Origin of the sequence: Streptomyces caniscabiei, assembly GCF_014930365.1 — a bacterium.
Taxonomy (GTDB): Bacteria; Actinomycetota; Actinomycetes; order Streptomycetales; family Streptomycetaceae; genus Streptomyces; species Streptomyces caniscabiei.
Window position 1 is genome coordinate 288358 of the sequence record NZ_JABXWI010000003.1, and the last position, 461373, is coordinate 749730.

The 461373-nt window shown below is 71.3% G+C and carries 350 protein-coding genes, 11 pseudogenes and 1 riboswitch (2 of these 362 cut by a window edge); of the genes and pseudogenes, 165 read left to right on the forward strand and 196 right to left on the reverse strand.

The window, feature by feature from the left end; all coding sequences use genetic code 11:
• On the forward strand, positions 1-235 hold the 3' portion of the coding sequence (locus HW837_RS09615) for a DUF6114 domain-containing protein (protein WP_177261829.1). The gene continues 191 nt to the left of window position 1, outside the view; only the last 235 of its 426 coding nucleotides appear in the window; its start codon lies off the left edge, out of view; the stop codon is at positions 233-235.
• An 82-nt stretch (positions 236-317) separates the two neighbouring features.
• On the opposite strand, the gene HW837_RS09620 is transcribed toward HW837_RS09615, so the two are convergent.
• A complete protein-coding gene (locus HW837_RS09620) occupies positions 318-710 on the reverse strand; it encodes a hypothetical protein (RefSeq protein ID WP_045559815.1) in 393 nt (130 codons plus the stop codon).
• 199 nt (positions 711-909) lie between these two features.
• Here HW837_RS09620 and HW837_RS09625 point away from each other — a divergent pair, with 199 nt between their 5' ends.
• Entirely contained in the window at positions 910-2157 is a 1248-nt protein-coding gene (locus tag HW837_RS09625) for a cytochrome P450 family protein (protein ID WP_045559816.1), read from the forward strand.
• A gap of 72 nt (positions 2158-2229) precedes the next feature.
• On the opposite strand, the gene HW837_RS09630 is transcribed toward HW837_RS09625, so the two are convergent.
• The 5 genes from HW837_RS09630 to HW837_RS09650 all read right to left on the reverse strand — a co-directional run bounded on the left by HW837_RS09630 (position 2230) and on the right by HW837_RS09650 (position 6514).
• Entirely contained in the window at positions 2230-3531 is a 1302-nt protein-coding gene (locus HW837_RS09630; RefSeq protein WP_093789655.1) for a cytochrome P450, read from the reverse strand.
• Positions 3532-3626: 95 nt separating this feature from the next.
• Positions 3627-4229, reverse strand: coding sequence for a GTP-binding protein (locus tag HW837_RS09635; RefSeq protein WP_060882943.1), 603 nt, complete (start codon positions 4227-4229; stop codon positions 3627-3629).
• On the reverse strand, positions 4207-4563 hold the full coding sequence (locus tag HW837_RS09640; RefSeq protein WP_045559818.1) for a DUF742 domain-containing protein: 357 nt from the start codon (positions 4561-4563) through the stop codon (positions 4207-4209). Before HW837_RS09640 ends, HW837_RS09635 begins: the two co-directional genes overlap by 23 nt.
• Positions 4560-4973, reverse strand: coding sequence for a roadblock/LC7 domain-containing protein (locus tag HW837_RS09645; protein ID WP_045559819.1), 414 nt, complete (start codon positions 4971-4973; stop codon positions 4560-4562). Before HW837_RS09645 ends, HW837_RS09640 begins: the two co-directional genes overlap by 4 nt.
• Positions 4970-6514, reverse strand: a complete 1545-nt coding sequence (locus HW837_RS09650) for an ATP-binding protein (RefSeq protein WP_313895505.1) — start codon at positions 6512-6514, stop codon at positions 4970-4972. Before HW837_RS09650 ends, HW837_RS09645 begins: the two co-directional genes overlap by 4 nt.
• A gap of 362 nt (positions 6515-6876) precedes the next feature.
• On the opposite strand from HW837_RS09650, the gene HW837_RS09655 reads away from it, so the two are divergent.
• The 6 genes from HW837_RS09655 to HW837_RS09680 all read left to right on the forward strand — a co-directional run bounded on the left by HW837_RS09655 (position 6877) and on the right by HW837_RS09680 (position 12179).
• Positions 6877-7833: a helix-turn-helix domain-containing protein gene (locus HW837_RS09655; RefSeq protein WP_045559820.1), complete on the forward strand. Its 957-nt coding sequence runs from the start codon at positions 6877-6879 to the stop codon at positions 7831-7833.
• Between the two features lie 562 nt (positions 7834-8395).
• Positions 8396-10180, forward strand: a complete 1785-nt coding sequence (locus HW837_RS09660) for a sensor histidine kinase (RefSeq protein WP_093789618.1) — start codon at positions 8396-8398, stop codon at positions 10178-10180.
• The gene (locus HW837_RS09665) at positions 10167-10604 is read left to right on the forward strand and encodes a roadblock/LC7 domain-containing protein (RefSeq protein ID WP_045559948.1); all 438 of its coding nucleotides are present in this window, start codon (positions 10167-10169) and stop codon (positions 10602-10604) included. Before HW837_RS09660 ends, HW837_RS09665 begins: the two co-directional genes overlap by 14 nt.
• Before the next feature lie 4 nt (positions 10605-10608).
• Entirely contained in the window at positions 10609-10977 is a 369-nt protein-coding gene (locus tag HW837_RS09670; protein ID WP_045559822.1) for a DUF742 domain-containing protein, read from the forward strand.
• Positions 10955-11557, forward strand: coding sequence for a GTP-binding protein (locus tag HW837_RS09675; RefSeq protein ID WP_045559823.1), 603 nt, complete (start codon positions 10955-10957; stop codon positions 11555-11557). The genes HW837_RS09670 and HW837_RS09675 overlap by 23 nt, the downstream gene beginning before the upstream one ends.
• 37 nt (positions 11558-11594) lie before the next feature.
• Positions 11595-12179 carry a GAF domain-containing protein gene (locus tag HW837_RS09680; RefSeq protein ID WP_045559824.1) on the forward strand — a complete coding sequence of 195 codons (585 nt, stop codon included), beginning with the start codon at positions 11595-11597 and terminating at the stop codon, positions 12177-12179.
• A gap of 223 nt (positions 12180-12402) precedes the next feature.
• Here the strand turns inward: HW837_RS09680 and HW837_RS09685 are convergent, their stop codons facing one another.
• Entirely contained in the window at positions 12403-13644 is a 1242-nt protein-coding gene (locus HW837_RS09685) for an acyl-CoA dehydrogenase family protein (RefSeq protein ID WP_045559825.1), read from the reverse strand.
• An 818-nt stretch (positions 13645-14462) separates the two neighbouring features.
• On the opposite strand from HW837_RS09685, the gene HW837_RS09690 reads away from it, so the two are divergent.
• The 3 genes from HW837_RS09690 (at position 14463) to HW837_RS09700 (ending at position 15945) form a co-directional block, all read left to right on the forward strand.
• Positions 14463-14795 carry a hypothetical protein gene (locus HW837_RS09690; protein WP_093789617.1) on the forward strand — a complete coding sequence of 111 codons (333 nt, stop codon included), beginning with the start codon at positions 14463-14465 and terminating at the stop codon, positions 14793-14795.
• Between the two features lie 74 nt (positions 14796-14869).
• Positions 14870-15298 (forward strand): roadblock/LC7 domain-containing protein, encoded by a 429-nt coding sequence (locus HW837_RS09695; RefSeq protein ID WP_033529372.1) that lies wholly within the window; start codon positions 14870-14872, stop codon positions 15296-15298.
• Positions 15299-15342: 44 nt separating this feature from the next.
• Entirely contained in the window at positions 15343-15945 is a 603-nt protein-coding gene (locus HW837_RS09700) for a GTP-binding protein (RefSeq protein ID WP_045559826.1), read from the forward strand.
• 4 nt (positions 15946-15949) lie between these two features.
• Here the strand turns inward: HW837_RS09700 and HW837_RS09705 are convergent, their stop codons facing one another.
• Positions 15950-16861 carry an adenosine kinase gene (locus tag HW837_RS09705; RefSeq protein ID WP_045559827.1) on the reverse strand — a complete coding sequence of 304 codons (912 nt, stop codon included), beginning with the start codon at positions 16859-16861 and terminating at the stop codon, positions 15950-15952.
• Between the two features lie 210 nt (positions 16862-17071).
• Entirely contained in the window at positions 17072-17554 is a 483-nt protein-coding gene (locus tag HW837_RS09710; RefSeq protein WP_234442657.1) for an ATP-binding protein, read from the reverse strand.
• Between the two features lie 453 nt (positions 17555-18007).
• Here HW837_RS09710 and HW837_RS09715 point away from each other — a divergent pair, with 453 nt between their 5' ends.
• From HW837_RS09715 to HW837_RS09725, 3 genes are all read left to right on the forward strand, one after another.
• Positions 18008-18883 (forward strand): helix-turn-helix domain-containing protein, encoded by an 876-nt coding sequence (locus HW837_RS09715; protein ID WP_045559950.1) that lies wholly within the window; start codon positions 18008-18010, stop codon positions 18881-18883.
• Positions 18884-18944: 61 nt separating this feature from the next.
• Positions 18945-19157, forward strand: a complete 213-nt coding sequence (locus HW837_RS09720; protein WP_045559951.1) for a DUF397 domain-containing protein — start codon at positions 18945-18947, stop codon at positions 19155-19157.
• A gap of 136 nt (positions 19158-19293) precedes the next feature.
• Positions 19294-20109 carry an SAM-dependent methyltransferase gene (locus tag HW837_RS09725; RefSeq protein ID WP_045559829.1) on the forward strand — a complete coding sequence of 272 codons (816 nt, stop codon included), beginning with the start codon at positions 19294-19296 and terminating at the stop codon, positions 20107-20109.
• Positions 20110-20232: 123 nt separating this feature from the next.
• Here HW837_RS09725 and HW837_RS09730 read toward each other — a convergent pair whose 3' ends face one another.
• The 4 genes from HW837_RS09730 to HW837_RS09745 form a co-directional block, all read right to left on the reverse strand.
• Positions 20233-21327, reverse strand: a complete 1095-nt coding sequence (locus tag HW837_RS09730; protein ID WP_045559830.1) for a LacI family DNA-binding transcriptional regulator — start codon at positions 21325-21327, stop codon at positions 20233-20235.
• A gap of 370 nt (positions 21328-21697) precedes the next feature.
• Complete coding sequence (locus HW837_RS09735; RefSeq protein WP_193380740.1) at positions 21698-24106, reverse strand: beta-galactosidase; 2409 nt, start codon at positions 24104-24106, stop codon at positions 21698-21700.
• Positions 24106-25881 (reverse strand): glycoside hydrolase family 35 protein, encoded by a 1776-nt coding sequence (locus HW837_RS09740; protein ID WP_193380739.1) that lies wholly within the window; start codon positions 25879-25881, stop codon positions 24106-24108. The genes HW837_RS09735 and HW837_RS09740 overlap by 1 nt, the downstream gene beginning before the upstream one ends.
• Positions 25882-25988: 107 nt before the next feature.
• Positions 25989-27224, reverse strand: coding sequence for an MFS transporter (locus HW837_RS09745; RefSeq protein WP_177261828.1), 1236 nt, complete (start codon positions 27222-27224; stop codon positions 25989-25991).
• 135 nt (positions 27225-27359) lie between these two features.
• Here HW837_RS09745 and HW837_RS09750 point away from each other — a divergent pair, with 135 nt between their 5' ends.
• Entirely contained in the window at positions 27360-27944 is a 585-nt protein-coding gene (locus tag HW837_RS09750) for a GNAT family N-acetyltransferase (protein WP_107073767.1), read from the forward strand.
• 111 nt (positions 27945-28055) lie between these two features.
• On the opposite strand, the gene HW837_RS09755 is transcribed toward HW837_RS09750, so the two are convergent.
• A complete protein-coding gene (locus HW837_RS09755) occupies positions 28056-29384 on the reverse strand; it encodes a hypothetical protein (RefSeq protein ID WP_196788989.1) in 1329 nt (442 codons plus the stop codon).
• 390 nt (positions 29385-29774) lie between these two features.
• On the opposite strand from HW837_RS09755, the gene HW837_RS09760 reads away from it, so the two are divergent.
• Both HW837_RS09760 and HW837_RS09765 read left to right on the forward strand, forming a co-directional pair.
• The gene (locus tag HW837_RS09760) at positions 29775-32708 is read left to right on the forward strand and encodes an AfsR/SARP family transcriptional regulator (RefSeq protein WP_193380738.1); all 2934 of its coding nucleotides are present in this window, start codon (positions 29775-29777) and stop codon (positions 32706-32708) included.
• Positions 32705-34816, forward strand: coding sequence for an AfsR/SARP family transcriptional regulator (locus HW837_RS09765; RefSeq protein WP_313895504.1), 2112 nt, complete (start codon positions 32705-32707; stop codon positions 34814-34816). Before HW837_RS09760 ends, HW837_RS09765 begins: the two co-directional genes overlap by 4 nt.
• 22 nt (positions 34817-34838) lie before the next feature.
• Here the strand turns inward: HW837_RS09765 and HW837_RS09770 are convergent, their stop codons facing one another.
• Positions 34839-35693, reverse strand: a complete 855-nt coding sequence (locus HW837_RS09770; RefSeq protein ID WP_193380737.1) for a helix-turn-helix domain-containing protein — start codon at positions 35691-35693, stop codon at positions 34839-34841.
• Between the two features lie 101 nt (positions 35694-35794).
• On the opposite strand from HW837_RS09770, the gene HW837_RS09775 reads away from it, so the two are divergent.
• The 13 genes from HW837_RS09775 to HW837_RS09835 all read left to right on the forward strand — a co-directional run bounded on the left by HW837_RS09775 (position 35795) and on the right by HW837_RS09835 (position 49374).
• A complete protein-coding gene (locus HW837_RS09775; protein WP_193380736.1) occupies positions 35795-36373 on the forward strand; it encodes a YceI family protein in 579 nt (192 codons plus the stop codon).
• An 85-nt stretch (positions 36374-36458) separates the two neighbouring features.
• Positions 36459-36932 (forward strand): cupin domain-containing protein, encoded by a 474-nt coding sequence (locus tag HW837_RS09780; RefSeq protein WP_193380735.1) that lies wholly within the window; start codon positions 36459-36461, stop codon positions 36930-36932.
• A gap of 55 nt (positions 36933-36987) precedes the next feature.
• On the forward strand, positions 36988-37950 hold the full coding sequence (locus HW837_RS09785; RefSeq protein ID WP_234442659.1) for an NAD(P)-dependent alcohol dehydrogenase: 963 nt from the start codon (positions 36988-36990) through the stop codon (positions 37948-37950).
• Between the two features lie 157 nt (positions 37951-38107).
• Complete coding sequence (locus tag HW837_RS09790; protein WP_045559839.1) at positions 38108-39049, forward strand: helix-turn-helix domain-containing protein; 942 nt, start codon at positions 38108-38110, stop codon at positions 39047-39049.
• Positions 39050-39256: 207 nt separating this feature from the next.
• On the forward strand, positions 39257-40228 hold the full coding sequence (locus HW837_RS09795) for an alpha/beta hydrolase (protein ID WP_045559840.1): 972 nt from the start codon (positions 39257-39259) through the stop codon (positions 40226-40228).
• Between the two features lie 135 nt (positions 40229-40363).
• Positions 40364-41080: an alpha/beta fold hydrolase gene (locus HW837_RS09800; RefSeq protein WP_045559841.1), complete on the forward strand. Its 717-nt coding sequence runs from the start codon at positions 40364-40366 to the stop codon at positions 41078-41080.
• A gap of 414 nt (positions 41081-41494) precedes the next feature.
• Entirely contained in the window at positions 41495-43231 is a 1737-nt protein-coding gene (locus HW837_RS09805) for a dynamin family protein (RefSeq protein WP_193380734.1), read from the forward strand.
• Entirely contained in the window at positions 43228-44025 is a 798-nt protein-coding gene (locus tag HW837_RS09810) for a C39 family peptidase (protein ID WP_052682970.1), read from the forward strand. The genes HW837_RS09805 and HW837_RS09810 overlap by 4 nt, the downstream gene beginning before the upstream one ends.
• Complete coding sequence (locus HW837_RS09815) at positions 44025-44798, forward strand: nucleotide exchange factor GrpE (RefSeq protein WP_052682971.1); 774 nt, start codon at positions 44025-44027, stop codon at positions 44796-44798. The genes HW837_RS09810 and HW837_RS09815 overlap by 1 nt, the downstream gene beginning before the upstream one ends.
• On the forward strand, positions 44770-45369 hold the full coding sequence (locus HW837_RS09820) for a hypothetical protein (protein ID WP_045559845.1): 600 nt from the start codon (positions 44770-44772) through the stop codon (positions 45367-45369). Before HW837_RS09815 ends, HW837_RS09820 begins: the two co-directional genes overlap by 29 nt.
• A gap of 6 nt (positions 45370-45375) precedes the next feature.
• Entirely contained in the window at positions 45376-47625 is a 2250-nt protein-coding gene (locus HW837_RS09825; RefSeq protein WP_193380733.1) for a dynamin family protein, read from the forward strand.
• Positions 47622-48911 carry an Hsp70 family protein gene (locus HW837_RS09830; RefSeq protein WP_193380732.1) on the forward strand — a complete coding sequence of 430 codons (1290 nt, stop codon included), beginning with the start codon at positions 47622-47624 and terminating at the stop codon, positions 48909-48911. The genes HW837_RS09825 and HW837_RS09830 overlap by 4 nt, the downstream gene beginning before the upstream one ends.
• Positions 48898-49374, forward strand: a complete 477-nt coding sequence (locus tag HW837_RS09835) for a hypothetical protein (RefSeq protein WP_093789613.1) — start codon at positions 48898-48900, stop codon at positions 49372-49374. Before HW837_RS09830 ends, HW837_RS09835 begins: the two co-directional genes overlap by 14 nt.
• On the opposite strand, the gene HW837_RS09840 is transcribed toward HW837_RS09835, so the two are convergent.
• The 7 genes from HW837_RS09840 to HW837_RS09870 form a co-directional block, all read right to left on the reverse strand.
• Positions 49343-50674, reverse strand: a complete 1332-nt coding sequence (locus HW837_RS09840; RefSeq protein WP_193380731.1) for a hypothetical protein — start codon at positions 50672-50674, stop codon at positions 49343-49345. The two genes, HW837_RS09835 and HW837_RS09840, sit on opposite strands and share 32 nt — an antisense overlap.
• 56 nt (positions 50675-50730) lie before the next feature.
• Entirely contained in the window at positions 50731-51429 is a 699-nt protein-coding gene (locus HW837_RS09845; protein WP_060886106.1) for a Crp/Fnr family transcriptional regulator, read from the reverse strand.
• A gap of 333 nt (positions 51430-51762) precedes the next feature.
• Positions 51763-53679, reverse strand: coding sequence for a caspase family protein (locus tag HW837_RS09850; protein ID WP_177261827.1), 1917 nt, complete (start codon positions 53677-53679; stop codon positions 51763-51765).
• Positions 53680-53717: 38 nt separating this feature from the next.
• Positions 53718-57548: a CHAT domain-containing protein gene (locus HW837_RS09855; RefSeq protein ID WP_193380730.1), complete on the reverse strand. Its 3831-nt coding sequence runs from the start codon at positions 57546-57548 to the stop codon at positions 53718-53720.
• 110 nt (positions 57549-57658) lie between these two features.
• Positions 57659-58945 (reverse strand): hypothetical protein, encoded by a 1287-nt coding sequence (locus HW837_RS09860; protein ID WP_193380729.1) that lies wholly within the window; start codon positions 58943-58945, stop codon positions 57659-57661.
• 2 nt (positions 58946-58947) lie between these two features.
• Positions 58948-62484, reverse strand: a complete 3537-nt coding sequence (locus HW837_RS09865; RefSeq protein WP_193380728.1) for an Hsp70 family protein — start codon at positions 62482-62484, stop codon at positions 58948-58950.
• 42 nt (positions 62485-62526) lie between these two features.
• A complete protein-coding gene (locus HW837_RS09870) occupies positions 62527-65352 on the reverse strand; it encodes a P-loop NTPase family protein (RefSeq protein WP_193380727.1) in 2826 nt (941 codons plus the stop codon).
• 331 nt (positions 65353-65683) lie between these two features.
• Between HW837_RS09870 and HW837_RS09875 the strand changes: the two genes are divergently transcribed.
• Entirely contained in the window at positions 65684-67108 is a 1425-nt protein-coding gene (locus tag HW837_RS09875) for an FAD-dependent oxidoreductase (RefSeq protein ID WP_045559855.1), read from the forward strand.
• A 97-nt stretch (positions 67109-67205) separates the two neighbouring features.
• Here the strand turns inward: HW837_RS09875 and HW837_RS09880 are convergent, their stop codons facing one another.
• From HW837_RS09880 to HW837_RS09900, 5 genes are all read right to left on the reverse strand, one after another.
• Positions 67206-68447, reverse strand: a complete 1242-nt coding sequence (locus HW837_RS09880; protein WP_313895503.1) for an MAB_1171c family putative transporter — start codon at positions 68445-68447, stop codon at positions 67206-67208.
• Positions 68448-68545: 98 nt separating this feature from the next.
• On the reverse strand, positions 68546-68953 hold the full coding sequence (gene msrB / locus HW837_RS09885) for a peptide-methionine (R)-S-oxide reductase MsrB (RefSeq protein WP_045559857.1): 408 nt from the start codon (positions 68951-68953) through the stop codon (positions 68546-68548).
• A gap of 13 nt (positions 68954-68966) precedes the next feature.
• The gene (murC, locus tag HW837_RS09890; RefSeq protein ID WP_193380726.1) at positions 68967-70352 is read right to left on the reverse strand and encodes a UDP-N-acetylmuramate--L-alanine ligase; all 1386 of its coding nucleotides are present in this window, start codon (positions 70350-70352) and stop codon (positions 68967-68969) included.
• Between the two features lie 199 nt (positions 70353-70551).
• Positions 70552-71007: a hypothetical protein gene (locus HW837_RS09895; RefSeq protein WP_045559956.1), complete on the reverse strand. Its 456-nt coding sequence runs from the start codon at positions 71005-71007 to the stop codon at positions 70552-70554.
• 121 nt (positions 71008-71128) lie between these two features.
• Positions 71129-72031 (reverse strand): pyrimidine reductase family protein, encoded by a 903-nt coding sequence (locus tag HW837_RS09900; protein WP_234442660.1) that lies wholly within the window; start codon positions 72029-72031, stop codon positions 71129-71131.
• Between HW837_RS09900 and zapE the strand changes: the two genes are divergently transcribed.
• From zapE to HW837_RS09950, 10 genes are all read left to right on the forward strand, one after another.
• Complete coding sequence (gene zapE / locus HW837_RS09905; RefSeq protein WP_045559859.1) at positions 72030-73175, forward strand: cell division protein ZapE; 1146 nt, start codon at positions 72030-72032, stop codon at positions 73173-73175. The genes HW837_RS09900 and zapE overlap by 2 nt on opposite strands.
• A gap of 713 nt (positions 73176-73888) precedes the next feature.
• Positions 73889-74467 (forward strand): carbonic anhydrase, encoded by a 579-nt coding sequence (locus HW837_RS09910; protein ID WP_045559860.1) that lies wholly within the window; start codon positions 73889-73891, stop codon positions 74465-74467.
• 20 nt (positions 74468-74487) lie between these two features.
• Positions 74488-76017: a SulP family inorganic anion transporter gene (locus HW837_RS09915; protein ID WP_093789649.1), complete on the forward strand. Its 1530-nt coding sequence runs from the start codon at positions 74488-74490 to the stop codon at positions 76015-76017.
• Between the two features lie 213 nt (positions 76018-76230).
• Positions 76231-77079 carry a slipin family protein gene (locus HW837_RS09920; protein WP_093789604.1) on the forward strand — a complete coding sequence of 283 codons (849 nt, stop codon included), beginning with the start codon at positions 76231-76233 and terminating at the stop codon, positions 77077-77079.
• A gap of 115 nt (positions 77080-77194) precedes the next feature.
• Positions 77195-78562 carry a PhoX family protein gene (locus tag HW837_RS09925; RefSeq protein WP_193380759.1) on the forward strand — a complete coding sequence of 456 codons (1368 nt, stop codon included), beginning with the start codon at positions 77195-77197 and terminating at the stop codon, positions 78560-78562.
• 20 nt (positions 78563-78582) lie between these two features.
• Positions 78583-79194, forward strand: coding sequence for a hypothetical protein (locus tag HW837_RS09930; RefSeq protein ID WP_045559864.1), 612 nt, complete (start codon positions 78583-78585; stop codon positions 79192-79194).
• 129 nt (positions 79195-79323) lie between these two features.
• Positions 79324-80145 carry a helix-turn-helix domain-containing protein gene (locus tag HW837_RS09935; protein ID WP_060886990.1) on the forward strand — a complete coding sequence of 274 codons (822 nt, stop codon included), beginning with the start codon at positions 79324-79326 and terminating at the stop codon, positions 80143-80145.
• Positions 80142-80354, forward strand: a complete 213-nt coding sequence (locus HW837_RS09940; RefSeq protein ID WP_045559866.1) for a DUF397 domain-containing protein — start codon at positions 80142-80144, stop codon at positions 80352-80354. Before HW837_RS09935 ends, HW837_RS09940 begins: the two co-directional genes overlap by 4 nt.
• Positions 80355-80393: 39 nt before the next feature.
• Positions 80394-81254: a polysaccharide deacetylase family protein gene (locus tag HW837_RS09945; protein ID WP_045559867.1), complete on the forward strand. Its 861-nt coding sequence runs from the start codon at positions 80394-80396 to the stop codon at positions 81252-81254.
• Positions 81255-81288: 34 nt separating this feature from the next.
• A complete protein-coding gene (locus tag HW837_RS09950; RefSeq protein WP_045559868.1) occupies positions 81289-81498 on the forward strand; it encodes a hypothetical protein in 210 nt (69 codons plus the stop codon).
• Here HW837_RS09950 and HW837_RS09955 read toward each other — a convergent pair.
• Positions 81490-82161 (reverse strand): hypothetical protein, encoded by a 672-nt coding sequence (locus HW837_RS09955; RefSeq protein WP_045559869.1) that lies wholly within the window; start codon positions 82159-82161, stop codon positions 81490-81492. The two genes, HW837_RS09950 and HW837_RS09955, sit on opposite strands and share 9 nt — an antisense overlap.
• A gap of 224 nt (positions 82162-82385) precedes the next feature.
• Positions 82386-83231: pseudogene (locus HW837_RS09960) on the reverse strand (ABC transporter ATP-binding protein); the annotation flags it as partial.
• A gap of 69 nt (positions 83232-83300) precedes the next feature.
• Here HW837_RS09960 and HW837_RS09965 point away from each other — a divergent pair.
• The 7 genes from HW837_RS09965 to HW837_RS09995 all read left to right on the forward strand — a co-directional run bounded on the left by HW837_RS09965 (position 83301) and on the right by HW837_RS09995 (position 90957).
• Complete coding sequence (locus tag HW837_RS09965; RefSeq protein ID WP_045559870.1) at positions 83301-84032, forward strand: peptidyl-tRNA hydrolase; 732 nt, start codon at positions 83301-83303, stop codon at positions 84030-84032.
• A gap of 208 nt (positions 84033-84240) precedes the next feature.
• Positions 84241-84849, forward strand: a complete 609-nt coding sequence (locus tag HW837_RS09970; RefSeq protein WP_045559871.1) for a DUF4142 domain-containing protein — start codon at positions 84241-84243, stop codon at positions 84847-84849.
• Between the two features lie 133 nt (positions 84850-84982).
• Complete coding sequence (locus tag HW837_RS09975) at positions 84983-85789, forward strand: DUF4142 domain-containing protein (RefSeq protein WP_045559872.1); 807 nt, start codon at positions 84983-84985, stop codon at positions 85787-85789.
• 156 nt (positions 85790-85945) lie between these two features.
• Entirely contained in the window at positions 85946-87265 is a 1320-nt protein-coding gene (locus HW837_RS09980) for an MbnB/TglH/ChrH family RiPP precursor modification enzyme (RefSeq protein ID WP_045559959.1), read from the forward strand.
• Positions 87266-87518: 253 nt separating this feature from the next.
• Positions 87519-88310, forward strand: coding sequence for a DUF4142 domain-containing protein (locus tag HW837_RS09985; RefSeq protein ID WP_045559873.1), 792 nt, complete (start codon positions 87519-87521; stop codon positions 88308-88310).
• A 169-nt stretch (positions 88311-88479) separates the two neighbouring features.
• The gene (locus HW837_RS09990; RefSeq protein WP_193380725.1) at positions 88480-89250 is read left to right on the forward strand and encodes a TIGR04222 domain-containing membrane protein; all 771 of its coding nucleotides are present in this window, start codon (positions 88480-88482) and stop codon (positions 89248-89250) included.
• Between the two features lie 87 nt (positions 89251-89337).
• Complete coding sequence (locus HW837_RS09995; protein ID WP_193380724.1) at positions 89338-90957, forward strand: alpha/beta hydrolase; 1620 nt, start codon at positions 89338-89340, stop codon at positions 90955-90957.
• A gap of 30 nt (positions 90958-90987) precedes the next feature.
• Here the strand turns inward: HW837_RS09995 and hemQ are convergent, their stop codons facing one another.
• Positions 90988-91719 carry a hydrogen peroxide-dependent heme synthase gene (gene hemQ / locus HW837_RS10000; RefSeq protein ID WP_193380723.1) on the reverse strand — a complete coding sequence of 244 codons (732 nt, stop codon included), beginning with the start codon at positions 91717-91719 and terminating at the stop codon, positions 90988-90990.
• A gap of 5 nt (positions 91720-91724) precedes the next feature.
• Positions 91725-93212 carry a protoporphyrinogen oxidase gene (hemG, locus tag HW837_RS10005; RefSeq protein ID WP_193380722.1) on the reverse strand — a complete coding sequence of 496 codons (1488 nt, stop codon included), beginning with the start codon at positions 93210-93212 and terminating at the stop codon, positions 91725-91727.
• Positions 93213-93406: 194 nt separating this feature from the next.
• Between hemG and HW837_RS10010 the strand changes: the two genes are divergently transcribed.
• Both HW837_RS10010 and HW837_RS10015 read left to right on the forward strand, forming a co-directional pair.
• Positions 93407-94414, forward strand: a complete 1008-nt coding sequence (locus HW837_RS10010; protein WP_193380721.1) for a DUF4349 domain-containing protein — start codon at positions 93407-93409, stop codon at positions 94412-94414.
• Positions 94415-94453: 39 nt separating this feature from the next.
• Positions 94454-95857 (forward strand): FAD-dependent oxidoreductase, encoded by a 1404-nt coding sequence (locus HW837_RS10015; RefSeq protein WP_045559879.1) that lies wholly within the window; start codon positions 94454-94456, stop codon positions 95855-95857.
• A gap of 120 nt (positions 95858-95977) precedes the next feature.
• On the opposite strand, the gene HW837_RS10020 is transcribed toward HW837_RS10015, so the two are convergent.
• Positions 95978-96325: a hypothetical protein gene (locus tag HW837_RS10020; RefSeq protein WP_177261826.1), complete on the reverse strand. Its 348-nt coding sequence runs from the start codon at positions 96323-96325 to the stop codon at positions 95978-95980.
• A gap of 123 nt (positions 96326-96448) precedes the next feature.
• Here HW837_RS10020 and HW837_RS10025 point away from each other — a divergent pair, with 123 nt between their 5' ends.
• Positions 96449-97258 (forward strand): rhomboid family intramembrane serine protease, encoded by an 810-nt coding sequence (locus HW837_RS10025; protein ID WP_045559881.1) that lies wholly within the window; start codon positions 96449-96451, stop codon positions 97256-97258.
• A 10-nt stretch (positions 97259-97268) separates the two neighbouring features.
• On the opposite strand, the gene hemE is transcribed toward HW837_RS10025, so the two are convergent.
• Positions 97269-98336, reverse strand: coding sequence for a uroporphyrinogen decarboxylase (gene hemE / locus HW837_RS10030; RefSeq protein ID WP_045559882.1), 1068 nt, complete (start codon positions 98334-98336; stop codon positions 97269-97271).
• 186 nt (positions 98337-98522) lie between these two features.
• Between hemE and HW837_RS10035 the strand changes: the two genes are divergently transcribed.
• From HW837_RS10035 to HW837_RS10045, 3 genes are all read left to right on the forward strand, one after another.
• Positions 98523-99194, forward strand: a complete 672-nt coding sequence (locus HW837_RS10035) for a DUF3000 domain-containing protein (protein WP_078853669.1) — start codon at positions 98523-98525, stop codon at positions 99192-99194.
• A 317-nt stretch (positions 99195-99511) separates the two neighbouring features.
• The gene (locus tag HW837_RS10040) at positions 99512-100171 is read left to right on the forward strand and encodes a helix-turn-helix transcriptional regulator (protein WP_033529424.1); all 660 of its coding nucleotides are present in this window, start codon (positions 99512-99514) and stop codon (positions 100169-100171) included.
• Positions 100172-100347: 176 nt separating this feature from the next.
• A complete protein-coding gene (locus HW837_RS10045; protein ID WP_177261825.1) occupies positions 100348-101649 on the forward strand; it encodes a ribonuclease D in 1302 nt (433 codons plus the stop codon).
• 107 nt (positions 101650-101756) lie between these two features.
• On the opposite strand, the gene HW837_RS10050 is transcribed toward HW837_RS10045, so the two are convergent.
• The 3 genes from HW837_RS10050 to HW837_RS10060 are packed head-to-tail and all read right to left on the reverse strand — an operon-like array spanning position 101757 to position 104898.
• Positions 101757-102587 carry a carbohydrate ABC transporter permease gene (locus tag HW837_RS10050; protein WP_193380758.1) on the reverse strand — a complete coding sequence of 277 codons (831 nt, stop codon included), beginning with the start codon at positions 102585-102587 and terminating at the stop codon, positions 101757-101759.
• Between the two features lie 23 nt (positions 102588-102610).
• Positions 102611-103582 (reverse strand): carbohydrate ABC transporter permease, encoded by a 972-nt coding sequence (locus HW837_RS10055; RefSeq protein WP_045559884.1) that lies wholly within the window; start codon positions 103580-103582, stop codon positions 102611-102613.
• Complete coding sequence (locus tag HW837_RS10060; RefSeq protein WP_045559885.1) at positions 103582-104898, reverse strand: ABC transporter substrate-binding protein; 1317 nt, start codon at positions 104896-104898, stop codon at positions 103582-103584. Before HW837_RS10060 ends, HW837_RS10055 begins: the two co-directional genes overlap by 1 nt.
• Positions 104899-105078: 180 nt before the next feature.
• Between HW837_RS10060 and HW837_RS10065 the strand changes: the two genes are divergently transcribed.
• The 4 genes from HW837_RS10065 to HW837_RS10080 all read left to right on the forward strand — a co-directional run bounded on the left by HW837_RS10065 (position 105079) and on the right by HW837_RS10080 (position 112176).
• Complete coding sequence (locus HW837_RS10065; protein WP_193380720.1) at positions 105079-107481, forward strand: glycoside hydrolase family 2 protein; 2403 nt, start codon at positions 105079-105081, stop codon at positions 107479-107481.
• Between the two features lie 74 nt (positions 107482-107555).
• Positions 107556-108572, forward strand: coding sequence for a LacI family DNA-binding transcriptional regulator (locus HW837_RS10070; protein ID WP_045559887.1), 1017 nt, complete (start codon positions 107556-107558; stop codon positions 108570-108572).
• A gap of 251 nt (positions 108573-108823) precedes the next feature.
• Entirely contained in the window at positions 108824-110050 is a 1227-nt protein-coding gene (locus tag HW837_RS10075; RefSeq protein ID WP_045559888.1) for a thiolase family protein, read from the forward strand.
• Positions 110047-112176, forward strand: coding sequence for a 3-hydroxyacyl-CoA dehydrogenase NAD-binding domain-containing protein (locus HW837_RS10080; RefSeq protein ID WP_093789595.1), 2130 nt, complete (start codon positions 110047-110049; stop codon positions 112174-112176). The genes HW837_RS10075 and HW837_RS10080 overlap by 4 nt, the downstream gene beginning before the upstream one ends.
• 172 nt (positions 112177-112348) lie before the next feature.
• On the opposite strand, the gene HW837_RS10085 is transcribed toward HW837_RS10080, so the two are convergent.
• Entirely contained in the window at positions 112349-113470 is a 1122-nt protein-coding gene (locus HW837_RS10085) for a PLL family lectin (protein ID WP_193380719.1), read from the reverse strand.
• A gap of 166 nt (positions 113471-113636) precedes the next feature.
• Between HW837_RS10085 and HW837_RS10090 the strand changes: the two genes are divergently transcribed.
• A complete protein-coding gene (locus tag HW837_RS10090; RefSeq protein WP_086784335.1) occupies positions 113637-114011 on the forward strand; it encodes an NTP pyrophosphohydrolase in 375 nt (124 codons plus the stop codon).
• Between the two features lie 79 nt (positions 114012-114090).
• On the opposite strand, the gene HW837_RS10095 is transcribed toward HW837_RS10090, so the two are convergent.
• The 9 genes from HW837_RS10095 to ngcE all read right to left on the reverse strand — a co-directional run bounded on the left by HW837_RS10095 (position 114091) and on the right by ngcE (position 126495).
• A complete protein-coding gene (locus HW837_RS10095) occupies positions 114091-115611 on the reverse strand; it encodes an amino acid permease (RefSeq protein WP_093789593.1) in 1521 nt (506 codons plus the stop codon).
• 182 nt (positions 115612-115793) lie between these two features.
• Positions 115794-117713 (reverse strand): 1-deoxy-D-xylulose-5-phosphate synthase, encoded by a 1920-nt coding sequence (gene dxs, locus HW837_RS10100; protein WP_045559893.1) that lies wholly within the window; start codon positions 117711-117713, stop codon positions 115794-115796.
• 293 nt (positions 117714-118006) lie between these two features.
• Positions 118007-119329: a sugar ABC transporter permease gene (locus HW837_RS10105; RefSeq protein WP_093789592.1), complete on the reverse strand. Its 1323-nt coding sequence runs from the start codon at positions 119327-119329 to the stop codon at positions 118007-118009.
• The gene (locus HW837_RS10110) at positions 119326-120117 is read right to left on the reverse strand and encodes an ATP-binding cassette domain-containing protein (protein WP_093789591.1); all 792 of its coding nucleotides are present in this window, start codon (positions 120115-120117) and stop codon (positions 119326-119328) included. Before HW837_RS10110 ends, HW837_RS10105 begins: the two co-directional genes overlap by 4 nt.
• 254 nt (positions 120118-120371) lie before the next feature.
• Positions 120372-121463 (reverse strand): sugar ABC transporter substrate-binding protein, encoded by a 1092-nt coding sequence (locus HW837_RS10115; protein ID WP_193380718.1) that lies wholly within the window; start codon positions 121461-121463, stop codon positions 120372-120374.
• Between the two features lie 137 nt (positions 121464-121600).
• Entirely contained in the window at positions 121601-122800 is a 1200-nt protein-coding gene (locus HW837_RS10120) for an ROK family transcriptional regulator (protein WP_193380717.1), read from the reverse strand.
• A 204-nt stretch (positions 122801-123004) separates the two neighbouring features.
• A complete protein-coding gene (locus tag HW837_RS10125) occupies positions 123005-123937 on the reverse strand; it encodes a carbohydrate ABC transporter permease (protein WP_193380716.1) in 933 nt (310 codons plus the stop codon).
• A 19-nt stretch (positions 123938-123956) separates the two neighbouring features.
• Positions 123957-124886 carry a carbohydrate ABC transporter permease gene (locus HW837_RS10130; protein WP_093789589.1) on the reverse strand — a complete coding sequence of 310 codons (930 nt, stop codon included), beginning with the start codon at positions 124884-124886 and terminating at the stop codon, positions 123957-123959.
• A 136-nt stretch (positions 124887-125022) separates the two neighbouring features.
• A complete protein-coding gene (gene ngcE, locus HW837_RS10135) occupies positions 125023-126495 on the reverse strand; it encodes an N-acetylglucosamine/diacetylchitobiose ABC transporter substrate-binding protein (protein ID WP_045559899.1) in 1473 nt (490 codons plus the stop codon).
• A gap of 470 nt (positions 126496-126965) precedes the next feature.
• Here ngcE and HW837_RS10140 point away from each other — a divergent pair.
• Positions 126966-127760, forward strand: a pseudogene (locus HW837_RS10140) (discoidin domain-containing protein); the annotation flags it as partial.
• A 44-nt stretch (positions 127761-127804) separates the two neighbouring features.
• Here HW837_RS10140 and HW837_RS10145 read toward each other — a convergent pair.
• On the reverse strand, positions 127805-129061 hold the full coding sequence (locus tag HW837_RS10145) for an RNA-guided endonuclease InsQ/TnpB family protein (RefSeq protein ID WP_237270093.1): 1257 nt from the start codon (positions 129059-129061) through the stop codon (positions 127805-127807).
• Positions 129062-129274: 213 nt separating this feature from the next.
• Between HW837_RS10145 and HW837_RS10150 the strand changes: the two are divergent.
• Positions 129275-129907 (forward strand): annotated as a pseudogene (locus HW837_RS10150) (glycoside hydrolase domain-containing protein); the annotation flags it as partial.
• A gap of 261 nt (positions 129908-130168) precedes the next feature.
• Here HW837_RS10150 and HW837_RS10155 read toward each other — a convergent pair.
• The 4 genes from HW837_RS10155 to acnA all read right to left on the reverse strand — a co-directional run bounded on the left by HW837_RS10155 (position 130169) and on the right by acnA (position 135912).
• Positions 130169-131242, reverse strand: coding sequence for a lytic polysaccharide monooxygenase auxiliary activity family 9 protein (locus tag HW837_RS10155; RefSeq protein WP_177261823.1), 1074 nt, complete (start codon positions 131240-131242; stop codon positions 130169-130171).
• A gap of 386 nt (positions 131243-131628) precedes the next feature.
• Positions 131629-132117 carry a hypothetical protein gene (locus HW837_RS10160; RefSeq protein WP_234442661.1) on the reverse strand — a complete coding sequence of 163 codons (489 nt, stop codon included), beginning with the start codon at positions 132115-132117 and terminating at the stop codon, positions 131629-131631.
• Positions 132118-132203: 86 nt separating this feature from the next.
• Entirely contained in the window at positions 132204-132986 is a 783-nt protein-coding gene (locus HW837_RS10165) for a helix-turn-helix domain-containing protein (RefSeq protein WP_107073768.1), read from the reverse strand.
• A gap of 208 nt (positions 132987-133194) precedes the next feature.
• On the reverse strand, positions 133195-135912 hold the full coding sequence (acnA, locus tag HW837_RS10170) for an aconitate hydratase AcnA (protein ID WP_045559964.1): 2718 nt from the start codon (positions 135910-135912) through the stop codon (positions 133195-133197).
• 357 nt (positions 135913-136269) lie between these two features.
• Between acnA and HW837_RS10175 the strand changes: the two genes are divergently transcribed.
• From HW837_RS10175 to HW837_RS10185, 3 genes are all read left to right on the forward strand, one after another.
• Positions 136270-136992, forward strand: coding sequence for a VOC family protein (locus HW837_RS10175; protein ID WP_045559904.1), 723 nt, complete (start codon positions 136270-136272; stop codon positions 136990-136992).
• A 94-nt stretch (positions 136993-137086) separates the two neighbouring features.
• Positions 137087-137284 carry a DUF4236 domain-containing protein gene (locus tag HW837_RS10180; RefSeq protein ID WP_045559905.1) on the forward strand — a complete coding sequence of 66 codons (198 nt, stop codon included), beginning with the start codon at positions 137087-137089 and terminating at the stop codon, positions 137282-137284.
• 105 nt (positions 137285-137389) lie between these two features.
• Positions 137390-138919 carry a helix-turn-helix domain-containing protein gene (locus HW837_RS10185; protein ID WP_045559906.1) on the forward strand — a complete coding sequence of 510 codons (1530 nt, stop codon included), beginning with the start codon at positions 137390-137392 and terminating at the stop codon, positions 138917-138919.
• 103 nt (positions 138920-139022) lie between these two features.
• Here HW837_RS10185 and HW837_RS10190 read toward each other — a convergent pair whose 3' ends face one another.
• A complete protein-coding gene (locus tag HW837_RS10190; protein ID WP_313895502.1) occupies positions 139023-140000 on the reverse strand; it encodes a tyrosine-type recombinase/integrase in 978 nt (325 codons plus the stop codon).
• Positions 140001-140179: 179 nt separating this feature from the next.
• Positions 140180-140890 (reverse strand): annotated as a pseudogene (locus tag HW837_RS10195) (IS256 family transposase); the annotation flags it as partial.
• 170 nt (positions 140891-141060) lie between these two features.
• Between HW837_RS10195 and HW837_RS10200 the strand changes: the two are divergent.
• Positions 141061-142551, forward strand: coding sequence for an ISL3 family transposase (locus tag HW837_RS10200; protein ID WP_193380744.1), 1491 nt, complete (start codon positions 141061-141063; stop codon positions 142549-142551).
• Positions 142552-142589: 38 nt separating this feature from the next.
• Here HW837_RS10200 and HW837_RS10205 read toward each other — a convergent pair.
• From HW837_RS10205 to HW837_RS10215, 3 genes and pseudogenes are all read right to left on the reverse strand, one after another.
• Positions 142590-143174: pseudogene (locus tag HW837_RS10205) on the reverse strand (transposase); the annotation flags it as partial.
• A 426-nt stretch (positions 143175-143600) separates the two neighbouring features.
• Positions 143601-143819 (reverse strand): hypothetical protein, encoded by a 219-nt coding sequence (locus HW837_RS10210; RefSeq protein WP_193380629.1) that lies wholly within the window; start codon positions 143817-143819, stop codon positions 143601-143603.
• Positions 143820-143897: 78 nt separating this feature from the next.
• Positions 143898-147260: an alpha-L-rhamnosidase-related protein gene (locus HW837_RS10215; protein WP_237270094.1), complete on the reverse strand. Its 3363-nt coding sequence runs from the start codon at positions 147258-147260 to the stop codon at positions 143898-143900.
• 665 nt (positions 147261-147925) lie between these two features.
• On the opposite strand from HW837_RS10215, the gene HW837_RS10220 reads away from it, so the two are divergent.
• Positions 147926-149356 carry a glycoside hydrolase family 43 protein gene (locus HW837_RS10220; RefSeq protein WP_193380628.1) on the forward strand — a complete coding sequence of 477 codons (1431 nt, stop codon included), beginning with the start codon at positions 147926-147928 and terminating at the stop codon, positions 149354-149356.
• Positions 149357-149774: 418 nt separating this feature from the next.
• Here HW837_RS10220 and HW837_RS49960 read toward each other — a convergent pair whose 3' ends face one another.
• The 9 genes from HW837_RS49960 to HW837_RS10260 form a co-directional block, all read right to left on the reverse strand.
• On the reverse strand, positions 149775-150119 hold the full coding sequence (locus HW837_RS49960; protein ID WP_319677849.1) for an SDR family oxidoreductase: 345 nt from the start codon (positions 150117-150119) through the stop codon (positions 149775-149777).
• A 75-nt stretch (positions 150120-150194) separates the two neighbouring features.
• Entirely contained in the window at positions 150195-150638 is a 444-nt protein-coding gene (locus HW837_RS48520; protein ID WP_336512558.1) for an SDR family oxidoreductase, read from the reverse strand.
• An 852-nt stretch (positions 150639-151490) separates the two neighbouring features.
• Positions 151491-151706 (reverse strand): hypothetical protein, encoded by a 216-nt coding sequence (locus tag HW837_RS10230; protein WP_193380627.1) that lies wholly within the window; start codon positions 151704-151706, stop codon positions 151491-151493.
• A 1926-nt stretch (positions 151707-153632) separates the two neighbouring features.
• Positions 153633-154991: a TIGR02679 family protein gene (locus tag HW837_RS10235; protein ID WP_234442779.1), complete on the reverse strand. Its 1359-nt coding sequence runs from the start codon at positions 154989-154991 to the stop codon at positions 153633-153635.
• The gene (locus tag HW837_RS10240) at positions 154982-159196 is read right to left on the reverse strand and encodes a TIGR02680 family protein (RefSeq protein ID WP_078853862.1); all 4215 of its coding nucleotides are present in this window, start codon (positions 159194-159196) and stop codon (positions 154982-154984) included. The genes HW837_RS10235 and HW837_RS10240 overlap by 10 nt, the downstream gene beginning before the upstream one ends.
• A gap of 8 nt (positions 159197-159204) precedes the next feature.
• On the reverse strand, positions 159205-160476 hold the full coding sequence (locus tag HW837_RS10245; protein ID WP_193380626.1) for a TIGR02678 family protein: 1272 nt from the start codon (positions 160474-160476) through the stop codon (positions 159205-159207).
• On the reverse strand, positions 160473-162083 hold the full coding sequence (locus tag HW837_RS10250; RefSeq protein ID WP_045562028.1) for a TIGR02677 family protein: 1611 nt from the start codon (positions 162081-162083) through the stop codon (positions 160473-160475). Before HW837_RS10250 ends, HW837_RS10245 begins: the two co-directional genes overlap by 4 nt.
• 31 nt (positions 162084-162114) lie before the next feature.
• Positions 162115-162417 carry an ATP-binding protein gene (locus HW837_RS10255; RefSeq protein ID WP_234442780.1) on the reverse strand — a complete coding sequence of 101 codons (303 nt, stop codon included), beginning with the start codon at positions 162415-162417 and terminating at the stop codon, positions 162115-162117.
• A 307-nt stretch (positions 162418-162724) separates the two neighbouring features.
• Positions 162725-163672 carry an AraC-like ligand-binding domain-containing protein gene (locus HW837_RS10260; RefSeq protein ID WP_078853853.1) on the reverse strand — a complete coding sequence of 316 codons (948 nt, stop codon included), beginning with the start codon at positions 163670-163672 and terminating at the stop codon, positions 162725-162727.
• A 669-nt stretch (positions 163673-164341) separates the two neighbouring features.
• Here HW837_RS10260 and HW837_RS10265 point away from each other — a divergent pair.
• Both HW837_RS10265 and HW837_RS10270 read left to right on the forward strand, forming a co-directional pair.
• Entirely contained in the window at positions 164342-165523 is a 1182-nt protein-coding gene (locus tag HW837_RS10265; protein WP_193380625.1) for an acyl-CoA dehydrogenase family protein, read from the forward strand.
• Positions 165520-166011, forward strand: coding sequence for a flavin reductase family protein (locus tag HW837_RS10270; protein ID WP_045562030.1), 492 nt, complete (start codon positions 165520-165522; stop codon positions 166009-166011). The genes HW837_RS10265 and HW837_RS10270 overlap by 4 nt, the downstream gene beginning before the upstream one ends.
• Before the next feature lie 341 nt (positions 166012-166352).
• On the opposite strand, the gene HW837_RS10275 is transcribed toward HW837_RS10270, so the two are convergent.
• The 6 genes from HW837_RS10275 to HW837_RS10300 form a co-directional block, all read right to left on the reverse strand.
• Positions 166353-169544: an RICIN domain-containing protein gene (locus HW837_RS10275; RefSeq protein ID WP_193380624.1), complete on the reverse strand. Its 3192-nt coding sequence runs from the start codon at positions 169542-169544 to the stop codon at positions 166353-166355.
• Between the two features lie 83 nt (positions 169545-169627).
• The gene (locus HW837_RS10280) at positions 169628-171397 is read right to left on the reverse strand and encodes an amylo-alpha-1,6-glucosidase (protein WP_193380623.1); all 1770 of its coding nucleotides are present in this window, start codon (positions 171395-171397) and stop codon (positions 169628-169630) included.
• 99 nt (positions 171398-171496) lie between these two features.
• Positions 171497-172339 carry a carbohydrate ABC transporter permease gene (locus HW837_RS10285; RefSeq protein WP_045562033.1) on the reverse strand — a complete coding sequence of 281 codons (843 nt, stop codon included), beginning with the start codon at positions 172337-172339 and terminating at the stop codon, positions 171497-171499.
• Positions 172336-173319 (reverse strand): carbohydrate ABC transporter permease, encoded by a 984-nt coding sequence (locus HW837_RS10290; RefSeq protein WP_193380622.1) that lies wholly within the window; start codon positions 173317-173319, stop codon positions 172336-172338. The genes HW837_RS10285 and HW837_RS10290 overlap by 4 nt, the downstream gene beginning before the upstream one ends.
• A 21-nt stretch (positions 173320-173340) precedes the next feature.
• Entirely contained in the window at positions 173341-174588 is a 1248-nt protein-coding gene (locus tag HW837_RS10295) for a sugar ABC transporter substrate-binding protein (protein WP_045562035.1), read from the reverse strand.
• Positions 174589-174831: 243 nt separating this feature from the next.
• Entirely contained in the window at positions 174832-175848 is a 1017-nt protein-coding gene (locus HW837_RS10300) for a LacI family DNA-binding transcriptional regulator (protein WP_045562036.1), read from the reverse strand.
• A gap of 515 nt (positions 175849-176363) precedes the next feature.
• Between HW837_RS10300 and HW837_RS10305 the strand changes: the two genes are divergently transcribed.
• A complete protein-coding gene (locus HW837_RS10305) occupies positions 176364-180017 on the forward strand; it encodes a LamG-like jellyroll fold domain-containing protein (protein WP_193380621.1) in 3654 nt (1217 codons plus the stop codon).
• A gap of 115 nt (positions 180018-180132) precedes the next feature.
• Here the strand turns inward: HW837_RS10305 and HW837_RS10310 are convergent, their stop codons facing one another.
• The 6 genes from HW837_RS10310 to HW837_RS10335 all read right to left on the reverse strand — a co-directional run bounded on the left by HW837_RS10310 (position 180133) and on the right by HW837_RS10335 (position 186988).
• Positions 180133-181272 carry an ABC transporter substrate-binding protein gene (locus HW837_RS10310; protein WP_193380620.1) on the reverse strand — a complete coding sequence of 380 codons (1140 nt, stop codon included), beginning with the start codon at positions 181270-181272 and terminating at the stop codon, positions 180133-180135.
• A gap of 238 nt (positions 181273-181510) precedes the next feature.
• On the reverse strand, positions 181511-182800 hold the full coding sequence (locus tag HW837_RS10315; protein ID WP_237270097.1) for a PucR family transcriptional regulator: 1290 nt from the start codon (positions 182798-182800) through the stop codon (positions 181511-181513).
• A gap of 105 nt (positions 182801-182905) precedes the next feature.
• Entirely contained in the window at positions 182906-184132 is a 1227-nt protein-coding gene (locus HW837_RS10320) for a cation:proton antiporter (protein WP_045562038.1), read from the reverse strand.
• Between the two features lie 403 nt (positions 184133-184535).
• Complete coding sequence (locus HW837_RS10325; RefSeq protein WP_045562039.1) at positions 184536-186050, reverse strand: SPFH domain-containing protein; 1515 nt, start codon at positions 186048-186050, stop codon at positions 184536-184538.
• A gap of 64 nt (positions 186051-186114) precedes the next feature.
• Positions 186115-186624, reverse strand: a complete 510-nt coding sequence (locus HW837_RS10330; RefSeq protein WP_060883001.1) for a hypothetical protein — start codon at positions 186622-186624, stop codon at positions 186115-186117.
• A 139-nt stretch (positions 186625-186763) separates the two neighbouring features.
• Entirely contained in the window at positions 186764-186988 is a 225-nt protein-coding gene (locus HW837_RS10335) for a heavy-metal-associated domain-containing protein (protein WP_045562041.1), read from the reverse strand.
• A gap of 212 nt (positions 186989-187200) precedes the next feature.
• On the opposite strand from HW837_RS10335, the gene HW837_RS10340 reads away from it, so the two are divergent.
• The 6 genes from HW837_RS10340 (at position 187201) to HW837_RS10365 (ending at position 194730) form a co-directional block, all read left to right on the forward strand.
• Complete coding sequence (locus tag HW837_RS10340; protein ID WP_193380619.1) at positions 187201-189009, forward strand: methylmalonyl-CoA mutase subunit beta; 1809 nt, start codon at positions 187201-187203, stop codon at positions 189007-189009.
• On the forward strand, positions 189009-191207 hold the full coding sequence (gene scpA / locus HW837_RS10345) for a methylmalonyl-CoA mutase (protein ID WP_193380618.1): 2199 nt from the start codon (positions 189009-189011) through the stop codon (positions 191205-191207). Before HW837_RS10340 ends, scpA begins: the two co-directional genes overlap by 1 nt.
• Complete coding sequence (gene meaB / locus HW837_RS10350) at positions 191204-192199, forward strand: methylmalonyl Co-A mutase-associated GTPase MeaB (protein WP_045562044.1); 996 nt, start codon at positions 191204-191206, stop codon at positions 192197-192199. Before scpA ends, meaB begins: the two co-directional genes overlap by 4 nt.
• A gap of 111 nt (positions 192200-192310) precedes the next feature.
• Positions 192311-192856: a hypothetical protein gene (locus HW837_RS10355; protein ID WP_093789581.1), complete on the forward strand. Its 546-nt coding sequence runs from the start codon at positions 192311-192313 to the stop codon at positions 192854-192856.
• Between the two features lie 207 nt (positions 192857-193063).
• Entirely contained in the window at positions 193064-193732 is a 669-nt protein-coding gene (locus HW837_RS10360) for a class F sortase (RefSeq protein WP_177261821.1), read from the forward strand.
• A 176-nt stretch (positions 193733-193908) separates the two neighbouring features.
• On the forward strand, positions 193909-194730 hold the full coding sequence (locus tag HW837_RS10365) for a carbonic anhydrase (protein ID WP_193380617.1): 822 nt from the start codon (positions 193909-193911) through the stop codon (positions 194728-194730).
• Positions 194731-194829: 99 nt separating this feature from the next.
• Here the strand turns inward: HW837_RS10365 and HW837_RS10370 are convergent, their stop codons facing one another.
• Entirely contained in the window at positions 194830-195279 is a 450-nt protein-coding gene (locus HW837_RS10370) for a DUF6299 family protein (protein WP_045562047.1), read from the reverse strand.
• Between the two features lie 278 nt (positions 195280-195557).
• Between HW837_RS10370 and HW837_RS10375 the strand changes: the two genes are divergently transcribed.
• Positions 195558-195746, forward strand: coding sequence for a DUF5999 family protein (locus HW837_RS10375; RefSeq protein ID WP_045562048.1), 189 nt, complete (start codon positions 195558-195560; stop codon positions 195744-195746).
• Between the two features lie 19 nt (positions 195747-195765).
• Here HW837_RS10375 and HW837_RS10380 read toward each other — a convergent pair whose 3' ends face one another.
• Positions 195766-196164: a RidA family protein gene (locus tag HW837_RS10380; protein ID WP_045562049.1), complete on the reverse strand. Its 399-nt coding sequence runs from the start codon at positions 196162-196164 to the stop codon at positions 195766-195768.
• Positions 196161-197300: an acyl-CoA dehydrogenase family protein gene (locus HW837_RS10385; protein WP_045562050.1), complete on the reverse strand. Its 1140-nt coding sequence runs from the start codon at positions 197298-197300 to the stop codon at positions 196161-196163. Before HW837_RS10385 ends, HW837_RS10380 begins: the two co-directional genes overlap by 4 nt.
• A 164-nt stretch (positions 197301-197464) precedes the next feature.
• Between HW837_RS10385 and HW837_RS10390 the strand changes: the two genes are divergently transcribed.
• The 6 genes from HW837_RS10390 to cysC all read left to right on the forward strand — a co-directional run bounded on the left by HW837_RS10390 (position 197465) and on the right by cysC (position 203167).
• Positions 197465-199108 carry an AMP-binding protein gene (locus HW837_RS10390; RefSeq protein WP_193380616.1) on the forward strand — a complete coding sequence of 548 codons (1644 nt, stop codon included), beginning with the start codon at positions 197465-197467 and terminating at the stop codon, positions 199106-199108.
• Between the two features lie 15 nt (positions 199109-199123).
• Complete coding sequence (locus tag HW837_RS10395) at positions 199124-199942, forward strand: PaaX family transcriptional regulator (RefSeq protein WP_093789579.1); 819 nt, start codon at positions 199124-199126, stop codon at positions 199940-199942.
• 84 nt (positions 199943-200026) lie between these two features.
• Positions 200027-200920: a sulfotransferase family protein gene (locus HW837_RS10400; RefSeq protein ID WP_060887698.1), complete on the forward strand. Its 894-nt coding sequence runs from the start codon at positions 200027-200029 to the stop codon at positions 200918-200920.
• A complete protein-coding gene (locus HW837_RS10405; RefSeq protein ID WP_060887699.1) occupies positions 200917-201327 on the forward strand; it encodes a hypothetical protein in 411 nt (136 codons plus the stop codon). Before HW837_RS10400 ends, HW837_RS10405 begins: the two co-directional genes overlap by 4 nt.
• Positions 201324-202568, forward strand: a complete 1245-nt coding sequence (locus tag HW837_RS10410) for a glycosyltransferase family 4 protein (protein WP_093789577.1) — start codon at positions 201324-201326, stop codon at positions 202566-202568. The genes HW837_RS10405 and HW837_RS10410 overlap by 4 nt, the downstream gene beginning before the upstream one ends.
• On the forward strand, positions 202565-203167 hold the full coding sequence (cysC, locus tag HW837_RS10415; RefSeq protein WP_060887701.1) for an adenylyl-sulfate kinase: 603 nt from the start codon (positions 202565-202567) through the stop codon (positions 203165-203167). The genes HW837_RS10410 and cysC overlap by 4 nt, the downstream gene beginning before the upstream one ends.
• Here the strand turns inward: cysC and HW837_RS10420 are convergent.
• Both HW837_RS10420 and HW837_RS10425 read right to left on the reverse strand, forming a co-directional pair.
• Positions 203154-205487, reverse strand: a complete 2334-nt coding sequence (locus HW837_RS10420) for a bifunctional salicylyl-CoA 5-hydroxylase/oxidoreductase (protein WP_193380615.1) — start codon at positions 205485-205487, stop codon at positions 203154-203156. The genes cysC and HW837_RS10420 overlap by 14 nt on opposite strands.
• Before the next feature lie 77 nt (positions 205488-205564).
• Entirely contained in the window at positions 205565-206392 is an 828-nt protein-coding gene (locus HW837_RS10425; RefSeq protein ID WP_045562058.1) for an enoyl-CoA hydratase family protein, read from the reverse strand.
• A 321-nt stretch (positions 206393-206713) separates the two neighbouring features.
• On the opposite strand from HW837_RS10425, the gene HW837_RS10430 reads away from it, so the two are divergent.
• The gene (locus tag HW837_RS10430; protein ID WP_045562123.1) at positions 206714-207166 is read left to right on the forward strand and encodes an ATP-binding protein; all 453 of its coding nucleotides are present in this window, start codon (positions 206714-206716) and stop codon (positions 207164-207166) included.
• Between the two features lie 113 nt (positions 207167-207279).
• Here HW837_RS10430 and argF read toward each other — a convergent pair whose 3' ends face one another.
• Complete coding sequence (gene argF / locus HW837_RS10435) at positions 207280-208287, reverse strand: ornithine carbamoyltransferase (protein WP_045562059.1); 1008 nt, start codon at positions 208285-208287, stop codon at positions 207280-207282.
• A gap of 177 nt (positions 208288-208464) precedes the next feature.
• The gene (locus HW837_RS10440; RefSeq protein ID WP_193380614.1) at positions 208465-209688 is read right to left on the reverse strand and encodes an arginine deiminase; all 1224 of its coding nucleotides are present in this window, start codon (positions 209686-209688) and stop codon (positions 208465-208467) included.
• Between the two features lie 146 nt (positions 209689-209834).
• Between HW837_RS10440 and HW837_RS10445 the strand changes: the two genes are divergently transcribed.
• Together HW837_RS10445 and HW837_RS10450 are read left to right on the forward strand one after the other, a co-directional pair.
• Positions 209835-210989, forward strand: coding sequence for an SPFH domain-containing protein (locus HW837_RS10445; RefSeq protein WP_086786460.1), 1155 nt, complete (start codon positions 209835-209837; stop codon positions 210987-210989).
• A complete protein-coding gene (locus tag HW837_RS10450) occupies positions 210986-211885 on the forward strand; it encodes an NAD(+)/NADH kinase (protein WP_060883009.1) in 900 nt (299 codons plus the stop codon). Before HW837_RS10445 ends, HW837_RS10450 begins: the two co-directional genes overlap by 4 nt.
• Before the next feature lie 201 nt (positions 211886-212086).
• On the opposite strand, the gene uppS is transcribed toward HW837_RS10450, so the two are convergent.
• The 7 genes from uppS to HW837_RS10485 form a co-directional block, all read right to left on the reverse strand.
• Entirely contained in the window at positions 212087-213949 is a 1863-nt protein-coding gene (gene uppS / locus HW837_RS10455) for a polyprenyl diphosphate synthase (RefSeq protein WP_193380613.1), read from the reverse strand.
• Between the two features lie 239 nt (positions 213950-214188).
• A complete protein-coding gene (locus tag HW837_RS10460) occupies positions 214189-216741 on the reverse strand; it encodes a polynucleotide kinase-phosphatase (RefSeq protein ID WP_193380612.1) in 2553 nt (850 codons plus the stop codon).
• Complete coding sequence (locus HW837_RS10465; protein WP_193380611.1) at positions 216738-218246, reverse strand: 3' terminal RNA ribose 2'-O-methyltransferase Hen1; 1509 nt, start codon at positions 218244-218246, stop codon at positions 216738-216740. The genes HW837_RS10460 and HW837_RS10465 overlap by 4 nt, the downstream gene beginning before the upstream one ends.
• 142 nt (positions 218247-218388) lie before the next feature.
• Positions 218389-221247 (reverse strand): esterase-like activity of phytase family protein, encoded by a 2859-nt coding sequence (locus HW837_RS10470; RefSeq protein WP_193380610.1) that lies wholly within the window; start codon positions 221245-221247, stop codon positions 218389-218391.
• Positions 221248-221396: 149 nt separating this feature from the next.
• Positions 221397-222332: an ABC transporter permease gene (locus HW837_RS10475; protein ID WP_193382338.1), complete on the reverse strand. Its 936-nt coding sequence runs from the start codon at positions 222330-222332 to the stop codon at positions 221397-221399.
• A complete protein-coding gene (locus tag HW837_RS10480; protein WP_193380608.1) occupies positions 222329-223768 on the reverse strand; it encodes an amidohydrolase family protein in 1440 nt (479 codons plus the stop codon). Before HW837_RS10480 ends, HW837_RS10475 begins: the two co-directional genes overlap by 4 nt.
• 140 nt (positions 223769-223908) lie before the next feature.
• A complete protein-coding gene (locus HW837_RS10485; RefSeq protein WP_045562072.1) occupies positions 223909-224832 on the reverse strand; it encodes an LLM class F420-dependent oxidoreductase in 924 nt (307 codons plus the stop codon).
• Between the two features lie 238 nt (positions 224833-225070).
• Here HW837_RS10485 and HW837_RS10490 point away from each other — a divergent pair, with 238 nt between their 5' ends.
• Positions 225071-225238 (forward strand): hypothetical protein, encoded by a 168-nt coding sequence (locus HW837_RS10490; protein ID WP_177261818.1) that lies wholly within the window; start codon positions 225071-225073, stop codon positions 225236-225238.
• A 219-nt stretch (positions 225239-225457) separates the two neighbouring features.
• Here the strand turns inward: HW837_RS10490 and HW837_RS10495 are convergent, their stop codons facing one another.
• From HW837_RS10495 to HW837_RS10515, 4 genes are all read right to left on the reverse strand, one after another.
• Positions 225458-225934, reverse strand: coding sequence for a DUF6099 family protein (locus tag HW837_RS10495; protein WP_045562073.1), 477 nt, complete (start codon positions 225932-225934; stop codon positions 225458-225460).
• A gap of 193 nt (positions 225935-226127) precedes the next feature.
• Complete coding sequence (locus HW837_RS10500) at positions 226128-226436, reverse strand: nucleotide pyrophosphohydrolase (RefSeq protein WP_045562074.1); 309 nt, start codon at positions 226434-226436, stop codon at positions 226128-226130.
• A 172-nt stretch (positions 226437-226608) separates the two neighbouring features.
• Positions 226609-227784 carry an AAA family ATPase gene (locus HW837_RS10510; protein ID WP_193380607.1) on the reverse strand — a complete coding sequence of 392 codons (1176 nt, stop codon included), beginning with the start codon at positions 227782-227784 and terminating at the stop codon, positions 226609-226611.
• Positions 227785-227994: 210 nt separating this feature from the next.
• Positions 227995-228384: a cell division protein SepF gene (locus HW837_RS10515; RefSeq protein ID WP_045562127.1), complete on the reverse strand. Its 390-nt coding sequence runs from the start codon at positions 228382-228384 to the stop codon at positions 227995-227997.
• A 492-nt stretch (positions 228385-228876) separates the two neighbouring features.
• Between HW837_RS10515 and HW837_RS10520 the strand changes: the two genes are divergently transcribed.
• Positions 228877-233139, forward strand: coding sequence for a bifunctional nitrate reductase/sulfite reductase flavoprotein subunit alpha (locus HW837_RS10520; protein WP_193380606.1), 4263 nt, complete (start codon positions 228877-228879; stop codon positions 233137-233139).
• Positions 233140-233197: 58 nt separating this feature from the next.
• Here the strand turns inward: HW837_RS10520 and HW837_RS10525 are convergent.
• Both HW837_RS10525 and HW837_RS49965 read right to left on the reverse strand, forming a co-directional pair.
• Positions 233198-233728: pseudogene (locus HW837_RS10525) on the reverse strand (response regulator); the annotation flags it as partial.
• A 453-nt stretch (positions 233729-234181) separates the two neighbouring features.
• Positions 234182-234430: pseudogene (locus HW837_RS49965) on the reverse strand (histidine kinase); the annotation flags it as partial.
• 238 nt (positions 234431-234668) lie between these two features.
• On the opposite strand from HW837_RS49965, the gene HW837_RS10535 reads away from it, so the two are divergent.
• The 8 genes from HW837_RS10535 (at position 234669) to HW837_RS10570 (ending at position 239469) form a co-directional block, all read left to right on the forward strand.
• Positions 234669-235049, forward strand: coding sequence for a Tat pathway signal sequence domain protein (locus tag HW837_RS10535; protein ID WP_086799280.1), 381 nt, complete (start codon positions 234669-234671; stop codon positions 235047-235049).
• A complete protein-coding gene (locus HW837_RS10540; RefSeq protein ID WP_193380605.1) occupies positions 235046-235678 on the forward strand; it encodes a class F sortase in 633 nt (210 codons plus the stop codon). Before HW837_RS10535 ends, HW837_RS10540 begins: the two co-directional genes overlap by 4 nt.
• 62 nt (positions 235679-235740) lie before the next feature.
• The gene (locus tag HW837_RS10545; protein WP_045562079.1) at positions 235741-236241 is read left to right on the forward strand and encodes an RNA polymerase sigma factor; all 501 of its coding nucleotides are present in this window, start codon (positions 235741-235743) and stop codon (positions 236239-236241) included.
• Positions 236225-236677, forward strand: a complete 453-nt coding sequence (locus HW837_RS10550) for a hypothetical protein (protein ID WP_045562080.1) — start codon at positions 236225-236227, stop codon at positions 236675-236677. Before HW837_RS10545 ends, HW837_RS10550 begins: the two co-directional genes overlap by 17 nt.
• A gap of 126 nt (positions 236678-236803) precedes the next feature.
• Entirely contained in the window at positions 236804-237283 is a 480-nt protein-coding gene (locus HW837_RS10555) for a DUF6153 family protein (protein ID WP_045562081.1), read from the forward strand.
• A gap of 97 nt (positions 237284-237380) precedes the next feature.
• A complete protein-coding gene (locus HW837_RS10560; RefSeq protein ID WP_193380604.1) occupies positions 237381-238046 on the forward strand; it encodes a DUF305 domain-containing protein in 666 nt (221 codons plus the stop codon).
• Positions 238047-238192: 146 nt separating this feature from the next.
• Positions 238193-238561, forward strand: coding sequence for a BlaI/MecI/CopY family transcriptional regulator (locus tag HW837_RS10565; protein ID WP_045562083.1), 369 nt, complete (start codon positions 238193-238195; stop codon positions 238559-238561).
• Positions 238558-239469 carry a M56 family metallopeptidase gene (locus HW837_RS10570; protein ID WP_093789558.1) on the forward strand — a complete coding sequence of 304 codons (912 nt, stop codon included), beginning with the start codon at positions 238558-238560 and terminating at the stop codon, positions 239467-239469. The genes HW837_RS10565 and HW837_RS10570 overlap by 4 nt, the downstream gene beginning before the upstream one ends.
• A gap of 169 nt (positions 239470-239638) precedes the next feature.
• Here the strand turns inward: HW837_RS10570 and HW837_RS10575 are convergent, their stop codons facing one another.
• A complete protein-coding gene (locus tag HW837_RS10575) occupies positions 239639-240349 on the reverse strand; it encodes a DUF5134 domain-containing protein (RefSeq protein WP_143110702.1) in 711 nt (236 codons plus the stop codon).
• 237 nt (positions 240350-240586) lie between these two features.
• Between HW837_RS10575 and HW837_RS10580 the strand changes: the two genes are divergently transcribed.
• Positions 240587-241078, forward strand: a complete 492-nt coding sequence (locus tag HW837_RS10580; RefSeq protein WP_045562085.1) for a DUF4396 domain-containing protein — start codon at positions 240587-240589, stop codon at positions 241076-241078.
• A gap of 67 nt (positions 241079-241145) precedes the next feature.
• Here HW837_RS10580 and HW837_RS10585 read toward each other — a convergent pair whose 3' ends face one another.
• Positions 241146-241688 (reverse strand): DUF1707 SHOCT-like domain-containing protein, encoded by a 543-nt coding sequence (locus HW837_RS10585; protein WP_193380602.1) that lies wholly within the window; start codon positions 241686-241688, stop codon positions 241146-241148.
• Between the two features lie 172 nt (positions 241689-241860).
• On the opposite strand from HW837_RS10585, the gene HW837_RS10590 reads away from it, so the two are divergent.
• Both HW837_RS10590 and HW837_RS10595 read left to right on the forward strand, forming a co-directional pair.
• Positions 241861-242694 carry a GntR family transcriptional regulator gene (locus HW837_RS10590; protein WP_078853857.1) on the forward strand — a complete coding sequence of 278 codons (834 nt, stop codon included), beginning with the start codon at positions 241861-241863 and terminating at the stop codon, positions 242692-242694.
• 61 nt (positions 242695-242755) lie between these two features.
• On the forward strand, positions 242756-244414 hold the full coding sequence (locus HW837_RS10595; protein WP_093789555.1) for an allantoin permease: 1659 nt from the start codon (positions 242756-242758) through the stop codon (positions 244412-244414).
• A 382-nt stretch (positions 244415-244796) separates the two neighbouring features.
• Here the strand turns inward: HW837_RS10595 and HW837_RS10600 are convergent, their stop codons facing one another.
• The gene (locus tag HW837_RS10600; protein WP_045562088.1) at positions 244797-245138 is read right to left on the reverse strand and encodes a MerR family transcriptional regulator; all 342 of its coding nucleotides are present in this window, start codon (positions 245136-245138) and stop codon (positions 244797-244799) included.
• 837 nt (positions 245139-245975) lie between these two features.
• On the opposite strand from HW837_RS10600, the gene HW837_RS10605 reads away from it, so the two are divergent.
• On the forward strand, positions 245976-246335 hold the full coding sequence (locus HW837_RS10605; RefSeq protein ID WP_045562089.1) for a hypothetical protein: 360 nt from the start codon (positions 245976-245978) through the stop codon (positions 246333-246335).
• A 226-nt stretch (positions 246336-246561) separates the two neighbouring features.
• On the opposite strand, the gene HW837_RS10610 is transcribed toward HW837_RS10605, so the two are convergent.
• The 3 genes from HW837_RS10610 to HW837_RS10620 form a co-directional block, all read right to left on the reverse strand.
• A complete protein-coding gene (locus HW837_RS10610) occupies positions 246562-247407 on the reverse strand; it encodes an AfsR/SARP family transcriptional regulator (protein ID WP_045562090.1) in 846 nt (281 codons plus the stop codon).
• 124 nt (positions 247408-247531) lie between these two features.
• Positions 247532-248734 (reverse strand): IS701 family transposase, encoded by a 1203-nt coding sequence (locus HW837_RS10615; protein ID WP_313895500.1) that lies wholly within the window; start codon positions 248732-248734, stop codon positions 247532-247534.
• 167 nt (positions 248735-248901) lie between these two features.
• Entirely contained in the window at positions 248902-249564 is a 663-nt protein-coding gene (locus HW837_RS10620) for a ScbR family autoregulator-binding transcription factor (protein WP_045562091.1), read from the reverse strand.
• Positions 249565-249767: 203 nt separating this feature from the next.
• Here HW837_RS10620 and HW837_RS10625 point away from each other — a divergent pair, with 203 nt between their 5' ends.
• Positions 249768-250628 carry a ScbA/BarX family gamma-butyrolactone biosynthesis protein gene (locus HW837_RS10625; protein ID WP_193380600.1) on the forward strand — a complete coding sequence of 287 codons (861 nt, stop codon included), beginning with the start codon at positions 249768-249770 and terminating at the stop codon, positions 250626-250628.
• Between the two features lie 71 nt (positions 250629-250699).
• Here HW837_RS10625 and HW837_RS10630 read toward each other — a convergent pair whose 3' ends face one another.
• Positions 250700-251464, reverse strand: coding sequence for an SDR family NAD(P)-dependent oxidoreductase (locus HW837_RS10630; RefSeq protein ID WP_045562092.1), 765 nt, complete (start codon positions 251462-251464; stop codon positions 250700-250702).
• A 719-nt stretch (positions 251465-252183) separates the two neighbouring features.
• Between HW837_RS10630 and HW837_RS49970 the strand changes: the two genes are divergently transcribed.
• Both HW837_RS49970 and HW837_RS10640 read left to right on the forward strand, forming a co-directional pair.
• Complete coding sequence (locus HW837_RS49970; RefSeq protein WP_324611275.1) at positions 252184-253446, forward strand: nucleotide disphospho-sugar-binding domain-containing protein; 1263 nt, start codon at positions 252184-252186, stop codon at positions 253444-253446.
• 105 nt (positions 253447-253551) lie between these two features.
• A complete protein-coding gene (locus HW837_RS10640; protein ID WP_045562094.1) occupies positions 253552-254424 on the forward strand; it encodes an NAD(P)-dependent oxidoreductase in 873 nt (290 codons plus the stop codon).
• A 57-nt stretch (positions 254425-254481) separates the two neighbouring features.
• Here the strand turns inward: HW837_RS10640 and HW837_RS10645 are convergent, their stop codons facing one another.
• Complete coding sequence (locus tag HW837_RS10645; protein WP_045562134.1) at positions 254482-255108, reverse strand: TetR/AcrR family transcriptional regulator; 627 nt, start codon at positions 255106-255108, stop codon at positions 254482-254484.
• 207 nt (positions 255109-255315) lie between these two features.
• Here HW837_RS10645 and HW837_RS10650 point away from each other — a divergent pair, with 207 nt between their 5' ends.
• Positions 255316-256461, forward strand: coding sequence for an acyl-CoA dehydrogenase family protein (locus HW837_RS10650; protein ID WP_313895499.1), 1146 nt, complete (start codon positions 255316-255318; stop codon positions 256459-256461).
• 97 nt (positions 256462-256558) lie between these two features.
• Positions 256559-257989 carry a flavin monoamine oxidase family protein gene (locus HW837_RS10655; RefSeq protein WP_063819960.1) on the forward strand — a complete coding sequence of 477 codons (1431 nt, stop codon included), beginning with the start codon at positions 256559-256561 and terminating at the stop codon, positions 257987-257989.
• Between the two features lie 118 nt (positions 257990-258107).
• Here HW837_RS10655 and HW837_RS10660 read toward each other — a convergent pair whose 3' ends face one another.
• Together HW837_RS10660 and HW837_RS10665 are read right to left on the reverse strand one after the other, a co-directional pair.
• The gene (locus tag HW837_RS10660; protein WP_045562096.1) at positions 258108-259094 is read right to left on the reverse strand and encodes an aldo/keto reductase; all 987 of its coding nucleotides are present in this window, start codon (positions 259092-259094) and stop codon (positions 258108-258110) included.
• A 9-nt stretch (positions 259095-259103) separates the two neighbouring features.
• Positions 259104-260465, reverse strand: a complete 1362-nt coding sequence (locus tag HW837_RS10665) for a nucleotide disphospho-sugar-binding domain-containing protein (RefSeq protein ID WP_193380599.1) — start codon at positions 260463-260465, stop codon at positions 259104-259106.
• A gap of 376 nt (positions 260466-260841) precedes the next feature.
• On the opposite strand from HW837_RS10665, the gene HW837_RS10670 reads away from it, so the two are divergent.
• Positions 260842-261678, forward strand: coding sequence for an NAD(P)-dependent oxidoreductase (locus HW837_RS10670; protein WP_045562136.1), 837 nt, complete (start codon positions 260842-260844; stop codon positions 261676-261678).
• A 117-nt stretch (positions 261679-261795) separates the two neighbouring features.
• Here the strand turns inward: HW837_RS10670 and HW837_RS10675 are convergent, their stop codons facing one another.
• From HW837_RS10675 to HW837_RS10700, 6 genes are read right to left on the reverse strand one after another with little or no spacing between them, the layout of a single operon-like run.
• Positions 261796-262968, reverse strand: coding sequence for an acyl-CoA dehydrogenase family protein (locus HW837_RS10675; protein ID WP_193380598.1), 1173 nt, complete (start codon positions 262966-262968; stop codon positions 261796-261798).
• A 55-nt stretch (positions 262969-263023) separates the two neighbouring features.
• Entirely contained in the window at positions 263024-264409 is a 1386-nt protein-coding gene (locus HW837_RS10680; RefSeq protein ID WP_193380597.1) for an NDP-hexose 2,3-dehydratase family protein, read from the reverse strand.
• The gene (rfbB, locus tag HW837_RS10685; protein WP_045562100.1) at positions 264406-265440 is read right to left on the reverse strand and encodes a dTDP-glucose 4,6-dehydratase; all 1035 of its coding nucleotides are present in this window, start codon (positions 265438-265440) and stop codon (positions 264406-264408) included. The genes HW837_RS10680 and rfbB overlap by 4 nt, the downstream gene beginning before the upstream one ends.
• Positions 265437-266504, reverse strand: coding sequence for a glucose-1-phosphate thymidylyltransferase (locus tag HW837_RS10690; protein WP_193380596.1), 1068 nt, complete (start codon positions 266502-266504; stop codon positions 265437-265439). Before HW837_RS10690 ends, rfbB begins: the two co-directional genes overlap by 4 nt.
• Complete coding sequence (locus tag HW837_RS10695; protein WP_045562102.1) at positions 266501-267115, reverse strand: dTDP-4-dehydrorhamnose 3,5-epimerase family protein; 615 nt, start codon at positions 267113-267115, stop codon at positions 266501-266503. Before HW837_RS10695 ends, HW837_RS10690 begins: the two co-directional genes overlap by 4 nt.
• 35 nt (positions 267116-267150) lie before the next feature.
• Complete coding sequence (locus HW837_RS10700; RefSeq protein ID WP_045562103.1) at positions 267151-268305, reverse strand: DegT/DnrJ/EryC1/StrS family aminotransferase; 1155 nt, start codon at positions 268303-268305, stop codon at positions 267151-267153.
• 327 nt (positions 268306-268632) lie between these two features.
• On the opposite strand from HW837_RS10700, the gene HW837_RS10705 reads away from it, so the two are divergent.
• The 10 genes from HW837_RS10705 (at position 268633) to HW837_RS10750 (ending at position 277545) form a co-directional block, all read left to right on the forward strand.
• Positions 268633-269022 (forward strand): YybH family protein, encoded by a 390-nt coding sequence (locus HW837_RS10705; RefSeq protein WP_045562104.1) that lies wholly within the window; start codon positions 268633-268635, stop codon positions 269020-269022.
• Positions 269023-269107: 85 nt separating this feature from the next.
• Complete coding sequence (locus HW837_RS10710; RefSeq protein WP_045562105.1) at positions 269108-269506, forward strand: YybH family protein; 399 nt, start codon at positions 269108-269110, stop codon at positions 269504-269506.
• A 41-nt stretch (positions 269507-269547) separates the two neighbouring features.
• A complete protein-coding gene (ccrA, locus tag HW837_RS10715) occupies positions 269548-270873 on the forward strand; it encodes a crotonyl-CoA carboxylase/reductase (RefSeq protein WP_045562106.1) in 1326 nt (441 codons plus the stop codon).
• Complete coding sequence (locus tag HW837_RS10720; protein ID WP_045562107.1) at positions 270873-271871, forward strand: 3-oxoacyl-ACP synthase III family protein; 999 nt, start codon at positions 270873-270875, stop codon at positions 271869-271871. The genes ccrA and HW837_RS10720 overlap by 1 nt, the downstream gene beginning before the upstream one ends.
• Positions 271868-272752, forward strand: a complete 885-nt coding sequence (locus tag HW837_RS10725) for a 3-hydroxybutyryl-CoA dehydrogenase (RefSeq protein ID WP_045562108.1) — start codon at positions 271868-271870, stop codon at positions 272750-272752. The genes HW837_RS10720 and HW837_RS10725 overlap by 4 nt, the downstream gene beginning before the upstream one ends.
• Positions 272753-272809: 57 nt before the next feature.
• Positions 272810-273340: a flavin reductase family protein gene (locus tag HW837_RS10730; protein ID WP_045562109.1), complete on the forward strand. Its 531-nt coding sequence runs from the start codon at positions 272810-272812 to the stop codon at positions 273338-273340.
• A 28-nt stretch (positions 273341-273368) separates the two neighbouring features.
• Entirely contained in the window at positions 273369-273974 is a 606-nt protein-coding gene (locus HW837_RS10735; RefSeq protein WP_045562110.1) for a hypothetical protein, read from the forward strand.
• 537 nt (positions 273975-274511) lie between these two features.
• Positions 274512-275948 (forward strand): flavin monoamine oxidase family protein, encoded by a 1437-nt coding sequence (locus tag HW837_RS10740; protein ID WP_045562111.1) that lies wholly within the window; start codon positions 274512-274514, stop codon positions 275946-275948.
• 236 nt (positions 275949-276184) lie between these two features.
• Entirely contained in the window at positions 276185-277315 is a 1131-nt protein-coding gene (locus tag HW837_RS10745; RefSeq protein WP_052683120.1) for a cytochrome P450, read from the forward strand.
• A 26-nt stretch (positions 277316-277341) separates the two neighbouring features.
• A complete protein-coding gene (locus HW837_RS10750; protein WP_063819968.1) occupies positions 277342-277545 on the forward strand; it encodes a ferredoxin in 204 nt (67 codons plus the stop codon).
• A 163-nt stretch (positions 277546-277708) separates the two neighbouring features.
• On the opposite strand, the gene HW837_RS10755 is transcribed toward HW837_RS10750, so the two are convergent.
• The 13 genes and pseudogenes from HW837_RS10755 to HW837_RS10815 form a co-directional block, all read right to left on the reverse strand.
• Positions 277709-278881 (reverse strand): acyl-CoA dehydrogenase family protein, encoded by a 1173-nt coding sequence (locus HW837_RS10755; protein WP_093789547.1) that lies wholly within the window; start codon positions 278879-278881, stop codon positions 277709-277711.
• 104 nt (positions 278882-278985) lie between these two features.
• Complete coding sequence (locus HW837_RS10760; protein WP_193382341.1) at positions 278986-285429, reverse strand: type I polyketide synthase; 6444 nt, start codon at positions 285427-285429, stop codon at positions 278986-278988.
• A gap of 57 nt (positions 285430-285486) precedes the next feature.
• Positions 285487-290883: pseudogene (locus tag HW837_RS10765) on the reverse strand (type I polyketide synthase); the annotation flags it as partial.
• A 109-nt stretch (positions 290884-290992) separates the two neighbouring features.
• A complete protein-coding gene (locus tag HW837_RS10770) occupies positions 290993-304753 on the reverse strand; it encodes an SDR family NAD(P)-dependent oxidoreductase (protein ID WP_193381251.1) in 13761 nt (4586 codons plus the stop codon).
• Positions 304754-304892: 139 nt separating this feature from the next.
• On the reverse strand, positions 304893-306482 hold the full coding sequence (locus HW837_RS10775) for an aspartate aminotransferase family protein (protein ID WP_193381252.1): 1590 nt from the start codon (positions 306480-306482) through the stop codon (positions 304893-304895).
• Positions 306479-308869: an ATP-binding protein gene (locus HW837_RS10780; RefSeq protein WP_237270137.1), complete on the reverse strand. Its 2391-nt coding sequence runs from the start codon at positions 308867-308869 to the stop codon at positions 306479-306481. Before HW837_RS10780 ends, HW837_RS10775 begins: the two co-directional genes overlap by 4 nt.
• A gap of 137 nt (positions 308870-309006) precedes the next feature.
• The gene (locus HW837_RS10785; RefSeq protein ID WP_193381254.1) at positions 309007-309999 is read right to left on the reverse strand and encodes a beta-ketoacyl-[acyl-carrier-protein] synthase family protein; all 993 of its coding nucleotides are present in this window, start codon (positions 309997-309999) and stop codon (positions 309007-309009) included.
• A 66-nt stretch (positions 310000-310065) separates the two neighbouring features.
• Positions 310066-310854, reverse strand: coding sequence for a thioesterase II family protein (locus HW837_RS10790; RefSeq protein WP_045561014.1), 789 nt, complete (start codon positions 310852-310854; stop codon positions 310066-310068).
• Positions 310855-312097: 1243 nt separating this feature from the next.
• Positions 312098-312751: a TetR/AcrR family transcriptional regulator gene (locus HW837_RS10795; protein WP_237270101.1), complete on the reverse strand. Its 654-nt coding sequence runs from the start codon at positions 312749-312751 to the stop codon at positions 312098-312100.
• A gap of 73 nt (positions 312752-312824) precedes the next feature.
• Positions 312825-313217, reverse strand: a complete 393-nt coding sequence (locus HW837_RS10800) for a carboxymuconolactone decarboxylase family protein (RefSeq protein ID WP_093790495.1) — start codon at positions 313215-313217, stop codon at positions 312825-312827.
• Positions 313204-313593, reverse strand: coding sequence for an SDR family NAD(P)-dependent oxidoreductase (locus HW837_RS10805; protein WP_319678622.1), 390 nt, complete (start codon positions 313591-313593; stop codon positions 313204-313206). The genes HW837_RS10800 and HW837_RS10805 overlap by 14 nt, the downstream gene beginning before the upstream one ends.
• 202 nt (positions 313594-313795) lie before the next feature.
• Positions 313796-314713 (reverse strand): annotated as a pseudogene (locus HW837_RS50315) (NAD(P)/FAD-dependent oxidoreductase); the annotation flags it as partial.
• A complete protein-coding gene (locus HW837_RS10815; RefSeq protein ID WP_045561017.1) occupies positions 314677-314874 on the reverse strand; it encodes a ferredoxin in 198 nt (65 codons plus the stop codon). The gene HW837_RS10815 and the pseudogene HW837_RS50315, both read right to left, overlap by 37 nt.
• 1444 nt (positions 314875-316318) lie before the next feature.
• Between HW837_RS10815 and HW837_RS10820 the strand changes: the two genes are divergently transcribed.
• The 5 genes from HW837_RS10820 to otnI all read left to right on the forward strand — a co-directional run bounded on the left by HW837_RS10820 (position 316319) and on the right by otnI (position 322051).
• Positions 316319-317704, forward strand: a complete 1386-nt coding sequence (locus tag HW837_RS10820; RefSeq protein WP_193381255.1) for an aspartate ammonia-lyase — start codon at positions 316319-316321, stop codon at positions 317702-317704.
• 143 nt (positions 317705-317847) lie between these two features.
• Positions 317848-319203 carry a four-carbon acid sugar kinase family protein gene (locus HW837_RS10825; protein WP_234442715.1) on the forward strand — a complete coding sequence of 452 codons (1356 nt, stop codon included), beginning with the start codon at positions 317848-317850 and terminating at the stop codon, positions 319201-319203.
• Complete coding sequence (locus tag HW837_RS10830; protein ID WP_193381256.1) at positions 319203-320066, forward strand: class II fructose-bisphosphate aldolase; 864 nt, start codon at positions 319203-319205, stop codon at positions 320064-320066. Before HW837_RS10825 ends, HW837_RS10830 begins: the two co-directional genes overlap by 1 nt.
• Positions 320067-320227: 161 nt before the next feature.
• Positions 320228-320977 (forward strand): aspartate/glutamate racemase family protein, encoded by a 750-nt coding sequence (locus tag HW837_RS10835; RefSeq protein WP_093790492.1) that lies wholly within the window; start codon positions 320228-320230, stop codon positions 320975-320977.
• Positions 320978-321259: 282 nt separating this feature from the next.
• Positions 321260-322051, forward strand: coding sequence for a 2-oxo-tetronate isomerase (gene otnI, locus HW837_RS10840; protein WP_045561022.1), 792 nt, complete (start codon positions 321260-321262; stop codon positions 322049-322051).
• Between the two features lie 160 nt (positions 322052-322211).
• Here otnI and HW837_RS10845 read toward each other — a convergent pair whose 3' ends face one another.
• The 4 genes from HW837_RS10845 to HW837_RS10860 form a co-directional block, all read right to left on the reverse strand.
• A complete protein-coding gene (locus HW837_RS10845) occupies positions 322212-322880 on the reverse strand; it encodes a dioxygenase family protein (protein ID WP_052683076.1) in 669 nt (222 codons plus the stop codon).
• A gap of 8 nt (positions 322881-322888) precedes the next feature.
• Complete coding sequence (locus HW837_RS10850; protein WP_045561165.1) at positions 322889-323554, reverse strand: NAD(P)-dependent oxidoreductase; 666 nt, start codon at positions 323552-323554, stop codon at positions 322889-322891.
• Between the two features lie 134 nt (positions 323555-323688).
• Positions 323689-324231 carry an FMN-dependent NADH-azoreductase gene (locus HW837_RS10855; RefSeq protein WP_313895498.1) on the reverse strand — a complete coding sequence of 181 codons (543 nt, stop codon included), beginning with the start codon at positions 324229-324231 and terminating at the stop codon, positions 323689-323691.
• 55 nt (positions 324232-324286) lie between these two features.
• Positions 324287-325000, reverse strand: a complete 714-nt coding sequence (locus HW837_RS10860; RefSeq protein ID WP_045561023.1) for a DsbA family oxidoreductase — start codon at positions 324998-325000, stop codon at positions 324287-324289.
• Between the two features lie 121 nt (positions 325001-325121).
• On the opposite strand from HW837_RS10860, the gene HW837_RS10865 reads away from it, so the two are divergent.
• The 3 genes and pseudogenes from HW837_RS10865 to HW837_RS10875 all read left to right on the forward strand — a co-directional run bounded on the left by HW837_RS10865 (position 325122) and on the right by HW837_RS10875 (position 327168).
• Positions 325122-325532 (forward strand): winged helix-turn-helix transcriptional regulator, encoded by a 411-nt coding sequence (locus HW837_RS10865; protein WP_093790491.1) that lies wholly within the window; start codon positions 325122-325124, stop codon positions 325530-325532.
• 54 nt (positions 325533-325586) lie between these two features.
• Positions 325587-326075, forward strand: a pseudogene (locus HW837_RS10870) (tetrahydrofolate dehydrogenase/cyclohydrolase catalytic domain-containing protein); the annotation flags it as partial.
• 739 nt (positions 326076-326814) lie between these two features.
• Positions 326815-327168, forward strand: a complete 354-nt coding sequence (locus HW837_RS10875; RefSeq protein ID WP_045561025.1) for a cupin domain-containing protein — start codon at positions 326815-326817, stop codon at positions 327166-327168.
• Positions 327169-327340: 172 nt separating this feature from the next.
• Here the strand turns inward: HW837_RS10875 and HW837_RS10880 are convergent, their stop codons facing one another.
• The 10 genes from HW837_RS10880 to solA all read right to left on the reverse strand — a co-directional run bounded on the left by HW837_RS10880 (position 327341) and on the right by solA (position 337591).
• On the reverse strand, positions 327341-328324 hold the full coding sequence (locus HW837_RS10880) for a D-2-hydroxyacid dehydrogenase (RefSeq protein WP_045561026.1): 984 nt from the start codon (positions 328322-328324) through the stop codon (positions 327341-327343).
• 1 nt (position 328325) lies between these two features.
• Positions 328326-329777, reverse strand: coding sequence for an NAD-dependent succinate-semialdehyde dehydrogenase (locus HW837_RS10885; RefSeq protein ID WP_193381257.1), 1452 nt, complete (start codon positions 329775-329777; stop codon positions 328326-328328).
• A 41-nt stretch (positions 329778-329818) separates the two neighbouring features.
• Positions 329819-331099 carry an NAD(P)/FAD-dependent oxidoreductase gene (locus HW837_RS10890; protein ID WP_193381258.1) on the reverse strand — a complete coding sequence of 427 codons (1281 nt, stop codon included), beginning with the start codon at positions 331097-331099 and terminating at the stop codon, positions 329819-329821.
• A 9-nt stretch (positions 331100-331108) separates the two neighbouring features.
• Entirely contained in the window at positions 331109-331294 is a 186-nt protein-coding gene (locus HW837_RS10895) for a hypothetical protein (RefSeq protein WP_193381259.1), read from the reverse strand.
• Positions 331291-332157, reverse strand: a complete 867-nt coding sequence (locus tag HW837_RS10900) for an ABC transporter permease (RefSeq protein WP_045561030.1) — start codon at positions 332155-332157, stop codon at positions 331291-331293. The genes HW837_RS10895 and HW837_RS10900 overlap by 4 nt, the downstream gene beginning before the upstream one ends.
• On the reverse strand, positions 332154-333044 hold the full coding sequence (locus tag HW837_RS10905; RefSeq protein WP_045561031.1) for an ABC transporter permease: 891 nt from the start codon (positions 333042-333044) through the stop codon (positions 332154-332156). The genes HW837_RS10900 and HW837_RS10905 overlap by 4 nt, the downstream gene beginning before the upstream one ends.
• Before the next feature lie 3 nt (positions 333045-333047).
• Positions 333048-334187 carry an ABC transporter ATP-binding protein gene (locus HW837_RS10910; protein WP_193381260.1) on the reverse strand — a complete coding sequence of 380 codons (1140 nt, stop codon included), beginning with the start codon at positions 334185-334187 and terminating at the stop codon, positions 333048-333050.
• On the reverse strand, positions 334180-335286 hold the full coding sequence (locus tag HW837_RS10915) for an ABC transporter substrate-binding protein (protein WP_045561033.1): 1107 nt from the start codon (positions 335284-335286) through the stop codon (positions 334180-334182). Before HW837_RS10915 ends, HW837_RS10910 begins: the two co-directional genes overlap by 8 nt.
• A 382-nt stretch (positions 335287-335668) precedes the next feature.
• A complete protein-coding gene (locus HW837_RS10920) occupies positions 335669-336349 on the reverse strand; it encodes a haloacid dehalogenase type II (RefSeq protein ID WP_045561034.1) in 681 nt (226 codons plus the stop codon).
• Between the two features lie 105 nt (positions 336350-336454).
• Positions 336455-337591: an N-methyl-L-tryptophan oxidase gene (solA, locus tag HW837_RS10925; RefSeq protein ID WP_093790488.1), complete on the reverse strand. Its 1137-nt coding sequence runs from the start codon at positions 337589-337591 to the stop codon at positions 336455-336457.
• 277 nt (positions 337592-337868) lie between these two features.
• Here solA and HW837_RS10930 point away from each other — a divergent pair, with 277 nt between their 5' ends.
• Positions 337869-339497: a PucR family transcriptional regulator gene (locus HW837_RS10930; RefSeq protein WP_193381261.1), complete on the forward strand. Its 1629-nt coding sequence runs from the start codon at positions 337869-337871 to the stop codon at positions 339495-339497.
• Positions 339498-339543: 46 nt separating this feature from the next.
• On the opposite strand, the gene HW837_RS10935 is transcribed toward HW837_RS10930, so the two are convergent.
• Positions 339544-340602: a tartrate dehydrogenase gene (locus HW837_RS10935; protein ID WP_093790487.1), complete on the reverse strand. Its 1059-nt coding sequence runs from the start codon at positions 340600-340602 to the stop codon at positions 339544-339546.
• Between the two features lie 73 nt (positions 340603-340675).
• On the reverse strand, positions 340676-341560 hold the full coding sequence (locus HW837_RS10940) for a LysR family transcriptional regulator (RefSeq protein ID WP_045561166.1): 885 nt from the start codon (positions 341558-341560) through the stop codon (positions 340676-340678).
• 60 nt (positions 341561-341620) lie between these two features.
• Here HW837_RS10940 and HW837_RS10945 point away from each other — a divergent pair, with 60 nt between their 5' ends.
• A complete protein-coding gene (locus tag HW837_RS10945) occupies positions 341621-341794 on the forward strand; it encodes a hypothetical protein (RefSeq protein ID WP_159040942.1) in 174 nt (57 codons plus the stop codon).
• A 139-nt stretch (positions 341795-341933) separates the two neighbouring features.
• Here HW837_RS10945 and HW837_RS10950 read toward each other — a convergent pair whose 3' ends face one another.
• On the reverse strand, positions 341934-343202 hold the full coding sequence (locus HW837_RS10950; RefSeq protein ID WP_045561167.1) for an aspartate aminotransferase family protein: 1269 nt from the start codon (positions 343200-343202) through the stop codon (positions 341934-341936).
• A gap of 225 nt (positions 343203-343427) precedes the next feature.
• Between HW837_RS10950 and HW837_RS10955 the strand changes: the two genes are divergently transcribed.
• Entirely contained in the window at positions 343428-345113 is a 1686-nt protein-coding gene (locus tag HW837_RS10955) for a PucR family transcriptional regulator (protein WP_193381262.1), read from the forward strand.
• A 264-nt stretch (positions 345114-345377) separates the two neighbouring features.
• On the opposite strand, the gene HW837_RS10960 is transcribed toward HW837_RS10955, so the two are convergent.
• Both HW837_RS10960 and HW837_RS10965 read right to left on the reverse strand, forming a co-directional pair.
• On the reverse strand, positions 345378-346331 hold the full coding sequence (locus HW837_RS10960; RefSeq protein WP_045561038.1) for a Ppx/GppA phosphatase family protein: 954 nt from the start codon (positions 346329-346331) through the stop codon (positions 345378-345380).
• 626 nt (positions 346332-346957) lie between these two features.
• On the reverse strand, positions 346958-347986 hold the full coding sequence (locus HW837_RS10965) for an LLM class F420-dependent oxidoreductase (RefSeq protein WP_045561039.1): 1029 nt from the start codon (positions 347984-347986) through the stop codon (positions 346958-346960).
• A 708-nt stretch (positions 347987-348694) separates the two neighbouring features.
• Between HW837_RS10965 and HW837_RS10970 the strand changes: the two genes are divergently transcribed.
• From HW837_RS10970 to HW837_RS11000, 7 genes are all read left to right on the forward strand, one after another.
• Complete coding sequence (locus tag HW837_RS10970; RefSeq protein ID WP_093790485.1) at positions 348695-349330, forward strand: (2Fe-2S)-binding protein; 636 nt, start codon at positions 348695-348697, stop codon at positions 349328-349330.
• A 12-nt stretch (positions 349331-349342) separates the two neighbouring features.
• A complete protein-coding gene (locus HW837_RS10975; RefSeq protein ID WP_045561041.1) occupies positions 349343-350323 on the forward strand; it encodes an FAD binding domain-containing protein in 981 nt (326 codons plus the stop codon).
• A complete protein-coding gene (locus HW837_RS10980) occupies positions 350320-352512 on the forward strand; it encodes a xanthine dehydrogenase family protein molybdopterin-binding subunit (protein WP_045561042.1) in 2193 nt (730 codons plus the stop codon). The genes HW837_RS10975 and HW837_RS10980 overlap by 4 nt, the downstream gene beginning before the upstream one ends.
• 147 nt (positions 352513-352659) lie before the next feature.
• Entirely contained in the window at positions 352660-353826 is a 1167-nt protein-coding gene (locus tag HW837_RS10985) for an XdhC family protein (RefSeq protein ID WP_045561043.1), read from the forward strand.
• Positions 353820-354809, forward strand: coding sequence for a GTP 3',8-cyclase MoaA (gene moaA, locus HW837_RS10990; RefSeq protein WP_045561044.1), 990 nt, complete (start codon positions 353820-353822; stop codon positions 354807-354809). The genes HW837_RS10985 and moaA overlap by 7 nt, the downstream gene beginning before the upstream one ends.
• A gap of 620 nt (positions 354810-355429) precedes the next feature.
• Positions 355430-356248, forward strand: coding sequence for a hypothetical protein (locus tag HW837_RS10995; protein ID WP_193381263.1), 819 nt, complete (start codon positions 355430-355432; stop codon positions 356246-356248).
• A 462-nt stretch (positions 356249-356710) separates the two neighbouring features.
• On the forward strand, positions 356711-357961 hold the full coding sequence (locus HW837_RS11000) for an MFS transporter (RefSeq protein ID WP_045561045.1): 1251 nt from the start codon (positions 356711-356713) through the stop codon (positions 357959-357961).
• A 109-nt stretch (positions 357962-358070) separates the two neighbouring features.
• Here the strand turns inward: HW837_RS11000 and HW837_RS11005 are convergent, their stop codons facing one another.
• On the reverse strand, positions 358071-358940 hold the full coding sequence (locus HW837_RS11005) for a helix-turn-helix domain-containing protein (protein ID WP_045561046.1): 870 nt from the start codon (positions 358938-358940) through the stop codon (positions 358071-358073).
• Positions 358937-359809, reverse strand: coding sequence for a helix-turn-helix domain-containing protein (locus tag HW837_RS11010; RefSeq protein ID WP_390623519.1), 873 nt, complete (start codon positions 359807-359809; stop codon positions 358937-358939). The genes HW837_RS11005 and HW837_RS11010 overlap by 4 nt, the downstream gene beginning before the upstream one ends.
• 183 nt (positions 359810-359992) lie before the next feature.
• Here HW837_RS11010 and HW837_RS11015 point away from each other — a divergent pair, with 183 nt between their 5' ends.
• The 9 genes and pseudogenes from HW837_RS11015 (at position 359993) to HW837_RS11055 (ending at position 369417) form a co-directional block, all read left to right on the forward strand.
• A complete protein-coding gene (locus HW837_RS11015; protein WP_045561048.1) occupies positions 359993-361009 on the forward strand; it encodes a zinc-dependent alcohol dehydrogenase family protein in 1017 nt (338 codons plus the stop codon).
• A gap of 23 nt (positions 361010-361032) precedes the next feature.
• Positions 361033-361443 (forward strand): (R)-mandelonitrile lyase, encoded by a 411-nt coding sequence (locus HW837_RS11020; protein WP_045561049.1) that lies wholly within the window; start codon positions 361033-361035, stop codon positions 361441-361443.
• A 76-nt stretch (positions 361444-361519) separates the two neighbouring features.
• Positions 361520-362185 (forward strand): SDR family NAD(P)-dependent oxidoreductase, encoded by a 666-nt coding sequence (locus tag HW837_RS11025; protein WP_193381264.1) that lies wholly within the window; start codon positions 361520-361522, stop codon positions 362183-362185.
• Positions 362186-362202: 17 nt separating this feature from the next.
• A complete protein-coding gene (locus tag HW837_RS50320) occupies positions 362203-362736 on the forward strand; it encodes a cyclophilin-like fold protein (RefSeq protein WP_045561170.1) in 534 nt (177 codons plus the stop codon).
• A 105-nt stretch (positions 362737-362841) separates the two neighbouring features.
• A complete protein-coding gene (locus HW837_RS11035) occupies positions 362842-364098 on the forward strand; it encodes an MFS transporter (RefSeq protein WP_193381265.1) in 1257 nt (418 codons plus the stop codon).
• A 67-nt stretch (positions 364099-364165) separates the two neighbouring features.
• A pseudogene (locus HW837_RS11040) lies at positions 364166-364943 on the forward strand (glucose 1-dehydrogenase).
• Positions 364944-365174: 231 nt separating this feature from the next.
• The gene (locus HW837_RS11045; protein WP_045561171.1) at positions 365175-365942 is read left to right on the forward strand and encodes an SDR family NAD(P)-dependent oxidoreductase; all 768 of its coding nucleotides are present in this window, start codon (positions 365175-365177) and stop codon (positions 365940-365942) included.
• Positions 365943-366084: 142 nt separating this feature from the next.
• Positions 366085-367035, forward strand: coding sequence for an alpha/beta hydrolase (locus HW837_RS11050; RefSeq protein ID WP_093790477.1), 951 nt, complete (start codon positions 366085-366087; stop codon positions 367033-367035).
• A 234-nt stretch (positions 367036-367269) separates the two neighbouring features.
• The gene (locus HW837_RS11055; protein WP_093790476.1) at positions 367270-369417 is read left to right on the forward strand and encodes an alpha-galactosidase; all 2148 of its coding nucleotides are present in this window, start codon (positions 367270-367272) and stop codon (positions 369415-369417) included.
• 922 nt (positions 369418-370339) lie between these two features.
• Here HW837_RS11055 and HW837_RS11060 read toward each other — a convergent pair.
• Together HW837_RS11060 and HW837_RS11065 are read right to left on the reverse strand one after the other, a co-directional pair.
• On the reverse strand, positions 370340-371668 hold the full coding sequence (locus tag HW837_RS11060) for a class I SAM-dependent RNA methyltransferase (RefSeq protein WP_045561054.1): 1329 nt from the start codon (positions 371666-371668) through the stop codon (positions 370340-370342).
• 110 nt (positions 371669-371778) lie between these two features.
• The gene (locus HW837_RS11065; RefSeq protein WP_045561055.1) at positions 371779-373875 is read right to left on the reverse strand and encodes an APC family permease; all 2097 of its coding nucleotides are present in this window, start codon (positions 373873-373875) and stop codon (positions 371779-371781) included.
• Positions 373876-374391: 516 nt separating this feature from the next.
• Here HW837_RS11065 and HW837_RS11070 point away from each other — a divergent pair.
• Together HW837_RS11070 and HW837_RS11075 are read left to right on the forward strand one after the other, a co-directional pair.
• Positions 374392-375063, forward strand: coding sequence for a potassium channel family protein (locus HW837_RS11070; RefSeq protein WP_045561056.1), 672 nt, complete (start codon positions 374392-374394; stop codon positions 375061-375063).
• Positions 375063-375740, forward strand: a complete 678-nt coding sequence (locus HW837_RS11075) for a potassium channel family protein (RefSeq protein WP_045561057.1) — start codon at positions 375063-375065, stop codon at positions 375738-375740. Before HW837_RS11070 ends, HW837_RS11075 begins: the two co-directional genes overlap by 1 nt.
• 79 nt (positions 375741-375819) lie before the next feature.
• Here the strand turns inward: HW837_RS11075 and HW837_RS11080 are convergent, their stop codons facing one another.
• From HW837_RS11080 to HW837_RS11110, 7 genes are all read right to left on the reverse strand, one after another.
• Positions 375820-376578 (reverse strand): DUF3159 domain-containing protein, encoded by a 759-nt coding sequence (locus HW837_RS11080; RefSeq protein WP_045561058.1) that lies wholly within the window; start codon positions 376576-376578, stop codon positions 375820-375822.
• Between the two features lie 3 nt (positions 376579-376581).
• Entirely contained in the window at positions 376582-376980 is a 399-nt protein-coding gene (locus HW837_RS11085) for an OB-fold nucleic acid binding domain-containing protein (protein ID WP_078853766.1), read from the reverse strand.
• 116 nt (positions 376981-377096) lie between these two features.
• Entirely contained in the window at positions 377097-377780 is a 684-nt protein-coding gene (locus HW837_RS11090) for a response regulator (RefSeq protein WP_060886564.1), read from the reverse strand.
• A gap of 10 nt (positions 377781-377790) precedes the next feature.
• Positions 377791-380433, reverse strand: a complete 2643-nt coding sequence (locus HW837_RS11095; RefSeq protein WP_093790475.1) for a sensor histidine kinase — start codon at positions 380431-380433, stop codon at positions 377791-377793.
• Between the two features lie 196 nt (positions 380434-380629).
• Positions 380630-381406 carry a DUF3710 domain-containing protein gene (locus HW837_RS11100; RefSeq protein WP_045561062.1) on the reverse strand — a complete coding sequence of 259 codons (777 nt, stop codon included), beginning with the start codon at positions 381404-381406 and terminating at the stop codon, positions 380630-380632.
• A 1-nt stretch (position 381407) separates the two neighbouring features.
• Entirely contained in the window at positions 381408-381956 is a 549-nt protein-coding gene (dut, locus tag HW837_RS11105; RefSeq protein ID WP_045561063.1) for a dUTP diphosphatase, read from the reverse strand.
• Positions 381953-382537 carry a PaaI family thioesterase gene (locus HW837_RS11110; protein WP_045561064.1) on the reverse strand — a complete coding sequence of 195 codons (585 nt, stop codon included), beginning with the start codon at positions 382535-382537 and terminating at the stop codon, positions 381953-381955. Before HW837_RS11110 ends, dut begins: the two co-directional genes overlap by 4 nt.
• 113 nt (positions 382538-382650) lie before the next feature.
• Here HW837_RS11110 and HW837_RS11115 point away from each other — a divergent pair, with 113 nt between their 5' ends.
• Entirely contained in the window at positions 382651-383115 is a 465-nt protein-coding gene (locus tag HW837_RS11115; RefSeq protein ID WP_193381266.1) for a DUF3093 domain-containing protein, read from the forward strand.
• A gap of 246 nt (positions 383116-383361) precedes the next feature.
• On the opposite strand, the gene HW837_RS11120 is transcribed toward HW837_RS11115, so the two are convergent.
• The 4 genes from HW837_RS11120 to HW837_RS11135 all read right to left on the reverse strand — a co-directional run bounded on the left by HW837_RS11120 (position 383362) and on the right by HW837_RS11135 (position 386964).
• Entirely contained in the window at positions 383362-384333 is a 972-nt protein-coding gene (locus HW837_RS11120) for a hypothetical protein (RefSeq protein ID WP_193381267.1), read from the reverse strand.
• A gap of 13 nt (positions 384334-384346) precedes the next feature.
• Positions 384347-384643 carry a DUF4193 domain-containing protein gene (locus HW837_RS11125; protein WP_005481602.1) on the reverse strand — a complete coding sequence of 99 codons (297 nt, stop codon included), beginning with the start codon at positions 384641-384643 and terminating at the stop codon, positions 384347-384349.
• 404 nt (positions 384644-385047) lie between these two features.
• Complete coding sequence (locus HW837_RS11130; RefSeq protein WP_045561066.1) at positions 385048-386304, reverse strand: sensor histidine kinase; 1257 nt, start codon at positions 386302-386304, stop codon at positions 385048-385050.
• A 6-nt stretch (positions 386305-386310) separates the two neighbouring features.
• Positions 386311-386964, reverse strand: coding sequence for a response regulator transcription factor (locus HW837_RS11135; protein ID WP_045561067.1), 654 nt, complete (start codon positions 386962-386964; stop codon positions 386311-386313).
• Positions 386965-387377: 413 nt separating this feature from the next.
• Between HW837_RS11135 and HW837_RS11140 the strand changes: the two genes are divergently transcribed.
• Positions 387378-387551: a hypothetical protein gene (locus tag HW837_RS11140; RefSeq protein ID WP_177261959.1), complete on the forward strand. Its 174-nt coding sequence runs from the start codon at positions 387378-387380 to the stop codon at positions 387549-387551.
• Between the two features lie 229 nt (positions 387552-387780).
• Here HW837_RS11140 and HW837_RS11145 read toward each other — a convergent pair whose 3' ends face one another.
• Together HW837_RS11145 and HW837_RS11150 are read right to left on the reverse strand one after the other, a co-directional pair.
• On the reverse strand, positions 387781-388599 hold the full coding sequence (locus tag HW837_RS11145) for an inositol monophosphatase family protein (RefSeq protein ID WP_045561173.1): 819 nt from the start codon (positions 388597-388599) through the stop codon (positions 387781-387783).
• Between the two features lie 8 nt (positions 388600-388607).
• Positions 388608-389738 (reverse strand): ferrochelatase, encoded by a 1131-nt coding sequence (locus HW837_RS11150; RefSeq protein ID WP_193381268.1) that lies wholly within the window; start codon positions 389736-389738, stop codon positions 388608-388610.
• Between the two features lie 151 nt (positions 389739-389889).
• Here HW837_RS11150 and HW837_RS11155 point away from each other — a divergent pair, with 151 nt between their 5' ends.
• The 3 genes from HW837_RS11155 to sepH all read left to right on the forward strand — a co-directional run bounded on the left by HW837_RS11155 (position 389890) and on the right by sepH (position 393842).
• A complete protein-coding gene (locus tag HW837_RS11155; protein WP_045561069.1) occupies positions 389890-391131 on the forward strand; it encodes an MFS transporter in 1242 nt (413 codons plus the stop codon).
• A complete protein-coding gene (locus tag HW837_RS11160; RefSeq protein WP_045561070.1) occupies positions 391091-392410 on the forward strand; it encodes a D-arabinono-1,4-lactone oxidase in 1320 nt (439 codons plus the stop codon). The genes HW837_RS11155 and HW837_RS11160 overlap by 41 nt, the downstream gene beginning before the upstream one ends.
• A gap of 400 nt (positions 392411-392810) precedes the next feature.
• Positions 392811-393842, forward strand: a complete 1032-nt coding sequence (sepH, locus tag HW837_RS11165; RefSeq protein WP_045561071.1) for a septation protein SepH — start codon at positions 392811-392813, stop codon at positions 393840-393842.
• 148 nt (positions 393843-393990) lie between these two features.
• On the opposite strand, the gene HW837_RS11170 is transcribed toward sepH, so the two are convergent.
• On the reverse strand, positions 393991-394818 hold the full coding sequence (locus tag HW837_RS11170) for a sulfurtransferase (protein ID WP_093790473.1): 828 nt from the start codon (positions 394816-394818) through the stop codon (positions 393991-393993).
• A 320-nt stretch (positions 394819-395138) separates the two neighbouring features.
• Here HW837_RS11170 and HW837_RS11175 point away from each other — a divergent pair, with 320 nt between their 5' ends.
• Positions 395139-395966 carry a VOC family protein gene (locus tag HW837_RS11175; protein WP_193381269.1) on the forward strand — a complete coding sequence of 276 codons (828 nt, stop codon included), beginning with the start codon at positions 395139-395141 and terminating at the stop codon, positions 395964-395966.
• Between the two features lie 38 nt (positions 395967-396004).
• Here the strand turns inward: HW837_RS11175 and HW837_RS11180 are convergent, their stop codons facing one another.
• From HW837_RS11180 to HW837_RS11195, 4 genes are all read right to left on the reverse strand, one after another.
• Complete coding sequence (locus tag HW837_RS11180; RefSeq protein ID WP_045561074.1) at positions 396005-396652, reverse strand: thymidine kinase; 648 nt, start codon at positions 396650-396652, stop codon at positions 396005-396007.
• An 80-nt stretch (positions 396653-396732) separates the two neighbouring features.
• Complete coding sequence (locus HW837_RS11185; RefSeq protein WP_045561075.1) at positions 396733-397920, reverse strand: alkaline phosphatase family protein; 1188 nt, start codon at positions 397918-397920, stop codon at positions 396733-396735.
• A complete protein-coding gene (locus HW837_RS11190) occupies positions 397920-398507 on the reverse strand; it encodes a DUF5998 family protein (protein WP_045561076.1) in 588 nt (195 codons plus the stop codon). Before HW837_RS11190 ends, HW837_RS11185 begins: the two co-directional genes overlap by 1 nt.
• Before the next feature lie 141 nt (positions 398508-398648).
• Positions 398649-401738, reverse strand: coding sequence for a bifunctional acetate--CoA ligase family protein/GNAT family N-acetyltransferase (locus HW837_RS11195; protein WP_093790471.1), 3090 nt, complete (start codon positions 401736-401738; stop codon positions 398649-398651).
• A 200-nt stretch (positions 401739-401938) separates the two neighbouring features.
• Here HW837_RS11195 and HW837_RS11200 point away from each other — a divergent pair, with 200 nt between their 5' ends.
• Positions 401939-402220 carry an HPr family phosphocarrier protein gene (locus HW837_RS11200; RefSeq protein ID WP_045561078.1) on the forward strand — a complete coding sequence of 94 codons (282 nt, stop codon included), beginning with the start codon at positions 401939-401941 and terminating at the stop codon, positions 402218-402220.
• A gap of 170 nt (positions 402221-402390) precedes the next feature.
• Here HW837_RS11200 and HW837_RS11205 read toward each other — a convergent pair whose 3' ends face one another.
• The 4 genes from HW837_RS11205 to HW837_RS11220 form a co-directional block, all read right to left on the reverse strand.
• The gene (locus tag HW837_RS11205; protein WP_193381270.1) at positions 402391-403095 is read right to left on the reverse strand and encodes a GntR family transcriptional regulator; all 705 of its coding nucleotides are present in this window, start codon (positions 403093-403095) and stop codon (positions 402391-402393) included.
• Positions 403096-403300: 205 nt separating this feature from the next.
• Positions 403301-404089: a M23 family metallopeptidase gene (locus HW837_RS11210; protein ID WP_045561080.1), complete on the reverse strand. Its 789-nt coding sequence runs from the start codon at positions 404087-404089 to the stop codon at positions 403301-403303.
• 13 nt (positions 404090-404102) lie between these two features.
• Positions 404103-404273, reverse strand: a riboswitch (cyclic di-AMP (ydaO/yuaA leader).
• 203 nt (positions 404274-404476) lie between these two features.
• Positions 404477-405865 carry a M16 family metallopeptidase gene (locus tag HW837_RS11215; RefSeq protein WP_045561081.1) on the reverse strand — a complete coding sequence of 463 codons (1389 nt, stop codon included), beginning with the start codon at positions 405863-405865 and terminating at the stop codon, positions 404477-404479.
• The gene (locus tag HW837_RS11220) at positions 405862-407250 is read right to left on the reverse strand and encodes a M16 family metallopeptidase (RefSeq protein WP_177261958.1); all 1389 of its coding nucleotides are present in this window, start codon (positions 407248-407250) and stop codon (positions 405862-405864) included. Before HW837_RS11220 ends, HW837_RS11215 begins: the two co-directional genes overlap by 4 nt.
• A 380-nt stretch (positions 407251-407630) precedes the next feature.
• Between HW837_RS11220 and HW837_RS11225 the strand changes: the two genes are divergently transcribed.
• A complete protein-coding gene (locus HW837_RS11225; RefSeq protein ID WP_045561082.1) occupies positions 407631-410087 on the forward strand; it encodes a DNA gyrase/topoisomerase IV subunit A in 2457 nt (818 codons plus the stop codon).
• Positions 410088-410097: 10 nt separating this feature from the next.
• Here the strand turns inward: HW837_RS11225 and HW837_RS11230 are convergent, their stop codons facing one another.
• Positions 410098-411291, reverse strand: a complete 1194-nt coding sequence (locus HW837_RS11230; protein ID WP_193381271.1) for a CobW family GTP-binding protein — start codon at positions 411289-411291, stop codon at positions 410098-410100.
• A 298-nt stretch (positions 411292-411589) separates the two neighbouring features.
• On the opposite strand from HW837_RS11230, the gene HW837_RS11235 reads away from it, so the two are divergent.
• The 5 genes from HW837_RS11235 (at position 411590) to HW837_RS11255 (ending at position 416126) form a co-directional block, all read left to right on the forward strand.
• The gene (locus HW837_RS11235; RefSeq protein ID WP_045561083.1) at positions 411590-412138 is read left to right on the forward strand and encodes a DUF6082 family protein; all 549 of its coding nucleotides are present in this window, start codon (positions 411590-411592) and stop codon (positions 412136-412138) included.
• 166 nt (positions 412139-412304) lie between these two features.
• Positions 412305-412541, forward strand: a complete 237-nt coding sequence (locus HW837_RS11240) for a hypothetical protein (RefSeq protein WP_033525166.1) — start codon at positions 412305-412307, stop codon at positions 412539-412541.
• Positions 412542-412706: 165 nt separating this feature from the next.
• Entirely contained in the window at positions 412707-413642 is a 936-nt protein-coding gene (locus tag HW837_RS11245) for a sucrase ferredoxin (RefSeq protein ID WP_093790468.1), read from the forward strand.
• Positions 413643-413778: 136 nt separating this feature from the next.
• Positions 413779-415449, forward strand: coding sequence for an ATP-binding protein (locus tag HW837_RS11250; protein WP_193381272.1), 1671 nt, complete (start codon positions 413779-413781; stop codon positions 415447-415449).
• Positions 415446-416126 carry a response regulator gene (locus HW837_RS11255; protein WP_045561086.1) on the forward strand — a complete coding sequence of 227 codons (681 nt, stop codon included), beginning with the start codon at positions 415446-415448 and terminating at the stop codon, positions 416124-416126. The genes HW837_RS11250 and HW837_RS11255 overlap by 4 nt, the downstream gene beginning before the upstream one ends.
• Before the next feature lie 76 nt (positions 416127-416202).
• On the opposite strand, the gene HW837_RS11260 is transcribed toward HW837_RS11255, so the two are convergent.
• The 3 genes from HW837_RS11260 to HW837_RS11270 form a co-directional block, all read right to left on the reverse strand.
• Complete coding sequence (locus HW837_RS11260; RefSeq protein ID WP_093790466.1) at positions 416203-417795, reverse strand: solute symporter family protein; 1593 nt, start codon at positions 417793-417795, stop codon at positions 416203-416205.
• Positions 417792-418331: a DUF485 domain-containing protein gene (locus HW837_RS11265; protein ID WP_078853779.1), complete on the reverse strand. Its 540-nt coding sequence runs from the start codon at positions 418329-418331 to the stop codon at positions 417792-417794. Before HW837_RS11265 ends, HW837_RS11260 begins: the two co-directional genes overlap by 4 nt.
• Before the next feature lie 232 nt (positions 418332-418563).
• Positions 418564-420684 (reverse strand): DNA gyrase/topoisomerase IV subunit B, encoded by a 2121-nt coding sequence (locus HW837_RS11270; protein ID WP_045561089.1) that lies wholly within the window; start codon positions 420682-420684, stop codon positions 418564-418566.
• 478 nt (positions 420685-421162) lie between these two features.
• On the opposite strand from HW837_RS11270, the gene HW837_RS11275 reads away from it, so the two are divergent.
• On the forward strand, positions 421163-421393 hold the full coding sequence (locus HW837_RS11275) for a DUF7455 domain-containing protein (protein ID WP_013000244.1): 231 nt from the start codon (positions 421163-421165) through the stop codon (positions 421391-421393).
• 137 nt (positions 421394-421530) lie between these two features.
• On the opposite strand, the gene HW837_RS11280 is transcribed toward HW837_RS11275, so the two are convergent.
• From HW837_RS11280 to HW837_RS11310, 7 genes are all read right to left on the reverse strand, one after another.
• Positions 421531-422346: a S1 family peptidase gene (locus HW837_RS11280; RefSeq protein WP_045561090.1), complete on the reverse strand. Its 816-nt coding sequence runs from the start codon at positions 422344-422346 to the stop codon at positions 421531-421533.
• Positions 422347-422489: 143 nt separating this feature from the next.
• Positions 422490-424034: an RNA polymerase sigma factor gene (locus tag HW837_RS11285; RefSeq protein ID WP_193381273.1), complete on the reverse strand. Its 1545-nt coding sequence runs from the start codon at positions 424032-424034 to the stop codon at positions 422490-422492.
• 506 nt (positions 424035-424540) lie between these two features.
• Positions 424541-425428, reverse strand: a complete 888-nt coding sequence (locus tag HW837_RS11290) for a FadR/GntR family transcriptional regulator (RefSeq protein WP_078853770.1) — start codon at positions 425426-425428, stop codon at positions 424541-424543.
• 182 nt (positions 425429-425610) lie between these two features.
• On the reverse strand, positions 425611-427635 hold the full coding sequence (locus tag HW837_RS11295) for an ABC transporter ATP-binding protein (RefSeq protein WP_193381274.1): 2025 nt from the start codon (positions 427633-427635) through the stop codon (positions 425611-425613).
• Positions 427636-427831: 196 nt separating this feature from the next.
• Entirely contained in the window at positions 427832-428590 is a 759-nt protein-coding gene (locus tag HW837_RS11300; RefSeq protein ID WP_193381275.1) for an NUDIX hydrolase, read from the reverse strand.
• Positions 428591-428742: 152 nt separating this feature from the next.
• On the reverse strand, positions 428743-430872 hold the full coding sequence (locus HW837_RS11305; protein ID WP_234442717.1) for a glycogen debranching N-terminal domain-containing protein: 2130 nt from the start codon (positions 430870-430872) through the stop codon (positions 428743-428745).
• 440 nt (positions 430873-431312) lie between these two features.
• Positions 431313-432950 carry a DUF4192 domain-containing protein gene (locus HW837_RS11310; RefSeq protein WP_193381276.1) on the reverse strand — a complete coding sequence of 546 codons (1638 nt, stop codon included), beginning with the start codon at positions 432948-432950 and terminating at the stop codon, positions 431313-431315.
• Positions 432951-433083: 133 nt separating this feature from the next.
• Here HW837_RS11310 and HW837_RS11315 point away from each other — a divergent pair, with 133 nt between their 5' ends.
• Positions 433084-435264 (forward strand): RecQ family ATP-dependent DNA helicase, encoded by a 2181-nt coding sequence (locus HW837_RS11315; protein ID WP_045561094.1) that lies wholly within the window; start codon positions 433084-433086, stop codon positions 435262-435264.
• 258 nt (positions 435265-435522) lie between these two features.
• Positions 435523-436149, forward strand: coding sequence for a hypothetical protein (locus HW837_RS11320; protein ID WP_045561095.1), 627 nt, complete (start codon positions 435523-435525; stop codon positions 436147-436149).
• 423 nt (positions 436150-436572) lie between these two features.
• On the opposite strand, the gene HW837_RS11325 is transcribed toward HW837_RS11320, so the two are convergent.
• The 3 genes from HW837_RS11325 to HW837_RS11335 form a co-directional block, all read right to left on the reverse strand.
• Positions 436573-437178, reverse strand: a complete 606-nt coding sequence (locus HW837_RS11325) for a hypothetical protein (RefSeq protein WP_078853771.1) — start codon at positions 437176-437178, stop codon at positions 436573-436575.
• A 68-nt stretch (positions 437179-437246) separates the two neighbouring features.
• Positions 437247-437948, reverse strand: a complete 702-nt coding sequence (locus HW837_RS11330) for a ribonuclease HII (RefSeq protein WP_193381277.1) — start codon at positions 437946-437948, stop codon at positions 437247-437249.
• 91 nt (positions 437949-438039) lie between these two features.
• The gene (locus HW837_RS11335; protein WP_045561099.1) at positions 438040-438654 is read right to left on the reverse strand and encodes a TetR/AcrR family transcriptional regulator; all 615 of its coding nucleotides are present in this window, start codon (positions 438652-438654) and stop codon (positions 438040-438042) included.
• A gap of 172 nt (positions 438655-438826) precedes the next feature.
• Between HW837_RS11335 and HW837_RS11340 the strand changes: the two genes are divergently transcribed.
• On the forward strand, positions 438827-440377 hold the full coding sequence (locus tag HW837_RS11340; protein WP_193381278.1) for an MFS transporter: 1551 nt from the start codon (positions 438827-438829) through the stop codon (positions 440375-440377).
• Positions 440378-440531: 154 nt separating this feature from the next.
• Here the strand turns inward: HW837_RS11340 and HW837_RS11345 are convergent, their stop codons facing one another.
• The 4 genes from HW837_RS11345 to HW837_RS11360 all read right to left on the reverse strand — a co-directional run bounded on the left by HW837_RS11345 (position 440532) and on the right by HW837_RS11360 (position 444769).
• Positions 440532-442016 (reverse strand): DUF4153 domain-containing protein, encoded by a 1485-nt coding sequence (locus HW837_RS11345; protein WP_193381279.1) that lies wholly within the window; start codon positions 442014-442016, stop codon positions 440532-440534.
• Positions 442017-442464: 448 nt separating this feature from the next.
• On the reverse strand, positions 442465-443367 hold the full coding sequence (locus tag HW837_RS11350; RefSeq protein ID WP_045561101.1) for an ADP-ribosylglycohydrolase family protein: 903 nt from the start codon (positions 443365-443367) through the stop codon (positions 442465-442467).
• 12 nt (positions 443368-443379) lie between these two features.
• A complete protein-coding gene (locus HW837_RS11355; protein ID WP_078853772.1) occupies positions 443380-444039 on the reverse strand; it encodes a histidine phosphatase family protein in 660 nt (219 codons plus the stop codon).
• 124 nt (positions 444040-444163) lie between these two features.
• A complete protein-coding gene (locus HW837_RS11360; protein WP_045561103.1) occupies positions 444164-444769 on the reverse strand; it encodes a YdbC family protein in 606 nt (201 codons plus the stop codon).
• Positions 444770-444922: 153 nt separating this feature from the next.
• Here HW837_RS11360 and HW837_RS11365 point away from each other — a divergent pair, with 153 nt between their 5' ends.
• Positions 444923-445456, forward strand: coding sequence for a TerD family protein (locus HW837_RS11365; protein WP_237270103.1), 534 nt, complete (start codon positions 444923-444925; stop codon positions 445454-445456).
• 145 nt (positions 445457-445601) lie between these two features.
• Here the strand turns inward: HW837_RS11365 and HW837_RS11370 are convergent, their stop codons facing one another.
• Positions 445602-448493: a vitamin B12-dependent ribonucleotide reductase gene (locus HW837_RS11370; protein ID WP_045561105.1), complete on the reverse strand. Its 2892-nt coding sequence runs from the start codon at positions 448491-448493 to the stop codon at positions 445602-445604.
• Positions 448494-448652: 159 nt separating this feature from the next.
• Positions 448653-449216: a transcriptional regulator NrdR gene (gene nrdR, locus HW837_RS11375; RefSeq protein ID WP_045561106.1), complete on the reverse strand. Its 564-nt coding sequence runs from the start codon at positions 449214-449216 to the stop codon at positions 448653-448655.
• Positions 449217-449754: 538 nt separating this feature from the next.
• Between nrdR and lexA the strand changes: the two genes are divergently transcribed.
• On the forward strand, positions 449755-450531 hold the full coding sequence (gene lexA, locus HW837_RS11380) for a transcriptional repressor LexA (RefSeq protein WP_045561107.1): 777 nt from the start codon (positions 449755-449757) through the stop codon (positions 450529-450531).
• Between the two features lie 188 nt (positions 450532-450719).
• Here the strand turns inward: lexA and HW837_RS11385 are convergent, their stop codons facing one another.
• The 5 genes from HW837_RS11385 to HW837_RS11405 form a co-directional block, all read right to left on the reverse strand.
• The gene (locus HW837_RS11385; protein ID WP_045561108.1) at positions 450720-452732 is read right to left on the reverse strand and encodes an ATP-dependent DNA helicase; all 2013 of its coding nucleotides are present in this window, start codon (positions 452730-452732) and stop codon (positions 450720-450722) included.
• Between the two features lie 322 nt (positions 452733-453054).
• Positions 453055-453792 (reverse strand): GNAT family N-acetyltransferase, encoded by a 738-nt coding sequence (locus HW837_RS11390; RefSeq protein ID WP_193381281.1) that lies wholly within the window; start codon positions 453790-453792, stop codon positions 453055-453057.
• A gap of 135 nt (positions 453793-453927) precedes the next feature.
• A complete protein-coding gene (locus tag HW837_RS11395; RefSeq protein WP_256255081.1) occupies positions 453928-455835 on the reverse strand; it encodes an IucA/IucC family protein in 1908 nt (635 codons plus the stop codon).
• Positions 455836-456702: 867 nt separating this feature from the next.
• Positions 456703-458205, reverse strand: a complete 1503-nt coding sequence (locus tag HW837_RS11400; protein WP_193381282.1) for a diaminobutyrate--2-oxoglutarate transaminase family protein — start codon at positions 458203-458205, stop codon at positions 456703-456705.
• 276 nt (positions 458206-458481) lie between these two features.
• Positions 458482-459300 carry an SAM-dependent methyltransferase gene (locus tag HW837_RS11405; RefSeq protein ID WP_045561111.1) on the reverse strand — a complete coding sequence of 273 codons (819 nt, stop codon included), beginning with the start codon at positions 459298-459300 and terminating at the stop codon, positions 458482-458484.
• Between the two features lie 455 nt (positions 459301-459755).
• Here HW837_RS11405 and HW837_RS11410 point away from each other — a divergent pair, with 455 nt between their 5' ends.
• Positions 459756-460994 (forward strand): trypsin-like serine peptidase, encoded by a 1239-nt coding sequence (locus HW837_RS11410; protein WP_193381283.1) that lies wholly within the window; start codon positions 459756-459758, stop codon positions 460992-460994.
• A gap of 146 nt (positions 460995-461140) precedes the next feature.
• Positions 461141-461373, forward strand: the start of a protein-coding gene (locus HW837_RS11415) for a trypsin-like serine peptidase (protein WP_193381284.1). 952 nt of this gene lie beyond the right edge of the window; 233 of the gene's 1185 nt are visible here — the first part of the coding sequence; it begins with the start codon at positions 461141-461143; its stop codon lies off the right edge, out of view.

Consider the following 461373-nt stretch of genomic DNA (forward strand, 5'->3'; position numbering starts at 1 on the left):
TCCCGCTCAGCGCCTGTTCTACTCCATCCTCGGGATCATGCTCTCCCTGGGGACGTGGCTCACGTCCAACATCGGCGGTTTCGTCGTGGGGCTGCTGATGGGGGCGGTGGGCAGCACGTTGGCCTTCGGCTGGCTGCCGGATCAGGAACCCCGCCAGAAGCGTTCGGCGAAGCGGGCCGAGGAGGCGGCGCGGGCTTCGGAGAATCCGGAGAAGCACGCCGCTGAGCTCGGGTAGTCGCGGACGTTCGGCGAGTACCGGTCCGTCGTGGCTGTTCGCGCAGTTCCCCGCGCCCCTGGGGGGGTGCGGGGTTCGGCGTTCACCGCGGGGCCGACGCCGTCGCGGCCGAACTCAGCACCGAGTGCAGCCGGGCCGTGTTCGTCCAGTACGTGTCGTGGGTGAGCGGGACGCGCCAGTAGAGGCCGGGGCCCGCGGTACGGCGCAGCGGCGGGACGGCCACATGGCTGCCCCGGCCGAGGACCTGGACGTCGGGCAGGCGCCAGGCGGCCGCGTCGCCCGGCGGGACCAGCCAGTACATGATGCCGCCGTAGCCGTCCTTGATGACGGCGCCGCTCTCGTCCCCGAGGGACTTGAGGGCGAGGGCGCCGAGGTCCGCCGGCACCCGTACGGCGTTCCACCAGCGCCCGGCGGGCACGGTGCGTACTTCGGGGCTGTAGGAACACATCCAGCGCGGGGCCCTGCTGACAGTCATGGCACTCACCGGCTCTTCATGGGGGGGGTCCGCCCGATCCTAGGAGCGGCCCCGGCGGCCGACTTGCGAGTACGCGCAGGGAAGTTGCCGTCGTACGCAGCGCGTGGCGCGCGATCTCGCCCCGCGGCGCCGCCGAGCCGTAGCGTGACCGGGCTTGCACGTTGCGCTGTTGGACCGTCTTCGAACCAGGAGGACCCACATGGGCCACCCGAGCCCCTTGGTGATCGACCCGACCGGCCGTGACATCCACGGTGAGGCCGCCCGTATCCGCGAGACGGGTCCGGCGACCCGGGTCGTGCTGCCGGGGCCGCCGGTCGTGGAGGCCTGGGCCGTCAGCAGCCCCGAGCTGCTCAAGCGGCTGCTCACCGATCCGCGGGTGTCGAAGGACGCGCGGCAGCACTGGCCCCGGTTCGCCGCCGGCGAGATCACGCCGGAGTGGCCGCTGTTCACCTGGGTCGCCGTGCAGAACATGTTCACCGCGTACGGCGGGGACCACAAGCGGCTGCGCACGCTGATCGCCAAGGCGTTCACCGCGCGCCGCACCAACGCGCTCCAGCCGCGGATCGAGCAGATCACCGAGGGGCTGCTGGACCGGATCGAGGAGGGCCTGCGGGGCGGGGCGACCGTCGATCTGCGGGAGGAGTTCTGCTATCCGCTGCCGATCCAGGTGATCACCGACCTCTTCGGGCTGCCCGAGGAACGGGGCGCGGAACTCCGGGAGTTGGTGGACAAGATCTTCGACACGTCCGCCGATCCCGGGGAGATGTCCGCCGCGTTCGGGCGGTTGCAGGGGGTGCTGGGGGAACTCGTCGCCACGAAGCGGGAGACGCCCGGCGACGACCTCGCCTCCGGGCTGATCTCCGCCCGCGACGAGGACGACGCCCGGCTCAGCGAGCAGGAGTTGATCGACACGCTGGTGCTGATGATCAGCGCCGGGCACGAGACGACCGTCAACCTCCTCGACCAGGCCGTCCATGCCCTGCTGACCCACCCCGAGCAGCTCGCGCACGTCCAGGAAGGGCGGGCGACCTGGGACGACGTGATCGAGGAGACCCTCCGGGTCCAGGCGCCGGTGGCGAGCCTGCCGCTGCGGTACGCCGTGGAGGACCTCGACCTCGCCGAGTTCGGCGGCCCCGAGGGTGTGGTGATCGCGCGGGGTGAGCCGATCCTGGCGGCGTACGCGGCCGCCGGGCGCAGCCCCGAACGGCACGGGAAGGACGCCGACGTCTTCGACGTCAGCCGGGCCGACAAGGAACACCTCGCATTCGGCCACGGGGTTCACCACTGCCTGGGCGCCCCCCTCGGCCGGCTGGAGGCCAGGATCGCCCTCCCGGCCCTCTTCACCCGCTTCCCGAACCTGCGACTGGCGTCCACGGGAGCCGACCTGGGCCACGTGGAGTCCTTCATCTCCAACGGCCACCGCCACCTCCCGGTCCGCACCACCTGACGCTCCCCGCCCCGGCTTCGGCGGCGGCCCGGAGGCCTCCGGGCGAGGCCTCCGGGGTGGTGAGGCGGGCCGTCACTCCCCTCGCCACCAGGACAGCAGGCGGGTCCAGGGGGAGGTCGGGGAAGTCGGAGCGGGGGCCTGGGTGGTGGGGGCGGGGCGGGTCCTGGCCTCGGGGGTGGTGGTCGGTCCGCGGGACGGGGGGCGTTCTGTCACGGGGGCCGGGGGGAAGGTCACCGGCAGGGCCGCGAGGGCTCGGTGGAAGGGGCCCGGGCGCCATTCCAGGGCGTCCACGGGTACCGCGAGGTCGACGTCGGGCAGGCGGTCGAGGAGCTTCTCCACCGCCACCGAGGCGATCAGCCGGGCCTCGCTCCGCGCGGGACAGTTGTGCGGGCCCGCGCTCCACGCCAGGTGGGCCCGGTTGCCCGTCCGCTGATCGGTCGTCAGGGTTGGATCGGTGTTGGCCGCGGCCAGCGAGACGACGAGCGGAGCACCGGCCTTCAGCAGCGCGCCCTCGTACACCACGTCCCGCCTCGGGTAGTGCACGGCGTAGTTGGCCATCGGCGGATCGGTCCACAGCACCTCGTCCAGGGCGTCCTCGACGGGCAGGCTGCCGCCGGCCAGGTCACCGGCGAAGCGGTCGTCGGAGAGCAACAGCCGCAGCCCGCCCGCGATGAGGTTCTGCTGCGGCTCGGTGCCCGCGCCCATGAGCACGACGAGGGTGTGGACCATCTCCTCGTCGGTGAGCCCCGCCGGGTGCAGGGTCAGCCATGACGTCACGTCCGCCCGGGGGCGCTTCCGCTTGAGCGTGACCAGTTCGAGGAGCGTGGCGCCGAGCAGTGCGTCGGCGCGTTCGGCGTCCACCCCGTCGAAGATGCCGGACATGCCCTCGACCAGCTTCAGCCCCAGCTCGGCCGGACAGCCGAAGAGGTGGTTGAAGACGAGCAGGGGCAGCACCTGGGCGTACTCGCCGAGGAGGTCCGCCTCGCCGGTGGGCGCGAACCGGTCGATGAGGGTGTCCGCGCTGCGTTCGACGTAGCCGCGCAGGGTGTGGGGCTCGACCCGGGCGAGGCTGTCGGTGATGGCGCCGCGCAGCCGCCGGTGCTCCTCGCCGTCGGAGAACAGGGCGTTGGGCCGGTACATCATCATCGGCACGACGGGGCTGTCCGGGGGGACGGTGCCGTCCGCCAGGTCGTTCCAGCGGCGCGGGTCCTTGGAGAAGGTCTCCGTGCCGCGCAGGACGTGCAGGGCGGCGTCGTAGGAGGTGACGAGGGTGGCGCGTACGCCGGGGGCCAGCTCGACGGGCGCGGTCGGCCCGGTCGCGCGCGCCCGCCGGTAGAACGCGGCCGGGTCGGCGGCGAACTCCGGTCCGTACATGGGCTGGTGGGCCGGGCAGCCCGGGGGCGGACCGGAGGTACCGGAAGGACCGGGGGTGTCGGAGGGTCCGGTCGGGCGGGACGGCGGGGCGGGGGTCACGCGGGCTCCAGTTCGGTCGTGCGGCCCAGGAGGTACTCGACGAGGGCGATCAGCGCCCGGGTGGAGGAGTCCGGGTCGCGGGCGTCGCAGCGCACCAGCGGGGTCTCGTCCAGCAGGTCGAGGGCCTCGCGCACCTCGGCCAGATCGTGCACGGGGGCGCCCTCGAAGTCGTTGACGGCGACGGCGTACGGCAGGTCCAGCTCCTCCAGGACGCCCATCACGTCGAAGGAGTGGGACAGCCGGCGGGTGTCGGCGAGGACCAGCGCGCCGAGGGCACCGCGGGTCATGTCCTGCCAGAGCCTGGTGAAGCGCTGTTGCCCGGGGGTGCCGAACAGGTACAGCACCAGGGAGTCGTCGAGGGTGAGCCGGCCGAAGTCCATGGCGACCGTGGTGGTGGTCTTGTCCCGGGTGCCGGCGAGATCGTCGACGAGCGCGCCGGCCTCCGTCATGACCTCCTCGGTGCGCAGCGGCCGGATCTCGGAGAGTGTGCCGACGAACGTGGTCTTGCCGACCGCGAAGTGACCGACGACCAGCAGCTTGGCCGCCGTCCGCACGGTGGGACGCAGATAGACGTCGTCAGAGGCGGGCGCGGAGCCCATCGAGGACCTCCTGGAGGATGCGGGCGTCGGACGGCCGGGCGGGCGGTATCGGTGCGCGGGTGACGATGTGGCCGCTGTCCATGAGGTCGGCGACCAGCACCTTGGTCACGCTGACCGGCAGTTCCAGGTGGCTCGCCACCTCGGCCAGGGAGAGCGAGCCGGGCCGGCACATGTCCATCACCCGGCGCTTCTCCGGGTTGAGACCGGTCAGCGGCAGATCGGTCGCGGCGACCAGCAGCGTGACCAGGTCCAGGGTGTTGCGGGTCGGCCGGGCGCGGCCGTCGGTGACGACGTAGGACCGCACCAGTCGTCCCCGGGGCCGGCGGGGCGTCATGCCCTGCTGCCCGTGTCCAGCCGTGCCGGGCTGGACAGTTCCTTGCCGAGCCGGTCGACGAGCTTGTGCATGCGGTACGTCACCGCCTCCATGTCGACCTCGTCGCCGGTGGAGACCGCGAGATAGGCGCCCTCGCCGGCCGCGACGAGGAAGACGAAGCCGTGTCCGAACTCGATCAGGGTCTGGCGCCACGGGCGGTCGGCGGGGCCGCAGAACTCCGAGGTGCTGCGGCTGATGGACTGGAGTCCCGAGAGCCCGGCGGCGAGGCGCTCGGCGTCGTCGCGGCCGATGTCGGCGGAGTGGGCGCGGAGCATGCCGTCGGCGGAGAGCAGGATGGCGTGCCGTGCTTCGGGGACCTTCAGCACGTCGTCGAGCATCCAGCCCAGCTCGTTGTTCGTGGGCTCGATCATGCGTGGGGGGTCCCTTCGTTCTCGTGGGGGGTGGGCGACGCGGGGTCGGCGACGGCATCGGCGGAGCCACGCTCACGGTCGGAGCCGGCCCCCCGGTCTGCTTCACGTCCGGCTCCGGGGTCGGTTTCACGTCCGGCTTCGAGTCCGGCTTCGGGGCCGGGTTCAAGTCCCGCTTCGGGGCCGGGTTCACGTCCGGCTTCGAGTCCGGCTCCAGGGCCGGGTTCCCGTCCGGCTTCGGGGCCGGGATCCCGGACGTACTCCTCCTCGTCGAGGATGCGTCCGGCCGCCCGGCCGAAGCGGGTGCCGCGGGCGAAGGCGCCCATGAGGCGGGCGTTCTCCTCGGGCGACCGGCCGGGGGGCTCCTCGGCCCGTGCCACGGGCTCCGGTTCGGGGGCCGCGGTCCGCCGGGGGGTGCGCCGACGGCGTTTGGGCAGTCCGCCCTCGGTGGTGTCGACGGGGGCGGCCTCGACGGTCGCCGGGCGGGGGCCGGGGGCGGCCCCGGTGACGCGCGCCGGTTCGGCCCGTGGCTCCGGGGCGGCGGGCTCCAGCTGGGTGAGCAGCACGGTGGGCAGGAACGCGACGGCGCGGACACCGCCGTACGGCGAGCGGGTGTCCACGGAGACGGTGAAGCCGTAGCGCCGGGCGAGCATCCCGATGACGGCGAAGCCGAACTGGGGCGGGTCGTCGAGGCGGGTGACGTCCACCTCTCCGTCGCCGGTGAGCAGCCGGGTGGCGCGCTGCACGGCGTGGGCGTCCATGCCGACGCCGGCGTCGTCGACGATCACGCATGCGCCGTTGTGCACGGGCTGGACGTCGACCTCGACGGTGGTGTTGGGCTGGGAGTGCCGGGCCGCGTTGTCGAGGAGCTCGGCGACCGCGAGGACGACCGGCTCCACGGCTCGGCTCACCACCGCGAGGTCGACCCGGCCGTGGACCCGGACGCGCCGGTAGTCGCGGATGCGCGAGGTGGCGCCCCGGACGACCTCGACCAGCGGGGAGGTGGCCCGCTGCCGGCCCGGCCAGGAGCCGCAGAGCACGGCGATGGCCTGGGCGCGTCGGCCGAACTGGGCGTTGGTGTGGTCGATCTCGAGGAGGTCGCGCAGCACGTCGGGGTCGTCGTGCCGCTCCTGCATCTCGGAGATGGACATCTGCTGTTCGTTGGCGAGGGCCTGGATCGAGCGCATGGACGCCTTGAGGGCGGCCTTGGCGGACTGGTCGGCGCGATGCTGCGCGTGCTCGACGGCGCCGGAGAAACGGGCGAGCACCTCGTCGAGGCCCTTGCCGAACTCCGTCCCGGCGAGGCGGCCGTCGAGCGGTCCGACGCCGGGGGCGGCCTGGCCGGGGTGATCGGCGAGGGCCGGCAGACGGACCGTGACCAGCCGGCGCAGCTCCTCCTCCCGGGCCCGTACGTCGTCGGCCAGGACCGCGTTCCTTCCGCGTTGCCGCCTGGTGATCCGGTGCTGGCGCAGCAGGAGTACGGCGGTGGCGAACAGGCCCGCCGCGAGGGCCCAGGTCACCGCCTGCGATATCGGTTCGGTCATGAAGTACGCGTCCTAACGTCCTCAAGTCCCCGGGCGTCGGGGGTCCCGGGACGCCGGCGGGAGTTGACGGAGCGCACGACGCTAGCGGCGCGACCGCGCGGACACTTTCCGTGACGCGCAGGGAAGTTGTCACGGGGCGCATGAGTGGCACACGGGGCGCGATGTGTGCGGTGAGGTTTGCCCTGGCATATTCGACGACTCGGTCCGGGCGGCATGGCAACCGCTTGCCACGCTAGGGTGCCTTCCTGGTCCGACCGGACGGTAACCATCTTTGATCATGCAGTAGTTGAAGATTTCCGTATGGGGGACCGTATAGAGACAACGAGGACGTCGTCGGGGGCCCGGCACCGGGGAGGAGAACGTTGCCCGCGGGAAGTTACAGCGTCGAGGCGCTGACCACCGAGGAGCTGACCCCTCGTGAGCGTGCCGATTTCTGGACCGAGCGGATCGGCTCGTACCAGTCGCGGATGGGTTTCAGATACGCGCGGTCGGAGAACTTCCGCGGCGAGACCGTCCGTCAGCGCACCGACACCTACCAGTTGGTGAAGTACCGGTCGGACGAGATCGAGTACACCCGCACGATGCGCCAGGTGCGTCAGGACCCGGACGAGGACTACCGGCTGCTGGTGCCGACGAGCGGTGAGATCGTGCTGCGGCAGGACGGCGAGGAGGCCCGGCTGACCCCGGGCACGGCGGCGCTGGTCACCTTCGCGTCACCGTTCCAGTGCCTGCAGAGCGACGCCATCGACGCGTTCATCTTCACCATTCCGGCCCGCGAGGTGGACGGCCGGCTCAACAGCAGGTCGCCGGTGGCCAGCGGGCTGGATCTGGCGACCGGTCTCGGCCGTATCGTCGGCTCGATGCTGACCGGGCTGCACGAGGAGCGCGCGCACCTCACCGACCCGGAGTTCAACGCCGTCTCCGACCGGGTGGTGGAGCTGGTGTGCATGCTGGCCGCCGGCGACGACCGCCCCGACGCCCCCGGGCAGCTGGGCGAGGTGGAGGCGATGGTCCGCCGCTATGTGCGCGACCACGCGGCCGATCCGAACCTGACGGGTACGGCGGTGGCGCGCGCGCTCGGCTGGTCGCTGCGTCAGATCCAGCTGGCCCTGCAGAAGGCGGGCACCACGCCCCGGGAGCTGATCCGGGAGGAGCGGCTGCGGCTGGTCCGGGACCGCTTACTCTGCGCGGAGTGCGAGCATCTGACGATCACGGATCTCGCCTACTCCGCCGGTTTCTCCTCCGCGAGCGCTCTGAGCACGGCCTTCCGCCGACGCTACGGCGTCAGTCCACGGGAGATGCGGCAGAGCATACGCTGAGTCAACTCCGCATGAACACAGGGGAGTTCGAGCCAGGGCAGCACAACAGGCACGACCCGCCGAGTAGGTTCTCACACCGGCCTGGCGTATCGTTCCATTGAAGTCTAAAGCTTAGCCAAAGCATGACCGGCGGTCGACCCTGGCCGCTTTCCGCCCCTCGTGGTGTGAATGTTCCTGGAGCGCGTCGCGCCCACCGTGTGCGACCTCGCCCCTTTCGCACCCGACCCGGCTCGCCGCGAGGGGCGTTGACACGAGGCACCACGGCGCACGCTGGCGTGAATCATGCGCTCCACGCGGCCGGTATCGACGGCCGGAACGGTCGAATCCGCAGGTGACCCGCCTCCCGGCGACCCCTCTTTCACAGACGGCGCGGCGCCGTGGCCGAGGTGTGAAGAACTGCTGTCCCGCCGCCTCGCGGGAAGGAGGTAGAAAGGCGTCGCAGACCCTTGCCGCGCTGACGGCACCTCAGGTGACAGACCTCCCCTGAGCGTCTAGGACCGCTGGTCAGATAGTTGACGTTCTTCGCTACTCTGTCGCGTACTGGCTGATCGAGAGGACTCCGATGCCTGAACCCCCACCCTTCGCAACGACCCCGGATCACGGTCGGCGGGACACCACGACTCCCCCGCCCCGTCACCGGCACGGAAAGCCCGGGGTGTCGGATTCCGCCAACTCCTTCGCCGCACAGCCCCGGCTGACCCGGCTCGCCGTTCTCCCGGCCGCGTTCATGGCCGGAATATCCACCGCCGTCACGGGCACCCTGCTGCGGCTTCAGGAGGGCACGGCCGACGCCGCCACGTGGGGGGTGCTGGCGGGCGGTGCGGTCCTCGGCTGCGGCTGTCTGGCCGGAGCCGTGCTGGCGGCCAGGAAGCGGGCCAGGTCCGAGGCGAAGCGCGCCGAATCGTTGCGGCAGGCCATCACCAGCGGCAACTGGGCGCTGGACGAGGACCTGACCCGTCTCAAGCGCGGCGAGCAGCTGCTCTCGCGCGGCTTCACCTACCAGGCCTCGCGCGGCGAGGACCCGTACCAGAAGCTGGAGTACGACGTCACGGAGGCCCAGCACCGGGCCCGGGAGGCGCTCGTCTGGGCGGCGAGCTACTTCCAGGCGGCCTCCGACGACAACAGCGACAAGGTCGAGGTCTTCGTCAACCTCGCCCGCCGCCTCCAGTCGCTCGTCCACCGCACCATCCGTGAACTGGACGATCTGGAGAACCAGGTCGAGGACCCGGACCTGCTCCGCCGGATCTTCGGCATCGACCACCTGGCCACCCGAATACGCCGGCACGCCGAGAACCTCGCGGTGCTCGGCGGCGCGGTCTCCCGCCGCCAGTGGACGAACCCGGTGACGCTGACCGAGGTGCTGCGGTCCTCCATCGCCGAGGTCGAGCAGTACTCCCGCGTCAAACTGGTGCCGCCCATCGAGGGCACGCTGCGCGGCCACGCGGTCGCCGACGTCATCCACCTGCTGGCCGAGCTGGTCGAGAACGCCACGATGTTCTCCCACCCGGACACCCAGATCCTCCTGCGCTCCCGCCGGGTGACCGCCGGCATCGCCATCGAGGTGGAGGACCGCGGCCTGGGCATCCCCCAGGAGGACCAGGACCGGATCAACACCCTGCTCGCCGACCCGGCCCGCATCGACGTCGCCAAGCTGCTCGCCGACGGCCGCATCGGTCTGTTCGTGGTCTCCTCGCTGGCCCGCCGGCACGGCATCGCGGTCCAGCTCCAGGGCAACATCTACGGCGGCGTGCAGGCCATCCTCGTCCTCCCGCAGGGCCTGCTCGGCGACGAGGAGGGACAGGCGCCCGTCCAGGCACGGCCGCCCGCCGCCCCCCGGCCGGCGCAGACGCCCGCGCCCTCCTGGCAGCCCTCTCCGCACGCGGCTCCCCCGGCCGCCGCGCCACCCCCCGCGCACGCGGCTCCCCCGGTCCGCACCGCCTCCCCGGCCGGTCCCCCGCCGGGCGCCCCGCAGCGGCCGGTCGCGCCCGTACCGCCCCCGGCGGCCGCCCGGCACGAGCGGCCCCAGCCCCTCGCCGACGTACGGTCCGAGTACCGCACCTCCGGGTACGAGCGTCCGGCGCCCGCCCCGCACGGCTCCGGCGGGTCCGGCAGGCCGAACCTGCCCAAGCGGCGCGCCATGGAGCACCTGGCCCCCGAACTCCGCCAGGGGCCCGCTCCGCGTCCCGACACCACCGAGCAGGAACTGAACTTCAGCCCCGGCCTCCTGGCCGGAATCAATCGAGGCTTCGGTCTCGCCGGCGCGACCTCCGACGCGATCCCCGTCGACGACGCGCGCTGGGCCCCGCCCCAACCGCAAGGAGAAGAACCCCACCATGGTGAGCGATAGCCACCCCACCGGGCAGAACATCGACTGGCTGCTGGACAACCTCAAGAAGACCGTCCCCGGTACCCGGCAGGTCCTGTTGCTGTCGTCCGACGGCTTGAGCAAGGCGCACGTGGATCTGAGCACCGACGACGCCGACCGGCTGGCCGCGATAGCCTCCGGGCTCAACTCCCTGGGCCGTTCGTTCGGTCACGACAGGGTGCTGGGCAACGGCGGCACCGTCCGCCAGGTCATCGTGGAGCTGCACAACGGCATCCTCATCGTGGCCTCGGCGGGTCACGGCGCCGTGCTGGCGGTCACCGCGGACGCGTCCACGCACACCGAGACGCTCGGCTACGAGATGGGCATGCTCATCCGGGCCGTGCAGCCGTTCCTCGCCACGCCGGCCCGCCGCCCGACCATCGCGCCCACCAGCGCGGGGATGTGACGCGATGACGGACGAGCTGTTCCTGGACGAGGAGGCCGGCCGCTTAGTCCGGCCGTTCACCGTCAGCAACGGGCGCACTCGACCCTCGACGTCCTTCGACCTGCTCACCCTGGTGATGGCCACCGGCATCCGGCCGCTCGCCGACCTCGGCCCCGATCACGACATGGTGCTCGGGCTGTGCGTCAGGCCGGTGCCGGTGGTCGAGGTGGCCGCGCGCATGAACCTGCCGATCGCGGTCACCAAAGTCCTGTTGTCCGACCTGGTGCAGCACGAGGCGCTCACGGCACGGGCGCCCCGTGCCGTAGAGGCGGCCTCCGCCGCCAACCGAGAAGTTCTGGAGGCGGTGCTCGATGGCCTACGCGCACGACTCTGACCCCTTCCCGACCGCCCTGAAGATCCTCGTGGCGGGCGGATTCGGGGTCGGCAAGACGACCTTCGTCGGGGCGGTCAGCGAGATCGCGCCGCTCAGCACCGAGGAGGTCATCACCACGGCCAGCGCCGGCACGGACAGCCTCGCCGGGATCGAGGAGAAGTCCACCACCACCGTGGCGCTGGACTTCGGCCGGATCACCCTCGGCTCGGACCACGTCCTGTACCTGTTCGGCACCCCCGGGCAGGAGCGGTTCTGGTTCATGTGGGACGAGCTGTCCGACGGGGCGCTGGGCGCGGTGGTGCTCGCCGACACCCGGCGGCTCGACGCGTGCTTCCCCGCGGTGGACTTCTTCGAGGTGCGCGGCATCCCGTTCGTCGTGGGGGTGAACGAGTTCGACGGCGCGTACCAGTACTCCCTGGAGGAGGTCCGGGACGCCATCGGGCTGAAGTCCAACGCACCGATCGTGTTCTGCGACGCCCGGCACTGCAGCTCCGGCACGGGTGTGCTCGTCGAACTCGTGCAGCATCTGCTCGGCATGACACCCGGCGTGGCGTCGCACCAGCCGCCCGCGCTCCGTTGATCCCTACTCAACTCAGCCGACCTCGAACGGAGTTCCGATGAACAGCCCCTATTCCTCCTATGAGCCACCGCTCGACCGCCTGCTCCTCACCCCCGAGGATCCGGGTGCGCCGCAGCGTGCCGCGAGGCTCGCCCAGTTGGGGCTCGCCGACACCCCCCGGGCCGAGTTCGACGCGTTCGCGCGCCGGCTGGCCCTGGAGCTGGACGCGCCGTACGCGATGGTCAACTTCGTCGACGACAGGCGGCAGTTCTTCGCCGGGCTCTACACGCCGGACGCCGGTCCCGTGAACATCGCGCAGGGGCAGGCCGCCGAGACCTCGATGAGCCGGGAGATGCGTCTGGACCACGGCTTCTGCCCGCACACCGTCAAGCGGACGGCGGCGCTGGTGCTCGACGACGTCTGCGACTACCCGCGGTTCGCGGGGAACCCGGTCGTCGACGAGATCGGCATCCGCTCCTACATGGGCGCGCCGCTCGTCGACGCGCTGGGCGGCATGAACCTCGGCACGATCTGCGTCGTCGACACCGACTCCCGTACGTGGGGCCGGCAGCGGCTGGAGATCATCAAGCACATGGCCCAGGAGATGTCGGACCGGATCCAGGCCATCGCCACCGGCCACTGAGACCGGCCGGGCGCCGTCGGCCCGTCACGGTCGAGGGGAAGCGGGCCGCCGGGCACCCGGAACACGAAAGCCGCGGACACGTCGTCGTGTCCGCGGTTCTCTGCGTTTCCCGTCCGGTTGCGCCGTGACGAACCTGCGGGCCGGTGGGGGCTGGTCGCGCCCACGCGGCGGAGCCGCAGGTCGAGACAGCCCCGCGCCCCTTGCGGGGCACGGGTGCCGGGCCTCAGACCAGTTCTCCGACCGGGACCGGTTCCCGCTCCGGTCGCCGCTGCTCGACCTGCGGCGTGCGGACCAGATCGGCGAGTCGTTCGGACCACTCGCCCTTGTTCTCGCCGAGCGCGAACTCACCCAGCCTGAGGCCCTGGATCTCGGAGGTGCCGGCGGGCGCGTAGATGTGGAAGGCGTCGCGCAGATAGCGCTCCACCGAACGGTCGGTGAACAGGCCGCAGGCGGCGTGGATCTTGACGGACTCCTGGGCCGACTCGATGGAGGCCTCGACGTTGTAGAGCTTGGCGGACATCAACTCGACGTCGCAGGGCCGCCCGTTGTCCAGCAGGTGCGCGGCGAGATAGGCGCTCTGCCGGGCGAGGGTGAGGCGCTGCAGCATCCGCCCCAGCTCGATCTTGATGTTGGGCAGGTGCCCGAGCGGCTTGCCGTAGCGCTGGGTCTCCCCGCAGTACCGGGCGGTCTCCTCGAACACCGCCTGGTGGATGCCGAGGGACACCGCGGTCAGGTTGAGGCGGCCGTAGAGGACCGACGAGGAGTAGGCGACGGCCAGCCCCTCGCCCTCCGCGCCGAGCCGGTTGGCCGCCGGCACCCGGCAGTTGTCGAAGACGAGTTCCCCGAAGCTGAACCCGTGCAGGCCCATGGAGGGCACCTGGGGCGCGAGGGAGAAGCCGGGCCGGTCGGACTCGACGAGGAAGGCCGTCATGCCCTTGGAGCCGGGCCCGGTGCGGACCACGACACCGTGCACGTCGCCCACATGGCTGTTGCCGACGAAGACCTTGCGGCCGTTGAGGATGTAGTCGTCGCCGTCCCGTACCGCGCTGCTCTCCATGCCGGCCACATGGCCCCCCGACCCCGGCTCGGTGACGGCGATGGTGGGCAGCACCTCGCCCGCGGCGATCTTCGGCAGCCAGTACCGCTTCTGGCTGTCGTCGCCGAAGTGGATGATCTTGGCGACGCCCAGCTGGGAGGCCTGGACCATGGCGCCCATCGCGCCGCTCACCCGCGACAGTTCCTCGATGATGATGGTCTTGGCGAGGTGACCGGCGCCCATGCCGCCGTGGGCCGGGTCGATCGTGGCTCCGATCCAGCCCTGTTGGGCGATCAGACGGGAGAGCCCCACCAGTGCGGTACGGGAGGCCTCCATCTCGGGTATCAGGGGCCGTACCACCCGCTCGGCGAACTCGCGTACGCGCTGCCGTAGATCTTCGTGATCCTGGGTTGTGAAGACGTGTTCCACGCCAAGCCCTTCTAGGCGTTTCCCCGCGCCCGGGGGAGACGCGGTGGCTGTGCGTCGGATCGTGGTTCCGGTTGGGAGTCTGACCGACGTGGAACATGGTCTACAAATCAACCTCTTACGCCAAGATCGTTTAGGGGGTTTGGCCGAAACATTGACAGTTGAAATGTGAGCCCAAATGTGAGATACGAATACGCTGATGTCCACATTTTGATACTTTCTTCGCCGAACTTGACCGACTGTCCTGACTCGGGACCCGGCGCCGACGAACCTGACCACCAGCCAAACACCGTACGGCACACGGTTCTTCCGGGCCGCGCTCCGCCGAATACCAAACCGCGGCGCCCCGCGTGCAGGTTTGAGCAGGTAACCATAGATTTCAAGCCACACCTCCCGAACTCGGTTGTGACCGAGGAGTGCCGATCCTGCGAGGTCGCCGTGTCGACAAGTCAGCTTTCCGTGTGCCCCGGAATCCTCCGCTCAGGGGATCCGCCCCGGCACCCGCCCCGGCCTCGTGATCACCGCGCCAAGTGGTGCCTCCCGGTGGCGAGTTGCCTACGCCCCGCGAGGGAGCCCCAGCCGGGCGGGTGCTGACGACGGGGCTCGGGTCCTGATACCGTTCCGTCCGCCCGCCGACTTCCGCCGACGGTGTGTCAAGCCGGGCACAGGGGATGCCGGGCGGCTCGCGGGCGCACCCCACCGCCGTCGGATGTTCACTGTCGTACGAGGAATCAGATGCCAGGCACCCTCCCCCGCGCGCGAGGCGAGTCGCGCGGCGGGACCCCCACCGGCACCCCACGCGGTGCGCAACGGTGGCCCGGATGAGCGGTGACACGCCCCGCACCGGGACCGGCTCCGCGTCCCTCCCCCAGGGCCTGCCCCGGCGGGCCCGGAACACCCCGGCCCCGCCACGGCTCCGCGAGGACACGGCCGACGCCCCCTCGGCGGCCGGCGGCGACACCGAGGACACCCTCCGCCCCGACGAGCTGGCCCGCGTCATGGTGGCGATCCAGCGGGGCACGGCACGCGCCCGGCTCGCCGGACCCGACGACGCCCCCGACGGCACCCCTTCCACGTCCGGGATCCCCGGCACCGGCGAGACCCTTGCCACCGACGGCCGACCGGCACCCCGACCAGGGCCCGAGGCCTCCTGACGGGCGCTGCCCCCGGCGCCCCGACGACCCGGCGCCTCCCCCGGCGCCGACCGACCGTGAGGAACACGCACGACATGACTGAGCAGGAACGACCCGGTCCCCAACTGGACTGGCTGCTGGACGGACTCGTGGAGCGCATACCCGAGATCCACTGCGCCATCGTGCTCTCCGGCGACGGCCTTCTCATCGGCAAGTCGAAGGACATCCGGTTCGACGACGCGGAGCATCTGTCGGCCGTCGGCTCGGGCATGCACAGTCTGGCCCGGGGCGTGGCCCGGCACTTCCAGGGCGGTGAGGTCCAGCAGACCGTCATCCAGATGGAGCGGGCGTTCCTCTTCGTCACCGCCGCGGGGCGGGGCGCTCGGCTGGCGGCGATCGCCTCGGAGGAGGTGGACGTCGGCATGATGGCCTTCGAGATGGGCACCTTGGTCAAGCAGGTCGGCAAGTACCTGAGCGCGGCGCCCCGTTCGGAAACGCCGTCCGGCTACGTGCAGGACGCGTGAGCCGCGACGGCCGCCGGGCCTGGAACTCGTCGAAAGGGTGATGGATGGTGTCCGTCAGCTCCGGGCCGCTCGTGCCCACCGCCCTGAAGATCCTGATCGCGGGCGGTTTCGGCGTCGGCAAGACCACGATGGTCGGCTCGGTGAGCGAGGTGACCCCGCTGGCGACCGAGGAGCACATCTCCTCGGCGGGCCGACGCGTGGACGACCTCAGGGGCGTCGAGAAGAAGGTCTCCACCACCGTCGCCCTGGACTTCGGCCGGATCACGTTCTCCCCCGAGCTGGTGCTGTACCTCTTCGGCACACCGGGGCAGGACCGGTTCTGGTTCATGTGGGACGACCTGTGCAACGGTGCCCTCGGCGCCGTGGTCCTCGCAGACACCCGCAGGCTCGACGCCTGCTTCCCCGCGGTCGACTTCTTCGAGTCCCGCGACATCCCCTTCGCGGTCGGCGTCAACTGCTTCGACGGCAAGCGTGAGGTGGACGCCGAGCAGGTCCGCCAGGCCCTCGACCTCTCGCCCGCGGTCCCGGTCCTGCTCTGCGACGTACGGCAGCGCCACTCCAGCAAGGAGCTGCTGCTGGCGGTGCTCGGCGCGGCCCGGCGCAGGATGGAGGCCCGCCTGGTGGCGGCGGGGCTCCGCCCCGGCTGAGGACTCAGCGAGTCAACTCCTCGGCCCTGGCCAGCAGTTCGGTGCGTCCGATCGCGTCGGTGCGGGTCGAGGGGACGGTGCAGGCGTACGCGCCGGCGATGGCGCCGAAGAGGGCGCACCGGTGCGGTGGTTCGCCGGTGAGCCGGCCGAAGAGATAGCCCGCCGCGAAGGCGTCGCCCGCCCCGTTGGAGTCCACGACCGGGGTCGGCGGGGCCACCGGCGGCACATGACTCAGCTCGCCGTCGACGAGGTGGTACGCGCCCCGCTCCCCGTCCGTGGCCACGACCGTCCGGGCCCGGCCCCGCTCGGTGATCCGGCGCATGGTCTTCTCCGGGTCGAGGAGCGAGGCGGCCGACAGGAAGACCAGGTCCGCGGCGAGGGCGAACGGCTCGTGGTACGGGTCGACGCCGTCCCAGTCGTGCAGATCGGTCGAGACGGTGACCCCCAGCTCGCGCAGCAGCGGCAGCGAGGCCGCGCACGGCTGGCTGATGGAGACATGGACGTGCCGGCTGACCCCGGCCAGCGCGCGGACCGTGTCCGGGGGCAGTTCGTCCACCTCCTGGCTCCGGCTGCCGTCGTAGAGCGAGCAGCGGCGCCCGTCGGGGCCGACCAGGTTCACCGCGCGCCGGGTGCCGCCGGGCAGCGGCGCCTCGGTGAGCGGGATGCCCCGGTCGCGGTGGAGCGCGCGGACCAGATCTCCTTCGTGATCGTCGCCGAGCAGGTCGAGGTGGTGCGTCCGCAGCCCGAGTGCGTGCGTGGCCACCGCCATGAAGTCGCCGGTCTGTCCGGCCCGGGTCTCGATGGCCGGCACCAGATGACTGTCGGCGAACGGGAGCGGCAGTTCGGGGACGTAGACGATGGTGTCCACGCCCGCCCCGCCCAGCACGAGGACATCGATCTCGGACTCGCTGCGCACGGTGCCTCCAGCGGCGACGGCTTCACTGCGAAGGCAGCGTACGCCGACGGACACCCGCGCCCGGAAGGGGCGCGGGGAACTGCGCGACGAGCCACGACGGCGCTGCGGACGAATGACGACACAGTACGGATCGGCGGACGGGGCGGCGCGGCACCGACGGACGGCCCCGCGGGGCTCCGGGCGCCGTATCCGGCTCTCCCAGCGGAGCGTCTACGTCCAGGACGGATCGGTCAAGGGAAACCCTCCGCTCTCGTGCGAAGCCGTCGGAGGGGCGGGCTCGGCGGTTTCCCGGCCCTCCGACGGCAGTTCTGCCCAGACGACGCGACCGGACCGTTGTGGGGTGTCGCGCACCCCCCAGTCGCTGCTGAGCATGCCGACCAGCATGAGCCCACGCCCGTTCTGGTCGTCGGGGCCCGGACGACGCCGGGCTGGCTGTGCGTGACCGCTGTTCTGGTCCTCCACCTCGATGCGCAGCCGGCTGCCGGTGAAGTGCAGCCGGCACACGATCCAACTGCTGTCCGTGTGGGTCAGCGCGTTGGTGAACAGCTCGGACGTGATCAGGAGCGCGTCCTCGAGGGTCTCCGGACGCACCTCCCACTCGCCGAGCAGTTCGCGCACGGTTCTGCGTGCCTCGCCCGCCGAGGCGGGCACCGCGGGCAGTCCGAAGACTCCCGCTCTGTGGGGTTCGTACACCTCTGCGCCAAGGGGTGGGTACATGGTCGGGGCTAACCGGTCCGGGGACTGGGGGAGGGTGGGCGGAGCCATCGCCGTATGCCTTTCGTTGGCCCTTCGCACCGGTGGGGTGCCGGTGCCACGGCCGCCTCGCCGCTCGCCGCGAGCTCTGGCAACTCGCGCCGGACAGCGCTCAGTTGCGGCCACATCTCCCCCAACCTGGCCGCGCGGCTCCGGTGTTCGCCGGAACCGTGACGGTACGACCACTGTGGCATCCGCGAACAACACCTCGCAACCAGCAAGTTGAAATTTGCAATTTGTGGGTCGCATGCTGCCCCCGTTCGAGCCAAGATCGTGTCAGACTGCGCTCTCGAAGCGACTCGCACAACAACGCGCATTCTGTGAACGAAAGCGCTCAGGACCCGTAATCCAGTTCGACATGACCTCTGTGGCTCGGCGTGAGGGGTGGTGGGCGTGACCGCGGAAACGGACTGGGGCGGCGCCCCCTCCGTACTGCGCATGATCCTCGGCAGACAGCTGGAGGAGTTGCGCACCCGCGCCGGGCTGACGTTCGAGCAGGCGGGCGAGGCGATCGGTGTCAGCCATTCCACGATCCGCCGCCTGGAGGCCGCCAAGGTCGCCCGGTTGCGGCTGCCGGATGTCGAGAAACTGCTCCAGGTCTACGGCGTACGGGACCAGCAGGAGATCGAGACCTTCCTGAAGTCGGTCCGCGAGGCCAACAAGCGTGGCTGGTGGCACACCTACCGCGACGTCCTGCCCGACTGGTTCGCCGCCTACCTCAGCCTGGAACAGGCGGCGCTCCAGATCCGCGCGTACGAGGCGCAGTTCGTGCACGGCCTGCTCCAGACCGAGGAGTACGCCCGTGCCCTGCTCGGTGCCGGCAACCCGCACGCGGCGGCGGAGGACACCGAGCGGCGGGTGGCGCTGCGGATGCGCCGCCAGGAACTCCTCACCCGCCCCGCGCCGCCCCGGCTGTGGGTGGTGATGGACGAGACGGTGCTCAGATGGCCGGTCGGCGGACCGGACGTGATGCGCGCCCAGGTCGACCATCTGATCGAGCTGAACCGGCTGCCGCATGTCACGGTCCAGATCATGCCGTTCCAGAACGGCCCGCATCCGGCGATGCGGGCCGGCGCGTTCCACCTCTTCCGGTTCAGGGCCCCCGAGCTGCCCGACATCGTCTACCTCAGCGGTCTGGTGGGCGCGGTGTACCTCGACAAGCAGGACGACGTCGTCGTCTACCGCGAGGCCCTGGACCGGCTGGGCGCCCAGTCGGCGCCCGCCCGCAAGACCGAGGCCCTCCTCGGCGCGCTACGCAAGGAGCTCTGACGTGCACCACCGCATATCCAAGGCAACGACCCACGGAGTACACAACGACGTCCGCAACGGCATGCCCGCCCGCGATCTCGGCGCCCAGGACTGGCACCGGCCGTGGAGCGACGACGCGGGCGGCGCCTGCGTCGAGGTGAAGAAGCTCGCCGACGGCCGGGTCGCCGTACGCCAGTCGACCGACCCGGACGGCCCCGCGCTGCTCTTCACCCCCCGCGAGATGACCACCTTCCTGGCCGGCGTGAAGGCGGGCGAGGCCGACTTTCTGCTCTGAAACTTTCAACCTGCTTGCTGCCACGCCTCGTTGACGCACCACCTGTTTGCGGATCCGGGGGTTCTCGTCGCTTGCCGAACCCCCGGCCCCTGCCCGATCGTGCACCTGACAGAACGACTTGATGGGAGGGACGGCGTTGCCCGACAACGGATGGCCGGCCGACCGGATCGACACCGAGCACGCGCACTCCGCGCGTATCTACGACTACATCCTCGGCGGCAAGGACTACTACCCGGCCGACAAGGAGGCCGGTGACGCGATGGCGCACGAGTGGCCGGCGCTGCCGGTCCACATGCGCGCCAACCGCGACTGGATGAACCGCGCGGTGCGCTGGCTCGCCGAGAAGGCGGGCATGCGCCAGTTCCTCGACATCGGAACCGGCATCCCCACCTCCCCCAACCTCCACGAGATAGCCCAGTCGGTGGCCCCCGAGTCCCGGGTCGTCTACGTGGACAACGACCCGATCGTCCTCACCCTGTCGCAGGGACTACTGGCCAGCACCCCCGAGGGCAGGACCGCGTACATCGAGGCGGACTTCCAGGACCCGGAGACCGTCCTCGGCTCCCCCGAGTTCCGGGACACCCTCGACCTGAGCGAGCCGGTCGCGCTCACCGTGATCGCGATCGTCCACTTCGTGCTGGACGAGGACGACGCGGTCGGCATCGTCCGCCGGCTCCTCGAACCCCTCCCCTCGGGCAGCTATCTGGCGATGACCATCGGCACCGCCGAGTTCGCCCCCGAGGAGGTGGGCCGGGTCGCCCGCGAGTACGCGGCCCGCGACATGCCGATGCGGCTGCGCACCATCGACGAGGCCCACGAGTTCTTCGAGGGCCTGGAACTCGTCGAGCCGGGCATCGTCCAGGTCCACAAGTGGCACCCGGACGGCACGGGCGAGCAGGACATCCGGGACGAGGACATCGCGATGTACGGGGCGATCGCCCGCAAGCCGTGAGGCCGGAGGGCGCGTTCTTCGGCCCCCGGGCCGGGGGCGCGCCCTCTTCCGCGCGCACGCCGACCGCACGGCCGTACGCCCTCGGGGTCGCGGACCGGCGCCCGGCGTCGCAGCGTTCGGCGGTTACCGTGCCGCGCCCGTGCTGTTCCGGACGATCAGCTCGACCGGGATGACGGGGTCCCTCTCCAGCGCCTCGCCGGCGTCCTCCGGGTCGTCCAGCTGCGTCAGCAGCAGCCGCAGCGCCCGTCTGCCGATCTCGGGGAAGTCCGTACGGATCGTCGTCAGCGGCGGCAGCAGATGCGCGGCCTCCGGGATGTCGTCGTAGCCGACCACGCTCACGTCGTCCGGCACCCGGCGGCCCGCCTCGTGCAGGGCGCGCAGCAGGCCTAGCGCCATCTGGTCGTTGGAGACGAACACGGCGGTGACCTCCGGGCGGGCCGCCAGCCGCCGGCCCAGCGCGTAGCCGGAGTCGGCGCTCCAGTCCCCCACCAGCGGTTCGTGGACGCGGGCGCCGGCCTCCCGCAGGGTCTCGCGCCAGCTCGCGGCGCGCATGTCGGCGGAGGTCCAGCCGGTGGGGCCCGCGATGTGCCAGACGGTGGGGTGGCCGAGGTCCAGCAGATGACCGGTCGCCAGCCGGGCGCCCGCCGTGAAGTCCGAGGAGACCACGGGGGTGCCGTCGCCGAGGCCGTTGTCCAGCATCACCAGCGGGGTGTCCGGGCGGGCGCCCGCGAGCGCGGTGGCGACGGGGCGCTGGGGGGCGATGGCGATGATCCCGTCCGCGCCCTCGGCCGAGAGCCGGTCCACCGCCTGGACGACGGTGTCCCGGTCGGCCGTGTCGAGAGCGATGGAGCTGACGAGGTAACCCGCCGTCTGGGCGGCCGTGTTGATCGCGGTCAGGGTGGAGGCGGGGCCGTAGCGGGCCGCGTCGAAGGAGATCACGCCGAGCATCCGGGTGCGGCCGCTGGCCAGGGAGCGGGCGCTGCGGCTGGGGCGGTAGCCGAGCGTGCGCATGGCCTCCAGGACGGCCTCACGGGTCTCCGCCCGGACCGCCGGGTGGTCGTTGAGGACGCGGGAGACGGTCTGCTTGGAGACACCGGCGAGGTGGGCGACGTCCGCCATCACCGGGCGGGAGCCGGCGAAGTTGCGTCGGCTGCGGGTGCGGGCGGCTCCGCCGGGCTCACGACCGGCCGCGCCGCCGGCCGTGGTGCCTCGTGACATGCGGCATCCTTTTCGACGGGGTTCGGGGTAGGTGGTGCGGGGGGTGTGGTGCGTCGGCCCGGGGCCACAGGATAGGTCCGGCCTTTCCTCGCCCCCGCCGCCCCTGCCCGTCCCTCCCCCAGGGGCTGCGCCCCTTCGACCCCGCTCGGTCGTCTGTCGGCTGCGGGTGAGTGGGGCTTCTCGCGCAGTTCCCCGCGCCCCTGAAGGGCCTACGGCCCTTTCGGGCCGAAAAAGCAGGGCGCAGCCCGCTTTTTCAGGGGCGCGGGGAACTGCGCGACCAGCCCCCACCGGACGGACGCCTGGGGGGCGAAGGGGCGCAGCCCCTGGGGGACGGGAAGGGTAGGGGCGGCGGGGGCGAGGAGGCGTGGGGTCAGCCTGGGCGGAGGGGCCAGGATCGGACCGTGGCGCACTCCGCGCGACGCAGCTCCGCCGGGATCGCCGCGTCATCCACCCGGCCGGGCACATACACCGGCGCCCCGGCCGCGAGCGGCAGCACCCGCACCCTCAGCTCGCCCGCCGGCAACCGGTCGAGCCCGATCTCCCACACCCGCCCCGAGAAGAACTGATCGGCGACCAGACGCTCCCCCACATACGCACGGGCCACGTCACCGGTCCAGTGCAGCCGCAGCAGGGTGCCGGGAGGCGGGTCGGCCGGCAGGGCGACGCCGTACTCCGCGGCCGCCGCGTCGAAGTACCCGTCGGCCGGAACGCTCGCGCGGCCCATGGCGCCCGTGGTGACCGGAGGCGCCTCGCCCGCGGGCCGGGCCAGGGTGACCGGCAGCACGCCCCCGGAGCCGCCGCCGTCCCCCGGCCGTACGTCGTCGTCCTCGGCGACCAGCGTGTAGCGGACGAACACCCCGTCCTCCGTCTCCTTCACCGTCGCCCCGGTCACGACCGGAGCGCGGCCCGGGGCGGGCAGGACGGCGAGCGACGGTGCGTCGGCCGCGCTGTGGATGCGTACCTCGTCGGCGTGGGCGTCGAAGACGACCCCGCCGTCCGCCGACAGGATCAGCCGCTCGGCGCCCCAGGCGGGCCCCCGGTAGGCGCCGCGGGCCGTCGCCGCGTCCAGGACCAGCAGGCCGACCCGGTGACCGTCGGCGGTGTCGACCTCCACCAGGGCGTCCGTGCCGGGGCGCAGCGCCGTGACCAGGGCGCGGTCACCGGTCGTCGTGACCTCCGCGTCCGACGGCGCGGACACGGTCGTCACGGTGCGCAGGTCGAGGGCGAGTTCGGGGGCGATGCCGTCGGTCGCGGTCAGGACCAGGATGGTCCGGCCACGGCCGTCGTCGACCGTGCAGAGGGGCTGCGCGGTGGCCCAGTCGAGCCGCAGCCCGGCCACCTCCAGCCGCAACGGCCAGCAGAAATAGGCCCCTTGGGGAATCGTGACGGGCGCGCTCGGCAACGACAGCACCGGCCCGTCCCCGGGGAACTCCACCTCGAACGAGGTGCCCGGTCGGTCCGGCAGCGGCTCGTGCGGCTGGTGGTTGTTGACGAAGAGGAAGCCCGAGCGGTCGTCGGCGCGGACCGCCCAGCGCAGGGTCTCCCGGTCGTCCTGGCCCGTCGGCAGCAGCTCGGGCAGGACGGACTCCATCGGGGCGATCAGCCCGCCGAAGTCAGCCAACAGCAGGTGCTGGAGGCGGAGTTCGTCGTAGGACGGGCGGTACTGGCCGTACTCGCCGAGGGGGGCCTGGAAGTCGTAGGTGAGGCGGGGGAGGTCGTTGGGGTAGCCGGTGGCGTGGGACTCCTGGAGGGGGGTGAGGTCGCCCGGCGGGTTGGTGCCGCCGTGGTACATGTAGTAGCCCTGCCAGACCGAACCGCAGCCGATCTTGGTGAGGCCGAGGGCGCCGACGTCGGCGGCGTCGACGCGCGGCCTCCGGTGGTACGCCACCGCCATGCCGCCGCCCAACTCGCAGGTGGCCCAGGGGAATCGGCCCGAGAGTTCCTCCGCATCGCCGCCGTACGCGGCGGTCGGACGGAGGTCCGCGCCGATGCCCTCGTCGTCCCGCTGGTGGGTGAAGAAGAAGTGCTTGCGGCAGGTGTCCGGCCAGCCGCCGTCCGCCTCGGTCCAGAAGGCGTCGGTGTAGCCGCCGTAGAGCGGCAGCAGTTCGTCCGGCGGCAGCCGCACCCCGCCCCAGGCGGTCGACGTCCACAGCGGTGCCGACAGGCCCGCCTCCTGGGCCATGCGCTTCAGGGTGAGCAGATGGTCCGGCTGGTCGTACAGCTCGTTCTCGATCTGGATCGCGACGATCGGGCCGCCCTCGGCGCGGCCCAGCCCCCGGAGCTGCTCGGCGATCGCGGCGTACCAGCGCCGTACCGGGGCGAGGTAGGCCGGGTCGTCGGTGCGCGGGGCGTCCGTGCGGGCCAGGACCCAGTCGGGCAGGCCCCCGCCCCGGACCTCGGCGTGCACCCAGGGTCCGATGCGGGGGACGAAGTCCAGGCCGTGCCGGGCGCAGAGTTCGGCGAAGCGGCGCAGGTCGCGGTCGCCGTCGAAGCGGACGCGGCCCTCGGTCTCCTCGTGGTGGATCCAGATGACGTACGCGGCGACGACCGTCACCCCGCCCGCCTTCATCTTCAGCAGTTCCTCCTCCCACTCCCCCGCCGGGTAGCGGGAGTAGTGGAACTCCCCGGAGACGGGGAACCAGGGGCGGCCGCCCCGCGTGAGCAGACGGCTGCCGACCTCGATGGGGTCGGGCACGCCGGGGGCGTCGGCGAAGGGCAGCCGGCCTCGCCGCTGCGGCTCGCCGGGCCCCCGCAGGCGCACGCGGTGCGGCCGCGCCATCAGGGCTTCACCGGGCCCAGGTCGGGCGTGTCCGTGAACTCGACGCGCGCGCTGGTGGTGGCGTTGAGCTCCAGCAGGACCAGGTCGTTGACGCCGGCGCGCAGGACGGGGCCGGGGACGTACAGGGTGCGCTGGGGGCCACGGTTCCAGTAGCGGCCGAGGTGGAAGCCGTTGATCCAGGCCTGCCCCTTGGTCCAGCCGGGCAGCGACAGGAAGGTGTCGGCGGGGGTGCCGACCTCGAAGGTGCCGTGGTGGAAGGCGGGGACGGTGACCGGGGTCGCCTCGGCCGGCGCGAAGGGGACCGTGGACAGGTCGGCCAGCGGGAGGCGGTGGGTGTCCCAGCCGAGCAGGGCGGTGCCGTTGAAGGTGACCGGGCCGAGGAGGCCCTTGGCGGCGCCGATGCGCGGGCCGTAGTTCACGCCGCCCATGTGCTCGACCAGCACGTCGAGCGTGGCGCCGGGGCGCGGCACGCGCAACGGCAGCGTCTCGTCGTGGCGTTCGCGTTCCAGTACGCCGACGGGGGCGCCGTCCACGAAGACCTGGGCGCGGTCGCCGACCCCGCCGTCGAAGTGCAGCAGACCGTCACCCGCCTCGGGGAGGGTGGTGCGGTACAGGGCGTAGCCGGAGCGCTGGCCGAACTCCTCCATGCTGAGCGGGTGTTCGCTGCGAGCCAGCGAGGTGTCGAGGGCGGTCGCGTACGGCAGCAGCGGGGCTCGGCGGTCCAGTTCCACGGTGATGCCGGAGAGTCTGGGCGCGGGCGCCGGGACCGGCTCGTCCGGGACCGGGGCGTGGCGGGCGATCACCTCGCGGAAGGCGTGGTACTTCTGGCCCGGGTCGCCGGACTCGGTGAGGGCGGCGTCGTAGTCGTAGGAGGTGACGATCGGGGCGTAGCACTGGTCGTGGTTGGCGCCGTTGGTGAAGCCGAAGTTGGTGCCGCCGTGGAACATGTAGATGTTGACGGAGGCCCCGGCCGCCAGCAGCTTGTCGAGGTCGGCGGCGGCGCTCTCCGCGTCCCGCACGTGGTGCTCCTCGCCCCAGTGGTCGAACCAGCCGATCCAGAACTCCGAGCACATCAGCGGCCCTTCGGGCATGTGGGCCCGCAGCGCCTTCAGGTTCTCGTCGATCCTGCCGCCGAAGGTGGCGGTGGACAGGACACCGGGCAGGCTCCCGGCGGCCAGGTGGTGGGCGGAGCCGGCCTGGTCACAGGTGAACAGCAGTTCCTCGACACCGCGCGACCGGAACGCCTGGTGCACGTGCTTGAGGTATGCGGAGTCGTCGCCGTACGCCCCGTACTCGTTCTCGACCTGGACGGCGATGACCGGTCCGCCGCTCGCGGCCATGTACGGCAGCAGCGGGGGCAGCAGGATGTCGAAGTAGCGGTCGAGGGCGTCGGTGAAGCGGGGGTCGCTGGAGCGCAGCCGGATGTCGGGGTCCGAGGTGAGCCAGGAGGGCAGACCGCCGCCGTCCCACTCGGCGCAGATGTACGGGCCGGGACGCAGCAGGACGTGCAGGCCCTCGGCGCGGGCGAGGCTCAGATAGCGGGGCAGGTCCAGCAGTCCGTCGAGGACGAGGTCGCTGTCGGGGTCGGGCTGGTGGAGGTTCCAGGGGACGTACGTCTCCACGGTGTTCAGGCCCATCAGCCGGGCCTTGCGCAGTCGGTCGGCCCACAGGTCGGGGTGGATGCGGAAGTAGTGCATCGCGCCGGAGATGATCCGGAACGGTTCACCGTGCAGCAGGAAACCGTCGGACGACGTGGTCAGGGCGGGCGAGCGCAAGGCTGTTTCCCTTCGGCTGGGACGTGCGGGGAGGGTGGGCGGCGACGGGGGTCCGTCAGGGACAGTGGGCAAGGGGCTGCGGGCGGCGCGCGGCGGCATTGACTGGTTTACGGTGAACCGGAGTCGGAGCGTGTGGCCCGGATCAGCCACAGGGTGGCCGCGAGGCACACGGCCGAGACCGCGCCGAGCAGCAGGGGGACCGAGCGGACGCCGGACCACTCGATGGCCTTGCCGAGCGCCGGGCCCGCCGCCACCCCGCCGATCATGGAGGCGGCGATCACGACCGCTCCGGCCCGGCGGGCCCGGGGCGCGGCCGCGTTCAGCCAGGGCAGACCGGTGGGGAAGATCGGCGCGATGAACAGGCCCACACCGGCGTAGGCGTACGGGGCGAGCGAGGGCACCGAGGCCAGCAGCAGGCAGACGGTCATACCGGCGCAGGAGACGGTGATGATCGTCTGGGCGGAGTGGCGCAGCGCGAGGGGGACGATCAGGAAACGGCCGACCGTCATCATCAGCCAGTACACGGAGGTGGCGGTCGCGGCGGCCCCGGCGCCGTATCCGACGGTCTCCAGGTGGGTGGGCTCCCAGCCGCCGACGCCGGCCTCGATGCCGACGTGCAGCACGTAGAGGGTGACGAAGACCGAGAGCACCGAGCCCAGGCTGCGGCCGAGCGCCGAGCCGTTCGCCGCCGCCGAGCCCGCAACGCCGGTCGTGGCGGTCACGGCGGAGGCCGGCTGGGGCACCTGGTCGCGTACGCCCCGCAGGCAGCACAGGAGGGGCAGGGTGACGGCGGCAAAGGCGAGGAAGAGCGCCGGGTAGTGCTCGGCGCCGACGGCGGCGATCAGGGCGGGGCCGAGGATCGCGCCGATGCCGAAGTGGGCGTTGAGGACGTTCAGCATGGCGGTCGAGCGGTGGCCGAAGCCGACGGCGAAGAGCTGGTTGAGGCCGTAGTCGATGCCGCCGAACCCCAGTCCGGCGAGCAGGGCGGCGGCCAGCCCGACGGGCCAGCTCGGGGCCAGCGCGAAGCCCGCCGCGCCGAGGGCCATCAGCAGGTAGGAGGTGCCGAGGATCCGCCGGTTGCCCATCCGCCCGTAGAGCCGGTCGAAGAGCAGCACACCGGCGACACCGCCGGTGAAGTGGGCGCTCAGCCCCAGCCCGGCGGCCGACGGCGAGAGGTCGTAGGTGTCGCGGAGGGCGGGGATGGCGGGGCCGTACAGCGCCTGCAGCACGCCGATGAGGACGAATCCGACACAGGACGCGACCACGGCGGCGGGGCTGAACACCCTTGTCTCCGGGGCCGGTCGGATGTGCTTCACCTCTTGCGCGGTAGGTGTGTCGGGCACGCGGAACTCCGCCTCTCCGTGACTGGGCCACTCGCAGTGTTACCGGTAACATCGGCGGCGTCAAGATTGCGTGCCGCCTGGCCCCGACGGAGAAGCAGGTGGTCGCCGGTCTCGGCTCTGTGCTTCCATGCCGCGGTGAAGAACGAGAGCCCGCCCGGCGAGAACGCGTCCGGCGAGAGCACATCCGGTCGGAACGCGCCCGGTGAGAACACGGCTCGGAGTGTCCGGCCTCGGGCCGGTAGCGACCTCGGGGACTGTGTCCGCGTACTCGCGGCGGTCCATGAGCGCGACGGCTATCCGGTGAACTGGCCCGACCGCCCCGAGGAGTGGCTGTCGCCGTCCTCGCTGGTCGCCGCCTGGGTGGTGGAGCAGGACGGCCGGATCGCCGGACACATCGGACTGTCCCGGAGCGACGCGTCCGACGCGGCGCCCGGACTGTGGAGCGCCCGGGCGGGGGTGGGCGTCGACGAGACCGCCGTGATCAGCCGCCTCTTCGTCGCTCCGTCGGCCCGTGGTCTGGGACTCGGGGCGACGCTCCTGGCCCGGGCGGTCTCCGAGGCGCGGGAACGCGGACTGCACCCGGTGCTCGACGTCGCGGCGTCCGACACCGCCGCGGCGGCCCTGTACGAACGGCTCGGCTGGCGGTTGCTGGCCACGGTCGAGCAGCAGTGGGGCCCCGACCAGAAGGTGGCCGTCCGCTGCTACGCGGCGGCGCCCTGATCGCGCTCGGCGGCCCACGGCACCCCGCGTCCCGCGCGGTGCGGTCGACCTGGAGCGAAGGGGCGGGCGCGCCCGGGAGCGGGTGCCGGGCGCGCCCTGCGGTGGGGCCGGTCAGCAGATGGTCTGGGCGCTGTTGACCAGGCGGTTGTTGCGGAAGGTGGTGTTCTCGCCGCAGGGGCTCTCCCTGATGGACGAGTTGGTGACCGTCAGGTTCTGGACGGTGATGTCCCGGTTGTTGGCGAACTCCGACCGTGCCGCGAGCCGGATCTCGCCACCGCCGGAGACCGTGCCGCTCTGGGCGGCCAGGTTCACGTTGTAGCAGTTCTCGATCAGGATCGCGTTGTTGCCGGTGTTGGTGAGGTTGATCCGGTCGATGACCGCGCCGCCGCTCTCGGAGACACAGAAGACGCCGCGTCCGCCGCCGCGCGCGATCACCTCGCCGACCCGGATGTTGGTCGGGTACGCGCTGCCCACCCGGCCGTTGCGGTTGGCCATGCGGAAGGCCGCGTAGCCCGTGCCGGCGCCCGCGCCGTCCGCGTCGACCTTGGTGACCGTGGCGTTGATCGTCTGGTTGAGGAGCAGCCCGGACTCGCCCACATTGCGGGCGGTCACCGTGCCCACGGTGAGCCCGTCGACGCCGTACGTCTCGACCGCGTGACTGCTCGCCCCGGACACGTACACGTTGTCGATCCGGACGTTGCGCGTCCACTGGCTGGTGTCGCCCCGGTTGTCGATCCGGACGCCGAGCCCGCGCGTCAGACGCATGTCGAGCCGGCCGAGGACGACGTTCTGAACATTGCGCAGGAAGATCCCGTACAGCGGGGTGCCGGTGAGGTTGAGGTGCTGGACCTCGATGTCACGGGTGCCCCGCGAGTAGACCGGCGCCTGGTCGCCCGAGCCGGTGCCGGTGACGTTGATCGTGCCGCACACGTCGAGCACGGTGTAGCTGGGCAGCGAGACCCGGGAGCCCGCGCCGATGGATCCGGAGCCGCGCACCACGACGCGTTCCTTCGAGGTCCGCCCGGCGGTGAGGCTGTTGACGGCGGCCTGCATCGCCGCGCGCATGTCGGTTCCGGTGTACGTGACCGTGCCGCCGCGCCGGGCGGTCCAGGTACTGCCGTTGAGCACGGCCTCCGCCTGGTACGAGCCCTCGCCGCACGCCGCGGCCGGCGCCTCGGCGGCGACGGGTGCCGCGCCCAGTTCCGGGGCGGGGCTCGCGGGGGCGGTCACCGCGGCGGCCCCGGTGAGCAGGGCGGTGGCACAGGCGGCGGTGAGGAGGGCGCGGGTGCGGATGCGTGTGGGGGTGCGACGGGAGGGGCTGGCGGTGCACGGCGTGGTGGCCGCACTGACGGGTGTAGGGGGTGTGGGGGGTGCCTCGGTCGGGGTGGGGGCTCCGGCCTCGGCGGTGCTGGTGGGGCGGGGTGCGGCTCTGCGTCCCATCTCGGCTTCTCCTGTGGGGGGTTCGGCCCGCCTGCCCCGCGCCCACCGTCCGCCGTGCCCTCCTCGTCGAACGCGTTTCGACCGAGTCGTGCCCGGTCGAGGGGCTCGGCGGGCCGATGACCTGGGGTGGCGCGGCGGGGTACGGCACCTGGCGGTACGGCGGTGTGGTGGCAGGCGATTGTCATGGCGGGCCGCGAGTGTGGCAAGCGCTTTCCACGGGCGTCAAGAGCCGGGAGGGGCCGGGTTCGTCCGGGCGGAGACGCGCAGGTGTGCGTGCCCAGCCCCGCGGCCCGGGCGTGATTCGAATGACAGGCCCTGGGCGGCTCGCCGGCTCACGTATGGTCATGAGGCGCGAAGAAGATACGAGATACGAGATATCAGGAGGCGCAATTGGCGCTGGAGCCGGTGCGGTTCGCGGTTCTGGGGTCGGTCCGCGTGGAGCGGGCAGGGGTGGAACCCGCGCCGGGGCGTCCCCAGGAGAGGGCGCTGCTGGGGCTGTTGCTGGTGCGGGCGGGGCAGCCGGTGACGGTCGGCGAGATCGTGGACGTGCTGTGGGGCAGGCGGCCGCCGGCCAGCGCGGTGAACGTGGTCCGGCGCCATGTGGGCTCGCTGCGGCGGCTGTTGGAGCCGGGGCTGCCCAACCGTGCCGCCGGACGGTGGCTGATACGGGACGCCGGCGGGTACCGGCTCCTGGTCGACGCCGACTCCCTCGACCTGCTGCGGTTCCGCCGGCTGCGGGACGAGGCGGGCCGGGTCGCCGGTGACACCGACGGGGCGGCCGTACGCGTCGTGGAACTCCTCACCGAGGCCCTGGCGTTGTGGCGGGGGCCAGCCGGGGCCGGTCTCCCCGCCGAGGTGCGGGAGCGCGCCGGGTTCCCGGCGGTCGACCGTGAACGGACCGCCGCCGTACGGGAAGCGGCCGACGCGGCGCTCCTGGCCGGCACCCCGGCCGCCGTACTGCCCCTGCTCCAGGAGGCCTCGGACGACGCACCGCTGGACGAACCCCTGCTGGCCCGGCTCGTGCGGACCCTGGCCGCCACCGGGCACGAGGCACGGGCGCTGAGCACCTACCGCGCCGCCCGCGCGAGGCTCGCCAAGGAACTGGGCATCGACCCGGGCCCGGAACTCCGCGCCGCCCACCGAGCCGTACGGCACGACACCGCGCTGTCGACCTCGGCCCCGACCCCGACGTCGATCTCAGCCTCACCCCAGCCCTCAGCGCCCCTCCCCCCACCCGCCCCGACCCCGACAGCGGCCCCCACCCCAGCCCCGACCCCGGCCCCACAGACGCCACCGACCACCATCCCCGCCCAACTCCCCCACGACCTCCCGACGTTCACCGGTCGCCGGGCCGAGCTGGACCAGGTCCTGGCGCTTCTGCCCGGCCACGACGGCAGCGGTCCCGGCACCGTCGTGATCAGCGCGATCGGGGGCATGGCCGGCATCGGGAAGACCACGCTCGCCGTGCACTGGGCCCATCGGGTCGCGGACCGTTTCCCGGACGGGCAGCTCTACGTCAACCTCAGGGGCTTCGCGCCCTCGGGCAGGGTGATGGAGGCCGGGGAAGCCGTGCGCGTCTTCCTCGACGCGCTGGGCGTACCGCCGGAACGAGTACCGCACGGCGTCGACGCCCAAGCGGCGCTGTACCGCAGCCTGTTGGCGGGCCGGCGGTTCCTGGTGCTGCTGGACAACGCGCGGGACACCGAGCAGGTGCGGCCGTTGCTGCCCGGGACGCCCGGCTGTCTGACCATCGTGACGAGTCGCGACCAGTTGTCGGGCCTGGTCGCCGCGGACGGCGCGCACACGCTGGCGCTGCGTCCGCTGGACGCCGCGCAGGCACGGTCCTTCCTCGCGCGCAGGCTGGGGGAGCGACGGCTCGCGGGCGAGGAGCGGGCGGTGGCGGAGATCTCGTCGCTCTGCGGCGGCCTGCCGCTGGCGCTGGCCTGCGTCGCGGCGCGAGCCGCCACGCACCCGGACTTCCCGCTGTCGGCGATCGCGGCGGAGCTGCGCGCGGCGCACGGCAGCCTGGACGCGTTCAGCCGCACGGACGCGGCCGCGAACGTGGGGGCGGTCTTCTCCTGGTCGCTGGGCGCCGTGTCGCCCGAGGCGGCGCTCCTCTTCCCGCTGCTCGCGCTGCATCCCGGCCCGGACTTCTCCGTGCCGGCGACGGCGTCGCTCGCCCGGCTGTCCGTACGCCGCACGCGGTCGCTCCTCGTCGAACTGGCCGGCGTCCACCTCGTGGCCGAGCCCGCGCCGGGCCGGTACGCCCTGCACGACCTGCTCCGCGCCCACGCGGCCGAACTCCTGGAGGACCAGCACCCGGAGGCCACGCGGGAGGCGGCCACGGAGCGGCTGTACGCGCACTACCTGCACACCGCGCACGCCGCCGAGCCGCTCCTCGCCCCGCACGCCGATCCGGTGCCGCCGGGCCCGCTTCCGTCCGGTGTCCACGCCGAGCCGCCGGCCGATCACGCGCAGGCGCTGGCCTGGCTGTCGGCCGAGTATCCCGTTCTGCTGGCCGTCGTCGGGGCGGCGGCCCGGTCCGGCCGCGACCGGGTGGCGTGTCTGCTCGCCTGGTCGCTGGAGCCGTTCTTCGACCGGCGGGGCCACTGGCACGACTGGGCGACCGTCCAACGGATCGCGCTCGACGCGGCGTTGCGGGTGGCCGACCCCGTGGGGGAGGCCAGGGGCCTGCGCGCGCTGGCCCGGGCCGAGAGCCGGCTCGGTCTGCACGGGTCGGCCCGGCTCCGCCTGGACCGCGCGCTGTCGCTCTTCACCGAGGCGGGCGACACCGTCGGGCGGGCCGACACCCATCGCAGTCTCGGCTGGACCCACGACCAGGAGGGGGATCTGCCCGGCGCCCTCCACCACAACCGGCTGGCCATGGAGCTCTTCCGGGACAGCGGTCACCGCGCCGCATACGCCAGTGTGCTCAACTCCGTCGGCTGGTACCACGCGCTGCTCGGCGAGCACGAGGAGGCGCTGCGCCACTGCCATCGGGCCCTGGCCCTGCTCCAGGAGCTCGGCGACCGTTACGGCGAGGCCGCGACCTGGCACACGATCGCATACGCCCACCACCACCTCGGACGCCATCCGCACGCCCTGCTCGGCTACGGCAACGCCCTCGCCCTGTACCGGGAGTTGGGCGTTCCCTACCTGGAAGCCTGCACCCTCGTCCACATCGGCGACACCCATACGGCGATGAGCGACCACGACAGCGCCGTCGAGGTACGGCAGCAGGCCCTCACCCTCCTCATCACCCTCGGCCACCCGGACGCCGAACAGGTCCGTGCCCTGCTCAGCACGAGCGAGCGGTACGCGTGACCGACGGCGCTGGACACGAACTCCCTGGCGGATCAGGGGAGTTGCTGAGGCTCGACGTACTGGGGCCGCTTCGGGTGCTCCGGGGCGGGGAGGAACTCGACCTCGGGTTCCCCCAACAGCGGGCCCTGCTCGGCCTGTTGGTCGTACGGGTGGGCCGCGTGGTGCCGTCGGGCGAGATCGTCGACGTGCTCTGGCCGCGTCGGGCGCCGGCGAGCGCGATGAACGTGGTGCGCCGGTACGCAGGTTCGCTGCGGCGACTGCTCGAACCCGGGCTGCCGCCCCGGGCCCCCGGACGGCGGCTGCTGCGGAGCGCCGGGGGCTATCGGCTGGACGCCGACGAGGACGACGTCGACCTGCTGCGTTTCCGCGCGCTCACCAAGCGGGGGAAGCGGGCCGCCGCCACGGGGCGGTCCGAGGCGGCGACACGGTACTTCGTGGAGGCGCTGGGCGAGTGGCGGGGGCCGGTGGCGAGGGGGATCCCCGCCGCCGTCCGGGAGCACGCGGTGTTCGAGGAGGTGGAGCGCGAGTTGCTCCGGACGACCAGGATGGCCGCAGACGCGGCGCTCCTGTGCGGAAGGAGCGAGCAGGTGCTGCCCCGCCTGCGCCAGGCCCTCGAACTCGACCCCCTGGACGAGTCGTTGCACGCGGCGCTGGTGATGGCCCTGGCCGCGGCGGGCCTCCAGGCGGAGGCGCTGGCCGCGTACGAGCGCGTACGACGGCTGCTGGCCGAGGAGTTGGGCGTGGCTCCGGGCACGGACCTGACCACGGCCCACACCAAGGTGCTCCGCCAGGAGTGGACTCCGCCACGACCGCCCGCACCTCTCGCACCGCCCTCGGCGCCCTCGACGACTTCGGTGACCTCCACGACCTCAGCGACTTCGGTGACCTCCACGACCCCAACGACCTCCACGACCTCGGCGGCGTCACCGCCTGGATCGAGGGTGGCCGTCACGCCCTCGCCCCGGCCCTTCCCCCAACTGCCGCCATCCCCAACGGTTTTCGTGGGAAGACGCAGTGAACTCCGGCGTCTGGCGGAGGTCACGGACGCGGTCGGCGCGGGCACCGGCGCACCGCCGACCACCGTGCTGATCAGCGGGATGCCCGGGATCGGCAAGACGTCCCTGGCGGTGCGCTGGGCGCACGCGGTCGCCGGACGGTTCCCCGACGGGCGACTCCACGTCGGGCTGAGGGGGTTCGACCCGACGGAAGACCCCCTGGAGCCGGACGCGGCACTGCGCACGCTCCTCACCGCGCTGGGGGTGCCACCCGCACGCCAGCCGGGCCGCACGGACTCGCTCGCCGGCCTGTACCGGAGTCTGCTGGTGGGCCGACGGCTGCTGGTGGTGCTGGACGACGCGGCCGACACCGAGCAGGTACGTCCGCTGCTGCCCGCGTCGCCCGGCTCCCTGACCCTGGTCACCAGCCGCAACAGCCTGTCGGCCCTCATCGCGTCGGGCGCCCACCCGCTGCGCCTGGACCTACCGCCGACGACGGACGCCCGGGCCACGCTGACGGCCCACCTCGACCACCTGGCCCACACGATGGTCGCCACCGACGCGGTCGACGCGGCCCACACAGCCGAGGCGCTCGGCACACGCGACACGCTCGACGAGATCGTCAGCCGGTGTGGGCGGCTGCCGTCGGCGCTGGCCATCATCGCGGCCCGTGCCGCGCAGCAGCCCTCCCGCCCCCTCGCGGCCCTCGCGGCCCTCGCGGCCCTCGCCGCCGAGCTACGGCACTCCCCGCGCGCGCTCGACGCGTTCGCCACACCCGGAGGCGTACCCGACCTCCGCGCCGTCCTCACCCGCTCCTACCGTCGCCTCGCGCCGGAGCACGCCCGGCTGTTCCGTCTGCTGTCCCTGCACCCCGGCCCCGACCTGGACGCCGAGACGGCCGCGGCCCTGGCCGGACTCCCCCTCCGACGGGCCCGGCAGGCGCTCGACGCCCTCGCCGACGCACATCTCGTCACGGAGCACACGCCCGGCCGCTACGCCCAGCACCAGCTACTGCGCGCCCTCGCCGCCGAGTTGACTGTGCGGCTCGGCCCGGGCGGCGACGGCCGAGACCGCGCAGATCCGTACGGGTACGGGCCGGGCGGCGGGGCGTAGAGCCGATGTCCCCCGGCGAAGGTCAGCCGCTCACTGCCCGCAGGGCCCCCGGCCTGCGGCCGTTGAGACGGTCCAGCGCGGTGGCCGTGGCCTGGTCGGCCGGTAGGTGCACCACCAGGCGACGGCCCTCGTCGGCAAGCACGAGCGTCTCGAACGACAGACGCAGGCGACCTGCCTCGGGATGCTCGACCACCTCGAGCCCGAAACGGGAGGGCGGGGCCGGAACAGCGGCGAGACGGTCACTGAACGACGCCCCCGCCGCCGTCAACTCGTCCGCCAGGACGGCGACATGAGGGTCGTACAGCGAGGACTCGTTGCGCAGATGGGCGACCTGCTCGTCGGCCACCCGGTCCCAGCCGGGAAACACGGCACGGGACCGGTCGTCGGCGAACAGGTACCGCATCATGTTGGGAGGGTCCCCGTCGAGCAGGCCGAGGGGACGGGCATACCGCTCGTAGCCCTGTGTCCAGGCCACGATGTCTCCCATCCGGTTGAGCAGGACGGCCGGCGCGGGCTCCAGACTCTCCAGAAGTGCCCGCAGGGTGGGGCGCACCGTGCGCTCCGGCGGTGCGGTGACCGATTTGCACAAGTCCTTGTCCTCGCCGTGTTCCCTGAGCAACCGGTGCAACAGCACACGGTCCGCCGTCGACAGCTGGAGGATCTCGCCGAGGGCGGCGAGGACCTTGGGCGAGGGGTTGCGGTCCCGCCCTTGTTCGAGCCGGGTGAGGTACTCGACGCTGATGCCGGCGAGGGTGGCGAGCTCGGCGCGGCGCAGCCCCGGCGTGCGACGGCGAAAACCTGCGGGCAGGCCCGCCTCGGCCGGGGTGAGGGCTTCACGGCGGGTCCGCAGGAAGGTGCCCAACTCGTTGTCGTTCACCTCTCGAACGTACAACGTGCCCCGGCGCGAAGGGTGGCCCTGCCACTACCACCCTTCGGCCGGTCTCCCCTGCCCCGCCGCAGGGCCCGCACGATGAGGGCATGAGCAACGACACCTCTGCGAACACCACTGTCACGTCCGTCGCCGCACTGCCCCTCGCTCCCGGCGCGTGGGAACTCGACCCCCACCACTCATCGGTCGACTTCACCGTCCGCCACCTCGGGATCAGCAAGGTCCGCGGCCGCTTCACCGAGTTCACGGCCGGGCTGTACGTCGGTGAGACCCTCGACGACGTGCGGGTGACCTCCGAGATCGCCCTGGCCTCCATCGACACCGGGAACGCCGACCGCGACGCGCACACCCGCTCGGCCGAGCTGCTCGATGTGGAGAAGCGTCCGACGATGACGTTCCGATCGACGCGGATCTCCGGGGACGGTGAGGACTGGACGTTGGCGGGAGACCTGACCATCGGGGACGTGACCCGCCCGGTCGTGCTCGCTGTCGAGTTCGGCGGAGTGGTGGACTCCCCGCTGGATCACCGGGAGCACGCCGGGTTCGAGGCGACGGGCGAGATCCGGCGCGGCGACTTCGGGTTGACCTTCTTCCCCGGGCTCCTGGGTGAGGTCATCAAGATTCGCCTGGACATGCAGTTCGCCGGAGCGCGGACCCAGGACGCCTGACCGAGCGACGAGCGACGCACCCACCACATACGACTTCGACGAGGGACCGACGACCTCGGGCCCCACGTCGGGAGGAGGACCTCTCATGAGCAGTGCCCTTGTACGCAATCCGGGCGACGGCACCACCTTCAGCTACCACGGGAACGTGGTCGAACAGGTGGTGAGCAACGCCGAGTCGAGCGGATTGATCAGCGTCACGCGTCAGCTCGCGCGCCCCGACCATGCGCCGCCCCTGCATACCCACAGCCTGGAGGACGAGAGCTGGATCGTCCTGTCCGGCCGCGTCCGGTTCTGGGTCGGATCGACCTCGTTCGACGAGTGCGAGGTGTACGAGGCCGAGCCCGGCGCCTTCGTCTGGGGGCCCCGGTCAGTCCCCCACAGCTACCAGGCCATCACGTCGACCGCGGAACTCCTCGTCATGTGCAACCCCGGAGCCATCGAAGGCTACTTCCACGAGGCCGGAGCCACCGACTCACGCAGCGACGCCCCGCACAGCCTCATGGAGGAGTACGGCTTCGTGATCCACGGCAACCCGCCCCCCGTCCCCCGGACGTACTGATCACCAGTGTCCTCGACGCCCGGAGATACGACCATGCCCGCCAGGGAGCCCGTCCATGTCGCCTGACCAACCGATGATGCGCGCCGTCCGGTACGACCGTTACGGAGGCCCAGAAGTGCTCTCCGTCGGCGCGGTTCCGCGTCCGTCCCCCGGGCCGGGCCAGGTGCTCGTCCGGGTCCACGCGTCCAGCGTCAACCCGATCGACGTGAAGATCCGCTCCGGCGGGATGCGTCTGGTCACCGGGCGACGCTTTCCCAAACGCACCGGAGGCGACTTCGCCGGGGAGGTGGTCGCACTCGGCGGCAAGGTCACCGACGTCACGGTGGGCGAACACGTGTGGGGCATCCTCAGCGACGTCTCCGGACGGACGGGCGCGGCCGGCGAATACGTCCTGGCCAAGCCCCAGGCCATCAGCACCGCCCCCAGCGGCACGGACCTGGTGTCAGCCGCCGCCCTGCCCGCGGTCGGCATCACCGCGCTGCAAGCCCTGCGGGACACCCTGCGCCTGCGCTCCGGCCAACGGCTGCTCGTGGTCGGCGCGAGCGGCGGCGTCGGCAGTGCGGCGGTCCAGCTGGCCCACGCCTGGGGCGCCCACGTCACCACCGTCGCCGGCGCCGCCAACACCTCGTTCTGCCGCGAACTCGGCGCCGACGTGGCCCTCGACTACGCCACCACCCCACCGAACGCCCTCAAGAGGCAGTTCGACGCCATCCTCGACTGCCACGGCTCCGCTGTCCGCGACTACCGACGCGCTCTCCGCCCCGGCGGTCGCATCGCCTCGCCCTCCGCCGGCGCCATACCCTTCGCCCTGCTCTCCACCGTCCTGCCCGGTCCGCGCGTACGCCTGCTCATGGCCGGCCCCCGACGCGCGGACCTGAAGACCCTCGCCGATCACGTCGACAGGAAGGAGCTGCGTCCGGTGGTCGAGCGCGTGTATCCCCTGGACGAGATCCAGGACGCCCACCGAGCCACCGAAACCGGCCACGCCCGCGGCAAGCGCGTCATCCGCCTCGTCTAGCGGAGCCCCCAGCGAGGCACGCCCGCACCTGGCCGTGTGCCGCCCGCCATCACTTCACGGTCACTCTTTTTTCACATCTCCCTTCCTAGGCTCCGAGTGCAGTGCTCGCACGACGCGCTTGATCGGTGCGCTCGAACGGCCTTGGAGGTAACGACAGATGACCACGTCCGACATCGGCACCCTCGCGCCGGCGGGTCTCCGCATCGCCGTCCTCGGCGGGAGACCCTCCGAGTTACCCGGCGAGGGGCGGCCGGGCGTCGGGGCGCACCGACTGACCGCGCGGGCCGGGGGCACGTACCTGTTCGTGGGGGTGCGCGGGGCCCGCCGTCCGTCCGCCGAGCGGATCCCGGACCTCTCGCTCCAGCCGGGGGACATCTGCTTCTACGACGCCGGCCGTCCGCCGTCACTGGACTTCCCCGAGCACTGCCGCCTCAAGGTCTTCCTGGTCCCGGCCGACGAACTGGGGCTGGAGGACGGCGGCGACGACCTGCGGCGCGTGGTCGCGCACCCGGTCGCCCGGTCCTCCCGGCTGGGGACCCTGCTGTCGCCGTTCCTGGCCGAACTGGCCGACACGGCGGTCTCGGCGATCTCCGCCGAGCCGCCGGTCGGCGAGATGCTCGCCCGTAACGCCGTGAACCTGTTGGCCACGCTCGCGGCGGAGCAGCTGGGGCGGGCCAGGGCCGACGGTGCCCCGGGCGCCGGCCCCGCGGACGGGCCGGTCGGCCGTACGCCGCTGATGGCACGTGTCCTGGGGTTCATCGACGAGCATCTGGCCGACGCGGACCTGTCGCCGGAGGTGATCGCGGGTGCCCACCACATCTCGGTGCGGTATCTGCACCGGCTGTTCCAGGACGAGGGAATGTCCGTGGGCCGCTGGGTCCAACGCCGCCGACTGGAGGAGTGCCGCCGCGACCTGGTCCTCGGCGTCCGCAACCGGCGCACCATCGCCTCGGTCGCCGGCCGCTGGGGCTTCCTCAGCGCGACGCACTTCAGCCGGGTGTTCCGGGCGGCGTACGGCATGTCCCCGAGCGAGTGGCGGGACGCTGCGGCGAGCCAGGCCCCGACGGGCGTCCGACGCACACCGGTCCACGTCCGCTAGGGCCTGTCGTGCGCTCCGGGACCGACCTCGGTGCGCTGGTGGGCCATCGCACGTCCGGCTCCGGGCCTAGCGTCTGGCCGTGGCGTCGCCCCGCGCGGCGCACCGCACCGAGCGCCGCCGGCGTGACCCGCCGATCCGGGCGCCGCTCGCACGGCATCTCGAAGCGAGAGCCGCCCGCACCACATCACGACCCCTCGGGAGAACCACATGTCCGACACCTCCGAGCCGACCCGCCCGGTCCTGGAACCGGCGGCCGCCGCCTTCGCCGAGGCCACCGCCAACCCGCCCTTCCTCTTCGAACTGCCGCCCGCCGAGGGCCGCAAGGCGGTCGACGAGGTGCAGTCCGGCGAGATCGCGATGCCGGAGACCGACGAGGAGTGGATCACCGTCTCCGGCGGTCCGACAGGCAGCGTCCGGGCGCGCCTCGTCCGGCCCGCAGGCGCCGAGGGCGTGCTGCCCGTGATCCTCTACATCCACGGCGCGGGCTGGGTCTTCGGCAACGCGCACACCCACGACCGGCTGGTGCGCGAACTCGCCGTCGGCGCGCGGGCCGCCGTGGTCTTCCCCGAGTACGACCTCTCCCCCGAGGCTCGCTACCCGGTCGCCATCGAGCAGAACTACGCGGTGGCGAAGTGGGTCGTCGAGCAGGGCGCGTCCAAGGACCTGGACGGGACCCGGCTGGCGGTCGCCGGTGACTCGGTCGGCGGCAACATGACCGCCGCGCTGACGCTGATGGCCAAGGAGCGCGGTGACGTCCCGCTGGTCCAGCAGGTGCTGTTCTACCCGGTGACGGACGCGAGCTTCGACACCGGCTCGTACCACCAGTTCGCGACGGGCTACTTCCTGCGCCGCGACGGCATGCAGTGGTTCTGGGACCAGTACACGACCGACGAGGCCGAGCGCGCCCGGATCACCGCCTCCCCGCTGCGGGCGAGCGTCGAGCAGCTCAAGGACCTGCCCCCGGCCCTGGTCGTCACCGGCGAGGCCGACGTGCTGCGCGACGAGGGCGAGGCGTACGCGAACAAGCTGCGCGAGGCCGGTGTGGCGGTGACCGCCGTGCGCTTCCAGGGCATCATCCACGACTTCGTCATGCTGAACGCCCTGCGCGAGACCCACGCCGCCGAGGCCGCGATCACCCTGGCCACGACCACCTTGCGCACGGCCCTGCACGGCAACTGACGCCGCACGGAACACGCACACCGCACAGCGACAGACGCAGTGACAGACGCTGCCACAGGCACCGCGACCGTCACCGCACAGCCACGGTCGTCCGGCCCGGCGCCGGTCGGCCCACAGAACGGAGAGAACCGCACCATGTCCCCCACCCCCACCGTCCTCCTCGTGCACGGCGCCTTCGCCGACGCGTCCAGCTGGGCCGGCGTCGTCGAGGAGCTGCGCGGCCAGGGCATCCCCGTCCGCGCGCTGCCGAACCCGCTGCGCGGTCTGGCCTCCGACGCCTCGTACGTCGCGTCCGCGGCGGCCCAGACCGACGGCCCGGTCGTCCTCGTGGGCCACTCCTACGGCGGCGCGATCATCACCGTGGCGGGTGCCGCCGAGAACGTCGTCGGCCTGGTCTACGTCGCCGCGTACGTCCCCGAACAGGGCGAGAGCCTGGGCGAGTTGCAGGGCCGCTACCCGCTGGCCCCGCTGATCGCCAACCTCGACGAGCGGACGTACCCCGTCGAGGGCGCGGACCCCGCCGTTGAGGTCACCATCAAGCCGGAGGCCTTCCCCGGCATCTTCGCCGCGGACGTCCCGGCCGAGGTCACCGAGATCCTCGCCGTCTCCCAACGCCCGCTCGCCGTATCCGTGTTCACGGAGACGGCGGCCACCGCCGCCTGGCAGACCAAGCCCTCCTGGGCGGTCGTCGCCGACGCGGACCAGGCCATCAACCCCGACGTCCAGCGCTTCGGCGCGAAGCGCGCCGGCGCCACCGTCACCGAACTCGAGGGCGCCTCCCACGCCGTGGCGGTCTCCCGCCCCAAGGAGATCGCGACGGTGATCCAGGAGGCGGTACGCGCCACCGCCTGATCACCCCACACATCACCGCCTGTCCGGCATACGGGCCACCGCCCGGCCGTCGGACGAACGAGGGCCCGCCCCGCACGGGAGGCGGGCCCTCGGCCGATGAGGGGCACAGCCGCACGCTCGCCGTGGCGTCGCCGGAGTGAAACCCATACCCCCGCACGCCCCCATGAATACGCCGTGCGCCCCAGGAAACGGGTAGTTCCCGCCAAACCCCTCGCCTGACGGCCGACACGCTGCCACTCTGTTGCCGTCGGCACGGGGAGCGGGGGGACCGGTCCTGGCACCGGCATCGGGGGAACGCATGTCTTCACCACGCACGGGGTCAACTACGCTCATTTCGCGGCCACTTGGCGCATCGAGTCCGCCGGCGAACCGGCACGCGGCGGGGTGGGCGTGATGCCGGGCCCGCCTCGTCCCATGGCCGCCCCGTCGCACGACCACGTCTTCACCAGGATCGCCCGCGCGATCGACCCGCCGAACCCGGCCGGCCCGGCGGACCCGCTCGACCTGATCACGGCGAATCTGCGCGCCGTGGTGACCGCCGCGCGCGCCCGCATGGGACAGCCGATGCGCGTGGCCGTCGCCGGTCAGATCAAGCGGGGCAAGTCCACGCTGGTGAACGCGCTGCTCGGCGAAGAGGTGTCGGACACCGGGCAGTTGGAGCTGACGTTCAACGTCTGCGAGTTCCACCACTCCCCGCACCCGCGACTGCTCGTCCATTTCAAGGACGGCCGCGCCCCCGAGGAGTGGCACCCCGAGACGCTGTCCCGGCTGACCGTGCGCTCGGCGGACGGGCTGAGCCTGCTGCGCGCGGTACGCAAGGTCGAGGTGGGCCGGCCCAGCCCCCTGCTGCGCCGCTTCCGGCTGGTGGACACCCCGGGCCTGGGCAGTGTGCACGGCACCGACGCCGAGAACACCCTCGCCTTCCTGGGCATCGACGACCCCGCCGAGCGGGCGGAGACGGCCCGGGTCCTCGCCGAGCTGGGACACGACGCCCGTTCCGTGCACGCGGAGAGCGCCGCCGAGATGGACCGCGCCGACGCGGTCGTCTTCGTCTTCAGCCGTGGCCTGGGCCGCGCCGACCAGCAGGCGGTGGAGTCCTTCGCCGGGTCCTACGGCGAGGTGGTCAGCCCGCTGAAGGCGTTCGGGGTGCTCTCGCGCAGCGACCAGTACTGGCCGCCCGTCGGCGAGACCGGCCGGGACGGCATGCCGCTGGAACCGGCGGACTACCACGCCTACGACCCCATGGCGACGGCCCGCCGTATCGCCGACACCTACCTGGAACGGCCCCTGGTGCGACGCGTGTTCCGTACGGTCGTGCCGGTCGCCGGCCTGCTCGGGGTGGGCGCGCAGTGCCTGCCGGGCGACGGCTTCGGTCCGCTCGCCGACCTCGCGACGGTGGAACCCCCGCTGCTGGCCGAGCGGATGGAGGACGTCCACCTCTTCTGTGCGCGCGACCACCCGGATCTGCCCGTACCGCCGGAGGTGCGCGCCGCGCTGGTGAGCCGGCTCGGAGCGTGGGGCACGTTCCTTGCCTGCGGCTATCTCCGGGCGGGCCTCACCGAGGCGGAGGTGCGCCGCCGGCTGCTGGAGCACAGCGGGGTGACCGAGCTGCGGAGCCTGGTGCTGCGGCACTTCGGCAACCGGGCCGCGCTGATCAAACTGGACCACGGCCAGCGCGAGATCGCCGACGAGGTGGCCCGGCTGCGCGCCACCGCCCAGCGGGCCGGCCGACAGCCGCCGCCGGTGGCCGACCGGGTGGCCGGGCTGCTGGAGAGCGCGCGGGTCAGCGACCCCGGCCCCTCCGAACTCGCCGCGCTCGGGGCCCACTACCGGGGCCGGCTGAGCCTGACCGCCGAGGAGGAGGCCCAGCTCCTCGCGGTGACCGGGGAGCGCGGCACCGGGTGCGCCGCGCGGCTCGCCCTGCCGCCGGGCACCCCGGTGGACGTTCTGCTGACCACGGCCCGCGAACGCGCCGCGCACTGGGCCGCGCGCGCCGGCGATCCGCTGCTCGACCGCCCCACCCTCATGGTCGCGCGGGTGGTGCTGCGGTCGTACGAACGCGTGGCCGATCTCGTCGACCGTGCGGGCGCCCTGCTCTACGGCGACGACGAGGAACAGGCCGGTCACCACGGTGAGAGGAGTGCGCGATGAGCTGGGACCCGTACGACCCGGGCGCCGTACCGGACCTCGATCCGGGACTGGACCCCTCTGCCGTCGGGGACCCGACGGACTTCTACACCGGCCCGGACCCGTACACCGGCCCGGACCCGTACACCGACGCGGACCCGTACGGCGCCCCGGCCTCCGACCCCGGTGGCACGACCACCGTCGACGGTGTCCCCGATCTGCCGAACTTCGACCCCGCGACGAGCGACTCGGGGGCGGTCCTCGGCCAGCCCGGCGAGGCCATGGAGGTGTGGCAGCAGCACACCGGAGAGAACGCCTGTGCGATCGGGGCGCAGGGCATGGTCCTGGAGTACCTGACCGGTGAGCGCGTCAGCGAGGAGCAGCTCATCGAGGAGGCCTCGGCGAACGGGTGGTACGACGAGTCCGGCACCCCCTTCGCCGACGTGGGGAATCTGCTCGCGCTCCACGGCGTGCCGGTCGAGCAGGTGGAGGGCGCGTCCCTGGAGCAGTTGGAAGGGGTCCTCGCGGATGGTGGGGCGGCGATCGTCGGCATCGACGCGGACGAGGTCTGGGCGCCGGGGCACGACCCGAACGACGACCTGGTCGGCGACGCGCCGGGCATGGCGGGGCAGGGCGCGAACCACGCCGTGTGGGTCACGGGCATCGACACCACCGACCCGGACCATCCGATGGTCGTCCTCAACGACTCCGGGCACCCCGACGGGAAAGGTCTGGAGGTGCCGCTGGACGAGTTCCTGGGTGCCTGGGAGGACTCCGGCAACCTGCTCGTCGCCACGGGCGCACCTCGGGGGACGTGATGACGGCCGCCGAGAACGTCGAACGGACCGGCGGGACCGGCGAGGAGCCGGGCGCCCTCGCCGCGCGGTGTGCCGCCTGGCTCCTGGCGGAGCGGGACCGCATCGAACGCGAGGTGCGGGCCACCTACGAACGAACGACGGCCGGCACGCACTCGCCCGCCGGCACGCACTCGTCCACCGGCACGCTCACGACGGACGCCGCGTCCCAGAAACCGCCGGGGCGGACGAGGTCACCGCGGAAGCCGCGCGAAGAAGCGCCGCCGGACGCGGCGGTGCCCGCCACCGCCCCGGCGGCCGCGGCCCCGCTCATCCTGCTGCTGGACCGGCTGGCCGAACTGTCCTCGCCGACCTCGGCCGCCGGCACCGCCCCCGGCGTATCCGGGGGCGACGGGGGCGGTTCAGCCGACCCGGTGCTGGGCTGGGTGCGCCGCAGCGTGCTCGCCGCGCTGGCCGCGTCGGGCGTGGACCCGGTCGAGGACAGGGGCCCGGTGGACCCCACCCGGCACAACGTGGTCGCCACCCGGGCCGACCCGTCGGGCCTGCGCGGCGGCACCATCGCGGAGACGGTACGCCCCGGCTACCTCTGGGGCGAGGCCGTCCTGCGTCACCAGGAGGTCGTCGTCTACGTCGCGCCGGGCAAACCGGGCCGCGCCGGCACCGCGGCGGGCTCCGCCCCGGACGGGAGCGGTGACCCGCACGAGACCCGCGACGCACCCCACTCCGGCGAGGAAGGCGGACCCTGCCATGGCACGTCCCGTGAAGACCCCCGCTGACCCGGCCGCGCTGCCGCGCTCGGAGGTGCTGTGCCGGGAGCTGCGGCGTTCGGCGGTCTTCCGGCAGCTCGTCCCGATGGAGTCGGGGATCGGCTGGCCGCTGCCCGTGCCGGTGGTACAGGACGGCTCCCCGCGGGTCTACGTACGGCTGCCGCTGTTCGTCATGCGGCCCGACCCGGCCGGGGGCGCCGACCTGTTCCCGCCCTTCGCCACGGCGACGCTGGACTGGTCGACGCGGCGGCTGGTCGAGTACACCGACCTGCGGTTCAAGGAGCCGCACCGCTCCCGCACGGAGTGGTCCGAGCCGGTCGGCCGCTTCCCCCACCCCGCCGTGGAGCGGCTGACGACCCGCGCGTACCGGGACCTGCGCACCCGGTTCCTCGGTCTCCACGACGAGTTGTTCGACGGGCTCTCCGCCGGCCGTCAGCCGGGCGGCGGCTGGACCGCGGAGTTCGACGTCCTCCTGGCCCAGCTCCTGGAACCCGGGCTCGCCCCCTACTACCGACGGCTCGCCCCCAGGTTCCTCGGCCGACATCTGCCCGGCGACCCGCACCCGCCCTACGAGAGGTGAACCACCATGCCGGAGAACGTCTTCAGCCGTCTGCGTTCGGACGTGCTGGCCGCCTTCCCCAAGCTCACCGAGCAGCTGGCCGAGGAACTCGGCCCTCGCCAGCGGGAGTTGCTCGACCAGTCCCGGACACGGCTGGAGCGGGGCACCTGCCGGGTCGTGGTCGCCGGCGAGTTCAAGCGGGGCAAGTCCATGCTGCTGAACGCCTTGGTGGAGCGGCCCCGCCTGTTCCCCGTGGACGTCGACGTGGCCACCTGCGTGGTGTGCACCCTCTGCTGGGGCCCGCGCGAGCAGGCCGTGGTGCACCTCGGCGACCCGCGGACCGGAGGCCGCGACGCCACGCACCAGGTGACGATCGCCCTCGATCAGTTACCCGAGTACGTCACCGAGCAGGGCAACCCGCGCAACCACAAACGGGTCCGGCTCGTGGAGATCCAGGCGCCGGTGCCCCAGCTGGAGAGCGGGCTCGTCCTCATCGACACCCCCGGCGTCGGCAGCGTCAACCCCGAGCACACCACCGCCACCCGGGCTTTCCTGGAGCATGCCGACGGCCTGGTCTTCGTCTGCGACGCCATCGAACCGCTGGCCACCTACGAACTCGACTTCCTCGACGAGGCGTTGGGGAAGTGCGAGGTGGTGATCACCGTCGTCACCAAGACCGACAAGGTCGCCGACCCCTCGCCCGTGGTCATGGGGGCCCGCGAGAAGATCGCCGCCCGCACCGGCCGCCCCGCCGAAGGGCTCGTCGTCGTCCCGGTCTCCTCCTTCCGCAAGCACAAATGGCTCAGGGGCCGCTCGGACGACCAGCTGCTCGCCGACTCCGGCTTCCCCCGGCTGGACCACGCGCTGTGGGAGGGGCTCGCCACGACCAGCGGCGCCGTGCAGTTGCGCCGCGCCCTGGACGCACTCGGCGACGCCGTCGCCACCGCCGGATCCCCCGTGGTCAACGAACTCGCGGGTCTGGAGTCGGACGAGTCCCTGGAGCGCATCCGGCGCGAGGTGGCCGAGACCTCCGCCCGGCTGAAGCGGCTCTCCACGGGCGGCGCCGAATGGCGGACGGAACTGCGACAGCGCTTCGAGCACGACACCCGCGCGGCCCGCACGGAACTGCAGAACGCCTTCACCGCCGCGCTGCGCGGCTACCAGGAGAAGGTGAACGCGGGAGCCGACCCCGGAGGCGACGAGTTGGTCGGCCAGGTCGCCGCCGACATGCTCAAGGCGCTGACCGACGCCCACGAGCGGCTCGCCGCCACCGCCGTGGCCCTCATGGCGGACTTCGCGCAACGCACCAGCCTCGATCTCACCTCGCCCGACGTGCCGAAGCCGCCCTTCACCCCGGCCATCTCGGTGCCGGCCGTGCCGCTGAACGTGCGCCCCGCCCGGTTCTTCGACCAGCTGCGCGCCAGCTGGTCCACCGGGATGGCGGGAGCGGGGGCGGGCGGCGTCGTCCTGATGGTGGACCCGTTCGTCGCCGGCCCCGCCGCCGTGGTGGGCATGGGTGCGATGGGCTTCATCCACGGCATGCGCAACCACCGCAAGGATCTGCGGGAACGGGCCGAGCGGGAACGCGACGCCCGGATGCAGCAGATGATCACCCAGGAGATCACCGAGAGCCGCCGGCTCGCCACCGAGTCCTTCCATCAGGCCCACGGCGACGTCGCCCAGGCCCTCATCAGCGAACTCAACGCCCAGCTCGCCGCACAGCAGGAGTCCCTCGCCGAGTCCAGCCGCAGGCTCCAGGACGCCGGAGGCCGGACCAGGACGGAACTGGCCCGGCGTCGCGGCGAGTTGCTGGCCCGGCAGCAGGCCTACCGACAGCTCCAGAACGAACTGGACCGGCTGCGTGGCCGGGTGGACCGCGTGACCACGCCCCCACCACCGCAGCCGCGACCGGGCCCCGGGGGATCGAACGGGCCCCACGGGCCGACAGGGCCGACAGGGCCGACAGGGCCGACAGGGGCAGCGAGCACAGCCGGTTCAGCCGCGCGGGACATCGCGCTCGGCGTCGCCGCCGAGGTCGCCGTGGGGGCGGCCTTCGCCCAGGTGGGCCCGGCCTTCACCCCGCCCCCGACCCCACCGGACGCCAACACGCCGGTCACGGCGGCGGACGTCACGGCGCCCGACGCCGCGCCCGCGGACGGCACGCCCTTCGACGGCCCGTACGTCGACAGCGGCCCGCCCCTCGACGGGCCACCCCTCAACACCGCTGCCGGCGATCTCGGCTCCTCCTTCGACCCCGCCCAGTTCGACAGCCCATGAGCGGCGGCGACGGGCGTACGGGCCCGGTCTACGGGATCGACTTCGGCACCTGGACCTCCTCGCTGGTCGTCCTGCGGCCGGACCGTCCACCGCTGCCGGTGCGCGACCCGGTGAGCCCGTTCGGGGCCGCGTCGGTGCGCAGCGCGGTGTGTCTGCTGCCCGACGGCTCGATGGTCGTGGGCCAGGCGGCACAGAACTCGCGGCTCCGGCGTCCGGACCGATTCCGGGCGGAGTTCAAGCGCGAGTTCGGCGAGCCCGAAGGCCTCCGGCTGGGCGAACGCTCGCTCACCGCCGAGCAGTTGACCGCACAGGTGCTGGGCTTCCTGGTCGACGGCGCCCGGACGGCCGTCCACGCGGCGCCCTCGCGCGTGGTGATCACCGTCCCGGCGACCTGGGAGCACCACCGGCGCGAGCTGATGCTCGGCGCCGCGGAGGCCGCGGGCCTGCCCCCGGAGATCGTCAGACTGGAGACCGAACCCGTGGCCGCCATGGTCTACGCCCTGCACGATCACGGCATGGACCGCGACCGCACGGTCCTCGTCTACGACCTGGGCGGCGGCACCTTCGACCTCGCGGTGGCGCGGGGGACGAAGGAGAGCTACACGGTCGTCGGCGCCCCCGGCGGTCTCTCCGACGTCGGCGGGCTCGCCATCGACCAGGCCGTCCTGGGCCTCGTACGGGAACGCTGCCCCGACGGGGTGGACCGACTGCGGCGGACCGTCGCCGACCCCGACGACGCGACGGCGCTGCGCCGCGCGATCCTCCTCGCGGAGGCCTGCGTCACCTTCAAGCAGCAGCTGTCCGTCTCGCCCGAGCACTCCGATCTGCTGACCATGCTGGAGCCGCCGGCCGAGGTGACACTCACCCGGTCCGACCTGCGGGAGGCCATTCGTCCCCTGCTGTCGGAGACGGTCGAGGAGTGTGAACGGGTGCTTCGGGCCTACGGGTTGACCTGGGGCGACCTCGACCTGATCGTCCCGGTGGGCGGCAGCTCCCGGCTTCCCATGGTAGGCGAGCTGCTGGCCGAACGGTCGGGCCGCACGGTCCTCACCGTCTCCGAACCAGAGCTCGCGGTGGCCACCGGCGCGGCCTGGCTGGCCCTGGAGGACGCCGCCGCCGACGGGCCCCCGCCGACGGCGCCGCTCTCCACACCGCCACCACCGCCACCGTCACCGCCATCGTCGCTGTCACCGCCGTCGTCGCTGCCGCCGAAGGTCCACGCCCTGTTGAACGCCGGTCTGACCGACCGCATGGTGAGGGAGGCCATGGGCCATGTCGGCGGCTGACCCCGCCGGTACGGATCCGTCAGCGGAGCAGGTGTTCGAACTGGCCCTTCACTGGCGGCGGTTGGTCAACGACTGGGTGACGCGCCAGCGCCGCCCGTTCGAGGCGGACGCCTCCTCGGTGGGCCTGGAGTTCGAGCACCCGGAGGCCGAGCGGCGGATCCAGCTCGGCTTCACCACCACGAGCACCGAGATGCTGCTGGTGATGGTCACGGACGACCGCTATCTGAACGACGACCAACTGGCGCTGGCGGCCGCCGCCGCGAACGCCTGGAACATCGAACAGCTCGCCCCGACCCTGTCCATCTGCAACCTCGCCGGTGACCAGCCGCCGTACCTGATGGGTTTCCGCACCCTGCCGCTGGCCTGCCGGGTGACCAGGTCCGCGTTCCGCGCCATGGCCGATCAGTGGCTCGTGGAGTCCCGGGCCCTGTTCACCTGGTGCCACCGGGAGTGCCGGCTGTGAACGGCGGCACCGCCACCGCCCGGATCCACGCGACGGAGGAGAAGTCCTTCGCCTCGATCCGCACCTCCGCCCGCCGGAAGCCGTCGGCGGACAGCCCCGCGTAGCCGCTGCTCGCCACCAGATCCTGGTAGAGCGGGTCGGAGAAGGCGGCCACGAGGTGGACCTCGGGCGTGTCGGCGAGGGTGCGGCGGACCGGCGCCGAGTCGAGCACCCGGAAGAGCGCGACGACGGCGGAGCCCGCGTAGCCGCCGGGGGCCTCGTGGACGATGCCCTGGTGCAGACTCGCCCGCATCCGCACGGGAGCGAGGGCGTTGCCCGCCGCGAGACCGGCCGCCAGCCCGTCGAGGAGGGCGGGCACCACCCGGGACTCGTCGATCCCCGGTTCCAGTACGAGCAGATAGCCGTCCCCCTGCGCCTGACGCCCGCAGCGCTCCCACCCGATCCCGGCCCGCGCGCACGCCGCGCGCAGCGTCCGCAACAGCACCCGTTGCAGCAGCACCATGTTCGCGTTGTCCCGCGCGCTGTACTTCTCGATGTCGACAGCGAGGCACAACCTCCGCACACCAGGGGGCAGTTCGGGCTCCTCGTGGCCGTCCGGCGGGTCCGGCTCCGCGGCGGCGCCGGACCCGGTCAGGGCCCAGGCGCCGGGGAGGGCGGCGTCACGGGCGGGCGGCGCGGCGGCGGACCATGTCTCGTCGGCACGCAGCCGGAACGGGATGTCGTGGGGGGTGGCCGCCCGCCTGCGCCGGAAGGTCCCGCCGAGCAGGGACTGCACGGTCACCGCCTCCAGCCCCAGCCGGCCCGACACCTCGCCCGCACCGGCGGGCAGCCGCACGACGGCCTGGGCCCAGCGCCCGTCGGGCCGCAGCGCACCGCCCCGGCCGCGCGCCCGGAACGTCCACCGCAGCCGGTCCCGCCCCAGCCCGAACGCGGCGACCTCCGCGCCGTCCCCGGCGGTGGTGCCGGGCGCCGGATGCAGCGCGAGGGCGTGCGCCCCGTCGTCCAACTCGACGGTCAGGGTGACCTGTTCGTAGGCACGGCCGTACGGCGGCTCCTCCAGGTCGAACGGGAAGCACAGCAGGAGGTCGCGGTGCGGGCGGGGCGTCGGCGCGGGCAGGGCGTACCCCAGCGGGCGGCCCAGGCGGACCCCGCCGAGGCGGTCGGACGGGTGGCGTCCGCCGCCGGGCCCCTTGGACGTCGCGTCGTCGTCGGCGAGGAGTCCGGGAGTCGCCAGCACGTCGTCGAACCCGTCACCGCCTCCCGCGGCCTCGTCCCCCACGTGGCCGTCGTCCTGCGCCATATCCGTGTTCCCCTCGTCAGTCCGTGCCGTGCGGCCCCGGTCGTCGTCGGCCCGCCCTACCGTCCGTCCGCCCGCGCCAGCCGTGCCGCGTCGCGCAGGCCCGCCTCGGAGAGGACGGTCACCCGGCTGTAGCCGACCCGGATGACCCCCAGCTCGGACAGTTCACCGAGGACGTGGTGGACGCGGCGGGACTTGGCGCCGACCAGCCCGGCGAGTTCGGCCTGGGTGAGCCGGGGGCCGATCAGGAGCCCGTCGCGGCTCGGCCGGCCGTAGTCCTCCACGAGGTCGACGAGGACGCGGGCGACCCGCGTGGCCACGGGGCAGCCGCTGAAGTCGCCCCGGCGCCGTACGGACCAGCGGTTCTTGCGGACGAGCATGCGGCTCACCGCGAGGGCCGCGGCCGGATGGCGGTCGAGGAGGCCGAGGAAGTCCCGTTGTGCGACGCGCCGCGCCGTGACCCCGCCGGCGGCGGTGACCGTGGCCGACCTGGGCCGGTTGTCGAAGGCCGCGAACTCCCCCACCAGGTCCCCGCCGATCCGCACGGCGAGCAGCGCGGTGTCACCCTGCTCGGTGAGCGCGGTGACCTTGGTGACGCCGCCGAGCAGCAACAGGACGAAGGTCTCGTGCCGCCCCTCGGAGATGAGGATCTCGCCCGCCTCGTACGAGCGCGGGGTGCCGAGCGAGAGGAGTGCCGGGACGGTCTCCGGAGCATCGGACAGCTCCGCCAGGAACGTGCCGTGCGGCCACCGGTCCATGAGGTCCGCGCCTCGCCTCCCTGGCTCGTCCGTACGCCTGCGCCGCGCAGCATGATATCCACCGATCGGCGCCCAAATACCCTTTGTGCACAAGTAGTTGACGATGTGACTCATGGGTCCCCCAGCTGTCGCGGTCCTCACGCTCCCGGCGCCGGGACGACGGCGACGGTGCCTGGCGGGGGCCGGTGCCGGTGGCGGTGGCGGTGGCGAACTGCCGCCGGATTGCGCACTGCTGCGGGGAAGCGGTCGCCTCCCCGGGCGCATGATGGGGGTGCACGGGGGGAGACGCGGGACCCGGGCCGGAGGGGGAGCGGCCGGGGTCCCGTGTGCCGTTCACGTGCCCGCCCCCGGTCGAGGGGTGCCGCCCGTCCGTCGGCCCCGGTCGGGAAACGCGTCGGCGTGCACGGTCCACACCCGGTGGTGGAACTCCGTTGCCCCGAGGGGCCGTTGGTCGCGCACACCGTCCCAGACCTCACGGAGCAGCGCGTCCAGGCCCGGGTCGGCGCTGTCGCGCGAGACCCGCTCGCGGGCCGTGGGCGAGGCCAGTCCGCCCAGGTCCATCGCCCGGTCACCCACGAGGACGTGCACGGTCTCCGGCCGCGGCCCCCGGCGGGGCACGTCGACCGGCCAGTAGACCTCGACCGGTGGTGTCACACTCGTGCTGCCGTGTTCCGCGCCCCAGGGTTCGACGCGGACCCCGCTGGGCTGGTCTTCGGTGACCAGGGTGACGCGGCCGCTCAGCCCCACGCCGATCACCCAGAAGTACAGCGGCACGGCGGAGCGGTTGGCCACGGCGACCCGGTAGCGGTCACCGTCGTACAGCCGCACCCCCTCCGCCCGCCACGGCCGCCAGGTGCCGGAGCGGGCCGGTTCCTCGATGTCGAACCGGACCTCCACCGCCGCCACGAGCCGGCCGGCCCCGCCCGGGTCGGCGAGCCGCCGGACCCGTTCGCCCCGCGCCAGTTCCTCCAGCAGGGCGGCCACCCGTGCCGGTTCGGCCGGGACGGGTTCGCCGGCCGGCGTCCGGAAGGGGTGCCCGTCGCGGTCCAGCACCTCGATCCCGCCGCCGCCGGCGCGTACGGTCGCGAAGGCGTCCTCGACGCGTGTCGTCTCGGCGAGCCGCGGGCAGCCGTCCATCTCCGCGCGCAGGGCGTCGGCGAAGGAGCCCTCGACGTCGACGAGGACGTTGCGGCGGTCGTGGACCTCTACGGGGAGCGCGTACGAACCGGGCGGCGGCTCGGCCGTGCGCAGCTCCTCCGGGGACGGGCCGCCAGCGCCCGGTACGGCCCGGAGCACGGCGTCCCCGGCCCGGAGCCCGTCCACCACCGCCGGCACGGCCAGCTCCGACGGTGCCCGGTGGGTGACGGCCGGGAAGCGCAGGGACACCGTGTCTCCCCGGCCAAGCCCGAAGACGGAACCGCCCGGGACGACGAAGTGCCCGTCGCGCCGCGACAGGGGCAGCCGTTCGGGTGCCGGCGGTTCCGTCAGGGAGAAGGGCAGCCGCGCGGCCGGGCCTCCGGCCTCGGGCCACTGCCGTACGTGCCGCTGCTTGACCAGGTCACGGATCCGCGTGATCAGGACGGACCACGGCAGCTCCCGGCCCCACGGCGAGCCGAGCACCTCGGCGAGCGCGGCGGTGAACACGCCCTGCCGTCCCGCGCCGGGTCGCAGCACGGCCTCGTACGCCGACGCGTGCCGTTGGCACGCCGTCAGCCGGACGACGCCGGGGACCAGCGGGTCGCGGGAGCCGGACAGGGCCCGCAGCCGGGCGAACCCCGCGTCCCACACGCTCCGTTCCAACGTCACCTCGACCGACCGCAGCGCCGCCCGCCCCGCCGCGTACGCGGCCTCCCGCACGGCCCCGCTGGAGTGGCAGGCGTCGATGACGACCGTGACGTTGGGGGTCTTCTCGGTGAGGGCGCGGACGGCCGAGGTGAGTTCCTCGGCCAGATAGCCGCGGAAGTCCGTGGCCGTGCTGTCGGCCATGTCCACCGGCACCAGGCACTGCAGCTCTCCCAGCAGGGCCCCGTGGCCCGAGTAGTAGACGACCAGGGCGTCGTCCGGGGTCGCGTCGGTGTGCAGTCCGCGCAGCGCCTCCCCGATGCCGGTGTAGTCGGCCCGGTCCCCGGTACGGATCCGGATGTCGGTGAAGTCGTGCCCGGCGAGCAGCTCGCCCATCAGCTCGACATCGGTGTGCACCCCGGTCAGACCGTAGGTCTCGGCCCCGATCAGCACCGCTCGCCGTGTCATCGCGCCTCCCGGCCGGTGCCGTGCGTACGGCACCCGTCTCATGTCCCTACGTGGATGAAGGGCGCCCAGTGGTACGGGTGCCCGTGCGGTGTCCCGTCGCGGCCGTGGCCCAGTGGTGCGCTGTCCCGCGACCGAGGCCGGTCGGGAGCGCGGGCGGCGGGGCCGGGCCGTACTCCGGCCCGGCGGGCCAGTTCCCGGAACTCGTCGTACCGCGCGGCGCCGGGGAGGTCGCGTACCTCGCGCTGTGCCTGGGCCAGCGCCGTGCCGAGGAGCACGATGGGTTCCTTCGCCATCCGCGCGTAGGTGCGGGCGAGGACGAGGCAGCCGGTGACGTCGTCGACCGGCCAGAGCGACACGAGGGCGTGCCGGGCCCCGGTGATCAGGGCGGCCCGGGTCAGCCCCAGCACGTCACCCCCGGCGGTGGCCGTACCGCGGCCGGTGTCGCAGCCGGACAGCACCAGCAGCTGGAGGTCCTGGGCGACGGCCGGCAGATCGGCGAGTCCCAGCTCATCGTCGCCGGCGAGGGGCAACTTGGCGCAGTGGGGCGCGAGTTCGTCGATCAGTCCATGGGTGGCGAGGTGCAGGATCCCGCACCCACGCGTCGCCGCCAGCACCGCGTCGCGGGTCGCCGCGGCACCGGTCAGCGCGCGCCCCTGGGGGAACAGCCCCGCTGCCGCGACGACTTCGGCGGCGGTGCCCGGCAGCTCCCGCAGCCCATGCCGCGGATGGGTCGCGGGCGCGCCGACGAACAGCGCGTCCAGCTCGGTCCAAGGCCGTTCCGGGAGCCGGTCGTGGCGCCGGGCGAGAAGGGAGACCGCCGGGAGGTACGACACGTCGTGCGTGGCGCCGAGGGGGGCGTCGCCCGTCCAGGGCAGGGCGTGGAACGGCAGCAGCGCGAGGGCCGCCGGGGGCACCACGATCACCCGCCGATGGTCCCTGAGTTCCTCGGTGAACGGCCGCACCAGCGCCTCCACGAGCTCCCGCCCGGCGGCCTCGCCGCCCGCGTCCCCGGCTCCCGGTACGTCCCGCCGGGCGCACCAGGCGTGGAACCGGCGGGCCGCCGCCACCGTGCGGTGCGGCTGCCGTGCGGATCGCTCGTGGCGCAGCGTCGCACGGGTCAGGGCCCATCCCACCAGCACATCGTCGAAGACGTGATAGGTCAGCAGCAAGGTGTGGGCGGGCAACGCCGCGGCCACGGCCGCGGCGTCGGGCAACCCCTCGGCGTGGGAGGCGGTCAGGGCCGCGGGCACCAGCCGCCGCACCACGGCCTCGGCCTCGTCGAGCCCCCGCCCGACCTCGCCGATCCGCCCCCGCGCGGCCTGCGCGGATGCCTCCCCGGCAGCGGTGGTCCCGGCGTACCCCGCCGTCATGGTCCTGGCGTCCCCGGGCCGTGCCCTCGTTCCCTCCCCGGTCCGGCGCCGTAGGGCGGTCGCCTGCTCTTCGAAGGTGGCTGCCCAGCGGATCTCGGCAGCCAACCAGGCGCGTACGGCGGTGTGGGCGGCCGAGCCAGGGGGCGCGGCGTCGAGGGCGCGGACGGTGTCCAGGAAGCCGGCGCGGCCCCGTTCGGCCTGGTCGAAGGCCGCGGCGACCGCGTCGGGGCGGCCGGAGGACAGGAGGGCGAGCACGGCGGCGTGCTGGAGCCCGGCGACGGCCGGGTCGTCGGCGGAGGAGGCACGCAGCGCGTCACGGGCCAGCCGGCGGCGGTGTTCCTCGAACGCTCCGAGCCCCTGCCGGGCGTGCCGGGCGGCCTCGTCGTACGCGTGCCGGGCCAGTGCGAGGTCCGCCCGGATCGCCGGGAGTTCCCAGGGCTGGTCCGGTCCGGGTCCGTGGACGCCGATCCCCGGCAGGTGGCGGGCCGCCCGCTCCGGCTCCCCCAGCCGCAGCCACAGGCGCGCCGCGGCGATGGCGGAGAGCCTCGGCTCGATCGCCTCCACCGCGCTCGTGGCGGCATCCCGTTCCCCCAGGTCGACCAGGGCCGAGCACCCCACGAACAGCCGGAACAGCTCGTCCGGGATGCCCTCGGCCTCCCGCAGGACCCGCCGCGCGAGCCGGTCCGCGTCCTGTGTGAGCCCGGCCGCGCGGGCCCGCCGCGAGCGGAAGAGCGTCTCCTGCGCCCCACTGGCGACGAGGTCCGACCGCACCATGGCCAACGTGCTGTCCAGCTGATCTCCGGCGGGCAGGTACCGTGTCCCGATCTCGACCGCGCTGTCGAGCAACTCCCTTGCCACAGCCATAAGTTCGGGGTCCCGCAGGGCGGACGCCTGGTCGTGGAAGGACTTGGCCGCCATGACGGCACCCAGACAGTTCTCCCACTCCGGCGGCCGCCCCCGGTCGGCGCACGCCTGGATCGCTTCCCGGTGCTCCCGCTGCTCCAGGCCGGCCAGGACGACCCCGGCCAGCCGATGCCGCGCCCGCCGGAACATGCCCGCCTCCAGCCCCGACGTCGGTCGCCCGGCCTCGCCTGCCCCGTCGGCCGCCCCGCCGTCCCCGTCCAGGCCGCGAGCCAGCGCGACCGCCCGGCCGGCCCGCACGGCATCGCCCCGCGTGCTCCAGAACTCGGCCCGCTCCACGACGAGTTGCCGCAACCCCCGCAGCCAGGACGTGCTGCCGTCCGTACGCGCCCAGCGCACGACGGCGCCCCCCACCCCGCCCTCGCCCTCGGCGCCCTCCGTGGTCGCCCGGGAATCCGCCCCCGCGTCGATGGCGTCCAGTTCCTGATGGACGCGGATGAGAACGGCGTACGCTCCGTCCCCGCCGGCGAGCGCCAGCTCCAGGGCCTCGTCGAGGATGCCCCGGCAGGCTTCCGCCCCGCCGCGCAGCCGTTCGACGTGGGCGAGGCGCAGCAGCGCGGCGGCCTGGCCGGACGCCGAACGGGCGTCCTGGTAGAGGGCGCGGGCCCTCTTGTACTGTGCGGACGCCCGCGACAGGGCACGCTCGCCTGGCGGCGCCCCCAGCGCACACTGTTCCGCCGTGCCGGGCGTGCCCAGCCGCCAGTCCCCGACGAGCAACGCGGTGAACCCGGCCGACGCCGGGCTCCCCGAGGCATGGTCCCTCCCCGACCGCGCCCACGGCTCGGCCGCGGGCCGGTCCCCGCCCCGCACCCGGAGGTCGGCGGCGAGCAGCAGGTGATGGGCGAGCAGATCCGCGTGCCTCGGCCCGCCGGACCCGGGCGGCCCCCCGCCCTCGTGAGCACCGTGCACCTCATGAGCGCCGTACCCCTCGTACGCCTCGTACAGCGCGTCGAACCACGTCAACGGCTCCCGGACCGCGTCCGCGGAGTCCCGCTCGGTCCAGTGCGCGTCGCCGCCGTACCGGAGGGACGCCTCCTGGGCGGCGCTCCCGCTGCGGCCGTGGCCGATGGTCATACGGGCGGAGAGGAGTACGGGCCGGTGCCGCCCGGCGAGATGGGCGGCGAGCCGCAGCCGCGGGTCGGTGACGGACGCGACGGCGGCCGCGGTGTCGCCCCTGGTGGCGGCCTGCGCGGCGACGACCGCCGCACGGAGCGGCACGGTCGAGGTGCCGGGCTGCCAGTGGCCGTCCATGGCCACGGCGGCGGCCCGCAGAGCCCGCACGAGCCGCGCCCGGTCGGGTGCCCGGACGAGGGCGTGCGCTTCGGCCTCCTCCGGCGCCGTCGCGTCCAACACCGCGAGGGCCCGCTTGGGTTCCCCGGCGGCGAGTGCCGCCGCCGCGTCGAGGCAGCCCTCCGGACCACCCGCTCCGCCCGCCCCGGTCCACCGCCCGGCGCCGGGGTCGACACCCCGCCGCTCCCACAGCAGCAGCTCGATCAACGCCCCGACGGCGCCGCCGTCCTCACCGTGCTCCCCGCCGCGACCCCCTGCACGCCCCCCGCCACCACTCCCGCCGCGCATCGCGCCGTCGTTCCCTCCGCGCCCGCCCGTGCCCGCAGACCCGCTCCGCACCCGGGCTCCCCCTTTCGCCTCCCGGCTCCCGTCCCTCACACCCGCCCCGGCCCCGCCGCTCACCCCCGATAGACCACCCGCCCCGGCAGCTCCCGGCCGTCGATCCGTGCCCAGAGCCGTAGTCCCGCGAGCACCTGGCCCTTGCGGCCGCCGGCGTCGAGGGGGATGTCGTTGCCGCCGGTACGCCGTCGGGCCTCGCGGTAGGAGGGGGCGAGGACCTCGACGGCGACGTCGGCACCGTGCGCGCGGGCCCGGCGGCGTACGTCGAGGACCGCCCGTTGGGAGGTCTCGGCGATCTGGGCCCACCAGCTGCCGGGTGCCGCGGGCGGGAGGTGGACCACCGAGCACAGGGCCTCGTCGACGGCGAGGGCCGTCTGCAGCTCGGCCGAGGGATCGTCGGCCTCCCGGCGAACGGCGAGCCGCCCGAGACGCAGGGCGAGTTCCTGCTGGTAGGCGCGTCGATGGCCGGGGTCGGCGAGCGGCAGGGCGCCACGGTGGGTGAGGCTCTCCACGCAGTGATGCGCCTGGTCGTCGAGCTCGGCGAGCGCCGCGACCCAGCTCGCGAGAACGGCCCACACCTGCGCGGGCGAGCGGCTCTCCCCGTCCGCCGGTGCGATGTCCTCGATGCCGGCCGCGTCCAGGGCCCAGGGCGCGGCACCGGCCCGCGGTCCCAGCCGTACGCCCGCGGCGCCGAACCGGGGCAGCGGTGGCAGCACCACCTGCTCACGGTCGAGCGCCGCCCACTCGGTCCACCGTGCACCGGCCGGCTCCGCCACCGCCAGCCTCTCGGCCCGCGCCCGCCACATGGTCACCTGCGCCGCGGGCAGCCGGAGGAGGGTGAGCTGGAACCAGCGCCAGAGGGCGGGGGTGTCGGCTCCGGCGGGCAACTGCGCCGGCCCGAGGTAGTCCACGGCCTCCGGACTGTTCACCAACTCGCCCGCCAGCGAGGAGAGTTCGGGGTCGGCGGACGGCGCGTTCCCGTGCACCCAGGCGGCCGACTGGGTCACCCGCGCGACGGGCGGCGGCCCCGACGACGGCCCGGGCGACGCCGAGACGGACGGCGCGGACATGGACGACGCCCCACCAGGAGGCCCCCCGGACTCCGCCGCACCCACTCCAGGCATCCCCACGTCAGGCATCCCCGCCTCAGGCACCGCCGCCCCCGCCACCCCCGGCAGCGACTCCAGCTCCCGCAGCACGCCCCGGCATTCCTCCGCACCCGGGCCCTCCGGACTGGCGGCAAGCAGTTCGCTCAACGAAGCCCGCAGGCCGACGAGTTGGGCCCGGGTCAGCACGGCGGGCAGCGAAGCCGGGGCGCGGGTGAGGAGTTTCCTGACGGCGTCCACGGTCAGTGCCTGCCGTTGAAGGGGTCGCGTTCGGCGATGTGCGCGGCGGCCGCGTCGTTCATGCCGACCCGGAACACGGCCCCTTCGTGGTCCCACATCTCCGCGACGGAACCGGCCGCCCGGTACGGCACCGGCGTACGGTGCACCCGCAGCCCACCGCGCTCGTCCAGGGTCGCCACGTACTCGGTCCCCTGCTGGTGCTCGGCCCCGTCGTCCCGGCGCTCCTTCCGGGCGGCCGCGTCCCGTTCCTCGTCGGCGCGCCGGGGCGCGGGGAGGACGTCCACCAGCTCCAGCGCCCGTTCGGGTCGGGTGGGGTACCGCACGTAGAACGACCAGCCGTCGTGCGGAGGCGGCGGCAGCGGCTCGCTCATCCGCCCCCTGAGCAGACGCGCGCCCGCGCCCCCCGCCTCCCTGAACAGCAGGTCGAACCAGCCACCGGGCCCCACCGGGTCGTCCGCCCCCGGCACCCTCGGGTCCTCGGCGACGCTGAACACCACGGTCCCCTTGTCCGGCCGGTCCCCGGCGACCCGTGTGTCGACGACGATCTCCAGGGGCGTCCACTGCCCGTCGGGCCCGACCCCGGCGTCGAGGTCGACGCGGGCCTGCGGCTCGTCGCGCAGCTCGTACTGGGGTTCGCCGCGCACGAGATGGAGGTGGAGGGAGAGGTCGGCGTCGACCTCGACCTGGAAACGGGCCTGTTTGGTCCACTCCTCCAGGTCCAGGAGGAACCCCGGCTCGCGGCGGCTGATCCAGTCGTCCGGGTCGAAGGCGCCCCACTCGACCCATCCGGTGCCGGTGCCCCGGTGGACGCGGAGGCTCCTCGGCTGTTTCTCCCACTTGCTGCGGATCGCCCAGGTGCCGCCCGGCCCGATGGGGCTGAGCGGGTCGCCGGCCTTGAGCAGCGCGTAGGTGGGGGTGGCGGCGGAGCCCAGCTGGAACGTGGCGCCGAAGTCGCAGGGCAGGTAGTAGCGGAGGTTGTCGACCTCGATGCGCAGGACGTAGCGGCCCCGGCCGAGGACACCCTGGGCGTTGCCCTCGTCATGCGCGAAGCGGCGGACGTGGTGGCCCCAGCAGGCCCCGATGGAGGTGGCGAGCTTCCCGTACTGCTCCTCGACGGCGATACCGGCCGAGTTCCAGCGCACCCCGGGCTCCCGGCGGAGCCTGCGTTCCAGCGCGCGACGGATCAACGGCATCCGGCTGCTCTTGCCGCTGAGGAAGATCCGGTCGAGCTCGCGGTCGCCGCCCTGGAGGCCGTTCTCGACGAGGGCGACGACGAGGTCCGTGATCTCGTCCAGCACGGGCGCCATCAGCTGTTCGAACCGGGCGGCGTCCAGCTGCGGCGCCCATCCCGCGCCCCCGGCCTCGGGCACACCGAGGGCGGTCAGCAGCGCCTCCAGCGCCTCGGGCGGCGGCCGGTGGTCCTCGGTGCCCGCCCCCAGCCGGATCTTCGCGTCCTCGGCGAGCCGCCACAGCAGCCAGAACGTCTGCTCGACCTCCCGGACCCTGCTGGGCGGCAGTTCGTCCCAGCGGGTGGGTACGACGAGGTCCACCAGATCGTGCGGATACCCCTCCGCCTCGCTGTCCCGGGCGAGCAGGCTGCCGGGGACGTACTGCCCGTCGGTGGCGTACGGCGTCTTGAGCGTGGCGACGACCCGCTCGTGGCGGTCGGGCCACCGGGTGAGGAGATGATCGGCGAACACCGCCTTGTACCAGTGGAACAGACGGAGCGTCATGAGGTCGCCGCCGAGCTGGAGATGGCCGGTGGAACCGAGGAGTGTGGGGGTGAGGACGTAGAGCCGGCCGGTGAACCGGGGGTCCTGGCCCGGTCCGGGGTCCGGGGTGTTGTCCTTCAACTTCAGGTTGATCAGGGCGAGATCGGTGGTGCCGCCGCCCACGTCGATGACCAGCACGTTCTGCTCCCAGGACCGTCCGCTGCCGGGCAGCCGCCGACAGCGCGCCCGGAACGCCTCCACGCCCGCCGCGAAGTCCCCGCCGAAGTCCCGCATGATGAAGAACAGCGCCGCCGCGACCGCCTCGTCGAACTGGGTGTCCACGAGCGTGACACCGAGACCGTCCACCCCTCGCGCCCCCTGCCCGACCAGTTGACGCAGCCGTCGGCGCACCACGGGCGGCGCGATCGTCGGGTACGTCATGACCAGGTGGTCGATCCGGCCCTGGTGGAACTCCCTGGGGTTCATGGAGATGAACTCGTCGCCCTGGTCGAGGAGATAGCGCAGCCCCTCCCGGATGAGGTCGTCGGCGGTGGTCGGTGTGCCGTCGGCGCGCGCGGGCAGGTCGGGCAGCTCCAGATCGCGGCCCAGATACTGCTTCAGCCCCCGGTACGCGCGCGGCGCCCCGTCCGCCGCCCCGCCGACCGCCACCCGCTCCTCACCCATGCGTACACGCAGCTCCGGCCGTGTCTGCACCACTTCGACCCGGCTGGCCAGCTCGGTGCCGCCCGACTGGTCGAGGTCGGCGGGGAACAGCCGCAGCACGTCCAACGGCAGCTCGTCGAAGGCCCGGTCGAAGCAGGCGTGCAGCAGGGGCGCGACGGCCCCGCGCAGCCGCTCGTCGCGTGCGGCCAGCCGCAGTTCGAGCGCGGTGTACAGCGCGTGCAGCCAGCCCCCGCCGCCGTGTCCGCCCTCCAGCGCCCCGGCCAGTACGGCACCGGGCTCGTCCCGACGCGCTCCGCCCTCGTCCGCCTCCGGCAGCAACTGCCGTACGACGTCCCCGAGCAGCTCCCGCCACTGCCCGCGCTGCGCACCCGGCACCGACGGATCGCCCAGCAGGTCCACCAACTCCCGCCGTAGCCGGGCCTCCTGGTAGCGGGACATGGCGCGCACGTCGAGCTGCCGCATGTCGTGGATGGTCACGGTCGAGTTGGTGGTCCCGAAGTCGACGGCCGCGAAGCCCCGGTGCCGCTGCCTGTCGTCGGCGACCCGCCGCACGGGCTCACCCTCCGCCCGGGCGCCGGTCCGCGGACCGGGCGCCGAGGGTCGGGCGCCGCTCACCCCTCCGTCACCGGCCGGCGCGGCGCTCGCCGACCCGCCGGGCGACAACGTCCACTGGCTCGGGTCGTACCAGGTGCCGCTCCGCGTGTGGGGCTCCGGTTCCTCCTCGACCGCCGGGGCCGCCCGGTGCAGATGGAGCGTCGTGGTGACCTCCGTCGTGTGCGCGACCTGCCCGCCGGCCGTGTCGGTGCCGTGGTGGTGGACGAGCAGCAGCAGGGGCAGGTCGGTGCCGCCCGCCGACGGGGCCAGCCGCACGGGCCGGGCGGCACCCACCGTCACGGCCTCGGTGATCACCCGCCCCTCCACCCCGCGCCACACCTCCCGCAGCGCGGCCAGCCGGTCCGCGGGCAGCCCCGGCGGACCGATCACCTCGATCCGGCGTACGAGGATGTCGGCGCCCGGCGCGGGCAGCAGCCGCAGGGCGGGCAGCACCAGCCCGGACAGCGGTCCGAGCAGTGTGTACCCCTCACCGTCCGCGTCCTCGACGCAGAACGGGCCCGAGGAGATGAAGTGGGCGTGCAGTCCCATGGGGTCCCCCGGTTCGGATGACTTCGAATGACGTGGTGCGGATCAGTGACCCGGCGCGGGCCGGGGCATGGCCTCCAGGCGCGCCGCCAGGTCGAGCGGAGCGGCCGCCGGCTCGCCCGGTCGCGCCGCTCCGGCGGCGAGGAGGAGGTCGAGCGTGTCGTGCGCGGTGACCGTCCGCTCCCGCGCGGTGATCACCGCCTCCGCCGTCACCGCCAGCGCGAGCTGTTCCCTGGCGAGCTGCTCATGTACCAACTGCCGCAGCGCGGCGACCAGTTCGCGTCGCAACCGCACGGCGTGCACGACATGCCGCTCCAACGGGTCACGTCCCAGTGGCTGTTGCGCGTGCCAGGGCAGGCTGCGGTCTCGGCGCAGTGGGAACGCCTCGTCCACGGCCGCGGGTTCGGTCTCGGGGGAGTCGGCCTTGCGCAGCCGCTCGCGCCACTCCTCCACGCGGGTGGTGGCGAACACCTCCAGCATCCGCTGCATCCGGGGCGGCGTCACCGCACCACGCTCCCGCTCGGCGAAGATCAGCCGCCGCCAGCGCTCCCGCAGCTCGTCGAAGGTCTCGACATGCTCCTCCAGCCTCTCCTCGTAGCCGAGCCGCACCCGATCGTGGACCAGCTTCAGCAGGGCGGCATGCCCGGCCCGGAACCTCGGCAACAGCTCCTCGGGCTCCCCCGACACCCCCGGGGCCGGGGCATGGACCCCGTCGCCCCGGCCACCGACCCCACCGCCCACCTCCCCGGATGCCCCCTCGTACCCGCCGCCGAAGTCCCCTCCGAAGTCCCCTCCGAACTCCCCGCCGAGGTCGAGGCCCATCTCCGCCGCGGCCGCCCACACGCTGTCGCCGAACGCCCGGTCCTCCTCGGTCCACCCCTGTCCGACCGTCACGAGCTGCTTGTCGCGGTCGACCGCGGCGAACAGCTCCTTCCACTCCGGCCAGGAGGCGACCAGCGTGGCGGCCTCGTCGGCGACGAGCCGTCGCAGCGCCTCCTCCGCCCGGACACCGCCCGGGGTCAGCCCGAGGACGAGTGTGTCGCGGAGGTCGGTCAGCAACCGCCGGGTGTCGTCGAGGGCCTGCTGGATCTCCCGGAAGGCGGGCGGGTACTCGGCCTCCGGGCGGGCCTCCCGCTCCGCCGCGACGAGGGCCGGCCGCAGCCGGTCCACCGCCCCGGCCCGGCGCCGTACGGCATCGTGACGGATACGGCCGCCGTACCGCGCCGCGTGCCGCACGAGCTGGTCGCGCAGCAGCCCGAGCCCGCCGTCCTCGGCGAACTCCCGCAGCACCCGGCTGAGCGGCGCGCCCGGCTCGTCCTCCTCCAGGCGGTCGGCGATCCTGCCCCACAGTTCGGTGATCCGCGTCAGCCGCTCGGACTCGGCGCCGGGTCGCAGCCGGGTGCGGGCCGACGTGTCGACGTCCACGGCCCCGGCCCTCCGCAGCGCGGCGAGTCCCGCCATGGCCGACACCAGCACGAGCTGCTTCCGCTGTCCCGGGGGCAGCAGCCGCTGCGCGGCCTCGACGACCTCGTCCAGTACGGCGGTGTCGGGCAGCCCCCGCAGCCGGCGCTCGGTGAGCCGCTCGGCCGTGCCGCCGAGCAGGTCACCGAGGACCTCCGGTTCCACGGGCATCTGGTCGAAGCGACCGCCGGCGACGAGCAGGCTCTCCCGGAGGGTCTCGTCCGAACGGCCCTCCCGCCCGTCACCGGTGGGCTCGCGCAGCATGTCGAAGAAGTCCTGCTCACCGGCGACCGGGCCGCGCTGGGCGTTCATCAGGACGAGCACGGTGTGGATGTCCCGCAGCTCACGGCGGCTGAGGAACCGGTCGCGCTCCCCCGACTGGGGGCTGTTGAGCCCGGGGAAGTCCATCAGGACGAGTGCCCCCACATCCCGCAGGTCCCACACGGCCCGCGGCACCCGCACCCGCAGCTCGACCCGCCGGATCAACGGCACACAGTCGGCAAGCACGTCATCGGTGATCTGCTGCCCCGGCCCAGGTCCCTGCCCCTGCCCCTGCCCTCGCCCTAGCCCGTCCAACTCCTCCTCGGCGGAACCGAAGCCGCCCGCGTATCCGCCCCCGTATCCGCCCCCGGCCCCGTCCCCGTCCCCTCCCTCACCCTTCTCCCCGCCGTCACCCAACCGCACCCCGGGCAGCGACATCGCCCGCTTGGCCTGCGCGTCCGACAGCTCGTAGCGACGGCCGAGCAGCCAGGCACCGCGCTCGAACGCCCCCAGCACCAGCCCGACTTCCTCCGCGACCGCCCGCATCCGGGACCCGCCGACCGTGCCGCCATGCCTCCGGCACCAACCGGCGAGCGCCTCCCATCCCCCCGCACCGCTCGCACCCGCGCCGCCCTCGGCCCCCGCACCCGGGGCCGCGGCCCGCAGCTCGGCCAGCCGCTGCTCGGCCATCCCCTCCAGTCGCGCCAACTCCACGAGCCGGCCATGGAGATGGCCCATCAACTCGCTCATCTCGGCGTCCGTGCAGTAGACGACGGTCCGCCCGTCGAGCACCGACCCGCGCTCCTCGCCGACGCACTGTGTGACATGGATGGAGGTGACGTTCCCGGTGGTGGCCACGTCGCTCACGGACAACAGTCCGGGCAGCCCGAGCAGCGTCTCGATCAGCAGCGACTTCCCCGCGCTGAACTCCCCCACCACGCCGATCGACAGCGGCCCCCGCGCCTCCCCGAGCAGCCGCGCCACGGCAATCCTGAACTCCGCACGCCTGCGGCGGAGTTCGGGAGGGATCTCGGCGTCACGCCCGCCCCCGTCGACCCCGCCGCCCGCACCCTCCTCCGACTCGGACCGTTCCAGGGCCTCCAGCATCCCGACGGCCCACCGAACGTACTGCTCCACACCGTCGCCCACGGCCTCAGGCCTCCCCCGCGCCACCCCCCGGCGAGAACCGCCCGGTCACCCCTCGAACCGGTTTCCGCCCCCGCCGCCGACGCTCAGGGAAATGTCCCGCGAGACCCGCCCTTCAGCAACCCGTTTCGCCAAATTCCCGAAATCAAACAGTAGTTGCACTCAATTCGACACACACACGACACTCTGTCCCAGGTACACCCAAGCAGACCCACGCCGACCGCGCGGATCCGGACGCCCCACCCCCGCCCCGCCCGGGCGCAGCTCAACTGCCCTTGCGCGCCGTGACGTTGTCCTGATCTTCTGGCGATCACAGTCGAGCGCAGGGGGACCCATGCCACGTACCGCGGTGGTCATCGGCGCCAGCATGGGCGGCATGCTCGCCGCCGCGGCACTGGCCCGGTCCGTCGACGAGGTGATCGTGCTGGAGCGCGACGAGCTGCCGGACGAACCCCGCCCGCGCAGAGGGCTCCCCCAGGGCCGCCACGCCCACATCCTCCTGCCGAGCGGCCGCGACGCCATCGACGCGCTCGTGCCGGGCGGCGGGGTGCGGGGGCGCCTGCTGGCGGCGGGCGCCCGGGAACGCGGCCTCACCTCCGGTCTGGTCACCCTGGGCCCGCAGGGCTGGTACCGCCGTTCACGCCACCACGACACCCACCCCCTGCTCATCGCCGGCCGCGACCTGATCGACCGGACCGTCCGGGACGCCGTCCTCGCGAGCGCCACCCGCGTCCGGATCCGACGCGGCTCGGCCACCGGCCTCCTCGGCACCGCCGAGCGGGTCACCGGTGTCCGGTTCACCACCGGCGCGAAAGACAGCCACCCGGGCGCGGCCGAGGAGAGCCTGCGCGCGGACCTGGTCGTCGACGCGAGCGGCCGCGGCACCCGCGTCGAGCACTGGCTCGCGGACCTCGGCATCACCGGCGTCCGCAAGGACGTGGTCGACTCCGGGCTCGTCTACGCGACCCGCGTCTACCGCACCCCCGCCGGGGCGGAGAACTTCCCTCCGGCGCAGGTGACGGCGGACCCGACGGGCGGCCGGCCCGGCCGTGCGGGGCTCCTCCTGCCGATCGAGGGCGACCGCTGGCTGGTCAGCCTCGCCGGCACCCGCGGCGGCGAACCGACCGCCTCACCCGAGGACTTCGTCCCCTTCGCCCTCGGCCTGCGCCACCCCCTCGTGGGCCGGCTGATCGCGGGCGCCGAACCCCTGACGGACGTCACCCTGAGCCGCAGCACGCGCAACGAGCGGCGCTATTTCGAGAAGTCCGAGCGGTGGCCCGAGGGCCTGGTGGCGCTCGGCGACGCCGTCGCCACCTACAACCCGGTCTACGGGCAGGGCATGTCGGTGGCCGCGCTGGGCGCGCTGGAGCTGAGCCGGGAGCTGGACCGGAGCGGCATCGGCGCGCCCGGTCTGGCCCGGCGGGTGCAGCGGGCCGCCGCGAAGGTGGTGAACGCGGCGTGGGCCATGTCGGTCGGCCAGGACCAGTGGTTCCCGGGGGTGCAGGGCAAGTCCCCCACGCTCGCCGACCGTCTGCTGTCCGCCTACGTCGGCCGGATGACCCGCGTCGCCACCGGCTCGTACCGGGTCTCCGCCGCGATGTGCAGGGTGACCACCCTCCAGGCGGACGCCCTCCACCTGCTCCACCCCACCCTCCTCCTGTCCACGGCCCTGGGCCCGTTCCTCCCACCCCTGTCGGGACCGCCACTCACCCCGGAGGAACGGAAGATCCTGAACAACCTCAACACCCCAGCCCCGTAAGGGGCGCGGGGAACTGCGCGACAAGCCCCCACCGGCCCGCGGACAACGACACCGACACCGACAAGCCGCACCGAACCCGCAGACAACGACGCACCCCCTACCGGCTTTTCGCGCCCTCCGCGCGCACCGCGCGCACGGCCCCCTCCACCACCCCCGCCCGCACCGCCCGCGACATCCGGATCAACGACGGCTGCCCGGTGTCCAGCCCCTGCCCTCCGGCCGCCGGCCCCGCGTACCCCTCGCCGAGTCCCGCGAGCGTGTCCAGGGCGGCACTGTCCAGGTCCCCGTGGCGCGGTCCCCCGACCCGCTCCCGCGTACCGGACATCACGGCGACGGCCACCATCGCCGCGTCCCCGATGGCCTCGGCCTCACCCGCGCTGGAGCCGAGGGAGAGCGCCTGCCGGTAGGCACGCTCACGCACCGCGTCGTCGAAGTGGACGGACACGTCGCGCAGTCCGTCCCGTATGGCCGTCGTCCGGTGCGTCAGGCGCAGCTCGACATCGCCGAGGGAACGCCAGGACAGCAGGGCGTGCCGACGCACGCGACCGGTGCTCCCGGCGCCGACGAGCCGGAAGAGCGGCCCGAGCCGCAGGAAGGCGACCAGGCTGTCGATGCGCGAACCGAGCAGCGGCAGGACGTAACCGGCCGAGGTGAGGACGGCGCCGACGGTGACCAGCATCGGCGCGAGCCGGGTGCTCAGCGGATCCCAGTGGTGCCCGGTCCAGCGGCCGGCGACGGCCGCCATCTTCAGCACGCCGTACGCGCTGGTGCACAGCCACCCGACGGCCAGCACGGCCAGCGCCCGCCGGGTCCAGCCGCTGATCTGGAAGGTCCAGCGCCAGCACAGGACCGTGGTGGTGAGGGCCGCCGCCATGTGGGCCACCAGATAGAGGACGATCATCTCGCGGATGAACGGGGTGTGCGCGTAGTAGGTGTCGAAGTCGGCGAGGCGCTCGACGGACGCGTCCCCGACGGCGAAGAGCGCCGTCTGCGCCGCGATGATCACGGCGTACGCGTACAGCCATCGGCGGGAGACCCGTCGCAGCCGGCCGGGGTCGTCGGCGCCGCGCCAGTGGACGATCAGCACGAGCGACGCGGCGGAGAAGGCGTTCACCGCGCCGTAGGTGAGGCACGCGGCGGCGTTGGGCACGCCGACGGCGCGGTTGACGAAACCGACGGTGGGCGGGGCGCCGAGGGCGAAACAGAAGCCGGCCAGGAAGATCACGGCGCAGAGTGCCCGCTTCACGGGATCACGTCGGTCGCGCCACAGGCCGGGCAGTTGGGCGGCGAAACCGGTCCACAGGGCGGCGGCCGCCAGAAAGTAGACCAGTCCATTCACGTCAGGCCCCCCGGCTCGGTCCGAGAGACCTCTCGCGTCAACACCCTTCACACAGTAGTCACGTAGTCAAACCACCGGCGCTCAGCCCTCGCCGACGCTCACCCCTCGTCGGCGGTCAGCGTCAGCGAGATGCTGTTGATGCAGTACCGCTGGTCGGTCGGCGTGGGATACCCCTCGCCCGCGAAGACGTGCCCGAGGTGCGAGCCGCACCGGGCGCACCGCACCTCCGTGCGCACCATCCCGTGCGAGCGGTCGTCGAGCAGCTCCACCGCGTCGCTGTCCTTCGGGTCGAAGAAGGACGGCCAGCCGCAGTGCGACTCGAACTTCGTCTCGGAGGTGAACAGTTCGGCACCGCAGGCGCGACAGGAGTAGACACCCTTGGTCTTGGTGTCGGTGTACTCGCCGACGAACGCGGGCTCCGTGCCGGCCTGCCGCAGCACGGCGTACTCGGCCGGCGTCAGCTCCGCACGCCACTGCTCGTCCGGCTTCTCGATGTCGTACGACATGAGCCTCAGCCCCTCAGCTCGAAAGACGGTCCAGGATCTTGGGGCCCAGGTCCGTCACGTCACCCGCGCCCATCGTGAGAACGAGATCGCCGGGCTTCGCCATTCCCGCGATCGCGGCCGGCACCTCGGCCTTGTCGTGCAGGGCGGTGACGTCCGCGCCCGCGTCGCGCGCCGCGTCGATGATCAGCTCGCTGGTGATCCCCGGGATCGGGTCCTCGCGGGCCGGATAGATGTCGAGGACGACCGACGCGTCCGCCAGGGCCAGGGACTGGCCCAGCTCGGTGCCCAGCTCCTGGGTGCGGGAGAACAGGTGCGGCTGGAAGACCACCAGGATCCGCGCGTCCCCGGCGGCGGCCCGCATGGCCTCCAGGTCGGCGGTCATCTCGGTCGGGTGGTGGGCGTAGGAGTCGATGACCTGCACCCCGGCGGCCTCGCCCTTGAGCTGGAGCCGTCGCTTCACGCCGGTGTACGCCGCCAGCGCGGGCGCCAGCTCCGACGCCGGCACGCCGAGCGCGACCCCGGCCGCCAGCGCGGCGACGGCGTTGTGCGCGTAGTGCCGTCCGGGCACGGACACGGTGAACGTGATCTCCTGCCCGTCCAGCACCACCGTGACCTCGCTCTTCAGTCCCTGCGCCACGACCGACAGCACGCGGACGTCGGCGTCCTCGCGCTCGCCGTACGTCACCGTGCGCACCCCGGACAGCCGCGAGGTCAGTTCGCGCGCGCCCTCGTGGTCGGCGGAGATCACCAGCGTGCCACCGGGCACGATCTTCCCCGCGAACGTCTCGAAGGACTCGTAGATCTCGTCCATGGAGGCGTAGTTGGCGTGGTGGTCCAGCTCCACGTTGAGGACGATCGCCACCTCGGGCGCGTACTTGTGGAAGCTGCGGTCGCTTTCGTCCGCCTCGGCGACGAAGATGTCGCCGTCGCCGTGCGTGGCGTTCGAGCCGGGTACGTCGAGGTCGCCGCCGATGGCGTACGACGGCCGCAGCCCCAGCTCGCCCAGCGAGACCGCCAGCATGGACGTCGTCGTGGTCTTGCCGTGCGTGCCGGCGACGGCGATCGGCCGCAGTCCGTCCATCAGCCGGGCGAGCGCGTCCGACCGGTGGACGACGGGGATCCCGAGCTCGGCGGCGCGGGCCAGCTCGGGGTTGTCGGCGCGGATGGCGGAGGAGACGACCACGGCCGTCGCGTCGTCCGCGAGGTGCTCGGCGGCGTGCCCGATGTGCACGGTCGCCCCGAGCGCCCGCAGGGCCTCGGCCGTCTCCGACTCCTTGGCGTCACTCCCGGCGACCTTCGCCCCGCGCTGCGCCAGGATCTTGGCGATCCCCGACATCCCGGCCCCACCGATCCCGATGAAGTGCGGCCGATCCATGGCGGAAGGCAGTCCGGGTGCCATGTCTGTTCTCCAAGCGACGGTACGAAGACGATCCACGCCCCACAGCAGGCGCGCTCCCCACCCTATTGCCTGGTGTCACGGTCCAGGGCCCGTGCCCCAGATGGCGGCGCAGCCGCCTTTCAGGGGCGCGGGGAACTGCGCGACAAGCCACAACGCACCCGCAGCCGACGAACCACAGCACCCCTACGGCGCCCCTCCCTCAAACCCGGCTATGCGAGAACAACTTCAGCACCGGCACCCCCACCTTGTGCCGAGCCCGCGAAGCCCAGTCCCGATGGAAGAACTCCTCGACATAGTGCGGATCGGTCAGCACCAGCACCTCGTCGGCCGAAACCTCCTCCACCAGCGACTTCAGCGCGTCCAGCGGATGATCCTCGATCAGGCGCCCCTCCGCCGTGCTCCCGGCCCCGCGCAGCGCCTGCAGGGACACCTCCAGTGCCCGTTCCCCGGCATCCATCGCCTGCTCCCCCTCCGGCGTCTCCCGCTCCCGTGCCGCCTCGTCCAGCTCGCCGAGGGCGAGGTCGTCGATGGCCCGCAGCAACCGGTCGGCCTGATTCCCGCGCGGCTGGAGCAGCACATGGAAGGAGGCCCGCTCGTCGCCGTGCAGGGTCGTGACGAACTCGACGTCCGCGGACGTCAGAGCCTTCTCGATCATCAATACGCTCGTGAACGACACCACCGGCGCCCTTCTCCTCGGAGGGCCCTGCGGGCCCTCGCTCCTCAGAGTTCTAGTGTGCCCGGCGAAAGCTAAACGGAACGGTAGATTCCGACCGCTTTCACGTACGACGGTAACGACCGAACAGGAACCCGGACTCCTCCAGCAGCGAGGCCAGGGCGAAGCGCTTGGGCACCGCCACCGAGGGCCCGCCGGCGATCCGCTGCGCGTCCCCCGCCGTGAGCATCGGCGACACGGTCAGGCAGAGCTCGTCGAGGACGTCGGCGGCGATCAGCTGGCCCAGGACGCGCGGGCCGCCCTCGGTGAGCAGCCGGGTCAGCCCCAGGTCGGCGAGGGCGCGCACGGCGCGGGCGGGGTCGACGCCCATCCCGTCGCCGGCGACGACCACCCGGACCCCCGCCTTCTCGGCGGCGGCGACCCGGTCCGGGGCCGCGGCGGCCCCGGTGAGCAGCAGCGTGGGCGTCAGCGGCGAGGTGAAGAGCGGCAGCGAGAAGTCCAGGTCCAGGCTCGCGCTCACCACGGCGACGGCGGGCGCGGGCGGCTGTCCGGCCGCCCGGCGCGCCTCGGCGAACGCCTCCCGCGCGCGTGCCGGGCGGTACCCCTCCTGCCGGACGGTCTCCGCGCCGACGATCACCACGTCCGCGAGCCCGCGCAGTGTGCCGAAGATCCGCATGTCGGCGTCGCTGGAGATCGGCTGCGAGCGCCCGCCGTGCTGGGCCGCGCCGTCGAGGGTGGAGACCATGTTGGCCCGCAGCCACGGCTCCCGCCCGCCGGGCGCGGGCTCGGGGTACGCGTACGCCGCCGCCAGTTCGTCGAGACTCCACTCCCGCTCGACGACATCCGACCGCCCGCCCGCCGGGGGCCGGCCGTCCTGCGCGTCCGGCGTCCCGGCCGCCGGGATCTCGCCCCCGCCCGCCGTCGGCGCCTCGGCCGCATCCGCCCCACCGGTCGCTTCCGGTGTCCGGGCCGCTGTCTCTTCGGTCACAGGGAACAGGCGTCGCATGTCGTGCAGTGTGGCACGACCCTTAGACTCGGTAACCGTGTCGTCGTCCTCTGCCACCGTGTCCGGAATCGGTCCGATACCCGAAGCGGCCCCCGCGTCCCTGTGCACCCGCGAGCCCCATGTCCCCGCGGACCGGCTCGTCGCCGAGATGGTGCCGCCGCCCCGTTTCGACTCGGTGCGCTTCGACACCTACATCCCGGACCCGAACCAGCCCAGTCAGACCGAGGCCGTCCGCGTCCTGAGCGGCTTCGCGGCGGGCCTCGGCGGGGCGCACGCGACCGGCGCCGGCCGGCGCGGTTTCCTCGGCTTCGGCCGGGCGAAGGCGCCCAAGGCCCCGGCGGGCCCCCGCGGCGTCTACCTGGACGGCGGTTACGGCGTCGGCAAGACGCACCTGCTCGCCTCCCTCTGGCACGCCACCCCGGCCGAGCCCTCCCTCAAGGCCTTCGGCACCTTCGTGGAGCTGACGAACCTGGTCGGCGCCCTCGGTTTCCAGAAGACGGTGCAGACGCTCTCCGGTCACCGTCTGCTGTGCATCGACGAGTTCGAGCTGGACGACCCGGGCGACACGGTCCTGGTGTCGACCCTGCTCGGCAAGCTGGTCGACGCGGGCGTCGCCCTGGCCGCCACCTCGAACACCCTGCCGGGCAAGCTCGGTGAGGGCCGGTTCGCGTCGGTCGACTTCCTGCGGGAGATCCAGGGCCTGTCGGCCCACTTCCGCTCCCTGCGCATCGACGGCGAGGACTACCGCCACCGCGGTCTGCCCGAGGCTCCGGCGCCGTACTCCGACGAGGAGGTCACCAAGGCGGCGTACGCCACCGAGGGCGCCTCGCTCGACGACTTCCCGCATCTGCTGGGCCACCTCGCGCGCGTCCACCCCAGCCGGTACGGCGCCATGACGGACGGCCTGAAGGCGGTGTGCCTGACGGATGTGGCGCCGGTGCCGGACCAGTCCACGGCGCTGCGGCTGGTGGTGCTCGCCGACCGGCTGTACGACCGCGAGGTGCCGGTACTCGCCTCGGGGCTGCCCTTCGACCGGCTGTTCAGCGAGGAGATGCTGAACGGCGGCTACCGGAAGAAGTACTTTCGCGCCATCTCCCGCCTCACCGCTCTCGCGCGCGACGCGAAGCGACTCGTGGAGCACTGAGCGCACAGCCATCGGCCGTGTCGCGACTCAGCTGAACTCTCCCAGGTCAAGGGCCGATTCCGGCCAACTCGCCCTCGCTTTTCAGGCTCTCTTCAGCTCGCAACGTTAAGTTAACCCTGCAAACAACTTTGCAGGGTTAACGTGTTTCTTGACCAGTGGTTGACCATCGGTTGACCAAGTCGAGCAACTGTCGACGTGTGAGAGACACCAGGAACTGCCAGTGGGGAGGCTCATATTGCGAGGTACGACGACCCGGACCGTCTTTTCGGCCCTAGCCGCCGTCCTGCTCACCCTGGCGTTCTTCACTCCCGCGACATCCTTCGCAGCCGCGCACACGCTTGGTCATGTCAAGGCCAAAGCCGAGCCCGGAAACACCCTCACCGCGAAGCCGATGCGTGACACAGCGGTCACCCACCGCACGTGCGCGCCCTCGCAGGACCCGACCGGTCCTCATCGCACACGCGACCGGCATCGCATGGTCACCCACACCGTTCCCGGGACGCCCGCGCGTCCGCCGCTGGGGGAGAACCCGGCGGCCGCGAGCGCACCCGAACGGCCCTCGGCCCCGTACCACCGGGCGCCGAGACCTCTCACGGCCCACACCCCGGCCGTTCTCCAGGTCTTCCGCTGCTGAGCCGCGGAGCGCCCGTTCCCCCCACTCTGTCGTGCAAGCCCGACGCGCCACGAGGCGCGCCAGGAGGAGTCACCACATCATGCAGCCCCTCATCGACAACGCCCGTACGTTCGGACAGCGCCCTGAGGAGTTCGCCAGGCTGGCCGAAGGCCAGTCCCCCGAGGTCCTGTTCATCACCTGCTCCGACTCGCGGGTCGTCCCGGCCCTGATCACGGGCGCCCGCCCCGGCGAGCTCTTCGAACTGCGCACCGCCGGCAACATCGTCCCGCCGTACACCGCCGACCGCCCCACCGGTGAGACGGCCACCATCGAGTACGCCGTGGAGGTCCTCGGCGTCACCGACATCGTGGTCTGCGGACACTCGCACTGCGGCGCCGTGGGCGCCCTGGTGCGCGGCGACGACCTGGACGCCGTACCCGCCGTACGCGACTGGCTGACCAACGCCACCCCCCGCCCGCAAGGGGCGGTCGAGGACCCGACGGTCGCCGACGGCGTGCAGAACCACGTCCTCAGCCAGCTGCTGCGCCTGCGCTCCTACCCGTGCGTGGAGAAGCGCCTCGCGGACGGACGGCTGCGGTTGCGCGGCTGGTACTACGAGGTCCACACGGGCGCCGTGCGCGAACACCGCGCGGACTCCGACACGTTCGAGACCCTGTGAGCGGCGGCCCGGTGTCCGAGATGAACTCCAAGACCTCTCCCCAGCCCCCGTCCGCCTCGTCCTCCCCCTCCAAATTCCCCCATCTGCGGCAGGACTTCGGCGCCTCGCTCGTCGTGTTCCTGGTCGCCCTCCCGCTGTGCGTCGGCGTCGCCGTCGCCTCCGGCGTCCCGGCCGAACTCGGCCTGGTCACCGGCATCGTGGGCGGTATCGTCGCCGGGCTGATGCCCGGCAGCAGCCTCCAGGTCTCCGGCCCCGCGGCCGGTCTGACCGTGCTGGTCTTCGAGGCCGTCCGCCAGTTCGGGCTGCCCGCCCTCGGCGTGATCGTGCTCGCCGCCGGTCTGCTCCAGCTCGCCATGGGCGCGCTGAAGCTGGGCCGTTGGTTCCGTGCGATATCGGTCTCCGTCGTCGAGGGCATGCTCGCCGGCATCGGCCTGGTGATCATCGCCGGACAGCTCTACGCGGCGGCCGGCCTGAAGGCCCCCGCCTCCGGCATCGGCAAGATCGCGGGCCTGCCCGGCGCCTTCGTCGACGCCGTCACCAGCACCACCGCCCTCGCCTCGCTTGCGGTCGGCGCGGGCACCATCGCGGTGATGGTGCTGTGGAAGCGGCTGCCGAAGAAGGTCCAGCTGGTCCCCGGCGCGCTCGCCGCGGTCCTGCTGGCCACCCTCGCCACCCTGGCCTTCAGCCTGCCGGTGGCGAACGTCGAGGTGAAGGGACTGCTGGACGTCATCCAGCCGCCCGGCCTGGACGCCTTCGGCCAACTCGCCGACGTGGCACTGCTCGGCACCGTCCTCGCCTTCACCCTCATCGCCTCCGCGGAGAGCCTGTTCAGCGCGGCGGCCGTGGACCGGATGCACGACGGTCCGCGCACCGAGTACGACAAGGAGCTGATGGCCCAGGGCGCCGGCAACACGGTGTGCGGGCTGCTGGGCGCGCTGCCGATGACGGCGGTGATCGTGCGCAGCTCGGCCAATCTCCAGGCCGGCGCGAAGACGAAGGCCTCCCGGGTGCTGCACGGCGTCTGGCTGCTGCTCTTCGTGGCCGTGCTGCCGGGCGCGCTCGCGCTGATCCCGCTGCCGGCCCTGGCGGGCATCCTGGTCCACGCGGGCTTCAAGCTGATCCCGTTCCGCGGGGTCGTCTCCCTCTGGCGCACGCACCGGGGCGAGGCGCTGATCCTGGTGGCCACGGCGGTGGCGATCGTCACGGTCAACATGTTCGAGGGTGTCCTGATCGGTCTGGCGCTGTCCGTGGCCAAGACCGCCTGGGAGGCCTCGCACATCAAGCTGGAGGTCATCGACAAGGGCGCGGGACCGGTCCAGGCCTACCTCTCCGGCAACGCGACCTTCCTGCGCCTGCCGAAGATCCTCGACAGCCTGGAGTCCCTCCCGCAGGACCGCCCCGTGGAACTCCACCTCACCGGCCTCCACCACCTGGACCACGCCTGCCGCACCGCCCTGGAGAACTGGGCGGCCCGCCACAGCACGACAGGCACGGAACCGGTACGGATGACGGTCCCGGAACTGGAGAAGGCGACGTCGGCGTCGCTCTGACCTCGCCCTGAACCGTCCACCTGTGCCGTCCCGGCGCACGCTGCCCTCACTGCGGGCCATCGTGCCGCTGGGGCGGCACGGGTGGGCGCAGCGGCACCTGGCCGGCGCCGGTGAGCGAACCCCCCGGCCGACACTCGCCCCACCCCCCACCTCCGGCATATCGTGGTATACGCACCCATCACGCACCGAGAGCGGACGGCTCAGGGGGTCGTCATGGTCGAGACGCTGCTCATCACCGCCGCGGCGGTCGGCTCCGCCGCGGTCGTCTACGTCGCCGCCGCGGCCCGCGTCGTCAAGCAGTACGAGCGGGGCGTGGTCTTCCGCCTCGGCCGACTGCGGGGCGTCCCCAGAAAGCCCGGCTTCACCATGGTCGTCCCCGGCGTCGACCACATCCGCAAGGTCAACATGCAGATCGTGACGATGCCCGTCCCGGCACAGGAGGGCATCACCCGCGACAACGTCACCGTACGTGTCGACGCGGTCGTCTACTTCAAGGTCGTCGACGCGGCCAACGCGATCGTGCAGGTCGAGGACTATCGGTTCGCCGTCTCCCAGATGGCCCAGACCTCCCTGCGGTCCATCATCGGCAAGAGCGACCTCGACGACCTCCTCTCCAACCGCGAGAAGCTCAACCAGGGCCTGGAGCTGATGATCGACAGCCCCGCCGTGGAGTGGGGTGTCACGATCGACCGGGTCGAGATCAAGGACGTCTCCCTGCCCGACACCATGAAGCGCTCCATGGCCCGCCAGGCGGAGGCCGACCGGGAACGCCGTGCCCGCATCATCAACGCGGACGCGGAGCTCCAGGCGTCGAAGAAGCTGGCCGAGGCGGCGAAGGAGATGTCCGACACCCCCTCCGCGCTCCAACTCCGCCTGCTCCAGACGGTGGTGGCGGTGGCCGCCGAGAAGAACTCCACCCTCGTCCTGCCCTTCCCGGTGGAACTCCTCCGCTTCCTGGAACGATCCCAGGCCGGCCCCCCGCCGGACCCCCCGCCGACGCTTCCCCAGGCACCCCCGGCGTCTCCCCCCGCCCCACCCTCCCCGCCCCCTCCGACCGGGTGACACGGAGGACGACTCCGCTCCCGACCTCTACGCGCGTGGTTCACGTGGCGTTGACCGCGTGATACACACAGGCGGGTCACATCCTGTCCGCCAACAGGAAGGTTTCCCCGTGTCAGTGACCCGCCGTCAGGCCCTCGCCCGCTCGGGTGCCGGTATCGCAGGCATCGCGTTCACCGGAGCCCTCTCCGAGCTCTTCGTGGGCACGGCCGCCGCGCAGAGCACCCTCGGCCACTCCGGCTACGGCCCCCTGATCCCCGACCCGAACCACCTGCTCGACCTGCCGAAAGGTTTCCGCTATCGGGTCCTCTCCCGCGAGGGCGACCCCCTCCGCTCGGGCGAGGGAACGGTGCCCAGCAACCACGACGGCATGTCCGCCTTCCCCGGCAGACACGGTCGCGTCCACCTCGTCCGCAACCACGAGAACCGCCACAACGGCCGGATCCCGGTCCCCACGATCGAGGGCCTCACCTACGACCCGGCGGGCAAGGGCGGCTGTACGTCCCTCACGCTCGACGCCCGGGGCAAGGTCCTCTCGGAACAGGTCGCCATCGCCGGCACGGCGGTCAACTGCGCGGGTGGGCCCACCCCTTGGGGCACCTGGCTGACCTGCGAGGAGAACGAGGACAAGGCCGGCACCAACGGCTACACCAAGGACCACGGCTTCATCTTCGAGGTCGACGCGGCCGACCCGCGGCGCTCGGGAGCCGTGCCGCTCACCGCGATGGGCCGCTTCCAGCACGAGGCGATCGCGGTGGACCCCAAGCGGGGAGTCGTCTACGAGACGGAGGACGCCTTCGAGCGGCCCTTCGGTCTCTTCTACCGCTTCCTGCCCGACAGGCCCAAGGGTGGCCTCGGTTCGCTGCGCGCGGGCGGCCGTCTCCAGGCGATGCGCGTCCCGGGCGTCCCCGACCTCTCCCCCATCCAGGAGCCGGGAGCCTGCTTCGACGGCATCGAGTGGGTCGACGTCCCCGACCCCCTGGCCGCCCAGACCGCCATCCGCCACCAGGACTTCGGCCCCAAGGGCATCACCCACGCACAGAAGCTGGAGGGCTGCTACTGGGGCGGCCGCTGCGTCTACTTCGTCTCCTCCTTCGCCCGCAGCTCGGACGGTTCGGCCGCCGACCACTACGGTCAGATCTGGCGCTACGACCCCGACCACCGCACCCTCACCCTGGTCATCGCCTTCGGCCCCGACACCGACCTCCAACTCCCCGGCGAGTCCCCCGACAACATCTGCCTCGCCCCCTCCGGCGGCCTCATGGTCTGCGAGGACGGCAACGGCGCGCAGCACGTCTACGGCGTGACCCGCCGCGGCGAGGTCTACGCCATGGCCCGCAACGCCCAGAACATCGGCACCGCGGAGGAACCCGAATGGGGCGAGTTCGCGGGCGTCACCTTCTCCCCCGACGGCGAGACGATGTACGTCAACTGCTACACCCCGGGCACGACCTTCGCGGTCACGGGCCCGTGGCGCCGGACATGACCCACTGACCCGGGGAACAAGTGACGCACTCCGAGGACCGGGAGCAGCAGGCGGCCGTCAGCCGTCTGCTGCTGTACCACCTGAACAGGCCCCTCTCCGAAGGCTGCCGCCTGCTCGGCGTCCTGCCCGCCCCGGGCGCCGTACGGATCGCCGTCCGCGCCGGTGACCACGAGGAGGGCATCACCTTCCTCTACGAGATCCCGCACGACGTCGTCGCCCCCGCGTACATCCCCGGCATCCTGCGCACCACCCTGGCCGGAACCCAGCTCTACAGCAGCAGCGACATCGGTGAGGTCATGGGGATGACGCTGATCCGGCTCCACCCGGAGCGGATCACCCCCGCCCCCGAGTCCGAGGAGGAGCGGACCCTCGGCGTGCTGCGCGCGCTGTCGGACCCCGGCGACGACGAGGACCCCTTCCTGATCGGCTTCCTGATGCGGGGCGACGGCCTGCTGCGGCTGTACGTGAGGCACCCCGACGGCACGCGTGTCATCGGCACCGACATCCGTCCCGCCGACGCCGTCACCGCCCTCATCTCCGCACTCCCCTCCCTCGTGGAGGAGGACGAACGGCACCGGCCCAGCCCCGACGACCCGCACTGCGATCTCCTCGTGGACCTCACCGACTGGTAGCGGCGGCGCGCGGCGAGCATGTACGGCACCGCGCCGTACACGCGTGTTCGATGGACAGTACGCGTAACCGTTCGTGACGCTGGGTGAGTTGATCGTGGGGAGATCCGACTCATCTGGAGGTGGCCGAGCATGGGTGTCGACTGGGAGCCGGACCCGTCCGACAGTCTCAAGACGTTCGGGGCGTTCGTGCAGGCGCTGCGCGAGCACCACGGCTACACGCGGGAGCAGTTCGCTCCGCTGGTGCGCTTCAGCGTGCACACGGTCGCCTCGATCGAGCTGGGCCGACGGATGGCGGACGAGGTGTTCGTGGAGCGCGCGGACCGGGTGCTCGGGGACACGGGCGCGCTGCGCAGGGCGGCGAAGCATGTCTCCCGGCAACCGGGCCTGGCGTCGTGGTTCCGCCGGTGGGCCCAGCTGGAACGGCACGCGGTGAGCCTGTGCACGTACGAGTGCCGGCTCGTGCCGGGCCTGTTGCAGCCGGAGTCGTACGTGCGGGCCCTGTGCGCCGAGGACGTCCCGCCGTTGCCCGACGACGAGTTGGAGGCCCTCGTCAGAGCACGCCTCCAGCGGCAGACACTGTTCCGCGACGAGCCCAGGACCACGTTCGACTTCGTCATCGAGGAGGCCGTGCTCATGCGGCGCCTCGGCGGCACGGACGTCTGCGTCGATCTGCTCGACCACCTGCTGGCGGCCGGCACGTTGCGCAACGTCACCCTTCAGATCATGCCAGCGCGCACCGAGCACCACGCCTGCCTGGCCGGCCCCATCCGCCTCCTCGAAACCCCTGACGCACAGCGGTACGCGTACTCCGAGGGTCAGGAGAGCGGGCGCCTGATCGCCGACAGGAAGGAGGTGGCCAAGCTCTCCCTGCGCTATGCCAGACTGCGTTCGCAGGCCCTCTCCCCGCAGGACTCCGTGGGCCTGTTGAAGAGAATGCGAGGAGAGCTATGAGCACCACCGCACCGCGCTGGACCAGGAGCAGCTACAGCAGTGCCCAGGGCGACGACTGCGTGGAAGTCGCCCCCCTCCCCTCCATCGTCCGCGTTCGTGACTCCAAGCGGCCCACCGGTCCCGCGCTCACCCTCTCCCACGCCGCCTGGGGTCCCTTCATCGCCCAGGCGGGTGACTTCGGAGCGGACTCCCCTGCGCTGGGCAGTTAAACCGACAGTCGGCTGACGTCATCGCCGTACTTTCGTGCGGTGATCAGTCCCGTACGAAGCATCGCCGCGCTCTGCGCACTCGGCGTCGCCCTGACCGCCTGCGGCACCCCGCACGCCTCGACGCGCATCGTCAACGCCACCGCCAGCCCGTCGGCGGCGTCTGCGTCCCGGCCGCCCACGCTCGCGCCGGGCCCCGCCGGGCTCACCCCGGTGTTCGAGCACGGTCCACGCAGCCGTACCGACAAGACCGTCGCGCTCACCTTCGACGCGGACATGACCGCGGATCAGGGCGAGCGGGCCGCTGCGGGAGAACGGTTCGACAATCCGGAGCTGATCGCGGCGCTGCGTCAGCTGAAGGTTCCGGCCACGCTGTTCATGACGGGGCGGTGGGTCGAGGAGTACCCGATCCAGGCGCGGTCCATCGGGCGGGACCCCCTGTTCGAGGTCGCGAACCACTCGTACAGCCATCACGCCTTCACCGAGAACTGCCACGGCCTGCCGACCATGGCGCCCGCGCGGATGCGGGCCGATCTGGAGCGGGCGTACCGCGTGTTCTGGGAGGCGGGGATCAGCGATCCGATGCCGTACTTCCGGTTCCCCGGCGGCTGCTACGACAGCCGCGCGCTGCGCAGGCTCAGCGCGTCCGGGGTGACGGCGGTGCAGTGGGACGTGACGAGCGGCGACGCGTTCGCGACGGACGCGGACGACGTGGTGCGGGATGTGCTGGACGGGGTGCGGCCGGGGTCCGTCGTGGTCATGCACTGCACACGGAGTGCCGCGCCGGTCACGGAGCGGGCCGTACGGAAGATCGTGCCGGCGCTCCGGGCGCGGGGTTTCCGGTTCGTGAAGGTGTCGGAGCTGGTCGGGACGGCGGCGGCGAAGGCCGTGGCGGCACCCTGAGCGCGTCCGGGCGCGGCCGCTCTACGCTGGAGGTATGAGCGACGACTATTGCGGCGGTGGCGGGGGGACGGCCGCGACACCGGATCCGGCGCGGGCCCTGGCGACGGAGGCCGCCGACGGCCCTCCCTTCGCCGAGTGCGTCCTGTGCCGGCAACCCACCGAGTACCCGGAGTCCCACAAGGGGATCACCCTGTGTCCGGTGTGCGAGTGGCGGGAGGCCGAGCGGGCTGCCTGCTCAGGCTGAGCGGCGCCTGGTCAGGGCGCAGGCCACGGCGGTCGCGGCCGCTGTGAGGAGCCCGGCCGCGAGCAGGGGCAGGACGGGGACGGGGATCGTCGCGTGCCGTGAGCCGTCGACCAGGGCCGTGACGGCCGCCCTGGCCGGGGAACCGGCCACCACCAGCGCCAGCAGCGCGCCGAGCATGAGCGCGGGGACCGCCCGGCCCGGCGATCGCAGCAACGGCCAGTTCGTGAGCGCGCCGACGGCCGTGCCGAGCAGGGCGCAGACGAGGGCGGCCAGCAGGCCCGCGCCGCCCGCCGGGAGTGCCTCGACGCGCGTCTGGTGGTCGGTGCTGGTGGGCGCGCTGATGAACGTGACGAGGACCGTGGCCGCCGTCCCGAGCAGCGCGGCCGCCGCGAACGCGACCAGGACGCAGGCCAGGTGCGCGCGTCCGGGACCGGCCGCAGCGCCGGTACAACTGCGGGCCGCGGGCGGCTCGTTGGTGACGCAGATCCGCGTCAGCCAGGCGGACACGGGCAGCAGAGCGGCGGCCGTGTAGCCGAGCGAGTCGAGCACCGGCTGTCCGCGCTGCACGCCGATGGCGAGGAACGCCGCGTACAGGATGACGGGCGGCAGCCAGCGCTGGGAACGGACGAGCAGGGCCGCCTGGTAGCGGAGGAGGGCGGTCATCAGGAGCTTTCCAGTTCCGGGGCCGGGGCCGAGGCCGGGGATGGGGCCGGGGCCGGGGATGGGGCCGAGACCGAGACCGAGGTCGGGGCCGGGGTCGGTGTCTGGGTTGGGGCCGCAGGGGCGGGCACGTCGGCCGCCTCGGGCACGTCGGCCCGCTCAGGCACCTCGGCCGCCTCGGCCCGCTCGGGCGCGTCGGCCGCCTCGGGCACCTCGGCCGTCCCGGGCACCGGGGCCACGCGCACCACATGCCAGGCCGGGCGTGCCCCCAGCAACGCCCTGAGGAGCGCGTCCGACCGGGCCGCCGGGACCGTAAAGTGGTGGGCTCCCGAACGGGATTCCTCCACCCCGGCCGCCAACCCGCCCACCTCGGACGGCACTTGGGCGCCTGCCGCTCCCCGCGCCTCGATCACGACGGCGGCACCCACCGAGGCGTCCCCTTCCTCCGACCGGAGGTCGAGCGCGCCGTCGACCACCGCGTACGTCGCGTCGGGAGCCCCCGCGAGCCGGCGCGGGTCGTGGTCGACGAAGACGGCCGCGGCACCGGCGGCGGTCCGCTCGACCACCACCCGCTCCAACTCCGCGCGGGCGTCGGTGTCCAGGCCGGTCCACGCCTCGTCGAGGACGAGCAACTCCGGTTCGGCGAGCAGCGCCTGGGCCACGGCGACCTTCTGGCTGCTGCCCTTGGAGAGCTCCGCCATCGGCGTACGGGCGTACTCGGCGGCCCCGAAGCGCTCCAGCCACACGTGGGCGGCGCGGGCGGCGGACGGGCGGTCCAGGCCGTGCACGGCACCGAGGTGGGTGAGGTACCCGGCGGCGGTGAACGGCAGCGCGGCGGGGAAGCGTTCGGGGACGTACGCCGTCCGCGGGCGTCCCGTCACCCGCCCCTCCGTGGGCGCGTCGAGCCCGGCGAGGACGCGCAGCAGGGTCGACTTCCCGGTGCCGTTCGCGCCCTCCACCCGGATCAGCGCGCCGGTGGTGATCTCCAGGTCGACGCCGCGCAGCACCCAGTCGCCACGGAAGCCGTACCGGCGGCCGACCCCCTCCAGCCTCAGCAGTGACTCACGTTCCATCCCCCCATCCTCGTACAGGCGAGCGAGCGGGGGCGGGGGAACGCGTCCCGTGCCTGGCAGACTGGGCGGGTGACCTCCAGTGACGCCCCTCAGGACAGCCCCACTCAGGACAGCCCCTTCCGCGACGAGCGGACCTCCCGCGACGAGGCACCGCAGTTCGTGCTGCCGCTGGTCGCGCACATCGAGAAGGCCTCGCCCCCGGCGCGCACGGATGCGCTGGAGACGGCGGCGCGGGCGGTGCTGGTGATGCTGAGCGACGCGCGGTCGCTGGGCGACGGGGAGTGGGCCGAGGCGATGCGGAGCTGGCAGGACGCCCGGATCCGCAAGGTGGTCCGGCGGGCGCGCGGCGCGGAGTGGCGGCGGGCCGAGGCGCTGCCGGGGATCACGGTGGCGGGCAAGGCGGCCGAGGTACGCGTGTTCCCGCCGGTCCCGCTCGACGGCTGGCCCAAGGACCTGGCCCGCCTCCAGGTCTCCGGCACGGACCTCGACGACCCGGAGCCGCCGGCCGACCCGGAACCCGTGGCCCCGGTCCTGTGGCTGAACCCCGAGGTGGAGATGTCGGCTGGCAAGGCGATGGCGCAGGCGGGCCACGGCGCCCAGCTCGCCTGGTGGGACCTGGACGACACGGCCCGCGCCGCCTGGCGGGACGCGGGATTCCCGCTCGCCGTCCGCACCGCCGCCCCCGCCCAGTGGCAGACCCTCACCACGGCCGGCCTCCCCGTCGTACGCGACGCCGGTTTCACGGAGGTCGCCCCGGGCTCCAGCACGGTGGTCGCGGACCACCGGCCGCTGCGCGGCTGAGCGGCGGCCGGCCCGAGCCCCCAGCCCCCAGCCGCGAGCCCGAGCCCCGAGCCCCGAGCCCCGAGCCCCGGTGAATCGTGTCCGCCTGAGCGGCCCGTCCTCAGGCGGCTCAAAGGCCGTTGAACAACTTCACCGCCCCGTGCGTACTTCCCGGTACTGGCCAAGCAACTGCTCCAACGACCAGTTGGCATCATCCGGGAGGATCACTTTGCCTCGTCTCAACGGCTCGGTCTACGCCGGCCTGGCTCTCGTCGTCACCGTCGGCGCGCTGTCGTTCCCGATGTGGTCCTACGCAGACCGTTCGGGCACCGCCCAGGCCAACATGGCTGCCAGCTCGGTGAACACTCAGTGGGGGCCGCTGACGGCCGCCGACCGGGACCTGATCATCCGTGTCCGGCTGGCGGGACTGTGGGAGCTGCCCGCCGCCGAGAAGGCCATGGCGCGGTCGAAGAGCCCCGAGGTCAGGGAGGCGGCGGACCACCTGATCGTGGGCCACAAGGACCTCGACGAGCGAGTGCGGAACGTCGCCACCCAGATGGGCGTCGAGCTGCCGAACGTGCCGAACGAGCAGCAGCAGGGCTTCCTCGCGCAGATGGACAACGCGACCGACGACCAGTTCGACCGGGTCTGGGCCAACCTGCTGCGCTCCGCGCACGGCAAGATCTTCCCGGCCATCGGGGCGATCCGGAACCAGACCGAGAACACCCTGGTGCGCCAGCTGGCCTCGGACACCAACCAGACCGTGCTCGACCACATCACGATGCTGGAGAAGACCGGCCAGGTCGACTTCGACGCGATCGCCAACGGCACGATCTGACGCGGCCCGTGGCCCCGCCCCCGGGCGGCGGCCCGGGACCCGACAGGCACAGCGACACCCCCGCGGTCACCTCCGCGCCCCAAGCAACAGTTCAGTCCCCAACGATCAGTTGGTTTCCTCCGGGAGGCTCATTTTGCGACGCTCCAAGGGCTCTGTGCTCGTCGCCCTGGCGATCGCCGGCACACTCACCGCGGTCGCCTACCCCATCTTCTACTCGTACCCCAACCGCAACGCCACGGCCGCGGCCGCGCTCACCGGTGACACGGTGACCACGCAGTGGGGGCCGCTCACCCCCGGCGACCGCGACCTGCTCATCCGTGTGCGGCTGGCGGGACTGTGGGAGCTGCCCGCCGGGCAGCAGGCACTGGAGCGCAGCGGCAGCGCGTCCGTCCGAGAGGCCGCCGACCACCTGATCGTGGGCCACACCGACCTCGACAAGCGGTCGCGGGTCATCGCGGCGAAGCTGGGCGTCGAGCTGCCGAACCAGCCGACGGCGGAACAGCAGGGCTGGCTGGACCAGATGACCGCCAGCAAGACCGAGGCCGAGTACAACAAGACGTGGGCGAACCTGCTGCGGGCCGCGCACGGCAAGATCTTCCCGGCGATCGCCTCCGTGCGGAACTCCACCCGCAACACGCTCATCCGTCAGCTGGCCTCCGACGCCAACCAGACCGTGCTGGACCACATCACGATCCTGGAGAAGACCGGCGAGGTCGACTTCGCGACGATCGCCGACAACTCGGTCAGCGGTACCGCGAGCCCCACCGGCCCGCCGCCGCCCGTCCCCGGCCAGCTGCCGCCCGCCGCGCCCCCGGCGGTGCCGTCCACCAACCCGGACGTGCAGTCCAAGCCGTCGCCCTTCGAGTCGGGGGCGGTCCCCACCGGTCGTCCCGACCCGGAGGAGATCAACAAGGACCAGGGGCAGCCGCAGGTCCAGTAGAAAGCTCAAATGTTGCTCTGAAGGTCCCCTCCTCGGGGTTCGGCCCCGGCTGTCGGGGCCATGACTCCGTCACGCCGGAACACAGGTCCGCCGTAAGGAGACACACAGGGTCCTGGTGAAGCCGTGGCCGACGTGACCGAGGAGGGGACGGGGACGATGGAGCAGATCGCACAGTTGGGGACGGGGATCGGCTGGCGGCCGGAGATCGCCGACGCCGTGGAGCGCATGGCCGGAGCGGACGGCGGTGTCGACTGGGTCGAGGTCGTCGCCGAGAACGTCTGTCCCGGCCACATCGCGGAATCGTTGCTGCGCCTGCGCGAGCGGGGCGTCACGGTCGTGCCGCACGGCGTCTCCCTCGGTCTCGGCGGCGCCGACCGCCCCGACGCGCAGCGCCTGCGCTCCCTGGCGGAGCGCGTGGAGGCACTGGGCGCCCCCCTCGTCACCGAGCACATCGCCTTCGTCCGGGCGGGCGGCGCCCTCACCGCGTCACCGCTGCTGGAGGCCGGCCATCTGCTGCCGGTGCCGCGCACCCGGGACGCGCTGGACGTGCTGTGCGAGAACGTCCGGATCGCCCAGGACGCGCTGCCGGTGCCGCTGGCGCTGGAGAACATCGCGGCGCTCATCAACTGGCCGGGCGAGGAGATGACGGAGGGGCAGTTCCTCTACGACCTCGTCGACCGCACCGGCGTCCGGCTCCTCATCGACGTGGCGAACCTGCACACCAACCACGTCAACCGGGGCGAGGACCCCGCCAAGGCGCTCGACGAGCTGCCGGTCGAGGCCATCGCGTACGTCCATGTCGCGGGCGGCTTCGAGCGCGACGGGGTCTGGCACGACAGCCACGCCCACCCCGTCCCGCAGCAGGTCCTCGACGTCCTCGCCGACCTCGCCTCCCGGGTCGCCCCGCCGGGCGTGCTCCTGGAGCGCGACGACAACTTCCCCGAGCCGGGCGAGCTGGAGCGGGAGCTGGGGGCGATCCGAGGGGTGCTGAAGAAGGCCGAGCCGAAGGCGGCCGAGGCCGTACCGGCGGCCGGTGGGGCAGCGGTCGAGGAGGCCGAGCCCGTCGCCCGGCAGCGGCTCGGGCTGGCGCAGGCGGCGCTGCTGTCGGCGCTGGTCGCGGGGACCCCGGTGCCCGAGGGGTTCGACCGGGTGCGGCTGAGCGTCCAGGCGCGGGCCCTCGCCGCCAAGCGGGCGGACGTGGTGGCCAAGGTGGCGCCGGAGCTCCCGGAGATCCTCGGAGCGTCGTACCGGCCGGCCTTCGTCGCGTACGCGCAGGGCCACCCGATGACCGACGGCTACCGGCGGGACGCCCTGTCCTTCGCCGAGCACGTGCTGCTCACGGGCCGCCCGGACGACGCGGCCGTCCTGCGCGAGGTGCGCCGCTGGTGGCTGGAGCGCTCGGGTCCCGTGCCGCTCTCCCAGCGGCCGACGGCCCGGCTGGCCCGCGCGACCCGCAGGGTGCTGCTGCGCCGGTGAGGCGAGGGGTTCGGCCGAGGGGATGTGCTGCGATTAACAGACCCATGTCCCCCACACGGGTTTACCGTCCCGTGCGCCATGGTTTGGCGTGATTCGCCCACCCCTTCGCGCGCCCCATCCGACGGTGTTTGTCCCCTCCTCAACCGTTCCTCCTCATACGGCAGTTGGCACGGACCGGGCAGTAACATGCCGGTGTGTAGGCCGACAAGCACCCGTTGCGCACCAGCGTGCGGTGCCGTGCGCAGGAGGCACCATGCGAACCACCAACGGCAGAGGGGGACTGTTCAGTGGCACAGGACTCATCGTCGCCGGACTGACGGCGACACTCATCGCGCTGCTCTTCCCGATCTGGTCGTACGCGGACCGCTCCGGCACCGGCGTGAGCGTGCTCAACGCCTCCACCGTGACGACGCAGTACGGCCCGCTGTCCGCCCTGGACCGGGACTTCGTCACCAAGGTCAGACTGGCGGGGCTCTGGGAGCTGCCGGCCGGACAGCAGGCGCAGACCAAGGGCACCACCCAGGCCGTCCGCACCGCCGGGGAGCATCTCGTCGAGGGGCACACCTTCCTCGACGCGCGGGTCCGCGACGTGGCCTCCCGCCTCGCGCTGCCCCTGCCCAACCAGCCGAGCGACCAGCAGAAGGCATGGCTGGACACGCTGACGGCGGCGCAGGGCGAGGCCTACGACCGCGAGTTCGCCAACATCGCGCGCCTCGCGCACGGCAGGGTCTTCTCCGTCGTCGCCCAGGTCCGGGCGACCACCCGCAACTCGCTGGTCCGCGAGCTGGCCGACGACGCCAACACCACCGTCCTCGACCACATCAAGGCGCTGGAGGCCACCGGGCTCGTCGACTACGACGCGATCGCCCGCGACGCCGCCTCGGCGAGCGCCCCGCCCCTCACCAACTCCCCCACGCCGCCGACCCCGTTGAACGACCCGGGCTCCCCCGTCCCCGTGACCCCGTCGCCCGCCCCGTCACAACCGGACCCGTCGCCGACCTACACCCTGCCCCCGGCCGCCAACGGCCCGGTGGACGACGGCTGACGCCGGACGCGGCAGCCCCGGCGGACGCCCGCGGCTCCGCCCGCCCGCCGCCCGACGGTCCTGGCAATTGCGGGCCGCGACGGCGACCAAACGGAAGAGAGCGGCCACCTTCCCTGCGGATTACGGACAACGCCCGGTGCGGCCCGGGGCCGGCGCATAGAAACACGCCATGCTCTGGGTCCTCTTCCTCCTGCCGGCCTGGGCCGCCGCCGGCGTGTCCTGTGCCCGACTCTGTCTCACCTCGATGCGCGCGGCGGCGGCCGACTCCGACGTCCACGTCGACCACGCCCACCACTGCCACCGGCTCACGCTGTACGAGGCGGCGTTCCTCTCCGGCGGCCCGGCCCGCGTCGCCGACCTCACCCTGGTCTCCATGGCCGGCCGGCGCAGGCTCCTGCTCGCGCACACCGGCTGGGTGACGGTGGTGGACCCGCAGGGACGGGACGACCTGGAGCGCTCCGTCATCGGTGCGATAGGCCCCGGCGGTCAGGCCCGGATAGCGCCCGTACGGCGGACCGCCGCGGCCGCGGATCCCGTACGCCGTCTCTCCGACCGGCTCGTCGCGGCGGGGCTGGCCGTGCCCGACGCCGCGCGCACGGGCGTGGCCGACGCGGTCACGCAGGTACGGGGCGCCGCGCTGGGCGTGTGCGTGCTGGGGGCGCTGGCGTTGATGCTGCCCGCGCAGGGGTTCGAGGAGCACCGGACGCTGGTCGCGCTGTGGTTCGCGCTGCCGCTGGTGCTGACGCTCAGCTGTCTGGTCATCGCACGGGTCGAGCGGCTGCCGGGCACACGGTGGGCGACACCGGAGGGGATGCGGGTGCTGCGGACCATCGCCGGCCGGGGCGGAGGCGACCTGGCGGACCTCGTCTCCGTGGCGGTCTGGGGCGTCGGCGCGGTCGGGTCCCCGGAACTGCGGGCGGCGTTCGAGCAGCGGCAGTGACGGCGACACTCCCCGACAGTCCTTTACATTCGCCCCGTATGCCGCCAAACATCCCTTTGTCGCTGTCGTGCTTCGGAGGGATTCGCCATGCGGGCTGCCGTTCTCCACGGGACCGTCGGGGCGGTGGTGCTGAGCTGCCTCGGTGCCGCGCCACCCGCCGAGAGGGATCTGAGCCGGACGGCGGCGGAGTCGGTCGCCGTCGCGGCCGCGCGGGCCGCCGACGAGGGCATCCGGTTCGGCCCGTGCCCGGTGGCGGAGGGGCTGCCGGACGAGGTGCGGTGCGGAACCTTCGAGGTACCGCTCGACTACGCGCGGCCGGGCGGCCGGCAGATCTCGCTGACCGTCAGCCGGATCGAGGCCCGGCGCAAGGACGCGCAGGGGCGGAAGGTCGCCCGGCAGGGGGCGCTGGTGTTCAACCCGGGCGGGCCCGGCGCCTCCGGGATGTTCTTCCCGCTCGTCGGTCATCTCCCGGAGTGGAAGCGGCTCGGCGCCGCCTACGACCTCGTCGGCTACGCCCCGCGCGGGGTCGGCCGCTCGGCGCCGCTGTCCTGCCAGGACCCGGCGCGACTGCACCGGGGGCCCGCACCGGCGCCGACGCACCCCTCGGAGTCGTACAAGAAGGAACGCGTCGCACGCGCCAAGGCGTACGCGCGGGACTGCGCGCGGCGGGGCGGGAGCGCGCTGCGGCACTACCACTCCCTCAACAACGCCCGTGACCTGGACGTCCTGCGCGCCGCGCTCGGCGAACCGCGGCTGACGTTCCTGGGGGCGTCGTACGGGACGTACCTCGGGGCGCTGTACGCGGCCCTGTTCCCCTCCCACGTGCGCCGGATGGTCTTCGACTCGGTCGTGAACCCGGCCCCCGAGCAGATCTGGTACCGCAACAACCTCGACCAGTCGGCCGCGTTCGAGGGGCGCTGGGCGGACTTCCGGGCCTGGGTCGCCAGGCACCACCGGGTCTACGGGCTGGGCGACACCCCGTACAAGGTGCTGCGCAGCTACGAGCGGGCGGCAGCGCGGCTGGCCGACCGGCCCGCCGCCGGCACGGTGGGCCCGGCCCAGCTGCAGGGCGCGTTCCTCCAGGCCGCGTACTACGACGATCTCTGGCCGCAGCGCGCCCTGGCGCTGGCCGCGTATCTGAAGGGCGACCCGAAGCCGCTCGTCCAGATCGCCGGCCCGTACCCGGAGGCAGCCGTCGAGCAGGAGAACGCGAAGGCCGTCTACACGGCCGTCGAGTGCAACGACGCGCCCTGGCCCACGCGGTGGAGCGACTGGGACCGCGACAACACCCGGCTCGCGCGGACCGCGCCCTTCGAGACCTGGGACAACGTGTGGACGAACCTGCCCTGCGCCTACTGGAGCGGCCCCCGGCAGCGGCCGCTCGACGTACGGACCGGACCGGGCGAGCTGCCGCCGACGCTGATCCTGGCGGCCGAGCGGGACGCGGCCGCGCCCTACGACGGCGCGATCGAACTGCACCGGCGCCTCTGGGGGGCGGCCCTGGTGACCGAGCGGGACGCGGGGAACCACGGGGTCGCGGGAGGCACGAACAGGTGCGTCAACGGCTACCTGGAGGCGTACCTGTTGGAGGGACGGGTCCCGGACCGGAGGGCCGCGTGCGCGGGTCGGCCGGAGCCGAGCGCCGCCCGCCCCAAGGCCGTCGGGAAACCGCGGGCCGTCGGGGAACTGCGGGCCGCCGGTGGTTGATCGCGCAGTTCCCCGCGCCCCTTACGGGGCCTAGGCGAGGCCCGCCACCAGCTCCGCCACCGACTTGCGGCGGCCCGTGTAGAACGGGACCTCCTCGCGGACGTGCATCCGGGCCTCCGAGGCGCGCAGGTGCCGCATGAGGTCGACGATGCGGTACAGCTCGTCGGCCTCGAAGGCGAGGATCCACTCGTAGTCGCCGAGCGAGAAGGAGGCCACCGTGTTGGCCCGGACGTCCGGGTAGCCGCGGGCCATCTTGCCGTGGTCGGCGAGCATCCGGCGGCGGTCCTCGTCGGGCAGCAGGTACCAGTCGTAGGAGCGCACGAAGGGGTAGACGCTGACGTAGTCGCGGGGCGTCTCGTCGGCGAGGAACGCCGGGATGTGCGAGCGGTTGAACTCGGCGGGGCGGTGCAGCGCCATGTTCGACCACACCGGGGTGAGCGCGCGCCCGAGGCGGGTGCGGCGGAAGAGGTTGTACGCCTCCTGGAGCTGGTCGGCGGTCTCGGCGTGCCACCAGATCATGACGTCGGCGTCGGCGCGCAGCCCCGACACGTCGTACGTACCGCGGATGGTCACGTCCTTGGCGGCGAGCTGGTCGAACAGCTCCTGGACCTGGTCGGCGTACCCGGCGCGGTCCTCCGGCAGTACGTCCTTCAGCTGGAAGACGGACCACAGCGTGTAACGGATGACCTCGTTGAGGTCCTTGGCCAGCTTGCCCTTGTTCGGGATCCGGCCGGACTCGGTGGTGGGGGCGTCGTCGCTCATGGGTCTCATTCTCCCGCTCCGCCGTGGAGGCTCTGCACCGGGTGGGCCGTGAGCTGCCGCACCGCGCGCAGGTCACCGTGGATCTGGTCGACCGCGGCGGCGGCGCTCGCGACGCACGCCGGGATGCCGACACCGTCGTACGCCGCGCCGCAGACCGCTAGGCCGGGCAGCTTGCCGAGGTGCTCGCGCAGACGGGCCACGCGCGCGTGGTGGCCGACCGGGTACTGCGGCAGGCCGTCGTCCCAGCGGGTCACGCGGGTCTCCACCGGGACGGCGGACAGACCGGTGGCCTCCCGCAGGTCGGTTCTCGACACCTCCACCAGGCCGGCGTCGTCGCGCTCCAGGATCGCCGTCTCGCCGTACCGGCCGACCGAGGTGCGCAGCACCAGCAGGTCCGGGTTCCGCTGGGCGATCCAGCCCCACTTCTGGGAGGCGAACGTGGACGCCTTGATGGTGCGGCCGTCGACCGGCGGCACCAGGAACCCGCTGCCCTCGGGAAGGGTGACGTCGGCGCGGCGGTAGGCGAGGGTGACCAGGGCCATCGAGGCGTACTCGACGGCCGCCAGCTCGGCGGCGGCCGCGGGCGCCTCGGCCCGCAGCAGGCCGGCGGCGGCCGGCGCGGGGACGGCCACGACGACGGCGTCGGCGTGCAGGACACGGGCGTCGGCCCCGGTGTCCCCCGTACCGGCGACGACGCGCCAGCCGCCCGAGGACCGCCGGCGCAGTTCTGTGACAGGGGCGCCGGTGAGGATCTCGGCGCCGCGTGCCCGCACCGACTCGGCCACGGCGAGCGGCAGTTGCCCCACCCCGCCCTCGATGCCCATGAACACCGGCCCCGTCTGCTGAGCGGCGGCCGCTCGCTCCTGGATGCCCCGGACGGCCTCGGTGAGGGAGGTGTGGGTCCGGGCGGCCTCGAAGAGCTGCGGGACGGCCGAGCGCAGGGAGATGCGGTAGGCGTCGCCGGCGTAGACCCCGCCGAGCAGCGGCTCCACCAGGCGGTCGACGACCTCGCGGCCGAGGCGGGCGGCCACGTACTCGCCCACCGCGACGTCGTCGCCGATCTCGGTGCGCGGCAGGTCGGCGTCGCGCGCGATACGTGCGAGGCCCTCGTCGGACAGGACCCCGGCCAGGGCGGAAGCGGTGCCGGGAACGCCCATGACGTGGCCCTTGGGCATGGGGCGCAGGGCGCCCCGGGTCCAGAGGGAGGCGGTGGCGGTGGCGGGTGGCTGGAGCCGGTCGGCGAGGCCGACCTCCCGGGCGAGGGCGACCGCCTCGGGCCTGCGGGCCAGGATCGACTCGGCGCCGAGGTCGACGCGGGCGCCCGCGATCTCACCCGGCAGCAGCTTGCCGCCGACCCGGTCCGAGGCCTCCAGGACGGTCACTCTCGCGCCCCGGTCCAGCAGTCCGTGCGCGGCGGCCAGCCCCGCGACACCGGCCCCGATGACGACGACATGGCCGGCGTCGCGCCCGGCCTCCGTACCCGATCCGCTCATGGTTCCACCCTCTCAGACGTCACTGACAGTCATGGCGCCGGTCCCGCCCGCCCGGCGGCTCGGCCGTGGCCCGGCCGAGTCCCGACCGTGACCGCTTCGCGACTGCCTCCGCCCAACGTTCCGGTCCGCTCCGGCGTCAAAGGACCGTCAGCACGACAGACAGGCTTTTCTCGACGCCCGGGGGGCACACAGCAATGGCCGACACACTCGTACGACGTTCCCGGCGGCCCGCAGGGGCCCTGGCGGCCCTGTTCCTCGCCGCCGCCCTGGCGGTCACGGGCTGCACGGCCCGCGACTCCGGGGCCGACTCGGCCAAGAGCGGCACGAGCGACCGCGGCATGGCCCGCCAGGAGGGCGCCCTCGCCGACCAGAGCGGTAACAGCGACTCCTCCGGCGGGGGCAAGAACTCCGACGCGCCGCCGAGCGTCAGCCCGAGCCACATCATCCGCACCGCCACCCTGACCGTGCGGGTCAAGGACGTACCGAAGGCCCTGGACGAGGCCCGCACCACCGTCGAGGGCGTGGGCGGGTTCGTGGGCAGCGAGTCCACCACCCGGGACGGCAAGGACCGCGAGCGCACCCGGGTCGTCCTGCGGGTGCCCGCCGAGAAGTACGAGGAGGTCCTCACCGAGCTGGAGGGCACCGGCAAGCTGATCGAGCGGAAGACGAAGGCCGAGGACGTCACCGACCAGGTCGTCGACGTGGAGAGCCGCATCAAGACGCAGCGGGCGAGCGTGGCCCGCATCCGGGAGCTGATGGACCGGGCGACCAAGCTCGGCGACGTGGTCACCCTGGAGGGCGAGCTGAGCACACGTCAGGCCGACCTGGAGTCCCTGCTGGCCCAGCAGAAGTCCCTGAAGGACCGCACCAGCCTGGCCACCATCACGCTCTCCCTGTCCGAGACCGCGGTGAAGAAGGCGCCCGAGGACGACGACCCCGGTTTCGTGGACGCGCTCTCGGGCGGCTGGAACGCGTTCGTCGCCGTCTTCCGCTGGCTGGCCATGGCGCTCGCCGCGATCCTCCCCTTCGCGGTGGCGACCGCCTTGGTGCTGTTCGTGTGGTACCGCCTCACCCGCTCCCGCCGGCCCGTGCCGGCGACGGCGGGAGCCGCCGTGTCGCTCCCGGCCGCCGCGCCGGACGAGACCGAGCGCCAGGAGCCGGCGTCGCGGGAGGAGGGTCAGGGGCGGCAGGAGCGGGAGTGACATGAGCCCGGCGGGTGGGTCCCCCGTAGCGTGTTCCCCATGAACACGAGCCGCGCTGAAGCACGTTCGAGGGAACGCCTGGTGGTCGTCGGAGGCGACGCGGCGGGCATGTCCGCCGCGTCGCAGGCACGCCGGCTGAAGGGCCCCGACGACCTGGAGATCGTGGCGTTCGAACGGGGCCACTTCACCTCGTTCTCGGCGTGCGGCGTCCCCTACTGGGTGGGCGGCGACGTCCCCGAGCGGGCCGACCTCATCGCCCGCTCGCCCGAGGAGCACCGGGCCCGGGACATCGATCTGCGGATGCGCACGGAGGTCGTGGAGATCGACGTCGAGGGCTCCCGCGTGCGGGCGCGGGACCTCGAAGCGGGCACCGAGTCCTGGACCGCGTACGACAAGCTCGTCATCGCGACCGGCGCCCGCCCGGTCCGCCCCGACCTGCCGGGCGTCGACGCGCCGGGGGTGCACGGCGTGCAGACCCTGGACGACGGCCAGGCCCTGCTGGACACGCTGACCGCCACCGAGGGCCGTCGCGCGGTGGTCGTCGGCGCGGGATACATCGGCGTGGAGATGGCCGAGGCGCTCATCAACCGGGGGTACGAGGTCACGGTCGTCAACCGCGGCAGGGAGCCGATGTCGACCCTGGACCCCGACATGGGCCGCCTGGTGCACAAGGCCATGGAGGGCATGGGCATCACCATGGTCGACGACGCCGAGGTCACGGCCCTGCGGACCGGCGACGACGGCCGCGTCCGCGCGGTCGCCACCGAGGACGCCGAGTACCCGGCGGACGTGGTGGTGCTGGGGATCGGCGTGACCCCGGAGACGGAGCTGGCGCGGGCGGCGGGGCTGCCCGTGGGCGACCACGGCGGCCTTCTCACCGATCTCGCGATGCGTGTGCGGGGCCACGCGGACATCTGGGCCGGCGGCGACTGCGTCGAGGTCCTCGACCTGGTCTCGGGCCGCGAGCGGCACATCCCGCTGGGCACGCACGCCAACAAACACGGCCAGATCATCGGCGCCAACGTCGGCGGCGGCTACGCCACGTTCCCCGGTGTCGTCGGCACCGCCGTCAGCAAGGTCTGCGACCTGGAGATCGCCCGCACCGGGCTGCGCGAGAAGGACGCCGACCGGGCCGGGCTCCAGTACGTCACCGTCACCGTCGAGTCCACGAGCCGCGCGGGCTACTACCCGGGGGCCGCCCCCATGACGGTGAAGATGCTCGCCGAACGCCGCACCGGCCGTCTCCTCGGCGTCCAGATCGTCGGCCGGGAGGGCGCGGGCAAACGCGTCGACATCGCGGCGGTGGCCCTCACCGCGGGCATGACGGTGGAACAGATGACCGCGCTCGACCTCGGCTACGCCCCGCCCTTCTCCCCGGTCTGGGACCCGATCCTGGTGGCGGCGCGAAAGGCGACGGCGGCGGTGAGGTCGGGCGCTTCCTGAGCCGGGCGCCTGTGAACCCAGGGGCACGGCCTCCAGGGGCGCGGGGAACTGCGCGACCAGCCACGAATCACCCGCACCCGGCAACGCACAGCACCCCCACGGCGCTCCCCCGGCTCCCCGTCACACGGCTGACGTACCGGTGATCCGATCGATGGCCTGCCGCGCCTGATCCGCCGGCGGCCGCGACGGCAACGAGGACACCGACGCGGCGGACGTCATCGCGGACGTCACCGCGGCGGGCGGCGCCGTCGGCGCCGAGGCCGGCTTCGCGTGCGCCGCCGGCCGGGCCGACCGCAGGCGATGGCTCACGGCCTCGTCCAGCGTCACCGGCCGCTGCATCCGCGCGGCCAGCCGCCCCGCCTCCTGGCCGAGCGCGGCCACGTCCTCCCAGGGCAGCCGCACCACCAACGAGATCTCGGCCTCACCATCAGGGGTGGCGTGCATCGCCGGGGCAACTCGGTCGTTCATCGCCTGTTCCTTACGTAGATACATAGATCCGCGGTTGAGAACTCATACGCACCACCCACCCCGTACGTTCACCGGCCACCGACCCGCCTGATTCCGGCCCCGTATCGCGGGCACAAGTCCGGTGTGGTCATCCCCGTCCATGACGTGAACCCCGTGCGCCGCACGCCCTATGTGACCTACGCGCTCATCGCCGCGAACGTCTTCGTCTTCGTCTTCATGCCGGGCCTCGCCGGGGCCGTGCCGGGCGACAGCGCGGCGGTCCGGCTGTGCCACACGCAGGCGTTCCTGGAGCAGTACGCGGCGATACCGCAGGAGTTGATCCACCATCAGCTGCCGCGGCTGGTGCCGACCGGCGAACTCGCCCCGTCGGGCGGCTGCGCGCTGGGCCCGCCGGGCTACGACAAGTCGCCCGCGCTGTCCGTCCTCACCGCGCTGTTCCTGCACGGCGGCTGGCTGCACCTGCTGGGCAACATGCTGTTCCTGCTGATCTTCGGCAACAACATCGAGGACCGGCTGGGCCACGTCCGCTTCGCGCTGTTCTACGTGGCCTGCGGGTACGCGGCGTCGTACGGCTACGCCTTCCTCAACGCCGGCTCCGCGGACCCCCTGATCGGCGCGTCCGGGGCGATCGCCGGGGTGCTCGGCGCGTATCTCGTCCTCTACCCGAAGGCCCGGGTCTGGATCCTCGTCCCGTTCCTGCTCTTCCTGCCGCTGAGACTGCCCGCCTGGCTGGTGCTGGGCTCCTGGTTCGTGCTCCAGGCCGTGTACTCCTCCGACGAGGGTGTCGCCGACGTCGGCACCGTGGCGTACGCGGCCCATCTCGTCGGCTTCGTCGCCGGCATGCTCCTGGCCTGGCCCCTGCGCCCGGGGACCCCGCCCCCGCCCGAGCCGCGCGGCCTGCTGTTCGGCAGACGGGCGCGGCCGGGCTGGTGACCGGGCGCGTCTAGCGCGCGGTCTGCGTGTGGACGTACTCCACGAGCCGGGTCAGGGCGTCCGGGTCGGTGCTGGGCATGACGCCGTGGCCGAGGTTGAAGACATGGCCCTCCAGGCCGGCGGCGGAGTCGAGGACCTCGCGGGTCTTGGTCTCGACGGCCTGCGTGCCGGCGAACAGGACGGTCGGGTCGAGGTTGCCCTGGAGCGCCTTGCCGGGGCCGACGCGGCGGGCGGCCTCGTCGAGCGGGACGCGCCAGTCGACGCCCACGACGTCCGCGCCGGCCTCGCCCATGAGGCCCAGCAGCTCACCGGTGCCGACGCCGAAGTGGATGCGCGGGACGCCGTACCCGGCGACGGCGTCGAAGACCTTCGCGGAGGCGGGCAGCACCGAGCGGCGGTAGTCCGCCGGGGCCAGCGCTCCGGCCCAGGAGTCGAAGAGCTGGACGGCGGAGGCGCCCGCCTCGATCTGGACCTTGAGGAACGCGGAGGTGATCCCGGCGAGGCGGTCGAGCAGGTCGGCCCAGAGCTCGGGGTCGCCGTACATCATCGCCTTGGCGTTCTCGTACGTGCGGGACGGGCCGCCCTCGACGAGGTAGCTGGCGAGGGTGAAGGGGGCGCCGGCGAAACCGATGAGGGGGGTCGCGCCGAGTTCGGCGGTGAGCAGGCCGATGGCCTCGGTGACGTAGGAGACGTCGTCGGGGGTCAGATCGCGCAGCTGGGCGAGGTCGGCGCGGGTGCGGATCGGCTTCTCGACGACGGGGCCGACGCCGGGCTTGATGTCGAGGTCGATGCCGATGGCCTTGAGCGGGACGACGATGTCGCTGAAGTAGATCGCCGCGTCCACCCGGTGCCGGCGGACCGGCTGCAGGGTGATCTCGGTGACCAGCTCGGGCCGCATGCACGACTCCAGCATGGGGATGCCCTCGCGCGCCTTCAGGTACTCGGGCAGCGAGCGCCCGGCCTGCCGCATGAACCACACCGGTGTGTGCGGCACGGGCTCGCGCCTGCACGCCTTCAGGAAAGCTGAGTTGTACGTGGCGGTCGGCTGGTGGCCCGAGGGGCTGGCGTTGGCACTCACGACGCAAAGTCTCGCACGCCCGCTTGACAGCTCGGGCCCGGGCCGGGGACGGCCGGGACCCGCGCTCGCGCGGTCGGCGCCCACGGCCGCCGGCGGGGCCCGCGTTCGCTCAGCGCGATCCGACCGTGACCCAGCGCACGGGTGTCTTGCCCTCCGCAGGGGCCCCGTTCCCCTTAATGTTCCGGCATGGCTGCGGCTCAGGGACGACTGTCGGACGGCGCTGGCGGGATGGACGACGCGAAGGAGGGGGAGCGCGATGCGAGTCAGACGGCACCGCTGCCGTTCCGCTCCGCCGTCGAAGCGCTGCGGGTCACACGGCTGCGGCCGGAGATCGAGATCGAGTCGACGAAGCCGCCCCAGCGGCTCGCCCCGTACGCGTACGCCCTGGAGGCCGCGGTCGTCGAGGGCGAGGAGGATCTGGCGGACGGCCGGCTGGTGCTGCTGCACGACCCGGCGGGGCACGACGCCTGGCAGGGCACGTTCCGGCTGGTGACGCTGGTCCGGGCGGAGCTGGAGCCCGAGATGGCGGCCGACCCGCTGCTGCCGGAGGTGTGCTGGTCCTGGCTGACGGGCGCGCTGCAGTCCCGGGGGCTGTCGTACGGGGAGCCGAGCGGGACGGTGACGCGGGCCGGCTCGCACTACTTCGGCGGGCTGGCGGCGCGGCCGGCCGTGTCGCAGATCGAGATCCGGGCGTCGTGGACCCCGCGCGAGGTCATGGGCGGGGTTCCCGACACCGCCGCGCATCTCGCCTCGTGGTGCGATCTGCTCGCCCAGATCGCGGGTCTGCCCCCGGCCGTCGACCCCGGGGACGCGGCGGTGGTGTCGCTGCCGCAGCGGCGGGGTCCGCAGTCCCGCTGACCCCTCTCCCCCTCAGGTGTTCTTCTCAAGGACCGTGCTCTGCGGAGCACGGTCCTTTTCGTCGGCTCTTCACTCTCATCACTTTGTCGATACGGCCACTTTCGGCCTCGTATCGACATGAAGCGACACCGTTCGATCTTCGAATGATCGAAGATTTGTCCGAATTGAACGTATTGTTACTCACCAGATCGTGATCATTCTCTAAAGGAGCAGAGGTTTGATGCCGAAGACCTCTGTGACCTTGAAAGCACGGTTCGTCCCGGCTTCGACCCCACGAGCCCAGCGAGCCGGCCCCCGTCCCGCACCCAGGAGGCCTGGTGTCCGTTCTCCTCGAGCAGCCCGCAAGCCTGGTCGCCTACCGTCCGAACAAGCCGACCGCGATGGTGGTGGTGGCGGATCCCCGGGTCCGGTCCACCGTGACCCGCCACCTGTGGGCTCTCGGGGTCCGCGACGTGATCGAGGCCTCGTCCATCGCCGAGGCCCGCCCCCGCGTCGGGAACCCCCGTGACATCTGCGTAGCAGACGTCCACCTGCCGGACGGTTCCGGCCTGACACTCCTCTCCGAGACCCGCGCGGCGGGGTGGCCCAACGGCCTCGCCCTCTCCGCCGCCGACGACATCGGTGCCGTACGCAACGCCCTGGCGGGCGGTGTGAAGGGATACGTCGTCACCGGCACCCGCACCAACATCGGACTGCCCACCCGCCCGGGTGCCGCTCCCATCGGCTCCGCCGCCCGTATGCACCGCCGTCCCCCGGGCGCCCCGAGCCACCCGGGCGGCTACCGGGAGCTGTCGGGACGTGAGGTCGAGGTACTGCGCCTGGTCGCGGAGGGACAGTCGAACAAAGCGATCGGCGTCTCCATGGGCCTGTCCGCGCTCACGGTCAAGAGCCACTTGGCCCGAATCGCACGCAAGCTCGGCACCGGCGACCGTGCCGGAATGGTGGCGGTGGCCCTGCGCACCGGGATCATCCACTGACGCCGGGGGTGCCGGAACGGCGAGAGGCCGGGATTCCTCCCGCTCGTCCGGTCCCTCCAGGTTCGCCGGGAACATTCACTGACACGTGTGACACGTGACCGGTTTACGACCCCGCAAGGCCCGTCGGCGGAACGTTCCGTCGGCGGGCCATGTCCATACACGGATACCCTTGACAGGTGACCGACGCCCAAGAGACCGCAGCAGACAGGACCCTGCGAACCACCGGAGGCGCCCCTCCGGACGACGGCGGATCCTCTGAAGCGGGGGCGCCGATCCCTCTGCTGGAGCCGAGGGACGGCATTCCGGCCGTGATCGCCGACGAGTCCTCGCTCGCCGACGTGATCGCCGCGTTCGCCGCCGGCTCCGGCCCCGTCGCCGTGGACGCCGAACGCGCGTCCGGTTATCGCTACGGTCAGCGGGCCTATCTGGTGCAGCTGCGCCGCGAGGGCGCGGGCACCGCGCTCATCGATCCCGTCGCCTGCCCCGACCTCTCCGGCCTCGGCGAGGCCCTCTCCGGCGTGGAGTGGGTGCTGCACGCGGCCACCCAGGATCTGCCCTGTCTGCGCGAGATAGACATGGTGCCGACGCGGATCTTCGACACCGAGCTGGCCGGACGGCTCGCCGGGTTCCCCCGGGTCGGCCTCGGCGCGATGGTCGAGGGCGTCCTCGGCTACGTCCTGGAGAAGGGCCACTCCGCGGTCGACTGGTCCACCCGCCCGCTGCCCGAGCCGTGGCTGCGCTACGCCGCGCTCGACGTGGAGCTGCTGGTGGACCTGCGGGACGCCCTGGAGAAGGAGCTGGACCGGCAGGGGAAGCTGGAGTGGGCGCGGCAGGAGTTCGACGCGATCGCGTCCGCGCCGCCCGCCGAACCGCGCAAGGACCCCTGGCGGCGCACGTCCGGGATGCACAAGGTGCGGCGGCGCCGGCAGATGGCGGTCGTGCGGGAGATGTGGGAGGCACGGGACCGCATCGCCCAGCGTCGGGACGTCTCGCCGGGGAAGGTGCTGAGCGACGCGGCGATCGTGGAGGCGGCGCTGGCCCTGCCGGTCAACGCGCACGCGCTGGCCGCGCTGACCGGGTTCGGGCATCGGATGGGGCGGCGGCAGCTGGAGCAGTGGCAGGCCGCGGTGGACCGGGCCAGGGCCCTGCCGGACACCGCGCTGCCGGCGCACGGGCAGCCGGTGACCGGTCCGCCGCCGCCGAAGGCGTGGGCCGACAAGGATCCGGCGGCGGCGGCGCGGCTGTCCGCGGCGCGGGCTGGGGTGAGTGCTCTTGCCGAGCAGCTCGCCATGCCTCAGGAGAACCTGATCACGCCGGACACGGTGCGGCGGCTGTGCTGGGAGCCGCCGGTCACGGCCGACGCCGAGTCGATCTCCGCGGCGCTGGCCGGGTACGGGGCTCGGGCCTGGCAGGTGGAGCTGGTGACGCCGGTGTTGGTGGGGGCGATGCGGGCTGTGGCGAAGGTCAAGGGCGCGTAGTCGCCACAGGGGTGCTGTGGATGGGCGACTGCGGGTGCTTCGTGGCTGGTCGCGCAGTTCCCCGCGCCCCTGAAAAGCCTGGCGTTCCCCACGGCGCGTAGGCGCCCCTACTTCGTCGCTCCCCTCATGAAGCCGTTGTAGATGAACCTCTGGAGCAGCAGGAAGGCGATCAGGGTCGGCAGGATCACCAGGACCGCTCCTGCCGAGATCGTCTCCCAGTGCGCTCCGAAGGGGCCCTTGAAGCGGAAGAGGGACGTGGAGATGACGCCGCGGTCGTCCGAGGGCAGGTACAGGAAGGGGATGTAGAAGTCGTTGTAGACGGTGATCCCCTTGACGATGACGACCGTGGCGATCGCCGGTCTGAGCAGCGGGAAGATGATCTTTCGGTAGATCGTGAAGGCGTTGGCGCCGTCCAGGCGGGCGGCCTCGTCGAGGGAGACCGGGATCGACCGCACGAACTGAAGGAAGATGTAGATCGAGACGATGTCGGTGCCCATGTAGAGGGCGATCGGCGCCCAGAGGGTGTCGAACATGCCGAAGCTGTCGACGATCTGGAAGGTCGCGACCTGGGTGGTGACGCCGGGGACCAGGGTGGCGACGAGGAAGAGGGCGACCACCGGCTTCCGGAAGCGGAAGGTGAAGCGGTCGATCGCGTAGGCCGCCATCGAGCCGATGAGGACCGTGCCGGTGATGGCGAAGAAGAGGATGAAGGCCGTGTTGCCGAAGGCGGCGAGCATCTCTCCGTCGCGGAAGGCCGTGACGTAGTTCTCCAGGTTCAGGACGTTCTCCGGCAGGGTGAGGGCGCCGCTGTCGTCGGCCATCTCCCGTTCGGTCTTGAGCGAGGTCAGCAGGACCACGAGCAGGGGCAGCAGGACCACGACCGACGCGCCGACCAGGGACAGATAGATGAGCGTGCGGGCGACCCGCCTGCGGGTCACCGGGCCCGGGGTCGTCAGCGTCGTCATACGAGGTCCACCCTCTCGTCCGGGACCAGCCGGCGTTGCAGCCACGTCACCGCCAGGATGATCAGCAGCAGGACGACCGCGGCGGCGGACGCGAGGCCGGTCTTGTTGAACTGGAAGGCGAGCTTGACGGTCTGGATCACGAAGGTCTCGGTGCCGGTGGCGCCGCCGGTCATGATGTACGGGATCTCGAAGACCGAGAGCGAGCCGGAGATCGAGAGGATCACGCTCAGGCTCAGCACCGGCCGGATGCCGGGCGCGATGATGTACCGGAACTGGTGCCAGCGGTTGGCGCCGTCGATCTCGGCCGCCTCGTACAGCTCCCCCGGGATCGACTGGATCGCGCCGAGGAAGAGCACGAAGTTCAGGCCCATGTAGCGCCAGATCGAGACCCCGGCGAGCGAGACGTTCGCGGAGGTCTCCGTGCCGAGCCAGGCGCGGTCGGACTCGTGGCCGAACAGGGCGAGCACCGAGTCGAGAGTGCCGCCGTCCTGGAAGAAGTACAGGAAGACGAAGCCGATCGCGACGCCGTTGATCAGGTACGGGAAGAAGAGGATGCCCTTGAAGACGTTCCGGAAGCGGAGGTTGAAGCTGAGGATCGTCGCGAAGTAGAGGGCCGCCGCGATCTGTACGGCGGACGCGGCCAGGTAGTAGCCGCTGACGAAGAAGACCCGGAACAGCTCGGGGCGGGTGAAGATCTCGACGTAGTTGTCGGTGCCGGTGTAGTTCAGCTCGGGACTGACGCCGTCCCAGTCGGTGAAGCTGTACGCCAGCATGTTGGCGACCGGCGCGTAGGTGAAGGTGATCAGCAGGGCCAGCGGGGCGGCCAGGAAGAGCCAGGGGGTGAGCCCGCGCCACAGGCGCACCCCGCGAGGGGCGCGCCGTGGCGTGGGGGGCCTGGGCGCGGCCCCCCGGGGCCGCGCCGCCTTCTCCGTCGCGTGCGAGCGGGCTGTCGTACGCGCCTGGGGCATCAGGACCCCACGGTCTTCGCTGCCTCGGTCCAGCGCTTGCCGAGGCCGTCGAGGAAGTCGTCGATGTCGCCGTCCTTGGCGCCCCGGGCGATGTCGACCAGTTCCTGACGGTAGGCGGGCGCGTTGATGCCGACCTCCGAGGCGTTGTCGATCTCCTTGACCTTCGCGCCCTCGGCGTCGTCGAGTTCGATGAGTTCGACGCCCTGCTCCTCGTACGGCTTCAGGACCTCGGGCAGGGGGGCGTCCTTGAGCGTGGAGATCGAGAGGTTGTCCTGCGCGTAGCCCGACTTGTCGGTGAACCAGTCGATCCAGGCGCGGGCCGCCTCCTTGTGCTTGGAATGGATGCTGACGGCCTGGTTGTAGTCGGGGTTGACGGTCGCGCAGGCCTTGCCGTCGACGCGGGCGGGGAACGGCATGAAGCCGATGTCGTCGGGGTCGGCGCCGGCCTTCTCGGCGGCCTGCCGGAACTGGATGACCGCCCAGCTGCCGAGCCAGGCCGTCGCGATCTCGCCCTTCGCCAACTGCGGCTTGGAGTTCTCCCAGTTGGTGGTCGACGGGTCCTTCTCGATCAGCTTCTGGTGCACGATGTCGTACAACAGCTGGTCGGCGACGCGCAGTTCGCCGTCCTCGCCCCATGGGTTGCCCTCGGCGAGCCGGGTGGTGGCCTCGGTGTCGCAGCTCACCGAGCCGTTGACGGCGGTCCACTGGCTCAGCGGCCACTGGGCGGCGAAGTTGGTGTAGTACGGCACGGCGTCGGTCTTGGACTTGATGGCCTTCAGCGCGGTGAGGAACTCCGCCGGGGTGGTGGGCCAGTCGGTGACGCCGGCATCGGCCCAGATCCGCTTGTTGTAGAGGAAGCCGGGGGCCGCGCCCATCGGGCTCTGGCCGTAGACCTTGCCGTCGACGGCGGTGAAGTCGGTGAAGCGGTACTTCTCGCTCAGCTCCTTCTGGGTGCCGAGCGAGGCGAAGAACTTGGGGTAGTCGTTCTTCTTGATGACGGCCGGGATCATGAGCACGTCGCCGTAGTTGTCCGTGTTCATCCGGATCTTGACTTCGGCCTCGTAGTCGGTGATCGCGTCGAACTTCACCTTCACCTTCGGATAGGTCTTGTTGAAGGCGTCGGCGTACTTCTGCATCGTGCCGTCCTGCACGATGTCCGTCCGGTGGGTGAGGACCGTGATGGATCCGGACACCTGCGCCGGGTCGTCGGCCGCCTCGGCGTCGGCGCCCTTGGAGCTTCCTCCGCCGCCGGTGCAGCCCGACGCGAGAAGCGCGGCCGCCAGCAGTGTTCCGGTGAGCGTCTTCCGGTGGTTCATGTGCACCAGCTCCGTTCGGGACGGACGAGCACGGGTGGGATGGATGGGCGGATGGGTGGATGGCTGGTTCGGCACTCTGGCAGCCCGTCACTGAACCGGTAAAGTCCCAATTTCGCCAAGGCTGGCGAAAGCTTTCGCGATCGTGTCGGCTCACTGACTGGACCGGTTTAGGGAGTGCGCATGCTGGACGCCACACCGCTCACCGAGGGCTGGATCCTCCGGCACGAGCGGGGACCGCTCGCCGCCGTGGTGCCCGGGTGCGTGCACACCGATCTGCTGGCGGCCGGGCTGATCCCGGATCCCTTCCTCGGGCGGAACGAGGACGAGGTGGCGTGGGTGGGGCGCCGTGAGTGGACGTACGAGGTCGAGCTGCCCGGGGGTGGCGCGGCCGGCGGGCACGACCAGACCGACCTGGTCTTCGACGGGCTCGACACCGCCGCCGAGATCCGGCTCGACGGCCGGCTCCTCGGCTCGGTACGGAACATGCACCGCTCGTACCGCTTCGACATCACCGGGACGAGCGGTCTGCTCTCGGTGCGTTTCGCCTCCGCGTACACCGAGGCCGAGGCGGTGCGCGAACGGCTCGGCGACCGGCCGAACGCCTATCCGGAACCGTTCCAGTTCATCAGGAAGATGGCCTGCTCCTTCGGCTGGGACTGGGGGCCGACCCTCGTGACCGCCGGGATCTGGCGGCCCGTCCGGCTGGAGCGGTGGTCCACCGCCCGGATCGCCCGCGTACGGCCGCTGGTGACCGTCGACGGCACGACCGGGTGGGTGGAGCTGCTCGTCGACGTGGAGCGGGCGGCCGTCGAGGCGGGGCTGCGGCTGGAGGCCCGGGTGGGCGGGGTCACCGCGACCGCGGAGGTCGAGGGGACGAGTGGTGTCGTACGGCTGGAGGTGCCGGGCGTGGAGTTGTGGTGGCCGCGCGGTTACGGTGAACAGCCTTTGTACGAGGTGGAGTTGACGCTGTACGCCGGGGATGACGCGCTCGATGTGTGGCGACGGCGGGTCGGGTTCCGCACCGTGGAGCTGGACCGGGGCGCCGACGAGCACGGCACCGGGTTCACGCTCGTCGTCAACGGGGAGCGGCTGTTCGCGCGCGGGGTGAACTGGATCCCGGACGACGTGTTCCCCTCCCGTGTCACGCGCGAGCGGTACCGGGAGCGGCTGCGGCAGGCGGCCGGGGCCGGTGTCGATCTCGTACGGATCTGGGGCGGCGGGATCTACGAGAGCGAGGACTTCTACGACGTCTGTGACGAGACGGGGCTGCTGGTCTGGCAGGACTTCCCGTTCGCGTGCGCGGCCTACCCGGAGGAGCAGCCGCTGCGGGGCGAGGTGGAGGCCGAGGCGCGGGAGAACGTCGTACGGCTGATGCCGCATCCGTCGCTGGTGCTGTGGAACGGCAACAACGAGAACCTGTGGGGGTTCCGGGACTGGGGCTGGGAGGAGCGGCTCGCCGGGGAGTCGTGGGGCGAGGGGTACTACCTGGGGCTGCTGCCGCGGGTGGTGGCGGAGCTGGACCCGACCCGGCCGTACACGGCGGGCAGCCCGTGGTCGGGGTCGTGGGACCGGCATCCGAACGACCCGGCGCACGGCACGCACCACTCCTGGGAGGTGTGGAACCGGGAGGACTACGCGGAGTACCGGGCGGACGTGCCGCGGTTCGTGGCCGAGTTCGGGTGGCAGGCGCCGCCCGCGTACGCGACGCTGCGGCGGGCGCTGCCCGGTGAGGAACTCGCGCCCGACTCCCCCGGCATGCTGCACCACCAGAAGGCCGAGGACGGCAACGGGAAGCTTGAGCGGGGTCTCGCGCGTCATTTCGTGGTGCCCGAGGGGGACTTCGACCGCTGGCACTATCTGACACAGGTCAACCAGGCGCGGGCGATCGCCGCCGGGATCGAGCACTGGCGGTCCCACTGGCCCGTGTGTGCGGGCACGGTCGTGTGGCAGCTCAACGACTGCTGGCCGGTGACCTCGTGGGCGGCGGTCGACGGGGACGGCCGGGAGAAGCCGCTGTACCACGAGCTGCGCCGGCTGTACGCGGACCGGCTGCTGACCCTGCAGGTCCGGGGCGAGGGGCTGGTGTTGGCCGTGGTGAACCAGGCGGGTGAGCCCTGGGTCCCGGGTGGGCTGCGGTTGCGGCGGATGTCCGTGGAGGGCGGTGTCGTCGCCGAGGTGGCGGTGGAGGTGTCCGCGGCCGCGCGTACGGTGGCCGAGGTACGGGTGCCGCGCGAGGTGGAGCCCGTGGGGGCGAAGGAGTTCCTGGTGGCCGACGGGCATGACGGCACGGGGCCGCTGCGGGCGGTGCGTTTCCCGGTGCCGGACCGTGAAGTGGCTTATCCGGCGCCGGAGTTCGACGTCGAGGTCGGGCCGGGCGCGGTAACGGTGACGGTGACGGCGCGGACGCTGGTGCGGGACCTGCTGCTCCAGGCGGACCGGCTGGGGCCCGCGGCGCGGGCCGACACCGGGCTGGTCACCTTGTTGCCGGGTGAGCGGGTGACCATCGGGGTGCGCGGGCTGGAGGCCGTGCCGGACGCGGCGGACGTGCGCCGGGCCCTGTACTGCGTGGAGCCCGCCCGGTGAGCACCTCGCCGACTCCGCCACCACCCCCGTCGCCGGGCCCGCGTCCGTCGTCGGGTCCGCCCCCGGCCTCGCGCGTGACCATCAAGGACGTCGCCGCGCTCGCCGGGGTGTCCAAGGGGGCGGTGTCGCTCGCGTTCAACCGGAAGCCGGGGCTGGCCGACGCCACGCGGGACCGGATCTTCGCGGCGGCCCGGCAGCTCGGGTGGGCGCCGAACCTGGCGGCGCGGTCGTTGTCGAGCCAGCGGGTCGACGTGGTGGGGCTTGCGGTCTGCCGGCCCGCCCGGCAGCTCGGACTCGAACCGTTCTACATGGAGTTCATCTCCGGTGTGGAGAGCGTGCTGACCGAGCGGTCCTGCTCGCTGCTGCTGCGGCTGGTGCGGAACCTGGAGGAGGAGGTGGGACTCCAGGACGCGTGGTGGCGGGGGCGGCAGGTCAGTGGGTCGATCCTCGTCGACTTCCGCGCGGACGATCCGAGAGTGGCCGCGGTGGGGCGGCTGGGGGTGCCGGTGGTGGCCGTCGGGCATCCGTCGCTGACCGGCGGGCTCACCTCCGTGTGGACGGACGACGCGACCGCCGTGACGGAGGCGGTGCGCTATCTGGCGGCGTTGGGCCACCGGCGGATCGCGCGGGTGGGGGGCGCTGCCGCGCTGGGACACACGGGGATTCGTACGGCGGCGTTCGATCAGGTGGCGCGGGGGCTGGGGCTGGCTGGGGCGTGGCAGGTGGCGACCGACTTCTCGGGGGAGGCCGGGGCTCGGGCCACGCGGTCGTTGCTGACCGCGTCGGAGGGGGATCGGCCGACCGCGATCGTGTACGACAACGACATCATGGCGGTGGCGGGCTTGTCGGTCGCGGCGGAGATGGGGGTGCGGGTGCCGGAAGACGTGTCGTTGCTGGCGTGGGACGACTCGCAGTTGTGTCGGCTGACGCGGCCGACGCTGTCCGCGATGAGTCATGACGTGTACGGGTTCGGGGCGGAGGTGGGGCGGACGTTGTTCGGGGTGATCGCGGGGGACGGAGAGGTCGGGGTGTCGCATCCGGTGGCCACGCCCGTGCTGGTTCCGAGAGGGTCCACTGCGGCTGCCCCTTGATCGCCGTACGGGACTGCGGGTACGTCGTGGCTGGTCGCGCCCACGCGGCGGAGCCGCATATCAGACACAGCCCCGCGCCCCTGCGGCGACTGCGAGTAACCGGCGGTAACATGCTGACCCGATGTGACCTTCGCCGCTCCCTCGCTCAGGGGTGGGCAGCACTGTTACTCGCAAGTAGCATGGGCCTGAGCGCGCGCTCAGCGGTTGCGCGTCGCAGCAGTGCCGTCCCGCACCTCTGGAGGAGAGCCATCGTGCCTCGTACCGTCAAGGAAGTCGTCTTCGTCGACGGCGTCCGCACCCCGTTCGGCAAGGCGGGCCCGAAGGGCATCTACCACGAGACCCGCGCCGACGACCTCGTCGTGAAGGCGATCCGGGAGCTGCTGCGCCGCAACCCCGGTCTGGAGCCCGCGAAGATCGACGAGGTCGCCATCGCCGCGACCACGCAGATCGGTGACCAGGGCCTCACCATCGGCCGTACGGCGGGCATCCTCGCCGGTCTGCCGCAGTCGGTGCCCGGTTACTCCATCGACCGCATGTGCGCCGGCGCCCTGACCGCCGTCACCTCGGTCGCCGGTTCGGTCGCCTTCGGCGCGTACGACGTCGCCATCGCCGGTGGTGTCGAGCACATGGGCCGCCACCCGATGGGTGAGGGCGTCGACCCGAACCCGCGCTTCGTCAGCGAGAAGCTGGTCGACGAGTCCGCCCTGTTCATGGGCATGACCGCCGAGAACCTGCACGACCGCTACCCGACGATCACCAAGCAGCGCGCCGACGAGTACGCCGTGCGCTCCCAGGAGAAGGCCGCCAAGGCGTACGCCAACGGCAAGATCCAGGCCGACCTGGTACCGATCTCGGTGCGCCGCACCAACGCCGAGGCCGGCGAGACCGGCTGGGGCCTGGTCACCGCCGACGAGCCGATGCGGCCGGGCACGACCATCGAGAACCTGACGGGTCTGAAGACCCCGTTCCGCGTGCACGGCCGGGTCACCGCCGGTAACGCGGCCGGTCTGAACGACGGCGCCACCGCCTCGCTCATCGCCTCCGAGGACTTCGCCCGCGAGAACAACCTCCCGGTGAAGATGCGCCTCGTCTCGTACTCCTTCGCGGGTGTCGAGCCGGAGGTCATGGGCTACGGCCCGATCCCGGCCACCGAGAAGGCGCTCGCCCAGGCGGGTCTGTCCATCGACGACATCGGCCTGTTCGAGATCAACGAGGCCTTCGCCGTGCAGGTGCTCGCCTTCCTGGAGCACTACGGCATCGCCGACGACGACGCGCGCGTCAACCAGTACGGCGGCGCCATCGCCTTCGGTCACCCGCTGGCCTCCTCGGGTGTGCGTCTGATGACGCAGCTCGCCCGCCAGTTCGAGGAGCAGCCGGAGGTCCGCTACGGCCTCACCACCATGTGCGTCGGCTTCGGCATGGGCGCCACCGTCATCTGGGAGAACCCGCACCACAAGGACGCCGGAGGCGACAAGTGAGCACCACCGCCGATCTTCTCAAGGGCGCGGCCGAGCTGTTCCCCGACGAGGTCGTGACGTCCGCGCACGTACGCCACCTCGACCTGCCGTTCGGTGCCGGGCGCTTCGCGCTCATCACGCTGGACAACGGCTTCGACCACACCAAGCCGACCACCTTCGGCCCGGCGTCGCTGGCGAACCTGAACACCGCCATCGACCAGGTCGAGAAGGAGGCCGCGGCCGGCGAGATCGTCGGCGTCGGCATCACCGGCAAGCCGTTCATCTTCGCGGTCGGCGCCGACCTCAAGGGTGTCGAGCTGCTGAAGAAGCACGAGGACGCGCTCGCGATCGGCAAGGGCGGCCACGAGGTCTTCAAGCGCCTCGCCGGCATCGCGGCGCCGACCTTCGCGTACTACAACGGTGCCGCCATGGGCGGTGGCGTCGAGGTCGGTCTGCACTGCACCTACCGCACGGTGTCCGCGGCCCTGCCCGCCTTCTCGCTCCCCGAGGTCTTCCTCGGTCTGGTCCCCGGCTGGGGCGGCTGCACGATCCTGCCGAACCTGATCGGCGCCGACAAGGCCGTCTCGGTGATCATCGAGAACAGCCTCAACCAGAACAAGCAGCTCAAGGGCCAGCAGGTCTACGAGCTCGGGATCGCCGACGCGCTCTTCGAGGGCGCCGACTTCCTGGAGCAGTCCCTGCTGTGGACGGCGTCCGTCCTCAAGGGCGAGATCGTCATCGAGCGTCCGGTGATCGACCGCGGTGAGGCCTGGGACCAGGCCGTCGCCAAGGGCCGGTTCATCGCCGACTCCAAGGTGCACGGCGCGGCCCCGGCCGCCTACCGCGCCCTGGACATCATCGCCGCCGCCAAGAACGGCGACCTCCAGCAGGGCTACGACGCCGAGGACGTCGCCCTCGCCGACCTGATCATGGGTGGCGAGCTGCGCTCCGGCATCTACGCCTTCAACCTGGTGCAGAAGCGCGGCAAGCGCCCCGCCGGCGCCCCGGACAAGAACCTGGCCCGCCCGGTCACCAAGGTCGGTGTCGTCGGCGCCGGTCTGATGGCCTCCCAGCTCGCGCTGCTCTTCCTGCGCCGCCTGGAGGTGCCGGTCGTCCTGACCGACATCGACCAGGAACGCGTCGACAAGGGTGTGGGCTACGTCCACGCCGAGATCGACAAGCTGCTGCTCAAGGGCCGGATCAACCAGGACAAGGCCAACCGCCTCAAGGCGCTGGTCACCGGTGTCCTGGACAAGGCCGAGGGCTTCGCGGACGCGGACTTCATCATCGAGGCCGTGTTCGAGGAGATCGGTGTCAAGCAGCAGGTGTTCGCGGAGGTCGAGGCGGTCGCCCCGGCGCACGCGATCCTGGCGACGAACACCTCCTCCCTCTCGGTGACCGAGATGGCGTCGAAGCTGAAGAACCCCGAGCGGGTCGTCGGCTTCCACTTCTTCAACCCGGTCGCGATCCTGCCGCTGCTGGAGATCGTCCGGGGCGAGGCCACCGACGACGCCTCCCTCGCCACGGCCTTCGCCGTCGCCAAGAAGCTGAAGAAGACCGCGGTGCTCGTGAAGGACGCCCCGGCGTTCGTCGTGAACCGCATCCTCACCCGCTTCATGGGCGAGATCCAGAACGTCATCGACGAGGGCACGCCGGTCGAGGTCGCGGAGAAGGCGGTGGAGCCCCTGGGCCTGCCGATGTCTCCCCTCGTCCTGCTGGAGCTGGTCGGTCCCGCGATCGGTCTGCACGTCTCGGAGACCCTCAACCGGGCCTTCCCGGACCGCTTCACCGTCTCCGAGAACCTCGCCGCGGTCGTCAAGGCCGGCAAGCGCGGCTTCTATGTCTACGACTCCGGCAAGCCGGAGCTGGACCCCGAGGTCGCCGCGCTCCTCAAGCAGGGCGACTCCGTCCTGTCCGAGGAGCAGGTGCGGGCCCGGGTGCTCGACGCCGTCGCCCAGGAGATCGGGCTCATGCTCGACGAGGGTGTCGTCGCCGAGGCCCAGGACATCGACCTCTGCCTGATCACCGGCGCCGGCTGGCCCTTCCACCTGGGCGGCATCACGCCGTACCTGGACCGCGAGGGCGTCAGCGAGCGCGTCAACGGCAAGAAGTTCCTGGAGACCGGGGTGGCTTCGGTCCCCGCGTGACCGCCTGCACCACCTGAGGGCCTCCGCCTGCGGGCGGGGGCCCTCTTGGCGTGGTCGGGGGGCAGCGGGCGGCCGCGCCCCGTCAGAGGCGCGGAGAACTGCGCGAGCGACCCCGTACAACCCGCACGGCCCGCATCACCTGCCCCGGCGACGCGCAGCCGCACACACACCGTCAGACAGCGACCGACGGCGCCAATGCCAAGCCCGCCTCGTCGTTCTGCCGGGCTATGCGCAACGCGCCCCCCGCGTCGATCACCGCGAGCACCACCCGCCCGTACGCGTCCCGGGCCAGCGCCGGCGCCCCCACACCGCGCTCACGGGTCGGCGACCACCACACCCCGGCCTGCTCGTTCTCCGTGCCGCAGGCCGCCAGCACGACCCGTCCCCCGACGTCGCGATGGGCCAGCACCGTGCAGTCGTACCCGTCGAGCGGCACCCGCAGCACGGCCATCGGGCCCTCCGCCGGAGTCCCGCCGAGCGGGATCACGGGGCCGTCCGGCCGGTGGGCGACGACGCCACCGGTCTCCGGGTCGGTCCAGTAGTACGTCGCCCGGTCCGGCGCGGTCTCCAGACCCACCACGCTGCCGCGGGCCACCGACAGCGCAACGGTCGGCGTCTGGGCGAAGGTCCCGTCCGGCTTCTCCTGCGTCCAGCGCATGACGAGGTCCTGACCGCCGGCCAGCGCCTCGACGTGCCCGGAAGCGAAGGCGACCACGGCCACCGGGTCCTGCACCAGGCGGCCCTTGAGGTCGGTCCACGCGCTCCACTTGCCGCCCGCCAGCTCCCGGCGCAGCATGACGCCGCCCCCCGCGTTGCGCGCGAAGACATGGACGTTGCCGCCGGCGCTCACCGCGCCGGTGGGCGGCCCGAAGCGCGCCGCCTTGGCCACGTCCTTGTGCGGATTGCCCAGCGACCGCCACTCGGTGACCGGTCGGCCGGTCTGGTACTGGATGGCGTGCACGACGTCCACGGCGGGCAGGCCGTCACCCTTGGTGACCTCACGGCGGCCTAGGAAGTGCACATACGTGTCCACCCCCTGCACGACATGGAGATCCGTCAGCCCCGCCACGGGGAAGAGGTCGGGGCCGGTCCACTCGGCGCCGCCGGGCCGCGTCTGCGTCCAGCGCAGCAGTCCCGCACGCGCGCGGGCGTACGCGGTGAGCCTGCCGTCCTTGCCGAGGACGAGCCAGGAACCGGCGAGCGTGGTCTCGGCCCGGTGCCGCTCGCTCCCGCCGTTCGCCGAGGTGTCGGCCGCCGTCCCCTGGGCGGCGGCGCGCCCGGATCTGGTCCGCATGGAGTGACCCGCCCTTTCCGATGACGCTCGGCGCGGCTCCCCGGCCGCCCTCTCGCACGGGACACGGAAGGCCGAGCGGCCCCCATCATAAGATGAACGTTTCACCCGCCCGGCGGGCATCACTCGCCCGCCCGGCGTGACCGCCCGGCGTGCGACCCTGTCCCCCATGGACGCCCCGCTGCTCGTGATCGTCGACGCCGCCAACGTCATCGGCTCCGTCCCCGACGGCTGGTGGCGCGACCGGCGCGGCGCGGCGGAGCGCCTGCGCGACCGCCTGGCCCGCGACGGGGTCCCCGGCCGCGACGAGCCCGTCGAGCTGGTGATGGTCGTGGAGGGCGCGGCCCGCGGGGTGGAGCCGGTGCCGGGCGTACGGGTCGAGGCGGCACCCCGCAGCGGCGACGACCGCATCGTGGAACTCGTCGCCGAGGAGGGCGCCGCCCGCCCCTGTCTCGTGGTCACCGCCGACCGCGAACTACGCCGCAGAGTGGCCGAGTTGGGCGCCGAGGTGACCGGACCACGGACGGTGCGCGGCAGTTCGTGAACCGCCGCGCACGGTCCGGCGGCCGGCCTCGACCGTCGGGAGCGCGGGGCCGGTAGGTGAGCGGGCCTCGGAGGGTCGGTCAGGGGGTGCCGCGTCCCGGTCCGCCGGTCTCGGCCGTCGGCGTCTCCTCGCGGCGCGCGAGCCGGCTGTGCGTGCGGCCGTAGACGAGGTAGACGACGATGCCGAGGACCATCCAGGCGGCGAAGCGGAGCCAGGTCTCGGTGGGCAGGTTGAGCATCAGCCACAGCGAGGCGCACACCGACAGGATCGGGACGACCGGCACCCAGGGGGTGCGGAACGACCGGGGCAGGTCGGGGCGGGTCCGGCGCAGGATGACGACACCGATCGCGACGACCACGAACGCGAACAGCGTGCCGATGTTCACCAGCTCGGCCAGCTCGCTCAGCGGGGTGAAGCCCGCGACGATCGCGATGACCACCCCGAGCAGGATGGTCGGCCGGTGCGGGGTCTTGAACCGGGGGTGGACGTGGGAGAAGAAGCGCGGCAGCAGTCCGTCGCGGCTCATCGCGAAGAACACCCGCGTCTGACCGAGCAGCAGGATCATGCACACGGTCGTCAGACCGACGGCGGCGCCGAAGCTGATGAAGCCCGCGAACCACGGATGTCCGGTGGCCTTGAAGGCGTCGGCGAGCGGCGCGGTCACCGACAGATCGGTGTAGTGCTGCATGCCGGTGACGACGATCGAGACCGCCACGTACAGCGTGGTGCAGATCAGGAGGGAGCCGAGGATGCCCCGGGGCATGTCGCGCTGCGGGTTCCGCGTCTCCTCGGCGGCCGTGGCGACGACGTCGAAGCCGATGAACGCGAAGAAGACGACGGAGGCGGCCGTGAAGATGCCCATCACACCGAAGTTGGCGGGCGCCCAGCCGAACATCAGCTGGATCAGCGGGGACTGGAGACTGTCGCCCGCCGGGACCGCCTGCGCCTTCGGGATGAACGGGTCGTAGTTGTCGGAGGTGACGAAGAAGGCGCCCGCGATGATCACGGTGAGGACGACCGTCACCTTGATGGCGACGACGACCGAGGTGACCCGCGCGGAGAGCTTGGTACCGGCCACGAGGATGACGGTGAGGATCAGGACGAGCGCGGCGGCGAGGATGTCGAAGCCGAAGCCGTCGGCCCCGTCCCTCGTGCCGAGCGCGGCCGGCAGGTCCCAGCCCGCGTTGTCCATCAGCGAGTGGATGTAGCCGGACCAGCCGACGGCCACCACCGCCGTCCCCAGCGCGAACTCCAGCACCAGGTCCCAGCCGATGATCCAGGCGGGCAGCTCCCCGAGGGAGGCGTAACTGAAGGTGTACGCGGATCCGGCGACCGGGACCGTGGAGGCGAACTCCGCGTAGCAGAGGGCGGCGAGCGCGCAGACGACACCGGCCACGACGAACGCGAGGGCGACGGCGGGACCGGCGTTGTTCTTGGCCACCGTGCCGGTCAGGACGAAGATGCCGGTGCCGATGATGACACCGACGCCGAAGACCGTCAGATCCAGCGCGGACAGGGATTTCTTGAGGGCGTGCTCTGGCTCCTCGGTATCGAGGATGGACTGCTCGACCTTCTTGGTCCGAAAGAGTGTGCTGCTCACGGGCGTACCTCCCACGCTGGGCGTCCTCGACATGATGGGGAGGGGGCGATGGGGGTCCCCTCGGTCGAGCGAAGCCGAGACTGGGGGAGCGTTTGCCCGGACGGGAGCGGTTTCACGCGAATGGGCCGGTATCGCCACCGTAAAGAATGGCGACACCGGCCCGAACGGCCCAAAGCGGTACGTCAGTCGCGCGCGGGCTCCGCCTCGGCGGGCGCCCCGTCGAGGCGGCCGTCGAGTTTGGAGACCAGCCCGGTGACCTGGCGGGCGATGTCGGGCGCGGTGAGCCCGATCTCGGCCAGGACCTCGGCGCGGGTGGCGTGGTCGAGGAAGCGCGGCGGGATACCGAAGTCGCGCAGCGGGAGGTCCACGCCGGCGTCGCGCAGCGCCTGGGCGACGGCCGAGCCGACGCCGCCGACACGGGAGTTGTCCTCGACGGTGACGACCACACGGTGCTTGTCCGCGAGGGGCGCCATGTGCTCGTCGACCGGCTTGACCCAGCGCGGGTCGACGACGGTCGTGGTGATGCCCTGCTTGTCGAGCAGGCCGGCGATCTCCAGGCACATCGGCGCGAGGGCGCCGACGGAGACGAGGAGCACGTCGGGGGTGTCGGTGCCGGGCTCGCGCAGCACGTCCATGCCGCCGACGCGGCGCAGGGCGGGCACGGCGGGGCCGACGGCGCCCTTGGAGAAGCGCACCACGGTCGGTGCGTCGGTGACCTCGACGGCCTCGCGGAGCTGGGCGCGCACCTGGTCGGCGTCACGCGGCGCGGCGAGCCGGAGGCCCGGGACGACCTGGAGGATCGACATGTCCCACATGCCGTTGTGCGAGGCGCCGTCGGTGCCGGTGACACCGGCCCGGTCCAGGACGAACGTCACACCGCACTTGTGGAGGGCGACGTCCATCAGGACCTGGTCGAAGGCCCGGTTGAGGAAGGTGGCGTACACCGCGAAGACGGGGTGCAGACCCCCGGTGGCCAGGCCCGCCGCCGAGACCGCGCCGTGCTGCTCGGCGATGCCGACGTCGTACACGCGCTCGGGGAAGGCCTTGGCGAACTTGTCGAGGCCGACCGGCTGGAGCATGGCCGCCGTGATGGCGACGATGTCCTCGCGCTCCTTGCCGAGCTTCACCATCTCCTCGCCGAAGACGGAGGTCCAGTCGGCGCCGGAGGAGGCGATGGGCAGCCCCGTGTCCGGGTGGATCTTGCCGACGGCGTGGAAACGGTCGGCCTCGTCCTGGAGGGCGGGCTGGTAGCCGCGGCCCTTCTCGGTGAGGCAGTGCACGATGACCGGGCCGCCGAACCGCTTGGCGCGGGCCAGCGCGGACTCCAGGGCCTCGATGTCGTGGCCGTCGATCGGGCCGACGTACTTCAGGCCGAGGTCCTCGAACATGCCCTGCGGGGCGATGAAGTCCTTCAGCCCCTTCTTGGCGCCGTGCAGCGTCTCGTAGAGCGGCCGGCCGACGACCGGGGTGCGCTCCAGCAGGTCCTTGCCGCGGGCGAGGAAGCGCTCGTAGCCGTCGGTGGTCCGCAGGGTGGCCAGGTGGTTGGCGAGGCCGCCGATGGTCGGCGCGTACGAGCGCTCGTTGTCGTTGACGACGATGACCAGGGGGCGGTCCTTGGCGTCGGCGATGTTGTTGAGCGCCTCCCAGGCCATACCGCCGGTCAGCGCGCCGTCGCCGATGACCGCGACCACGTGGTCGTCGCGTTTCAGCACCTGGTTGGCCTTCGCGAGGCCGTCGGCCCAGCCGAGGACGGTGGAGGCGTGGCTGTTCTCGATGACGTCGTGCTCGGACTCTCCTTGCGAGGGGTAGCCGGAGAGGCCGCCCTTCATCTTCAGCCGGGAGAAGTCCTGGCGGCCGGTCAGCAGCTTGTGGACGTAGGACTGGTGGCCCGTGTCCCACAGCACCTTGTCCTTGGGCGAGTCGAAGACCCGGTGCAGTGCGATGGTGAGCTCGACCACTCCGAGGTTCGGGCCGAGGTGACCGCCGGTCTTCGACACCGCCTCCACGAGGAAGGTCCGGATCTCCTCCGCCAGCTGGTCCAACTCCTCCAGGCTGAGCCGGTCCAGATCGCGCGGTCCCCTGATGCGGGTCAGCAGCGGCACCCGTGCCTCCTTGCGATAGTGCTGTTCGAGCGTTACCGGGCTCGACGAAGTCTAATCTTCCGCGCACCGGGCCGACCGCCGGGCGGTCGGGTCCCGTGTCACGCAAACGGCCGTAAACCATCCTGCGCAGACGTACCCGTACGAAACGTCCGACAACAAGCGGAAGTGCCCGGCGCCTTGAAGGCACCGGGCACATGAGCGCCCTGAAGGGGCGCGGGGAACTGCGCGACCAGCCACGAACAACCCGCAGCCGGCGACGGACAGGCACCCCGACGGCGCCCCCCGTCAGACCGCTACGCGCGACCCGCGGCCTTCTGGCTCCGACGGCTGACGGAGTCGATGACGACCGCGCCCAGCAGCACCGCACCCGTGATCATGTACTGGATCGACTGGTTCATGTTCAGCAGGTCCAGACCCGTCTGGATCGACTGGATGACGAGCATGCCCAGCAGCGCCGACCACACCGACCCCCGCCCACCGAAGAGGCTGGTGCCGCCGATGACGGCCGCGGCGATCGCGAGCATCAGAATGTTGCCGCCACCGGCGGACAGCGTCGCACTCGCGGTCTGGCCGGCGAAGAACATACCGCCGATCGCCGCGAAGCCACCGGAGATGGCGAACACGGTGATCCGGATCATCGGCACGTTGATACCGGCACGGCGGGCGGCCTCGATGCCACCGCCGACCGCGAACACCTTGCGGCCGTACGTCGTGCGCCGGAGCACGAAGTCCACGATCACCAGGGCCGCGAGGAAGATCACCAGCGCGTTGGAGACACCGGACGCGTTGTTGAGCACGGCGGCGGCGGCGAAGGCGGCGACGGCGAGCGCGCCGACGCGCAGCAGGATCTCGCTGGTGGCCCGGAACGGGACGCCCGCGGCCCGGCGACGGCGCTGCTCGTTGAGGTTGCCGACCAGGGAGAGGACGACGGCGAGACCGGCCAGGAGCCAGGCGCCGATGATGGCCTGGTCCATGAAGAAGGAGCTCTGGCCGAGCAGGCGGATCGGGCCCTCGTCGGACGGGATGTTGATCGTGCCGCTCTCGCCCAGCAGCCACAGCATCACGCCGTTCCAGCCGAGGAAACCGGCCAGGGTGACGACGAACGCGGGCACGCCGATCTTGGCGAAGAACCAGCCCTGCAACGCTCCGATGGCGATACCGGTGAGCACCGCGAGGACCAGCGCCAACCAGGCGTTCATCCCGTTGGTGACCACGAACACGGCGAACACGGTGGAGGCCAGGCCGCTGACCGAGCCCACGGACAGGTCGATCTCGCCGAGCAGCAGCACGAACACCAGGCCGATGGCGAGCATGCCGGTGGCTGAGAGGAAGTAGCTGATGTTCGAGAGGTTGTCGGCGCTGAGGAAACGATCGTTCTGGAGCTGGAAGATCGTCCAGATGACGATCAGACCGATGACCACCGGCAGCGAGCCCAGCTCGCCGCCCTTCACCTTGCGCTTGAACTCGGTGACGTAGCCCTTGAGGCCCTCTTCGCGGACCAGCAGACGCGGGTCGACGACGGTGACCGGCGCGGCCGTGGGGTCGTCGGCGGGGGCGACCGTGGTCTGGCCGTCGGCTGCGGAATCGCTCTTCACGGTCTTGGACGTGTCGCTCACTTTGCCGCCTCCGTGGTGCGCCGCCCCGCACGACGGGTCACGGCGTTGTCCGTGGCACCCGTGATCGCGGCGATGATCTCTTCGTGACTGGTGTCCTTCACGGAGAAGGAACCGTTGTTCTTGCCCAGGCGCAGGACCGCGACGGTGTCCGCGACCGCCTTGACATCGGCCATGTTGTGGCTGATGAGGATGACGGCGAGGCCGCGCTCGCGCAGCCGCTCGACCAGGTCGAGAACCTGCGCGGTCTGCTCGACGCCGAGGGCGGCGGTGGGCTCGTCCAGGATGACGAGCTTGGGGTCGCCGATGAGCGCGCGGGCGATGGCGACGACCTGGCGCTGACCGCCGGAGAGGCTCGCGATCGGGATCCGTACGCTCGGGATCCGGATGGAGAGCGTGGACAGCAGCTCCCGCGAGTTCTTCTCCATCGTCACCTCGTCGATGACGCCCCGGTGCAGCAGCTCGCGACCGAGGTAGAGGTTGCCGACGACGTCGAGGTTGTCGCAGAGCGCGAGGTCCTGGTAGACCGTCGCGACACCGAGGCCCTGGGCGTCGTGCGGCTTGTTGATCTTGACCGGGTCACCCTGCCACTCGATGACGCCCTCATCGATGGGGTGGACACCCGCGATGGTCTTGACCAGGGTGGACTTTCCTGCGCCGTTGTCGCCCACCAGGGCGACCACTTCTCCGGCGTGGACCTCCAGCTCGACGTCGGTGAGTGCCTGCACCGCACCGAACCGCTTGGAGACTCCGCGCAACGCCAGCACGGGCGTAGCGGACACGTGAACCATCTCCTTCGCCGCCTGACCGGCGGGGATGCCGCGCCGGAAACCGGACGCGGAGGATGTGCGGGCCCCTGGGGGTGAGGGCCGTCGCACAAGGCTTACAAGGTGAACATGCGTGTGGCCGCTGCTCTCTCGGCAGCGGTTCCGTCCGGCGCCCGCCCCGGAAGCGGGGTCTGAGGTCGGGGCGGGCGCCGGACAGGTTCAGGTGGGCCGTCGAGCGGTCGTGACGCGGTGACCGCTCGCGGCCCGGGCCCGAGCGACTACTCGAGGCCGGCCGCCTTGCAGGCCTTGGCGAACTCGGGGGTGCAGATGTCGGCGACCGTGTAGAGGCCGTCCTTCACCACCGTGTCCTTGATGTTGTCCTTGGTCACGGAGACCGGGGTCAGCAGCTTCGCCGGGACCTTGTCGCCGGACCCGCTGGTCACCTCGGTGTCGGCCAGGGACTTGATGTCCTTGTCCTCCAGCAGGTTGACCGCGAGCTCGGCGGCCGTGTCGGCCTCCGGCTTGTAGGCCTTGTAGACCGTGGAGGACTGCGTGCCGGCGACGATCCGCTGGATGGCGGCGAGCTCGGCGTCCTGGCCGGTCAGCGGGATACCACTGATCTTCGCGCCCTTGAGGGTGTTGGCGATGCCACCGGCCATGCCGTCGTTGGCGGCGTAGACGCCCGCGATGTTCTTGGCACCCAGCTGGGTGATGGCCGCGGACATCTTCTGGGCGGCGACCGTGTCCTTCCAGAGGCCGGACTGCTCGTAGGCGATGTCGACCTTGCCGTCGAGGGCCTTGTGCGCGCCCTCCTTGAACTGACCGGCGTTCGGGTCCGCGTCGTCGCCGTTGATCATGACGACCTTGGCCTTCGGGGTCGCCTTGTCGCCGAGGGCGGCGATGAGGGCCTCGCCCTGCAGCTCGCCGACCTTGACGTTGTCGAAGGAGACGTAGGCCGAGACCGGGCCCTGGGCCAGACGGTCGTAGGCGACGACCTTGACGCCCTTGTCCACCGCGGACTGGATGGAGGACTTGATGGCGGCGGAGTCCTGGGCGGAGACGACGATGACCTTGACGCCCTTGGTCACCATGGTGCTCATCTGCTGAGCCTGCTTGGTGGGGTCGGCGGCGGCGTTCGCGTACTCGACCTTGCAGTCGGAGCAGAGTTCCTCGACCTTGTCCTCGAAGTACGGACGGTCGAACTTCTCGTAGCGCGCGGTGACGTTGTCGGGCAGGAGCAGACCGATCGTCTTGCTGTCGCCGCCACCGGTGCTGCCGCTGTCCGAGTCGTTGTCGTCGCCGGCCTTGCCACAGGCGGCCACGGAGAGCGCCAGCGAAGCCGCGGTGGCGCCGATCACGACTCTACGCATCGTTGCGTTCATATTGGGTTGTGCCTCCCTGACACGGGCCGCAGCGCTGCGGCCGAGGTGGCTGGAAGTCAACTCGGCCACACGTGCGACGTCAAGAAGTAAATCCTTAACGGGTTGGCAACGGCGTGTTTCGTTCTCTAAGTGAAGACAGGGGTGGCCGCGGTGAGGGTTCCGTCCAAAAGGGTGGAATCACCCATCTCGCCGAGGGCCAGCGCCAGGGCCCCGAGGACCTCGGCACGGCCGCCAAGCGCCCCTGGCAGCACTGAGAGTTGACGTGCGGCACTCGGGATCGCGTACCGGCCGACCGACTCCCTTATGGGTCCGAGAACCAGCTCTCCGGCCTCGGCGAGATCGCCACCGAGGACCACGCGGCTCGGGTTCAACAGATTGCAGAGATTGGCGACTCCACTGCCGATGTGTCGGCCGACGTCGGCGATCACCCGACGGCAGCCCGGATCCCCGTCCCTCGCCAGCCGTACGACCCCTTCCATGGTCAGATCGGTGCCGTGGCTGGACTGGAGGAGCGGCAGCACATAGCGCGCGGCGGCGAAGGTCTCCAGGCAGCCGCGGTTGCCGCAGCGGCAGACCGGGCCGGATTCATCAAGAGTAATATGCCCGATTTCTCCCGCTGTGCCACCCGGGCCCCGGTAGATCTTGCCGTCGATCACCAGTCCGGCTCCCACGCCGCTGGAGACCTTGATGTACGCCAGGTCCCGCACCCCCCGGCCGCTGCCCCAGACCAGCTCACCGAGGGCGCCGAGGTTGGCGTCGTTGTCCACGTGCACCGGGACGCCCAGGCGGTGCTGCATCTCGGCGGCTGGCTTGGTGCCGGTCCAGCCCGGAAGGATCGCGGTGGAGCCGAGCGTGCCGGACTCCACGTCGATCGGGCCGGGCACGCCGAGGCCCACCCCCGCGATCTTCGTACGGTCCACCCCGGTGGCCTCGACCAACCGGGTGACCAGCTGATCCGCCCGGTCGAAACCCTGGGTCGACGAGGCGTCCACATCCAGCGGCTCGGACTCCTCGGCGAGCACCTGATGGGCGAGATTCCCGATCGCGACGCGCAAATGCGTGTGCCCGAAGTCCACGCCGATCACGATGCCGGCGTCCCCGCTCAGCGAGACCGCGCGCGCCCGGCGGCCGCCCGCCGAAGTGGGCGTGACCTCGACGGTTCCACCGTCCTTGAGTTCGCGCACGATGTTGGAGACCGTGGCCGCGGACAGGCCGGTGGTCCTGGCGATCTCCGCCTGGGTGAGCGACCCGGCGAGACGCACCGCCCGTACGACGCGCTCGAGATTTGCTCGGTGCAGCGACGACTGCGACCCCGGAGTCTCCATCGACTCATCCACTCCCGTCCCGGACCGGGCGGCCCGCACGCCGCCCGGGTGACCCGGGTCACAGCCATAAGACCCGGCCCACTTACAAGTTGTGAACTCCAAGCTCCGCTGAACGGGTTACCGCAGTCAAGTCCTTGAGGGAAACTGGGGTCGCCGAATGACCACTAAATGTCACTCTGCGGCTACTTGGGGTCCCGGGACCGGCTACTTGAGCGTGGCGGAGGTGAGGCCCGCCTGGACCTGCCGCTGGAAGGAGAGATAGACCACGAGCATGGGGACCATGGCGATGGTGACCCCGGCGAAGAGGACGGGCAGATCGGACGCGTAGCCCTGCTGCTGCTGGAGCTGGATGAGGCCCTGGGTGAGGACGTACCGCTCGGGATCGTCGCCGCTCTGCGGCTGCATCAGCACCGTGGGCAGGATGAACTGGTTCCACTGCCCCAGAGTGTTGAAGATGCCGACACTGATCAGTCCGGGCTTCGCCATCGGCAGCATGACCTGGAAGAACGTCCGGGTGTGCGAGGCCCCGTCGAGGATGGCCGCCTCGAAGACCGCCGTGGGCAGCGTGCGGAAGAACGCGTGCATGAAGAACACGGTGAACGGCAGCGAGTAGGCGACGTACACCAGGATCAGCCCCTGGTAGGTGTTCAGCATGTCCAGCCGTTTGACCATGAAGAACAACGGCACCAGGGCCAGGAACACGGGGAACATCGCGCCGGCGACGAAGAAGTAGTACAGCAGCCGGTTGCCCCGGAACGGGTAGCGGGCCAGGACGTACGCGGCCATCGAGCCGAACAGCATGGTCAGCGGCACGGAGAAGACCAGCACGATGACCGTGTTGACGAAGTAGTCGCCGATGCCCTTGTCCCAGGCGCGGGAGAAGACGTCCAGGGACCAGTTCTCGGGCCAGCCGAAGGCCGAGCCGCCGATCTGGACGTCGGTCTTGAAGGAACTGAGCACCAGCCACAGCAGCGGCAGCACGATCAGCAGGGCCCACAGGGCGAGGAACCCGTGCGAGAAGGCGTTCAGGACGACGCCTTCGCCGCGGTCGTCGCCGGGTCCGGTCCGGCCCGTGTCCACCGTCGGGCCGGTGGGGACCGAGTCGCCGCGCGAGGCGGTCTTGAGGGGTGCACTCATCTTCTGTCGTCTCTCCCGCTCAGAACTCGACGCGCTCGCGCCGGGTGGCCCGCAGCATGACCACCGACACGATCAGGGTGAGGAGCAGCATCACGACGCCCATCGCGCAGGCGTAGCCGCTCCTGCCGTACAGCAGGAAGTTCCGCATCATCACGGTCGCCATGACCTCGCTGTGGTGGTCGGGGCCGCCTCCGTACTCCCCCGCGGTCATGGTCGAGACCAGGATGAACATGTCCATCGCCGCGATGCCGAGGTAGACCCAGGCGGTCTGCACGGAGTCCCACAGCAGGGGCAGGGTGATGCGGAAGAAGGTGTGGGCGCGGCCGGCGCCGTCGATCAGGGCGGCCTCGTAGATGTCCCTCGGGATGGCCTGCATGGCGGCGGAGAACAGGATCAGGTAGAAGCCGACGCCGTGCCAGACGACGACCAGGATGAGGGCCCAGAGCACCATGTTCGGCTCGTTCAGCCACTCGACGGGGCTGCTCTCGTCGACCAGCCCCAGCTTCATCAGGAGACCGTTGAGCATGCCGCCGCTGTCGCTGCGGTACACGGCGCCGAACAGCACCGCGAGGATCGCCAGCGACAGCACCTGCGGGAAGAAGTAGACGATCTTGTAGAAGCCCGATCCGGCGACCCCCGAGACCCCGCCGGCCCGGCCGCGCCCGCCCGCGTTCAGCATGAACGCGAAGAACAGCGCGAGCAGGATGGTGATGACCGGGATGAACACCAGGAACAGGATGTTGTGCCAGATCGCCTGGAGGAAGATGTCGTCCTCGAACAACGCGGTGTAGTTGTCCAGGCCGATGAAGGAGAAGGTCTGGGACTGCCCCTTCCAGTCGGTCAGCGAATAGCCGAACGTCTGGATGTACGGCCAGATCACGAAGATCAGATAAAGCGCCACGGGGGCCAGGAGAAACCCCGCGACGAACCGGTTCTGCCCTTTACGCATTGGCGTTTTCCTGCCTCGGGTTCCATGAGACGAAAGGCGTGCCCCGTCCTTTCCGGGGCGCGGGAACTGCGCGACGAGCCACGACGAACCCGCAGCTCACCACAGTGCGCAGCTCCCACGGCGCTCCGACGCCCCGCTAGTCCCGGCGGTTGTTCTTGGACTCCGGGTCCTTGGCCTGCTTGTCCACCGCGGCCTGCGCCCGCTTGAGCCACTCGGCGGGCTGGATCCGCTTCGCCATCAGTTCGTTCGAGGCGTTCTGGATCGCCGTGTCCATCTCGCTGTACCACTCGGTGTACAGGTAACGGAACGTATTGTCACCGGCGGCCTTGGAGGCCTCGACCGTGGACTGCGTGCCCGGGCGCAGCTGTACGCCGGTGTCGACGCCGTCCTTCAGGATGGTCAGCGAATTGGCCTCCTTGGCGAACAGCGTCGACCACTCCTTGGAGAGCATCATCCGCATGAATTCCTTGGCGGCCGGGAGGTTCTTGGCCTTGGCGGGGATGATGAACGGCTCGCCGGAGCCGGCCCGGATCGCCTCGAACGGCATGACGCTGTCCGGCAGCAGTGGCATCGGCATGAACTTCATGTCGAAGTCCTCCGGTGTCTGCTTCAGCTGCTCGTTCTCCAGCCAGGAGCCGGAGGTGATGAACACGGCCTTGTACTGGTTCCAGCGGGTCTGCGACTCGGTGTGGGTGAGACCGTTGGTGCCGGGCATCAGATAGCCCTTCTCGACGACCTCGTAGATCGCCTCGACCGCGGCCTTCGCGGCGTCGGAGCCGACGAACGCCTTCGGGTCGAGGTTGTCGATCGCCTTCATGGCGTCCAGGCCGCCCGTCTTGGCGATCAGGTCCATGATGGCGACGTTGATGTAGTACGGGTACTTGCCCTGGTGCGCGAGGCCGCCGATGTCCTTGGCCTTGGCCTCCTTGCAGATGGTCAGGAAGTCGGCCCAGGTCTTGGGCTCCTCCCAGCCGTTCTCCTCGAAGAGCTTGCCGGAGTACCACAGGCCCCACACCGTGTAGATGTAGTTGAGGGCGACGATCTTGTCCTCCTGCATGCCCGCGTCGAGCGTGCCGGGGATGAGGGTGTCGCGGACCTTCTTGGCCGGGTCGTCGATCGAGGGGGCGTCCAGCACCGCGGCGAGGTCGAGGAGCTGGTCGTTCTTGTAGAGGACGTCGATCGGGATCTGCTGGGCGCCGGAGTCGTCGACGATGTCCGGCGGGTTGCCGGCGTTGAACCGGGGCTGGAGCTTGCCGGTGATCTCCTGGGTGCCGGTGTGGGTGGAGGTGACCCCCCACTTCTTCTGGAAGGCGGCCTCCCAGGCCTTGGCGTAGGCGTCGCCGTAGCCGCCCTTGAAGATGACGACGTCGAGTTTGCTGCCCTTCTTCACACCGAAGGGGTTCGACTCGGAGGTCTTGCCCTGACTGTCCTCGGCGTTGTCGTCCCCGCCGCCCCCGCTGGCACACGCGGACAGGAAGCTCATCGTGGGAACGGTGATCAGGCCCAGCGCGGCGGAGCGCTTGATCAGATCGCGGCGGCCGACGCCCTCGGGCCGGGTGGTGTCGGCGCCGTCGGGGCCGTGGTCGTGCGCAGCGGTAGTGGATCCCATGCTCAAGTCCTCGCCTTCTCCAGGACTCAGGCGGTGAACCGGATCCTCCCGGCACCGCGGTCGGTTCAAGCTGGGGTCATGCGTGAGGATTCAACAGGGGGAGGAGGTGGTCGGCGCGCGGACACGTCCGCGGCCACCGGTAATTCCCCCCAGGTAGTGCCGTCCACGGTTGTGCGACCACTATGCGGACGCCGACAGGTATAGTCCACTTCCCGCCAGGGGGGCAAGATCGAATGCAAGGTTCGCCTTCGGTCTTTTCCGAGTTGAGACCTCTCGGAAATATGAGCGACCTTGCGCCACCTGACCGGAAAATCCCCGCCATTCGGCCTGGATGGCGCAGCCAACACCCTTGACATCGCTCGTCACTTCCACCCCTACTGGTGCCCGCGTTACAGAGTCGACAACGTTGTCCTCTTTCGATCACTTCTTGATCGGAAACAGTCTGCGGGACGTTGGGAGGGTGCTCGCTGATGCGGCACAGACGGAGTTCCAGGGCGGTGCTCGGCGCCGTCGCGTTCGCTCTGGTGATGGCCTCGCAGGGCGCGGCCGTCGCGTTATCGGACCGAGCGGCGGCCGGTGCGCGGGAGTTCGGCTCCTCGTTCGAGCCGGACGACCCGGCGCCGGACTGGATCAGCACGGTCGACACCGCTCCGGACGGCTCGGCGCGAGCCTCCGGTGTCGACGGCGGCTACACCACCGGCATCCCGGGCAACATCACCGACCGGGTCACCGAGGTCCGGGCCAGCGGCGAGAACGCCGCCGGCGGGGAGGTGAAGGAGAACCTCGTCGACGGCGAGTCCGGCACCAAGTGGCTCACCTTCCAGCCCGCCGGCTGGGCCGAGTTCGACCTCGCCGGACCGGCCGAGGTGGTGACCTACGCGTTGACGTCGGCGAACGACTTCGAGACCCGCGATCCGAAGGACTGGACCCTGAAGGGCTCCGCCGACGGCAAGGAGTGGAAGACCCTCGACACCCGCTCCGGCGAGTCCTTCACCGAACGGTTCCAGACGAAGTCGTACGACATCCCCCGCGACGCGGTGGCCGGCTACCGGCACTTCCGGCTCGACATCACCCGGAACAACGGCGCCTCGATGATCACCCAGCTCGCCGATGTGCAGTTCTCCACGGGCGGCGGCGAGGCGCCCCCGCCGAAGGAGATGCTGTCGCTGGTCGACCGGGGCCCGAGCGGATCCGCGACCGCGAAGGCCGGCGCGGGCTTCACCGGCAAGCGGGCCCTGCGGTACGCGGGCCGCCACACGGCGGACTCGTGAGTGTGTGCTGTACGTCAACCATTGACATCCTCCCCCTCTCAGACGAGGGGGATTCCACCCCGGTTGGGTTGAGGTTCACGGGCGCTCGAACGGCTGGTGGCCGTTGTCGCCCCTCCGGCACCGGCTGTCCGCCGGGGGCGGGGGATCCCGCCCTGTCCTGCCGCGACGTTGATCGCTGCGTTGCTGTCCGCGTTGCAGGTGAAGCCACAGGAGGAACAGACGAACCCGGCTTGGCTCTTGCGCGAGTTCTTGTCGATCCATCCGCAGGCACTGCACCGCAGGCTGGTGTAGGGGGCGGGAACGTCTTCGACCCGGCCGGGGGCCTTGTGCCCGGTGCGCTGCCGCAGCAGGCCCCAGCCTTGGGCGAGGATCGAGCGGTTCAGCCCGGACTTCTGCGCCACGTTCCTGCCGGGCCGCTCCACGGTTCCCTTCGCGGAGCGGGTCATCGTCTTGATGTTCAGCTTCTCGAACCGGATGAGGTCATAGGAGCGAGCGAGCATGGTGCTGGTCTTCTCGCACCAGTCCTTGCGCCGGTTCGCCTCCCGCGCCCTGAGCTGGGCGGCCTTCGCGTACTCGGCCGCCTTGGCGGCGCTGCCTTTCGGGGCTCTGGCAGCCCGCCGCTGGTGCTTGCGGATCTGCGCACGTTCCTTGTCGGTGAGCTGGGGGCAGTTCAGCTTCCGGCCGTCGGAGAGGGCGGCGGTGATGGTGACACCCCGGTCGATGCCGATCACCTCGCCCGTGCCGGGCGTAGGCGCAGGCTCGGGGATGACCGCGAACGCGATGTGCCACTGCCCGTTGCGGAAGGTGACCCTAAACGTCTTCGCGTCGGGCAGCTTCGCACCCTTGCCCCTAGCGCTGAGACGGAACCGGACCCAGCCGCAACCGGGCACCTTCACCTGCGCCCACCGCCGGTTGAGTTTCTGCACCACGACCGACCGGCCCAGGACCTGCCGACCGGTCTTGGCGTTGAACTTCGGCGACCCGTCCGCGTGATACTCCGGTACGCGGTCGGTGCCGATGACACGGAAGCCCTCGTGCACATGCTTCCTCCGCCAGGTCGGCTCACCGAACCCGGACGTGAATCGGGCGTTCTTGGCCTTGGCGAAATCCTTCAACGCCTGCTGCTGCACATCCGCGTTCCCCGAACCCAGCCACTCGTTCTCCCGCCGGGCCTCGGTGAGTTGACGGCACTGCTCCGCGAAACCAGGCGCACTCCTGCGCCACCGGCGCCAGTGCGAGTGCTGCTCGACGGCAAGGTTCCAGACGTACCGGGCGTGCGCGCAGTGTGTGAGCATCTACTCGGCCTGCACAGGCGACGGATACATCCGGAATCGAGACATGCCACGAACCTAGATATCTCGTTCCCCTCCCGCGCGCGCCTTCGACCAACATCACCCGCGAGAGTGACGGGCACACTTTCGCCTTCCAGGGCTACCCCGGCCCCGGATCCTCACCCCACCCGCACCACGGACAGCTCAAGGCCCATCACCACCGTCCCTCCCGAAACGCTGGTGATGGGCAGCGGCGAGTACGCCGTCGGCTCCACCCTGTTCACCAAGGCGACCGTCCATCTGGAGAACGGCAGGGACCTGGTGGTCGAGGCCCCGAGGAACAGCGCCAGGAACGTGTACGTGCAGGGCCTGAAGGTCAACGGCAAGGCCTGGAACTCGACTTCACTGCCGCACTCGCTGATCTCCCGTGGCGGGGTGCTGAAGTTCGACATGGGTCCGAGGCCCTCCCGCTGGGGCACCGGTGAGCGTGCCGCCCCGGTGTCGATCACGAAGGACGGCAAGGTGCCCTCCCCCCGTGCGGACGCCGTCGAGGGGCAGGGGGAGCTGTTCGACGACACGTCGTCGACGAAGGCCTCCGTGGAAACCGTGCCGCTGCCGACTCCCGCCCGGACCAAGGCCGTTCAGTACACGCTGACCTCGGCCGACCACGCCGGGGCCCCGTCCGGCTGGACCTTGCAGGGCTCGGCGGACGGCACGACCTGGAAGACCCTCGACAGACGCGTCGGCGAGTCCTTCGCCTGGGACCGGCAGACCCGGGCCTTCTCCGTCCCGGCCCCGAGGGCGTACGACCACTACCGGCTGGTCCTCGACGACACGGCGACGCTCGCGGAGGTGGAGCTGCTGGCCTGATCCGGTTCGGGCCGGGGCACCGGCCCGAACCCGCTTGACCTGGTTGCCCGAGGGAACGATAGAGTCATGTCCAGACCACTCGACAACGTTGTCCTGCCGAGGGGTCCCACAGCCGCACTCCCACCGCGCCCGGTCTCCCCCGTACCGGACGCGGCTCGCGGACCGGGTGGGCACGTACCGCCCGCCCACCCGGTCCGCCCCGAGCACGGCGCCCGCCCCCGCACAGGGCCGGCGCCGCAGATCGGGCCGACAGCGCCGGGCTCAGCCCACCCGGCAGGGCAGCGTGGTCGCGGGATCACCTCCCGACCCCTGCACCACATATCCGAAGTTCGCGGTCTCACCTGGATCCAGTGACCCGTTCCAGTCCGCGTTGTGCACCATCACGTTCTGCCCGGTGTAGGTCGCGCTGCCGCTCCACAGACTGTCGACCTTCTGCCCGGCGGGCAGCGTCCAGTCGACCATCCAGCCGAGCATCGGCACGTCGCCGGTGTTCTTGACGACGACCTCGGACTGGTAGCCGCCGGTCCAGCTGCCCGTCGTACGGCGGGTCGCGGAGCACTCGCCCGGGACCGGCTCGGTGGGGTTGCCGGGCTCCTTGATGCCGGTCACCTCGCCGTTGCCGCCGTCGAAGACGACGTCGGAGCAGGAATAGAAGGTCTCCTGGCTGTCGGAACGCTGCCAGACCATGTAGACGATGTGGCGGCCCGACTTGTTCGCGGGCAGCTGGCCCCGCCACGAGTAGTTGGCCTCGACCGTGCCCGGGCTGCCGTTCAGCGGCGGGTGGTCGACGCTCAGGAACGGCTGCGCCTCCATGTCGTTCCAGGTGAGCGTCTTCGTCGGGTCGAAGCCGTCCTTGGTGATGTAGACGTAGAACCAACCCGGGTGCGCCGCCCACGCGTTGTACGAGAAGTCGACGGTCGCGCCGGAGGTGAGATGGGTCAACGGCCAGTCGGCGCTGGGGGTGTTGAAGCCGGTGAAATTGGGGTTGCCGCCGCTGCACAGCTGGCCGTCCGGGACGAAGCCGCGGGTGCGGCCGGCGCCGTCCGAACGGAGCACCGAGAACCAGTTGTAGAACGGCGTCGTCCCGCTGACCTGCTGCGCGGAACGACAGGCCGGGTTGATCGGTTTGATCTCCCCGGTGTCGGTCAGCCCGTCCTGCCAGCACAGGAACGTGCGGCTGCCGGGCTTCATCGGGGTGCCGTGCGCCTCCGCCTTGCCGCTGCCGGCGGTGACGACGAGACCCAGTGCCGGGATCGTGGTCACGAGGGCGAGCAGGACGAGGAGAAGGGCCCTGTGGCGGCGGGGCAGCCCTAAGCGTGATTTTGTCACGTGCATGACAAGAACTCCTTGCGTGTACGGCTTGGAGGTGGGGGGACGTGCGCGTGCCGATGTGCGGGTGCGGGGTGTACCGAAGTACGGGTGCGAGGTGCGGCGATGCGCGGGTGCGAGGTGTGGCGATGCGCGGGTGCGAGGTGTGGCGATGTGCGGGTGGCGGTGCGGACAGGTGGTGCGGGTGGGAGCGGATCCGGGGGGGGACGGGTTCCGGTCCGCCTCGCCCAGGTGGGAGCGCTCCCACCCCACCTGCTTCGGAAGCTAGCGCGCGGCGCGACGCTTGTAAACGGCTGTCGCGCATCGACGCGCGGGGGCCTCGCCCACCGCTGCGGGTGAACCGTCGGGCGGCTCGGGGACGGCGTGGCGCGTGGCTCCCGCGCCCGCGTGGCTCAGCCGGCCCTCCTCCAGGGGCGCTCGGCCTGGAGCCGGGTGGTCGTCAGGAGCCGGCGGGTGAGCTTCGCGTGCGTACCGGTGCCCAGGGCGAGGAGGCGGTACAGGCCGCCGGCCGGGCCGGGGAAGACGGCACGGGTCTCGGCGCGCAGCCGGGTGTGGTCCGGTCCTGCCGCGTCGAGGTGGAAGGTCAGGGTGTAGGAGGAGAAGCGGTGGCGGCCCAGGAGGGTCAGCCGACTGCCCGGGATCGCGGTCAGCGTGCGGAAGCCGGGGAACGTCGTCTCGCCCTCGACGGGCGGGCGGGGCCCGGACGCGGTGTGGTCGGCGCAGCCCACGAGCTTGGCGTAACGGACGGCGGCGGGGCGGGAGAAGGCCCAGTCGAGCGCCTCGGCCAGGGCCCACCAGACCTCGTCGGCATCCGCCTCGACGAGGATCGTGTGCTCGTCGACGTACGGGAGCGGGGTGCGGCGGCGCATCGGTGCATCCATGGGTGCCAGTCTTGGCCCTCCGGCCTGCCGATCGCCAGGGTTGCCGGGCCGGGAACATACGGGACATGGGTGGGCGGCTACGTGGCTCAGTCGTCCGGCGGGTGCGTCCGCAGGGCCTTCGCGGTGTCGGTGACCTGGTGGAGCTGGCTCACGGTGAGGCGGCGCAGCTCCCAGATGAGGTCGGCGACTGCGGGGGTGTCGGGCTTGGGCGTTCCGGGGGTGGGCAGGGGGATGGCGGTGAGTGCGGAGAGGTCGTCGGCGGGGACGTCGAGCAGTACCGCGTAGTCCGCCAACAGGTCAGGGGTGAGGGGCTTGCGGCCATGGCCCACCTGGCCGAAGGTGGAGGCCGCCCAGTACCGGTAGGTGACCGTACCGAAGGTAATGGCTATGGCCGGCCAGTTGAGATTCCGGTTGTGCAGCATGGACATGAGAAGGGCGCCTGGCCCCGGAGGGTAACGACGGCCCGGCGGGGTTTCCGGGACGGGCCGGGTGCGCTCGGCCTGGGGCAGGGACGCGACGTATCGGCGCAGCGTGTCGTACTGCTGCGGCGGGAGGGCGGCTGCGTCCTGGAGGACACGGGGGATGGCGCGTCCGGCGGTCGTGTCCACCGGGGTGAGGTCGTCCGGGGTGTCGGTGCCCGCGATCGCGAAGACGTCCGCCGTGTGGAGGCCGAGGGCGGGTGCGAGCCGCCGGAGGAGGGGCGGCGCCGGTGCCTCGCCGCCGTGGAGGACGACCGTCAGCTCGCGCTCGGGGACGTCGACGTGCCGGGCCAGGGCCGCCGGTCGCAGCCGCCGGTGATCGAGCAGCCGCCGTAACCGCGCACCGAAGTCGTGTTCCCCCACCGTCTCCCCCACCATGTCCCCCACCATCGGGTCAGAGTAGGCCGATGATCGCCCGGAGACCGAGGGAACCGACGGAACCGAAGAAGCGGACGGGCCTCGCCGGGGAACCCGCGTTCCGGCTGAGCCGCAGCCGCTCGCCCCGGAAGAAGCGTTTCGGACGCGGCGTGGGCACGGCGGAGGGCCGCACCCCCGGTCCCGGGGATGCGGCCCTCGACTGCCCTGCTCAGCCGGCCGCTTACTTGCGGATCAGGCTGCGCAGCACGTACTGCATGATGCCGCCGTTGCGGTAGTAGTCGGCCTCACCGGGGGTGTCGATGCGGACGACCGCGTCGAACTCGACGCCCGTGTCGGTGGTGACCTTGACCGTGGCCGGGGTGGTGCCGTCGTTCAGCTCGGTCACGCCCGTGATGGAGAAGGTCTCCTCGCCGGTCAGGCCGAGGGAGTCGGCCGACTGGCCGGCCGGGAACTGGAGCGGCAGGACGCCCATGCCGATGAGGTTCGAGCGGTGGATGCGCTCGTACGACTCGGTGATGACGGCCTTGACGCCGAGGAGCGCGGTGCCCTTGGCGGCCCAGTCGCGGGACGAGCCGGAGCCGTACTCCTTGCCGCCCAGGATGACCAGCGGGGTGCCGGCGGCCTGGTAGTTCTGCGACGCGTCGTAGATGAAGGAGACCGGGCCGCCCTCCTGCGTGAAGTCGCGGGTGTAGCCGCCCTCGGTGCCCGGCGCGATCTGGTTGCGCAGGCGGATGTTGGCGAAGGTGCCGCGGATCATGACCTCGTGGTTGCCTCGGCGCGAGCCGTAGCTGTTGAAGTCACGACGCTCCACACCGTGCTCGGTGAGGTACTTGCCGGCGGGGGTGTCGGCCTTGATGGCGCCGGCGGGCGAGATGTGGTCGGTGGTGACCGAGTCGCCGAGCTTGGCGAGGACGCGGGCGCCCGAGATGTCGGAGACCGGGGTGGTCTCCATCGTCATACCGTCGAAGTACGGGGGCTTGCGGACGTAGGTCGACTCCGCGTCCCACTCGAAGGTGTCGCCGGTCGGGATCGACAGGGCCTGCCACTGGGCGTCGCCCGCGAAGACGTCCTGGTAGGACTTGTTGAACATGTCCTCGCCGATGGCGTTGGCCACGACGTCGTTGACCTCGGCCTCGGTCGGCCAGATGTCGGTCAGGTAGACCGGCTTGCCGTCCTGGTCGACACCGAGGGCGTCCTTGGTGATGTCCACCTTCATGGAGCCCGCGAGGGCGTACGCGACGACCAGCGGCGGGGAGGCCAGGTAGTTCATCTTGACGTCGGGGTTGATCCGGCCCTCGAAGTTGCGGTTGCCGGAGAGGACCGAGGTGACCGCGAGGTCGTGGTCGTTGACGGCCTTGGAGACCTCCTCCGGCAGCGGGCCGGAGTTGCCGATGCAGGTGGTGCAGCCGTAGCCGACGAGGTTGAAGCCGACCTTGTCGAGGTAGGGGGTCAGGCCCGCCTTGTCGAAGTAGTCGGTGACGACCTTGGAACCCGGGGCGAGGGTGGTCTTGACCCAGGGCTTGCGGGTCAGGCCCTTCTCCACGGCCTTCTTCGCGACGAGCGCGGCGGCGACCATGACGTACGGGTTGGAGGTGTTGGTGCAGGAGGTGATGGCCGCGACCGTCACCGCGCCGTGGTCGATCTCGTACGTCGAACCGTCGGGGGCGGTCACGGTGACCGGGTTGGACGGGGCGCCGTTCGGGGCGACGGCCGGGGAGTCGGAGGCCGGGAAGGACTCCTGTCCGGCCTCGTCCACGGAGTCGACGTAGTTGCGGACGTCGACCTTGAACTGCTCGGCGGCGTTCGCGAGGACGATACGGTCCTGCGGGCGCTTCGGGCCGGCGATCGACGGGACGACCGTCGAGAGGTCGAGCTCCAGCTTCTCGGAGAAGTCGGGCTCGGCGGCCGGGTCCAGCCAGAGACCCTGCTCCTTGGCGTACGCCTCGACGAGCGCGAGCTGCTGCTCGGAGCGGCCGGTGAGCTTGAGGTACTTGATGGTCTCGCCGTCGATCGGGAAGACCGCGGCGGTGGAGCCGAACTCCGGCGACATGTTGCCGATGGTGGCGCGGTTGGCGAGGGAGGTGGCGGCGACGCCCTCGCCGTAGAACTCGACGAACTTGCCGACGACACCGTGCTTGCGGAGCATCTCGGTGATCGTGAGCACGAGGTCGGTGGCGGTGGTGCCGGGGGTCAGCTCACCGGTCAGCTTGAAGCCGACGACGCGCGGGATGAGCATGGAGACCGGCTGGCCGAGCATCGCGGCCTCGGCCTCGATGCCGCCGACGCCCCAGCCGAGAACGCCGAGGCCGTTGACCATGGTGGTGTGCGAGTCGGTGCCGACCAGGGTGTCGGGGTACGCCTGGCCGTTACGGACCATGACCGTACGGGCGAGGTGCTCGATGTTCACCTGGTGGACGATGCCGGTGCCCGGCGGGACGACCTTGAAGTCGTCGAACGCGGTCTGGCCCCAGCGCAGGAACTGGTAGCGCTCCTTGTTGCGGCCGTACTCCAGGTCGACGTTCTGCTTGAAGGCGTCGTTCGTGCCGAACTTGTCGGCGATGACGGAGTGGTCGATGACCATCTCGGCCGGCGAGAGCGGGTTGACCTTGGCCGGGTCGCCGCCGAGGGCCTTCACGGCCTCACGCATGGTGGCGAGGTCGACGACACAGGGCACGCCGGTGAAGTCCTGCATGATCACGCGGGCCGGCGTGAACTGGATCTCCTGCGACGGCTGGGCCTGGGAGTCCCAGCCGCCGAGGGCGCGGATGTGGTCGGCGGTGATGTTCGCGCCGTCCTCGGTGCGGAGGAGGTTCTCCAGCAGCACCTTCAGGCTGTAAGGGAGGCGCGCGGCGCCCTCCACCTTGTCCAGCCGGAAGATCTCGTACGACTCGTCGCCCACCTGCAGCGTGCTGCGGGCGTCGAAGCTGTTCGCCGACACGACAGTCTCCTTCATTCCATGTGCGCGTACCACCGCATCCTGCCGCCACGCCTCCTTGGCCGATCCGCTAAGGTAAGGCTAAGTTAGGTACCCCTTACCGGGGTGGCGGCCGCAGTGCGCCTCGGCAGATATCTCGATGTCGAGATAACTGTAGTACATGGGGGCGGGCTGGTCATGCCCGGCCCGATGTGGCGTGCGCCAATCTCCCGCGCGGGAGGGCCGGGCGCGCGGGCCTTTTATTGCGTTGCGGGGCGTTTCCCGGGCTTCCTAGCATGGTCGTTCCTCGCATGGCTGTTCCTCATGGGCGGGGGACGAGCCCTGTCCGCGGCCGTGCCGGCGGATCGGAGATCCCACGCGATGACGTCCCACCTCCACGCGCTCAGCTTCGACGCGAACGACCCCGCCGGTCTCGCGCACTTCTGGGCCGGCGTCCTGGACCGGGAGACGACCGAGGACCCCTACGGGGGCATCGCGCTCGCCCCGGACGACGACACCGGGCTCCGGCTGCGCTTCCTGCCCAGCCAGGAGAAGAAGACCGTGCCCAACCAGATGCACTTCGACCTCACCAGCACCTCCCTCGACGACCAGCGGCGGATCGTGGCGCGGGCGCTGGAGCTCGGCGGGCGCCACATCGACATCGGGCAGCTCCCGGACGAGAAGCACGTGGTCCTCGCGGACCCCGAGGGCAACGAGTTCTGTGTCATCGAACCGGGCAACGGCTTCCTCGCCGGCTGCGGATTCATCGGCGCGCTCGCGAGCGACGGCTCGCAGGAGGTCGGGTACTTCTGGAGCCGGGCGCTGGGCTGGCCCCTGGTCTGGGACCAGGACGAGGAGACCGCGATCCAGTCGCCGCACGGCGGCACGAAGATCACCTGGGGCGGTCCGCCCCTGGCCCCGAAGGTCGGGAAGTACCGCCTCCACTTCGACCTCGTCCCGTCCGCCGACAGCGACCAGCGAAGCGAGATCGACCGCCTGGTCTCGCTCGGCGCGACCCCCGTCGACATCGGCCAGGGCGCGGCCGACTGGGCGGTCCTGGTCGACCCCGACGGCCACGAGTTCTGCGTACTGCCGCCCCGCTGAGGCAAGTACCCCCCGGCAGAGCCCAGTTGTCGTAGGCGGGAGGGATGCGGACCGAAGAGCGGGGTACCCGTCGGGCAACGGGAAGGAGACAGCCATGCCGCTCACGTTCCGCAAGAGCTTCCGGATCCTGCCGGGGGTGCGACTGAACATCAACAAGCGCTCCTGGTCCATCACCACCGGCGGCCGCAACGGCCCCCGCCACACCCACAGCAGCACGGGTCGCCGTACGACCTCGATGGACCTGCCCGGGCCCTTCGGCTGGCGCCGCACCCGTGACGCGCGGCGCCACTGAACACGGCTGACGGTTCGTCACACCCTTCACCCGAACGGGCCCGCGTCACGGCCCCAACGGACCCCCCAAGAGGCGTCATCTCATATCTGAGATAACCTTGCCCTCATGGCAGACGACTACCTCGAACGCATCGGCAAGCTCATCCGTGACGCCCGGCAGCACCGCGGCTGGACACAGTCGCAGTTGGCGGAGGCGCTCGGCACGAGCCAGAGCGCGGTGAATCGTATCGAGCGCGGTAATCAAAACATCAGCCTTGAGATGATCGCCCGAATCGGTGAAGCCCTCGACAGCGAGATCGTCTCACTGGGCTACGCGGGTCCGATGCATCTGCGGGTGGTCGGCGGACGTCGGCTGTCGGGTGCGATCGACGTGAAGACCAGCAAGAACGCGTGTGTCGCGCTGCTGTGCGCCTCCTTGTTGAACAAGGGGCGCACAGTGCTGCGCAGGGTGGCCCGCATCGAGGAGGTGTACCGCCTTCTGGAGGTGCTCGGCTCCATCGGCGTACGCACCCGGTGGATCAACGGCGGGGTCGACCTGGAGATCGTGCCGCCCGCCGAGGTGGACCTCGACGCGATCGACGCGGAGGCGGCGCGCCGCACCCGCTCGATCATCATGTTCCTCGGCCCGCTGCTGCACCGCATGGACCACTTCAAGCTGCCGTACGCGGGCGGTTGCGACCTCGGGACGCGGACGATCGAGCCGCACATGATCGCCCTGCGCCGGTTCGGCCTCGACATCACGGCCACCGAGGGGCTCTACCACGCCGAGGTGGACCGCTCCGTCGTCCCCGGCCGCCCGATCGTGCTGACCGAGCGCGGCGACACGGTGACCGAGAACGCGCTGCTCGCCGCCTCCCGGCACGACGGCGTCACCGTCATCCGCAACGCCTCGTCCAACTACATGGTCCAGGACCTCTGCTTCTTCCTGGAGGCCCTCGGCGTACGGGTCGAGGGCATCGGCACCACCACGCTCACCGTGCACGGGGTGCCGCACATCGACGTGGACGTCGACTACTCGCCCTCCGAGGACCCGGTCGAGGCGATGAGCCTGCTCGCCGCGGCGGTCGTCACCGAGTCCGAACTGACCGTGCGCCGGGTGCCGATCGAGTTCCTGGAGATCGAACTGGCGGTCCTGGAGGAGATGGGCCTCGACCACGACCGCTCGGCGGAGTACTTCGCCGACAACGGCCGCACCCGCCTGGTGGACCTCACCGTCCGCCCCTCCAAGCTCCAGGCCCCCATCGACAAGATCCACCCCATGCCGTTCCCCGGCCTGAACATCGACAACGTCCCGTTCTTCGCGGCCATCGCCGCCGCCGCGCAGGGCCAGACCCTCATCCACGACTGGGTCTACGACAACCGCGCGATCTATCTGACCGACCTCAACCGCCTCGGCGGTCGCCTCCAACTCCTCGACCCCCACCGGGTGTTGGTCGAGGGCCCCACCCGCTGGCGCGCCGCCGAGATGATGTGCCCGCCCGCACTGCGCCCCGCCGTGGTCGTTCTCCTCGCGATGATGGCCGCCGAGGGCACGTCGGTGCTCCGCAACGTCTATGTCATCAACCGGGGGTACGAGGACCTCGCGGAGCGACTGAACACGGTGGGGGCGCAGATCGAGATCTTCCGCGACATTTGATACGACGATGCCGCCGCACCCCGTCTGACCTGCTACTTAGCGGGTCAGGGAGGGGTGCGGCGGCATCTCTGGGACTTCTCTGGGACTTTGGGCCTGCGGCGGGCTACGGGCCGCGCTCAACAGCCTCTGCGGACTGGCCGCGGCTACGCGAAGATCGCGTCGATGGCGGCGCTGCCCCGGCGCCGGCGCGGGGCAGGAAGTGCGAGTACTTCCGCAGCGTGAACCCGGGGTCGGAGTGCCCCAGCCAGCGTGCCAGGGAGACGATTGATTCGCCAGCCTCCAGTTCCTCGGAGGCGTAGAAGTGGCGCAGGGCGTGGAAGCCGTGCTCCCGGGACGGCTCCCACACGCGAGCACCATCGGTGCCGCCTTCCTCTAGCGATGCGATCACACCCGCTCCGGCCAACGCGGGCTTCCACACGTAGGAGTTGAAGTAGTTCCGGTTGATGGCCTTCCGTTCGCGTCCCGTCACCAGGAGGTTGTAGGTCCTCGGCCGCCGGTGCTTGGCCTCCACCGGCGTCTCCGGTGGAGTCGGGTCGTCCCAGGGCAGCGTGACCGGAACCGGCGCGAACAGCTCGATGTGCTGCCGAATGGCCCGGGCCACGCTGGACGGCAGCGGCACGTCCCTGACCTTGCGGCCCTTGGGAAGCGCGAAACAGAGCTTCGCCCGCACCATCTTGACCTGCCGCCGAACGTGGACGACTTCCTTGGCGAAGTCGATGTCTTCCAGGGCGAGCCCGAGCGCCTCTCCCTGCCGGAGCCCAAGACCCGCGCCGATCACAAGGAGGAGCCGGTAGCGGTCGGGCAGTGCCTCCCGTACCGCCAGCACCCGCTCGGGCGACCACGCCTCGACCCTGCCGGGTGTGGCGGCCGGAGGACCGACCGTGCTGGACCGACAGGGATTGCGTCCGAGACGACGGTCCTCGACGGCGGCCTGGAGAACGCTGGAGAGCGTCGCCCAGACCAGACGGATCGAGGTCGGACCGAGGTCCTTCTCCAACCGCTTCTTCCAGTGACGCAGGACTTCGGTGCCGATGGCGTTGAGCGGCTGAGCACCCAGGTGAGGAACGACGTGCCGACGCACCCTCTGCTCGATCCGCTCGATCGTGGACGGGTCACCGCTCTGGGTGGGCCACCAGTGGGTGGCGATGTAGTCCTTGAGGGAGATGGCTCCATCGCGCGGATCGACGAACTCGCCTCGGCGTGCGTCGGTCTGGGTGGGCGGGGTCTGTGTAGCGAACGGTGGAACTCGGTCGGTTTTGTTCAGCGGCGTCCGGCGGTGAGCCGGCCGTCGAAGGTGATGTCGAAGGCTTGGAGTGCGGCCTTCCAGCGGATGGTCCAACGTTTGCGTCCGGTGCCGGTCGGGTCCAGGCTCATGACGGCCAGGTAGACGCACTTGAGGGCGGCCTGGTCTGTGGGGAAGTGCCCCCGGGCCCGGACGGCCTTGCGGATCCGTGCGTTGATGCTCTCGATCGCGTTCGTGGTGCAGACGATCTTGCGGATCTCCACGTCGAACTGGAGGAAGGGCACGAACTCCGCCCAGGCCGCCTCCCAGAGCCGGACGATCGCCGGATACTTCCCGCCCCAGGCGTCGGTGAACTCCACGAACCGCTCCAGAGCGGCCTCCTCGGTCGGCGCGGTGTAGACGGGCCTGAGCGCCTTCGCGATCTTCTCCCAGTCCTGCCGGGCCGCGTAACGGAAGCTGTTCCTCAGCAGGTGAACGACACAGGTCTGGACGATCGTCGCAGGCCAGACGGTATTCACGGCATCCGGGAGACCGGTCAGGCCGTCACAGACCAGCATCAGGACATCGGCCGCGCCGCGGTTCTTGATCTCGGTCAGGACCTGGAGCCAGTACTTCGCACCTTCACCACCGTCGCCGATCCACAGGCCCAGGATGTCCCGGTGCCCCTCGGCGGTGACCGCCACCGCCATGTAGACGGGCCGGTTGGCGACCTGCCCGTCCCTGACCTTGGTTCTGTCGACGATCTTGTGATCCGGACGGCTGAGTACGTTGCTCCGCCTGTTCGCGATCATGCATCGCGTGCTCTCGTGATGTGCTCCTGGAGCTGTTTCCGTACCTGTCCGCGCTGCTGATCGAGGAGGTGGAGAGGCGACCGGACCAGGTGGTGCTGAGAACGCGGGTGCGGGCGACGGCTGGCTCCTGTCGGTGCGGTCAGAGCTCGGCCCGAGTGCACGGCCAGTACGTACGCAGGCTGCGTGATGTCGCCGTGGGCGGGCTCGGTGTCGTGATCGAGTTATGCGTGCGCCGCTTCCGCTGCGAGAACCCTGCCTGCACGGCGGTGACGTTCGCCGAACAGATCTCCGGACTGACCACCCCGCACAGTCGGCATACCCCGCTGCTGCGCGAGGTGTTGACGCAGATCGGGCTGGCCCTGGCCGGCCGGGCAGGAGCGCGACTGGCGTCCGCGGTCGGCCTCACCATAGGTAAGGACACACTGTTGCGGCTGGTCAGGGCCCTGCCCGAGCCGGAGATCGGCAAGGTGGAGATCCTCGGCGTCGACGACTTCGCCTTCCGCAAGGGCCGCCACTACGGCACGGTGTTGATCGACATGGCCACCCACCGGCCGCTGCACCTCTACGACGGCCGCGAAGGCGAAGACCTGGCTGTCTGGCTCCGCGATCACCCCGAGGTGAAGGTCATTTGCCGGGACCGTTCCAGCGGTTACGCGGAGGGCGCTCGGGTCGGGGCGCCGCAGGCCGAACAGGTCGCGGATCGCTATCACCTGTGGGCCAACCTCGGCCAGGCGGTCGAGAAGACGGTCAACGCCCATCGCTCCCACCTGGCCGAACCACCTCCCGGCTCGGCCTCCGGCCCCGACCACGCGGAGGTGGAGCCCGAGGTGGTCCAGCCACCGAAAGACCTGAAGATCGTGATCCGGCTGCGCGAGCAGCATGCTGCCGCCCATGATCTGTGGCAGCAGGGGATGTCGAAGGCGGCGATCGGTCGGAAGCTCGGGCTGCACCAGGCCACGGTCCGTAAACTGGTCAACGCCCGCTCCGCCGATGATGTCGTGGCCAAGAACCTCCAACGAGCACATGTCGTCGACCCGTACGTCGGCTACTTGCACCGGCGCTGGAACGAGGGCGTCAGGAACGCCGCCCAGCTCTACCGCGAAATCCAGCAACTCGGCTACCCCGGTGGAGAGTTGGCTGTTCAGCGGCATCTGCGGCGCTACCGGACCGGGCGCGGACACGCACCCGACCCGGGACCGAAGCCTCCATCGGTCCGCGAGGTCACCTCCTGGATGATGACCCACCCCGAGCACCTGCGAAACGAGGACGCCGACAAGCTGCACCGGCTGCGTGAGCGCGACCCCGACCTCGACCGGCTCACTCTTCACATCAGGAAGTTCGCCGCGATGATGACCGGCCGCCACGGCGACCGCCTCGAAGAGTGGATCACCGACATCGAACGGGACAGCCTGGCTCCGCTTGCGGGCTTCGCCCGCAACCTCCGCCGCGACTTCGACGCGGTCCACAACGGGCTGTCCCTGCCGCACAGTTCCGGCGCCGTCGAGGGCAACATCAACCGGCTGAAGATGCTAAAACGCCAGATGTTCGGCAGGGCCAGCCTCGATCTCCTTCGCAAACGCGTCCTACTCACACGATGAACCCCCAACCCACCGGATCACAAGATCGTCGACAGAACCCTGACCTTCACGTTCACACAGTCGATGAAGACGACCGGGTAGACGCTGTCCAGCTGGCGGTTCTGCCATTCCGCCATGCCGGCCATCACGCTGTCGGTGATCGTGGAGATTGTGGACTTGGAGATCTCCGTGCCGTACACCTCGGCGAGATGCGCGGAGATCTCCCCATGCGTCAGCCCCTTCACCGACAGCGACAGGACCATCTCGTCCACCCCGCCCAGACGCCGCTGGCGCTTCTTGACCAGCTGGGGCTCGAACGACCCGGCCCGGTCCCGCGGCACAGCGATCTCGACCGGCCCCGACTCGGTGATCACCGTCTTGGACCGGTGCCCGTTGCGGTAGTTCTCCCTGCCACCCTCGGCCCTCTCGCCGGGCTCATGTCCCAGATGGTCAGTGAGCTCGCCCTCCAGCGCGGACTCCAACACCCGCTTGGTCAGCAGCTGCAGGAGGCCGCCCTCCCCGGTGAGCTTCACGCCACCGGCCTGAGCCCGGGCAACCAACTCGGCGACCAGCCCGTCATCCACGGCGCTCGCACCACCCACAGCGGCCTTCCCGGCCTCGGTGTCACTCGTCACGTCAGTCATCAACTGTCGCTTCCAGCTCAGGAGTTACACCGATCACCGTACAGACCCCCCCAACAGGTATCCGTGCTGGTCAGAGCCGCGAAGCCAGTGCAGGCGCCGTCGCTCCCCAAGCTGAGAGCGCGAGTTCGATTCTCGTCACCCGCTCCAGAGAGGAACCCCAGGTCAGCGACCTGGGGCTTGTTTGTTATCTAGACCAATTCGGGGGTTGCATGCCCTCTGCGTGCCCTTAAGGGGTGCCTTCAGAAAGCCGGGTGCTTGTGGGGACGAAGGCCCTGATCCGCTTTCGGATCGGGCCCTCGCTTCACACCGTCGTGGGGACTTACGACCGTGTCCGCTCCTGTTCGTTGCCGCCGTCACAGATCCACGGGACCAACTGGGTGCTGTTGGCGGTTCCCGCGTCGGCGGAAGTGAGGCAGACGCCGCCGTTCACCGGGGGGCGACGGTGCCGTCCGCGTCGACGTTCCACCGCTGCTTGCGGAAGGTGTTGTTCCAGGACTTCCGACCTGGCCCGGAAGCCTCCGGCGGATCGACTACGCCCCACTCCCTTGCCCCGCCTTCCGCGAGACCGTCATCGACATGCTCGAAGGCCGGCTCAGCCCGGAACGGCACAGCGGCAGGACCCCAGCCGGAGCCGAACTCGTTCATCCAGTGGTCGCTGTTCGCCGGGCTGCCTGCCCCGGCACACGGGTGTGTGTCGGGGCAGGCCACTGCGACCGCGGCGTGCTACTTGATGCCGATCTCGGCCAGCTGCAGGCGGAACTTGGTGGTTTCGTCGGAGGCCGGGGTGCCGAGTTTCGTCGCGGTCAGGCGCAGGTGGCGGCCGGTGGTGGAGGTGAGGGTGTAGGTCTGGGCGGCTCCGCTCGGGTTGGCCTGGCCGGTGACGGTGCGGGCGGTGGTGTAGGTGCCGGATCCGTCGGGGCGGGTCTGGAGTGTGAAGTCGACGGGGAAGTTCGCCGAGCCGCCGCCGGCTCCACTGGCGTCGGTGCGCGGGTGGAGGGTGACGGAGCCGATGGACCGGTCGGCGCCGAGGTCGACCTCGATCCACACGGGTGTGCCGCTGACGTCGGCGGCGGGGAAGTCGATGCTGGTGAAGCCCCTGGCACCGGTGACGCTGGTGGTGGTGCCGTCCAGGATCCGGGTCTTGCCCCAGTCGCTGTTCTCCAGCGTGTAGTTGGCCGTGACGGTCGTCGCGGCGGTCGGGACGGTGAGTTCGGCGAGCTGCAGACGGAACTTGGTGGACTCGTCGGAGGCGGGGGTGCCGAGTTTGGTGACCTGCAGGCGGACATGGCGGGCCGTGGTGGTCTTGAAGCCGTACGTCTGGACCTTACCGTCGGGGTTGGCCTGGCCGGTGACGGTGCGGACGGTGGTGTAGGTGCTGGATCCGTCGGGGCGGGTCTGGATCGTGAAGTCGACGGGGAAGCCCGCCGTACCGCCGCCCGCTCCCGCGGTGTCGGTGCGGGGGAAGAGGCGTACGGCGTCCAGGTCGGTGTCGGCGCCGAGGTCGATCTCCACCCAGACGGGGTTCGCGCTGACGTCGGCCGAGGCGAAGTCGTTGCTGGTGTAGCCCCGGGCGCCGCTGACGCTGGTGAGCTTGCCGTCGGTGAGCCGGTTCCTGCCCCAACTGCTGTTCTCCAGGCTGTTGTTGCTGGTGACCGTCCGGTTCAGGGCGAGGTCGTCGAGGCGGCCGGTGCCTGTCGCCGTGAACGTCCAGCTGCCCGGCTGGACCTTGAAGTAGACGTACGAGGAGTCCTTGCCGTCATAGCTCAGACCGCTGACGCTGCCCGTCGAGGAACCGCCGGTGAAGACGGTGGTGCCGTTCGCCTTGATGACCGGCTGGGAGCCGCCGTAGGTGGGCACACCGACGCGGGCCGTCGTGCCACCGGGTGAGGTGAGGGTGAGGGTCACCTGGGTGCCGTCCCGCTCGATGCCGAAGCGGATGGTTCCCTCGACGGTCGGCGTCACCGTGTTGATCTTCGTGAGGGTGCCGGTCTGCGGGATGACCTCGTAGGTCTTCCAGCCTGCCGTGGCGGGGCGGACGCCTGCGGCGTACGCGGACAGGGCGTACAGCGGGCCGCCGTTCCAGGCGTGGTTGTCGGTGCCCTGCGACTTGACCCAGACCTCCCACAGGGTGTGGCAGGCGGGGTCGGCGACCTGGGCGGCGAAGCGGTTGCGCATCCGCTCCTCGGCGACCGTGGCCGCGCCCATCAGATACAGCGCCTCCAGGACGTAGAACTCCATGTACGGGCTGGCGTTGAGGTGGGTGCGCAGCACGTTGGTGATCGCCGGGTAGTGGCTGGGCGTGGCCAGGCCCGCGACCACCGCGAGGGCGTTGGCCCGGTCGTCGGTGTCGCCGGTGTAGGACGGCGAGCGGTACTCGTTCTTCGTGGAGTTCCACAGCAGGGAGTCGAAGTTGGCCTTGATGCTGGTGCGCTGGGCCTGCCATCCGGCGACGTCGCCGGAGTTGCCGCTGAGGTCGGCGAGCTTGGCGGCGGTGTCCAGGGCCAGGTAGTACCAGCAGTTGTTCAGGACCCGGGTGTCGATGTTGCTGCCCCAGTCCTGCCAGTCCCAGTCCCCGGAGCGGTGGGCCACCAGTCCGTCGCTGCCCAGACCCCACAGGTCCAGGTACTTCTTCACCGCCGGGTAGGCGCCGGTGACGGTGCTCGTGTCGCCGGTGTAGAGGTGGAACGTCCAGAACGACCACACCGAGGCGAGCATCTGGTTGGGCAGTTCGGCGGTCCAGATGGTCGAGGGCATCGGGGAGTAGAGAGCCCCGGTGTCCTTCGCCCAGGCGGCCAGCTGCGAGATGGCCTTCTTGCCCAGGGCGTGGGAGTTGGTGTCGAAGGTGTAGAAACCTTCCTTCAGCTGGTTGACCACGTCGCCCCACCACTGGGCACGCTCACGGGTGGGGCAGTCCATGTAGTTGTCCCGCATGTTGACGTACATGGTGCGGGCGGCCTTGGTCCACACCGTGTCGAAGAGGGCGTCGCTGCTGGTGAACGACCCGTCGAAGTCCGTGTCGTACCCGGATTCCCGGTACTTCAGCTCCACGATCGTCACGCCCGCCGGGATGATGTACCGCACGGCGGTACCGCTCATCCAGGCCAGCGCCTCGAACTCCTGGACCCCGCCGGTGCAGACGTAGGTGGCACGGACGTTGAAGATGGTTTTCTGGTCGATGCCCACCAGGCCCTTGCCGTCGTCGTAGTGGTCGGTCTGGATGCCGATCACCGCGCCGGCCGGGGCGTCGACCTTCAGGTACGGCGTGACCTGGATGTTGGACGGCAGGTTGGCCCAGATCGCGGTCGAGCCCTGGCCGGTGGCCGGGAGCGAGGAGGCGTTTGTGTAGGACTTCAGGCCGGAGTAGCGGAACTGCGGGACGGGACGCTCGACGAGGCCGTTCCAGGGAGCGGCACCGGCGGCGCCGAAGTCGGTGGGCGCGCTCCAGGAACTGTCGTCGAAGCCGGCGGACTGCCAGTCGTCCATGGCGGTGGCGTTGCGGGCGTCGTAGTAGACGTTCGACTCCGGCAGCCGGAAGTTGACCTGGGTGCCGCTGGTGTTGTTCGAATAGCCTGGGTGGACCTTGTGCTTCCATCCGGTGTTGCTGACCAGCCGGGTCGTGGTCGAACCGGTCTCGATGTCGGACTGGAACAGCAGACCGCCCTTGCCGCTGCTGCTGTGCGAGAAGCCCTGCTTGCCGAAGTACCAGACCAGCAGCGCCACCGTGTTGCTGCCGCTGGTCAGGTACGGAGCGAGGTCGATCTCGTCGTAGTACGTGTCCGTACGGTTCGGGCCGCGCTTGAGCCCGCCCTCGAAGACCACGAGTGTGCCGTTGACCCACAGCCAGTACTTCGAGTCCGCCGCGATCTGGGTCACGGCCTTCGAGGGCGCGGAGTCCAGGGTGAACGATCTGCGGAACGCCACCCACTGGTTCGCCGAGCTGGACGGAGCCCAGATCCACTTCGCGGTCCACGAGACCGCCGCGGACGCCGTCGGCGCCAGGCCGGGCAGGATCAGGGAACCCAGGGTGGGGGCGAGGGCCACGGCTGTGGCAGAGCGAAGAATGTTGCGGCGCGTCACATCGTGCATCGCGGGCTCCTAGGGGATGTGCGGAGAGCGGAGAGGGCGGCAAACACGCCGGCAGCCCGGGGGCAAGACGGGACGGAATTGTTTCTTCCGGGATTCTGAATCGTTTCAATCGTGTGTTTGCAGGCGTGATCCTGACCCCGGCGCAGGCGTCGTGTCAATGGCCGCGCAACCGGGACTTGCGGGAGCGGCCCGAGTGATGTCGGGGGTCTGTGCAGTTCAAGGGGGTGGCGCGCGGCGGCTTCCAGCGCGGCGAGCGGTCAGGTGCGGTGGGGGGCGGGACCGAACCGGCCAGTCCCATTGACGAACTCACGGCCGACACTTATCTTCTGCACGAACTTGCGAACGGTGTTCGATTTTTCGGACCATGGCTGTCAGAAGGGGCAGCCCGTGTTGCGCGCCCGTCGCCGTCGCACTCTGTGACAGCCCTGTCGGCCCTCTCCGCTGTCTCCTCACGCGGCCCGCCATCGCGGGGTTCCAGTCGCTGCCGCGCCCACGCGAAACCCGCAACGCCTCGGCCGCTGACCACGCAGCACGCGAAGTTCCACCCCCACGGAGCCGGTGCCTCCCAAACGGCACGGACGCCGGGCCTCACCCCCCACCTCACCTGCACCTGCACACGGCACTGCACTGCACTGCACTGCACTGCAATAAGAACAGGAACGCATATGCCTGCGGTTCTCTCCCGGCTGGCAGCGATACTCGTCGCCGCCTGCCTGCTCTTCACTGCCCAAATCGTGACCACACCCCACCGGGCCGCCGCCGCCGACCCGGGGTACCTGATGACGCACTTCATCGGGGAGGGATCGACCGGTCAGCAGATGTACTTCTCGTACAGCGCGGACGGCCTGAACTGGTCCGACCTCAACGGCGGCGGGATGACCCTGCGCTCCACCGTGGGCACCCGCGGGGTGCGCGACCCCGCCCTGGTCCGCTCACCCGACGGCAGCAAGTACTGGATCATCGCGACCGACCTGTGCATCGGCTGCGGTCAGTCGTGGTCGGACTCCATGAACAACGGCAGCCGTAACCTCGTGGTGTGGGAGTCGTCCGACCTGGTCACCTGGTCCGCACCTCGGCTGCTGAACGTCGCCGGCGCGATCCCCGACGGACGCAACGCCTGGGCGCCGGAGGCGATCTGGGACCCGGCCACCAACGACTACGTCCTGTACTGGGCGACCAACGCCACTCTGAACGGCGTGCTGAAGCACCGCATCTACTACGCCCGCACCACCGACTTCCGCACCATCACCACCCCCCAGCTGTACATCGACCGCCCCGGCACCCAGAGCATCATCGACACCCAGATCGTCGAGGTACCCGCCGGGGTCGGCAACTTCCGCTACGTACGGGCCTCCGGTGACGGCCAGATCACCCTTGAGGGCAGCAACTCGATCCTCGGCACCTGGACCACCCTCGGCAACCTCTCCGGCATCGGCCTGACCGGCTCCCAGGTCGAGGGCCCGATGTGGATGAAGTTCCGCGACCGCAACGAGTGGACCCTCTACCTCGACCAGTACGCGGCCGGCAAGGGATACATGCCGGTCTCGACGACCAACCCCTCCTCCCCCGGCACCTACAACCTCCCGACGTCGGGCACCTACTCCCTGGGCGGGACGAAGAAGCGCCACGGCTCGATCCTGAACCTCACGGCCGCCGAGGACGCCCGGATCCAGGCGCGCTGGGCCAACGTCCCGGGCAAGCGACTGCAGTCCTTCAACTTCCAGGACCGCTACGTGCGGCACAGCAGCTTCGACGTGCGCATCGACCAGAACGTCACCAACGACGACGCCAAGTTCCGGCCGCGGCCCGGCCTGGCAGGTTCCGGCACCGTCTCCTTCGAGTCGGTCAACTTCCCCGGCTACTACCTGCGCAGCGACGGATCCGACTTCCAGCTCGTCTACGACGACGGCACCAGCGCATTCGCCGAGGACGCCACCTTCCGGCAGGTCGCCGGACTCGCCGACTCGACCTGGTCCTCGTTCCAGTCGTACAACCACCCCGACCGCTACATCCGCCACTACGCCTTCCAGCTCAAGCTCGAAACGATCACCACCGCGACGGGGCGCAGCGACGCCACCTTCCGTCTGACGAGCTGACCCGACCGGGCTGCCGGCGCCCTCGGGCGACGCCCCCCCCTGCCGCCCGCCCGCGAGCGGGCGGGCGGGCGCCGGCATCCCACCCGCGAGCGCAACGCGACACCAGATCTATTCCGGCGGGACGCGGCGCCTCGGCCGAGGCGCCGCGTCCCCTCCTCAGGCATGTCTTCTTCACGGGATGTGAACCATGCACAGCATGAGACCTCAGGGCCTCCGGAGATTCCGGCCGGGCGCTCCGGCCCGGGCGGGGCCGCCGTGGCCGTCGCCTCACTCCTCATGAGCCTTGCCGGCCCGGCGGCCCCCGCCCATGCGGCGGAGATCACCGACGGCCTGGCTCTCTGGTACAAACTCGACGCCACCTCGGGCACCGTGGCGGTGGACTCCTCGGGCCACGGCAGGAGCGGCGTCGCGGACCACGTCAGGCCGTCTGCGCGAGCGTGGGAGTCGCGGCGACGACACCGCCGTCGACGGTCAGGTCGGTACCGGTGTTGAAAGTCGCCTCCGATCCCAGCAGGAAAGCCGTGGCGCGGGCGATGTCGCCGGGGGTACCGATCCGTTTGGTCTCGGACATACCGATCAGCGCGCGCATCGTCTCGCCGCCGGGCCCGCGAGTTCGGCCCGGCCCATGGCCGTGGAGATGACACCGGGGCTGACGCTGTCGACGCGCGCACCGCGCTGCCCCCCACGCCGTGCCGGCCGCCATGACCCGCAGGTGGTCGGCGCGCGTGGAGATGCAGTACGCCGTGCCCGCGTCGGAGACCATGTCCGGTGCGAGGAAAGGCAGTTGGAGCAGTTGTCCGGAGGGCGCAGTGGCCAGCACCCTCCCCCTGCTCCCGAGTCAGGGGGGCCGCCATGTGGCCGCCGTGCTGGCGAGGGCAACGCCGGCGCCGCCGGGCGCGATCACGGGCTCGAACGCCTCAAGCACGAGCGCGACGCCTAGCAGGTCGACAGCGAGGATCGCCTCGCCGGAGGCATGGGCCGGTGACAGGCCGGCCGGATGCATGACCTGGGTGGCCTCTCCCGCTTCCCGGGCCGCGCTCGCCAACTCGCGTACCGAGTCGGCCGAGGTCACGTCGACGACGTGCGTCACGACGGTCAGGCCCTCAACGGTCAGTACCTGCTCGGCGCGTTTGAGGGTCCGCTCCTCGATGTCGGCGAGCAACACCGTCCTGCCCTGGCCCAGACGGCGGGCCCACGGGGGCAGGCGGGCTCTGCGCCGTAAGGCTGCGCACTGGCGAAGCCCTCCCCGAGTCGGGACATGTGCACCAGCCGAGCCAAGCACTGAGCTCTGTCACCCAGGCGCCCTGCCCGCCGCCTTGCGAAGCCGAGCCCACAGCGTGCCCATAAGAGCGGACACTCGCGGTCAACAGCGGTGCGGCCATGCGCTGTCGGGCGCCGGCCAAGAGAGCATACGACCAGGTCAGAAGCCGTGTGCCCGCCCAAGCGTCATGGCTTCCCAAGCTGAGAGCGCGAGTTCGCTTCTCGCCACCCGACCTACTATGAAACCCCAGGTCAGCGACCTAGGGTTTGTTTGCCGCCTAGCCCATTTTGGGGGTTACGCGCCCTCCGCGTGCCCCAAGTCGCGCAAATGCGCCACCGGATGGGACGTTGGGAAAATTTCCTGATGACACGTCAGTCAATTATCTCGAATAGTGAGACGCATGCTCCACGATCCGCGTCACCTATAGGCGTTAGATCGGTGAAGGTGCGTACGCAAAGATCCAGTTCACGCTGGCGTCATCCAGCCCCGAAGGGTGACACCCAGCTTCGTCGTCGAGGCGTGCCGGAGTGAGGTTCTTAAAGCGGCTGCGAGAGTTTCCGCGTGCCGTCGCTCGAGGGTCCTACGTGCACCCGTCGACACGCAGAGGGTTCGGGATGAGCCGGGCGGGTCGCCCCTCGCAAGCGGCCCACTCCTCTCTCACCGCGGCCCAGTTGTTCACTCAGTGAACACTCTTGACCTTCTGTTCAGAGCCTGAACGGGATTTCCGCTCAGAGTCTGAGCAGGGGTCCGCTCAGAGCCTGAACGGTCTCCCAATGTTTGGGCAGCGAGCAGGGGCCGACGGCCCCAGGCGCCCCGTACGGCAGAGTTGGCACGGTCGCCGAGCGTGGAGTCCACTTTCATACCCGCTGTCAGTCACCGCTCCTTCGCGGCAGCGGCCTTCACGGCGAACGGCAAGACACAAAACATGACCGGAACTCCGCCACCTGTCCTGTGCATCAACGAGTGGACGCCCCTATTCGAGGCACCGGGCAGGATCTCGGCGGAATTGGCTCCGAGGATCTCCCGGGCCAGTGCCTGAGGCAGATGCTCGAACTCCCGGGTACTCAGCCCGCCGAGATAGTGATCCACCCCACCATCATGCAGTCGCGACTTCGCCCCGCCGTCGCTGCGCATCGCATGGGCGGGCCCTGACCTACCCGACAGTGCACCTGACACCCGATCAGAACGAGCGTCAAATCAGCGTCACGAGCGTCATTTCAGCGTCAAGATATCGCCCGTAACGCCCACACCGCACATAGTGCGCACGCGCAAAACCGCAGGTCAGGAGCCCTTCGCCACCGGCTCCAGAATCGCCACGCACTCCACATGATGCGTCATCGGCAACAGGTCGGCGAACTACTTGTGCGCGCGTCACCGACCACCCCGCCGTTCCGGCTCGTCAGGGCTCCCTCCCCTGAGACATGGCTTGAGCTCCTCCGGCGTGGGTTCTCGTACGTCTGGCATCTTCGGCAGCTCGCTCAAGGGGTCGATCGACCTCACGTGCGCCCTTGCCCACTCCAACCAGCGACGGGTCTGACTCAGAGTCGGCTCGTCCACGCCACCGTGAAGCTCGCCAATACGACGTTCCAATGCCGTGCAGTACGCACTGAGGGCAGCAGACTCCTGCCAGCGCCCGGCCTCTTCGCGTAGGGCCTGGGCAAGTTGTTCTCGAACAGCCTGTTCCTTCGCCACCTCCATCGCGGCCCGCCAGCGAACTTCGCGTTCCACAATGGCTGCTGCTCGTCCTGCCTGCGCCGGGCGTCTTGTGCCGCTCGTACCTCGATCTCTCCAAGGACCGCGTCCAGGGCCTCTTCGAGCGTCCGGGTCTTCCGATCTCGCCAGCGGCCAGGGCGGTCGGTCGGTCAGGCCATGAGCGAGCTCCACGACGAGGCGAGAGGAGCGGTCGGGATCCAAGGACTGCGGGAACTCCTGCCTGACACTGACGGTGTAAGGGAGGCCGTCGACAGCAATGTCCACTCCGCCCTCGCGCGGGTGGAAGAACGAGTGGGCCTTCCGCACCTCGCACCCTCGCCGGACCGCCTCAGCCGACAGTCCCTGCAGCAGCAGAAGCGACCTTCGGCGGAGCCCCGAAGGCATGACGAGTCGGCGCTCATCGTCTTTGAGCGCGGTCACGATCGGATGGAGGTTCCCCAACCGTGAGGGAACGGGAACCGGATCCCCGCCCGCCTTCGGCCGTTGACTCCGCGCATTGGGATGCGGGCCATCCGCAAGGAACAGCTCCAGCCCCGGCCCACCGTACGGAACCTTCTCGATACGCTTGCCCGCTGGGGCCAGGCCGTGCCGTTTCGCATAGTTGACGACGCGCCGCCACTCCGCGACCTCGTCGTCATCAGGGTCGGTGATCCGAACGCGGCCCTCGGGCGACGAGCCGCTCGATCAGCTCTTGAGCCTTCGCCCGCCGGGCCCGCGCGACGGGCCTCTCGCCGTAGGGCGTCCGAGGGCTAGCGGGCCCTGTCGGCTCACTGGCACCAGCGACCGCAGAGTCGTCATCGATCATCAGGACCCCACCATCCCGCAAGGCATCGACCGAGCGCCAGTCACTCGACGTCCAGGCTCCACCACCCTCGCTGGAAACGAGGCCGTTCGACTGCCCGTACTGCCGTACAGAGCCGAAAGGCACCCGTCAACAGTGGGAGTCCCCCTGGGACTTTTCTGGGACTGCCAGCCCCATCAAGCGGCACGAGCGTGAAACACCCGAAAGGTCATTCGCGCAGCTCAACGACCATAAGCCATTCATCGCAGCAGGTCACCGCGTTCACTGGTCTCTTCCGGGACATCTGAAGGTCTACAGAGAAACCGTTACCGCACCCCTCCCGACCTGCGCGAATGCAAGACGGGAGGGGGTGTGAGGGCGCCTCTGGCACTTTGGGCCGGGCGTGAAGGCTTTCGAGCGACACACGCACCACCCGACGCGTCGTCGGAAAGGTGTCGCATGACGGGGGAGTGAGTCGGTACTCGTCGGACGCTGCTTCCGCCGCGCTCTCGAGATGCGTCTCAACGAGAGCCCGCTCCGAGGTCCGTGAGCAAGTCGTTCAGCACCGTTTCCTCCTCGACCCGGACACCGCACTCGGCGAGAGCGACGGCCAGGGTCGGGTCCCAGGGAGTTGCAGCGGGCCGACCCGTCAGATCCGGGGCTTCGGCCACTGCGCTCACTGCTGCTCGGTAATCAGCCGCCGTGTAGCGCCACGGCCGCCAAGGGACGCTTCGCGTGAGTGCTGCGGCGATGCGCACACCGCCCCAGTCGAAGTCGCCGTGGTAGAGAAGGCGGACACCCCGCATGGACAGGTCGCGCAGCAATGTGAGCGCGGCGGCGGACGGCTGCCCCTGAAGGCACACCATGGGAGGGCACGCCGGGCCGAAGGTGTCGGCGCCGGCGGACAGCACGGCCGGGTTCTCGCAGATGTGAACGGCTCCCGTCGTGGGAACGGAGGCAACCGGTGCGCGACCGGTGAGGAAGCGGAGCGTCAGCACCGCCGGCTCCCCTGCGTCGGCCATCCAGTCGAGGGGTGGAGTACCACGCAGGTTCAGGGTGAGGACGGTCGACGACAGGTCGTCCTTGAGCAAGCCCGCCGAGGCCCACGCCTCCCGCCGCCACTGCGCACCGGAGCCGTCGGGGAAGCCGGTGAGGCAACGGATGCCCGACAGGACGACAGTGGCGAGCGGCGTCCCCTCGTCCAGGGCGTGGGCGCCCGAGAGGTGTTGTGCCGCGAACGTCGCCCGCGATGTCGGAGGTGACACGGGCAGCGCACGCAACGCGCGCACGGCGGCCTTTACCAGGGCGCCCGCGGCCTCCGGTGTACGGGCGAGGCGCCGTACAAGACCGTCACCGCGGATCCGTTCGGCCCAGCGGACCAGCTCGCCGTCGAGGATGCCGAGCGGGGCGTACGCCTCCTCCCAGGCCCGTTCGTCTCTGTTCCGTGCCTCGGCGAGCAGGACGACCGGGCCGGTGAGAGCGACGACGGCCGCCGCCAGTCCGTCGGGGCTGACACCGGAGCGACGCAGGATCTCGTCCACGGTGGCGAGGCGAATGCCGAGGGAGCCACTGGATCGTGGTGCCCGTCCCAACAGGCGCTCGACGGCGCGCCGTTGCGAGTCGTCGGGGGCGGACAAGGTGACGGAGCCGGTGAGCGGCCGACCGCGTGCCATGCGCTGCCGCACGCGGTCCACGAACCAGGCAAGGCCAGGATCGCCGAGCAGACGCCCGAGGCGCTCGGTGTCGACGTCGCTCCGGGCTTCTGCCGGTGACGCCCCGGCCGGTACCGCGTCCGCGGTGGCGACCGGCGGTGTCGTGCGTCCGGCCGTCGCCCGGCCGCCGTCGCGGTCGGGCGGGGTCGCCGCATGGTTCACGTCCACAGGGACCCCTGTCCGCCGGCGCCGCCGACGACGGTCCGCCCCGGCTCGCCGAAAGGACTCACCGGCCCGTCGGGCCCCTCGCCGGAGTCACCGGCACGGGCAGCCGCCCCGAGCGCCTCCGGCCGGGCACCGGGCTCCGTGCCGCGCCGCCGTTCGCTGCCGTCCCATTCCCAACGCGTCACCAGTACGGCGTCGATGTCGTCGACACGGGCGAGCTGGGCGATGGCGATGCCCGGCACCTGGGGGTAGCAGGCCCATTCGCGTTCGCTGGTCATGACGACGTCGAGGTCGAAGGCGCGAAGCAGACCGAGGCACTTGGCGCGCGAGTCGTCGTCGACGCCGGCGAATGCCTCGTCCAAGGTGACCAGGCGCGGGGCGTGCGCGCCGCCCGCACTCGCGTAGTGCGAGGATGCGGCGGCGAACAGGGGCACGGAGGCGGCCAGTACCCGCTCCCCGCCCGAGGCGGGTCCGGTGGCCGGCACCCACTTGCCGTGCTGGTGGCGCTCGACGCCGAACTCGTGCCAGGACCGGTAGTCGAGGGCGGCGGTGAGATCCTCCAGCCAGCTGCCGGCGTCGTCGTCGGCCTGCCGGTGGGCGATCTGCTCCTGGAGGAACGCGCCGACCGCCACCCGGTCCTCGGGCGACCACGCGTCAGCGGACTGACGCAGCCGTTCCCGGGCCTGGGCCAGTCCCTGCGGGGCCCGGCGGGACGCTCTCCACACCAGCCGCAGCTTCATGCCCGTGGAGGTCGGACGCTCCTCCAGCTCCCTGTTCATGGCGGCCACCTGCCGTTCGGCCGCCCCGATCAGTTCCTGGAGCGTCCCGGCGACCTCGGTGATCAGATGGGTCTGGAGGATCTCGCGCTCACGTGCGGACAGGATGCGGGTCAGTTCCGCGACCTCCACGGCCAGTGCCTCGGCGAGTTCGGGCACGGCCCGTTCCCGGCCCTGGTAGACGATGTCGACCCGCATGCCGTCCTCGCTCGGGCGGGCGGTGGCGGTGTGGCCGTGCCGCGACAGCGCGTCCTGAAGCCGGCCGAACTCCTCGCTCAGCCGCTTCTGCACGCGCTCCCAGGCCGCGTCGGTGTCATCGATCGAGGAGAGCCGGGACTCCACGGCCCGCGCGAGGGCGACGGCGGGGGTCGCCGCCCAGGTCCCTCCGCCGTCGTCCGGTACGTCGATGTCGGGCAGCGCGACGGCGAGCAGCCCCGTCGCGGTGAACCGCTGGAGCGCCGCGACGGCTTCCTCACGCGCGGCGGTCGCCTCGGTGACGTCCTCGGTGAGCCGCTCGATGCGTCCCTCGGCGCGGCTGGCCCGCCGGTCGGCGTCACCGTGTTCCGCCCGGGCCTGCCGCTGCTCGTGCTCGCAGGCCCGGGCCGCCTCAGCCGTCTCCTCCAGTTGCCTCTGCAGCCCGGCGACGGCCGCTCCGACGGTGGAGCGCAGCGTCGTGAGGTGTTCGTCCGCCGCCGCGGCCACCCGAGCCGCGTCCGTGGCGCGCTCCGCGAGTTCGGACACGAGGAGTTCGGCCCGGCTGGTCTCCTCCCGCTCACCGGTCACCGCGCGCTCGGCCTCCGCGCGTTCGCGCAGTGCCGGCCACAGGGCCGCCAGGAGGGCGGTGTGGTCGGCGAGCGCTTGGCGCACGGCGCCCAGTGCCGTGTGGTCGGCGGGGAGGTTCAGGGCCACCGCGGTGTCGGCGAGTTCGGTCGCCGCACGATCGGCCCGCTCCGCCGCCGGAGCCAGCTCCGCGGCCCGTTCGTCCCGCCGGGCGTGGGCGCGACGGACCGCTTCGGCCGCGGCGGTGACGCGTGCGTGGGCGTGCCGGAGGTCGTCGTCGCCGGGCAGTGCGGCGAGTTCGGCGTCCAGCACGGAACGGCGGCCGGCCACGGCGTGCGACTCCTCGACCAGGCGTTCCCGCTCCGCCGTCAGGTCGTCGATCTCGGCGCGCAGTTCCCCGACGCGGACGCGGCGTGCCTGCTCCCGTGCCCCTTCCCCCACGTACTGGGCGCTGTCCTTGGCCCAGCTTCCGGTGAGCGCCCCAACACGGAAGCGCCCGTCCGCGCAGACCCAGGTGTGGCCGCCGGCCTCCCAGGATGCCCCGGCCCCGTCGGCGTCGCCCGCGGCCAGCCCGATCGAGGCGAGCAGACGCGCGACCGTCTCCTCCCCCACGGCGGTGGCCCCCGCGTCCACAGGGTCGACCGCCGGGCACAGCGCCCGGTCGAGGCCGGCTTCGCCCAGCAGCCCGACCGGGTCCAGCATGACGTCATGGCCGTCCGCCGCGACCACGGAGCCGTCCGGCCGCACCCAGGCGTCGAGGAGCCCCGACGCCTCCAACGCGGCTTCCAGTCCCGCGCGGTCGGTCTCGGTGACGTGCGGTCGGAAGTCGACGAGCCGCCACAGCGGAGCGCCGGGGCCTTGGTCCCGCACGCCAGGTGTGCGCGTCTGGGGAGCCGCGGGGCCGCGCTCCCCACCCGTTTCGAGGGCGGTCATCTCCTCCATCGCCTGCCGCAGCCGCTCCGCCGTCGCTGCCTCGCGATGTGCCAGTCCCGCCGCCCTGTCGGCCAGGCGGGAGGCGGCGGCGCGATGTGCCTCGCTCGCCGCCGTACGGGCCGGCAGCGGGCCGTCCACAGAGCTCGCCCAGTCCTGCACGGCGTCCAGGACCGCGGGCAGCCCGGGCACCCGCAGCTCGACGCACCGGGAAAGACGCTCCCGCACGGCCTTGACCAGGGCCCGCCCCGCCAGGGCGACGTTCTCCTGCGCCCCGGCCAGCCGCTCCTCCCCGTGCACGACCTCCTCGTCGGCCTCGTCGACACGCAGCCGAGCAGCACGGTGTCGCTCCTCGGCCTGCTCGGCCCGCGTGACGAGCTCCGTCACGTGCTCGACCGCGCGCCGCCTGCTCGCGGTCGCCTCGTCCGCCTCCCGGCGCAGGACCGCGTCGGGGGCTCCCTCCGTCCGGGGAAGGTCGAGGCGGGCGGCCGCCGCGCTCTCGGCCACCCGGTCCCTGATGCCGTCCAACGCCTCCCGGGCTGCTGTGAGCCGGTTGTCCGCGGTGGCGAGTCGGCCCAGGACCCGGGTGTGTGCCTCGGCCGCCGTACGCCGGTCCGCCTCGGCCCGCTTCAGGTCTGCGGCCGTACGGGAGGCGTCTTCCGCCGCCCGGTCGAGCGCGCGGGCGTCGCGCATCTCGGGCCGGGACCGCAGCGTGGCGTCCTGGGCGGCCAGCCGCGCGGCCCGCTCGTCGAGGGCGGTGCCCCTCGCCGCGGCCTCCTCGCGTTCCGCCGAGGCCTGGTCTCGGTCCGCCTGTGCCCTGGCGAGTTCCCGTTGCAGGTTCTCGTACCGGGCGTGTTCGCGGCGGGGCAGGCGGGCGCGGCGCCGGGAGGCGAGGCGGGCGTAGCGGCGATAGTGGTCGAGGAACGCCGAGGACGCCTGTTCGGCCTCGCGGGCGGCCCGCAGTTCCTCCTTCTCCTCGTCCAACGACCGGAAGGCCTCCGCCGCGTCGGCGACGACCGCCTGGTCCATCGGCGGCAGCGCCTCGGTCAGTGCCCGGGACAGTGCTGCCTCGCTGGGGCGCTTGGACAGCTGGGGCTGGCGCAGCTGGATCAGGAGGTCGACGAGGGCGCCGTAGCGCCGCTCCCCCAGCCCGAAGAGGGCTTCGTCGACCGCCCTGCGGTAGGCCTTGGCGGTGTCGTACACCATGCCGTGACCGCCGACCGCCTCGGCGAGCCGGTCCCGGGACAGTGCCGTCCCGGTCGCGTCCAGCAGGTCGAGGCCGGCGCCGATCCGCTGGCTGGTGACCGCGAACCAGTGGCGGGCGACGCCGCGTCCGGCGACCGCCTTCAGTCCGCACAGCAGCGTGCGGAAGTGCGTCTCTCCCGAGCCGGCGTCGAGTCGTCCGAACTCGATCCAGGTGTAGCCGAGCCGTTCGGGATGGGGGTGCGCGCCACCCAGGAGCAGGTTCCACTCCATGCGCTTGCCCGGGTCGCCGTCGGGTTCGACGCGGCGGGCGGAGAGGTCGCCGTCCAGGAGGAACGGGAGGGTGAGGGCGAGCACCTTGGACTTGCCGGTGCCGTTGTTGCCGCGCAGCAGCAGCCGGCCGTCGCGGAACCAGAACTCCTCGACGTCGTAGTGGAAGAGGTCGACCAGTCCGATCCGCAGGGGCCGCCACCGGCCGGGCGCGGGAGCGGGCAGCTCGGGGCCGGGGAGCGCGGTCACGGGGCGGTTCACCTTTCGTCCTGCACGGGCGGCGCGGGCTGTTCGGGCTGCCCGGGCTGTTCGGTCGTGGCTGGCTGGCGGGCCCGTCCGGGTTCACCGACCACGGGCTCGCCGACCGCGTATCGCGCGAGGGCGGTCCTCGGTACGACGCCTCGTTCGGTGCGCTCGGCGAGTCCCAGCGCCTCCAGCTTGGCCAGCGCCCGCTCGACGAGTTCGGGCTCCGTGCCCGGCTCCCGCGCCGACTTGGACCAGAACCCGCCGTGCTCCACGGCCAGTTCGCGTACCCGGGCCGCCAGTTCCGCCGGTTCGACGGGCCCGCCCGCCCGGGCCAGGTGCTCCGCCAGCAGCAGGGTGATGTGGCCGTGCGTTCCCTGTTCCGGCATGCGCACGTCGGTGAGGTCGTCCAGCGGGTCGACCATGGCGATGCCCTCGGCCCTGATCTCCGGGACGAGTGCCGTCAGTTCGTTGATGCGGGCGGTGATGAAGCCGCGCTGTCGGGTGAGGTAGGCCAGTTCGTCGTCGGTCAGGTCGTCGTAGTACAGCACCGGGTCGTCCAGGAGGATGCGGGTCAGTTTCCAGCGGATCGCCCGGAACCTGAGTTCGTCGCTGTCGAGCACGGTCCAGGCGGTCATCTCCACCAGGCGCTCCTCGAAGCCCTCGGCCTCGACCATGGAGGGACCCCGCAGAGTCGCGGGCATCCCGGCCAGCACCCGCCGCCGTACGTCGTACAGCACGTCGCCCGATCCGCTGACGTAGGCGTCCTCGTCGCCGGCCACCCGGCGCAGCACCCCGAGTCGCAGCAGCAGGCGGACGACGGCCGCGAGGTCGAGACGCTCGTCGCGGCGCTCCAGAGTGAACGTGATCCCCGCGGCGACGAGTTCGGGATCGGCGGCGGCCAGGACGACCTGCTCGGCGAGGCGTCCGAGCGCCACCTGCGACTCGCCCCGTTCCAGTGCGGCCAGGGCCAGACAGAGCAGGACGTAGCGGCGGCGGGTGAAGGGCAGGGCGCTGCGGGCGGCCTCACGCGCCGGGTGCGTGGCGTCGGTGAGGGTCCCCGGCGTCTTGCGCAGCCGTGCGGTGTCGGCGTCCGTGCGCAGCGTCCAACCGACGTTGCGTTCGAACCACTCCCGCAGCTCGGCGGTGTGCCGGCGCACCAGCCGGAACTCGTCGGCGTACGGCCCGTCGGCGGTGAGCAGCGGCTCCTTCAGCAGGGCGCGTGCGGCCTTCTGGAGGTCGGCCTGCCGCTGGCCGTCGAGGACCTCGGTGAGGGGGCCGTTCACAGGTCCTCCGTCAGCTGGGGAGCGGCGTCCCGTCGCGGGACGGGGACGGGAACGGACGCTGGTGCCGGTACGGTGCCGTCACCGTGCCCCAGTGTGAGGTCGACGATGTCGATCAGGTGGTCGGGACCGCTGAACACGCCGTCGAGGGTGTGCACTTCGGCCGTCGATCCGTCGTCGAGGGCGGTCAGCCGGATCTCCATCGAACCGTCCCCGCTGGTGGCGACTGTGGTGATGGTGCCCGGCCGCCAGGTGGCGAGCGCGTCGCCGAGCAGCCGCAGGAACAACTGGAAGGCGTGCGGGTCGAGTCCGCCGAACCGGGACAGCCGCACCGGTCCGTCCGTCACGAGACGGTCCCGGGCCCGCCTGGTCTCCTCCGTCTGCCGGGCGGCGATCTCGGCGAGTCGACGCTTCGCCTCGCCCCGGTCGGCCACCCGGCGCGGCCTGCCGCGCCGTTCGTAGCTTCCGGTGCGGCGCAACTGGGGGCTGATCCTGAGCGGTCGCGCCTCGCTCCACGGGGTGGCGGCCGACTCCGGTGAGGCCGTCCGTTCGGCGAGGCTGTCGGCGTCTACGGTGAGGTGCCGGGAGGAGTGCAGCCCGAACGCCACGCGCCACAGCCGGTGCCGTGCCGCGTCGTCCGGGGCCTGGGCGAACCAGCGCGCCAGGGTGCGGAAGTCGGCCGAGCGGTCCGAGCGTCCGGCCCGCCGCTCGTTGAGCTGCCGTACGACGGCCAGGAGCTGCGGGATCGAACCGAGCGCCCGCCCGCGCAGCAGCCTGGCCTGCGACTCCCGCCCCTCCCCCGACACGAACCACTCGGCCAGCCCGGACCACCGCGCGGCCCACCGCTCGTACGCCACCGCCTCCGCCCGCTCTGCGTCCTCGGGAGCGGCGTCGGCGGCCTCGCGGGCGGCGGCCAGCCGCAGCAGCGGACCTACCCGCTCCTGCTCCTCCAGCTCCCCGATCAGCAGGGCGATGCGCCCGCCGAGGGTGATGAGGTCCTGGATGAAGCGCTCCAGGTACTGGATCAGCCGGTCCTTGTAGGCGAGGAACGCCTCGACCTCGATGTCGTGCAGGTCGATGGTGCGCTGGAGCGAGCCCATGAAGGCGCGGGCGTTGTCGGCGAGGTCGGTGAACCGAGCCGTCAGCACGGACAGAGCGACGTACGTCTTGGCCGGGTCGGGCTCGTCCTCCGCGGCGATCACCAGGAGCGCCCGCAGCTGCGTGACGATGTCGTGCAGCGCGACCGCCTGGAGCTCGCCGCGCCGCCCCAGAACCTCGTCGTACGTCCCCAGCGCCGCCTCGGCCGCCTCACCGGCCCGGGTGAGCTGGTAGATGAACCGACGTCGGTAGAAGTCCTCGACCGCCGTCACCCGCGCGTGGTCCGGGTCGGCCCGCAGATTGCCCCACTCCACGAGCTTGTCCAACGCCTGCGTCACCGCGTCGAGATCGGCGGGCCGGCTCCCCGCGTCCAGGGCGGCGTACACGTCCTCGGGCCGCAGATGCACCGCGAACCGCTCCTTGGCGGCGAGGAAGGACTCCATCGCCTGGCGATAGAGGGGGGCGTTGGGGGCGGTGAGGTGGGCGAACGGCGAGTAGGCGCTGGAGGTCATCTCGGCACATTCTTCCACCGCGGTCCCGAGCTCACACGGGAGTTGCGCACACGCACTCCGCCCAGCCCGTCCCGCCCGGACCTCCCGGCCGGAGGTGCCGGCCCCAGCAGGTGGCGAGACCCGCGACCAGCAGCGACCCTCGGCCGCTGGTGTCCTCCGAGCCGGGGCCGGGCAGCACTTCCGGTGCGGGCGGCGCGCGTTCGGTACGGGTGTCGGTGACCTCGATCCCGACCGTGCGGGCGGGTTGGCCCCCGTCCAGGAGCAGTTGGAAGTCCCAGTTGGGCACGTGGCCGTGCTGTACCGCGTTGGCGGTCAGCTCGCCGAGGACCAGCACGATCTCCTCGTGCTGGTCGGTGCCGTACGGAATTCCCCCGGCGACCAGCCGGTTTGCGGCAGTCGGCGGGCGAGGCGGGCGTCCCGTGGGTGGAGGGTGAACCCCATCTCGAGGTGCGGTTGAAGTCGTCGCCCGGGCACGTCGGCCGTGAGGCGCTGATGGGGCTGGGGAGTTGGCTCGGCATACCGGCGACGATGCCTTCGGTCGCGTAGCGTGTACCGTCCCGGGTCTCGGCGGTGGCTGACGCGGAGTACGGCGACCGAGTACCCGTCAGAGGTCGCCGCGCCGCTCCGGAACACCTGCTACGTCAATCACGGGCCGCGCGTGCCTCCCGGGGACTCATGCCGTAGGACGCCTTGAAGGCGTGGCTGAAGTGGGCCGGGTCCGTGAACCCCCAGCGCGCGCCGATGGCGCCGACCGGAAGGTGGTCCAGGGCCGGGTCGGTGAGGTCGCGCCGGCACCGGACGAGGCGGTGTTCCCGGATCCAGCCCGAGATGGTGTGTCCCTGTGCGGCGAGCAACTTGTACAGGTAGCGACGGGAGATGCGGTGGGCTGCCGCGATCCTCTCGGGACTGAGTCCGGGGTCGGCGAGCCGCTGCTCCATGTAGATGAGGATGCGCTGGGTGAGCAGGCCCGGACCGTCGTGTCCTGCCGGGTCCCCGCCGGCGCGCTCCGCGAGCATGGTGCCGATGAGGCCGACCACGTTGCCGGCGAGCCGCGACGTGCCGCGTTCCTCCAGGTGTTCCACCTGCCGTGCCAGCTCGTAGAGAAAGGGGCGCACCACCAGGCCGAGCCCGTCGTGGCACGAGACCGGAGTCGCCGCGACCCGCGCCAGATCGCGTTCCGGCAACTGGAGCATGGGGCGCGGGAACATCACCACGAGGCCGCTGTGGGGCTGGTCGAGGTCGTAGGTGAAGGGATGGCGCGTGTCGTAGATCACCAACTCACCCGGCCCGACCTGGGCTTGGCGGTCCTTCTGGGTGAGTACACCGTGCCCGGTGAGCTGCAGTGTGACCTGGACGAAGTCGGGCGCGTCGGATCCGATGTGCCGACGGGTGCGCGCGACGGTGTGCGGTTCGGCCGTGATGGCCGAGAACTGGACCGGGCCGAGCTGTGCGGACCGCAGGGAGGCACGGAAGTCGGCACACGCGCGCGGCAGAACCTCCAGGGGCACGAGGTTCCGGCTGACGGCTTCCCGCCAGCTCTCCAGTCTTCGGGTGGTGTCGCCGTCCTCCGGCGTCGTCATCCGGGGCATGCGGCTCCCCTCACGGCGGATACTGCCCCCCGAGGAGCCGGGCTCGACCAGCCCCCTCCCTTACCCGGAGCTTAAATCCCCGCGAGCGATCCCGGCCCGCGAGTGTCGGGGATCACACTGCCGCCGTGCCGCCGAGCCGCCGTGATCTGTGCGAACGCCCGGAGGTTGCCGCCGAGAGCACGACCGTCGTCGTCGCCGCACGAGCGGTTCTCAATCAGCCAAATACCCGGGCTCACAAAAGCAAGCGGGACAGGCTGCCTCGCACCGACCATTCAGGGCAGTGAGCAGGAGGCATCGGCGTGGTCCGTGCAGGACGAGCACGACCACACCCGCCCCCGGCCGACCGGAGCGTCACCGCGGTCCCACCCTTCAGGCCGCGGTGATCGCTTTCCGCACACGGCCGTGCCGCCTGCCGAGCCCGCACATCTGGAGGACACGCATGAACGCCACTGAGGAGCCCGCTCCGGCGCGGTCCGTACCCCGCAGCCCGCGCCACGTATGCGCCGGGGTGGCCCCGCGCACGTCCTCCGGCGGCTCCTTCGCGCAGGGCCGGCCCGTCGGCGGGTCGCTGCCAAGGACGCGATTCGAGGGCCGCGGACAGGACGCACGACGCCAACAACCAGTACCCGGCGAGCAGGACACCCGCTCGTCCGAACGAGGAGACGCATCATGACGACATTGCTCGAGACCGCTCCGTCACTGGACCGGGAATCCGACGACAGCCTGCTCGGCCGCGTCCGCGGCCTCCTGCCCGAGATCGCGGCCCGGTCCGCCGAGGCCGAGGCCGCCAGGGCGGTCCCCGCGGAGATCGTCGCCGCGCTGCGCGAGGCCGGGGTGTTCCGGATGGCCCTGCCCAAGGCCTGGGGCGGCGAGCAGATGGACCTGGTGGAGGCCGCTCGTGTGATCCGGGTGATCTCACGGGCCGACGGTTCGGCGGGCTGGACCGTCCAGGCGGCATCGATGGCCTGGTTCTTCGTACGGTCGCTGCCCCAGGAGACACTGGCGAACGAGGTCTTCGGCGACGGCGCCGACCTGATGCTCCGTGGGGCGATCGCCCCGAAGGGGAAGGCGACGCCCGTGGAGGGCGGCTACCGGCTCAGTGGCCGCTGGCCACTGGCCAGTGGTTCCTTCGCCCCGGACTGGATGCTCGCCGGCTTCGTGGTCGAGGGTGCGTCCCCGCGGCCGGACGGCCCCCCGGACATGCGTGTCGCGCTGATCCGTCCCGAGCAGGTCACCTTCCTCGACACCTGGGACGCGGTGGGTCTGCGGGCCACGCAGAGCACCGACTTCACCATGGACGACGTCTTCGTTCCCGAGCGCTTCACCGGCCCGCTGATGGGCGCCAACAACATCCCCGCCCCCTTCTACGACCTGCCGTACTCGCCGACCGGCGCCTCGCACGACGCCGTCATCCTCGGCTGTCTGCAGGGCGCGCTCGACGATCTCGCCGAGCTCGCCGCCACCAAGCGGCCGGCGTTCGATCCGAGGGTGCTCATCGGCGAGGACCCGGTGTTCCAGGAGCGTTTCGCCGAACTGCACGTGCGCACGGCGGCGCTGACGGCTCTGTCGGAGAACACCGGCCGTGTCGTGATGGGCCGGACCCTCGCGGGCGAGCAGCCCACCCCCACCGAGTGGTTCACCTTCACCGGTGGCGTCGAGTACATCCACGACGAGGGCATCCGCATCCTCAACGAGATCATGACGCTGTCGGGCAGCTCCGGGCTCTACAGCTCCAACCCGATGCAGCGTCGCTGGCGCGACGTCCGCTGCGTCTCCCAGCACGTTGCCGGCAACAACGGCTCGATGCGGAAGCTGGGCGCGGTCCTGTCGGGGCAGGAGGGCGTCCGATGAGCCCGCTGGACACGACGATGGATCCCCTTGAGCTGCGCCGGGCCTTCGGCTGCTTCCCCTCCGGGGTCACAGCCCTGTGCGCACTGGGTTCCGGCTCGCCGGTGGGCATGGTCGCCAGCACCTTCACCCCGGTCTCGCTGTCACCCGCCCTGGTCTCGGTCTGCGTACAGGACAGCTCGGCGACGTGGCCCAGGTTGCGCGAGGGGGGCCGCCTGGGCGTGAGCGTGCTCACCGAAGGACAGGACACGGTCTGCCGGTCGCTGGCCGCCAAGGACGGGGACCGGTTCGCGAGCGTCGAGTGGGAGGCCGCCGAGAGCGGCAGCGTGTACATCCACGGGGCCAGCCTCTGGCTGGACTGCTCGGTGTACGCCGAGCTTCCCGGGGGCGACCACACGATCGCCCTGCTCGAGGTCCACGGCCTGCGGGCCGAACACGACAGGGCCCCGCTGGTGTTCCACGGCAGCCGGTTCCGGCAGCTGGCCGCCTGACGGCCGTCAGCCGGCGCGGGAGCACCGGGTCCCCTCACGCTCGTGAAGTCGTGGGCCCGTCCAGCGCATCGAGGCACTGTACGACTCCGGCGCGCAGAGGGCCAGGTGATCACCCGCCGGCTCGCCGAGACCCTGGGCCGATCCCGCGCGGCCGTCAGCGAGACGCCTCCCGGCCGGAGGTGCGCGGCTTCGTCGAGCGCTGCTCCAGCCCTGCCGAGGGCCGCGCCGCCCCGGTCACGTCACACGGGTCTCTTCCGGGACATCCGGGGGATGCGAGTGCCGCCGCACCCCGTCCGAACCGGGTGCGGCGGCACTTCGACTTTCCTGAAACCGTGGTCGGGTCAGTCCTTGCCGGTGAGCCTCCAGATCTGGTTCTTCTTGGTGGTCAGGGTGCTCCCCGTGTCGCACGGCCACTGGTGGACGAGGGCGCCGGGTGCGGTCGAGATGGTGCTGACGTCGACGCACTTGCCGCTGTGGACGGCCACGAGCTGGTAGTCGTGGCTGTTGCCGAGCGCGGTCACCGCCGCCAGTCTGAACCGCTGGTTGTTGCCGCCGTGGCAGGTCCACTGCTGGACGGCGGCGCCGTTGGCCGTCGAGATGCCCGCGACGTCCAGGCACTTGCCGCTGGAGTGGTTGACGACGGTGTAGGTGTCGGTCGAGCCGGAGACACGGTGGAAGTCGAAGACCTGCTCCTGGCCGCTTCCGCAGGTGTTCTGCCGGTACTGGGTGCCGTCCGCGGTGGACTTGGCGGGGTTCTCGAGGCAGAGCCCGCTGTGCTGGGCCACCGCGGTGGAGGAGAAGGCGGCCGGGGCACCGATGTGCAGGCTCGCCGGTGCGAAGGAGACCTGGTCGAGGTGCGGGGCGGAGCTGGAGCGCATGGGCTCTCCGATGTCGCTGCCGCCGCCCGAGTACACCTTGCCGATGGTGGTGCCGTCCCAGTTGTAGAGCTGTGAGGAGGTGAACTTGACCGTGTTGGCACCCTTCTTGAGGGTGACGTGGGCGGTGTAGTCCTGGAACTGGTTCCAGTGCAGGGTGCTCGCGAAGTGGACGCGGGTGGCGTCGCCGCCGTTGACGCTGACGTCGGCGTGCTCGGCGTACAGGTCGGGGTTGTAGTGGTTGGAGGGCAGTTCCTCGGCGTTGGCGTAGCGCATCGTCATGGCGTAGGTGCCGGCCGAGGGCGCGTCGACGTCGAGGGTGAGGGAGTTGGCGGTGCCGTCGGAGATGCCGGTGACGACGCCTCCGTCGGCCTGGCTGTAGCTGGTGGAGACGTCGGCGGTGCCGGTGAGGGTGCCGTCCTCGGCCTGGTAGGTGACCACGTTGCCGGTGGTCACGGCCGAGGTGGCACTGAAGGGGGTGACGGCCAGGTCGTCCAGGGCGAAGGTGCCGCCGGCGCCGGTCACCTTGACCTTGTTGATGCCGGCCTTCAGGTACACCCGGTTGGTGGAGGTGGACCAGGCGTCGGGCGTCGCGCCGGAGAGGGTCTGGTCGTCGGCCGCCCTGCCGTTGACAGTGAGGTCGGCCCGGCCGGTGTTGCGGAAGCGGGCCGTGAGGTCCGCGTATCCGTCACGCGCCGAGTAGACCCAGAACGTCGCCGACTTGCCGGAGGTGAGGTTCACCGCGCCCGCGCCGGACTGACCCTGGGAGGTGTAGGTGGTGCTGCCGTTGTCGGAGAGGGTGGCCTGCTCGGCCTCGTGGAGCGTGGTGCCCTGGACGTCGGCGTCCCGGTACCGGAGGTCGATCTTGTCGATGATGGCGTCACCGTCGGTCTTCGCGTTGTTGTCGCCGGTGGTGGCGAGGGTGATGGTGTGGCTGCCGGCGGTGAGGTGCACGGTGGTGTCGCTGTGGCCCCACACCACCCACTGGAAGCCCACCGGGATGTCGACCCTCTTCGAGGCGCCGCCGTCGACGCGCAGATACACGTCGGTCGGGCCCTTGACCTCGGCGTCCTTGGCGTAGCTGCTGCCGAACACCGACACGTCGTAGTCGCCGGTGGTGGGGACGGAGACGGGGAAGGAGATCACCGTGGTGGAGCCGGTGCGCAGACCGCCGACGTCCTTCGTACCCGAGGCGGGGAACTTGCTGACGTTGCCGGTCGTGCCCTCGGTGTTGATGTTGTAGCCACTGCCGCTGAGCGTGGCGTTCTCGGCCTCGTACGTGCCCGTCCAGGTGCTGTCGGAGGGGGTGGCGCTGCCGGTGCCGCCCGGGGAGACGATCACCTGGTACGCGGACATCGCGTCGAGGGTGAGGGGGACGGTGATCGAACCGTCGGAGCCCACGGCGACGTCGGCGTCGGAGAGCCGGGTCGGGGTGGCCGCCGCGCCGAGGTAGCCGCTGTAGCGGTCCTGGAAGACACTGACGTGCACGGTGTTGCCGAAGACCGCCGGGTCGATGTTCTTGATGACCGTGTCGGAGGCGCCGCTGGTGCCTCCTCCGGCGAGGATGACGCGGGCCTGCTTCTTGCCCGTGTCCAGGCTCGCCAGGCCCTGCAGGGTGTACGCGGCGTTGTTCCCGGAGCTGGTGACCTTGACGGTGTTGCCGCTCATGGAGCTGTACCAGTTGTAGAGCCACCACTGGGCGTTGGGGGTGTTCTGGGCCGCGGCGGAGTCACCGAGGTTGCCGTTGATGTTCCAGTACGGCAGGTTGCCGTCGATCTTCTTGTCCTCGATGGCCGAGATCCACTGCACCATCTGACCGGGGTCGGTCAGATGGTAGCGGTGGGCGTACTCGTTGAGGTTGACGGTGATCGGCGAGGTGATGCCGGCGGCGGTCTCCACCGAGCGGTAGGAGTCGACGGTGCTGCGGACGTCCGCCGGGCTCCCCAGGGTGTGCCAGGTGACCACGTCGGGCAGGCAGTTGTTGGTCTTGCAGTAGTTCAGGAAGCCGCTGAGGGAGGAGGAGGTGTAGCTGGAGGTGTTGGGCCCCGCCAGCCGCGCCTCGGGCCAGATGCCCTTGATGAAGTTGTACGTCTGACGCCACTCCGCGTTGAAGTTGTTCAGCGCGGTGGAGTTGGTGCGCATGCCGCTGAACCAGTTCAGGTCCGGCTCGTTGTAGGGGACGAAGACGATGTGGTCGGCGTGGGGGCTGGCCTTCGCCTGCTCCACCTGGGTTCTCATCGTCTCCTGGTAGGCCGCGTAGCTCGTGCGCTCGTAGTTGGCCCGGTAGACGTCCGTCATGTAGATGAAGACGTCCCCGCCGCCGCTGTCCACGAACGGATCGGCGATCTCCAGGGCGTCAGAGCCGGGGTGCTGCTGTCCGTCCTGGTACTTGGTGTTGGTGGTCTGCACCCCCATCCCCTCGATGAGGTTGTTGGTCGGCACGTCCGGGCCGTACAGGCCGTACAGCACCCCGGAGGCGCCACCGCGGAAGGCTCCGGTGGTGGTGCCCAGGTCGACGGTGAGGGTGGGGTCCGCAGCGGCGGCCGGCGCCGCGACCGCGGTGGTGAGGCCGGCCAGGACGGTCAGCGGAAGCAGTGTCCGGGTGATGCCGTGAAGAAGCCGTCTCGAGGCCGAGCGGCTCTGCCCGAGTCTTCGCATGTGCTCACGTTCCTTCAGGATGGGGCTTGTATGTGCTGCGCCGGCCCCCGTGCCGGACGTGTGGGTGGGTGCCTGCCGCGGCGCTAGCTCGCGGGTCGGACGGCGGTGTCGCCGGTCGCGGCCTCCGCGCGCAGGTGGTGGCCATGGGCGAGGAGGAGGTAGCTGCTCGCGGTCCAGGTGTAGGCGCGGTCGCGCAGGCCGGTGCCGGTGAGGGCGTCGAAGTTCTCGGCGAAGCCGTGGGTCTCGCACAGGGCGCGGAAGCGGGCGCTGATGTCGTCCGCGAGGCGTTCGTGGCCGGCGCGGCGCAGGCCGTCCTCGACGAGGACGGTGGCGGGGGCCCAGATCGGGCCGCGCCAGTAGCCGTCGGCGAGGTAGTGCGGGGACGTGGGCAGTTCGGTGGCGAGGCCGTACGGGGTCAGATGGGCCTTGATGTGGTCGGCGAGGGTGCCGGCGACCTTGGCGGGCAGGTGCTCGCCCAGCGCGATGGGCATCAGGTCGAGGAGGCCGGCGCTGCTCCAGGTGTCCCCGGTGCGGGCCGAGCGGGCGACGAACCTTTCCCCGGTCCAGAGCTGGTCGAGCAGCTCGGTCCGGATCTCCTCGGCCGTCCGCGTCCACCGTTCGGCCTCGTCCTCCTTGCTCAACTCCTTCGCCAGGGAGGCTAGTTCGTGGAGTTGGAGGACGAGGAAGGCGGCAAGGTCGGCGGTGACGACCACCCGCTCGGGGTCGAAGGTGGTGGCGTTGTCCCAGCCGCTGTCGTTGCCGTGCTGATAGTGGGGCAGGTCGGCACCGGGGACACGCCGGGCGGTGAGCCAGAAGTCGGTCCAGCGCTCCAGACGCTCGTACGCCAGGGCGAGTTCGGTCCGGTCAGGAGGTGTCGGCAGGGTGCGGCGCAGATGGCCGAAGGCCCAGCCGTGGATAGGTGGCTTGACGAAGTTGTGGAGGACCTCGGAGTGGGTGACCGAGTCCGGCAGCGCGCCGCTCTCGTCCTGGTGGTCGAAGGGCAGGTGGAACTGGTCCAGGGCCAGTTCGGGGCGCCCGGGCGCGAGGGCGAGGGCGTTGAAGCAGTGGTCCCAGCTCCAGACCTTGTCCATCCAGTGCTTGGACATCAGCACGCCCGGCCGGGTGACCAGCCCCTTCGCGGCGACGGTCGCCGACCAGACGACGTAGGCGGCGAGTTCCGCGGCCGGGGTGTCATCCGAACGCCAGGGAGCCACGGCGTCGACGAAATCCGCGAAGGCGGCGCGGGCGGCGGCCACGACGGCGTCGAAGGGCGCCGAGGACACGTACGGGGGGCGGGCGGTGTCGAACTCCTCGATCGCGATCTCCCAGTCGCCGTCCCCCCGCGCGGACACGGTGACACCTCGGTCGGCGCCGCCCAGGGCCTGGTCACCGACCGCGTCCGCGAGGACGCCGGACAGCAGGGTGACGCGGTAGCGGCGGCCGGTCTCGTACGAGGTGAAGACGTGCGCGTTCGCCGCCGGGTCGTGGAAGAAGTACGTGCCGCTGAACGGGGTCAGGGTGCGCGCGGCGGCGAGAACGCCGAAGTCAGGACCGCTGCCCCGCAGGCGTACGGTGTCCGGTGCCTCGTAGGCGAGCTCGACGCGGCCCTTCCCGTCGGTCCAGGTGAGCAGGCCCGGTGTCGCCTCGACGCGGGTCTCGGCCCGCTCGCCCGTCGCCGGGTCCAGGGGGACCAGACGCAGCACGCCGTGCATGCCGTTCTGGTGCGAGACGAGGTGGAGGTCCTCGGCGTAGGTCTTCTCCGCCACCACGGGGGAGATGTCGAACCAGGATCCGTACGCGCTGAACGGGATGTCGTGGACGGAGAAGGCCGGGCCGGATCGGGCGGCGGTCATGTGGCGTGACTCGTTTCTGGAGCAGGGGGTGCCGACCGGCCGGCGCGGGAGGGCGCCGGTCGTCGTGGCGGGTCGGGGGGCTCAGTCCTTGACGGTGGCTCAGTCCTTGACGGCGCCGGTGGTGACACCGGCCGCCACATAACGCTGGGCGAGGACGAGGATGACCGCGGCAGGCAGTGACGCCACGACGGCGGTGGCCATGATGGCGTTCCACTCCTGGTTGTTGTTGCCGATGTAGTGGTAGATGCCGAGGGTGATCGGTTCGTGGACGCCGCCGTTGACCAGTGTGTTGGCGAAGACGAAGTCGGACCAGGACCACAGGAACGCGAACAGCGAGACCGTGACGACGGCGTTGCGGCTCATCGGCAGGACGATCGACCAGAAGGTGCGCAGGGCCCGTGCCCCGTCCATCTGCGCGGCCTGGAGCAGTTCGCCGGGGATGCCGGACATGAACGCGGTGAAGATGAGCACCGCGAAGGGGACCGCCAGGGTGGAGTCGGCGACGATCAGGCCGGGCACGGACTGGAGCAGGCCGAGCTGGAGGTAGATGGCGTAGAAGCCCATCGCCATGATGATGCCGGGGATCATCTGGGCGGCCAGCAGGACGAAGCTCAGCAGGCCGCCGCCGCGTGGGCGCAGCTTGGCCAGGGCGTATCCGGCGGGCGCGGCCAGGGCCACGGTGAGGGCGACGGTGCCGAGGGCGACGACGAGGCTGGTGCCGAGGTAGGGCAGTTGCTCGTCGAGCACGGTGCGGTAGCCGGCCAGGGTGCCGTGGGTCGGGAACAGGTCCGGCGGGCTCTTGCGCATGTCCTGGTCGCGGGTGAAGGAGACGTTGACCATCCAGTAGACCGGGAAGAGCATGACCCCGGTGAGCAGCAGGCCGAGGGCCGTCTTTCCCGCGCTGCCGCGGCGCCGCCTCGGGGCCGCCTGGGCGATCGTCATGACAGTGCCTGCTTTCGCTGGACCCGGACATACACCAGGCCGAAGACCAGGGCGGCGACCACGAGCAGGTTGCCGACGGCCGCGCCGGGGCCGAAGGCGGGCAGGAGGTTGCCGAAACCGAGTTGGTAGGACCAGGTGGCGAAGGTGGTGGACGAGTCCGCCGGGCCGCCCTTGGTCATGATCCAGATGATGTCGAAGACCTTGAGGGTGTAGACGAGGCCCAGCAGCAGGGTGATGGCGGAGACCGGGCGCAGCAGAGGGAAGGTGATGCGCCAGAACCGCTGCCAGGCGTTCGCCCCGTCGAGGGCCGCGGCCTCGTACAGCGATCCGGGGACGGACTGCAGACCGCTGTAGAGCACCACCAGGTTGAACGGAACGCCGATCCAGATGTTCGCGATGATCACCGAGGGCAGTGACCAGTCCGGTGAGGTCAGCCAGTTCACCGGGCCGATGCCGACGGCGTGCAGGGCGGTGTTGACGATGCCGGAGTCGCTGTTGAACATCCACGACCAGGTGGAGGCGGACACGATCAGCGGCAGCAGCCAGGGCACCAGGAACAGGGCCCGCAGGGTGGTGGAGAGCCGGAAGTGCTGGTTGAAGAAGACCGCGAGCGCCAGGCCGATGGCGTACTGGAAGACCAGGCACACGGCGGTGAAGACGACGGTGTGCAGCAGGGCGGGCGCGAAGGTCGGGTCGTCGAAGACCTTCTGGTAGTTCGCCAGGCCGGTGAAGGGCGCGTTGCCGTCGACGAAGGAGCGGACGGTGTAGTCGCGCAGGCTCAGGTCGAGGTTGCGGTAGAGGGGATAGGCGTAGAAGAGGGCGAGGTAGAGGGTGACCGGGGCGAGGAAGGCCCAGGCGGCCCACTGCGAGGAGGACGGACGGCGCCTCTCTCGCGCGCGGGCCCGTGGCGGGGCGGCGGTGGCCGCCCCGCTCAGGTCGTGCGCGGACCGGCGGTCCGAGAGCTGTTTCGTGTCGTTCATCGTCGGCCCGCGAATCCTTGGTTACTTGACGGCCGACTGGGCCTTGGACAGCGCGTCCTTCGGCGACTCGGCGCCGCTGAGCGCGGACTGGACGGCCTTCCACATCTGCTCGGAGATCTTGGGGTACTTGGTGCCCAGGTCGTCGCTGGTACGGCCCTTGGCCGCCTTGACCGCCTCGACCCACGGCTTCAGGCCGGCGTTCGCCGCGACCTGCTTGTCCTGGACTTCGGTGGTGGGAGCGACGTAGGACAGGGTGGTGTCGGTGTCGTAGAGGTTGTCGGTGCTGGTGAGGCAGGTGACCAGCTTCTGCGAGGTGGCGTAGCGGGCGGCGTCCTTCTGGACCGGGACCGTCACGAACTCGCCGCCGGTCGGGGCCGCCGCGTTGCCGCCCTTGGCGGCCGGGACGGGTATCACGCCGTAGTCGAAGCCGGCCTTCTCGGCGTTGGCGAGCTGCCAGGTGCCGTTCTCGCTGAACGCGTAGTCGCCGGTGGCGAACTCCTGCCAGCTGGTGGTCTGGGTGTTGTTGATGACCGAGTTGGGGGCGTAGCCCTTGTCGAGCCAGCCCTTCCAGAGGGACAGCGCGGAGGCCGCCTCGGCGGAGTCGAGTGCGGTGAGCTGTGCGCCCGAGCCCCAGAACCAGGGCAGGAACTGGAAGCTGCCCTCCTCCGTGCCGATCGCCGAGAAGGTGATCCCCTTCTTGCCGGCCTTCTTGACCTTCGCCAGCGCCGCCGTGAGCGACTTCCAGTCCTTGACCGAGGCGATGTCGACGCCCGCCTTCTTCAGCACCTCCTTGTTGTAGTAGAGGGCGAGGGTGTTGGCGCCGATCGGCATGCCGTAGGTCTTGCCACCGGACTGGCCGGCCGCGAGCAGGTTGGGGTCCACCGCTGAGGTGTCGAGCTTGTTGTCGTCGGTCGTGGTGAGCACGCCGGCCTCGGCCAGGGTCGAGACCACCGGGTTGTCGACGATGAGGACGTCCGGGGAGTTGCCCTGCTGGGCCGCCAGCAGGGTCTTGTTGGGCAGGTCGCTGGTGTCGAAGCCGGTCCGCTTGATCTTCACGCCCGCGTCGGTGCCGCACTTGTCCAGCAGCTTCGTCCAGGCCGAGCCCTTGGCGAACTGCGGGTACGGGTCCCAGACGGTGTACGTGCCGCTGTCCGCGTCCTTGGCGCCGGTGCTGCCCGAGCCGGAGGAGCAGGCGGTGGCGCTGACGGCCACAGCCAGGGCCGTCAGAGCCGCGGCGGTCAGACGGCGCTGTCTGGAGGTGCTGTGCATGGCGGGTTCCTTAGTTTCTGGCATGGGTGTGCCGTGAGAGGGAGGGATGACGGGGGGAACCGGGGTACGCCGAACGGCGGCGGTGGGGCCGGTGGGGCCTTCGGTGCGTCAGGAGGTTGACGCCCTGGGCCGGTCAGGAGGTGCAGGCCTTCGGCAGGTCAGGAGGCCGGCGTGGCGGGAGGTCGGGGCCTGCGGCAGGCGGGAGGACAGAGCCTGTGGCGGGCGGGAGGTCGGGTTTCGGGTTCAGGTGAGGCCGAGGGCGGGGCCGGTGCTGGCGCGCAGGGAGATCGGCGGTACGAGCAGGTGGTTCCGGGGCGTCGCGTCGGGTGCGTCCAGCCGTTCGACGAGGAGGTCGACGGCGAGACGGCCCATCTCCTCCGCCGGTACGTCCGCCGCGGTGAGCTGCGGGGTCACCGTCTCCGCCCACCGGCCGGCCACCACCCCGGTGACGGAGAAGTCGCGTGGCACATGGCGGCCGGCGCGGGCCAGCCCCCGGTAGAGGCCGCCCAGTGCCGCCTCGTTCAGCGTGACCAGGCCCGTGGTCGCCGGGTCGTCCCGGAGGATCCGCTCCAGGCACGCCTGCCCGGAGCCGGCGTCGTCCCCGCAGGTGTACGACCGGACGGTCAGGCCCCGCTCGGCCGCGGCCTTGGTGAAGCCCTCCAGCCCCCGGTGCGCGGACTCGTACCCGGCCCGCAGGAGCTGCTCGGGCCGGTTGACGAAGGCGACCCTGCGGTGGCCGAGGTCCGCGAGGTGGTGGACGCACGCCGCCGCCAGCGCCGTGTGGTCCAGGCCCACCCACCAGCCGCCCTCCGGCCGGGCGGTACGGCCGATGGCGACGGAGGGGAAGTCCAGTTCGGCCAGGTGATCGACCCGGTCGTCCTGCAGCCTGATCTCCATCAGGATCGCGCCGTCCACCCGCCGCTCCCCCAGCAGGCGCTGGAAGGAACGGTCGCTGTCGACGCCGCTGGGCGACAGCAGCACGTCGTAGTCGTGGGCCGCGGCGGCCTCGACCACGCTGCCGATGAAATCCAGCTGCATGCCCGTGTAGTGGTTGCCGGCCGGCGGGAAGACCAGGCCGATCGTGTTGGTCCGCCCGTTGGCCAGAGCGCGGGCGCTGGCGTTGGGCCGGTAGTCCAGCTCGTCGATGACCTGCTGGATCTTCCGGCGGGTGTCGTCCGACACGGGGCGTTTGCCGCTCAGCGCGTAGGACACGGTGCTCCGCGAGACACCGGCTCGCCGGGCGATCTCACCGATGTTCACGGAGGACTCCTTGCTCGAACCGGTTCGACGCTCCACGGTAGCGGAGCTGCCGAGCCGCGTGGGCCGGGTTTTGAGGAGGGACGAGGAGGATTCGCTGCCCGGTCGTCGAACCGGTTCGCGTGAAGTGAAGGTAGGAACAAGACGGACGGCTGTCAACACCTCAAACGGCACTTCTCGTCACAGCGCGGCAATCTGGACGTTTCACGGCCTTCACCGGCCCCGCTCGCGTCCGGGGTATTGCTGCCTGTTTTCTCCGGTGCTAGCTTCCTGCGAACCGGTTCGACGAAGTGATCCTTCCGGCGGCCGGGACCCGATTCCGCGCAACTCCTGGTCCGCGGAGCCCCGTCACGGCCGCACGGATCAACCGCCCCCGGCCCTCGGAGCACGGCCGATCGAACCGATTCCGCATCGCCGCCCCCTCGGACCCGCCTCATCGATCTCGGCACACGGACGCACGGCCGGGCCCCGGGTGGGTCGACCGGGACCCGTTACTCACAGGATCGAGGACGCACTCCATGTCATCCGCTGACAGATCTGCCCGGCGCCGGGCCCCGGCCGCCGTGGCGCTGGCCCTCGGCGCGGGCGTGCTGGTCGCCCCGGCCGTTCCCGCGCAGGCGGCCGACGCGCCCGAGCCCACGGCCCGCTACACCTTCGACGAGGACGACCTCGCGTCCGGGGAGATCACGGACGTCTCCGGCAACGGTCTGACGGCGAGCCTGGTCAACGGCTCCACCGCGCGGTCCGTCGAGGGCACGGGCGGCGGCAGGGCGCTCGCCCTGCCCGGCGGAGCGCCCACCTCCGACGGCGCGTACGTGCGTCTGCCCCGGGCGGTGGTCGGCGACGCGACCGACCTGACGGTGTCCGCCCGCCTGAAGTGGGACGGCGACAAGTCGTCCTGGCAGCGGATCTTCGACCTGGGCACCGACACGTCGAAGTACCTCTTCACCACCCCGTCCAACAACGGCGGGGTGCTGCGCACCGCCGTGACCACCGGCGGCGGGGGCGCGGAGGCGCAGGTCTCCGGGTACGCGGCGCTCCCCGCCGACGCCTGGCGGACGGTCACGGTCACCCTCGACACCGCCGCCGGACGGGTCACCACCTACCTCGACGGCGTGGCCGTCTCCTCCGCGAAGACCGGGGTCAAGGCCAGGGAGCTGCTGGACGCCTCGGCCTCCGCGGCCGGATACATCGGCAAGTCCTTCTGGCCGGACCCGCTGCTGAAGGGCGCGATCGACGACTTCACGGTGTGGCACTCGGCGCTGAGCGCCGAGCAGGTGGCGCGGGTGGCCGGCGACGTCCCCACCCTCCGGGCGCTGTCGCGGACGTCCTTCGAGGTACGCACCACCACGGGGACCGCCCCGTCCCTGCCCACGGCGGTCCGCTCCTCCTGGTCCGACGACTACGACCGTGACACGCCGATCGTGTGGGACGCGGTGCCGGAGGAGAAGTACGCCGGCCCCGGCACGTTCACGGTGGCCGGGCGCGCGGCCGGACAGGACGTGAAGGCGACCGTCACCGTGGTGCGGGAGGGCCAGCTCACCGTCGACCTCGCCTCGGACACCGGCGCGTTCCACGGCGGCGCCTCCGGCACCCTCTACGGCGTGTACGGGCCGGACGTGCCCACCAACAACCTCATCGAGGGCATGGGGCTGCGCACGGTCTCCACCAAGGCGCAGGACGGTCCGCAGCACCCGGGGGCCGACGCCCTGGAGGTGGTGAAGCCGCTGGCGGACTCCACCGACGGTGACGTGTACATCTACATGACCGACATCCACCGCGGCTTCCCGTACCAGTGGCCGGGTGACACCCCTGCGGAGAAGCTCAAGCTCTACGAGGAGAAGATCGCCGACCAGGTCGACCAGGTCCTGAAGCTGCCGAAGGAGTACCAGGACAACATCGTCTTCGTGCCGTACAACGAGCCCGAGGGCAACATGTTCGGCACCGGCGAGTGGAGCTACGACAAGGTCAGCTGGCTCGACGACCCCGACGACTTCTTCGCCGCCTGGGACTCGGCGTACCGGCTGATCAAGAAGAAGATGCCGGACGCCCGGATCGCCGGCCCCAACACCAGTGTCCTGTACGACCAGGTGAAGGGCTTCCTCTCACACACCCTGGCCTCGGGCACGCTCCCCGAGGTGATCACCTGGCACGAGCTGAGCCACCCCGAGGCGGTGCGCGACAGCGTCGCCAAGTACCGGGGCTGGGAGAAGGACCTGTTCGCGGGCACCTCGCGCGAGGGCACCGAACTGCCCATCAACATCAACGAGTACGCCTTCAACTACCACACCTCGGTCCCCGGCCAGATGATCCAGTGGGTGTCGGCGATCGAGGAGTCCAAGGTGGACGCCGACATCGCGTACTGGAACATCGACGGCAACCTCTCCGACTCCGCCGTGCAGTCGAACCGCGGCAACGGCCAGTGGTGGCTGCTCAACGCGTACGCCTCGATGAGCGGGCACACGGTGACGGTGGACCCGCCGTTCCCGGGCGAGAACTACACCATGCAGGGCGTCGGCACGCTCGACGAGAAGAAGAAGCAGGCCCGGCTGGTCTTCGGCGGCTCCACCGGCAAGGGACACATCACCTTCGCCGGCGTCCCGAAGAAGATCTTCGGCAAGACCGTCCACGCCTGGGTCCGCGAGATCGAGTGGAGCGGACAACTCGGCGACAGCGCCGGCCCGAAACTGCTCACGGAGACGAACCTGAAGGTCTCCGACGACGGGACGGTCTCCGTCGACTTCGGCGACGGTACCCTGCCGACGCTGAAGGAGTCCTCGGCGTACGAGATCGTGCTCAGCCCCGCCGGGAAGGCCAGGGCCACGCAGGACGCGCCCGCGCGCTGGCAGCAGTCGTACGAGGCGGAGGACGCCGCCCACACCGGGTCCGGCTACTCGAAGAACGGGCCCGAGGGCTCCCCGCGTGACGTGTCGAAGTTCTACACCTCCGGCGGCTACAACGTCGGTGGCCTGCGCACCGGTTCGGACATGACGCTCGACTTCACCGTGGACGTGCCCGAGGACGGCACCTACGACCTGAGCGTCTTCGCCAACTCCCTCAACACCTTCGACAAGGTGAAGGAGCAGGGTCCCACCAACGTCTTCCTCCGCGTCGACGGCAAGGCGGACAGCGAGCGGGAGCTGTATCTCCCGCTGGGCTACAAGTGGGTGGTCTGGGACCACACCGACACCACGGTGAAGCTGACCAAGGGCAGGCACACCCTGACGCTCGCCGCGAGGAGCGCCGACGGCAAGCGGGTCACCCAGGGTGACGCCATCGTCGACCGCCTCACCCTCACCCTGCCGGACGCCTCCGCCCGCACCCGGGTGTACGAGGGCGAACTCGCCTGGCTGGGCGGCGGGGCACGGCCCGTCTACGACCTGCCGAAGCGGGCGGCCACCGGCTCGGGCGCGGCCCGGCTCCCGAAGAAGGGGACCGCCACGTTCTGGGTCTACTCCCCCGCCGACCGCGAGGCCACCCTGGAGGTCGACACCCTGAAGGGCTCGGGCGCCCGTCTCTCCGTCAACGGCCAGGACGTCCTGCGGCTGGACAAGGGCGGGAGCAGTGTCGCGGTCTCCCTCTCCGGGGGCGTCAACAAGGTGACGGTGACCGGGGGTTCGTCCACCACCCTCGTCGACCGCCTCACGGTCACCCCGACCGAGGGCGTACTCCCGACGCGCACGTACGAGGGGAAGGACGCCGAACTCTCGGGCTCGGCCGCGCTCAGCCCCCTCTCCCTGGCCACGGGCGGCACCGCGATCACCGGGATCGGCGGCGCACCGGGCAACGGCAACACCGCGACGTTCACCGTCACCGCGGACCGGGCGGGCACCCACGCGCTGCGCATCCGCTACTCCAACCCCGAGCAGTCGCCGGCCACGCACTACAACCCGGACCCGCTCGCCCGCCACGCCGACCTGACCGTCAACGGCGGCGGGACACGGCGGGTCACCTTCCCGCACACCTTCCACCAGAACAACTTCTGGGAACTGACCGTCCCCGTCCGGCTGAAGAAGGGGCAGAACACCCTCACCTTCCGCTCCGAGGAACTCCCGAACTTCGACGGCACGACCTACGCCTCGGACACCTTCCCCGGCGTGCTGCTCCGCTCCCGCTTCGCCCCGCTGATCGACCGGATCACGGTCGCGCCGTACGCGAAGGAGGTGCGCTGAGCCGAGCGGGCGCCCGGATCCGTGCGAACGGATCCGGGCGCTTCGCCGTCCGATGCTTCGCCGTCCAGCCCTTCACCGTCGGGTGGTTCCCCCGGCCGAGCGGGCGGCGGGCGGGTCAGGCGCCGGGGTGCAGCCCGGGCCAGCCCGGCGTCGGGTCGCCCTTGACCTCGCCGAAGTAGAGGGCGAACGTCTGCTTCCACCGCTCGACGGCGGCGCGGTCCTCCATGAAGCGGGGGAAGCCGTCCACGTTGGCCTCGGGGTACTCCCAGATCGGCTTCAGCCCGGCGGGCGGGGCCACGTCCGTGCGTACCGACCAGGCGTTGGAGGTCTGGCGCTCGGTGGAGATCTGCCAGCTCAGGAACAGCTTGGCCGCCGTCGGGTGGGCGGCCTGCCTGAGGATCGCGATGCGCTGGCCCCACGCCATGAACGGGTGCCCTTCGGGCCGCCCCATGCGGATCGGGCCGGTGCTGGTCGGGCTGGCGCCCGTACCGACCCCCACGACCGCCCGCTTCTCGTTGATCGCGGTGCTGGGCGAGAACGAGCCCCGGGCGAACTGCGGCTGCTGGGCGGCGAGTGCGGCCACCCAGTCCCAGCCGTAGGTCTGCGCGTAGAGGGCGTAGAGGTAGAGCACCGCGTCGTCGTCGTGCGGGTAGGAGGAGGCGACCGCGTTCTTCCAGCGCGGGTCGACAAGGTCCAGCGGGGATTGCGGCGCGTTCGCGCCGGCCGCCGCCACGTCGTACACGTAGCTGAAGGCGATGACCGCGCCGGCGACCCAGGCGCCGTCGGGGTCCCGGAACTTCTTGTACAGCTTGCCGAACCCGGCGGGCTTGTAGCGCAGCAGCCGTCCCTCGCGCTTCCAGCGGGTGAAGTCGTGCAGGGTCTGGAGCTGTACGACGTCGGGAACCAGGGTGTCGGTGGCCAACTGGTTGTCCACACGGACGTCGTGGTACTTGCTGTAGTCGACGATCAGCTTCAGGTCGATCTCGGGGAACCGCTGGCGGAAGGCGGCCCGGGCGCCTGCACCACTGCCCGAGTCGGCGAGGTCGCCGCCCGCGTAGACGACGAGCTTGCCGCCCTCGGCTATCGCGTCCCGGTACAGCTCGTCGAGGGTCCTGGTGTCCTCGGCCACGGAACCGCGCGACGACTCGGCGGGGGCGGCCGAGGCCGGCGACGCGGTGGCGCCGAGCGTGCCGAGACCGAGCGCGGTGCCCGCTCCGGTCACCAGCAGACGTCGACGGCTGGGAAGGCTGGTCACGAGGGTGCCCTTTCTCTGTGGGGGTAGGGGCTCGATGAACGCGGGCCGGAGGGACACGGGGGCCTGCCTGAGCGGCCGGAACATCTGACGGAACAGTATCTGCTTCATCAGATGAATCGGCCGACGACAGCCATGCGACAGCGACGTGACAGCCGTGCGACAGGTGGTGCCCCTGTGCCTGCCGGGCGATTCCGGCGAAGAGGACGGACGGCCACCGCCCTCGGCGGAACGGGCGTCCCTAGGGTGTCGCCTCCGTCGAACTCAGGGGTCTGGCAGGCCAGTCGAGGAGGCGGGCGCCGATCACCGCGGTCTGGAGGGTGTAGCGGTCGACGGGATCGGTCGGGTCGGTGCCGGTGAGGGTGCGGACGCGGGCCAGCCGGTAGGTGAGGGCGCGCACGCTGAGGGAGAGCCGCCGGGCGGTCGAGGCGGCCACGCAGCCGGTGTCGAAGTACGCCGTGAGCGTGTCGAGCAGGGGGCGTGCGCCGCCGCGCGCCTGTTCCAGCGGGCCGAGTGTGCTGCTCACCAGGTCGACGAGGGCCTGCCGGTCCCGGGCCAGTACGGGAAAGACCAGCAGGTCGGAGGCGCGCAGCAGGGGCTCGTCGAGGCCCATCCGCTGGGCCACGTCCAAAGCGTTGAGGGCCTCCTCGTAGCTGTGGCCGATACCGACGGTGCCGGGCCGGGAGCGGCCGATGGCGACCTGGGCGCGGCCGGTGGCGGCGTAGGAGCGCTTGGCGAAGTGGGCGAGGACGTCGTCCTGGTCACCGGGGGCGACGCAGACCATGCGGCCGTCCTTGGTGGTGAACAGGATGCGGCGGTTCTCGAAGCGGGCGAACAGGTCGCTCGCCACCTGCCGGGGCACCGGGTCGGTCTCGTCGTACTTCTCCGGGCCCTCGGCCACGGCGACCGCGTGGGCGCGGGACAGGCGCAGGCCGAACCGCTCGGAGCGGGCGGCGAGTTGGCCCGGGTCGCCGCGGCCGTGCAGAAGGTCGTCGATGAACTCCCGCCGGGCGGCCTCCTCCTTGCGCACCACGAGTCGTTGGGCGCGCTCGTAGCCGTCGGCGAAGGCGTCGACGGCCTGTTCGACCACGGCGAGGACGCGGGCCGGGTCGGCGCCCCGGGGCCAGTTCTCCCGGCCGGCCACGAGGTGCGCCCGCACCAGCGAACGCCAGCCGTGCCCGGCCTCGGCCGCCCGCGCCCCGAGCGCCCGACGCGACTCGATCTCGTCCCGCGTCAGCCGCCGCCCGGTGACGGCTGCCTCCGCGAGGATCCTCTCGAACCCGTCGAGAAAACCGTCGCGCGGTGCAGGGTGGGAGGGGGTGCGGTCGGTTGGAGCGCGGTCGGTCAAGGGGGCGTCGGTCGGGGCGTGGGCGGTCGAAGGCCGGTCGGTCCGGTGGTCCTCCGCGGTCACGTTCCGCCCGTCCGCGCCGCTCCCGCCGCTCACGATGCTCCCCCGTGCGACCACGCCGTCCACGATCTCCCCCGGCTCCCCCATCCGCCCCGGCTCCCCCATCTGCCCCGGCTCCCTCATCTGCCCCGTCTCCCTCGTACGCATCTGTCGTCCGTGCGCCCGCTGTTCATGTCCTCCCCCGTTCGCTCTCCGTCCCGACCAGTGCGCGAGCGCACGCCCGTCCGCTCAGGCGTTCGCGTGCACCGCCTCGGTGGTGGGCTCGGGTTCCGCCGTCGGCGTCTCCCGGGCCGCGACCGCGGTGCGGCGGCGGGTGAGGCGGGTGGCGAGGGGTTCGGTCCAGCGGGCGGTGAGCGGGCCGAGGAGGACCAGGAGGAGCACGTACGCCGTCGCGAGAGGGCCGACGCGGGGCTCGACCCCGACGGCGAGCCCCGCGATGACGATGGAGAACTCGCCCCGCGCGACCAGGGTTCCGCCCGCCCGCCACCGGCCCTTCGCCGAGATCCCGGCCCGGCGCGCGGCCCAGTACCCGGTGGCGATCTTCGTCAGGGTCGTGACGGCGGCCAGCGCGAGGGCGGGGAGGAGGACGGGCGGGATGTCGGCGGGGTCGGTGTGCAGGCCGAAGAAGACGAAGAACACGGCGGCGAAGAGGTCCCGCAGCGGGGTCAGGATGCTGCTGGCCCCCTCGGCGACCTCACCGGACAGCGCGATGCCGACCAGGAACGCCCCCACGGCGGCCGAGACCTGGAGGTGCTGGGCGATCCCGGCGACGACGAGGGTGAGGCCGAGGACGACCAGGAGGAGCATCTCGGCGTTGTCGGAGGAGACCGCCCGGCTGATCAACCGCCCGTGGCGGAGGGCGACATAGAGGACGGCGCCGACCGTGCCCAGGGCGATCAACAGGGTCAGGGTGCCGCCCGCCAGACTCACCCCGGCGAGCAGGGCGGTGAGGATCGGCAGGTAGACGGCCATCGAGAGGTCTTCGAGGACGAGGATGCTCAGCACGACCGGGGTCTCCCGGTTGCCGAGCCGGCGCAGATCGCCGAGGACCTTGGCGATGACGCCGGAGGAGGAGATCCAGGTGACGCCGGCCAGGGCGACCGCGGCGACCGGGCCCCAGCCGAGCAGCAGCGCCATCACGGCGCCAGGGATGGCGTTGAGGACGAAGTCGACCGCGCCGGAGGGGTATTGGGACTTGAGGTTGGTGACGAGTTCGGAGGCGCTGTACTCCAGACCGAGCAGGAGCAGCAACAGGATGACGCCTATCTCTGCGCCGGTGGCGACGAACTCCTCGCTGGCCTGAAGGGGGAGGATGCCGCCGTGGCCGAAGGCGAGCCCGGCGAGCAGGTAGAGGGGTATGGGTGAGAAGCCCACCCGTCCGGCGAGGCGGCCCAGCATGCCCAGGGCGAGGATGATCGCCCCGAGTTCGATGAGCATGGCTGTGGTGTGATGCACGGGCGTCTGTCCTCCGTTGACGAGTGCGGTGACGGCGTCTGTGCCTGAAGGGAGTTCGGCCGCGCGCACGGGTGCGAGGGCACGCAGGGCATGCCGGGCAGACCCCTCCGCGAAGGGCGGAGGGGGGCGTCAGTACGCGGGGTGTTCGCTCGGACCCGCGGCGCGGCCGGTATCGGGAACGGCGTCGCGAGCGGCGTTCACGACGCGCACGCGGATGACTCGACCCATGTCACGCCTCCCCCACACGCCGTCGGCGTATCACCGACCACCACTCGAACGAATGAGCAAATAAACGCTCAACAGAGCGTTGGGGCTCGGTAAAGGAGTCTAGCGCACACCGAAAAGGTAAAATCACACAATCGGTAAAGCGCTGCCCATTTCCCTTTGCCCCAGGCTCATTCCGTCACTCGCCGATCTCCACCTTGCCGTTGTCACCGGCCCGCACCGCCGCCTTGTCCCGCGTGATGCCTTTCAGCAGCTCCGCGAGGTCGACCCCCGTGGTGGAGCCGAGGAGTTCGAGCCCCTGGGCGACGTTGTCGGCGACCGCGCGCGGGATGCGGGCGGCGCCGTCGGTGGAGATGACCGTCATCTTGTCCACCGCCGCGAGCGGTTCGGACGCCTTGGCGACGACCTGCGGCAGCACCTCGACGAGCATCTGCAGGACCGCCGCGTCGCCGTACCGCCCGAACGCGTCGGCCTTCTGCCGCATCGCCTCCGCCTCGGCCGCGCCCTTCGCGCCGATCGCCGCCGCCTCCGCCTCGCCCTCCAGCCGGACCGCCTCCGCGATCGCCGCCCGCCGCGCCCGCTCGGACTCGCCCTGCCGGAGACCCTCGACGGCCTCGGCCTCGGCCAGCGCGGTACGCCGCTGCTTCTCGCCCTCACCGGTCAGCCGGGCCCGCTCGGCCTCCGCCTGCGCCCCCGCGATCTCGGCCAGCCGCTCGGCCTCGGCCTGCTTGACCCGGGCCACCCGCCGCGCCTCGGCCTCCTGTTCGGCCGCGTACCGCTGGGCGTCGGCGGGCTTGCGGACCTCCGTGTCGAGCTGACGGTCCTTCAACGCGGCCTGCCGCTCGGCCACCTTCTCCTGCTGGGTGAGGATGTCCTGCTGCCGGGCGGCCTCGGCGAGCGGACCCGCCGCGTTCGCCTGCGCCGCCGCCGAGTCAGTCTCGGCCTTGATCTCGGCCTGCTTCAGGTAGAACGTCCGCTGGGCGACCGCGATCTCCTCCTCGGCCTTCAGCCGGGCCTGCTCGGCGGCGCGCCGGGCGACCGCCTCGGCGATGTCCGCCTCCTGCTTGGCCCTCGCGGCCTCCGGACGGCCGAGGTCCTCCAGATAGGAGCCCTCGGTGGTGATGTCCTGGATCTGGAACGCGTCCAGCACCAGGCCCTGCCCGGAAAGGCTGGCCTCCGCCTCCTCGGCGACCTGGCCGGCGAACGCGGCCCGGTCACGGATGACGTCCTCCACCGACATCCGGCCGACGATGGCCCGCAGCGCGCCCGACAGCACCTCCTGGGTGAAGCCGACGATGCCGTCCTGCTGCATCAGGAACCGCTGGGCGGCGGCCCGGATCGAGTCCTCGGTGCCGCCGACCTTGACGATGGCGACCCCTTCGAGGTGCGCCTTGATCCCGCGCAGCGTGACCGCGCCGCGCACCGCCACCGGGATGTGCCGCGACGACAGGTCCAGGGTGAACCGCTGCTGCACGAACGGCACGACGAACACCCCGCCGCCGACCACGACCTTCTGCCCGCTGTTGTCGGTGAACACCCGCCCGGTCTCCGGATCGGTGGCCTCCTTGCCGCGCCGGCCGGTGACGATGAACGCCTCGCTGGGACCCGCCACCTTGTAGCGGGTGACCAGGACGAGAGCCAGCAGCACCAGGAGCACGACGACTCCCACCACCGCCAAGAACACAGCACTCATGACAAATACCCCCGAATCACACAAGAAAGAATGAAAGGAACGCAACGCCCTGCGGAGGAGCCGCTCAGCGGTCCACAGGGCGCACCACGACCGACGTGGCGCTCGGCGCCGCCTCCACCCACACCTCGGCGCCCCGGGCCACCGGCACCGCGCTGCGCGCGGCGAGTTTCACCGGCTGCCCGGCGAGCCGCAGCAGCACCTCGCCGAAGCCGTCCGCCGGAATGTCGGTCACCACACTTCCCGCGGTGCCCACCAGGTCGGACCCCCGGGGCGTGACCGCCGTCCGATCGCTCATCAGGGCCCGCCCGAAGCGGTACGTCAGCCAGGCCGTGCCGGCCCCGAGGACCGCACCGCACCCGCCGGCGAGAACGGGCCCCGCGTCGAGCAGTTCGGTCGCGAGGACGCCTCCGAAACCGGTCGCCGCCAGGAACCCGGCGACGACCGGCAACGACAGCCATCCCTCCAGGGCACCGGCCGGGCCGCCGTCGAACGCGCCCTCCAGCACCCCGTCGAGGACCAGCGACAGGACGAGCAGCACGACCCCCGTGATGCCGAGTCCGAAGAACCAGGCCATACGCGCCGTCCCCCTTTCCCGCCCCGCCGCCGGTCTCCGGCTTGACGAGATCCTCACATGGGCGGCCGGGCCGGTTCATTGCCGTGTTCCGGCAATGTTCCCGTGCCTTTCCTTGCTGCCACGAAAGGTGCGCGGCGGCTCAGGCGGCGGCCTGCCGGACGACCTCCGCGACCTCGTAGCCCGCCTCGACGATCGCCGCGCGCACGGCCGCGTCGTCGGCCGTCTCCCCGCGCACGGTCACCAGGCCGGCCCGCACGTCGACGTCGACCTCGGTGACACCGGGCACCGCGACGACCTCCTCGGTGACGCTCGCGGCACAGTGGCCACAGCTCATGCCGGAGACGGTGAAGTACTTCTCGGCCATGGGACGCTCCTGTCCTCGGTCGGCCCGGTGACTGTGCCGTGGGGGCGCCCGGGCCGCGTGGCACGAGGTACGGCGGACCACCCCCCGACGTTCATCCTCGGCCCGTAAGTGACCGGCAGGTAACCCGCCCGATTTCAAGGTCACCCCAGGGAGGGCAAGGTCACAGCCGTGCCCCCTGCTGCTCCTTTGCGCCTCTGGCCTAGCATCCGAGCATGACGGTCCTGCCTGACGACGGGCTTGAGCTGGCCGCCGAGTTCCCTGACGCAACCCACGAGCAGTGGCAGCGCCTCGTTGCGGGCGTGCTGCGCAAGTCGGGCAAGGACGTCGAGGGCGCTCAGGCCGAGGAAGCCCTGTCCACCGCGCTGGAGGACGGGCTGCGCACCCGTCCTCTCTACACCGCGCACGACACCGCGCCGCCCTCCGGCCACCCCGGCTTCGCGCCCTTCGTACGAGGAGGGCGGGCCGCCGGCACCTCCGTCGGCGGCTGGGACGTACGCCAGCGGCACACGGTGGCGGACGGCGCAGCCGTGCTCGCGGACCTGGAGAACGGCGTCACCTCCCTGTGGCTGGTGCTCGGCGAGGCCGGCCTCCCGGTGGCGTCGCTCGGCTCGGTCCTCGACGGTGTGTACCTCGACCTCGCGCCCGTCGTGCTGGACGCGGGCGCCGAAGTGGAGTCCGCCGCCGGTGAGTTGCTGCGGCTGTACGCCGAGCGCGGAGTCGCCAAGGTGGCGGCGCGCGGCAACCTGGGCGCGGACCCCCTCGGCCACGAGGCCCGCACCGGACAGGGCTACGACCTCGCCCCCGTCGTCGACCTCGCGCGACAGTGCGCCGAGGAGTACCCGGGCCTTCGGGCCCTGACCGTGGACGCCCTGCCGTACCACGAGGCCGGCGGCTCGGCGGCGCAGGAGCTGGGCGCCTCCCTGGCGACCGGTGTCGCGTACCTGCGGGAGCTGACCTCGGCCGGGCTGAGCGTCGAACAGGCCTGCGGCCAGCTGGAGTTCCGGTACGCGGCCACCGCCGACCAGTTCCTGACGATCGCCAAGCTTCGCGCCGCGCGCCGGCTCTGGGCCCGGGTCGCCGAGGTGTGCGGGGCGCCCGCCGCCGGGGCGCAGACGCAGCACGCGGTGACCTCGGCGGTGATGATGACGCGCCGCGACCCGTGGGTGAACATGCTGCGCACGACCATCGCCACGCTGGCCGCCGGCGCGGGCGGCGCCGACTCCGTCACGGTCCTGCCGTTCGACCACGCGCTGGGCCTGCCGGACGCGTTCGCGCGGCGCATCGCCCGCAACACCTCCACGATCCTGATCGAGGAGTCCCACCTCGCCCGGGTGATCGACCCGGCGGGCGGCTCCTGGTACGTGGAGCGCCTCACCGACGAACTCGCCCACGCGGGCTGGGAGTTCTTCCAGCGGATCGAGCGACTCGGCGGCCAGGCGGCCGCGTTGCGCTCGGGTGACCTGGGCCGCGACCTCGCCGACACCTGGGAGGCCCGCACCGGCAGGCTCGCCAAGCGCCGCGAACCCATCACCGGGGTCAGCGAGTTCCCGCACCTGGCGGAGAAGCCGGTCGTCCGCGCACCCGCGCCCGAGCCGCCGTCCGGCGGTCTCCCCCGCGTCACCCGCGACGAGACGTACGAGGCACTGCGCGCCCGCTCGGACGCCCACCTCGCCGCGACGGGCTCCCGCCCCCGGATCCACCTGGCCGCCCTCGGCCCGGCCGCCGCCCACACCGCCCGGCTCACCTTCGCCGCCAACCTCTTCCAGGCGGGCGGCATCGAGCCCGTCACCGGGGGCACCTTCGAGGAGAGCGGCGCCACCGAGGCGTGCCTGTGCTCCAGCGACGCCCTGTACGAGGAGCGGGCCGCGACCGAGGCGGCCGGGCTGAAGGCCGCCGGCGCCTCGCACGTGTTCCTCGCCGGCCGCCCCGGGCAGTACGCCGACGTCGACGGTTTCGTCTTCGCGGGCTGTGACGCCGTGGCCGTCCTGACCGCCACCCTCGACCGCATGGGAGTGTCCTGATGACCACCCCTTCCGGCCCCTCCAACCCCTCCGTCCCCGACTTCTCCGGGATCGAGCTGGGTACCCCGTCCGTCGACGGCGGCGCCGACGAGTGGCGTACGGCGGTCGAGAAGGCGGCCGGCGGCGAGCCGCTGTGGGAGACCCCGGAGGGCATCGGGGTCAAGCCGCTCTACACCGGCCAGGACCTGGAGGGCCTGGACTTCCTGGGCACCTACCCGGGCATGGCCCCGTATCTGCGCGGCCCGTACCCGACGATGTACGTCAACCAGCCCTGGACGATCCGCCAGTACGCGGGCTTCTCCACCGCGGAGGAGTCCAACGCCTTCTACCGCCGCAATCTGGCTGCCGGTCAGAAGGGCCTGTCCGTCGCCTTCGACCTGCCCACCCACCGGGGCTACGACAGCGACCACCCGCGCGTGACCGGTGACGTCGGCATGGCGGGCGTGGCGATCGACTCGATCCTCGACATGCGCCAGCTCTTCGACGGCATCCCGCTGGACAAGATGACCGTGTCGATGACGATGAACGGCGCCGTGCTGCCCGTGCTCGCGCTCTACATCGTGGCGGCCGAGGAGCAGGGGGTGCCGGCCGAGAAGCTGGCGGGGACCATCCAGAACGACATCCTCAAGGAGTTCATGGTCCGCAACACCTACATCTATCCGCCGAAGCCGTCGATGCGGATCATCTCCGACATCTTCGCCTTCACCTCGCAGAAGATGCCCCGCTACAACTCCATCTCCATCTCCGGCTACCACATCCAGGAGGCCGGCGCGACGGCCGACCTGGAGCTGGCGTACACGCTCGCGGACGGCGTCGAGTACATCCGGGCGGGCCGGGAGGCGGGCCTGGACGTGGACGCGTTCGCGCCCCGGCTGTCGTTCTTCTGGGCGATCGGCATGAACTTCTTCATGGAGGTCGCCAAGCTCCGCGCGGCCCGCCTGCTCTGGGCCAAACTGGTGAAGCAGTTCGACCCGCAGAACGCCAAGTCGCTCTCCCTGCGCACCCATTCACAGACCTCGGGCTGGTCGCTGACCGCGCAGGACGTCTTCAACAACGTCACCCGCACCTGTGTGGAGGCGATGGCGGCCACCCAGGGCCACACCCAGTCGCTGCACACCAACGCCCTCGACGAGGCGCTGGCGCTGCCGACCGACTTCTCCGCCCGCATCGCCCGCAACACCCAGCTCCTCATCCAGCAGGAGTCCGGCACCACCCGCGTCATCGACCCGTGGGGCGGCAGCGCCTACGTGGAGAAGCTGACGTACGACCTCGCCCGCCGCGCCTGGCAGCACATCCAGGAGGTCGAGCAGGCGGGCGGCATGGCCAGGGCCATCGACGCGGGCATCCCCAAGCTGCGCATCGAGGAGGCCGCGGCCCGCACCCAGGCCCGCATCGACTCCGGGCGGCAGCCGGTCATCGGCGTCAACAAGTACCGCGTGGAGAACGACGAGCAGATCGACGTGCTCAAGGTCGACAACTCCTCCGTGCGGACCCAGCAGATCGAGAAGCTGCGCCGGCTGCGCGCGGAGCGCGACGAGCGGGCCTGCCAGGACGCCCTGGACGCGCTGACCCGGGCGGCCGGCGGCGAGGGCAACCTGCTGGAGCTGGCCGTGCGCGCGGCCCGCGCCAAGGCCACGGTCGGCGAGATCTCCGACGCCCTGGAGAAGGTGTACGGCCGGCACGCGAGCCAGATCCGTACGATCTCCGGCGTGTACCGCAACGAGGCAGGGGAGTCCGAGAACGTGGAGCGTACCCGGAGCCTGGTGGACGCCTTCGCCGAGGCCGAGGGCCGCCGGCCGCGCATCCTGGTCGCCAAGATGGGCCAGGACGGCCACGACCGGGGCCAGAAGGTGATCGCGACCGCCTTCGCCGACCTCGGCTTCGACGTCGACGTCGGCCCGCTGTTCCAGACCCCGGCCGAGGTGGCCCGTCAGGCCGTCGAGGCGGACGTCCACATCGTCGGGGTGTCCTCCCTGGCCGCCGGGCATCTCACCCTCGTACCGGCGCTGAAGGAGGCCCTCGCCGAGGAGGGGCGTGAGGACATCATGATCGTGGTCGGCGGGGTGATCCCGCCCCAGGACGTGCCCACCCTCCTGGAGATGGGCGCCGCGGCCGTGTTCCCGCCCGGCACGGTCATCCCGGACGCGGCGTACGACCTGGTGCGGCGGCTGGGGGCCGACCTCGGGCTCGACCTGTGATCGATGTCGACGCCTACGCCAAGGGCGTGCTCGACGGGAAGCGGGCGATCGTCGCCCGTGCCATCACCCTCGTCGAGTCCACCCGACCCCAGCACCGGGTGCTGGCGCAGGAGCTGCTGACGGCGCTGCTGCCGCACAGCGGCCGGGCCCGGCGGATCGGGGTCAGCGGGGTGCCGGGCGTGGGCAAGTCCACGTTCATCGACGCGTTCGGCACGATGCTGACCTCGCTCGGGCACCGGGTGGCGGTGCTGGCGGTGGACCCGTCGTCGAGCCGTACGGGCGGCTCGATCCTCGGCGACAAGACCCGGATGGAGCGGCTGGCCGTCGACCCGGCGGCCTTCGTCCGCCCCTCCCCCACGGCCGGCACGCTCGGCGGGGTCGCCAAGGCCACCCGTGAGTCGATCGTGGTGATGGAGGCGGCCGGCTACGACGTGGTGCTGGTGGAGACCGTCGGCGTCGGCCAGTCCGAGACGGCCGTCGCGAACATGGTCGACTCCTTCCTCCTCCTCACCCTCGCCCGCACCGGCGACCAGCTCCAGGGCATCAAGAAGGGCGTCCTGGAGCTGGCGGACGTACTCGCCGTGAACAAGGCGGACGGCCCGCACGAGCGCGACGCCCGTACGGCGGCACGGGAGCTGTCGGGGGCGCTGCGGCTGATGCACGGGAAGGACGCGGTCTGGACGCCGCCGGTGCTGAGCTGCAGCGCCCGCGAGTCGACCGGCCTGGACACCGTCTGGGAGCGCCTGGAGCAGCACCGCACGCTCCTGGACTCCACCGGCCGCCTCGCCGCCAAGCGACGGGAGCAGCAGATCGACTGGACCTGGTCGATGGTCCGCGACGAGCTCCTCGGCCGGCTCCGCACCCATCCCGGTGTCCGCTCCCTCGCGCCCGGCCTCGAACAGCGCGTCAGGGACGGCGAGTTGACGGCGACACTGGCCGCCGAGCGGATCCTGGAGGCGTTCGGGGAGGGGTCCGCCGGTTCACCCGGCTGAGCGCCCTGAGTGGTGGCGGCGTGCGATCCGGCTGACGGTGGATCACGTCGGAGTCGGGTCAAGTCAGCTGACGAAGCACCAGCTGCCCGGCTGCGGCGGAAGGACCATCAGATGCGTTCTGCCCGCATGCTGCTCGTCACCGGGGCGGCGGCCGCCGCCCTCGCCGTCACCGCTCCCGGCGCCTACGCCGACGGTGACGAGTGGGAGCACAAGGACAATGGCTACAGCAAGGAACACGGCAAGGACAGCAGCCACGACGGCCCGCACGGCGGGGTTCACACGGGTGGCGGTGCGCTGACCGCTCCGGCCGACACGGGGCAGTGGGACTCCGAGCGGGCGGGCAAGCCCGGCGCCGGGGGCTACGACAAGGAGGAGTCCACCAAGGAGTCCTGGAACGGCGACCACGCCAAGGACTCGTGGAAGGGCGGCAACGACAAGGAGTCCTGGAAGGACGAGCACGAGAAGGGCTCCTGGAAGGACAACGAGGAGGCGGGAGCCTGGAAGGGCGACCACGACAAGCCGCACGGCGGGATGCACACCGGTGGCGGCGCGCTCGCCTCGCCGGCGGTGACCGCGGGCGGGATGGCGGTCCTCGCGGTGGCCGGTACGGGCATGTACGCCCTGCGCCGCAGGAAGACCGCCGGAAGCGTGGCCTGAGCCCATGCCGGGCGCGATACCTGGCGCGATAGCGAGCCGCGGCCGCCACACCGTGTGTCGTGTGGCGGCCCGGCCGGCGTCCCGGAGCGTGCCCTGTCCCCGGCCGGCGTGCCGAAGCGTGTCCCCGTCGGCGTGCCGGTGTGCGGCCCTCGCCCGCCCGGCCTCCCGTCTGTTCGTTCTGCTGCCGTACCTGTGAGGTGGTTCTTGATGGCAGCCCACCCTGCTCCCCCCGGCGCCCGCGTCAATCTGACGGTGCTGAGCGCCGTGGTCCTGCTGATCCTGGCGGTGAGCCTGTTCGGCGGCGAGGACTCCTCGTCCGACACCTCCCGCCCGCCGAACGCCCGGCACGCCCCGCAGGCCGCGCCCGCCTCCCCCGCCGAGGAGGCCGCGCCCGTCGAACGGCCGGCGGACCGGCGGCAACGGGCGCCCGGGGCCAGGCCGGTCCGTCTGCTCATCCCCGAGATCCAGGTGAGCGCCCCCTTCGTCCCCCTCTCCGTCGGCCGCAACGGGCAGCTCGACGCCCCGCCCGCCGACGACGTGAACCTCGTCGGCTGGCACGCCGAGGGCGCCGTCCCCGGGGAGACGGGCACCGCGATCATCGCCGGGCACGTCGACACGGCGACCTCGCCGGCTGTCTTCGCGGGGCTCGGCGAACTGGAGAAGGGCGATGTCTTCCACGTGGTCCGCTCCGACCGGACCAGGGTCTCCTTCGTGGTCGACGCCCTGGAGACGTTCGAGAAGGACGACTTCCCCGACGAGCGCGTGTACGCCGACGCCGACCGGCCCGAGGTACGGCTGATCACCTGCGCGGGCGACTACGACCGCAAGGTCATGGACTACACGGAGAACCTGGTGGTCTTCGCGCACCGGACCTGAGACCGGACGACCGGCCCCCTCCCGCGCCGTAGGCGAACAACAAGAGACGAGCTGTCCAAAAACCCGTCCCGAAGTGGCCAAGAGCGATTCAAGGGACGGCCATGATTGATCAACGCACGTCCATGATTGCGCAACTTGAACGTTTGAGCGTTTAGACCGGACGTACGTTCCTGCCCGTGAACTCTGACGCAACACCCCACAGAGGCGACGGCGCCGAGGCGACCGCCACCGGCGCGGACGCCCCGATATCCCACGCCAAGCCGCGCGGCCGACGCTCACTCCTGCGCGCCGCGCTGGCCGGTACCGCCGTCGTCGGCGGCGGCCTCGCGGTCGGCGCCTTCCCGGCCGACGCCGAGCCCGTGTCCCGCTCCACCCGCGCCACCCCCGGGCACTCCACCCCCACCCGGACCCGCCCGGCCACGGCGGACGAGGCGCTGAAGGAACTGTCGAAGGGCAACCGCCGCTGGCGGACCTTCCACGAGCAGCACCCCGACGAGGACTACGCCGTACGCAAGGCCCTGACGACCGGTCAGCAGCCCTTCGCGCTCGTCCTCGGCTGCATCGACTCCCGCGTCCCCCCGGAGCTGGTCTTCGACCAGGGCCTCGGCGACCTGATGACCGTCCGCAGCGCGGGCGAGGTACTGGACCGGTCCGTGCTCGGCAGCGTCAAGTACGGTGTCCTGGAACTGAAGATCCCGCTGGTCATGGTGCTCGGTCACCAGTCCTGCGGCGCCGTGAAGGCGGCCGTCGCGGTGGACGAGAGCGGTGAGGAACTGCCGAGCGGCATCCAGTACATCGCGGACGAGATCGCTCCGGCCATCGACCACAGCGTGACCGGCGACGCCCGGGTCGCGGCGACCATCGACGCGAACGTCCGGCTCGTCCGCTCCAAGCTCAAGGCGGACCCCGACATCGCCGCCAAGCTGAAGGCCGGCGAGGTGGCCGTCGTCGGCGCCCGCTACGACCTGACGACCCAGCGGGTACATCTGCTCAAGTAGCGGATCCTGGCAGGGAGAAGGCGGCTCCGGTGGACCACCCACCACCGGGGCCGCCTTCGCGTCGCCGGGCCGTCGAACGGGCCGCGTCCGGGCGGGTGCTCAGCCCTCGACGAGGGTGATGTCCTGCTGGCGCACGGCGTGGAACCTGGGCAGCGGCAGGCCGCCGCCGGACAGCTCCGTGACGGTGGCCTCCACCCGGGCGGGGCCGGGCCGGTAGCGGCCCGGGTCGGCCTTGTCGGTGTTGGTCCAGGGGTGTTCGGCGCCGTCGCACACCGCCGAGGTGCCGCCGACCCCCTTGCGGACCTTGCTCTCGCCCTGCTGGAGCGAGGACGAGACGAAGACGGGACCGTTGCCGCCGAGACAGCGGTAGGTGCCGGACAGGGTGAGGGTGCCGTCCGGGGCGACGAGGCCGGTGGGGTCGACGGTCACCGTCTCGAACGGCTCGATCGTGGCGCCGGCGGACGGGGCGGCGGCGAGCGCCAGCAGCGCGGCGCCGACGGCCGCGCCGAGCAGCCGGGGTACGCGCGCGAGGGCCGGGGACGAGGGCATGGGGGTACCTCCTTGACGGGGTTCCAGCGGGGTTCCAGAGGTACCGGCCGACCCCTTCCGATCGTGTGATCATCACCCTTCTGTAGGCGCGCCGTTCCGCCGTCCTCACCACCGCGCGCGAGCCGCGCGGACGGGGCTATGTCCGCGTCCTGTCACGGCACGTCCGGGTGCTGTCACGTCTCGCGCGCGGGTGTGGCGATGAGTCGCGGGCGCGGGCATGGTCTGTAGTGCGAGGCGGTGACGCACCGCCGGCACTCACCACGACGTGGAGGCGCGCCATGTGTTCACACCAGCCCCTGTGCCCCTCGGCCGACAGCACCGACCGCGCCACCGCGCACATCGTCGCCTTCCACCCCGAGCAGGGCTGGAACCTGCTGTGCGACGGGGCGATCGTCTTCGACGACACCGGTGAGATCCTGCCCGACGGCAGCATCGTCGCACCGAGCCGGCTCGCGGTCGCGGCCTGACACCTTCCGCGCACCGGGGCTACGGCAGGACCGCGAATCCGTCCAGCTCCACCAGCGCCCGCTCGTCCCAGAGCCGTACGACGCCGACGACCGCCATGGCGGGGTAGTCGCGGCCCGCCAACCTCCGCCAGATCCCGCCCAGTCGGGGAGCGTGGCGCCGGTAGTCGGCGACATCCGTCGCGTAGACCGTGACCCGGGCGAGGTCGGCCGGCGCACCGCCGGCGGCCTCCAGTGCGGCCAGCAGATTGGCCAGGGCCCGCTCGAACTGCTCGTCCAGTGTCTCCCCCATGACCTTGCCGTCCGCGTCGAGCGCGGTCTGACCCGCCAGGAAGACGACCCGGCTCCCGGTGGCGACGACAGCGTGGGAGAAGCCCGTGGGCGGCGACAACCCGGCCGGGTTCACCCGCTCGACGCTCATGACGGCCTCCCCTCCGGCACGGTCCGCCGGTACGACTCCTTGGCGATGAGCGTCCGTTGCACCTCGCTCGCCCCCTCGTAGATGCGGGGCGCCCGCACCTCCCGGTAGAGGTGTTCGAGCAGATGGCCGCGGCGCAGCGCCCGTGCCCCGTGCAGCTGGACGGCCGCGTCGACGACGTACTGCGCGGTCTCCGTGGCCAGCAGCTTCGCCATCGCGGCCCGTCGTGGCACGTCCGGGTCCCCCGCGTCGTACGCCGTCGCCGCCGCGTAGACCATGAGCCGGGCCGCCTCCGTGCGCAGCGCCATCTCGGCGACCTGGTGGGAGACGGCCTGGAGGTCTCGCAGCTTGCCGCCGAACGCGTCCCGTCGGGCGGTGTGCGCGAGGGTGGCGTCCAGGGCGGCCTCGGCCATGCCGACGGCGAAGGCGCCGACGCTCGGCCGGAAGAGGTTGAGGGTGGCCATGGCGACCCGGAAGCCCTGGTCGGGTGTGCCGAGGACGTCGTCGGCGGTGACGGGCACGGCGTCGAGGGCGAGGGCGCCGATGGGGTGCGGCGAGAGCATGTCGAGGGCCGTGCCGGTCAGGCCGGGGCGGTCGGCCGGGAGCAGGAAGGCGGTCACCCCGCGGGAGCCGGCGTCCGGGGTGGTGCGGGCGAAGACGGTGTAGAAGTCGGCCTCGGGGGCGTTGGAGATCCAGCACTTCTCGCCGGTGAGCCGCCAGCGGCCGGGGCCGTCGGGTTCCGCGCGCAGAGAGAGGGCGGCCGCGTCCGAGCCGGCGCCCGGCTCGCTGAGCGCGAAGGCCGCGACCGCGTCGCCGTCGCCGACCCGGGGGAGCCAACGGGCCCGCTGCGCCTCGGTGCCGTGGGTGTGCACCGGGTGGGCGCCCAGCCCCTGGAGGGCCAGTGCCGTCTCGGCCTCGGTGCAGACGTAGGCCAGGGACTCGCGCATCAGACAGAGGTCGAGCGCGCCCGAGGTGAACAGCCGGGTGAGCAGCCCCAGTCGGCCGAGCTCGGCGACGAGGGGGCGGTTGACGTGGCCGGGCTCGCCCTTGTCGGCCAGGGGGCGCAGGCGTTCGGCGGCCAGCGCGCGCAGCTCCGCGCACCAGGCGAGTCGTTCCGGTTCGAGCGAGAATGCGGTCATTGCCCGTCCCTTCTCCCCCAGGGGGCCACTGCCGAGGTTATCGCGAACTGTTGACTGCCGTCACCAAGGCGATACGCTCGCTGATGCGAGCCCACCCACGCCGGGCCGGTCCGGCACTCCGTGCGAGCCCACTTCGGCAGGGACCACAGCAGGGGGCGAACGTCATGAACTCCAGGTTCACCGCTCATGTCGACACCTTCGCCCGGGACTGTCTCCCGCCGCCGGACCAGTGGCCGGAGCTGACGTTCGACCTCCCCGAGCTGTGCTATCCGGACCGGCTGAACGCCGCCGCCGAGCTGCTCGACGGCGGTGGGTCCGGGCGGCCCGCGTTCCGCGCGCCCGGCGGGGAGACCTGGACCTACGGCGAACTCCGGGCCCGTGTCGACCGGATCGCGCACGCCCTCACGTCCGCCCTCGGGGTGGTGCCCGGCAACCGGGTCCTGCTGCGCGGGCCCAGCACGCCCCTGCTGGCCGCGTGCTGGCTGGCGGTGCTCAAGGCGGGGGCGGTCGCGGTGACGGTCCTGGCGCAGCAGCGGCCGCGGGAGCTGGCGACCGTCTGCGAACTGGCGCGGGTCTCGTTCGCGCTGTGCGACCTGCGGTACGTCGACGACCTCGTGAAGGCGGACGTCCCGGGGCTGATGATCGCCACCTTCGGCGGGGACGGGCCCGACGATCTGTTCGGTCTGCCGTCGGCGGACGGGGCACGCGGTCCCTTCGAGGCGGTGGACACGGCTGCCGACGACGTGGCGCTGATCGCGTTCACCTCCGGGACGACCGGGCGCCCCAAGGGCTGTGTGCACTTCCACCGGGATCTGCTGGCGGTCGCGGACACCTTCTCCCGGCATGTGCTGCGGCCCCGGGCGGACGACGTGTTCACGGGCTCTCCCCCGCTCGGCTTCACGTTCGGCCTCGGCGGTCTCGTCCTCTTCCCGATGCGGGCCGGCGCCAGCGCCCTGCTGCTCGAACAGGCGGGCCCGAGGCAGTTGCTGCCGGCGATCGCCGAGCACGGGGTGTCGGTGCTGTTCACCGCGCCGACCGCCTACCGGGCGATGCTGGCCGAGCTGAACGGGTCGGCCGCTCCGGAAGCGGCGGGCGGGTCGAACCCGTACGACATCTCGTCGCTCAGGCGGTGTGTGTCGGCGGGCGAGAACCTGCCGGAGGCCACCTGGCGGGCCTGGCACGAGCGGACCGGGCTGCGGATCATCAACGGCATCGGCGCGACCGAGCTGCTGCACATCTTCATCTCGGCGGCCGACGACGCCGTACGGCCGGGGACGACCGGCGTGCCCGTGCCGGGCTGGCGGGCGCGGGTGCAGGACGATGAGGGCAGGCCGGTGCCCGACGGGCGGCAGGGGCTGCTCGCGGTGCGCGGCCCGGTCGGGTGCCGCTATCTGGCGGACGAGCGGCAGCGGGAGTACGTGCGCGACGGCTGGAACGTCACGGGCGACACCTATGTCCGTGAGCCGGACGGGTACTTCCGCTATGTCGCGCGCGCCGACGACATGATCATCTCGGCCGGGTACAACATCGCGGGCCCCGAGGTCGAGGAGGCGCTGATGCGCCATCCGGACGTGGTGGAGACGGCGGTGGTGGGGCGGCCGGACGAGGCGCGCGGCCAGGTCGTCGTCGCCTACGTGGTGGTCGCGGCGGGCGCGCGCCGGGACGGCGAGGCGCTGCGCGCGTTCCTGCAGGCGCGGCTGGCGCCGTACAAATGTCCGCGCGCATTCGTGTTCCTGGACGCGCTGCCGCGCACGGCGACCGGCAAACTCCAGAGGTTCCGGCTGCGCACCCTAGGTGACCAGCAGTGATACCGAAGACCTAAAATGATCAACGTGTCCGAACAGCACGCACCACGTTCGCTCATCGTCACCTTCTACGGCGCCTACGGCCGGTCGGTGCCGGGCCCCGTGCCCGTCTCCGAGCTGATCCGGCTGCTCGCCGCGGTCGGTGTCGACGCGCCCTCCGTCCGCTCCTCGGTGTCCCGGCTGAAGCGGCGCGGCCTGCTCCTGCCGGCCCGCGCCGCGACGGGGGCGGCCGGGTACGCCCTGTCGGAGGACGCGCGCCAGCTCCTAAAGGACGGCGACCGGCGGATCTACGCGACGGCGCCCGAGCGGGACGAGGGCTGGGTGCTGGCCGTGTTCTCGGTGCCGGAGTCGGAGCGGCAGAAGCGGCACGTGCTGCGCTCCCGGCTGGCCGGCCTGGGCTTCGGCACGGCGGCGCCGGGCGTGTGGATCGCGCCGGCCCGGCTGTACGAGGAGACCCGGCACACCCTGACCCGGCTGCGGCTCGACCCGTACGTGGACCTGTTCCGGGGCGAGCACCTGGGGTTCGCGGCGACCGCCGAGGCGGTGGCGCGCTGGTGGGACCTGGCCGGGATCGCCAAGCAGCACGAGGCGTTCCTCGACCGGCACGCGCCCGTGCTGCACGACTGGGAGCGGCGCGGGGAGACCCGGCCGGAGGAGGCGTACCGCGACTATCTGCTGGCCCTGGACTCCTGGCGCCAACTGCCGTACGTCGACCCGGGACTGCCGGCCGAACTGCTGCCCGCCGACTGGCCGGGGGTGCGTTCGGCGGCCGTGTTCCGGGCACTGCACACGCGGCTGAGGGACGCGGGAGCCGCGTTCGTGGACGCCGGAACGTAAGACCCCGCGACGGATCCGCCCGCTCAGGGAACCCTCAGCTTCCTGCTTCGTTCTTCCCAGAATCTTTACCTACCATCCTGACGCATGAGCCTCATGCGCACCCTGAACCGTGCCCTCACCGCCACCACCGGTCTGCACGTACGCAGAGCCGCCCCGGTCGTGCCCGCGCCCGGGGTCACGGCGCCGAAGCAGGCCGCGAGGAAGCCCACGGCGGTGTACCGATGTCCGGCTCCCGAGGACCTCGCCACGGACCGGCTGCTCAGGCGGCCGGTCTTCATCATGTCGCCCGTGCGCTCGGGCTCCACCCTGCTGCGGATGCTCCTGAACGCGCACTCGCGGCTGCACTCCCCGCACGAACTGCACATACGTCGTCTGGAGGTCGGCTACGGCAGCAAGCTCTCCCGGAAGGCGATGAGCGCGCTCGACCTGGAGCGCGGTGACCTGGAGCATCTGCTGTGGGACCGGGTCATGCACCGCGAACTGGTCAGGTCCGGCAAGGACTTCATCGTAGAGAAGACCCCGAGCAACGCCTTCGTGTACGAGCGCATCCGGGACTGCTGGCCGGACGCCCGCTTCGTCTTCCTGCTGCGCCACCCGGTCTCCATCGCCCGGTCCTGGCACGAGGGCGACCCCGGCAGGCGCACCTACGACGAGGCCGCCGCCGACGCGCTGCGCTACATGAGGGCCGTCGAGAAGGCGCGCGAGGGCACCACCGGCGGGTACACCGTGCGCTACGAGGACCTCACCGCCGACGCCGAGAAGGAACTGCGGGGGCTGTGCGCGTACCTCGGCGTCGACTTCGAACCGGCCATGCTCGACTACGGCGCGAAGGACGACGCCCAGGTCGTCAAGGGCCTCGGCGACTGGCGGGACAAGATCAGGACCGGTCGGGTGCAGGCCGGGCGGGCGCTGCCCGGCGACGACGAGATCCCCGGCCCGCTCCGGCCGATGTGCCGGGCGTGGGGTTACGGCGCATGAGGCCGCACGCCGAGATAGCCGAGGTCTGGCCGCGCGACGGACACATCAGACTCCTCGGACGCATCCACGGGGTCCCGGCGGGCGGGACCTGGCGGCTCGTCCTCACCCGCCGCGCGCACACCGGCCGGACGCTGCGCTACGACACCGCCGTCGAGGGCGACCGTTTCGAGACCGGGCTGCCCGTCGGCGACCTCGCCGCCGCCGACTACGCGTCCGTCGAGGAGTGGGACGTCCACCTGAGCGACGGCGAGGTCGAACTGCGCGCCGGGAGGCACCTCGACGACGTGCGGGGCAAGAAGAGGATCTTCGTGTACCCGGAACAGCGCGTGGGGGACCTCCGGGTGCGGCCCTACTACACGATCAAGGACAACCTGTCCCTGGAGTGCCGTACGAAAGGCTCCGCATGACCGACCGCCGACCTCTCCCGGAGCGTCCCCGCGTCCGCTATCTGCTGCTGCACGCGTACGGCCGGGGCGGGACCATCCGCACGGTGATGAACCAGGCCAACTCCCTGGTGGCGGCGGGCTGGACCGTGGAGATCGTCAGTGCCCTGCGCCGCCGCGACGACATCCAGTTCCCGCTCGACCCCCGGGTGCGGGTCTCCACCGTCGTCGACCTGCGCGAGGGCGCCCACACCCCGCCGACCGGGCTGCTCGCCCGCCTGCGCGACCGCAGGCGCGGCGGACAGCTGGAGAGACCCGCCCGGCACATCCCCGAGGGCGAGTTCGGCTACCGCTACTTCAACCGGTACGTGGAGGACCGACTCATCGCGTATCTGCGGTCGTTGACCGACGGCGTCCTCGTCACCACCCGCCCCGCGCTGAACTTCCTGGCCGCGGAGCACGCCACCGGCGGTGTGGTCCGGGTCGCCCAGGAACACATGAACCTCGGCAGCCACAAGCAGGACGTGCGGCGGCGCATCCAGGAGACCTACCCGCGCTTCGCCGCGGTCGCCGTGCTGACCGAACGCGACCGCGACGAGTACGCCGAACTGCTGCCAGGGACCCGGGTCGTCCGCATCCCCAATGCCGTGCACTCCCTGGACCAGGTGCCCGCGGACCCCAGGTCGAAGATCGCGGTGGCGGCCGGCCGGCTCTTCCCGCAGAAGGGCTTCGACCTGCTGATCCCGGCCTGGGCCAAGCTCGTCGAGACATACCCCGACTGGCGCTTGAGGATCTACGGCAGCGGCGAGAAGAAGTCGGAACTGCGCCGCCTCATAGAGGAACACCATCTCTACAATCACGTCTTCCTCATGGGACACACCGACCGCCTGGACGACGAACTCGCCAAGGCCTCCTTCTATGTGCTCAGTTCGCGCTTCGAGGGACTGCCGATGGTGATGATCGAGGCGATGAGCCACGCTCTGCCCGTGGTGAGCTTCGACTGTCCGACCGGCCCCGCCGACGTACTGACGCACGGCGTGGACGGGCTGCTCGTCGCGCCCGAGGACCCCGACGCGCTCGCCGACGCCATGGCCAGGCTGATGGCCGACGAGGTGCTGCGCGCCGACATGGGGGTGGCCGCGGTCCTCACGGCCGCCTCCTACGGCCCGGACTCCGTCCACCACCGCTGGGAGTCCCTCTTCACCTCCCTCCACGAGCAACGGCACGGCGTCACGGCCGGTGCCGCGAAAGGAACCCGCGCATGACGACCTCGTCCAGGGCCTCCCGGGCCCAGGGAGCCACGGTCTGGCTCACCGGACTGCCGAGTGCGGGCAAGACGACGGTCGCCCGCGTGCTCGCCGGCCGGCTGCGGTCCGAGGGGCACCGGGTGGAGGTCCTCGACGGTGACGAGGTCCGCCGCTTCCTCTCCGCCGGCCTCGGCTTCTCCCGCGCGGACCGCGACACCAACGTGCAGCGCATCGGCCTGGTCGCCGAGGTCCTCGCCCGCAACGGGGTGCTGGCGCTGGTGCCGGTCATCGCGCCGTACGCCGACAGCCGGGAGGCCGTCCGCAAGCGTCACGACGTGAGCGGCACGCCGTACTTCGAGGTGCATGTCGCCACCCCCGTCGAGGTGTGCAGCCGCCGCGACGTCAAGGGGCTGTACGCCCGGCAGGCCGCGGGCCGCCTCAAGGGCCTGACCGGCGTCGACGACCCCTACGAGCCGCCGGTCGCCCCCGCGCTCCAGCTCCCCACGCAGGACCAGACCCCCGACGAGTCGGCCGCGGCCGTGTACGCGATGCTGGCGGAGCGGGGCCTCGTCGGACCGGCACCCCGGGTCACGCCCAGTACACCTAGGACAAGGTGAGGCGGGGTCTGGGGGCGTCGGTGCGGCCCGTGTTGGGGCGGCGGCTGCCGGCCCGGTAGGGGGCGGGCCAGGGCGCGCCCGGTCCCTCGTAGCCCTGTTCGGCGGCGGCGTGGAGGGTCCAGTGGGGGTCGTAGAGGTGGGGCCGGGCCAGGGCGCAGAGGTCGGTGCGGCCCGCCAGGAGCAGGGAGTTGACGTCGTCCCAGGAGGAGATGGCGCCCACGGCGATCACCGGTACCCCCACCTCGTGCCGGATGCGGTCGGCGTACGGGGTCTGGTACGAGCGGCCGTACTCGGGGTGCTCGTCGGCGACGACCTGTCCCGTCGAGACGTCGATCGCGTCGGCGCCGTGCGCGGCGAAGGCACGGGCGATCGCGACGGCGTCCTCGGCGGTGGTGCCCCCGTCCGCCCAGTCGGTCGCGGAGATACGGACGGTCATGGGCCGCTCCTCCGGCCACACCGCCCGTACGGCGTCGAAGACTTCGAGCGGGAAGCGGAGCCGGTGTTCGAGCGGGCCGCCGTAGCGGTCGGTGCGGCGGTTCGTCAGCGGTGAGAGGAAGCCGGAGAGCAAGTAGCCGTGGGCGCAGTGGAGTTCGAGGAGGTCGAACCCGCTGCGGGCGGCCCTGAGCGCGGCCGAGGCGAACTGCTCGCGGATGTCGGTGAGTTGGGCGCGGGAGAGCGCGCGCGGTGTCTGGCTGCCCGGCTTGTACGGCAGCGGGGAGGCCGCTGCCAAGGGCCAGTTGCCGGTGTCCAGCGGCTCGTCGATGCCCTCCCACATCAGCTTGGTCGAGCCCTTGCGGCCGGAGTGCCCCAGCTGCACGCCGACGGCCGTGCCCGGTGCGTGCCGGTGCACGAAGCTCACCGTGCGGCGCCAGGCGTCGGCCTGCCGGGCGTTCCAGAGTCCGGCGCAGCCCGGGGTGATCCGCCCCTCGGGGCTGACGCACACCATCTCGGTCATCACCAGCCCGGCGCCGCCGAGGGCCCGGGCGCCCAGATGGACGAGGTGGAAGTCGCCGGGGACACCGTCGGTCGCCGAGTACATGTCCATCGGGGAGACCACGACCCGGTTGCGCAGGGTCAGCCCGCGCAGCCGGAAGGGGGTGAACATCGGGGGTGTGCCGGGCGGGCAGCCGAACTCCCGCTCCACCGCGCCGGTGAAGTGCGCGTCGCGCAGGCGGAGGTTGTCGTGGGTGACACGGCGGCTGCGGGTGAGGAGGTTGAAGGCGAACTGCCGCGAGGGCTGGTCGAGATGGAGCCCGATGTTCTCGAACCACTCCAGACTGGCCCGCGCGGCACGCTGGGTGGAGGCGACCACCGGGCGCCGCTCCTCCTCGTACGCCCTCAACGCCCTTTCCTGGTCGGGCTGTTCCTCCAGACACGCGACCAGCGCCAGCGCGTCCTCCACGGCCAGCTTGGTGCCGGAGCCGATGGAGAAGTGCGCGGTGTGCGCGGCGTCACCGAGCAGGACCAGGTTGCCGTGCGACCAGCGCTCGTTGACGACCGTGCGGAAGGTCGTCCAGGTGGAGTTGTTGGAGCGCAGCGGCCGGCCGCCGAGCGCGTCGGCGAAGAGTTTCGCGCACCGTTCGACCGACTCGCGCTCGTCGGCCCGGTCCAGCCCGGCGGCCCGCCACACCTCCTCGCGCATCTCCACGATGACGGTGGAGGCGTCCGGCGCATACGGGTAGCCGTGCAGTTGCGCCACGCCGTGCTCGGTCTCGGCGATCTCGAAACGGAACGCCTCGAAGGCGAAGTCGGCGGCGAGCCAGATGTAGCGGCAGCGGTGCGTCTCGACGGTCGGCCGGAACACCTGCGCGTACGCCTCGCGCGTCGCGCTGTGCACCCCGTCCGCCGCGATGACCAGGTCGTACGTCTCGCAGAGCCAGGAGGGGTACGGGGCCTCGGTGCCGAAGCGGAGGTCCACGCCGAGGGCGCGGCAGCGGTCGTGCAGGATGCGGAGGAGGGTGCGGCGGCCGAGGGCGGCGAAGCCGTGTCCTCCGGAGGTGTGGCGGGTGCCTCGGTGGACGATGTCGATGGCGTCCCAGCGGGTGAAGTGGGCTTGCAGGGCCTCGTGGACGGTCGGGTCGGCGTGTTCTATGCCGCCGAGGGTCTCGTCGGAGAGGACTACGCCGAAGCCGAAGGTGTCGTTCGGGGGGTTGCGTTCCCAGACGGTGATCTCGCGGGTGGGGTTCAGGCGTTTCAGCAACGCTGCGGCGTAGAGGCCGGCTGGGCCGCCGCCGATGATCGCTATTCGGGTGGGGTGGGTGGGGTGCGTTGGCGGCTGCGGGTGGGTGGGGGCTGGTCGCGCCCCGCGGCGGAGCCGCATATCGACACTGCCCCGCGCCCCTGAGGGGGCTGGGGTCGGTATCGCAGGCGAGGTCTGCATGCCGGAGGGGGGTCGCATCAGTGGCCCTGCCACTTCGGGGGGCGTTTTTCTGTGAACGCCGCGTGGAATTCCCGGTAGTCCTCGCCGGTCATCAGGAGGGCCTGGGTCGACGCGTCGAGTTCCACGGCGGCCGACAGGGGCATGTCCAGCTCGGCCGTCAGCAGGGCCTTCGTCTGGGCGTGGGCCAGGGCCGGGCCCTCGGCCAGGCGGCGGGCCAGGGTGTGCGCGGCCTCGTCGGCGCTGCCCTCGTCGGTGAGCTGGCTGACGAGACCGATGCGCTCGGCCTCGGCGGCACGGACGGGGTCGCCGAGCATGAGGAGGCGGGTCGCGTGGCCGAGGCCGACGACGCGGGGCAGGAGGTAGGCGGCGCCCATGTCACCACCGGAGAGGCCCACGCGGGTGAAGAGGAAGGAGAAGCGAGCGGTGGGGTCGGCCACCCGGAAGTCGGCGGCCAGAGCGAGGACCGCGCCGGCGCCCGCCGCCACACCGTGCACGGCGGCGATCACGGGGAAGGGGCATTCGCGGACGGCGCGTACGACCTGTCCGGTCATCCGGTTGAAGTCGAGCAGCTGAGCGGTGTCCATGGCGAGCGTGGCGCCGATGATCTCGTCGACGTCCCCGCCGGAGCAGAAACCGCGGCCGGCGCCGGCCAGCACCAGGGCCCGTACGGATCTCTCCCGGGAGAGCTCGGCGAGCAGGTCGCGCAGGTCGGCGTAGGCGCCGAAGGTGAGGGCGTTCAGCTTCTCGGGGCGGGCGAGGGTGACGGTGGCGACGCCGTCGGTGATCTCGCACCGCAGATGCCGCCAGTCGGAGGTGCGGGCGGCGGAGCCGGTGAAGGGACTCATTCGGGAGGCCTCCTCGGGGGCTGCCGCGGTGCCGCGGCTCCTTCCCCACCTCCCGAAGTTATCACCGTTATCTGACTGTCGTCACGAGTGCGCGATAGGCCGATCGGGCCAGGGAGCCGAGGGCGGGCGGGGCTCCGTGACTCGGTCACGGACGTTCGACAAGGCGGTAACGACGGGCTCGGCCGGGCGCGGCGGGGCGTTGGCGTGGGTAGACCGCCGTCAACGGGGCCGACGGTCCCCCGCGGCGCCCGCCGAGCGGTTTCGCCGGTCCGCGCCGTACCATTCATCACGTTGAAAGCAGGACGAGCCATGACCTGCTCCATGAACGGATCCGCCGCCTTGCACGAACCCTCCACTCCCGCCTCCTGGCGCATCGCGCTGCCGCACACCGCCGCGGCCGTGCCCGTGGCCCGCGCGTTGGTGCGGACGGCGCTGACCGAGCTGGAGCACGGGGCGGACTGCGACACGGCGGAGCTGCTCACGGCGGAGCTGGTCGCGAACGCGATCGAGCACGCCGCCGGGGAGGGTCCGATAGAGCTGGTCGTCGAGCTGGTGCCGAGTGGCTGCAAGGTCGAGGTCCACGACCCCGACCCCGCTCCCCCGGGCGACCTCACCACCCCGGGACACCTCGACCCCGACCCCTGGCAGGAGCACGGCCGCGGTCTGCTGCTGATCCGCGCACTCAGCTCGGCCTGCGGCCACCGCCCCACGGATTCGGGCAAGGCGGTGTGGTTCCGGCTGCCGACGGTGCCGCCGCAGCGCCGCCACCCGTAGCCGTCAGCCGTCAGCCGTCAGGGCGTGGCGTCAGCCCGTGGCCGTCGGCCGTCAGCGCGTGGCCGTGAGCCGTCAGCCGGTGGCCGTCGGCCCGGCGTCGCCCGGCAGCGGCCTCAGGCCAGGGTCGCCACCAGGACGGCCTTGATGGTGTGCAGCCGGTTCTCCGCCTCGTCGAAGACGACGGAGTGCGCCGACTCGAACACCTCGTCCGTGACCTCCAGCGAGTCCAGTCCGTGCAGCTCGTGGATCTCGCGCCCGACCTTGGTGCCGAGGTCGTGGAAGGCCGGCAGGCAGTGCAGGAACTTGACGTCCGCGTTGCCGGTGGCCCGCAGGACGTCCATGGTCACGGCGTACGGGGAGAGCGCGCCGATGCGCTCGTCCCAGACCTCCTTCGGCTCGCCCATGGAGACCCAGACGTCGGTGGCGACGAAGTCGGCGCCCTCGACCCCGTCGTGGATGTGCTCGGTGAGGGTGATCCGCGCGCCGCTGATCTCGGCGAGCTTGCGGGCGTGGGTGACGACGTCCTCGGCCGGCCAGTAGGCCTGCGGGGCGACGATCCGGACGTCCATGCCGAGCAGGGCCCCGGTGACCAGGTAGGAGTTGCCCATGTTGAAGCGGGCGTCGCCGAGGTAGGCGAGGACCATCCCGTCGAGCGGCTTGTCGCTGTGCTCGGTCATGGTCATCACGTCGGCCAGCATCTGGGTGGGGTGCCAGTCGTCGGTGAGCCCGTTGTAGACCGGTACCCCGGCGTGGGCCGCCAGCTCCTCGACGTTCGCCTGGCTGTCGCCCCGGTACTCGATCGCGTCGAACATCCGGCCGAGCACCCGTGCGGTGTCCTTGACCGACTCCTTGTGACCCATCTGCGAGCCGGACGGGTCCAGGTACACGGTCCGGGCACCCTGGTCGGCCGCGGCGACCTCGAACGCGCAGCGGGTGCGCGTCGAGGTCTTCTCGAAGATGAGCGCGATGTTCCTGCCCCGCAGGTGCTGGGTCTCCGTCCCGGCCTTCTTGGCCGCCTTCAGCTCCACGGCCAGCTCGATCAGCCCGCGGAACTCCTCCGCGGTGAAGTCCAGCTCCTTGAGGAAGTGGCGCCCGGCGAGGGCGTGGGGAACGGTCGCCATGGGGCGCTCCTGGGTCGACGGGACAGGGTCAGCGATAGGAAGACTGGAAGTCTATACGATGTTCCACATTTCTATACGGACGCCCGCCCTCGCTGCCGGATCCACCGGGGATCGGGGGGACCCCGGTGGATCCGCGGTGGATCCGCGGTGGATCCGCGGTGGATCCGCAGTGGATCCCTACACCGCCGATCTCTCGACCGGGCAGCTCATGCAGCGCGGCCCGCCCCTCCCCCGTCCCAGCTCGCTGCCCGGGATCTCGATCACCTCGATGCCCTGCTTGCGCAGATGCGTGTTGGTGGTGGCGTTGCGCTCGTAGGCGACGACGACGCCGGGCTCGACGGCGAGGACGTTGCAGCCGTCGTCCCACTGCTCGCGTTCGGCGGCGTGGACGTCCTGCGTGGCGGTGAGCACCCGGATCGCGTCGAGGCCGAGCGCGGCGGCGATCGCGCGGTGCATGTGCTCCGGCGGGTGGTCGGTGACCTTGAGCTCCTTCTCGCCGACGCCTGGTTCGATGGTGTAGGAGCGGAGCATGCCGAGGCCGGCGTACTGGGTGAAGGTGTCGCCGTTGACCATGGTCATGACGGTGTCGAGGTGCATGAAGGCCCGGCGCTTGGGCATGTCGAGGGCCACGATGGTCTGCGCGGAGCCGGCGGCGAAGAGCTTGTGCGCGAGCATCTCGACGGCCTGCGGGGTGGTGCGCTCGCTCATCCCGATGAGGACGGCCCCGTTGCCGATGACGAGGACGTCGCCGCCCTCGATGGTGGACGGGTAGTCGGCCTGCCCCTCCGACCAGGTGTGGAACGTCTCGGCGCGGAACAGCGGATGGTGCCGGTAGATCGCCTCGAAGTGGACGGTCTCGCGCTGCCGGGCCGGCCAGCGCATGGCGTTGATGGAGACCCCGTCGTAGATCCAGGCGGAGGTGTCGCGGGTGAAGAGGTGGTTGGGGAGCGGGTCGAGGAGGAATTCGTCCAGCTCCATGACGTGGAAGCGGACGGAGGCCGGCTCCATGTGCGCGTCGAGGAACTCGCGTTTGGTCATGCCGCCGATCAGCGCCTCGACCAGCTCGGTCACGGGCAGCGCCTCGAAGGCGGCCCTGAGGTGGTCCGTGGCGAGCGGGCCGTACTCCTTCTCGTCGAAGACCCGGTCGAGGACGAGTCGCCGGGCCTCGGGAATCCGCATGACATCGGTGAGGAGGTCGCCGAAGAGGTGGACGGCGACGCCTCGGTCACGCAGCACGTCGGCGAACCCGTCGTGCTCGGCGCGCGCCCGGCGCACCCACAGCACGTCGTCGAAGAGCAGCGCGGTCTTGTTGCTGGGGGTGAGCCTTTTGAGCTCAAGATCCGGCCGGTGCAGGATGACGCGGCGCAGGCGCCCGGCCTCGGAGTCGACATGGAATCCCATGCCCTCATCCTGACCATTCGGGCGCGTGTTCACCCGCCGGTCGGCCGAATCGGAATCGTCGCGCCACTTCCATCTCGTCCTCTTGACGATAAGCAGGCCTCGCCGTTATCGTCTAAGTGACATTAACCGCAGGAGGGGGATCATCCATGGCCGACATCACCAGACGGCTCGGCTGGCGGCATCTGCGCGGGGCGCCCACCGCGCACATCCGCCACCACCGCTCCGGGCAGCTCGCGCACGACGGCCCGGGGCTGAGCTTCTGGTACCGGTCGCTGAGCGCCGCGCTCTCCGAGATCCCGGTGGACGACCGGGAGCTGGCGATGACCTTCCACGCCCGTACGTCCGACTTCCAGGACGTGGCGGTGCAGGCGACGGTGACGTACCGGGTGAGCGACCCGGCGACCGCCGCCGCCCGGCTCGACTTCTCCATCGACCCCGACACGGGGGTCTGGCGCGGCGCTCCCCTGGAGCAGTTGGCGACCCTGCTGACGGAGACGGCCCAGCAGCACGCGCTGGACGTGCTGGCCCGGACGACGCTGGCCTCGGCCCTCGTCGACGGGGTCGCGGCGGTCCGGGAGCGGGTGGCGAGCGGGCTGGCGGCCGAGCCACGGCTGCCGGCCACCGGGATAGAGATCGTGGCCGTCCGCGTGGTGGCGCTGCGGCCCGAGCCCGAGGTGGAGCGGGCGCTGCGCACACCGGCCCGGGAGCAGATCCAGCAGGAGGCCGACCGGGCGACGTACGAGCGCCGGGCCGTGGCCGTCGAGCGGGAGCGGGCCATCGCCGAGAACGAGCTGGCCAGCCAGATCGAACTCGCCCGGCGCGAGGAGCAGTTGGTCGAGCAGCGGGGCACCAACGCGCGGCGGGAGGCGGAGGAGAAGGCCGCGGCGGACGCGGTGAAGGCGGGTGCGGAGGCGGCGCGGACGGTACGGCTGACGGAGGCGGAGGCCGAACGGACCGTCAAGCTCGCGGAGGCGGAGGCGACGCGGAGCGTGCGGCTGGCCGAGGCCGAGGCGGCGCGGAGCGTGAAACTCGCGGAGGCCGAGGCGGCGCGGCAGGTCAAGCTGGCCGAGTCGGAGGCGCGGGCCGAGCGGGAGGTGGGTGCGGCGCGGGCCGAGGCGCAGGCGGCGTGGCTGCGGGTGCACGCCGAGGTCGACGCGGCGACACTGCACGCGCTGACCGGGACGCGGCTCGCGGAGAACCTGCCGCGGATCGAGAGCGTGACGGTGTCTCCGGACGTGCTGACCGGGCTGCTGGCCAGGCTCGGCGGCGGGTCGGGCAGCGGCGGCGAGGGCTCGGTGTGAGTCTCGCGCCGCGGGTGGTGCTGGTCCATCGCACCACCGAGTACGAGGAGTTGGTGGCCCGGCACGGTACCCACGGGCAGGCCGCCTTCTTCCTGCGGTCCCGGGGGCGGGACATCGAGGACGTGGCCGAGCGGCACCGGCGGGAGCGCGGGGCGCTCGCCGAGGTCACCTCCTCCGTGCCGCTGACGTGGCGTCAGGCCCGGGTCGAGCGCGGTGACCTGGACCGGTTCCTGTTCGCCCCCGAGGACGTGGTGGTCGTGGTCGGGCAGGACGGGCTGGTGGCCAACGCGGCGAAGTACCTCACGGGGCAGCCGGTGGTCGGGATCAACCCCGACCCCCGGCGCAACCCGGGGGTGCTGGTGCGGCATCGGCCCTCGGACGCGGGGACCTTGCTGGACTCCTCGCTCCGCGACGACTGCTCGGTGGACGAGCTGACGATGGTCGAGGCCGTCGCGGACGACACCCAGCGGCTGGTGGCGCTCAACGAGATCTATCTCGGCGCGGCGGGGCACCAGACCGCCCGGTACCGTCTGGGGCTCGACGGCGACAGGGGTGTCGTCGAGTCCCAGGCCTCGTCGGGGGTGCTCGTCGGGACGGGGACCGGGGCGAGTGGGTGGATCCGGTCCGTCTGGCAGGAGCGGGCGAGTGCGTTGCCGCTTCCCGGAGCGGACGAGGCTCGGCTGCTGTGGTTCGTGCGGGAGGCGTGGCCGTCTCCGGCCACCGGGACGTCGCTGGTGGCGGGGCAGTTGGGGGCGGGGGGCCGGCTTCGGCTGACGGTCGAGTCGGATCGGTTGATCGTGTTCGGGGACGGGATGGAGGGGGATGCGCTGGAGTTGATGTGGGGGCAGACGGTGCGGGTGGGGGTGGCTTCGGTTCGGTTGCGGTTGGTGGGCTGACGCGAGGGCGCCCCGGCGTCGGCAGGTTCTTCGGGTGCGGGTGGGTGGGGGCTGGTCGCGCAGTTCCCCGCGCCCCTGAAAAGCAGGGGCTGCGCCCCGTGCTTTTCGGGCCGAAAGGCCGTAGGCCTTTCAGGGGCGCGGGGAACTGCGCGAGAAGCCCCACGCACCCGCACCCGACGACGCACCCGCGGGCCCGAGCTGCTACTCAGCCCCCTCCGGCGGAGCCGACTCCGCGCCCTTGCGGCGTTTGCGGTGGGTGTAGGCGACGACCGCCTCCCACAGATCGCGGCGGTCCACGTCCGGCCAGGGCTGGTCGGTGAAGTGGAGCTCCGCGTAGTGGGCGTGCCAGGGGAGGAAGTTGGAGGTGCGGATCTCTCCGCTGGTGCGCCAGAGGAGATCGACGTCCGGCAGGGCGTGGTGCGGCAGATGCGCGGCGAAGAGCTGCTCGGAGACCCGGGCCGGATCGACCTCACCCGCGAGGGCCGCGCGGGCCAACGCCGCTCCCGCCTCGGCGAGTTCGGCGCGGCCGCCGTAGTTGACGCAGACGTTGAGGGTGAGACCGGTGCGGTTGCGGGTGGCGTGCTCCTGGGCGCGGAGGACCTCCACCACGTCCTCCGGGAGCCCGTCGGGGGACCCCACCCAGCGCAGGCGTACGTCGTGGTCGAGCAGTTCGCCGTCGAGGAGTTCGGAGCGCATGATCGCGAAGAGCTTGGAGACCTCGTCGGGCGACCGCTTCCAGTTCTCGGTGGAGAAGGCGTACACCGTCAGATGGGCGAGACCGATCTCCAGCGCGCCCTGCACGACGTCGCGCAGGGCGACCGCGCCGGCCCGGTGGCCCTCGTCGCGGGGCAGCCCGAGGCCGGTGGCCCAGCGGCCGTTGCCGTCCATGACGATCGCCACGTGCCGGGGAAGGTGTGCCTCGGCTATGGCCGGTGGGCGGGCGCCGTCGCGGTGCGGGCGCGGCGGCAGCGGCGGTTCGGCGACGCGTGTGACGAGCCGTTCGGGGCCGGTGGGCGCGAGCGGTGCCGACCCGTCGTCGGTGGCGCCGCGCCCCGCCGCGCCCCCGGCCGTCCGCACCGGGGTCTCGTCCCTGCCGGGCGGCAGCGTCAGCCGCCACACCACGGCGGCCCTCGCCCGGGCCGGGCCGACGATGCGCCACTCGATGTGCCGGGGTACGCGCACCGGGCGGTGCAGGACGGCCGAGCCGGAGCGCACGAGCGCGTCCAGCTCCGCGCCGAAGAGTTCGACCGCCGTGTCGAGCACGATGGCGGGGCCCAGCGGCAGCGTGTTCCGCAGCGCCCGGCGGGAACTCTCCAGCCACTGCCGGGCCTGGCCGACCAGATGGGCGACCAGACGGCGGACGGCGGGGGTCCACGCGCGGGAGATCAGGTCGGCCGGGGTGACGCCGAAGCGGTCGAGGACCTCGGCGGGAAACCACACATGTCCGCCGTCGAGGTCCTCCGGGAGGTCACGGAGCATGTCGGCGAGGAACAGGCCGTCCACGAACCGGGTGAAGCCCGGCAGGTCGCGCAGCCGCACGGGGACGGGCAGTCCGGAACGGACCAGCATCCGCATCAGCTGTTCGGGCCAGCTGACGTTCTGGGCGTGGGCCCGCTCCCGCCACTCCTGCCAGGTCGCGACGCCCTCGCGGGCCTCGTCCCCCTGGACGGCGTCCAGGGCGCCCAGCAGATCCGCGGGGTCGAGCCCCCAGTGCCAGACCGCGTCGGTCAGCGCCAGCCGCACCGGGTCGTCGCTGGTACCGCCGGCCAGGTCGGCCTCCAGCGCGGTCCGCCACTCCTGGAGCCGTCTGCTGCGCTCCTGCGGGGTGCCCTCGGTGGAGTCGAGCAGGTCGTCGGCGGAGGCGAGGGCGGCGTAGAGGGCCCAGCACGCGGGGCGCACCGTCGGCGGCATCAACTGCATCAGGGCGTACTCGGTGGGCCGGGTCGTGCGGACCAGGCGGCGGCACTCGTCGTACGCGGCGTCGAGGGCCGACCGCTCTCGCCCGGACCGCGTTCCGGATCCGGCTGCGGACCGCGTTCCGAACCGCGTGGTGGTGCGACGCATGGGAAACCCCACATACCTTCGACTGGGACCGATGGGACCGACTCGGGTGACAGCGGTCGCCTGCGATCGGCTGCGATCGCTGTCCCCCCGAGCACCGCCGGAACCTCTCGAACGCGGAACACGGCCACGCCTGCTCGCGACATTATCAGCCGCATTGTCACGTCACGGGCACGGGTCCGCCCGCCACGGACGAGGGCCTGTCGGGCAGGCCCCGGTGCCGTCCGTGGCGGGCACCGGTCTCACAACCGGGGGTCGACCGGCTCCGACTCCAGGGCCAGTACCCCGAACACCGCCTCGTGCACCCGCCACAGCGGCTCCCCCTCGGCCAGCCGGTCCAGCGCCTCAAGACCCAGGGCGTACTCGCGCAGGGCGAGGGACCGCTTGTGGTTGAGGAACCGGCCGCGCAGCCGGGCGAGGTTCTCCGGGCGGGTGTACTCCGGGCCGTAGATGATCCGCAGGTACTCCCGGCCCCGGCACTTGATGCCCGGCTGGACCAGCCGCCCCTGGGTGCTGCGCACGACCGCCCCGACGGGCTTGACGACCATGCCCTCGCCGCCCCGGCCGGTCATCTCCAGCCACCAGTCGATGCCCGCCCGTACCGAGGCCTCGTCACCCGTGTCGACGAAGAGGCGCCGGGTGGTCTGCAGCAGGCCGCTGACGTCGTACTCGACGAGCCGGTCGAGGAGGGCCAACTGCTCGTCGTGCGGGAGCGCGGCGAGGCTGCGGCCCTGGACCGCGAGGATCTGGAAGGGGGCGAGGCGGACGCCGTCCAGGCCCTCGGTGGGCCAGCAGTAGCGCCGGTAGGCCTCGGTGAACGCGGCCGCGTCGGCGGCCCGCCCGCGCTGCCTGCCCAGCAGCTCGCCCACGTCGACGCCGCGGGCCGCCGCGCCCTCCAGGGCGGTCAGCGCGCCCGGGAACACCGCGCCGGAGGCGGCGCCCACGGCCGCGTACTGGGTGCGCAGCAGCCCGGACGCCTTCAGCGACCAGGGCATCAGCTCGGCGTCCAGCAGCAGCCAGTCGGTGTCGAGTTCGTCCCAGAGCCCGGCCGCCGTGACGGCCTCGCGGATCCGGGCGAGGACCAGCTCGGTGCGCGCCGCGTCGTCGAAGAACGGGCGCCCGGTGCGGGTGTAGAGGGAGCCGGTGGGCCCTTGCACGCCGAAGCGGGCGCGGGCCGCGTCCGCGTCACGGCAGACCAGGACGACCGCCCGCGAACCCATGTGCTTCTCCTCGCACACGACCCGCGCGACACCGTCCTCCTGGTACTGGGCGAACGCCTCCGCCGGGTGCTCCAGGTAGCCCTCGACGTGCGAGGTCGCGGTCGGGGCCATGGTCGGCGGCAGGTACGGCAGCAGCCGCGGGTCGACCGCGAAGCGGCTCATGACCTCCAGCGCGGCGGCCGCGTTCTCCTCGCGCACCGACACCCGGCCCGCGTGCCGGGTCTCCACGACCCTGCGGCCGTGCACGTCCGCCAGGTCCAGCGGCCGGCCCTCGTGCCCGCCGGGCGCCTCGGTGGCCAGCGGCCTGGCCGGCTCGTACCAGACCTTCTCGGCCGGTACGTCGACGAGTTCACGCTCCGGCCAGCGCAGCGCGGTGAGCTTGCCGCCGAAGACGGCGCCCGTGTCGAGGCAGATGGTGTTGTTCAGCCAGGTGGCGGTGGGCACCGGGGTGTGGCCGTAGACCACGGCCGCGCGGCCCCGGTAGTCCTCCGCCCACGGGTAGCGCACCGGCAGTCCGAACTCGTCGGTCTCGCCGGTGGTGTCGCCGTACAGCGCGTGGCTGCGGACCCTGCCGGAGGTGCGGCCGTGGTACTTCTCCGGCAGACCGGCGTGACAGACCACCAGTTTCCCGCCGTCGAGGACGTAGTGGCTGACGAGCCCGTCGATGAACCGCCGGACCTCCTGCTTGAACTCCTCGCTCTCGCCCTCCATCTGCGCGATGGTCTCGGCGAGCCCGTGGGTGTGCTGGACGTTGCGGCCCTTGAGGTGGCGGCCGTACTTGTTCTCGTGGTTGCCGGGCACGCAGAGCGCGTTGCCGGAGCCGACCATCGACATCACGCGGCGCAGCACGCCCGGGCTGTCCGGGCCCCGGTCGACGAGGTCGCCGACGAAGACGGCCGTACGGCCCTCCGGGTGGACGCCGTCGACGTAGCCCAGCTTGCCGAGCAGCGACTCCAGTTCGCTCGCGCAGCCGTGGATGTCGCCGACGATGTCGAACGGGCCGGTGAGGTGGGTGAGGTCGTTGAAGCGCTTCTCGGTGACGATCGTGGCCCGGTCGACCTCCTCGACGCCCCGCAGGACGTGCACCTTGCGGAAGCCCTCGCGCTCCAGGTGCCGCAGGGAGCGGCGGAGTTCGCGGGTGTGGCGCTGGATGACACGGCGCGGCATGTCGGCGCGGTCGGTGCGGGCCGCGTTGCGCGCGGCGCACACGTCCTCGGGCACATCGAGCACGATGGCGATCGGCAACACGTCGTGCTTACGGGCCAGTTCGATCAGCTGCCTGCGGGACTCCTGCTGCACGCTGGTCGCGTCGACGACGGTGCGGCGGCCGGCCGCGAGGCGCTTGCCGGCGATGTAGTGGAGCACGTCGAAGGCGTCCTTCGTCGCGCTCTGGTCGTTCTCGTCGTCCGAGACGAGGCCCCGGCAGAAGTCGGACGAGATGATCTCGGTGGGCTTGAAGTGGCGCCGGGCGAAGGTGGACTTGCCGGAGCCGGAGGCGCCGATCAGCACGACCAGGGAGAGGTCGGTGACGGGCAGGGTGCGCCCCTCGCCGGTCTGCTGGGTGGTCTCGCTCATGCTGCCTTCGCCTCCTTCTCGGCCTTGTCGCTGCTCTTGTTCTCGTCGTCCGTGGTCCTGATCGTGAACACGCCCATCTGGGTGGGCGGGCCGACCTCCGGGTCGTCGGGGCCGATGGGCACGAACTCGACGTCGTAGCCGTGCCGTTCGGCGACCGTGGTCGCCCAGGTCCGGAATTCCTCACGCGTCCACTCGAAGCGGTGGTCGCCGTGCCGGGCGTGCCCGGCCGGGAGGGACTCCCAGCGGACGTTGTACTCGACGTTCGGCGTGGTCACGAGGACGGTGCGGGGGCGGGCCGAGCCGAACACCGCGTACTCCAGGGCCGGCAGCCGGGGCAGGTCGAGGTGTTCGACGACCTCCGAGAGCACGGCGGCGTCGTAGCCCTTGAGGCGCTTGTCGGTGTAGGCCAGCGAGCTCTGGAAGAGCTGGACGCGGGAGGCCTGGCGCTCGCCCATGCGGTCGAGCTTGAGGCGGCGGGAGGCGATGGTGAGCGCGCGCATCGACACGTCCGTACCGACGATCTCGGTGAAGCGGACGTCCTTGAGCAGCGCCTGCACCAACTGCCCCTGGCCGCAGCCCAGGTCGAGGACGCGGGCGGCCCCGGAGTCCTTGAGCGCGGCGATGATCGCGTCCCGCCGCTGCACCGCCAGCGGAGTCGACTTCTCCGCGGACTCGTCCTCCCCGTCCGCGGATTCCTCGACCGCGTTGTCGATCTCCTCGACCTCGCTGTCGTCGGCCTCGGCCAGCCGTACGAGTTCCAGGCGCTCCATGGCCTGCCGGGTCAGCGACCAGCGGCGGGACAGATAGCGGCTGGTGATCAGCTGGTGCTCCGGGTGGGCCGGGAGCCAGCCCTCGCCCGCCCGCAGCAGCTTGTCGACCTCGTCGGACGACACCCAGTAGTGCTTGGCGTCGTCGAGGACCGGCAGCAGGACGTAGAGGTGGCGCAGCGCCTCGGCCAGGGTCAGCGACTCCGACTCCAGGCTGAGCCGTACGTAGCGCGAGGCGCCCCACTCGGGGAACTGGGTGTCCAGCGGCACCGCCTCGGCGGTGACGGTCCAGCCGAGCGGCGCGAAGAGCTTGACGACGAGGTCGGGGCCGCCGCGGGCGGGCAGCGCCGGTATCTCGACGCGCAGCGGGCGGACCTGCGCCGGGAGGTCCGGGCGGGCCTTGCACTGGCCGCGTACGGCGCTGGAGAAGACGTCGTTCAGCGCGACGGCGAGCAGCGAGGAGGCCGCGTACGGGCGGTCGTTGACGTACTGGGCGAGCGCCGCGTCCGGGGCGCCTCCGCGGCCCTTGCCCTTGCCCCGGCGGACCAGAGCCACCGCGTCCACCTCCAGCAGCAGCGCGGCCGTGCACCGCTCGACGTCCGCCTCGGGGTAGAGGACGTGCGCCTTGCCGTAGGAGGTGGAGAACGCCTGCGATCTGTCGGGATGCTTGTGGAGCAGGAAACCGAGATCGGTCGCGGGGCGCTCTGGGGTACCGGTGGTACTGATCGTCAGGAACACGGTGGGGTTGCCTCGTCGTGGATGTCTGTGATGGACGCCCAACGTACAGCGAAGGATCGGGGCGCACTGAGGCATTTTCGCCGGAGGGCTGCCACCGCGTCGTGGCCGCGGCCGACCCCGCGGCCACGACGCGAGCCCGGCATCAGGGCAGCTCGGTGACCCGGTCGGTGCCCGGCGGGGCGACGGGGCTTCGCGCGGTGAGGTAGTCGGTGAGGGCGGTGATGTCGTCGCCGCCGCCGACGGTGTGCGTGCCCTCGGCGAAGGTGGTGAAGCCGTCGCCGCCCGCCGCGAGGAAGGTGTTGGCGGTCACCCGGTAGGTGGCGTCGGGGTCCAGGGTCTCGCCGTCGAGTTCGATCGACGACGGGTCGATGCGGTCGCCGACGGGGGCGCTGCGGGAGAAGGAGTAGGTCAGGCCCTTGGAGACACCCAGCATCAGGGTGGGCGCGCGGGTCCCGGAGTCGTCGAACTGTTCCTCCAGGATCCGCTCGATCTGTGCTCCGGTGAGGTCCACCGACACCAGGGACCCGGCGAAGGGCTGCACGGCGAAGGCCTCGGCGTAGGTGATCTCACCGGGTGCCTCGCCGCCCGTGGAGAAGGCGTGGACGAGGTCGGCCCGTACGCCGCCGGGATTCATCAACGCGATCCGGGCGCCGCCCCGTCCGGGCGCCGAGGTGGCCGCGAGCTGTGCGTCGGCGACGAGGTTCGCGAGGTCCGACTCGGCGTCGCGGGTCTCGGAGCGGGTGATGTCGGCGGTGACGCTGCCGACGACCTTGTTGGCCAGGGGCGCCGAGAGGGCCTTCCACTTGTCGATGACGGCGGTCTGGTCGGCGTCCTTGGGGACGGTGCGGGTGACGAGGTGGTTCATCGCGGCGACCCTCTCCCGTACGACGTCGCCGGTGCGGCGGTCCACGGGGAGCCGTGTCTCGGTGACGACCCGGCCGAAGGAGGAGGCCGAGGTGACCGTGCGGGGGTGACCGGCCGGGTCGGGCAGGGTGCAGACGTACGGCTGGTGGGTGTGGCCGGTGACGACGGCGTCGATGGCCGGGTCCAGGCGCTCGGCGATGTCGACGATCGGACCGGAGATGCCGTCGCACTGTCCGTACGAGCCGGCCTGGACGCCGCCCTCGTGGAGCAGGACCACGATCGCCTCGACGCCCTGGCGGCGCAGCGCGCGGGCGGCGGCGTCGGCGGTCTCGACCTCGTCGGCGAAGCGCACGGAGGTGATGCCGGACTGTCCGGTGACGGCGGGGGTGCCTTCCAGGGTCATGCCGATGAAGCCGACCTTGACGCCGTCGACCTTCTTGACCCAGGTGGGCGCGAGGAGGGGCTTTCCGGTGCCGCGGTCGAGGACGTTGGCGGCCAGCCAGGGGAAGGCGGAGCCGTCGTAGGGCTCGCCGTCCAGGTAGCAGCCGTCGTCGGGGTGGCAGCCGCCGTGCTGGATGCGCAGCAGTTCCCCGGTGCCCTCGTCGAACTCGTGGTTGCCGACGCCGGTGACGTCCAGGCGCAGTTTCTCCATGGCCTCGACGGTCGGTTCGTCGTGGAAGAGGCCGGAGAGGAAGGGGCTGGCGCCGATGATGTCGCCGGCGGCGACGGTCAGGGAGGCGTCGGTGCCCTCGCGGAGCTGTGCGAGCCGGGTCGCCAGGTACTCGGAGCCGCCGACCGGGGTGGCCTTCGCGTCGAGCTTGGAGCCGAGGGTGGCGTCGCGGCCCGTGGGCGGCTCCAGGTTGCCGTGGAAGTCGTTGAAGGAGAGGAGTTGGACGTCGGCGGTGTCCGGTCGCTTCGGGAGGGCGGGGACGCCGGTCAGGGCGCCGGGGCGGACCGACAGCAGATGGAACTTGGTGACGCTGCCGTTGAAGCCGAAGTTGTCGTCGGCGACGAGGACGAGGGTGCGGGAGCCGTCGGGGAGGGTCGGGCCCCAGGTGATGCCCTCGACGTTGTCGGCGTCCGTGCCGGAGAGGGTGAAGTCGTAGAGCAGCTTCTTCGGCATGGGCCGCTCCGTGCCGGACAGCTTCGGCTCGCCGCGTACGTCCGTCGCGCCGCGGGTGGTCGTCCAGTACAGCCGGATCGCGAAGCCCACGCCGGAGGCGAAGGAGCGTTCGACGGTGAGGTAGTCGGTGCTGTTGATCGCGAGGATCTCGGAGACACCCCGGTCGGCCGAGTACGTGCCGACGGGGGCCGGCAGCGGGGCGGTGGGCGCGGCGGAGATCGGGTCGACCTCGTAGACGTGCTCGGCCTCGGGCCTGCCGGTGCGGCGGTCCATGACCAGCAGGCGGGAGGGGCTCTTCGCGGTCAGTCCGGCCGCGGGGCCGTCCTGGACGAGCGCGTTCTCGGTGATCGTGACGGCCTCGCGGCCGTCCGGGGAGAGGGTCAGCCCCTCCAGGGCCTGGTTGTTGCGGACACCGGCGGTGAGGGTGCCCGACGCCGAGCGGACGGGGGCGTACGCCTTCGGCAGCGGCAGTTCGCGGACGTACGCGCCGGCCGTGGACGTCTCGCGGACGAACGCCGGCTGCCCGGAGGCGGAGGCGCCCTCGCTGGTCCACAGCAGGCCCTTGCCGCCGGGGTTCCAGCGGATCGCCTCCGGGTCGACGGCCTTGGTGGCGAAGGGTGCGCCGGTGGTGTCGTCGAGGACGGTCAGGGCGTCGAGGGCGGGCTTGTCCTCGGCGAACTTCCTTCCGTCGAGCGGGAGTCGGAGCGTGTAGAAGCGTGCCTTGCCGTTCTCCGAGCGGTCGTCGCTGAGGGCGGCGTACGTGCGGGACTTCGGGTCGTAGTCGATGCCGGACAACCCCCCGAAGGGCATGCCGAGTTCGGTGGTTCCGGCGGGGACGGTGAGGGTGTCGAGGAGGGTGATGCCGTTCTGGGTCTTCTCGGGGGTGCCGTCCGCTTCGGGTGTGGCTTCGGCGGCGAGACCGTTGGTGAGGGCCAGGCCGCCGAGGAGGGCGGAGGTGGTGAGGGCGGCGCGTCTGCGTCCGCGCATGCCGACGAGGCGTCTGTGTCTGGGCATGGGTGTTCCCTTCCGGGGAGGGTGAGGGGCCGAGTTGGTGCGTCGCGGGGTGCGGGTCCGTGGGGGCTGGTCGCGCAGTTCCCCGCGCCCCTGAAAAAGCGGGGCTGCGCCCCTGCTTTTTCAGGCCGGCCCGGCCGGGAGCGGGCCGGTCAGAGGGATGCCGGGGCCATCTGCCCCGCGCCTCGGCGCTTCCTGCGCCAGGCGTACACGGCCAGCGCGACCAGCGTCATCGCGTACGGGATGGTCGACACCAGTTGCGGGGGGACGTCGAGGGTGCCGAGCTGGACCGCCAGGGCCTCGGCCGCGCCGAAGCCGAGGGCCGCTAGGAAGACCCCCCAGGGGCGCAGGCCGCCGAGGAAGACCGCGGCGAGGGCGATGAAGCCTCGGCCGGCGGTCATGTCCCGGACGAAGAAGGAGACGTACCCCATGCTGAGGAACACTCCGGCGAGGCCGGCCAGCGCGCCGCTGAGGGCGAGACCGGCGTACTGGACGCGCCGTACCGCGATGCCGACCGAGGCGGCGGCGTCCGGCATCTCGCCGACCGCGCGGAGGTGGAAGCCGAAGCGGGTGCGGTAGAAGAGCCAGGCGACGAAGGGCGCCGAGAGGAAGGCCAGCCAGGTGAGCATGTTCTGGCCGCTCAGTACGTCCCCCAGCACCGGGATGTCCTCGATGCCGGGCAGGGTGACCGTGGGCAGGGTTCCGCTCTTCAGGCCCGACGTGCCGCCCTTGTCGCCGAGGAGGGTGAAGACGGCGTAGGCGGTGCCGCCGGACGCGAGCAGGTTGAGGCCGATGCCGGCGATGATCGCGTCGGCGCCCAGTTCCAGACGGAGCGCGGCGAGGAGGAGGCCGAGCAGGACGGCCACCGCCACCCCGGCGAGGGCGCCGGCCGCGACCGATCCGCTGTAGCCGGCGACCAGCGCGCCCGTGCAGGCGGCGCTCAGCATCTGGCCCTCCAGGGCGATGTTGCTGATGCCGGCGCGTTCGGCGACGAGTCCGCCCATGGCGGCGAGGAGGTACGGGGTGGCCACGCGCAGCACGGCGGCGAGGAAGGCGCTGCTGAGGACGACGTCGACGACGGAACTCATCGGGTGGCCCCCTCGCCGTGCGAGGCGGTCGCCGGTCGGGCTGCGAGACGGCGTTTGAGGAGGTCCGGGAGGGCCTGGGCGGTGACCAGGAGGACGATGACCGCCTGGATCACGACGACGATCTCCGTTCCGACGTCCGTCTGCTGTTCCATGATGTCTCCCCCGGCACGCAGGTAGGAGTAGAAGAGGCCGGCGACCACGACCACCGTGCGCACGTCGGCGGCGCGGGCGCTGTAGACGAGGGCGGCCCGCGGGTCGTGCAGCGGACGGCAGTGCGGGCCGGACAGATCGGTGAGGACGATGTCGGCGCGCATGCCCGGTTCCAGCGCGCCGATCCGGTCCTGGAGCCCCAGGGCCCGGGCCCCGCCCCGCAGGGCCGTGCGCAGGGTGTCGGACACCGTCATCCAGGTCGCGTCCCGCACCGCCTGCTTCTGCGTGAGCGCGACCAGCCGCAGCGCCTCCCACACGTCCAGGGTGTTGTGCCCGGCGGCCCCGTCCGTGCCGACGGCGACCGTGATCCCGGCGCCGAGCAGATCGCGGACCGGCGTCAGCGGGGACAGGGCGTGCTTGAGATACACCTTGGGGCAGCAGGCCACGGCGGTCCGGTCCGCGTACTCGGCGAGCAGCGGCAGGTCCCGCTCGACGATCCCGCAGCCGTGGGCGATGAGGGCGCCCGCGTCCAGGACACCGGTGTCGTGCAGCACCCGGATCGGGGTGATCCCCCGCCGCTCCAGGCTGGACCGCGTCTGCTCCAGGTGCTCGGCGGCGTGGATGTGCATCCGCACCCCGAGCCGCCGGGCGTGGTCGGCCAGGGTCCGCAGATCACGGTCCTCGACGGTGTACGGGGCGTGCGGCCCGAGCGAGACGGTCACGCGGCCGTCGGCCCCGCCGTGCCAGGTCTCGGCGAAGGCGACGCCGGCCTCCAGCGCCGCCGCGCCGCCGCTGCTGAAGTAGGTGGGCGCGATGTCGGCGCGCAGCCCGGTCCCGGCCACCGCCTCGGCGATCCGGTCGGGGAAGAAGTAGTGGTCGGCGAAGGTGGTGACGCCCGAACGGATCATCTCCGCGCAGGCCAGCAACGCGCCGGCCCGTACGTCCTCGGCGGTCAGATTGGACTCCATGGGCCAGACGCGGTCGTTGAACCACCCCTCGACCGTGACGTCCTCGGCCGCGCCCCGCATCAGCACCATCGGGCTGTGCGTGTGCGCGTTCACCAGTCCGGGCAGGGCCAGCAGCCCCCGCCCGTCGACGACCTCCGTGCCCGGCTCCTCGGGCCGCTCCGGGCCCGTCGGCCGTACGTCCACGATGACGCCGTCGGCCACCACGATGTCCCGTCCGGGCAGGACCTCGCACTCGCCCTCCACCGGGACGCGCAGCACGTCACAGCCGCGCACCAGGAGACGGTGGCGGGTGACGGAAGGGGACGTGTCGTCGCTCATGCGGCACAAGCTAGATATCCAAAACGTTTTGCACAACGACGAGACTCTTCGGATGTCGCGGTGTCCCCGGAGCGCCGGCCGGGACGGTGATCGCCGTGGACGGCCGCCTCCCGCGCCCCGGGCGCGGGAGGCGGCACACGTCAGGACAGCTGGGACTGCACCTGGGCGGAGATCAGCTCCAGGTGGTCCAGGTCGTCGAGGTCGAGGACCTGGAGGTAGACGCGCTGGGAGCCGATGGCCCGGTAGCGGCCGAGCTTGTCGACGACCTCGGCCGGGGAGCCGGCGAGGCCGTTGGCCTTGAGCTCGTCGACCTCACGGCCGATCGCGGCGGCGCGCCGGGCGACCTCGGCGTCGTCCTTGCCCACGCAGACGACCAGGGCGTTCGAGTACACGAGGTCGTCGCCCTTGCGGCCGGCCTCCTCGGCGGCCGCACGGACCCGGCCGAACTGGCGCTCGCTGTCCTCGATCGACGCGAACGGCATGTTGAACTCGTCGGCGTACCGCGCGGCGAGCCGCGGGGTGCGGACCGCGCCGTGGCCGCCGACGAGGACCGGCACCTTGGCCTGCGCGGGCTTGGGCAGCGCGGGCGAGTCGGTCAGCTGGTAGTGGGTGCCCTCGAAGGAGAACGTCTTGCCGACCTCGGTGGCCCACAGGCCGGTGACGATGGCCAGCTGCTCCTCCAGGCGGCCGAACTTCTCCTTGGGGAACGGGATGCCGTACGCCTTGTGCTCCTCCTCGAACCAGCCCGCGCCCAGGCCGAGTTCTACGCGGCCGCCGGACATCTGGTCGATCTGCGCGACCTGGATGGCGAGCACACCCGGCAGGCGGAAGGTTCCTGCAGTCATCAGGGTGCCGAGGCGGATGCGCTTGGTCTCACGGGCGAGTCCGGCCAGGGTGATCCAGGCGTCGGTGGGGCCCGGCAGGCCGTCCGACGAACCCATGCGCAGATAGTGGTCGGAGCGGAAGAACGCGTCGAAGCCGAGGTCCTCGGTCGCCTTGGCGACGGCGAGGAGGGTGTCGTAGGTCGCCCCCTGCTGGGGCTCGGTGAAGATGCGAAGATCCATGCCTCCATCCTGCACGCTCGACCCCCGGTCAACGGCATTGGTCCCACCGGTGCCTTGGGGCCACGGTCGGGTGAAAATCCGTCAACCCGGCGCCCGGGACGGACGGGGTCAGTGACCGGCCGGAACGGTGATCGTTGCTCGGGAGGAGCCGGACCGCCCGGCACCCGTCGCCGGCGTCCGCTGCCGGCGCGAGCGCACCACGTGCCCCCTCGGGGGCGAGGGCCGAGGAGGCCGTCACATGTCCCAGGAAGCCGTGCCGGAGCAGGCTGCCGTGCCTGCGCAGCCGAAGGGTCTGCTCCAGCAGATGGAGGAGCTGATGGCTGCCCTGAACGCGGACCTGTCCCAGCTCGACGCGGAGTTCTCCGCGCCGCGTGCCGCCGCCGCGGAGGAGAGCGAACCCGCCTGACCTTCTCCGAGCCCCGACGCCCGGCCATGCCTTTCGGCCGGGCGCTCGTCATGTTCGGGCTGCGCCACCTCGGCCCGCTGAGGTGAGTTGTTCGGCTGCGGGTGGGTGGGGGCTGGTCGCGCAGCTCCCCGCACCCTCGAAAACCCGGGGGCGCCCCCTACTTCCAGAGAGAGCAGAAGGAGTGCGTGAGCGATCACGCGTCACCGGCGGCCGAAAGCCCTACCCCGCCGCCGCGTCTCTCTCCGAGAGGACCTTGTCTCTCACCGCCAGGCGCCGCAGCATCTCCAGCACCCGGTCCCGCGCCTCGTCCGCGGCGTCGATCGCCTCCATGCACTGCCAGTACGTCGCCTCGTCGTCCGCCCCGCTCGCCAGGCCCACGAGCGCGATGCCGACCTCGCCCAGCAGGCCGCCGAGCCGCTGCAGCGACTCGTGGGCGTCGCCCAACTCGGTGAGCTGGGCGGCGCGTAAATCGCCCACGCCGAGCGGCGGGGCGCCGAGTATGCCGCAGCCGCTGCCGGCCAGCTCGGTCAACCCCAGGGCCTCACCGCGCAGTTCGGGAGGTCCCGAGACCGCGAGGCGGCTCCCGATCGCCTGGGCGAGGGCATAGGACTGCCATGCCTCCGCCATGATCTGAGGTCCCTCGACGCTGCCCGCCAGAGCACGCCCGCTCGCGAAGATGAGCCGCACCGCATCCATGCGCTGCCCCCGACTTTCCCCGACGCGCTCTCACACGTCCGCCCGAACTCCTGCCTGTTCATTACCCACAGTGAGGGCCGCTGAGACAGAAAGCCAGAGGAAGCCTGAAATCTGTGGATAACAAGTCGGCTGTGGACAAGTTTTCAACTCCGGAGAGTGACAACCGGACGGAGGGGCTCAGCGTCGAGCCGCCTCAGGGACGCCCCGGCGCCGGAAATCTCCGTTCGTTGCGGTCGATCTTCGCATCCAGCGCTGACAACGGATCGATCCCCAGCACCTCGCAGAGCTGGAGCAGATAGGCGAGGACGTCGGCCACCTCGTCCGTGACCCGGTGGGCGGTCTCCGGGTCCGACATCACACGCGCCGACTCCTCCGGCGTCAACCACTGGAAGATCTCGACCAGTTCGGACGCCTCGACGCTCAGCGCCGAGACCAGGTTCTTGGGGGTGTGGTACGGCTGCCAGTCACGGGCGGCGGCGAACTCGGCGAGCCGCCGCTGCAACGCCGCGACGTCCGGCTTCCGCCCGGCTCCGGGGGCGCGCCCCGGCTCGGATTCGGGGCCGTGGCCCGGCTCGGTCTCAGGACCTTGCCCCGGCTCGGTCTCAGGACCTTGCCCCGGCTCGGTCTCAGGACCTTGCCCCGTCTCGGTCTCAGGACTTTGCCCCGGCTCGGTTTCAGGATCTTTCACGGTTCAGGTCTACCACCGTCACCCCGGCCACTCCGGTGGCCCAGGAGGCGTCGCTCACCGCGCCGACGAGCCGGATGTGCCCGCGCTCGCACATCCGGGCCGCCAGCCGCACCAACTCCCCTGTCTGCCGGGGGTCCAGGGCCCGGTCGAAGCCGTCGGCGAGGACCGTCAGCGTCTGGAGGGCCGCCGGCACCTCCGCGGCCTGGTCGACCTCCAGCACGCCGGGGCCGGTGAACAGCACGAGCGCCAGCGCGAGGTACCGCAACTCGCCGTCCCCCAGCAGACCCAGGGCCGTCCGCACACCGTCCCCCCGGTCCAGCACCGCCCGCACCGCGCCGCCCCGCAGCGGCTCGGCGAGCAGATCGAGGACCGGTCCCACGCAGCCGTCGCGCACGGCACCGACGAGCAGCGCGTGCCGCCGCCCGCACTCCGTCCGCGTGCGCCACAGCACGTCGGCGAGGTTGTCGCAGCCCCGCAGGAGCCGGCCGGAGCCGAGCGGCACGGCGGCGCGCATCCGGCCGGGGCTCGGATCACAGGCGTAGACCGAGCGGAGGGCCACCACCATCTGCTCGGCGGCGGCGAGGACCCGGCGCTGCCCGTCCGTCTTGCCGGCGACGCGGAGCGGGAGCAGCGCGGTGCCGAGGCGGTCGTCGGGCAGGGGGCCGCGGGTGACCGGTGAGGTGCCGGCCGTGTGCCAGGCGGCCTGGACCACGGGGCGGCTCGGGTCGACGAGCGCCGTCTCCAGCAGGGTGAGTCCGCCGCACGTCAACCGCTCGCCCACCACGCGGAGTTCGGGCTCGGCCTGGACGGCGACGTCGAGGTGGACGGGCCCTTCGGGGCCGTCGGCCGTGCAGCCGATGCGAAAGCCCCGGCGCCGCTGGGCGTCGGGGCGGGCCCGCTCGGGGACACAGCCCCGCGGGTCGGGGAAGGCCTCGGCGAGGCGGGCGCCGCCACCGAGCCCGGCCAGCGCCTCGTACGCCCTGAGCGCGGTCGTCTTGCCGCTGCCGCTGCGCCCCGCGAGGAGGGTCAGCGGGCCGAGCGGAAGGTAGGTGTTGCGGTGCCCGGCGAAGGCGGAGAGCCGGAGTTCGGTGACGCTCGGCCGCTCCGGACGCGCCCCGGTGTCCACGCCGGGCACCACCGGAGAAAGGGATGACACGGTCATATGCGGACACTAGGGGCCCGCCCGACAGGCAAACCGTTCCGCCGAGTGGATCTTCCTACGATCGAGGGAGCGCCCCGCCCGGGAGGAGGGCGCCCGACCCGGGAGCAGAGCGCCCCGTCGACACAAGGGCGCCCCGTCGACGCACGGGCGCCCTATCGACACGAGGGCGCCCGCCCGCCTGGGAGCGCCCCCACCCCGGGGCGCCGCGCCTCACACGCCGGGAACCCCGGCGCCCTCCATCAGCCCCCGCACCTCGGTGCCCGGCGGCGTGAGAAGGAACACGTTCCGGTCGACCCGGTGCATTCCGGAAGACAGACCGAAGACGACTCCCGTGCTGAAATCGAGCACCCGCTTGGCGGTGTCGCCCTCCGCGCCCGACAGGTCCAAGAGCACCGGAACGCCCGCCATCAGCGTCTCCGCCACCTCGCGGGCATCCGCGAAGACGTTGACCCGCAGCACCACGAAGCGGCGCCGGGCCTCCGTCTCGGCTTCCGGTATGGTCCGATGGCCGACCGCGGACGGCCAGGCGTCCCGGCCCCGCAGCGGCACGACCTGGGCGAGCCCCTCCCACTGTTCGTCGGTGACATCGTGGCTGTTCACCCTGTTCACCGGCCTTCCCCCTGGCTCGCACTGAATGACTGCATCAGCCAATTCTTACGCAGCTCACCCGTTCGGCCCAACAGCGACACGGACCGCGACGCCCGCGTCCGACAGGTCGGCCGGAACCCGCCCTCACAGCCCCTTGCGCGGGCGTGTGTGGCGGGCGTAACGCCTCATGATCAGATCATGTGACACAGGCGTAACGGGCAATTCGTACGATCGAGCCTGCCGGACGGCGATCCGGAAGCTGAGCGGAAGCCGACCGGCTGCCGTATCGGACGGCGACCGGCTGCCGTATCGGACGGCGACCGACCGCGTGTCGGACGGCGACCGGCCACCGCGTCGAGCGGCGCACGGCTGTCACGCCGGACAGCACCGGCCGCCGCACCGACAGGCGACAGCGACAGCTCAACAACAGCGACCGGTGGACCGACCGGACGCCGCACGGACGACCGACCGGAGACCCCGGACGCCGACAGAGAGGGGCCGCCCGTGGCCGCACAGGGCCCGCAGAGCACCACCACCCAGGTGCGGACCGTGTGCTCGTACTGCGGTGTCGGCTGCGGCATGCTCCTGGACGTCGGGATGGGTCCCGACGGCCGCCGCACGGTCCTGAAGGCGTCCGGCGACAAGTCCCACCCCGCGAACTTCGGCCGCCTGTGCACCAAGGGCGCGACCACCGCCGACATGCTCGCCGCGCCCGGCCGCCTCTCCACCGCCCTCGTCCGGGACGACCGGGGCGACGAACCGGCCCCCGCGCCCGTCTCCGACGCGATCGCCGAGACCGCCCGGCGGCTGCGCGCGATCATCGACGAGCACGGACCCGACGCGTTCGCCTTCTACGTCTCCGGCCAGATGAGCCTGGAGGCCCAGTACCTCGCGAACAAGCTGGCCAAGGGCTTCATCCGCACCAACCAGATCGAGTCCAACTCCCGGCTGTGCATGGCGAGCGCCGGCACCGGCTACAAGCTGTCGCTGGGCGCCGACGGGCCGCCCGGTTCCTACGACGATCTCGACAGCGCGGACGTCTTCCTCGTCATCGGCTCGAACATGGCGGACTGCCATCCGATCCTCTTCCTGCGGATGATGGACCGGGTCAAGGCGGGCGCGAAACTGATCGTCGTCGATCCGCGCCGCACGGCCACGGCCGAGAAGGCCGACCTGTTCCTGCGGATACGCCCGGGAACGGACCTCGCCCTCCTCAACGGCCTGCTGCACCTGCTGCACGCGAACGGGCACACCGACCCGGACTTCATCGCCGCCCACACCGAGGGCTGGGAGGCGATGCCCGACTTCCTCGCCGACTACGCGCCGGACGCCGTCGCCGAGATCACCGGCATCCCGGCGGACGACATCCGCGCGGCCGCGCGGCTGATCGGCGAGGCCGCCGAGTGGACGAGCTGCTGGACGATGGGGCTCAACCAGTCCACGCACGGCACCTGGAACACCAACGCGCTCGTCAATCTGCATCTGGCGACCGGCGCGATCTGCCGTCCCGGCAGCGGCCCGTTCTCGCTCACCGGCCAGCCCAACGCGATGGGCGGGCGCGAGATGGGCTACATGGGGCCGGGGCTGCCCGGCCAGCGGTCCGTGCTCGTGGCCGAGGAGCGGGCGTTCGTCGAGGAGTTGTGGGGGCTGGAGCCGGACTCCCTGCGCGCGGACGGCGTCGGCAAGGGCACGGTCGAGATGTTCCGGAAGATGGCCGACGGGGAGATCAAGGCCTGCTGGATCATCTGCACCAACCCGGTCGCCTCGGTCGCCAACCGCAGGACCGTCATCGAGGGCCTGGAGGCAGCGGAGTTCGTCGTCACCCAGGACGTCTTCGCCGACACCGAGACCAACGCGTACGCCGATGTCGTGCTGCCCGGTGCGCTGTGGACCGAGTCCGAGGGCGTCCTCGTCAACAGCGAGCGCAACCTCACGCTGGCCGCCCCCGCCGCCGACCCGCCGGGCGAGGCGATGGCCGACTGGCGGATCATCGCGGCCGTCGCCAGGGAGATGGGGTTCGAGAAGGGCTTCGCGTACGACAGCGCCGAACAGGTCTTCGAGGAGATCAAGCGGGCGTGGAACCCGAAGACCGGGTGGGACCTGCGGGGCGTGACGTACGACCGGCTGCGGTCGGGGTCCGTGCAGTGGCCCGCGGCTTCGAAGGACGGCCCGGCACGCAATCCGATCCGCTACGTGGTGGGCGACGGTGACGCGAGCGACGCCGTGGTGGCGGGCGTCGACGGTGCGGCGGGCCGGAGGCTGCTCTTCCCCACGGCCGGCGGGCGGGCCGTGTTCCACGCGCGGCCGCACCTGCCGGCCGCCGAGATGCCTGACGACGACTACCCGTTCGTGCTCAACACCGGGCGGCTCCAGCACCAGTGGCACACGCTGACGAAGACCGGCAGGGTCGCCAAGCTCAACAAGCTGAACCCCGGCCCGTTCGTGGAGGTGCATCCGCGGGACGCGCGTGAACTGGGCGTCGGGGACGGGGACTCGGTGGAGGTCGCGTCACGGCGGGGGCGCGCCGTCCTTCCGGCGGTGGTCTCCGACCGGGTGATGCCCGGGTGCGTGTTCGCGCCGTTCCACTGGAACGACCTGTTCGGCGAGTACCTGAGCATCAACGCGGTGACGAGCGACGCGGTGGATCCGCTGTCGTTCCAGCCGGAGTTGAAGGTGTGCGCGGTGTCCCTGGCCAAGGTGGCCGCACCGGCAAGGGTTCCGGCACCCTTCGGCGGCGAGCCCACGGGGACGTCCGCGCCGGTGCCCGCCCCGGTGGCGGTCCCCGCACCCACCTCGGCCCCGGTGCCGACGGGGGTGACCGTGCCGTCCGCCGTCGTCCCGGGTGCCAACCCGTTCGGTCTCGAGCCCTCGCCGCCGCCCGTCCTCTCCGCCCAGGAGCGGCAGTACCTCACCGGATTCCTCGCCGGGCTCGGGTCAGGCGTGCAGGGGGTGCCCGTGCTGCCGGCGGACGCGCCGTTCGCGCCGGAGCACGCGGTGTGGGTGAACGGCGTGCTCGCCGGGATGTACTCGCGGTCGGCGGCTCCGACCGCGCCGACCGCCGCCGAACCGGCCGGACGCGAGGTCGTCGTGCTGTGGGCCTCGCAGACCGGGACGGCCGAGGAGTACGCGATGGCGGCGGCCGAGCACCTGGGGGCGGCGGGGCACCGGGCGACGCTCGTCGGCATGGACGAGGCCGCGCCGGACCGACTGCCGCACGGCGCCGACCTGTTGCTGATCACCAGCACCTTCGGGGACGGCGACGCGCCCGACAACGGCTCCGGGTTCTGGGACGCGCTGTCCCGGCAGGAGGCCCCCCGCCTGGACGGCGTGCGCTACGCCGTGCTGGCCTTCGGGGACTCCTCGTACGACGACTTCTGCGGGCACGGCCGCCGGCTGGACGCCCGGCTCGGCGAGTTGGGCGGGGTGCGTCTGGCGCCCCGCACGGACTGCGAGCCCGACTTCGAACCGTCGGCGGACGCCTGGCTGGGCCAGGTCATCACCGCGCTCGGCACGGGCACGGACGGGGGCGACGGCGGAGGCGGGCCCACGACCTCGGCTACGAGGCCGCCGGGCTCCGCCACCCTCACCGCTCCCCCGATCACCGCCGCGCCCGTGTCCACGCCCGCCACGCCCGCCGCCCCGCGCTCCGCGAGGCCCGCGCCCGCCGCCGCCCGGCTGGTCGGCAACCGGCTGCTGAGCCTGCCCGGCGCGGGCAAGGAGGTGCGCCGGTTCACCTTCGACACCAGCGGGACGGGACTGTCGTACGAGGCGGGCGACGCGCTCGGTGTGCGGCCGGTCAACTCCCTCGGCCTGGTCGCGGAGTGGCTGGCGGTGACCGGCCTGGACGGTTCGGCTCCCGTGACGCTGGACGGGCTCGGCGAGGTGCCGTTCGCCGAGGCGCTGCACCGGCATCTCGACATCACCCGGATCACCGCGGACCTCCTGCGCTTCGTCGCCGAACGCACCCGGGACAACCGGGAGTTGAAGAAGCTCATGCGTCCGGACAACAAGGACGGGCTGGCCCAGTGGTCGTGGGGCCGGCAGGCCGTCGACGTGGTCGCCGAGTTCACCGTACGGGCCTCCGCCCAGGAGTGGGCCGGTGTCTTCAGGAAGCTCCAGCCGCGTCTGTACTCGATCTCGTCGAGCCCGCTCGTCGACCCGCACCACATCTCGCTGACGGTGTCGGTGGTGCGGTACGAGAACCTGCGCGGGCACCCGCGCGGCGGGGTCTGCTCCCCCTTCCTCGCGGACGGCGAGGCGGACCTGGAGGTGCCGGTCTTCGTCCAGCGCTCGCCGCACTTCCGGCCGCCTGCCGACCCGGTGACCCCCATGATCATGGTCGGTCCCGGCACCGGTGTCGCGCCCTTCCTCGGCTTCCTCCAGGAACGGCGGGCCCTCGGCCACCGGGCGCCCAACTGGCTGTTCTTCGGGGAGCAGCACCGGGCGACGGACTTCTACTACCAGGAGGAGCTGACCGACCTTCAGGAGTCGGGTGTGCTCAGCAGGTTGGACACCGCCTTCTCCCGTGACCAGCGTGCCAAGGTCTACGTCCAGGACCGGATGCGCGAGCACGGACCCGAGCTGTGGCACTGGCTCCAGGACGGCGCCCGCTTCTATGTGTGCGGCGACGCCTCCCGGATGGCGAAGGACGTCGACCGGGCCCTGCGGGACGTCGCGATCACCCACGGCGGGATGACCGAGGACGAGGCGGCCGCGTACGTGAAGCAACTGGCCACGGAGAAGCGGTACGTGCGGGACGTGTACTGAGCGGTTGCCGGTTCGGCGCGTCGCTCGGCGGAACCACGCGTCGTCCACTCAGATCCAGGGCCGAGAGGTAGTTGCGGACGGTGCCCTGGGCCAGGTGGACCTCGGCGGCGATCTCGGCGACCGAGGCTCCGGTGCGGGCCGCGCGCAGCACCTGCAGTTCGCGGTCGCTGAGCGGGCAGTCGTCCTCGGTGAGGGCGGACGCGGCGATGTCGGGGTCGACGTAGCGGCGTCCGGCGGCGACATCGCGGAGGATCTCCGCCAGCCGGGCGGCCGGGGTGGTCTTGGGCACGAAGCCGCGCACCCCGGCCGAGAGCGCCCGGCGCAGCACCGCCGGACGGGCGTGCCGGGTCACCAGCACGACGCGGGTGGGCAGTTCGGCCCCGATCTCCTCGGCGGCGCGCAGCCCGTCCGTCGGCGGCATCTCCAGGTCGAGCACCGCGATGTCCGGGCGGAACTCGCGGGCCGGCCGCACCGCCTCGGTGGACGTGGACGCCTCGGCGACGACCGTCAGGTCGTCCTCCAGCGCGAGCAGCGCGGCGAGGGCGCTTCTGAGGAGGTCCTCGTCGTCGGCGATGAGCAGCCGGATCATCGTGCCGCCCCCTTCGTGGGTCCGAGCGGCAGTGAGGCCGTCACCTCGAAGCGGTTCGCCGTCGCGGTGCCATGTCAACTCGCCCTGGGCCGCCCGCAGTCGTTCGTCGAGCGCGACGAGCCCCGTACCGTCCGTGCCGACGGGATGCGCGTCGGCGCCGTCGTTGGTCATGCGCAGCCGGGCCCGCCCGTCGACGACACGGCAGTCGACCTCGGCGTACCGGGCCCGGCTGTGGCGCAGCACGTTGGTGGTGGTCTCCCGCATCACCAGCCCGAGGAGATGCCGTGCGGTGTCGGTCAGGTCGGCGGGGAGCGAGGCCGGTTCGAGGGCCCTACGGGCGTCGATGCCGGCGGCGGCCGGCACCTTGCCGGCGTTGGCGATCTCGTCGTCGAGTGCCGTACGGCGGTAGCCCCGCACCACGGCCCGGGTGTCCCGCGGGGCGTCCGCCGACAACTGCCGTACCTCGCGCATCTCGGCGGCCGCGCGCACCGGGTCCCGCTCCACCAGCCGCGCGGCCAACTCGCTCTTCAGCGCGATGACCTGGAGGTGGTGGCCCTGGATGTCGTGCAGGTCGGCGGCGAAGCGGAGCCGTTCGTCCTTGACCGCCGACTCGGCCTCCAGCCGCCGTGCCCGGTCCAGTCGTCCGGCGATGTGCCACGCCCACCCTCGCCACCGACCTCGCCCGCCACTATGCGCCGACACCCGACGTCAGCGCGCCACGGACTCCCGGCAGCTGCCCCCCAACTCCCCTCCCTCTGACGGCTTTGCCATCTCTTTACAACGCGTTCCTCCGCTGTCTCGTCTCTTCGCTCGGTACGTGACGCCGCCGCATGCCGGGCAACCGACCGGGCGGCGGCCACGGACCCGTTCCACGCCGCCGTCCCTCCGCCGAACCCGGCCGGGACGGCGGCGCGCCGAACCCGACGAGAGAGAGCTACCCATGCGACGAACCGTCCTCAGTGCCGCGGCACTCGCGCTCACCGCCGTGCTGGCGACCGCGCTGCCCGCGTTCGCCGACGACACCAGCCCGACCGCCGTACCGCAGCAGGCCTCCGAGGCGCCGAGCGCGGTCCCCTCCGCCCCCGCCTCGGACCACCCGGCGGAGACCGAACCCACCAAGGCCCCCACCCCCGGCGACGCGAGCCCGGTACCGAGCCAGGTCTCCGTCGTTCCCAGCGGCGCCCCCGACACCGGTACGGCCCCGAAGTCGGAGGGGTCCGGCGGCGCCGCCGTGCTGGCGGGCACGGGCGCCACCGCGCTGCTCCTCGGCGGCGGTGCGGCCGTGGTGCTCGTACGTCGCAAGCGGGCGAACGAGGCGTGACCCCGCTCTCCAGGCGCGCCTTCGCCGTCGCCGCGGCGGCCTCACTGCTGGTGAGCTGCGACGACGGCGGCACCGACCGCGCCACGGCCGCGCCTCCCGAGGCCGACACGCCCCCGTCCGCACCGCACCCGTCGTCCTCTTCGTCGGCCGGTGGCGCCGTGCGCCCCCTGGGCCGTTCGGTCCCGGTGCGGCTGCTGATCCCTGCCATCGGGGTCGACACCCCGGTCATCCGGCTGGGGCTGGCCCCGGACGGCACGGTGGAGGTGCCGCCGGTCACGGAGCACGACCGGGCGGGCTGGTACCGGCACTCGCCGACGCCGGGCCAGACCGGCCCGTCGGTGATCCTGGGCCATGTCACGGTCGGGCGCCACGGCGACGGCGTCTTCCGCGAACTCGCCCGGCTGCGGCGGGGCGAGCGGATCGAGGCGCGCCTGGAGAACGGCACGACGGCGGAGTTCACCGTCGCCTCGGTACGCACGGTCGCCAAGGCCGACTTCCCCGCGGACGAGGTCTACGGCAACGTGAGCCGTCCCGCGCTGCGTCTCATCACCTGCGGCGGCCCGCGCACGGGCGAGGAGTACCGGGACAACGTGATCGTCTTCGCGACACTGAGCTCCACGGCCCGGTGAGCCGCACCCCGACCGCCCCGTCCCCCTTGCCCCTTGTCGCACCGTCACGACCATGGAGAGCGTTGAAACGGTCCCGTGAGAAGGCCGCGTCCGAACTGTTCGCCGCCCTCTACCCGCGCCTCGCCGGCTGGTGCCGTCGGCTGGTCGACGACGACGAGACGGCCCACGAGATCGCGTCGGAGGCGTTCACCCGGCTCTGGGCCCGGTGGACGTCCGTGGCGGAGCCGCACGGCTTCCTCTACGTCACCGCGGCCAACCTCGTACGGGACCACTGGCGCAAGCTCGAACGCGAACGCAAGGCGATGCACCGGGCCACCGCCGAGGCCGCGGTGCGCCCGCGGTACGACGACGCCGAACGGTCCGACCCCTCGGTCCGGCTGCTCGTGCAGTCGCTGCCGGAACGGCTGCGCGTACCGATCCTGCTGCACTACTACGCTGACATGCCGATCCGTGAGGTGTCCGAGCTGACCGGACGCAAGGAAGGAACCGTCAAGGCCGACCTCCACGCGGCCCGCGAACTGCTCCGCGCCCATCTGAGGAGAAGCCTTGATCACACGCCCTGACGACGACCCGGACTTCGAGCCCGACGACCCGCTCACCGTCCTGCTGCGTCCCCCCACCGACCGTCTCGGCCCACCGCCGGGCCGCTACGAGGCGATCCGCCGCGGTGCCGCCCGCCGTCGGCTGGTCCGTGCCGCCGCCGGTGCCGCCGCGGCCTGCGCCGCCGTCGCCCTCGTCGCCCTCCCCCTGCACCTCGGCCGGAACGACGGCCCCGCGACCCCCTCGGTCCCCCTGGCGCCGCCCCCCGCGAGCAGCACCTCGCCGACGCCGCCGCCCTCCCCCACCCCCGACACCCGGTCGCCCTCCGACAGCCCCGCGACCCCGGTCCCCTCGGCCCCGCCCACCAAGAGCGCCACCGACACCACCGCCCCGTCGGTGACCCCGACCCAGGTCTCCGAGGCCTCGGCCGTCCCGGACAGCACCCCCGGCACGCCCTGACCGCGTGACCTTCACCACGAAATCACTTAGTAGAACAGTAGAAATCGCCCCTTCACCCGGCGCGGTGCTCGTTTCCCGGCTACGGTCGGGGAAGCAGATCCAGAACGGTCGGTGACGGAGCCCCGCATGCAGGTGAGTCGGCGCGTACGCGCAGGTGGCACGCTCGGCCGTCTGCTGCTCGTCGCCGTACTCGCCCTCGGCGTCCTCGCGATGCACAGCACGGGACACCCCGGCGAGCCCTCGCACGCCATGAGCACCGTCGCCCACTCGACGGCGGCGACTGATACGGCGGATGCGGCGCGTTCGGCGGACGCGACGGATGCGACGCGTTCGACAGATGCAGCGGATCCGGCCGATCCGGCGGATGCGCATACCGCCGGTTCGGGACCTCGGTCCTCGCACGAACCGGCCCCGACCATGGACATGCAGTCCCTCTGTGTGGCGATCCTGCTCGGCGCGTGGGTGCTCACCGCCCTGCTCGCACCGGCGTTCACCCGCCGCCATGAGGAGTGGGCGGAACTCCTCGCCCAGGTCGCCGCGTTCACGCGACCCCGCCCGCCGCCGCGCGGGCCCGATCTCACCCGTCTGTCAGTTCTGCGGCTGTAGGCCGAACCGCTCACGCGGGCGCGCGTCCCGCGCGGCCCCGCGGCTTCGCCTGCCCACGAACAGCCCCAGAACGCACACCACGAGGTGAATCGAGACCATGACAGCCCCCACGCACCCCACATGCCCCTCGCGCCGCACCCGCCTCCGCCGCGCCGCCGCCACCGTGAGCGTCGTCGCCGTCGGCGCCCTGTTCCTGACCGCCTGCGGCGACGACATGGACGGTATGGATCACGGCAGCGGCAAGGCCTCGCCGTCCGCATCCGCGTCCGGCGACGCCGGATCCGCCGACTTCGGCGACGCCGACGTCACCTTCGCGCAGATGATGATCCCGCACCACGAGCAGGCCCTGGAAATGGCCGAACTCGCCGACGGCCGGGCGTCCGACGCCGAGCTGAAGGACATCGCCGAGCAGATCGAGAAGGCCCAGGACCCGGAGATCGCGACCATGAAGGAATGGCTGCGCTCCTGGGACCGGCCGACCGCCGTCGAGTCCATGCCCGGCATGGGTCACGGCAGCGAGGGCGGCGGCGCCGACGGCATGATGTCCGACGCGGACATGCGGCGGCTCGAAGACATGAAGGGCACCGAGTTCGACAAGCTGTTCGCCCAGCTGATGATCGAGCACCACAACGGCGCCATCGCCATGGCCGAGGACGAGCGGAAGAACGGCAGGAACGACGCCGCCGTGAAGATGGCGGGCGACATCGTGAAGAGCCAGTCCGCCGAGGTCGAGCAGCTCGACGCCATCCTCGACCGACTCTGAGCAACCCCCGGCGCGGGCCGACACCCGGCCCGCGCCGGCCACCTCACGAACCGACCCCACCGCCGCCGACGAGCCGCGACAAGCGAGCCATCTACTATGCCTCTGCGTATACGCGTACGCGTCGACAGCCGGAAGGGGTCAGGGCCATGCGACGGCTGGGGGAACTGGAAGCGGAGATCATGGACCGCCTCTGGACATGGAACCGTCCGGCGACGGTGCGCGAGGTCGTGGACGACCTCAACAAGACCCGTCCGCTCGCCTACACCACGGTGATGACCGTGACCAACATCCTCTACAACAAAGGCTGGTTGCTGAGGGGCAAGCAGGGCCGCGCCTGGCTCTACACGCCCGTACGCAGCCGCGAGGCGTACGCCGCCGCGCTGATGGAGGACGGTCTGGACGCGAGCAAGGACCGGCCGGCCGCACTCGTCCACTTCGTCGAGAACATGACGGAGGAGGAGCAGGCCGCCCTGCGCAAGGCCCTGCGCGCGGTGGGACGGCAGGCGAAGCCGTGAACGCGGCGCCCCTCCTGCTCGCCTACACGGCGACGGTGGGCTTCGTCGCCCCGCCCCTGGTGCTGCGTGCCGCATGGCCGCACCGGGCACCCGCCCTGGCCCTGGCGGTCTGGCACTCCCTGACGGTCTCCTTCGCCCTCGGGGCCGCGCTGACGGCGTATCACCTGCTGATGCCCACCGCCCACACGCACGAGGGACTCCTTGGCCTGCTGCACTCCTGCGGGCTCGACCTGGGCGCGAGCGGGCCCGGCCACGACACCGCGGGCCGCCTCGCCGTCGCCGTTCCGGCGGTGCTCGGGGCCGCGCTCGCGGGAAGCTTCGCCTTCCATGTCGTACGCGCCCGCCGCACCCGGGCCCGGCACCGGGAGGCGGTGGATCTGGTCGGCCGCCGTTCCGTACGGCTGGGGGCCACCGTCCTGCCGTACGACGTGCCGGCCGCCTACTGCCTGCCGGGCCACCGGCCGAGGATCGTGATCAGCGACGCGGCCGTACGGGAGCTGGCTCCCGAACAGCTCGCGGCGGTTCTGGAGCACGAACGGGCGCACATCGCGGGCCGCCACCATCTGGTGATCGCCGCCGCGGCGGCGTTCGGGTCGGTCTTCCCGCTGCTCCCCCTGGCCCGCCACGCCCGTACACAGACGGCGCTCCTGCTGGAGATGATCGCCGACGACCGCGCCCTGCGCGCCCACTCCGACGGGGCGCTGGCGAGCGCGATGTACGAGATGGCTGCGGCCCGGACCCCGAAGGGCGCGTTCGCGGCGGGCGGCCCGGCGGTGCTGATCCGGATCCGGCGGGTCCTCGGGCCGCGCCGTCCCCCGCACCGCGCCTTCTGGGGTTGCGTCGCCGCGGCGACCGCGACGGTTCCGCTGCTGCCGCTCCTCGTCGCCTGCCCGCTCGGCGCCGGGTGAGGCCGAGGGCGATCTCGAAACCTCGACGGCACCCAGCGCCCTGCGGCCGCCGATCAGACCGCCCTGGCGCCCCCGCGCGGGTCCCCCTGGGGCCGCTCTCGGACCGCTCTCGGACCGCTCTCGGACCGCTCTCGGACTTCAACGACCGGCTGCGCAGGGCCCGTTCGGTTCAGACGGTCATCATCAGCAGCATCGTCGCCATCGAACCACCCATGCCGACGTGACCGACCAGGCGCGCGTTCGGCACGGACAGCACCGCCGGGGTCCGGGTCGCTCGACGGTGGCGGGCCTGGGCGACCGGCCCGGCGGATGAGCCGCCGGTCTCCCGCATCCACGCACGGACGGCGAGAGCCACGGCTGCCAGGAAGTAGGCGGCGAGGGCCCAGAAGGCGACGCGCCACAGGAGCGCCGAGCCGGAGGTGGCGGCCGCCTCGGTGACGCCGTGGGCGGCACCCATGCCCTCCGCCCCACCCGCTCCGCCGTGCCCGTGCCCGTGCCCGGAGGCGCCGGCCAGGGCGAGCGTGGGTCCCGAGGCGGCGCCGGGCATGGCCAGGGTCATCACCACCATGGCGGCACTGCCGATCACGAGATGGGCGCCGTGCCGCACCTGCCGCACACCGCCGCGCGCGGCATGCCGTACGGACAGGGCCACGCCCCCGAGGCAGAGCGCTCCGAACACGGCCGCCCACCAGATGCCGTAGGTGCCGTACAGGGTCGCGGTCGGAGGCGCCGCCATGACGGCCATCCCCACGCCCATGACCGCCTCGGCCCCCGCCTCGAACCGGCCCCAGCCTCTGACCAGCGCCAGCCGCACGAGGTTCCCGACGGCCGTCCCGGCGCCCAGCACCACCAGGGTCCAGCCAAGAAGGTGTCCAGCCACGTCGCCACCCCTCACGGGACCCGGGGATCCGGCTCACCGATCGTCGACCACTACGTACCTGCTTAGTACGTAGCGACCGCCGCTCCGACTCAGCGCGGCGCGCGACGACCGCCCCGAGGGGGCACCCGAGGCATCCGGACACGCCCCTGCCCACCCCTCGCCATATACCCCCCAGGGGTATAGCCTGGCCGTGCACGGAGAGACGGGCCACCATGGACGAGAAGGGATCGAGAGGCCATGGACCACACGCAGCACACGCACCACACGAACCACGGGCCCCATGGAGAACACGGCGGAGCGTCCTGGGCCATGGCGGCGAAGGCGACGCTGCACTGCCTCACGGGGTGCGCGATCGGCGAGATCCTGGGCATGGTCATCGGCACGGCGCTGGGATGGAGCAACGTGCCGACCATGATCCTGGCCATCGCGCTCGCGTTCCTCTTCGGCTACTCGTTCACCCTGTTCGCGGTGCGGCGGGCCGGCCTGGACCTCAGAAGCGCGATCAAGGTGGCCCTGGCCGCCGACACCGTCTCGATCGCCGTCATGGAACTGGTCGACAACGCCATCATCGCCCTCACCCCCGGCGCGATGGACGCCCACCTCGACGACGCCCTCTTCTGGTCGGCCCTCCTCGGCGGCTTCGCGGTCGCCTTCCTGATCACCACACCGGTCAACAAGTGGATGATCGGCCGCGGCAAGGGCCACGCGGTCGTCCACGCGTACCACTGACCCACGCACCCTCCACGGGGCGCCGGGTCAACGCCGGCCGTGGCGGATCAACGCCGACCGTGCCGGGTCAACGCCGGCCGTGGCGGATCTTCAGCCGGCCGAAGCCCATGGCTCCGGAGACGCGGATCGTCGGTCCGCCGGGCCGGGAGCGGCGCGGGGGCCGGTACCGCAGGTCCTTCCACCCCGTCTCCAGGCCCTCGACGTCGACGACCGCGTCGCGAGGCACGGTGATGGCGGCTCCGCCGGTTCCGAGTCGCAGCTCGATGTCGACGACCGGGTGCTCGATGATCGCCCGGGACAGGTCCAGGCGCACCCTGCCGAAGGCGGACCCGACCTGGAGGATCCGAGGTACCCGCCACGCGCCGCGTCGCTTGATCAGCCCGCCGGCGACGGCGATCGTCGACGTGGTGGCCGGGTCCTCCTCCGGGAGTGAGGCCAGAGCCGACACGAGGTCGCCGCGCGATTCGGCGGTGAGCGCCTGGTGAAGGCGTCCGTCCAACTCCTCGTGCGGGACGAGCCCTTCGGCGTACGCCTCCCGCAGGCGCCGCACGGCCGCGTCACGGTCGTCTTCGTTGATCGAGGCCGACGGACCTTCCGGTAACGGAGTCACCGCTCCACCGTACCGCCGCACATACCGCGCAACGACCCCCGCGCCTCGGCCAGAAGAGCCGACCACCGACCCGGCTGCCCGTCAGGAGCGGGGGGGGGGGACGGTGCCGGAAACCCGCCGTTCACCGAACGAGGGCGGCCGGTGAAACAAGCGTTTTCTAGCGTGTCCGCTCATGGATTCGACGCTGTATACGCGGCCGGATGCGATCCCGGATCCACACCCGGGCACCGCCCCGACACCGGCTCAGGGCACCGCCGCCCCGGCACTGACCCCGGGCACCGCTCCGGTTCAGGCACCGGTCGCCGCCCCGCACCGGACCGCGTCCAGCGTGGCCTCGCTGCGTGAGGCGGTCTACGCGCGGCTGCGTACCGCCGTGCTCGACGGCGACTTCGGCCCCCGTGAGCGGCTGGCCGAGATGCGGCTCGCGACACGGTTCGGGGTGTCACGCACCCCCGTGCGCGAGGCGCTGGCACGGCTGCTGACGGACGGACTGATCGAGCGCGGCGACGGCGGATTATTCGTCACGATCCCCAACCTCGCGCAGCTCAAGGACCTCTACGAACTCCGGGTCACCCTGGAGCTGCGAGGTGTCGCCCGGGCGATCGAGGACCCCTCCGTCCGGCACGATCCGGCGGTCGTCGGCGCCGAGTTGGAGCGCTGGTACGCGATGCGCGCACAACCACCCCCACCCGACCCGCGCTTCGTCGTCCAGGACGAACGCTTCCACGCCGAACTCTCCCGCGCCTCCGGCAACCCCGCGCTCACCGATGCCCTGGTGGCGGTCGGCGAACGCATCCGCCGGGTCCGTATGTACGACTTCCTCACCCGGGACCGGGTGGAGACGACCATCTCCGAACACATCGAGATCATGGAGTTCGTGCGCGACGGACGGCTCGACGACGGCCACCGCGCACTGCGCGCCCACGTCGGCGACTCGATGGCCGTGGTGCTCGAACGCGCCCGGAGAGCCATGACCCAGATGGCACTGCACACCGACCGCCTCTGAATCCCCGACCCCCGTCCCGTACGCGAGACCCCCCGCTCCCCGCAGAACCGAAGGGTTGACCATGAGCACGACCGAGCCACGGCTGACCCCAGCCACGTCCCCCGACTCCGCGAAGAGCCAGGCGACCAAGGAGACGCTGGAGGACTACACCCTCCGCTTCGCGCCCCGCAGTTACCGCCGCTGGACCCCGATGGTCGTGGCGACCACGGCCCTCGGCGGCATCGCCTACATGGCCGACTTCTCCATCGGCGCCGGCATCGGCCTGGCCCACGGCACCGGCAACGCGCTGATCGCCATCGCGGTGGCGGCCGTCGTCATCTTCGTCACCGGTTTCCCGCTCGCCTACTACGGCGCCCGCTACAACATCGACCTGGACCTGATCACCCGCGGCTCCGGCTTCGGCTACTACGGCTCGGTCATCACCAGCGTCATCTTCGCCAGCTTCACGTTCATCTTCTTCGCCCTCGAAGGCTCGATCATGGCCCAGGGGCTGAAGCTGGGCCTCGGCATGCCCCTGTGGCTGGGCTATCTGGTGTCCACCCTGATGGTCATCCCGCTCGTCATCTACGGCATGAAGGCGCTGAGCAAGCTCCAGGTCTGGACGACCCCGATCTGGCTGGTGCTGATGGTCGCCCCGCTGGTCTACCTGGTCGCCACCGACCCCGGCACCGTCGACCGTTTCCTCTCCTACGCCGGCACCGACGGCGAGGGCGGCGTCAACACGGCCTCCGTACTGCTGGGCGCGGGCGTCTGCCTCTCCCTCATCGCGCAGATCGGCGAGCAGATCGACTACCTGCGCTTCATGCCGCCCAAGACCGAGGCGAACAAGCGCGGTTGGTGGACGGCCGTGATCATGGCCGGGCCCGGCTGGGTCGTCCTCGGCGCCCTGAAGCAGGCCATCGGCGTCTTCCTGGCCGTCTACATCCTGGCCGAGGTCGGCCCGGCGGCGGCGCCCGAGCCGATCCAGCAGTTCCGCGGCGCGTTCGACGCGATGCTGCCGTCCTGGACGGTCGTCCCGCTCGCCGTGGCACTCGTCGTCATCAGCCAGATCAAGATCAACGTGACGAACGCGTACTCGGGCTCGCTCGCGTGGACGAACTCCTTCACCCGCGTCACCAAGCGCTATCCCGGCCGCATGGTCTTCGTGCTGGTCAACCTGGCCTTCGCGCTGGTCCTGATGGAGGCCGACATGTTCAGCTTCCTCAACAGCATCCTGGGCTTCTACTCGAACTGCGCCATCGCCTGGGTCGTCACCGTCGCCACCGACATCGGCGTTAACAAGTACCTGCTGAAACTCTCCCCGCTCCAGCCCGAGTTCCGCCGCGGCATGCTGTACGCCGTCAACCCGGTCGGCGTCGTCGCCTTCCTCGCCGCGTCCGGCCTGTCGATCGCCATGTACTTCCACGGCCTCGGCGACACCCTCCAGCCCTACTCCCCCGTGGCCGCCGCCGTCATCGCCTTCGTCCTCACCCCGCTGACGGCCGTCGCCACCAAGGGCAAGTACTACCTGCGCCGCACCGACGACGGCATCGACGAGCCCCTGCTCGACTCCGACGGCAACCCCAGCGCCACGACGTACGACTGCCACGTCTGCCACCAGCCCTACGAACGCCCCGACCTGACCGCCTGCACCACCCACGACGCGACGGTCTGCTCCCTCTGCCTGAGCACGGACAAACTCGCCGACCACGTACTCCCGCCCCAACCGACCCCTGCCTGACCGAACACGGGACGGGCCCCCGACCAGAGCTGGTGGCTTCCGACCCTGACTCGGCACCTCCGTGGGTGATCATGCGCGCGGCGACGACGGTGGGGTCACTGGAATCCCGGGTGCGTGCCGCCGTCCGCGCGAGGCCTCGCCGGTGGCCCAGCGCCGCGTATTTTGCGACGTGCGGCATCCCGGCGGGCCATCCCACGGCACGTCCCGCCGCATCGAGCGCACGGTTCCAGCGCGGGGGCGGTGACCCACCCCGTCCAGCGCCTCACCCCGTCGTACCGCCCCGTCGCCCCGCTGGTTCGGGTCGCATTCGGCACTCGTGGCCCGATCAGCGACTGCGCCGACACAGGGGATGCAGGGCCCGCCGATACCGGCGAGCCGGCTCTCAGGCCCCGGTGGCCGTCGGATCGGCCGATCCGCCGGCACGGCGGTACTCGGCGTTGATGCGCTCGGCTTCTTCGAGCTGGTCTTCGAGGATGATGATCCGGCATGCGGCCTCGATCGGGGTTCCCTGATCGACGAGCTCGCGCGCGCGGGCCGCGATGCGCAGTTGGTAGCGGGAGTAGCGGCGGTGACCGCCCTCGGACCGCAACGGTGTGATCAGTCGTGCTTCGCCGATGGCGCGGAGGAAGCCGGGGGTGGTACCGAGCAGCTCGGCGGCCCGGCCCATCGTGTAGGCGGGGTAGTCCTCGTCGTCGAGACGGTCCAGCGACTCGTCCGCTGTCATCTCACCTCTCTGTGGAACGCGTCGAGGGGCCCTGGTGCCGTACGGCACCAGGGCCCCGAAGGAACATCAACACCATCTGCCGACCGTAGTACTGCGCCGGCCTTCTGTTTCCGCACGGCCGCCCGATACGCGACGGGGGTGCGGGGATCGCGGATGCGTGACCGGAGACCACCTACCTATCGATGTCCTGCGGTACCCGGGCTCGCTTCTCTCACCCGGGCGATCCTGATGGCGCTCGACTCCTCCGTTCTTCCCTCTGAATCGATCACTTGCCAAACGGGGGACTGCGTACTGCTGGTACTGCTTGTACTGCTGGTACCGCGAACTGCTGCGACCGCGTCAACCGCGGCTTTCATCTCGGCAGCCCCTCATCACTGCGGGCCACCCGGTCCGGTCGTCAGTCCCGTCGCCGTCGTGCAACGAATCTGGCTTCGAAACTCCACCACCGGGCCGTCATGCGTGTACTGCTGCCCGGCAGTTCGTGTCTGCCGGGCCTTGCTGGATCTCGACTACAAGAGAAACCATAAGCGTGCGGGCAACGAATGTCTACTCCGGCGAGCATAGATTTTGTGCGCTCGACAAGGAGGCACCCCCCTCGGCCGTCGCACGGATGGACCCTGGATCCCCCCGCCGAACTTCCCGTGACGCCACCGACCGGGGCGTTTCGCGTCGACGGCGCTTCTCACCCCGGCCGTCCCCGCCCCGCCGCGCACGCGCCACGCATGTGCGCGCCCCCTGCCATCCACCGCAGCACCGGGGAAGCCGGGCGCGCTCGTGTTGCCTGGTGGTGCCACCACCCACGCCATCCACACGTGCCGGTGCATAGAATTCGCTCTCATGCCGAAGCCTGACGAGCTGATCCTCGACATCGCCACCCTGGTGGAATCGGGGCAGAGCAATCAGATGTCCCTGACCGTGGTCACCGGTGGCACCGTCATCACCGGTCGCCTGGCTCCCGAAGCCATGTGGCGGCAGAGGGTGTCGGAGGTACTGAAGGACTCCGACCGACTGGGCGAGTTCTCCTCTGTCTTCGACACTCCCGTGAAGAGGGACGGGCCGCCCACACATCTGCACTTCCATGTCGCCCGGATCCTTCAGGGCACCGTGGGCATCCCGGAGACCGGCGGGATGTACCGCGTCGCGATCGAGGACGTCAGCGCCTGGACCGTGGGCGACTTCAGCTACTCCGACCACTGACTCACCCACTGACCTACCGCCGCGACGAAAGCAGCACGGAACGCGGTGAGGGGGTCCTGCCGACGCACGCCGACAGGACCCCCTCACCGCTCTGCTCTGCTCTGCTCTGCTCTGCTCGGCTCGCGCCCGGGATGCTCGGTACCGCATTCGCGACCGTCACGACACAGCGCCCTGAGCGGAACCGAGCACTCGCCTCCCCCGTCGACCGCACGGCAATGCCGTTGCGTCAGCCGGCGATGGCAGAGTCCCACAGGCGCGTGAACTCGACTGGTGAGGAGAGGGCCCTGGGACGGCCCCTGTGCGGGAAAGGTCCGTCGGTGCTCGCGTTGAGGATGTCGGCCTGCAGCCGCTGGAGTTCCTCCGAAGGCTCCAGACCCAGTTCGCGTCTGAGGATCGAGTAGAGGTGCTGGTAGGCCTGCAGAGCCTCGGCCCGGCGGCCGGCTTGGTGCAGTGCCGTGATGAGCCGGCCGTGGAACCACTCATGCAAAGGGTGGTCGTTGACCAGAACTCGCAGCTCCGGAAGGATCTCCCGAAAGCGGCCCAGCTGGAATTCGCTTTCCACGCGGAGCTCGAGGGCGCGGATTTTGAGTTCTTCCATGTGGGCTATTCGGCCGTGGAGCACCCCGGCGACGGGCACGTTGCTCAGCATGGGGCCGCGCCACAGACCGCGCGCCCGGTTCACGTGCGCCACCGCCTTCTCCGGTGCCCCCTGGTGAAGTTCCTGCTGGGCGAGTCGCACGAGTTCCTCGAAGACGCATGCGTCGACTTCGTCGCGGGCGATGTCGAGGAAGTAACCGGGAGCCTGGGTGAGCAGCAACTTCCTCTCACCACTGACCACTTGGGCGTCGTGGAGCATGCGACGGGCGTGGTAGACGTGTGTCTGGAGGGTGCGGGGTGCGCCGCTCGGCGGGTTCTCCCCCCAGAGTTCACGGACCAGCGTCTCCGCCGCGATGGGTTCGCGCGGCTGGAGTGCCAGCACGGCGAGCATCTGACAGATCTTCGGGGCCTTGGGAGCGAACGTCTCGCCTTCATCGGTGGTGATCCGGAATGGGCCGATGAGGTGGAACTGCACTGGCCGCACGCTCCTTCCGCCGCCGTCCGGCGCTCGTGTCGCTGTCCAGTCGGTCGATCCGGACAGCTGAGACGGTAGAGCGCGGAGGGCCGTGAGTCTCCTGTGCGGAGCCGAGAGTGTCACGTTACCGGACGGTAGGTTTGTTGCTGTGCGGCACATCGCGATCGCGCTGCGGGGCGTACGGCGGCAGCACGGAGCTACTCTCCATGGCGACGGCCAGGTGGGCGGCGGAGGCCAGGGTGACGTGGCGGTGCCAGCCGGGAAAGGACCGGCCGGCGAAGTCCCGTATCCCGACCTTGTCGGAGATCGCGTTGAAGTCGCGCGCGACGACGTTCGGCAGCGTGGTGAGCCACAGGACCAGCCGCAGCGACGGGAGACCACCACCGGCCAGCCACAGCTTCCCGGGTCTGGCGGCCGTTTTCCGCCACTCGCCGACCAGTGTCATGCCGCCGCCCCCCACGGCGGCCGGCCCGGGGGCGGTGACGGGTATCGCCACGGCCGTCATGGGGCGTTCACCGATGTTGACCTGCTGCCGCAAGCTGATGAGGGAGGAGGCCAACTCCGCCGCCGTACGCACTCTGTCGCCGTACCTCGGCAACTCCGACCGGTCGATGCGCAGTTGTTCCTGGGGATCGACCCGCACGACGAAGGGGATTCCGGCCGAGGTGAAGTGCCGGGCCAGGGCCAGCACGTCGATGCCGTCGACGTCCACCACCACGGGGCCGTGCTGGACTTCGGGGATGCCCGTGATGGCGGCCACCGCCTCGCGCACGCAATCGTCGAGGGAGTCGGCCACGACACCGGTGGGTATACCGGCCCGCTGCCGCCGGGGACTGCTGAGCCAGCGGCCGGACAGTCGCAGACGCCAGTCGACGGGCACTGCGGACCTGCCGGAGACCAGCCACGCCCCTACCGCCTGCTGGCCGGTCACGGTCTGATTCATGTGCGGGAGGAAGTGACGGTCGACACCGATCGAGTGCGCGCCGACCTTGGGGATCATCGTGGACCTGACGACCCAGGCGTCCGGCGCCAGGTTCCTCTGCACGTACTGCGCCACGGCATGGCGCACCGGTATCCACTCCCAGGGCGATTCGCTGATGAAGTGATGGACACTCTGCTGCGCCGCGCCGCCCTCGAACTGGGCGGCGATGTTGCGCAGCGTCTTGCGCCCGGGCACGGTCAGCAGTCCGCGCACATACCGCTCGGCCTTGAGCCGCTGGCCACTGCGCTGCAGGGATCTGAAGAGGTGAGCACCGAGCTCTTCCAGCAGCGACTCGCAGTACGAGTCCAAGTGTGTGCAGACGGGTTCGAACAGGCTCAGACGCACGGATCCCCCTGTTGACGTCGGTCACGCGGTCGACGAGGTGGCACGTAACGCGTGCACCCGTCCATCCACTCTTACATAAACCGTCAATCAGTCCGGTTTATTTGCGCGAAGCCCGCCCATCTCCGGGGTCCGCGGCTGTGGATGCCGCCATTGACGTCGGCGCCACGTCAGGACGTCGGAACCGGGGCGGGTTCCCCGCCCGACGACCGAGCAGCCGCCAGCAGGTGTTCGGCCCGGTAGTGAGAGATGTCCAGCTTGGCCAGCACCTCGGTTGGCACCAGGCCGGGCAGCACGAGGGCGAACAGGGCCGACACTTCCTGGGACAGATCGCGGTCGGGCAGCGTCTCGGTGACCAGCTGGACACCGGTCCAGGCCCCGACCACGAGTCGGGCGATCTGCGCCGGATCGACGTGCAAGCGCAGTTCGCCGCGCTTCTTGGCCTCGGTGAGCAGGTCTGTCGACACGGCGATCCAGTCCGGCCAGCGGGTGCCGAACAGGGATCGCGCCTTGGGGTCGACGGACAGTTGTATCGAGGCGCTGAGCACAGGCTCCCTGGGGACGCGGTACGCCAGCAGGAGCGCCAGATCCACCCATTCCTGCAGCTTCAGCGCCTGGGGCACGAGCCCTTCACTGGTCACGGCCTCGTCGAGCACCGCGCGTGCCAGCTCTTCCTTCGACGTGAAGTGGAAGTACACGCCGCCCCGGGTGAGTGGCACCCGCTCGATGAGCATGCCGATGGTGCTGGCCTCATAACCGAGCTCGTTGAACATCTGAGCAGCCGCATCGAGGATGGCCCTGCGTGTACGGATCGCCCGTTCCTGTCTAGCCACTCACGTCACCATGACCCTTCCTTTACTAGTGCTTGAACTCACACTTACTCAACCTCCAAAACCGAACGGAAGGCCGGTACTTTAGCAACGCAACTTATGCAGCTGCCTTGCAGGCCGGGTCCAAGGGGGAGATCTTGCCCGAAGTTCCTGTAGTGCCCCGTTACTTACCTCGCCCCCGTGGGGAATCGCCCTCACGATTGCTCGTGGGCGCCTACACCCACCTCAAACACACTAAAGCCGTCCTCATCCACAGTTGGCGGCGCCTGGGCGAGAACTCGTTCACGCTGGACCTCCGTTGGCCCGCCGCCCCGCACGGAGAATCGTACGATCCACGCATACTCGCCCAGACGATCAGACAGAGCGGTCTGACCGTCGCCCACGCCGAGTACGAGGTTCCGCTGGAGCACCACACCCTGCTGAACTTTCTCGGCCTCACCGTCTCACCGGACTTCCGGGTGTCGGACACCGAACCTTCGGCCCTGGTCGTCGACATCACCGTCTCCCCGGGCAAGAGCGGCCGTCGGGCCGCTCATACGATGCATATGGAGATCCGGACGTCCCCGGGCGGCGAGCCCGTCGCACGGGCCGACACCGAGTTCGCGTGGATCTCCCCGGCCGCGTACCGACGCGTGCGCGGCGACCACCTCACCGCCGGCTGGGGTGACTGGCCGCTCCCCGCCCCCGTCGACGCCGCACTCGTCGGCCGAAGCCGCGCCGCGGACGTGGTGCTCGCGCCCACAGCCGTGCCGAACCGCTGGCTGTTGCGCAACGACGTCGGCAACGTCCTGCTGTTCGACCACCCGGTCGACCACGTCCCCGGGCTGGTCCTGTGGGAGGCGGCTGACCAGGCGGCCCAGGCGCTGCTCGCGCCGATTGCCTCCCGACCCGTCTCGATCACCATCACCTATCTGCGCTATGTCGAGTTCGGGGAGCCGTGTCTGATCGAGGCACGCCCGGTCGGCCCGGCCGGCCCGGGTGAGTTCGCCGTCCGGGTCACGGGCTCCCAGGCCGACGCACTGGCCTTCACCGCCGATATCCGTACGGTGACGGGGCCGATGCGCTGACTCGCGGACGGGGAGGGCGTCCGGCGTGCGCTGCCGTCGGACGCCCTCCTCGCTCTGGTGTCACTCTGCTGTCACTGGTTCACGAAACCGCCGTCCACCGGCATCACGGTGCCGGTCAGGAACGGACAACGGTCGCTGAGCAGCCATGCGGCCGCCTGTGCGATCTCCTCCGGCTCGGCCGTACGCCCCTGGGGCGTCAGGGAGTTGACCAGATCCTGAAGCCCTGGGTTACGGCCGAACCAGTCGAGGGTGATCTCGCTGCGCGTGGTTCCCGGGGCGATGGCGTTCACCCGAACCCCCTGCTTGGCGTATTCGTCGGCGGCGGCCCGGGTCAGCCCCACGACCGCGTGCTTGGACGCGATGTACGGGGCGGCCGCGGGGATGGCCACCACACCGGCGACGCTGCTGTTGTTGACGATGGAACCGCCGCCGTTCGGCAGCATGGCGGCGATCTCGTGGCGCAGGCAGTTGAAGACGCCGCGGACGTTGGTGTCCATGACACCGTCGTAGACGTCGTCCGACATCTGGTGCAACGGGGTGCGGTCGCCACCGATCCCGGCGTTGTTGAACGCGGAGTCGAGCCGGCCGTACCGCGCGACGACGAAATCCACCGCCCTCGCGACATCCTCGGCGACCCGGACGTCGCCGACCGCGTACGCCGCCTCCGCCCCCGTGTCGCGGAGCTCCCCCACGAGAGCGGCCAGCCGCTCCTCCCGCCGAGCGGTGACCACGACCACCGCCCCCTCCTCCGCGAACACCCGTGCCGCCGCTTCGCCTATACCGCTGCTCGCGCCGGTGACGAGTACGACTTTCCCCTTCAGAAGATCACTGGTCATAGGGGGAGTGTGACAGGCGGGGCGCGGGGCGGTTCAGGGTTACCGGCCGATGACCGCGCCATTGACCACGCGTCATACGCTGCGACGGCTCGGACCGGCACATGAGGACAGAGTCCTTCAGCCTGTCGTCCAGCCCCTCGGCAAGCCACTGAATGACAGGAGATTTTCCTTGCTCGGCGCATCCCTTGGCACGGTGTCGAACTGCGGTCCAGGGAACCGTGGCAGGCCGCAGAATACGTCGCGCTCCAGGACCGGGTGCGGGCCGAGACCCCTGGCTGCCGTGGGTGCCCGAGATCACGGACACCGAGTCCGCTCTGTTCTGGCTTCAGCGTAGGGCGGACAGTCGGGTCGAGGAGGGCCCCGGATCCATGGCAACGGCATGCCCCGGGTGCGGTGGCGGATGGCACCGGACAACCATTCCAGCAGCGCCGCGCCAAGCGACCCGGCATGTCCTTCGAGTGCGTCCTGCGCGGCTGCCTTCCTCATCGTGGCCGACGTCTGGACGTGGAGGTCCGGTCCGTCCTGGCCGGTGAACGGACGGCCGACCGGCAGCGCCCCGCACAGAGCGGCGCCTGAAGCCACGGCGCTCCTCCGGCTTCCCTGCGTACCGCCGGGGTGAAGCGGAGGCGCGCCATGCCGTCAACGTGAGAAGAGAATCGGAGACTCCTGTGCGCGTCTTGTTCACCGTCTGGCCCGCTGCGGCACACCTCTTTCCGAGTGTGCCGCTCGCCTGGGCCCTCCAGGCAGCGGGACACGAAGTATGCGTGGCCTCCCGGCCCGCCCTCGCCGGCCCGACCACGGCCGCCGGACTCGCCGCCGCCACGCTCGTCGACGAGAGCGATCTCCCGCGTTCGGTCGGTGCCGCGAGCCCGGCTTCGACGGAGTCGCGACAGGCGTGGTCGCGCATCACCGAGGCGATGGCGATCGACCCCGCCGACCCGGTGGCACCGCACCTGTGGCGCCTCTACCGCGACTATGTCGCCCCGGCGCTGAACGACCTTCAGCCCGCCGACGCCTTGCCCGACCGCCCTCAGCCGGTGCTGGACGCCCTGGTCCGGTTCTGCCGGAGCTGGAAGCCGGATCTGGTGCTCTGGGACCCCACGATGCCGGCCTCCGCCGTGGCGGCGAGGACTCTGGGAGCCGCACACGCTCGGCTGTTGTGGGGACTGGACCATGTGGGCTGGTCGGTCGACCGTTACACCCGGCGCAAGGACGAACTGGGTGAGGCACTCATCGACAGGGACCCGGTGGTGGCGGCGGTGCGCGCGATGGCCGAGCGGTACGAGGTGGCGTTCGATGACGAACTGCTGCACGGTCAATGGTCGCTGGATCCGATGCCGGCCGGGATGCGGTTGCCCACGGGGCGTCGAACCGTGCCGATGAGCTGGGTCCCGTACACCGGATCGGGCGTTCTGCCCGAGTGGCTCCACGAGCGCACCGGCCGACCACGCGTGGCTCTCACGCTCGGCGCGTCGATGCGCGCCTTCAGCAAGGACAGCGAGCCGCTGATCGCCCATCTCCTCGAAGCCGTCGGCGCGTTGGACATCGACGTCGTGGCCACTCTGAACGCCTCGCAACTCGAGGGGATCGACCACGTGCCCGACAACGTGCGGACGATCGACTACATGCCGCTCTCCCAACTGCTGCCGACCTGCTCGGCGGTCATCCATCACGGCGGTTACGGCACCATGTGCGCTGCCGCGGCAGCCGCCGTGCCGCAGATCGTCGCGATGGACGGCGAAGCGGTCATGGAGGGACCGATCAGCGCGCACTACCTGACCGAACAGGGCGCGGGTCTCCGGCTGGAACACGCGGAGTGCTCGGTGGACGACATCCGCAAGATGGTCACCAGGGTCCTGGAGGAACCCTCGTTCCAAGAGGCCTCGGAAGCGATGCGCCGGGACCTTCTCGCCTCCCCGAGCCCGGCCGACGTGGTGCCTGTCCTCGAAAGACTGGTGGCGGAGTACCGCACAGCCATCTGAACTCTCCTACCGCCGGGCCCAGTTAGAGCGTTCTTTCTATCGCTCGTGCTAGCCTGAAAACTAGTTAGAACGATCGATCCAATGTGAAGCGAGTAAGGGGTCTTCATGCAGAAGCAGGCGGTCACCATCATCGGGCTGGGCCCGATGGGACACGCGATGGCCAGCACGTTCATCGACAAAGGTCACCGGGTGACCGTGTGGAACCGGACCGCGGGCAAGGCCGACGACCTCGTGGCCAAGGGAGCCGTGTCGGCGCCCAGCCCGGCGGAGGCGTTGTCGGCCGGCGAGGTGGTGGTCCTCAGCCTGACGGACTACGACGCGATGTACGCCATCCTGGACCCCGCCGCGCACGCGTTGTCGGGGAAGGTCGTCGTCAACCTCAGTTCGGACACCCCGGAGAAGGCACGGGAGGCGGCCAAGTGGGCGGCCCGCCACGGCGCCGAGTACCTCACGGGTGGCGTGCAGGCTTCCCCCACGGGTATCGGTGAGCCGGAGTCCTTCACCTTCTACAGCGGTCCCCAGCACGTGTTCGAGGCGGTCAAGGAGACGCTGGAGGTACTCACCAAGACCGACTACCGGGGTGAGGACCCCGGCCTGGCCGCGCTGTACTACCAGCTCCAGTTGGACGTCTTCTGGACGACGGCGCTCGCGTACCTGCACGCGCTCGCGGTGGCCGACGCCCATGGGATCAGCGCACAGGACCTGCTGCCGTATCTCTCCGGCACAGTGGCCTCGATGCCGGACTTCTTCGGCTTCTACACGCCCCGCATCGACGCGGGCGAACACCCGGGCGATGTCGACAGGCTGGCCATGGGCGTCGCCAGCGTCGACCATGTGGTGCAGACCGCAAAGGACGCAGGCGTCGACGCCGCCCTGCCCGCCGCGGTCCTGGAGATCTTCCGACGGGGCGTCGACGCGGGATACGCGGCGGACAGCTTCACCAGCCTGATCGAGACTTTCAAGAAGCCCACGGTCTGAACCGCCTCAAGGGCGCGCGTGCACACCGACTGCGTGTACGCGCGCCCTCGACATTGCTCACACAGGCCCGGCAGCCGTCCCGCGGGCACTGTCGATCAGCAGTGCGAGGTGCCTGCCCGCGGCCTCCAGCGGCACCTCGCTCCTGGTCATCTGAGCCGTCAGCTCGGCGCCCTCCAGGATGCTGATCACGGTGTGGGCGAGTGCGCGGGCGTCGTCCTCGGCCACCCCCGACTCCGTCAGCTTGTCGAGAACCAGGGCATGCCAGCGCGCGAACGCCTCCGAGGCCGCTGCCTGGATCTGGGGATAGCGGCCGGACGCGCCCAGCCCCGTCGTGGTGACGGGGCAGCCGTCCCTCCAGTCCGACGCGCGCAGCCCCTCCGCGAGTCTGCGGGTGAAAAGCACGAGCGCCGAGGCCGGGTCCTCCTCTTCGTCGAACACGGCACGCAGTTCATCGACGAACTCCCGGTCGCCGCGGTGCAGCGCCTCGACGGCCAGCGCCAGTTTGCCGCCCGGGAAGAAGTGATAGACCGAGCCGAGCGTCGCGCCGGCCTCGGCGGAGATCTGCTTGATCCCCGTGCCGTCGTAGCCCTGGCGTTGCATCAGTCGCGAGGCCGCCCGGGCGATGCGTTCACGGGTGGCGACGACGGGCTCGGAGGCGTCCCCTGGCCGCTTCTCGTCACTCATGGACTTCGTCTTCACAGTGCGAGGTTACCAGGTAGAGCGTTCTTTTCAGTGGTGTCGTTCGTCATGCCCGCGAGCCGGAATTACCGGCTCATTGACGGTGGACGGATACGGTCCTTGCGAACCGCGCAGAAAGCAAACTCCCCTGCCGAACTGATCGTTGATCAGAAAGAGGGCCGAACGGTCGCCACAGAGAAGGATTTCCTGAAGGTGCTCGATGCGATTCGTGAAATCGCTCCGACGCTCCGAAGCAACGGCAGACGCGCCGAGAAGGAGAACTGGATTCCGCAAGCGAACATCGAACTGCTGGAGAACACCGGTCTGTTCGGCGTCGCGGTACCCGAGCGCTTCGGGGGACTCGATCTGCCCGCCGCGCAGCAGGCCGCCCTCCTCACCGAGACGGCGCGGTCCTGCGGTTCGACGGGCTGGGTCTCCATGGTCTGGGTGACGACCGCCTGGATGGCGACCCTCTACCCCGACGCCGCGCAGGAGGAGGTGTTCTCGGACGGCCAGGTGCGCGTCTCCGGCGGCTTCACACCCTCCGGCACTCTCGTCCCGACCGAGGGCGGGTACGTCCTGAACGGGTCCTGGCGGTTCAACACCGGTGTCCGGGGCGCCCGTTGGAATGTGTGTACCGCCCTGGCCGAGAACGGGCACGGGCAGGTCGAGGAACTGTTCCCGCTGGTGCCCACCGCTGAGCTGACACTGGCCGACGACTGGGACGTCTTCGGCGCCGCCGGCACCGGAAGCGTCACCTCGACCGCGCAGGACGTCTTCGTCCCCGCACACCGAGTGGTCGACGCGTCGGTGTACGAAGCAGCCACGAAGGGCCGTTGGAACGCACATCTCACCGGCCGCAACTACAGCCTGCTCAGCTACATCCTGGCCACGACCGCGTCCACGTTCATCGGCCTGGCCCAGGCGGCCCTCGACGAGTTCGTCGCCCGCTTGCCGGGAAAGGGCATCACCTACACGAACTGGTCCGAGCAGAAGGAACATCCGCACATCCAGTTCCAGGTGGCCATGGCCGCCAACAAGATCGCCTCCTGCGAAGGACTTCAGCGGGCCCTGCTCGAAACCGTGCAGCGCCGCGCGGACAACGGGGAGAAGATGACGCTGGAGGAAAAGGCGACGGTGCGCGGCCAACTCGCTTTCGTGGCGCAGACCGCGAAAGAGGCCGTCGCCATGCTGCTCACGCTGAGCCCGGCCTCCTCCATCGCGCGCGGCGCGGCGCTGCAGCGCATCCACCGGGACGTCACGGCGCTCTCCCTGCACGGTCTGCTCGCCCCGATCGGCTCGCTGGAGGCACAGGGGCGAGTGCTGCTCGGGCTGGAACCCGGCACGGAATACCTCTGATCGCACCGTCGCGCGGCCGTCCGACGAACCGGTCGGCTGCTCGGGCACGTGTCCCGGGCCCGAGCAATGACATATGAACAACCACCAAGGAAGATCCGTGACATCTCGCACAACCGAACCAGTACGTCATCGCCGTATCGCCCGGCGTCCCTTCCTCAAGGCAGTCGGAGCCGCCGTGGTCGTCGCCTCGGCAGGCGGCGTCGGGGCGGCCCAAGCGGCCGACCGGCGCGGTGCGGCAGCGGACGAATCCGCGGACGCCCTCATCATCGGTGCGGGCTATGCCGGTGTGACCGTGGCTCGTGAACTGTCCGCTCGCGGGCTGAAGCCGCTCATCCTGGAAGCGAGGAATCGCACCGGCGGCCGCATATGGACCGACACCTTCTCCGGCGAGCAGGTGGAGATCGGCGGCGGCTGGGTGGGCGAACAGCAGGTACTCGTGCAGCGGGAACTCACCCGCTATGGCATCACCACCACCCCTGACATAGGTCCGGACCGCATGCTGTTGCCGGGAGACAGCGGTCTTGAGAGCATGACGCCGGCCGAGGCTGTCGGGGCACTGAGCCCTCTGTGGACGGAGTTCTACCGGGGTTCCGAGACCTACTTCGAGCGCCCGTACGAGCCGCTTCACCGCAAGGACCTGCTCGCGAACGTGGACGGCATGTCCCTCGCCGACCGGCTCCGCCAACTCTCGCTGTCCCCCAAGGAATTCCACCGGCTCAACAGTGAGACGTCCCTGTACTCGGGCGGACCGAGTTCGATCGGCGCGCTGACCGGGATGGCGCAGTGGTTCCAGCTCAGCGGCGGGGACTACGAGAGCTCCCTGTCGATGAACCAGAAGCCCGCAGGGGGCATGATCTCGCTGCTCAAGGCCATGCTCAGGGAGTCCGGGGCCCAGGTGCGCCTGCAGTCGGCGGTCACCAGGATCACCGAGTCCAGGGGCGTGGTGACCGTGGAGGTATCGAGCGGGAAGCGGTACACGGCCCCGATGGTGGTCGTCGCGACTCCCACGAACGTGTGGAAGGACATCACCTTCCAGCCGGGCCTTCCCCCCGCCCACGCGACGGCGACGAGACAGGGAATCGGCGTCCCTCACTCGAACAAGTTGTGGATCCATGTCCAGGGCAGGACCGAGGCGCTGTTCGCCCAGACCCCGGAGGGCTCCCCCATCAGCATGATGCTGCCGCAGCAGCAACTGGCCGACGGACGCCTGATGGTGGCCTTCGCCGGGCCGTCCCTCGACGCCGGTGATCCCGCAGCTGTACAGGAGGCCGTCCGGGAGCTCCTGCCGGGCAGTTCGCTCATCCGATACCGGACGATGGACTGGGGAAGGGACCGGTACGCACGCGGTGGCTGGGGCCTTCGCAGGCCCGGCCAGTTGCTCGCCCTGTTTCCGCAGATCGAGGAACCGCACGGCCGGATCCTGTTCGCCGGCGCGGACATCGCGCAGGGTTGGCACGGCGCCTACGTCGAGGGCGCGATCGAGTCCGGGCTGCGTGCCGCGCGCCAAGCGGTCGCACTCGTTCGGTGACGGACATCGAGGCGCCGCCACGGATCTTCCGGTCCGGGGCGGCGCTTCGGCGTGTGCGGTGCCGCCGGGAAACAGGCTCTCCGGCCCGAGCACGCCGAAGCGACACGGCACCGCTCGCTCACCGCGCCCAGGCCTCCGGGCCGGGGCCGCCCCTTCCCACCGGGGGGAAGAGCTCGTCGAGGATGCGCAGCACCTCGTCGCTCAGACTCAGTCGCGTGGCCCGCAGGGCTCCGTGCAACTGCTCGACGCTGCGCGGGCCGATCACCGGTGCCGTGACGCCCGGGCGGGACATGACCCAGGCGAGACCGACCTCGGCGGGGTCCGCACCGAGGTCCGCGCACAGCTTCTCGTACGCCGTGACGGCCTCGCGGTGCTCCTCCAGCGCCTCCGCCGCCCGGCCCTGGGCACTCTTCATCGCGCTGCCCTCGGACAGCTTGCGCAGTGCGCCGCCGAGCAGCCCGCCGTGCAGCGGCGACCACGCCAGTACGGCGACTCCATAGCGCCGGCAGGCCGGGATCACCTCGAGTTCGACGTGGCGGGTGACGAGGTTGTACACGCTCTGCTCGGAGACGATGCCGAGGAAGTGGCGGCGCGCGGCGGCCTCCTGGGCCTCTCCTATGTGCCATCCGGCGAAGTTGGACGAGCCGACGTAGCGCACCTTGCCCTGCCGGGTGAGGGTCTCCATCGCCTGCCACACCTCCTCCCAGGGGGCGTGCCGGTCGATCCGGTGCATCTGGAACAGGTCGATCCAGTCGGTGCGCAGCCGCCGCAGCGACGCCTCGCAGGAGGCGATGATGTGACGTGCCGAGAGCCCGGAGTCGTTGGGCCAGTCGCTCATGGGACTGGCGACCTTGGTCCCGAGGATCACCTTCTCGCGTCGGCCGCCACCGCCGGCGAACCAGGAACCCAGGAACTCCTCGGTGAAGCCCTTGTGCTTCTGCCAGCCGTACTGGTTGGCCGTGTCGATGAAGTTCACGCCGTGGTCGAGCGCGGTGTCGAGGATGGCGTGGCTCTCCTCGTCGCTCGCCCTGACCCCGAGATTCAGGGTTCCCAGGCATATCTCACTGACCTTGAGGGCGGTCCGGCCCAGGTGGGTGTAGCGCATGGTGGTGTGTCAGCCCCCGTTCCGTCGGTTGTCGGTCAGCCGCTCGAGCAGCGGGACGATGTCGTGCGGGCTCGGAGTGGCCAACAGCTCCTCGTGGACGCGGTCGGCGCCGGCCTGGAAGGAGGGCTCGGTCAGGACGCGGGCGAGCCTCTTGCTCATCTCCTCGACGGAGTGCTCGGCACGATCCAGCATCAGGCCCGCGCCGCGGGAGAGCACGTACCGCGACGTGGGTGGGGCGTCCATGTGCTTGGCGGTGAACGAGGTGCGCGTGCCGTCGTCGTGCTGGACACCGACCTCGATGTCCCCGACGGTGACGAGCTGTGGCACCCGCATCGCCGACGCCGCGCCGAACGTGCCGATCCCGCCGTGGTGGACGATGGCCGAGCAGCTCGGCAGCAGCTGGGTGAGGGGAACGTAGTCGACCGTGCGGACATTGCGCGGCACGTCGATGCCCTGGATCTGCGCGCTGTCCAACGTGGCGACCACCTCGACGTCGAGGTCGGCGACACTGCGCAGCATGGCGGCGATGAACTCCTCGCCGTCCTTGAAGAACTGGCGGACCGACACGCCCAGGGACAGCGCCACCCTCGGCCGGTCGGGCTCGCGGCGCAGCCAGGGCGGGACAGCTCCGGTGCCGCTGAAGGGCACCCAGCGGACCGGTACGACACGGTTGTCGGTGGGAAGTCGCATCGCGGACGGAATGGGGTCGATGGTCCATTGACCGAGCAGTAGCTCGTCGTCGACCTCCACCCCGTAGTGCTCGGCGACGGGCCGCACCGCACGCGCGAGCGGATGGTCCACACCGGCCCTGGATTCGGCTGCGAGACCACCGATGCGTTCGGTCACCCAGCTCCAGTAGTCCAGGCCCCACAGCAGCCGGGCGTGGGCGGCACCCGATGCCCGTGCCGCCACGGCGGCCGACGGCCAGCACGGGTCCCAGATCACCAGATCGGGCTTCCAGAACCGGCAGAAGGAGACCAGGTCGTCGATGCCGGGCGGCGGAGTGGAAGGCGTGGCGTCGGCCGGGTGGAAGTCCCAGATCGCCGGAAGCACGAACGTGCGGAACATCTTCCATGGGTCGGCGTCGTTCCATGGGTCGGCGCCGGCGGGGGGCAGGTCCAAGGCCCGCTCGATGGCGTCCAGTTCCTCGGTCATGGCCGGTGGCACCGGGCGGGTGGCTGCCCGCGGGGACGGCATGCCCCGCGCCTCGCCGAGGGGTACCGAGGTGAGTCCCACCGAGGCGGTGGTCGCCGCCATGTCGGGGTGCGAGGCGACGACGACCTCGTGTCCCGCGCTGTGCAGGGCCCATGCCAGAGGCACCACGGGATACAGATGCGCAGCCGCCGGCCACACCGTCATGAGAACGCGCATGCAGGACTCTCCTCGATTCCAGTGCCGGCTCCCCATGGGTCGCGTCGGCAAAATGGCGCATGGGGCCCGAGTGACGCTACGGAGACGCACCCAATCGCCGTTCATTGCGGGGTAATCCGAACGGGAATCGCGACGGCACCTCACTCGAGTGTGGCGTCGGCTCGTGTGGCCACGCGCTTTCCGAGAGGTAAGTGACAAACACCGGGGCACGCGCTTGAGGGTTGTGGGGCCGCGACCCACGATGGAGCCGGTGTCGCGGGACGCACGCGTCAGGCCCTGATGTCGGCGGCGCCCCCCTACTTCATCGCCAACCATCCGATACCTGGGAGCAATTGTGGACAACCGCACCCCTGTGACCGTCATTGGGCTGGGCTCGATGGGCACGGCCCTGGCCGAAGCCTTCATCGAGGCGGGTCACCCGACCACTGTATGGAACCGGACGGCCTCGAAGGCCACTCCGTTGGTGGAAAAGGGCGCCGTCCAGGCCGAGTCGGTCGAGGACGCGGTCGCGGCCGGCCCTCTGGTCATCGCCTGTCTGACGACGTACGACGACACGCGCGCGGCCCTCGATCCAGCCCGTGAGGCGCTGAAGGGACGCGCCCTGGTCACCCTGAACAGCGGGTCCCCTGCCGGGGCCCGTGAGACGGCCACCTGGGCGCTGGAGCACGGTGCCCGTTTCCTGGGCGGTGCGATCAAGAACGTGCCCTCCGCCGTGGGAGACGAGGACACTCTGCTGTACTACGGCGGCGACAAGGGTGTCTTCGACGAGTTCGAGTCGACGCTGCGGGTGATGGGCGGCGACACCGTGTTCCTCGGTGAGGACGCGGACCTGGCCGCGCTGTACGAGATGGCGGTGGGCGGCACGCTGCTGCCCGCCCTCGTCGGGTTCTTCCAGGGAGCCGCCGCCCTTCAGGCGCGCGGCCTGGAAGCCTCCTCCATGGTCCGCTTCAGCATCAAGTGGTTCGAGATGATCAACTCGGTGCTGCCGTTGTTCGCCGAGGAGATCGATGCCGGCGACTACAGCAAGCCGGCGTCGTCGGTGAACCTGTTCGTCGCGGGCGCGGCGCACGACGCGGAGCTGGGCAAGGAGGCCGGACTCGACATGTCGTGGCACAAGCCGTTCCACGACCTGCTGCATCGGGCCGTCGAGGCGGGTCACGGCGACCACAGCATCTCGGCGCTGACCGAGGTCCTGAAGCAGCCCAAGGCCTGACGCACGTACTCAGCCCGGTACGGCAGACCGAGTATCGGTTCGCCGTACCGGGCTGAGCTGTTCCCGCGGTACGGGGATGTCGCGCCGGAGCGACGCGGCACCCCTGCGCCGTCGCTCCTACAGGACGGGGCTGTCCGGGTCGAGGCCCAGGAGGACGCGGCCGTGCACCTCCAGGTTGGACACGGGCGTCATCATGCCGTGCAGCGACAGACCTTCCAGGTCACGGTAGAAACGCTGGAAGTGGGCGCCGCGGGACAGGGCGGACGCCCCGCTCATGGCGTGCAGGGTCTCCACGGCCTCCTTGACCAGTTGGATGGCGTACCCGCAGCGGCCGTGGACGATGGCCCGTTCCTGCACCGTGGGGTGGGTGCCGCCGTCGGCCAGACGGTGCAGGAGGTCGATCACCTGGGCGTTGAGGGCCCTGGCCGCCACGATCTTGTTCTCGGCCGTGGCGACGCCGATCTGGGTGACCGGGTGCCGGTTCTGTTCCTCCCAGTTGGTGTACGCGATGGCCTTGCCCGGCAGCCGCTCGACGAACAGTTCGTAGGCGGCCTGTGCCATGCCGATGTACACGGCCACGCCTTCGGCGAGAACGAACCCCATGAGTCCGTAGCGACGGCCGGCGTTGTCGACGTGGTCCAGCAGGGCGCCCTCGACGGCCGCCTCGCCGTCCGCGACCCGATGGGCGGGCACGAACACGTCCTTGGCCGTCGTGGTGGAGCTTCCGGTGCCGATGGCGGCCGACACGTGCCAGTCGTCGGCGATCTGCAGTTCGCTCATCGGGACGAGGGCGTAGACCAGGTCCACCGAGCCGTCGGGGTGTTCGCGGAGCGCGGCGAGCATGTCCCAGTCGGCGGCCCTGCAACCGGTGTTGAAGCGCCAGGAGCCGTTGAGGAGGTAGCCGCCCTCGGTAGGCGTCAGGCTGCCGCTCGGGGTGAAGCCGCCCGACACACGGACGGCACCTTCCCCGAAGACCTCCTTCTGTGCCTTCTGCGGGTACAGACGGGCCATCCAGGCGGTCGACACCCAGGCGGCGGCGGTCCACCCGGTGGAACCGCAGCCGCGGGAGATCTCCTCCAGGACCGCCACCTGGTCCGCCAGCGGCAGGTCGAGCCCGCCGTAGGGGCCGGGCACCGCCATGCGGAACACCCCCGCCTTGTCCAGCAGGTCGATGTTCTCCTCGGGTATCCAGCGCCGGTCCTCGGCCTCCCGGCCGTTCTCCCTCAGGGTGGGCACGACGGCGGTGATCGCCTCGATGACGGCTGAGGCGCTGCTCGGGTCGGCTGCCATGATGTCTTCCTTCTGGTCGTCGTGGATGGTTCCCGCTGCCGACTGGGCGGCGGCGTCAGAGCCGCACGGCACCGCAATTGAGTACCGCGAGCAGGGTCCGCGCCTGGACGTTGAGGTAATGCCCGTGCCGGACCAGGGAGTTGAGCTGGCCGGGGGTGACCCATCGGTAGCCGGGCGGGGGGTCGTCCGGGGCCTGGTCCGCGTCCGCCGTCACGAAGAGATAGCGGCTCTCCGCGTTGAGGAACCGCCCACCCTCCTCCGAGTGGACCGCCTCGTAGCGGATGTCGGCCGAGTCGGCCTCCAGCACGAGATCGAGGAAGGAGGGTCGCCGGCCGACGCCGCGGTGGGCGTAGTTCTCCGGGGTGTACTGGACCGTGGGAGCCAGTTCGACGGTGTCGAGGAAGCCGCCCTCGACGCGGGCGTGGACCAGCACGTGCGGGACGCCGTCGAAGCGGCGTGTCACGAAGGCGATCACCCCCCGTGCGCAGGGCTCGATCAGGGGCTGGGACCAGGCGGTCACCTCCCGGCTGTCCGCCTGCACCGAGACGGCCACCACGCGGAAGTACCGCTGTCCGACGTGCTCGATGCTGGTGGGCGTGCGCACCCAGTCGGTGACCTGGGCCAGGGGCACACGGTCCACGCGCACGTCGTACCGGGAGCGTTCCGCCGTGAACCAGGACCTGATCTCGGTGTCCGCATGCAGCGCTTCGTGTTCGACGGGCGCCGTGGGAGCGCAGGCCAGCACGGTGCGCGCGTCCATGTTCACCACGTTGTCGCGGTGCAGGAGTTCGCCGATCTGCCCGAGGGTCAGCCAGCAGAAGTCCTCGTCGACCGGCACGTCCTCGTCGGTCTCCACGATCATGTTCCGGTTGGACTTGCGCAGGAACCAGGCGCCGTGTTCCGACTGCAGCGCGTCGGCCAGCACCCGGCCGCGCCCCGGCTCGACGAAGTGGTCGATGTACTTGACGTCCGCGCCCCGGTGAACCTTGGTGTAGTTGCTGCGGGTGGCCTGGACGGTGGGTGACAGCTGTAGCAGGTTCGCGTTGCCCGGCTCCATCTTGGCCTGCATCAGGAAGTGGAGGACTCCGTCGAACTCCTTGGCGAGGATGCCCAGAATGCCGACCTCGGGCTGGTTGATGATCGGCTGCTGCCAGCGCACGAGCGGGGCCGGGCCGATGGTCACCGTCACCCCCTCGACGGTGAAGAACCTGCCGCTGTGGTGGCCGAGCACCCCGAAGTCGTCGCGGAACGACCAGCCGTCCAGCTCCGCGAACGGGATGCGGTCCACACGGAACCGATGGGCCCGGGCGCGCTGCGCGAGCCATTCGGTGAAGGCGTCCGTGGGCAGGAAGGCGCCGGCGCGGGTGGCGGCCGCCGACCGGGCGAACCGCGCGGTCAGGCGGTCGTCGACGCGGGGTCGCAGGACGGTCGCGGTGCTCATCGCGCTCCTCTCGCCCGTCGGGGGGCGGGGCGCTCCGTGCGGTCGCCCGCCGACGCCCGCGTGCCGCGGTGCTTGGACGCCTTCCACCAGTGCGCGTTGTCGCGGTACCAGGCGACCGTGTCGGCCAGGCCCCGGTCGAAGTCGACGGTGGGTACGTAACCCAGTTCCTCGCGGATCTTGGTCTCGTCCAGTGAGTAGCGCTGGTCGTGTCCCTTGCGGTCGGGGACGTAGCGGATCCAGGACCGGTCGAGACCGGCCAGCTCGATCAAACTCTCGGTCACGGCCAGATTCGTCCGTTCGTTCCCGCCGCCCACGTTGTAGATCTCGCCGGCCCGGCCTCGGGTGAGGACCAGTTGGATGGCGCGCGAGTGGTCGTCGACGTGCAGCCACTCACGGATGTTCAGGCCGTCGCCGTACACCGGGACCGGTTCGCCTTCGAGGAGGTTGGTGATGAACAGCGGGATCAGTTTTTCGGGGTGCTGGTGCGGGCCGTAGTTGTTGGAGCAGCGGGTGATGGACAGGTCCAGGCCGTGGGAGCGCCAGAAGGCGCGGGCGATCAGGTCGGAGGCCGCCTTGGACGCGGCGTAGGGCGAGTTGGGCAGCAGCGGCCACTCCTCGGTCCACGAGCCGTGCTCGATGGTGCCGTAGACCTCGTCGGTGGACACGTGCACCACCCGTGGCACGCCGGCACTCACACAGGCCTCCAGGAGCACCTGGGTTCCGAGGACGTTGGTGCGGGTGAAGGCGTCGGCGGAGGCCAGGGAGCGGTCCACGTGGGACTCGGCCGCGAAGTGGACCACCGCGTCGTGTCCGGGCAGCAGGTCGTGCAGCACGTCACGGTCGCAGATGTCGCCCACGACCAGGTCGAGCCGCAGGTGGCCGAGGGGGATGTTGTCGCGGTTGCCGGCGTAGGTGAGTTTGTCCAGCACGGTGACGTGGGCGTCCTCGTAGCCCGCGTAACCGCCCGCGAGCATGGTGCGCACGTAGTGCGAGCCGATGAACCCGGCACCGCCGGTCACCAGGACTCTCATGCGGCCACCTCCACGCGCGTGTGGTCGCCGACGACCAGCCGGTGGTGGGCGTCGACGTGGGCGCTGGGTCCGACGCTGGCCGCACGCCCGATCAGGGAGCCGGCCAGGCCGGGGACCTGGGTGATCGAGGCGCCCGCCATGACGATGGAGTCGGCGAGGCGGGTGGCGCGCAGCAGGCAGTGTTCGCCGATGGCGCTGTCCGGCCCGATGTGGCTGTCCTCGATGACGGTGTGCGCGCCGATGATCGCCGGTCCCACGATGCGGGAGCGCACGACGCGGGCCCCGGCCTCGACGACGACTCTGCCCGCGATCTCGCTGGTGGCGTCGACATGTCCGTCGATGCGCGGGGCGAGCCGGGCCAGCAGCCACCGGTTGCACTCGAGTACGTCCTCGGCGCGTCCGGTGTCCTTCCAGTAGCCGGCGTACTCTCCGGCCCGCACGTCGGCGCCCTGGGTCACCAGCCACTGGATGGCGTCAGTGATCTCCAGCTCGCCGCGCGCGCTGGGCCGGATGGCGTCGACGGCCTCGTGGATGGCGGCTGTGAAGAAGTACACGCCGACCAGGGCCAGGTCGCTCGCGGGCCGCTCGGGCTTCTCGACGAGACGCACCACGGTGCCGTCCGGCCCCAGTTCGGCGACGCCGAACGCCCGCGGGTCGGCGACCTCCCGCACCACGACCTGCGCGGCCGGTCGATGCCGGTGGAAATCGACGGCGATGGCGTCGATGCCCTGGGGCAGCATGTTGTCGCCGAGGTACATCACGAAGTCGTCATCGCCCAGGAACGAGCGCGCCAGACGCACGCAGTGCGCGAGACCCAGCGGCCGGTCCTGCCGTACATAGGTGATGCGGGCGCCGAAACGCGCGCCGTCGCCGACGGCCTCGGCGATCTCGGAGGCCCGGTCACCGACGATGATCCCGATGTCGGTCACACCCAGGTCGCGGATTCTCTCCAGCACATGTTCCAGAACCGGTTTGTTGGCGACCGGGATGAGCTGTTTGGGCATCGAATAACTGAAGGGGCGCAGGCGTGTGCCCGACCCGCCCGACAGCACCAGAGCCTTCATGTCAGTGAATTCCTTACGGCGTTGGGTTGTGTGCCTTGTGTCGCCGCCGGCCACCTGGCGAGAACTCCGGCCGCTTCGGCTTCCGCGACGCCCGGGGCCTGGGCGTCCTTCCGGGACATCAGCGGTGGGTCGTCGAAGCCCCAGGGCAGGGCGAGATCGGGGTCGAGCGGGTTGATGTCGATCTGGGTGCCGGGCACATGCTCGCTGGACAGGACGTAACAGATGCAGGTGTCGTCGCTGAGCGCGAGGAATCCGTGCCCGACGCCTTCGGGTATGTACAGGGCGCGTCCCGATTCCGCGTCCAGGAGGGTCGTCTGGTACGTCCCGAAGGCCGGTGAGCCCACTCGGAGGTCCACGACGATGTCACGGAGTGCGCCGCGGACGCAGGTGACGTATTTGGCCTGTCCCGGCGGAATGGCCACGCTGTGGACACCGCGCAGGGTATTGCGGCGGGACACGGAGTAATTGATCTGCCGCGGGACGAAGGGGTGCCCCAGGGTGTCGGCGAGCAGATCGGACCGGAAGTGTTCGAAGAACGTGCCGCGCTCGTCGTCGAGCTGACGGGGCGTGATGACGTACGCCCCGGGGACCGCTGTCTCGGAGATGCGCATGGGCGGGGTCCGCCTTCCCTTTCTCGGGGCCGCCGTCAGTGACCTGCCGCGGCCAGGCGGTGCTCGACCGCCTTGCGGAGTTCGTCCGCGACGGTGCGCACCTCGGAGTCGTCGAGGCCCTGGTGCAGGGGCAGCAGCAGAGTCGTCGCTGACGCCTCTTCGACACCGGGCAGGTCCTGGGGTCCGGCACCGTAGGCAGGCACCCTGTGCAGCGGCGGGTAGCGGAAGGTGGTGTAGATGTCGCGGGCCAGGAGATCGGTGGCGACCTGGTCCCGGATCGCCGCGTCCAGCTGCACCCAGTAGAAGTAGTACGTGCCGTGCTGGCCGTCCGGCAGGGCGGGCGGCAGCACGACACCCCCGGTGTCGGCCAGCAGCCTGTCGTAGAGCCGCGAGATCTCCTGGCGCCGTGCGACGAACCCGGGCAGTCGGCGCAGTTGTACGGTGCCGATCGCCGCGGTCAGGTCGTTGCCGATCAGCCGACGGCCGTACTCCCGGACCTCCAGGTCCCACCAACGGTCGGACACCTTGGCCTTGGAGAAGCCGGTGGCCTTGTTGTCCAGGCCGTGGTAGGCGAGCCTGCGGGCCTTGCGGGCGAGTTCGGCGTCGCGGACGTACAGCATGCCGCCGTCCCCGGTGACCAGGACCTTCATGGCGTCGAAGCTCCACACCCCGAGGTCACCGAAGGTGCCGCAGCGGGTCTCGCCGTCGCCCGAGGCGACGGCGCAGGCGGCGTCCTCGACCAGCGTCACGCCCCGGGAGCGGCACAGCGCGGCGATGGCCGCCACCTCACCGGGGAAACCGCCGTAGTGCAGCAGGAGCACCGCCTTGGTGCGTGGAGACAGGGCGCTCTCCACGTGCGCCGGCGTCGGGTTGAGGGTGCGCGGGTCGACGTCGCAGAACACCGGGCGCGCGCCGGTGGCCGCTACGGCGTTGGCGGCGGCCACGAAGCTCGCCGAGGGCAGCACGACCTCGTCACCGGGGCCGAGGCCGAGGAGTTCGGTGGCGAGGAAGAGTCCGGCCGTGGCCGCGTTGATGAAGATCGTGTGTTCCGGCGGGACGCCCAGGTGCTCGGCGAAACTGGCCTCGAACTCCCTGGTGCGGGGGCCGTGTCCCAGCCAGTTGGTGGCGAACACTTCCGAAACGGCCTCGAGTTCCTCGGCACCCAGGCTGGGCTGGAACACGTTGATCATCGTAATGCTCCGATCGGGGGGTCGCGGTGAATTTCACTGCCGCACCGGCAGCAGCGGATAGGGGACCGCTCCTACGCCCAACAGGCGGCGTTTCCGGCACCGAATCGGGCAGCGGAATTCGAACCGCCGCCGCCTAACGCCTGAGGAAGCTACACGGGCCCCTCAAGAGGGCAGTAACGGCGCGGTAACCACCAGCTCTTCGCCCGTCGATGACCGGCCGATGGAACGGCCGACCATACCGTGTGACGGCGCTTTCGCATTTCCGTGGCTCAACCACGCCGAAGAGACAGCGGCGTCGAATTCACCAAGAATGGGAGCGGTATCACCATGACGGTAGCCAGCGACGAGCTGACCAACGAAGTCCTCGCGCACGCCGAGAACTACGTGCGCGCCTTCAACTCGGGCGACGCGACCGCCGTCGATCGGTTCTACACCGAGGACGCGGTCTCCGTCTGGGAAAAGGGAAAGCCGGTGAGCGGCGCGGAGCGCAGGGCCGGTCTCGCCGAATATCTGGCGCAGAAGCCGGTGATGAAGATCGGGGTTCTCGAGTCGTACGTCATCTCCGACACCGCGCTGCTCGCCGTGGACTGGACGATCGACATCCCCACGCCGCAGGGCATCGAGCGCCAACAGGGTGTCGGCGTGGACGTACTGCGGCGCGGTGCCGACGGCCAGTGGCGCTTCGCCATCGACAACCCCTACGGCACGGACATCTGACCCGTCCCTCCCGACCCCTCCCCGCCCCGTCCCGGCGGCCGCGCCGGCTGCCCGCACCCCGATCACGAAGCGAGGAAGCCCGACCATGAGCCAGGCCCTGGACCTCACCCTCACCGACGACCCGCACCAGCAGAACGACGTGTTCACCGACGCCTTCAACTCCGGTGAGGGCGCCGTCTTCGACCAGTTGTACCGGTCGGACGCGATCTCCAACCTCACCGGCAGGACGCTGACCGGCCCCGAGCGCACCCGGGCCATCACCGAGTTCCTCGCCACCAAGCCGAAGCTGACCGCCACGGTGCGGCGGACCTACCGCACGGGCGACACGATGCTGTTGATCGTGGACTTCTCCGTGGAGGCCGTGGGCGCGGACGGCTCCCCCGAGAAGCTCGACGGCCGGTGCACGGATGTGCTCGTGCGGGACGAGAACGGTAGATGGATCATGGCGATCGACCGCCCGGTGATGCACACCCCGAACACCTAGGCCCCCCGCCCGCAGACCCCATCTCACGAGAACGGATCACGATGGATTCTCTGACCGAGGCTCTCCTTTCGGGTGCTCCGGAGGAGGTTCTTGCGCGCGAGAAGCTGCCGGACCATTTCGACGCCGCCCATCTGCGCGCCGAGGACGTCGGCATGTTCGAGGGAGCGCAGGACAAGGACGTACGCCGGTCCATCCGGGTGGGCCCGGTGGCCATGCCGGAACTGGCGCCGGACGAGGTGCTGGTGGCGGTCATGGCCAGCGCGATCAACTACAACACGGTGTGGTCCGCCACCTTCGAACCGGTGCCGACCTTCCGGTTCCTGGAGCGCTTCGGCAGCCAGGGCGGCCATGCCGCGCGGCACGACCTGCCGTACCAGGTGATCGGCTCGGACGCCTCCGGTGTCGTGGTGCGGGCCGGCTCCGCCGTGCGGCGCTGGCGCCCGGGCGCCCATGTCGTCGTCTCCTGCGTCCAGGTGGACGACCACGAGCCGGCCACGCACGCGGACGCCATGCTGGGTGCCGAGCAGCGCATCTGGGGATACGAGACGAACTTCGGCGGCCTCGCCCGGTACGCCGTGGTCAAGGCCAGTCAGCTGCTGCCGAAGCCGGGCCATCTGACCTGGGAGGAGTCAGCCGGTGTGCTGCTCACCGCGGCGACCTCCTACCGCATGCTGATCAGCGACAAGGGTGCCCGCATCAAGCTCGGTGACGTGGTGCTGATCTGGGGCGCGACCGGTGGCCTCGGGGCGTTCGCGGTGCAACTGGTCAAGCAGGCGGGCGGGATCCCGGTCGGTGTGGTCGGTTCCGAGCAGAAGGCGAAGGCCCTGCGCGCCCTGGGCTGCGATGTGATCGTCAATCGGGCCGATATCGGCCTGGGCGACGCGACGACGCCCGAGGAGACCATCGAGCAGGGCAAGCGACTTGGGCGGTTCATCCGCCGCGAGGTCGGCGAGGACCCCAGCGTCGCCTTCGACTACATCGGCCGCGCCACGTTCGGCGTCTCGGTGTTCGTCGTACGACGCGGCGGGACCGTGGTCACGTGCGGCTCCAGCACCGGTTATCAGCACACCTACGACAACCGTTATCTGTGGATGAACTCCAAGCGGATCGTCGGCAGTCACGCCGCGAACCTCCAGGAACAGGCCGAGCTGAACCGGCTGGTCGCGCTCGGCAGGATCGCCCCCGTCCTCTCATCGGTGTACACCCTCGACGAGGTGGGTGACGCGGCCCGACTCGTGCAGACCAACCAGCACCTCGGCAAGGTGGCCGTGCTGTGCCAGGCGCCCCAGGAGGGCCTCGGGGTCACCGACCCGCGGTTGCGGGAGAGGATCGGCGCGGACGCGCTCAATCCGCTGCGGAGCCTGTGATGGGCGGGCGGCACATCGGGATCCTGGGCACGGGCTCCTATCTTCCCAAGGACGAGGTCGGCAACGACGAGATCGCCGCCCGGGTGGGAGTCAGCCCGCAGTGGATCGAGGAGCGCACCCACATCACCGCCCGGCGTTTCGCCGCGCCGCACGAGGCGACCTCGGACCTGGCGGTGCGAGCGGCCGAACGCGCGCTGGAGTCGGCGGGACTGGTGGCCGACGACATCGACTACCTCATCGTGTCCACGTCCACGCCGGACTCCCCCCAGCCCCCGACGGCGTACCACGTCCAGCGGGGATTGGGCGCCCGTGCCGCGGTCTGCTTCGACATCAATGTCGTGTGCAGCGGCTTCGTCTACGCACTCGAGGTCGCGCGCCGGCTGCTCGCCGGACGCCCGGGAGGCCGGGCGCTGGTCGTCGGCGCCGACGTGTACTCGCGGATCCTGGACTTCACGGACCGGCGTACGGCCGTGCTGATGGCGGACGGGGCGGGCGCCGCCGTGATCGGGGAGGTCGAGCCGTCCCGCGGATTCATCGACGTGGAACTGGCCAGCCGGGGCGACGGCCACCGGCTGATCCGGGTCGAGGCGGGCGGCAGCCGGCTGCCGGTGTCCGAGCGGACCCTGCGTGAGGGCTCGCACTTCTTCCGTATGGAGGGCCGCGCCGTGCGGGAATTCGTCCTGGAGAACTTTCCCGCCCTCGTCGAGACGTTGTGCCGGCGTGCGGGTGTGTCGCAGGACCGGATCGACCACTTCGTGCCCCACCAGCCCAACGGAGTCATGCTCGCGCAGATCGTCGAACGGTCCGGCCTGGAGGCAGCCATGACCCACCGGACCCTCGACCGGTACGGCAATCCCGGCAACGCCGCCGTCGCCGTGACGCTCGACGCGGCGAACCGGCAAGGCCATCTCAACGACGGCGACATCGTGCTGCTCGCGGGTTTCGGCGGTGGCATGTCGATGGGCGCCGGCCTCATCCGCTGGGGAGTGACAGCATGACCACGACTGTGCGGAGCACGCCGGACATCCACCGGGTGGGCGTCGTCGGCTGCGGCCAGATGGGCGCCGGGATAGCCGAGATCTGCGCGAAGGCGGGCCTGGACGTGACCGTGGTGGTCTCGCGTCCGGAGTCCGTCGTCCCGGGACGCCGACGCATCGAGGCATCGCTCGACCGGGCGGTGGCCAAGGGGAAGCTGACCGTGGAGCAACGGGATGCCGCCCTGGCGGGCATCCACCTGACGGCGGACCTGGACGCGCTGGCCGACCGGCAGTTCGTCATCGAGTCCATCCGCGAGGACGAGAGCGCCAAGGTCGAGCTGTTCGCCCGCCTGGACACGATCGTCAAGGATCCGGAGGCGATCCTGGCCTCCAACACCTCGTCCCTGCCCATCATGCGGCTGGGCCGTTCCACCGGCCGCCCCCAGCGAGTGGTCGGAGTCCACTTCTTCAGCCCGGTGCCGGTGCTGCCGCTGGTGGAGCTGACGGGGTCGCTGCTGACCGACGACGAGGTCCGCGATCGTACCGAGCGCTTCGTGACGGGCCTGCTCGGCAAGCAGGTGATCCGTACCGAGGACCGGGCCGGCTTCGTCGTCAACGCCCTCCTGATCCCGTATCTGCTGGCCGCCGTGCGCATGGTGGAGTCGGGATTCGCCACCGCCGAGGTCATCGACCGGGCCATGCGGCTGGGCTGCTCCCATCCCATGGGCCCGCTGCGGCTCGCGGACCTGATCGGACTGGATGTCGTCGCCTCGATCGCGGACTCGCTGTACGAGGAGTTCAAGGAACCGCTGTACGCACCGCCGTCGCTGCTCGTGCGCATGGTCGAGGGCGGCATGCTCGGGCGCAAGACGGCGCACGGCTTCTACTTGTATGCCGACTGACCGGCCCGGCGGCACCGGTCCTCACGTTCCTCGTCACAGTCTCCCGGAGGTTTCAGGATGAGTTCCACGACCGCCTCGGAGGGCGCCGAGGCGCTCCGGGCGACACCGGCCGAACTGCGCGAGGCCATGTCGCAGTTCGCGACCGGTGTCGTCGTGCTGAGCGTCGGCGGCGACCACATCCACGCGATGACGGCCAACGCCTTCAGCTCCGTCTCCCTCACCCCGCCCACCGTGCTGTGCTGTGTGTCCCACAGCGCGGTGATGCACAAGGCGATCACGGCCGAGCGGCGTTTCGGTGTGTCGGTCCTCGGCGCCGACCACGAGGGCCTGGCACGTCACTTCGCGGACAAGAACCGGCCGTTGGGCGCCGAGCAGTTCGACGGTGTCGACTGGGAGCCCGGCCCACTGACGCGGGCGCCGCTGTTGCGGGGTGCGCTGGCCTGGCTGGAGTGCGAACTGTCCGAGTTCCACGACTCCGGGGACCACTCGATATTCATCGGGGACGTGGCCGGCGCACGCGTCGGACCGACCGGTGCCGGGCTGCTCTTCTTCGGTGGCCGGTTCCAGCGCACCGTGTCCCGTCACTGAGCGACCGCCGCAGGGGGAATGAGCAGCCATGCGTAACGGGACGGAAGCCGTGGACACCCTCGGCATGGTGGACGCGGCCGCCGCGGGGCGCTGGTTCACCGAGGCCCTCACCGAGGGCTTGGCGCGGGCGACGGCGCGGCGCGACCGCACCGCGGCCGACCACTCGCCCGCCGGGCGAACCGCCCCCGGCCACCGTCCCGTCGTCGGGCCGCCCTCCGAAGGCACCGCCATCGACACCCCGCCCACCGGCCGGCAGGGGTCTGGCGCGGAACCTGCCGCCCCCTTCGCGACCGCCGTGCTGACCGCTTTCGAGGCATCTCTCGCCCGCGCGCTCACCGCGGCGGAACACCGTGACAGCACCCTGCGCTCGGCCCTCTCCCACGAGGCCCGCAGGGTGCTGCTCGACGCGCTCGACACCGGGCGAGGCGCGGCGGGGCGCCCCGCCGTCCGCAGCGACCGTACGAAGCTGTCGGCTCGGCACCGGGCGCTGGTGTCGCCACTGGTCCTGGAATGTCTCGTCCTCGTCCTCGCCGAGGGTCCGCACGCCGCGGACGCCCCCGAGCGCCTTCACTCCCTGGCACGTGAACTGGGCCGGTCCACACGCGCGGCGCTGGCGAGCACCAGTCCTTCCTGAGCCAGGGTGCCCCTCGATTACCGGACCATTACCGCACGATGGCAATGGCCGAATTCCTCACCCCTAAGGTGTGTTCGGATCCTGCGGCGCGATACGAGCCGACAGGTCGGCCCGTGTTCCCCGTGCCCACCGGTGCGGGACCGCGCACGGGCGTCAACGGGGGAATCGAAGGGAGACAGGACAGCCATGGTCTCGACCCGCGCGCCACAGGCTGCGATCCAGCGCCTCTGACAGCATGCGCGGCGGCTCGTCGCCGCCCGACCCGACAGGTCCGTGTCTGACGCGCCGTCCACATGTCCGGAACCCCACCCCTGCGCGGGTGACCGTTGTTCCGACTCGTCCCGAACGGCCGCCCGTCGCGTCCGTCTCCCGGTCCCCGCCCCGGTGTCGAGCAACGTGCTGACGCGGATCTCGTCCCCCACACACGGTGCAAGACGCAGACGCATCCTGCCGCGGCTCGCGACGGGACCTCACGTGGTCCACAGAGCTCGCCATCTCTCCCCGTCGTCTTCGAACGGGGTACTCAAGGAAGGCACCATGAACGCTGCAGACAAGCTTCCCGGTTCCGGACCGAGGCATGCGCCCTCGCGCCGAACGATTCTGAAGACCACCGGGGTCACCGCGCTGGCGGCCGGAGTCGGCGCCGGCACGCTGAACACCGCCCGTGCCGACGGTCCCGAGGACGCGCCCACCGATGTCGTCGTCATCGGCGCGGGTTTCGCGGGTGCCACCGCCGCCCGGGAGCTCACGGCGAAGGGACTGAGCGTGCGGGTGCTGGAGGCCCGTGACCGCATCGGCGGTCGCGTGTGGACCTCCTCGTTCGCCGGCGAGCAGGTCGAGATGGGGGGAACCTGGGTCGACCGCAAGCAGAAGCACGTCTGGGCGGAGATCGAGCGCTACGGCATGAGCATCGTCTCGGACGCCGCGCCGACTCGTGCCTTCGTGCCCGCGGCGACCGGCTTTCGCGAGATGTCCCCCATGGAGGTGTACGTCCGCCAGTCGGAACTGATCACCCCGTTCTTCGACGGCTCACGTGACTACTTCCCCCGTCCCTTCGAGCCGTTCCACCGCGAGAACCTGGTGCGTCCGGTCGACGCCATGTCGATGCGCGACCGGCTGGACCAGTTGCGCTACAGCCCGGACGACGAACTGCTGATCAGCAACACCGTCGGTGGACTGACCGGTTCGGCGTCGACGATCGGTCTCGCGTGCTTCGCCCACTGGTGGTCCCTGTCCGGCTGGAGCTTCGACGGTTACATGAGCGTCAATACCGACCGCCCGGAAGCGGGGTCGACCGCCCTGGTCAAGGCGATCCTTGACGACTCCGGGGTCACACCGGTGCTGCGCGCGCCGGTGGCGTCCGTCACGGACGACGGCCGCAAGGTGAAGGTGACCACGCGGGCCGGCAAGACGTACACCGCGCGAGCCGTGGTCGTCGCCGTGCCCGTGAACACCTGGAACACCATCGCCTTCGCTCCCGGGCTGCCCGCCGAGTACACCAGACTGTCCACGGACGGCCTGGGCGTACGGACCTCCCAGAAGTTCCTCATGCACGTGCGGGGCGCCGACCTCGACCGCTTCTACGTGGAGGGCCAGGCCGGCGCGCCCCTGCTGAACGTGGTGCCCTTCAAGGAACGCGCGGACGGCAACATCATGGTCGGTTTCTCGGCCAACCCCACGTTCGACCCGACCAACACCGCGGCTCTGCAGGCCGAGTTGCGCAAGGCCGTTCCCGGCATCGAGGTCGTGGCGGTGAAGGCGCAGCACTGGGGCAATGACCCGTACTCCCGCGGCGGCTGGGCGGTACGTCGGGCCGGGGTGCTGACCGGTCCGCTCAGGTCGGTCCAACAGCCCCGGGGCCGGGTGGCGTTCGCCACCGGCGACATAGCCGACGGCTGGCACGGGTTCATGGACGGTGCCATCGAGACCGGATTCACCGCGGCGGCCCAGGTGACCGAGATCCTCGGCGGGTGATCCGGGGCCGACGCCGCCCCGACGGGCGCGTGGGCCTCTGATTACCGACGCGTGACTGTGCTCTGAGCCGCCCGCCCTAGCGTGTTCTCTGGTTTCCGGTCGGCCCGGCACATGTGTCCCCAACCCAGGCGAGAGGCTATTCGATGACGGCACCAGCACCGCCCACCGAACTGTTCGGATACGAGTACTACCAAAACCCGTATCCCACGCTGGATTGGCTCCGCGAGAATTCTCCGATGCACCGGTTCCGATTTCCCGTCGGCGACATTCCGCTGTGGATAGCCACACGCTTCGACGATGTACAGCAGCTCCTGGGGGATCCTCGGTTCAGCACCAACCCGGCATGGGCGAGCAAGGAGTTCGTCGACGGCGGAATGGCGGTGGGCAAGGGCACGGCGATCGAGCGGATCATCACGATGCTCGATCCGCCGGACCACACGCGGGTGCGCCGACTGGCGATGAGCACCTTCACGCCGCGGCGCATCGCGCAGTGGGAGGAGCCGACCCACGCGGTGGTCGAGGCGGAGCTGGATCGTCTGGAGAAGCAGGACCAGCCCGACATCATGGACTACGCGGGCGCGATCCCGGCGGCGCTGATGGGCAACATCCTCGGCTTCCCGCTCGACCGCTTCAACGAGATGATCCACGCCATCGAGCGCGCGTTCCACACCGATCCGGAGGACGAGGACGCCAATCGGCGGGCGTTCGAGGAGATCGCTGAGTACGGCCGCGGACTCATCGCTCACAAGCGCCGCGCCCCCGCCGACGATCTGGCGTCCGCGCTGATCGAGGCCCGCGACGGCGAGGACCGGCTCGACGAGACCGAACTCGTCGCCATGATCGCCGTGTTGATCATGGCCGGCCTGGACACCACCCGGAACCTGATCGGGACGTCCATCCTCTCCCTGCTGGAACGGCCCGACCAGCGCAGACTGCTCCTGGAGCGTCCCGAGCTGAAGGACACGGCGGTGGAGGAGTTCCTGCGCTTCAACGGCGGTGTCGCGGTGGGCTTCTTCCGGTTCGCCAAGGAGGACCTGGAGTTCGCGGGGGTGTCACTGCCCGCGGGCGCTCCAGTGATACCCGCGGTCGGGTCGGCCAACAGGGATCCGCGCCGCTGGCCGGACGCCGACCGGCTCGACATCACTCGTACCGGCCCGCGACACGTCGGGCTGGGGCACGGCTTGCACAACTGTCTGGGGGCCGCGCTCGCCCGGCTCGAGGCGGCGGCCGCCATCCCCGCGATCATGCGACGGTTCCCCGAGATGAGCCTCGCGGTGCCCGCCGAGGAACTGCGCTACGACGAGATGTGGCTGGTGCGCAGCATCACCTCGTTGCCGGTCCATCTGCACGGCGACGGGAAGCGGTGAGCGGCCACCGCGCGGAAGGGGACACCGTGGCGACACTGCGAGTCGACCAGAAGGCGTGTGTGGCCTCCGGGCTGTGCGCCGCCATGCATCCGGATCTGTTCCGGCTCACCGAGGAGGGCCTGGGCGAGCCGGTGCGGAGTGACCTCACCGAGGCCGACAGCATCGAGTTCGCCGAGGACGTGGCCGCCTGCTGCCCGGGCGCGGCCGTCGCCGTGCTGGATTCGGCCTGAGTGACGACACCGGACGCCCGTACCAGCGCGTGGTACGGGCGTTTCGTCATGCCGCGCGGCGGTGCGGGCGGGTCCGGGGTGCCTCGCGGCGGGTGTACGGCGCATGAGTCGGCCTCCCCGACCGGATGTCGTGGAGGCCGACTCATCGGTGGCGCCCCGGCCGTCAGAGGAACGGTGTGTTCGGCTCCAGGCCGAGCAGTACCCGCCCGTACACCTCCAGGTTGGCGTCGGGCGTCATCATGGCGTGCATCGAGATGCCCTGGACGTCGCGGAAGAACCGCTGGATGGGCAGGCCGCGCTGGATCGCCGAGGCGCCGCTGGCGGTGAACAGCGCGTGGGTGGCCTCCTTGGCCAACTGCACCGCGTAGCCGCAGATGCCCCGCAGGGTGGCCCTCTCCTCAGGGGTGAGTATCTCCCCGGCGTCGGCGCGCCGTTGGACGATGTCCGCCTGGCCGGCGAGCAGTGCCCGTGCCGCGGCGATCCGGGCGGCGGCGGTCGCTACCTGGACCTGGGTGAGGGGGTGTTCGGCCTGGTCCTGCCACGGCGTGTAGGAGATCGGCCGGTGAACCCGCTCGAGGAACAGCTCGTAGGCCCCTTGGGCCATGCCGATCAGGGTGGCGGTGGACTCCGCCATCACGACACTGATCAGCCCGTAGTCCCGGCCCTCCCCGGGGCCGGTGGGGGTGCCGCCGCCCGCGGTGAAGGCTTCCTCCATGTCGACGACGCGGTGTTCGGGAACGAAGACGTCGGTGGCGACGGTCGTCGAACTGCCGGTACCGGCGGCCGCCATGGTGTGCCAGTCGTCCTCGAGGGTGAGGGCCTCGATCGGCAGCACCGTCAGGGCCTGGCGCTCCGAACCGTCGGGCAGCCGGAGGTTGGTGGCGGCCAGGTTCCAGTCGGCGCCGCGACAGCCGGTGGTGAACCTCCAGCGGCCGTTGAGGACGTAACCTCCCTCGGTCGGCACCAGCGTGCCGGACGGCGTGAAGCCACCGGAGACACGGGCGCTGCCGCCGGCGTACACCTCCTGCTGTGCCTGTTCGGAGAAGAGCCTGATCATCCAGGCTCCGGTGATCCAGCCCTCGCACACCCAGCCGGTGGATCCGCAGCCACGGGAAATCTCGAGGAGCAGGTCGATCTGCTGGGGTACCGAGAATTCCAGGCCCCCGAACCGCTTGGGCACTCCGGTCCTGAAAACACCCGCCTTGGCCAGGACTTCGACGTTCTCGTCGGCGATCCAGCGGCGGTCCTCACCATCCTTTCCGTTTTCCCGGAGTGTCGGCACCACTGCCCGCACCGCCTCCAGGACGGACGCGGCCTCGATATCCGTACGGGTCATGCTGTCTCCTCGTTTCGATGGCACCCGTGAGTTTTCCGGGCGGCATTCACGGGGCGGTAATCCGGTGAACCCGATCCGTTCCGTGATTGCCGCCAGGCACGGCGTCAGCCTTGTGCGGGGGCCGGAAAGTAGCCGCTCCGGGCGAAGAACTCGATGTAGATGTCGAGGAGTTCGTCGGAGACAGGCGGGCATTCGATGCCGGTGCCGGCCAGGGCGGTGGTCGTGCGGGTGGTGGAGATCGCCGGGTAGAAGGACTCGCTGTCCTCGATGAGCAGTTCGACGGCGTCCAGCAGGGGGGCGATGGCGTTGTCCGCGCCGGCCCTGATCAGCTCGAACCAGTCGGCCTGGGCGATCTCGGTCACCTGGTGACCGGCGATGCGCAGCCGGCTCACGATCCTCTCCAGCGTCACGTGGCTGTCGTTGTAGAGGTGGAAGGTGTCGCCCGCGGCGGACTCCGCCCGCGACAGGGCCACCAGTGCGGCACTGGCGTAGTCGACCGGCATCAGCCGGAACACGCCGGGCAGGTCCCGGGGGGCACAGCCCGCCTGGAGGATGCCCTTGACGGTCAGCCACACGAAGTCCCGGGTCTGGCAGGCGCCGTTGATCCGGTCTCCGGCGACCTGGTCGACGCGGTAGACGTTCACCGGCAGTCCCCGGTCGCGTGCGAGGTCGATGACCTGCTCGGCCACCCACTTGCTCTGCGTGTAGCCGTTGGGCAGTGCCCGGCCGGGTCCGGTCGGGTCGGTCACCGCCAGGGGCACGCCCTTTGTCACCGGCCCGGGGAAGACACCGGTGGTCGAGACATGGTGCAGCGGCACGGTGCGGTGCAGGGCGGCGAGCCGCAGCAGTTCCTGCGTGCCGGCGACGTTCGCCGCGCGCAGCGTGGCGTACGGCTGGATCCAGTTGACCGCCGCCCCGGCGTGGTAGACGGCGTCGACCGTCCGGGCGAGCCGGTCGAAGTGGTCCTCGTCGAGCCCGAGCCGGGGTGCGGCCAGGTCGCCCACGACGACGCGGAGCCGGTCCGGGTCGACCTCGTCCCAGATGCGGTACCACTGGAGGTTGGCCTTCAGGCGCCGCAGCCCCTCGTGCTCGTCGGCGGCCCGGACCAGGCAGTGCACAGTCGCCTCGGTCGTCGCCATGAGGTCGCGCAGCAGGAAGGCACCGAGGAAGCCGGTGGCGCCGGTCAGCAACACCTCCCGGGGGTTCGCCGTGACGCGGATGACCTCATCGGCGGGTCGGATGTCCTCCGCGAGGGTGATCTCCGCCGCGAAGTCGGTCTCCGGCGCCGGTGCCGACGCCGGGTCTCCGCCGGACAGCACCTCGGCGCACAGGTGGGCGGCGAGCTGACCGGGGGTGGGCCGGTCGAAGACGAGGCTGGCCGGCATCCGGCTGCCCACCGCTTCGCTCAGGCGGTTGCGGAGTTCGACGGAGGTGAGCGAGTCGAAGCCCAGTTCGGTGAAGCGATGGTCCGCGCCGATGGCGCCGGGGTCGGGGTGGCCGAGTACCGCGGCCACCTCGGCGCGGACCAGGTCGAGGACGATGTGGTACCGCTCCCCCTCGGAGCGCCCCTGCAGGAGGGCTGCCAGCGAGGCCGCGCCGAGGGCGCCGTCGTGTGCGCTGCGGCGCAGCGGTGTCCGGGCCAGGTCCGCGAAGAGCAGGGGGGCTCGGGTGGGGTGTTCGCGCAGGGTGGCCACGTCGACGGGGACGCCGACCAGGGTGGCGTCGCCGAGGCGCAGCGCGAGGTCCAGAGCGGCGGGCCCCCGGTCGGAGGCCACGAGGCCGAAGCCGGAGCGGACGATGCGGTCCACGTCCGCCTCGTCGAGGCCGGCGGCCATCGTGCTCAGCTGCTCCCACAGGCCCCAGGCCACGGAGGTCGCAGGGAGCCCGTGGGCCCTGCGGTGCAGGGCCAGCGAGTCGAGGAAGGAGTTCGCGGCGGCGTAATTGGACTGGCCCGCGCTGCCGATCACCCCGGCGAGGGAGGAGAACAGCACGAACACCGAGAGGTCGAGGTCCCGCGTGAGGTCGTGCAGATGCCAGGCGGCGTCGACCTTGGGGCGCAGCACGGCGTCGAGCCGTTCGGGGCTCAGCGAGGTGATGAGGCCGTCGCTGAGGACACCCGCGGCGTGCACGACACCGGTCAGGGGCCGGTCGGCGGGGATGGCCGCGAGCAGTCCGGCGAGGGCTTCCCGGTCGGCGGTGTCGCAGGCGGCGACGGTGACCTGGGCTCCCAGCGCCGTGAGCGCGTCGCGCAGGTCGTCGGCGCCGGGCGCGGCGGGGCCGCTGCGGCTGGTCAGCAGCAGATGCCGTACGCCGTGTTCGACGACCAGGTGCCGGGCGAACAGGGCGCCCAGGGTGCCGGTGCCGCCGGTGATCAGAACGGTTCCGTCCGGGTTCCAGGTGCCGCCGGGCACGGTGTCGGCGGCCGGTTCGTCGACGCGCGCCACGCGGGGGACGAGGGCCCGGCCGGCGCGTAGGGCGGCTTGAGCCTGGCCGGAGCGCAGGAGGGCGGGCAGCGCCGCGCGGGAGGCCTCGGCATCGTCGATGTCCACGAGGACGAACCGGCCGGGCGACTCCGCCTGCGCGGAGCGGAGCAGGCCCCACACGGCCCCGGCCGCGAGGTCGGTGACGTTCTCGTCGCCGACCGCGACGGCGCCCTGGGTGACCAGGACCAGCGGCACGTTCTCCAGCCGGTCGTCGGCGAGCCAGCGCCGGACCAGTTCCAGGGCCCGGTGCGTGGCGTCGTACACGGCGCGCACGGGGTCACCGCCCCCGGGTGCGGCGTGCCAGGAGAGCACGGCCGCGGGGGGACGGGGCCCGGCGACGGCCGCGCCGACGGCGTCCAGGTCTGCCGCCGGTGCGGCGTCGAAGCGGTCGGTGTCCAGCTGCACCAGGGGGAGGGGCTCGTCGTCGGTGAGGCGCAGGTGCCGCCAGCCGACGCGCAGCAGGTCGTCCTGCACACGGGCCGCGCTGCGGCCCAGTTCATCGGGGGTGACGGCGCGCGCGGTGAGCGATTCGATCGTGGCCAGCAGCCGTCCTTGCTGGTCGGCGACGGTCACGGTCACGGTGTCGGGCCCCAGCGGTCGGATGCGTACGCGCAGGGCGGCCGCGCCCGTGGCGTGCAGACGGAAGCCCCGCCAGCGGGTGGCGAGCCATGCCTCGGCTGCTCCGGCCGGGTCCACGACGAGCGGCAGCGGCCGCAGCGCGGCCTGCAGCAGTGCGGGGTGGAGGGCGAAGTCCGCGGCTCGGCGTTGTAGTTCGTCGGGCAGCCGGACCTCCGCGTACACCTCGTCACCGCGCCGCCAGACGGAGGTCGGGGGGCCGTCGCCGAGCTGCTCGCGGATGTCGTCCGGCGAGAGCGCCCGGGCACCGGCCGGCGGCCACTGGGTCAGCTCGTCGGCGCCGCCGGAGCCGTGCCGACCGAGCCGACCGGAGGCGATGCGCTGCCAGGTCACGTCGCCGTCGTCGGGCCGGGCGTGCACGGTGAAGGCGCGCGCGTCGGACGAGTCCTCCTCGGCCACAGCGAGCTGGATCTGTATTCCCTGCCGTTCGGGAAGCACCAGGGGCTCGTGGACGGTGAGTTCGTCGACGGCGTCGAGGGCCAGTTCGTCGCCGGCCCGCACCGCCAGTTCCGCGAACAGGGCCGGTGCCGCCACCGCCGCGCCGTGGAGGGTGTGTTCGGCCAGCCAGGGGTGGGTGCGCGCCGAGAGCCTGCCGGTGAGGAGGGTCTCGCCGGACGCGGCCACGGCGACGGCTGCGCCGAGCAGCGGGTGACCGACCGCCGCCACGCCCAGGCGGCCCGTGTCGCCGGCGGCCACGGACGCCTCGTACCAGTGGCGCTCGCGCTGGAAGGCGTAGGTGGGCAGGGGCACGCGACGTACGTCGTGCCCGGCGAAGAGGGTGTGCCAGTCGACCGTTCCGCCGCCCACGTGCAGCTTGGCCAGCGAGGTCAGGAACTGCGTCAGGCCACCCGACTCGCGTCGCAGGGTGCCGACGACGACGGGGTTGTCGAGGCTGTCCTCCAGAACGGGGGCGAGCACCGGATGAGGGCCGACCTCGACGAAGGTGTGGTGTCCGTGGCCGACCAGGGTGCGGGTCGTCTCCTCGAACTCCACGGGGCGACGCAGGTTCTGGTACCAGTACTCGGCGCCGAGTCCGGTGGTGTCCAGCGGCCCGGCGGTGACCGTGGAGTAGAAGGGCACGGTGCCCTGCCGGGGTCGGATGGGTGCGAGGTCGTGCAGCAGCCGGTCGCGGATCTCCTCGACCTGGGCGGAGTGGGAGGCGTAGTCGGCGTGGAAGCGTCGGGTGCGGATGCCTTCGGCCTTGCACTCCTCGACGAACTTCTCCAGCGCCTCGTGGTCGCCGGACACGACCGTGGACCCGGGACCGTTGACGACCGCGATGGACAGCCGGTCACCCCATCCCTCGATGCGGGCAGCGAGTTCGTCACGGGACAGGGCCACGGAGGCGATGCCGCCACGGCCTTCGAGGACGCTGGTGACCTGGCTGCGGATGGCCGCCACGCGCGCCGCGTCCTCCAGGGTCAGTCCGCCGCTGACGTAGGCGGCGGCGACCTCGCCCTGGGAGGAGCCGACGACGGCCGCGGGCTCGACTCCGTGCGCACGCCACAGCGCGGCCAGGGATACGGACACCGCGAAGGACACGGGCTGGATGACGTCGACCCGGTCGAGCGACGGGGCGCCCTCGGCCTGGCGCAGCACGTCCTCCAGGGACCAGTCGACGTAGGGCGCGAGAGCTTCGGCGCAGGCGTGGATCTGCGCGGCGAACACCTCGGAGCCGTCCAGGAGCTCCACGGCCATGCCGGGCCACTGGCCGCCCTGGCCGGGGAAGACGAAAACGGTCTTGCCGGGTTCGGCGACCCGTCCGGTGACCACGTGCGGCGAGTTCTCGCCGGTGCTCAGCGCACGCAGGCCGGCGAGCACCTCGTCCAGCCCGGTGCCGGTGACGGCGGCCCGGTGGCCCAGGTGGGAGCGGCTGGTGGCCAGGGAACAGGCCACGTCCCACGGCCGCGCGTCGGCCGCGCCCTCCAGGTGGGACAGAAGCGTGCGGGCTTGAGCGCGCAGCCCTTCGGTGGATTTCGCGGACAGGACCCATGGCGGGGTGAGCGTGCCGTTAGGCGCGGGCGACTTGGGCTCGTCGGTCTCATCCGCCGCCGGCGCCTGCTCGATGATGACGTGCGCGTTGGTACCGCTGGCCCCGAACGCCGACACGGCGGCGCGGCGGGGGCGTCCGGTCTCCGGCCAGGGCCGGGCCTCGGTCAGCAGCTGAACCGCGCCCGCGTCCCAGTCCACGACCGGGGTCGGCTCCTCGGAGTACAGCGACCTGGGCAGCACCCCGTGCCGAATCGCCTGGACCATCTTGATGACACCGCCCACACCCGCGGCAGCCTGAGCATGCCCGATGTTGGACTTCAACGACCCCAACCACAACGGCCGGTCCGCACCCGGCCGCTCCTGACCATAGGTGTTCAGCAACGCCTGCGCCTCGATCGGATCACCCAGCGTCGTCCCCGTCCCATGCGCCTCCACCACATCCACATCCGCCGCACCCAACCGCGCACTCGCCAACGCCGCACGAATCACCCGCTCCTGCGACGGACCGTTCGGCGCCGTCAACCCATTACTCGCACCGTCCTGATTCACAGCCGAACCCCGCACCACCGCCAGCACCGTGTGCCCATGACGCCGCGCATCCGACAACCGCTCCACCAACAACAGCCCCACACCCTCCGACCAGCCGATGCCGTCCGCCGAAGCCGAGAACGGCTTGCACCGGCCGTCGGCGGCGAGGCCCTGCTGCTGCGAGAAGTCGATGTGGCCGACGGGGTTCGCGGCCACGTACGACGCTCCGGCCAGCGCGAGCGTGGATTCCCCGGAGCGCAGTGACTGCACCGCGAGATGCAGGGCGGTCAGCGACGACGAGCACGCCGTGTCGACCGAGACCGCCGGGCCTTCGAGGCCGAGGACGTAGGCGATGCGGCCCGACGCCATGCTGCTGAGCATGCTGGTCATGAGATAGCCGTCGAACTCGGCGGGGGTCGGCAGGCCGAGATAGCTCTGCTCGACGAGCCCGGTGAACACACCGGTGCGCGTGCCCTTGAGGCCCGCCGGGTCGATGCCGGCGTTCTCGAACGCCTCCCACGCCGTCTCCAGCAGCAGCCGCTGCTGCGGGTCCATGGCCAGAGCCTCGCGGGGGGAGATCCCGAAGAAGGCGGCGTCGAACCGGGTGGCGTCCTTGAGGAATCCGCCGTGCCGGACATGGGTCCTGCCGGGCTTGGCGGGATCCGGGTCGTAGAGATTGTCCAGGTCCCAGCCGCGGTCCGTGGGGAATTCCGAGATGGCGTCGGTCTCGTCCATGACCAGCTGCCACAGATCGTCCGGCGACTGGGCTCCGGGGAAGCGGCAGGCCATACCGACGATGGCGATGGGCTCGTTCCTGCCCGACTCCAGCTCGGCGACCCGCCGGCGGGTCTTCTGCAGGTCGGCGGTGACCTTCTTCAGGTAGTCGAGCAGTTTCTCTTCGTTGGGCATGGTGGACATGGGGAACCTCTTGTTCCTCTGTGTACGAAAGGGGCGGGGTCTGCCGGCTCAGTCGGTGGATCCGCCCAGTTGGTCGTCGATGAGGGCGAAGATCTCCTCGGCCGAGGCCGCCTCGATACGGCCCGTCAGGTCCGCGGACGGCTCCTCGTCGTGGGCCTCGGTCAGCCGGGACAGGAGCGTCTGGAGCCGTACGACGATGTCGCGGCGCTCCGCCGCCTCCTCGGGTGCCCGCACCAACAGGGCTTCCAGTCGCCGCAGTTCGGCGTCCACGGGTGAGTGGGGTGCGGCCTGGTGCTCCGGGAGGAGCTGCGCCAGTACGTGCTCGGTGAGCGCCGCGGGTGAGGGGTGGTCGAAGGCGAGCGTGGCCGACAGGGCGATGCCGGTCCGCGCGGTGAGGCGGTTGCGCAGCTCGACGGCGGTCATGGAGTCGAAACCGAGTTCCTGGAAGGCCCGGTCAGAGGCGACGGCACCGGCGTCCTCGTGGCCGAGCACCACGGCCGATTCGGCCCGGACCAGGTCGAGCACGGCCTGGTACCGCTCCTGCTCGGTGAGGCCCTCCAGGCGCAGCACCGGCGCGTCGGAGTCGGTGCCCGCCGAGGCGGTTCGGACCCGGGTCCCGGCCAGGTCTCTCAGTACGGCGGGCAGGTGGGCGTGAGCGCGCAGTGCCGTGCCGTCCGGCCGCACGGCGACCAGTGCCGGCAGGCCGGTGCGCAGCGCCGCGTCGCAGGCGCTCGTCATGTCCGGGACGGTCAGCTCGCGCAGGAGAGGGCGGGCGGTGTCCTTCTCGGCGGGCGCGGTGTCACCGGCGGCACCCTTCCGCGCCCACGGCCCGAGGGCCAGGGACGTGGCGGGGAGGCCGAGCGCCGTGCGGTGGCGTGCGAGGCCGTCGAGGTACGCGGCGGCCGCGGCGTCGACGGCCTGGGCGGGCGCGCCGATCGTGCCCGCGCTGGAGGAGCACAGCACGAAGGCGGAGAGATCCAGTTCGCGGGTGAGCTCGTGCAGATGCCTGGCCGTGTCCGCCGTGGATCGCAGCACCAAGTCCAGGCGCTGGGCGGTCAGGTCGGTCAGCGCGGTCTCGTCGGACGGGTCGGCGATGTGCACGACCATGGTCAGCGGACGGTGCTCCGGTATCGCGGTCAGTGCCGCCCGCAGGGCAGCACGGTCGGCGAGGTCGCAGGATACGGCGGTGACCTCGGCCCCCGACGCGCCCAGATCCCGCAGCAGTTCGGGCGCGGGCCATGTGCCGTCGGCCCGGTCGTCCAGCATCAGGAGGTGCCGAACGCCGTGCTCGGCGACCAGCCGGCGGGCGTACACGTCGGCGAGGCGTCCCGCACCGCCGGTCACGAGCACGGTGCCGTGCGGCTCCTCGTCGGGCGCGCCGGCCCTCTCGGCGTCCAGGGCGGCGTCCTGTTTGACGGGCCGCAGCCGGGGCGCGTACAGGGTGCCGGCGCGCAGCGCGGCCTGGGGTTCGCCGGAGGCCAGCAGGTGGGACAGCACCCCGGCCGGCAGCGGAGCGGCATCGGTCGCGGTGTCGAGCAGCACGATCCGCTCGGGAGCCTCCGCCTGAGCGGATCTCAGCAGTCCCCAGACGGCGGCCGCGTCAGGGTCGGCGACCCCTTCGGCCTCGACGGCGACGGCACCTCGGGTGCGGACGACCAGGCGGGTGTCGTCCAGCGGCGGTTCGGCGAGCCACTGCTGGAGGAAGGTCAGCGCCTGCCCGGCGGGGCGCGGCGTGGCGGCCCCGCCGACGAACTCGACGAGGAGCCGGCGGATCGGTGCCCCGTCCCGTACGGCGGCGGCCAGCGCGGGCACGTCCGGGAACCTGACCGCGTCGAGGTCTGCCGTGCCGGGCGGGTCCTGCGGGTCCTGCGGATCCTGCGGGCCGATCACCGCCCATCCGTCGGAGAGGGGGTCTGCTGCTGCCGGAGGGTCCAGCGGCTGCCAGGCCGGCGCGTACAGCGGCACGGTCCGGCCACCGGTCGGCGCGAACTCGTCGTCGGGCACGTCGCGGAAGGTGAGCCGGTCGACTGTGAGCACCGGTTGCCCGGCGGTGTCGAGCAGTCGCAGGGAGACCGTGTCTCCCTCGCCGGGTTCGGCCAGGACGCGCAGGGTGGTGGCACCCGTGGCACGCACGCGCACGCCCTGCCAGTCCCCGGCGATCCGGGTGCTGCCCGCGGGGGCCGGACCGAGGACGGCGCGTACGGCCTCCTCGACGAGTGCCGGGTGGAGTCCGTAGCGGGCGGCGTCGGGCAGCAGGTCGTCCGGCAGCCGGACCTCTCCGTGGTCGGAGCCGTGCCGGGCGGGCTCGGGGAGCGGGTCACCGGATGTCAGCTCTCCGTCGGCGTGCGGGGTCCACGGGGACAGCGCGCCGGCAGAGCGGAGATGGACCGAGAAGGGGCGCCGGCCCGAACCGTCGTCGGTGTGGAGGACGATCTGCAGGTCCGCCGTTCCGTCGTCGGCGAGGACCAGGGGCTTGCGCACGGTGAGACGGTGCAGGGTGCCCGCGTCGCCGTGGTCGGCCACCCGGGTCAGCGCCTCGACCAGGGCGGCGGGAGGCAGCACCGGGGTGTCGAGGACCGCGTGGTCGACGGTCCAGTCGTGTGTGTCGGGCAGGATGCGGGCGGTGAAGAGCAGGTCGCCGGTGTGGGCCACGGCCGTCCGGTGGCCGAGCAACGGGTGGCCCGTGTCACCCGGTCCCGTCGATGCGGAGGCACCGTGGTCGGCGCGCATCCAGTACCGCGCGCGTTGGAAGGCGTACGTCGGCAGTGTGACGGGGCGGGCGTCCGTTCCGGCGAAGTAGGCCTGCCAGTCGACCGGCGCTCCCGAGGCGTGCAGCGCGCCGACGGCCCTGGCCAGGGTCCCGGTCTCCGGCCGGTCGCGGCGCAGGGTGGGCAGGATCGCGACGTCATCGTCGTCGAGGGCTTGTCGGGTCAGTGCGGTCAGGGTGCCGTCCGGACCCAGCTCGACGAAACGGGACACACCCCGCTCCCGCAGACACCGCACACCGTCAGCGAAACGCACCGCCTCACGCACATGACGCACCCAGTAATCCGCCGAAGCCAACTCCTCGGCACCCGCCACCACACCCGACACATTCGACACCACCGGAATACGCGGCACACCGAACACCAACCCGGCAACCACCTCCCGGAACTCCCCCAACACCCCCTCCATGTGCGGCGAATGAAACGCGTGCGACACCGCCAACCGCCGCGTCCGCACCCCCTTCTCCCGCCACACCCGCACAACCTCCTCCACCGCACCCACATCACCCGACACCACCGTCGCCACCGGACCGTTCACCGCCGCGACCACCACCACACCAAGACCCGGATCCACCCCCTCCAACGACGCGGCAACCTCCAACTCCCCCGCCTCCACCGCCGCCATCGCACCACCCGAACGAGCCGACCCCATCAACCGACCCCGCTCAGCCACCAACACACACGCATCCGCCAGACCCAACACCCCCGACACATGCGCCGCCACCACCTCACCCACCGAATGCCCCAACAGGAAGTCGGGGCGAATGCCCCAGGACTCCAGCAGGCGGTACAGGGCGACCTCGACGGCGAACAGCGCGGCCTGCGTGGAGGCGGTGTCGTCCAGCCCTTCACCCGTGCGCACGATCCGCGCCAACGGCTGGGGCAGGCGGCCATCCAGCTCTGCCGCGACCGCGTCGAACGCCCGGGCGAAGACGGGGTGCGCCGCGTACAACTCCATGCCCATGCCGATGCGCTGGGACCCCTGCCCGGTGAACAGGAACGCGGTCCTGCCCGCGACGCGTGCACCGTCGGCGACGTGGGGCGACGGTGTTCCGGACGACAGGGCGCGAAGCCCGGTCAGCAGCTCCGCACGGTCGTGGGCGACGAGGGCGGCGCCGTGTTCCAGGACCGCGCGGCGGGTCGCCAGGGTGTAGGCGGTGTCCAGAAGCCCGGTCCCCGGTGCGCTCTCCAGATGAGTGAGCAGTTCGTGTGCTTGCGCCCGCAGGGCCTTGGGGCTCTTGGCGGAGAGAACCAGCGGTATGGCCTGCGGGGCGGTGTGCCGGGGGGCCGCCGTCGGGGACGGGCCGCCGGTTTCGGCCGGTTCCTCGTCCGTCGGCGCCTGCTCGATGATGACATGCGCGTTGGTACCGCCGAAGCCGAAGGAGGACACGGCGGCGCGGCGGGGGCGTCCGGTCTCCGGCCAGGGCCGGGCCTCGGTCAGCAGCTGAACCGCGCCCGCGTCCCAGTCCACGACCGGGGTCGGCTCCTCGGAGTACAGCGACCTGGGCAGCACCCCGTGCCGAATCGCCTGGACCATCTTGATGACACCGCCCACACCCGCGGCAGCCTGAGCATGCCCGATGTTGGACTTCAACGACCCCAGCCACAACGGCCGGTCCGCACCCGGCCGCTCCTGACCATAGGTGTTCAGCAACGCCTGCGCCTCGATCGGATCACCCAGCGTCGTCCCCGTCCCGTGCGCCTCCACCACATCCACATCCGCCGCACCCAACCGCGCACTCGCCAACGCCGCACGAATCACCCGCTCCTGCGACGGACCGTTCGGCGCCGTCAACCCATTACTCGCACCGTCCTGATTCACAGCCGAACCCCGCACCACCGCCAGCACCGAATGCCCGTTGCGCCGCGCATCCGACAACCGCTCCACCAACAACAGCCCCACACCCTCCGACCACCCGGTGCCGTCCGCCGAAGCCGAGAACGCCTTGCACCGGCCGTCGGCGGCCAGACCACGCAGACGGGAGAACTCGATGAAGGGCATGGGCCGGGACATGACGGTCACACCGCCGGCCAGCGCGAGGTCGCACTCACCGCCACGCAGGGCGCCCGCCGCCAGGTGCAACGCCACCAGCGACGACGAGCACGCCGTGTCGACCGAGACGGCCGGGCCTTCGAGGCCGAAGGTGTAGGACAGGCGGCCGGAGGCGACGCTGCCGGCGCTGCCGCTGGCGAGGTAGCCCTCCATGCCCTTGGGTACGTCCGCGACGCGTGTGCCGTAGTCGCCGTACATGACGCCGGTGAAGACGCCGGTGCGCGACCCCCGCAACGAACCCGGATCCACCCCCGCGCTCTCGAACGCCTCCCACGCCGTCTCCAGCAACAACCGCTGCTGCGGATCCACCGCCGTCGCCTCACGCGGCGACATCCCGAAAAACTCCGGATCGAACAGATCCGCATCATGCAAGAACCCGCCATGCCGCGTATAACTCGACCCCGCACGCTCCGGATCAGGGTCGTACAACCCCTCCAGATCCCACCCCCGATTCGACGGAAACCCACTGACCGCGTCCACCCCACCGGCCACCAACCGCCACAACCCCTCCGGCGACGACACACCACCCGGATAACGACACGCCATCCCCACGATCGCGATCGGCTCGTGCTGCCTGTCCTCGACTTGGGTCAGCTGCCTGCGCGCGTCGCGGGCGTCGGCAATGGCCCGCTTGAGGTAGTCGCGGAGCTTTGCCTCATCCGTCACGGGTCTCAACTCCAGGAAGAATGTGTGCGGTTGGAAAGAGGAAGGCGTCCGGGCCGCCGTGGGGCCCGGGTCAGTCGAGTTCGTCGAGAAGGGCGAAGAGTTCCTCGTCGGTCGCCGAGTCCAGGTCAGGCTCGCCGGCCGGGTCACCGGCGCCGTCGCCCGCGGCCGGGGGCGCTCCTTCGGCCAGGCGCAGCAGTTCACGCAGGCTGGACGCCACCTGGGTCCGGCCGGCCTCGTCACCGGCGGCGAGTGCCTCGATGGCCGTCCTGGCGCGTGCCAGGACGGAGAGAACGGGGCCGGCAGGTGTGGCGGGCTCCTCGCCCGCGGTGATCTCACCGGCCAGATGTCCGGCCAGGGCTGCGGGCGTGGGGTAGTCGAAGACGAGCGTCGAGGGCAGCCGCAGGCCGGTCGCGGCGTTGAGCTTGTTGCGCAGTTCCACCGCGGTCAGTGAATCGAAACCCAGCTCCTGGAACGAGCGCTCGGAGTCCACCGCGTCCTGCCCGGCGTGGCCGAGCACGTCGGCGGCCTGCGCACGTACCACATCGGCCAGTGCGGCCACGCGCTCGTCCGGTCCGAGTGCGGCGAGCTGCCGTACCAGGCTGGACGTGCTGTCGGACGACCGGTCGTTCGCGCCGGTCGTGCGGCGGGACGCGGCGGGTGCCAGGTGGCGCAGCAGTGGATGCGCCCGCTCACCCTGGCGGCGCAGCACCTGGGTGTCGAGGTGCACCGCCGCCGTCACCGCTTCCGGCCCGACGACGGCGGCGTCGAACAGGTCCATCGCCGTGTCCGAGGGCAGCGGCCGCAGCCCCAGCCGGGCCAGCCGTCGCAGGTCCGCCTGCGACAGGCCGCCACTGATCGTGCTCGACTCCTGCCACAGCCCCCACGCCACCGATGTGCCGGGCAGTCCGGACGCGCGGCGGTGGGCCGCCAAGGCGTCCAGGAAGGTGTTGCCCGCCGCGTAGTTGGCCTGGCCGGCGTTGCCGATGAGCCCTGCTACGGAGGAGTACAGCACGAACGCCGACAGGGGGAGCTCACGCGTCAGCTCGTGCAGGTTCCAGGCCGCGTCGATCTTCGGCCGTACCACCGCGTCCAGCCGGTCGGTGGTCAGGTCCCCGATGACGGTGTCGTCCAGCACTCCCGCGGTGTGCACCACCGCGCACAGCGGGGCGGCCCGCGGCACACGATCCAGGACGGCGGCCAGCTCGGCACGGTCGGCGACGTCGCAGGCGGCGAAGTCGACCACGGCGCCCAGCTCCTCCAGTCGCGCGCGCAGTTCGTCGGCGCCCGGAGCGTGGGCACCTCGTCGGCTGAGCAGCAACAGGCGCCGTGCTCCGTGTTCGGCCACCAGATGCCGGGCGACCAGGGCGCCCAGCGTGCCGGTCGCGCCCGTCACCAGCACGGTGCCCCGGTCCCAGCCAGGTTCCGAGCGCTCCCCGGCTTCGGCCGTGGGGCGGGCCAGGCGCGGCGTCAGCAGCCGTCCGTCCCGGATCGCGATCTGGGCCGCGCCGCTGTGCACGGCGTCGGCCACGTGCCGGAACTCCTCCTCGGTCCGGGACGTCGGGTCGGCGTCGACCAGGACGATACGGTCCGGGTTCTCGCTCTGCGCGACGCGCAGCAGGCCCCACAGTCCCGCGTGGGCCAGATCCGGCACGTCCTCGCCGGCGCCCGTCGACACCGCGCCCCGGGTCACCACGACCAGCCTGGCCGCGGCCAGCCGCCGGTCGGTCAGGAAGTCCCGCACCAGTTCCAGCGCCCGGTGCAGGACGCGGTGGGCGGCAGCGGGCAGGCCCGGACCGGAGGCGGTGGCCTCCTCAAGGGTTTCCGGTGCCCACACGACCGTGTGCGCACCGGCCTCGGCCCCTGCCGCCAGGTCCGGGTACGACGGCATCGGCGCGTGCGCCCACCGGCCCACGGCGGCCCAGCCGGAGGTGTCCGGCTCCGAGCCGGTGTCCGGCACGTCGGCCGCCCATCGCACCGCGAACAGGCCGTCCGGCCCGGCACCGGCGAGGCGCAGCGCGTCGCGCGCCAGGGGGCGCAGCACCAGCGACCCCGCCGACAGCACCGGCATGCCGGCGCCGTCGGCCACGGTCACGCCGGCTTCCAGCGTCTCGGGCTGCGGCCGCGTCACCGCGAGACGGACCCTGAGCACCGCGGCGCCCGCCGCGTGCACCCGCACGTCGGACCAGGCGTAGGGGATCCTGGCCGGCACCGTCTCGTCGTCCGCCACTCCGGGCAGCAACGCGTGCAGCGCCGCGTCCAGGGCCGCCGGGTGCAGCAGGTACGCGCTCGCGCTGTCGCGCAGGGCGTCGGGCAGCGCGATCTCGGCGTGCAGCTCGCCCGGGGTGCGCCACAGTCGTCGCAGGCCGCGGAAGGCGGGGCCGTAGGCGTAGCCGTGCTCGCCGAGCCGCTCGTAGGCGGTGCTCAGGTCGATCTCCTCGGCTCCGGCCGGTGGCCATGCCACCAGCGCGGTGTCACCGCCGGTGGGCTGCTCGGAGTCGAGCGTGCCGCTGGCGTTGAGGACCCAGTCGCCGTCCGCGGTGCGCGAGTGGATGTCCAGGGTGCGTGCCGACCGCTCGTCGGGGGCGCCGACGGCGACCTGCAGCCGCACACCCTCGTGGGCCGACAGCACGAGCGGGGCGGCCAGGTTCAGTTCGGCGACCCGCTCGGCGCCGACCTGCTCCGCGGCCCGCGCGGCCAGTTCGAGCAGCGCCGTGCCGGGCAGCAGTGCCGACCCGGCGACGACGTGGTCCGCGAGCCACGGCTGCGTGTGCAGGGAGAGGCGTCCGGTGAACAGTGTCTCGTCCCGGCCCGCGACGCCCACGGCGGCCCCGAGCAGCGGGTGGTCCGCCGCGGTGAGGCCAAGGCCGGTGAGATCGCCGGTCGTGGCCGGCGCGTCGAGCCAGTACCGGGAGTGCTGGAAGGCGTAGGTGGGCAGCGGTATCCGGCGGGCCGCGGGCAGGGCGGCAGACCAGTCGACGTCAGCGCCACCCATCCACAGCAGCGCGAGGGCGCCGGTGACGGTCTCGGTCTCCGGCCGGCCCTTGCGCAGGGCCGGGGCGAGGACCCCGGGTTCCTCGTCGTCGAGGGCTTGTCGGGTCAGTGCGGTCAGGGTGCCGTCCGGACCCAACTCGACGAAACGGGACACACCCCGCTCCCGCAGACACCGCACACCGTCAGCGAAACGCACCGCCTCACGCACATGACGCACCCAGTAATCCGCCGAAGCCAACTCCTCGGCACCCGCCACCACACCCGACACATTCGACACCACCGGAATACGCGGCACACCGAACACCAACCCGGCAACCACCTCCCGGAACTCCCCCAACACCCCCTCCATGTGCGGCGAATGAAACGCGTGCGACACCGCCAACCGCCGCGTCCGCACCCCCTTCTCCCGCCACACCCGCACAACCTCCTCCACCGCACCCACATCACCCGACACCACCGTCGCCACCGGACCGTTCACCGCCGCGACCACCACCACACCAAGACCCGGATCCACCCCCTCCAACGACGCGGCAACCTCCAACTCCCCCGCCTCCACCGCCGCCATCGCACCACCCGAACGAGCCGACCCCATCAACCGACCCCGCTCAGCCACCAACACACACGCATCCGCCAGACCCAACACCCCCGACACATGCGCCGCCACCACCTCACCCACCGAATGCCCCAACAGGAAATGCGGCGTCACACCGTGGTGCTCGAAGAGGCGGAACAGCGCCACCTCCAGGGCGAACAGGGCGGCCTGCGTGTACGCGGTCTCGTCCAGCAACGCGGCCCGCGCCGACCCTTCCTCGGCGAACATGACGTCCTTGAGAGGGTGTTCCAGGCGGGCGTCCAGCTCGGCGCAGACCTCGTCCAGGGCGCGGGCGAAGACCGGCTGGGCCGCGTACAACTCCCGTCCCATGCCCAGTCGCTGCGCCCCCTGGCCGGTGAACAGGAAGGCTGTCTTGCCCGGCTGCTTGGCCCGGCCCCGCACCGACCGGGGCGAGGACGTTCCGTCGGCCAGGGCGTCCAGCGCGTCCAGGAGCGAGGTCCGGTCGCTGCCGAGTACGGCGGCGCCGTGGTCCAGGACCGCGCGGCCGGTGGCCAGGGAGTACGCGATGTCGGTGGGGGCGAGTTCGGCGTGCTCGACGACGTGGGCGTGCAGGCGTCGGGCCTGTGCGGCCAGAGCCTGCGGGGTGCGTGCTGTGAGGATCCACGGCACTGTGGCTCCGTCGACGGGAGTGGCGGCGGCCGGCACGGACGGCTGCGGCGCCTCCTCGATGATGACGTGGGCGTTGGTGCCACTGATCCCGAAGGACGAGACGCCGGCCCGGCGCGGCCGGCCCTGGACGGCCGGCCACTGGCGGTCCTCGGTCAGCAGCGTCAGCGCGCCCGATTCCCAGTCGACATGCCGCGAGGGCTCGTCCACGTGCAGCGTTCTGGGCAGCACGCCGTGGTGCATGGCCTGGACCATCTTGATGACACCGCCCACACCCGCGGCAGCCTGAGCATGCCCGATGTTGGACTTCAACGACCCCAACCACAACGGCCGGTCCGCACCCGGCCGCTCCTGACCATAGGTGTTCAACAACGCCTGCGCCTCGATCGGATCACCCAGCGTCGTCCCCGTCCCGTGCGCCTCCACCACATCCACATCCGCCGCACCCAACCGCGCACTCGCCAACGCCGCACGAATCACCCGCTCCTGCGACGGACCGTTCGGCGCCGTCAACCCATTGCTCGCACCGTCCTGATTCACAGCCGAACCCCGCACCACCGCCAGCACCGAATGCCCGTTGCGCCGCGCATCCGACAACCGCTCCACCAACAACAGCCCCACACCCTCCGACCACCCGGTGCCGTCCGCCGAAGCCGAGAACGCCTTGCACCGCCCGTCGGCGGCCAGACCACGCTGGCGAGAGAACTCGACGAACGTCGTCGGCTGCGCCATGACGGTCACACCGCCGGCCAGCGCGAGGTCGCACTCACCGCCACGCAGGGCGCCCGCCGCCAGGTGCAACGCCACCAGCGACGACGAGCACGCCGTGTCGACCGTCATCGCGGGCCCTTCGAGGCCGTAGGTGTAGGCGATGCGTCCGGACAGGACACTGGAGAGGTTGCCGGCGAGCAGGAAGCCCTCCAGCTCGCCCGCGGAGGAGGCGATCCGGGCGGCGTAGTCGTCGTACATCGCGCCGGTGAAGACGCCGGTGCGCGACCCCCGCAACGAACCCGGATCCACCCCCGCGCTCTCGAACGCCTCCCACGCCGTCTCCAGCAACAACCGCTGCTGCGGATCCACCGCCGTCGCCTCACGCGGCGACATCCCGAAAAACTCCGGATCGAACAGATCCGCATCATGCAAGAACCCGCCATGCCGCGTATAACTCGACCCCGCACGCTCCGGATCAGGGTCGTACAACCCCTCCAGATCCCACCCCCGATTCGACGGAAACCCACTGACCGCGTCCACCCCACCGGCCACCAACCGCCACAACCCCTCCGGCGACGACACACCACCCGGATAACGACACGCCATCCCCACGATCGCGATCGGCTCGTCCGCGCCGCCCAGGGACCGGACGCGTCCGGTCCCGGCCGGCTTCCCCTGCTCGACGACGCGCGCCAGAAGGTAGGTGGCCACGGCGTCCGGCGCGGGGTGGTCGAAGACGAGGGTGGCGGGCAGCCGCAGGCCCGTGGCCCGGGCGAGCTGGTTGCGCAGTTCGACGGCGGCCATGGAGTCGAGGCCGATGTCGCTGAAGGCCCGCTCCGGGGCGATGGCACCGGCACCCGTGTGTCCCAGGACGGCGGCGACCTTGCCTCGGACGAATTCGAGGACGGCTTCCTCGCGCGCCTCGGCGGGGAGCTGGGCGATACGGCGCGTCCAGTCGGACGCCGCCGCGGCGGTCGGCCGGGACCGCGCGGCGGCCGGCCGCGTCCGCGGTGCGAGGTGGCGCAGAAGCGGATGCGTCGCGTCGGCCGCCGTCCTCGCCGGCCGCAGGGGCACGAGGGCCAGCAGGGGGGTGTCCGCGGCCAGGGCGGCGTCGAACAGGGCCAGGCCGCGCTCGGGGGTGAGCGGCGTGATGCCTGCCCGCTCCCAGCGGGCCGTCTCGGTGTCGCCGAGGGCGGCGCCCATGCCGTGCGCGGTGTCCCACAGGCCCCAGGCCAGGGAGGTCGCGGGCAGGCCGTGGGCACGCCGGTGCTGCGCCAGGGCGTCCAGCGAGGTGTTGGCGGCCGCGTAGTTGGCCTGCCCGGCGGTGCCGAGGAGGCCGGTGACCGAGGAGAACAGCACGAAGGCCCGTAGGTCGAGGCCCTCGGTGAGTTCGTGCAGATGCCGGGCGGCGTCCGCTTTGGGTGCCAGGACGGCGTCCAGGCGCTCGGGGGTCAGCGACAGGACGGTCGAGTCGTCCAGGACGCCGGCGGTGTGCACCACGGCGGTCAGGGGCCGGTCCTGCGGGACGGAGTCCAGGAGCGCCGCGAGGGCCGCGCGATCGGTGACGTCGGCTGCGGCGATGCGTACCTGTGCACCCAAGTCGGTCAGTTCGGCGGCGAGTTCGCTCGCGCCGGGCGCGTGGGGGCCGCGCCGGGCGGCCAGCAGCAGGTGGCGTACGCCGTGCTCGGTGACCAGGTGGCGGGCGAGCAGTGCGCCGAGGGCGCCGGTGCCGCCGGTGATCAGGACCGTGCCGTCCGGGTCGAGGCGGGTCCGGTCCGCATCCGTGCCGGGGGCGGTCGGGCCGAGTCGGGGCACCCTCAACTGCCCCGCGCGCACGGCGATCTGGGGCTCGCCGGTGGCGAGGGCGGCGGTGAGCTGGTCGTCGGTGGAGTCGGGGTCGAGGTCGACGAGAACCAGTCGGTCGGGGTGCTCGGACTGTGCGGCGCGCACGAGGCCCCACACCGAGGCCGCGGCGAGGTCGGTGACGTCCTCGCCCGGCAGGACACCGATCGCCGAACGCGTCACCAGGGCCAGGCGGGCGTCGGTGAACCTCTCGTCGGCCAGGAACTCCTGGACCATACGCAGGGCGCGGTGCACGGCGGCGTGGCCGCCGTCCTCGGGAGACGACAGGTCGTGGAGGCGTACGACGACGGTGTCGGCCGGTGCGACGGCACCGAGGTCTTCGGCCGCCTCGACCCGGTTGGCGGACGCCTGCCCCGGTGTCGGGGCGAGGGCCGACCATCGCACCTCGTACAGCGCGGAGTGGGTCGCGGGGGCGGGGGTCGCCGGGAGGTTCCTGGCGACGGGGCGCAGCGTCAGGGCCGCCACGTCGGCCACCGGGGCGCCGGTGGGGTCGGTCAGGGAGAGGGCGAAGCTGTCGGTGCCCCGGGGGCTGACGCGGACCCGCAGTTCGGTGGCGCCCGTGGCATGGATCGTGACGCCGGACCAGGCGAACGGCAGCCGGATCGAATCGCCGGACCCGGCGGATGCGGCGTGCAGGACAAGAGGGTGCAGGGCGGCGTCGAACAGCGCGGGGTGCAGGGCGAAGCGGTCGGCGCCGTCCTGGCCTGGCTCGGGCAGCCGTATCTCGGCGTACAGGTCCTGGCCGTCGCGCCAGGCGGCCACCAGGCCCTGGAAGGCGGGACCGTAGCCGTAGCCCAGTCCTGCCAGGCGGGCGTAGACGTCTGTGAGCGGTTCGGGTTCGGCCGTGGCGGGCGGCCAGGGCGCCGGATCGCCGGCCTCCGGTGCCGGAACGCCATGCCGGGCGAGCGTGCCCGTGGCATGCCGGGTCCACCGGCGGCGGGCTTCGTCGTCGGTGTCGGGGCCGGCGTGGATGGTGAAGGCCCGTCGGCCCGAGGCGTCGGGCCCGCCGACCGTCACCTGGAGGCGGACGCTCTGTCCGGGGGCCAGCGGCAGGGGGGCCTGCAGCGTGAGGTCCTCGACGTGCGGTGCGTCCGTGATGTCGCCTGCGGCGACGGCGAGTTCCAGGAAGGCCGTGGCCGGCAGCAGCCCGGTGCCTTCGATGGCGTGGTCGGCGAGCCAGGGGTGGCTGCTCAGGGAGAGACGGCTGGTGAGGACGGTGTCGTCGCTGTCGGCCAGTTCGACGACGGTCGCGAGCAGGGGGTGGTCGGCGGTGTCCAGGCCGAGGCCTCGCGGGTGTACGGGGGGCTGGGGGGCCAGCCAGAAGTGTTCCCGCTGGAACGGGTAGGTGGGCAGGTCGAGGAGACTCTCGCCGGGGAAGAAGCCGGTCCCGTCGAGGGGAGCACCGGCGGTGTGGGCGCGGGCGACGCCTTCGGCCAGGGTGAGCGTCTCGGGGTGGCCCTGGCGCAGGAGAGCGACGGCGGTCGTGTGGTCGCCGGTGTCGTCGAGCGCGCCGTGGACGAGCGCGGTGAGCACGGCGGCGGGGCCGAGTTCGACGAAGACGTCGGTGCCGTGGCGGGCCAGTTCCCGGGTGGCGTCCAGGAAGCGCACTCCGGCGCGGACCTGTCCGCTCCAGTAGTCCGGCGACGTCAGTTCGGCCGGGTCCGCGAGCCTGCCGGTCACGGTGGACACCAGGGGGATGGCGGCCGGCCTGAAGTCGAGGCCCGCGGCGATCTCGCCGAACTCGTCGAGGATGCCGTCCATGTGCGGCGAGTGGAACGCATGGCTCACCCGCAGCTCGGTGGTCTGGCGACCTCGTGCACGCCAGAGTCCGGCGACGGCACGTGCGGTGTCGGCGTCGCCGGAGATCACCACGGAGCGGGGGCCGTTGACGGCGGCGACGGACACCGCGTCCTCGTGGCCGGCCAGCGTGGGCAGCACTTCCTCCTCGGCGGCCTGCACGGCGATCATGGCGCCGCCGGGGTCGGCGGAGGCCATCAGACGGGCGCGGGCGGTCACGAGGGCGGCGGCGTCGTCGAGGGTGAGCACCCCTGCCGCGTGGGCGGCGGCGAGTTCACCGATGGAGTGTCCGGCCACGAAGTCCGGCGTCATGCCGTGGTGGGCGAGGAGCCGGAACAGGGCGACTTCGAGGGCGAACAGGGCGGGCTGGGTGTAGGCGGTCCGATGCAGCAGGGCGGCGTCCGGGTCGTCCTCGGCGGCGAACATCACCGCGCGCAGGGGCCGTTCCAGACGGTCGGCGAACGCGGCGCACACCTCGTCCAGCGCCTCGGCGAAGACGGGGTCGGCGGCGTACAGCTCACGGCCCATGCCGTTGCGCTGGGCGCCCTGGCCGGTGAACAGGAAGGCGGTGCGAGTGGCGTCGGCGGCGCGGCCGGTGATCAGGTTCGCCGTCGTGTCCCCGGCGGCCAGCGCCTCCAGGGCCGTCAGGCGCTCCTCGACCGTGTCGCCCAGGACGGCGGCCCGTTCCGCGAAGGTGGTGCGGGTGGCGGCCAGCGACCGGCCGACGGCGGTGGCATCGGTGTCCGCGCCGAGCCGCGGGCGCAGCCGCGCGGCCTGGGCGCGCAGCGCCGACAGGTCGCGGGCGGACAGCAGCCAAGGGCCCGGGACGCCGATGCGGGGGCTCGGCTCGGATTCGGTCACCGGCTCGTCAGCGGGGTCGTGTTCCAGGACGACGTGCGCGTTGGTACCGCTGATCCCGAAGGAGGAGACGGCCGCCCGGCGGGGCCCCTCGCCCGTGTCGGGCCAGGGCGTGGTGTCCGTGAGAAGGGAGACAGGGCCGGCGGACCAGTCGACGTGCGGGGTGGGCTCGTCCACGTGCAGTGTCCTGGGCAGGACGCCGTGCCGCATGGCCTGCACCATCTTGATGACCCCGCCGACGCCGGCGGCGGCCTGGGCGTGCCCGATGTTGGACTTCAGCGAGCCCAGGCGGAGCGGCGCGGAGGCGTCCCGGCCACTGCCGTAGGTGGCGATGATCGCCTCGGCCTCGATCGGGTCGCCGAGCCGGGTGCCGGTGCCGTGCGCCTCCACGGCGTCCACGTCGGTGGGGGTGAGGCGGGCGTCGGCCAGGGCCTGGCGGATGACGCGCTGCTGGGCCAGCCCGCTGGGCGCGGTCAGGCCGTTGCTCGCGCCGTCCTGGTTGACCGCGGAGCCCCGGACGACGGCGAGGACCTTGTGGCCGTGGCGGCGGGCGTCGGAGAGCCGCTCGATCAGCAGCATGCCCACGCCCTCGCTCCAGCCGGTGCCGTCGGCGGCGGCCGCGAAGGACTTGCAGCGTCCGTCGGGGGCCAGGCCTCGCTGTCGGGAGAACTCCACGAACATGCCGGGCGAGGACATGACGGTGGCGCCGCCGGCCAGGGCCAGGTTGGTTTCCCCGGCGCGCAGGGACCGGATCGCGAGATGCAGGGCGACCAGGGAGGACGAGCAGGCCGTGTCGACCGTCACCGCCGGGCCGAGCAGACCGAGCTGGTAGGCGATGCGCCCCGACATCACACTGGATGTGCTCCCGGTGAGGACGTGGCCGTGGACGCTGTGCGGCGCGTCCTGCAGCCTGGGCCCGTACTCCAGCGCGGTCGCGCCGACGAAGACGCCGGTGCGGGTGCCGTGCAGGGAGGCGGGCAGTACGCCGGCGCGTTCGACGGCCTCCCACGAGGTCTCCAGCAACAGCCGCTGCTGCGGGTCCATGGCCAGGGCCTCACGCGGCGAGATGCCGAAGAAGGCGGCGTCGAACTCCCCGGCGTCGTGCAGGAATCCGCCGTGGCTCACGGCGCTCTTGCCCTGCCTGCCGGGGTCGGGGTCGTACAGGTCGGCGTCCCAGCCCCGGTTGTCGGGGAAGGCGGAGACGGCGTCGATCTCGTCGACGAGGAGCCGCCACAGGTCTTCCGGTGACGCGACGTCGCCGGGGTAGCGGCAGGCCATGCCGATGATCGCGATGGGCTCGTCGTCCGCGGTGCCGGGGCCTTCGGAACCCTCGTGCCCGGCGCCGAGGAGTTCGGCCGTGACGAACTCGGCGAGATCGGCGGGCGTGGGGTGGTCGAAGAGCGCTCCGGTGGGCAGCCGGAGGCCGGTCGCGGCGGCCAGGGAGGCACGCAGTTCGGTGAGCATCAGGGAGCTGAAGCCCAGCTCCCCGAAGGCGGTGCGGGGGGAGACGTGCTCGTCGGGAGCGTAGGCCAGTACGGCCCTGATGTGGGCGTCGACGAGGTCGCGCACGGCACGTGCGCGGTCGGCGGCGGGCAGTTCCGCCAGGTGTGCGCCCAGCTCCCCGCGCGGGCTCGGCACGGTGTCGGCGTCCGTGCCCTCCACACCGGCGGGGGCCGTCGGCGCCTCGGCGGGCTCGGGCGGCCCGGCTTGCGGGGTGTGCGCCGTGCCGGCGCGCGCGGTGGTGTCGAACCAGTGGTGCCTGCGCTGGAAGGCGTAGGTCGGCAGGTCGACACGTCGGGGGCCGTGCGCCTCGTACAGGGCGCCCCAGTCCACCTCCGCACCGTGGACGAACGCCGTGGCCAGCGCGGTCAGCAGGCTCTGCGGCTCGGGCCGGCCGCGGCGCAGCACGGAGACGGCCGTGGCGGCGTCGGGGTCCTGGAGGCTGTCGTGGGTGAGCGCGGACAGGACGCTGTCGGGCCCGACCTCGACGAAGGTGGTGACGCCTTCCGCCTCCAGTCCGCGGATGCCGTCGGCGAAGCGGACGGTCTGCCGGATGTGGCGGACCCAGTACCCCGGGGTGGTCAGGTCCCGCTCGTCGGCGAGCGCGCCGGTGAGGTTGGAGACCACGGGGATGGCCGGGGCGCGGAAGGTGAGGCCGGAGATCGCCTCGTGGAACTCGTCGAGCACGTCGTCCATGTGCGGCGAGTGGAAGGCGTGGCTGACGGTGAGCCGCGTGGTCTTGCGGCCCTGCGCGCGCAGCCGCTCGGCGACGGCCTCGGCCGCCTCGGCGTCGCCGGAGATCACGGTGGAGCGCGGGGAGTTGACGGCGGCGACAGCCACCGTCCCCTGATGGTCCGCGAGCAGGGCGGAGACCTCGTCCTCCGTCGCCTGTACGGCGATCATCGCGCCGCCGGCCGCGGCGGACTGCATCAGCCGGGCGCGCGCGGTGATCAGGACGGCCGCGTCGGCCAGGTCCAGGACGCCGGCCACGTGGGCGGCCGTGACCTCGCCCACGGAGTGGCCCGCGACGCGGTCAGGGCGGACGCCGAAGGACTCCAGGAGCCGGAAGAGCGCCACCTCCACGGCGAACAGGGCGGGCTGCGTCTGTGCCGTCTCGTCCAGGCCGTCGCCGGTGCGCACGGTGTCCGCCACCGGTCGGTCCAGATACGGGTCGAGGGCGGCGGCCACCTCGTCGAACGCCGCCGCGTAGACGGGGAACGCCTCGTACAGCTCCTGTCCCATGCCGAGGTGCTGGGCGCCCTGCCCGGTGAACAGGAAGGCCGTACGTCCCGCACGGACGCTGCCGGTGACCACGGCGGGTGACGGGGAGTTCCCGGCGAGTGCGGCGGTGCCCGCGAGCAGGCCCGGTGCGTCGGGTGAGAGGACCACGGCGCGATGCCGCAGGACGGCTCGGGTACGGGCCAGGGACCAGCCCACGTCGACGGGTGAGGCCTTGGTGACGGCCGGGGAGCTGCGCAGCCGGTCCGCCTGGGCGCGCAGGGCCGCCTGGTCGGCGCCCGAGATCACCCAGGGCAGCACGGGTGGCACTGTGCCGGCCCGGCGCAGTTCCGTGACGCTCGCCACGGGGTTCTCGGCGACCACGACATGGCAGTTGGTGCCGCCCATGCCGAAGGAGCTGACGCCGGCCACCAGGGGGCGCCCGGGGTCGGGCCAGGCGGTCAGTTCCCCCTGCACGCGCAGGCCCAGCTCGCCCAGGTTGATGGCGGGGTTGGGGGTCTCGAAGTTCAGGCTGGGCGGCAGGGCGCGATGGTGGATGCTCAGGAGGGTCTTGATGAGCCCGGCGATACCCGCCGCGCCCTCCAGATGCCCGATGTTGGTCTTCACCGAGCCGACGCGCAGAGGTTCACCAACCGGTCGTCCTGCACAGGCGCCGAGGGCCGAACCCACCGCCGTGGCCTCGATGGGGTCGCCGACGGGGGTGCCGGTGCCGTGCAGCTCCACGTACTGCACGTCCTCCACGTCGACGCGGGCCCTTTCGCGGGCGGTGCTCAGGACCTGTTCCTGGGCGATCCGGCCCGGCACTGTCAGATGAGTGGCGGCACCGTCGTGGTTGACCGCGCTGCCGCGGATGACGCCGTAGATCCGGTTGCCGTCGGTCAGGGCCGCCCGGAGCGTCTTCAGTACGACGACGCCGCCGCCCTCGCCGGGCACGAAGCCGTTGGCGCGCGCGTCGAAGGTGTACGTGGTCCCGTCCGGGGACAGCGCGCCGAACAGCTGCTCGGTGACTGTGTGCTCGGCGAGCAGGTTGAGGTTCACCCCGGCGGCGAGCGCGGCGGTGGACTCGCCGCCGCGCAGGCTCTCGCAGGCCAGGTGCACGGCGACCAGCGAGGAGGACTGGGCGGAGTCCACGGTCAAGCTCGGCCCGCGCAGCCCCAGGTGGTGGGAGACTCGGTTGGCGATCAGGCCGCGGTTGACGCCGGTCATGGTGTGCTGGGTGAGGACCTCGACGCCCTGCTGGTGGAGCAGGGTGGTGTAGTCGTCGCGCAGGGTCCCCACGAACACGGCGGTCCTGCTGTCCCGCAGGGACACCGGCACGATGCCCGCGTCCTCCAGAGCCTCCCAGGCGAGTTCCAGGACGAGCCGCTGCTGCGGGTCCATGGCGGCCGCCTCGCGGGGCGAGACGGCGAAGAAGGCGGCATCGAAGCCGCCCACGTCCGGCAGGAATCCGCCGCGCGTGATCGCGAGGGGCACGGCCGGGTCGAAGCGACCCTCGGGTACGTCGGTGATGGCACTGCTGCCGCTGCGCAGCAGCTCCCAGAACTCCGCGGCGGACGGGGCCCCGGGGAATCGGCAGGAGAGTCCCACGACGGCGATCGGCTCGTCGTGCCCGGGATAGCCGTCAACGACCGCCGGACCATGCTCGCTCATCATGAACTTCCGCTGCCCTTTCACTACTGGATTTCCCATGCGGGCCGACCTGGCGTTTTCGCGGGGCGGTCGGATTCCAGCGCCCGCACACCACGCGATGGTCAGATATTCGGAATTCACCACACGCTGTGGTGAAGGACGATCAGGAGACGAGAACCAGACGGTCGCCGGCCTGGTCGCGCACCAGGGCGCACACGTCCCGCAGGGCGTGTTCCAGACGGTCGATCTCCTCGTCGGTGAGCAGGACGGACGGCTCGAAGCGCAGCGTGTGCACGGCGCTGGCGGTCGGGAAGGTCCGGATGTCGTGCGCGTGCAGGAGGTGCCCGGCGACGACGTAGCCGAACAGCGAGGAGCGGGCGGCCTCCCGCAGCCTGTCGTCGGCGGCGTCGGACTGGTCGTGGAACTCGAAGCCCAGCATCAGGCCATGTCCGCGCACCTCCTTGACCACGTCCGGGAAGTCGCTGCGGATCCCGTGCAGCATCCCGGCCAGCGCGGTACCGCGCTCTTGCGCGAGGCGGTAGCCGCGGCCGCCGTCGGCCTCCAGCATGTCGAGGACCTTGAGGGCGATGTGGCAGGAGAAGCTGTCCTTGGCGAAGGTGGAGCTGTGCAGCAGCTCGAACTCGGGGCGGTAGCGTCCTTCACGCACCAGCGTCACGGACGCTTTGGCGATGCCACCGCCCAGGGACTTGGCGAAGACGTAGTAGTCGCCGCGCAGGCCGAGGCGGGTGGCACCCAGGAAGGTGCCGGTGCGGCCCAGGCCGCTCTGGATCTCGTCGATGACGACGGGGCAGTCGGCCTCTTCGGCGAACGCCTCGACCTCTTGGGCGAATTCGGCCGACAGCGGCCGGATGCCGCCCTCGCCCTGGATCGGTTCCAGCAGAAAAGCGCAGATGGTGTGGTGGTCGCGTTCGACCAGCCGGACAGTGCCGTCCTGCACGGCCGGCTCCAGGAGCGTGCCACGCTCTTCCTGGAGCACCTCCTTGAGCGCCTCGGGGCGGTCGCAGGGCACGAACCGGGCCTGCGCGCCGAGCGCCGCGAACGGGGTGCGGTAGGACTCGTTGTGCGTCAGCTGGACGCTGCCCATCAGCTTTCCGTGGAAGCCCGCCTTCAGGGCCACGAACACGGGGGGCTTCCCACGCCGCAGCTGGTTGCGACGTGCGATCTCCTCGATCAGCAGGTCGGCCACGTCCTGTTCCGCCGTGGGGCGGGGCAGGCCCAGGCGGGTCCACAGGGTGTCCGGCACCGTGGCCGCTCCCGCCCGCACGGTCTCCCGTACGCGCCGTGCGCTCGCCTCGATCTCCTCGAAGACCTTCGACAGGCGCATCACCCGGTCCAGTTCGGCATGTTTGAGCGCCACTTCGATGCCTTCGGCGCCGCTGTTCGCGAAGGTGGCGTAGTACGGCTCGTCGGAGCCGGTCTCCCGGTGGATGATCCGGTTGAGTTCGGCGGCGAGCCGGTTCGCGTACGGGTGCGAGGAGAACTGCGCGAGCACCGGGGTCTGTTCATCGAGGAGTTCCCGTGCGTGGGCCACGATGTCGGGATGGTTGTGCCCGAAAATCAGTGCCCCGTACCCGGCCGCGTAGTCGAGGACGGGTATCTCCTCTCCGTTCGCGCCTTTGCGGTAGAGCGTGTTGCCGCTCGCGCGCACGTACTCGACATCGAGACCGGCCGTGGAAAGCAGCCTACGCAAATTGGGTTCCGCGAGCTCGCGGACCACGGGTTCGGAATTCATGCCACTCCTTTTCGGATGCCCCGGAGACGCTTCCTGACATCCTGTTCCAGGTCGTCCCAGCGCGCGGTCACAGCGAGGTCATTCCGCACGGCCGGTGGCGGAGTGGTCGCCGGATTACCGGATATGTGCTGGGGCCGTTGCCGACGAGCGGCCGACAGGAGCAGTGTCGTCAGTTGCTCGCCGGTGGCCCGCGCGGGCCGCACCAGAGTCACCGACGTGGTGTGTCTCCTGCCGCCGGCCCAGGTCGGCCGGCGCAGCAGCAGTTCGGGCGTCGCGGCCGCGACCAGGAACAGGCGCCCTGATTCCGCGGAGCCGACGAGATCCTCGATGGCGTCCAGCACCCGGTCGTCGGCGCGGTGCAGGTCGTCGACACACAGCACCAGCAGTGTGTGCCGGGTCGCCGTGAGGAACAACTCCCGCCAGGCGTCGAGCACGTCGCTCATCGCGTCCGCTCCGGCAGGCGCCCTGTGCGTGGCATCGTGCACCGCGAGGAGCGGGGCGAGCCGGGACGACATGCGCTGCGCCGCCGCGGGAGAGCCGACGACCGCGCGCGCCCTGTCCGCCAGGGCGTCGCGTGCGGCTTCCGGTGTGGTGCCGGGCCCGATGCCGCAGAAAGCCGACAGGATCTCGGCCTGGGCCCGCAGGGGATGGTCGGTGGGCGTCGCAGGTGAATTGCCGGTCAGGAACAGCGGCGCGTCCGGCCGGCTGCCGAGCCACCGGCCGAACTCCCTGAGCAACTCGCTCTTTCCCGAGCCGCCCTCACCCAGGAGCGTGACCAGATGGGGAACCAGACGGTGCCGGGTCCGCTTCAACAAGCCCTGAAGCACCTCCAGTTCAAGGGCCCGGCCGGAGTTCCTGGCGTCGGCGGCGGGCCGCTCCCGCACTTCGAACGCCTGCCACGAAGCGGGCGAGGTCGCGGTGGGCAGGTAGGAGACGGCGTTCTCGGTGGCCGTCCGGACCGCGTCGCTGGCCCATACCTGTCCGGCAGGCACCTCGGCCAGCAGGAACTGGGAATCGTCGAGCGTCGCCCCGACCACCGTGGGCACGCCGTCCTGGCCGCGGCGGCGCATCCGCACCTCCCCCATGGTGACGCAGACGTGCACGGTCAGCCGCAACTGCCCGGCGTCGCGGGGCGTGGCGACATTCAGGACGTCACGCACAGCGAGTGCCGCCAGGGTGGCCTGCCGGACGTCGTCCGTGCCCGTCTCGTCCAGGCCGAACACGGCCAGCGACACCGACCCCAGACAGGCCGTCACGGTCCCCCCGAATCGTTCGATCTGTTCCCTGACGACTTCGGCCGCGCCGTCCAGCAGCTCGTCCAGGTCGTCACGGGCCTCGGCCCCCGGCTCCTGGGCGATCCGGGTGCGCACGGAGACCACGCTGACCGTGCGGCGGTCGCTCCCGGTCTGCGGCCCGGACGCGGCGGGAGCGTCGGAGACGGATGCGGCAGCCGTGAACGGGCTGTCCGGGATGTCCGTCCCGGAGCTGTTCAGCCCGGAGCTGTTCAGCCCGGTGCCGTCGCTCGGAACGGACGCGGGTTTCCGGCCGCTGGAGGGCACCAGCGCGGGACGCAGTCGGACACCGGGCCGTGCGGCCCGCGCGTCCGGTCCGGCCAGGGCCCCCCGTTGGACGGGGCGGTCCATCGACAGGGACGGGTCCTGAGTGAGGATCGCCTGCTGGAGCTGCTGAAGACCACGGCCGGGTTCCAGACCCAGGTTCTCCACCAGCGCCGCGCGCACCTGGCTGTAGGCATGGAGTGCTTCGGCCTGCCGGCCGCACCGGTACAACGCGAGCATCAGCTGTGCAGCTGATCGTTCCCGCAGCGGCTCGGCCTGCACCATGGTCTCCAGTTCGGGCAGGATCTCGTAGTGGCGACCGCACAGCAGCTGGGCGTCGAAGTAGTCCTCCGTGACATCGAGCCGGGTGCTCTGCACGGCCGCCAGTTCGGGCCAGTCCAGACCGGCCTCCACCAGATCGGCCAGGGCGGGTCCCCGCCACAGAGCCAGCGCCTCGCGCAGCAGCCCGGCCGCCGCCCGCGCGTCGCCCTCGGCCTGTTTCCGCCGGCCGAGGCCCACCCAGGTGTGGAACAGATGGAGGTCGACCTGCTCCGGATCCACGCGCAGCACATATCCGGGGGCCTGCGTCAGCAGCGAGGGAGCGTCGTCGCCGTCGACACCGCGGGACGAGGCGAGCACGCCGCGCAGCCCGTAGACCGCGTTCTGCAGTATCTTCCGGGCGGTCGTCGGCGCCTCCTCGACACCCCACAGGGCGTTCAGCAGTCGGCTGGTGGCGACCACCCGGTTGGCCTGAAGCAGCAGATACCCGAGAGTGGCGCGTTGTTTCGTTCCGCCGAGAGCGACGGTCCGCTCATCGACGACGACTTCCATCGGACCCAACAACCGGAATTGCATCGTTCCCCCAGATCAACAACCGAGCGGTCAAAATCCGGTCATCATCCTGCAAGGAAGTGATCCAAGCCCACACAAATCTGATACAAGCTCCAACCAACGCCGTCACCCGGCTGTCAGAGCATCTCCAGTACCGCGCACCCGAGACCGTCGACGGAACCGCTCCCGACCAGCACCGCCTTGTCCCCCGCAGCGAGTTCGGCGGACTCCAGCAGATGAATGAGACCTGCCACCTGGTCACCGGACGGCAGATGCCCCACCCCGGCGCCCCAGTCCCACGTGGTGCGCTTCTCGTCGACACCCCACGCCGCGCGCCTGTCCCAGCGTTGCAGTCCGGAGCCCAGGTGCGGGAAGACGAACCGCGCGATGTCGTCGACCCCGAGCCCCGAATCCGTCAGAGCCCGCTCCACGACCTCACGCTCCCGGTCGGCCGGCGGCGCCGCGAGGTCGTCGGGACGGACCGCCGTCGCTGCCACCGTGTCATGTGCCCGTTCCCGTACGGCGGCCGGAATCCGCCACGGCAGGTCGGAGCGCAGCAGACACTGCGGCTGCTCCTCCACCACCGTGGTGGCCAGAACACGCGCCACTCCGCCGCCGGTTCTCAGCACCACGCCCGTCGCACCGTCGGCGAGCACTCGGCCCGGCCCCGCACGAAACCGGTCGCCGGTGCGCGCGTCCGCGCAGTCGCCGGTGGTGATCACCGCGGCTGTCATGTCCGGGGACGCGGAGAGATACCGGGCCGCCAGATGTAGACCCACGACGCCGCTGCCGGCGGCGCCGCGGACCTCCAGCGGGGTCGCGCGTGGGCACCGGAGCGCCTGCCGTACCCCCTCGGCACGGCAGCCGGCCTCCTCGGCCGACCAGGAGGAGGCATGCAGGACCAGGTCCACGTCACCGGCCGGCACACCCGAGCGGCGCCGTGCCAGGTCGGCGGCCCGCGCCACGAGGCCCGGCAGCGCCCCGTCCTCCGCCACGCGCACCGCGCGGTAGGCGTCCCGCCGGCACTGGCGGGCGTCGTACCACCCGGCGGCGACAGCTCGATGGACGTCCTGGCTGTGCCCGAGCGACATCGCGGCCGCGCCGATGAACAGACCGTCCCAGCGCGTCACACGCTCACCACCTTCACCTCACGGACAGCGCCCGGGCCGGAGCGCAGCGGCTCGGCCGGGCACCGGCTATCGACCCTCGGCCGCCGCGAGACGCCCCGCTTCGGCACCGGTCAGGGCGGCGGTGACCGCCTCGACCAGCCCCGGAAGTTGGGTGTCGAGGAAGAAGTGTCCGCCGCCGAAGACCCTGGTCGTGGTGGTGGCGGTGGTCAGTTCGCCCCAGGCCTTCGCCTCGTCCACGCTCACCACGGGATCGTCGTCCGCGACCAGCACGGTGAACGGCACGTCGAGGCGTGGGCCGGGTCGCCACTCGTATCCGCCGATCGCCCGGTAGTCGGCCCGCAGCGCCGGCATGACCATCTCCCGCAGCTCCGGGTCCTCAAGCACCCGCGGAGTGGTGCCGCCCAGCAGCCGGACGACTCGCAGGATGTCCTCGTCCGTGCGCAGCGAGTCGTAACGGGCGGGCCGGGCCGTGGGGGCGCCCCGGCCGGAGAGGATCAGCGCCTCGGGCCCGGGCAGGGATCGTTCGGCGAGGCGGCGGGCCACCTCGTAGGCCGCGACGGCACCCATGCTGTGCCCGAACAGGGCGTACGGACCCGTCACCCGGCTCCGGACCTGTTCGGTCAGCGCGTCGGCGAGGCGGTCCATGTCGTCGATGGGCCGTTCACCGCGGCGGTCCTGACGGCCGGGGTACTGCGCGGCCACCACCTCCACCGCCGGAGCGAGCGCCCGCGCCAGCGGCAGGAAGGCGCTCGCCGCGCCACCGGCGTGCGGGAAGCAGATCAGCCGCAGCGCCTCGCTGCCCAACCGCGGAGCCGGATCCTGCGGATGGAACCTACGCAGCCACTCGCCCGCCATTCCCGCTCCTTCGGTCCCCGCGCTCCCGTCCGCCCCGTGCGGCGTACGTCCGCGCCCAGCGTGCCGCACGCCGTTCAAATACCGCACAAACCGCGCACAAGTCCAACGGGGGAGCGCGGGGCAGTCGGCCGGTCGCCCCCCGGGGAGCGCGACGCTGAGCCGCATGATCGCGGTCCTGTTCGACCGCTTCGGCGGCCCCGAAGTCCTTGCCCAGTGGAGCTTCCCGCTCCTGAACCCCAATCCGGACAAGTCCGGATCACCCTGGCCATGGGCCCCCTCAGGGCCTGACCGCCTGGCACCTGCTGCGCACCACCGCCCCGCCGCTCGCACCCGGCAAGAGCGTGGTCGTCCATTCCGCGGCCGGCGGTGTGGGCACGCCGACGGTACAACCGGCCCGGCGGTTCAGCGGCGGACGTGCCTCGCCGAGGCCCCCCTCTGTCCCCGTCAAGCAGCTCGCCCTCGAACCTGGGCGCCGAGGCATCGCGGAGTACCCCTCTTCGACAAGGCGGGCGTCATCCTCGACGCGGGGGGGGGCGGCATCCTCTTCGACACGCCTGGCCACGGGCGTCATCGGCTTCTGGTTACGCCTCACCCTGACGGCCCCGAGGGCTGCACCGAGCCCGCCGCACCACCGACAAGGCCCACCCCGCACCCGTGAACCACTCAAAGCCCGGTCAAAAGGGCGTCGGCAGCATGACATACCCACGCCCCGGCCCTTTGCCTCCACCCCGCCCCCACGCCATGATCAATGTGACCGGGCCGGGCGAATCCCCCGTCGCGTCGGCCCGGTCACCACTCCCCCACGCTGCGACGACCAGCGGGCCAGGCCCCGTTCGAGGCGCGCTTCCCCCAGGTGTGCCCAGGGCTCCTCGGGCGTCCGCTCCCCTGAAGTCGGCCTCCCTCTTGAGCCAGTCGACGAGCACCGTAGGCGTCCACGAGTTCGTCGCTTCCGTCGACCGGGAAGAGGTCGGGCGGTTCTCGACGGCCGGCCGGGCTCCGGGGCCGACGCCTGCCCCGGGGGCACACCGGAGCAGGAAGAAGCCGTAGATGTCGTTGCCGGACGTGTACAGATCCCGGCCGGGCGCGGCGTGCTCCACCTCGCCGTACTCGGCGAGCAGTTGGAACGGGAGGCGACTCCCGCTGCCGCAAGACCGATGAGGCCGGCAAGACAATTACGTGTGGCTCCTCCGAGACCTGCGTGAAATCGCAGGCACCCGCCCGACGCCGTCGCCCCGTTGGCCGGTCACCGGTTTCCGTCACGCAGGACAGCGTCGACGACGCGATCGACGAAGACGGTGAGCTCGCTCTGGTCGTGCCGTCCGAAGGTCGAAGTCCATAGCGCGAACCGGCCGAAGATCGCGGACCAGAGCAGGAGGGCGGCTGATTCCGCGCCGTCCGGCCAGCGCAGTCCCTCGCGCTCGCAGGCGTGCACGGCGTCCGCCCACTGTTGCCAGAGAACACGAGCGGGGTGCTCCTGACCGGGCTCACCGAAGCTCGAGGCATCGTGGCCGAACATGACGCGGATGACTCCGCGCTCGGCGGCGGCAAAGGCACAGAAGGCGTTCGCCTGGGCACGGAGGCGTCCGCCGGCATCGGCTCCGTGATCCGCCGCCCGGATATCGGCCTCTCGCATCGCTGCGACCACCCGTTGGTATCCGTCCTCCGCGACCGCGTGGGCGAGTTGATCCTTGTCCGCGAAGTGCAGATACATGCTCGGGGCCGCGATGCCGACTTCCCGCGCGACCTCCCGAAGGGACACCGGGAGGGCGTTGTCCGTCAGTTTCTCGTCGAGAAGACGTGCGACCGCGGCCAGGATCTCCGCGCGGAGCCGATCGCCCTGCCCGCGGGGGTTACGTCTGCGGGCGGTGTCGGTGCTGGTTGCGGCGTCCTGGTTCATACCTCTCATTCTGCGGGAGCCGATGCCTTGCGGGGGTGCACGTTCGTGTCCCTGGCCCCGCAAGGCGCCGCGGTTACGCCTCCTCGAGGGCGCGGGCCGCGGTGGTCATGGCCTGGCCGGCTGCGGGAAGCCCGATGTACGGAGCGGTCTGGAGCACAGCCTCAAGGATCTCCTCGGAGGTCAGACCGTTGGCGAGAGCGCCGAGCACGTGATTGCGCACCTCCCACTGATGGCCCAGGGCCATCAGCACGCCCAGCGTGACCAGACTACGACTGCGCCGGTCCAGGCCCGGACGGGACCAGATCCCGCCGAAGCACTGCTCCAGTGCGAGCCGGGCCATGTCCGCTCCAGGGCCCGTGCCCTCGGCGGGAGCGACCATGTTCCTCCGCAGGAAGGTCTCGTCGAACATCTCCCGTACGATCTGCTCGCCGGCGGCACGACGCTCACCGGGTTCACTGCTGGTCATCGGTGTCCTTCCCCTGGGTCTCGCGCATGCGGGGCAGCATGCCCAGCACCGTGGCCGTGGTGGTGCCCGCGTCGACGGGGAGCACCGCGCCCGTGATCCAGCGCGATTCCACGCACGCGAGGAAGAGAACGGCCCAGGCCAGATCCCAGGCCGTGCCCTCCAGACCGAGAAGGTTGGCCGCGCTGCGCATCCGCCGTCCCTCCGCGCCGCCGTGGTCCCCGACAGGGGTGTGCAGGTGGCCCGGGACGAGGCAGTTGACCCGGATGTGGTCCGGGCCCCAGCTGTAGGCGAGGTCGGTGGTCAGCGACTGCAGTGCGCCCTTGCTGGGCCCGTACGCACCACTGCCGAAACCACGCAGCGCCGCGATGGAGGAGATGTTGACGACGGATCCGCCACCGCCGCATCTGTCGCCCCGTGGAGCCGGAGGACTGGAGTTTCAGGTCGTACTGGTCGGACCAGAAGTAGGGCAACGCGGGGGCGGCCGGTTCGCCTCCCAGGAGGGCCGCGCCGACCGCACGTCCCTGTTCCGCGGCGGCCAGCCGGTGCTCGCCGCGTACGTGGCGGTCCGTGGCGGGATCCAGCCAGGCGGCCACGTCGCCGACAGCCCAGATCCGCTCCGCGGCCCGGCCCCGCGCATCGCACAGCACACCCTCGACGCCGTCCCGCTCCCTGTTCCCGAGCGGCACGCCGGATCCGGCGAGCCAGCCCACCGCCGGACGGGCGCCGACCGCGACGAGGACGGTGGACGCCGCGACCACGGAGCCGTCGTCGAGCACGACGCCCGTGGCCCGGTCGTTCTCGGCGAGCACCTCGACGACTCCCCGGCCGCACCGCAGGTCGACCCCGGCGGCGTGGTGACGGGACTCGAGCATGCCCGCCACTTCCTCTCCCAGCACAGCGACCATGGGGAGGGGCAGCGGGTCGACCATCGTCACAGGAACGTTCATCCCCCGGGCCACCGCCGCGGCTTCCGCACCGACGAATCCGGCACCCACGACGACCAGCCGTCCGCCGCGCCCGAGGGCCCCGCGCAGGCGGAGGGCGTCCGGCAGGTTCCGCAACACCTGGACACCGTGCAGGCCGGCACCGAGGGACGGAGGATGCACCGCCACAGCGCCGGTGGCGATCACCAAGGCGTCGTACGCGAGTTCTCCACCGCCGGCGAGACCCACCGTCGCGGCATCGGCGTCCACCCACACGGCAGGGGTTCCGGGCAGGTGGGTGATGCCCAGGGCGTCCCACTGCTCCTGAGGGCGCAGCAGGAGCCGCTCGACCTCCCACTCCCCGGCCAGTAACTGCTTCGACAGCGGCGGCCGGTCGTACGGCAGGCCGGGCTCCCCGTCGACCATGATCACGTCGCCTGTGAAGCCGCGACGGCGAACCTCCTCGGCGACTCCCAGCCCCGCGGCCGAACCACCGACCACGACGAGCCGGTGAAGTCCCGTCGTGGCCGACACGTTCAGCTCTCCTCGATGAGGATCGCCGCGGCCGGGCACACCTGAGCCGCTTCCCGCACGGCGAAGTGCTGATCCGCCGGGGGCTCCGCGTCCAGCAGGACCACGATGCCGTCCTCGTCACGCTGGTCGAACACGTCCGGGGCCACCAACACGCACTGGCCGGCTCCGCAGCACTTGGGTTCATCAACGGTGATTTTCATGCCACTTGACCTTCCGACAGCCAAGCCGGCGAGTCGATGCGACCGCCAGCCTTCCACCTGACACCTGACACCTTACGCATGTCACCTTACAGTTGTAAGTCTGCGAGCGCCGAAGGAGCATGTGGAGGCTGCCTGAACGAAGTGCCGGAGAACTGCGCACACTTCGGCGCCTCGGCGTCCGGGCTCCGGTCTCCGTCGTCCGGGCGCGCCAAACCGATCGACAGCGCGATGCCCCACGCCTTGAGGACGCGACTGCCGGTGGCATCGCTGAGAGAGGTGACCAAATGGGCGCCCGCGTCGAGGGGGTGACCGGCGATCCGGGAATGGACCACCTCCCCCGACCTGGGGCATACGCAACCAGACGCACCATCAGGGCCGGCGTCACAGGAGCGTCAGAACAGCACAGCACGGAGCCAGTGAAGACCGAGGGGCACCACGCGTCCGCCCACCCGTCACCGATCGAGACAGCAAGTCAGCCCACACCTGTCCGGCATGCGGCCTGCTCCACGTCGTGCGCCTGTGAAACAGACCGGGCCGACCCGCTCGGAACCTCAGGAATCCGAGAACTCGTAGTTCAGAGCCCCCTCGCCACCGGCTCCAGAATCGCCACGCACTCCACATGATGCGTCACCGGAAAGATATCGGCCTGAACGGGTACCAGAAAAGCCCAGGTCAGAGACAGTTTCTCGGCTCATCGTCCTCCGTGGAGACACCCGGAGCGTCGAACGAGCGTCAATGCCGAGAGTCCGTCCTACTGGGGCTGAGCAGACTCCGGCAACCAGCTCACCGGGGATCCGCCCTCGCTCGCACCGGACACCGGCTCGCACTCGGCTGCCGCCATCAGGGAGTGCGGGTGCGCGCCGCCGACCCACTGCACGAGCGAGCGCTGGTGTCCCGTAACGGAGTTGGTGTTGCTGACGCCGCCGTTCCCTGCGGGAGGACGGTGGGAGCGGTGGCGCCTGGTGCTCGATCTGGAAGCGAACGGCGAGCCGCGGATCGCGCTGATCAGCCGCCGCGGCCCACTGTCCCCGGCGGCGATGTACTTCCTGGACGCAGCTGACGGAACCGCAGTAAAGCCGCCTTATAGGGCGACCTTATAAGGAACATCGGCATTGCGTCTTGGACGCGCTGGACAGCCCGCTGCTGGAATCGGCCCTATGACGAACCCAGAACCCCCGCATCACCCTCATCCCCGGTGACCGCATCGGGGCCGCGCGAGGCGAGGTCCTGCCGCCCGCCCGGTTCCTGCCGACCGGCCGCGCCTACTGCGAAGCGAAGGAGAAAGTCGTGCCGGGCCGATACCCACGGCGGTGACACTGCGCGGACGTCCGCCACGTGATCGTGGGAAGTCCCCGCCGCCCTGGCGGGTCGGCTCGCTCGCCCCCTTGCCGCACCCCACGAACACGCCCGCCTGAACATGCTCCGAGAGAAGGCCCGGCCTGCCATGACCGCCGTAGCTCACCGAAGCGAGCACGACCTGCTGGGCAATCGGGACGTACCCGCCGACGCCTACTGGGGTGTGCACACCCTGCGTGCCACCGAGAACTTTCCCATCACCGGCACCCCGATCTCCGCCTACCCCCACCTGATCGATGCCCTCGCCGCCGTCAAGGAGGCCGCCGCCATCGTGGAGGCGTGCCGTGAGATCCGGGACGGGAAGCTGCACGACCAGTTCGTGGTCGACGTGATCCAGGGCGGCGCCGGTACCTCCACCGACATGAACGCCAACGAGGTCATCGCGAACCGGGCCCTGGAGCTGCTGGGGCACGCGAAGGGGCAGTACGCGTTCCTGCACCCCAACGAGGACGTCAACCTGGGGCAGTCGACCAACGACGTCTGTCCGACCGCCGTCAAGGTCGCGACGGTATATGCGGTGCGCGGGCTGCTGAAGGCGATGGCGGTGCTTCAGGACGCGTTCGCGGCCAAGGCGGTGGAGTTCCGTGACGTGCTGAAGGTGGGTCGCACCCAGTTGCAGGACGCCGTGCCGATGACGCTGGGGCAGGAGTTCTCGGCGTACGCGGTCATGCTGGAGGAGGACCGCAGCCGGCTGGAGGAGGACCGCAGCCGGCTGGCGGAGGCGGTGGAGCTGGTCCATGAGATCAACCTGGGCGCCACGGCGATCGGCACCGGCCTCGATGCTCCTGCCGGGTACGCCGAGTCGGTGCGGCGCCACTTGTCGCAGATCACCGGGCTTTCGCTGGTGACCGCGGTCAACCTGGTGGAGGCGACGCAGGACTGCCGGGCGTTCGTGCAGATGTCCGGCGTGCTCAAGCGGATCGCGGTCAAGCTCTCCAAGAGCTGCAACGAGCCGCGTCTGTTGTCGTCCGGGCCGCGCGCGGGTCTGAACGAGATCAACCTGCCGCCGGTGCAGGCCGGTTCCAGCATCATGCCCGGCAAGGTCAACCCGGTGATCCCCGAGGTCGTCAACCAGGTCGCCTTCGAGGTCATCGGCAACGACGTCACCATCACCATGGCCGCCGAGGCCGGGCAGCTCCAGCTGAACGCCTTCGAGCCGGTCATCCTGCACTCCCTCTCCAAGAGCATCACGCACCTGGAGCGCGCGTGCCTGGCCCTGACCGAGCGGTGCGTCGCAGGGTTCACGGCCAACACCGAGGTGCTGCGGGCGGCGGTGGAGAACTCCATCGGTCTGGTCACCGCCCTCAACCCGTACATCGGCTACGAGGCGGCCACCGGCATCGCCAAGGAGGCCCTCGCCACTGGACGCGGCGTCGCCGAACTCGTACTGGACAAGGGCCTCCTGCCCGCCGGCACCCTCGCCCAGCTGCTCCGTCCCGAGACCGTCGCGGGATCCGGTCAAGCCCTGGTGTGACGTGATCAGGCGCGGCCTCGACCGACGTTCCCCCTCAACCACTCGTAACAGACCAGGAATTCGCCATGTCTCTACCCCCTCATGCCCAGACCGGTCCCGTCCCCGAGACAGCAGTACTGGAAGGGCTGCCTCCAGTCCACACCGTGAGCGCCGCGGAAGTGGCCGCCCGCGTATCCGGCGGCCCCCGTCTCGTCGTTCTGGACGACGATCCGACCGGCACCCAGACGGTCGCCGACGTGCCCGTCCTGACGTCCTGGACGGTGGACGACCTGCGCTGGGCCCTGCGCCAGGAGAGCGCTGCCTTCTTCGTCCTCACCAACACCCGCAGCCTGTCCCGCGAGGACGCCGCCGCCCGCAACCGCGAGGTGGTGCGCGCCCTGCGCACGGCGTCGGCGGCCGAGGGCACCGACTACGTGCTGGCCAGCCGCGGGGACTCCACCCTTCGCGGCCACTTCCCGCTGGAGACCGACGTCCTGACCGATGAACTCGGCACACTCGACGGGGTCGTACTGGTGCCCGCCTACATCGAGGCAGGCCGCCTGACCGTGAACTCCCACCACTGGATGCGCACGGCCGACGGCCTGCTCCCGGTCGGCGAGAGCGAGTTCGCCCACGACGCCACCTTCGGCTACCGCAGCTCGTCGCTGCCCGAGTGGGTCGAGGAGAAGACGGGCGGACGCATCCCCGCGGACGAGGTTCTGCGCGTCACTCTCGACGACCTGCGCGGCGGCGGCCCGGCGCACACTGCGCGGCTGCTGTCCTCTCTGCGCGGCGGACGTACGGCCGTGGTCGACGCGGTGTGCGACGACGATCTGCGGGTGTTGGCCCTGGCACTCGCGGAGGCGGAGGAGAACGGCACGCGGCTGGTGTACCGGGTCGGGCCGTCCTTCGTCAGGGCCCGCGCCGGACAGGCTGCGCGGGCACCGCTCACCCCGGCCGAACTGCGCCCGCCGCGCGGGGACGCACCGCACGGTCTCATCGTCGTGGGGTCTCATGTGGCGCTGACGACACGGCAGTTGGACCGGCTGCGGGAGCGAGGCGGGATCGCCGAGTACGAGCTGGACGTGGCCCTGCTGCTCGACGAGGAGCGGCGTGACGCCCACATCGCCGAGGTCGCGGCCGCGGCCGCCGGCGCTCTGGACTCGGCCGACGCGGTGATCCGTACCTCTCGCGTGCTGGTGACGGGTGCCGACGCGGACGACAGTCTCGCGATCTCCCGCCGGGTCTCCGCCGCGCTCGTCGAGGCCGTGCGCCAGGTCAACGCCAGCCGGCGGCCCGCCTTCGTCGTCGCCAAGGGCGGTATCACCTCCAGCGACACCGCCACCCATGGTCTTGAGATCCGCCGTGCCTGGGCCCGGGGCACCCTGCTGCCGGGCATCGTCTCGCTCTGGGAGCCCGTGGACGGTCCCGCCGCCGGGATCCCCTACATCGTCTTCGCCGGGAACGTCGGGGGCGCCGACGCCCTCGCCGACGCCCTCGACCTGCTCAGGAGTGCCTGATGCTGCTGCATGGAACCGATGCTCTGCAGGAGGCCGCGGCCGCCGGTCACGCCCTGCCCGGCTTCGTCACCTACAACCTGGAGACGGTCCAGGGCATCACGGCCGCCGCTGAGGCCGCCGGACGGCCGGTCGTCATCCAGGCGGGCTCCAGTCCCTTCAAGCACGCCGGGCGCGAGGCCCTGATGCGGCTGGCGCTGCACGCGGCCGGACACTCCGCCGCCCGCCTCGGTGTGCACCTCGATCACAGCCGGGACCTGGAGGAGATCACCGGCTGTCTGGAGGCGGGCTACACCTCCGTCATGGTCGACGGCTCCCATCTGCCGTTCGCCGAGAACATCGCATTGACGCAGGTGGCGGTCCGGCGGGCTCGTGACCACGGTGCCTGGGTGGAGGCCGAGCTCGGTGCCCTGCCGGGTGACGAGGACGTCTCCACCGACGCCGTCGCGCAGGCCGCTGCGATGACCGATCCGCAGCAGGCGGCCGAATTCGTGGCCGCGACGGGCGTGGACGCGCTCGCCGTCGCCGTCGGCAACGTCCACGGCTTCACCAAGCACCCGGTCCGCCTGGACCTGGAGCGGCTGGCCGCGATCCACGAGGCCGTACCGGTCCCGCTCGTCCTGCACGGCGCCAGCGGTCTGCCCGTCGAGGAGTTGCACGGCGCCCTCGCCCGAGGCGTCGCCAAGGTCAACGTCAACGCCGAACTGCGCCGCGCCTACCTGGAGGCCGTCCGCGTGACCCTCCCGTCCGCGCTGCCCGGCTCCGACGTCGTCTCCCTGTGGGCGGCGGGCCGCGACGCGGTCCGGGACGCGGCCCTGGAGGTCATCGGCCGCCTCAGCCCTCACAGCGAGGGGGGAAACGCGTGACCTGAACTCAGTCCCGCTGCCCGAGCCGCACCACAGCGACGGACACACGATCGCCGTACGCCCCCGGCCGCGCGCGCTGCGCGCGTTTCGCACCGCTGCGTCTCGTGCTCGCGTGCCCTCCTCGGCACGCGAGCCGATACCTCACCCTGTTGGAGCCACGCATGTCACCCACCGCCGCGATCGCCGTTCTGCATACCAGCCTGCTGTTCGTCAACCCCGATTCGGTCATCAACGAGTACCTCGACGAACTCGCGCCGGACGCCAGGGTCCTGCACTTCGTCGACAGCGACGTGCTCGCAGCCGTGGTGCGCGACGGTGAGGTCTCACCTGCCAGCACCCAGCGCATGGTGCACCTGGCCCAGGCGGCGGAGGCCGCGGGCGCCGACGTCATCTTCTCCGCCTGCTCCTCGGTCGGTCCGGCCATCGACGTGGCCCGCCGCCTGGTCTCCGTCCCGATCGTCAAGATCGACGACGCGATGACCGCGTCAGCGGTCGAGACCGCGGACGCCGTCGGCGTCCTGGCCACGGTCCCCACGACGCTGCCGCCGACCCGTTCCCTCGTCGAGGAGAAGGCCCGGGCGGCCGGTCGCGACATCACCGTCCAGGAGCAGCTCTGCGAGGGCGCCTTCTCGGTGCTGATGTCCGGTGACCGCGACCGCCACGACGCGATGGTGCTGCACGGGGCACGGGCGCTGGCCACCGAGGTGGACGTGATCGTGCTGGCCCAGGCATCCATGGCACGGCTGGCTCCCGCGATCGCCGAAGCCGTCGGCAAGCCCGTGCTCTCCAGCCCGCGCAGCGGAGCGGAGAACGCGGTGCATGTGCTGAACGAGCAGACGGCTGAACCTGTCCGTGCCGCGGTCAGGGCCTTCGAGACCGTGGAAGGGCAGGGAGGCTGCGGAGCCAGATAATGGCACCGCGTCACTGCGGTCCGGCTGTGACGGCGCGGTCCACGGTGCTGCGCTCTTTGCGGTCCGTGGCGTCGTGGCCGACCGGGCGACCTCCGCCAGACCTCTTTCCTTGCGGTTGGCCGCCTGGTCGGCCTGCTCCGGGACCACCGCCCAGATTTTCCCTTTACACAGGTGAGTACGGTCGGCTCGGACCGGGAGTACGCCTTGCCCCCTGCGACAGCCCGAAGAACCAGGTCGTCGACCACTGCCCTTGGCCGTCCCGGCCGGAACACAGGAGCCAGCATGCCGAGGTTCGCAGCGAACCTGTCCATGATGTACACCGAGCACGATTTCCTCGACCGCTTCGCCGCGGCCTCGGCCGACGGCTTCCAGGCCGTCGAGTACCTCTTTCCTTATGCGTACGACGCCGCCGAGCTGCGTCGTCGGCTCGACGACCACGGCCTGGGGCAGGTGCTCTTCAACGCACCTCCCGGGGCGTGGGAGTCCGGAGAGCGCGGGATGGCGGCACTGCCCGGACGCGAGGCGGAGGTGCGTTCCGGGGTCGACCGGGCGCTGGAGTACGCAGCGGCGTTGGGCTGCCCGCGGGTGCACCTCATGGCCGGACTGGTCCGGCCTGACGCGACACCGGCCGAGCGGGCCAAGCACCGCGACACCTACCTGACCAACCTGGCCTGGGCCGCGGAACGGGCCGTCGCGGCGGGCGTCGACATCCTGATCGAGCCGATCAACGGCCGCGACATGCCCGGCTACTTCCTGAGTACCCAGGCCGAGGCCCACGCCGTGGTGCAGGAGGTGGGAGCCTCGCATCTCAAGGTGCAGCTCGACCTCTACCACTGCCAGATCGTCGAGGGCGACCTCACCGCGACCCTGCGCCGCGACCTGCCGACCGGCCGGGTCGGTCATCTGCAGATCGCGGGCGTGCCCGACCGGGGCGAGCCCGACCGTGGTGAGATCAACATCCGCCACCTGCTCGACATGGTCGACGAGCTGGGCTTCGACGGCTGGATCGGCTGCGAGTACCGCCCCCGCGCCGGCACGAGTGAAGGTCTCCGTTGGCTCAGTAGGTATCTTTGATCCCCCGGCGTTGTTGATCACGTGCTCTGGATGTCGACTCCGGCAGCGGTGACCTCGCAAGGCTCCTGGCTCGACTCACGGATGGCCAGCTCGTGAGCAGCCGTGTCAGACACGTGGATGCGTCCCTCGCCACGGGATCAAGCCTGAGCTTGAGGCGCCGTCAGGCGCCGCCCACACCGCGTTGTTCACCGGTCCGGTACGGGCCGGTCAGACCGCGTGCTTCCCACGCGGCGACGTCCTCGTGGAGCTCGGTCTTGTGGATCAACTCCCGCGCGATCGCATCCTCGCTGACCGTGTCGACGAGCGGATCGCCGTCGAAGTGGATCTGGTGCGTCAGCATGTGATGGTCTTCATGTGTGACGTAGGCGTGGATGTGCCTCGCGCGCGAGTTGGCCCGTCCCAGCATGTGCAGGAGGTCGTCGAGCAGGCTGCCCGGCACCGCCGCGGGCTCCACCCCCGGCACGACGGTCCGGTACTCGTAGCGGCCCTCGGCATCCGCGACGATCTTGCCGCGCAGGTGGTGTTTCGGCAGGTCGAAGTCGACGACGTCGAGGCCCTCCAGGGGTCCCGCCTGCTCGGGCGTCAGACCCGCGTACCGGCCGTCGGCGGTGGTCTGCCAGAGATCGATCACCGCGCCGGGCAGCGGCTTGCCCGCGGTGGAGCGTACGACGCCGGAGACGAACAGGGTGTCGCCGGGCTCGTCGGGCGCCATCGGCAGCACGCCGGGGTTGTCGATCTCCGGCGCCCCGGGCACGTAGGCGGGTCCGGTCGCCATCCAGGTGGAGGCGCCAGCAGGAAGATCTTCGAACACGACGTGGGTGTGGGTCATGGGGCGGGTCATCCTCGTGTGTTCCAGACGAGGGGGGCTTTGCGGATCCAGGTGTCGTCCTCGATCGTCTGGACGAGGAACTGGGCGAGGTCGGCGCGGTTGATCCGTGCGCCGGGCTTTTCGGTGCCGGCCTCGGCTGCCCGTACGGGACCACTCAGGGGCTTGTCGGTGAGGGCGACGGCACGGGCCAGGGTCCAGTCGATGCCGGACGAGGCGCGGACGACCTGGTCGAGGCCGGTGTGGTCCTCGAAGCCTGCCTTGATGTTCGACAGCTTGATGAACGCCTTGACCAGCGGGTTGAGCCGGGCCCAGTCGTCGCCGGCGCCCTGCGTGGACGTCAGCACGATGCGGGGTATTTCCTGTTCGCCCATGACGGTGAGCGTGTTGCGGGCGGCGTCGGTCATGAGCATCGGCGGGCTGACCGGCTTGGCCCATGGGTTGTCGGAGGCGCGGGCGTTGGCCAGCGCGCTGATCACCGCCTCGGTGCCTTCGGCGGCCCGGCGGATGTCGTCGATGTTCGCTGGGGTGCCCTGGATCAGCTCGACACCGGCCGGTGCCTGCACTTTGTCGGGGTTGCGGACGAGGGCGCGGACGTGGTGGCCGCGCCGGGCCGCGTGCTCCAGGACGTGGGCGCCGGTGCGGCCGCTGCCGCCGAGGATCAGGAGGTTACTCATGGTGATCAAACGCCTTTCGGGCAGTTCAGGGGTGGATCAGGCGGCTGGCCGGCCGGTCAGGGCAGAGCCCGGGCGGCGGGCCTCGTCGTGCGCCTTGGTCATGGACGCCTCGTGCATCGGCAGCAGCGGGGCCATCATCGGCACGTACGGGCCATGGTCAGTTCGGGCAGGACCGTCGTCAGGTCGAGGCCGAGGTTGGTCGGGTGGCCCAGGACGGTTTCCAGCGGCGACACCAGGTGGTCCATGTCGTGCTTGGGGGCGCCGGGGCCGTAGCCGCCGCGTGCGGAGATCACCGTGGCGGGGCGGCCGAGGGTGGGAGGCGGTCCGTCGAAGCTCAGGGTGCGCCCGGCGACCATGATCTGGTCCAGCCATGCCTTGAACACGGACGGCATCGTGAGGTTGTACATCGGCACGGTGAACAGGTGGGCGTCGGCGCCGAGGAACTCGTCGATCAGCTCGTCCTGGACCGCCGCCGCCTTCGCCTGCTCGGGGGTGTGCTCGGCGGGGTCGGTGGTGCGGGCGGTGATGCCCGCCGCGCTGAGGTGCGAGGCGGGGGAGACGGCCAGGTCGCGGTGGACGACCGCGCCCTTCCACTCGTCACGGAAGGACCGGGCGACCTGACGGGAGACGGATGCCTCACCGAGCGAGGAGGCGTCGATGTGCAGCAGGTAGGACATGGAGAAGTCAGCCTTTCAAAACGATCAAGGGTGGGTCGGGGAGTGACCGGTGGGGTCAGTTGCGGGCCGGTACGGCGCAGCCGTCGGGGCCGCAGACCGGGGCGTCGCCGTCGGTGCCGAGGGTCAGCGGGTGGGACTCGTCCCAGGCCGTGCGCAGCACGTCGAGAAGGCCGTCGCTGTCCTGGGCCCCGGGGATGCCGTACCTGCCGTCGACGACGATGAAGGGCGCGCCGGTGGCGCCCAGGCGCTGGGCACGGGCGGCATCGTCGCGGACCTGCCGCTGGTAGCGGTGCTCGGTGAGCGCCTGGTGGGTGCCCTCGCGGTCCAGAGCGATCTCCTGGCCCAGGTCGAGCAGGTCGTCCATGCTGAAGACGGGGCGGGCCCGGCCGAAGTAGGCGCGGAAGATCGCGTCCCAGGCTTCGCGGTTCTTGCCCTCGGCGGAGGCGTGGGCGAGGAACTCGTGCGCCAGGTCGGTGTTGCCGACCAGGTTGTCCAGCACCTTGTAGGGGGTGAGCCCCTCGGCCTCGGCCAGCGCCTCGATCCGACGCGTGGACGCCTCGGCCCGGGAGCCGCCCATGCCGTGCCGGCGCAGCAGCGCGTCACGGACGCTGAACGTCTCACCCACGGGGAAGGAGCTGCTCAGCGGGAACGAGTGGTGGACGACCTCCACCTCGTCGCCGTGCTCGAACCGCTCCACGGCCCGGTCCAGACGGTGGCTGCCCAGTCCGCACCAGGGGCAGGTGACCTCGGCCCAGATCTCGATCTTCATGACGCGCGCCTCCCGTGCCTGCTCTGTGATTCCTACTTTTTGTTCGTAGCGCCATGATGAGCCAGTATGGAAGTCGACACAAAAGGCACATCGGTGTTCGTGCCGGAGAGGAATGTGCGTCATGGAGGTCACCGGCAGTTCGGGCGGCGCGGCGGCGGTGGGGCCCTGCGCCCGCATCCCCGCCGAGCACATGGCCTTCATCCGGCAGGTCCTCGACCGCGTCGGCGACAAGTGGAGCCTGCTGCTCATCGCGGTCGTGGAGTCCGGCCCGCTGCGCTACACCGACCTGCAGCGCCAGGTCCCCGGAATCTCCCAGCGGATGCTCACCCTCACGCTCCGCCAGCTCCACGAGGACGGGCTGATCACCCGCACCGCATACGCGGAGGTTCCACCGCGCGTCGAGTACGCCCTCACCCCGCTGGGCCGCGGCCTCCACGAGATCGTGACATCCCTGATCGGCTGGGCCGCCGACCACCACGACGAGATCCGCGAACACCGGGCCCGCGCCGCGGCACCAGCAGCCCGGTCCTGACCGCAGGATCAGCGACCGGCTGTCGGCGCCGGATGCAGCGCGGATGCCCGACGCATCGTCGAGGAGGCATCAGGCAAGGCGGCAGAGCTTGCGCGGCGTGTCGGTGTGACGCCTTGCCTGGCAACGGTGCTGGTGGGTGAAGATCCGGCTTCGGTGACGTACGGATGAAGCGGGCGCGTTGTGCGAAGGCGGGCATCGAGTCTCGGCTTGTCAGCCTGCCGGTGCACGGCATCTCGCTGCAGCACCCCGTAGGCCCTCACCTCGATGAGCGGGCGGCGTTCGAAGCCATCGCGCTGGAAGAGGGACGTCGTCGCAGTCACGATGAGCCCCTTCGGGGCGATGAGCTTCGGACTGCCTGGCTTCGCTTCGTGCACCCCGGACGGGATCATGCGGCTCCTGGACGAGTACGACGTCGATCTTGCAGGTCAGCATGCCGTTGTGCCACTCCCGTACGACTGATGTGGCCGCGACCGTGCGGGAAGCGGATGTTGTCGTGGCGGCTGTGGGAGGCCTCGGCCTGTTCGCGGGGAAGACGTCGAGCCGGACCTGCAGGTGTCCCTGGCCTCCCCTCGGCGAACGGTCGAGGGAATCCGCTCGTCGCGGAGGCCGAGTCGGGCGCCGGGCGTCTTCGGCAACGCACAGGCCGCCGTTGACAGAACAAGCACCCCAAGCCGCCGGCCTGGGGTCTCATCGTGGAGCGGGGGATGAGACCCGGCGTCCGAGCCTTGGCAGCGGGGACTGGCCGGAAGGCACCGCTGCGGGAGCATACGGCGGAGGTTTCGGCATCCCCTCGTTCAACGGGCCGTGAGTGTCGCCTCCCAGTCCCACGCTTGACACAACGTCCGAAGATCGTGCCCGCAGCGGACAGATCCCGTCTGGGTTCGGTGCGGGGCGTCGGAGACACTCGATGGGCGGCAACAGGCGCACGGTCCACGCCGCCGTGCGGGCCCGTCCGAATCATGCCCAGGCAAGGTCGAACCGGTGCTTGCCGAGATCGCCCGTCAGGTCGCGATCGGTGATCGGCACGACGTCACCACCATGGCGGCGGAGGCCGGACAGCACCGCGAGGCCCTCGCCCGCCCGCCGGTGCGTGGCCTGACTCGCTCAGGAGACGTGCCTGTTGCCCGCCGAGAGGCTCTCCGGTCTGCTGCACGTCGAGACCGTGGCGGGCAGCCGTCAGGCCCTGGCCCTGGATGGGTGATGGGCCTGATCTGACTCGACCCGGTGACACCTGGTACGTCCGCACCCGATTGCACCGTTCCCAGAACCAGTGGAGAAGAGCATGTCGCTACTGAAGACCATCGATCCCAACCCCTCTTTCGCACCTCAGGAGTCCGGCCCGCTGCCGGAACGCCTGATTTCCGGCGACCCGACCTACAAGACCTGGGCCCAGGACGCCGCCCGCGGGGAAACGATCAAAACGGGTGTCTGGGAAGCAACGCCCGGCCAGACGCGCTCGATCAAGGGCGAGCTCTTCGAGTTCTGCCACATCCTTTCCGGCGTCATCGAACTCACGCCGGAAGGCGGCGAGCCGGTGGTCTACAAGGCAGGCGACAGCTTTGTCATGAAGCCGGGCTACGTCGGTGTCTGGAAGACCATCGAAACCGTGCGCAAGATCTACGTGACCGTTTCATAAACCCAGCTCAGCGAAGCGGTACGGGGCGATGGGACCGGGCGGCTGCCGCCCGGTCCCATCCATACTGCTCGGCGTCCGGGTCCGGCCAGGTGCCGCACATCGGAGAGAGAAAGGCGAGTAGCACGCGCCCCGGCCGGTAGGAGTCACCGGCCGGGGCGCGTGCTACTCGCCTTCAGGCTGGGCGCGTGTCGTGGACCACGTATCCGCGCCGCTTGTCCACGACGTTGCGCAGCGGCCGGCCCTCGATGTGCCGGGCGAAGTTGTCGAGGAACACCTCGACGAGCGCCTCCCGCTCGCTGGTGGTCTCGCCCGCCGTGTGCGGGGAGATCATCACGCCGGGCATGTCCCACAGAGGTGATTCGGCAGGCAGCGGTTCCTGGGCGAACACGTCCAGGGCCGCGCCGGCGAGCCGCCCGGCGGCGAGGTGGTCGACCAGCGCCTCCTCGTCGACGAGTCCGCCCCGGCCTACGTTGATCAGCCGCGCCCCCGGCTTCATGGCAGCGAGCACGGGGGCGTCGACCATGCCCCGGGTGCCCTGGGTGAGGGGGGCAGCCAGGACGACGTAGTCCGCTTCTGTCAGAGCGGAGCGCAGGGTCGTCGCACTGTGAACAGTGCCGAAGTCGGGATCGTCCGAGCGGGACTTGCGGCCCGCACCGCTCACCCGCATCCCGACGGCGCGCAGCAGCCGGGCGATGGCCCGGCCGATCGGCCCCGTCCCCCAGACCAGCACCGTGCGTCCGGTGATGCCGTCACTGGGGCGCGGACGCCACTCGCGGCGCCGCTGGTGCTCCCACGTGCCGGGGAAGTCCTTGGCAAGGGCGAGGATCAGGCCCAGGACGTACTCGGCGGTCGGCTGCTCGTAGACCCCGCGGGCGTTGGTCAGGACAACCTGCGGATGGTCCACCAGGGCGGGGAACAGCAAGGAGTCCACGCCTGCGGAGGACGCGTGGACCCAGCGGGGCGCCTTCTGCGGATCATCGGGCCACGCCTCCCGGATGGCCGGGGTGATGGTCACCCAGGCCAGGAGGACGTCGGCGCCGGGGAGGAGGTAGGGCAGTTCCTCCTCCGTGGCGTAGACGGTGTCGGCGAGGCTTTCGATGCGTGCGGTGGCGGGGGGCCGGTTGCCGCGGTAGAGGACGACGAGTCGCTCGCCCATGTCAGGCTCCGACGGGGACGGCCATGTACTTGTACTCCAGGAACTCGTCGATGCCGACGAGTCCGCCTTCGCGGCCAAGGCCGGACTGCTTGACGCCGCCGAAAGGCGCGGCGGGGTTGGAGACCAGTCCGGTGTTGATGCCGATCATGCCGCTTTCGAGGCGCTCCGCGACACGCATGGCACGGTCGAGGTTCTGGGTGAACAGGTAGGCGACCAGACCGAATTCGGTGTCGTTGGCGGCGGCGACGGCCTCGTCCTCGGTCTCGAAGGCGCGGATCGCGGCGACGGGCCCGAAGATCTCGGTGTCGATGATCGCGGAGTCGGGGGCGATACCGGTGAGGACGGTGGGCGGGTAGAAGCAGCCCGGCCCCTCAGGGAGTTCACCGCCGGTCAGGGCGGTGGCACCGCGCTTGACGGCGTCCCGCACCAGGTCGTGCGCCTTGCTGCGGCCGGCGAGGTCGATGAGGGGGCCGACGTCGGTGCCGGGTTCGGTGCCGGGACCGACGGTGAGAGCGGCCATACGGGCGGTGAGGCGCTGGGCGAACTCGTCGGCGACGGAGGTGTGGACGAAGATGCGGTTGGCCGCACAGCAGGACTCGCCCATGTTGCGCATCTTGGCGACCATGGTGCCCTCGACGGCCACGTCGAGGTCGGCGTCGTCGAAGACGATGAGGGGGGCGTTGCCGCCCAGTTCCATGGACGTGCGGATGACGGTGTCGGCGCACTGCGCCAGCAGGATCCGCCCCACCTGGGTGGAGCCGGTGAAGGAGAGCTTGCGGATCTTCCCGCCGCGAAGGAGCGGTTCGACGACGCCGGCGGCGTCGGTGGTGGTGACGATGTTCAGCACGCCGGCCGGCAGGCCCGCTTCGGTGAGGATCTCCGCCAGGGCGAGGCTGGTCAGGGGGGTTTGAGGGGCGGGTTTGAGGACGATGGTGCAGCCGGCGGCGACGGCGGGGCCGATCTTGCGAGTGCCCATCGCCAGGGGGAAGTTCCAGGGAGTGATGAGCAGGCAGGGGCCGACGGGCTGACGGGCGACCAGCAGACGGTTCTTCCCGTCGGGGGCGGTCATCAAGCCGCCGTCGATACGCACGGCTTCCTCGGAGAACCAACGGAAGAACTCCGCGCCGTAGGCCACTTCGGCACGTGCCTCGGCCAGGGGCTTGCCCATCTCCAGGGTCATCAGCAGCGCGAGGTCCTCGGTGCGCGCGATGATGATGTCGTAGGCGCGGCGCAGGATCTCGCTGCGCACGCGCGGCGGGGTGGCGGCCCAGGCGGCCTGCGCGGCGACCGCCGCCTCGACGGCACGCCGGCCGTCGGCGGGTGAGGCGTCGGCGACCTGGCACAGTTCCTCGCCGGTGGCCGGGTTGTCGACGGACAGGGTCCGGCCGGACTCCGCGTCCTGCCAATCGCCGCCGATGAACAGCTGCTTGGGAACATCACGGACGACAGTCATCGTGGGTATCTCCTTGTAGGTGTAGTGGGACTGCCGACCGGTCAGCGGATGCGGTCGAGCGTCTTGTAGAAGGCGCCCGCGAAGGGCAAGAACCAGGCAGTGCCGTTGTAGAGAGGGATGCGAGGTGGGGCGATGTCGCGGACGGGGCTGACCTCGGGGTGGCCGTCCATCACCTCGGCCATGACCTGCCCCATGTGGGTGGCCATCTGCACGCCGTGACCGGCGTATCCCATGGAGTAGTAGACGCCGTCCTCGGTCTGCCCGGCGTGCACGATGCGGTCCATGGCGAAGCCGACGGAGCCGCCCCACACGTACTCGATCCTGGTGCGGGAGAGCTGGGGGAAGATCTCGCACATCTCGTGGAACAGAACGGCCCCGCTCTTCTTGTCCGAGGTGGGGTCGGACGGTGCGAAGCGGGCGCGGCCGCCGAACAGCAGCCGGTTGTCCGGGGTGAGCCGGAAGTAGTGGCAGACCTTGTTGGAATCGACGATGAGGCGGGCCTTGGGGATGATGTCCCGGGCGAGTTCCTCGCCGAGCGGCTCGGTGACGATGATGAAGCTGCCCACGCAGACCTGCTGGCGGCGCAGCCAGGGGAAGTTCTTGTCGGTGTAGGCGTCGGTGGCCATCATGACCTGCCCGGCACGGATGACACCGCGCTCGGTGCTGACCTCGAACCCGCCGGCGGCGGTACGCCGCACGCCGATGGCCGCGTTGCGCTCGTGGATCTCGACACCGGTGCGCTCGCACGCCTCGGCCATCCCGTGCACGAAGCGGCCGACGTGCAGGGCCGCGCTGAACGGGTCGAGCAGGCCGCCGTGGTAGGCGTCGGAGCCGATCTCGGAACGCAGCTCGGATTTGCCGATCAGCGTGGTCTTGTGTCCGAAGTACTTGGCCAGGTCACGCTGTTGGGTCTTCTTGCTCTCGAAGTGCGCGGGGCGGGACGCGACGCCCAGGCGTCCGACGCGGCGGAACTGGCAGTCGATGGACTCCTCGTTCACGAGCCGCTCGACGGTGTCCACGGCCTCGCCGTAGGAGTTGTAGATCTCGCGGGCCCGTTCGAGTCCGTACCGGCGGATGGCCTGGCCCACGCCGATGGTGAAGCCCAGGTTGGCCATGCCGCCGTTGCGGGCGGAGGCACCGGAGCCGATCTGGCCCTTCTCCACGAGGGTGACACGGGCGCCCTTGCGGGCGGAGTGCAGGGCGGTGGACAGACCCGTCAGGCCGGCGCCGACGACCACCACGTCGGTGTCCTCGGGCAGCGGCTTGCCGGACCGGTCGGGAAACTCCCCAGCGGTATCTGTCCAGTAGGGAATCGTCTTCATGTCGGGTCCTTAGCGGGGAGTTTCGAAGGGGGAGGCTGCCGGACCCACCTGGACCCGGCCGACGGGGCTGCGGTCGATGTCTTCGACGTACGGGTCCTCGCTGCGGCGGACGACGAACACTTCCTGGCCCGGCATCGCGAACGATCCGTCGGCGGTCATGTTCAGCGGGTGCCGCCGGGCGGTGGCTGCGGTCATACCGTCGCGCCTCCGGGGTTGGCGACCCCTGCCGTGTTCTCGACCGAGAGCAGGGAGCCCTGTCGTCCGGAGCCGATCCAGCGGACCAGGGCCACCAGGCCGAGGGCGAGGATCGCGAAGGCGGTGAGGAGCGCGCTGACGGCGGTGACGCTGGGGTCGATCTCGAAGGTGAGGGAGTTGTAGACCTGCACCGGCAGGGTGACGGTGTCGACGGAGGAGAGGAACTGGGAGATGTAGAACTCGTCGAAGCTGGTGATGAAGGAGAAGATCGCCGCCGCGATCATGCCGGGTGCGGCCAGGGGGAAGGTGATGCGCCGGGCGATGGTGAGCCGGCCGGCGCCCATGCTGGCCGCGGCGTCCTCCAGGCGTTCGTCGATGCCGCGCAGGGTCGCGATCAGGATCAGCACCGCGATCGGTGAGGCGAGCACGGTATGGCCGAGCGCGATGGCGATGGGGCTGCCCAGCATCGCGGCCGGCTCGAAGAGCAGGAAGAGCCCGAGTGCGGTGACGATCTGCGGGATCACCAGCGGTCCGAGGACCAGGGCGAAGACCACGGAGCGCAGCGGGAGTTCGCTGCGGACCAGGGCGGTCGCCGCGGTCACCGCGATGATGAGGGAGAACACGGTGCTCAGGGCGGCGACCAGGGCGCTGAGCGACATGGCGGCGGGCCATTTGCTGCCGTCGGCGAACAGGGCCTTGTACCAGTTCAGCGTCCACGTCTCGGGCGGGAACGCGGCGAAGGCGTTGCTGCTGAAGGAGGTGACGAGGATGACGACGATCGGCAGCGCCAGGAACAGCAGGATCACGGTGGCGATGGCGGTCAGGACGATCCGCCCGGTCAGGCTGCTGCGCAGTTCCATCATGACGAGCTCCTCTTCTTACGGCTGGCGCCCAGGGAGCTGACGGCCTTGACCAGCAGCAGTCCGGCGAAGGTGAGCAGCAGCAGGATGACGCCCTGGGCGGCGGCCCCGTTCCACTGGTTCTCCTTGGTGACCTGCTGGTTGATGAGGGTGGCGATCATCGTCTGGTTGGGTCCGCCCATCAGGGCCGGGGTGATGTAGTAGCCCAGGGAGAGGATGAAGCTGAGCAGTCCGGCACTGGCCAGGCCCGGGGCGACCAGCGGCAGGTACACCCGGCGGAAGATGGTCACCCGGCCGGCGCCCATGCTGGACGCGGCCGCGAGCAGGCGCCGGTCCACCCCGCGCATCACTCCGTACAGGAGCAGCACGGTGTAGGGGAGCATCATGGAGGTGGTGCCGATGACCACGCCGAGCTCGTTGTAGAGCAGCTGGTAGGGGGCGCCCGGTGCCCAGGCCAGGCTCTCGTTCACCAGGCCCTTGTCGCCGAGCATGATGATCCAGCCGTAGGTGCGTACCAGGGCGCTGACGAAGTGCGGCACGACCACGACCAGCATGGCAATGCCGGCGAGGATGGGCTTGAGCCGGGAGATCGCCTGGGCCAGGACGAACCCGAAGACCAGGCTCAGCACGGCTGTTTCGGCGGAGATCCTGAGCGTGGTGAACAGCACCGACAAGTTGACGCCGGTCAGGGCGTCGGCGTACCAGTGCAGGGTGAACGATCCGTCCGCGTCCTTCAGGCTCAGCAGCAGCGTGGAGAAGATCGGGTAGACGAACAGCACCAGCAGATAGACGACGACCGGCAGCGCGTACAGGATCCCGACGCGGGTCCTACGTGAGGCCAGCAGCTTGCGCGGACGAGCCGGGGCAGTGGCTGTGAGGGTGGCGGCCATGGCTCACCCGCCCTGTTCGTCGGCGAAGAGGTTGACGTCCTCGGGGTCGGCGGTGATCCCGACCCGCTCGCCCGCGACCGGACCCCGGCCCGCGGGTACTTCCAGGCGCAGCAGCGGCCCGTCACCGCCGTCGATGCGCACGCCCGCGCGGACCAGGGTGCCCACGTAGGTGGCGGTCTCGACCGTGCCGGTACAGAACCCGTCGTCGGCGGCGGAAGCCCGCAGCCGGCCCGGCTGCACAGCCACCTTCACCTGAGTACCGGGAGCGAGCTGGTGGCGGCGCGCCTCGAGCAGGCCGCCACTGCCGTCCAGACGGACCAGGGTGTGATCGCCGTCGTGCTTGTCGACGCGGCCGGGCAGGAAGTTCGCCGCGCCGAGGAAGTCCGCCACGAACGGCGTCTTCGGCCGTTCGAACAACTCCCTCGGGGTGTCGAACTGCTCGATCAGGCCGTTGCGCATCACCGCGATGCGGTCCGACATGACCAGCGCTTCTTCCTGATCGTGCGTCACATAGATGACCGTCAGGCCCAGTTCCCGCTGAATGCTCTTGATCTCGACCTGCAGCTGGTCACGCAGCTTCTTGTCCAGCGCACCCAGTGGCTCGTCCATGAGGATGACCGGCGGGCGGTAGACCAGCGCCCGGCACAGGGCGACACGCTGCTGCTGACCACCGGACAGCTCACGCGGCTTGCGCCCGCCGAACCCGGACAGACCGGCGATCTCCAGCGTCTCCCCCACCCGGCGGCGGATCTCGTCCTTCGGCACACCGCGCAGGGTGAGCGGGAAGGCGACGTTCTCGGCGACCGTCATGTGCGGGAAGAGCAGGTACTGCTGGAAGACGAAGCCCAGGCCACGCTTCTGCGGGGCGAGGCGGGTGACGTCACGGTCCCCGACGGTGACGGTGCCGGAATCGGGTTCGCAGAACCCGGCGATCATCATCAGCGTCGTGGTCTTGCCCGACCCCGAGGAGCCGAGGAAGGTGACGAACTCACCCGCCGCGATCTCCATGGACGCCTCGTCGACGGCGACGACGTCGCCGTAGGTCTTGCGCAGAGCCACCACCGACAGCGATTTGCCGGTCGCGGTGGCCGACTTGTTGCCGGCCACCGCGACGGACGGTGTGGCGACACGGAAATCAGCCACGAGCCCACTCCAACCAGCGCTTGGTGACAGCCGATTCGTTCTTCAGCCACCAGTCGATGTCCGCGTCGAAGCCCTTGTCGTAGTACTTCGGCGCACCCGCGAGCGCGTTGCGCTCGTCCTCGCTGAGCTTGGCGTAAGCCAGCGGGGAAGCCGGGTTCAGCGGGAAGGCCTTGGCCAGGGCGGCCTGGCTCTCGGCCCGGAGCGAGAAGTCCATCAGCTGGTAGGCGGCGTCCACGTTGGCCGCGCCCTTGGCGATGGCATAACCGGAGAACTGGCGGCGCATGCCGTTGAGCTGCCGCTCCACCGGGACGCCCTGCTTCTGCAGGTCGGCGATCCGGCCGTCCCAGACGGTGGACATCGTCACTTCCTGGCGGCTGAGCAGCACACCGGGCAGTGGGCCGCTGTCCCAGAACTTCTTGATGTCGCCGCGCAGCCGGGTCAGCACCTTGAACGCACGGTCGACGTCGAGCGGGTACAGCTTGTCCATCGGGACGCCGTCGGCCAGCAGCGCGAACTCCAGCTCCGGCAGGTCACCGTCCGGGCTGCACATCGCACGGCCGCCCTTGAACGCCGTGGTGTCGAAGAAGTCCGCCCACGACTCGGGCTTCTCGCCGCCGAAGGCGTCCGTGCGGTAGGCGATGCACTGGCCGTAGAAGCCGTAGCCGATGGCATGCTGGGTGATCTGGTTCTCGGGGATCTTCGCGCTCTTCACGCTCTTGAGCCGGTCGAGGTCCAGCGCCTCCAGCGCGTCCTGCTTGACGTACTTGGTGTGCGACACCATCGCGTCGTTGATGAGGTCACACTGCGGGCGGCCCTGCTTGATCTGGGCGAGCAGCGGGGCGTTGTCCAGGTTGAGCACCTTGACCTGGATGCCGGTCTCCTGGGTGAACGGCGTGTAGATCGCCTTCTGCAGCGCCGCACCGTAGGAGCCGCCGCTGTCACGGACGACCACCGTCTTGCCGCCGCCCTTGCCGCTGCCCGTGGCGGACCGGCTGGTACCGGTACCGCAGGCGCTGAGGGCGGTCGCGGCGGCTGCACCCGCCGTGACCCCGCCTATCCCTCTCAGGAACAGTCTGCGGTCTATTCGGGTGTCTTTCATCGTGTGCCTCCTGGTGGTGCCGGCCGCGAGAAGGGGAGCGGCTGGGGACGTGGAAAGCGGCAGCCGGAGCTGGGTCTAGGGGTGGTGATCCGCCTCGTCGGAATCGACGCCCTGGTCTGTGCGCCGCAGGGTTGGGCGCGTGGCCGTGGCGGGGTCCCACGGGAGGGCCAGGTCGGCCGGTCCCGCGTCGGGAGGGTGAGGCCGCGCATGCGGTAGGGGATCCGCCGGCCAGGGCGGGGACCGTGTGCTCCCCGCTGCCGGCCGTGGCGATGATGCGGCGCGGGATGTCGCCCTGAACCCGGTACTTCGAGTTCTACGCGGGCGTCGCCGGCATGGACTGCGACTCCTGCGAGGTGTCGGGGCGCACGGTGTGCGGCGCGAGTCAGATGCCGAGCATGGTGTTGAGCTCGTCCAGGGACTTCACCGTCACATAGTCGTATCCGTGGGTGACCGGGTCGCAGCCGCGGTCCAGGAGGACGAGGTTGCGGAAGCCCATGTCGTGCATCGGCATCAGGTCGTAGCGGGTGTGCGAGGAGACGTGCACGAAGTCCTCGGGGGACGCGTCGAGCTGGTCGAGCATGTACTCGAACGCGGCGTAGCGGGGCTTGTAATAGCCGGCCTGCTCCGCGGTGAAGACCGCGTGGAAGTCGGCCCCGAGCCGGGGCACGCTCTCCTTGAGGAAGGAATCGTCGGCGTTGGAGAGGATCACCAGCTTGTAGTTCTCGCCCATCTTCTTCAGCGGTTCCGGCACATCCGCGTGCGGGCCCCAGCTGCGCACGCCGTCGGCGAGCCGCTTGCCGGCGTCCGGGGCCGCCTTGATGCCCCACTTGCGGCAGACTCCTTCGAAGGCGGCCTGCAGTGTCTGCTCATAGGGGTAGTACTTGTCGAGGACCGAGTCGTAGCGGTAGCCGCGGAACTCCTTGACGAACTGGTCCCAGTGCTCGGCCGGGATCTGGTCGCCGACGAGTTCACGTGTGATGGGGGTCATCGGCCACTCGATCAACGTGCCGTAGCAGTCGAACGAGACGTACTTCGGGCGGAACTGGAACGAGGGAATGGGCATGGAAGTGCTCCACTTTCTTGGTTCGGGGGACTGGTTACGGGCGACACCGCTTTCGGGTGACAGAGGTGTCGGAGTGGAGGGTGGTGCCGTCGACGTTCGCCGGGGTCAGGTGGCGCCGGTTCCTGCCGGAGCGAGGAAGTCGACAGGGTGCTCCGTGGCGCCGTCGAGCGCCAGGTCGGCGGCGATCTCTCCCATCGCGGGCGAGAACTTGAAGCCGCTGCCGGAGAAGCCGGCCAGGACGATGATGTCGTCCTCGCCGGGGAGATGACCGACGAGCGGGTTTCCGGACTCCGTGTAGCCCTCCATGTACGCCGACATCCTGATGGGGTCGGGGTTCAGGTCGGGCATGAGTTCACCGATGAGCCCGCGGAAGACACCGAGTTCTTCGGGGCGGACGGTACGGTCGAGCCGATCGGGCTCGGGCACCGGGGCGTGGTAGTTGAAGGAGAGACCGAGCTTGACGGAGATGCCGTCGGGCGACGGGATTCCGAAGCAGTCGTGGGGTGCGGCGCGCACGAAGGAAGGGGCACCGCCCGCGAACCAGTCGTGGCGGGTGGGCAGGTGCCAGGAGCAGATCACCCGGCGGACGTCGACGGTCCGGGGGAGGTCCGGGATCAGGGTGTTGATCCAGGGGCCCACGGTCACCACGGCGGCGTCCACGTGGTCCGTGCCCAGGTCGGTGACGATCTGCACCCCGCCGCCCGCCGCGGGGACGACCTCGCGCACCGTGGTGTAGCGGTGCAGCCGGGCGCCCAGTTGCTCGGCGCGTGCGGCGGCGGCCTGGATCGACGCCTCCGGCCTGATGACGGCGCCCAACCGGTCGAGGACTGCGGTGTGTCCGTCCGGGAGCCGGTGCTGCGGGTAGCGGCGGGCGAGTTCCTCCCGGTCCAGTACCTCGTGATCCAGCCCGTGGGCTGCGCTGATGGAGAGGAGGAGGCGCATGGACGGTGAGACGGTCTCTCCCATCACGAGGCTGCCGCTGCGGCGTCGCAGCGGCCGGCCCGTCTCCGCCTGGAGCTGCTCCCACATCCGGTCCGCGAGCTGCAGCAGCGGAATGTACCCGGGCTCGCCGAGGTGGGCGGCACGGTAGATGCGGCTCTCGCCCCCGGCCGCGCCGCGGTCGTGACCCGGTGCGTAGCGGTCGTAGCCGATGACCTCGGCTCCGCGGGCGGCCAGTCGCCACATGGCCTGGCTGCCCATGCTGCCGGCACCGATCACGGCGACGCGCTTCGGGACGCCCATGAGGTCGCTCCTCTCGATGGTGTGGTGGGTGGCAGTCGGGCCCCAGCACTGTGCGGACACCGTGCGGACCTTTCCGGTTCGCGTCCTGCTGGGGATGGCGTTCACTCTCCGCCCGGGGGAACCTGCAGGGCAACCCACACTGTGTTCCGCCTCGCGGCCTTCTTGAGACGGTCTGTCACTGCGGACGGCTGGGCGGCGTCAAAGCCGGCCCCCCTCTTGTCACGATGAGTGGCCGATGCGAAGGTGAGCCCCATTCCCCCGCATGAAAGCACCATCTATGCCACCCAGACGTCACATAACCGGCCACTTCCCCACACTCCGGGAGGTACTGCGCCTGCCCGTGCTCGCCGAGGGGATGCCTCGCGTACTGGCAGGCGAGTCACGGCTGGACAGCCCAGTGCGCTGGGTGCATGTCACCGAACTGCTCAACCCCGCCGATTTCCTGGAGGGCGGCGAGCTGGTACTGACGACCGGCAGGCCGCATCCCGAGAACGCCTCAGAGCTGTGCGGCTACGTCGACCAGCTCTCGGACGTCGGCGCGGCCGGCCTGATCGTGGAGCTCGGTTATCGGTACCAGAAAGTGCCCCACGAGCTGGTGGCGGCGTGCCGTGCCCGTGATGTGCCGCTCGTCGAGCTGGCCCGCGGCGTCCGGTTCATCGACGTCACGCACACGGTGCACGCGCTCATCCTCGACGCCCAGGGGGCCCTGCTGCGCCGCGGGCGGGACATCCAGGACATCTTCACGGCCCTGACACTGCGGGGCGCGGACGCCGAGGAACTGGTGCACACCACCGCGGAGCTCACCGGAGCCCCCGTGGTGCTGGAGGATCTCACCCACCGGGTCCTGATGTGCGAGCTGCTCGGCCGGCCGTACGAGCCGGTGGTGTCGGCCTGGTCGCGGCGTTCGCGGGCCGCCCCGACGCCGGAGAGGATCACGCCGAGCGGCCCGGAGGGGTGGCTGATCGCGCCGGTGCAGGACCACCACGGCCCGTGGGGGCGGCTGGTCCTGCTGGAGGACCGGCTGAGCGCCGAGCCCGACCCGGAGCACGTCCTGGTGCTGGAGCGTGCGGCGATCGCACTGACCATGGCGCGTCTGGCGGGGCAGGCCTGGTGGGAGCGCCGAGCCCACCGCTCCGTACTGCGGGACCTGTACGAGCGGCGTTTCCGCTCCCCCGCGGACGCCCGCGCCCGCGCCGAGGCACTGGGACTGCCCACTCTCGGACACCGCCTCTTCGCCGTGGTCATCCGCCACCCGCACACCGGCACCGAGCGGGAGCACCTCGACGAACGCATCGCGAAGGCACTGACGCACACCGGTGTCCGCGCCCTGGTCGGCGAGACGGCCCCCGGCCGCATCGGTGTACTCATGGCTCTGGCACAGGCGAGCGCCTGGCAGCCGGTGTCCGAGCGGATCGGCCGCCTGGCCCGGGAAGAGCTCGGACCGCGGGCAGTCGTCGCCGTCGGCCCCGGGGTGACCGACCTCGGCGGAATCGCCCGGTCGTGGCAGGAGGCGGAGCAGACGGCCGAGGCCATCACACCGGCCTCACCCGAGCGGTGGTTCTACGTCCCCGCCGACGTCCGGCTGCCGGAGTTGCTGGGCGTCCTTCGCGAGGACACCCGTCTTCAGCGGTACGCCGAACGGCAACTGACCCGCCTCATCGAGCACGACGACCGCAACGGCGGCGATCTGCTCCCGGCACTGCGTGCCTATCTGGCGGCGGCCGGGAACAAGTCGGTCGCGGCGAAACGCGCCGGCATGTCCCGGCAGGCGTACTACCAGCGCCTGCACACCATCGAGCGGCTCCTCGGCTGCGACCTGGAGTCAGGTCTGGAGCGAACGTCCCTGCACGTCGCGGTGCTGGTTCTGGACGCGGGAGAAGCAGCGGCAGAGGGCGCGCGGGAATGACTGGTGGGCGGCGTCGTCCCTGCCGCCCACCACGGAAGAGCATGGCTCAGAGGAGCTCGATCAGCCTGTCGGTGAACTCGGCGGTGGTCGCGGTTCCGCCCAGGTCACGGGTGCGGATATCGGTCCTGGCCAGGACCGACGCGATCGCGTCGGTGATGTCCCTGGCCGCCGCTGGATGGCCGAGGTGGTCGAGCATCATGGCCGCGGACCAGATCGCGCCCAACGGGTTGGCGATGCCCTGGCCCGCGATGTCGGGCGCTGAGCCGTGTACGGGCTCGAACATCGAGGGGAAGTCGCCCTCGGGGTTGAGGTTGGCCGCCGGGGCGATGCCGATGGATCCGGCGACCGCGGCCGCGAGGTCGCTGAGAATGTCGCCGAAGAGGTTGGAGGCGACGACGACGTCGAAGCGGGCGGGGTCGAGGACGAACTTGGCCGCCAGCGCGTCGATGTGCTCCTGGTCCCAGGTGACGCCGGGGTGCTCGGCGGCCCGCTCGGCGATCAGCTCGTCCCAGAACGGCATGGTGTGAATGATGCCGTTGGACTTGGTGGCGGAGGTGAGCTTCCCTCGGCGGCGGGCGGCGAGCGAGAACGCGTAGTCGGCGACACGGGTGACCCCGGCCCGGGTGAACACCGCTTCCTGGACGGCCAGCTCCTCGGGCGTGCCCTGGTTCAGCCGTCCGCCGATCTCGCTGTACTCGCCCTCGGCGTTCTCCCGCACGACGACGAGATCGACCTCGCCCGGCTGTGCGCCGCGCACCGGACTGTCGATGCCCGCGAAGACACGGACGGGCCGGAGGTTGACGTACTGGCGGAAGCTGCGCCGGATCGGGATCAGCAACCCCCACAGCGAGACATGGTCCGGCACTCCGGGATAGCCGACGGCGCCCAGCAGGATCGCGTCCTTGTCGCGCAGCTGGTCGATCCCGTCGGCGGGCATCATCGCGCCCTCCCGCAGGTACCGCTCGCACGACCAGTCGTACGACGTGTAGGACAGGCTGAAGCCGTGGCGGCGGCCGAGAACATCGAGCACCTGCTGTGCTGGGGGCAGTACCTCGGCGCCGATGCCGTCGCCGGGGATCAGGGCAATGCGGTGGTTGGTCGTCATGCCGTCGATTGCAGCAAGGCGGTCCGCGGGGCGTCCAAGACGCAAAGCGGATATCCCTTATAAGCGGCGCCTATCAGCTGCCGGAGGCCGAGATGGCGGCCGTGACGAACGCGGCAGCCGCCGGCGACAGGCTGCCGCGGCGGCTGACGAGAGCGATGTCCAAGGTGCTCTCCGGCTCGATGTCCAGGACGCGGGCGCCCAGCTGCCGGGCCAGGTCCCGCCAGGAATCCATGACCACGGCGAGCCCGACACCGGCCAGTACCAGGGGCATGAGCGACACCCGGTGCTCGGTCTCGGCGGCGACGGTGAACTCGATGCCCTGTTCCCGCAGCGCGTCGACGTAGGCGCGCATCCCGGTACCCGGCTGCCCGACGATCAGCCGCTGCCCCGCAAGCTCCTGGCACCCCACCGCCGTCCGATCAGCGAACGGGCCGTCGGCCGGCACCATCAGCACGAAGCGCTGCCGCCCCAGCTCATGGCAGACGACCTCCTTGTCGGAGAACGGCCCGGAGGACGCCAAGAGCCCCAGTTCCACGGCACCCGTGCGCACCATGTCGATCACATCACGCGAGGTGAACGCCGCTTTGATGGCCACGGAGACGCCGGGATACCGGTGGCTGAAGGCACTCACCAGACTCGTCAGCGGCTCCACCGCCTGTGACGGCACGGATGCCACGTCCAGGCGCCCCTCACGCAGCTCATGCACCGCCGCGACACTCGCCCGCGCCGTCTCCAGACTCCGCACGGCCTCCCGGGCAGGCTCGATCAGAGCCCTTCCGGCCTCCGTCAGCACTGCCCTACGCCCGATGCGATGGAACAACTCGGAACCGAGATCACGCTCCAGTGCCCGCACGGCCTGCGACAGCGACGGCTGCGACACGTACAGAGCCGAGGCCGCACGGTTGAACCCCCCACGATCGACGATCGCAAGGAAGTACTCCAGCTGCCGAATATCCATGACGCACCCTCTGCCCCTCAGCAAAGCAGCCGACGACTCGATGGTCCCGACCATGGTTGCGTGAAGGACAGCCTCGACGAAGCACGGACCCCCGATGCGGTGACCGTTTCTGTCACCGAAGCGCGGTCACAGCTGATCGAGGCGTTCGTGAGGCCCGCGCCTCCGGCGCTGCTGGACGTACAGCAGCGCCGGAGAACCTGGCTGCTCACCTGCGCGACTTCCGCAATCTCCTGACTCAAGACGCGAGGGAGCGGTGTTGAAGCCTGTGCGGTCGCCACCAGGCGGACCGTCGCCGCGGTGACGACCGCACAGGAGCCCTCGGTACGCGCAGGCCGGGTGCGGCCGGTAAGGACGGCACCCCGGCCCGGTCACGTCATCGCCGCGTCGCTCCCGATGTGCCGGCCTCCACCGCGGCCGCCCATGCCTGGAGTCCCTGGTCCACCGCCGTCTCGTCGATCACCAGGGCCGGGATCATCCGCACGACCTGGTTCCAGGCACCGCACAGAAGCAGGAGCAGGCCCTGGTCGACAGCGGCACGCTGCACGCGGGCGGCGGTCTCGGGGTCCGGACTGCCGTCCTCGGTGACGAACTCGGTGGCGAGCATGAGCCCGAGGCCACGTACGTCGCCGATGCCCACGGTCCGGTCGGCCACCGCCTCCAGGCCCTGGCGAAGGCGCTTGCCCATCACCTCGGCGTTCTCGACGAGCCTCTCGTCGCGGACGACGTCGAGGGTGGCGCAGGCCGCGGCGCAGGCGACGGCGTTGGCGCCGTACGTACCGCCCTGCGAGCCGGGCCACGCCTTGGTCATCAGCTCCTCGGGGGCGGCGATTCCTGACAGTGGGAAGCCGCTGGCCAGGCCCTTGGCGGTGACGAGGATGTCGGGCGTGACGCCGAAGTGGTCGTGCCCCCAGAAGCGACCGGTGCGGCCGACGCCCGTCTGTACCTCGTCGAGGATCAGCAGGAAGCCGTGGCGGTCCGCCCGCTCCCGCAGGCCCTCCATGAAGGCACGGTTGGCGGGGACGTATCCGCCCTCGCCGAGCACCGGCTCGACGATGATCGCGGCCGTGTCGGCGGGCGAAGAGATCGTCTGGAGCGTGTAGTCCAGCTCCTTCAGGGCGAAGCGGGTCGCGGTCTCCTCGTCCCAGCCGTACCGGTACGCAGACGGGAACGGAGTGACGACGACACCACTCATCAACGGGGAGAAGCCGGACCGGAAGCGGGTGCCGGAGGTCGTCATCGAGGCGGCGGCCACCGTACGACCGTGGAAGCCACCGTGGCAGACCACGATGTTCGGCCGACCGGTGGCCTGCCGGGCCAGCCGCAGCGCCGCCTCCACCGCCTCGCTGCCGGAGTTGGTGAAGAACAGGCTGTCGAGCCCCTCGGGCAAGACCTCGCCCAGCTTGTCGACAAGCCGCCGCAGCGGCTGGTGCATGACTGTCGTGTACTGGCCGTGGACGAGGGTGCCCACCTGTTCCTGGGCGGCCGCCACGACCTTGGGGTGGCAGTGCCCGGTGCTGGTCACGCCGATGCCGGCGGTGAAGTCGAGGTAGCGGCGGCCGTCATCACCGTAGAGGTGGACGCCCTCTCCCCGGACCGCCACCACGGGCGTGGCCTGGCGAAGGTGCGGCGACAGTGCAGTCATGTTCGTCTCCCGGCGGGTCGTCGGTCTGGCTCCGGTCCGGTCGAGCATCTCCGCGTATCTCGATGACGCCAATGCTCGATCTGTCCGCCCGCGCCGCGGCATCTGGACGTTGTGTCAGCCGCACCGGGCGTCACACGCCGCTCGTCCTGCTCACAGCCGCCCTTTCAGAGCTCTTGCGCAGGTCAGCGAGGATTGTCAGGGTGACGGAGCACCCAGGGAGGTCCCATGCGCGAGAAGCACCACACGGCTGCGAGGCCCGTCACCGACGGTCCTGACGCCTCCTTGGCAGGCCCGGACATGGCCACCGCCGGCCATCCGCTCACCGTGGCCGACGTTCTGGCCCTTCCCGTCCTGTCCGCCGGGCAGCCACAAGTTGTCACCGGAGCAGACCTGCTCGACCGCCCCGTCCGCTGGGTTCACATGACCGAGCTGACCGACCCTGCCTCCTTCCTCAAGGGCGGCGAGCTCGTACTGACCACCGGTATGCCCCTGCCGGAGGAGCCGGCCGGCGTACGCCGCTACGTGAACGAACTCGCCGACGTCGGCGCGGCGGCCTTGGTCATCGAACTGGTCCGCCGTTACCACCGCCCGCCCGACGTTCTGGTCCATGCCTGCGAGGCCCGCGGGCTCCCCCTCGTGACCCTGGCCAAGGACGTCAACTTCCTTGAGGTCACACAGGTCGTCCACGCTCTCATCCTCGGCAACCAGGCCGAGGAGATGCGCCGGACCCAGCGCATTCACGAGGCGTTCACCGCCCTCACCCTGCGCGGCGCTGTGCCCGAGGAGGTCGTACGTGCCGCCGCTGAGATGAGCGGCCACACCGTCGTACTGGAGAACCTGGCCCACCAGGCACTGATCTGCGCGCCCTCCGCAGGCACGGTCGAGGCAGCGCTCAGCGACTGGGAACAGCGCTCACGAGCGACATCTCCCGTCGGCCGCACATCCGTGTCCGGACCCGGCGGCTGGCTCGTGACATCCGTGGAGTACCAGGGCGAAAGCTGGGGCCGGGTGGTCATGTTGCCCGACCCGTCACGCCGGCCCACTCCCTCGATATTCGGCCCCACCGCTGTGACGGTCCTGGAGAGAGCTGCGATGGCCCTCACCATCGCCCGCGTCATCCACCCCGTGCCCTGGGAACGCACCGCACACCGCAATCTCCTGCGCGACCTCGTCGGACAACGCCACCACTCCCCCACGGACGCCGAGGCCCGGGTCGCCGCACTGGGTCTGTCCACCAAGAACCGCAGCTTCATGGCCGTGCTCGCGGACTTCCCTCAAGAGTCCGACGCGACGAAAAGCGAGGCCCTCCTCTGCGAAGAGCTGAGGAAGCAGGGGACACAGGCCCTCGTCGGCGTTCTCAGCCCCACGCGCCTCGGCATCCTCCTGTCCCTGCGCCCCGGCCGGCCCTGCGCACCCGTGGTCGAACATCTGAGCCGCACCGTAATCGAGTTGGCGCCGGGGGCCACCGTCAGCGCAGGCAGCGAGGCGACGGACCTCTTCGATGTCGCCCGATCCTTCCGCGAGGCGACCCGTGTCGCCGAAGCCACCGAGCCCGGCCGGCCTCTCCCGCCGGGACGCTCCTACCACCAGCCGTCCGACATCGGCCTGCGTCGTCTTCTCTTCGCGCTTCGGGAGGACACCCGGATCCAGGACTTCACCGAGCGCCGGCTGAGCTTGCTCCTCGACCATGATGCCCGCCACGGGACGGACTTGCTGACGACCTTGCGCCACTATCTTGACGCGGCAGGCAACAAGACCCTGGCAGCCCGCTCCGGCTGTCTGTCCCGCGAGACCGTCTACCAACGTCTGCGCAGTATCGAGCGGATACTCGACTGCGATCTCGAGTCCGGCGAACACCGCACCGAACTGCACGTGGCACTCACAGCGCTCGACGTCCTACGGGCCAGGTGAGCAGGAAGGACGAAGCGGTCCGCACATGACGCGTGGACCGCGGTCTCCCGTCCGCGAGCTCGCCAACGCCATCCTTGTCGAGGGATTGGCTGTCCTCGTCTGTCGGGATCGCCCACGCCGTGCACGGCCCCGGTCTGACGCAGTACAAGATCGCTGCCCGTTTACGGCCGCTGCAGCGGTGAGCGGTGGAAGGGTGCGAGGCGGCGGGTCCAGGAGGTGGATGCCGAACTCGGGAAAGCCTTCGGGGGCCAGGTCCCTCTGTGCTCAGGCGACGAGGCGGGGGCGGACGACTGGGGTGGGAGCCACGCCGAGGTGTTCGAGCAGTAGCCCTTCCCTGGTGGACCAGGGGCAGATCTCGACGCTCTTGGCCCCGCAGGCTTCCATGAGGGCCTGTGCGATCAAGGCTCCGGCCAGGGACTGCTCGGCGCGGTGCCGGGAGATGCCCGGCAGCTTGGCACGGTGGGACGGTGCCGCGTCGGCCAGCACGGAGACCGCCGTGCGCAGTCGGGGCAGCGTCAGCCGCCCCCTTGTGCGCGGGGTCCTGCTCTGGGCGGCGGCCAGCCGGGCGAGCTGTTCGAAGGTCTTGGAGCAGGCCAGCACCCGCCCTCCCCGTTCGGCCTGCGGCAGGCCGGAGACCGCTTCCAGAGACTCGCAGAGGTGCTGCAGGACCTCGGTAAGGCGGCGTCGGGACGGCACGGTACCGCCGGGAAGCCAGTCCCGGGTGATTCTCCGGGCGCCCAGCGGCAGCGAGTGGACGACGTGGGGCTGGTCTCCGGTGCCGGAGGCGATCTCCACGGTGCCGCCGCCGATGTCCAGGACCAGCAACTGCCCGTCCGTCGGCCCGATCCACTGGCGGGCCGCCACGTAGGCCAGCCGCGCCTCCTCCTCGCCGGTCAGCACGCGCAGACGGGTACCCGTGGTGCGTGCCACTCGGGCGATGACCTCGTCGCGGTTGGGCGCGTCCCGGATGACGGAGGTCGCGAACGCGAACACCTCCGGTCCACCCGGCCGCAGGTCCGCAGCGACGGCCTCGGCCACTGCCCGCTCGACACTCTCCACGCCGGCCTTCTCCAGCCGCCCCTTGCGGTCGAGAGTCTCGTGCAGTCGCAGCCGCACCTTGCGGGAGAACACCGGCTCCAGCACCGGACCAGGACGCCGCCGCACCACAGTCAACAGAGCGCTGTGGCACCCTACGTCGAGCACACCCGCCTGCCGCATTCCCCCGCCTCCCTTTGGCCCCCGCGCGCGACCAAACCGCTCCTTGTCCCATCCCCGACACTCCTCGCCGACAGCACGACGTGGTCCGGGCCAGTCGGTGAGCATATCGTCACCACCCGTGCACCCTCCGCCCCGGTCCACAGTGATCGAGCGGTGAGACGTGAGTTCCGGAATGAAGAACAGAGGCGCACCCCGTCATCGGGACGTCAACCGCGACGAGCCTCACAGGGGAGGCGCTGTCCCGTGACTGCGTCGACTTCCTACGACCGCTACGCAGAAAGCCCCAGCAGTTTCGACCGCGCGGAACGGCAGCTGGGCCGACTCATCGACCACGACACCTGCCACGGCATCGACCTCCCGGCGACGATGCACCGGTACCTGGACGCCGTCGGCAACAAGACCACCGCTGCTGGTTCAGGCAGCCTGTCCGGGAGACCGCCTACCACCAACACGTGGGCACGATCAACGGATACTCGGCCCTACTACCTCGACTCCACGCGTGAGCCACCCGGAGAGCCCGATATCGGCCGGCCCCTCAACACGACCGGTACCGGGTCCGGTCAACCGCGCCGGTCCCGTCCTCGCAGCCTGGCACGGTCCCGGGACAGGCACGAACTGAGCAGCCGTCAGAGCCAGCCCTTGACCTTCTCCACGAGACGGGCGGGGTCAGGGTCGACCACCCGGACGTTCAACTGGGTGACACCGGCGGCGCGAAACGCCTCGATGCGCTCACGCACGTAGCCCTCGGGGCCGCACAACGACACAAGTTCGGTCAGCTCGTCGGGTACGGCCGCCTCCGCCTCGGTCTTCTTCCCTGACAGGTAGAGGTCCTGGATCTTCTCGGCGGCTTCCTCGTAACCGTATGCGCGGGCCAGGTCGTTGTAGAAGTTCTTGCCCTTGGCGCCCATGCCGCCGAGGTAGAGGGCGATCATCGGTCTCAGCAGGTCGCGGGCGGCTGCCGCGTCCTCGCCGACAGCGAGGAGGCTGCCCGCCACGATCTGGAAATTCCCGCGTTCGGCGGGGCGACGTGTGAGTCCCTCGGCAAGTGCGCTTCCCCAGACCTGTCCGGCCTTCTCGGGGATGAAGAGGTGCGGCAGCCAGCCGTCGGCGATCTCCGCAGTCAAGCGGACGTTGGCCGGGCCGAGCGCCGCGACGTGGATCGGTATTTCGCTGCGGATCGGGTGGTTGAGGAACTTCAGGGGCTTGCCGAGCTTGCCGCCCTTCTCCGGCGGCAGTGGCATGTCGACGATGCCATGGTGATCGATCACCTCACGTCGCCAGATCCGGCGGCACAGCTCGACGGTCTCGCGGGTGCGGCCGAGCGGCTTGTCGTACGGCCGGCCGTGCCAGCCCTCGACGACCTGCGGACCGGAGGCGCCGAGCCCGAGCAGGGCACGGCCTTCGGACACCGCGTCCAGTCCGGCGGCGGTCTGGGCGATCAGCGCGGGCGTGCGGGAGTAGACGTTGATGATGTACGAGCCGATTTTCACGCGCTCGGTGCGGGCTGCGAGGTAGCCCATGGTGGTCGGTGAGTCGAAACCGTATGCCTCGGCCACCCAGACGGCGTCGAGCCCGGCCTTCTCCAGCCGCACGGTCTCCTCGACGGCCTTGCGGGGGTCGTTCTCGGCGTACTCGAGGGTGGTGGCCAGTTCCATGAGCTGTCCTCTCCGCGTCCGTTCCCGGAACACCGGCATACGCAGGACGGAAGCCGATCCGGAACAACTGGTCATCGCTCCCTGGCCAGTGTGGTGCGAGAGTGGCAGCCGAGGGGATAAAAATCAAGCGCGCCTGCTTTTTCGGGCTGCGGGGTGATCATCGAGGTCTGGTGGAGGTGCGCCCTGCAGCCCTGGCCGCTGGCATCGTTCCGGCACCAGGTCTCGGTCTCCCGGCGCTTCCGCAACGTGTTGGACGAGGTCCGCTGTGCGCTCCGTCGCAGTGCCGGCTTCGCCGGCGGTGGACACGCAGGGCGAACACCTCAAGGACGTCATGGCAGTCGATCGAAGCATCCGCGCGCTGCGAGGTCTGTGCGGCCTCCTCGCCGAAACAGGCTCTCTCACAGACCAACAGACCTGCGGGTGTTGCTGTGCGGCGAATTCGGGGGCGTGAGGTGTTCCGCGCCTTCGGCGGCCCTTCGTCCTTCGCCTAGCGCTTACTCGCTGTCAAAACCAAGCGACAGTCAAGGAAAAGCATGGGGGGATAAAACTCTCCCTGCCATGAGTGACGCCTGTGGTGCAAGACTTTCTGCGTGATCAGCCGCCCTGTCGAGGCGAGCGATCACCCAGTTTCCCGCGGTGGCGTCGATCTCATGCCTGGTCTCCCGCTGGTGTACACGACTGATCCGTCCGTGATGCGAAGGCGTTTGTATGTCTGATGACCTCTCTGAATCCGCTGTTCCACCCTTGACCGAACCGGATGCCTCCTCCTCGGGGCCCAGCCGACGTACCGTCATCGCCACCGGTGTCGTGGTGGGCAGTGCCGTGGTGGCCGGAGGGACGTTCCTCGCCGGCTCGGAGGAGGCCGCTGCCGCGGGGGCTGCGCCCTCCAGTCGGGTCTCCCTGACGGTCAACGGCACCCGCCGGACCGTGACGGTGGACAACCGCACCTCGCTGCTTGACCTGCTGCGCGAGCACCTTGACCTGACCGGCTCCAAGAAGGGCTGCAACGCGGGGGCGTGCGGGGCGTGCACGGTGCTGGTCGACGGGCAGCGGGTGAACTCCTGTCTGACGTTGGCGGTGCGGCTGGAGGGCGCTGAGGTCACCACGATCGAGGGCCTGGCCAAGGGCGATGAACTGCATCCGTTGCAGCAGGCGTTCGTCGACGAGGACGCCTTCCAGTGCGGTTACTGCACACCCGGCCAGATCATGTCTGGTGTCGGTTGCATCCAGGAGGGCCACACCGGCTCGCCGGAGGAGATCCGGGAGTACATGAGCGGCAACGTCTGCCGCTGTGGCTGCTACGTCAAGATCGTGCGCGCGGTCGAGACCGCCGCGCGGAAGTAAGGAGCGGCCCCCATGCATCCCTTCACCTACATCCGCGTCAGCAGCGTCCGGGAAGCCCTGGACGCCGGCAGACGCGGCGGACGCTACATCGCCGGCGGCACCACGCTGGTCGACCTGATGCGCGAGACCGTCGAAAGCCCCGACACGGTGGTCGACATCAGCGCGCTGCCCCTGCGTGACATCACCGCCACCAAGGGCGGGGGCATCCGCATCGGGGCCCTGGTCCCGATGGCCGTGGCCACTGCGGACGCCAAGCTGAACTCCCTGTACCCGGTGGCCGCGCAGGCCCTGCGGGGCGCCTCGGCCCAGCTGCGGAACATGGCCACGGTCGGCGGCAACATCATGCAGCGCACTCGCTGCACCTACTTCCGTGATGTGACCGCCGACTGCAACAAGCGCGAGCCCGGCTCGGGTTGTGCCGCACTGGGCGGTTACAACCGCGGCCATGCGATCCTCGGCGGCTCCGATCACTGCGTGGCCGTTCACGCCTCCGACTTCGCCGTCGCCCTGACCGCGCTGGAGGCGACCGTCCATCTGCAGGCCCCGGGCGGCAAGGAGCGTAGCCTCCCCTTCGCCGACTTTCTGCTCCGCCCCGGCAGTACCCCGCAGCGCGAACAGAACATCCGGCGGGGGGAGTTGATCACGGGGGTCGAGATTCCGGCGTATCCGCGTCCGCTGAAGTCGGCCTATCTGAAGCTTCGCGACCGGCAGTCCTACTCGTTCGGGCTCGCCTCGGCGGCCGTCGCACTGCACATCCGGGGCGGTGTGATCCGCGAGGCCAAGGTGGCCGCCGGCGGTGTGGCCACCGTGCCGTGGAAGCTGTCTGCCGTCGAGCGGGCCCTGATCGGTGAGCGTCCCTCGGACGGTCTGTGGGCCGAGGCCGCCGGGCACGCGGCCGAGGGCGCCCGCCCCCTTCGGCACAACCGGTTCAAGGTCGAGCTCCTGAAGCGGACCGTCGAACGCCAGCTGCGCACCGTAGGAGAGATGGAATGAGCCCCCAGCCGCAGGCAGCCGTAGGTGCGCCGCTGTCCCGGGTGGACGGCCGGCTGAAGGTCACGGGCAAGGCGGAGTACGCCGCCGAGCACGACCTCAAGGGCACCGTGCACGCCGTCATCGTCGACGCGAGCATCGGCCGCGGCCGTGTCAGGTCCATCGACACACGCGCCGCCGAGAAACACGCCGGTGTGCTGCGGGTGATCCACCACGGCAACGCTCCGAAGCTCCCCTACCGGGACAACACCGGGTCCAACAACCCGGCCGGGCGCAGGCTGCGCGTCTTCCAGGACGACCGGGTGCTCTTCCACGGCCAGCCGGTCGCCGTCGTCGTGGCCACCACGCTGGAGGCGGCCCAGCACGGCGCCAGCCTGGTCAGGGTCCGCTACGACGCCGAGAAGCCCTCGACCGACATCACCAAGGGCAAGCCTGGCGAGCCCACGAACTACACGCGCGGCGAAGCCGAAGCCGGGCTGCGCTCCTCCGCCGTACGGCTGGACCTGACCTATGAGCTGGCGCGCAACCATCACAACCCGATGGAGCCGCACGCCACCGTCGCCCGCTGGGACGGCAACAAGCTCACGGTCTGGGACAAGACCCAGTGGGTGATGGGCACGCACGACGAGATCGCCGCGGTCTTCGACCTCCCGGCGGACGCGGTGCGGGTCATCAACCCGTTCGTCGGGGGCGGGTTCGGCAGCGGGCTGCGCTGCTGGCCGCACACGATCGTCGCCGCGCTGGCCGCACGGGTGACGCGGCGCCCGGTGAAGCTGGTGCTGTCGCGCAAGCAGATGTACTTTGGCACCGGCTTCCGGCCGGCCTACGAGTACCGGCTGCGCCTCGGCAGCGACCGGCGCGGCAAGCTGAACGCCGCGATCCACGACATCGAGCACGAGACCTCGTCGTACGAGACGTTCTTCGAGGCCGTCCTGGGCACGGGCCAGATGATGTACAGCATGCCCAACGTCCGCCAGGCTTACCGGCAGGTGCCGTTGGACGTGAACACCCCGATCTGGATGCGCGGGCCCGGCTTCGCCCCCGCGTCGTTCGTGATCGAGTCGGCCATGGACGAGCTTGCTGACAAGCTCGGCATCGATCCGATCGAGCTGCGGCGGCGCAACGAACCGGCCGAGGACGAGTCGACCAACGAGCCGTTCTCCTCCCGCCGGCTGAGTGAGTGCTACACGGTCGGCGCCCGCGAGTTCGGCTGGGACCGCCGCAACCCCAAGCCGCGCTCCACACGGGAGGGGAACCTGCTGATCGGCCTGGGCATGGCCGCCGGGGCCTACGACTGCGGGCGGTATCCGGGGCAGGCCAGGGCTCGGCTGGATGCCGACGGCACGGCGGTCGTGGAGGCGGCCACCACTGACATGGGGCCGGGCACGTACACCTCCCAGACTCAGGTCGCCGCGGACGCCCTCGGGTTGACCATGCGCACGGTGACTTTCCGGCTGGGGGACTCGGAGTATCCGTTCACCTCGCCGCACGGCGGTTCGTCGACCATGGCCAGTGTCGGCTCGGCCGTCGTCGACGCCTGCAACAAGGTGCGCCAGCAGGCGATCAAGCTGGCCGTGGAGGACCGCGATTCGCCGCTGTACGGCGTGAACGCGGACGACGTGGTCGTGCGCAACGGCCGACTGCACGTGCACAACAACACGGCGCGCGGGGAGACGTACAAGAGTCTGCTGGCCCGTAACGACCGTTCCCACCTGGAAGCGAACGGTTCCTACGACGGGCCGGGCAGCGACCGGTCCGCCTACTTCGCCTACAGCGCGACCTTCGCCGAGGTCTCGGTGGACGCGGACCTGGGGCTGGTGCGGGTACGGCGGATGCTCGGGGTGTACGACGCGGGCCGCATCATCAGCCCCAAGCTCGCCGACAGCCAGGCGATCGGCGGCATCGTGGGTGGCATCGGCCAGGCGCTGCTGGAGGACACGGTCACCGACCACCGCGACGGGCGGATCGTGAACGCCAGCCTCGCCGACTACCTCGTCCCGGTCAACGCCGACGTCCCCGAGATCAAGGCGATCTACCTGGACGGCGAGGACAACGCCGGCAACCTGCTGGGCGTCAAGGGCCTCGGCGAGGTCGTCCAGGTGGGCGTGGCGGCCGCGATCGGCAACGCGGTATTCAACGCCACCGGCCGCCGCATCCGCCAACTGCCCATCACCGCCGAGGCGTTGCTCTGACATCACCGCCTCCTTGGACGGGTCCGGCAGCCGAACCCCCCGTACGGCTGCTGGACCCCCGGGTCGCCGCCGCGCATGCGCCCCCGTCGACGCGGCGGCGACCTGATCCACCTTCTGCGACAGCGACCGTCTGCTCTGGAGCCCTCCATGCTGAACATCGCGGACACACTGCACCGTTGGTGCCGCGAGGAACGCCCCTTCGCCCTGGCCACTGTCGTCGGCGTCACCGGCAGCGCACCCCTGCCCATCGGTACGTCGGTGGCGGTGGACGTGGACGGCAACGCCCTCGGCAGCATCTCCGGCGGCTGTGTCGAGGGTGCGGTGTACGAGCTGTGCCAACAGGTGCTCCAGGAGCAAGGCGCTCCACAGCGTGCCCGGTTCGGCTACTCCGACGACGACGCCTTCGCCGTCGGCCTGACCTGCGGCGGCGAACTCGACGTCCTCGTCCAGCGCATCGACCCCGGCGCCCAGCCGCATCTCGGCGCGGCGTTCGCCGAGGCGGTCGAGGGCCGGCCCGCCGCCGTCGCCCAGGTCGTGGACGGGCCCGAGAGGATGCTCGGCACGACGTTGAGCGTGCTCGGCGACAGCTGGATCGCCGACCGCGCGCTCGGCGACGGGCCGACCGGCCGAGCCGTGGGCGACCGGGCCACCGCCCAACTGCGCAGCGGACGCACCGGACTTGTCTCGCTCGGCGGCGACGCCGACACCTGCCCCGAGCAGCTCACCGCCCTCGTCCACGTGGCCGCCACCCGTCCCCGCATGCTGATATTCGGCGCCATCGACTTCGCCGCCGCCCTCGCCCAGGCTGGCCGCTTCCTGGGCTATCACGTCATTGTGTGCGACGCCCGACCCGTCTTCGCCACCGAAGCCCGATTCCCGCACGCCGACGAGGTGGTCGTCGACTGGCCCCACCGCTACCTGGCCCGGACGGCAGTGGACGCCCGTACCGCCGTCTGTGTACTCACCCACGATGCCAAGTTCGACATCCCCTTGCTCCAGCTGGCACTTGACCTGCCCGTCGGTTACGTCGGCGCGATGGGCTCCCGCCGCACCCACGACGAACGGCTGCGCCGCCTGCGTGAAGTCGGAGTCACCGACAGGCAGTTGGCCCGGCTGCGGTCCCCGATCGGCCTCGATCTCGGCGCCCGCACCCCCGAGGAGACGGCCATCTCCATCACCGCGGAGATCATCGCCCACGCCAGCCGAGCGAGTGGCTTGCCTCTGGTCCGGGTCAGCGGCCCGATCCACCGCGTTTCCGGGGCGGTGCCGGAGACAGCGCGGCACGGGGCAGGAATGGTCTCAGGAACATGCTGATCGACGCCTACGGCCGAGTGGCCACCGACTTGAGGGTCTCGCTGACCGACCGGTGCAATCTGCGTTGTACGTACTGCATGCCCGAGGAGGGCCTGCAGTGGCTGGCCAAACCCGATCTCCTCACGGACGTCGAGATCGTCCGTCTGATCGACATCGCGGTCACCTCGCTGGGCATCGAGGAGGTCCGCTTCACGGGCGGCGAACCGCTCCTGCGCCCGGGCCTGGTGGGCATCGTGGAGCGGGTCGCAGCGCTGCGACCCCGCCCGCAGATGTCGTTGACGACGAACGGCATCGGCCTCAAGCGAACGGCTGCGGCCCTGAAGGCGGCGGGCCTGGACCGGGTCAACGTCTCCCTGGACACTCTGCGCCCGGACGCCTTCAAGACCCTCACCCGCCGGGACCGCCACAAGGACGTCATCGAGGGCCTGTACGCAGCCCGTGAGGCGGGCCTGACCCCGGTGAAGGTCAACTCGGTCCTGATGCCGGGCCTGAACGACGACGAGGCCCCGGACCTGCTGGCCTGGGCGGTCGAGCACGAGTACGAACTCCGCTTCATCGAGCAGATGCCCCTGGACGCCCAGCACGGCTGGCGGCGCGACGGCATGATCACCGCGAGCGACATCATCGCCTCCCTGCGCACCCGCTTCGACCTGACCGAAGAAGGCTGCCAGGCCCGAGGTTCGGCGCCCGCCGAGCGCTGGCTCGTGGACGGCGGCCCGCACCGAGTGGGCGTCATCGCCTCGGTCACCCGCCCGTTCTGCGCCGCCTGCGACCGCACCCGGCTCACCGCTGACGGCCAGATACGAACCTGCTTGTTCGCGGCCGAGGAGACCGACCTGCGCGCGGCCTTGCGCGCGGACGCCCCGGACGAGGACATCACGCGGATCTGGTGCGAGGCGATGTGGGGAAAGAAGGCGGGCGCGGGCCTGGACGACCCGACCTTCGTCCAACCAGATCGCCCGATGTCCGCGATCGGCGGCTAGGAAACTCTCTCCTAAGATAGAAACCTGCTCGGGAGGGAAATCCCACTACTCGCCGCTGCATTCCTTAGACTCCGTCGAAGTGATATGGCCCGCATTCGGGACCGGCGAGAATACTGCCGGACGTTTTCCTGTTCCAAGCTGATTAATCGGCACTGCGACCGTCACGGCGACACGCGTCGCGCAGCAGAGCAGGGTGAAGGTCACCGGGCAGGTCCTTCACCGAGGATGACGCGACGCGGGGTGACCCTGCTGCGGTCGTTGGATATCCGGAGAACGGCGGCGGCCTGGAGCTGCGGACGGCCACGGGCAGGTGTCCGCTCTCCTCAACTATGGCGCCCGGGCCGACGCACCGGTCCGGATGCGGGCTGTGTCGTGTAGCTGCCGCATCGTGCCCGGCAAAGGGGGAGGGTTTCATCCCCGGATGTTCTTCTTCCCGGATTAATTTGTCCTCTTTTCGTGCCCGTGTCGGCGTGTGAGGGTCGGAATCGAGTTTTTTCTCGCCGAGGGATCACGCCTTGGCGATTTCTGTGTGTAGCCATGGAACCGTTGACGGAACGCAAGGAAACGATGAACCAGGTCATCCCCATCACCGTCGCCGACCGGCACTCCGAGAGGCGCTCATGACGACTCCGACGCTGGAGCGGCCCGCTCCCACGGTCGTCCCGGAGCACCGACCGGCCGCCCCAGAGCGACAGGCGCCGGCCGTGCGGCCGGGTAGCCGGAGACTCCGCAGCGCGTTGTGGTGGGCGGCGTGCCTGACCTGCGGCGGCCTCGTGGGCCTTGTCCTCGCCATCGTCGGCACACTGCGCGGGCGGGCGCCGTCCAGGCTGCGGCGCGGAGTGGTCGCGGCCGGGACGGCGGTGCAGCTGGCGTCTGGCGCTTGTTTCGCGGTCGCCGGATCCGAGGGCGACGGTGGTCTATGGGAGACCACCCGCGTGGTGGTCAACGCGCCGGTTTCCGGAGCGGCTCTGCTCTACGGCGTCGGCAAGGGCGGCGAAGTGCATCAGGGCGGCAACGGGACGACCGCTGTGGTTCTGGACGGCGGGGTCGTCCGCGCCGGCACCATGTTCGGCACGGTCTTCCTGACGGACCAGCGTATGGAGGCGGACTCGCCTCGCACGCAGGGTCTGGCGGAACACGAGGCCCGGCACGCGGACCAGTGGGCGGCCTTCTCACTCGTCGGAGGGCCCGCCGCGTTCCCCGCGCTGTATGCCGTCGACGAGGCATTCTTCCCCTGTGCGTTCAACCACTTCGAACGGCAGGCCGGACTCGATGACGGCGGCTACGACACGCCGTCGGACTGCCCGTCCATCGCAGGCCAACTCACCCTTGTCTCCCTCGGGCTGGTCGCAGCCTCGGCCCTGGTCGCCCGGCGCAGACTCCGCGGCCCGTCTCCGGCTTCGACCGGAAGTAAGGACTTCCCCCGCTCGGTGTCCTGACGACTGGTGCGTGTCCGGTCCTTCGACATCAGGGCAGTCTGAAGCCGGAAGGTCCTATGACCGCAGTCATGCGATAACGCCGCTGGGCGGGTGTGCGTCCGGGTAGTGCAGGTGAGAGCCGCAGTAGCCGTTTCGGCAGGCCGTTCCCCACTCAGGTGGCACTCCAATCCGATCAACGCGGCTCCATTGCCTGTGGGTTGGCACTTCGAACACCTCCCCACGACGGCACGGGGGCCTCGTGCGTAGCGGGCGTCAATCCCGTTTCCTCGATCAGTGGCCACGCCTAAAGAGTTGTGAGCTCCTTGCCGTAAAGCGGCAGCTGCCGAAAGGAAGATCGCTCGCAACTGCGCGGCGAGCAGGGAGAAATTCCTCCCCCTCACAGAACGCCCGTGCGGTGCGATGCTCGACGGCGTCCCCAGCCCGCAGCGATCGCGCGTTGCCCTGAAAAGAGAATGCCACCGAATGTCACCCACGACCGACGAGCGACCCCGCAAACTGCCCTTTGTCGTCTGGGTGCTGTCCGCCGGAACCTTCCTCATGGGCACCACCGAATTCGTCATCGCGGGCCTGCTGCCCGAGATCGCCGATGATCTCAATGTCTCCCTGCCTCACGCGGGTCTGCTGATCACGGTGTTCGCGGCAGGCATGATCGTCGGGGCGCCGGCGATGGCGATCGCGACCCTGCGCCTGCCCCGGCGCTCCACGCTGATCCTCGCGCTCGTCGTGTTCGCGCTCGGGCATCTGGCCGCCGCGCTCAGCTCGTCCTTCGCTCTCGTGCTCGCGGCTCGCGTGGTGACCGCACTGGCCACCGGGACCTTCTGGTGCGTCGCCGCGGTCGTGGCCACGACCGCTGCAGGGCCGGCAGCGACGTCACGGGCCCTGGGCATGCTCCTGGGAGGTCTGACCGTGGCGACCGTGGCCGGCGTACCGCTGGGCGCGTGGCTGGGGCAGTTGTCGGGGTGGCGCGGGCCGTTCTGGGTGCTGGCCGCGCTGTCGGCCGGCGCGGCGGCGGTCATCGGCCGGTTCATCCCTGGCGACGAGCGACGTGAAGCGCCTTCCGTGCGGGCCGAGTTCGCCGCGCTGCGAGATGTTCGGATCTGGCTGACGCTGAGTTCGATGACGCTGCTGATGGGCGGTGTCCTGGCGACGTACACCTACATCTCGCCCCTGCTCACCGAGCGGGCCGGTATCTCCGCTGAGGCCGTGCCCATGGTCCTGACCGGCTACGGCCTGGGCGCGCTGCTGGGCACCACGGTCGGCGGGCGCCTGGGCGACCGTCGCCCCCTGGTCACTCTCATCACGGCCGCCGCCACGACCACGCTGGTCCTGCTGTTGTTGACTGTTTTTTCCACCAGCCCCGTGGCGGCCGTCGTCCTGGTGACACTGATGGGGGTGACGGGCTTCGCCGCCAACCCGGCGCTCGGCGCGCTGGCTCTGCGCTTCGCCGGTTCCGCGCCCACCCTCGCCTCCGGCCTCAGCGGCGCGGCGCCCAACGTGGGCATCGCCATCGGTTCCTGGACGGCTGGCATCGCCCTGACCTCACCGCTGCAGCAGGCCGGGCCCCCGCTGGTCGGCACGGTGGCGGCCGCCCTCACCCTCGTACCGCTGACCACCCTCGCACTGATGCGCGCCACCCGCTCCGAGAAGCCCCCTCCTTCGCCCCGAGCAGCCGCGGAGCAGCCGATCGGGTGCGGACGTCAGGACCTTGGCTGAGCGGCGCTTGGCTCGCGCCACACGCGAGCGGAAGGTTCTCCCGCTCGCGGACCGACAGAGCGTGAGGTCCAGCCAGGCGGGGTCACCGTCCGTGTGGGCTCGGCACCGATCAGCGGGGAGTCGAAGAGGGCGCCAGGTGCTGGTCGGCGGCCCAGGAGGCGAGGATGCGCAGCCGCTCGTGGGTGGGGGATCCGGGGGTGGCGGTCCAGACGGTCAGGTGCTGGTCGGGGTCGGTGTTGGCGGTGAGGGTGTCCCAGTCCAGGACGAGTTCGCCGACGACGGGATGGTTGAGGGTCTTGGTGCCCACGGTGCGGGCGGCGACCTTGTGGTCGCCCCACCACTGGGCGAACTGCTTGTCACGGGTGGACAGTTCACCGACCAGCTCGATGAGACGGGGGTCCTCGGGATACTGCGCCGCCTCCATCCGCACCTGTGAAACGGCGATCCGCGCCGAGCTCTCCCAGTCGGCGTACAGGGTGCGCATCGCCGGATCGATGAAGATGAGCCGGGGGTAGTTGCGGTGCTTTTCCGGAATGCGGGAGAAGTCGGTGACCAGCGCGGCGGCCAGCGCGTTCCACGCCAGGATGTCCCCGCGTCGCCCCTGCACGATGGCCGGGGTGGCGGTGAGGTCGTCCAGTACGCGCTGCAGCTGGGGCTGGACCTTCTGCCTGCCGTGGCGTCGGGCGCGGGCGGTGGTCTTGCCCGCGAGCTGGAACAGATAGCCGCGCTCGTCGTCGTCCAGGTGGAGGACACGGGCGATCGTGTCCAGCACGGGCGCGGACGCCTGCATACGCCCCTGCTCGAGCCGGGTGTAGTAGTCGGTGCTGATGGAGGCGAGCTGGGCGACCTCCTCCCGGCGCAGCCCAGCCACCCGGCGGGGCCCGCCCGTCTCCGGCAGCCCGACCGCGCGGAGGCTCAGTTCCGAACGGCGCTTCTTGAGGAACTCGCCGAGCTCATTGAGAGGAACGTTGCTGGTCATGCTTCCCATCCTGACGAGGCCGGTAGGTTCTGGTCGGCGGCCCAGGAGGCGAGAATGCGCAGCCGGTCGTGCGCGGGGGATCCTGGGGCGGCAGTCCAGACCGTCATGTACTGGTCGGGGTCGGTGTTGGCGGTGAGGGTGTCGCGGTCGAGGGTGACCTCTCCCACGACCGGATGGATCAGAGTCTTCGTGCCCACGGTGCGGGCGGCGACGCGGTAATTGCCCCACCACCGAGCGAACTCCTGGTCGCGCAGGGACAGTTCACCAACCAGGGCGATCAGACGGGGGTCCTCGGGGTACTTCGCCGCCTCCATCCGCAGCTGCGCAACGGTGACCTGTGCAGCTGTCTTCCAGTCGGCGTACAGGGTGCGCATCGCCGGCTCGGTGAACAGGATCCGGGGATAGTTGCGGTGCTTTTCCGGAATCCGGGAGAAATCCGTGACCAGCGCGGCCGCCAACGCGTTCCACGCCAAAATGTCCCCCCGCCGCCCCTGGACCATGGCGGGGACGGAGGTGAGGTCCTCCAGCACCCGCTGCAGTTGCGGCTGGACCTTCTGCCTGCCGTGGCGTCGGGTGCGAAGGGTGGTCCTGCCCGCGAGCTGGAAGAGGTAGCCGCGTTCGTCGTCGTCCAGGTGGAGGACACGGGCGATGGTGTCCAGCACGGGCGCGGACGCCTGCATGCGGCCCTGCTCTATCCGGGTGTAGTAGTCGGTGCTGATGGAGGCGAGCTGGGCGACCTCCTCACGGCGCAGTCCTTCGACCCGGCGGGGCCTGCTGGTCGACGGAAGCCCGACGGTGGGCGGGCTCAGCTTTGAGCGGCGCTTCTTAAGGAATTCTCCCAGTTCATTCAGGGCGACATCGCTGGTCATGCTTCCCAGCATTACATCGATCGCACCTGAGGAAGGGGGGAGAATTTCCTCCCTGGATGTTCCTCTCCCCGGATAGATTCCTCCGCTTCTCGCGTCCGCCCTCGCGTGTGAGGCTCGATCGTGAGCAGCCATTTCTGACGCCGGCTGCGGCATACAGACCCTCGTATCGAAGGAAGCACCCCCATGCGCGGAGCAGTCATTCACGCCCCCGGCGATGTGCGCCTCGAGAACCTCGAAGACCCGAAGATCAACCGGCCGACCGACGCGGTGATCCGCACGGTCGCCACGTGCGTGTGCGGCTCGGACCTGTGGCCCTACCGTGGCGCGGAGCCGCTGGACGAGCCCCATCCGATGGGGCACGAGTACGTCGGCATCGTCGAGGAGGTGGGCAGCGAGGTCACCAACGTCAGGCCGGGTCAGTTCGTGGTCGGCTCCTTCGCCACCTCGGACAACACCTGCGCGAACTGCCGTAACGGCTGGCAGTCCTCCTGCCTGAACCGGGAGTTCATGAGTACCTGCCAGGCCGAGTACGTCCGCATCCCCAACGCGCACGGCACTCTGGTCGCTACCGGCGAGCACCCGGACGGCGAGGCGGTGCCTGGCCTGCTCGCCGTCTCCGACGTGATGGGCACCGGCTGGTACGCCGCCCTCGCCGCCGAGGTCAAGCCCGGCGTCACCGCCGTTGTCGTCGGAGACGGCGCGGTCGGCCTGTGTGGAGTCATCGCCGCCAGGGAACTGGGAGCCGAGCGGATCATCGCGATGAGCCGCCACGCCTCCCGGCAGAAGCTGGCCCTCGAATTCGGCGCCACCGACATCATCAGCGAACGCGGCGACGAAGGCATCGCCCGCGTCAAGGACCTCACCGGCGGCATCGGCGCTGACTCCGTGCTGGAGTGCGTCGGCACCGCCGAGTCCATGCGGCAGGCCCTGCACTCGACCCGGCCCGGCGGCAACGTCGGCTTCGTCGGCGTCCCGCACGAGGTCGCCGTGGACGGCCAGGAGCTGTTCTTCTCCCAGGTCGGCCTGCGCGGCGGCCCCGCCCCCGTGCGCCGCTACCTGCCCGACCTGATCGACCGTGTCCTGACCGGCCGGATCAACCCGGGCAAGGTCTTCGACCTCACCCTGCCCCTGGACCAGGTCGCCGAGGGCTACCGGGCCATGGACGAACGCCGCGCGATCAAGACCCTCCTCAAGCCCTGACCCCTCCTCGGCAAGGAGCAACCATGCAGATCACCCGCAGCTCGATCGACACCGTCAAGGGTCCGGCCGATTGGTTCACCGGCGACGTTTACATCGACCCCGTCGCCGCCGCGCCGGCCCCGTCCCGGGTCACCGCGTCCCTGGTGCACTTCATGCCCGGCGCCCGCACTCACTGGCACCGCCACCCCCTGGGGCAGACCGTCTTCGTCACCGAGGGCGTCGGCCTGTGCCAGCGCCGCGGCGGACCGGTGGAAGTCATCCGGCCCGGCGACCGCGTCCTGTTCGAAGCCGACGAGGAGCACTGGCACGGCGCCGCCTCGAACCGGCTGATGGTCCACCTGGCCATCAACGAGGGCGACGACACCCACGACGTCGTGCACTGGCTGAACCCCGTCACTGACGAGGAATACACCGCCGCCCCGCCCACCGGCTGAACCCGGGCGCACACACCTCTTTCCCGGGCCTTGATGCGCGGCCCGCCCCCTAGTCACGTCGTTGAGGAGAACTCTTGTGACCACCTTCGCCCTCATCGGTGCCGGACCCGGCCTCGGGCTCGCCACAGCCCGCCGCTTCGGCGCCGCCGGCCACCGCGTCGCCCTCATCGCCCGTAACCCCCAGCGCCTGGACGACCTGACAGCCGAGCTGACGCGTGACGGCATCGAGGCCCGCGGCTTCGCCGCCGATGTCCTCGACATCGAGGCCCTGACCGCGGCCCTGTACGCGGCCGGTGCCTCGCTGGGGCCCGTCGAGATCCTCCAGTACAGCCCCGTGCCCCGCGCCGACTTCATGAAGCCGGTCCTGGACACCGGCGCCGACGACCTCGACGCGCCCCTCGCCTTCTCCGTCAAGGGCCCGGTCACCGCGGTGAATGCCGTCCTGCCTGGCATGCGCGAACTCGGCCGCGGCACCGTGCTGTTCGTCAACGGCTCCAGTGCCGTTCGCCCCAATCCGAACGTCGCCGGCACCTCGGTCGCTTTCGCTGCCGAGAGCGCGTACGCCCGCATGCTCCACGACACGCTCGCCCCGCAGAACGTCCATGTCGCCCAGCTGATCGTGCCGGGCGCCATCCGGCCCGACGCCGAACACAGCAGCCCCGACGCCCTGGCCCGGCGCCTGTACGACATGCACACCGGGCGTGACGGCTTCCGCCATTACTCCGAGCCCCTTCCCAAGTGAGACCCCAGAGCATGCCCATGAACTCCGCCGCCCGCCGCGCCCTGGTCCGCGCCGTCCCGGCAACCGCTCTCCTGCTGGCCGTGACCGCCTGCACCAGTGACTCATCAGGGGTCACTCCGGCTTCCGCGTCCAGCTCGTCGGCGTCTTCGGGGCGGCAGCAGGCATCGACATCCGCCGCACCCAGCGCATCAGCCGAGAGGAATACCGCCATGGCCATCCGGGTCACCATCGACGGCCGGCCCGTCGACGCCACCCTGAACGACAGCCCTGCCGCCCGCGACTTCGCCGACCTGCTCCCGCTCACCCTGGATCTGGAGGACTTCCACCAGACGGAGCGGATCGCGGACCTGCCGCGCAGGCTGACTACGTCCGGCGCCCCGGACCCAGCCGTGCCCCGGGCCGGTGACCTGGCCTACTACGCACCCTGGGGCAACCTGGCTCTCTACTACCGCGACGGCGCCTCCGCCTCCCCAGACCTGCTCATCCTTGGCCACATCGACGCCGACGGGCTCGGCACAGCCGACCGAATCACCATCGAATCCGCTTCCTGACCTTTGGCAGCCAGGTGGCCGCCTCAATCAACCCCGACGGCCTCCCCGTCCCCGTGGCCTGACCGCACCCCCTTCTGCCATTCCGCTCAAGGAGAGTCCACCCGTATGCCTTCCACATCCGGGACCACCCCCGGCAAGCTCCCCTTCGTCGTCTGGGTGCTCGCAGCCGGTACGTTCCTGATGGGCACCACTGAGTTCGTCATCGCCGGACTGCTGCCCGAACTGTCCACCGGCCTCGGTGTGAGCACCTCACAGGCCGGGCTGCTGATCACTGCCTTCGCCGTCGGCATGATCATCGGGGCGCCGACCATGGCCCTGGCCACCCTGCGCCTTCCCCAGCGCCAGACGCTGATCCTGGCCCTGTCCGTCTTCAGCCTCGGCCACGTGGTGGCGGCCCTGAGCACATCCTTCACCGTCGTCCTCGCCGCCCGCGTCGTCACCGCGCTGGCCACCGGAGCGTTCTGGTCCGTCGGCTTTGTCGTCGCCACCACCGCCGCAGGCCCGCAGAGGGCCACCCGCGCGACCGGTGTCATGATCGGCGGGCTGACCCTGGCCAACGTCGTCGGCGTCCCGATCGGCTCCTTCGCCGGCCAGTTCGTCGGCTGGCGCGGCCCGTTCTGGGCCCTGGCCGGCCTCTCGGCGCTTGCCGCCGTCTTCATCGGCCACTTCATCCCCACCCACGAACAGCGCGCGACCGTCTCGATGCGCGCCGAGTTCGGCGCCCTGCGCCAGGGCCGGCTGTGGCTGGCGCTGAGCGCAGCCGTGTTCATCATGGGCGGTGTCCTGGCGACCTACAGCTATGTCACCCCGCTGCTGACCGACCAGGCCGGGATCCCGGCGGGCGCCGTCCCGTTCGTCCTCATCGCTTTCGGCGTCGGCGCCCTGGGCGGCACCACCACGGGTGGCCGTCTGGGTGAGCACCGTCCGATGGCCACCACCATCACCGCCGCCGCAGCCACCGCCCTGGTCCTGTTTCTGATGATCCCGCTGTCCACCAACGCGGTCACGGCCACCATCCTGGTGTTCCTCATGGGCCTGACCGGATTCACGGTGAACCCCGTCGTCACCTCGCTGGCCATGTGCTTCGCCGGCGACGCCCCCACCCTCACGTCCGCGCTGACCACCTCCGCCTTCAACATCGGCGTGGCCGGCGGCTCCTTCATCGCGGGTGCGGCCCTGGACTCCTCCCTCGGTCTGACCGGTCCGCCCCTGGTCGGCACGGTCATCGCCGTACTCACCCTGCTCCCACTCATCGCCCTCGCCGTCCGCGGCACCTCCGGCAGGACCCGCATCGTGGCCCAGCGCACTGCCCCCGCCCACGCGCGCAATGACGAACCCGTGCAGACACCGTCGCATCACTGAGTCCGGTCGGCAGGCAACTGCCACGAGCCGACGCGAACTTTCCACCGCACCGACGAGAGGATCCGCGATGAGCTCCCACGACAAGACCTTCACCGGCAAGGTGGCCTTCGTGACCGGAGCCGCGTCCGGCATCGGCCGCGCCACCGCCCTCGGCTTCTCCCGCGCGGGAGACCCGCGTCGCGCTCGCCGACCTGTCCACGCAGGGACTCGAAGAGACCGCACGGCTCATCAAGGAAGAGGGCGGACAGGCCCTGGCTTTGACCTGTGACGTCACCAACGAAGACCAGGTGACGTCCGCCCTGGACGACACCGTCCGAGCCTTCGGCCGCCTCGATGCCGCCTTCAACAACGCCGGGATCGAGCAGCCGGTGAAACCCACCGTCGACGTCACCAAGGACGAATGGGACCGCGTCCTCGGCGTCAGTCTCACCGGAACGTTCCTCTGCATGAAGCACCAGATCCTGCTGATGCAACAGCAGCAGGCCGGCGCCATCGTCAATGCCTCGTCGGGCGCAGGCGTCAAGGGCTTCAAGGGCTTCAAGGGACAGGCGGCCTATACCGCGGCCAAGCACGGCGTCATCGGCCTGACCCGTTCGGCCGCCCTGGACTACGCGGCCTCGGGCATCCGCATCAACGCCGTCTGCCCCGGCATCATCGACACCACGATGATCGAACGCTTCGCCGAGAGCACCCCCGGAGGCCGCGAAGCCCTCATCGCGGACGAGCCGATCGGGCGACTGGGCACACCGGAGGAGATCGCCGCCGCCGTCCTCTGGCTCTGCTCGGACGCCGCCTCCTTCGCCATCGGCCACGCCCTGGTCGTCGACGGCGGCCAAACCGTCTGAAGACGGCTGCGCCACCCGGCCTCCCGCTCCACAGGAAGAGACGGATCGCGGCCCGTCACACCTCCCCAGACACCCGACGGGCCGGCACAAGCGCAGTCCTCTCACTGACCGCGGCTCCGCCGCTGCACGGCCACCGACGCGGCCCGGCGCACAGAGCAAACGCCCGAACCTCGCCACAACCCCATGGGCGAAGACCGGGCCACCGAACAGCCCACGATGGGAGAGCACGAGATGAACCCCACCTACGACTTCACCGGCCAGGTCGCCCTCGTCACCGGAGCCAGCTCTGGCATGGGCCTGGCGACCGCCCGCGCCTTCGCCGAATCCGGCGCCGCCGTCGCCCTCACCGACATCGACGAAGCCGCCCTCAACTCCGCCGCGAAAGATCTCACCGACGCCGGCCGCCAAGTCCTGGCCCTCACCTGCGACGTCAGCGACGAGAACCAGGTTGCCGCCGCGGTCGACCGCACCGTCGAGACCTTCGGCCGCCTCGACCTGGCCTACAACAACGCCGGCATCCAGATCCCGCCCAGCGACGCCGCCGAGGAACCCGCCGAACGCTTCGACCGCGTCAACGCCATCAACCTCCGCGGCGTGTGGGCCTCCATGAAACACGAGCTGCGGCACATGCGGGCCCAGGGCAGCGGAGCCATCGTCAACTGCTCCTCCCTCGGCGGCCTGGTCGGTCTCCCCGGCCGCGCCTCCTACCACGCCTCCAAACACGGCGTGATCGGCCTGACCACCAGCGCCGCCCTCGAATACGCCCCGCGCGGCATCCGCATCAACGCCGTCTGCCCGGGAACTATCGACACTCCCATGGTCAGCGACATGATCGCCAAGGGGGAACTCGACCGCGCCGACGCCGAGGCCAACCAGCCCACCAACCGGCTCGGCACCGCCGAGGAGATCGCCCAGGCCGTCCTGTGGCTGTGCAGCCCCGGAGCCGGCTTCGTCGTCGGCGTCGCCCTGCCCGTCGACGGCGGCTACGTCGCCCGATAAGGACGAACCACGAACGGCTCAAGCAGCGGCTGACCGTCCCGGAGACGTACATCGCGCGCACAGCACGCAGCCCGCTCAACCCCGTCGTTCAACGACCGGGACAGCGCCCAGACAGGCAAACACGCAGAAAGAAGGACAGGAAATGTCACCGTCGGACGGCTACATCTTCGAACTCGACAACAACGTCACGCGCACATCGGTGACGTACAAGAACAGGTACGGGATCACCATCGCGGCCGACCTCTATCGGCCGAAGGACTTCGACGAGTCGCAGAAGCACCCGGCGATCGTCATCGGCCCGCCGTACGGCGGCGTCAAGGAGCAGGGGCCTGGGGTGTACGCCCAGGAACTGGCCAAGCGCGGATTTGTCGCTCTGGGGTTCGACCCGTCCTACAACGGCGAGAGCAGCGGTGAGCCCCGGCACATCGCCTCTCCGGAAATCTTCGCCGAGGACTTCAGCGCCGGCGTGGACTTCCTGGGCACGCTGCCCTACGTGGGCCGCGAAAGGATCGGTGCGATCGGCATCTGCGGCAGTGGAGGGTTCGCGCTGAACGCCGCGCAGGTCGACCAGCGGATCAAGGCCGTGGCGACGGCAGCCATGTACGACATCAGCGGCGTCACACGCGGCGGGTGGCAGGACACCATGAGCGACGAGGAGCGCCAGGCAGGGCTCAGCAAGCTCGCGGAGCAGCGCTGGAGTGACGTCGACACGGGTGAGCCCGCGCTCACGCCGATCTTCCCCGACGAGATCCCGGACGGCCTGGACCCGGTGACCAGCGAATTCTTCGAGTTCTATGTCACCGATCGTGGTCGGCATCCTCGCTCGATCGGCGGGTTCACCGTCACCAGTGGAATGTCCCACATCAACTACGGGGCGCTGCGCCACCTTCCGGACATCACTCCGCGACCGATCCTCCTCATCACCGGTGAGCACGCTCATTCCCGCTACTTCAGCGACACCGTCCACGAGCAGGCGACCGGCCCCAGGGAGCTGGTGGTGGTTCCCGGGGCGCGACACATCGACCTCTACGACCGCACCGATCTGATTCCGTTCGACGAGCTGGAGGAGTTCTTCACCAAGAACCTCGCCTGATCACCGAACCGCGGGGATCGCCGCAGGTTTCGGCCGTCAGGCATCGCCGACGGGCCGGACCAACGCTGTCGGCACGGCGACGGCCGCACCCCCTCGTACCACTGTGCTCGCGCTGGTGCCTGCCACCCAACTCGACGACTACGACCATTTGTCGCTCGGTGACGAGACCGGGAGGGGCGGCGAATCCGCACGAAATGAAGCCCCGAAATGAGATTGCCGAAAGAGAGTCCGTCCATGACGACCCCTGTCGCAGCCGAAAGACTTATCCATCTCCGGGCAGCAGACGTGAGCCTGGTACTCGACCTGAGAGGCACCGGCCTGCCCACGGTGCTCCACTGGGGCGCCGATCTCGGCGACCTCACCCAGGACGAGCTGTCGCAGCTGGCCGCAGCCGTCACCATGCCGAACATGCCGGGATTCGACGACGTCGTACCACGGGTCTCGCTGCTGCCCGAGCACGGCACCGGATGGCCCGGGCAGCCCGGTCTGACCGGGCACCGTCAGGGCGCGGACTGGTCACCCCTGTTCACCCTCGACGCGGTGGAGGCCGACGGCCTCTCGGTACGGATCCGGGCCACCGACGAGGCCGCCCGCCTCAGCCTCGTCCTGGAAGCCGGACTCACCCCGTCCGGGCTGGTGCGGATGCGTGCCACCGTACGCAACGACGACACGGTACGGCTGTACACGCTCGACGGGTTGATGCTCGCGCTGCCGGTACCCGACTCCGCCACCGAACTGCTCGACCTCACCGGCCGCTGGTGCCGCGAACGCTCCCCGCAGCGCCACCCGTTCAACGCCGGCACCTGGCTGCGCGAGACCCGCAGCGGGCGCACCGGCCCCGACGCCGCCCTGGTCCTGACGGCCGGCACACCGGGCTTCGGATTCGGCAGCGGCGAGGTGTGGGGCCTGCACCTCGCCTGGAGCGGCAACCACCGGATCCTGGCCGAACGGCTGCCCGCCGGCCGCCCGGCCCTCGCAGCCGGCGAACTGCTCCTGCCGGGCGAGGTCGTCCTCGGCCCCGGCGAGGAGTACACCGGCCCGTGGCTCTACGGCTCCCACAGCGACCGGGGCCTGGACGGCCTGTCCGCCCGCTTCCACGACCACCTCCGCTCCCGCCCCGGCCACCCTCACCGGCCCCGCCCGGTGGTGCTCAACACCTGGGAAGCCGTCTACTTCGACCACGACCTCGACAAGCTCACCCACCTCGCCGACCTCGGCGCGCAGGTCGGCGTGGAGCGCTTCGTCCTGGACGACGGCTGGTTCCGGCACCGCCGCGACGACCGGGCGGGCCTCGGCGACTGGTACGTCGACGAGGCCGTCTGGCCCGGGGGCCTGCGCCCACTGATCGACCATGTCCGCGCGCTCGGGATGGAGTTCGGCCTGTGGGTCGAACCCGAGATGGTCAACCCTGACTCCGACCTGGCCCGCGCCCACCCCGAGTGGATCCTGGCCACCGGCGGCCGCACCCCTGCCGACCGTCGCTCCCAGCAGGTGCTGGACCTCACTCACCCCGAGGCGTACGCGTACATCCGTGAGCGACTCGACGACCTGCTCACCGAGTACGAGATCGCCTATCTCAAGTGGGATCACAACCGCGAGCTCGTCGACGCGGGCCACTCACCGGACGGTGAGCCCGCCGTCCACGCCCAGACCCTCGCCGTCTACGCCCTGCTCGACGAACTTCGCGCGCGCCACCCGGGCATGGAGATCGAATCCTGCGCCAGCGGAGGCGGGCGCGTCGACCTCGCCATCCTGGAACGCACCGACCGCGTCTGGGCCAGCGACTGCAACGACGCCCTGGAACGCCAGTCGATCAACCGCTGGACCCAGCTGCTCCTGCCGCCCGAACTCGTCGGCTCCCACATCGGCGCCGCCCGCTCCCACACCACCGGCCGCACCCACGACCTGGCCTTCCGGGCCGGCACCGCTCTCTTCGGTCACCTCGGCATCGAATGGGACCTCACCCGCGCAAGCGAGAGCGAACGAGCCGAACTCGCCCGCTGGGTCGCGCTCCACAAGCAACTCCGTGGCCTGCTGCACACCGGCCGCGTGGTCCGCGTCGACCACCCCGACCCGGCCCTGTGGGCCCACGGCGTCATCTCCCACGACCGCACCGAAGCCGTCTTCGCCCTCACCTCGGTAGCTACCCCGGTCACCGCCCACCCCGGCACTCTGCGGCTGCCCGGCCTCGACCCGAACACCACGTACCACCTGCGCCCGCTGCCCCCAGGCGACCAAGCCCCCGGCATGGAACGCGGAACCCCCGCCTGGTGCAACAAGGACGGCATCACCCTGCCCGGCAGCGTCCTGGAACACGTCGGCATCCAGATCCCCACCCTCCACCCCGAACAGCTCATCCTGCTCCAGCTCACGAGCCGCTGAGCCTCCGCCACCTGGCTCGAAGCCGGCGGTCTGCCCGCCGGTGAGCACCCCCGCCGAAAAACGCCGCGAAGTACCAGGCGAACCGACCCGCACGGCGCAGGGCTGCGTCGCTGTTGCCGCCCCTGCGCCGTGCGGGCAGTCCGCCAGGGGTAACCGGAGGCAGTCCCAAGTGTGCGTCGCACAGTGTCGTGAGCGGGTGTCGAAGTCGGCGGGACGCCGCGTCCGCAGGGCCATGGGCTGCGAGGTGGTCGTCGGTGTGTTCGTCGTGGGGTAGGCCGACGGCGTCGAAGTCATTCACGACGTGGACGAGCGCACGAGTTTCGCCGTGCCATGAGCAGCCGATCTGCCTCCAACCACGGGCGGCCGACTAGAGCTCCTTACCAGAGAGTCCCACCCGGTCAACGACGACAGGGCCCTCGTCGGTGAGGCCAGCCGGACGGCAACGGCCGACCCCGACCTTCCTGTACCGAGACCTTGTGAGGCGATCCTTGGGCCACCAACTACCGGAGCCCTGTGCACGTTTCGACTTCCCACATAGAGCCGAAAGGGTGGCTAGGGGCCGTGGGAGTTCGCCGGGACACTTCTGGGACTTCCGGCTGCAGCGACGGGTACGAGCGTGAAACAGCCGAAAGGCCATTCACACAGGTCAGCGACCCGCGACCGCCCGTCGCGGCAGGTCACGGCCCTGACTGGTCCCTTCCGGGACAAGTGGCCATCAGCAATCAGCAGCTCCGCGTAGAGCGTCGTCCGTCCTCGGCGCCTCATCGAAATACGCCACCCTTACAGGGCCTGACCTGCCCAACAGGTCACCTGACACCTCATCAGGACGAGCGTCAAATGAGCGTCACGAGCGTCATTTCAGCGTCAAGATATCGCCCGTAACGCCCACACCGCACATAATGCGCACGCGCAAAATCCCAGGTCAGGAGCCCTTTGCGGCCGGTTCAAGGATGGCGACACACTCCACGTGATGAGTCATCGGAAACAGGTCGAACGCCCGCAGCATCCGCACCCGGTACCCGCCCTCACGGAAGTACCCCAGGTCCCGGGCCAGCGCCGCCGGGTCGCAGGCCACATAGGCGATGCGGCGGGCGCGCAGGGACGACAGGTGCTGGACCGTCTTCCGGCCCGCGCCGGCGCGCGGCGGGTCCAGGACGATGAGGTCGACCTCTTCGATGCCCGTGCGCGGCAGCACCGCCTCGACCTTGCCCTGTTCGATCCGTACCCGGTCGAAGTCGGCGAGGTTGTGCCGCGCGTCCTCGACCGCGCGCTTGCCGGACTCGATGCCGAGCACCGCGCCCTTGTCGCCGACGCGGTCGGCGAGGGCGCCCGCGAACAGCCCGACGCCGCAGTAGAGGTCCAGCGCCATGTCGCCCTTGCGCGGCAGCAGACCCTGCATCACGGCCTTGACCAGCGTGTCGGCGGCCTTCGGGTGCACCTGCCAGAACCCGCCGCTGCCCACCCGGTACGTACGGTCGTCCGCGCGCTCCCGGACGAAGGGGCGCCCGTGGACGCGGTGCACGCCCCCGTCCTTCTCCTCGACCCGCATCACCGACACCGGCTTGTCCAGTTCCACGAGCGGCAGCCGCGCGCCCGGCCGGGGCTCCAGGATGACCTGACGGTCCTGCGAACCCGTCGCCGCGATCGCGTCGACGGACGCCATGCCCGTCCAGTCGCGCTTCTCGATGCCCAGCTCGGACACCCCCGGCGCCGCGATCATGCAGTGGTCGATCGGCTCGACCTCGTGCGAGCGGTGCTTGCGCAGCCCCGCCCTCCCCGACTCGTCCACCGCGTACTGCACCCGCGTCCGCCACCCCGGGACCTCGCCCGCCGGCAGCTTGTCGCCCTCGGCCGGCATCACGGTGCCGTCCCAGCCCGCCTCCTCGGGGGTGAGACCCGCGAGGCGCTGGAGCTGTTCGGCGATGACCTCGCCCTTGAAACGGCGCTGGGCGCCCGGCTTGGCGTGCTGCCAGTCGCAGCCGCCGCAGCGGCCGGGGCCGGCGTAGGGGCAGGGGGCCTCGACGCGGTCCTTGGAGGCCGACAGGACCGAGACCGCGTCCGCCCGCAGGAAGCGCGCGCCCTCCTCGCCCTCGGTCACCCGGGCCACGACCCGCTCGCCGGGCAGCGCGTGCCGGACGAAGAGGACCTGTCCCTCGGACGTACGGGCGATGCAGTGGCCGCCGTGGGCGACGGGGCCCACCTCGACCTCGTACTCCTCCCCCACCAGCGATTTCTTCGGTTCTGCCTGCATGGTGGGGTGACTCCAGGAGATGAGGAACGCGACAACGGCCGGACAACAGCCCACCAGTCTACGTGGGTGCGGTCCGGCCGTTGACCACGAACGTCGGTCTCGTGCGAGCGTCAGCTCTCGTCGGCCGACGAACCCGCCGACGAACCGGCCGACGGCTTGGCCGACTTCGCCGCCGACTCCTTGGGCCGCTCGTGCGCCGGACCACGCCGCACCGAGCCCGGCGCGCTCCACTCCTGCCGCTTGCGCGCCCGGCGCTTGGCGACCTCGGAGGACTCCAGCTGGTAGGGCACGGAGGTCACCATGACCCCCGGCGTGAAGAGCAGCCGGCCCTTGAGCCGGAGCGCGCTCTGGTTGTGCAGCAGGTGCTCGTACCAGTGGCCCACCACGTACTCGGGGATGATCACCGACACCGCGTCGCGCGGGGACTCCTTGCGCAGCCCCTTGACGTACTCGATGACCGGCCGGGTGACCTCGCGGTACGGCGAGTCCAGGACCTTCAGCGGGACGTCGATGCCGCGCCGCGTCCACTCCTCCTGGAGCGCCTTGGTCTCCACCGGGTCGACGTTGACGCTGAGGGCCTCCAGCGTGTGGGAGCGCATCAGCTTGGCGTAGGCGAGGGCGCGCAGGGTGGGCCGGTGGATCCGGGAGATCAGAACCACGGAGTGGACCCGCGACGGCCGTACGACGTCGTCGCTCGGCCCCTCCGGCGCGGCGATCTCCGCCGCGACCCGGTCGTAGTGCTTACGGATGGCCGTCATCGTCGCGTAGAAGATCACCATGCCGAGCAGGGCGACCCAGGCGCCGTGCGTGAACTTGGTGCCCAGGACGACGATCAGCACCAGGCCCGTGAAGAAGGCGCCGAAGGCGTTGATCGCGCGGGAGCGAACCATGTGGCGCCGCTTGGCCTGGTCCTTCTCCGTCCGCAGGTGCCGGTTCCAGTGCCGGACCATGCCGGTCTGGCTGAGCGTGAAGGAGACGAACACACCCACGATGTAGAGCTGGATGAGGCGCGTGGAGTCGGCGCCGTAGATCCACACCAGGAGGACGGCGGCACCCGCGAGGAGCACGATGCCGTTGGAGAAGGCGAGGCGGTCGCCTCGGGTGTGCAGCTGGCGCGGGAGGTAGCGGTCCTGGGCGAGGATCGAGCCGAGCAGCGGGAAGCCGTTGTAGGCGGTGTTGGCGGCCAGGAACAGGACCAGCGCGGTGGCGGCGGCCAGGACGACGAAGAGGAAGGTGCCGTCACCGAAGACGGCCGCCGCGACCTGGGAGATCACCGGGTTCTGGACGTAGGAGTCGCCGACCGGGGTGCCGTCGCGCACCAGGTCGACCGCAGGGTTCTCGGCCATGTGCACATCGGTGGCCATGGCGAGGCCGATGATGCCGCAGAACATCGTGACGGCGAGCAGACCCATCGCGGCGAGCGTGCTGGCCGCGTTCTTCGACTTGGGCTTGCGGAAGGCGGGGACGCCGTTGGAGATCGCCTCGACGCCGGTGAGGGCGGCGCAGCCGGAGGAGAAGGCCCGCAGCAGCAGGAAGACCAGCGCGAACCCGGCCAGCCCCTGGTGCTCGGGCTTGATCTCCAGGTCGGCGGTCGGCGCCCGCATGGTGTCGTCGAGGACCAGGCCCCGGAACGCGCCCCACGCGATCATCAGGAAGACGCCGACGACGAAGACGTACGTCGGGATCGCGAAGAGCTTCCCGGACTCCTTCACCCCGCGCAGGTTCATCAGCGTGAGCAGCACGATGATGCCGATCGCGCACAGCACCTTGTGCTCGACGAAGAAGGGGATGGCCGAACCGAGGTTCTCCACGCCCGAGGAGATCGACACGGCGACGGTGAGGACGTAGTCGACGAGGAGCGCGCTGGCGACGGTGAGGCCGGCCTTGGGGCCGAGGTTGGTGTTCGCCACCTCGTAGTCGCCGCCGCCGCTCGGGTATGCGTGCACGTTCTGCCGGTAGGACGCCACCACGGTGAACATCAGCACGACGACCGCGACGGCGATCCAGGGGCTGAAGTGGTAGGCCGACACGCCCGCGATGGAGAGGACCAGCAGCACCTCGCCGGGGGCGTACGCCACGGAGGAGAGCGGGTCGGAGGCGAAGACGGGGAGTGCGATGCGCTTCGGCAGGAGCGTTTCGCCCAGCCGGTCGCTGCGCAGAGCGCGCCCGATCAGAATCCGTTTGGGCACGTCGGTCAGTTTGGACACGCAGAGGATCGTAAGCGCCCCGACTGGTTCTGGGCACATCCGGGTGAAATCCCGGCGGGCCCCGGGGTGAAATCGGTCAGCCGACGACTGCGAAGTGCGTCACGTCACGCATCCTCCGGTGTGATGGGCTGCGTCCTCACGTCTATATGACGAATCCCGATGACGCATCCCGATGACGAGTCCCGTCGATCCCGTGCTCGTGCCGCGTGTACGCCGGGCCCCCGACGGAACCCGTGACGTTCTTGCCCTCTCACCCCTCTCACCCCACTCACTCCCCTGGAGGCCCCATGCAGGCCGCGACCGCTGAGCTGATCGGCGCTCTCGCCTCCCTCGTCGGACTCGGCTTGCTGACGGGGGTCAGCGTCCGCCGGATCAGTCGTCGACGTCCCACGATGTGACCCATGGGTGCACGGGGGTGCCCCCGGCGGACCGCGCGTGTGTAGCTTGGGCGACGGTCTGAGACCCTGTTTTCGACGTTTCGGCTGAACAGTAGCTATTGACACCGGAAGGACGGTCGTGCACATCGTCATCATGGGCTGCGGGCGAGTGGGTTCCACCCTCGCCCAGACCCTGGAGCAACAGGGGCACACGGTCGCCGTGATCGACCGGGACCCCACGGCCTTCCGTCGTCTGGGCTCGGGTTTCGGCGGCCGGCGCGTCACCGGGATCGGCTTCGACCGCGACACCCTGCGGGAAGCGGGCATCGAGGAGGCGGGCGCGTTCGCGGCCGTCTCCAGCGGCGACAACTCCAACATCATCGCCGCCCGGGTCGCCCGCGAGATGTTCGGCATCGAGAACGTGGCGGCACGGATCTACGACCCGCGCCGCGCCGAGGTGTACCAGCGCCTGGGCATTCCGACGGTCGCCACGGTCCGCTGGACAGCCGACCAGATGCTCCGCCGGCTGCTGCCGTCCGGTGCCGAACCGCTGTGGCGCGACCCCACCGGCGGGGTGCAGCTCGCCGAGGTGCACGCCTCGTCGGCCTGGGTGGGCCACAAGATCAGCAAGATGCAGGAGGAGACCGGTGTCCGTGTCGCCTTCCTGACCCGCCTGGGCGAGGCGATCCTGCCGAGCTCGCAGACGGTGCTGCAGGAGGGCGACCTCGTGCACGTGATGATGCGGACGGACGACGTGGAGAAGGTCGAGGCGTCCTTCGCCGAGGGCCCCGACGAGGAGGGCGGTCACTGATGAGGGTCGCCATTGCCGGAGCCGGAGCGGTCGGCCGCTCCATCGCGGGTGAACTGCTGGAGAACGGTCACGAGATCCTCCTCATCGACAAGGCGCCGACCGCCATCTCGGTGGAGCGCGTTCCCCTGGCGGAGTGGCTGCTGGCCGACGCCTGCGAGATCACGTCGCTGGACGAGGCGGCGCTCCAGCGCTGCAACGTCGTCATCGCCGCGACCGGCGACGACAAGGTCAACCTGGTCGTCTCGCTGCTGGCGAAGACGGAGTACGGCGTTCCGCGGGTCGTCGCCCGCGTCAACAACCCCAAGAACGAGTGGCTGTTCAACGAGTCCTGGGGCGTGGACGTGGCCGTGTCGACCCCCCGGCTGATGTCGGCGCTGGTCGAGGAGGCCGTCAGCGTCGGCGACCTGGTCCGGCTGCTGCGCTTCAGCCACGGAGACGCCAACCTGGTCGAGCTGACCCTGCCGCCCGAGTCGGCGCTGGCCGGCACCCAGGTCGGTGAGGTCGAGTGGCCGGAGGACACCTCCCTGGTCACCATCATCCGCGGCACCCGGGTCCTCACCCCGACCGCGGACGACTCCCTGGAGGCGGGCGACGAGCTCCTCTTCGTGGCCGCCCAGGCCCGCGAGGAGCAGCTGGAGGACCTGCTGTCGGTCCGCCGCGAGGACGCGACGAGCTGACGCGGGGACGGTACGACGACGAAGGGGCGCCCCGCCGATGCGGGGCGCCCCTTCGTGTCACGTACTGGGGTGCGTGTGCCTACTCGCCCGCCCGGGCGGCGGCCTTCCGCTCCTCCTCCGCGCGCTCCTCCGCCTCCATCTCCGCGAACACGTCGATCGGGGCCGGCGCCTTGGCCAGGAAGATCCAGGTCAGCCAGACGGCGAGCAGGAACGGCGGGATCTTCAGGGCGATGAGGACCCAGCCCAGCTGTGTGGTGTCGGCCCACCAGTAGAGCGGGAAGAGGATCGCGCACTTGCCGAGCAGGATCGCGCCCCAGGCGTAACTCGCCTTCGCGTACGCCTTCTTGCGTCCGGGGTTGCGGGTCCGCCAGGACAGGTTCTCCTTGAAGACCGGGCCGAGCATCAGACCGATCAGCGGCACACCGGCCAGCGTGGTGATGATGTACGCGAGCCCGAGGCCCAGCGTGTACAGCATGCCCGGCAGATAGAAGTCCTTGGCGTTGCCCGTCATCATCGCGAAGACCACACCGAAGGCGACCCCGAAGACACCGCTGAAGGCGTGCTTGACGGTGTCCTTCATGACCAGCCGCACCACGACCAGCAGGACGGAGACGCCGAGGGCCGCGAGGGCCGCGGAGTGCAGGTCCTTGTTGATCGTGAAGATGGAGACGAAGAGCAGGCCCGGGAGCACGGTCTCGACCATGCCGCGTACGCCGCCGAACGCCTCGAACAGCGCGGCCTCGGTCACCGCCCTGGAGTCGTGCGAGCCGTCCTCTTCGCCCTGGGCGTCCTGGACGCCACGCTGGGCGTCTTCCGTCGGCTTGTCGAGCGACGTCACCGGCTACTCCCGTCCGAGCGGTCTGAGTTCGTACTTCGGATTGAACAGCACCCTACGGCCCCGGCTCATCGAGATCCGGCCGGACGCGATCAGCTTGCGCCCCGGCTCTATGCCGACGATGGAGCGTCTGCCCAGCCACACCACGTCCAGGGCGGCCGAACCGTCGAACAGCTCTGCCTCCAGGGCCGGGACTCCGGCCCGGGGGCGCAGCGTGACCGTGCGCAAGGTACCAGTAACGGTCACTATCTGTCGGTCGTGGCAGTCACATATACGCGTGCAGCCCGCGGTCACGGCGTCCTCGCGCAGCTCCTCCGACTCCAGGTCCGTCTGGGAGGAGGAGAGCCGGTCGAGCATGCGCCGGAACCGGCCCGCCGGCTTCTCGGAACGAGGAACAGCACTCATGACAAAAAGCGTACCGGGGCCCGCCGACAGTCAGGCACCCCCGTACCCGGGCACCCCCGTACCCGAGCCCGCGCGCACGGGCCGCACCGCCACGCCCGCGCGCACCTCCGGGCGTCTCACTTCTCGAAGCGGTACCCCATCCCCGCCTCGGTGATGAAGTGCCTGGGCCGTGACGGGTCGCCCTCCAGCTTGCGCCGCAGCTGGGCCATGTAGACCCGCAGGTAGTTGGTCTCCGTCCCGTACGACGGCCCCCACACCTCCTGGAGCAGCTGCTTCTGGCTGACCAGGCGCCCGGTGTTGCGGACCAGCACCTCCAGGAGGTGCCACTCGGTGGGGGTCAGCCGGACGTCCCTGCCGTCCCGGTTCACCTTCTTCGCGGCCAGGTCGACGGTGAAGTCGTCCGTCTCCACGATGACGTCGCCCTCCTCGCCGCCCACGGGTTCCGCGCGACGGACGGCGGCCCGCAGCCGGGCGAGCAGCTCGTCCATGCCGAAGGGCTTGGTGACGTAGTCGTCGGCGCCCGCGTCCAGGGCCTCGACCTTCTCGTCGGAGGTGTGCCGGGCGGAGAGCACGATGATCGGCACCCGGGTCCAGCCGCGCAGTCCCCTGATCACCTCGACGCCGTCCATGTCGGGCAGCCCGAGGTCGAGGACGACGACGTCGGGGTGCCGGGCGGCGGCGAGGGCGAGCGCGCTCGCCCCGTCGTGGGCCGCGTCGGCCTCGTACTTGCGTGCCTTCAGATTGATCACGAGCGCGCGCACGATCTGCGGCTCGTCGTCGACCACGAGCACCCTGGTCATGGGGTCCGCCTCATGTGGTTCGCCTCTCTGCCGTGGTGGCCGTGCCGGCCGGTGCGACGGTGGCCGTCCCCGCCGACGGGGCGGCCTCTGCCGACGTAGACGTGTCCGCGGCCGGGCCGGTGCCCGCGGACGGGGCCGTATCGGGCCCGGAGCCGTTGCGTGCGGCCCGCACGGTGAGCACCAGGGTGAGTCCTCCGCCGGGGGTGTCCTCGGCGGCGAGCGTGCCGCCCATGGCCTCGGCGAAGCCGCGGGCGACGGCGAGGCCCAGGCCGACGCCGGTTCCGCGCGGGGCGTCGCCGTGGCGCTGGAAGGGGGCGAAGATGCGCTCCTTGGCCTCGTCGGGGACGCCGGGGCCGCGGTCGGTGACCCGGACCTCGACGCGGCCGCCGAGGGCGCTCGCGGAGACCTGGACGGGCGTGCCGGGCGGGCTGTACTTGACGGCGTTCTCGACGATGTTGGCGACCGAGCGCTCCAGCAGCCCGGGGTCGACGGCGACCATGGGCAGGCTCTCGGGGATCTCCAGGCCGACGCTGCCCTCGGGGACACCGCCGAGCGCCATCGGCACGACCTCGTCGAGGTCGATCTCGCGGATCAGCGGGGTGACCGTGCCGGTCTGGAGCCGGGACATGTCGAGGAGATTGCCCACCAGGTGGTCGAGCCGGTCGGCGCCGTTCTCGATGCCTTCGAGGAGTTCCGCCTCGTCCTCCGGCGACCAGGCCACGTCGTCGGAGCGCAGGGACGACACGGCGGCCTTGATCCCGGCCAGCGGGGTGCGCAGGTCGTGGCTGACGGCGGCGAGCAGCGCGGTGCGGATGCGGTTGCCCTCGGCCAGCGCCTTGGCCTGGTCGGCCTCCTGCTGGAGACGCCGCCGGTCCACGACGACGACGGCCTGGGCGGCGAACGCGGCCAGCACCCGACGGTCCTCGGCGGGCAGGACGCGGCCGGAGAGCGCGAGGGTCATGTGGTCCCCGACCGGCATGTCCACGTCCGCGGCCTCGGGGCGGTCCATCTGCCGTGGCCCCACGCTGCCCGCGCAGGTCCACGGGGCGACATCGCTCTCGCGCTCCAGCAGGGCCACGGACTCCATCCCGAAGGTCTCGCGCACGCGTTCGAGGAGGGCCTCCAGGCTGGTCTCCCCGCGCAGCACGCTGCCCGCGAGGAAGGACAGGATCTCCGACTCGGCGCGCAGCCGGGCCGCCTGGTGGGTGCGCCGGGCCGCGAGGTCCACCACGGAGGCCACCGCGACCGCGACCCCTATGAAGACCGCGATGGCGACGATGTTCGCCGGGTCGTCGACCGACAGGGTGTGCACGGGCGGGGTGAAGAACCAGTTGAGCAGCAGCGAGCCGAGCACGGCCGCCGCCAGGGCGGGCAGCAGACCGCCGAGCAGGGCCGCGGCCACCGTCAGCGTCAGGAAGAGCAGCAGGTCGTTGGCGAGGCCGAGGTCGGCCTCGGACCGGGCCAGCAGCAGCGCGAGGAGCACGGGCCCCACCGTCCCGACCGACCAGCCCCAGATCGTGCGGGCCCGGCCGAGCCGCGCGCCCCGGGCGACGGGCAGTCCGCGTCCCTTGCCCGCCTCGTCGTGCGTGATCAGGTGGACGTCCAGGTCGGGTCCCGAGTCCCGGGCGACGGTGGCGCCGACGCCCGGCCCGAAGACGTACTGCCAGCTCTTGCGGCGCGAGACGCCCAGCACGATCTGGGTGGCGTTCACCCCGCGCGCGAAGGCCAGCAGCGCGGCGGGGATGTCGTCGCCGACGACGTGGTGGAAGGTGCCGCCGAGGTCCTCGACGAGGGTGCGCTGGACGGCGAGTTCCCTGGGCGAGGCGGAGGTCAGCCCGTCGCTGCGGGCGATGTAGACGGCCATGACCTCGCCGCCGGCGCCCTTCTCGGCGAGCCGGGCGGCTCTCCTGAGGAGGGTCCGCCCCTCGGGGCCGCCGGTCAGGCCGACCACGATCCGCTCGCGGGAGCCCCAGATCCGCGACACCTGGTGCTCGCTGCGGTAGGCGTTGAGGTACTCGTCGACCCGGTCCGCGACCCAGAGCAGGGCCAGCTCCCGCAGCGCGGTCAGGTTTCCGGGGCGGAAGTAGTTCGACAGCGCGGCGTCGACCTTGTCCGGCTGGTAGACGTTGCCGTGCGCCATCCGCCGCCGCAGGGCCTGCGGCGACATGTCGACCAGCTCTATCTGGTCCGCCCGCCGCACCACCTCGTCGGGGACGGTCTCGCGCTGCCGTACGCCGGTTATCGACTCGACGACGTCACCGAGCGACTCCAGGTGCTGGATGTTGACGGTGGAGATCACGTCGACGCCGGCGGCGAGCAGGTCCTCGACGTCCTGCCAGCGCTTGTCGTGACGGGAGCCGGGCACATTGGTGTGGGCCAGCTCGTCCACGAGGGCGACCCGGGGCCGCCGGGCGAGGACGGCGTCCACGTCCATCTCGGTGAAGACCGCGTCCCGGTACTCCAGCGTCCGGCGCGGGATCTGCTCCAGCCCGTGCAGCATCACCTCGGTGCGCGGCCGGCCGTGGTGCTCGACCACGGCCACCACGCAGTCGGTGCCGCGTTCGATCCGGCGGTGCGCTTCGGACAGCATCGCGTACGTCTTGCCGACGCCCGGCGCCGCGCCGAGGTAGATCCGAAGCTTCCCACGTCCCATGTCCCCATTGTCTTCCCGTGACCACTGCCTACGCAGCGTCGACCTTACGGCCAATAATCACGGCAAAACGGGCAGAGGCGACCGGAGGCCGCCTCTTTGACAGAACCCTGACGCCGACGCCCAGCGAGGGCACCGGGAACCGGGGCGGCCCGCCACGCGGACCGACGCGGTTCTCGTACGACCTCGGCCGGAACGGCTAGCGGACCTCGGTGATCTCCGGTCCGCGCTGCAGCTGTCCCATGCCGCCGGAGAAGCGGGAACCGGCCTGCTCCTCCTGCTGGACACCCTCGGGAACCATCTGCGCGTCGTTCGGCAGCTTCAGGACGATCGGGTCACGCGGAGCCATGGGGCCCTCGCCGCGGACGACGACCGTGTCCCGGAAGATCTGCTCCAGCAGCCCGGCGGTCTGCGGCTCCACCGCGCCCCGCCCGGAGATCACTCCGCGCAGGAACCAGCGAGGCCCGTCCACACCGACGAAGCGGACCACCTGGAAACCGCCCGTGCCGTCCGGCAGCTGCACCGGCACCTGCGCGCGCAGCTCCCAGCCCAGCGGGCCCTCGACCTCGTCGATGACCCCGCCCTGCTGGGTGATGCCGGAGGCGATCTCCTCACGGACCTCGCCCCAGATGCCCTCGCGCTTGGGCGCGGCGAAGGCCTGCAGCTGGACCGCGCTGTCGCGCAGCACGACGGTGGCGGCGACGATCGCGTCACCCGCGACCTCGACCCGCAGCTCCATGCCGTCGACTCCGGGCACGAAGATGCCGCCGAGATCCACCCGGCCCTCGCCGGGCTCGCGCACCTCGGTGCTGTCCCACGGCCCGTCGGGCCGGGGCTCGGGCTCGAGCCGCACGCGCTCCCGCTCCACGCCCGCCTCGGCGTCGGCTTCCCCGGCAACGCCGTCGACCTGCTCGGCCTCGCTCGCCGCGTCCGCCGCGTCCTCGGCGGAACCCTTCTTCTTGCGACGTCCGAACACGTCACTGTCCTTCCCGGTCGGATACGACCGAAGCGTATCGATTCCCACCCGTTGTGCCGCTTGTGCTGCTTGTGCCGCTCTCGCCGTCCACGGCGGCATGACCGCCGGTGGACCCGAAGCCCCCCTCGGCCCGCGCCGAGTCGGGAAGCTCCGCCACCTCCTGGAAGCGCACCTTCTCGACCTGCTGGACGACCAGTTGGGCAATCCGGTCGAAGCGCTCGAACCGTACGGCTTCATACGGGTCGAGATTCACCACGATCACCTTGATCTCCCCACGGTACCCGGCATCAACCGTCCCCGGGGCATTCACCAGGGCGACGCCGCAGCGGGCGGCGAGCCCCGACCGTGGGTGCACGAACGCCGCGTACCCCTCGGGGAGCGCGATGGACACTCCCGTGGGCAGCACGGCCCGCTCACCGGGCTTCAACTCCCGGCTCTCCGTGGTGCGCAGATCGGCGCCCGCGTCGCCGGGCCGCGCGTAGTCCGGCAGCGGCACGTCGGGGTCGACGCGCCGGATCAGGACGTCGAGAGGGGGGCGGCCGCCGCTCACGGGTTCACCTCGAAGGCGCGGGCCCGCCGGACCTGGTCGGGGTCGTTCATGGCCGCCTGGATCTCCTCCTCGCGGCCGTGGTCGATGAAGTGGTCGACCTTGACCTCGACGAAGAGCGCGTCGGCGCGGACGGCGAGCGGTCCGTCGGGGCCGCCGATGCGTCCCTCGGCGGCCGCGAAGATCTTCCGCCCGGCCACCGCCGTGACCTCGGCCCGCAGATGCAGCACGGTGCCCACGGGGACGGGCCGCATGAAGTCGGTCTCCAGCCGTCCGGTCACCGCGATGGTGCGCAGCAGCCAGTTGAGGGAGCCGAGGGTCTCGTCGAGGGCGCTGGCCAGGATCCCGCCGTGGGCGAGCCCCGGAGCCCCCTGGTGCGCGGGCCGCACGGTGAACTCGGCGGTGAGAGTGACGCCTTCACCGGCCCTCGCCTCCAGGTGCAGCCCGTGGGGCTGCTCGTCACCACAGCCGAAACACTGCCCGTAGTGCGCGCCGAGCAGCTCACCGGGGGCTGGTGCCTCGGGATGGCGTACGGGCGCCGTGGCGTCCGCCGGGGGCCGCAGGGCCGCGGAAGTACCTCTCACAGCCGCAGACCTTACCCGTCCGTCAGCGTCCGGCCATCGCCCCTACGGACAGGGTTTCCCCTCGGACGCCCCTACTTCGGGGGCCGGAGGGTCCGCATGCCAAGCTTGACGCCATGCAGCTCTCCGTCCCGCCGTACGAAGAACGCCTCACCGCTCCCCGCACGTGGTGGCTGGTGTGCTTCCTGGTCGGCGTCTCGATGGCCCTCATCCTGCTGCCGTTCGGCACGCTCCCCCTGCTGGGCGGTCTCGCCGGCGGGACCGCGGTCGCGGCGGTCGTCACCAGCTCGTACGGCTCGGTCCGGATCCGCGTCGTCGGTGACTCCCTGATCGCGGGCGAGGCGAAGATCCCGGTGACCGCTCTCGGCGAGCCGGAGATCCTGGACCGGGAGGAGGCCCAGGCCTGGCGCACCCACAAGGCCAACCCGCACGCCTTCATGCTCCTGCGCGCCTACATCCCCACGGCCCTCCGCATCCCGGTCACCGACCCGACGGACCCGACGCCGTACGTCTACCTGTCGACCCGGAACCCGGAACAGGTGGCCGCGGCCCTGCAGGCAGCGAAGGAGACGGCGGCGTAGCGCGACCCGACGGCCACGCACACCGACACGACGCGCACCTGCGACCGCCGAGGCGACCCGCGGCCGGCCGCACCGCGAGACAGCCCCGCCGCGGCGCGACGGGTGCGGACGGCGCACCCGCCCGCCGTCGGCCCGGTTCTCCAGCTGAACTCCTACCGCTCGCCGGCCCCTTGCCGCCGAGCCTGCGCCCCAGCTCCTCGCCGCCCACCGTTCCCGCCCGCCCGCCCGCCCGGCGACCGTGCGGCGCTACGGCTCGTCGCGGCCGCCCCCACCGAGCTCCTTGGGCAGTTCCCCCACCGTCAGGGGATCCACCGGCTTCTCCAGCGGTGGCAGTTCCGGCAGTGCCTCCCACGGCACCTGCATCCGCCGCAGGTCCTTACGGATCCGCTCGGCGAGGTGCTTGGTGTCCCGGCGGTTCATGACCGCCCCGACCGCGGCGCCGACCAGGAACGGCATCAGGTTCGGCAGATTCCGCACCATCCGCTTCATGATCTGCTGCCGCAGCTGCCGCTTCATCTGCCCGCCGAGCGCCGAGTTGATCGTCGACGGCTTCATCACGTCGATCCCGCGCTCACCGGACCAGGAGTCCAGATACGCGGTGCTGCGCTGCCGCAGATTCCCCGGCGGCCGCGCCCCGTACACCTCGTGCAGTTCGGCGATGAGCTTCAGCTCGATCGCGGCGACGCCGGTGATCTCGGCGGCCAGCTCCGCGGGCATGGCGGGCGGCGCCGGCAGCATCGCGGCGGCCCCGACACCCGCGCCGACCGTGGAGGACGCGTTGGCGGCCCCCGCCACCAGCTTGTCGGCGATCTGCTCGGGCCCCAGCCCCGGGAACTGGGCGCGCAGGGTCGCGAGATCGCGTACGGGGATCCGCGGGGCGATCTCGATGACACGGTCGGTGATGTACGCGAGCCCCGCTCGGGCCCGGTCACCGCTCTTGCGGGCCCCGACCTTGAGGCCCTGTCTCACTCCGTCCCGGACGGCGGCGACGGTGGCCGCGCGCCGGCTGGCGACCGGCGCCGGATTCTCCACCGGAACGGGCAGGCGTCCCTGCTCGTCCGTGGCACTGTCCGACGCCGTGCCGGACGCACGTTCGAGCGAGGCCGCTCCCTGTTCGGAGGAGCCCCGCTCGTCGTCACGCACGCCGTCGGGGCCCTGCGGCCCCTGGTCCGCCCCCTTGCGGGAGCGGCGCTTCCAAGGAGGGGTCGAGCCAGTCACGGCCGACCCTGCCTCAGTCGCAGTCGCGGCAGATCGGCTGACCGTTCTTCTCGCGGGCCAGCTGGCTGCGGTGGTGCACCAGGAAGCAGCTCATGCAGGTGAACTCGTCCTGCTGCTTGGGCAGCACCCGGACGGCCAGCTCCTCGTTCGAGAGGTCGGCCCCGGGCAGTTCCAGGCCTTCGGCGGCCTCGAACTCGTCGACGTCCACGGCGGAGGTCGACTTGTCGTTCCGGCGTGCCTTGAGCTCTTCAAGACTGTCCGAGTCGACGTCGTCGTCGGTCTTGCGTGGGGTGTCGTAATCCGTTGCCATGTCGCTCTCCCCCTCTGGGTGTCTGCGGTGTCTCCAGCGCACGTAACGCGTGAGAGGCCGGACTTGTGCCCGACCTGAGGCGGAGATTTTGCCTCACATCAAGGTCTGTTACTCAATCGACACCCAACCGGACTCCTCAAGAGTGATCGGCTTGGATGGCGAACGGGACCGTACACGGTCCTGAGGCTGCATTTCAAAGGCGCCTCAGCATGTACTTCCCGTGATCTCAACCCCCGAAAACCCGGATTTTCCCGGCTTTACGACGGCCACATGATCACGCTCGGTAGATGGCTGGAAAATCGCCTCTGTGATCGATCACACATCGGTCGTGCACGACCGTTTCGATCAGGTACCCAGGAAATTCCGCGCAAAGCGAACACGTCCCGGAACCGGGGGTCATTTTCTCAGACCGGCAGGGTCACACGCATCACCAGCCCACCTCCCTCGCGTGGCCGGGCGGCGATGTGACCGCCGTGCGCGCGGGCCACGGACCGGACGATCGACAGACCGAGGCCCACCCCCTTGTCGCTGCCCGTGCGTTCCGTACGCAACCGCCGGAACGGCTCGAAAAGATTGTCGATCTCATACGCCGGGACCACGGGCCCGGTGTTCGTGACCACCAGCAGGGCCTGACCGTGCTGGAGCTCCGTGGTGACCTCCACCCAGCCGCCCGCGCCCTGCACGTTGTACCGGACGGCGTTCTGGACGAGGTTCAGCGCGATCCGCTCCAGCAGGACGCCGTTGCCCTGGACGACCGCGGGGGCCCGCTCGCCGCGGAGCTCCACCTTCTTGGCGTCCGCCTCGGAGCGCACCTGGTCGATGGCCCGCGACGCGACCTCGGCGAGGTCCACCGGCTTGCGCTCGACGATCTGGTTGTCGCTGCGGGCCAGCAGCAGCAGACCCTCGACGAGCTGCTCGCTGCGCTCGTTGGTGGCCAGCAGCGTCTTCCCCAGCTGTTGCAGTTCGGTCGGCGCGTTCGGGTCGGAGAGGTGCACCTCGAGGAGCGTGCGGTTGATCGCGAGCGGGGTCCGCAGCTCGTGCGAGGCGTTGCCCACGAAGCGCTGCTGGGCCGTGAAGGCCCGCTGGAGCCGCTCCAGCATCTCGTCGAAGGTGTCCGCGAGCTCCTTCAGCTCGTCGTCCGGACCGTCCAGCTCGATCCGGCGCGACAGGTCCGAGCCGGCCACCGCGCGCGCGGTGCGGGTGATCCGGCCCAGCGGCGCGAGCACCCGGCCCGCCATCGCGTACCCGAAGGCGAAGGCGATCACGGCGAGCCCGAGCAGGGCCAGCAGCGACCGGCTCAGCAGGGTGTCCAGGGCGACCTGGCGCTGGGCGTCGATGCAGGCGGAGATCGCGGCGTTGAAGTCCGAGAGCCGCACATTGGTCGAGCCGGCGTCGACCGCCGGGCACTTCTCGCTGGTGACACTGATGTCCGTGCCGCCGACGATCTTGAACAGCGGCGCGTTTCCCGTGTTCACGGCCTGGGCGGCCAGCAGATAGATGATCGACAGCAGCAGGATCCCGGCGATCAGGAACATGCCGCCGTACAGCAACGTGAGCCGTATCCGGATGGTCGGGCGCAACCACGGGAGCGGGTTCTGGGGCCGCCTGGGGTCCCAGGTGGGCTTCGGGGGCGCCAGCGGGGGCGCGGGGGTCGTGGCCATCGCGGATCAGATCCGGTAGCCGGAACCGGGCACGGTGACGATGACCGGCGGTTCGCCGAGCTTGCGGCGCAGCGTCATGACCGTCACGCGTACGACGTTGGTGAACGGGTCGGTGTTCTCGTCCCAGGCCTTCTCCAGCAGCTGTTCCGCCGAGACGACCGCGCCCTCGCTGCGCATCAGCACCTCCAGGACCGCGAACTCCTTCGGCGCGAGCTGGACCTCCTTGCCGTCGCGGAAGACCTCGCGGCGGTTGGGGTCGAGCTTGATGCCGGCGCGCTCCAGGACGGGCGGCAGCGGCATGCTCGTACGCCGGCCGAGGGCACGCACGCGTGCGATCAGCTCACTGAACGCGAAGGGCTTGGGCAGATAGTCGTCGGCGCCGATCTCCAGACCCTCGACGCGGTCGCTGACGTCGCCGGACGCGGTGAGCATCAGCACGCGCGTGGGCAGGCCCAGCTCGACCAGCTTGCGGCAGACGTCGTCGCCGTGGACCAGGGGGAGGTCGCGGTCGAGGACGACCACGTCGTAGTCGTTGACGCCGATGCGTTCCAGGGCGGCCGCACCGTCGTACACGACGTCGACGGCCATGGCCTCCCGGCGCAGTCCGGTGGCCACCGCATCGGCGAGCAGTTGCTCGTCCTCGACGACGAGTACGCGCACGTCGCTTGTCCTTCCTCTGTCCACCCGCGTAGCGCGTCACAGGCGCGCAGGGGCAGGGTGTTCGTGGGTGTGTGACCTCCATCCTGCCTTTTTCGGCCGTAAGTCGGCTGTAAGACGACCTCGGGCAGGAAGAGCGAGGGCGGGGAACCGGGAATGCGGGACTTTTTCGTCCGGTTGAGGTTTCCGTCAGAGAGAGCGGGGGGAGGACGGCTTTACACCCCGCGATCACGCTCTGCTTGTGCCGCACCACCATGCGGTACGGGCCAACCGCTTTTCCGCAGAGTGGGCGTGGGTGTCCGGCACCGTCGCCGCCCGGCCGGGGTGGCGCTGGGCATCCCAGGAGACGTGATCGCCCCTTCCGATCGGCACACCCCCGTGCCAACGACCCACGACCCAGGACGAGGGGGCGCAGCATGGACGCATTCACCGCAGGACTTCTGCAGCGCATAAGGGCGACCGAGTCCGACCTGACCAGGGCTCGCGACGAGGGCGACGACTTCCTCGTCGAGGTGGAGCAGGGCGAACTCGACGACCTGCGCCGCCTCGCCGCCGACCACGGTGTGGAGGTCGGCGCGTACAGCTTCTGATCCGGCTCATACGCATGACAGCAGTCCCCCGGCAGATCCAGTCCGGGGGCTGCTCTCTTTTTTGGGGCTCGGTTCGCCTCCGGGGCGCAGAAGCCTGTGTCGAGAGCCCGACCGTGCTCGACCCTGCGGGCCTCCGCGCGCTCGGGCTCTCGACACAGGCGCGCCCCTTCGGCTCACTCGCCGTAGGGCGCCCTCTGCTGGTGGCTCCGGGTGACGCTCTGTGGTGGTCCTAGTCGTGCCAGGCGCCCAAGGCGTCCAGGCGGGTCTGGAGGGCCTCGAAGAGACCGGGTGGGGCCGCGATGGTCAGGTCGGTCGACAGGGGCTCTCCGGGGCGGCCACCGGTCAGGGCGCCCGCTTCCCGGGCGATGACGTCGCCCGCCGCGTAGTCCCACTCGTTCAGGCCGCGCTCGTAGTACGCGTCCATGCGCCCCACGGCCACGTCGCAGAGGTCGATCGCCGCCGAGCCGCCACGCCGGATGTCTCGGACGTGGGGGATCAGCTCGCGCAGCACGTCGGCCTGCTTGGCCCGGCGCTCGGCGCGGTAGCCGAAGCCGGTGCCGACGAGCGCCAGCTCCGGCGCCGGGGCGGGGCCCACCCGCGCGGGGCGGTCGTTCAGGAACGCGCCCTCACCGAGGACGGCCCGGAAGGTCTCGCCGCGCACCGGGGCGTGGACCACGCCCACGACCGTTTCGCCGTCCACCCGGGCGGCGATGGACACGGCCCAACTGGGCAGTCCGTAGAGGTAGTTGACGGTGCCGTCGAGGGGGTCGATCACCCACTGGACGCCGCTGGTGCCCGCGACGCTGGCGCCCTCCTCGCCGAGCACGCCGTCGTGCGGCCTGCGCTCGGCCAGCAGGCCGGTGATCAGCTTCTCGGAGGCGATGTCCATCTCGGTGACGACGTCGACCGCGCTGGACTTGGTGGCGGCGACGCCCAGGTCGGCGGGCCGGCCGTCGCGCAGGAAGTCCCCCGCGCGGCGGGCGGCGTCCAGGGCGATCTCCAGCAGTTCGGCCTTCAGGCCGTCCGGTCGCTCGGGCTGGTCGGTCACGGTGCTCCTCACGCGTACGGGCTGTCGGCGCCCGCGGCGGCGGGCTGCGGGGTCCTGGCCGGGCAGCAGCCGACCGGGCACAGGTTGTGGCTCGCGCCGAGGGCGCCGCGGGCGCAGGGGGTGACCGCGTCCTCGCCGCGCTCGACCGCCGCCCGCTCCAGGACCAGGTCGCGGATGGCGGCGGCGAACCGGGGGTCGGCGCCCACCGTGGCCGAGCGGCGGACGGGCAGGCCCAGTTCCTCGCCCTTGGCCATGGCCTCGGTGTCGAGGTCGTACAGGACCTCCATGTGGTCCGAGACGAACCCGATGGGTGCCATCACGACGGCCGGGACGCCGGCCGCGTGCCGCTCCTCCAGGTGGTCGCAGATGTCCGGCTCCAGCCAGGGGATGTGCGGGGCGCCGGAACGGGACTGGTAGACGAGCTGCCAGGGGTGCTCGACGCCGGTCCGCTCGCGCACGGCGTCGACGATGAGCCGTGAGACGTCCAGGTGCTCGGCGACGTACGCCCCGCCGCCCCCGTGGTCCTCGGCCGGGCCGGAGGTGTCCGCCGAGGCGTTGGGGATGGAGTGTGTGCAGAAGGCGAGGTGGGCGCCGTCGCGGATGTCCTCGGGGAGGTCGGCGAGCGATTCCAGGACGCCGTCGATCATGGGCTCCAGGAAGCCGGGGTGGTTGAAGTAGTGCCGGATCTTGTCGATCCGCGGCGGCTCCAGGCCCTCGGCCTCCAGGGCGGCGAGCGAGGCGGCCAGGTTCTCGCGGTACTGGCGGCAGCCCGAGTACGAGGCGTACGCGCTGGTGGCGAGGACCAGGATGCGGCGGCGGCCGTCGCCGACCATCTCCCGCAGGGTGTCGGTCAGGTAGGGCGCCCAGTTGCGGTTGCCCCAGTAGATCGGCAGGTCCAGGCCGTGCTCGGCGAAGTCCTTGCGGAGGGCGTCCAGCAGGGCGCGGTTCTGGTCGTTGATGGGGCTGACCCCGCCGAACAGGAAGTAGTGCCGGCCGACCTCCTTGAGGCGCTCCTTGGGGATGCCGCGACCGCGTGTCACGTTCTCCAGGAACGGGACCACGTCGTCCGGGCCTTCCGGGCCGCCGAAGGAGAGCAGGAGCAGGGCGTCGTAGGGGGTGGCGTCGTGCGCGTGTGGCATGTCGTCGATCCTGCCACCCCGGCACCGACGGGCGGGATCCCGGCCCATCCCCGAGGATGACTTAGGGTGACCTCACTCGTAAGCTGTATCGACGGAGTTCGCGCCTTACGAGGAACTCGTCCCTCCGCTTCCCGGAACGACCGGAGCCCCCGTGCCCAGCCCCTACACCGCCCTGTTCGCCGTCCCCGGCACCAAGGGCTTCACCGCCGCGGGTCTCCTCGGCCGGATGCCGCTGTCCATGATGGGCATCGGCGTGGTCACGATGATCTCCCAGCTCACCGGGCGGTACGGCCTGGCCGGCGCGCTCTCGGCGACCATCGCGCTGTCCGCCGCCGTGCTCGGCCCGCAGATCTCGCGTCTGGTGGACCAGTACGGGCAGCGGCGGGTGCTGCGTCCGGCGACCCTCGTGGCGCTGGCCGCCGCCGCGGGACTCCTGCTCGCCGCTCACTACGGCTGGCCGGACTGGGTGCTGTACCTCTGCTCGGCCGGCATCGGCTGTGTGCCGAGCCTCGGGGCGATGACCCGGGCGCGCTGGGCGGCGCTCTACCGGGACACCCCGCGACTGCACACCGCGTACTCCTTCGAGTCCGTCGTCGACGAGGTGTGCTTCATCTTCGGGCCGATCATCTCCATCGGGCTGTCCACGGCGTGGTTCCCGGAGGCCGGTCCGCTGCTCGCCGCCTGCTTCCTGGCGGCCGGGGTCTTCTGGCTGACGGCCCAGCGCGCCACCGAACCGGCGCCGCACCCGCGCGAGCGGGACGTCAAGGGGCGTTCGGCGCTGCGCTCGCCCGGACTCCGGGTCCTGGTGGCGACGTTCGTGGCGACCGGAGCGATCTTCGGAGCCGTCGACGTGGTCACCGTGGCCTTCGCCGAGGAGCGGGGCCACAAGGCCGCCGCGAGCGTGGTCCTGGCCCTCTACGCGGCCGGTTCCTGCGCCGCGGGCATCGTCTTCGGGCTGCTGCGCTTCTCCGGTGCGGCGGAACGCCGGTGGCTGCTGGGCGTGTGCGGCATGGCCGTGAGTATGATCCCCCTCCTACTGGTCGGAAACTTGCCGTTTCTGGCCGTGGCGCTCTTCGTGGCGGGACTCTCCATCGCACCCACGATGATCACGACGATGTCCCTCATCGAAGAGCACGTACCACGCACGCAACTGACCGAGGGCATGACCTGGGTGGGCACCGGGCTCGCGGTCGGGGTCGCGCTCGGGTCCTCGGTCTCCGGCTGGGTGATCGACGCGGCCGGGGCGAAGGCGGGGTACGTGGTTCCGGCGGCCTCCGGAGCCGTCGCGGTCGCGGTCGGTTTTCTCGGGTACCGCCGGCTGCGCAGGCCGGCTCCAAGGCGGGGAGGGCCCCATGAGCACCACAGTGATCGGGAAGAGCGGCACGTGGCGTAACTGGGCGGGGAACGTCACCGCCCGCCCCGTACGGGAGGTCACCCCGGCCACCGTCGAGGAACTCGCCGCGGCCGTACGGCAGGCTGCCGAGGACGACCTCCGGGTGAAGGCCGTCGGGACGGGCCACTCGTTCACCGCGGCCGCCGCGACCGACGGTGTGCTGATCCGCCCTCAACTGCTGACGGGCATACGCAAGATCGACCGTGAGGCCATGACCGTCACGGTCGCCGCGGGCACTCCGCTCAAGAGGCTCAACATGGCCCTCGCGCGCGAGGGGCTCTCGCTCACGAACATGGGCGACATCATGGAGCAGACGGTCTCCGGCGCCACCAGCACCGGCACCCACGGGACCGGCCGCGACTCGGCGTCGATCGCCGCCCAGATCCGAGGGCTCGAACTGGTCACCGCCGACGGCTCGATCCTCACCTGCTCCGCCACGGAGAACCCCGACGTCTTCGCGGCCGCCCGCGTCGGCATCGGTTCCCTCGGCATCGTCACCGCGATCACCTTCGCCGTGGAGCCGATCTTCCTGCTCACGGCGCGCGAGGAACCGATGCCGTTCGAGAAGGTGCTGGCCGAGTTCGACGAACTGCATGCCGAGAACGAGCACTTCGAGTTCTACTGGTTCCCGCACACCGGCAACACCAACACCAAGCGCAACAACCGCAGCGCGGGACCCGAGAAGCCGGTGCCGCAGCTCAACAGCTGGTTCGAGGACGAGTTCCTGTCCAACGGCGTCTTCCAGGTGGCCAACTGGGTCGGCCAGGCGGTCCCCGCCACCATCCCGACGATCGCGCAGATCTCCAGCCGCGCCCTGTCCGCGCGGACCTACACCGACATCCCCTACAAGGTCTTCACCTCTCCGCGCCGAGTGCGGTTCGTGGAGATGGAGTTCGCCGTGCCGCGCGAGGCCCTTGTGGACACGCTGCGTGAACTCAAGGCGATGGTCGACCGTTCGAAGCTGCGCGTCAGCTTCCCCGTCGAGGTGCGCACGGCCCCGGCCGACGACATCACGCTCTCCACCGCCTCCGGCCGGGAGAGCGCCTACGTCGCCGTCCACATGTTCAAGGGCACGCCCTATCAGGCGTACTTCACCGCCGCCGAGCGGATCTTCACCGCGCACGAGGGACGGCCGCACTGGGGCAAGGTGCACACGCGCGACACCGACTACTTCGCCAAGGTCTACCCGCGCTTCGGCGAGTTCACCGCGCTGCGTGACCGGCTCGACCCCGAACGGCGTTTCCAGAACGACTACTTGCGCCGGGTGCTCGGGGCGTAGCCCGGCGGGCGGTTCTGGTGATCATGTGAAGCACCCCCTCCCGGGGTCGCGAAAAGGTCTGTTCCGGCAGCGGATCGACGTCTCCCATGAGAAGTTGGGCGGCGTGCCGATCCACGCAAGTGGCCCGAATGGAGTACTGTTGCGAGCCCTGGGTCCGGACTCCCGCCAGGGTGTCCGGGGCCTTAGAGGACCGCCGGGAGGGGGATCGTTGCACAGGGTGATGAGGTTCGTCACTTAGCGTTGCGAATTGATAACCGTGCCATAACGGCGGCCTCGGGCTCACGCCCGACACGCCGGGCAACTCGGCAAGGTTGTGGCAGGCTGCACCCGGGCAGGCCACACTCGACTAGCGGAAGCAGCGACGCACGTGACGTCGGCAGGCACCACCCGGGAGGTCCCCATGCCCGAACTGCGTGTCGTGGCCGTCTCCAATGACGGCACACGGCTGGTGCTGAAGGCTGCCGATTCCACGGAATACACGCTGCCGATCGACGAACGGCTGCGTGCCGCCGTGCGCGGCGACCGACCCCGCCTCGGTCAGATCGAGATCGAGGTGGAGAGTCATCTCCGCCCCCGTGACATCCAGGCGCGGATACGCGCGGGTGCCACGGCCGAGGAGGTCGCGCAGCTCGCCGGCATCCCCGTCGACCGGGTCCGCCGGTTCGAGGGCCCCGTCCTCGCCGAGCGCGCCTTCATGGCCGAGCGGGCACGCAAGACCCCGGTCCGCCGCCCCGGCGAGAACGCCGGGCCCCAGCTCGGCGAGGCCGTCCAGGAGCGCCTGCTGCTGCGCGGCGCCGAGAAGGACACCGTCCAGTGGGACTCGTGGCGCCGCGACGACGGCACCTGGGAAGTGCTGTTGGTGTACTGCGTCGCGGGTGAGCCGCACTCGGCGAGCTGGACCTACGACCCGCCCCGGCGGCTCGTCCAGGCCGTGGACGACGAGGCGCGCTCGCTGATCGGCGAGTCCGACGACCTCGGGACTCCCGAGCCGAGCTTCCCGTTCGTGCCGAGGATCGCGCGGCTGCCCCGTGACCGCCCCCTGGACCGCCAGGCGGAACGTCCCGTCCTGCCCGCGCTGCCCGAGGCCGACGAGGAGATCGTGAGCGAGCGCGACTCGCTCACCAGCATCCTGGAGGCCGTCCCCAGCTACCGGGGCGACCTGGTGGTGCCCGAACTGCCCTCCGCCGAACCGCAGGAGGAGTCCTCTTCCGTCGAGGAGGTGGCGGAGGAGGAGTCTGCGGCCCCCGCGGCCTCGGCAGGCTCCGCCTACGCGGACGTCCTCATGCCGAGGTCGGTCAACGGCCACCGCGACCGGCTGATCGGCGCCACCGACCGCCAGGCCGAGGCGGACGGCGTCCGGCCGGGGCGGCGCGCGGCGGTGCCGAGCTGGGACGAGATCGTGTTCGGGACGAGACGCAAGAAGCAGGAGTAACGGCCCCACGGTGGTGGGGAATCGGAGCGGTCACTCGTTCCACTCCGTCCAGCGGATCCGTTTCTCTCGGGTGCAGGATCGGTCATTCATACGTGTGTGGGGCCCGCGTCGTTCAGACGCGGGCCCCACGCGTGCCGTCAGCGCCGGGTCACTGGGGGTCGGGCCCGGTGGCCACCGGGCGGTCGGCGTCCCGGGACCACTCCGACCACGAGCCCACGTACAGGGCCGCCGGGATGCCCGCCACGGCCAGCGCCAGCACCTGGTGGGCGCCGGAGACGCCGGAGCCGCAGTACACGCCGACCTCGGAGTCGGCGGTCGCGCCGAGTCCCTTGAAACGGTCGGCCAGTTCGGCGGCGGTCCGGAAGAGACCGGATTCGGCCACGTTCTCCGTGGTCGGGGCCGACACCGCGCCCGGGATGTGCCCGCCGACGGGGTCGATGGGTTCCACGTCGCCCCGGTAGCGTTCGGCGGCCCGTGCGTCCAGGAGCAGCCCGGTGCGGGCCAGCGCGGCGGCGCCGTCCGCGTCGAGCAGCGGCAGCGCGCCGGGGACCGGCTCGAAGGTGCCGGGGCCGGGCTCCGGGATCTCGGCCGTCAGCGCGCCCTCCCAGGCCGCCAGGCCGCCGTCCAGGACCCGTACCGAGGGGTGGCCGGACCAGCGCAGCAGCCACCAGGCGCGCGCCGCGGCCCAGTTGAGGCCGCCGTCGTACACGACGACGGCACGGTCGGCCGAGACGCCGGCCGCACGCATCGCCGCACCGAAGGCGTCGAGGTCGGGCAGCGGATGTCGGCCGCCGGAACCCGCGGGACCGGCGAGTTCGGCGTCCAGGTCGACGAAGACGGCACCCGGGATGTGCGCCTTCTCGTACTCGGTGCGCAGGTTCGGGCCGCCCAACTGCCAGCGGACGTCCAGGATCACCGGCGGGCGGGCTCCCGCCAGCTCGCTGACGAGGTCGGGGGCCGAGATGATGGCGTTCATGGCCCCATCCTCGCGCACGGGGTGGCCGCCTCGCCCGGCTCGGGCTACTCTGCCCGCCGGGCGGTGCCGATCACCGGGCGTACGGGATCGTGCACGAGCCGTACAACGGACGGACACCACACGGCAGCGGCGCGGACGGGACCGGGACCGGCGAGCCGGGCCCCCTCGCACACGTACGCGTCGCGCGGCGGTGCGGCGCGGGCTCGTCGCGCTACCGGTGGTGCGAGCATCGGCACGGGGCGTGATCGCGCGTGGACGCGGTACACGCGTAGCGAGGGCGACGGACACGGCCACCGCGAGGGGCCGAGGAGAGAGTGACGATGACCGAGGCGCGGGGGTCGACCGGCCTGAACGGCGCGGTGTATCCACCGGGCACACCTTGCTGGGTGAGCCTGATGGTGCACGGGATGGCCACGACCCAGGAGTTCTACGGGGCGCTGTTCGGCTGGGAGTTCCAGCCCGGCCCCCAGCAGCTCGGCCCGTATGTGCGGGCACTGCTCGACGGGCGCCAGGTGGCGGGGATCGGCCAGCTGCCGCCCGACCGTCATCTGCCCATCGCCTGGACGCCGTACTTCACCTCGCCCGACGCGGACCGGACGGCGGAGACCGTGCGGCACTGCGGGGGCACCGTCGGCGTGGGTCCGCTGGACGCCGGTGAGGCGGGCCGGCTGGTGATCGCCTCCGACCCCGCGGGAGCCGTCTTCGGCATCTGGCAGGCGGCGGAGCACCTCGGCGCGGACATCACCGGCGTCCCCGGCACACCCGCCTGGGACGAACTCCTCACCGTCGACAGCTCCCTGGTCGCCAAGTTCTACGAGACGGCCTTCGGTTACGAGGAGGAGCCGGTGGTCTCCGCCGACCTCGACTACGTCACCCTGCGCGTCGGGGGCCGCCCGGTGGCCGGCATCCACGGCGTCGGCAGCGCGCTCCCCCGGGACCGGGGCCCCCACTGGCTGACCTACTTCGAGGTGAGCGACCCCGACGAGGCCGCCAACCGCGTCATCGAACTCGGCGGCCATGTCCTCGAACCGGCCCACGACACCCCGCACGGCCCGGTGGCCACCCTGGCCGACCCGGAGGGCGCGAAGTTCGCCGTGGTGCGGACGGAACACCGGAGCGCGGGCGGGGACGGTCACTCGGTCGGGTGAACCGGGGCGCCGGCCCAGCGGGGGCGCCGACGTAGGGGTCAGACCGTCTCGACCGGGAGGACGTCCGGGGAGAGGGCGCCCGCGTGGGCCGTGGCGGCCGTCATCCGGCGGCGGTGGTGACGGCGGCAGAGGACCTCGTAGCCGATGTCGTCGGGCTGGTTGACGTCGCCGACGACGACCTGGGCACCCTCGACGACCATCTGGCCGCCTATGGTGCGGGCGTTGTGGGTGGCACGGGCGCCGCACCAGCACAGGGCCTCGACCTGGAGCACCTCGACCCGGTCGGCCAGCTCGACCAGACGCTGGGAGCCGGGGAAGAGCTTGGAGCGGAAGTCGGTCGTGATGCCGAAGGCGTAGACGTCCAGGCCCAGGTCGTCCACGACGCGGGCGAGCTGGTCGATCTGCCCCGGGGCGAGGAACTGCGCCTCGTCGGCGATCACATAGTCCGCCCGGCGGCCCTGGGAGAGGTGGTCGACGAGATAGGCGTAGAGGTCCTGGCCGTCCTCGACCTCGACGGCGTCCGTGACCAGGCCCAGCCGCGACGACAGCTTGCCCTCACCGGCACGGTCGTCACGCGTGAAGATCATGCCCTGGAGGCCGCGCGCCGAGCGATTGTGCTCTATCTGGAGCGCCAGCGTGGACTTCCCGCAGTCCATGGTTCCGGAGAAGAACACGAGCTCGGGCATGTGGAGTTGAGCACCTTTCGGCGAGGACGACGAGGACGGCGGGTCCGGCGGGCGGGCGGGGCGAGCGGCGGCAGGACCTCTCAGGAGCGTACTTCGAGGAGCGGGACCAGCTGTTCGACGGGGGTCATCGAACCGTGGTTGCCGACCATCGCCGACTCCTTGGGCTCCCGCTCCGAGGCGACGATCAGGACGTCGTCGTGGGCAGCCGCGACCACATCGCCTATGCGGGCGTACACGCGTTCGTCGATGTGCGGGCCGAACCAGCCCGCCTCGATGGCCTCGTCGCGCGAGGCGATCCAGAACTGCTCGCCGAGCACCTCGCGCCAGCACGTCAGGACGTCCGAGGCGGCACCCGGCACCGCGTAGACATGGCGGGCCCGGCCCTCGCCGCCCAGCAGGGCGACCCCGGCGCGCAGCTCCCAGTCCTCGTCGAAGTCGATGCGGTGCCGCTCGTCGAACGGGATGTCGATCATGCCGTGGTCGGCGGTGACGTACAGGGCGGTGCGCGGCGGAAGTTGCTCGGCCAGCCGCTGGACCAGCCGGTCGACATGCATGAGCTGGCCGCGCCAGGCGTCGGAGTCGATCCCGAAGCGGTGTCCCGCGCCGTCCAGCTCGGAGTAGTAGGTGTAGATCAACGCGCGGTCCCCGGCGGCCAGTTGATCGGCGGCCACATCCATGCGGTCCTCGCCGGAGAGGCGGCCGTGGAAGGTTCCGCCGCTCAGCGCGATCTGGGTGAGCGGCGTGTTCTGGAAGGCCGGAGAGGTGACCTGGGCGGTGTGCACACCCGCCCGGTCGGCGAGCTGGAAGATCGTGGGGTACGGCTGCCACGCCTGCGGCGACGTCCAGGGCTGCCAGCGGAGCTGGTTCATCAGCTCCTCGGTCTGCGGGTTGCGGACCGTGTAGCCGGGCAGGCCGTGGGCGCCGGGGGGCAGGCCGGTGCCGACGGAGGCGAGGGAGGTCGCGGTGGTGGCGGGGTACCCCGCGGTGATGGGGCGGCCGGTGCCACCGCGCGAGGACGCCAGCAGGGCCGTCAGGTAGGGCGCCTCGTCGGGGTGCGCCTTCAGCTGCTCCCAGCCCAGGCCGTCGACCAGGAACACACAGGCACGGTCGGTCGCCGTCAGTTCCGGTATCGAGGCGGTCGTACCGGGAACCCCCATGCCCGCCGCGAGGGTGGGCAGGAGGTCGGCGAGCGAGCCGACGCCGTACTCGGGGACGGGGGCGGAGCCGAGGGCCAGGGGTTCCGGGTGGTCCCAGGTGGGCAGCGCCATCAGCGGGCGGTGTCCGCGGTCGCCTCGGAGAGGGACTGCGCGAAGGCGAGGGCCTGGCGCACGGTCTCCGGGCCGTCCCCGGCCTCGCTGACGCGCAGGCTGAGGTCGTCCGCCGTCGAACTGCCCGTGTACCCGTGGTCCGCCTCGCAGTTGGGGTCGCCGCAGGCGGCGGGCTCCAGGTCGATGCGGGAGACGGCGCCCCAGCCGATGGTCAGGACGACCTCGCGGGGCAGGGTGCCCGGGGCGTACGACTCGGGGTTGGCGACGACCCGGCTGAGCACGACCGACGAGATCCGGCCGATCTTCACCGACTCGGTCGACGTCGTGGCGTACGGCGTGGGCGAGGTGCCGTCCGCGGCCTGCTCGTCGGTGTGGCTCACGATGAAGCGGTTGCCCGTGAGGACGAGGACGGTGACGTGCCGCCGGACCTCGTTCGCGTCGAACGTCGTCTCCTGGTGGACCAGGTACGACTTGATGGCCTCGCCGCCGACAGCGGCCTCCACCGCCTCGGCCACGAGGGCCGGGTAGTAGCCGCTGCGCTCGATCGCCGCACGCAGCCCCTGGGTCGTCGTACTGGTCTTGGCCATGACGTCCATCCTACGGTGGCGCACTGACTGCGAGGGACCGCTCTACGGTCTCCGTTCTGTCGTGGACGGCTCAATGCACGGGCTCGTGCGCCGTCCGTACGGTGGCCGCGCGCCGCCTTCGGCGGGCCGGGAGCGGCGCGCTCAGTACACCGGGAGGGTCCGGGGGCCGAGGTCGTCGCGGGCGGGCGGGCGCGCGAGCCGGACGGCGGCGCCGAGCACGCTGAGACCCTGCGGGGCGACGACCACGGGCTCCAGGGAGACCGCCACGACCTCGGGGTGGTCGTCGACCAGCCGGGACACCCTGAGCAGCAGCTCCTCCAGCGCCTCCGTGTCGACGGGCGCCGAGCCCCTCCAGCCGAAGAGGAGGGGGGCCGTCCGGATCGATCGGACCAGTGTGGCCGCGTCCCGCTCGGTGGCCGGGATCAGGCGGTGCGCCATGTCCCCGAGCAGCTGCGACGCGGGCCCGGCGAGCCCGAACGAGAGCACCGCTCCGGCCGCGGGGTCCACCACCGTCCGCACGATCGTGTCGACCCCGCGCGGAGCCATGCCCTGCACGACCGGGCGCAGTTCCTCGGGCCCTCCGAAGAGTTCCGTCAACTCCGCGTACGCCCGCCGCAGTTGCTCCTCGTCCGCCAGGTCGAGCCGTACGCCGCCCAGGTCGGCCCGGTGCCGCAGGTGCGGGGCGGTGGTCTTGAGCGCGACGGGATAACCGATGAGCTGCGCCGCTCTCGCCGCCTCGTCGGGCGTCGGCGCGGGGCGCGCCTGCCGCAGGTGGATGCCGTACCGCGCGAGCAGCGCGCCCGTCTCCTCGGCCCCGAGGGTGAGCCCCTCGCCCCTGGCCAGCAGCGCGTCGATCTGCTCGGCCGCGCCCTTCTCGTCGATGTCCTCGTACGCGGGGACGCGCCCCGGCTCCGCCGCGTCCCGCCGCCACTGGGCGTAGTTCACGGCCTCGGACAGCGCCCGGACGGCTCGCTCGGCGGCGGGGTAGGCGGGGATGAGCCGGGCGCCGGCCGGCTCCGCGGGGGCTGTGGGCATGCGCTGCGCCCCCTCCACGGCGGCCCGCGCCCCCGCGACGGCCTGGGCCGCCGGCCCGCCGGGGCCTGCTGTGGCGGGGCCTGTCGTGCCGGGGCGTCCCGCGCTCAGTCCTCCTGTCGCGCCTGATCCTGGCGTGCCCGGGCCGCCGAGAGCTGGTCCGGCCGCGCCGGGGCCGGGCTCACCAGGGCCCCGCACACCCGGGTCCCGCGCACCTGCGGTCGGCGCGCCTGAGGTCGGCGCGCCCGGGCCCGTGGCCTCCCCCGCCGTGGCCGAGCGTTCCGCCGGGTGGTGGGGGCCGGTGTCCGGGACCGTCTCCGCGACCCGCGGCGCGGTGCTCGCCGCGGCGGACAGGGCCTCCGCGAGCCCGCCCAGCTCGACGTGGACGACCAGCACCGGCTTCGACGGGTTCGCCGCGGCGGCCGACCTCAGCGCCTCCGCCAGGGCCGCGTCCCCCGGCGACGTCTCCCCCAGCGCGGGTATCGCCGTGACCACCACCGCGTCGCACGCGTCGTCCGCCAGCGCCCGCGACAGCGCCCCGTGGAAGTCCCCCGCCGAGGCCCCGGTCGTCAGGTCCAGCGGCGGCAGCGGCCGCAGCCCCTCGGAGAGACAGGCGTCGTACGTGAGCATCCCCAGCGACTCGGAGTTGCCCAGGATCGCCACCCTCGGCCCCGCCGGCAGCGGTTGCCGGGCCAGCAGCAGCCCCGCGTCGACCAGTTCCGTGATCGTGTCGACCCGGATCACCCCGGCCTGCCGCAGCAGCGCGGACACGGTGGTGTGCGGCAGCTGGGTGGCGCGCACGGCGTGGCCCAGGGGCGCGGAGCCATGGCGCGCGCCCTGCACCACCACGAGTGGCTTGACCGCCGCCGTGCGCCGGGCGAGGCGGGTGAACTTGCGCGGGTTGCCGATGGATTCCAGGTACATCAGCACCACATCGGTGTCCGGGTCCTCGTACCAGTACTGGAGGACGTCGTTCCCGGACACGTCCGCGCGGTTGCCGGAGGAGACGAACGTGGAGACGCCCGTGACCCCGGTGACCCCTCCCCCGCGCCGGTGCAGCCGGGAGAGCAGGGCGATCCCGATGGCGCCGGACTGGGCGAAGAGGCCGATGCGCCCGGAACGCGGGGTCTCGGGGGCGAGCGAGGCGTTGAGCCGTACGTCGGGGGCGGTGTTGATGATGCCGAAGGCGTTCGGCCCGATGATGCGCATGCCGTACGTGCGGGCCTGGCGTACCAGTTCGCGCTGGCGCTCGCGCCCGCCGGGCCCGCTCTCGGCGTATCCGGCGGACACGACCACGAGACCCTGCACGCCGTGTTCCCCGCACTCCGCGACGACCTCGGGGACGTGGGCGGCGGGGACGGCGACGACCGCGAGGTCGACGGGTCCCTCGATGTCGGTGACGTACCGGTGCGCGGGCACCCCGGCGAGTTCCTTCTCGTCCTCCCCGAGCGCCCTGTTCACCGCGTACAGCCGCCCGGTGAAGCCCGCGCCCCGGAGGTTGGCGAGCACGCTGCGGCCCACTCCGCCCGGTGCGCGCCCGACGCCGACGACCGCGACCGAGCCGGGCGCGAGCAGCCGCTGGACGGATCTGGCCTCGGCGCGCTGCTCCCGGGCGCGCTGGACGGCGAGGGAGCGGTCGGTGGGTTCCAGGTCGAACTCCAGCCGGACGACGCCGTCCTCGAAGCTGCGCTGCTGCTGGTACCCGGCGTCGGTGAACACCTTGATCATCTTGCTGTTGGCGGGGAGCACCTCGGCGGCGAAGCGTCGGATGCCGCGCTCCCGGGCCACGGCGGCGATGTGTTCGAGCAGGGCGGAGGCGACCCCGCGGCCCTGGTGGGCGTCCTGTACGAGGAAGGCGACCTCGGCCTCGTCGGCGGGGGCGGACGCGGGCATGCCGTCGGCGCCGATGCGGTCGTAGCGTACGGTGGCGATGAACTCGCCGCCGACCGTGGCGGCGAGCCCCACCCGGTCCACGAAGTCGTGGTGTGTGAAGCGGTGGACGTCCTTGGCGGACAGGCGAGGGTACGGCGCGAAGAAGCGGTAGTACTTCGACTCGTCCGAGACCTGCTCGTAGAAGCTGACCAGACGCTCGGCGTCATCGACGGTGATGGGCCTGATGCGTGCGGTGCCGCCGTCGCGCAGCACCACGTCGGCCTCCCAGTGGGCGGGGTACTCGTGCCGGTCCGACGAGGTCTGCATGGGCCCCAGAGTACGGCTCGCGTCCGACAACGGCGCGGGGCAGTCTGGGGAGGCACAACAGAAGCAGGACCACAACTCGACAGCCGGTTCGCGGTCAGGCCGTGGGCCCGTTCCGGTGCGTCGCGCCATATGGAAAACTGGTCTAGACAATCCGGTCTAGACCAGTCCGCAGTACCCGAGACTCCGAAGGGCACCATCACATGGCTGAGCGCCGCGTCAACGTCGGCTGGGCCGAGGGCCTCCACGCCCGACCCGCATCCATCTTCGTCCGGGCCACCACGGCCTCCGGTATCCCCGTGACGATCGCCAAGGCCGACGGGAACCCCGTCAACGCGGCCTCCATGCTCGCGGTCCTGGGCCTCGGTGCCCAGGGCGGCGAGGAGATCGTGCTCACCTCCGACGCCGAGGGCGCGGACGCCGCGCTCGACCGTCTGGCGAAGCTCGTCGCCGAGGGGCTCGAAGAACTCCCCGAGACGGTCTGAGAGCGACCGGACCACCGAAGCGGAAAGGCCTGAAAAGCCGCCCCGCACACACATCGAAGGGCTCGTCCGATTTATCGGGCGGGCCCTTCGCATTCCCTCGTTTTTCCGCTCTGCGGGCAGCAGGAAAAATGCCCCTCGGAATTCTTCCCTCTTTGTATACGGCGCCCGTGTTAATGCCGCAGGCTCGGCATGTTTACGGGGTGTTGCGAAGTCCTCACACGCTCCGGGCGCTCCGCCCCGCCGGACCCGGCCGGAAATCGGAGCCGGTGCGCGGCGGTGGCCCGCTCGGTATGCAGGGACGTGATCGCGCGGGCCCGGTCGCTGTCGCCGCGCGCGACCGCGTCCACGATGCCGCCGTGCTCCGCCCAGGACTCCCCGGGGTCGGCCGGCGCCTCGACCACGTACATCCAGGCGATCTTGTGCCGGAGCTGGGCGAGTGTCGAGGTCAGGGCGGGGCTGCCGGAGGCCTGCGCGAGCGTCTCGTGGAACCAGCCGCCCAGTGAGCGCAGATCCTCGCTGTTGCCCCTCCTGGCCCGCTCCTGGCCCAGCCTGACCAGTCCCCGCAACACCTTGAGGTGGGCCTCCGTGCGGCGCTGCGCGGCGCGGGCGGCCCCCAGGGGCTCCAGCAGCATGCGCATCTCCAGCAGGTCGGCGGCCTCCTGCTCGGTCGGCTCGGCGACGCACGCGCCCGCGTGCCGGCGGGTCACCACGAACCCCTCGGCCTCCAGCGTGCGCAACGCCTCACGCACGGGCACCCGGCTGACGCCGTACCGACGGGCGAGCAGTTCCTCGGTGAGCCGGCTGCCGCGCTCGTAGACACCCGCGACGATGTCATCACGGATCGCCGTGCATACCGAGTGCGCCGGAATACGCATGACCGACCTCCGCCTTAATCCCCGTGAAACGTCGATGATTGACGTGTGTTCCAGCGACTCTATTGCAGGAGGACGGAATTTCCGACGGCGGACCGGAATCCAGGGATATTTTTTGGACAGGAGGTGCGTCACAAGTGGTGGGGCACCACGACAAGAAAGCCCCGGCTCGGTGAGCCGGGGCCTCCTGGGAAGCGGGGGGTGCGCGTCAGACGTTCACGCCGTGCGAGCGCAGGTACGCGGCGGGGTCGATGTCCGAGCCGTACTCGGCCGTCGTCCGGGCCTCGAAGTGCAGATGGGGGCCGGTGACGTTGCCGGTGGCCCCGGAGAGGCCTATCTGCTGGCCGGGGGTGACCGTCTGGCCGACGGAGACGCCGATGGACGACAGGTGGCCGTACTGGGTGTACGTGCCGTCGTTCATCTTGATGACGATGTTGTTGCCGTAGGCACCGCCCCAGCCCGCCTCGACGACCGTGCCGGAGCCGACCGCGTGGACGGCCGTGCCGGACGCGGCGTGGAAGTCGACGCCGGTGTGGCTGCCGGAGGACCAGACGGCGCCGCCGGCCTTGTAGCCGGTGGAGATGTAGGAGCCGCTGATGGGGGCGACGTAGGCGTTGAGGCGCTCGCGCTCGGCCGCGCGGGCGGCACGGGCCTTGATCTCCTCGCGCTCCTTGGCGGCGGCACGTTCCTGCTCGGCCTTCTCGGCGGCGGCCTTCCTGGCCTCCTCCTGCGCCTTCTTCTTGACGGCGGCCACCTCGGCGGCCTGCTGCTGGGCCACGGCCTGGGCGTCGACCTGGTCGGCGACCGTGTCGCCGAGGGTGATGATCTGGTTCAGGCCGGTCTGCTCGACGGCGGGCTCCTCCGCGGCGAGCGCGGGGCCGGCGAGGGTGCCGAAGACACCGGTGGTGGTGAGAGCGGCTACGCCCACGTTCCTCGTGGTCGTGCGCTGCACACGGCCGGGACGGCGGTGCTTGCCGGGGGCGCGGGTGAACGCCATGAAGTGGCTGGTCCTTTCCTTCCTTCTCGCCTACCGGGTTAGCTGACGGGTTCGGAGCAGGAAGGTCTCCTACGGCCACCCCTCGTTTCGCGTCGCTCGCGAAGGGCACCCGATTCACCCCAGGGACTTCGGTGGGTCCCCGGCTCCCCTGGCTCGCGCCATGGGGACTCGGCGATGACTGTCCGGTGCCGCGGCTGCGGCGAACTTCTGACGAACAGCCGGACCGACGCTAAGTGGGCGGTCTTCGAAATAACAAACGGATCACAGGATTTGTTAACTACGCCACAGGTCAGACACACAACCTCCGCCATCAATACGGACAAACAGGGGCCCTGGTGACTCTTCCGTCACCAGGGCCCCACTGACACGCGTCCGTACGGCCCGCCCCTACTCGGCCGGAACGACGGTGACTTGGCCGATCCCGAGGGCCCTGACCGGCTCCTCGATCTGCGCGGCGTCCCCGACGAGGACGGTCACCAGACGGTCCACCGGGAAGGCGCTCACGGCCGCCGCGGTGGCCTCCACGGTGCCCGTGGCGGCGAGTTGGCGGTACAGCGTCGACTGGTAGTCGTCCGGCAGGTACTGCTCGACCTGATCGGCCAGCGTGCTCGCCACGGCCGCGGCCGTCTCGAACTTGAGGGGGGCGACCCCGACCAGGTTCTGCACGGCGACATCGCGCTCGGCGTCCGTCAGGCCCTCGGCGGCGAGGGTGCGCAGCACCGTCCACAGATCGTCCAGCGCGGGCCCGGTGTTGGGGGTGTCGACGGAGCCGCTGATGGCGAGCATCGCGATGCCCGAACCGTCGGGCGCGGCCCGCAGCACCTGGCCGAACGCCCGCACGCCGTAGGTGTAGCCCTTCTCCTCGCGCAGGACGCGGTCCAGGCGGGAGGTGAGGGTGCCGCCGAGGCAGTAGGTGCCGAGCACCTGGGCCGGCCACACCCGGTCGTGCCGGTCGGCGCCGACCCGGCCGATGAGCAACTGGGTCTGCACGGAACCGGGACGGTCCACGATGATCACGCGCCCGGTGTCGTCGGCGGTCACCGACGGCACGGGTCGCGGCGCGGCCGGGGAGCCGGTCCAGGCGCCCAGGGTGTCGGCGAGCAGTGCGTCGAGGTCGACGCCCGTGAGGTCGCCGACGACCACGGCGGTGGCCGTCGCGGGGCGTACGTGCCGCTCGTAGAAGGCGCGTACGGCTGCGGAGTCGATGCCCTCGACGGTCTCCTCGGAGCCCTGGCGGGGCCGTGACATCCGGGAGGTGGCCGGGAACAGCTGCTTGGAGAGCTCCTTGGCGGCCCGGCGGCCGGGGTTGGCGGTCTCGTGCGGGATCTCGTCGAGCCGGTTGGCCACCAGCCGCTCGATCTCGCCGTCCTCGAACGCGGGGGCCCGCAGGGCGTCGGCGAGCAGGCCGAGGGCCTTCTCCAGCCGCGAGACGGGCACTTCGAGGGACAGGCGTACGCCCGGGTGGTCGGCGTGCGAGTCGAGCGTGGCGCCGCACCGCTCCAGCTCGGCGGCGAACTCCTCGGCCGTGTGCTTGTCGGTGCCCTCGGAGAAGGCCCTGGTCATGATGGTGGCGACGCCCTCGATACCGGCGGGCTCGGCGTCCAGGGGCGCGTCGAGGAGCACCTCGACGGCGACGACCTGCTGGCCGGGGCGGTGGCAGCGCAGCACGGTCATGCCGTTGTCCAGGGTGCCGCGCTCGGGCGCCGGGAACGCCCAGGGCCTGGCCTCGCCGGCCTGGGGCTGCGGGTGGAAGTCCATGGTCGCGAGCTCGGTCACTTCGCCGACTCCTCGGTCTCGTCGGTGGTTCCGGCGGCCTCGGCCGCGGCGGTCTCCTCTTGGGCGCCCTCTTCGGCGTCCTCCTCGCCGGCGACGGGCTCGTAGACGAGCACCGCGCGGTTGTCGGGCCGCAGGCGCGCCTTGGCGATCTCCTGGACCTCGTCGGCCGTCACCTCCAGGACCCGGTCGACGGCCGTCAGGGCGAGCTTGGGGTCGCCGAACAGGACCGCGTATCGGCACAGTTCGTCGGCGCGGCCCGCGACCGTGCCGAGCCGGTCCAGCCACTCGCGCTCCAACTGGGCCTGGGCGCGCTCCATCTCCTCCGCCGTGGGGCCCTCGGCCGCGAACCGGGCGAGCTCCTCGTCGACGGCGGCCTCGATGACGGGCACCTCGACGTCGCCCGAGGTCTTCACGTCCATCCACGCCATGGAGGGGGCGCCGGCCAGCCGCAGCAGGCCGAAGCCGGCCGTCACGGCCGTACGGTCGCGGCGGACGAGCCGGTTGTAGAGGCGGGAGGACTCACCGCCGCCGAGGATGGTCAGGGCCAGGTCGGCCGCGTCGCACGCGCGCGTGCCGTCCTCCGGCAGGCGGTAGGCGGCCATCAACGCGCGCGCGGGCACGTTCTCCTCGACGACCTCGCGCAACTGCTCGCCCATGACGTCGGGCAGCGCGCCGTCGCGGGGCGCCGGCTTGCCGTCGTAGGAGGGGATGGAGCCGAAGTACTTCTCGACCCAGGCGAGCGTCTGCTCCGGGTCGATGTCGCCGACGATCGACAGGACGGCGTTGTTGGGCGCGTAGTACGTCCTGAAGAACTGCTGCGCGTCCTCCAGGCTGGCCGCCTCCAGGTCGTCCATCGAGCCGATCGGTGTGTGCCGGTAGGGGTGGCCCTCGGGGTAGGCCAGGCGGAAGATCTTCTCGAAGGCGGTGCCGTAGGGCACGTTGTCGTACCGCTGGCGGCGCTCGTTCTTGACGACGGCCCGCTGGTTGTCCAGGTTCTTCTGGTCGAGCGCGAGCAGCAGGCTGCCCATGCGGTCGGCCTCCAGCCACAGCGCGAGCTCCAGCTGGTGGGTGGGCATGGTCTCGAAGTAGTTGGTGCGCTCCCAGCTGGTGGTGCCGTTCAGCGAACCGCCCGCGCCCTGGACCAGCTCGAAGTGGCCGTTGTCCTTGACCTGGCCCGAGCCCTGGAACATCAGGTGCTCGAAGAGGTGGGCGAGGCCCGTGCGGCCCTCGACCTCGTGCCGCGAACCGACGTCGTACCAGAGGCACACGGCGGCGACCGGGGTCAGGTGGTCCTCGGAGAGCACCACGCGCAGGCCGTTGTCCAGGCGGTGCTCCCTCACTGTCAGGCCTTCGGAGCCGGCCTCGGCTGTGGCCGTGTGACCCATGGGCGGTACGTCCCTTCGATCGCTGTGCTGTGGTCGCGGAATCCGTGGTCTGTCCGTCGTGGAATCGTCGCGGAAACCGCTGTTTTCCTGCCGGTCCTGCCACTGTATGCAAGCGCGCGGACGCCTGGAGAAGTTCCCGGGGCTCGTACGCCGAGAGCGAGACGGGGGTTGCGCCCGCCGGTCACTGGTTAAAGTCGGCGCACGCTGTTGACGCGGCGGCTCGGGAGGCGTGCCCGGCGGTCGGCGCCGGGTCGTGTCGGGCTTGTCAGTGCGGCAGTCCACAATGGTGCGCGTCAGATCCCGTTCACCTCCCGGTGAGAGTGAGCTGGAGACGTGAGCGCCCCGTAGGTGAGCGACCAGAAAAAGAGGAGCCGGCAGCGATGGCCCGCCGCAGCACGAAGACCCCGCCGCCCGACGACGCGTTCGAGGAGCGGATCCTCGACATCGACGTCGTCGACGAGATGCAGGGCTCCTTCCTGGAGTACGCGTACTCGGTCATCTACTCCCGAGCCCTGCCCGACGCCCGCGACGGCCTGAAGCCGGTGCACCGCCGGATCGTCTACCAGATGAACGAGATGGGCCTGCGTCCCGAGCGCGGCTATGTGAAGTGCGCCCGCGTCGTCGGCGAGGTCATGGGTAAGTTGCACCCGCACGGCGACTCCTCGATCTACGACGCCCTGGTGCGCCTCGCCCAGCCCTTCTCCATGCGGCTCCCCCTGGTCGACGGCCACGGCAACTTCGGCTCCCTGGGCAACGACGACCCTCCGGCCGCCATGCGGTACACCGAGTGCCGGATGGCCGACGCGACGAGCCTGATGACGGAGTCGATCGAGGAGAACACGGTCGACTTCGCGCCGAACTACGACGGCCAGGAGCAGGAGCCGGTGGCGCTGCCCGCCGCCTTCCCGAACCTGCTGGTCAACGGCGCGTCCGGGATCGCCGTCGGTATGGCGACCAACATGCCGCCGCACAACCTGGGCGAGGTCATCGCCGCCGCCCGCCATCTCATCCGGTACCCGAACGCCGACCTGGACACGCTGATGAAGCACGTCCCGGGCCCCGACCTGCCGACCGGCGGGCGGATCGTCGGGCTCTCCGGCATCAAGGACGCGTACGCGACGGGCCGCGGCACCTTCAAGATCCGTGCCACGGTGGCGGTGGACAACGTGACGGCCCGCCGCAAGGGCCTGATCGTCACCGAACTCCCCTTCACCGTCGGCCCGGAGAAGGTGATCGCCAAGATCAAGGACCTGGTCGGGGCGAAGAAGCTCCAGGGCATCGCCGACGTCAAGGACCTCACCGACCGCGCGCACGGCCTGCGTCTGGTCATCGAGATCAAGAACGGCTTCGTCCCGGAGGCCGTCCTGGAGCAGCTCTACAAGCTGACGCCGATGGAGGAGTCCTTCGGCATCAACAACGTGGCGCTCGTCGACGGCCAGCCCCTCACCCTGGGCCTGAAGGAGCTGCTGGAGGTCTACCTCGACCACCGCTTCGAGGTCGTCCGGCGCCGCTCGGAGTTCCGCCGCGGCAAGAAGCGCGACCGGCTCCACCTGGTCGAGGGTCTGCTCACCGCGCTGGTGGACATCGACGAGGTCATCCGTCTGATCCGCTCCAGCGACAACTCCGCGCAGGCAAAGGAGCGCCTGATCGAGCGCTTCGCCCTGTCGGAGATCCAGACGCAGTACATCCTCGACACCCCGCTGCGGCGTCTCACCCGGTTCGACCGCATCGAGCTGGAGTCCGAGAAGGACCGGCTGAACGCCGAGATCGCCGAACTGACCCGGATCCTGGAGTCGGACGCGGAGCTGCGCAAGTTGGTCTCCGGCGAACTGGCCTCGGTGGCGAAGAAGTTCGGCACCGAGCGCCGTACGGTCCTGCTGGAGTCCTCGGGCGCCCCGGTGGCCGCGGTTCCGCTCCAGGTCGCGGACGACCCGTGCCGGGTGCTGCTGTCGTCGACGGGGCTGCTTGCCCGTACGGCCAATGGCGAGCCCTTCGCGGCGGACGAGGACGGCAAGCGCGTCAAGCACGACGTCATCGTCTCCGCGGTCCCCGCGACGGCCCGGGGCGAGGTGGGCGCGGTGACCTCGACCGGCCGCCTGCTCCGCCTGAACGTGGTGGACCTGCCGCAGCTGCCGGACACGGCGGCGGCCCCCAACCTCTCGGGCGGCGCCCCGATCGCGGAGTTCCTCTCCCTCCAGGACGGCGAGACGGTCATCTGCCTGATGACGCTCGACGAGTCGTCGCCCGGGCTGGCCATCGGCACCGAGCAGGGTGTCGTCAAGCGGGTGGTCCCCGACTACCCGTCCAACAAGGAGGAGCTGGAGGTCATCACGCTCAAGGAGGGTGACCGGATCGTCGGCGCCGTCGAGCTGCGCACGGGCGAGGAGGACCTGGTCTTCATCACCGACGACGCCCAGCTGCTGCGCTACCAGGCCGCCCAGGTCCGCCCGCAGGGCCGCCCGGCCGGCGGTATGACGGGCATCAAGCTCACCGACGGCGCGAAGGTCATCTCCTTCACGGCCGTCGACCCGGCCGTGGACGCGGTGGTGTTCACCGTCGCCGGTTCGAGGGGCACCCTGGACGACTCCGTCCAGACCACGGCCAAGCTGACCCCGTTCGACCAGTACCCGCGCAAGGGCCGCGCCACGGGCGGTGTGCGCTGCCAGCGGTTCCTCAAGGGCGAGGACTGCCTGTCCGTTGCCTGGGCGGGACCGGCCCCGGCCCGCGCCGCGCAGAAGAACGGCACCCCGGCCGACCTCCCGGAGATGGACCCCCGCCGCGACGGTTCGGGGGTGTCCCTGGGTAAGCCGGTGTCCGCGGTGGCGGGGCCGGTGTGAGCGCGACCCGTCAGACGTCGTCGTCGGTGTCGTAGCTGACGTAGGGTTCGCCGGTCTCGATGTCGGTCTCGGTCTCGATGTCCGTCTCTGGGCCGGCCTCGGTCTCGGCTCTGGTCCCGGTCCCGGTCCGCCGGACGTAGCGCAGGACGCCCCACATGCCGTACTCGTCGGTGTGCGGGGCGTCCTTCTCGCTCCTGCACGCGTCCAGTTCCTTGGTCAGGGCCGGGACGTCGATCCCCGCCCCGATGAGGACGAGTTGGGTGAGGCGGGAGGTTTCGCCGGGCGTCCAGGGCTCGGGACAGAACCGCAGGAAGCGCCCGACCGCGTGCACGGCATAGCGGTTGCGGGGGTCGTACGGCCCGAAGTCGACGTACCCCTTGATGCGGTAGAGCCCCTCGGACCTCCCGTCCAGGAACTCCATCAGCCGCCGGGGATCGAGCGGCACGTCGGAGACGAAGGAGACGCTGTCGTAGCCGGTGTGCAGATGCCCGGCATGGTCCCCGTGCTCCTCCCCCGCCTCGTCGTGCCGGTGGAGGTCGTCGAAGGAGAGCTGGCCGATGCGCTCCTCGGAGGGCCTGCAGTCGAACAGGAACTCGGGGTCGATACGCCCGTAGGTGGCGGGCACGACCGCGGCACGGTCACTGAGCGAGCGGACCAGCGTCAGGACTCCCGCTCCGTCCTCGGCCCGGTCGAGCTTGTTGACGACCACGAGGTCGGCGAGGGCGAGATGGCGGTCCAGCTCGGGATGCAGCTGGCGGGTCCGCGTGAACTCGGCCGCGTCCACGACCTCGACGAGCCCGCCGTACACCACACGCGGGTTCTCGCTGGCGAGCACCATCCGGACGAGTTCCTGCGGCTCGGCGAGCCCGCTCGCCTCGATGACGATGACGTCGATCCCGGTGGCGGGGTCGGCGAGCCGCGCCAGGAACCGATCCAGCTCCTCCACGTCGACGGCACAGCACAGACAGCCGTTGCCCAGGGACACGGTGGAGTCCCCGAGCGCCCCGGCCACGGCCATCGCGTCGATCTCGATCGCGCCGAAGTCGTTGACCACGGCGCCGATCCGGCTGCCGCCGCTGCGGTGCAGCAGGTGATTCAGCAGGGTCGTCTTACCGGATCCGAGGAATCCGGCGAGGACGACGACAGGGATCTGCGGCGCGTGCTCCGGACTCGGCCCCTGACCCCGGCTCGACGACTGACTCACCACGCGCCCTCTCCCACCCCGTCGTTCTCCTGCGTCGATCGCATGCGGCACCAGGATACGAGGGGCGCCCCACCCCGCCGGGGGAGAGATTGTCAGCGGCGCCCGTGGGGCACACGATGGGCATGGCGCCGGGTCGCGCGACCCACGCATCCCTCCGTGCGCCTCCTCTCCGCCTCCCGGTGGACCAGCACCTCTCGGCGACACTGGGAGACGGCAAGCGCCGCCCACCGCTCGCCGGTCCCCAACCTGTCGACCCACACCGACGACCGGCGGACGGCCGCCTGAATCGGGGATTGACATGGCCACACAGAATCATGGGGCGCGGGGACTCGGCCCCGCCGCGGCAGCGGGTCTCGCCTTCGCGGTGGGAGCGCTGGGCGCGTTCGTCGTGGAGCGGCGCGTCGGCATCCTGCTTCGCCGCCTGGAACGGCTGGAGCGCGAGACGGAACAGCGCGCGGCACTGATCGCCTACCAGCGGCACAACTTCGACCTGGTCATGAAGGCGGCCGCGGACCCGACCTTGCTGCCCGTCCTGAACGCCTACGAGGAGGAACTGTCCACCGACCGCCAACGGCAGTACCTCTTCGCCAACCTGCTGTACACCCACGTCCTCCAGGGGTACCGGGTGGGCGTCTTCAGCCGGGCCGAGCTGTACGGGCACCTGCGCGGCATCTTCCAGAGCACGCTGATGCGCGACTACTGGGCCGCCACGCGCCACCACCGGTCGAGCCTGAAGGAGGGCTCGGAGGAGTCGGAGATCGGCAGGATGGTCGACACCCTGATCAACGACCTGGAGGAAGCGAGCACCGACGAGTGGTGGGTCGTGGGCGAACCACCCGCTGAGTGAGGGCGCGCCCGCGCTCTTCCTCACTCCCCACGGCGCTCGTCTCACGTGGTGCGACCCCTGCCCCACGCTTCACTCCATCGCACCTTCGATGCATGCGCATCAACCAGGCTCATGGGGCAAAATTGGCCCGCTCGTATCACTACTCATGACCCAAGGATCGAACCCGTTGAAAATCGTGCGCCGCATCGGTGCCTCGCCCCGCGAGAGGGGCAGCGCCGCGGGGCAGACGTGCCCAGACATCTTCGAACTGCAGGACGGCAACTTCGCAGTGATCGGAACAGATCGGACGGAGAAACTCGACCCCGAGCTTCCCGCCGACGCCTCGCGCGCTGACTACGAGAGGATCGTGGTCATCAGCCGCGAGACTCTCATCCGGGCAAAGTCGGACATCCCCGACGCCTGATCCTGAACGGGGGCTCGCCTGCACTACAGCGCGGGCCCCTCGCGTCGCCGCCGTGCACCGCCGCCCAACCCGGCCGCCGCCCCGCGACAGCGAGCCAGAGGCTTCCACCCCTCCTTCGGCCCAGCCGGAGTTCGGTCGCGAGGAAGTCAGGTTAGGCTCACCTCTGTGAGTACGTGCACATCCGCGTCCCGACACCTCGGCGAGCCTCTCGCGGGGACCGCCGCCACGGCGAGGACATGGCTGCTGCTGGAACAGCCGGGCCCCTGGGGCGTCAAGGCGCTCACCTCCAGCCACCTCGACCCCGCGCTCGGCCGCGCCCTGGAAGCCGCGACGGAGGGCACCGGCGTACGCGTGGCGCTCATCCGGCGCCCCGGCCGCCACGCGGACTGCCGCGAGGTCCGCGAGCGCCAGGTGTTCGTGGCTCACACCGCTCCCGGCAACGTCTGGCTGCACAGCGCCACGACGTCCGACCCCCGCCGACTGCTCGACCTGGATCTCGCCGCGCTCGGCCGGGGCGAACACCACACCTTCGGGACGGTTCTGGGTGGGCGGCCCCACACCGGTGACCCTCTCGCGCTCGTCTGCACCAACGGCAAGCGCGACCGCTGCTGCGCGCTCCTCGGCCGACCGCTCGCCGCCGAACTGGCCGCCTCCGGGGTCGAGGGCACCTGGGAAGTCACCCATCTGGGTGGTCACCGCTTCTCCCCGACGCTGCTCGTACTGCCCTTCGGCTACGTCTACGGCCGCGCCGAGGCCCACCACGTCAAGGAGGTCCTCCAAGGCGTACGGGAAGGCCGTGTCGTCACCGAGGGGTGCCGGGGAAACTCCGCCTGGGAACGCCCCGGGCAGGCCGCCGAGCTGGCGGTGCGCACGGAGTACGGCGAGGACACCGCCGGCGCCCTGACGGTCGTCCGTACGGAGGGCGCCGCTCCCCGCTGGGACGTCGTCGTCGCCCACACCGACGGCCGCCACTGGACCGTCGCCGTCGCCCAGGACACCACCGAGCCACCCCGCCAGGAGAGCTGCGGTTCCGCGCTGGGCTCCCCGACGCGCATGGATGTACTGGCCATGCGCGAGCTGACACCACACCACGCAAGCTGACACCACGCGAGCTGGCATCAGGGGCCTCCCGCCCGGAACGGCCGAGGCCTCGGCCCTTCGCGCAAACACCGGGCGAGTGAGATCCGCGCCACACCCCACTACGACCGGCCTACCCCGTCCACGTACCGTCATGGGTATGAGCCCCACTCCCCCCGCACGCCGCCTGCGTCTCGGTATGCCGCGGCGGGTGTTCTCGCAGGTCCTGCTGATGCAGGTGGCGATCGCCGCCGGTGTCGCCGTCCTCGCGACCGGGCTGTTCCTCGCACCGCTCAGCGACCAGCTGGACGACCAGGCGATGCGCCGGGCCCTCGCCATAGCGCAGACCACGGCTGCCCAGCCGCAGATCGCGGAGGACCTCGTCTCGACGAAGCCCTCCGTGAACGGCCCCGTGCAGGTGGAGGCGGAGCGGATCCGGAAGGCCAGCGGGGCCGAGTACGTGGTGGTGATGGACCGCGACGGCGTGCGCTGGTCGCACCCCGACCCGATGGAGATCGGCGGGCTCGTCTCCACCGACCCGCGCCGCGCCCTGGCCGGCAACGAGGTCATGGAGATCGACTCGGGGACCCTCGGCCGCTCGGCCCGGGGCAAGGTGCCGCTGCGCGACGCGAGCGGGAGGATCGTCGGCGCCGTCTCGGTGGGGATCGAGTACGACAGTGTGCGCGCCCGGCTGATCCACGCCATCCCCGGGCTCCTGGCCTACGCCGGCGGGGCCATGGCCGTCGGGGCGCTGGCCGCGTATCTGATCTCCCGGCGAGTCCATCGGCAGACCCGTGACCTGGCCTTCTCCGACATCGCGGGGCTGCTGGCGGAGCGCGAGGCGATGCTGCACGGCATCCGGGAGGGCGTGGTCGCGCTGGATCGCGCCGGGCGTGTGCGCCTCCTCAACGACGAGGCCCGGCGGCTGCTCGGCATCGGCGACGAGGCGCTCGGCAGGTCGCTCGACGACGCGCTCGGCCCCGGCCGTACGACCGATGTGCTGGCCGGCCGCGTCACGGGCACCGACTTGCTGACCGTGCGCGGCAACCGCGTGCTGGTCGCCAACCGCATGCCCACGGACGACGGGGGCGCCGTCGCCACCCTCCGCGACCGCACCGAGCTGGAGCAGCTGGGCCGTGAGCTCGACTCCACGCGCGGTCTGACGGACGCCCTGCGCGCCCAGGACCACGAGCACGCCAACCGGATGCACACGCTCCTCGGCCTGCTGGAACTGGAGATGTACGACGAGGCCGTGGAGTTCGTCGGCGAGGTCGTCGGCGATCATCGTGCGACCGCCGAGCAGGTCACCGAGAAGATCCACGATCCGTTGCTGGCCGCGGTGCTGGTCGGCAAGGCGACCGTCGCGGCCGAGCGCGGAGTGGCCCTGTCGCTCGCGGGCGGCACCCTGCTGCCTGACCGGCTGATCGACCCCCGGGGGCTGGTGACCGTGGTCGGCAACCTCGTCGACAACGCCCTGGACGCCGTCGCGGGCACACCGCACGCGCGCGTGGAGGTCGATCTGCGCGCCGAGGGTCGTACGGCTGTCCTCCGGGTACGGGACACGGGCCCCGGAGTCCCGTCCGACAAGCGGGAGTTGATCTTCACGGACGGCTGGTCCACCAAGACGCGCCCGGCCCATCGCGAACGCGGCATCGGGCTCTCCCTGGTGCGCCGGCTCGCCGAGCGGCAGGGGGGCAGCGCCACGGTCGGCGAGGCGGAGGGCGGGGGCGCGGAGTTCACCGTCGTCCTGCCCGACGCGCTCGCCGAGCCGGGTCCGCCGCAGGAAGCCGAAGCCGCCGCCGTCACCGCCGCCGACAAGGAGTCGCGATGATCGAGGTCCTGATCGTGGACGACGACATCAGGGTCGCCCGCGTCAACGCCGCCTATGTGGAGAAGGTCGCCGGTTTCCACGTCGCCGGTGTGGCCCACAGCGCGGCGGAGGCGTTGCGGCTGCTGGAGACGCTGCCCCACGTGGACCTGGTTCTCCTGGACCACTATCTGCCGGACGACACGGGACTCGTGGTCGTCCAGGAGATGCGTCGGCGAGGTCACGAGACCGACGTCATCATGGTGACGGCGGCCCGTGACGTCTCGACCGTCCAGGCCGCGATGCGCCAGGGCGCGCTCCAGTACCTGGTGAAACCGTTCGCGTTCGCCGGGCTGCGGGCGAAGCTGGAGGCCTACGCGGAGCTGCGGCGCACCCTGGACGGCGGCGGCGAGGCCGAACAGGCCGAGGTCGACCGGATCTTCGGGGCGCTGTCGGCGGGCGGCGAACCGGACCTGCCCAAGGGGCACTCCCCCACCACCACCGAGCTGGTGCGCCGCGCCCTGATGACCGCCGAGGGCGCGCTGTCCGCCCAGGAGATCGCCGAGCGGACGGGCCTGAGCCGTCAGACCGCGCAGCGCTATCTGAAGCTCCTGGAGCGCACGGGACGGGCCCGGCTGACCCTCAAGTACGGCGACGCCGGCCGCCCGGAACACCGCTACGAGTGGGCGACGCGCTCCTGAGGGGCCTCCGGCGCGCGCACGCGCTTCTCCTCGGCGGCCGCAGGGGGGGCCGTGCCTGCGGCCGCGCCCCGGGCGCTCACACCGCCCCCGCTCCCGTCAGCGACCGCACCTCGGTCTCCGCGTGCTTCGCCTCGTCCGGCGGTTCGGCCGAGGTGACCGTGCCGAGCCAGCCGGCGAGGAAGCCCAGCGGGATGGAGACGAGGCCGGGGTTCTGCAACGGGAAGTACTGGAAGTCGACGCCGGGGAACAGCGAGTCGGCGCTCCCCGAGACGACGGGCGACAGCAGGACGAGGATCACGGAGGGAACCAGTCCGCCGTACACGGACCACACCGCCCCCCGGGTGGTGAACCCCCGCCAGAACAGCGAGTACAGCAGGACGGGCAGGTTGGCGGAGGCGGCGACCGCGAAGGCGAGGCCGACCAGGAAGGCCACGTTGAGGTCCTTGGCCAGCAGCCCGAGGGCGATCGCGACCACGCCGATACCGACGGCGGCCGTGCGCGCCACCGCGACTTCGCTGTACGGCTTCGAACGTCTGCGGCGCAGCGACGCGTACAGGTCGTGGGCGACGGACGCCGACGACGCGAGGGTGATCCCGGCGACGACCGCGAGGATCGTGGCGAAGGCGATGGCCGCGACGATCGCGAACAGAACCGTTCCACCGGTGGAGTCGGCTCCGCCGCCCAGGTCCAGGGCCAGCAGTGGCACCGCCGTGTTCCCGGCCGCGTTGGAGCCGCGCACGGCCTCCGGGCCGACGATGGCGGCCGCGCCGAAGCCCAGCACGATCGTCATCAGGTAGAAGCCGCCGATGAGGCCGATCGACCAGACGACCGAGCGCCGTGCGGCCCGCGCGGTGGGCACGGTGTAGAAGCGCGACAGGATGTGCGGCAGCCCGGCCGTGCCCAGCACCAGGGCGAGCCCGAGGCTGATGAAGTCGAACCGCGCGATCCAGTCCCCGCCGTACCTCAGTCCGGGTGCGAGGAACGCGTCTCCGTGTCCGCTGCGCTCGGCGGCCGTCCGCAGCAACTGGTCGAAGTCGCCGTGGAACCGCACCAGGACGAGCACGGTCAGGGCGATCGCCCCGCCCATCAACAGGACCGCTTTCACGATCTGGATCCAGGTGGTGGCCCGCATCCCTCCCAGCGACACATAGACGACCATGAGCGCGCCGACCCCGATGACCGTCCAGGCCTGCGCCGCCTCGCTCTCTCCTCCCAGCAGCAGCGCGACGAGCGTGCCCGCTCCCACCATCTGCGCCACCAGGTACAGAACGGACACGGTCACCGAGGAAGTTCCCGCGGCGATCCGCACCGGCCGCTCGTTCATCCGCGCCGCGACGACGTCGGCGAGGGTGAACCGCCCGCAGTTGCGCACCAGTTCGGCCACCAGGAAGAGCACCACGAGCCAGGCGACCAGGAACCCCACGGAATAGAGCAGCCCGTCGTACCCGAAGAGCGCGATGAGGCCGGAGATGCCCAGGAAGGAAGCGGCGGACATGTAGTCGCCCGCGATGGCAAAACCATTCTCCATCGGCGAGAACAGCCGTCCGCCGGCGTAGAACTCCTCGGCGGAGCCGTGCCGGTTACGGCTCACCCACGTCGTGATGCCCAACGTGACCGCCACGAACGCGCTGAACAGCACCAGCGCCAGCGTCTGATGGTCGGCTGTCACCGCGCACCCCCCGTGATGCCGCGCGTCAACTCCTGGGTGTCCCACCGCAGATCGAGCGCCGCCCGGTCCCGGCGCAGCCTCGCGTGGCGCGCGTACGCCCAGGTGAACAGGAACGTCGTGAGGAACTGCCCGAGCCCGGCCAGCATCGCCACGTTCACCGCGCCCGCCACCGGCCGTGCCATCAGGTCCGGGGCGGTCGTCGCCGCCACGACGTAGGCCACGTACCAGGTGAAGAAGACGGCGACGCCCGGGATCACGAACCTGCGGTAGCGGCTGCGCACCTCCTGGAAGGCCGCGCTCCGCTGGACCTCCAGATAGACGTCCGCCGCGCCCTCGCTCCGGCTCTCCCGCGGGTCGGCCACGACCGGGGCCGGTCCGCCGGTGCCGTCCAACTCCCCCCAGCCGGAGGCCAGCGCGTCGTACCAGGGATCGTCGAACCGCACGTCCGCGCTGGCGAGGCCGTGCCCCTCGTGCTGCTCAACCGGGCTCTCAGAACCACCCCCGCGTCGACGGGGACGGCCGGTGCTTGACTGCATGCCCAAGCATGGACAGAACGGAAAGACCCCTGGCGCACCTCTTCACGATTGTTCACCCCATCAGGTGAAACCCCGGCCAGCCTCCCGCACTTGCGGCACAAGAGACCCACCGGCGCCCGTGTGCGGGTCGAAGAGGCGCGATCCGGGCCCCGCCCCCGGCGGGCCGAAGGCACCCGCCTCCGGGCCCACCCCGCCGGGCCGAAGGCACCCGCCTCCGGCCCGGTGACATGGGCTACGCGTCGATGCGCGACCGGTCCAGCGTGGCCGCGGAGCTGGAGATGAACTCCTTGCGCGGTGCGACGTCGTTCCCCATCAGCAGGTCGAAGACCTGCTCCGCCGCTTCCAGGTCCGACAGGTTGATCCGCCGCAGCGTGCGGTGCCGCGGGTCCATCGTCGTCTCCGCCAGCTGGTCGGCGTCCATCTCGCCGAGGCCCTTGTAGCGCTGGATGGAGTCCTTGTAGCGGATGTTCTTGCTCTGGAACTCCAGCAGCTTGTCGCGCAGCTCACGGTCCGAGTACGTGTAGACGTACTTGTCCTGCCCCTTCTTGGGCTGGACCAGCTCGATCCGGTGCAGCGGGGGGACCGCCGCGAAGACGCGGCCCGCCTCGACCATCGGCCGCATGTACCGCTGGAAGAGCGTCAACAGCAGACAGCGGATGTGCGACCCGTCCACATCGGCGTCGGTCATCATGATGATCTTGCCGTAACGGGCCGCGTCGATGTCGAAGGTACGCCCCGAGCCCGCCCCTATGACCTGGATGATCGCGCCGCACTCGGCGTTCTTGAGCATGTCGGTCACGGACGACTTCTGGACGTTGAGGATCTTGCCCCGGATCGGCAGCAGCGCCTGGAACTCGGAGTTCCGGGCGAGCTTCGCCGTACCGAGCGCCGAGTCCCCCTCGACGATGAACAGCTCGCTGCGCTCCACGTCGTCACTGCGGCAGTCGGCGAGCTTGGCCGGCAGCGACGAGGACTCCAGCGCCGTCTTGCGACGCTGCGCGTCCTTGTGCTGACGTGCGGCGATACGCGTACGCGCGGCGGCGACGGCCTTCTCCATGACGACCCGCGCCTGGGCGGCGGCGTCCCGCTTGGTGGAGGTCAGGAAGGCCTTGAGCTCCTTGGCGACCACCTGCGTCACGATGCGGCGGGCCGCCGAGGTGCCGAGGACCTCCTTGGTCTGGCCCTCGAACTGCGGCTCGGCGAGGCGGACGGTGACGACGGCGGTGAGGCCTTCGAGGGCGTCGTCCTTGACGATGTCGTCCTCGGCCACGCGCAGCATCTTCTTGGCGCGCAGCACCTCGTTCATCGTGGTGGCCACGGCCTGTTCGAAGCCCGCGACATGGGTGCCGCCCTTGGGGGTGGCGATGATGTTCACGAAGGACTTGAGCGTCGTGTCGTAGCCGGTGCCCCAGCGCATGGCGACGTCGACGCCGAGTTCACGGGTGACCTGCGTGGGCGTCATCTGGCCGTGCTCGTCCAGGACGGGCACGGTCTCCCTGAAGGTGCCCTGCCCGGAGAAGCGCAGGACGTCGCAGACCGGCTTGTCGGAGGCCAGGTACTCGCAGAACTCGCTGATGCCGCCGTCGAAGCGGAACGACTCCTCGCCCTTGCTGCCGCCCTCACCGAGACCGAACTCGTCCCGGACGACGATCGTCAGCCCGGGCACGAGGAAGGCGGTCTGGCGGGCGCGCTGGTGCAGGTGCTCCAGGGAGAGCTTGGCGTCCTTGAGGAAGATCTGGCGGTCGGCCCAGTAGCGCACGCGCGTGCCGGTGCGCGTCTTGGGGATCCGCTTGCCCTTGCGCAGACCGCCGGTCTCGAACTTGGCGTCCGGGCCGTTGCCCGCGAAGGCGCCGGGCACTCCGCGTCGGAAGCTGATGGCGTGGGTGCTGCCGCTGCGGTCCACCTCGACGTCCAGGCGGGCGGAGAGCGCGTTCACCACGGAGGCGCCCACGCCGTGCAGACCGCCGGAGGCCGCGTACGAGCCGCCGCCGAACTTGCCGCCGGCGTGCAGCTTGGTCATGACGACCTCGACGCCGGACAGGCCGGTTTTGGGCTCGACGTCGACCGGGATGCCGCGGCCGTTGTCCCGCACCTCCACGGAGGCGTCGTCGTGGAGGATCACCTCGATGTGGTCGCAGTAGCCCCCGAGGGCCTCGTCCACGGAGTTGTCGATGATCTCCCAGAGGCAGTGCATCAGGCCTCGACTGTCGGTCGAGCCGATGTACATGCCGGGGCGCTTCCGCACGGCCTCGAGCCCCTCGAGGACGAGCAGGTGCCGCGCGGTGTAGTTGGAACCGTCCCGGTCTGCTCCGGTCAGCAGCGCTGTGGACGGCACGGACGTATCGGCGGTCACGCGGTTCGCTCCTCGCTGAATTTCAGGTGCGGCCCATTGGGGTAAGGGGCCGGGCTCTGTTGCCGGTCCGAGGGTACCGAGGCCTGGTAGAGCCGTTGTAACGCCACCCTCGTCCGAAACTCAGAGTAGTCCAGCGTCGCATACACGTTCGATCCCTCGATGGGGTGAAGTACATATCACGTTCCCTTCCAGGCATGAACCATTTAGGCTCCGGGCACGTCCTCATGAACAACCGGCAACCCAGCCGGGAGGACCGTACAACCGAAAGAACAACCACCAGAACCACCGAAGAACCCCTGACAGACAGCGCGAACCCGTACGACACGAAGACACGCACTACGGCTCATTCGCCGCCAACCGGCAGCAGACAGCCGGCCCGGAAAGATTTTTTCGAGTTAAAGCCGCGAGCGGGAACGTTTTCGGCCTGGTTGGATGTTGACCCTGGTACGACAGCTCGTCGAGCTAGAGAAGAGGCGACGTGACTACTGTTCTGACCCCCGCGACCCCGCTGACGGCCGCTGACCGATGCGACCGCTGCGGCGCCCAGGCCTATCTGCGCGTCGTCCTGCTGAGCGGTGGAGAGCTGCTGTTCTGCGCCCACCACGGCCGCAAGTTCGAGCCGGAGCTCAAGAAGATCGCCGCGGAGATACAGGACGAGACGGAGCGGCTCACGGCCGCTCCCGCGACCGCAGAAGAGGACGAGCGCTGACGCTTCGCACCTGACGACGAGCCGCCACCGGCTCGAGGCCGGTGACCGGGCGGCCACTCCCGTACCCACGGGGTGGCCGCCCGCTCTCGTCCCGCACCCACAAGGGGTTCGGCCGCACAGGGCGCCTCAGCGCCCGCTCAGCGGCTTTCCGCCAGCACCCGGGCGATGTACGAGCCCCTGGTGTAGACGCCGGGATTCCCGGCGATCCCACAGCCGCTGCCCCACGAGACGAGGCCGATCAGCTTCCCCCGGGCGACCAGCGGTCCTCCGCTGTCCCCCTGGCAGGCGTCCCGGCCCCCGTTCTGCGCCCCCGCGCACACCATGGAACCGGACTGGTACCGGCCTTCCGCGCTGCCCGGATAGGCCCGCTCGCAGACGGCGTCGGCCAGCACCTCCACCGAGGCGGCCCGCAGGCCCTGTCCGTAGTCCCCGGCGCCCGTGGTGTCCCCCCAGCCGTAGACCGCCGCCGACGTGCCTGGCTCGTACGCCGCGTCCCCGGCACCCGCCAGCCCGATGACGGAGGTCTCGGGCAGCGGTGCGGCGAGCGTGACCACCGCGAAGTCGCCCGCGTTCGTGTAGGGGTCGTACTCGGGGTTGACCCAGGCGCCGCTCACCGGGATCTCCTGCCCCTCGGTCGACTGCAGCTCGGCACGATCGGCGATGACCCGCAGATCGGGAACGCGCTCCGGCGGACCGCCCAGCACACCCTCGCTGAGGCAGTGGGCGGCCGTCAGCACGGTCGTGGGGCCGACCACGACCCCGCCGCAGAACTGCCCGGCCCGCGTACCCCCGAACCGGTCACGACTGGACAGCGCCACCGTCCAGGGCGCCTGGGAGATCTCGACCGGATGACCGCCGATGACGACCTCGGCCGTCGCCGGTGGCGGCGACACCAGCGGTATGACGGCCGTGGTGGCCGCGACGGCCAGCAGTCGGGCGAACGAACGACGCATGCGGGCTCCTCACTCCGGGTCTTGGATGGCACACCCAGAGTGATCCACGGGATCGGCTTTCGCATGCCGCACACACGCCGAAGGCCCGGCTCCTTCGAGGGAACCGGGCCTTCGGACCGACCGGACGGGCCGGCGGGGACTGCCTAGTCGAGATAGTCGCGCAGCACCTGCGAGCGCGACGGGTGACGCAGCTTCGACATCGTCTTGGACTCGATCTGGCGGATGCGCTCACGCGTGACGCCGTACACCTTGCCGATCTCGTCGAGGGTCTTCGGCTGACCGTCGGTGAGACCGAACCGCATGGAGACGACGCCCGCCTCGCGCTCGGAGAGCGTGTCGAGGACGGAGTGCAGCTGCTCCTGCAGCAGCGTGAAGCTGACCGCGTCGGCCGGGACGACAGCCTCGGAGTCCTCGATGAGGTCACCGAACTCGCTGTCGCCGTCCTCGCCCAGCGGGGTGTGCAGGGAGATGGGCTCGCGGCCGTACTTCTGGACCTCGATGACCTTCTCGGGGGTCATGTCGAGTTCCTTGGCCAGCTCCTCCGGGGTGGGCTCGCGGCCCAGGTCCTGGAGCATCTGACGCTGCACACGCGCCAGCTTGTTGATGACCTCGACCATGTGCACCGGAATACGGATGGTGCGGGCCTGGTCGGCCATGGCGCGGGTGATCGCCTGACGGATCCACCAGGTGGCGTACGTGGAGAACTTGTAGCCCTTGGTGTAGTCGAACTTCTCGACCGCGCGGATCAGACCGAGGTTGCCCTCCTGGATCAGGTCCAGGAAGAGCATGCCGCGGCCGGTGTAGCGCTTGGCCAGGGAGACCACCAGTCGGAGGTTGGCCTCCAGCAGGTGGTTCTTGGCGCGGCGGCCGTCCTCGGCGATAATCTCCAGCTCGCGCTTGAGCTTGGGGGCGAGCTTGTCTGCATTGGCCAGCTTGTCCTCGGCGAACAGACCGGCCTCGATGCGCTTGGCGAGCTCGACCTCCTGCTCGGCGTTGAGCAGCGGGACCTTGCCGATCTGCTTGAGGTAGTCCTTGACCGGGTCGGCGGTGGCACCGGCGGCGGCGACCTGCTGGGCGGGCGCGTCGTCCTCGTCCTCGTCGGACAGGACGAAACCGGCGTTCTCGGTGCCCTCGGGCTCCTCACCGGGCTTGCCGCCGGGAGTCTCCTCGAGAACCTCTTCGTCGACGAGCTCCGCGTCGCCCTTCTTGGCGGTGGTCTTCTTGGCCGCCGTCTTCTTGGCGGCGACGGTCTTCTTGGCGGGCGCCGCCTTCTTGGCCACTGCCTTCTTGGCTGCGGCCTTCTTGGCGGGGGTGGCGTCCTCGGCGGAGTCGTCGGCGGCGGGCACCGCGGGAGCGGTTGGAGCGGTGGCCTTCTTGGTGGTCACCGTCTTCGCCGCGACCGTCTTGGTGGCGGTGCGCTTGGCCGGACTCTTCGCTGCGACGCTCTTTCGGGTGCGCTTGGGCTCCGCGGCACTGACCATCAGCGTCACACCCTCTTCCTCGAGGATCTGGTTGAGGCTGCGCAGTACGTTCTTCCACTGAGTGGCCGGAATCTGGTCAGCTTCGAAGGCCCGACGCACATCGTCGCCGGCGATCTGCCCCTCAGCCTTTCCCCGCTCAATGAGCGCCATGACAGAGACGGACTCGGCGATCTCCGGCGGGAGCGTACGGGATGTGCTGGCCGACACGAACAACCTCTCGGAACGTTGGAAAACGGCTTCCGGCCCCGTCCACTGCGGACAGGAGCCGACCACCGGCTTGGGAGTGGGCCGACGGTACGGGCGGGGGCCGGGAAGAGGCACAGCGCCGTGAACGGCGTCCGTATTCCCTCCGCGGCTGTCACCTCTTAGGTCATCGCGCTGTTCCCACGAGCGTTACGCCCAATCTGCGTGGCCCGAGTCACACCCCGTAAGCGGCCAAAAGCGGTCAGATACTGCCAGACGTAATCGATCAAGGCCACAACCGGTTCTGTTCGGACGTGTACCCGGACGATTCCCGAATGAACTCCTCGATATGGATCACCGTCCCGACGGGGCGCGTCGACGAGGACGCCGGCCCTGGCGTCGTGCCGCCGGACCCCGCCGAATCCCAGGAGGATCCGATGGGGCCCGGCGGCACGGGTCCGCCGGGCGAGCGACGCCACGGGAGGGGCCCGCACCCCGGCCGCGTCGCACCTGTCCCGCTCCGCGCGCCCTCAGTGCTCGCGCGGCGCGGGCACCACACGTTCCACCTCGGGGTGGACGGTGAGCAGTTGCCGCATGGCCGCCTCGGCCGCCCCTCCGTCGCCCGCGGCGAGGGCGTCGACGATCCGGGCGTGGTGCGTCAGCGTCGATTCGGTGGGCCGGTCGCATCCGGTGACCGGTCCGCCGGAGACCTGGAGGGCCGCCGAGACGATCCCGGAGAGGTGCTCCAGCATGCGGTTGCTCGCGACCTGGATCAGCAGCGAGTGGAACTCGGCGTCCGCGCGCGAGAACGTCAGCGGGTCGCCCTGGGCCATGGCGTGGCCCATCAGCTCGACCATGTCACCGAGACGCTGCTGGACGTCGTCACGGCCGTGTCCGGCGGCGAGGCGGGCGGCGAGCGGCTCGATCATCCAGCGCAGTTCGTTGAGCTCGCGCCGCTGGTCGTCGCGCTGCGGACCGAAGGCCCGCCACTCGATGATGTCCGGGTCGAGCAGGTTCCAGTCGCTGACGGGACGTACGCGCGTGCCGACGTTCGGCCGGGCGCTGACCAGGCCCTTGGCCTCCAGGACGCGCAGGGATTCACGGACGACGGTGCGGGAGACCTCGAACCGCTGGCCGATCTCCTCGGGCACGAGGGGGCGATCCGCGCCCAGGTCCCCGGAGACGATCATCTGGCCGAGCTGCTGGACGAGTTGGCCGTGCAGTCCGCGTCCGCGGCTCCCGGCGGCGCGTCGGCCCACGCGCCCCAGCTCGGGGTCCGCGCCGTCCCAGGCGGGGAGGCCTACGCGGTCCACGGCGGGGTGCTCGGCGTAGGGGTAGCGGTCGAGGTCGCCCGGTCCTGCGAGGCCGGAGTCGGCGGAGCGGGCGGCGGTCATCATGGTGTGCGCAAGGGTACTCACGCATCCTTTGTCGGCTGTGTTCTCAACTCCCTTGAGGTCTTTGGTGAAAAGCACACGAAAGGGTGATCGCTCACCCCGTCGCAATTGACGCCTTATCGGAAAGAAATGGGCGTTCTACGAGGAGTTGTGCGCATTGCGTCGACGGAAGAGCACGGACGGTGAGCACGAAAGGATGACGACGATCATCCGCGGGCCCGGCCGCGCAGGTTCGTGAGCACGTAGGCCCCCAGCAGCGCGGTCAGCGACAACAGCAGCGCCCCGCCCACGGGTTGGACGATCGCCCGCACCAGCACTTCCAGATAGCGCTCTCCCCCGAAGGGCCACTGCACCAGCACCAGCTCGCGCAGCCGCACCGGAAACCCGATCGCACTGCGCACGGAGGCCCCCTCCAGCGCCTTCTGCACCAGGGGTACGACGAGGAGGGGTACGGCGACCACGGCGGCGAGCCCCGCCGAGGTGGACCGGAAGACCCCCGCGGCGAGCACCCCCGCCCAGGCGCACCCCACGACGAGTCCGACCCAACTCGCCCCGAGCGGCAGCCAGTCGGCGGGGACGGAGATGAGTTCCGGACCGTAGACGAGGTAGAGCACTTCGAGGTCGCAACCGACGGCGAGGACCGCCAGGAGCAGCGCGGTGGCCGCCGCGACGAGGAGCTTCGCGACGAGCAGCCCCAGGCGACGCGGCACGGTGCCACGGTCCGCGGCCAGGGCGGGGTGGCGGAACTCGTCGCCGAAGGCGACGGCCCCGAGCAGCCCCGCGCCGATGGCGGCGGGCGGCAGCGGCAGCTCCCGCGGCCACGCGGCCAGCAGCCGCGGCTGCGGGGTGTGTCCGATCCTGGCCAGGACCACCGCCATGAGGGCGGACGTGACGAGTACGGTCGCGGCGGTCACGTAGGCGGTGCCGACACCACAGGTCCGCCGCAACTCGTACCGCAGCGGACGCAGCGGGTTCGGCGCCGACCGCACGGTGATGGGCGGCGGGAGCACCGGCAGGGGCGGCGTCGGTACTGGTTCGGGCGCCGTTGCCGGGGAGTGCGACAGCGGGCCCGTCTCGGACGGGTCGGCCAGGGGCGCTGCCGTGAGGTCGACATCGGCCGCAGCGGCGGCAGTGGCGGCGCGGGCGGTTCCGGGCTCGGCATCGCCCTCCGCCGCGCTGTGGGCCGACGCCCGGGTGCGCGGCTCGGCCACCGTCGCGAACCCGCTCGCCCGAGGCATCCCGGCGGACGCGTCGTGCGCCGCGAGAAGCACTCGTGCCTCCTGGGCCGCTTCGTGCGACACGTCGGCCCACTCCTCCGGATCGTCTTCGACCGCCACTGCGGGCATCTGCGGTGCCGGGCCCATGTCGCCGATCTCGTCGGCGAGTTGGTGTACGAGGATGCCGTGCCGGAACGCGACCTCGCCGATCTCCGCGCATGTACTCCCGTACACCGAGAGCCGGTTGCCTCTCTCCGGCACGATCTCCACGGAACGCCGCGCGGTCCGGGCCTCCTTGGTCAGCAGTGCCTCGAGGCGGGCGGCGTAGGGCGTACGAACGGCGACCCTGGGCCGGAGCCGGGTCCGGGAGAAGTCGGCGACGTCCTGGTCGGCGACGAGCCTGCCCTGTTCGAGGGTGAGGACCCGGTCGGCGGTCCGCGCGGCCTCCTTGGGGTCGGCGGTGGTGAACAGGACCGTTCCGCCCTGCTCGGCGTGCGCCCGCATGATCCCGTGCAGCCACCGCCCCTCGCGGACGGCCAGCGCGTGGGCCGGCTCGTCCAGCACGAGGGTGTGCGGGTCGGACAGCAGCGCGCAGGCCAGACCGAGGCGGCGGTCCATGCCCCGCGAGAGTGTGCCCAGCCGCGCCTCGCGCAGACCGACCAGGCCCACGACCTCCAGGACTTCGTCGGCCCGCCGCGTGGGCAGTCCCGCGGCGGCGCACAGCATGCGCAGATGGCCTCGGACCGTGCGGGCCGGGTGGCCGGGCACCTCGCCGAGCAGCACTCCCACTTCGCGTGAGGGGTGGGCGATGCGGTGCAGGGGGCGCCCTCTGAAGTAGGCGACGCCACGGCCCTGTTGGAGTTCGAGCAGGAGTTTCAGCACTGTCGACTTACCCGCTCCGGGGGCCCCGAGGAGTGCGGTGACGTGGCCGGAGTGCGCCTCGAAGGACACATCGTCGACGGCGGGCGGAAAGTCCTTGCGAGGATTGCTGGTCAATCCGATGGCCTGGATCACCCTAGGCAAGATAGCGCGGTATGTCCGTTTTTTCGGGCACCCTGAGGCTCACCACACGGCCATGACAGCCGAACGCGACGGAGAAGGCTCCGACCGCAGGTGGGTCGGGCCTCTGGGCACGCATGCGTCGGGGCTTCAGGCGCGTATGCGTCGGGCCTCCAGACGCGGATGCGCCAGACCTACGACCTCGCGTGCGTCAACCCTCCGGGCGCAGCATCGGCGGGTTGAGGAGGGTGGCGCCGCCGGCGCGGAAGAGCTGGGCGGGACGGCCGCCCTGCCGCGTGGTGGTGCCGCCGGTGGGCACCAGGAAGCCCGGCGTACCCGTCACCTTGCGATGAAAGTTGCGTGGGTCGAGGGCCACCCCCCACACAGCCTCGTAGACGCGGCGCAGCTCGCCGACCGTGAACTCCGGCGGGCAGAAGGCCGTGGCCAACGAGGAGTACTCGATCTTGGAACGGGCTCGCTCCACCCCGTCCGCGAGGATCTGCGCGTGATCGAAGGCCAACGGCGCCACCGGTTCGCCGTCGCGCCCGTAGCCACCCTGCTCCAACAGCTCCTCGACAGGCGCCCAGCGTGCGCTGTTGGCGTCCCCGCCCGGCCTGGGTGCGGGCAGATCCGGGGCGAGGGCGAGGTGGGCGACGCTGACGACCCGCATCCTCGGGTCGCGTTTCGGGTCGCCGTAGGTCGCCAACTGCTCCAGGTGCGCGCCGTTGTCCTGCGCGGGCTCGGACGGTTCATGGGCGGTGAGCCCGGTCTCCTCCGCCAGCTCCCTCGCGGCCGCCTGCGAGAGATCCTCGTCCGGCCGGACGAAGCCACCGGGCAACGCCCACCGTCCCTGGAACGGCTGTTCGCCCCGTCGTACCGTCAGCGCGCAGAGCGCATGGCGACGGACGGTCAGCACGACCAGGTCCACGGTGACAGCGAAGGGCGGATAGTCCGACGGGTCGTAGGGCATGTCGCGATCATAGTCGTCTGCCTGACGATAAACACTCCCTTCGCGGTCGCTTCCCCACTTGATCCACTTCTGCACGTGACCGGTGCCCCGGACCGACCTCTCCCCTCGCGCACCGTGCGCCGCCTGCCGTTCTCTCGTCACGTCACGGGAGGTCACACCCCCAACTGCAGCCCGTCAGCCGCCTCCTCGACCATCGCGAGCCCCAGCCGGCTGACCCGTACGGCGAACGGAGCGCCCGCGACGCGCAGGCCCGTCATACCGATCTCTCCCAGCGGCGCGCTGCGCACCGGCCGTAGCGTCACCGTCCCGGCGGGGGCGTCGGGACGGATTCCGACGAGAGTGGTGAGCAGCAGCACCCCTGCGGCCGCCGCCGTCGCGGCCGGTCTGCAGGAGGCGGGGTGGGGCAGCGGGGCGCTCCCCGCCGTCCGCTGCTCCCCCGCGTACATCTCGGGCAGCCTGCGGTCGAAGCTCTCGGCTGCGGCGAGCACCCCGCGCAGCAGCGCGCTCGCCTCCTTCTCGTACCCGGCGGCCGCCAGCCCCGCGACCGCGGTCGCCGTCTCCTGCACACGCACCGCGCCGCTGCGATGGCCGAAGGGGTTGTATCCCGCTTCTTTCGCCCCCAGGCTCCGCAGCCCCCACCCGGAGTCCATGGCCGGCCCTCCGAGCAGCCGCGCCAGCTGTTCGGTCCGCACCTTGTCGAGGAGTCCCGGGGCCTGCTCTCCACCGCCGAGCAGCCCGGTGTCGAGGAGGTGGGCGGCACCGGCTCCCAGATGCGGCACGAGGCGCCCGTCCGGGGTACGGGCGGCCGCGGGTCTGCCACCGCCCCGGTCCTCGACCCAGAAATCCGCCGCGAACCGGACTCTCAGTTCTCGCGCCCAGTCCCGTAGCTCCGCCCCGCCCGGTCGGCCGTACGCGTCGAGGAGATCCGCGCCCAGCAGCGCGGCCCGGTGGGCGTGCGCCTGGGTCTCGCAACGCAGCGGGCCCCCGGGGCGCGGGTCGGGCAGATGGACACCGCTGCCCACAGCGCCCCGCAGCCACCGCAGGCAGCGCTCGGCCGCGGGCAGCAGCTCCTCGGTCTCCTGTTCGGGGAGTCCCCACCTCCTGGCCTCCGCCAGGAGCACGGGGAACAGGAGGGTCGCCTCGGTACCGGTGCAGCCCGGCGGCAGATGCGGGCCCGCGTCCCGCCGCGGGCCCGGGATCATGCCGGACTCGGCCTTTCGGCCCACGACTTGGGTGCGGGCGAGGGTGCGCAGGGTGCCCGCGGCGAGGCGGGTGCCGAGCGGCAGGGTCATCCGGGCCGCGACCAGGGCGTCGGCGGGGGCCATGCCGCAACGCCACGGCGCGCCCGCCGCTAGGTGGATGTCGGACGGGTTCTTCGGGTCCCGCAGCAGCAGGGCTTCGAGGTCCTCCAGGCAGGTGCGCAGCAAAGGCTGTGCCGTCGGGTCGTCACCCGCGGCCCCGACCTGGGACAGAGGGCTCGTGGCCCCTCGTCCCACCGGCCTGACGGGGCCCGCGCCGTCCGGCCGTACCCGCAGCTCCACGCTCCGGGTGCCGCCCGGCGGCAGCTCCAACTCCCAGCGCAGCAGCCCCGCGGAGGCCAGGGCGTCGGCAGGCGGTGGATGTGCCGTCACCGTGGCGTGCCCGTGCGCACTGGACCAGCGAAGGCCGGAGTCGTGCACACTCGCCGGCAGTTCCGGGCCGGCGCTGCCGGAGGCCACGGCGCCCAGTTCCGCGAGGTCCGTCCCCAGGGACACCTCGACGGGCAGGCGTAGGGGGCGACGGGCCGTGCTGTGCAGGGTGATCCGCTCGGTACCGTCGGCATACCGTGTCCGCTCCACCATGACGTCCGGGTCCGGCCCGGCCTCGGCGGACATGCGCAACGTCGCCATGAACCGGGCTCTGTCGGCCGAGATCATCCGCGCCTGCACGGCGAGCGGTTCCCGTCCGGCCACCCTTACCTGGCAGCGGGAGAGTATGCGCCGGCCGGCACGGTAGAACCCCTCCAGTCCTCTGCCGTTCAGTTGGCCCTGCTCCGTCGAGATCGCGAGGCCCGGCAGGGCGACACAGATCAGCGTCGTGTGGGCCGGTGGCAGCTCCAGGGGGCGGCGGGGAGCAGGCACCGACACCTGCGGGGGCGAAGCGCTCCCGGCGGCGGTGCGGGGCAGCCCGGCGGAGCTGCTCGCGGTGGGCACGGCCGGCGCGACGGGTGCGGGGTGCCCGGCGGGTGCGGCCGGTGCCCGGCCGCTCCGGACCACCGGGCGTGAGCCCGAGACGCGGGGCATCGGGCTGCGGATGTCGGTGCGTGAAGCGCCGGTTGCCTCCCCACGGGCCCCTGCCCGGACCTGGGCAGGGGGCTGGGGCGGCCTGAGGAAGGACGGGACGTCGTCGGCATCGGACATGGACGGCAGGGACATGGGGTGGCTTCTTCTGTCTTCGGCGCGCTCGGGGTGCGCTCGGCACCAGGTGGGGCACCGGAGCGGGACGGGGTGCGACGGCGGCGAGGCCAGGCCACGGGTACCGCCACTCAGGTGAACGGAGCGGCTCCGCTCCGGGTCACGCCCCGCGCCCGGGAAGCCGAGCGCCCCACGGCCCGGCAGGCAGGCCGCGACGGCCCCGACAGGGAACAGCACGCTCAGGTATGCGCCGATCCAGACGAGCGTGCTCAGGTACGCCCCGATCCGGGACAGGACCGCCCTGCCTGCCCCGTGGGGGTCCGGCGCGCTCAGCTCTCCCCCTCGGTGGGCTGCCCACCGCCACCACGGCGGGCCCGCGCGCGAGCGCTCGCGCCCTCGGCTGGGCTCCCCGGCCGTCGGCCGGCGGGTGCCTTCCCGGCTCCCGAGCGTGATCGCCGGGCATGAGCGGCACCGGATGATCGCCGGATGGTACGGGTCTCGGCGCTCCCGTCCGGGTGTGACCTGCGGCGGCGCCGGGGGCCGGCCGCGATGCAGGGCTCGGCCGAGGTCGGCTGCACGGCCGGACGCTGGTCGGAAGGGGTCTCTTCGCCCACGTCTACGCCCACTCCCACGCCCTCGGCATCAACCTCGGCATCAGCACCGACTCCGGCCCTGACCTCGTCCTCGGCACCCGCACCCGCACCCGCGGGGGCAGGGACGTGGACAGAAGCCGCTGCCATGCCGCGTCCCCTGCGCTCGGCGCGCAGGCAGCGGCGAATGGATTCGGGGTCGAGGCCTTCGTTGCAGGCCTGGTGCAGAAGACGAGCGAAGAGGTAGTCAGGATCTGCGGCGAGGGCCATGGCCAAGGCCTCGCGTGCCTCCAGTTCGTCCCCCGAGGACCAGGCGACCCAGCCCACGAGGGTCAGCGGGGCAGCGGCATGCTCACCGTACGGACCGACACAGCGGCGGGCGAGGGCGCGCCAGAGACGGAGGGCCGGGCCGGCGTCGTCGCCTTCCATCCACTCCGCCGCGCGGTCGCGAGTGGCCCGGTCCTGGAGTCCGAGGATCAGGGCGGCCGCGTCCTCGTGTCCCAGGAGTTCGTCGTCGTGGAGGTCCGCGTCCAGCGTGCCGGACACGGCCGGAGCGGCGGCCAGTCGCGCGATGGCGCGCTGGGCCACGGCGAGGGTCTCCTCGGCCACCTCCGCGCGGCTCTCCGCGTGCAGAATGCGTGGGACGAGCGCGGACTGCGCCGCGTCGAGGGCGGCCTCCTGCTGCAATGCGGCGGCGGTCTCCCAGGGCAGCAGCCTCGCCCTCAGCTCTTTCAGGGTGCCGCGCACCTGGAGGCCCGCGTAGGTCGCGGCGGCGGCCAGCACGGAGGTGCCCGGCAGCCCCATCGACTCTCCGTCGGGGGAACAGCAGCCGTTGCCGGGACAGCAGTAGGACCAGAAGCGTCCGTCGGAGATGCACAGGGCCTCGACCACCGGGACGTCGAGGGTGCCGCAGGCCCTGCGCAGCAGTTGGGCGAGGGGTCGCAGGCGTTCCATGACGTCGCGTGGCGACTCGTCGCTCGCCGGGTCCTGGCAGAGGAAGGCGACCATGCTCTCCGGCCTGGCTCCTAGACGCTCGCTTCCGGTCACCAGCCCCCGGGCCAGCTGTTGGGCCACCGCCGGCCAGTCATCCGTCTGGGCTGGGATGCCCAGTCGTGCGCGCCCGCCGAACCGACCCCGTGCGTCCCGGTCGTGCAGTGCGACGAGGACGATGCTGTCCTCGGGGCGGTACCCGAGGAGGTACGGCAGGGCGTCGGCGAGCTCGGCCGGGGTCCGGAGGGTGACCTGCTGTCCGTCGTGAGGTCCGGTGGTCGCGCCGTGGTCCAGGTAGGCGGTGGGCTCGCCCTCGCGGCCGCATCCGTTCTGACCGCTGATGTCACTGTTGCCGGAGGTCCCGGCCGCTTCGCTGTGATTCGTCATGCGGCGACCATCTCGCGGATCTTGAGATTCCGCTTTGCCCTGTGGATAAGTCCGACCATGACCACGTCAGAACCTGTCCACAGTTCGCTCCTCTCGTTCGCGCGATGTCACAGGCATCGGGTTGCATGGGGCCATGAGCGACGAAGACCTGCCCCCCACCGACCGCGAAGACCTGCGTACGGCCGCCGACGCCGTGCTCGCCCGCCTCGTCGGCGCGCCGGCGGGCGCCGCGCGACTGCGCGAGGACCAGTGGCACGCCATCGAGGCGCTGGTCGCGGAGCAGCGCAGAGCCCTGGTGGTCCAGCGCACGGGCTGGGGCAAGTCCGCGGTGTACTTCGTCGCGACCGCGCTGCTGCGCGAGCGGGGCGCGGGCCCCACCGTCATCGTCTCCCCTCTTCTCGCCCTTATGCGCAACCAGGTGGAGGCGGCCGCCCGCGCGGGCATCCACGCGCGGACGATCAACTCGTCGAACACCGAGGAGTGGGACACGATCCGCCAGGAGGTCACCGCGGGCACGGTCGACGTGCTCCTGGTCAGTCCTGAGCGGCTCAACAACCCCGACTTCCGCGACCAGGTCCTGCCCGAGCTGGCGGCCGCCACCGGGCTGCTCGTGGTCGACGAGGCGCACTGCATCTCGGACTGGGGTCACGACTTCCGCCCCGACTACCGTCGGCTGCGCACCATGCTGGCCGATCTGCCGCCGAGGGTCCCGGTGCTCGCCACGACCGCGACGGCCAACGCGCGCGTGACGGCCGATGTGGCGGAGCAACTGGGCACCGGTGGTGGGACGGACGCCCTGGTCCTGCGGGGGCCGCTGGACCGCGAGAGCCTGAGCCTCGGGGTGCTCGAACTGCCGGACGCCGCCCATCGGATGGCCTGGCTCGCCGACCACCTGGACGAGTTGCCGGGTTCCGGGATCGTCTACACGCTGACCGTGGCCGCCGCCGAGGAGGTGACCGCCTTCCTGCGCCAGTGCGGGCACACCGTGACGTCGTACACCGGCAAGACGGAGAACGCGGACCGGCAGCAGGCCGAGGAGGACCTCCTCGCCAACCGGGTCAAAGCCTTGGTAGCCACCTCCGCGCTGGGGATGGGCTTCGACAAGCCCGACCTGGGGTTCGTCGTGCATCTGGGCTCGCCGTCCTCCCCCATCGCCTACTACCAGCAGGTCGGCCGCGCCGGTCGTGGTGTCGAGCACGCCGAGGTGCTGCTGCTGCCCGGCAAGGAGGACCAGGCGATCTGGGAGTACTTCGCCTCGGTCGCCTTCCCTCCGGAGGAGCAGGTGCGCCGGACCCTGGACGTGCTGGCGCACGCGGAGCGACCGCTGTCCCTGCCCGCCCTCGAACCACTGGTGGAACTGCGTCGGTCCCGTCTGGAGACGATGCTGAAGGTCCTCGACGTGGACGGCGCCGTCCGACGCGTCCAGGGCGGCTGGGTCTCCACCGGCGTCCCGTGGACGTACGACACCGAGCGCTACGCCTGGGTCGCCAAGCAGCGCGCGGCCGAGCAGCAGGCCATGCGTGACTACGTGACGACGTCGGGCTGCCGGATGGAGTTCCTGCGACGGCAGTTGGACGACGAGGAGGCCGCGCCCTGCGGGCGTTGCGACACCTGCACGAAGCCCAGGTTCGCGGACTCCGTCTCCTCGGCGGCGCTGGACGCCGCGCGCGGCGAGTTGGGGCGGGCGGGGGTCGAGGTGGAGCCCCGCAAGATGTGGCCGACCGGGCTGCCGGCGGTCGGAGTCAATCTGAAAGGACGTATTCCGGCCGGTGAACAGGCGGCACCGGGACGAGCGTTGGGGCGGCTGTCGGACATCGGCTGGGGCAACCGACTGCGGCCGATGCTCGCGCCCCAGGCCCCGGACGGCCCGGTCCCGGACGATGTCGCGAAGGCCGTGGTGGGTGTACTGGCCGACTGGGCGAAGGGCCCCGGCGGCTGGGCCACAGGGCAGCCCGACGCACAGCCGCGTCCGGTGGGTGTCGTCGTCATGGCATCCCGCAGCCGGCCGCAGTTGATCGGTTCCCTCGGTGCCCGGATCGCCGAGATCGGCCGCCTGCCGCTGCTGGGGTCGGTGGTGTACACCGGCGCGGTTTCCCAGGTCACGCGCAGCAACAGCGCACAACGTCTCAAGGCGCTCGACGGGGCACTGACCGTGCCCCCCGAGCTGGCCGCCGCCCTCGAGGAGGCGGACGGGCCCGTGCTCCTGGTGGACGACGCCACGGAGACCGGCTGGACCCTCGCGGTCGCGGCGCGCGTGCTCCGGCGCGCGGGCGCACAGGGGGTGTTGCCCCTCGTGCTCGCGGTCCGGGGGTGACCGGCCGTCAACCACGCGTGAACACCGTGCCGCTTGGGCGTTGTCGACGCCGCCCCCTGCGCAGGGATATAAGCGGTGGATCACCACAAAACTGTCAGTGGCCCCAATTGCTCGTTGCCGCAACCAAGTTCGCCAGGAAGAATTGGAGTCCGCTCCCCGCACGGCCTACTCGTGAATCGGTAGGCCTTCTGCTGCGGCGTGCGCTCCCCCAAGTCCGACCCCCGCCCGCTGTGTGGGCGCGTAGCCGAAGGGAGGATCGTGACCTTCGGATTCGCTCCGTCCTCGGCGGCTTCCGTGTCGACCTCTGCCGACCTGTCCGCCACTTCCGCCAACCGGTTGCTCGAGCCCGCGGAATGGGCCGCCGCCGGGATTCCGCTGCTGCGCAATCCCCGGGAGGTCGTCAACGGGCTGCACGCGCGGCATCAGCCCCGGCCCGCGACCGCGGTCATCGCCGTCCTGGATCCGGACGAGCGGTTGCTGGCGAGCGCCTCGTTCGTCCGGCGTCCCGCGCCGGCCGACGGGTGGATGTTCCGCAACGCCCTCCTCGCCCAGCTGCGCCGGGTCATTCCGCATGATCTGCGCCGGCGTACCCCGGTGCGGACGGCCGTGCTGCTCTACTGCCGTGAGGGCGACGCGCGTTGGACGGAGGAGGACGGGGCGTGGATGTGGGGGCTGCGGGACGCCTGCACCCTGCATGGGCTGCGCTGCGGGGCGTACATCACGCTGACACGTGACGGCTGGCAGGTCCTCGGCGAGGGCAGAGGTGGCCGACGCCCGCACGCGGACTCACCGGCCGAGCCCTTCGCCACAGCCGTCGCGCCGCCGCCCATGCCGCGCACCGGTGGCGTCGCGTCGGAGGTACTGCGCCGAGCCGCCGCGCGCTGAACCGCAACCACTCAGGTCCGCAGACGTTCAGGTCCGCAGCCGTTCCGAGCCGCTTCGGCATCCGCGCGGACCACGACGAACGCCCGCACCCACCCCCGCGCGGCCCGCTGGGGTGCGGCAAACGCTGCCGCCGTGGCCCCGTGCACAGCACGGCCCACCACGCGAGTGAGGCATGGCACGACACCGCTCCTCACGCCCCACTCCGGCACAGCGCGGCTCCACGCCTCCCCCAGCTGGGCGGCAACGTCGTAGGAAACCCCCAAGACGCCCTCGTAGCGCTCCCCGGGAACGCCGAAACACCCCGCGGGCACGCCGAAGCGCCCCTGCACGGGGTGTGGCCGCAGTGCTGCCCAGGTCGTTCCGGGGCATGCACGGCTCCCCGGCGGGCCCTCGCGGGCCGACCGGGGCCGGGTCCGCAGTCGCTCAGACTCCGGCGCCCAGCACCGAGTTGATCGTCTGCGGGTCACCGCACACGATCAACAGGGCCCGGGCCCGGCCGAGGGCCTTCGGCAGCGCATGGGCGGTGACGGCTTCGGTGCCACCGTTGACGGCGACCACGACGACGGGACGCGGCGCGGCCCGGTCGGTGGCCGAGGCATCGGCGTAGAAGACGTCGTCGCCCGCGTCGTGCTGCGCCCAGTAGGCCGCCTCACCGAAGGAGAGCTCGTGGTCGGCCCACGGGTGCGACTGGCCGGTGGTGATCACCAGCACGTCGCCGGGGGCACGGCCCGACTCCAACAGCAGATCGACGGCTTCCTCGGCGGCGTCCAGCGCACCCTCGGCCGAGGCCGGGATCAGCTGGATCTGCGGGGTTGCGGCAGGAGCGGACGGCCCGGGCTTGACCGCGGTGTGAGCCGCGCGCTGGGCCGGCACCGGCCGGGCAGGACCCGGACGACCGGGACGCGGCGGAGCCGCGGGACGGGGACCGGGTACGGGACGGGGGGTCGGCGCGACCCGGCCGCTGGCCGGAGTGGCACGCGGGCCCTGGGCACTCTCGTGAATCTGAGGCTCCTCGGGAATGAGAGGCATGAGCTGATGTTTATCAAACGCCGGTGCGAATCGCGTCGGCGGGTGGCACATGAGTGCGGACGAATCCGTCAGAAATCGAAGCCGAGCTGACCCTCGATCTCCGGAACGCGTCCGTCCGCCCAGTTGCGGGCCTTCTTGAGGTGCCGCCACTGGGGCAGCGCATCAAGATACGCCCACGACAACCGGTGGTACGGGGTGGGGCCCCGCTCCGCCAGCGCGGCCTTGTGAACAGGCGACGGATACCCGGCGTTGGCCGCGAAACCGAAGTCTGCATGGTCGACACCCAGTTCGGCCATCATTTTGTCGCGCTGAACCTTGGCGATCACCGAGGCGGCCGCGACGGCGACACAGGACTGATCGCCCTTGATCACCGTACGGACCCGCCAGGGTGACCCCAGGTAGTCGTGCTTGCCGTCGAGGATGACCGCGTCGGGCCGTACCGGAAGAGCCTCCAGGGCCCGTACGGCGGCCAGCCGCAGCGCGGCCGTCATGCCCAGGTCGTCGATCTCCTCCGGAGAGGCATGACCGAGGGCGTGCGAGGTGACCCACGTCAGCAGTACCTGCGCGAGCGACTCGCGTCGCCTGATCGTCAGGAGCTTGGAGTCGGTGAGGCCCTCGGGCGGTCGGCGCAGTCCGGTGACCGCCGCGCAGACGGTGACGGGACCGGCCCACGCTCCGCGCCCCACCTCGTCGACACCGGCAATGACCTTCGCTCCGGTCGTGGCGCGCAGGGAGCGCTCGACGGTGTGAGTAGGTGGTTCGTACGGCATGGCGCCCTTAGCCTACGCCGCCCGTGTCCCCGCGCGACACCCAGGTTTCCCGGGGCAACCTCACCCCTGCCGCAGACGCCGCCCGGGCACGTCATCGACGGAGCAGCGGAACCATCAGCTGGTCGATCATCTCCTCGATGTCCCGCTCATTCCATTCGCTCCCGCACATCTTCGAGCGGTACATCATCATGGCCGGAATCGCGTCGAAGACATAGCCGTTGGCCGCGTCCGGCCGCACCTCGCCGCGCCGGATTCCACGCTCTACGACCTCGCGCAGCAGCTTGACCGTCGGCTCCACGACACCCTCGATGATCACACCGTGGAAGCGCTCGGCCTGCATGGTGTCGCATTCGTGAATCACCGATCGCAGCGCGAACCCGGGGCGGGAGAACATCGCCTCGCGCGCCTGACGGCACAGCGCCAGCAGGTCGTCGCGCACGCTCCCGAGGTCGGGCGCCTCCTCGAAGCGCGGCAGTCCGGCCTGCAGGGCGTCGGCGACGAGGTCCTCCTTGGAGGGCCAGCGACGGTAGACCGCCGCCTTGCCCGTCTGGGCGCCCGCGGCGACCCCCTCCATGGTGAGGCCGCTCCAGCCGACCGTGCTGAGCTGCTCCAGCGCGGCGTCGAGGATCGCACGCTCGAGCACGGCGCCGCGCCGGCGCGGGGAGACCGTCGGGGCGGGAGCGGTCGTCCAGCGCGAAGTGACCATCTGTGTTTCTCCGTTGAGCCAGGGGGCGGGGGCGCCGAAAGCGGAAGCGGACGGACGACGCGCGGAACACGGCGGCGGCTCAATGAACGCTTGCGTTCACTAAGGGGGACTCACTACCGTGGACGCGTCAGTGAACGCGAGCGTTCACTAAGGCACTTGTGGGGGACCCATAGTGACAACCTCTCCGTTGATCAAGCGTCAGAAGCCGGGAGCCGCCCGCCGGGAGGGGCGCCCCGGCATCGCACTCACCGTCATCGCGGCCTGCCAACTCATGGTGGTACTCGACGCGACGATTGTGAACATCGCCCTCCCGCACATTCAAGACGCGCTCAAGTTCAGCACCACCGACCTGACATGGGTGGTCAGCGCCTACACCCTGACCTTCGGCGGTCTGCTGCTCCTCGGGGGCCGGGCCGGTGACATCCTCGGCCGCCGCCGGGTGTTCATGACCGGCATCCTCGTCTTCACGCTCGCCTCGCTGCTCGGCGGGCTCGCCCAGGAACCCTGGCAGCTGCTCGCGGCCCGCGCTCTGCAGGGCGTCGGCGGAGCGATCGCGTCGCCGACCTCGCTGGCGCTCATCACGACGACGTTCGCCGAGGGGCCCGAGCGAAACCGCGCGTTCGGTGTCTTCGCCGCGGTCTCCGCCGGCGGGGGCGCCATCGGTCTGCTCGCGGGCGGCATGCTCACCGAGTGGCTCGACTGGAGGTGGGTGCTGTTCGTCAACGTGCCCATCGGTGTGCTGATCGCCGTCCTCACCCCGATGTACATCAGCGAGTCCGAGCGGCACCCGGGACGGTTCGACATCGCGGGCGCGCTCACCTCGACCGCCGGTATGGCCTCGCTGGTCTACGGGTTCATCCGCGCGGCGGAGGACGGCTGGCGCGACGGCCTGGCCATCGGTTCCTTCACGGCCGCGGTGGTCCTGCTGCTGGTGTTCGGCCTCATCGAGAGGCGCGCCAAGGAGCCCATCACCCCGCTGCGGATGTTCACCGACCGCAATCGCTCGGGCACGTACGTGATCATGCTGAGTCTCGCCGCGGCGATGTTCGGGATGTTCTTCTTCATCGTGCTGTTCGTGCAGAACGTGCTGCGCTACACCCCGATCGAGGCCGGTCTGGCCTTCCTCCCGGTGACCGTCGCGATCGTCACCGGTGCCGGCCTGTCCCAGCGGTTCCTGCCGGTGCTCGGTCCGAAGCCGTTCATGGTCGTGGGCTCCACGCTCGTGGTGCTCGGTCTGACCTGGCAGACCTTCATCAGCCCCGACAGCTCCTACGTCGGTGGCGTGCTCGGTCCGATGGTGATGTTCGGCTTCGGCATGGGCCTGAACTTCGTGACCCTCACTCTGACGGCGGTCTCGGGGGTCGCCCCGCACGAGGCGGGCGCGGCGTCCGGTCTGCTCAACGTCACTCAGCAGGTGGGCGGCTCGCTCGGCCTGTCCATCCTCACGACGGTCTTCGGCACGGCCAGCCGTGACGAGGGTGAGAAGCAGGTCCAGCTCTTCATGGCCCAGGCCACGGACGCGCAGAAGGCCGAGTTCGCCAAGACGCAGCAGTTGCCGGCCCCCTGGAGCCACGAGGTGCTCTCCCAGGGCATCTCCACGGCCTTCATACCGGCTGTCGCGATGGCCCTGCTCGCCCTGGCCACCGCCCTCCTGGTGATCAGGGTCCGCAAGAGCGACCTGGAAGCCCTCTCGGGCACTGCCGGACCCGCCGCCGGAGGCTGACGGCACGGTCACGGAAGCAGCCGCGCACCGGCCGGACCACACCCCTGTGCACGAGAATCAGGACGTGGTCCGGCCAGAGCGGCGAGCGGCGAGCGGCGAGCGGCGAGCGGCGAGCGGCGAGCGAAGGTACGGCGGCCCGCCGCCGCGACGGCTCTCAGCGGTAGAACTCCGGACCCAGCTCGCCGCACGCCGGTCCGCTCGCGTCACCCACCGGCGGACGCTCGACCAGGATGCGCCTGGCCTCGGCCTCGCCCCAGCTCGTGGCGTACCAGGGAACGTGCTGCCGCTCGTCCAGCTCCTCCTTGATGTCCCACAGCGCGCACGACCGCATGGGCTCCTCCAGCCGGTCCAGGGCCGGCACCGCGTCGGCGGACAACCCTCGTGCGTAGGGCAGGTCGAAGCGGCCCGTCGTCTCGTACCGTTCGACGTTGCGTTCGGCGATCATCCCGTCCGGCGACACCAGCCCGAACCCGAGCACCACGGCGACCGCGGCGGCCGCGACGGCGCGCGGCAGCCATCGGGCACCCCACACACCGGCGGCCATGATGAGCACGATGACCAGGCCGAGCCAGAGCTCCATGGTCAGCACCGAGATCCTCAGTCGCGTCAGTCCATAGGCCTCCACGTACATGTCCATACGTCGCACCGCGGATGCCACGACGACGAGCGCCAGCGCGCACAGCGTTCCCAGCACCCCACGCACGAGCGTCCGGTCACTCGATCGAGTGCGTGGGGCCCAGCGGAGGGCGACCACGATGACCACCAGGGTGAGCAGCGTGGCCATGAGCAGCTGCCAGAAGCCCTGGCGCGCGTACTGGGCGTAGGTCTGGCCGGTCTCCTTCAGGACCGCGTCGTAGCCACCGAAGAGCACGGCGAGCTGAACGGCGTTGAAGACGGCGAAGAGCCCGACGAGCCCGACCAGGGGCAGTGCCCACTCGACCCGGCCGCGGGCGCGCCCCGCAGGCACCTGGATGCGGTCCCAACGGGCGGGTGCGGCCGCCGTGCGGGCCGCCGCGAGGGTTCCGAACAGGCCCAGGCCGAGGAGCAGGAACCTCCAGGGGCCGTCGGACACGGAGACGTCGGGCACCAGAGCGCCGAGCAGATCGGCGAAGGCCGCGTCGGCGCCGGCGAACAGCGCCCCGAACACGAAGAGGAGGACGGCGGCCACGAGAAGTGCCCTCAGTACGGGCGCCAGGCGGTTGCGGTTGCCTCCCATCCGCTCGCGCAGGCCCTGCCAGGCCCAGGCCGGTCCGGTGACCAGCGAGGTGAAGACACCGACGGGTCCGAGCAGGACGGCCGGCCAGGTGCGGCCGCCGTGGAGGGCGAGCGAGCCCGCCGCGAACGCGGTGACGACGGCGAGGAACGAGGGCCACTCGGCGGCCCGCAGTGCGGGCACGGTCAGCAGCGCCAGACCGCCGGCGCCCCAGACGAGGGCCCACGGGCGGGGGCGTCGGCCCGCCCGGCGGCCGGCGGCGTACACGGCGAGGGTGGCGGGCACGGCGACGAAGACCAGGTTGACAGCCACTCCTTCGCCCAGCAGAAACATGCTGAGCAGACCGGTGGCCAGGGCCGCCCACAGGGTCGCGGTACGGATCGGTGCCGGGTCGCCGGGCGCGAAATCGATCAGTGCGGGCGGCATGGGCGGCGGTCCGCCCGGTAGGGGTGCGGGTATGCCCGCCCTGCCCTCCGCTGTGGCGTCGACAGGTGACGTCGGCCGGGGCCGGTCCTTGTCCGTCCCCGCACGAGCCCTCGGCGGCGGGCCTTCGGGTTCCGGCGTGGCTGGAGCTGACGGTGTTTCGGACATGGGACCCCCTCCCCCGACCGGCCCTCGTCACCCACCGTACGCAGCGCGCGGCTGCGGCAGAAGGCTCGTTGCCGGTACCTCTTCGCCGCCTCTCGTCATGATCAACAGACGGCGTGGCGGAAAGGGTATGCCGCAGGAACGGCCGCACCGCCGACCGCGGAGCGCACTGTGGCATTCCTGTGACAGTTGAGGCGCATGGGGCGGACGGGCCCAGGGAAGCGCACCCCTTCAGCCGTTCGTCCCGACTCATGCCGGTCCGCACGCCACGAGGCGTACCCGGGAGCTACCCCACCCGGAGCCAGTCCGGGAATGCCTCGGTCTGCCGCGTCCACGCCTCGGGAGGCGCCCCGGCCTTCCCGGCGGCGACCACTCCGCCGACGATGGCGCAGGTCGTGTCGACGTCACCGCCCACCTGGGCCGTCGTCCAGAAGCCCCGCTCGTAATCACCGAGGGCGCGTGCCGCCGACCAGAGCGCGAACGGCACGGTGTCGTGCGCCGTCGTGCGCCGCCCACAGCCCAGTACGGCGGCGACGGTGTCCGCGTCGGCGTAGTCGAGCATGTCGCGGGCGCGCCGCAGACCGGCGCCGACGGCGCTCTTGGGGACGAGGGCGACGACCCCGTCGAGCAGTGCACCGGGGCTCGGCGGCCCGGCGGGGTCGGCCGCTAGGGCGGCGGCCGCGGCGACGGCCATGGCGCCGACGACGGCCTCACGGTGCTGATGCGTGGGGTACGCCGAGATCTCGGCCTGATGGGTGGCCTGCTCGGGGTCGTCCGCGTACCAGGCGCCCAGCGGGGCGATCCGCATGGCAGCGCCGTTGCCCCAGGAGCCCTGGCCGTTGAAGAGCGCGGAGGCCAGCTCGCGCCAGTCGCCGCCTTCGCGGACCAGCCGCAGCAGGCGGTTGACCGCGGGGCCGTAGCCCCGGTCGAAGTCGTGGTGCACGGCGAAGGAGCGAGCGAGCTCGTCCTGGTCGATCCGGTGGTGGGCCGCGAGGACGGCCACGACGGAGCAGGCCATCTCGGTGTCGTCGGTCCACTGCCAGGGGCCGGGCGGGGTCGCGCGGCGCTTGAGCAGCGGGTAGTTCACGGGCACGAAGTACTGCGAGCCCAGCGCGTCCCCCACCGCGAGGCCGCGCAGGCTGGACAGGGCGCGCTCCAGGCGGCCGGTGGAAGAGGAGTCAGCGGTCATCGCCCTGCCACTCTAGCTGGTGGCTCCGTACGATTCCGGGTCCCGCCAGCGATCGAACGGCCGGTCGAGTGTGTACTTGCCGTCCTCCCCGAGAACGAGCATCCGCATCTCGGCGTTCCCGGGGTTCGACAGCGACTCGAACTCGGCGACCGTCCAGTGGAACCAGCGCATGCAGAACAGGCGCATGGCGAGCCCGTGGGTGACCAGCAGAACGTTCGGCGGGTGGTCGGGGTCCTCGAAACTGCGGAAGAGGCTCTCCAGGAAGTTGCCGACCCGGTCGTAGACGTCGGCGCCGGACTCCCCCTGCGCGAAGCGGTAGAAGAAGTGGCCGTACGCGTCCCGGTAGGCCTTCTGGAGGCGTACGTCGTCCGGGTCCTGCCAGTTGCCCCAGTCCTGTTCGCGCAGTCGTGGCTCCTCGCGCACACGCACCTGTTCGGGATTCAGGTGAAAGGCCTGGAAGGTCTCGTGCGTCCGGCGATAAGGGGAGACGTAGACGCTGACGCGCTCGCTGCCGAGCGCCTCGCGGATGCGTTTGCCGGTCTCCTCGGCCTGCTGCCAGCCGAGATCGGTGAGGGCGAGGGCGTGGTCGGGCTCGCGCTCGTACACGGTGTCATCAACATTGCCCGTTGACTCGCCGTGTCGGACAAGGATGATGCGCCGTGGTCGTGCCATGCCAAGACCCTAAAGGGGACGAGGGCGGATCGAGCACTCGTCCGGGCGGCATACGGCGTAGGTCACACAAGTCCCGCACACGCATCACATAGGTTTGAGATTCAAACTCAGCCCGGATGGAAGCTCAAACGATCCAGCTCGGCTCCAGTTCCACGATGTCGCCGGTCATGGCGGCGATGTCGGCCTCGATCTGGGCCCTCAGGGCAAGGCGTTCGATGCGTTCGACGCGGTACTTGCCGTGCTCGGCGGCCGACTGCCACATGGAGAGGATCAGGAACTCGTGTGCGGGTGCCTCACCGAAGAGTCCGCGCACCATGCCCGGAGAGCCCGCCATCGCGGGGTTCCAGACCTTCTCCTGCATCAGCGCGAAGTGCTCGGCCCGCTCCTCGTGGACACGGCAGTGCGCCACCCGCACCAGATCGGCCTCCGTGAACCGCGGCTCGAAACCGGTCTTCACGTCGAACCGGTGGTCGAAGAGCTTGGCCTGCATGTCCTTGAAGGTGCCCGACTGCGACGCGGCGAGCCGGTCGTGGGAGCGCGCCATGAAGGAGTCGTAGAAGGCACGGCTCTCCCAGAAGGAGAAGATGTGCGCCACACCGGCCCGCCCCCGGCTCCAACCCCCGCCCTGTCCACGGAATCCCGGCTCCCCCAGTAGCCCCGCCCACTTTCGCTGCCCCCGTTCGAAACCGCGGCGGTCCACCACGGTGCAGCGAATCCACTTGACCAGCACCGCGCCATGGTAAGGCCACGGAACGTGGCGGCGGTCACTCTCCGGCCGGTTGCACCCGGGCGAGCGCCCCGGCGCGCATGCGAGGATGGACAACTGGCCTGGAGTGCCAGCCAGTTCGGCCCGCACGCAGAGAAGAACGGGGAGGGAGTTCTGTTGAACGGCCTCAACAAGGGCATCCGCAAGGTCGAGGTGTCGCTGAAGTGGGACCCGAGTCCGGCCGGACAGCCGGCGACGGATCTCGACCTCGTCGCGGCCCCCTACTTGGCGACCGATCCGAGCGGCAGCCCCGCCTATGTGGTGCACTTCGACAGCCGCTCGCCCGACGGCACCATCAACCTCAACCGCGACAGCAAGACCGGCCAGGGATTCGGCTGGGACGAGGTCATGACGGTCGAGCTGAACCGCCTGGACAGCCGGTACGGCCGGGTCGTGATCGGTGTGGCCATACAGCAGGGATCGGGCCTGAGGACCTTCGGCGACGTCACCAAGCCCGCCCTGCGCATCCGCGAGGACTACACCGTCCTGACGGAGGACGACTTCGGCGGTGTCCTCGGATCGACGGCCGCGACCGTCGCCGAGTTCGTCCGTGACTCCACCGGAGAATGGACCTTCCACCCGGGCATCACCGGCTTCGACGAGGACCCGGCGACCTTCGCCCGCGTCATGGGCGGCACCCGCAAGCCCTGACTCCCCCGCCCTGACGGGGCACCCGGCGTTCGTAGACGTCGATCGCCCGGGCAGCAGCAGTTCCGCCCGGGCAGCAGAACGGGGAGCCGGCATGTCGCCGGCTCCCCGCCTCTGTCCGTCACTTCACGCCCGGAGGGCGCTCAGGTCAGCTGCAGCCGCTCGTCGAGCCGCAGCCCTCGCAGATGTAGCAGGAACCGGCCCGCTGCATCTTCGTCCCGCAGGAGAAGCAGAGCGGGGCGTCGGCCTGGATGCCCAGCTGCATCTCCACCAGCTCCGCGCTGGTGTGGGCCTGCTTCGGAGCGGGCTTGGCGCCCTCCTCGTCGGCCTTCGGGGCGGCGACCGCCTTCAGGGACTGGCGCGGAGCGGACTGGGCAAGGCCCTCGACGTCGACCTCTTCCTCGATCGGCTCGTACGACCCGGTCTCCAGGTGACGCTGACGCTCCTCGGCGGAGTGGATACCGAGCGCGGAGCGGGTCTCGAAGGGCAGGAAGTCCAGCGCCAGGCGGCGGAAGATGTAGTCGACGATCGACGCCGCCATCCGCACGTCCGGGTCGTCCGTCATACCGGCCGGCTCGAAGCGCATGTTCGTGAACTTCGAGACGTACGTCTCCAGGGGCACGCCGTACTGCAGACCCACCGAGACGGCGATCGAGAAGGCGTCCATCATGCCCGCGAGGGTCGAGCCCTGCTTGGACATCTTCAGGAAGACCTCACCGAGACCGTCGTCCGGGTAGGAGTTGGCGATCATGTAACCCTCGGCGCCGCCGACGGTGAAGGAGGTGGTGATGCCGGGACGGCCCTTCGGGAGGCGCTTGCGGACCGGGCGGTACTCGACGACCTTCTCGACGGTGGCCCGGATCGTCTCCTCGGCCTTCTCCGTGATCTCAGCCTTCTCCGTCTCCTTGGTCTTCGCGGAGAGCGGCTGGCCGACCTTGCAGTTGTCGCGGTAGATCGCGAGCGCCTTGACGCCCAGCTTCCAGGCCTCGAAGTAGATCTCCTCGACCTCCTCGACGGTCGCCGTCTCCGGCATGTTGACCGTCTTGGAGATGGCGCCGGAGATCCAGGGCTGGATCGCGGCCATCATGCGGACGTGGCCCATCGGGGAGATGGCGCGCTCGCCCATGGCGCAGTCGAAGACCTCGTAGTGCTCCTGCTTGAGGCCCGGGGCGTCGATCACATTGCCGTGGTCGGCGATGTGGGCGACGATCGCCTCGATCTGCTCCTCCTGGTAGCCCAGGCGGCGCAGGGCCTGCGGGACCGTGCCGTTGACGATCTGCATCGAGCCGCCGCCGACCAGCTTCTTGAACTTGACCAGCGCCAGGTCGGGCTCGACACCGGTGGTGTCGCAGGACATGGCGAGGCCGATCGTGCCGGTCGGGGCGAGCACGGACGCCTGCGAGTTACGGAAGCCGTTCTTCTCGCCGAGGCGCAGCACGTCCTGCCAGGCCTCGGTTGCGGCGGCCCAGACCGGGCTGTCCAGGTCGTCCATGCGGACGGCCGTGCCGTTGGCGTCGGAGTGCTGCTTCATCACGCGGTTGTGGGCGTCCGCGTTGCGGGCGTAGCCGTCGTACGGGCCGACGACCGCGGCCAGTTCGGCGGAGCGCTTGTACGCCGTGCCGGTCATCAGCGAGGTGATGGCACCGGCCAGGGCACGGCCGCCGTCGGAGTCGTACGCGTGGCCGGTCGCCATCAGCAGGGCGCCGAGGTTGGCGTAGCCGATGCCGAGCTGGCGGAAGGCGCGGGTGTTCTCACCGATCTTCTGGGTCGGGAAGTCGGCGAAGCAGATGGAGATGTCCATCGCGGTGATGACCAGCTCGACGACCTTGGCGAAGCGCTCGACCTCGAAGGACTGGTGGCCGAGGCCGTCGTCCTTGAGGAACTTCATCAGGTTCAGCGAGGCGAGGTTGCAGGACGTGTTGTCCAGGTGCATGTACTCGCTGCACGGGTTGGACGCGGTGATGCGGCCGGACTCGGGGCAGGTGTGCCAGTTGTTGATCACACCGTCGTACTGGATGCCCGGGTCGGCACAGGCCCACGCGGCCTCGGCGAGCTTGCGGAACAGCGCCTTGGCGTCGACCTTCTCGATGATCTCGCCGGTCATACGGGCGCGGAGGCCGAACTCGGTGCCGTTCTCCACGGCCGTCATGAACTCGTCGTTCACCCGGACCGAGTTGTTGGCGTTCTGGTACTGGACGGACGTGATGTCGTCGCCGCCCAGGTCCATGTCGAAGCCCGCGTCACGCAGGGCGCGGATCTTCTCCTCCTCCTTCACCTTGGTGGCGATGAAGTCCTCGACGTCCGGGTGGTCCACGTCCAGCACGACCATCTTGGCGGCACGGCGGGTGGCGCCGCCCGACTTGATCGTTCCTGCGGAGGCGTCGGCGCCCCGCATGAAGGAGACGGGGCCGGAGGCGTTGCCGCCGGAGGAGAGCAGTTCCTTGGAGGAACGGATGCGGGACAGGTTCAGGCCGGCGCCGGAGCCGCCCTTGAAGATCATGCCCTCTTCCTTGTACCAGTCGAGGATCGACTCCATGGAGTCGTCGACGGCCAGGATGAAACAGGCGGAGACCTGCTGGGGCTGCGGGGTGCCCACGTTGAACCACACGGGGCTGTTGAAGCTGAAGATCTGGTGCAGGAGGGCGTACGCCAGTTCGTGCTCGAAGATCTCGGCGTCGGCGGGCGAGGCGAAGTACTTGTTGTCCTCGCCTGCCTTCGTGTACGTCTTCACGATGCGGTCGATCAGCTGCTTGAGGCCGGTCTCGCGCTGCGGGGTGCCGACGGCACCGCGGAAGTACTTGCTGGTGACGATGTTGACCGCGTTCACCGACCAGAAGTCGGGGAACTCGACGCCGCGCTGCTCGAAGTTGACCGAGCCGTCGCGCCAGTTGGTCATGACGACGTCACGCCGCTCCCAGACCACCTCGTCGTACGGGTGCACGCCGGGGGTGGTGTGGATGCGCTCGATACGCAGGCCCTTGCTCGCCTTGGTGCCCTTGGCGCGGGAACTCCGTGCCGGACCGCTCGCCGTCTCTGTCATGCCGCCTCCCTGTACGGGCGAAAACGCCCTGAAGTGCCACGATGTTCCCGTGACACGGTGTTCTGTCTTGTGCCGCGACCCGGCTGACACAGCCGTTCGCGACAGGTCTGGATCGCCGCCGGTCGTCCGGACCCACTGGTCCGGCGGTGCGGCCCGCCGTCAGTCGGCGGCGTCGGCGGGCACCGGGACCTGCGCGGCCCCTCCGGACCCGCGGTCGCCCTCCACGCGCCCCTCGACCACGCTCACGACGCCCTCGTCGTTCGCGTCGGGGCGCTTCCCCTGCTCTTCCCTGAGTTCCGCGATCGCGGCCTCGAAGTCCTCCAGCGAGTCGAACGCCCGGTAGACGCTCGCGAACCGCAGGTAGGCGACGAGGTCGAGTTCCTGCAACGGGCCGAGTATGGCCAGCCCCACGTCGTGGGTGGTCAGCTCGGCGCTTCCGGTCGCGCGCACCGCCTCCTCGACCCGTTGGCCGAGTTGGGCGAGCGCGTCCTCGGTGACAGGCCTGCCCTGGCAGGCCTTGCGGACGCCATTGATGACCTTGGTACGACTGAAGGGCTCGGTCACGCCGGACCGCTTGACCACCATCAGCGAGCACGTCTCCACCGTCGTGAAACGACGGGAGCAGTCGGGACACTGGCGGCGCCTGCGGATCGACGTGCCGTCGTCCGTCGTACGACTGTCGACGACGCGGCTGTCGGGGTGCCTGCAGAAGGGACAGTGCATAACTCCAACCCTCCTCACAGCACGACTCGATAAGCCCCACGGGCCACTTGGGCCCCGCGGAAGCAGCCCCAAGCATAGGGGATGACCATGAGCCCGAGGACCCGGGGGACCACAACTTCTGGGCCGTTGTGGCAATCCAAGCACTAGATGTAGGGCTAGACGCGTAAATCCCCCCACGGCGCGCGTGTCGCGCACGTATCGGCATGTGCCAGATGGAGAGTCCGTCGCGGAGCGCGTCCGAACCGTTGCGGAGCGGACGCGGGCGCGGCGGGGGGCGCCACGAGAAAGGGGTCGGTACCCGGGCGGCGGAGTACCGGATGGCACACTGGGCCACGCGGCGACAGCGACCCACAAGGCCCTCGCCCCGGCGGTGAAGAGTACAGCAATCATCACTTTTGTCCGCCGGAGCCGTCGCCCTACACCCCGGCACATGGTCACGTCAGGAAATCCACGGTTTTTCACTCGAACGTGTGTTTGGCGCAACCTTTCGAAAGCAACTACCGTTGTGCTGCACGGGAGACCATCGAGAGGGGCCGACGTGACCACCACCGCTGACAGTGCCACCATCACTGCCCAGGACCGCTCCCAGAGCCGACTCGAGCCGGTGCATGCGATGAACGAAGCCACGAACCATGAAGGGCCCAAGCGCGCCCTGCCCGGCCGACCTCCAGGCATCAGGGCGGACAGCTCCGGGCTCACCGACCGGCAGCGCCGGGTCATCGAGGTGATCAGGGACTCGGTGCAGCGGCGCGGATACCCGCCGTCGATGCGGGAGATCGGCCAGGCGGTCGGCCTGTCCAGCACATCCTCCGTGGCGCACCAGCTGATGGCACTGGAGCGCAAGGGCTTCCTGCGCCGCGACCCGCACCGTCCGCGTGCGTACGAGGTCCGCGGCTCCGACCAGGCCTCGGCCCAGCCGACGGACACGGCGGGCAAGCCGGCCGCTTCCTACGTGCCGCTCGTCGGCCGGATCGCCGCCGGTGGCCCGATCCTCGCCGAGGAGTCCGTGGAGGATGTGTTCCCACTCCCCCGCCAGCTGGTGGGTGACGGCGAGCTCTTCGTCCTCAAGGTCGTCGGTGATTCCATGATCGAGGCGGCGATCTGTGACGGTGACTGGGTGACGGTCCGCCGCCAGCCCGTCGCGGAGAACGGGGACATCGTGGCCGCCATGCTGGACGGCGAGGCCACCGTCAAGCGCTTCAAGCGCGAGGACGGCCATGTCTGGCTGCTCCCGCACAACGCCGCCTATGAGCCCATCCCGGGTGACGACGCGACCATCCTCGGCAAGGTGGTGGCCGTGCTGCGCCGCGTCTGACGCCCCGCGGCGGACGGTCGCCCGTGCCGTCCCCGCCCCTGATCCGGGCCCCGGAATCCACTGCGCCGGTTCCGGGGCCCTGGGCTGTCCAGGGCCGACCCGGCCATGCCGGGTCAGGTTCCGAGACCGCCGCGCGAAACGGCCGGTGGCCCCTCCCCGAACGATCGGGAGGGGCCACCGGCCGTCTGTCACGCCTCCGTCTTCTCCGCTTCTTCGTCTCTGGCCTTCTCCGCTTCCTTGTCCTTCGCCGCGCTGTCGATCGCGGAGAGCGACTTGCGGACCTGGTTGCGGTCCGTCGTGTACCAGAAGTCGGGCAGTGACGCCTTCAGATAGCTGCCGTACCGAGCGGTCGCCAGCCGCTGGTCCAGTACGGCGACCACGCCACGATCCCCCTGCGCACGTACGAGGCGGCCGGCGCCCTGGGCCATCAGGAGGGCCGCGTGGGTGGCGGCGACAGCCATGAAGCCGTTGCCGCCCGCCTCCTCGACGGCCTTCTGGCGAGCGCTCATCAGCGGGTCGTCGGGCCGTGGGAACGGGATCTTGTCCATCACGACCAGCTGACAGCTGGGACCCGGCACGTCCACGCCCTGCCAGAGCGAGAGGGTGCCGAAGAGACAGGTCTTCGGGTCGGCCGCGAAGCCCTTGATCAACTCGCCGAGCGTCTCCTCGCCCTGCAACAGGATCGGGTACTCGGGGATACGGAGGCGCAGCTCCTCCGCCGCCAGCTGGGCGGCCCGCATCGACGAGAACAGCCCGAGCGTCCGGCCGCCGGCCGCCTGGATCAGCTCCGTGAGCTCGTCCAGCATGTCCGCACGGTCGCCGTCCCGCGCGGGACGTGACAGATGCTTGGCGACATAGAGGATGCCCTGCCTCGGGTAGTCGAACGGCGACCCGACGTCCACGCCCTTCCACTGCGGCAGGTCGTCCCCCTGGGTGCCCTCGGGGGCCAGTCCCAGTGACGCCCCTACGCCGTTGAAGTCGCCGCCCAGCTTCAGCGTGGCGGAGGTCAGGGTGACCGAGCGGTCCGCGAAGAGCTTCTCCCGCAGGAGACCCGAGACGGACATCGGGGCGACGCGCAGGGACGCGCCGAAACGGTCATGGCGTTCGTACCAGACGACGTCCCACTCGGAGCCGTTGCTGATCCGCTCCGCCACGTCGTGCACGCTCTCCACGGCCGCCAGTGCCTGTTTACGGACGGCGTCCTCGTCCTGCACGGACTTGTCGCGGGTGCTGCCGATCGCCGAGATCACCGCGCGAGCGGCATCGCGCAGCGCCATCAGGACGTACGCCAGATCCTCGGGGATCTCCTCCAGCCGCCCCGGCAGAGCCAGCTCCATGACCCGCTCGAACCCCTCGGCGGCCGTCTGGAGCTGGTCCGCGACCTTCTCGTTCACGAGCTTCGCCGCCCGCTTCACGGCGCGGTTGACCTGGCCCGGCGTGAGCTCGCCGGTCGCCACGCCGGTCACCCGGGAGACGAGTTCGTGCGCCTCGTCCACGATCAGGACCTCGTGCTGCGGGAGCACCGGAGCGCCCTCGATGGCGTCGATCGCGAGCAGCGCGTGGTTGGTGACGACGACCTCGGCGAGCTTGGCCCGCTCCCTGGCCATCTCGGCGAAGCACTCGGCGCCGTACGCGCACTTCGTGGCGCCCAGGCATTCCCTGGACGACACCGAGATCTGCGCCCAGGCCCGGTCGGACACACCAGGGGTGAGGTCGTCCCGGTCGCCGGTCTCGGTCTCCTGCGACCAGTCCCGCAGCCGCAGCAGGTCCTGGCCCAGCTTGCTGCTGGGCGCGGCCGCCTCGAACTGGTCGAAGAGGCCCTCCTCCTCGTCCTGCGGCACGCCTTCGTTCAGCCGGTGCAGGCACATGTAGTTCGACCGGCCCTTGAGCATCGCGAACTCCGGGCGGCGGCGCAGGAGGGGGTGCAGCGCGTCCACCGTTCTCGGCAGGTCCCGCTCCACGAGCTGCCGCTGGAGGGCGAGGGTCGCCGTGGCGACGACGACACGCTCGCCCTGGGCGAGCGCGGGCACCAGGTAACCGAGGGACTTACCGGTGCCCGTGCCTGCCTGGACCAGCAGGTGGGAGCCGTCGTCGATCGCCTCCGCGACGGCTTCGGCCATGGTCACCTGGCCGGGGCGCTCCGTGCCGCCGACAGCGGTGACGGCGGCATGCAGGAGTTCGTGGAGTGAGGGCTTCGTCATAGCGCGACCACCCTACGGGGCACCACTGACAAACGGGTGATCGCGGCGGACGCGTGGGGTCTGGGAGGCGGGATCACGACGTGTTCTCTTCGACGGGGTGGGAGGGGTCTCGGGGAGCCCGGACAACGAGTTGGTTCGCTGGACATTGAATCGGTTCGCCGGAGATTGAGCCGTTTCGACCGGGAACCGGATCGGCTCGGGCGGTGTACCAGATATGACGGCATCACATCAGATCGACAGTAGGACCACTGCAGATCCACAGCAGATCCAGCTTGGACCCAGGTGGGGTCGCACGTCCCATCCAGGTCCGATCCAGGTGGGTCTACATCAGATCGCGCAGCAGCCGATCTCTGCACATGAGGGCGGCCCGCTTGTCGGGCAGGTCGACCTCCGCGGAGTACCGGAAGCCGGCGCTGAGGAACGCGGAGACGGAGGGAAAGTTGCGAAGGTCGGGTTCCGCGACGACGCGGGCACAGGAGGGTCTTCTGTCGAGGACGAGATCGGCGACGGCGCGGAGCAGGGTGGAGCCGAGACCGCGCCCCCGTTCGGCCACGGGTCCGATGAGCAGATGGATCCCGGTGTCGTGGGGGCGGGCGGGGTAGTGGCGGGCGAGGGGGTCGAGATCCGCCCGGTAGATCTCCCAATAGCTCAGCGGGGTGCCGTTCAGCAGTCCGAGGCAGGGCATGCTGCGGCCGTCTCCGCCGAGCTGGGTCCGTAGGTGGTGCGCGGTCACGTCCTCGGTGCCGCCGAGCTTCCAGTAGGAGTCCACGGCCGAGTCGTTCATCCACCGGGAGATCAGCGGTAGGTCCCGTTCGAGGCGCACCGGGACCAGGTGCAGGGTGCCTGCCGGAGTGACGACCGGCCCCCAGGTCGCGAGGTGGTCGAGCAACTCGCCATTGGCCGGGGGTTCCGTCTGACCTGCCTCGGTGCTGCCGCCGCAGGGGGCGGTGTCCTCGGACAAGAGCGCGAGGAAGTCGTCGGTCAGGCGCAGTTCGAGTGTGTCCTCGTTGCTGGGGGCCGAGGCAGTGCCGGTGTCGGTGCTCGCGTCGGTGGGAGGCACGGCGACGCTCCTCTCAGGAGATCGGGTGGGTCATGTTCCTCGGGGCTGAAGGGAGTCGAAGTACGCGGACGAGTGGGTCGCATGACGCGGACGAGGGGACCGGAAGGCTGCGCCGAGGCAGGGCGGAGTGGCCGGTCATGGGTGGAGGGGGTTGGTGACGGTGACGTAGACGGACTGGGTGTCGACCGGGCCGACGAGTTCGTCGAGGCCGTGGAGACGGGTCAGGAGGTTGGCCTTGCAGCGCAGGACGGGCGAGTCGAGCAGTCGGGCCGGCAGGGTGGTGTTCAGCCGGGCGGAGCCGGTGGCCACGTCGGTGAGAAAGCGACGGAAGGCGGCGAGAAGAACGCGCTCGTCGGCGAGACGCTGGGAGCCGAACGCGCCGATGAGACCCAGCACGTTGTTGATGCCGAGGTAGTAGGCGAACCGTTCGTCGGTGACCTCGTCGGCGACGAACGTGTCGCTGCGCTCGCCGATGCCGGGCAGCCGGGACCGGAGATCCGCCCGGCGGGATTCGCGGAAGTAGTAGCCCTGGTTGTCGCGGTACCGCCCGCCGATCGGCCAGCCGTCGGGGTCCAGGAGGACGAGCGTGTTCTGTTGGTGTGCTTCGAGAGCGATCCCGGCCTCGCTGTCGAGCCACAGCACGGGCCGCACGACCTGCTCCAGGTAACGCAGGAACCACTCGATGGCCACGGCGCCGCGGGGACGTCCTGTGCGCCCGGCAAGGCGGGTGACGACCTCCTGGAGCCGCGACCGCACGGCGAGAGGCTCTTCGTCGCCGGGATGGCGTTCGTCGTGAGGGTACGGCCTGGGTGACACGAGGCCGGCGACACAGGACGCGTCGTCCGCCGGGCCGAACGGGTTGTGGCGGATGACCACGTCCAAGCCCCCCACGGGGTCGCCGTCGGGTGCGGTGACCGCCAACCAGGCCGGGTCGCGGATGACATCGAACCCGGGGTGGACCGCCTGCCACTGCTCGGCCAGGCCGGTGCGCAGCAGGCGGTGCACCTCGACGCCGCGATGGAGTTCCTTGCGGAGGTTCTCGCGAAGGGAGTTGGTGATGCGCAGGCCGAGCGAGAGTTTCAGCATCGCGGGGGCACCGGTGCGGTGAACGGTGCGTACGGAGGAGGTGGGGTGCCAGGGGGCTCCGTGCGGACCCAGGTCGCGCAGCAGCCCGGCGTCGAGCAGAGCGGCAACGGCAGGACGGTGGCGGACCTCGCGAAGTTGCCAGGGGTGCATGGGCAGCGCGGTGAAACCGTCGGGCAACGGCAATGCCGGGCCGGCGAGCCTGGCGGTCAGCTGCCCGGCGGGGATGACACGGCCGCGCTCGGTCCACGCCGAGTCGGTCGACAGGACAGAGGGTGCGATCGCCATCCAGTGCAAGGGGAAGGAGCCACGCAACTCGGGTGAGTACAGCCGCTCTTCGGCCTCGGAGAGTCCATCTCTGCTCTTGGGGGTGGGGTGCAGGGGGTGGCCGAGGAGGAGGGACTGTTCGGCGGCCAGGAAACAGTCGGGGTCGTCGGCGGGTCGAGCTCGGCGCTCTGCGATGAACACGGCGACGCGGCGGGCGGAGTCGGCGACCCTGCCGATCAGGTCCGCTTGGTCACGCTGGAGGTGCCCGGTGGGCTGGGCGGGCCCGACGCGCTGGACGGTCCCGGTGCGCTGGGTGGGCTCGGCTGTGGGGTGGGGGTGGGGTGCTGTGCCTTGTGGGGCTCGTGTGGTCACTTCGCGGGCCAGGAGGGCGGCCAGTGTGACTGCGTCGACAGGGGGTGCGGTGTCAGGGGTGTCGGCGAGAAGGGGGAGGCCGAAGCGGTGCAGGCCGGTCGGGGACCAGTAGTGCACCGGGGCGAGGAGGGTCGTGCCGGTGGCGGGGAGGGGGATGGCGAGGATGCCGCCGTGGTCTTGGGGAGGGGTGAGGTCGTGTTCGCGTACCCAGCAGCGCAGGAGGTTCTCGACCGCTGCCGCCTGGGCGGCGGTGTGTGGGTCGGGGTGGTTCAGGGGGTCGGCGTCGAGGCCGGGGGCGGGCCAGGCTTCGGTGGCCCGGATGTCGTGGGTGACGGGGCGAGGGGTGGGCCGACCGCGCTCATGGCTTGGCTCAGTCGGAATGTGGGGAAGCGCGGATCGGCGAGGAGGTCGCTGGGTGGGGTGCGGGAGCCGCACGGGCCCGCCAGAGCGGGGGCCGGCTGGGCGCTGCGACAGCTCGACCGGGCTGGACCCCGACCCCAGAAGATCGGAACTCCGCTCGACCTGGCGGGGCAACGCCTCGCTCTGGCTGGGTCCAGGCTGGTCCTCGCTGGGGGCAAGCTGCTCGTGGCTGGGCGGCCCAGGCTCGTCTTCGCTGGGCCCGAGATGCCCCAGGCTGAGCCCTGGCTCGTCCTGGCTGGGTCCATGCCCCTGACTGGGCACCGGCTCATGCTCGCTGGGCACCGGCCCGTCCTCGCTGAGCCCGAGCTGATCCTGGCTGGGCCCGAGCCGGTCCTGGTCGGGCCCAAGTTGACCTTCGCTGGGTCCAGGCGGTTGCGGCGAGCGGCCCACGAGCCGCCGCACGGCGGGCACGTCGGCCAGGGCGTCCGTGGGCGACGGCTGTTCCGGCTCGCTCCGGCCGGGCGATGGTTCAGGGCGGCCAGGGGGTGGTTCGGCACTGAACTGGCCGGGGGACCGGAGGGTTTCGGCTTCCGGGGCCTGGTTGTGGGAGGGGGCCCCGGGGGCGGGCGGCGGGTTCACGGCGGTTCCTGGGGTTGCTCGTGCGGGAGGGCAGTCGCGGGTCTGTGCGGGCGAGCGGGGGCGGGGCTGGTGCGGAAGGGGTGGAGTGCGGTGTCGGACGGGCTTGCCGGGCGGTGGTGGGGCGGTGCCCTGGGTGCGGGGTTGGTGCGGGCGTGGCGGGGTGGGCGGCTGCTCGGGTGGGGGTGGTGGTCATCCACCCGAGCTGCGTGTGGGGCCTCCGGCGCGGGCGAGGGGCGGGGGTGCTGCGACTCGCGCCGATGCCGTGGCCGCCACCGAGGCGATCGCGTCCGTCAGACGGTCGAGCACGGCGTTCGTCTGTTCGTCGGTGATCGTGAGGGGCGGGAGGAGGCGTACGACACCGGCGTGGCGGCCGCCGAGATCCACGATCAGGCCTCGGCGAAGGCATTCGCGCTGGACCGCGGTGGCGAGGGAGGGCGCGGGAGGAGGCGGGCCGTGGTCGTCGGAGCCGGGGGGTGCGTCCGGGGTGACCATCTCGATGCCGATCATCAGCCCTCGTCCCCGGACGTCACCGACACAGGCGAAGCGCTGGGTGAGGGGGCGGAGTTGGGCGAGGATGCGGGCGCCCAGGGTCTCGGCGCGTTGGGCGAGGCCGTTCTCGCGGACGTGGGCGAGGGTGGCGGCGCCCGCGGCCATGGCGAGCTGGTTGCCGCGGAAGGTGCCCGCGTGGGTGCCGGGCCGCCATACGTCGAGGTCGTCGCGGTGGACCACGACGGCGAGTGGCAGGCTGCCGCCGATGGCCTGGGACAGGATCATGACGTCGGGGACGACGCCGCTGTGCTCGACGGCCCAGAAGCGTCCGGTGCGTCCCACTCCTGTCCGGACCTCGTCGGCGATCAGCGGGATCGCGCGTGCGGCGGTGATCGCGCGCATACGGCGCAGCCAGCCGTCCGGCGCGGGGAGGACACCGCCCTCGCCCTGGACGGGTTCGAGGATCATGCCGGCGGGCAGTGGTGCTCCGGAATCGGCGTCGTCGAGGAGGGACTCGGTCCAGCGGGCGGCGAGTTCGGCACCCCGTTCGCCGCCGATACCGAACGGGCAGCGGTAGTCCTGCGGGTAGGGCAGGCGGGCCGACCGGAGGTCGCGGGCGGCTGCGGACGTTTCCAGAGGCCCGGTGGTCGGGCCGGCGTGGGCGCCGGTGAAGGCGAGCAGGCCGGAGCGTCCGGTCGCGGCCCGGACCAGGTTGCAGGCGACGTCGACGGCTTCTGCGCCCGAGGGGCCGCAGAAGCGGACGCGGGCGCGGGCGGCGAGTTCTGGCGGCAGCGTGCGGAGGAGTTCGCTGGTGAAGGCGTCTTTGGCCGGGGTGGCGACGTCGAGGACGTGGAGGGGAGCGCCCGAGTCGAGCGCTTTGCGGATCGCCGCGAGGACGACGGGATGGTTGTGGCCGAGGGCAAGGGTGCCCGCGCCGGAGAGACAGTCGAGGTAGCGGCGGCCGTCGGCGTCCTCGATGGTCAGCCCGCGTGCGCGTACGGGCACGACGGGAAGGGACCGCGCATAGGTGCGTGCGGCCGAGTCGCGGGCGGCCTGTGGTCGTGGGATCCCCCTGTGCCCCGACCCCACCGCACGCGCCCTGTCGTGCTCCCGTCGTGGGCGCGCCCGTTCGCTCTCGGGTCCCGAACGCGCACGCTCGGGCTCACGCCCCACCGGCGCCACAGCAGACTCGGTCACCGCCACTGCTGCACTTCCTCCCACGGCTCATCAGAGGCAAGTCGGCAGGGGTCACCGAACACCGGCGGGTCCCCCGCACGTACCAACGACGCGACCGGTACGGGGAAGCGGGTAGGACGAAAATCTGTGCCTCGACACAGAGGCTGCCGGTTCGGTCCGATCCGTCTCTGTCCCGTCCCGTTCCGCCTCTGTCCCGTCGCCGTCCCTCCGGCTGAGCCACGGGCGGTGCCACTGCGGCCGGGCCACCGCGGTCGTGGACTGGGGCCGGGCTCCCGCCGTGGGTTACCGCTTCCGTCCGACGCCGCCGAAGTGCGTGACGTCAACGTCCTCGTCGCCGGCTTCGGGGCGCCAGCGGGAGCAGGAGACGATGCCCGGGTGCAGGACCTCGACGTCGCCGAAGAGGCGCACCAGGTCGGCATGGCTGCGCAGGGTCATCGGCGCCGAGCCCTGTCCGTTCCAGTAGTCGACGGCCTGGATCATCGCTTCACCGTCGACCTCGGTGGTGGGATGCGAGATGACGAGGTGGCTGCCGGACGGTACGGCGTCCACGAGCCGCTGTACCACGGCGACCGCTTCGTCGGTGTCCATGACGAAGTTCAGGACGCCGAGCATGGTGATCGCGATCGGTTGATCGAAGTCGAGGGTGGTCGCGGCGCCCCTGAGGATCGTGTCGGGGTCGTGGACGTCGGCGTCTATGTAGTCGGTGGCGCCCTCCGGCGTGCTGTTGAGCAGAGCGTGGGCATGCGCGAGGACGATCGGGTCGTTGTCGACATAGACGATCTTGCACGCCGAGTCGACGCGCTGGGCGACCTCGTGGGTGTTGTCCGCGGTGGGCAGACCGGTGCCGATGTCCAGGAACTGCCGGATGCCCGCCTCCTCGGCCAGACAGCGGACCGAGCGGGCCAGGAAGCGGCGGTCGGCTATGGCGGAGCGGGGAAGCTCGGGCACGAAGCCGAGGATCTGGTCGCCGACCTCCTCGTCGACCTCGTAGTGGTCCTTGCCTCCCAACCAGTAGTTCCAGATCCGCGCGGAATGGCTGACGTTCGTGCGGATCGGGTTGGTGCGTGCGCCACTTTCGTCCCGGCGGGAGGGGTCGGACATGCGGTGCGGTCTCCTTCGAAACATGAGCGACGAGTTCCGTCCCCAACCTAGGCACAGTCGTTCAACTACCGCAGGAGAAAGGCCATTTGACCAGATCGGTCGCCGCCCCACGTGACTGCGGAGAGGAGGCGGACGGCCGCCAAGGCATACACCCAGGACACGTGGCCGTGCTTGGTTCCGCGTACGCGTCGGCTCGTAGCGAAACCGTTGCCGTTCCATCGGATGTCCCCCACAACGACCGCATAGTGTGTGGTGCCGTTCCGAAGGACGCGGCTCGGTGGCTGACACCAGGCCGGGGACGGCACTGCTTACGCAGTACGTACGAAGAAACAGAGGTGCGGAGCCGCGCGAATGCCGTGTCGGCTACGTATCAAGGAGGCGGCCGGCGCGCGGAGGAGTCGCGCACTGTCCGTTTCGGCACCACAGACTCTTACGCCCCAGGGGGAGTTCAGACCATGCGACCCATACGACCGCTCTTCGCCGCTCGTCGTGGGAGGAGCACGCGCCGCACGACTCCCCCCGTTCTGGCCGCGGTCGGCCTGGCCACGGTTCTGTCGTTGACCGCCACCGCGTGCGGCTCGGGTGACACGACGGCGAACGCGGATGCGTCGGCGTCGGCGTCCGCGCAGGACAGCGGCAGCGGGGGCGACGGCAAGATCAGGATCCCGGACGACATCAAGGACAGGCTCAAGGAACACGGGATCGACCTCGACAAGTGGCGGGGCGGGGCCTGGAAGAACTGGGACAAGGACGACTGGCTGCGCGAGGCCGAGGACTACGTCAACCCGATCATCAAGGATCTGTGGGACCCGGACCGGATGCGGGACGCCGAGGAGCCGGAGAAGGAGGTCGACGAGGGCGACCTCACCGGCGACCAGGGCGTGACCGACCCGACGCCGGAGTCCGTCGACGCGAAGGCGGTGGCGGCGCAGTACCACGCCAACGTGCCGGAGGCGGGCAAGGTGTTCTTCGACGCGCCCGAGGGCACGATGGTCTGCTCGGCGACGGTGGTGCAGGACCCTGCCAACCCGGGCAAGTCCAACCTCGTGTGGACGGCCGGTCACTGTGTGCACGCCGGCAAGTCGGGCGGCTGGTACCGGAACATCGCGTTCGTGCCCTCGTACAACGACAGTGCCATGGCGGCGTCGGAGTTGCGGACGGCCACGAAGGAAGAGGTCGCTCCGTACGGCGTCTGGTGGGGTGACTGGGCGCAGACCTCGGACCAGTGGATCGAGCAGGGCGGCCAGACGGGCGGGGACGGGGCGCCGTACGACTTCGCGGTGATCCATGTGACGCCGGAGGAGGGCAGCGGGGGCAAGTCGCTGGAGGAGATGGTCGGTTCGGCGCTGCCGGTGGACTTCGACGCGCCCCCCGTGGCGCAGGTGGAGAGCATCACTGCGACCGGGTACCCCGCTGGAGCTCCGTACGACGGCGAGACGATGTACCAGTGCACGGACAAGCCGGGGCGGCTCTCGCTCGTCGCGTCCGACCCGACGATGTACCGCATCGGCTGCTCGATGACGGGTGGCTCGTCCGGTGGTGGCTGGGTGGCGACCGGTTCGAACGGCGAGCCCGCATTGGTGTCCAACACCTCCATCGGCCCGGTGAGCGCCGGTTGGCTGGCGGGGCCGCGGCTGGGCAAGGAGGCCCAGGGCGTGTACCGGGCGGTGAGTGACAAGTTCGCGTCGCAGTGACGTCCGGCTGATCAGATGGTGCCGCCCCGGGAGGGGCGGTGCCGGGGCGGCGCGCGGAAATTCCAGTCGCGCGCCCTCCGCCCGTCCCCCAGCGCCCCCGCATAGTGGGCGTGACACACGGATTGTTCCGACGGGGGTCGAGGACCATGCGTTTCTCACAGCGGCGTCACCAACTGCTCGCCGCCATCGGACTCGTCGCGGCTCTCGCTCTGGCATCGACCGCCTGCGGGTCGGGCGAGGGCGGGGCGGGAGACAAACCCGGTGCCGCCGAGTCACGCACCGCCGACAGAGACGGTGACGGCATCCCTGACGTCCTCGCCGACAGGCTCGCGGAGCACGGTGTGGACGTCGGGGACTGGAAGGACGGCGGCTGGCAGGA

What these genes read in the sequence shown, in the direction of transcription:
- HW837_RS10285 (WP_045562033.1), bottom strand. Translation starts at nt 172,339, where the DNA reads ATGACGATCGCCCAGGCGGCCCCGAGGCGGCGCCGCGGCAGCGCGGGA.
- HW837_RS10395 (WP_093789579.1), top strand. Translation starts at nt 199,124, where the DNA reads ATGATCAACGTGTCCGAACAGCACGCACCACGTTCGCTCATCGTCACC.
- otnI (WP_045561022.1), top strand. Translation starts at nt 321,260, where the DNA reads ATGCCGAGGTTCGCAGCGAACCTGTCCATGATGTACACCGAGCACGAT.
- HW837_RS09920 (WP_093789604.1), top strand. Translation starts at nt 76,231, where the DNA reads ATGGTCGAGACGCTGCTCATCACCGCCGCGGCGGTCGGCTCCGCCGCG.
- HW837_RS10445 (WP_086786460.1), top strand. Translation starts at nt 209,835, where the DNA reads ATGGCCGACATCACCAGACGGCTCGGCTGGCGGCATCTGCGCGGGGCG.
- HW837_RS10985 (WP_045561043.1), top strand. Translation starts at nt 352,660, where the DNA reads ATGCTGAACATCGCGGACACACTGCACCGTTGGTGCCGCGAGGAACGC.
- HW837_RS11050 (WP_093790477.1), top strand. Translation starts at nt 366,085, where the DNA reads ATGTCACCGTCGGACGGCTACATCTTCGAACTCGACAACAACGTCACG.
- ngcE (WP_045559899.1), bottom strand. Translation starts at nt 126,495, where the DNA reads ATGGGATCCACTACCGCTGCGCACGACCACGGCCCCGACGGCGCCGAC.
- HW837_RS11385 (WP_045561108.1), bottom strand. Translation starts at nt 452,732, where the DNA reads ATGACGAAGCCCTCACTCCACGAACTCCTGCATGCCGCCGTCACCGCT.
- HW837_RS10860 (WP_045561023.1), bottom strand. Translation starts at nt 325,000, where the DNA reads ATGAAGATCGAGATCTGGGCCGAGGTCACCTGCCCCTGGTGCGGACTG.
- HW837_RS09955 (WP_045559869.1), bottom strand. Translation starts at nt 82,161, where the DNA reads ATGACCGCCCTCCTCCGCTACCAGGCGGCCCTGCTCGTCCGTTCCCAG.
- HW837_RS10115 (WP_193380718.1), bottom strand. Translation starts at nt 121,463, where the DNA reads ATGCGTAGAGTCGTGATCGGCGCCACCGCGGCTTCGCTGGCGCTCTCC.
- HW837_RS11235 (WP_045561083.1), top strand. Translation starts at nt 411,590, where the DNA reads ATGGCCACACAGAATCATGGGGCGCGGGGACTCGGCCCCGCCGCGGCA.
- HW837_RS10510 (WP_193380607.1), bottom strand. Translation starts at nt 227,784, where the DNA reads ATGACCGTGTCATCCCTTTCTCCGGTGGTGCCCGGCGTGGACACCGGG.
- HW837_RS10955 (WP_193381262.1), top strand. Translation starts at nt 343,428, where the DNA reads ATGCGCGAGAAGCACCACACGGCTGCGAGGCCCGTCACCGACGGTCCT.
- HW837_RS10590 (WP_078853857.1), top strand. Translation starts at nt 241,861, where the DNA reads ATGGATTCGACGCTGTATACGCGGCCGGATGCGATCCCGGATCCACAC.
- HW837_RS09980 (WP_045559959.1), top strand. Translation starts at nt 85,946, where the DNA reads ATGGAGCAGATCGCACAGTTGGGGACGGGGATCGGCTGGCGGCCGGAG.
- HW837_RS10665 (WP_193380599.1), bottom strand. Translation starts at nt 260,465, where the DNA reads ATGCGCGTTCTCATGACGGTGTGGCCGGCGGCTGCGCATCTGTATCCC.
- solA (WP_093790488.1), bottom strand. Translation starts at nt 337,591, where the DNA reads ATGGGCGTCCCGAAGCGCGTCGCCGTGATCGGTGCCGGCAGCATGGGC.
- HW837_RS11035 (WP_193381265.1), top strand. Translation starts at nt 362,842, where the DNA reads ATGCCTTCCACATCCGGGACCACCCCCGGCAAGCTCCCCTTCGTCGTC.
- HW837_RS09915 (WP_093789649.1), top strand. Translation starts at nt 74,488, where the DNA reads ATGAACTCCAAGACCTCTCCCCAGCCCCCGTCCGCCTCGTCCTCCCCC.
- HW837_RS11085 (WP_078853766.1), bottom strand. Translation starts at nt 376,980, where the DNA reads ATGAGTGCTGTTCCTCGTTCCGAGAAGCCGGCGGGCCGGTTCCGGCGC.
- HW837_RS11180 (WP_045561074.1), bottom strand. Translation starts at nt 396,652, where the DNA reads ATGCCCGAGCTCGTGTTCTTCTCCGGAACCATGGACTGCGGGAAGTCC.
- HW837_RS09665 (WP_045559948.1), top strand. Translation starts at nt 10,167, where the DNA reads ATGGTGAGCGATAGCCACCCCACCGGGCAGAACATCGACTGGCTGCTG.
- cysC (WP_060887701.1), top strand. Translation starts at nt 202,565, where the DNA reads ATGACGACCTCGTCCAGGGCCTCCCGGGCCCAGGGAGCCACGGTCTGG.
- HW837_RS09805 (WP_193380734.1), top strand. Translation starts at nt 41,495, where the DNA reads ATGGCCGCCCCGTCGCACGACCACGTCTTCACCAGGATCGCCCGCGCG.
- HW837_RS09695 (WP_033529372.1), top strand. Translation starts at nt 14,870, where the DNA reads ATGACTGAGCAGGAACGACCCGGTCCCCAACTGGACTGGCTGCTGGAC.
- HW837_RS10265 (WP_193380625.1), top strand. Translation starts at nt 164,342, where the DNA reads ATGACGACATTGCTCGAGACCGCTCCGTCACTGGACCGGGAATCCGAC.
- HW837_RS10340 (WP_193380619.1), top strand. Translation starts at nt 187,201, where the DNA reads ATGACGGTCCTGCCTGACGACGGGCTTGAGCTGGCCGCCGAGTTCCCT.
- HW837_RS10940 (WP_045561166.1), bottom strand. Translation starts at nt 341,560, where the DNA reads ATGGATATTCGGCAGCTGGAGTACTTCCTTGCGATCGTCGATCGTGGG.
- HW837_RS10820 (WP_193381255.1), top strand. Translation starts at nt 316,319, where the DNA reads ATGACCGCCGTAGCTCACCGAAGCGAGCACGACCTGCTGGGCAATCGG.
- HW837_RS09720 (WP_045559951.1), top strand. Translation starts at nt 18,945, where the DNA reads ATGCCCGCCCGCGATCTCGGCGCCCAGGACTGGCACCGGCCGTGGAGC.
- HW837_RS11200 (WP_045561078.1), top strand. Translation starts at nt 401,939, where the DNA reads ATGGCTGAGCGCCGCGTCAACGTCGGCTGGGCCGAGGGCCTCCACGCC.
- HW837_RS10120 (WP_193380717.1), bottom strand. Translation starts at nt 122,800, where the DNA reads ATGGAGACTCCGGGGTCGCAGTCGTCGCTGCACCGAGCAAATCTCGAG.
- HW837_RS10210 (WP_193380629.1), bottom strand. Translation starts at nt 143,819, where the DNA reads ATGAACGAGTTCGGCTCCGGCTGGGGTCCTGCCGCTGTGCCGTTCCGG.
- HW837_RS11075 (WP_045561057.1), top strand. Translation starts at nt 375,063, where the DNA reads ATGAGGGTCGCCATTGCCGGAGCCGGAGCGGTCGGCCGCTCCATCGCG.
- HW837_RS11305 (WP_234442717.1), bottom strand. Translation starts at nt 430,872, where the DNA reads ATGCCCCGCGTCTCGGGCTCACGCCCGGTGGTCCGGAGCGGCCGGGCA.
- HW837_RS09810 (WP_052682970.1), top strand. Translation starts at nt 43,228, where the DNA reads ATGAGCTGGGACCCGTACGACCCGGGCGCCGTACCGGACCTCGATCCG.
- HW837_RS09865 (WP_193380728.1), bottom strand. Translation starts at nt 62,484, where the DNA reads ATGGGACTGCACGCCCACTTCATCTCCTCGGGCCCGTTCTGCGTCGAG.
- HW837_RS11310 (WP_193381276.1), bottom strand. Translation starts at nt 432,950, where the DNA reads ATGACGAATCACAGCGAAGCGGCCGGGACCTCCGGCAACAGTGACATC.
- HW837_RS10295 (WP_045562035.1), bottom strand. Translation starts at nt 174,588, where the DNA reads ATGCACAGCACCTCCAGACAGCGCCGTCTGACCGCCGCGGCTCTGACG.
- HW837_RS10405 (WP_060887699.1), top strand. Translation starts at nt 200,917, where the DNA reads ATGAGGCCGCACGCCGAGATAGCCGAGGTCTGGCCGCGCGACGGACAC.
- HW837_RS10420 (WP_193380615.1), bottom strand. Translation starts at nt 205,487, where the DNA reads ATGCGGCTCCGCCGCGGGGCGCGACCAGCCCCCACCCACCCGCAGCCG.
- HW837_RS10460 (WP_193380612.1), bottom strand. Translation starts at nt 216,741, where the DNA reads ATGAGCGAGACCACCCAGCAGACCGGCGAGGGGCGCACCCTGCCCGTC.
- HW837_RS10745 (WP_052683120.1), top strand. Translation starts at nt 276,185, where the DNA reads ATGCACCGGTTCCGATTTCCCGTCGGCGACATTCCGCTGTGGATAGCC.
- HW837_RS09675 (WP_045559823.1), top strand. Translation starts at nt 10,955, where the DNA reads ATGGCCTACGCGCACGACTCTGACCCCTTCCCGACCGCCCTGAAGATC.
- HW837_RS10220 (WP_193380628.1), top strand. Translation starts at nt 147,926, where the DNA reads ATGCCTGCGGTTCTCTCCCGGCTGGCAGCGATACTCGTCGCCGCCTGC.
- HW837_RS10305 (WP_193380621.1), top strand. Translation starts at nt 176,364, where the DNA reads ATGTCATCCGCTGACAGATCTGCCCGGCGCCGGGCCCCGGCCGCCGTG.
- HW837_RS11350 (WP_045561101.1), bottom strand. Translation starts at nt 443,367, where the DNA reads ATGACCGCTGACTCCTCTTCCACCGGCCGCCTGGAGCGCGCCCTGTCC.
- HW837_RS09670 (WP_045559822.1), top strand. Translation starts at nt 10,609, where the DNA reads ATGACGGACGAGCTGTTCCTGGACGAGGAGGCCGGCCGCTTAGTCCGG.
- HW837_RS10970 (WP_093790485.1), top strand. Translation starts at nt 348,695, where the DNA reads ATGTCTGATGACCTCTCTGAATCCGCTGTTCCACCCTTGACCGAACCG.
- HW837_RS11300 (WP_193381275.1), bottom strand. Translation starts at nt 428,590, where the DNA reads ATGCCCTACGACCCGTCGGACTATCCGCCCTTCGCTGTCACCGTGGAC.
- HW837_RS11045 (WP_045561171.1), top strand. Translation starts at nt 365,175, where the DNA reads ATGAACCCCACCTACGACTTCACCGGCCAGGTCGCCCTCGTCACCGGA.
- HW837_RS09680 (WP_045559824.1), top strand. Translation starts at nt 11,595, where the DNA reads ATGAACAGCCCCTATTCCTCCTATGAGCCACCGCTCGACCGCCTGCTC.
- HW837_RS10800 (WP_093790495.1), bottom strand. Translation starts at nt 313,217, where the DNA reads ATGACCAGCAGTGAACCCGGTGAGCGTCGTGCCGCCGGCGAGCAGATC.
- HW837_RS11115 (WP_193381266.1), top strand. Translation starts at nt 382,651, where the DNA reads ATGCAGCTCTCCGTCCCGCCGTACGAAGAACGCCTCACCGCTCCCCGC.
- argF (WP_045562059.1), bottom strand. Translation starts at nt 208,287, where the DNA reads ATGGCGACCGTTCCCCACGCCCTCGCCGGGCGCCACTTCCTCAAGGAG.
- HW837_RS10470 (WP_193380610.1), bottom strand. Translation starts at nt 221,247, where the DNA reads ATGCCCAGACACAGACGCCTCGTCGGCATGCGCGGACGCAGACGCGCC.
- HW837_RS10010 (WP_193380721.1), top strand. Translation starts at nt 93,407, where the DNA reads ATGGCCGACACACTCGTACGACGTTCCCGGCGGCCCGCAGGGGCCCTG.
- HW837_RS10755 (WP_093789547.1), bottom strand. Translation starts at nt 278,881, where the DNA reads ATGACCCGTACGGATATCGAGGCCGCGTCCGTCCTGGAGGCGGTGCGG.
- HW837_RS10410 (WP_093789577.1), top strand. Translation starts at nt 201,324, where the DNA reads ATGACCGACCGCCGACCTCTCCCGGAGCGTCCCCGCGTCCGCTATCTG.
- HW837_RS10085 (WP_193380719.1), bottom strand. Translation starts at nt 113,470, where the DNA reads ATGCGGACCAGATCCGGGCGCGCCGCCGCCCAGGGGACGGCGGCCGAC.
- HW837_RS10975 (WP_045561041.1), top strand. Translation starts at nt 349,343, where the DNA reads ATGCATCCCTTCACCTACATCCGCGTCAGCAGCGTCCGGGAAGCCCTG.
- HW837_RS11130 (WP_045561066.1), bottom strand. Translation starts at nt 386,304, where the DNA reads ATGGCCACGACCCCCGCGCCCCCGCTGGCGCCCCCGAAGCCCACCTGG.
- HW837_RS11140 (WP_177261959.1), top strand. Translation starts at nt 387,378, where the DNA reads ATGGACGCATTCACCGCAGGACTTCTGCAGCGCATAAGGGCGACCGAG.
- HW837_RS10960 (WP_045561038.1), bottom strand. Translation starts at nt 346,331, where the DNA reads ATGCGGCAGGCGGGTGTGCTCGACGTAGGGTGCCACAGCGCTCTGTTG.
- HW837_RS09775 (WP_193380736.1), top strand. Translation starts at nt 35,795, where the DNA reads ATGAGCAACGACACCTCTGCGAACACCACTGTCACGTCCGTCGCCGCA.
- HW837_RS09795 (WP_045559840.1), top strand. Translation starts at nt 39,257, where the DNA reads ATGTCCGACACCTCCGAGCCGACCCGCCCGGTCCTGGAACCGGCGGCC.
- HW837_RS10695 (WP_045562102.1), bottom strand. Translation starts at nt 267,115, where the DNA reads ATGCGCATCTCCGAGACAGCGGTCCCCGGGGCGTACGTCATCACGCCC.
- HW837_RS10110 (WP_093789591.1), bottom strand. Translation starts at nt 120,117, where the DNA reads ATGGTTCACGTGTCCGCTACGCCCGTGCTGGCGTTGCGCGGAGTCTCC.
- HW837_RS09835 (WP_093789613.1), top strand. Translation starts at nt 48,898, where the DNA reads ATGTCGGCGGCTGACCCCGCCGGTACGGATCCGTCAGCGGAGCAGGTG.
- HW837_RS10215 (WP_237270094.1), bottom strand. Translation starts at nt 147,260, where the DNA reads ATGCACGATGTGACGCGCCGCAACATTCTTCGCTCTGCCACAGCCGTG.
- HW837_RS10790 (WP_045561014.1), bottom strand. Translation starts at nt 310,854, where the DNA reads ATGGCGGGCGAGTGGCTGCGTAGGTTCCATCCGCAGGATCCGGCTCCG.
- HW837_RS10055 (WP_045559884.1), bottom strand. Translation starts at nt 103,582, where the DNA reads ATGCCCCAGGCGCGTACGACAGCCCGCTCGCACGCGACGGAGAAGGCG.
- HW837_RS10905 (WP_045561031.1), bottom strand. Translation starts at nt 333,044, where the DNA reads ATGGCCGCCACCCTCACAGCCACTGCCCCGGCTCGTCCGCGCAAGCTG.
- HW837_RS10670 (WP_045562136.1), top strand. Translation starts at nt 260,842, where the DNA reads ATGGGCACGGCCCTGGCCGAAGCCTTCATCGAGGCGGGTCACCCGACC.
- HW837_RS09645 (WP_045559819.1), bottom strand. Translation starts at nt 4,973, where the DNA reads ATGATCGAGCCCACGAACAACGAGCTGGGCTGGATGCTCGACGACGTG.
- HW837_RS10890 (WP_193381258.1), bottom strand. Translation starts at nt 331,099, where the DNA reads ATGAAGACGATTCCCTACTGGACAGATACCGCTGGGGAGTTTCCCGAC.
- HW837_RS10605 (WP_045562089.1), top strand. Translation starts at nt 245,976, where the DNA reads ATGCCGAAGCCTGACGAGCTGATCCTCGACATCGCCACCCTGGTGGAA.
- HW837_RS10280 (WP_193380623.1), bottom strand. Translation starts at nt 171,397, where the DNA reads ATGACCGCCGCCCGATCCGGCCCGGCCTTCTCCGTCCACGACATCCCG.
- HW837_RS10850 (WP_045561165.1), bottom strand. Translation starts at nt 323,554, where the DNA reads ATGAGTAACCTCCTGATCCTCGGCGGCAGCGGCCGCACCGGCGCCCAC.
- HW837_RS09820 (WP_045559845.1), top strand. Translation starts at nt 44,770, where the DNA reads ATGGCACGTCCCGTGAAGACCCCCGCTGACCCGGCCGCGCTGCCGCGC.
- HW837_RS09640 (WP_045559818.1), bottom strand. Translation starts at nt 4,563, where the DNA reads ATGACGCCCCGCCGGCCCCGGGGACGACTGGTGCGGTCCTACGTCGTC.
- HW837_RS10640 (WP_045562094.1), top strand. Translation starts at nt 253,552, where the DNA reads ATGCAGAAGCAGGCGGTCACCATCATCGGGCTGGGCCCGATGGGACAC.
- HW837_RS10125 (WP_193380716.1), bottom strand. Translation starts at nt 123,937, where the DNA reads ATGAGTGCACCCCTCAAGACCGCCTCGCGCGGCGACTCGGTCCCCACC.
- HW837_RS09800 (WP_045559841.1), top strand. Translation starts at nt 40,364, where the DNA reads ATGTCCCCCACCCCCACCGTCCTCCTCGTGCACGGCGCCTTCGCCGAC.
- HW837_RS10865 (WP_093790491.1), top strand. Translation starts at nt 325,122, where the DNA reads ATGGAGGTCACCGGCAGTTCGGGCGGCGCGGCGGCGGTGGGGCCCTGC.
- HW837_RS10660 (WP_045562096.1), bottom strand. Translation starts at nt 259,094, where the DNA reads ATGCGCTACACCCACCTGGGCCGGACCGCCCTCAAGGTCAGTGAGATA.
- HW837_RS09730 (WP_045559830.1), bottom strand. Translation starts at nt 21,327, where the DNA reads ATGTCACGAGGCACCACGGCCGGCGGCGCGGCCGGTCGTGAGCCCGGC.
- HW837_RS09815 (WP_052682971.1), top strand. Translation starts at nt 44,025, where the DNA reads ATGACGGCCGCCGAGAACGTCGAACGGACCGGCGGGACCGGCGAGGAG.
- HW837_RS11190 (WP_045561076.1), bottom strand. Translation starts at nt 398,507, where the DNA reads ATGGCCAAGACCAGTACGACGACCCAGGGGCTGCGTGCGGCGATCGAG.
- HW837_RS11355 (WP_078853772.1), bottom strand. Translation starts at nt 444,039, where the DNA reads ATGGCACGACCACGGCGCATCATCCTTGTCCGACACGGCGAGTCAACG.
- HW837_RS09660 (WP_093789618.1), top strand. Translation starts at nt 8,396, where the DNA reads ATGCCTGAACCCCCACCCTTCGCAACGACCCCGGATCACGGTCGGCGG.
- HW837_RS10835 (WP_093790492.1), top strand. Translation starts at nt 320,228, where the DNA reads ATGTCACCCACCGCCGCGATCGCCGTTCTGCATACCAGCCTGCTGTTC.
- HW837_RS09650 (WP_313895505.1), bottom strand. Translation starts at nt 6,514, where the DNA reads ATGACCGAACCGATATCGCAGGCGGTGACCTGGGCCCTCGCGGCGGGC.
- HW837_RS09895 (WP_045559956.1), bottom strand. Translation starts at nt 71,007, where the DNA reads ATGATCGAGAAGGCTCTGACGTCCGCGGACGTCGAGTTCGTCACGACC.
- HW837_RS10950 (WP_045561167.1), bottom strand. Translation starts at nt 343,202, where the DNA reads ATGACTGCACTGTCGCCGCACCTTCGCCAGGCCACGCCCGTGGTGGCG.
- HW837_RS10710 (WP_045562105.1), top strand. Translation starts at nt 269,108, where the DNA reads ATGAGCCAGGCCCTGGACCTCACCCTCACCGACGACCCGCACCAGCAG.
- HW837_RS09935 (WP_060886990.1), top strand. Translation starts at nt 79,324, where the DNA reads ATGGGTGTCGACTGGGAGCCGGACCCGTCCGACAGTCTCAAGACGTTC.
- HW837_RS11150 (WP_193381268.1), bottom strand. Translation starts at nt 389,738, where the DNA reads ATGCCACACGCGCACGACGCCACCCCCTACGACGCCCTGCTCCTGCTC.
- HW837_RS10740 (WP_045562111.1), top strand. Translation starts at nt 274,512, where the DNA reads ATGAACGCTGCAGACAAGCTTCCCGGTTCCGGACCGAGGCATGCGCCC.
- HW837_RS10595 (WP_093789555.1), top strand. Translation starts at nt 242,756, where the DNA reads ATGAGCACGACCGAGCCACGGCTGACCCCAGCCACGTCCCCCGACTCC.
- HW837_RS10275 (WP_193380624.1), bottom strand. Translation starts at nt 169,544, where the DNA reads ATGCGAAGACTCGGGCAGAGCCGCTCGGCCTCGAGACGGCTTCTTCAC.
- HW837_RS10560 (WP_193380604.1), top strand. Translation starts at nt 237,381, where the DNA reads ATGACAGCCCCCACGCACCCCACATGCCCCTCGCGCCGCACCCGCCTC.
- HW837_RS11125 (WP_005481602.1), bottom strand. Translation starts at nt 384,643, where the DNA reads ATGGCAACGGATTACGACACCCCACGCAAGACCGACGACGACGTCGAC.
- HW837_RS10165 (WP_107073768.1), bottom strand. Translation starts at nt 132,986, where the DNA reads ATGGTGGGGGACATGGTGGGGGAGACGGTGGGGGAACACGACTTCGGT.
- HW837_RS10645 (WP_045562134.1), bottom strand. Translation starts at nt 255,108, where the DNA reads ATGAGTGACGAGAAGCGGCCAGGGGACGCCTCCGAGCCCGTCGTCGCC.
- HW837_RS09830 (WP_193380732.1), top strand. Translation starts at nt 47,622, where the DNA reads ATGAGCGGCGGCGACGGGCGTACGGGCCCGGTCTACGGGATCGACTTC.
- HW837_RS11095 (WP_093790475.1), bottom strand. Translation starts at nt 380,433, where the DNA reads ATGGGACGTGGGAAGCTTCGGATCTACCTCGGCGCGGCGCCGGGCGTC.
- HW837_RS10430 (WP_045562123.1), top strand. Translation starts at nt 206,714, where the DNA reads ATGAACGGATCCGCCGCCTTGCACGAACCCTCCACTCCCGCCTCCTGG.
- HW837_RS10855 (WP_313895498.1), bottom strand. Translation starts at nt 324,231, where the DNA reads ATGTCCTACCTGCTGCACATCGACGCCTCCTCGCTCGGTGAGGCATCC.
- HW837_RS11210 (WP_045561080.1), bottom strand. Translation starts at nt 404,089, where the DNA reads ATGGCGTTCACCCGCGCCCCCGGCAAGCACCGCCGTCCCGGCCGTGTG.
- HW837_RS10315 (WP_237270097.1), bottom strand. Translation starts at nt 182,800, where the DNA reads ATGAGGGAGCCGGGGCAGATGGGGGAGCCGGGGCGGATGGGGGAGCCG.
- HW837_RS10015 (WP_045559879.1), top strand. Translation starts at nt 94,454, where the DNA reads ATGAACACGAGCCGCGCTGAAGCACGTTCGAGGGAACGCCTGGTGGTC.
- HW837_RS09910 (WP_045559860.1), top strand. Translation starts at nt 73,889, where the DNA reads ATGCAGCCCCTCATCGACAACGCCCGTACGTTCGGACAGCGCCCTGAG.
- HW837_RS10915 (WP_045561033.1), bottom strand. Translation starts at nt 335,286, where the DNA reads ATGAAAGACACCCGAATAGACCGCAGACTGTTCCTGAGAGGGATAGGC.
- HW837_RS11205 (WP_193381270.1), bottom strand. Translation starts at nt 403,095, where the DNA reads ATGCGTATTCCGGCGCACTCGGTATGCACGGCGATCCGTGATGACATC.
- HW837_RS10930 (WP_193381261.1), top strand. Translation starts at nt 337,869, where the DNA reads ATGCCACCCAGACGTCACATAACCGGCCACTTCCCCACACTCCGGGAG.
- HW837_RS09845 (WP_060886106.1), bottom strand. Translation starts at nt 51,429, where the DNA reads ATGGACCGGTGGCCGCACGGCACGTTCCTGGCGGAGCTGTCCGATGCT.
- HW837_RS10130 (WP_093789589.1), bottom strand. Translation starts at nt 124,886, where the DNA reads ATGCGTAAAGGGCAGAACCGGTTCGTCGCGGGGTTTCTCCTGGCCCCC.
- HW837_RS10380 (WP_045562049.1), bottom strand. Translation starts at nt 196,164, where the DNA reads ATGAGCGTCGAGCGGGTGAACCCGGCCGGGTTGTCGCCGCCCACGGGC.
- HW837_RS49960 (WP_319677849.1), bottom strand. Translation starts at nt 150,119, where the DNA reads ATGGTCTCCGACGCGGGCACGGCGTACTGCATCTCCACGCGCGCCGAC.
- HW837_RS10600 (WP_045562088.1), bottom strand. Translation starts at nt 245,138, where the DNA reads ATGACAGCGGACGAGTCGCTGGACCGTCTCGACGACGAGGACTACCCC.
- HW837_RS10065 (WP_193380720.1), top strand. Translation starts at nt 105,079, where the DNA reads ATGCTGGACGCCACACCGCTCACCGAGGGCTGGATCCTCCGGCACGAG.
- hemQ (WP_193380723.1), bottom strand. Translation starts at nt 91,719, where the DNA reads ATGAGCGACGACGCCCCCACCACCGAGTCCGGCCGGATCCCGAACAAG.
- HW837_RS11195 (WP_093790471.1), bottom strand. Translation starts at nt 401,738, where the DNA reads ATGCAGACCTCGTCGGACCGGCACGAGTACCCCGCCCACTGGGAGGCC.
- HW837_RS10885 (WP_193381257.1), bottom strand. Translation starts at nt 329,777, where the DNA reads ATGACTGTCGTCCGTGATGTTCCCAAGCAGCTGTTCATCGGCGGCGAT.
- sepH (WP_045561071.1), top strand. Translation starts at nt 392,811, where the DNA reads ATGCCCGAACTGCGTGTCGTGGCCGTCTCCAATGACGGCACACGGCTG.
- HW837_RS09625 (WP_045559816.1), top strand. Translation starts at nt 910, where the DNA reads ATGGGCCACCCGAGCCCCTTGGTGATCGACCCGACCGGCCGTGACATC.
- HW837_RS10980 (WP_045561042.1), top strand. Translation starts at nt 350,320, where the DNA reads ATGAGCCCCCAGCCGCAGGCAGCCGTAGGTGCGCCGCTGTCCCGGGTG.
- HW837_RS09620 (WP_045559815.1), bottom strand. Translation starts at nt 710, where the DNA reads ATGACTGTCAGCAGGGCCCCGCGCTGGATGTGTTCCTACAGCCCCGAA.
- HW837_RS10895 (WP_193381259.1), bottom strand. Translation starts at nt 331,294, where the DNA reads ATGACCGCAGCCACCGCCCGGCGGCACCCGCTGAACATGACCGCCGAC.
- scpA (WP_193380618.1), top strand. Translation starts at nt 189,009, where the DNA reads ATGACCACCCCTTCCGGCCCCTCCAACCCCTCCGTCCCCGACTTCTCC.
- HW837_RS10370 (WP_045562047.1), bottom strand. Translation starts at nt 195,279, where the DNA reads ATGCCCTCGTCCCCGGCCCTCGCGCGCGTACCCCGGCTGCTCGGCGCG.
- HW837_RS09985 (WP_045559873.1), top strand. Translation starts at nt 87,519, where the DNA reads ATGCGAACCACCAACGGCAGAGGGGGACTGTTCAGTGGCACAGGACTC.
- HW837_RS10875 (WP_045561025.1), top strand. Translation starts at nt 326,815, where the DNA reads ATGTCGCTACTGAAGACCATCGATCCCAACCCCTCTTTCGCACCTCAG.
- HW837_RS10035 (WP_078853669.1), top strand. Translation starts at nt 98,523, where the DNA reads ATGGCTGCGGCTCAGGGACGACTGTCGGACGGCGCTGGCGGGATGGAC.
- HW837_RS09825 (WP_193380733.1), top strand. Translation starts at nt 45,376, where the DNA reads ATGCCGGAGAACGTCTTCAGCCGTCTGCGTTCGGACGTGCTGGCCGCC.
- HW837_RS10760 (WP_193382341.1), bottom strand. Translation starts at nt 285,429, where the DNA reads ATGCCCAACGAAGAGAAACTGCTCGACTACCTGAAGAAGGTCACCGCC.
- HW837_RS10735 (WP_045562110.1), top strand. Translation starts at nt 273,369, where the DNA reads ATGCGTAACGGGACGGAAGCCGTGGACACCCTCGGCATGGTGGACGCG.
- HW837_RS11265 (WP_078853779.1), bottom strand. Translation starts at nt 418,331, where the DNA reads ATGCAGTCAAGCACCGGCCGTCCCCGTCGACGCGGGGGTGGTTCTGAG.
- HW837_RS10900 (WP_045561030.1), bottom strand. Translation starts at nt 332,157, where the DNA reads ATGATGGAACTGCGCAGCAGCCTGACCGGGCGGATCGTCCTGACCGCC.
- HW837_RS10425 (WP_045562058.1), bottom strand. Translation starts at nt 206,392, where the DNA reads ATGAGTCCCTTCACCGGCTCCGCCGCCCGCACCTCCGACTGGCGGCAT.
- HW837_RS11370 (WP_045561105.1), bottom strand. Translation starts at nt 448,493, where the DNA reads ATGACAGAGACGGCGAGCGGTCCGGCACGGAGTTCCCGCGCCAAGGGC.
- HW837_RS11255 (WP_045561086.1), top strand. Translation starts at nt 415,446, where the DNA reads ATGATCGAGGTCCTGATCGTGGACGACGACATCAGGGTCGCCCGCGTC.
- HW837_RS11315 (WP_045561094.1), top strand. Translation starts at nt 433,084, where the DNA reads ATGAGCGACGAAGACCTGCCCCCCACCGACCGCGAAGACCTGCGTACG.
- HW837_RS09995 (WP_193380724.1), top strand. Translation starts at nt 89,338, where the DNA reads ATGCGGGCTGCCGTTCTCCACGGGACCGTCGGGGCGGTGGTGCTGAGC.
- HW837_RS10335 (WP_045562041.1), bottom strand. Translation starts at nt 186,988, where the DNA reads ATGGCCGAGAAGTACTTCACCGTCTCCGGCATGAGCTGTGGCCACTGT.
- HW837_RS11335 (WP_045561099.1), bottom strand. Translation starts at nt 438,654, where the DNA reads ATGGTCACTTCGCGCTGGACGACCGCTCCCGCCCCGACGGTCTCCCCG.
- HW837_RS10680 (WP_193380597.1), bottom strand. Translation starts at nt 264,409, where the DNA reads ATGAGCACCGCGACCGTCCTGCGACCCCGCGTCGACGACCGCCTGACC.
- HW837_RS10330 (WP_060883001.1), bottom strand. Translation starts at nt 186,624, where the DNA reads ATGGCCTGGTTCTTCGGACTCGGCATCACGGGGGTCGTGCTGCTCGTC.
- HW837_RS10175 (WP_045559904.1), top strand. Translation starts at nt 136,270, where the DNA reads ATGACGTCCCACCTCCACGCGCTCAGCTTCGACGCGAACGACCCCGCC.
- msrB (WP_045559857.1), bottom strand. Translation starts at nt 68,953, where the DNA reads ATGTCGTACGACATCGAGAAGCCGGACGAGCAGTGGCGTGCGGAGCTG.
- HW837_RS09630 (WP_093789655.1), bottom strand. Translation starts at nt 3,531, where the DNA reads ATGTACGGACCGGAGTTCGCCGCCGACCCGGCCGCGTTCTACCGGCGG.
- rfbB (WP_045562100.1), bottom strand. Translation starts at nt 265,440, where the DNA reads ATGAGAGTCCTGGTGACCGGCGGTGCCGGGTTCATCGGCTCGCACTAC.
- HW837_RS10485 (WP_045562072.1), bottom strand. Translation starts at nt 224,832, where the DNA reads ATGGATCTTCGCATCTTCACCGAGCCCCAGCAGGGGGCGACCTACGAC.
- HW837_RS10705 (WP_045562104.1), top strand. Translation starts at nt 268,633, where the DNA reads ATGACGGTAGCCAGCGACGAGCTGACCAACGAAGTCCTCGCGCACGCC.
- HW837_RS10375 (WP_045562048.1), top strand. Translation starts at nt 195,558, where the DNA reads ATGTGTTCACACCAGCCCCTGTGCCCCTCGGCCGACAGCACCGACCGC.
- HW837_RS11000 (WP_045561045.1), top strand. Translation starts at nt 356,711, where the DNA reads ATGTCACCCACGACCGACGAGCGACCCCGCAAACTGCCCTTTGTCGTC.
- HW837_RS09940 (WP_045559866.1), top strand. Translation starts at nt 80,142, where the DNA reads ATGAGCACCACCGCACCGCGCTGGACCAGGAGCAGCTACAGCAGTGCC.
- HW837_RS10360 (WP_177261821.1), top strand. Translation starts at nt 193,064, where the DNA reads ATGGCAGCCCACCCTGCTCCCCCCGGCGCCCGCGTCAATCTGACGGTG.
- HW837_RS11410 (WP_193381283.1), top strand. Translation starts at nt 459,756, where the DNA reads ATGCGACCCATACGACCGCTCTTCGCCGCTCGTCGTGGGAGGAGCACG.
- HW837_RS10535 (WP_086799280.1), top strand. Translation starts at nt 234,669, where the DNA reads ATGCGACGAACCGTCCTCAGTGCCGCGGCACTCGCGCTCACCGCCGTG.
- HW837_RS11325 (WP_078853771.1), bottom strand. Translation starts at nt 437,178, where the DNA reads ATGCCTCTCATTCCCGAGGAGCCTCAGATTCACGAGAGTGCCCAGGGC.
- HW837_RS10830 (WP_193381256.1), top strand. Translation starts at nt 319,203, where the DNA reads ATGCTGCTGCATGGAACCGATGCTCTGCAGGAGGCCGCGGCCGCCGGT.
- HW837_RS10155 (WP_177261823.1), bottom strand. Translation starts at nt 131,242, where the DNA reads ATGCACGTGACAAAATCACGCTTAGGGCTGCCCCGCCGCCACAGGGCC.
- HW837_RS09875 (WP_045559855.1), top strand. Translation starts at nt 65,684, where the DNA reads ATGCCACGTACCGCGGTGGTCATCGGCGCCAGCATGGGCGGCATGCTC.
- HW837_RS10440 (WP_193380614.1), bottom strand. Translation starts at nt 209,688, where the DNA reads ATGGGATTCCATGTCGACTCCGAGGCCGGGCGCCTGCGCCGCGTCATC.
- HW837_RS09690 (WP_093789617.1), top strand. Translation starts at nt 14,463, where the DNA reads ATGAGCGGTGACACGCCCCGCACCGGGACCGGCTCCGCGTCCCTCCCC.
- HW837_RS10935 (WP_093790487.1), bottom strand. Translation starts at nt 340,602, where the DNA reads ATGACGACCAACCACCGCATTGCCCTGATCCCCGGCGACGGCATCGGC.
- HW837_RS10690 (WP_193380596.1), bottom strand. Translation starts at nt 266,504, where the DNA reads ATGAAGGCTCTGGTGCTGTCGGGCGGGTCGGGCACACGCCTGCGCCCC.
- HW837_RS10490 (WP_177261818.1), top strand. Translation starts at nt 225,071, where the DNA reads ATGTCCCAGGAAGCCGTGCCGGAGCAGGCTGCCGTGCCTGCGCAGCCG.
- HW837_RS09755 (WP_196788989.1), bottom strand. Translation starts at nt 29,384, where the DNA reads ATGGGACGCAGAGCCGCACCCCGCCCCACCAGCACCGCCGAGGCCGGA.
- HW837_RS10325 (WP_045562039.1), bottom strand. Translation starts at nt 186,050, where the DNA reads ATGAGTGCTGTGTTCTTGGCGGTGGTGGGAGTCGTCGTGCTCCTGGTG.
- HW837_RS10355 (WP_093789581.1), top strand. Translation starts at nt 192,311, where the DNA reads ATGCGTTCTGCCCGCATGCTGCTCGTCACCGGGGCGGCGGCCGCCGCC.
- HW837_RS11010 (WP_390623519.1), bottom strand. Translation starts at nt 359,809, where the DNA reads ATGACCAGCGATGTCGCCCTGAATGAACTGGGAGAATTCCTTAAGAAG.
- HW837_RS11220 (WP_177261958.1), bottom strand. Translation starts at nt 407,250, where the DNA reads ATGGGTCACACGGCCACAGCCGAGGCCGGCTCCGAAGGCCTGACAGTG.
- HW837_RS10400 (WP_060887698.1), top strand. Translation starts at nt 200,027, where the DNA reads ATGAGCCTCATGCGCACCCTGAACCGTGCCCTCACCGCCACCACCGGT.
- HW837_RS10725 (WP_045562108.1), top strand. Translation starts at nt 271,868, where the DNA reads ATGACCACGACTGTGCGGAGCACGCCGGACATCCACCGGGTGGGCGTC.
- HW837_RS10880 (WP_045561026.1), bottom strand. Translation starts at nt 328,324, where the DNA reads ATGGGCGAGCGACTCGTCGTCCTCTACCGCGGCAACCGGCCCCCCGCC.
- hemG (WP_193380722.1), bottom strand. Translation starts at nt 93,212, where the DNA reads ATGAGCGGATCGGGTACGGAGGCCGGGCGCGACGCCGGCCATGTCGTC.
- nrdR (WP_045561106.1), bottom strand. Translation starts at nt 449,216, where the DNA reads ATGCACTGTCCCTTCTGCAGGCACCCCGACAGCCGCGTCGTCGACAGT.
- HW837_RS10555 (WP_045562081.1), top strand. Translation starts at nt 236,804, where the DNA reads ATGCAGGTGAGTCGGCGCGTACGCGCAGGTGGCACGCTCGGCCGTCTG.
- HW837_RS11280 (WP_045561090.1), bottom strand. Translation starts at nt 422,346, where the DNA reads ATGCGTCGTTCGTTCGCCCGACTGCTGGCCGTCGCGGCCACCACGGCC.
- murC (WP_193380726.1), bottom strand. Translation starts at nt 70,352, where the DNA reads ATGGCACCCGGACTGCCTTCCGCCATGGATCGGCCGCACTTCATCGGG.
- HW837_RS11020 (WP_045561049.1), top strand. Translation starts at nt 361,033, where the DNA reads ATGCAGATCACCCGCAGCTCGATCGACACCGTCAAGGGTCCGGCCGAT.
- HW837_RS09900 (WP_234442660.1), bottom strand. Translation starts at nt 72,031, where the DNA reads ATGCGACGCCTGTTCCCTGTGACCGAAGAGACAGCGGCCCGGACACCG.
- HW837_RS11250 (WP_193381272.1), top strand. Translation starts at nt 413,779, where the DNA reads ATGAGCCCCACTCCCCCCGCACGCCGCCTGCGTCTCGGTATGCCGCGG.
- HW837_RS10495 (WP_045562073.1), bottom strand. Translation starts at nt 225,934, where the DNA reads ATGGATGCGGTGCGGCTCATCTTCGCGAGCGGGCGTGCTCTGGCGGGC.
- HW837_RS11175 (WP_193381269.1), top strand. Translation starts at nt 395,139, where the DNA reads ATGACCGAGGCGCGGGGGTCGACCGGCCTGAACGGCGCGGTGTATCCA.
- HW837_RS11345 (WP_193381279.1), bottom strand. Translation starts at nt 442,016, where the DNA reads ATGCCGCCCGCACTGATCGATTTCGCGCCCGGCGACCCGGCACCGATC.
- HW837_RS10480 (WP_193380608.1), bottom strand. Translation starts at nt 223,768, where the DNA reads ATGAGCGACGACACGTCCCCTTCCGTCACCCGCCACCGTCTCCTGGTG.
- ccrA (WP_045562106.1), top strand. Translation starts at nt 269,548, where the DNA reads ATGGATTCTCTGACCGAGGCTCTCCTTTCGGGTGCTCCGGAGGAGGTT.
- HW837_RS09950 (WP_045559868.1), top strand. Translation starts at nt 81,289, where the DNA reads ATGAGCGACGACTATTGCGGCGGTGGCGGGGGGACGGCCGCGACACCG.
- HW837_RS10060 (WP_045559885.1), bottom strand. Translation starts at nt 104,898, where the DNA reads ATGAACCACCGGAAGACGCTCACCGGAACACTGCTGGCGGCCGCGCTT.
- HW837_RS09790 (WP_045559839.1), top strand. Translation starts at nt 38,108, where the DNA reads ATGACCACGTCCGACATCGGCACCCTCGCGCCGGCGGGTCTCCGCATC.
- HW837_RS10730 (WP_045562109.1), top strand. Translation starts at nt 272,810, where the DNA reads ATGAGTTCCACGACCGCCTCGGAGGGCGCCGAGGCGCTCCGGGCGACA.
- HW837_RS10020 (WP_177261826.1), bottom strand. Translation starts at nt 96,325, where the DNA reads ATGAACGACCGAGTTGCCCCGGCGATGCACGCCACCCCTGATGGTGAG.
- HW837_RS10185 (WP_045559906.1), top strand. Translation starts at nt 137,390, where the DNA reads ATGGCAGACGACTACCTCGAACGCATCGGCAAGCTCATCCGTGACGCC.
- HW837_RS10920 (WP_045561034.1), bottom strand. Translation starts at nt 336,349, where the DNA reads ATGCCCATTCCCTCGTTCCAGTTCCGCCCGAAGTACGTCTCGTTCGAC.
- zapE (WP_045559859.1), top strand. Translation starts at nt 72,030, where the DNA reads ATGTCGTGCAGTGTGGCACGACCCTTAGACTCGGTAACCGTGTCGTCG.
- HW837_RS10475 (WP_193382338.1), bottom strand. Translation starts at nt 222,332, where the DNA reads ATGAGTTCCGTCGTCGACGTCGTCCTCAGCAGCGCCTTCCTCGCCGCC.
- HW837_RS09635 (WP_060882943.1), bottom strand. Translation starts at nt 4,229, where the DNA reads ATGGGCTCCGCGCCCGCCTCTGACGACGTCTATCTGCGTCCCACCGTG.
- HW837_RS10815 (WP_045561017.1), bottom strand. Translation starts at nt 314,874, where the DNA reads ATGAAAATCACCGTTGATGAACCCAAGTGCTGCGGAGCCGGCCAGTGC.
- HW837_RS09780 (WP_193380735.1), top strand. Translation starts at nt 36,459, where the DNA reads ATGAGCAGTGCCCTTGTACGCAATCCGGGCGACGGCACCACCTTCAGC.
- HW837_RS10795 (WP_237270101.1), bottom strand. Translation starts at nt 312,751, where the DNA reads ATGAACCAGGACGCCGCAACCAGCACCGACACCGCCCGCAGACGTAAC.
- HW837_RS11160 (WP_045561070.1), top strand. Translation starts at nt 391,091, where the DNA reads ATGAGCACCACAGTGATCGGGAAGAGCGGCACGTGGCGTAACTGGGCG.
- HW837_RS10390 (WP_193380616.1), top strand. Translation starts at nt 197,465, where the DNA reads ATGAACTCCAGGTTCACCGCTCATGTCGACACCTTCGCCCGGGACTGT.
- HW837_RS10580 (WP_045562085.1), top strand. Translation starts at nt 240,587, where the DNA reads ATGGACCACACGCAGCACACGCACCACACGAACCACGGGCCCCATGGA.
- HW837_RS10845 (WP_052683076.1), bottom strand. Translation starts at nt 322,880, where the DNA reads ATGACCCACACCCACGTCGTGTTCGAAGATCTTCCTGCTGGCGCCTCC.
- HW837_RS11405 (WP_045561111.1), bottom strand. Translation starts at nt 459,300, where the DNA reads ATGTCCGACCCCTCCCGCCGGGACGAAAGTGGCGCACGCACCAACCCG.
- HW837_RS11060 (WP_045561054.1), bottom strand. Translation starts at nt 371,668, where the DNA reads ATGCAGGCAGAACCGAAGAAATCGCTGGTGGGGGAGGAGTACGAGGTC.
- HW837_RS10780 (WP_237270137.1), bottom strand. Translation starts at nt 308,869, where the DNA reads ATGGAAGTCGTCGTCGATGAGCGGACCGTCGCTCTCGGCGGAACGAAA.
- HW837_RS10160 (WP_234442661.1), bottom strand. Translation starts at nt 132,117, where the DNA reads ATGGATGCACCGATGCGCCGCCGCACCCCGCTCCCGTACGTCGACGAG.
- HW837_RS10720 (WP_045562107.1), top strand. Translation starts at nt 270,873, where the DNA reads ATGGGCGGGCGGCACATCGGGATCCTGGGCACGGGCTCCTATCTTCCC.
- HW837_RS11225 (WP_045561082.1), top strand. Translation starts at nt 407,631, where the DNA reads ATGGCCCGCCGCAGCACGAAGACCCCGCCGCCCGACGACGCGTTCGAG.
- HW837_RS10630 (WP_045562092.1), bottom strand. Translation starts at nt 251,464, where the DNA reads ATGACCAGTGATCTTCTGAAGGGGAAAGTCGTACTCGTCACCGGCGCG.
- HW837_RS11330 (WP_193381277.1), bottom strand. Translation starts at nt 437,948, where the DNA reads ATGCCGTACGAACCACCTACTCACACCGTCGAGCGCTCCCTGCGCGCC.
- HW837_RS10700 (WP_045562103.1), bottom strand. Translation starts at nt 268,305, where the DNA reads ATGATCAACGTGTTCCAGCCCAGCCTGGGTGCCGAGGAACTCGAGGCC.
- HW837_RS10775 (WP_193381252.1), bottom strand. Translation starts at nt 306,482, where the DNA reads ATGAATTCCGAACCCGTGGTCCGCGAGCTCGCGGAACCCAATTTGCGT.
- HW837_RS10290 (WP_193380622.1), bottom strand. Translation starts at nt 173,319, where the DNA reads ATGAACGACACGAAACAGCTCTCGGACCGCCGGTCCGCGCACGACCTG.
- HW837_RS10965 (WP_045561039.1), bottom strand. Translation starts at nt 347,986, where the DNA reads ATGGAACTGGCCACCACCCTCGAGTACGCCGAGAACGACCCCCGCAAG.
- HW837_RS10770 (WP_193381251.1), bottom strand. Translation starts at nt 304,753, where the DNA reads ATGATGAGCGAGCATGGTCCGGCGGTCGTTGACGGCTATCCCGGGCAC.
- HW837_RS09785 (WP_234442659.1), top strand. Translation starts at nt 36,988, where the DNA reads ATGTCGCCTGACCAACCGATGATGCGCGCCGTCCGGTACGACCGTTAC.
- HW837_RS10250 (WP_045562028.1), bottom strand. Translation starts at nt 162,083, where the DNA reads ATGACCTCCAGCGCCTACTCGCCGTTCGCCCACCTCACCGCCCCCAAC.
- HW837_RS11170 (WP_093790473.1), bottom strand. Translation starts at nt 394,818, where the DNA reads ATGAACGCCATCATCTCGGCCCCCGACCTCGTCAGCGAGCTGGCGGGA.
- HW837_RS10270 (WP_045562030.1), top strand. Translation starts at nt 165,520, where the DNA reads ATGAGCCCGCTGGACACGACGATGGATCCCCTTGAGCTGCGCCGGGCC.
- HW837_RS09700 (WP_045559826.1), top strand. Translation starts at nt 15,343, where the DNA reads ATGGTGTCCGTCAGCTCCGGGCCGCTCGTGCCCACCGCCCTGAAGATC.
- HW837_RS09735 (WP_193380740.1), bottom strand. Translation starts at nt 24,106, where the DNA reads ATGGCGCGGCCGCACCGCGTGCGCCTGCGGGGGCCCGGCGAGCCGCAG.
- HW837_RS10385 (WP_045562050.1), bottom strand. Translation starts at nt 197,300, where the DNA reads ATGACCGCATTCTCGCTCGAACCGGAACGACTCGCCTGGTGCGCGGAG.
- HW837_RS10995 (WP_193381263.1), top strand. Translation starts at nt 355,430, where the DNA reads ATGACGACTCCGACGCTGGAGCGGCCCGCTCCCACGGTCGTCCCGGAG.
- HW837_RS09850 (WP_177261827.1), bottom strand. Translation starts at nt 53,679, where the DNA reads ATGACACGGCGAGCGGTGCTGATCGGGGCCGAGACCTACGGTCTGACC.
- HW837_RS11185 (WP_045561075.1), bottom strand. Translation starts at nt 397,920, where the DNA reads ATGGCGCTGCCCACCTGGGACCACCCGGAACCCCTGGCCCTCGGCTCC.
- HW837_RS11005 (WP_045561046.1), bottom strand. Translation starts at nt 358,940, where the DNA reads ATGACCAGCAACGTTCCTCTCAATGAGCTCGGCGAGTTCCTCAAGAAG.
- HW837_RS11090 (WP_060886564.1), bottom strand. Translation starts at nt 377,780, where the DNA reads ATGACCAGGGTGCTCGTGGTCGACGACGAGCCGCAGATCGTGCGCGCG.
- HW837_RS09840 (WP_193380731.1), bottom strand. Translation starts at nt 50,674, where the DNA reads ATGGCGCAGGACGACGGCCACGTGGGGGACGAGGCCGCGGGAGGCGGT.
- moaA (WP_045561044.1), top strand. Translation starts at nt 353,820, where the DNA reads ATGCTGATCGACGCCTACGGCCGAGTGGCCACCGACTTGAGGGTCTCG.
- HW837_RS10180 (WP_045559905.1), top strand. Translation starts at nt 137,087, where the DNA reads ATGCCGCTCACGTTCCGCAAGAGCTTCCGGATCCTGCCGGGGGTGCGA.
- HW837_RS10090 (WP_086784335.1), top strand. Translation starts at nt 113,637, where the DNA reads ATGGACGCCCCGCTGCTCGTGATCGTCGACGCCGCCAACGTCATCGGC.
- HW837_RS10260 (WP_078853853.1), bottom strand. Translation starts at nt 163,672, where the DNA reads ATGCCCCGGATGACGACGCCGGAGGACGGCGACACCACCCGAAGACTG.
- HW837_RS11015 (WP_045561048.1), top strand. Translation starts at nt 359,993, where the DNA reads ATGCGCGGAGCAGTCATTCACGCCCCCGGCGATGTGCGCCTCGAGAAC.
- HW837_RS10675 (WP_193380598.1), bottom strand. Translation starts at nt 262,968, where the DNA reads ATGGCAGCCGACCCGAGCAGCGCCTCAGCCGTCATCGAGGCGATCACC.
- HW837_RS10145 (WP_237270093.1), bottom strand. Translation starts at nt 129,061, where the DNA reads ATGCTCACACACTGCGCGCACGCCCGGTACGTCTGGAACCTTGCCGTC.
- HW837_RS10565 (WP_045562083.1), top strand. Translation starts at nt 238,193, where the DNA reads ATGCGACGGCTGGGGGAACTGGAAGCGGAGATCATGGACCGCCTCTGG.
- HW837_RS09855 (WP_193380730.1), bottom strand. Translation starts at nt 57,548, where the DNA reads ATGCGCGGCGGGAGTGGTGGCGGGGGGCGTGCAGGGGGTCGCGGCGGG.
- uppS (WP_193380613.1), bottom strand. Translation starts at nt 213,949, where the DNA reads ATGCGTCGCACCACCACGCGGTTCGGAACGCGGTCCGCAGCCGGATCC.
- HW837_RS11055 (WP_093790476.1), top strand. Translation starts at nt 367,270, where the DNA reads ATGACGACCCCTGTCGCAGCCGAAAGACTTATCCATCTCCGGGCAGCA.
- HW837_RS09990 (WP_193380725.1), top strand. Translation starts at nt 88,480, where the DNA reads ATGCTCTGGGTCCTCTTCCTCCTGCCGGCCTGGGCCGCCGCCGGCGTG.
- HW837_RS50320 (WP_045561170.1), top strand. Translation starts at nt 362,203, where the DNA reads ATGAACTCCGCCGCCCGCCGCGCCCTGGTCCGCGCCGTCCCGGCAACC.